The organism is Mesorhizobium sp. B2-6-2 (assembly GCF_006440615.1).
Classification (GTDB): domain Bacteria; phylum Pseudomonadota; class Alphaproteobacteria; order Rhizobiales; family Rhizobiaceae; genus Mesorhizobium.
Genome location: NZ_VFUG01000004.1, coordinates 57,672 through 422,595, shown reverse-complemented (window position 1 = coordinate 422,595; position 364,924 = coordinate 57,672). Strand labels below are relative to the sequence as shown.

Genomic DNA, 364,924 nt, shown 5'->3' with positions numbered 1-364,924 from the left:
TCGCCGTCATTGTCGGTCACGATCGCCGTCACCGACACCAGGCCGGCGCCCAGGCTGACGCCCTCGCTGGTGTCGCCCAGCGATGCCGTCGCCTCCTTGACGCCGCGCAGCTCCGTCATCGTCACATGGCCGGACGCGTCGACCGTCAGCGTGAAGACGTTGGTCTGCACTCCGCCGATCATCACATAGCCGTCGACCTCGCCCGAGCCGTTCTGCGCCAGCAGCACCGTCTGGCCGGTCTTGGCGTCGACAAGGTTGGTGGTCGTGTTGCCGATCGTCAGCGAGTAAGCGAGCGAGCCGGACTGTCCGTCGGCGCCGGCGATGACGGCGAAGTTCGCCGAGAAGTCGCCCGTCGCGACGTTGCCGCCGCCGCCGCCGACCGAGCCGATCACCGGAATGAAGCTCTCGTCCACCGACAGCGCCGGTGCCGAGCCGGTCGCGCTGATCGCGGGACCGTCGTCGTGGATGGTGATCTGCGGTCCGAGATCGATCGAGGCCTTGGCGGTGTCGCCGTCATTGTCGGTCACGATCGCCGTCACCGACACCAGGCCGGCGCCCAGGCTGACGCCCTCGCTGGTGTCGCCATTCTCGCCCAAGCCTTCATGTACGGCGCGGAAGTCGCTCAGCGTCACCACGCCGGTGCTGCTGTTGACGGCAAGCGTGAACACAAGGTCGCCGCCGGTGGCCGTGCGGCCTTCGACCACGCCACTGGCGTTCACAGACAGCAGCACATGCTGGCCAGTGGCCGAGTCGATCAGGCCGGAGTCCACGTTGGGTGTGCTGACCGCCAGCGAGTAGGCAACCGTCGCCCCGTCGGCGCCCTGTACCGCGCTGAAGGCGCCGTGGAAGTCGCCCGTCACGACCGTCAGCGCCGCATTCGGCGCCGTGCCGCTCGGCAGGTTGCTCTCGTCGACCGACAGCGTCGGCGCCGAGGCTTGGTTGGCCGTGATCGAGGGGCCGTCGTCATGGAAGGTGGCGCTGCCGCCGATGTCGGCTGAGGCGCTGGCCGTGTGGCCGCCTGGATCCGTTGCCGTCGCCGTCAGCGTCACCAAGCCGCCTGCCAAGGCGATGCCTTCGGAGCCGTCGGTCGGGTTCTCGATTGTATCCTGGTGCACCGCGCGATCCTGCGTCAGTGTCACGTCACCGGTTGAAGTATTCACGCTTAGCGTAAACACCAGGAAGGCCGGATCGCCGCTGTGACCGGCCACATAGCCTGACACCGTGTTGCCGCTCTGGGTTAGCACCACTGCCTCGCCCGTGGCCGAGTCAATCAGGTTCGACGTCTCGCCCTGCGAGTTGACGCTCAGGTCGTAGGTGATCGTGGGCGTGCCGCTGCCCGGCGCCACCGTGAAAATACCGGCAAAGTTCAACGTGTCGGTGGTCGAGCCGGCAGGGCCGGTGCCCGAGCCGTCCGGCAGGAAGCTCTCATCGACGTTCAGCGTCGGCGGAGTCCCTGTCAGCGAGATCGTCGAATCCTTCTCAAGCAATCCCGGGAACAGCTCGCGATGGTCCGGCTGGCCGAACGCCAGGTCGGTCGGCGGCAGCAGCGACGTCAGGCCGAAGCCGTCGCCGATCCCACCTGCGGGATGTTCGAAATTTCCGCCCGCGCTGCCCGGCGAGCCGTTGCCGCCGGCCGAGATTGAGCCGTCGGCGCCGAAGGCGACATCGACATGGCTGGCCTCGAGCGCGGCGATCAGGGCCACGCGCGGCACCTCGACGTCGCCGAGGATGAAGGTCGGCACGTTCAGCGCGGCGTCCTTGATGACGATCTGGGATCCGTCGGGCTGTGTGAGGACGAGATCGTGTCCGTTGACCTTGATGTTGTCGATCGACACGCTGGCCGGGAGCTTCACGACATTGCCGGCCTCGATGTGATATTCATGCGGGGTATTGCCCGCCGCTGCATTTGCCGCCGGTGCGTTCGCGGGGGCTGCAGCCTTGGCGTCGGCCGGCTGGTTGGCGGCCGGCGCATCGGCCGCGCCCTGGGCCGGCGCGCCGCTGCCGACATCGACCGGCACCGGCTCGCTCGCCGCCTGGCCGGCGGTCGCCTGCGCGACCTGCACACCCGTCGAGATATGATTTTCACCAGCGCTGGTGTGCTCGTCCCAGGAATTTGAAACGGCGTCGAATTCGATATTGGTCGTCATAGCTAAAGCCCCTCCGGCATTTCCCGGAAAGAGACATGTCAGGCCCGGGCTTTGCAACAGACGTTCAACCTATTTCATATATTCGAATATGTAGAGAATCGCATTTTTTACACTTGGTAAATCGCGATGATATATCTGGATATGCATGACCTTAACGAGGGTGGGAGTGACCGCGCCGCACGCCTCCCGCCTTGGTAAATGGAAGTATAATTTTGAATAAAATTTGATGCAAAACAGAATAGCGTGATTCGCGGAAACTTACCCACCTTCCTTTCCGATAATTTGAGACAAGATTGGTAGCGTCCACAGTCAAAGGTGGGCGTTATGAAAATACAAAAAGCAGCCCCGACAGGGATCAAGGTTCTCTTGCTGGCGATCGGCCTTGCCGCTCAGGCAGATCCATCGTCGGCAAGCGCGAATTCGGGCGCGGTTCCGGTCCTGCAAGAGGTGCTTGCGCCGGCGAGCCTCGGCGGCGTTTCGCTGGCCCGGCCGCTGCCCTGGCAGCCGGCTTCCGCGTACCGGATCGCGGACGTTTCCGTGGGCTACACGCCGGCAGCGCCCTACGAGGTTGAAGCGCGCTCGAGCGCCAAGGCCGATCCCGGCATCGACCCGATCCAGACCGCCGCGATCATCCCCGGCGTCTTCGGCTCGGTCGCCTTGTCGATGCGCAACTTTCCGGTCGCGGCGCGCTGGGCTCCTGTCTACAGGGCCATCGTCGATTGCACCGCCGGCAGCGTCTGCGACCGCGAGAGCCCGGCTTTCGCCGAGATTGTCAAGATTGCCGGCGACAAGGGCTTTCGCGACAAGCTGTCCTTCGTCAACAGCAGCATCAACCGCCTGATCGCCTATCGCAAGGACAGCGTCGTCTATGGCAAGCTCGACTATTGGGCGAAGCCTTCGGAAATCCTCGAGCATCGCGCCGGCGATTGCGAGGATTTTGCCATATTGAAGATGGCGGCGCTGCTCAGGGCCGGCATCCCGGCGCAGAGCATGTCGCTGGTGGTGCTCCAGGATCGCCGCCGCAAGTTCTTCCATGCCGTCCTGTCGGTGAGCACGGGAAGCGGCGCCTTCATCCTCGACAGCCTCGGCAACGCCGTCCTGCGCGACAGCGATCTGCCCGACTATGTTCCGCTCTATTCCTTCAGCACCGATCGCGCCTGGATCCACGGGTCGAAGTCCGGCGCGCAGGTCGCCGACATCGCCGGCGGCTTCGCCACGGTCGCTCCGGGCGAAGGATCGCCGGAACCATCAGTGGCTTCGAGCCTGAGGCAGTAGTTTCGAGCGGTTCAGCGCCTCGCGGAAAATACACGGTCGCTCTGTTATCTTCGCGCAGCCCGGACAGTTCCGGGAAAATGCGTAGCTCTAGCCGTTGTAGACGAAAGCCATCAGCAGTTCCGGCTCGGTGACGGGCGCGCGCACGGCGCTGAGCTGGCCGCGATAGCGGCGCTCGCCAGCGCCGATGACGAAGCCGCTGGTGACCGGCGTCTCGCCATTGGCGTCGAGCCGGGCGAAGATGTCGGGAACGTTGAGGTCGAGCGCCAGCTTCAGGTCCTGGCGCCCATCCTCCCCGGGCGCGCTCGGCAATTGGCGCCGGACCAGTTGCTGGAACGGCGCGTTGAAGGCCAGGATTTTCTTCGAAGAAGACAGCGCGAAGGCGGGCGAGGGGCAGGCGACCAGGATCGCGTTGATCGTGCGGATCGAAGCGAGCTTGCGCAATTCCATGCTTTCCTCGGCGAGGCCGCGCATGCAGGCGACGCGGATCGCCGAGGTGAGGTTGCCCTGGTCGGGATGGTGTTCGGCGATCTCCTCGACCAGCATGCCGATCGTGCATTTGCGGCTTTCGGCCATCTGTTTCAGCGACACCCAGAAGGCGCGCTCCAGCCGGATGCCGCGACGCACGCCGCCGCGCGCCACGACCCGGAATTCGGGGCCGAAATCCTCGGCCGCAAGCAACGGCAGCAGCCTCTCGCGCGAGGTGTCCGGATGGATGGCGCTATCGCTCACTCATTGCCTCCTGACGCGCCTTGTTGATGGGCTTCAAAAGATAGTTGAGGATCGTCTTGCGTCCGGTCTTGATGTCGACCGAGCAGATCATGCCGGGGATGATCGAATAGGTCTTGCCGTTCCTAGTAAGCGTCGATTTGTCGGTGGCGACCCGCACTTGGTAATAGGGCTCGCCCGTCTTCTGGTCGACGAGGCTGTCGGCGGTGATGTTGGAGACCTTGCCCTCGATGCCGCCGAAGATCGAGAAATCATAGGCGGTGACCTTGATCAGCGCTTCCTGGTTCGGCTGGATGAAGGCGACGTCGCGTGGCGAAACTCGGGCCTCGACCAGCAGCGTCTCGGAGGTCGGCACGATGCCGGCCACCACCGCGCCCGGCTGCACGAAGGCGCCGAGCGTGTTGACGTCGAGCGTGTTGACGATGCCGTCGACCGGCGAGCGGATGTCGGTGCGCGCCACCTTGTCGGTGGCGCCGCGGATGGTTTCGTCGACCACGGACAGATCGGCGAGCGCCTGCGTCAGGTCGCTCAATGCCTCCTGCTGCAATTGCAGGCCCAATTCGTTCACCTGAAGCTGCGCCTCGGTGATTGCCCCCTGGCCCTTCTTGATGGTCTCGCCGGCAAGGGTCAGCTGTCCGCGAAGGTCGGTCTGTTCGCGCTCGACACGGATCTGTTCGGTTCTGGCCATCAGGCCCTTCTTGACCATGGGTTCGACCAGCGCCGCTTCCTGGTCGGTCACGGCCAGGCTCTTGGACAGGCGGTCGGCGTTGGCGGTGGCCTCATCGAGTTCCTTCTCGCGCTGGTCGAGGCGCGATTTGAGAACCGACAGCTTGACCTCGAAATTGTCGCGGCGCGCCACAAGCAGCTTCTGCTCGTTGTCGCAGATCTCCGGCGCGACCTTCTGGATTTCCGCCGGGCAGGGAAACGACCCTTCGACACTGCCGCTCTGCTCGAACTGCAGCCTGGCGATGCGCGCCTGCAGCGCTCGCGCCTTGGCCTTCTCTTCGCCAAGGCTCGACGTATTGCCTGAATTGTCGAGGCGGATGATGAGGTCGTTCTTCTTGACCGTCTGGCCGATCTGGACGGCGATCTCCTGCACGACGCCCGGTTCGCTGGCCTGGATGATCTGCGTCTTCGAAGCGGGTATCACCTTGCCGTCGCCGCGCGCGATCTCGTCGACCTCGGCGAACGACGCCCAGGCCGTGAAGCACACGAACAGCGCCCCGACGATGTAGACGGACGCCGAGGCGAAAAATGGTGGCCGGTCTTCCCTTGCTAGCATGTCCATACGTTCCGGTCAGGCATTTGCCTTCTGCAGCGCCTGAATGACTTGTTCCTTCGGCCCGTCGGCGACGACGCGGCCCTGGTCGATGACGATGAGGCGGTCGGCAAGCTCCAGCATGCTGTAGCGATGGGTCGACACGATCAGCGTCGTGCTGCGGTCGAACGCCACCTTGAGCTGCTTGATCAACTGCCGCTCGGAAGCGAGATCCATCGAACCCGACGGCTCGTCCAGGAAGACGATCTTCGGTTTGGTCAAAAGCAGCCGCGCGATCGCCACGGCCTGCCTTTGCCCGCCCGAGAGATTGGTGCCGCGCTCGCCGACATTCATGTCGTAGCCGCGCGGATGCCGCGAGACGAAGTCGTCGACGCCGGCGGCCTTCGCCGCATCGATGATCTCCTCGTCCGTCGCTCCCGGCGCCGCCATCAGGAGGTTCTCCTTGATGGTTCCCGAAAACAGGTCCCCGGCCTGCGCGACGATGCCGACCGCGGCGCGGACCTCCGAGGGGTGGTATTGGCGGATGTCGATGCCGTCGAGCAGCAGCTCCCCCGACGTCGGCAGGAACAGCCGGCCGATCAGCCGTCCCATCGTGGTCTTGCCCGAGCCGATGCGGCCAATGATGCCGACCCGCTCGCCGGGCTTGACCGCGATGTTGAGCCCGCTCAGAACCTCGTTTTCCGTGCCCGGATAGGCGAAGCCGACATTCCTGAAGACCAGAGCGCCGCTGCGTATCGGCCGGTTGACGAAGCCGACCGTGTCGGGGCGGTCCTCCGGTTGCGACATGATCGTGTTGATGATCTTGAGCGACAGCATCGCCTGCCGGAACCGGGCAAGCGTGATGGCGATCTGGCCGAGCGGCGCCACGGCGCGGCCGGCGAGCATCACGGTGCCGATGATGGCGCCGGTCGACACCTGGCCTTCCGAGAACGCATAGGCGCCGGCCACCACCAGGGCGACCGTCACGAATTGCTGGATGGCGCCGGTGATGTTGCCCGCCGCCGCCGAGAGCTCCTTGATCTTTTCCGACGTGTTGGCCGCGTTCTTCGAGTGCTCGCCCCATTTGCGCAGCAGGTAGGCCTCGGCGCGCAGCGACTTGATCGTTTCCAGCGTCGAGATGGATTCCACCAGCAGGGCCTGGCGTTGCGACGCCTCGTTCATCGAGGCCGCGACCCGCTTGCCGATCCGCCGCTGGGTGATCAGCCCGACAATGACGGAGATGACGAAAGCCAGCGCCGGTATCACCACCAGCCAGCCGCCGATGGCGTAGATCACCGCCAGGAAGACGAAGACGAAGATCGTGTCGATGAAGACGCTGATGGTGTTGGAGGTGAAGAACTCGCGCACGAACTCGTATTGCGTGACGCGGTTTGCATATTCGCCCGTCGACCCGGGCCGCGCCGAAAGCGAGGAATTCAGCACTTTCTCGAACAGCAGGTAGGAAATTCGCAGGTCCGCCTTGCGACCGGCATAGTCGATCAGCGATGCCCTGGCCGTCTTCAGCAGCAGGTCGAACAGGATCGCCGCGCCGATGCCGAGCGCCAGCACCCACAGGGTCGAGATTGCCTTGTTGGGCAGGATGCGGTCGTAGACGTTCATGGTGAAGATCGGCGAGGCGATCGCCAGCAGGTTGATGAACATCGCCGACAGCACCACTTTCGAATAGGTGCGCCAGAACGCCCCCATTGTGCCGGTCAGCCAGTGGCGCCTTTCGATCCGCGCGGCGGTGCCGACCGTCATCTCCTCGGCCTGGTTGGCATAGGTGATCGAGAAGGACGTGCCGCCGCTGATATAGCTTTCGGCGAGTTCGGACCTGTCGATCGTGGTGCGGCCGTTTTCCTGCGGCGCCGTCAGATATTGCCCGCCCTCGATTTCCGCCAGGAGGGCGATCGGCAATTGGCTGACGCGAAAGACGATGGCCGGAAGATCGAAGCGGCCGCGCAGGAAATCGCGATGGCTGAAATTCTGCACCTCCAAGCCGATGCGCTCGGCCAGATGGCGGATCTCGTCCGGCTCGATGCGCGTCTCCGAAATCGGCACGCCGGCGAACAGCACCGTTTCGGCGCTCGGCCTGCCGAGATAGGCCGCCACAGCGCAGAAGCAGGCTTTGAAAGCCTCCTTGGGCGATAGGATATTAGGTTGCTGGTTCACGATCCGCCCCGAAGGACCGAAGATCGACGCTACATCGGCTACTTTTTCCTGACCGGCGCGAGGATGTCGAACGGCAGATCGTTCTTCTGCTCCGACGGCGTCCGCGCATAGGTCTCGGTATCGGCCGTAGCCGGCACACCGAATTCCTCACGGGCGTAGGCCGCGGCCTGCTTGGCCGGTTGGATGTTGAGCGTCTTCAGCAATTCCCCGGTTGCGGCCAGCAGCCGGTATTCCGCGAACAGCGATGCGTAGGACGACGTGTCGGCCAGCGTCGCGGTGTTGAAGCGCGTGTTCTGGGCATCGAGCACATCGAGCAGCGAGCGCTGCCCGACCTTGAACTGCTCGCGATAGGAAGCGACCAGCTTTTCATTGGTGGCTGCCTGCTGCCGCAGCGTCTTTGCCAGCTCCGCCTGGCGGAAGCGGCGGTCCCACGAGGTCCGGACGGCTTCCTCGATCTCGCGCAGCACCTGGTGCAGCGCAAGGCGCTGCTCGCTGGTGCGGCGAATCTGTTCCTGTTCGTTGGCCTTGTCGATGCCGCCGCGATAGAGGTTCCAGCGCAGCACCACCCGGGCCTGCAGATCGCTTGCGTCGCCATTGTCGCCGTCGATGTCATACCCGCCCCGGGCAACGCCCTCGGCGGTGATCGTCGGGCCATATTTCGCCCGCGCCGCGTCGACCAGCGAAGCGGCGGCGTCGATGTCGCTGTTGGCCATATGGACGCGCGGGTTGTTCTGCCTGGCGAGCCCGATCGCATCGTCCAGCGACCGCGGCAGGGCGGCTGCGACATCGGCCGGCCGCGACGCGTTGGTCAGCGGCTTGCCGACATTCTTGAAGAAGCGGATCTTGGCCGCCTCGAGTTCTTCGGTCGCTTCCTGCATCCGCGCCTTGGCGGCATAAAGGCGTTCCTCGGCCTGCTGCCGGTCGGCATCGTTGAGCGCGCCGCCCGCGATGCCTTGCCTGATATCGCTGAGGATGGACTGATGGAAGCCGAGGTTCTTCTTGGCTTCGACCACGATCGAAGCCTGCAACATGTATTCCAGATAGTCCTGGACGACTGCAAGTCCGATGAACTCGGAGCGTTCCAGAACTCTGAAGGAAGCCCCATCGACCCGCGAGGCCTGGCGGTTCAGTTCCGCGCGCCTTGCGCCGCTGTCATAAAGCGTCTGCGAGACGGTGAGGTCGGCCTCGTTCGGATAGAGAGCTTTGTGATCCTCGTCGAGCGCGCGCCGCGTGTCGTTGTCGAGGCGGCGAACGCCGGTCGATGCTTCCAGGTCGACGCTGGGAAGGTAAAGGCCTTTGGCCTGTCGCAGCTCGAATTCGATCGCTTCGCGGTTTTCGATCGCCTGTCCAATCTCCGGATTGGACTCCACGGCGACGGCGACAGCTTCTTTGAGCGTGAGTGCGCCGGCACTACCACAAGCCAACATCGACACCGTGACAGCAAGCGCAACGCGCCAGCCGACGGTAATTTTACCCGTCCTGGTCATTTCTACCCCGTGACTATCCCCGCGCCATTATTTTTTTATTGGCGCTTATTTGCCCAAGCCTGCCACCGGACCTTTCAGCCAGTATCTATCAAATTTTTCGGGGCCGTGAGCATATAATGGATTAGACACCCGCTAAAATTGCGATTTCCGGCATTAGGGTTAAAGCCTGTAGCAAAAATGGCACAGAAACGGGGCGCGCTCGTCGGGACTCTCCCAGTTCAAAGCGCGCTGCGATGGTTATGGTCTGAAAGAAACGGCGAATCGTACGGCGCCCGTGCACAAGCTCCTGCGAAATCTGCTGCGGCCTTGCAAAGCATGCGCAAGAAAACGCCATTTCAGCCTGGTTTGATTGGCAAACGCGGATCGTTCCCTGTATTGCCGGCCGGAGCAAAAAGCCGTGGATTTTGTTGCATGATCAATATCGCCCTGACCGGGCTTGCCCGCGATCTTGCCCGACGCGCCGCCGAGGGCAGGCCGGTCCGCATCGGCGTCATCGGCTCCGGCGAGATGGGGACCGATCTGGTGACGCAGGGCATGCTGATGCCTGGTATTTCGATCGCGGCCATCTCAACGCGCCGCCCGCACACTGCCCATGAGGCGATCCGCATCGCCTATGGCGACGAGGCGATGGCCGCCGAGGCCGAGACCGGCTCCGGGGTCACCCGGGCGATCGAGAGCGGCAGGATCGCCATCACCTCGAACGAGGTGCTGGTCACCAATCCGCTGATCGACGTCGTCATCGACGCTACCGGAAAACCTGGCGTCGCCGCCGATTTCGACCTGATGGCGATGGAGCACGGCAAGCATCTGGTGATGATGAATGTCGAGGCCGACGTGACCATCGGCTGCTACCTGAAACAGCAGGCAGACCGGCTGGGTGTCGTCTATTCGGTCGGCGCGGGCGACGAGCCGTCAAGCTGCATGGAACTGATCGAATTCGCCTCGGCGCTTGGGCTAGGCGTCGTCGCGGCCGGCAAGGGCAAGAACAATCCGCTCAACCACGACGCGGTTCCCGACGACTACCGGGAAGAGGCGGCGCGCCGCAACATGAACCCGCGCATGCTGGTCGAGTTCGTCGACGGCTCGAAGACCATGGTCGAGATGTGCGCCATTGCCAACGCCACCGGCTTGGTTCCGGATGTTCCAGGCATGCACGGCCCCAGGGCCGATCGCGATCAGCTGGCCAAGGTGCTGATCCCGAAAGAGCATGGCGGCCTCCTGTCGAGAAAAGGCGTCGTCGACTACACGATCGGCAAGGGCGTGGCGCCCGGCGTCTTCGTCATCGTCGAGGCGATGCATCCGCGCGTCGTCGAACGCATGGACGATCTCCATGTCGGCCAAGGCCCTTATTACGGCCTGTTCCGGCCCTATCACCTGACTTCGCTGGAGGTGCCGCTCACCGCCGCCCGTATCATGCTCTACGGCAAGCCCGACATGGTGCCTCTGTCGAGGCCGGTGGCGGAAGTCTGCGCGGTCGCCAAGCGCGACCTTGCCGCCGGGGAGATCCTGGATGCGATCGGCGAGACTTGTTACCGCTCCTGGACCATGACCGTCGGCGATGCCCGCGCCGTCCGCGCCGTGCCGGTCGGCTTGCTTGAAGGCGGCAAGGTGCTGAAGCCGGTGAAGAAGGGCGCGTTGTTGACTGATGACAATGCCGTGCCGGACCGGACGACGAGACTTTACGCCCTGCGCCGGCTGCAGGATGATATGCTCTACGGAGCCAAGATCGGTTCGCCAGCCCTGTTGGGCTGAGCCGCTCCTATTTGCGCAGCTCCGCCTGGCGGCCGGGTAGCAAGAATGCGGCTGCTGGCATTGTCATGACAGTCGCGCTATATTGTCATGACGGATTGGAGGCAGCGATGAATCTTCAGATCAGGGATCCGCGGGCAAGAGAACTCGCCCGCCAGCTTGCCGAAAAACGAAACGTTTCGATGACCGAGGCGGTAATCGAGGCGCTCGAATCTGAACTGCAGCGGCACCGCAAACAGGCGCCGTTGGCCGAACGGCTTGCCACCATCTCCCGAAATTTCAAATCCAAGGCCGGCGGAGGCGGAAAGACGTTGAGCAAGGATGAGGTCGATGAGATGTGGGGACATTCCTGAATGTTCATCGATACCTCGGTCGTCGTCGCCATCCTGGCGGGCGAGGAGGACGCAGCCGAATGGAGCGGCCGGATAGAGTTGGCGTCCCGGCGCATAACATCTCCGCTGGTCATACTCGAAGCAGCGATGCGGCTTTCATCGATGCTCGCCGTCCAGCCGGTTGTTGCCGAAGCGGCGATAGAAGCATTTCTGCAGGAGGCTGAGGTGGAAGTCGTGCCGATCGAAAGTAGCGATGCAAAGCTCGCGATCCAGGCTTTTTCCGACTATGGCAAGGGTCGCGGCCATCCGGCCCAGCTCAACCTCGCCGACTGCCTGTCGTATGCCTCGGCAAAAAGTCGAGGCATGCCTTTGCTCTATAAGGGCAACGATTTTTCCCACACCGACCTTGCGTGATGCGGATGGTCGTTATTTCCCCAGCTCTATCGACCTCAGCCGCGCTGCTTCCACGGCTTCGGTGACGAGCTTCGTCAGGCGGTCGCCGCCCATCAGCACGGCAAGCGCCGCGGCGGTGGTGCCGTTAGGGCTGGTCACCTGCTGGCGCAGCACGCCCGGCTCGTCTTCGCTTTCGGCGGCGAGCGAGGCGGCGCCGAAGACTGTCTGCATGGCAAGCAGCTTGGCGGTTTCGGCGGGAAGGCCGGCCTTCTCGGCCGCGACCGTCAGCGCCTCGATGAAGTGGAAGATATAGGCCGGGCCGGAGCCGGAGACGGCCGTCACGGCGTCCATGAGCCCCTCGTCGTCGATCGTCGTCACGACGCCGCTCGCCGAAAGCAGCTCAAGGACGAAGCGGCGGACGTCGTCGGAGACCAGCGGGTTGGAGAACACTACCATCATGCCCTTGCCGATCGCCGCCGGCGTGTTCGGCATGCAGCGGATGACCGGCGCGAGCTCGCCCAGGATTTCCTCGAAAGTGGCGACCGGCGTGCCGGCGGCGATGGAGAGAAAGCTGGTCCTGCCGTCGCCGAAACGCTTGTACTGCGCCGTCACCTCGCGGATCATCTGCGGCTTTACCGCAATGACGACGAGATCGGGCACGGCATCGGCCGGAATGCCGGCGGCGTCGGCGGCGGCACGGCAGCCCAGATGTTCGGCGCGCTGGCGCAGTTCGGCATTGGGCTCGACCACGAACACCGCCGCCGGCTCGAGCTTGGCGGATTTCAACCAGCCCGAGAGCATGGCGTAACCCATATTGCCGCAACCGGCGAGAACCAGCCTGATCGTCATGAAAGCCTCCGAGAAAAGAAGGCTTCCTTAGACAATTGCGGAGCGCTGGAAAAGTCCAGTGGCGGAAGATCGACAGTCCAGGATCAGCGGGAGAGGCGAACCGGGATCGGCCGCAGCGAGACTTGTCTCAAGCCGAGCACGCCGAGCACGAAGAACAGCCAGACCGGATCGCCGCGGTGGAAGAAGAAGCTCTCCAGGAAACCGTTCAGCGCCGTGAACAGCACCACCATCATGAAGAAATCGCCGAGGAAGATGTTTTCCTTGCGCGCCGGGATGCGCATATAGTCGCGCAAAGGGGCGATCAGGAAGGTGTAGACGGCGACGCAGAGCGCCGGGATGCCCATCAGCACGGCGATGTCGAGATAGCCGTCGTGACCGTGAACGATGGTGCGGATATCCCAGGGCCGGTCGAAGGGCTGGTCCTGGTTGAGCAGCAGTGGCGTCCCCCAGAAGCTTTCATAGCCGTAGCCGGTCCAGGGCTTCTTCGCCAGCATCTCGCCGGCGAACTCCCACAGCGTCGTGCGTCCGGTATAGGTGAGATCGGGGAAATAGATTGCCGCCAGATGCTTCACCGGCGCGATGAAGACGATGCCGAGCGTGCCGACGGCGGTCGCGATGATGGCCAGCGCAAACAGGATCGGCGTGCCGAGCCGCATGCCGATGAGACTGGGCAGCACGACGATCATGATCGAGAACGGGACCAGCCCGGCGGTCGTCTTGGAGCCGGTGTGCAGCATGAAGATCATCGCCGCGCAGAAGATGCCGGCGCCCCACCAGCGCTGGCCGCGCCGGAACAGGTAGAGCCCGGCGAAGCTGAAACAGGCCATCACCGGCCCGGCGATGTTCTTGTGCGTGAAGACGCCGCGCCACAGACCGGCATGCTCCGGCTCCTGCGAGTCGGCGGTGTGCAGCGCTTCATGCGGGAAGACGATCAGGCCGATATAGGAAAGGCCGATCACCACGACGGCAGTGAAGATGACCATCCTGGCGAAGGAATCGGCGTAGCGCGGCAGCACCAGGATCGTCGCCATTGTGATGATGCCGATCATGGTGAAGGAGGCGGCGCGCATCGCCGCGGGCGGATCGGTGGCGAGCACCACCGACAGGAAGAAGAAGCCCAGCATCAGCGCCCAGGAAGGGCTGACCAGCGAGCGCACCACGCGCGGGTCGGCGAAGGCAAGCAGCGAGAAGATGGAGACCACACCGAGCGAGCCGAAGCCGAGCTGGTTGACGATGTCGCCGCCGTCGCCGGTCAGTTCCGCGCCCGCCGGCTGGAACGGCCGGAACGAGACGATAATGACGGTGAACAGGAGCGCGGCGATAGCCGTCGCCACACCTTCCCTGGTGAAGGCGGCGCCGAGCGGCGCGCGCTCAATTCTTCTCAGGCTGCCGGTACTGCTCATTGGCATATCCGAATTCGGCGAGCACCCGGCCGAGCGCGACATAGACCGGATAGAGGCTCGTCGTCAGCGAGCCGGTGCGCGCCAGCCGGACGGCGCCGCGCAGCGGAGAGGCGGCGAGCAGCGCCAGGCTCTTCAGGAAAACCTTGAGGCCGGCAAGCGGCGTGCCGGCGCGCTTCTTCTTTTCGACCAGCGTCGAGATCACGCCGTTGCGCAGGCTGCGGGCGCGGATCCAGTCGGCCTCGACGCGCCGGGCAGGGACAGTTTCGTTGACTTTTGCTTCGGCGCACCAGCCGAGAACGAAGCCTTTCTGCGCGGACCGGCTGAGAAAGTCGGAATCGCCGCCGCCCATGAAATTGAACCTGAGGTCGAGAAAGGGCGGTCCCATGGCCTTAAGCACGTTGCGACCGAGCAGCAGGTTGCCGGACGAATAGAGCGCCGGCACGCGGCCCGTCTCTCGATAGGGCGGCGCGAACACCGGGTGCTCGGCCCATCTGGCATGCGAGGCATCGGCAAAGATGGGTACCTGCGGGCCGCCGACAACGTCGGCTTCAAGTGTCTCCGCGGCGCCGCACATGCGCTCCAGCCAGTCTGGCTCGGCGATCTCGTCGTCATCGATGACCAGCAGGTGGCGAAAATTGGGAAACTGCAGGATCGCCGTCTGCCAGCCGGCATTGTAGGCGCTGCAATTGCCGCGCTCATGCGCGACGATCACCATGCCTGGCATCTCGCCGCTTTCGAACAGCGGCAGCACCGCGCTTGCGCCCTCGCGCGCATCGGCCTCGTTTTCCATGACGATGACGGCAAAGCGCCTGCCGGTCCGCTGCGCCTTGAGCGAAGCCAGCGTTTCCAGCACCTGCTTCGGCCGCTTGAAGGTCGGCAGCGTCACGACCGCCTCGACGGTCTCGGCGGCAAGCCCCGGCGACCGCCCCGCGATCGATACAGAAGCGTCGGACGGCAAAGGGATCATCCGTTTCCAGCAGCGAGGGTTTGAGCCCTCGATAGCATCGCGGTGATAACGTTTCGTTAATCACCTTCTCGCCCGGCCGTCGGAAAAGCCGGGTCTTTGGCCTTTGACAGTGCCATTTAATCAACGCTTCACCGCGTTTTGCTACCGGCTGCAGCCAAGGATAGGTGAGATGCATCTGCTGTTCGCCACATCGATCGTGCCTGATGGCGCTCTCGCCTCGGGCTATGAGATTGCCAACACCGCGATCATCGACGCGTTGCGGCGCGCCGGCGTGCGCGTGACGGTGATCGGCTTCATCTGGCCGGGCAAGGCCCCGTCCGATCCGCAAAACACCATCGTGCTCGACGCCGTCGAGGTGCGCACCGAAAGCGCGTCGCCGCTGCAAAAGCTTGCCTGGCTGGGCAAGGCGGTTCTCTCCGGCCTTACCTTTTCCTCCGTCAAGCTGCGTGTCGTTGCCGATGCGCAAGTCCGCGACGTCATCGAACACGCCGGTCCCTTCGACGGCTATGTCCTGAACTCGGTGCAGTTCGCCGGCGCCTTTGAGAAGGTTCTCGCCGACCGTCCATTCATCTTCGTCGCGCACAATGTCGAGCACCGCTCGGCCGAGGAAAATGCCGCGGCGGCAACCAGCGCGCTCCAGCGCTGGATGTTCCGTCGCGAGGCCAGGCTCCTCGAGGTCGTGGAAAAGCGGCTCTGCGGCGCTGCGCGCTTTGTCTTCACGCTGGCCGAGGAAGACCGCGCGGCACTTGGCGTCGCCTCCGACCGGCGCTCCGCGGTGCTGCCGCTGGTAACCCGTGCGCAGGCGCCGACAAGCAGGGCGAAGCGGCATATCGATTGCGACGCCGCGCTGATCGGCACCTGGACCTGGCAGCCGAACCGCATCGGCCTCGACTGGTTCCTGACGAAGGTCGTGCCGCATCTGAAGCCGGATTTCCGCATCAGGATTGCGGGCAATGTGCCTTCCGGCATCAGCTCGCCGCATCCCGGCGTTTCCTTCGTCGGCAGGGTTCCGGATGTGCAGGCCTTCGTGCGCGGGGCCGCCGTCATTCCCTTGATCAGCACCGCCGGCAGCGGCGTGCAACTGAAGACCATCGAGACCTTCGAGCTTGGCCTGCCGTCCGTCGCCACCAGTCGCTCGCTGCGCGGCATCGGCTATCGTCCCGACAATTGCGTGGTGACCGACGATCCGATTGCTTTCGCGACAGCGCTGCAGGCGGCCGCGGCCAATGTCCGCGACGTCGATGGCAGCGCCTTTCATCGCCGCCAGCTCAAGGCGCTCGACGTCGCGATCGGCCTTGGCCTGGAGAAGCTCGGCGCCGTCAGGCAGGAGGCGGCCGCATGAACATGCACACCGCGCGCACCGCTTTCGGCTTCGATACGCTCAAGACCATTTTGGGTATTCCGGTGCTTGCCATACGCTGGGACGAGGCCATCGCCTTGCTCACCAGGCTGATCGACGAACGTCGCTTCACCAAGGTGAGCTTCCTCAATGCCCACAATGCCAATCTTGCCTGCACCGATCCGGTCTTTGCCGAGGCGCTGGAAAACTTCCTCATCCTGCCCGACGGCGTCGGCGTCGACATGGCGGCAACGCTGCTTTACGGCGCGCCTTTCCCCAGCAATCTCAACGGCACCGATTTCATTCCGGCCTTCCTGCAGGCCTCGTCGCGCCCGCTGACTGTGGCGCTGCTCGGCACGACGCGCGCCAATGCCGAAGCCGCGTCCGCCAAGCTTTCGATGCTCGCCATGCAGCACCAATTCGTTGTCATCCATGACGGTTTCTTCTCGGCTGCCGAGGAGCCGGCGATCCTCGAGCGCATCGCCAGGCTGCGGCCGGATGTGCTGCTCGTCGCCATGGGTGTGCCGCGCCAGGAATTGTGGATCGAGCGCCACATCGACAGCCGCCATTGCACGCTGCCGTTCGCCGTTGGCGCGTTGCTCGATTTCATGAGCGGTTCGGTGCCGCGCGCGCCGCTATGGCTGCGCCGGTTGCGGCTCGAATGGCTGTTCCGCCTGTGGATCGAACCCGGTCGCCTGTGGCGCCGCTATGTTGTCGGCAATCCGCTCTTCCTGTGGCGCGTCGTCAAGCAGAAGCTGTCGCGCGGGCCGCTGTCGCTGGAGGCGAGCCGGTGAACAGCCGCTTCGTGCCGGACGCCTCCACTGCGGTCGAAGCGCTGCCGCGCATGCCTCTAGCTGCGATCGTCACCGCAAGCTACGCCCCCGATTTCGAGCGCTGCCGGTTGTTATGCGAAACTATCGACCGCCACGTCACCGGCATGGCGCATCATTACATCCTCACTGAGCATCGCGACGTCGCGCTGTTTCGCCAGCTGGAAGGCAGCCGCCGCAGCGTTGTCGACGAGCGGGATCTGTTGCCGCGCTGGCTGCGCGTCTTTGACGATCCGCTGAGCGGCTTTCGCCGCCGCGTCTGGCTGAGCCTGAAAACGCAGCCACTGCGCGGCTGGCATGTGCAGCAGCTGCGCCGTATCGCGATTGCCGGGCAGGCAAAGGAAGACGTGCTCGTCTTCTGCGATTCCGACGTCGCCTTCCTGAAGCCGTTCGACAGCGGCGCCTTCTGGCGCGACGGCAAGGTGCGGCTGTTCCGGCGCGACGGCGTGCTGGCGAGCGATGGACATGACGAGCATCGCATCTGGTCGCGCAATGCCGGCGCCGCGCTCGGCATCGATCCCGCCCATCGATCGAACCATGACTACATCTCGACGCTGATCGCCTGGCGCCGCGAGACGGTCAACGCGATGTGCGAGCGCATCGAGAAGGTGCATGGCCGCGACTGGGTCGGCGTCGTCGGCTCGGCGCGCCGGTTTTCCGAATGCATGATCTATGGCCGCTATGTCGACGACGTGCTTCAAGGCGCAGGCCATTTCCACGGCTCGCAGGAGTTCTGCCGCGTCCACTGGAACGGCGAGCCGCTCTCGGATGGCGAGTTCCGCCGCTTCGTCGACACCATGGCGCCGGAACAGGTGGCGATCGGTATGCAGTCCTTCATCGGCACCGATATCGGCCGCATCCGCCGCCTGATCGGGGTTGAATAGTTCTGACAGATCCGAAACGTTGGGAACTAGCAGAGACGATCCTCTCGTCGTCATTCCAGGGCGGAGCAAGGGAGCGAAGCGACGCGCGCAGACCCTGGAATCCATGCCGTTACTTCGAAGCGACACAACGATGTAGAATTCTGCTCCGATGCACTCCACGGCCAAGGTCACGGAAAGGATTCCAGAGTCTCCGCGACGGAGCTTCGCTCCTGCTCCGCCCTGGAATGACGACTCCGAAGGCTTCGCCCCGACCCCAAACGATGGTCTGCCCGGTTAAACGAACCGCCGACCTTGGCTGCCAGCAGGTACGCTAGATCGCCTTGGCCGGCCGCCGCATGGCCGAATAGGTCAGCAGCATCGAGGCGAGATAAAGCAGCAGGAAGACGATGTTGAGCGACAGGACCAGATTGGCCGTGTCGGGGATGGTGGTCAGCACATAAGTGAGCAGAACCGCCTTCAAGCCGGCGAGCAGACCGAGATTGATTGCCCGCACCGCCGTCTGGCCGCGCGCAAAGAGAAGCTCAGCCTGATATTCGACGAGATTGCGCAGGCCGGGCACGCAGACCGCCAGCGCCACCAGCGGCGCTGCCTCGGCGACATTCCTGCCGAGCGCGTTTGGGAAGAAGTGCAGCACGATGCCGAGCGACACGAGCGCGAGCGTCGAGACCAGGAACACGCCGCCTTCGATGCCGCTCTTGACCGCCGGCCGCGACAGCAGCTCCGGCGCCCGCATCATGCGCTGCACCAGCATCATCGAGAAGGTGCGGATCGGGATTGCGGTGAGATCGACCAGCCGCATGATGATGGCGTAGATGCCGGCCAGATGCGGTCCGCCGATCGACAGCACCAGGAGCTTGTCGAACTCCATCTGCAGATAGAACAGCACTTCGGATCCGGCGACATAGATGGAATCGGCGAGCCGCCTGAAATAAAGCTCGGCGCGCAGCCGCAGCCGCTGGCGCGGATAGAAGAAGACGAAGGCGACGATGAGCGAGGCGGCATTGGCGCCGATATAAAACAGCGACCAGACGCCGATGCTGTGCTGCGCGCCAAGCATGAACAGGATCGCGCCGACTGCCCTGAGCGCCGTCGCCAGGATGGCGAGCACGGCCGCCCGCCCGAACTTGCCGAGTCCGTTGTTGACGATCAGCGCCACTTCGACCGGCCGCCACAGAAGCGCTTCGGCGAAGACGACAGCGGCGAAGGCGGGCAACGGCACGGTATCGGCGAAGAAGATCAGATAGACGCCGTAGGACGCAGCGGCGAGGAACGGCAGCGACAAGACGCTGAGAAGCAGGAAACCGGCGGTGAATGTGCCGATCAGGTTGGGGCGGATGGTGGCGGTGCGGTATAGCGCCGAAATGAAGCCGAAGGCCAGGATGCGCGACAGCATGATGCCGGCGGCCGAGGCGGTCGCAAACATGCCGAACTCGGCGATCGAAAGCGTATTGGCCAAAGCGATGAAATAGGCGAGCGAAAACACCAGCCGGCCGCCGGCGCCGCTGATCGCCGAGACATAATCGAATACCAGTTTCCGGCGGGTGGCCACGAAGTGGCCGATCCGCGCGAAGCTCCGCCCTTGCGGCATGTCGCTGGCCTGGGTCATTCCGGGGCGATAGATAGGCTGCAAAAGTTTAACGCGGCGTTCTGGCAGCCGTCCCGGCGGCCTGAAATGCGGTGAACAAGGGCGAAAACTGTGCCCACCGAGGCGCAAAATTAACCGTTTGTTTCCTATGCCTGTTTAGCGTGGCTTAACGATTGGCCGATCCGCGCGCCCAAGCCGCCAGAGAGCAAGTTCCAGGACAATGGTCGACAGGGATAACCGTGATGACTGGAGGCGCGAGCGTTCTCTGCTGGCGCTCGGCCAAGCCATGCGTGGCGACGACAAGACGGTTTCGATCGGCGACAGGGCCAATTCCTCCTGGCGCGAGCACGCCGCCGCGCGCCATCGCGCCGCGCGTTCCGAGCGCGAAGAAAAGCTGGACCCGGGCCCTGGCGAAACCGGCGGATTTGACCACGATCAGGCGGAACCGGTCGAAACCGGGAACGATTGGGCGGGAAGAAACCATGCCGCGTCGCTCGGGCAGGGCTACGGGGGCACTGCGGAAGGCCGCCAGCCTCAGGCCGCTCCCGAACCTCGCCATGCAGGCCGACCACCCGCCGGCGGCGGTTCCGAGGAGTGGAAACCGCTGATCGACCCGATGCAGGTCGTTCACGGCATCGCTCGCTCCAAAGCGCTGATCCTGTCCACCACCATTCTGGGCGCCGCGCTTGGCATAGCCCTCGCGCTATCGACGCCGAAGAAATACGAAGCTACGACCGAGCTAACTATCGAGCCGGGCGACCTGAAACTTGCCGACCGCGATCTCACCCAATCGGTGGGTGAGCCCGACGCAGCATTGGCCGTTGTCGAAACCCGCATCAAGATGGTCACATCAGGCAAGGTTCTTGACGAGGTCGTCAAGGAACTCAACCTTGTCAACGACCCGGAGTTCAACGGTCAGGCGTCTGGTGGCCTCGGCGTCACGTCGTTCCTGCGCTCGATGATTTCGCGAGATGACCAGCCGGCCGGCAGCGACGAGATTCGCCGCCAGGCGCTGGCCCTCCGCAATCTGGCCGACAGCCTGTCGGTCGAGCGCACCGGCAAGACTTTTGTCATCTCCATCAGCGCCACCACGGATAATGGCGAGAAATCGGCAGAGATAGCTAACACGACGAGAGACGTCTTCCAGCGGGAGATCGGCAACTACCAGTCAGAAATGGCCGGACGTGCGACGACCGCGCTGACGTCGAAGCTCGATGAGCTGCGCAAGGGCGTCGAGACGGCCGAACGCAACGTTGAGGATTTCAGGGCGACGCACGACCTTGTCGACGCGCAGGGCCACCTGATCAGCGATGATCAGATGTTGAAGCTCAACGAGCAGCTTTCCGTCGCCCGCGCCCGCACGCTCGAGCTGAACGCCCGCGCCGCCTCGGCACGCTCGCTGAACGTCAACTCGGTCCTCAGCGGCACGTTGCCGGAAGAGATCAACTCCAACATGATGAGCGAGCTGCGCTCGCAATATGCGGCGCTGAAGCAGGAAGCCGACCGCGCCGCGATCAAGTTCGGGCCGCGTCATCCTGAGCTGCAGGCGCTAAACGCCCAGCTTGCCGGCGCGCGCGAACGCATCACCGCCGAACTGCAGCGCATCGCGTCCTCGCTGCAGGTCGACCTGAAGCGCTCCGTTCAGCTCGAGCAGGACTTGTCCTCGCGCCTGGCCCAGGCCAAGGTGCAGAGTGGCGATGTGAACAACAATCTTGTTTCGCTGCGCGAGCTGGAACGCGAAGCCGCCGCCAAGCGCTCGGTCTATGAGCAGTATTTGCTGCGCGCTAAGGAAACCGGCGAGCAAAAGAACGTCAATTCGGCCAACATCAACGTGCTTTCGCCGGCTCAACCGCCGCTGGAGGCCAAGGGGCCGTCGCGTGTCGTGATGGCTTTGGCGGGGTTGTTCGCCGGCCTGTTTGCCGGCATCGGCCTCGGCGCACTGCGCGGCATCCTTGCCAGCCTGCGCGAGACGGCCAATGCACGCTCGCGTCGCGCGACTGAAGACCGTCCTTCTGTGCTTGAGAGCAATTCCAATCGGGCCGCCCCACCGACGCCGCCACCACTCGCCACGCCGCCGGCCTCGCCTGTCGCTCCGCCGCCACCTCCGGCTTTCACACCAGCACCGGCTCCGCCTTTCACGCCGCCTCCGGCTTCATCCTTCACGCGGTCGCCGGCAGCGTCATTCACACCGTCGCCTGCTTCGCCGCCGGTTCCACCACCTGTGCAGGCGGCTGCACCGGCTCCGGTCCAATCCGTCACGCCGCCGCCGGAACCGGCCAACGATGCCGGCCGTCCCGGGCTTTTCGGCTTGCTTGCCTCGGCCGTTCGCTATTTCGTGCGGCGCGAGCCGGCTGAAACGGTCGATATGGACTCTGTCCCGCCTGAAAGCGCCTGGCGGACGCCCACCCTGGAAGAACGCTATCCCCGGGCTCAACCAGCGGCGCGGGAGAATTTCCGGCCGCCATACGAGCAGGGCTATTCCTATTCGTACCGGCCGGACCACGGCCGGACCGATCCCTACGACGATCATTATTCGGCATCGGCGGCATCCTATCATCCGCGGTCGCCGGCCGCCGGCGAGGCCGACCAGGCCCCCGCCGACCAGCCCTCCGCCGGCCAGCAAGCCGAGATCGACGAGATCCGCGCCAGCCTGCGCGAATTCCGCGAGGCAGTGCGCGAGCTGACCGAAAGCCGCACGCGCCGCCGCTATTTCTAAACTATCCGTATTTCTGGACGGCTCGCGGTTCGATAAAAGCGGCCGGTTTCGGGTTTACGGCATCCGACGACGCTTTGACGGGATTGCCTTGTCGAATTTTCGTGAAAATGCCGCGCTGCATTCCGGCCGCAAGCGTCTCGCTTTGGCGGATCGACAATGCCGATCGAGGGAATGGGGCCGTGCATCGATGCGGCCTCGAAGCGAAGCTGAGGGTTAGTGATGGCCGAAGTGATTGATGGAAAGCGTGTCGCCGAGGACGTTGTTTCGAAGGTCAAGGCTCTGACCGCGGAACTGTCGGCCAAAGGAGCCACCAAGCCCGGCCTTGCGGTGGTGATCGTCGGTGAAGACCCGGCAAGCCAGGTCTATGTCGCCTCGAAATCGCGCACCGCCAAGGAATGCGGCTTCCATTCGCTCCAGCATACGCTGCCGGCCGACACCAGCGAGGAACAATTGCTGAAGATCATCGGCGACCTCAACGCCGATAAGTCTATCCACGGTATCCTCGTGCAACTGCCGCTCCCCGGCCATATCGACGCCGGCAAGGTGATCCAGACGATCGCGCCGGAAAAGGATGTCGACGGCTTCCACTTCATCAATGTCGGCAGGCTCGGCACCGGCGAGCTCGACACGGCCTTCGTGCCCTGCACGCCGGCGGGCTCCATGCTGTTGATCGAGCGGGTGCGCGGCAAGGACCTTTCCGGCCTCAACGCCGTCGTCGTCGGCCGCTCCAACATCGTCGGCAAGCCGATGGCCAACCTGCTGCTTGCCGCCAACTGCACGGTCACGATTGCCCACAGCCGCACCAGGGACCTGCCGGCGCTTGCCCGCACTGCCGATATCCTGGTCGCCGCGGTCGGCCGTCCGGAGATGGTCAAGGGCGATTGGGTCAAGCCCGGCGCGACCGTCATCGACGTCGGCATCAACCGCACCCCCGCGCCTGAAAAGGGCGAAGGCAAGAGCCGCCTGGTCGGCGACGTCGCCTATGCCGAAGCGGCCAAGCTCGCGGGCGCCATCACGCCGGTGCCGGGCGGCGTCGGGCCGATGACCATTGCCATGCTGATGGCGAACACTGTAGCTTCCGCCTACCTCGCGGCCGGGTTGAAGCGGCCGTCCTTCTGATTGAGAAAGCCTCGGCATTGCCGAACCTGACCGCTCCCCAGCATTTTGCAGCCAAGTGGAACCACTTGGCGCCGCACAAATGCGGCTGAAATAAAGGGACAGAGCGGGATGCCCCACTCGAACCAGTCGCATCCCGTTCTCGAGCGGCCGATCACGAGCGATCCCGTTCAGGGTGGCCGCCAGTTCGGCTTCCTCTTAGTCGACAAATTCTCGATGTTCTCGCTGGCGGCCGCCATCGACTGCTTCCGCTCGGCGAACCGACTGCTCGGCCGCGATTTCTATGGCTGGACGACGATCTCGGCCGACGGCGACGCGGTCATGGCCTCGAACGGCCTGCCGTTGAAGATCGACTATTCGGTCGCCGACATGCCGCCGGTCGACATCCTGTTCGTCTCGGTCGGCCTCTCCATCGAATTTCCCGGCAAGAGCAAGGTGCTGGCGGCGCTGCGCAGCTGGGGCCGGCGCGGCAATGCGCTCGGCGCGTTGTCGGTCGGCTCCTATCTTTTGGCGGAAGCCGGGCAGCTCGACGGCTATCGCTGCACCATCCATTGGGAGAACCGCGCCGGCTTCATGGAGCGTTTCCCCGACATCAACTGCACCGGCAATGTCTTCGAGATCGACCGCAAGCGCTACACCTGCGCTGGCGGCACCACCTCGATCGACCTGATGCTGGAGATCGTGCGCGGTGATTTCGGCTCCAACCTCGCCAACGGCGTCGCCAACCAGTTCCAGCACGAGCGCATCCGCTCGGCCGGCGACCGCCAGCGCGTCGGACCGGAACGCGATCTCACCGGCAAGTCCGAAAAGCTGAGGCGCATCGTCGAGTTGATGGCCGATCATCTCGACGAACCGCTGTCGGCGGTGCAGCTCGCCAAGTCGGCGGGGCTGTCGGTGCGCCAGGTCGAGCGCCTGTTCCTGCGCCATTTGAGCGTCACCCCCGGCCGCTACTATATGCGGCTGCGGCTCGAACGTGCGCGCGAATTGCTGCGCCAGACCAACATGCCGATCCTCGACGTGGCGATCGCCACCGGCTTCACCTCGCACTCCTATTTCGCGCAGAGCTACCGGCTGCAGTTCGGCCGTCCGCCATCGGAAGAGCGGCGCACCACTTATTGAGTGACTCGCCGGCCTTCGGACTTGTCTCCGAATGCCGCCTCAAATAGCTTTCGCAACGCGGACGAGGGTTGCTCTCAGGAGATTTCCATGGCGGGACTGATACGGAGCGTCGCTGCGGCGCTCCTGCTTTTGTCGATGACCAGTTTCGGCTTTGCCGCCAACAAGGTCATCATCATCCTCGATGCATCAGGCTCGATGTGGGCCCAGATCGACGGCAAGCCGAAGCTGCAGATCGCGCGTGAATCGCTGCGCACGGTGCTTCAGTCGGTTCCCGCCGACAACGAGATCGGCTTCATGGCCTATGGCCATCGCACCAAAGGTAGTTGCGACGACATCGAGCTGATCGTGCCGCCGCAGGCCGGTTCGGCCAGCGCCATCTCGTCAGCAGCCGACAGCATGAAATTCCTCGGCAAGACGCCGCTCACGGCCGCCGTCAAGCAGGCGGCGGAAGCGCTCAAATACACCGAGGACAAGGCCACCGTCGTCCTCATCACCGACGGGCTCGAGACCTGCGGCGGCGATCCTTGCGCGCTCGGCAAGGAGCTGAAGCAAAGCGGCGTCGACTTCACCGCCGATGTCGTCGGTTTCGGCCTGACCGCCGACGAAGGCAAGCAGATCGCCTGCCTCGCCGAAAACACCGGCGGCAAATACATCCAGGCCTCCGACGAGAAGGCGCTGCAGGAAGCCCTGGTCGAGACCGTCGCGGCTCCGACTCCGGCGCCGGCGCCCGAACCCGCGCCGGCTCCCGCGCCCGAATCGGCCAAGCCGGAGTTCAATTTCATGCCGAACGTGGTCATGGCCGAGGGCGGCGATCCGATTACCGACGGCAATGCCTGGGAGATCTATAAGGCGAAGTCCGACGGCACGCGCGGCGACCAAGTCATGACCGAATATGGCGTGCTCAAGACCAATCTCGAGCCGGGCGACTACATCGTCGTCGGCCGCGACGACGAGGCAAGGAGCGAGCAGAAGATCAAGATAGAGGCCGGCAAGACCTACAGCCCGCTGTTCACGCTGAACGCCGGCACGTTGGTCATCCATCCGCATGCTAGCCAGGGCTCGGAGATCAGCGGCGAAGCGCGTGTCGACTTCGCCTATCCTGGCGGCAGCACCACGCACTATGGCGACACCAAGGCGACCGTCCCCGCCGGCGAGCAGAAGGTGACGGTGCAGATCGGCGCCGGCACTGCGACGGAGACGGTCCAGCTTACCGCCGGGCAGACCGTCGAGAAGGACATCGTCGTCGGCGTCGGTCATGCCATGCTCAACGCCTACTACACCGCCGGCGGCGACAAGGCCGACAATTCCGGCATCGGCTTCGAGGTCGTCAAGGCGAAGAAGAAGATCGACGGCTCGCGTGAAAGCGTGGAGCATTCCTACGGACCTGACAGCAAGTTCTGGCTGCCGCCGGACGACTATGTCGTGCTCACGACGCTCGATCTCGCCGTCGTCGAGCAGCCCTTCAGCATCAAGGCCGGCGACAATCAGGACATCGAGGTCGCGCTCGATGCCGGCGTGCTGGCGATGTCGGCACCCGGCGCCTATTCGATCGAGGTGCTCTCGTCGAAGAAGGACATCGAAGGCAAACGCAAGTCGCTGGGCCTGACCTACGGTGATAGCTGGCAACAGGCGATCCCCGCCGGCGACTATGTGGTCGTGCGCCACATGTCCGCTGAAGGCCAGGAGAAGGAAATGCCGGTGACGATCAAGGCGGGTGAGCGCACCGAGATCATTGTGCAGTAGTGACCGCAACAGGATCCGACATTCCAGTCCCTATTGCGTGAGCATTCCGCGAATATTGCTGTCGCGGAATGCCGCTTGGCTGTGCCGGTCAGGCAGCGTCTGAGACTCGCACTTCGACGTGAAGCCCTGCCGCGACTGCCATATTGACGAGGGTGTCGAGGGCGAACAAGTTGATCTTCCCGCGCAGGAGATCGGACACGCGCGGTTGGGTTACGCCAAGCCGGCGCGCGGCTTCGGCCTGCGTCCAGCCCTTTGCTCGAATATGCCGCTCCAGCGCCATCATGAGCGTGGAGCGGAGCTTCATGTTCTCTGCTTCGGCGGGAGTGTCTTCGATGGCATCCCACACACTTGCAAAAGTTTCGTTGCTCATTGGCCTAACTCCTTGATGAGATCGCCGTAGCGCTTCGCGGCCAAATCCAAATCTGTTTTGCTGGTCTTCTGCGTCTTCTTCTGGAAGCAATGCAGTACGTAGATCGCGTCGGCAAATTTGGCGGTATAGATGACGCGAAACGCGCCGGTCTCATCCCTAATTCTGATTTCCAACACGCCCTTGCCGACCGTTGTCATAGGCTTCCAGTCGGTCGGAAGTTGCTCGTTCTGCACCTTGTCGAGCTGGTAGCCCGCTTCACGCCGCGCCGAGTCTGGAAAGGCGCGCAGATCGCTGAGGGCGCTGCCCTGGAATTTAAGCATCTTCACGCCGGCAACTATACAGAATTTTGTATAGTCAGCGCAAGTTGCGTTTCACACGGACCGAGATTAGACGTTTCCGAACGCCGCCGCGCCATGATCGGCCCGCCCGACCAACTGCCGGAAGCCCGCGAACAGCTCACGACCGAAGCCGAACTCGTTGCCGATGAGATCGGCCTCGGCCGTGCGGCGCAGCGCGAATTCCGTCCCCGGCACCAGCACTTCCAGCGTGCCGGCATCGGCGTCTAGCCGAATGATGTCGCCGTCATGGATCCTCGCGATCGGTCCGTCCTCGACCGCTTCCGGCGTCACATGGATCGCTGCCGGCACCTTGCCGGAGGCGCCCGACATGCGCCCGTCTGTCACCAGCGCGACGCGCTGGCCGCGGTCCTGCAGGATGCCGAGCACGGTGGTCAGCTTGTGCAGTTCCGGCATGCCGTTGGCCTTCGGCCCCTGGAACCGGATGACGGCGATGAAATCGCCGGTAAGCTGGCCGGCCTTGAAGGCGTCGTTCAGGCCCTGCTGGCTGTCGAACACCTTGGCCGGCGCCTCGATGACGCGCCTTTCGGGCTTGACCGCAGAGGTCTTGATCACGGCGTGACCGAGATTGCCGCCAAGCACCTTCAGGCCGCCGGTCGGCTGGAACGCTTTCTTGACCGGCGCCAGCACCTTCTCGTCGCCGCTGTTGAGCGGCGCCGCTTCGCGCACGACGCTGCCATCGTCGCCAAGCCTCGCCTCGACGGCGTAGGGCCGCAGGCCTTCGCCCCACACCGTCTGTACGTCCTCGTGCAACAGGCCTTCGTCGAGCAGCTCGCGGATCAGGAAGCCGAGCCCACCTGCCGCATGGAAATGGTTCACGTCGGCAAGCCCGTTCGGGTAGACGCGCGCCAGCAGCGGCACGGCCTCCGACAGATCGGAAATGTCCTGCCAGGTCAGCGCGATGCCGGCGGCGGCGGCCATCGCGATCAGATGGATCGTGTGGTTTGTCGAGCCGCCGGTGGCATGCAGGCCGACCACGCCGTTGACGACCGAGCGCTCGTCGATCATGCGCCCGACCGGCGTATAGGCGTTGCCGAGCGCGGTGATCGCCAGCGCCCGCTTCGCCGCTTCCCTGGTCAGCGCGTCGCGCAGCGGCGTGCCCGGATTGACGAAGGAGGCACCGGGCGTGTGCAGGCCCATTATCTCCATCAGCATCTGGTTCGAATTGGCGGTGCCGTAGAAGGTGCAGGTGCCCGGCCCGTGATAGGATTTGGACTCAGCTTCGAGCAGTTCGGCGCGGCCGACCTTGCCTTCGGCATAGAGCTGGCGGATCTTGGCTTTCTCGTCATTCGCGAGACCGGTCGTCATCGGCCCTGCCGGAATGAAGACGGCCGGCAGATGCCCGAAGGTAAGCGCCGCGATCACCAGCCCGGGCACGATCTTGTCGCAGACGCCGAGGAAGACGGCCGCGTCGAACATGTTGTGCGACAGGCCGATCGCCGCCGCCATGGCGATCACGTCGCGTGAGAACAGCGACAGCTCCATGCCGGGCTGGCCTTGGGTGACGCCGTCGCACATCGCCGGCACGCCGCCGGCAACCTGGGCGATGCCGCCTGCCTCGCGCGCGGCTTCCTTGATCAGCGCCGGGAACGTCTCGAAGGGCTGATGTGCCGAAAGCATGTCATTGTAGGAGGTGATGATGCCGAGGTTCGGCACGCGGTCGCCCGCGAGCGCGATCTTTTCGGACGGGCTGCACACGGCAAAGCCGTGGGCGAGATTGCCGCAGCCCAGCACCGCGCGGTTGGCGGTGCGGCTGGAAGCCTCCGTGATACGGCCGAGATAGGCTTCGCGGCCGGCTTTCGAACGCTGGCGGATGCGTTCCGTGATGGTTTCGATGTCGCGTCTGGCTGTCATGGTCCGTCCTTTCCGAGCTCGGCAGCGTCCTCCCTCTGCCACCGGGCTGTCCTCATCTGAAATCAGGGCGCCCAGAACACCTCTACCGGTCTTGGCGCCGCCTCGATCACTCTGCGGATCGGCTTCTTCGCGCCAGGACCCATCGCGCCGTTGAACGCGGCGCGCTTGTCCTCGCCTTCGATATGGAGCGCAACGAAGCCGGCGGCGACGATACGCGCCATCGACAGCGTGAGCCGCGGCTCGCCGCCGCTTGCCGCATGCACCGGCAGAACGATCCGCCGCGAGGCCGGGTCGAGCAATTCCTCGAGATTGCCGGCATCCGGGAAGAACGACGCCGTATGGCCGTCGCCGCCCATGCCGAGGACCACCACGTCCAGCGGCCAAGGCAGCGCCCGCAGCGCTTCACTGTCCATCGCCGCTGCATCCTCGATGCTCGCCGCCTCGTGGTAGAGCGGCACGAAGCGCGCCGCGGCGGCCTTGCTCTGGAGCAGGTTCGCCGCCACCAGCCCGGCATTCGAACGCGGTGAGGAGGGCGGCACGAAGCGCTCGTCGACCAGCGTCACGGTGACCTTGTCCCAGGCGATCGGCGTGGCCGACAGCACCGCGAACAGCTTTGCCGGCGTGGTGCCGCCGGACACCGCGAGCAGCGCCGTGCCGCGTCCCGCGATGGCGCTGTCCAGCCGGTCGGCAATTTGTCCGGCCAGCGCCGTCGCCAGGTCCTGGCGGTCGGCAAAGCCGTTCCAGCCGTAGCGGGCTTCGTTCAATTGCTCTCGTGCCATGTCCGTCCGTCACGTTCGATGAGCGCGATCGAGGCCGATGGCCCCCAGGTTCCGGCGGTATAGCCCTGAGCTTCCTGCCGGGCGCTTTCCCAGGCGTTCTGGATCGGGTCGATCCATTTCCATGCCGCCTCGACCTCGTCGCGGCGCATGAACAGCGTCTGGTTGCCGCGCACCACATCCATGATCAGCCGCTCATAAGCATCCGGCGCACGGCCTTGGAAGGACTGCGCGAAGCTCATGTCGAGCGAGATCTGCCGCAGCCGCATGCCGCCCGGCCCCGGATCCTTGATCATAATGAACTGCTTGACGCCTTCGTCGGGCTGTAGCCGGATCACCAGCTGATTGGCGAAGATCGGCCCGGCACCTTCATCGAAGATCGAGAAGGGGATTGGCTTGAACTCGATGACGATCTCGGAAACCCGGCTCGCCAGTCTTTTGCCGGTTCTGAGATAGAACGGAACGCCGGCCCAGCGCCAGTTGCCGATCTCGGCCCTTATGGCGACGAAGGTCTCGGTGGCGCTGTCCTTGCCGAGCTCCTCGACATAGCCCTTGACCGGCCCGCCGGCCGAGGCGCCGGCGCGATACTGGCCGCGCACGGTGTGCTTCGGCGCCTCGTTGCCGTTGATGCGCTTCAGTGCCCTCAGCACCTTCAGTTTCTCGTCGCGCACCGCGTCGGCGTCCATCGAGGACGGCGTTTCCATGGCCACCAGGCAGAGCAGCTGCAGGATGTGGTTCTGCACCATGTCGCGCAACGCGCCTGCCTTGTCGTAGTAGGTGACGCGATCCTCGAGACCAACGGTCTCGGCGACCGTGATCTGAACATGGTCGATCTGGGCGGAGTTCCACAACGGCTCGTAGAGCGCATTGGCAAAGCGCAGCGCCATCAAGTTCTGCACCGTTTCCTTGCCGAGATAGTGGTCGATGCGGAAGATCTGGCTTTCGTGGAAATCGTCACCGACAGCATCATTGAGCGCCCGCGCCGAGGTGAGGTCGCGGCCGATCGGCTTCTCCAGCACGATGCGCGAGTTCGGCGTGATCAGCTTGTGCTCTTTGAGCTGGTGCGAAATGTCGCCGAACAGCGCCGGCGCCACCGCAAGGTAGAAGGCGCGGATGCGGTCGCTCTCGCCGATCGCCTTCTTCAATTTATCGAAGCCGGCGCCAGTCGTTGCGTCCGCCGACACGTAGGAGAGCCTTGCCAGGAATATCTCCAACTCCTTTGGATCGATATCGGCAGGCTTCACATGATCTGATATCGCCTTCTTGGCGAAGGCCTGGAATTCGGCATCGGTCATTTTGGCGCGCGAGGTGCCGATGATGCGCGTCGGCTCGGAGAACTGGTGGCCGCACTGGCGATAGTAGAGCGACGGCAGGAGCTTGCGTTCCGACAGGTCGCCGGTGCCGCCGAAGATGATGAAGTCGAATGGGTCGACAGGGATGATCTGGCTGGTCATGGTCAGTCCGATTTGATGCCGGGCGCCGGCAGCGTGGTTGGTATATTCTAATCGATTTAAATTTTCCAGTGCCATGGTGTCACATGCGAGGACCAATGGCTTGCACTTGCATCGGTCCACATGTTTCCCGACACTCACGCCGCCGGCAGGCCTGTCGGGCAAGCCATGGCTTCCGGAAGCGTTCGCGGCTGCAGCATAGAACGCGAATGTGACGAAAGCTAAGGGAGATGTAGCCTGGCGCGCGACGGGCCGGGCGGCAGATGGAAAACGTCAAGCTGCGGAATCCAAAGAGCGGGAAAACCATGCGTCTGGAAAACAAAGTCGCCGTCATCACCGGCGCCGCGTCGGGCTTCGGCGAAGGCATGGCCAAGCGCTTTGCCGAAGAGGGCGCGCGCGTGGTCGTCGCCGACCTCAACGCCAGGGGCGCCGAGCGGGTGGCCGAGGAGATCGGCGAGAGCGCCATCTGGACCCAGACCGACGTTTCCCTGCGCTCCGAATTCGACGAGATGATCTATGCCGCCAAGAGCGCCTTCGGTCGCATCGACATCATGGTCAACAATGCGGGCTTCACCCATCGCAACGGCGATATGCTCGGCGTCGATGAGGAAACCTTCGACCTGATAACCGCCGTCAACATGAAGGCGATCTACCACGCGGCGCTTGCCGTCGTGCCGATCATGGACCGCCAGGGCGGCGGCGTCATCCTGACCACGGCCTCGACGGCCGGGCTTCGGCCCAGGCCGGGCCTGACCTGGTACAACGCCTCCAAGGGCTGGGCGATCACCGCCACCAAGTCAATGGCCGTCGAGCTGGCGCCGAAGAACATCCGCGTCAACTGCCTCTGCCCGGTCGCCGGCGAGACCGGCATGCTGGAGAAGTTCATGGGCGCCGACACGCCTGAGATCCGCGAAAGATTCCGCGCCTCGATACCGCTCGGACGGCTCTCGACACCGCTCGACATCGCCAACGCAGCGCTGTGGCTCGCCTCGGATGAAGCCGTCTTCATCACCGGCGTGGCGCTGGAGGTCGACGGCGGCCGGTGCATCTGAGCCGATCCAGGAAACACATCGCGGTTTCCGCTCCTGGTTGCGGTGAACGAATGGATTGGCACCGGCCGAGCTGCAGTTTGACTTGATGGTCCGCCGAAGGGATAACGGATCGGGGTAGGGGGAAACTGGCGGGTGGTTAAGGTCAGGCTGCGCGAAATTGGCAACGACCTCGGCTGGCGATTGCGTCGCTATCGGGCAGAGCGTGCGCGTGCGCGAAGCAAGGCGACCTTCATCGGCATAACCGGCAGCTCCGGCAAATCGACGGCAACGAGCTTGCTTGGTCATATCCTGGCCGGTCACGGCACGGTCTATACCCAAGTTCTAGCCAATACGCTCAAGGCACTTGTCCGCACGCTCTACAAGCGGATGAAACGTGCGGGCAAGGTCGACTATGTCGTCTTCGAAGCCGGCGCGTTTGAGCCCGGCTCAATCCGGTCGATGGCGGCGATGCTGAAGCCGGATGTAGCGGTCGTAACGATGGTCAGGCTGGAGCACGTCACTCAATTCCGGACCCTGGATGCTGTCGCCCAGGAAAAGAGAGCGCTGGTTGAGGCGTTGTCGCCGGGCGGACTCGCGATCTTGAACGCCGACGACCCGCATGTGCTTGATATGGCTTCGGGCGCAAGGTGCCGCGTGGCGACTTTCGGTCAGTCGGAGGCCGCGGACTATCGTGTGACAGACGTCCATGCCGCCTATCCGGACCTGCTCAGATTTTCACTTCGCTGGCACGGCGGCGACATAGACATGCAGACACGATTTCCTGGCGAGCACTTCTGGCTGCCGGCGGCCGCCGCCGTCGTCACGGCGTTGGAACTTGGTGTCCCGCCGGAAAAGATCGCCGCAAGGACAGCATCCTTCGAACCCCTGGCCAACCGCTGCACGGTGCTGGTGACCGATCGGGGTCCACAGTTCATAGTCGATGCCGCCAAAGCGCCCTGGCATTCGCTGAACATTGCGTTCGAGATGATGGCCAAAGCCAAGGCCGTTCGCAAACGGATCGTCGTTGGACAGATTTCCGACTACACCGGTTCGTCGAGAAAGTATGGCGCTGCTTACGGTATCGCGCGCGGCGTCGCCGACGAGGTCATCTATACCGGCGACAATGCCCACCGCTCACGCGCCAGCCAGGCGGATCGGGACAGTGGCCGTTTCATCGAGCTTCGCACCCCGAAGGAAGTCTCCGATCACATCAAGCAGACAGCTGTCCCCGGAGAACTGATCCTGCTGAAGAGCTCCGGCAATCTTCATCTGGAGAGGGTCGCGCTTGCCTGGACGCACGATGTCAGATGCTGGATACCAGCGTGCGGCAAGAAGGAAGGGTGTTCCACTTGCGGCCTCTACGAAGTGCCGTTCGAGGAACACAAGTCCTTCCTGGCAAATCGCCGGCTTGAACGCAGAAGACGCCGTTTCGGATGGCTGCTTGGCCTCACGCGCCGGTCTTGACGTAGCTTTTGTAGACCCAGCCGTGCTTGCCGTTATAGACGATCTCGCACCATTTCTTACAATTCATCACCTGCACCGATGCCTTGGCCGGCACCGTGGCGATTGCGGATGCGCCCTTCTTCGGACCCGAGCGCATGGTCACGGCCCTCAAAACGCGCCCGTTTGCGGCCGCGCTGGCTTTTTGAGGTTTCGGCTCAGGCTGCGCCGCGCCATCCGTCGCTGCCGGCTGCGTATCTGGAACCTGCGGCTTGGCTTCGGGAATGGCGGCGGTTTGGGCGCCGTCCATCGTGTCGCCCGGCTTCTTCGCTGCCGCTGCTGTCTCGCTGGCGGTACCGGCGACCTGCGACAGCGCGTTCGCGGCGTCGTTCTCGGCATCGGCCTCGGCAAAGGCGGTATCGGTCGATTGCGCGGGGGCCGCGCCGGCGGCCTGCTTGGATGGAGCTGGCTGGTTCTCGGCCGGGGCAGGTGGCGACTTGGCGTCGGAAGCCGTCCAGCGGGGGTTGTTTGATGCCAGGGCCGGAATGTTGGCTTCGCGGGCCGCCGTCGTGGGCGTTACTGCATCCCCCTTGCGCGCGGCCTGCGGCGCCGTCACCACGGTGACCGCCGCTGCCGCCGGAGCGACTTTCGTGGTCTTCACCGGAATCGCCGGAACGGTCTGCTCGGCACTCGCCGCGGCCACTTGCCGGTCGCTGCCCGGAAAGCATAGCCATAGCGCCACCGCGGCCACGCCGATCAGCGCGGCGGTGCCGACCGCTGCAATGACCAGATGCGCGTTCGACTGTACCTTCTGCCAGAAGGATGGCCGTACATTATAGCCGAACTGCATTGTAAAGCGCTGCCGTTCCGGCGCGCCGAAACTGAAGGGCTCGTTCACTCAAACCACCTCCAACAAGCGGGCCGACGTTCTTTCGATCATTGCCGTAAGGATCGGCTTCGATCAGCATCGGTCCCTAAATCACTGCGGACAAAGCCCGCGAAATCCCCGGATTTTCGCCCATGATGGCATCTTTCACCGCTGATTATGGCATGAGTGAGCCAATTTGCGAAATTGCGCGCGCTCGTTAACGCTTCCACAACCTGCCGCGTGGAGGCCGCCAGTGCCGAATCGGTGGCTTCGGCCGGGCGGCCGCTTCAAATCCTGTCGCGCAGCGCGAACCAGTTCAGCGCCAGGAACAAGAGCGGCGCGCGCAAACGCCGGCCGCCTGGGAAGGCGGGGATTTTCAGATCCTCGATCAGTTTCAAGCGGTCGCGATTGCCGGCAACGGTCTCGGCATAGAGCTTGCCGAAGAAGTTCGACAGCATGACGCCGTGGCCGGAATAACCGCCAATCGAAATCACCTTCGGCATCACTTCGCGTACGAACGGCTTTCGCGGCATCGTGATACCGACATAGCCGCCCCAGCCATGCGTGATCTCGACATCCTTAAGGTCGGGGTAGAGTTCGGCGATCTGCCTTCGGATGTGAATATGGATGTCCTTCGGATCGTTGACGGCATAGATCTCGCGGCCGCCGAACAACAGCCGGCCGTCCTTCGACTTGCGGAAATAGCGCACCACGAAGCGAGAATCGTCGACCGACTCGCCGCCCGGCAGCACCTTGGAAGTGGCGCCGAGCGGCACGGTCGCGCCGATGAAGGAGCCGATCGGCATGATGTGCGCCGCGCTCACCGGCTCCAGGTTGCCGCCATAGGCATTGACCCCGACCAGGCATTTGTCGGCTGTGATCGTGCCCCTGGGCGTCGTGACCGTCACCTTGCCGCCATTGGAAACGATGCCGGTGGACGGCGTCTGCTCGAAGAGATGCGCGCCGGCGGCGGCCGCCACTTTCGCCGTGCCGATCACCAGTTTCAGCGGGTGGATGTGGCCCGTGCCGGTGTCGCGCGTGCCGCCGAAATAGCGTGTCGAGCCCAGCCTTTCCGCAGTTTCCGCCGCGTCCATGAAGCTTATATGCGGGTAGCCGAAGCGGCTTGCCATGATCTCGGCGTGGCGCCTGTAGTCGTCGACATAACGCCGCTTGTGCGCCACCGAAAGCTGACCCGGCATATAGTCGATGTCGATTGCGTTGGCGGCGGCGAAGTCCAGCAGATGCGCCTTGGCTTCTTCGGCCAGGTCGAACAGCGCCTTGGCGCGGGAAAGGCCGTATTCGGCTTCCAATTCTTCCGCCCAGGCGCGCTGGCCGGTGCCGAGCTGCCCGCCATTGCGCCCCGACGCGCCGTCGCCGAAGCGATAAGCATCGATCAGCACGACATTTGCTCCGGCCTTGGCAAGATGCGCTGCGGCTGAAAGACCAGTGAAGCCGCCGCCGACGATGACGACGTCGCAAATACGGTCGCCGTCGAGAGCCGGATATTCAGGTCGGGATCCGACCGTGTCCTCATACCAGGAACGGCCGGGGGAGATGGGGGATTGGTAGGACATGGAAACGCCAGTGAATGGTGAATAGTGAATGGCTTTGCGAACCCCGCGCTGGCCGCGCTCACCCATCCAAGATGAAACTACTCACCATTCACTATTCACCATTCACGCGACGAAGTCGCCATTCACACATTCAGCAACAAATACTCCCGCTCCCACGGGCTGATCACTTCCATGAAGGTCTCGAATTCGGCCCGCTTGATTGCCGCGTATGTGGCGGCGAAGGATTTGCCGAGGAGCGCGCAGAGCTCCTTGTCGGCTTCGAACAGGTCGACCGCTTCCAGCAAGCTGCGAGGCAGATCGATCTCATCAGCGTTGGCCGTGGTCAGCACCGGCGGCTCAGCTTTGACCTTCGCGGTCATGCCGATCAGCCCGCAGGCAAGTGACGCCGCCAGCGCCAGATAGGGGTTGGCGTCCGAGGATGGAATACGGTTTTCGACGCGTCGCGCAGCCGGGTCCGAGCGCGGCACGCGGAAGGCGGTCGTGCGGTTGTCATAGCCCCATTTGTTGTTGACCGGAGCCGAGGCCTGTTGCGTCAGCCGGCGGTAGGAATTGACGTAGGGCGCAAACATCACCAGCGCGTTCGGCACATGCTTCTGCATGCCGCCAATGAAGTGGAAGAAGGCATCGGTCTCGGAGCCGTCCTCGGCCGAGAAGATGTTTTTGCCGGTCTTCTTGTCGACCACCGACTGGTGGATGTGCATGGCCGAGCCCGGCTGGCCCTGGATCGGCTTGGCCATGAAGGTGGCGTAGATCTCATGCTTCAGCGCCGCCTCGCGAATGGTGCGCTTGAACATGAAGACCTGGTCGGCCAGCTCGATCGGGTTGCCGTGTCGCAAATTGATCTCGAGCTGGCCGGCGCCTTCCTCATGGATCAGCGTGTCGATCTCCAGGCCCTGCCGTTCCGAGAAATGGTAGATGTCGTCGATCAGTTCGTCGAACTCGTTGACGCCGGCGATCGAATAGCCGGCGCCGCCGCCGATCGGCCGGCCCGAGCGCCCGACCGGCGGTGTCAGCGGATAGTCGGGATCCGGGTTCTTGCGCACCAGATAGAATTCGATCTCGGGCGCCACCACCGGCTTCAGGCCGCGCTCGTCGTAGGCGGCAAGCACGCGCTTCAGCACGTTGCGCGGCGTGAACTCGACCGAGCGGCCGTCCTGGTGGACGAGGTCGCAAATCACTGCTGCCGTCGGATCTTCTTCCCAGGGCACCGCCGTCAGCGTTGAAAGATCGGGCAAAAGCTTCAGGTCGCCATCGTCCTCGGGATAATGGAAGCCGTTGCCGTCCTCGGGATAGCCGCCCGAGATCGTCGTCATGAACACGGCCGAAGGCAGCGCCAACGAGGTGTTGGAGGTGAATTTCTTCGACGGCATCATCTTGCCGCGGGCGACGCCAGCCTGGTCGGGCGTGATGCACTCGATGTCCTCGATGCCGCGCCATTCGAGCCAGGCGCTGGCTTCCTTCCAGTTCTTCACGCCGCGTTCGTTTTTCAGGAATGCAGGCGTGCGAGCGCGTCCCCCCCGGCTTGACGGACGGACTTCCTTTTTTTCAGGCGGCATCATTCACCAGATTGTGTTGCGGATTTCGAACTATAGCCGGGCGCAACGGGGAAAGGGAAGGGGAGGTGCCGGGCGCACGCCCGTCTTCAGGCTGGCGGCAGGCCATAACAACGGCTAAACCGGCCGTTCATGAAGAACGGTGCCGCATATGCCCGCCTCTCATCTGACGACGATAGGTTTCGATGCCGACGACACGCTGTGGCAGAACGAGCAGTTCTTCCGCATGACCGAACAGCGCTTCATCGCCATGCTTGCCGAGCACGGCGACGCAAGCCGGATTTCCGCGAACCTGCTTGAAGCCGCAAAGCGCAATCTCGGCGTCTATGGCTTCGGCATAAAGAGCTTCATGCTGTCGATGATCGAGACGGCGATCGAGGTTACCGAAGGCCGCGTTGCTGCCTCGACGATCGCGGAAATCCTGGCTGCCGGCCGCGACATGCTCAGCCACCCGATCGAGACGCTGCCGCATGCGCGTGAGACCGTCGAGAAGCTGGCAGGCAGCTATCGCCTGGTGCTGATCACCAAGGGTGACCTCATGGATCAGGAGCGCAAGCTGGCGCAATCGGGACTGGGCGAGCTTTTCGACGCCGTCGAGATCGTCAGCGACAAGAGCGCCGCCACCTATGCCCGCATCTTCAGCCGCCATGGCGACGGACCGCAACGGAGCATGATGGTCGGCAACTCGTTGAAGTCGGATGTCATCCCGGCCATCGACGCCGGCGGCTGGGGCATCTATGTCCCGCACGATTTGACCTGGGCGGCCGAGCATGCCGAAGCGCCGGTCGCGGCGCCGCGTTTCCGGCAGATCGCCGACCTGAGCGAATTGCCCGCGCTGATCGAAAGCATAGCCGCGACGGGCTGACGAAGCGCTGGGGGGTGCACCAGGGCAGTTCAGCGTCGATAGAAACGCTGGCCCGCTCTAACATGTTGTTTTACGCAATTGCGGGCGGACGGCCGCTGCGCACCTTTTTCTGGAATCCTCAGCCGCGCCCGACCAGGCGATCGACCACCGGTTGCAGCCGCTCGGGCGTGATCGGCTTGGCAACCACCGCATCGACCACGCTTGACAGGCCGAGGCTTTCCGGCGTGCCATTCTTGGTTGAAAGCAGGATCACCGCGGGCAGCGGCTTGCCGGAGGCGCGCCGCAGCGCGTCGATGGCCGATATCAGCCGATCGCAATCCATGTTGTCCGGTCCGCCGTCCAAAATGACGGCGCCGGGCAGTTGGCCGGTCAGTGTCTTCTCGGCGATCTCGGGTGGCTCCGAGATCGGCTTCAGTCCCGATTTCTCGACGATTTTCGACACCACAACCCGGTTGATCGACGATTTTCCGACGACGAGCACCTTTGAAAAATCAGCCGTGATCGCGCCGGTCCGGTCTGCCGGTTTCGAATGTTTTTTGGGGTGGTCGGCTGGGTCGGCGGGACACATCGGCGGGAAGGCACTCTGGTTCAATGCAGGGTTGAAACCTGAGGCACAATTGAGTGAGATCACAGCCGCTGTCAAGCTGAAACGATCGACGTCGAAAATATAGCAAGAAATTCTGGAATTCAGCGCAAGTCGTACCTCTCGGCGACGAAGGCAAATCGAAAAAATGCGATAGTCTTCCGAGCGTATAGCGCGCGGGAGACTATCGCCGAGACTGTTGACGTTACGTCAAGTGTGACTCTGCTGGGTAACGATCACCGGGATCAAAAGGTCTCCCCAGTTGCCGTCGCCGCCATGGTGCCTGGCCGAACGCACCAGCTCCACCGATACGCCGGCCTCGACTGCCTTCATGACCGATTGGTTGAGCCTGTGCAGATCGTTGGCGAGCATGCGGATCGTTGCCTGCTGGTCGACGCTCATCGCGCTCGATTGCTCTTCTGCCCTCTCCTTGACGCGGCTTATCGATGCCATTGGTCTTCTCCTCCGTGTAAATGCCCTGCGGGCGTTGCCTCTGGTTGTTATCCGTTACTCGGCCGCCGGCCTGAATTGGGCGTGCTCGGTCGATTCATGCATGGCGGTGGTCGAAGACTGGCCGCCGCTGATCGCCATCGACACGGCGTCAAAATAGCCGGTGCCGACCTCTCGCTGGTGCTTGGTCGCGGTGTAGCCGCGGGCCTCGGCCGCGAACTCGGCCTCCTGCAGTTCCGAATAGGCGGCCATCTGACGGTCCTTGTAGCCGCGCGCCAGCTCGAACATGCCGAAGTTCAACTGGTGGAAGCCGGCGAGCGTGATGAACTGGAACTTGTAGCCCATCGCGCCGAGCTCCTTCTGGAACTTCGCGATCGTCGCGTCGTCGAGGTTCTTCTTCCAGTTGAAGGACGGCGAGCAATTGTAGGCGAGCAGCTTGCCCGGATGGTGCCTGCGCACGCCCTCGGCGAATTTCCTGGCCTGCGCCAGATCCGGCTTCGAGGTCTCGCACCAGATCAGGTCGGCATGCGGCGCATAGGCCACGGCGCGCGCGATGCAAGGCTCGATGCCGTTCCTGACATTGTAGAAGCCCTCGACCGTGCGACCGGCGTCGTAGTCGACGAACGGCCTGTCGCGCTCGTCGATATCGGAGGTCAAAAGCTTCGCCGCCTCTGCGTCGGTGCGCGCCACGACCAGCGTCGGCGTGCCCATCACGTCGGCTGCAAGGCGCGCCGCGTTGAGGTTGCGGATATGCGCCGCGGTCGGGATCAGAACCTTGCCGCCGAGATGGCCGCACTTCTTTTCCGACGCCAACTGGTCCTCATAGTGGACGCCCGCGGCGCCGGCCTCGATGAAGGCCTTCATGATCTCGAAGGCGTTGAGCGGGCCGCCGAAGCCGGCTTCCGCGTCGGCCACGATCGGCGCGAACCAGGTCTCGACCGACAGCCCGTTGCCTTCGGATGTCTCGATCTGGTCGGCGCGCTGCAAGGTGCGATTGATGCGCTTGACCAGTTCCGGCGCCGCATTGGCCGGGTAAAGCGACTGGTCTGGATACATCGCCGAGGCGGTGTTGGCATCGGCCGCCACCTGCCAGCCCGAGAGATAGATCGCCTTCAGCCCGGCCCGAACCTGCTGCATGGCCTGGTTGCCCGACATCGCGCCCAGCGCATTGACGAAATCCTCCTCGTGGATGAGCTTCCACAACCGGTTCGCACCCATCTCGGCCAGCGTCTGGCGAATCTGCACGGAGCCGCGCAACCGCTTCACATCCTCCGGCGAGTAGGGGCGCTCGATGCCGTCGAAACGGCCTTCCGGCGCGGAGGGGACGAGGTTGTAAAAATCGGTCATTGGTCACTCCGGATCATTTGGGAACTGCGTCAGCGCTGCATCGCAAAGGCATGTTCTGCGACGTCTTGCGTATGACATCGTTTACATTGCAGCGCGAAAGGCACCTAGAAAAACCGCAAGATATCTCAGAAAATAAAGGAAAAGCTGTGTTGCCATTGACAAGTCAGCTCTGTAAATTTGTCACGATTGTAAAAGCGGCGAACGAGCGCCGGGCTTGATAAGCATGTAAATTCTTGTCAAGGATGGCAGGGATGGCCGACCAGAAGATCTTCGCCGGGCCGCGGCTGCGCCGGCTGCGCAACGCCAGGAGCCTGACCCAGACGGCGATGGCCGAGGCGCTGGGCATCTCGCCATCCTATCTCAACCTGATCGAGCGCAATCAGCGACCGCTGACGGTGCAGCTCATCCTCAAGCTTGCCTCCGTCTACAAGGTCGATCCGCATGAATTGCAGGGCGAGACAAAAGGCTCGATCGCGGCCTTGCGAGAGGCCTTCAGCGATCCGCTTCTTGCCGGCGAACTGCCCGGCGATCAGGAACTGATCGACCTCGCCGAAACAGCGCCGAACGCTTCGGCGGCGATGGTGAAACTCTTTCGCGCCTATCGCGAGCAGGCGGAGCGCCTGTCCGACCTCAACCAGCTTCTGGCGAAGGAGGGCAGGGCAACCGCACTGTCCGGCGCCCGCCTGCCTTCCGACGAAGTCCATGACGTATTTGAGCGCCGGCCGAACCACTTTGCTTCGCTGGAAGAGGAGGCGGAGGCTTTCACATCGGTGCTCGACCCTGGTGACGATCTGTTCGGCGCGCTCAAAGCCTGGCTGAGGCGCGAGCACGGCATCGTCGTCAAGGTGCTACCGGTCGCCACCATGCCCAACTGGCGCCGCCGCTACGACCGCCATTCGCAGCGTCTCTTCCTGTCCGAGCGGCTGTCGCCTTTCGACCAATTGCGCGAAGTCGCGATGGAGGCGAGCCTCATACGCATGTCGGTAGCCGTCGCGGCTGAGATCCAGGCGCTGAAGCTCGGTACCGACGAGGCCCGCCGGCTCGCTCGCTTCGAGCTCGGCCGCTATGCCGCGCATGCGCTGATGATGCCCTATCAGGCTTTCCATGCCGCCGCCGTTCGCGGTCGTTACGACATCGACGTCCTGCGTTCTCGCTTCGGCGTCTCTTTCGAGCAGGCGGCCAATCGACTGACCATGCTGCAGCGGCCGGGCGCGGCGGGCGTGCCGTTCTTCATGCTGGAAGTCGACAATGCCGGCAACCGCTTCCGCAAGGCGGGCAGCCAGGGCTATCCGCAGAGCCGCTTCGGCGGCGGCTGCCCCAAGCTTCCCGTCCATGCGGCGTTCTCGCAGCCCGGCCAGATCCTCGTCGAAGCGGTCGAGATGCCGGACGGCGCCGAATTCCTCTGCATTGCCCGCACGCTGGAAGGTCCGCAGGGCGCCTTCTCCGAACGGCCGCGCCGCACCGCGCTCCTGCTAGGCTGCGATATCGGCTTTCGCGACGATATCGTCTATGGCGCGGCGCTGCCGGCCGCAGCCGCCGACAAGCCCGGGCAAGGCTTCGGCACGCCGGTAGGCCCTGCCTGCAGGCTTTGCGAGCGCGTCGGCTGCCTGGCGCGCGCCGAGCCGCCGGTGACGCGCCCGCTCGGCCTCGACGAGATGGTGACGGGCCTCAGCGCCTTCGATTTTCAAGGATGACGCCGGCGGATGTGTCCCAAGCCTCGCCGGGTGCTGGATCACGCCGGGCCGGCGTCTTTGCGCTACGCGATTGAGGCATAATTCTTTCTGAGGCACAGTTCTGTCGTCTAAGACACAAGTCTTGTTGTCCTTGCTGCATCGAACGCAACCCGCTGACAGTCATGTCCATGACCGATACCGCCTCGCCCCGCGCCGCCCCGTCCTCCACTGCCTTGCCGGCCGTCTCGCCTCGCGAGGAGCGGATCGGCATGCTCCTGGTCTTCCTTTCGGCGCTTATGTGGAGCTTCGGTGGCGCCATCGCCCGTTTCATCCATGTCGGCGACAGCTGGACCGTGGTGTTTTGGCGTTCGCTGTGGGCCGTGGCCTTTCTGATCGCCTTCATGCTGTGGCGCGACGGCTGGCGCGGCACCCTGAAGCTCTTTCGGCACATGGGACCGCCAGGGCTTGGCGTCGCCTTCTGCTTCGCCACCGCCTCGACCAGCTTCGTGGTGGCGCTTGCCTACACCACGGTCGCCAACATCCTCCTGATGCAGGCCGGCGTGCCGCTGCTTGCGGCGCTCCTTGCCTGGCTGCTGTTTCGCGAAAGGGTCGCCCCGGCCACCTGGATCGCGATCGCCGCCGTCATCGCCGGCGTCGCCATCATGGTTTCCGAATCCCTGGGCGGCGCCGTCTCGCCGATCGGCGACGGCCTGGCGCTGCTGATCGCTGTGATGTTTTCGCTCGCGACCGTGATCACCCGGCGCTTTGCCCATGTGCGCATGGTGCCGGCCACCTGTCTCGGCGCGCTGCTTGCCGGTGCGTTCGCCGCTTCCCAGGCCTCGACATTCGCGGTGTCGGGGCGCGACATGGGCTTCCTCTTCGCCTTCGGCGTCATCAACCTCGGCGTCGGCCTCGCCTTTTTCGCCATGGGCGCGCGGCTGGTGCCGGCGGCGATCGCGGCGCTGCTCGGCACCTTCGAGCCGATCCTTGGGCCGATCTGGGTCTGGCTTGTCCATTCCGAAGTGCCGTCGGTGCGCACCATCATCGGCGGCGCGGTCGTCGTCACGGCACTGCTCGTCCATATCGGTCTGGAGTTCAAGCGACAGGCGCGGCCTGCACGTCCCGGCGTAACCGGCCTGCCGTCGCCCAATTGACGTTAATGCATGTCGCCCAAAAGTGCGCAGCGGTTTTGGAAGAACGACATGCATCAAAACAAAGACTTAAAGCGCTTCGCCTGAATCCCTTTCAGCGTGACGCGCTTTAGGCAGCCTCCCCCATTGACAACCCAGTTGTCGGGCGGGCAGGCTGCGATCACGGCAACAACAATACAGGCGTATCTTGCCAAGTGACTCCGCCGGCCTGCTCGGGACCGGACTGCATCGTCATAGCTCAGCTTACGCCACGGTGAATGCCGTTGACGCCGCCCGGGTGCCTCGCCTGGGTGGGTGGAACGCCTCGAACCTCAATGCCTTGATCGACCCTAGCGTGGGCAGTTCACGCTTGTCGCTCTCCGGAAAGCTCAATAGTCTGAAACGAACGCCGCGCCGCCATATCGCGACGAGCCGGCGAGGGAACACTCACCGAAGGAGAACACCATGATCCGCAAAGCGCTTTGGCTTTCGGCGACGTCGGCATTTCTGACGCTTTTCACAATAAGCGGCCATGCCGAAGACCGCGTCGTCAACGTCTACAATTGGTCGGACTATATCGACAGCTCGATCATCGACGATTTCACTAAGAAGACCGGCATCAAGGTCGTCTACGACACCTTCGATTCCAACGAGATACTGGAGACGAAACTGCTTGCCGGCGGCAGCGGTTATGACGTCGTCGTACCGAGCGCCAATTTCCTGGCGCGCCAGATCCAGGCGGGCGTGTTCCAGAAGCTCGACAAGTCGAAGCTGCCCAACATCTCCAACATGTGGGACGTCATCTCCGAGCGCACCGCCAAATACGATCCGGGCAACGAATATTCGGTCAACTATATGTGGGGCACGGTCGGCCTCGGCTATAACGTCAAGAAGGTTGAGGCGGCGCTCGGCACCGACAAGATCGACAGCTGGGACGTGTTCTTCAATCCGGACAAGCTGGCCAAGCTGAAGGATTGCGGCGTCTACGTGCTGGACTCTCCCGCCGACATCATTCCGGCGGCGCTGAAATATCTCGGGCTCGACCCCAACAGCACCTCGCCCGATGATATTTCCAAGGCCGAGGAAGCGTTGCTGAAGGTCCGGCCCTATATCCGCAAGTTCCATTCGTCCGAATACATCAACGCTTTGGCCAACGGCGACATTTGCCTGGCGATCGGCTGGTCGGGCGACGTCTTCCAGGCGCGCAACCGCGCCGAGGAAGCCAAGCAGGGCGTCGAGATCGGCTATTCGGTGCCGAAGGAAGGCGCCCAGATGTGGTTCGACCAGATGGCGATCCCCGCGGATGCGCCGCATGTCGCCGAAGCGCTCGAGTTCATCAACTATATGATGACGCCCGAAGTCATCGCCAAATCGTCGAACTACGTGCTCTATGCCAACGGCAACAAGGCTTCGCAGCAATTCATCGACAAGGCGATCCTGGAAGATCCTGCGGTCTATCCGGACGAAGAGACGACGAAGAAGCTGTACACGGTTGCGCCATACGATCCCAAGACACAGCGCGTCATCACGCGCACCTGGACCAAGATCGTCACCGGCCAATAAGCATTGAGAAGCGACCCCGGCAGCCAGCTGCCGGGGTCGCTTTGTTTTGGGGAATTTTAAGAAAGTAACGGAGTGGGGACCATGAAATCGCTTGGCAGCATCCGCAGGGATTTCTCGCCTTGGAACGACCCGAACGCCAAGCCGTATATCCAGTTCGACAAGGTGACCAAGAAGTTCGGCGACTTCACCGCCGTCAACAACCTGTCGCTGACCATCTTCGAGCGCGAATTCTTCGCCCTGCTCGGCGCTTCGGGCTGCGGCAAGTCGACCCTGCTCAGGATGCTCGCCGGCTTCGAGGAGCCGTCGGCGGGCCGCATCTTCCTCGACGGACAGGATTTGCGCGGCATCCCGCCCTACAAGCGGCCGGTCAACATGATGTTCCAGTCCTACGCGCTGTTCCCGCATATGACGGTGGAAAAAAACATCGCCTTCGGCCTCAAGCAGGAAGGCATGCCTGGACCCGACGTCGAAAAGCGCGTGACCGAGATGCTGAAGCTCGTCAAGCTCGAGCAGTTCGCCAAGCGCAAGCCGCACCAGCTCTCGGGCGGCCAGCGCCAGCGCGTGGCGCTTGCCCGCTCGGTCGCCAAGCGCCCGAAGGTTCTGCTCCTCGACGAGCCGCTCGGCGCTTTGGACAAGAAGCTGCGCGAGGAAACGCAGTTCGAGCTGATGGACCTGCAGCAGGAGCTCGGCCTCACCTTCGTCGTCGTCACCCACGACCAAGAGGAGGCCATGACCATGGCCGACCGCATCGCCATCATGGACAAGGGCGAGGTGATGCAGGTCGCGACGCCTGCCGAGATCTACGAGGCGCCGGCCTCGCGCTTCGTTGCGCATTTCGTGGGCAATGTGAACATGTTCGAAGGCAAGGTTGCCGAACATACGACAAGCACCACGCGCATCACCGGCGCGACAGGAGCGCAGATCGTCGTCGACAACGGCAGCAACGCCGCTGCCGGCTCCGACATCGTCTTCGCGATCCGGCCGGAGAAAATCAAGGTCTCCTCGAAAAAGCCGGCCGATGCCGTCAACGCGCTCGAAGGCGAGGTCTACGACGTCGCCTATCTCGGCGACATGACCGTCTATCATATCAAGCTTGACGACGGTCAGATGGTGCGGGCAAGCGCGTTGAACGCCTCGCGCATAACCGAGGATCCGCTCACCTGGAACGATCGCGCCTGGGTCTCCTTCCGGCCCGATGCCGGCGTCGTGTTGACCAGGTAGGAGGCTGAGATGACGGATATCGCAGCGACCGCCGCCCAATCGACCGACACCGCAACGCTGCCGGCGAGGCTGGCAACAGGCCTCGTCAACCGCCTCGTCATCATCGTCCCTTATCTCTGGCTGCTGTTCTTCTTCCTTGTTCCCTTCATCATCGTGTTCAAGATTTCGCTGTCGCAAACGGCGATCTCGATGCCTCCCTATACGCCGGTGCTCGGCTTCAAGGACGGCGTTTCGGGATTTTTCGCCGGCGTCCGCGACCTCAACTTCGATAACTATACCTGGCTCACCCAGGACGCGCTCTATTTCAACGCCTATGTGACGAGCCTGGTCATCGCGGGAATCTCGACGATACTCACCCTGATCGTCGGCTATCCGATCGCCTATGGCATGGCGCGGGCGCCGGCCACGATCCGCCCGACCTTGCTGATGCTGGTGATCCTGCCCTTCTGGACCTCGTTCCTGATCCGCGTCTATGCCTGGATCGGCATCCTGAAACCCGAGGGCCTGCTCAATCAGGTTCTGCTCGCCACCGGCCTGATCAGCCAGCGGCTGGTGATCCTCAACACCTACACCGCTATCTTCATCGGCATCGTCTATTCCTACCTGCCCTTCATGGTGCTGCCGCTCTATTCCTCGCTGGAGAAGATGGACTATTCGCTGATCGAGGCCGCGCAGGACCTCGGCTGTCCGCCGACCGGCGCCTTCTGGAAGATTACCTACCCGCTGTCGCTGCCAGGCGTTGTCGCCGGCTGCCTGCTGGTGTTCATCCCGGCCGTCGGCGAGTTCGTCATCCCCGACCTTCTCGGCGGCTCGCAGACGCTGATGATCGGCAAGACGCTCTGGAACGAGTTCTTCTCCAACCGCGACTGGCCGGTCTCGTCGGCGGTGGCCGTCATCCTGCTCCTGGTGCTGACCATCCCGATCATGTTCTTCCAGCAGGCTCAGGCCAAGGCACAGGAGCAGGGCAGATGAACTCGACCTGGAGCCGCTTCAACATCACCTCGATCGTGCTGGGCTTTGCCTTCCTCTATTTGCCGATCGTGCTTCTGATCGTCTTTTCCTTCAACGAATCCAAGCTCGTCACCGTCTGGGGCGGCTTTTCGACCAAATGGTACGTATCGCTGTTCCACAATCAGGGTCTGATGGACGCCACCTGGGTGACGGCGCGCGTCGGCGTCATCTCCGCGACCGTCGCCACCGTGCTCGGCACGCTCGCCGCCATCACGCTGACGCGCTACACGCGCTTCAAGGGACGTGTGCTCTTCTCGGGCATGGTCTTCGCGCCGCTGGTCATGCCGGAAGTCATAACGGGCCTCTCGCTGCTCTTGCTCTTCGTCGCCGTCGGGCTCGACCGCGGTTTCGTCACGGTGACGCTCGCCCACATCACCTTCACCATGTGCTTCGTCGCCGTCGTTGTGCAGTCGCGGCTGGTCACGTTCGACCGTTCGCTGGAGGAGGCGGCGATGGATCTCGGCGCGCCTCCGGTGAAGACCTTCTTCCAGATCACCTTGCCGGTCATCCTGCCGGCGATCATCTCCGGCTGGATGCTGGCGTTCACGCTCTCGCTGGACGATCTGGTCATCGCGAGCTTCACCTCGGGTCCCGGCGCCACCACGCTGCCGATGAAGATCTACAGCCAGGTGCGCCTCGGCGTGACGCCCGAAATCAACGCCGCCTGCACCATCCTGATCGCGGTGGTGGCGGTCGGCGTCATCATCGCCTCGATCGCCAACAAGCGGCGCGAGATCCAGCGCCAGCTCGACGAACGGGCCGCGCAGCGCGGTTGAGCGTGACCAGAAGCGGGGACGCTTTGCGTCCCTCGCATTTACTGGCCTGAAACGCCGGGAGCGATCGGCGATATGAACGGCGCGCTCCAGTTGCCGCCGACGAAGAACAGCGGCTGGCTCGGCGGCGCGGGAGCCGGACTGGCGGCCTGACTGTTGGCCTGCTGCGGCTGCTGCGCCGGCTGTCCGTTGGGCACCACGCCGCCCGAGAGCGCCAGCCCGCGTCCGACATAGGAGGCGATGCCGGACAGCCAGATCTTGTATTTCTGACCATTGATCTCGGCCTTGTCCAGGCGCGCCACGCCCTTCGAAATGCTTGCCTTGATCTCGGCGCCATCGATCGGCAGCGATCCATTGGCGACGTCGTCGAGCGCGAAGAAGCCGCCCTGCTGGTTGCGCTTGAGGAAGGCCGGCAGGTCGAGCCCGTTGATAGTGCCCGGACCCAACGTCGCCGAGAACGATCCGTCGGCATTCTCGAAGATGGAATTCCAGGCCTTGCCCGGTCCCTTGAGGATGACCGATACGGTCCCGGTGCTGGCCGGCACCAGCCGCGTCATTCCCGCCGCCGTGGCAAAGGCGCCCGTATCTACGTCCGATGCCAGGAGCCGCATCTCGACCTGCGTGCCTTCCGGCTTGCGGTCGAAGCGCAGGCTGCTCTGGATGTTGCCGTTGAAGGCCGACGCGTCGGATATGTCGAAGACGGCAAGACCGTTCTTGACCTGCGCGGTCGCCGCGACGTCGGCGAGCTGGACCGGCCCCGCCATGGCATGCGCCGCCGACAGCCTGAGGTCGAGATTGATGCGGTCGGCGAAACTGGTGTCGACATCGCCGGGGCCGGCCTCGCCGGTCGGCGCGACAGGCGTGAAAGCCGACAGGAAAGATCTGAGATCCAGCGTGTCGAAGGCGAGCGTGCCGGCAATCACCGGGTTCCCCTCGGCGACGGAGAAATCCAGCGCGCCCATGCCCGGGTTGTTGTTGAGCGTGACCGTGGTGTTCTCGAATTTCGCGCGCCCTGCCGAGGCGTTCACCTTGCTGGCGATCGAGACCGCGCCGATCGCAGCACCCGGCGCGATCCCTGCCTGCGACCACTCCAGCACGCGCCGCAGCGACGGCGCGGCAAACTTCGCCTGGCCGTCCAGATAGGCGTTGTCCGACATCGAGGCCGTGCCGTCGAAGGAGAATGTCGCGGGAGCCGCCTTGAAGGAAAAGGTGACGGGTGCCGCCCCTCCTCCAAACAGCACCAGCGGTTTCGCCGAGGAGAAATCGAGCTGCATGCTTTCGCCGCGCCAGATTCCGCTCGCGGTCAGCGACGCCTCGCTGTTCATCGCTTCCCAGTTCACCTGGCCGCTCAGGCTGCTCAGGATTTCGATGTCCTTGCCGTCAACCGAAGTCACCACGCGTCCATCGCGGAATTCGACGGTGCCGAACGGATCGGACGGCAATTTGCCGAGATCCGGCTTCTGCGGGTTGGCGGCGACCACGCCGCGCGCGGTGTCGATCGAGCGCGTGATGCGCCCGCCGGTCGGAAGCGGCGGCAGATAGAAACCGCTGGCGGTGCGTTGCACCCTGATCGTCGGGCGCACCAGCCTGGCGGTCGAGAAAGCGACGTTGCCCTGCAAAGCCGCCATGGCGGAGAGATCGACTTCCACGCGATCGGCCTCGACCACCGGCGGCGCTTCGGTCTCGGTCCATTGCGACAGCGTCACGTCGCTGAGGATGGCCCGGAATTTCGGCCACACCTCGATGCGCGGCGAGCCGTCGATCGTGACTCTGAAGCCGCTCCAGGCACTCAATTCCCAAGCGATACGGTCGCGCACGATGCGGGTCGAGGCAATCAGCGGCAGCGCCGCGACCGCGAGCGCGATGACGAGCACGGCAACGCCGATCGCCCACACCCCGCGCCGGATCAGAGATGATCGCATTTCGCCCCGTATGCTTTCGTTGCCGACAAAACCGCCCGACGGGTGTAACCGAGCGCCGACGCTTTTCAAGTCTTTATGGCCTTGCGATGGCATTTGCACAGCGGCCGCCATGGGTCGTCCGAACAAAATCTTGCTCTGCTGCGCCGCAATATGCATAAGCGGTCTGCACGATCCCGATCCGCAATCGCACGCCGTTTCTGGGACGATGGCATATGCGACGTTGGGCTTAACTGGCTCGAACGCGACGCTTTGGGAGGAGCGATCATGGCCGCCGACACACCTTTGTGGACCCCGACGCAGGAGCGGATCGACGCAGCGCCGATGACCGCGTTCATGAAGGCCGCGGAGGCAAAGGCCGCGCGTTCTTTCTCCGGCTATGCCGAACTGCATCGCTGGTCGATCGACAACCGCGAAGCCTTCTGGGACCTGGTCTGGGATTTCTGCGCGCTTGTCGGCGACAAGGGCGAGCGGCGCCTCGTCGACGGCGAGCGGATGCCCGGCGCAGCTTTCTTTCCCGACGCCAGGCTCAATTTCGCCGAGAACCTTTTGCAGAAAACCGGCGCCGGCGAGGCGATCGTCTTTCGCGGCGAGGACAAGGTCGAGCGGCGGCTCTCCTGGAACGAGCTCCACGCGCTGACCTCGCGCCTGCAGCAGCTCTTCCTGTCGCTCGGCGTCAACGCCGGCGACCGCATCGCCGCCATGATGCCGAATATGCCCGAAACCGTCGCCGCGATGCTGGCGGCAAGCTCGATCGGCGCGGTCTGGTCGTCATGCTCTCCCGATTTCGGCGAGCAGGGCGTGCTCGACCGCTTCGGCCAGATCGAGCCGGTCGTCTTCATCGCGCCGGACGGCTATTGGTACAACGGCAAGGCGATCGAGGTGGCCGACAAGATCCGCGCTGTCGCGGACAAGCTGGCAAGCCTGAGCAAGGTGCTGATCGTCGACTATCTCGGCACCTCGAGCGACGTTGCCGCCACCATCGGCAAGGCAGCCGCGCTCGAAGACGCGCTCTCGCCCTTTGCCGCAAAGCCCGTGAGCTTCGAGCGGCTGCCCTTCGCGCATCCGCTCTACATCCTTTTTTCCTCGGGCACGACCGGCATTCCGAAATGCATCGTGCATTCGGCCGGCGGCACGCTGATCCAGCACGTCAAGGAACACCGGCTGCATGCCGGCCTGCTCGACGGCGATCGCCTGTTCTATTTCACCACCTGCGGCTGGATGATGTGGAACTGGCTGGTCTCGGGCCTCGCCTCCGGCGCGACGCTGCTGCTCTATGACGGCTCGCCTTTCTACCCCGACGGCAACGCGCTGTTCGATTTCGCCGATGCCGAGAAGATGACCTATTTCGGCACCTCGGCCAAGTTCATCGATTCGGTTCGCAAGGCCGGCCTGAAGCCGATCGCGAGCCACGATCTGTCGAGCGTGCGCACCATCTCCTCCACCGGCTCGCCGCTGTCGCCGGAGGATTTCCGCTTCGTCTATGATGGCATCAAGAAGGACGTGCACCTGGCGTCGATCTCGGGCGGCACCGACATCGTCTCCTGCTTCGTGCTCGGCGTGCCGGCCGAGCCGGTCTGGACCGGCGAGATCCAGGGCCCTGGCCTTGGCCTGGCGGTCGACGTCTGGGACGACGACGGCAAGCCTGTCAGGCAGGAGAAGGGCGAGCTTGTCTGCACCAAGGCCTTCCCGTCGATGCCGATCGGCTTCTGGAACGACCCCGAAGGCAAGAAATATCACGCCGCCTATTTCGAGCGCTTCGACAATGTCTGGTGCCATGGCGACTTCGCCGAATGGACGGAACATGGCGGCATGATCATCCACGGCCGCTCCGATGCCACGCTCAATCCGGGCGGCGTGCGGATCGGCACGGCCGAGATCTACAATCAGGTCGAGCAGATGCCGGAAATCCTCGAGGCGCTCTGCATCGGCCAGGATTTCGACAATGATGTCCGTGTCGTGCTGTTCGTGCGGCTCGCCGCCGGCGTTACCCTGGATGAGGATCTGGAAAAGCGCATTCGCGCCAGGATCCGCACCGGCGCCAGCCCACGCCACGTGCCGGCCAGGATCGTCGCCGTCGCCGACATCCCGCGCACCAAGTCCGGCAAGATCACCGAGCTCGCCGTGCGCGACGTGGTCCACGGCCGTGCCGTGAAGAACAAGGAAGCGCTCGCCAATCCCGAGGCGCTGGAGCTGTTCCGCGACCTGCCGCAGCTGGCAAGCTGACCGATGTGGTTAACGAAATCTGTCCGGCGAATTTACCTAGATTTCACGGGTGGTACACATTCGTAAATTTTTTCGCGGCCCGGTAAGGACTTGTTAAGAGACGACGCTGATAGTCGCGTGTAACTTGAGGGAGAAATCCCGTTCCTCGTCCCCTGAGGTTCAGCTCAAGCCCCCGTTGTGACAGCATCCCATTTCTCAAGGCGTCCTCTTGGACGCCTTTTTCTTTGCCGTCGCAGTCCCATGCAAAATTATTCGGCGAGCACGCGCGTCGAGGGGAAGCCGACCTCGACCAGGGTTCCTTCACCGGGCGTCGAGGTGATGGCGAAACGGGCGCGGTTCGCCTCCACCATGGCCTTGGTGAGGGGCAGGCCGAGGCCAGTGCCGTCGCCGCGTCCGCGCTTCAGCGCATTGATCTGCTTGAACGGTTTCAACGCCTGCTCGATCTCGGCCTGGGTCATGCCGATGCCGGTGTCGCGTACGCGCATGACGACATCGCCCGAGGCCTCGTAGGCGGTCGAGACGATCACCTGGCCGCCGGCCTGGGTGTAGCGAATGGCGTTGGACAGGATGTTGAGGGCGATCTGACGCACGCTTCTCAGATCCGCCACAACTTCCGGCAGCCGCGAGGCGAAGCTGGAGCGGATGATGACCCGTTCGCGATTGGCCTGCGGCTGCATCATCGCCACCGTCTCGGCCAGCGTGTCGTTGAGCGACACCGCCTCGTAATCCATCTCCTGCTGGCCGGCCTCGATCTTGGAGATGTCGAGCAGGTCGTTGACGAGGTCGAGCACATGGTTGCCCGAGCGGTTGATGTCGCGCAGGTAGTCGCGATAGCGGTCGTTGGTGATCGGACCGAATTTCTCGTCTACCATCAGCTCGGAAAAGCCGATGATGGCATTGAGCGGCGTGCGGATCTCGTGGCTGATGCGGGCCAGGAAATCGGTCTTCTGCGAGGAGGCGCGCTCGGCTACTGCGCGTGCCTGCGTCAGGTCTTCCTCGGCCCGCTTCCATTGCGTGATGTCGCGCACGACGGCGCAGAAGCCGCTGTCGTTGGGCAGCCTGCCGATGGTCATGAACAGCGGGATGAAACGCCCCTGCGCCTCGCGGCCGATGACCTCGCGGCCGTCATTTAGCACGCTCGCGACACCCGGCTCCGAAAGCCCGGCCAGATAGTCGCGCGCCGCGCGCTGGCTTTCTATGGCAAACAGCGAGGCAAAGGGCTTGCCCGCGACCTCGTCGCTGTCGAAACCGAACAGCGCTTCGGCCGGCCGGCTGATCGAGCGGATGTTGCCGTCACGGCCGATCAGCACGACGCCGTCGGTGGCGGTATCGATGATGGTGCGCATCTCCGCAATGCGCGATTTCAGTTCCGGCACGTCCGGCTGCAGTGCCGGTTCGTCATTCGCGGCGGTGAAATGCGCCGCATCGTCCTCGCCGGAGCGCCGCACCACCAGCATCAGCGCCTTGCCGCCGCGCCACGGCACCGAGCGCAGCAGCGCGTCGATCGGGAATTCCAGGCCCTGGCGGGTCTTGAGCTTCAGCGAGTGGTCGCTTTCGTCCGTAGCGGCGTCCTCGGCATAAGGGTCGGCGAAGAGCGCACCCAGGCCGCCTGCATCCGCGAGGTCGTCCAGCGCATCATAGCCGGTGAGTTCGAGGAAGGCGTCATTGGCATAATGCAGCATGTCGCCCGAATGGATGAGCAGCGGCACAGGCAGCCTGGCCAGGATGGACGTGTCGGGGGCCTTGGCTTCCTCTCCGGTCGACAACGCGGACGGCACAAAACCCGACGGTTTGAGCGGAGGCACGTCGAGGCGCAGCCGCGACGGCGCTGCCGCTTCTTCCGCCTGTTCTTCCCTGGTCTTGGCGATATCCGCGTCGGAGCTTGCCCAATCCTCATTGTCCTGCGCATCGCGGAAATCGTCGGCGGTCATGCTGTCGTCGTCGGCCGTCGCCTCGGAGGCGGGCTGGCCGGTAGCGACCGGCTGCGCGGCAGGCTGTTCGACGGACCGCTGCGGCTCCACGGAAGCAGGTTCGGCAGCCTCCCGGGCGCTCTCCGCTTGCTCGCTCTGGGAAACCGGCGCGACGCCGGCGTCTTCCGTGGGTTTCTCGCCATCGGCAAAGTTGAGCAGCGAACCGGAAACGGCCGAGCTCTCGGCCTGGCCGGCGTCGTCTACCTCGGCGGCGCCATCGATGCCGTCGAGCCGCGCCAGGTCTTCCTGGTCTTCCGCCTCGGTCTCCGCTTCCGCGGCCTTCGCGTCGTCGGCTTCCGAGGGCGTGGACAAGCTCGTGCCCTGGGCGGAACCGTCGTGCTCCGCCGCGTCGGGTGGAAGCGGCTGGCTTGCGTCGGCCCTTGTTTCGCTGGCCGCTTCCTTCACCGTTGCCGCGTCCTCGCTGGCAACAGCGGCATCGGGCTGCTTGTCGGCTTCGGGGGCGCGTTCCTCGGCAGGGGCGGAACTGTCCTTGCGCAGCCGCTCGCCGATCTCGCGGAAGGCGCTGCGCTCGAGGATCGACAGCCCCTTCTGATTTGCCGGCGTGTCGCTTCCCGGTTGCTTGTCGTTGGCCGGCTGGCGATGCTCGGCCAGCCTTATCACCTTGTCGGCAAAGCGCCGCTCCGGCTTCGGCACGATGGTCAATGCCGGCACTTCGCCCCGGAAGGGGTCTTCGGGCTTTGGCTTCTCCGGCGGCGCATGCTCTGCCGGCTGCTCGCCCGACGCGTCGGCTCCGCCGGAAGTGGCCTCAGCGGGGGCGGCGTTCGGCACCAGAGCCATGCCAAGCGCTTCCGGATCGACCACGGCATCGGCGCTGCGCGCGACGCCAAAGCCGCGAAAACCCTCGAAGGCGCGGCTGCGGCCATAGACGGGCAGGGCTGCCAGATCGACGGGGATCTTCAGACCCGTTCCGGCCACCGGCCACAGCACCGAGCGGCCGGACCAGGTATCGCGCCGGTCGAGCAGGCCGGCGATCTCGCCCGAGGCGTCGAGGCCGAAAGTGGCGGCGACATCCTTGAAGCGGCGGCCGATCACATCGGCGGCAGGCTGGCCGACGATGTCGGCGAATTCGGGCGACAGCGCGCTGAACCGACCTTCGGCGTCGGTGCGCCAGACGAAGCGCAATGGGGGCGCCGACCGGTCGATGTCGCGCGGCGGGCCCGGCTGGGCTGATTTTTCGCGTGCAGCGGCTTCGCCAGCATCTTGGCCTTCGGCTGCGGCGGCACCTTCCGGCTCGTCCTTCGCCGGCGCTGCCGGTTGAGCATGCCCGGCGCTATCGTCGCCGGCATTGAAATACCAATGGTCGTGCTGGCCGGCGCCGGCGGTGTGGGCCTGATGGTCGGTCCGGGTAGACCGCTGGCCGGCCAAGGTCCGGCTCTCCGCGTCGGGCCGTGCGTCGCCGTCGGGGGCCTCTGGCGCCGGCTCGTCCTCTTTGCCAGCCGCCACGGTAGGCACTGGATTGTCCTGGACAGGCTGAGACCCGGGCTCGATTGCAGCACTTTCACCTTGGGGCGGAACGCTAACCGCCTCTGGCGCCGCAATTCCCTGATCGCCGGTCCGATCGCCTTGGTCGGCGGCCGGCCGATCGTCCTGGCCGCTATCGGAGTCGTCGAGCTGCGCCTCGTCGATCACCACCAGCAGATGGCGCGTATCGGTGAGCCGCGCAAAACCGGCCGGGTAGGCGGTATCGGTGCCCGGCACGAGGCGTTTGACGATGCGGTCGCCGCTGCTTGCCACATCCGCAACCAGGGCAGCCAACGTCCGCGGCTCGATGCCGAGCGCCGCAAAGCCGTCCGAGGCTGCCTCGACCTCGCCTTGCGCGTCGACAAAGGCAATGAAATGTCCGGCCTCGGTAAAGCCGCCGATGGCGCGGCTAGCGATCTCGCCGGCGCTGCGCGAAGTGGTCTGCGCCGCCGGCACAGCCAGCATGATTGCCGCCTCGCCGTCCGGCATCGTCACTGCGCTGGCCAGAAAGCCGACGGCGCGGCTCACCATGCCGGTGGCCAGCCTCACCGTGACGGCGCGGTCGCTGCCGATGTCGGGAAAACCGCTGGTCGCCATGATCTGCCGGCGGGCGATCAGCGGCAGCCGCGCCGAGGCGCCGATGATCGCCTCGATATCCGGATAGCCGAAGGCCGACGCCCCCGGACCGTTCGCCCAGATCACCTGTTCGAGGTCGACCGACAGAATGGCCAAAGCATCGCCCGCGGCAAAGCGCTGGCGCACCGCGTCGAGCACGGCAACGTCGAGGAAGGAGTAGTTTTCAGGCGGCATGCGCTGGCCAACCCTCCGAAGCGGGCATTTTTCAGTTAACGCTTTGTTAATAAAAGCCCGCGGCCCGGAGGTCCACAAGCCTAAGCTTGCATCGGTCGAAATCTCTGGGCTCTTGGTTAACGGCTCTCGTGGCTGACGCAGGGGAAAGATTTTTATGGTGCGGTGCAGCAAAGATATTGCAACGCACAAAAAGATCCTTTATATTGCCATCATACATGAACGAGACGGCTTTCTGTCAAAGCCGCTGCCCCGAAAGGTTGGAAAATGTCCAAGACCACTGCCAAGCCCTCCGAGACCATCGAAAACGTCGAATTCCCGAGCTTTGATGCTTCTCAGGCCACCGACCAGATCCGCGCCTTCGCCGAGAAGGGCGTCGAGCAGTCGAAGGAAGCCTATGCCAAGCTGAAGACCGGCGCCGAGGAGACCCAGAAGGTTCTTGAGTCGACCTACGAGACCGCCAAGACCGTTTCCAGCGACGTTTCGCTGAAGGCCATCGCCGCGCTGCGCGCCAATGCCGAGGCCAGCTTCTCGCACCTCGAAGCCCTGGTCGGCGCCAAGACCCTTTCGGAAGTGGTCGAGCTGCAGACCTCCTTCCTGCGCAAGCGTGTCGAAATGGCCGTCGAGCAGGCCAAGGAGTTCCAGACCGTTGCCACCAAGGCGGTCGAGGACGTCTCCAAGCCGGTCAAGAGCGCCTTCGAGAAGGCGATGAAGGACGTCAAGGCCGCCTGATTTCAGCGCACAACCCTGCGATGCATCAAAACGTCGCATTTCGTCAGACAAATAGTCGTGCGATAGGTTGAGCAACCAGATACCCGGAAATGGAACCTCCTCCCTCCGTTTCCGGGGTGACCAGCCAGCACCTCCTCCCGCTGGCTCGTAACAGGAAAAGGCCGGCACCTCCTCCCGCCGGCCTTTTCTTTTGCCTTGACGACAGGCGGATGAGGAAACCAATCGTTTACCTTATCAAGGCCCTTGAATTAGAATCCGATAGCCCGTATTTGACGCATCGCCGAACGACAGAGCGGATCACGGAGAATGAAGCTTTCACCTCGATCCAGCTCAGGCAGGCAGGCCGTTGTAGCTCAGCTGGTTAGAGCGCCGGATTGTGGATCCGGAGGTCGCTGGTTCGATCCCAGCCAACGGTACCATCACTCTCGATGATCTGAACGTGCACCTTGAACCCTTCCATTCCTTCGGCTCCGCGGATCATGGGCAAGATCTCTTGTCCTTTGGGCGGGATGTCTTATCCCACGGACAAGGTGTCTTGCCGGTCGAGGCCGACTCGGGTCGAATGGGGCATGCATCCTTTGCAGGGGTGCGGACGTTCATGGCTACCAACCGGCTTTGCCGCTAGGGAAAAAGCAGTATGAGTGAACATGCGATCGAGTTCTTGCGCGGATGGATTGGCGAGAAAGTCCAATGCCAGGATTTGCCGATCAAGATCGACAAGCAGGCCGAGACCCTCGCCAGGGAGTGCTGCGCCAAGGCGGCCGAGGCAGGCATTCTGCTCGAGGACATTCAGGAAGAGGTCGGCGACATCCAGGAGCTGATCGCCTCGCGCCTCGAGGAAGCCGCCGAAGAGGGCACCAGCGAAGTCAAGCCGGACAACTCGGAATAAAGACCCGCCTGCCACAGGCCGGCAGCGCCGTTTCTCAGCCGAATTTTTCTTTCAGCCATTCCTTCGGCAGCTCCGGCACGAAATTGCCGTCGCGCCCCGTCATATCCGCATTGGCGACCAATGCGTTGAGGATCGCTTCCTCCACGCCTTGCACGACCGCGTCGAAGAACGGGTCGACGTCGACGTCCGGAATGAATTCCGCGCGGGCGATGCGGCCTGAAAGCGCCAGCGCGGCCTCGGCATTGGCGGTAGAGAAGGCGAGAAAAATGTCGCCAGAACTGTGATAGCCATATCCGCCGGTCATGGCGATGCCGAGCGGCACGCGCCGGGCGAGCCGCTTCATCTGATGCGGCAGGAACGGCGCATCGGTGGCGACGACGGCGATGATCGAGCCCTTTTCGGCGCGGGGCGCGCCCTCGCGGATGGCCGGCTGGGCCAATTCTGGGCCGACACGCCGGCCGCGAATGGTGAAATTGTGCCTCTTGCCGAAATTCGCCTGCACGAACACGCCGAGAATGTAGCGCCTGTCCTGCCATGCGACGACGCGCGAGGCGGTGCCGGATCCGGCCTTGAAGCCGAAGGTGATCATGCCGGTTCCGCCGCCGACGCTGCCTTCCTCGATGGCCCCATTGCTGGCGCTGTCGAGTGCCGCGACCACATGGTCGACGCTCACATGATGGCCGTTGATATCGTTGAGGAAGCCGTCATAGGTCTCGGCCGCCACCGGCAGGCCCCAGCCGCTGTCGAGCGCGGCCGGCAAGACGCGATGCATCCAGCGCAAGGTGGCATCGCGGGTCACGCCGCAGGAATGCGTGTTGGTGATGGTGACCGGGAAATTGAAGGCGCCGGTTTCCTCGATGATATGCGTTCCAGTCAGCTCGCCATTACCGTTCTGGCTGAACACGCCGGCGAATACCGGCGTCGCGAGTTCCTGAGCCGGCCTGGGCAGGATCGCGGTCACGCCGGTGCGCACCGGACCGTTGCCGACCTGCAGCGGGCCGTCGCCTGAAATCAGCGTCGTGTAGCCCACCGACACGCCCGGCACGTCGGTGATGGCGTTGAAACGGCCGGGCATGCCGTCGAGCGCGATTCCGAAGGCGCGCAGGCGCGGCTTGCCCGATGGCGTGCGAAGATGCGGGTCGTGGTCGCCCATGGAAACCTCAGAACAACGAACCCTGACTGCCCGGCTCCTTGGCCTTGGCGGGCGACTTCGCGGCCAGCTTCGGCCGCGCGCCGCCGGAGGTTGCGATGGCGTCGGCATTGCCGTCGGCGAATTCGAGCTGCAGCGCCGCGCCCGGCGCCAGCTCCGCGACCCGCTTGATGACGGCGCCTTCGGCGTCCTTGACCAGCGCGAAGCCACGCGCCAGCACGGCTTTGTGCGACAATGTCGAAAGCAGCCGGTCCGCCTGGGTAAGAGCCGCGCGCAGCCGGTCGAGGCGCCGCGCCGTCGCCTGATCCTGCCTGCGCGACAGCGCGGCCAGCGTGTCGGCCTGTTGCTTCTGGCGCCGCACGATCGGCGCCGGCGACAGCCTTGCCGCCGTGCGTTTGAAGCGCGCGCGCCTTTCGCGCACGATGGCGAAGAACGCGGCTCGCGCCCGGGCAATATCGCGACCGGTCAGCGTGCGCGCTTCATTGAGGCGCCGCGACAGGGTTGCCGGCGTCAGCCTTTGCCGCTCTAGCGTCGCCCGCTTGCGCTCGATATTCACCGTCAGCCCGCGGCCGAGGCGGCTGGTCGCATCGTCGAAACGGCGGCGCGGCAGCGCCAGCAGCTGGTCGGGCGAGGGGAGCGCGCGCGCCGCGGCGCGCACCGCCTGGCGCTTGCGTTCCAGATGCCGCGAGGCGCAGGCGTTGAGGCGCGCGCCAAGGCTGGCCAAGGTTGCCTCCAGGTCCGCCCTGACCGGCACGGCGATCTCGGCCGCGCCCGTCGGTGTCGGCGCGCGCATGTCGGCAACAAAGTCGATCAGAGTCGTATCGGTCTCGTGCCCGACGGCCGAGATCACCGGGATGGCGGACGCCGCAACGGCCCGCGCCAGCCCTTCGTCGTTGAAACCCCAGAGGTCCTCGAGGCTGCCGCCGCCGCGTGCCACGATCAGAACGTCGGGCCGGCGGATGGGTCCGTCCCACGTCAGCGCATTGAAGCCGTTCACGGCCGCGGTCACCTCCCTGGCCGTCGTGTCGCCCTGGACCCTCACCGGCCACACCAGCACATGGAGCGGAAACCGGTCCTTGATGCGGTGGATGATGTCGCGGATCACCGAGCCGGTCGGCGAGGTGACGACGCCGATGACTTTGGGCATGAAAGGCAGCCGCCGCTTGCGGCCGGCATCGAAGAGGCCTTCGGCCTGCAGCCGGCGCTTACGCTCTTCGAGCAGCGCCATCAGCGCGCCGGCGCCCGCCGGCTCCAGATTGTCGATGACGATCTGGTAGTTGGATTTGCCGGGGTAGGTGGTCAGCTTGCCACTGGCGATCACCTCCATGCCTTCCTCGGGGCGGAACTTCAGCCGCGCCATGGTGGTTTTCCAGACCACCGCATCAATCCGCGCGCGGTCGTCCTTCAACGCGAAGTACGCGTGGCCGGACGAATGCGGGCCGCGATAGCCGGAAATCTCGCCACGCACCCGCACATTGCCGAAGGCGTCCTCGACAGTGCGCTTCAGCGCGCCGGAAATCTCGCTCACCGTATATTCGGTGGCGTTGCTGCGTGATTCGGTTGCTGTTTCACTCATTGCGCGATTGGGGAACGCTTATCGGCCCGCGTCAAGCGCGGAGAAACCGCGCTAATATTATAACGCGATCTTAAGCCCGATTTGCTTTGACAGGCCCGAAGAGCTGGCCGGGGACCTGATGAGCGTACGCCAAAACAGCAGCCCGTTGACCCGTCAGGTCACGCTGACCGTGCTGACGCTCGCCACTTTCGCTTTAGCCATCGTCGTGGGCTTCGGCTTCTACGCAGCCAGCCAGGCCGATGATGCCTCGCTCGTACGACAAAAGATGTTCATCGCCGATGGTTTGAAGGACCAGATTGCGTCTGTTCAGCGGGAGCAGGAAAGCGTTTCGGTCTGGGATGACGCGATCATCAATGTGAGGGCAGGCAACCAGACCTGGATCGAAGAGAATCTCAGTGTCTGGATGTTCACCTACTACGGTCACAACCGGGTCTATATTCTCGACGCCGCCAATCATGCGATCCACGCCATGCGCGAGGGCAAGGTGGTCGACGCTTCCGCCTATGGCGAGGACCAGCCCGCGCTTCTTCCGATCATCGAAAAACTGCGTCGCATGCTGGCCGAGCCGCCGCAGACCGATGCGTACGGCCAGCCTGCGAAGATGGTGGCCGAGGATCTGGTGTCGCTCGATGGCACGCCGGCGATCGTCAGCGTCGCGCCGCTGGTGCCGAGCTCGGACAGGATCACTCAGGCGCGCGGCACCGAGTGCCTGCATATATCGGTCGAATTCATCAATGACGCGGTGATCGGCAAGATCGCCGGAAAGTACCTGCTCGATGGCGCGCGGCTGGTGCCTTTGTCACAGCCGGCTGGCCCAGCCGCCATGCCGCTGGTCGATTCGCGCGGCGTCATTCTCGGCTATATCGGCTGGGACCAGCTGCGGCCCGGCCTTGCCTTGGTGCGCGAGATCGCTCCTGCCTTGGCGATCGCGCTGCTGTTGGCGGGCGGCGTGCTGCTATTCCTGTTGCGCAGGTTGCGTCGGGCCTCGGCCGCGCTGCAGACCAGCCAGGACCAGGCGCAGTATCTCGCCTTCCACGACACGCTCACCGGCCTCCCCAATCGGGCGCTGTTCGAGGACCGCTTGCGGCGCATGCTGCTGTTCGCCAGCAGGGACAAGACGCGCATCGCGCTGCTTTACCTCGACCTCGACCGCTTCAAGCATATCAACGACACGCTCGGCCATCCGGCTGGTGACGAGCTCGTGCGCCAGACCGCGGCGCGGCTCAAGCATACGATCCGCGAAGTCGATACCGTCGCGCGGCTCGGCGGTGACGAATTCGCCGTCATCCTGCTTGACGTTCCCGACGTCGGAAGTGCCGAGGACATCGCCGAAAGGCTGCTCTTGAGGCTGCGTGAGCCGTTCCGGCTGATCGACGACCAGGTCTTCGTCAGCGCGAGCGTCGGCATCGCGCTGTCGTCTGGATCGGATATCGACGCGGACGATCTGTTGCGCAAGGCCGACATCGCGCTTTACGAGGCCAAGAAGAACGGTCGTGACCGCTACGAGTTGTTTGCCGGCGACATGGACGATCTCTTGTTGCGCAAGCGCAAGGTCGAGTCCGAACTCCGCAAGGCGCTGGAAGGCGAAGGTGGCATCAAGCTCGCCTATCAGCCGGTTTTCGCGGCCGACGGCCGCGGAATACTGGGTGCCGAAGCGCTGATCCGCTGGGGTCATGAAGTGCATGGCGCTTTGCCGGCAGCGCAATTCATCGCCATCGCCGAAGAGCGCGGCCTCATCGGCGATCTGGGCAAATGGGCGCTGGGCGAAGCCTGCCGCTTTGCCGCCGGGACCGAATTGCCCTGGATCGCGGTCAACATCTCCCCGATGCAGCTGCGTGACGTCGGCTTTGCCGGACAGGTCGCCGACATCCTGAGCGAAACCGGGCTCGATCCCTGTCGCCTGCAGCTTGAGACCACCGAAAGCGTGCTGCTCGAGCACAATGATACGATCGGCACGGTGATTGCCGCGCTGCGCCAATCCGGCATCTGCATCGTGCTCGACGATTTCGGCACCGGCTATTCCTCGCTGAGCTATCTGCGCCGCCAGGCGATCGACAAGTTGAAGATCGACCGCTCTTTCGTGCATCTGCTCGACGAGGACGAAAGCGCGCGCGCCATCGTCAAGACGCTGATCGAACTGGCGCAGGCGCTCAAGGTCGAGGTGACCGCGGAAGGCGTCGAGACCGATGCACAAAAGGCCTTGCTGGTCGGCATGGGCTGCCGCCAGTTGCAGGGCTATCTGCTGTCGCCGCCGCTGGAGCCCGGCCAATTGCTTGCGCTGCCGGGTGTTTCACCTGCCAACCGGGAACGTTCCGCCGCTCGCGCCTGACTCTACCAGCCAGGCATGATCTGGTTCGCCTTGACCCGCTTCATCTTGGCGAAGGCAAGCGCGGCGAAGTCGAAGCTTCCCGCCTCCTCGCTGAGCGGCACGGAAATGTTGTCGAGGCTTTCGGCAATGTGACGGGCCAAAGCGTCGACGATCTCCGGCTGCGAGGTCTGGCCGCGCATGATGCCGATGCGGCAGTCCGGCAACGGGCCGAAGCCGTCGGCCTCGCCGAGCACGCGCATGCCTGGCCGCAGCGCGCATTCCGGCAGCACCGAGACCGCCAGGCCGGAAAGCACGGCAGCGGTGATCACGGTGGCCGAGAAGCTTGAGAACAGCACGCGGTACTCGCGGTTCTGCCGGTCGAGCACGTCGACCGCCGCGCGCCGCCAGATGCAGTTCGGCCGGCCGAACGCCATCGGCAGGGTTTCCTGTTCATGCGTGGCATGGTTGGCGGACGTCACCCATAGCAGCGGCTCGCGCCGCACCACTTCCGACTGGCCGCGCGTGTCGTTATGCGTCACCAGCGCAAGGTCGAGATTGCCGCGCTTGATGTGCTCGACCAGCCCCGGCGTCGGCTCGCATACGACCGTCAGCTCGACGCGCGGATTGGAGCGCGAGAAACGCGCCATAATCTCGGGCAGGAAGCGATCGGCATAGTCGTCCGGCGTGCCGATACGGATCGTGCCTTCGAGCCGCTGGTCGTCGAAGGCGGCCAAAGTCTCGCGGTTGAGATGGATCAGCCGCCTCGCGTAGGCAAGCAGCCTTTCGCCCTCCTCGGTCAGCTTGTTGGTGCGGCCGTCCTTTTCGAACAGCGGCTTGCCGATCCGCTCCTCCAGCCGCCGCATCTGCATCGACACTGCCGACTGTGTCCGGTGCACCTCCTCGGCCGCGCGGGTGAAGCTGCCAGTGTCGGCGATCGAGATGAAGGTTTGCAACTGATCGAGGTCGAGCGGCGCTTTCATCGGTCAAACCCATCATTGATGTTGATGCTACAGATTAAAAACATTCGTTGGATTAATCAATCTCGCGATGGCAAATTGGCATCGTTCACATGAAAGCAGTGCAAGTCGCCCAGAAGTGGTTCCCGGTTCTGGGACGACGATATGCATCACGTCAATGAATGGAAACTGGAGCGGCGCTTCTCCCAAGGCGCCGCTTGCCTGGTTTCGTCCGCTCGACTCCTGAAGGAGAGACTGACATGACCACGATTGAACTCGCTTCCGAGACCCCGCGCATCACCACGCGTCCGGCCGTTGCGACGCGCGTGCTCAATGCTCTCGCCAACGCCTATGTCGCCTGGAAAAACCGCCGCGCCTTCTATCGCCTGGGCGACATGTCGGACAACGAGCTTGCCGATATCGGCCTGACCCGCGCCGACCTCCATGTCGCCGTCGCCGTGCCCTTCGGCCGCGATCCGACGGTGAAGCTGCGCGCCATCGCCAGCGAGCGCGCCGACACGATCGAGGATTTCGCTCGTCAGGTGGCCTGAACGGCCGCATTGCCTGGATTTCCGGTCGCGTTGAACCTTTTCACGGCCAAGCGCGACCAAGTTTCATGCAGGCTCCCACACTCCCTGCCGGTTCCCCGCCGGCCAGCCTGCACATTGCCCGGTTCCTCCTCCAGGACCGGGCATTTTTTTAAGGTGTACCGACCTTCAGGTGAGGCCGGCCTGCAAACGGCGGCTTCCTGCGCTTCCGGTGCTCACGTACTTAAGTACGCTCCGCTCCGGTTCTCGGAAACCACCGTTTTCGGCTCGGCCTGACCTGAATCTCGGCACACCTTCGGGCGTTTGCTACCTACCGCCGGTCCATGTCGCGCTTGAACTGGTCGAAGATCGTCCCGACGTTCTTCTCATATTCGTCGCGCTGCTGGGCACCGGTCTCGAACATCTTGCCGAAGATATCGTCGAACGGGTTTCGCGGCCGGCCGCTCGGATTGTTTTGCGGCTGTTGCGGCGCGCTTGGCTGCGGTTGGCGCTGCTGCGGCTGCGGCGCCGGTTGTTCCCCGGGCATGCCGAAACTGCCGCCGCCCTGGCGCAGCATCTCCTCGAAGATCTTGCCGAGCGGGTTATCGCCATAGGGACTTTGCGTCTGCTGCGGCTGCGGCTGCTGCGTCGTGCCGCCGCCGAACATATCCTGCAGCACCTTGCCGAGCGGGTTTTCGCCGTACGGACTGGGCGCCTGCTGGGGCTGGTTTTGCGGCTGCTGCGCGCCGCCGCCGAACATGTCCTGCAGCACCTTGCCGAGCGGGTTCTCGCCATAGGGCGCCGGCTGCGGCGCCTGGCGTGTCTGCGGCGCCGGCGCGAGGCCGCCCTGGCGCATCATCTGCTCGATGATCTCGCCGAGCGGATTGCCGCTGCCGCCGAAGCCGGCGGCCTGCATCTGCCCCCCACTCAATTGATTGTTGGTCTGCTTGAACAGCCCGCCCATCATCATCGAGGCCATGGCCGGCAGCATCTGTTGCAGCACCTGCTGGCTCAATCCCGTCGCCTGCGCGGCTTGGGCTGCCACGGCGCGCGACAAATCCTTCGAGCCGAACAGATGGCCGAGAATGCCATTGCCCTCATCGATGCCTTGCGGCGAAAAGGCCCTCGTGGCGTCCTCGAAATACTTGGCGTGCTGGCCACTCGCCATCGCCGTCATGAACGCGCCCATCCCGTAAGGATCGGCGGTGTTGCGCTGCAGCCCTTGCGAGAATGCCGGCAGCAGCGCCTGCACCGCGGCCTGCGTCTGCTGCATCGAAAGCCCATATTGCTGTGCCAGCGCCTGCATGCCGGCGCCGTTCTGGGCCTGGGCGAAAATGTCGAACAGGGAAGGCATTTGGGTTCTCCTCCGAGAATATCCTCATCGGAGAGCCTAGTTCGTTTCCATCACCGATTGAAGCGGCTTTTGCTGCCCAACCGCTCGGCGCATGCCGGACGGTTAATACGCATATTCCATGAACACCGGCTCGATCGAGCCGCCCCAACGCGTGTGGTAGGCCGACAGCATTTCCTCGGCGCTGGTGGTGCCGCGCGCGACCACTTCGTCGAGCGTGTTGAGGAACGACGTCTCGTCATAGCCGTCGCGGTTCTTCTTGGCCCGGTTCTTCAGGCCCGTGCGCGAAATGGCGAGCACGTCGCGGGCGACATCGCGCAAGGTAGCGTTGCGGAACGGCGCCGCGATGCCAAGCTCCGGCACGGCGTTGCGCATCGCCAGCGCTTCCTCGTAGGTCCAGCTCGAAGTCAGCGCTTCGGCGGCGTCGAGCGCCTGCTCGTCGTAAAGCAGCCCGACCCAGAAGGCGGGCAGGGCGCAGATGCGCCGCCACGGCCCGCCGTCGGCGCCGCGCATTTCGAGGAAACGCTTCAGGCGCACGTCCGGGAACAGGGTCGAGAGATGATTTGCCCAGTCGCCCATCGTCGGCAGGCCGTCAGGGAGTTCATTGCGGGCGGCGCCCGCCATGAACTGTCGGAACGTATAGCGCGTCATGTCGTGATAGTGGCCGTCGCGGATGACGAAATACATCGGCACGTCGAGCGCCCATTCGACATAGTCGGCAAAGCCGAAATCGGGCGAGAAGCAAAATTCGAGCATGCCGGAGCGCTGGTTGTCGGTGTCGCGCCAGATGTCGCCGCGCCAGCTCTGCAGCCCGTTCGGCCGGCTCTCGGTGAAGGGCGAGTTGGCGAACAGCGCCGTCGACAGCGGCTGCAGCTTCAGCGACACCTGCATCTTGCGGCGCATGTCGGCTTCGCTCTCGAAGTCGAGATTCACCTGGATCGTGCAGGTGCGGTACATCATGTCGAGGCCCTTGGTGCCGACCTTCGGCATGTAGCGCGTCATGATCTCGTAGCGCGACTTCGGCATTTTCGGCGTGTCGGCCAGCGACCATTTCGGGCTGCCGCCGAGGCCGAGGAAGCGGATGCCGAGCGGCTCGGCGATCTCGCGCACCTGCGCCAGATGCGCGTTGCCCTCGCGACAGGTCTGGTGGATCGATTCCAGCGGCGCGCCGGAAAGCTCGAACTGACCGCCGGGCTCCAGCGAGATCGCGCCCTGGCCGGTCGGCTCGACCAGGCCGATGATACGGCCGGCATCCATGATCGGATCCCAGCCGAGTTTTTCCCGCATTCCCTCGAGGATGGCGCGGATGCCGCGCTCGCCGCCATAGGGCACCGGCGCGTTGCCGTCGACATAGAAGGGGAATTTCTCATGCTCGGTGCCGATGCGCCATTTGTCGCGCGGCTTGTTGCCGTCGGCCAGATAGCCGACAAGTTCGTCGACGCCTTCGATGAGCTGGGTATCGGTCGTGTCGCGCGCCATTAGAAAGCCCTCCGCAGCCATCAGCTGGCCGCCGGGCGCTAGATGGACGAAATGTCAGTAGCCGATCAAGCGAAAAATCCTGAGCCACGGCTCAACTGGATTTGATCTGCATGGCTCGCCTTTCCTTTCCCCTCGGGGACATTCCGAACCCCCTCGCGCAAAACGCGCAAAACTGTTCGCGATGTCCTCGCACACCTGTTCGCGATATCCCTGTTCCAAACAAAGGGAGAAGGCAAGGTCCTACCAATCGCCGATCGTCGCCTGGATCACCGCCAATGCCGCCACCGCCGCGGTGTCGGCGCGCAGGATGCGCGGCCCGAGCGGGATGGCGGTGACGAATGACAAGGCCCTCAGCATCTTGCGCTCGTCCTCGGAAAATCCGCCTTCCGGGCCGACCAGAAGCGCAAGTTTCTTCTCGTTTACCGCTTGCAAGGCCGGCAGCGGATTGTTGGTCGAGGCATCCTCGTCGCAGAAGATCAGCCGCCGCTCCTTGTCCCAGTTGGCGAGCAGCCGTTCCAGCTTCTCCGCCTCGCGCAACTCAGGCACTGCCAGGATGCCGCATTGCTCGGCCGCCTCGACGACATTGGCGCGCAGCCGTTCGATGCCGGGCTTCGCCACTTGCGTGTGCTGGGTGATGACAGGCTGCAGTATGCCGGCACCCATCTCGACCGCTTTCTGCACAAGGTAATCGAGCCGGCCCTGCTTCAGCGGCGCGAAGCAATAGACGAGGTCCGGCAGCGGCGGCTGCGGCCGCTGCAGGTCCAGCACCTTCAGCCGGACCGCCTTCTTGGACTTCGCGGCGACCGACGCCGACCATTCGCCGTCGCGGCCGTTGAAAAGCAGCACCTCGGCGCCTTCGCCGAGCCGCAGCACATGGGCGAGATAATGGCTCTGCTGCTGTCCGGCGTCGAATTCGAGGCCGGGTCCGAGATCGTCCGGCACGAACAGCCGCTGCATTTTGTAGTTGGCGCGCATGGCCCAAGCAGGTTCCGCAAAAGTATCTCGCGGTTTTGCGATCAGAACCTGCGAAAAACAAGGGAATCTAAGCAGATATTCGTGGGACATCCCACGAATATCTGCTTAGGAACGAGCGAGGCCGGCTGCGGCATCAAATGTCGGCGGTCGGATGCCAGACAGGCGCAAAGCCTTGTCGCAATACCGCAATGGTGGTCGCCGGCGTCAGCAGGCGCAGCGACTCGCCGGTGAGGCGATCGAAGGCGATGGGACCCGAATAGCCCGCGAACGACCATTTGCGCGCCTTGCCGCCGCGCAGCGCATAGGCAGCGTCGCCCTGCGCTACCACCGTTCCATCCGGCAAGCCTCCGAGCTCCGGCACGGTCACGAGAGGCGGCCGTCCGCCGGAAGCCAGCCGCTCCTTGTGCAGCCGTTTGTCGACCATCGGCGCGCGCGGTTCTTCAATCCCGAACGCCTTGCCGAAACGGCTGACGAAGTCGGTCGCCCGTTCACGCCGGCAGAAGAAACAGGGCCGATGGCCGGCGGCCAGCGCCGTCACCTCATCTAGGAAGAACAATTCGGTCCAACCTGCCCTTCCTCCTGGCCTGTTGCGGCCCATCGGCTCGCGCCGCACATTGCCGAATTCGCAGACGCAGATGATCCAGGCCGGCAAGGCCCAGCGCCTCCTCAGCAGCGTTTTCGTCTCGGGGTCATGGATGATGCCGCGATTGCCGGTGAACAGGCCGCGTTCCGGCACGGCATGGATGGCGCCGAAAGGGTCGACCCGGTTCTGCAGTGGCATAGCTTTCTCTCCGGCACGCATCTTGGCTGAAACACGGGCCGCATGATATCGCTCGCCCCAGCGTTTTCATGTCAGCAGGTTTTCGATGCGGGTTTTGGTCGTCCAGAATTTCGACAATGAGGGCCTTGGCCAGATCGGCGCTGCCCTTGTGGAAGCCGGCGCCGATATCGACCTGCGCAAGCCTTATCACGGCGAAACCTTGCCCCGGGACAGCACCGAGCACGATGCCATCGTGGTGCTTGGGGGCGCCCAGAACGCGCTCGACGATGAGATCTGCCCCTACTTCCCCGCATTGCTCGACCTGACCCGCGATTTCGCCGACAAGGACCGTTCGGTTCTCGGCATCTGTCTAGGCAGTCAGCTTCTGGCGCGGGCTTTCGGCGGCACCAACCAGATCGGCGGCGCCACCGAGTTCGGCTGGCATAAGATGTCGCTGACGCCGGCCGCCAAATCGGATCCGGTCCTGGCGGCGCTGCCCGAGAAATTCCCGATCTTCGAATGGCATGACGATACGTTCGGCCTGCCGGAAAACGCCGTGCGGCTGGCCGGCAGCGCGGTCGCCGAAAACCAGGCCTTCCGCCTCGGCCGCGCCGTCTATGGCTTCCAGTTCCACTTCGAGGCGGATACGCCGATGGTGCGCGACTGGAGCACCTCTTTCGCCGCTATGATCGCCGAGCGCCATCCCGACTGGAACGATCGTCTCGACGACGAACTGGCCCGCAATGGCGCCGATGCCGATACGGCCGGGCTGGCGATAGCCCGCGCCTGGGTGGCGACGATCTGAACATCCAACCCTGATCGGGCGAAGCGTGGCATAATTGGCACGCGTGCGGGCTTCCGCCTGGGGACAACATTCTTCTTCCTTGGTTTGTGTCCGGCCGCTCTTCTAAGAGGGCGCGCTTTGTATCGTCGATGCAACCGCCATGAACCTTTTGTGTGATCCAGCCGACACACCGGCGAAACAGAATCTGCTTAGAAGCGCGAAATCGTCGAAACATTGAGACGCATTTTATCGTTTCAACGCATTGGTAACCGCCTCGTGCCCAGATGCAGAAAGCTTAACCAGAGATGACGTCCGTGAAAGCAGCTCTCCTGTCTTTTGTCATGCTGTCTGCCATCGTGCTCTGCGGCCTGGGCATTTATGCCGCCGACGCAGCGACCAACCACCGCGCCGTCGATGGCTATGGCGTCACCGCCTCGCTGAACTAGGCCCAATCAAAATCGCAAGCAGGCCTGCGCCGGGATCGCGCCTAAAACGCTTTCCCCTGCATGGCGAGAATGCGTTTGTCGCCGCCATTGACGGCCAGCGCGCTTAGCGTTCCGGATTTCCAGGCGAGCGTGTCGACATTGACGCGGTTGGCCTTCACCTCGGCTTCCGGCACGGGCGTGTGCCCGTGCACGATCACCTTGGAAAAAAGCCCTGGATGATCATGGAAGGCGTCGCGGATCCAGATCAGGTCCTGCTGGTTCTGACGGTCGAGCGGCACACCCGGTCTTATCCCGGCATGGCAGAAGAAGAAGTCGCCGAAGGTCGCCGAAAACGTCAGCGATCGCAGGAAATCGACATGGCTGCGCGGCACCGCTTTCACCAGGGCCGTATGTCCCCGGGCGATCGCTTGCGCCGTGCCGTACCAGTGGCCGTCGCGAAGAAGATCGACGCCATAGGACTGCGCCGTCTGCACGCCGCCGTAATTCATGAACAAGCCGTCCGGCTCTGCCTCGGCTAGGAATTCGAGCATGCCGATGTCGTGGTTGCCGGCGAGCATGATGTTGCGCGGATCGCGCTTGCGCGTCTCGATCAGAAAATCGATGACGCTTCTGGAATCCGGTCCGCGGTCGACATAGTCGCCGAGATGGATGATGCGCCAGTCCGACCCGGGCGCATATTCCAGTTCGCTCTCGATGTGGCGATGCATGGCGGCGAGCAGGTCGTGGCGTCCGTGCACGTCGCCGATCGCATAGAGACGCATGCCGTCCGGACCGCGCGCGTCGAGATAATGGATGCCGGTCTCAGTCAAGGCGTACGTCTTTCCCGTGTGGTTCACCACGGGAAACTAGGGCGGATCGGTGAATAAGGCTTAGCGCCGCAACTGCTCCTTGCCCATGTCGGTTACCAAACGCTTACCGCACAGCGCCAGCGTGATGTCCATTTCCTTGCGGATGATTTCGAGCGCCTTGGTGACGCCGTCCTTGCCCATCGCACCGAGGCCGTAAAGGAAGGGTCGGCCGATATAGGTGCCCTTGGCGCCGAGGCAGAGCGCCTTGAGCACGTCCTGGCCGGAGCGGATGCCGCCATCCATATGGACTTCGATCCTGTCGCCGACCGCATCGGCGATTTCTTCCAGCACCGAGATCGAGGACGGCGCGCCGTCGAGCTGCCGCCCGCCGTGATTGGAGACGACGATCGCATCGGCGCCGGTCTCAGCCGCCATCAGCGCGTCCTCCTTGTCGAGGATGCCTTTCAGGATGAGCTTGCCGCCCCAACGCTCCTTGATCCAGGCGACATCCTTCCACGACAGATGCGGATCGAACTGCTCGTTCGTCCAGGACGACAGCGAAGAGACGTCGCCGACGCCCTTGGCGTGGCCGACGATGTTGCGGAAGGTGCGGCGCTTGGTACCGGCGATTCCAAGGCACCAGCGCGGCTTGAGGGCCAAGTCGATGATGTTGGCGAGCGTCATCTTGGGTGGCGCCGACAGACCGTTGCGCACATCCTTGTGGCGCTGACCCAGGACCTGCAGGTCGAGCGTCAGCACCAGCGCCGAGCATTTCGCCGCCTTGGCCCTGTCGATCAGATTGAGCACGAAGTCCTTGTCGCGCAGCACATAGAGCTGGAACCAGAACGGCTTTTTGGTCACCGAGGCGACGTCTTCGATCGAGCAGATGCTCATGGTGGACAGCGTGAACGGCACGCCGAACGCTTCCGCCGCCTGCGCCGCCAGCATCTCGCCGTCGGCATGCTGCATGCCGGTAAGCCCGGTCGGCGCGAGCGCCACCGGCATCGCCACCTTTTCGCCGACCATGGTCGATTCCAGCGAGCGATTGCTCATGTCGACCAGCACGCGCTGGCGGAACTTTATCTTGCCGAAATCCTCTTCGTTGGCCCGGTAGGTGCTCTCCGTCCAGGCGCCGGAATCGGCATAGTCGAAGAACATCTTCGGCACCTTGCGGCGTGCCAGGTCCTTGAGATCGGCGATGGTGAGGATTTCGCTCATGGTTGTCCCCGCTGCTTAGGAGCGTCTTCGTGTGGGTTCGATATCGCCGGTATCCGAGCGCTGTCTGAGGCGCAGCCTGGACACGCGCTGCCAGTCGCCGCTGCGTTCGGCTTCAGCCATCGAGCGCTCGACATAGGTGATGTGGTCCATCGCCGCCTTGCGCGCCGCGATTGGGTCTGCCGCCTTGATCGCCGCGTGGATCGCCCTGTGCTGCTCGAGCAGCGCCTCGCGCGCGCCGGGCACGCCGAACACCAGGAGCCTGTTCTGGAAGACGCCCTCCGACAGCAGCCGGTAGCAGGAACGCAGCGTGTGCAAAAGGATGATGTTGTGCGCGCATTCGCACACTGCATGATGGAACTCGACGTCGATTTCCGCCTCGTCGTCGAAATCGCCGGTCCGGTGCGCTTCGTCCATGCGCGCCATGATGCGGTCGAGCAGGGCGAGATCCTCCGGCGTGGCGCGCCGCGCCGCGTATTCGGCCGCGACAGCCTCGATCTCGCGCCGGTATTCCAGATAATCGGTCACCGCCTTGCGGTGCGTGGAGATGAGATCGGTCACCGGCTTGGTGAAAAGCTGGCCGATGACGTCGGCGACATGCGTGCCGCCGCCGGCCTTGGTCGTCAGCAGCCCGCGGCTTTCCAGCGCCTTCAGCGCGTCGCGCAGGATCGGCCGCGACACGTCGAACTGGCGCGCCAGCTCGCGCTCGCCGGGCAACCGGTCGCCGGTGCGCAGCACGCCTTCGAGGATCAGGCTCTCGATCTGCTGCACCACCTCGTCGGCGGTGCGCGAATGCTCGATCCTGGAGAAGATGTCGCTCAACGGAAGGGTGCCTGGGAAACGGTACGGATATGGCGCAGATTAAAGCCTCTGTCGCCAACTGGTCAAATTATTTATCCAATTCGCCCAGCCCGTCGCATTGCCGGCCGCGTACCGCCGGGCCTGGATGCGGATATTTGCTGTTTACGCGTCCCGCCGATTGCCGCAAGACGGCAGGGTTCGCACGAAGGTCGAAACCAGGGGGACCAACCGTGTCCGACGAGATGTCCAGTCTCGAATTCCAGCCGCGCGCCCAAGGCAGCGTGATGGGCTTTCCGGCGCATGAGGGACGGCCCGGCGCGCTGGGCGAGGTCCATGCCCGCCCGCATCCGCTGATCGAGAAGCCGCGCGTGCTCGTCCAGCTTTCCTTCATGACCGAGGGCGGCACCGCGGTCGATCACGCCGTGCTGTCGGAACTGTCGCGGCGGCTGGGCATCGCCGCGCCCGAGCGCAATGCCCGCCACCATGCGATGAAATGGGGCAAGGGCACGCTGCGCTGGGAGCGCCATACGGAATTCTCGACCTATCTCTGGGAAGGGCCGCTGGCCGAGAACGGCCGGGGGCAGGAGGATTCGCCCTTCGGCAATGGCTTCTCGCCACCCGGCACCGTGATTTCCGGCATCCGCCTGGAAATCCGCAAATGGACGCAGGCGAGCGAAAGGCTGATCGCCGGCTTCGACCCGACCAGCCTGTGCTATTCGCTGGTCGAGCGGGGCGCTGCCGCCATCATCACCGATTTCCGCCAGGATGGCGACGGCCTGACCCGCATGCTGGTGCTCGATCGCGGCCTGACGCCGGCCAGCACCGGCGCCCTGTCGCAGCGGCTGATCGACATCGAGACCTATCGGACGTTGGCCATGCTTGGCCTGCCGATGGCATTGACGCTGTCAGGCCGCGCCCGTCGCATCGAGGACCGCCTGGCGCAGACCACGCTGGAAATGAAGGCGGTCGAGACCCGCGACAGCCAGACCTTGCTCGCCGACCTCACCGAACTCGCCGCCGAGCTCGAGGCCGACGCCGCGTCCAGCCTCTATCGCTTCGGCGCCAGCCGCGCCTATGACGGCATCGTCACCGCGAGGCTGGAAGCGCTGGATGAGGAGCCGGTGCAAGGCTATGACACCTGGGCGGGCTTCCTGCTGCGGCGCATGGCGCCTGCCATGCGCACCTGCCGCTCGGTCGAGGAGCGCCAGGCCAACCTGTCGCGAAAACTCACCCGCGCCACGACGCTGCTGCGCACCTGGGTCGATGTCGATGTGGAGAAGCAGAACCGTGACCTGCTGGCCTCGATGAACAACCGCGCCCGGCTGCAACTACGCCTGCAGCAGACCGTCGAAGGCCTGTCGGTCGCCGCCGTGTCCTATTATGTCGTCGGCCTCATCGGCTATGTCGCCAAGGGCGCCTCGGTCTTCGGTCACGCTTTCGCGCCCGAAGTGGTCACCGCGGCCTCCGTGCCGGTCGCCATCCTGCTCGTCTGGTGGGGCGTGCGCCGGGTGCGGAAGATGCATTCCGAGCCGGCAAAGCATCCGGGCGAGTAGCGGACAACCATCTTCATGCGCGGGTCTGTCCGCAGCGGCAGATTGCCGCTGCGGAAGCTTGGCGTTACGCTTGCCGCCGCGTGTGACCAAAGCAGCATTTGCAACAAAAACGTCAGGCTGGTAAAAGATTTTGACCAGTCAAAAGCGGATGAGGCTGCCCGATGTCCGGCCTAGCCATGCCCAAGCCAGATGCCGGCACGATGCGCCGGCGCGCCGAGATCGTCGCCGACATGCGCATCATCGTGCCGGGCGAGGGCGTCGTCGACGCGGCCAATGAAATGCGCGCTTTCGAAAGCGACGGCCTGACCGCCTACCGGCAGCTGCCGCTGGTCGTGGTGCTGCCGCAAACGGTGGCGCAGGTCTCGCGCGTCCTGAAATACTGCAACGAGCGCAACATCCGCGTCGTGCCGCGCGGCTCCGGCACCTCGCTGTCCGGCGGCGCGCTGCCGCTCGAGGATGCGGTGCTGCTGGTGATGAGCCGCTTCAACCGCATTCTTCAAATCGACTATCCCAATCGCGTCGTCGTCGCCCAACCGGGCGTCACCAATCTCGGCATTACCACCGCCGTCGAGCAGGAGGGCTTTTACTATGCCCCCGATCCATCCTCCCAGATCGCCTGCTCGATCGGCGGCAATGTCGCGGAAAATTCCGGCGGCGTGCACTGCCTGAAATACGGGCTCACCGCCAACAATGTGCTGGGTATCGAGATGGTGCTGATGAACGGCGAGGTGGTGCGCCTCGGCGGCAGCCATCTCGATCAGGAAGGCTACGATCTGCTCGGCGTCATGACCGGTTCCGAGGGCCTGCTCGGCGTCGTCACCGAGGTCACCGTGCGCATATTGAAGAAGCCGGAGACGGCGCGCGCTCTCTTGATCGGCTTTCCGACCAGCGAACAGGGCGGCCAATGCGTCGCCGACATCATCGGAGCCGGCATCATCCCCGGCGGCATGGAGATGATGGATCGCCCGGCGATCCACGCGGCCGAGGATTTCGTCCATGCCGGCTATCCGCTCGACGTCGAGGCGCTGTTGATCGTCGAGCTCGACGGACCAAGCGTCGAGGTCGACCATCTGATCGGCCTCGTCGAGGCCATCGCCCATCGCAACGGCTCGACCACCTGCCGCATCTCGCAATCGGAGCAGGAGCGGCTGAGCTTGTGGGCCGGCCGCAAGGCGGCCTTCCCGGCGGTCGGCCGCATCTCGCCTGACTATTACTGCATGGACGGCACCATCCCGCGCAAGGAACTGCCGCGCGTGCTTGCCGGCATGCGCGATCTTTCGCAGAAATATGGGTTGGGCGTCGCCAATGTCTTCCACGCCGGAGACGGCAATCTGCACCCGCTGATCCTCTACGACGCCAACGTGCCGGGCGAGCTGGACAAGGCCGAGAGCTTCGGCGCCGACATTTTGCGGCTTTGCGTCCAGGTCGGCGGCGTCCTGACCGGCGAGCATGGGGTGGGCGTCGAGAAGCGCGACCTGATGCCGGAAATGTTCAACCAGATCGACCTCGACCAGCAGATGCGAGTGAAATGCGCCTTCGACCCCAACCACCTGCTCAACCCCGGCAAGGTGTTTCCACAGCTGCGCCGCTGTGCGGAGCTGGGAAGGATGCACGTGCATCGAGGGCAGGTGGCGTTTCCGGATATTCCGAGGTTTTGATGGGGGCAAATTTCGCATGACGGCGTTCCTTCGCCCCCCTCTCTGTCCTGCCGGACATCTCCCCCTCAAGGGGGGAGATCAGCTGTCATCGCGGCCTTCGCCAACCTTCGACGTCGCAAGTGAGGCGCGGCCGCAGAAGCTGCCAATCTCCCCCCTAGAGGGGGAGATGTCCGGCAGGACAGAGAGGGGGGCGAAGGAACTCGACATATCCCCGTTTAGGATGGCTTTGTAGCCATGACCAGCTTCGCCCCCTGCACTGCCGCCGAGGTCCTCTCTACCGTCCAGTGGGCGGCAGCGGAAGGCACGCCGCTCGAAATCCTCGGCCATGGCTCGAAGCGCGGCATCGGCCGCCCATTGCAGACCGAACACACGCTCGACCTCTCGCGCCTCACCGGCGTAACCCTCTACGAACCGGCCGAGCTCGTGCTCTCGGCCCGCGCCGGCACGCCACTCGCCGAGATCGAAAAATTGCTTGCCGAAAACGGCCAGCAATTCGCCTTCGAGCCGATGGACTACGGCCCTCTGCTCGGTAATGAACCGGGCAAGGGAACGATCGGCGGCGTGCTGGCTTCGAACCTGTCCGGCCCACGCCGCCTCAAGGCAGGTGCGGCGCGCGACCACATCCTTGGCGTCGCCGCCGTCTCCGGACGCGGCGAAGCCTTCAAGTCCGGCGGTCGCGTGGTCAAGAACGTCACCGGCTACGACCTCTCCAAGCTGATGGCCAACAGCTGGGGCACGCTCGCCGTGTTGACCGACGTCACCTTCAAGGTCCTGCCTGCCGCGGAAACGGAAGTCACCTTGGCCATACGCGGCCTGCTCGACGATGCCGCCGTAGCCGCCATGGCGCTGGCGCTTGGCTCCAGCGCCGAAGTGTCGAGCGCGGCGCATCTGCCGGAACGGGTCGCCGCGAAGGTCGCCGGCGGCAAGCATGGCAGCGATGCTGCCACGCTGTTGCGGGTCGAGGGATTTGGCCCGTCGGTCGTCTATCGCATCGAGGCGCTAAAGCGGCTGCTCGGCAAGGCCGGCCCGCTCGAGGAGATCGCCGGCGAGGCTTCCAAAACCATCTGGCTCGACATTCGCGATTGTCGGCCTTTCGCCGATGGCGGCGCGCGGCCGGTTTGGCGCGTCTCGATGGCGCCGTCCGAGGCGCATCACATGGTGATGGCGCTGCGCATGCAGGCTGCGGTCGATGCCTTCTACGACTGGCAGGGCGGCCTGGTGTGGCTGTCGATGCGCGAGGACGACCCGGAGGCCGATCTATTGCGCGGACTGATCCGCAAATATGGCGGCGGTGCGACGCTGGTGCGCGCATCCGCACCGCACCGCGCGGCGCTGCCGGTGTTCGAGCCGCAGCCGCCGCATCTTGCGGCGTTATCGGCGCGGCTCAAGGCCGAGTTCGATCCCAAGCAGATTCTCAACCCCGGCCGCATGGCTAAAGCAATTCCAGGAAAAGTGTGAAACGGTTTTCCGTCCGGAATTGCGTCTAAACAGAGCAAACGCAATGCAGACCAATTTCTCCGCCGCGCAGCTTGCCGACCCGCATGTCGCGGAATCGGAAAAGATCCTGCGCAAATGCGTGCATTGCGGCTTCTGCACCGCCACCTGCCCGACCTATGTGACGCTGGGCAACGAGCTCGATTCGCCGCGCGGCCGCATCTACCTCATCAAGGACATGCTGGAGAACGGCCGGCCGGCGGACAAGGAGATCGTCACCCATATCGACCGCTGCCTGTCCTGCCTCGCCTGCATGACGACCTGCCCGTCAGGCGTGAACTACATGCATCTGGTCGATCACGCCCGCGCCCATATCCAGCAGACCTACAAGCGTCCGCTGCTTGACCGGATGACGCGCGCCATGCTGGCCTTCGTGTTGCCTTATCCGAACCGCTTCCGCGCCGCGCTGAAGCTTGCCGGCCTCGGCCGGCCGTTCCTCGGCCTGTTCGAGAAATTGCCGGCGCTGAAGCCGGTCGCGGCCATGCTGAGGCTCGCGCCCGCGTCGATCCCCCCGGCATCGCCTATGGCTTCGCCCGGCACGCATGCCGGGAAAGGCGCGAGGCGTGGCCGCGTCGCCATCCTCACCGGCTGCGCACAGTCCGTGCTCGATCCGGCGATCAATGATACGACCATCTCCCTGCTGACTAGGCTTGGCGTCGAGGTGGTGGTGCCGCAAGGCGAGGGCTGCTGCGGGGCGCTCGTCCATCATATGGGCCGCGAGGGTCAGGCCCTTGCCTCGGCCAGGCAGAATGTCGACGCCTGGACGCGCGCCATCGAGCAGGGCGGGCTCGATGCCATCATCGTCACCGCCTCGGGCTGCGGCACCACGATCAAAGACTATGGTTTCATGCTGCGCCTCGATCCCGCCTATGCCGAAAAGGCGGCGCGCGTCTCGGCTCTGGCCAAGGACGTCACGGAATACCTCGCCGCTCTCGATTTGCCCGAGCCGGTGCGCAAGCCGGGCACGGTCGTCGCGTATCACTCCGCCTGCTCGATGCAGCATGGCCAGAAGATCACGCGCCAGCCGAAGGAGCTTCTGGCCAAGGCGGGCTTCGTCGTGCGCGAGCCGCGCGAAGGTCATCTGTGCTGCGGCTCCGCCGGCACCTACAACATCCTGCAGCCCGAGATTTCGGTTAGATTGCGCGACCGCAAGGTGAAAAACATCGAGGCGACGGGCGCTTCAGTCGTCGCCACCGGCAACATCGGCTGCATCACGCAGATCGCGTCCGCGGCGAAGCTGCCGGTGGTGCATACGATCAAGCTGCTCGACTGGGCCTATGGCGGCCCGAAGCCTGAGGGAGTGCTTGCGGCCGCAGAGTGATCCTCGTCGCCGGCGCCCTCATTCGGCCGCTTCGCGGCCACCTTCTCCCCGGTGAGGAGAAGAAGTTGGAGCCGCCGCTGACAGTCTCCTCTCCCCTTGGGGAGAGGTCGGCCGAGCGAAGCGGAGGCTGGGTGAGGGGGCGTGTCGGCCTATTCCGCCGCGAGCTGATCCGGCACGCCGTAGGTCGCGCGGTAGAGCGCGCGCTGGCGGTTGAGCGCCACCATGGTGTTGCGCAACAGGATCGCGACCGTGAGCGGGCCGACGCCGCCCGGCACCGGCGTGATCCAGGACGCCACTTCCTTGACGCTGTCGGTATCGACGTCGCCGACGATGCGGGTTTCGCCGTCGGGCCCGATCTCGGAATTGATGCCGATGTCGATGACGGCGGCTCCCGGCTTCACCATGTCGGCCTTGATCAGCCTGGGCTTGCCGACCGCGACGAACAGCGCATCGGCGCGCCGCGCATGGGCGGCCAGCGAGCGCGTCATGTGATGGCACACCGTTACCGTCGCGCCCTCGCTCATCAAAAGGAAGGCGATCGGCTTGCCGACGATCTCCGAATGGCCGACGACGACCACTTCGAGCCCCTTGAGCTCGAGGCCGGTCTCCTTCAGCAGTTCGACCGAGGCCGCCGCCGTGCAGGGCGCCAGGTCGAGCTGGTTATAGACGATGTTGCCGATCGAGGCCGGGTGCATGCCTTCGACGTCCTTCAGCGGATGCACCGCCGCCTGCAGCGTCTTGATCGGGATATGCGCCGGCACCGGCCGCTGGATGATGATGCCGGTGACGCGCGGGTCGGCATTGAGGCCGTGGATCGCGGCTTCCAGTTCGCCGGCGGTGATGTCGGCGGAAAAGCGCCGCTCCTCGAAGGAGATGCCGGCAAGGGCTGCCTTGGCGCGCTGGTTGCGCACATAGACATCGACCGCTGCGGTATCGCCCACGGTGATCGAGACAAGCTTCGGCGGAAAACCTTCGGCCGTGGCGATCGCAGCGTCGTCGCGCACCGAAGCGATGATGCGCTGGGCGACTGGGCCGCCTTTCAGGTAGCGGCTGTCGTCGGTCCGGGTCATGGCTGGCACCTCTGCCTTCTGGAGCAATTCCGAGGACAAGCGCAACAGCGGCTTTCTGTCTGGAATTGCGCAACAATTGAGATTTTGTGCACTGCAATAGCAGAGGAGCGCCGCGAAATCAGCCCCGAAAGCGAAACCGCCTGCTTTGCGGGCAACTTGCGGCGTCATGCATCAAAAAAACAAAAAACGAAAAAGGCAGCGCGGTTTCCCTGCGCTGCCTTTTCGCGACTGGCCGTATCCCCACACGGCCCGTCCCCCGTAAACCCTTCACCGGTTAAAGCACATCCCACAGGATAGCACTATGACTTGGCTGCAACAGCATCAGACAAAAAGTGCTGCGCCGTCTAACTGGCTGATTCGCTATGACTATATCACCTCGACCGTGGTTCCGACATTCACGCGCTCGTAGAGGTCGACGACATCTTCGTTGCGCATGCGGATGCAGCCGGAAGACACTGCGCCGCCGATCGTCCAGGGCTGGTTGGTGCCGTGGATGCGGTATTCGGTGGTGCCGAGATAGAGCGCGCGCGCGCCGAGCGGGTTCTCGATGCCGCCGGCAAGATAGGTCGGCAGGTAACGGCCCTTGGCCGCCTCGCGCTTGATCATCTCCGCCGGCGGGCGCCATTCCGGCCAGACCTTCTTGTCGGTGATCTTGTGGGTGCCCGACCATTCGAAGCCGGGCTTGCCGGTGCCGACGCCGTAGCGCCGCGCCTTGCCGTTCTTTTCGACCAGGAAGAGGAAGTTCTGGTGCGTATCGATGACGATGGTGCCCGGCTTCGCAGGGCCGTCATAGGCGACTTCCTGCGGCAGGTAGACCGGATTGATCTGCGGCCGCATCACCATGCGCTTGGCCGGCTGCTGCACGGCCGCCGTGCGCTGCTGGTCGGGCTGCGCCTGGAAGAGGCGCCTCAGCGGCGGCTGCGCTGCCTGCCGCGTCGGGCGCACGATGCCCGGCGCTTGGCCGAGCTGCAGCACCCAGGGCGCCGAAAGGTCGGGGCTCACCATCACCGGCGGCCGGTCGGCATAGCGGTCATTGGCAAGGGAAGTCGTGGCGCCGGCGGCAAGAACCGCTGCGGCACCTAGCAGGGAACAAAACGCTGTCTTCATGGGAACGCACCTTGATCGAACTCATCCGGGGCGGCGAGCGCGCCCTCGGTTTCGCGATCCTTGGCGTGGAGCGGCAAGCAAAACATGAATCGGAATGCGTAAAATGCCGCTTTGTCAGTAAACCTTTTGGTGTGGTTACCGGCCGGTTCAGGAATCTGGTAAAGCCACGGTAAAAGCGGCGCTGAAGCGCATTAACAAATGGATCTGCTGACGATGGCGACTGGAAATGCCGGCATTCTCGATGGCCCCGACGGCAGGGCGCGCTGCTTCTGGCACGGCAATCTGCCGGACTATCTTCATTACCATGACCATGAATGGGGCCGGCCGGTAACGGACGATCGCCGGCTGTTCGAGAAGATCTGCCTCGAGGGCTTCCAATCGGGCTTGTCGTGGCTGACCATCCTGCGCAAGCGCGAGAATTTCCGCGGGGCCTTCGCCGGTTTCGACTTCGACAAGGTGGCGGCGTTCACCGACGCTGATGTCGAGCGCCTGCTCGGCAATGCCGGCATCATCCGCCATCGCGGCAAGATCGTTTCGACCATCAACAACGCCAAACGCGCCCGCGAGATGGTGGACGAGTTCGGCTCGCTGGCCGCCTGGTTCTGGAAGTTCGAGCCGGGTCCGGGCGAGCGGCCAGAAATCGTCGACCTGGCGCATCTGCGCGCCAACCCGACGACGGCGGTGTCGGTCAGGATATCCAAGGAATTGAAGAAGCGCGGCTGGAGCTTTGTCGGCCCGACCACGGTCTACGCCTTCATGCAGGCGATGGGCCTGGTCAACGACCATCTCGAAGGCTGCTACTGCCGGGCAGAGGTGGAGAAAGAGCGTAAGAAGCTGAAGCGGCCGAAGTAGAGCACTCTTTCCCTTCTCCCCTTGTGGGAGAAGGTGGCCGCGAAGCGGCCGGATGAGGGGTGTTCCAGCTTGACACCGCCGGAGGAGACGGCAAGATTGCCAGCGTCTCACTTCGCTGGAGCACCCCTCATCCGTCTCGGCGCTAACGCGCCGATCCACCACCCGGCCCTTCGCAGGCTCAGGGCGTTCGAAGCTCGAAAAGCCAAGCAATTGGCTTTTCGTCCGCTGACGCGGACCACTTCTCACCCCACAGGGGGAGAAGGAGAAGAGGCTACTTCTCGAACCGGCCCTTATGGCCGCTGCCGTTGATGTCCCAGACCAGGCTGGAGCCGGACACCGTCAGCACCAGTCCGCTGAAGCCGCTGTCGTCGGGCGTGTGATGCGTGGAGGCGGAGCTGCGGCCTGCCGGGATGACCTCGACAGTCGAGCCCTTCCGCACCCAGCAGCCCTTGCCGTACTGGTCGTTGGCGCCGTAGGCGAGCGCGAATTCGAAGCTGCCGTCTTTCTTCAAAAGCAGCTCTGAACCGACTTCCATGACGCCGTTCAGGTAATAATGGCCGGCAAGACGGGCATCGCCCGGCTGGCAGGCATTGGCCGCGACGGGCGTGCCAAGGACAAGCGCGCCGGCAAGCGCGCACGCAAATCGCAAGTACATGATGATCCCCCCGATCGTTGAGTGAAAAGTCAGACGCTGCCGGCGCCGGCCAGGAACAGCCCGGCAATGATTGCCGCCACCGCTGCGAAGGCCGGGTAGATCACCAGCAGCCCGGTCACCAGCGCGTCGCGAACGGTCGGCTTGCGCGCCTCGGCCGCGATCTCGAACGGCCCGGCCGGCTGCTGAGCCGGCTTGGGGGCGAAGTTGCCGGCAGGCCGCAGCCTGGCCGATGTGCCGCTCTCGATAATCTCGTTAGCCGTCGTCATGGCCCCGAACCCCTTGTTTCTGCGTGCCTTATGGTCGCCGATTGTGTCGGCAGCATGCCGCGCCGAGGGCGGAATTGTTTCGTTTTTCGCGTGGTTTGTTTCAGTTTTTCCTTCTCCCCTTGTGGGAGAAGGTGGCCGCGAAGCGGCCGGATGAGCGGTGTTCCAGGGAAAGCCACCGTCTCACTCCGCTGGAACACCCCATCCGTCTCCGCGCTATCGCGCCGATCCGCCTTCTCCCGCTCGGGGAAGGAGAGGCGCTAACCCTTGCCGCTCCAAGCGGCATCGTTTAGGAAACGCGCGCCCATTGACCAGAAAGACCGATCCCATGGCCGACAAATCGGAAAAGACGAAAGCGCGGCTGCCGCGCGGGTTTGCCGACCGCAGCGCCGGGGACATCCGCGCCGTCGAGAAGATGATGGCGACCATCCGCTCGGTCTATGAGCTCTACGGTTTCGAGCCGGCTGACCAGCCGATGATCGAATACACCGATGCTTTGGGAAAATTCCTGCCCGACCAGGACCGGCCGAATGAAGGCGTGTTCTCCTTCCAGGATGACGACGACCAGTGGCTGTCGCTGCGCTACGACCTGACCGCGCCGACGGCCCGTTTCGTCGCCGAGAATTACGACAGGCTGCCGAAACCCTATCGCAGCTACCGCTCCGGCTGGGTGTTCCGCAACGAGAAGCCCGGCCCCGGCCGCTTCCGCCAGTTCATGCAGTTCGACGCTGACACGATCGGCACGCCGGGTGTCGCCGCCGACGCCGAGATGGCGATGATGATGGCTGATGTGATGGAAGCGCTCGGCATCAAGCGCGGCGACTACATTATCCGGGTCAACAACCGCAAAGTGCTAGATGGGGTGCTGGAGGCGATCGGGCTTGGCGGCGAGGGAAATGCCGGCCGCCGGCTGACGGTGCTGCGGGCGATCGACAAGCTCGACAAAGTTGGCGCCGACGGCGTGCGCTATCTTCTAGGCAAGGGGCGTCTGGACGAGAGCGGCGATTTCACCAAGGGCGCAGGCCTAGATGAGGCTGAGGGCAATCTGGTCCTTGCCATTGTGCATGCAACGGTCGCAGTCGAAGGAAAGGCCGGAGATGGCGAAGCGCACGGAGAGGGGGCTGCTTTCACGCCGGACCCTCGGTTTCCCTTCAATCAGCTGTTTAGCCGCACGGGCAACATCGCCTTTGCCGAAGGCATAGCAGAGTTAGCTCAGATCAAACGGCTCGTGCTTGCTGCCGGCTATGGTCCCGAGCGCATCCGCATCGACCCCTCCGTTGTGCGCGGGCTCGAATACTACACCGGCCCGGTCTTCGAGGCCGAGCTGCTGGCCGAGATCCCAAACGAGGACGGCCAGATCGTGCGCTTCGGCTCGGTCGGCGGCGGCGGGCGCTATGACGGGCTGGTCTCGCGTTTCCGCGGCGAGCCGGTGCCGGCGACCGGATTCTCCATCGGCGTCTCGCGGCTGATGACGGCGCTCAAGAACCTCGGCAAGCTCGACATCTCCGATGTCGTCGCGCCGGTCGTGGTGCTGGTCATGGACAAGGATACGGAAAGCCTCGGCCGCTATCAGAAGATGGTCGCCGAGCTGCGCGCCGCCGGCATCCGCTCCGAAATGTATCTCGGCGGCGCCGGCATGAAGGCGCAGCTGAAATACGCCGATCGCCGCGGCAGCCCAGTCGCCATCATCCAGGGCGGCGACGAGCGCGCCAAAGGCGAGGTGCAGATCAAGGACCTGATCGAAGGCGCGCGCCTGTCGGCCGAGATCGCCGACAATGCCGAATGGCGCGCGGCACGGCCGGCGCAGGTGACCGTGGCGGAGAGCGAGCTGGTTGCCGAGGTGAAGAAGATTCTCGCGGCGCAGGCGGAGGAGCGCGCACGTGGAAGGTAGAGGTCGCGTTCCTTCGCGCCCCCCTCTGTCCTGCCGGACATCTCCCCCACAAGGGGGGAGATTGGCAGCTCGGGCGCCGCGCTTCTTCCTGCAACGTTCAAAATTGGCGAAAGCCGGCGCGGCATCTGATCTCCCCCCTTGTGGGGGAGATGTCCGGCAGGACAGAGGGGGGCGCCGTAGAGCGTCGACCTTAGGTCGTAGGCCCCCTGATTTGGGATCAGGGGGTCGCGGAATGGAGTGGGCAACTTGACCACCCGTCCCGCCATCGCCGCCGACATCGTCGAACTTTTCGCCACCCGCGACACCTACGCCGTGGAAGTCGCCGTGCTGCAGCCTGCCGACCCGTTCCTCGACATGGCCGGCGAGGATCTGCGCCGGCGCATCTTCCTCACCGAGAGCGAGACCGGCAAGACGCTGTGCCTGCGGCCCGAATTCACCATTCCGGTCTGCCTCGACCACATCGCCAGCCAGGCCGGCACGCCGCGCCGCTATTCCTATCTGGGCGAGGTGTTCCGCCAGCGCCGCGACGGCGGCAACGAGTTTTTCCAGGCCGGCATCGAGGATCTCGGCGACCGCGACACCGCCGCCGCCGATGCCCGTTCGCTGGCCGACGCGCATGCGCTGCTGTCGCTGGTGCTGCCCGGCCGGAAGCTCGCCATCACGCTTGGCGACCAGACCCTGTTCGAGGCGGTGCTGGCGGCGCTCGGCCTGCCGCGCGGTTGGCGCATGCGCCTTGCACGCGCCTTCGGCTCGGCGCCGATGCTGGAGGCCGCCCTTGCCGATCTCGCCAACCCGCCGCGCAACAGCCAGCTCTCCGGTCCGGTCGCGCTGCTGGTGCTCGACGGCGATGCGGAAGGCCTTGCCGCGCACATTGCCGACGGCATGGAGGAAGCCGGGCTGTCGGCTTCCGGCGGCCGCGCCCCGGCCGACATTGCGCGCCGGCTGATCGAGAAAGCGCAGCTGCGCAGCGTACGGCTGTCCGACGAGGCGTTTTCGGCGTTGAAAGGGTTTCTCGAGATCGACGTCGCGCTCAGCGACGCGACCGCGGCGCTGGAAAAATTCGCCGCCGATGCCGGCCTGTCGCTGGGACCAGCGCTGGAGAACTTCGCCGCCCGCGCCAAGGCGATCGAGGCGCATGGGCTGTCGGCGGCGCAAATCCGCTATGACGCCGCGTTCGGCCGCCCGCTCGACTACTACACCGGCCTCGTCTTCGAGATCGCGGCGGCGGATGGCGATCGCCCGCTGGTCGGCGGCGGCCGCTACGATCGGCTGCTGACGCTGCTGGGAGCAAAAAAGCCAATCCCCGGCGTCGGCTTCTCGGTCTGGCTCGACCGCATCGAAGCCTTGCGCGAGAACGCCAAATGATCACGCTGGCGATCCCCTCGAAAGGCCGTCTCAAGGAGCAGTCGCTCGAAGTGCTGGCCAAGGCCGGCCTGGCCGTCACTCTGCCTGAGGACGACCGTAAATACCGCGCCCGCGTCGACGGTCTCGACAATGTCGAGGTGGCTTTTCTGTCCGCATCCGAGATCGCCGGCGAGATCGGCCAGGGCGCGGTCGATCTCGGCATCACCGGCGAGGACCTTTTGCGCGAGAACCTCGCCGACTGGGAAGCGCGCGCCGAGATCGTCGCCCGCCTCGGCTTCGGCCATGCCGATGTCGTGGTCGCGGTGCCCGACATCTGGCTGGACGTCGACAGCATGGCCGATCTCGACGATGTTGCCGCCGATTTCCGCCAGCGCCATGGCCGGCGCTTGCGCATCGCCACCAAATACTGGCGGCTGACGCAGCAGTTCTTTTCGCTCAAGCACGGCATCCAGGTCTATCGCATCGTCGAAAGCCTCGGCGCCACCGAAGGCGCGCCGGCCGCCGGGCTGGCAGATGTCATCGTCGACATCACCACCACCGGCTCGACGCTGCGCGCCAACCACCTCAAGGTGCTGGGCGACGGTACGATCCTGAAGTCGCAGGCCTGTCTGGTCGCTTCGAAGAAGCAGCGCGATGCGGTCGACAAAGCGATCTTGCGCGACATCGCCGCGAAGATGTCAGCAATAGCGGGATAGCGTCGGCGCTGCCCCTCATCCGGCCGCTTCGCGGCCACCTTCTCCCCGCCGGGAAGAAGAGATTGGCGCCGACGCCGACAATCTCCTCTCCCCGCCGGGGAGAGGTCAGCCGAGCGAAGCGGAAGCTGGGGCAGTACCTTCGGCGGGTTTCCTCTGCCCCGACAGGCTGATAGGCTGGCCAATCCGGGAGGAGACGGCGATGGCGATCAAACTCGACGAGCTCATGAACGCCACCAATCTGCGCAAGACGCGCAACAGCTTCGTTGCTCCGGTTGGCGGCAAGGCGCATGTGTCGGGCGACCGGTCGGTGCCGCTGCTCGACAAGACCATTCCGGAATTGTTTTCCGATACGGTGAGCAGATACGCCACGCTCGACGCCGCCGTCTTCGTCGGCCAGGACAAGCGTTTCACCTGGAGCGAACTGTCGGACGCGGTCGACGCCTTGGCCGCCGGTTTCCTGGCGCTTGGCCTCGAAAAAGGCGACCGCGTCGGCATCTGGTCGCCGAACCGATGGGAATGGCTGGTGACGCAGTTCGCCACCGCGCGCATCGGCCTGATCCTGGTCAACATCAACCCGGCCTACCGGCTGACCGAGCTCGAATACGCATTGAACAAAGTCAGCTGCAAGGCATTGGTCACCGCCGCGCAGTTCAAGACCTCCGACTATCTCGGCATGATCGAGACATTGGCGCCGGAGATCGCCAAGGCGGAGCCCGGCAAGCTCAAGGCCAAGAAACTGCCGGCGCTGGAAACAGTCATCCGGATGGGCGACGACAACTCGCCCGGCATGTTCAATTTCGGCGACGTGCTCGCGATGGCCGGTCGCGACGAGCATGACAGCCTCGACCGCATCTCCGAAGGGCTGAAGCCCGGCGAGGCCATCAACATCCAGTTCACCTCAGGCACGACCGGCGCGCCGAAAGGCGCGACGCTGACGCATTCCAACATCGTCAACAACGGCAATTTCGTCACCTCGGCCATAAAACTCACCACCGAAGACCGGCTCTGTATTCCGGTGCCGCTCTATCACTGCTTCGGCATGTCGATGGGCACGATGGGCTGCGTGTCGAAAGGCGCGACAATGGTCTTCCCGGGCGAAGGCTTCGATGCCGGCTCGACGCTGAAAGCGGTGGCGCAGGAGCGCTGCACCGGTCTCTATGGCGTGCCGACCATGTTCGTCGCCATGCTCGACCATGCGGATTTTTCGAGCTTCGATCTCTCCAGCCCACGCACCGGCATCATGGCCGGCTCGCCATGCCCGATCGAAGTGATGAAGAAGGTGGTGTCGCTGATGCACATGAGCCAGGTTACCATCGCCTATGGCATGACGGAGACCAGTCCCGTCTCCTTCCAGAGCAGCGTCGACGATCCGCTGGAAAAGCGCGTCTCAACCGTCGGCCGCATCCACCCGCATGTCGAGGTCAAGGCGATCGACGCCGACGGCGGCACCGTCGCGGTCGGCGAGCCGGGCGAGCTCTGCACGCGTGGCTATTCTGTGATGAAGGGCTATTGGGACGACGCCGAAAAGACCCGCGAGGCGATCGACGTCGACGGCTGGATGCATACCGGCGACCTCGCCACGATCGATGCCGAGGGCTACTGCAACATCGTTGGCCGGGTGAAGGACATGGTCATCCGCGGCGGCGAGAACGTCTATCCGCGCGAGGTCGAGGAATTCCTCTATCGCCATCCCAAGGTCAAGGAAGTGCAGGTCTTCGGCATCCCGGACGACAAATATGGCGAGGAGCTCTGCGCCTGGATCGTGCTGAAGCCCGGCCAGATCGCCACCGCCGAGGAGATCAAGGCCTTCTGCGCCGGCCAGATCGCGCATTACAAGGTGCCGCGCTACATCCGCTTCCGCGCGGAGCTGCCGATGACGGTGACCGGCAAGCCGCAGAAGTTCCTGATGCGCGAGGCGATGGTGGAGGAGCTCGGGCTGGTGGCGCAGAAGACGGCGTGAAACGGCATTTATGGACAACGAGTTTCCAAATTTCGCGGCGCTGAGAGCCGCCAAAATTGAAAACGTGGATTATCGGATCGTCGTCCGGCGCGGCGCGCGAACCGGAAGTGCCATCGTCATGGCCCCGCATGGCGGCAAGATCGAGCCCCGCACCTCCCTGATTGCCGAGACGATAGCAGGGGGCGATCTCGATATGTATTGCTTTGAAGGGCTCATGCCCGAAAGCAACCGGGAGCTGCACATAACGTCCAGGAACTTTGATGAGGAGTCCGCGCTCGAACTGTTGCGGACGAAGTCTACCGTCGTCGCCGTCCACGGCCGTCAGGATCGCGACGATCCCTCGACAGTCTACCTGGGCGGCAAGGACGCCGGTCTGGTTTCAGAGATAGCCGGGCGTCTGCAGGAGGCCGGCTTCCAAACAAAAAGAGACAACCATCCCTTTCCCGGTATCCAGGATTCCAACATCGTCAACCGCGGGCTGATGGGGAAGGGAGCGCAGCTGGAAGTGCCCTTCTCGCTGCGCCGCCGACTGGGAACCGAGCCGGAGCTTCTGGAAAAATTCTGCACGGCGGTTCGCAACGCCATCGAGACATTCGACGCCATAAACGGCGCCCGGTCTCCAATCATGTTTTGAATGCTGCGAGGATGCCCGTGACAGGTGCTCCCCACGCGCTTTTCCGCTAAGTTCGTGTAAACGCCTGGCGTTCGGGGGCTTCGATGACTGGTTACGCGCGATCGATGACGTCCTACGCGATGCCGTTGGCCGCGCTGGCGATGGCTGTCGCGGTCAGGGCCAGCGGCCTTTCGGTCGACGAAGGGTCGCTGAATACCAGGATCCTCGTCGGAGCGCTGTCGAGCGCCATCATGTTCACCACCATTTTCGTCGTGCTCGACCACGCCGAGGCAGTCGCCTTGCGCGTCGGCGAGCCCTATGGAACTTTGGTGCTGACTTTTGCGGTGACAGCAATTGAAGTGTCGATCATCGTCTCCATGATGCTGCATGGAGAAAACAACCCGACGCTGGCGCGCGAGTCCGTTTTCTCGACGGTGATGATCACTTCCACCGGCGTCGTCGGCATCTGTCTCACGCTTGGCGGCTGGCGCTATCGCAAGCAGGCGATCCTCCGGCAAGGCACCAGCGCATACCTGTCGGTTCTGATCGCGTTGACCGTGATGACGCTTATTCTTCCGACCTACACCCAAACCACGGATCCCGGCACGTTTTCGGCGGCTCAGCTTGGTTTTGTCAGCGTCCTTTCGGTGCTGCTCTATGCGAGCTTCGTGTTCGCCCAGACCGTCCGGCACCGGGAGGACTTCGTCCAGGGACAGGTGCACGACGCACCGACGCGAACTGCCCCCCACGGAAGCATCTCCGTCAGCGCGCTCCTGCTGCTGAGCGGGCTCATCGGCATCGTCCTGCTCGCCGAGCAGGTCGCCGCGAGCGTGGAGGATGCGCTCGCCGCCTATAAGGTGACCCGGGCCGACAGCATCGTAGGGGCAATGATCGCGGCACTGGTTTTGATGCCGGAGGCCATCTCGGCGATCCGCGCCTCCTTCAGAAATGAGCTGCAGCGCAGCCTGAACGTCGCGATGGGCTCGGCCTGCGCCACGATCGGTTTGACGATACCGGCGGTCGCGGCGGCCAGCCTGCTGACGGGCAGGGGCCTGACCTTGGGGCTCCCGGCGTCCGATGCCGTGCTTCTGGTGCTGGCGCTTTTCATATGCAGCGTCAGCTTCAGCACCGAAAGAACGACGTTCCTGACCGGCATGGTGCACGTCGTGGTGTTTTTCACCTATGTGTTCCTGATCTTTGTGCCGTGAAGTGCCGGTCGGCGGGCGCAGGGATGGAGATGCGTCGAAGCGCGCTTCACACCCCCAGCACCGCACGGTCCAGCCCGCGTATGATGCGCGCCAGCTCCACGCATTCGTCCTGGCGCACCTTGTTCTTCCGCCAGGCCATGCAGATCATGCGCTGCGGCATCGGCTCCTGGAACGGCACGATCCTCAGATCCGGCATGACGCCGGCAGCACTTGCCGCCATTTCCGGCACCAGCGTGACGCCCAGCCCATGCGCCACCATCTGCAGCAGCGTCGTCAGGCTGGTCGCGCCGTAGCTTGCCATCGCCACCGGCCGCACATTGCCGCAGACGGCCAGCGCCTGCTCGCGCAGGCAGTGGCCTTCCTCCAGAAGCATCAGCCGCTCCAGCGCCGGGCTTTCGGGCGGCACCGGCGGCGAGGCGAAGGCCGGATCGCCGGCGGGTACGGCGAGGAAGAAGCGGTCGGGGAAAAGCCCTTCGGTGACGATCGCCGGCTGATCGAGCGGCAAGGCCGCGATGAAGGCGTCCAGCCGGCCGGTGGCCGCGTCCTCGACCAGCGACGCGGTCACCGCCTCGCGCAGTTCGAGCTGCAGGGCAGGATAGTGCTTTTTCAGCTCCGGGAGCACATGCGGCAGGAGATAGGGCGCGACCGTCGGGATGATGCCCAGCCGGAAGCGTCCTTCCATGGCCGGGCGGCCGCGCCGGGCAGTCGTCTCGACGTCACGTATGTCGGCCAGAATGCGCTCGATACGCGGCTGCAGGGCAAGCGCCTCGTCGGTCATGCGCACCGTCTTGCCGCCGCGCTCGAACAACAGGCAGTTCAGTCGCTCTTCCATCTCGGCGATCTGCGCGGAAAGGGCCGGCTGGCTGACGCCGGCAAGTTTCGCGGCGCGGCCGAAATGCAGCGTCTGCGCCAGCGCGTCGAAATAATGCATTTGCCGGACGGTGAGGCCAATCATAAGAAAATCCTATCAAACGAAACAGGAAAGGCAATTTGTCTTTATCGGCAGGCCGGCCTAGTCTGGAATCATTCCAGGTTGGCGCGGCCAGTGGCTGCCCCCGAAAATTTCGGGAAAAATCAACCTCGGCACAATTCAACCACGGCAAAACCTCGGCAGAATCGGGAGACTAAGATGGACGCGAAAACCGACGACAACAGCGCTGGCAAATGCCCGGTGGCACATGGATCCGCACGGACCAACCGCGACTGGTGGCCGAACCAGCTCGACCTTGCCGTTCTCCACCAGCAGTCGAACCTCTCGGACCCGATGGACGAAGATTTCGACTACGCCAAGGAGTTCGCGAGCCTCGACCTCGATGCGGTGATCGCAGACCTGCACAAGGTCATGACGGATTCGCAGGACTGGTGGCCGGCCGACTTCGGCCATTACGGGCCGCTCTTCATCCGTATGGCCTGGCACAGCGCCGGCACCTATCGCATCGGCGACGGCCGCGGCGGCGCCGGCGCCGGTCAGCAGCGTTTCGCGCCGCTGAACAGCTGGCCGGACAACGCCAATCTCGACAAGGCGCGCCGGCTGCTGTGGCCGGTCAAGCAGAAATACGGCCGCAAGATTTCCTGGGCCGACCTTCTGATCCTCACCGGCAACGTCGCGCTGGAATCGATGGGCTTCAAGACCTTCGGCTTCGCCGGCGGCCGCGCCGATGTGTGGGAGCCGGAGCAGGACGTGGACTGGGGCTCCGAAACCAAGTGGCTTGGCGACGAGCGCTATTCAGGCGACCGTGAGCTTCGCGGCCATCTCGGCGCCGTGCAGATGGGCCTCATCTACGTCAACCCGGAAGGCCCGAACGGCAAGCCGGATCCGGTCGCGGCCGCGCGCGACATCCGCGAGACCTTCGGCCGCATGGCGATGAACGACGAGGAAACGGTGGCGCTGATCGCCGGCGGCCACAGCTTCGGCAAGACGCATGGCGCCGGCGACGCCTCGCTGGTGGGCGCCGAGCCGGAAGGCGCCGGCATCGAGGCGCAAGGCCTCGGCTGGTCGAGCAAATACGCCTCCGGCATTGCCGGCGATGCCATCACCTCGGGCCTCGAGGTCACCTGGACGACGACGCCGACCAAATGGAGCAACAATTTCTTCGACAATCTCTTCAACTATGAATGGGAGTTGACGAAGAGCCCGGCCGGCGCCCATCAGTGGACTCCGAAAGGTGGCGCCGGCGCCGGCACTGTTCCGGACGCGCACAACGCTTCGAAGCGCCACGCGCCGGCCATGCTCACCACCGACCTCGCGCTGCGTTTCGACCCGGCCTATGAGAAGATCTCGCGCCGCTTCCACCAGCATCCGGACCAGTTTGCCGACGCCTTCGCCCGCGCCTGGTTCAAGCTCACCCACCGCGACATGGGCCCGGTGGTGCGCTATCTCGGCCCGCTCGTGCCGAAGGAAGAGCTGATCTGGCAAGATCCGATCCCGGCCATCGACCACGAGCTGGTGAGCGAGGCCGACATCGCTGCGCTCAAGGCCAAGATCCTGGCGTCCGGCCTGTCGGTGTCCGAGCTGGTCTCGACCGCCTGGGCTTCGGCCTCGACCTTCCGCGGCTCTGACAAGCGCGGTGGCGCCAATGGCGGCCGCATCCGTCTGGCGCCGCAGAAGGACTGGGAGGTCAACGAGCCGGCCCAGCTCGCCAAGGTGCTGGCCAAGTTGGAAGCCATCCAGAAGGAATTCAACACAGACCAGACCGGCGGCAAGAAGATCTCGCTCGCCGACCTCATCGTGCTAGGCGGCGTCGCCGCGGTCGAGAAGGCGGCGAAGGACGGCGGCACCGAGGTGAAAGTACCCTTCACGCCGGGCCGCATGGACGCTTCGCAGGAGCAGACGGACGTCGCTTCCTTCGCCGCGCTGGAGCCGAAGGTAGACGGCTTCCGCAACTATGCCCGCAGCAGGTTGCCGATGTCGGTCGAAGCGATGCTGGTCGACCGCGCCCAGTTGCTGACGCTGACCGCGCCGGAAATGACGGTGCTGGTCGGTGGCCTGCGCGTGCTCGGCGCCAATACCGGCGGTTCCAAGCATGGCGTCTTCACCGACAGGCCTGGCCAGCTCACCAACGACTTCTTCGTCAACCTGCTCTCGATGGCCACCGTCTGGGATCCGGCGGCCGGCTCCGAGCCCGGTTCGGACGAGGTCTACGAAGCGCGCGACCGCAAGACTAAGGAGGTGAAGTGGACCGGCACCCGCGCCGACCTGATCTTCGGCTCGCACGCGCAGCTGCGCGCGCTCTCCGAAGTCTACGCCTCGGCCGACGCCAAGGCCAAGTTCGTCAAGGATTTCGTCAAGGCATGGACGAAGGTGATGAACGCCGACCGTTTCGAAATCGCGAGATAAGGTCGTACCTCCCAAGCAAAAAAGGCGCGGGTCATGCCCGCGCCTTTTACTTTTATCGAACCGCGGTCAGTCTTTTTCGAAAACGCCGGCCTTGGCGACGACGCCGGCGATCGCGCCGCCGATCAGCGGCGCGACGATGAACAGCCAGAGCTGGCCGAGCGCAGCAGCCCCCGAAAACAGCGCCGGGCCGATCGAACGGGCCGGATTGACCGAGGTGCCGGTCACCGGGATCATGGCGAAGTGGATGCCCGCCAGCGTCAGGCCGATGACCAGGCCGGCAAAGGAGGTGGTGTGCTTGGCGTTGGTGACGCCGAGGATCACCGTGACGAAGGTGAAGGTGCCGATCAGCTCCCACAGGAAGGCCGAGCTCATGCCCCATTTCGTTTCGTCCCAGCCATTGGCGCCGAAGCCGCCGGTGTGGCCGCCGGCCTGGCCGGAAACGATGATCCACAGCGCCAGCGAGGCGATAATGGCGCCAATGATCTGCGCGATCCAGTAGGGGGCGACGTCCTTGGCCGGCATCCGCCCCGCCAGGAACACGCCGAGCGTCACCGCCGGATTGAGATGCGCGCCCGAGATCGGGCCGATCGCATAGGCCGCGGCGATCAGGCCGATGCCGAACGCCAGGCCGATGCCTTCCTGTCCGAGCGGCAGCGCGCCGCCGAAGCCGCCCGTAACCACGGAGGCGGTGCCGATGAACACCAACAAAAACGTGCCGAGAACTTCTGCCAGATAAGTCTTCATTGCCCTCTCCTCATAGGACCCGCCAAACCGCATTTCCCGCGTCGCGAATCACCGCCGGAAGAGTATTCCTGCGGACAACACTTGCAAAGCCGGGAGGTTAAGCCGGTGGGCTTTCTTGCAGCCGTCAATCAAAACATTAGAAGTCTTTCATATTCTGATCGATTGTTCTTGTCCCCCGGCCGCACTGCTCAACATGGAAAAACCGTGCGGCCAAACCGCCGGTCTTGAAACGCCATTTCATCGGCAAGCCGAACGGAACTGTTTCAATCCTGGCCGGAAAGGCTTTATGAGCGGGCTGGAACCGAATTGTAACAGCTACGGAAAACAGGATGCGACTGGGCGGAAGGCTGGCGGCGGCCATAGAGGTTCTTGAAGACATCGGCCGGCGCCACCGGCCGGTGGCCGACGCGCTGCGCGACTGGGGCCTGTCGCATCGCTTCGCCGGCGGCGGCGACCGCGCGGCGATCGGCAACATCGTTTATGATGCGCTGCGCCGCAGACGCTCAGCCGGTTGGCTGTTCGGCGAGGACACGCCGCGCGCCATCGGCTTCGGCGCGCTTCTGTTGGAATGGGGCCAGACGGCGCAGTCGCTCAACGACGCGCTCGACGGCGACAAATTCGCGCCGCCGCTGCTCAGCGCGTCCGAATTGAAAGCGGCTGCCGAGCGCAGGCTTGGCGAGGCCCCCGATGCTGTCCGAGCCGATGTCCCGGACTGGTGCGCGCCGCTGCTCGAGCAAGCCTATGGCGACGCCTGGGTCAAGGAAGGCGCCGCCCTGGCGCAGCGCCCGCCGCTGGATCTCAGGGTCAACACGCTCCAGGCCGATCGCGTCAAGGTGCTGGCCGAGCTCCAGGGCACGGGTGCCGCGCCTACGGCAATCGCGCCGCATGGCATCCGCATCCCGCCGATCGACGGCGACGGCAGGCATCCGAACGTGCAGGCCGAGCCTGCCTTCCAGAAAGGCTGGTTCGAAGTGCAGGACGAGGGCTCGCAGCTTGCCGCCGCGCTTGCCGGTGCCGCGCCCGGCATGCAGGTGCTCGACTATTGCGCCGGCGCCGGCGGCAAGACGCTGGCGCTATCGGCCGAGATGGACAATCGCGGCCAACTCTTCGCCCATGACGCGGAGAAGGTCCGGCTGGCGCCGATCTTCGAGCGCATCCGCCGCTCGCACAACCGCAACGTCCAGGTCGTCAGCAAGCCCGCGGAGCTTGCGCCGCTCGCCAACCATATGGACATCGTGCTGATCGACGCGCCCTGCACCGGCAGCGGCACCTGGCGGCGCCGGCCCGACGCCAAATGGCGATTGACGGAAAGGCAGCTCGATGCCCGCAAGGCAGAGCAGCAGGCGATCCTCGACACCGCGCAAGCCTTCGTCAAGCCGGGCGGCCTGCTGGTCTACATCACCTGTTCGGTGTTCGACGCCGAGAACGGCGAGCAGGTCGCCGCGTTCCGCGCGCGCCATGGAGGCTTCGCGCCGGTCGATCACCGCCAGCTGTGGGACAGCCGCTTCCCGGGCCATGAAGAGGCCGCGCGTATTGCCGATGCCGGCGGTATCTCGCTGTCGCCGGCGCTCAGCGGCACGGACGGGTTCTATCTCCACGCTTTGCGCAGGACTGCCTCTTGAAGACAGCCGGCTTTTGCTGCGCTGCAGCATAAAAGATTGCCTGTCTTGCCTGGCTCTGCAATAAACTTCGCCAGCAATGTGAGGCAAAAGCGCCATGGCGGCAGCCAAGATCGTACCCGCTCCGGATTTCGAGGAACGCGTCAGGGCGTCCTTTGCCCGCCAGGAGGCGATGGCGACGATCGGCGCCGAGCTGACGCTGGTGACGCCCGGCATCATCGAGATCGAGATGCCGTATTCCGCCTCGCTGACCCAGCAGCACGGGTTCCTGCATGCCGGCGTCATCTCCACCGCGTTGGACTCCGCCTGCGGTTACGCGGCCTTTTCGCTGATGCCGGAGAATTCCGGCGTGCTGACCATCGAGTTCAAGGTGAACCTGCTCGCGCCGGGCAGGGGCGAGCGGTTCCTGTTCCGCGGCTCCGTGACCAAACCCGGCCGCACCATCATCGTCGCCGACGGCCAGGCCTACGCCTTCGCCGCCGACGGCGAGGCCAAGCTGATCGCCACCATGACCGGCACGATGATGACGGTGGTCGGCCGCGACGGGATAGAGGGGTGAGGAGCGGTCCGCGCAGCGGACGAAAAGCCCCCATTGGCTTTTCGAGCGACGAACGCCAGGAGCCATAGCGAAGGGCCGGCAGGCGGCGAGGGCACATTGTCGCTTTCTTGTCGTCGTAGCAAATAGGGATAAAGCTTCATGACTGTCGAAGTGTCACGCCTGTCGCAAAAATCCGTTCTCTTCATCATGGCGGTCGAGGCCGAATACGGCCCGCATCTGAAAAACCTGTTCACGCCGCTGATGACCGGGGTCGGCCCGGTCGAGGCCGGGGTCAGGCTGGGCGCCGAGCTCGCGGCGTTGAAGGCTGAAGGCGCGCTTCCGGACCTGGTCGTCTCGCTGGGCTCGGCCGGCAGCCGCAGGCTGGAACAGACCGAGATCTACCAGGCCGTGTCGGTGAGCTATCGCGACATGGATGCTTCGCCGCTCGGCTTCGAGAAGGGCGCGACGCCTTTCCTCGAACTGCCGGTGTCGGTGCCGCTGCCCTTCGTCATTCCAGGCATCAAGACCGCCACGCTCTCGACCGGCGGCGCGATCGTCTCCGGCGTTGCCTATGACGCCATCGATGCCGACATGGTCGACATGGAGACCTTTGCCTGCCTGCGTGCCTGCCAGCTGTTCGGTTTGCCGCTGATTGGGCTCCGCGGCATTTCGGACGGCGCGGCCGATCTCAGGCACGTCAACGACTGGACGGAATATCTGCACGTCATCGACGAGAAGCTCGCCGCGGCCGTCGCCTTGCTGGAACAGGCGATCGGCGGCGGCCTGCTTGATGGCTGACTGCCGATTGGATCAGGCAGCAAGGCGTTGCGGATCACCGAAATCGATGCGTGAAATGCGTCCACGAGGGGCGCCTGTCGCATCGATATAGTCGATTGCCCCCGGTGTATGATCGAGTTTCCACGCGCCGGCGGGGCCGTTTTTCCATTCGACCTTGTAGCCGTCGTCAAGCAGCGTCCAGGTCCCGTGAAAGCGCGTGCCATCCGGCAGGAGCATGTGCGCCCGATCGTTGGTTTCATAGTGGATGAAGGCGTTCTTGCCGCTCATGTCGATGACATGCGTGGTTCCGACCATGATAATGGCCAGCGCGTCCCTGTTCAGTATCGTCATTGTTCCTGTCCGCGGGTTTGCGTTTCTCGAATGGCCTCGACGCCAAGAATATCGTCAAGTATCTTGACCATATGGAGTTCGAATTAAATGGTCAAGGAGCTTGACGAAAAAACCGACGGGCTGCCCGATCACGTCGGTTGGCGGCTGTGGCAGGCGAGCCGTGCCTGGCAGGCGGAATTTGCCGCTGCCATGCGGGCCGCTGGCCACGCCTGGTTCAGCGAAGCGCGCGCCGGGCTGCTTGGACACATTCCGCGCAACGGCACGCGCCAGTCGGCATTGATCGAGCGCGCGGCGACCTCCAAGCAAGCGGTTCAGCAATTGCTCGACGGGCTGGAGGCGGAAGGCGTGCTGGAGCGATTGCCCGATCCACGGGACGGGCGCGGCAAGCTCGTGCGCTATACGCGCAAAGGCCTGGATGCCTTGCGCGACGGCGATCGCATCAAGCTTCAGATCGAACGCGGCTATATCGATCGCATCGGCGAGCAGCGGTTCGCGGCGCTGATGGACGCCTTGCGCTCACTTGACGCCGGGCAGGGCGATGCATCGGGAGAAGCACCAGCATCGAAGTGAACGGCGCGACCGCGCGCAACCCATTGCGCCGACTCGTTTCTTTCTCTAAAGGCTCGCCATGACGACGACAGCCAATCATCCCGACACCGTTCTGATTGTCGATTTCGGCAGCCAGTTCACGCAGCTCATCGCCCGCCGCATCCGCGAGGCCGGCGTCTTTTCCGAGATCGTGCCGTTCCAATCGGCCGAAGCGGCCTTCAAGCGCATCAAGCCGAAAGCGGTGATCCTGTCGGGCGGCCCGGCCTCCACCACTGATATCGGCAGCCCGCGCGCGCCGCAGGTCGTCTTCGACGCCGGCGTGCCGGTGCTCGGCATCTGCTACGGCCAGATGGCGCTCTGCGTGCAGATGGGCGGCGTCGCCGAAAGCTCCAATCATCGCGAGTTCGGCCGCGCCTTCGTCGAGATCGAGAAGGAGAGCCCGCTGTTCGAAGGCCTGTGGGCGCCCGGCCAGCGCCACCAGGTGTGGATGAGCCATGGCGACCGCGTCATCGAACTGCCGCCGGGCTTCAAAGTGCTCGGCAAGTCGGAAAGCTCGCCCTTCGCCATTTTCGGCGATATCGAGCGCAAGATGTACGGCATCATGTTCCACCCGGAAGTGGTGCACACGCCGGATGGCGCCAGGCTGCTCAGGAACTTCGTCCACAACATCGCCGGCATCGAAGGCGACTGGACGATGCGCGCCTATCGCGAGCACGCTGTGGAATTGATCCGCAAGCAGGTCGGCAAGGACAAGGTCATCTGCGCGCTCTCGGGCGGCGTCGACTCCTCGGTCGCCGCACTTTTGATCCACGAGGCGGTCGGCGACCAGCTGACCTGCATCCTCGTCGACCACGGGCTGATGCGCAAGGACGAGGCCAAGGGCGTGGTGGAGATGTTCCGCCAGCACTACAACCTGCCGCTGATCCTGGTCGACGCCTCCGACCGCTTCATCTCGGCGCTGGAAGGCGAGGCCGATCCTGAAAAGAAGCGCAAGACCATCGGCCGGCTGTTCATCGAGGTGTTCGAGGAAGAGGCGAAGAAGCTCGGCGGCGCCGATTTCCTGGCCCAGGGCACGCTTTATCCCGACGTCATCGAAAGCGTCTCCTTCTCCGGCGGCCCGTCGGTGACGATCAAGTCGCACCACAATGTCGGCGGCCTGCCCGAGCGCATGAACATGAAGCTGGTCGAGCCGCTGCGCGAACTGTTCAAGGACGAGGTGAGGGCGCTCGGCAAGGAGCTCGGCCTGCCCGAAAGCTTCATCGGCCGACATCCTTTCCCCGGCCCCGGCCTTGCCATCCGTTGCCCGGGCGGCATCACGCGCGAAAAACTGGAGATCCTGCGCGAGGCCGACGCCATCTATCTCGACGAGATCCGCAAAGCCGGCCTCTACGACGCCATCTGGCAGGCCTTCGCCGTGCTGCTGCCGGTGCAGACGGTGGGCGTGATGGGCGACGGCCGGACCTATGAATTCGTCTGCGCGCTGCGCGCCGTGACCTCCGTCGACGGCATGACGGCCGATTTCTACCACTACGACATGAACTTCCTCGCCGCCGCTGCCACCCGCATCATCAACGAGGTCAAGGGCATCAACCGAGTGGTGTATGACGTAACGTCGAAACCGCCCGGGACAATTGAGTGGGAATAAAGGTCGGTCGTTCGCCAGCATTCGGCGACTATCGAAGAAACTTCATTAAACCTCTGAATCTTATCTTCTTTTCTCTCTAGGTCTATCGCTGACTATCGCCCCTAAGCGGAATCATTTGACGGTATATCTGACGGCATTCCTTTTCGCGTCATCTTCGCTGCAGACTGATGCCGTCAGTGCGCCGGACTCAAGCATGTTGGCATCTTTCGAGGTAAGGCATTGAATCCAATGGGCTCTCGCAGAGCCTTGACGGTAAAACGAATGACGGTAAAATTAGGCGTTTCACAATCCTAGATGCGCCCGTCCGTCTCCTCCTATGCTCACAGATATCGCACTTAAGAAGCTGAAACCAAAAGATAAAATATACAAAGTCACTGATCGTGACGGTATGTACGCGACCGTGGCTCCCACAGGGCAGATATCATTCCGATACGACTACCGAGTAAATGGTCGGCGAGAGACAGTGACGCTTGGCCGCTATGGGGAGGGAGGCATCTCGCTTGCAGAGGCGCGTGACCGCTGTCTTGCCGCACGAAAAATGGTTGCAGCCGGAAAATCGCCAGCCCAGGAAAAGCAGCGTGACAAGCGGCGCCTGTCTGGGACGGCCACGTTCGGCGATGCTGGCAGAAGATGGTTTAAAGAGGCGAAGATGGCGGACAGCACGCGCTCGATGCGCAAAGCCGTCTTTGATCGCGACATCTTGCCGATTTGGGACAAAAGGGTCCTCGCAGAAATAACATCGGACGATTTGCGGGCGCTGTGCGCAAAGGTGAGGGACCGTGGCGCACCGGCAACGGCCATTCATGTCCGGGATATCGTTAAGCAGGTCTATGGTTATGCCATTCTGCACGGCGAGAAGATCGCCAATCCGGCGGACGAGGTAGGGCCAGCTTCCATAGCCACCTTCGAGGCGAAAGACCGGGCGTTGTCACCCGCAGAAATTCGACTCATGCTGAAAGAGTTGGAAAATGTGCCGACGTTGTCGACCATTCGGCTGGGCGTAAAGCTGATCCTGCTCACGATGGTTCGGAAAAGTGAGCTTCTGGACGCGACGTGGGATGAGGTTGACTTCGAGAACGCGCTATGGAGCATTCCCAAAGAGCGAATGAAACGGAAGAAGCCACATAACGTCTACCTGTCCCGCCAATCCCTCGACATCATGATTGCGCTTAAGACTTGCGCCGCGAACTCTCGATACGTGCTTCCATCTCGCTACGACGCCGACGAACCCATGTCGCGCGCGACCTTCAATCGGATTACGATGGCGATTGTGGAACGCGCAAAACAACAAAATCTGCCGCTAGCTCCCTTTACCGTGCACGATCTACGGCGGACCGGGTCCACGCTCCTAAACGAGATCGGATTCAATCGCGATTGGATCGAAAAATGCCTTGCCCACGAAGACAGTCGCTCCTCCCGGGGCGTCTATAACAAGGCTGAATACGAACCGCAGCGGCGCCACATGCTGCAGGAATGGGCCGACATGATTGAAGCGTGGGCGGCTGGCAATAAACACGCACCCACACTGCAGCCGATTTCCGGGGCAGCCGTCATCCTCGATCCGATTTGACGGGCCTTCTCTTCCGTGACCGCACGTCTGGTCCTGGGGCCAGTTCGATTGAACCGGCAGAGGACGCGTTCCGCCGTTCCTGAATCCAGGCTTCGACTTCTCCCAGGTCCCAAACGACGCAGCGGGGGGTCAGATTGAACCGTCGTGGGAACTCGCCTCGTTGTTCCATTTCATAAATGGTCGTGTCCGATAGCGGGACGATTTCTCGCAACTGTGATCGGCGAACAGTTCGCACGACCTGTCGCGCCGCAATGTGAGGTAGAACCGGAAGGGAGCGATCCGCTGGCGCGGCCTCTATGCCTTGGCAGCTTTCGTGTTGAGTTTGCTTCTCCCGTTTGACCATTTGCATACCAAGGGCTCCTTCGGGCCAATGATCGCGCATCTGCTTCAATCTGAGTATAGCTCTCAACTACGATCGCATCGTCTCGTTTGACCAACCGGCGAGCTTTGCGATGGTCGAAAAGCCTAGGTCTTGCTCAGGAGCACACCCACTTCGCGAGCCTCAATGACAGTTTATTACGCGCCGATCCGCAAGAATGAACGGCGGCAATGGGGTACCTCCCTACGGCCTGCTGGTAGTTGTCGTCACCGGGCAGCGTCCCGATCGCACGGAAGGGCGCGGGCAAAGACCAGCACCACGGAGGCAGTATTCCTGATGGGGATACTGCAACACCTTTAGATTCCGGTTACCCGTTTTTACCCAGTTCGCCTGGTGCATTCAGAGCGAGGTATTTGGAAATCGCTTATGGTGGCTTTGGGCGAACTCGGGATGGAGGAGTGGACCCAGAAATTGGCAAAATGCCCCAGGGAGGATTACATGGGTCGCTCATTCGCCGTACTCTTTACAGGTGCCCGTCGCTACGCAAACAGCTTGCTTTTGACTTCAGCGTTTTTTGCCGTCTCGGCATCGCTCTCCAATTCGGCCGCTGCCGAAACCATGAACTGGCGCCAATTCGAAGGGACCAGCATAACTTGGGCCTACGACATCCACCCGTATGCCGATGCTCTGGCCGCGCAACTTCCCGAGTTTGAGAAGCTGACCGGCATCAAGGTCACGCCGGAACTGTACCCGGACGACTCCTACTGGAGCAAGATGACGATCCAACTGACGACGAAGTCGCCAGCATGGGATGTGTTCGGCACTGGCATTCAGCCCGCGTGGGACCTCGCTCCGAGTGGCGCTCTGGAGCCGCTGGACAAATACCTCGGCGATCCGAAGCTTACCGATGCTGGATATGACTTCAACGACTTCTTCCCGAGCCTACGCTCGGCGCTTACCTGGAAGCTGGAAGATGGCCAAGTCGCAACGGGGGATGGTGGCCAAATCTGGGCAATCCCGCACGCATTTGAGAACATCCAGCTGTTCTACCGCAAGGATATCTTGGACAAATACAACATCGCGGTTCCGACGACTCCGCCGGAAATGGCAAACGCGTGCGAAGAACTCAAAGCCGCCGATCCTTCCATCACGCCGTTGGGCGTCCGAGGCGTGCGTTTCTGGAGCAGTATCCACACCGCCGCAGTCTCGATCGCCCGCTCTTACGGTGTCCACGATTTCGTCGTCAAGGACGGCAAGCTCGACACGGGACTGGATTCGCCGGAATCGATCGCGTTCCACAAGGATTACGTGGACATGATCAAAAAGTGCGCGGCTCCTTCCTTCGCCAATGATAACTGGTACCAGGTCGTGGACGGCATCTCGTCTGGCCGCACCGCGATGGCGATCGACTCAAACATGTTCGGCTTCTGGAACGATGTTGCGGGAAAGCCGGCATCCGGCAAGATCGCCTTCGCTCCGCCGCTTCGCGCACCGAACGCCACGAGCTTCGATTCCAACATCTGGATCTGGGCTCTCGCCATGAACGCGGCTTCCGAAAAGAAGGGCGCGGCCTGGCTGTTCATGCAGTGGGCCACCTCCAAGCAGGTGGCCCTCAAGGGTGCCGTTGCCGGCCAGCTCGTCAATCCGCCGCGCACGTCGACCTGGCAGGACGAGACCTGGACTAAGTACGCTTCGCAGCCCGAGTTCAACAATTTCGTTGACAGCTTCAAAAAGACACAGGACCACGCCGCGCTGGCTTTCACACCGCGTGTCGGCTTCGGCGAAGCTATGAACGCATGGGCTGTGGCGATGCAGAAGATGGTAAACGGCGATGACGTCGAGACAACGTTGAGGGCGCTTGCCGAAGAAATCCGCGCTGGTCTCTGATCAAAAGGAACAGGGCAGTATTATTGCACTGCCCTGTTCCCGCCAACGACGGAGACCACGCCGTGTCATCCCAAGCACTTAAACCCATCGTGCCGGTGGCAGCCGAAGGACCTGGCGCGTGCGCTTCGTCCGGTTCGGATTCGCTGGAGGGGCGTTCCATCGACTGGTTCAGCCTTGCAATCATTCTTCCTGCCGTCCTTATCCTGTTCGGCTTCCTTCTTCTGTTCTTCTATGGTGTCTACCAATCTCTGACTGACCTTCGCCTGGGCAGGCCGATCGCTAAGTTCGTCGGCTTCGCCAACTTTATAGCGCTCGGCAGGACGGCTGATTTCTGGAACAGTGTTCGCGTCACCGTAACTTACGCGCTCTCGTCGGTCGTGATGGAGGCTCTGCTGGGCCTAGCAGTCGCGAAACTGTTCGCCTCCGGCGTGTTCATGGCCAGGGCTTTGCGTCCGGTCATCCTACTTCCCCTCGTCCTTCCACCCATGAGTGTCGCGTTGATGTGGACGACGATGATGAACCCGCAGAGCGGCATCATGAACTATCTTTTGTCCCTGATCGGGCTGGCGCCTTTCGCCTGGATTTCGGATACCAGGACCGCACTGCTTTCGGTGATAATGATTGATGTCTGGACCTACACCCCATTCTTCGCGCTCATCATCTTCGCAGGGCTCCAGGGCATCACGGACGATATTCGCGAGGCCGCCCGCATCAACGGCGGGAAGGCATGGGCCACATTTGTCAACATCGAGCTGCCGCTGGTCGCGCCCCACATCCTGATCGCCGCGATCTTTCGGCTTATCGAGTCCCTGAACCAGTTTGACATCATCTTCGGAACCACGCAGGGCGGTCCGGGAAACTCGACCTCGGCGCTTTCCGTGCAAGCCTACATCACGGCTTTTCAGAACCTTACATTCGGCCGCGGCGCGGCCTTGATGGTCGTCAACTGGCTCATCGTGTTGATCGGCGCGTTCTTTACCGTGAAACTCTGGCGGGCGGTTCGCCGCCGCGTGCAATAGGAGCCAGACCCATGGATTTCACGCGCTCCCTCACGACCAGGATCGTGCTCAACGCAATGGTTCTGATCTGCGTCGCCGTGCTCGCATTTCCGCTCGTGTGGATCGTCATGATGGCGTTGAAGCAGCAGAGCGACGTCATGGCCTGGCCTCCGAGCTTCGTCTTCACTCCCACAATGGACAATTTCCGCGTCCTGTTCGATGCGGCCCAGGCGGGCGCCACGAGCTATGGAACCATCAAGGTCGACTTCCTCAAACCCGTGATAAACAGCGTCGTCATCGCCCTCGGCGCAGTTGTGGTTTCGCTGATCGCGGGAGTCCCTGCCGGCTATGTATTGGCCAGACGCGACATCCCCTACAAGGAAGACATCGCGTTCTTCATCCTTGGGTTTCGCTTCGCTCCCGTTCTCTTGGTGGTGATCCCGCTCTTTAGCTTGTTTCAGTCCCTGGGCCTTTATGACACCTATATAGGCATGATCTGGGTCTACCAGGTCGTGACGCTGCCGATGATCGTCTGGCTGACACGATCCTATGTCGAGGACATCCCGAAAGACATCGAGGAGGCTGCGGCAATCGACGGCGCGAAACCGTTTCGTGTCGTCCTGCACATAGTCCTTCCGTTGCTGAAGCCCGGCCTCATCGGCGCGTCCCTGCTGGTATTCCTCCTTGCCTGGCACAACTTCGCGCTCGGACTGATGCTGAGTTCAACCAAGGCGCCTGTCACCGTCGCGCTGCTGAAACTCCTCAATCCCGGTATCCAATTCTATCCCGTCATGGCCGCCGGGCTGGTCGTTACCATGATCGTGCCGGTTATCCTGATCGTCATAGGACAGCGCCATCTTGAGCGCGGGCTGACCTTCGGAGCTGTTAAATGAACCCTTGCCCCCTGATCTTCTTTGGCACCACGAATCTCGACTTGTGCTTCAATGTGGAACGGCTACCCACGATAGGTGAAAGCTTGATCGGCTCTCTTGTCCGTCACCCCGGAGGCAAGGGTGCCAATCAAGCCGTGGCCGCGGCGAAGCTTGGCATGCGGCCAAAGTTCTTCACGCGCCTCGGCGATGATGAGGCGGGAGACGTCTTAATGCGCGCCCTGTCAGACGCCGGGGTCCTGACCGAGGCGGTCCAGATCGCGTCGGGCGAGGCCTCGGGGTCAGCGCTCGTCATGGTGGCAGACGACGGTAGCAACATGATCATCATCGATCCTGGCGCAAACGCGAATGTCACCGCGGCCGTGATCGACGAAGTCGCGCATCACATAGAGCCCAGGTCCATCGTGGTCGCCGAAATGGGCCTCCCCGTGAATGCGCTGGAGCGGCTTTTCGCGCTGAAGCCCAGGCTCGGCTTTCGCCTTATCTTCAATCCGGCCCCCGTGCGCACCGGGCTCTCTCGCAAGGCCTGGTCCCAGGTCGATTTCGTCACCCCCAACGAGTCAGAGACCTTCGAACTCACAGGAGTGGAAGTCGTCGATCCACAGAGCGCAGCCCGAGCTGCGACGATTCTACTCGAACTGGGGGCCAGGGCAGCCCTCATTACCCTGGGAGAGCGCGGGGCGTTCTATTCGAACGGCGAGGAAAGCTTTCTCCTTCCTTCGTTCCCTGTGGTCGTGGTGGATGCCACGGCGGCAGGCGATGCTTTCAACGGAGGGTTCGCGGCAGCGCTCGCCAGGAATGTGCCTGTCCGCGAAGCGGTCCGCCAGGCCATGGCCGTTGCGGCGCTCTGCGTCACGAGAAGGGGCGCACAGCCGTCAATGCCCACCGCCGCAGCTGTCGACGAGTTCCTGAACCACAGAACATTACTGGAGATACGATGACATCACCAATTTTCACGATGTCCGGCAAGACGGTTCTCGTCACCGGCGCGGGCGGCGGTATCGGTGCCGCCATCGTCAACGCCTTTCTGGCGAGCGGTGCCAATGTCGTGGCGACCGATGCGAGCAGTGAGGCGCTCACCCGGACCTACGGCATGGTTGAAGCCAACGGCCAACCGCTCACGCTCGCCATGGACGTGACGAGCGAACAGGACATCGTCCGCGTCCTCGACATCGTCGCCGAGCGCTTCGGACGACTGGATGTTCTCGTCAACAACGCCGGGATCAAATCGGCGGAGTCGCTTCTTTGCGGCGACAAGGCCAAGATCGACCGCACGATGCTGATTAATTCTGACGCGGTGCTCCTCTGCTCCAAGTCGGTCGTGCAACGATTTCTTCGTGACGGCGGCGGACGCATCGTCAACATCGGATCATCCCTGTCGTCGCAGGGCGCCGTATTCAACTATCAGGCAGGCGGAGCCGACTACTGTTTCTCCAAGGCCGTAGTCCACGATCTCACAAAACTTCTCGCCTATGAATGCGCACCCATGGGCGTCAACGTGAATGCCGTCGCGCCGGGCATAATTGATACGCCCATGCATGGCCGCCCAAAGGAGGAGACCGAAGCAAGGCATGCGGGTCGCATCCCGCTGGGACGGGTCGGATCGCCGGAAGACGTCGCCGGACTGGCGGTGTTCCTGGCGAGCCCCGCGGCCGCCTACATTACCGGTCAGATCGTTCATGTAAACGGCGGGATGTTGATGAATGGCTGATATGGTTTCAACGCTTGCGTGGCCGCGCATAACGGGGATCGTCTCCGACCTCGACGGCGTCGTCTATCGTGGCAAGAATGCGATCGAAGATGCTGTCGAGGCATTCAAGGCCTGGCAGGCCGAGCGGATCCCATTCTGCTTCGTCACCAACAACTCGACCCACACGGCCGGCGACGTCGTCTCGAAGCTGCGCGGCTTTGGCCTGGAGGCGGGGGAGGAGAACGTCGTCACATCCGCAGTCACCGCCGCGAAGATGATCCGGCAAACCTATCCCGCGGGGACGCGGACCTATGTCATCGGAGCGCCTTCGCTGAAGAAGGCCATCACCGATGCGGAGCTCGAGATCACCGACAAGCAACCGTGCGTCGTGGTCATGGGGCTCGACCGGGAAATCACGTACGAGAAGCTCACGATCGCAGTCGACGCGATCCTCAAAGGCGCGGTGCTGATTGGAACCAATCCGGACCTCCTGCTGCCCACCCAGACCGGTTTCGAGCCCGGGGCAGGTGCCTGTCTGACCGCAGTCTCGGCTGCCGCACGTGTGAAGCCCATCATCGTGGGAAAGCCGGAAGTGCACATGATCGAAGCTGCACTATCGCAGCTCGGCACAGATCGAGCCTCGACGCTGATGATCGGCGACCAGATACCAACCGACATACAGGCCGGGAAACGCGCCGGGCTATGCTCAGTCCTGGTGACCACGGGCGTTCCGCCGATCGACGATCCGTCGCTGCTGGCGCCGGATTTTACCGTATCGAGCCTGAAACAAATATTTTTGAAGCGCTGATGCGCGCCGGCACCTTGGGAGGAAATCATGGCTGAGGTTCGCCTCGAAGGGATCAGGAAGGCCTATGGCAACCTTGAGATCCTGCGCGATATCGACCTCGACATTCGGCATGGCGAGTTCGTGGTTTTTGTGGGTCCCTCCGGATCCGGCAAGTCGACATTGCTGCGCATGATCGGCGGACTGGAGAAGATCACCGGTGGAACGCTCAGGATCGACGACAAGGTGGTAAACAAGATTGATGCCGCGGACCGCAATCTAGGCATGGTCTTCCAGTCCTATGCGCTCTACCCGCATCTGTCCGTCCGCAACAATCTCGCGTTCCCGCTTAAGATGGCAAAGATGAAGAAGGACGAGATCGCCGACCGCGTCCAAGCCGCCGCCGCACTGCTCCAGATCGAGCACCTTCTCGACCGAAAACCAAGGCAGCTGTCCGGCGGACAACGTCAGCGCGTGGCGATCGGAAGGGCAATCGTCCGAGAGCCCAAGGTGTTCCTGTTCGACGAGCCGCTATCCAATCTGGATACCGAGCTGCGTGTCCAGATGCGAGTGCAGATAGCCAAGCTTCATAAGCAGCTGGGCAACACCATGATTTATGTGACGCATGATCAGGTCGAGGCGATGACCATGGCCGACAAGATCGTGATCCTAAAGGACGGGCGCATAGAACAGGTCGGGTCGCCGCACGATCTCTACCATCGGCCCGCCTCAAAGTTCGTGGCGGGTTTCATAGGGTCGCCAAGAATGAACTTTCTGCCCTGCAAGGAGAAAGGCTCCGACCAGGCAAGGACCGAGATTACCTTGAGCGATAAGATGTCCCGTTGGCTGCCGATACAGACGACATCGTCGAAAGGCGGCCGCGCGCTGACACTCGGCATCCGCCCCGACGATTTCGTGGCGCCAACCGGCATGCCGGGCGAGCTCGTCATCGAGATCGACGTCGACTTCGTTGAACATCTGGGAAGTGCGACATATCTCTATGGGACCGCTCTCGGCGACCATGTCGTCGCCCGATCGCCCAACCACCACTTTCCCGCCGGCAACGCCGGGCGGGTATCGCTCGCCGTCTCCGCTGCCGACTGTCACCTCTTCGACCCCGAAGGGAAGGCACTGACGAGGCTGGAGGCGCCCGGGAGCTGGAATTGAACATTGGATCCGCAAACGTGCTAGGATCGCGGCATTCCAATGGGAAAGCCTGAGATAACGGACTTCAAGCAAATCCTCGGCAACTCGCGTTCATTTATCCTGGGAGCCGCGATCGGCTCCGGCATGACAGCGCGGGCCGCCGAGCGCGCGGGGGCGGACTTCGTGCTAGCGCTCAACGCCGGCCGGTTCCGTGCGATGGGGGGGTCGTCTCCGGCGTCGATCTTTCCCATCCGCAACAGCAACGAATTCGTTGCCGGTTTCGCCCGCTCCGAAATCCTCAGGAGCACAAAACTCCCGGTGTTCTTCGGCGCCTGTACGTTCGACCCTCGGCTCGACCTCGATCGCTTCCTCGACAACATCACCCGATGGGGGTTTGCAGGGATCACGAATTTTCCGTCCGTGATCCATGTGGACGAGGCGCGCAGGTCGATTCTCGAGGGCTGCGGCCTCGGATATGCGCGCGAGGTCGAACTACTCATCAACGCCGCGGCGCGGGGGCTGATGACGATCGCCTACACCCGCACGCAGGCTGAGGCCCGCCGAATGGTCGAAGCGGGCGTGGGCGCGATCTGCATGAATTTTAATCTCAACCCTGCTGAAACTGCCGTGTCGTCGTCGTCCATCGGCCTGGCGGAACTCGCCGCCCGAACGGGAGACATCGCCCGGGCGGCTCACGGTATCAACAGGAATGTCGTCTGTCTGCTCGGAGGCGGCCCGATCACGAAGCCCCAGGAGTTGATGGACGTCTGCCGCGAGACAGGAACGCAGGGGTTCATAGGCGGTTCTTCCCTCGACCGGGTGCCGCTCGAAATGTCGGTGCTGGAGATGACCTCGGGGTTCAAGACCATCAACGTTCTGCGGGAAAAGGTCGATCTTATGGAGCGGCAGCTCCAGCTGAACGGCTACCGCCATGGCGTGATCGCGCAATCGGCGTTGATGAATCAGGCGCTTGACGCGGCAAAGCGTCTTTCGACGGGCACGAACCCGGTTCTGATCGTCGGCGAACCGGGCACGGGGAAGCGTCGCGTCGCGTCCCTGGTGCATGCCTTCGGCGCGAGAAAGCACCGCAAGCCGGTTACCTTCCCCTGCCGCAAGGCGCCCGGCAACCAGAACGAGATGGCGCTCTTCGGCATGGAAGCGGAAAAGGACGCACGGCGCCGGCTGTCGCTGCTGGAGATGTCAACGGAGACCTCCCTGGTCATTCTTCACCTCAACACACTTTCTGAAGACGGCCAGGAGCAGCTTGCCGATTATCTGGAGCGCGGCACCTTCAGCGCCGTAAACGGCGCGGTTGCGACGCGATCGGAAGCAAAGATCATCGCCACCTGCACCGTGCCGGCCGGAGCAAGCCTGGAAGCGCTGCCCCTATCGCCACGATTGAGAAGCGTCTTCGCCGGACTGGAAATTATCCTTCCTCCCATGCGGGACCGTCTGGAAGACCTTCCTGCGCTCATCCATCATTTCACAGTGGAGACCAAGGGCGATGCGGATGCAAAGGCGCTGACGATCGAAAACTCCGCCTTTTTGGCGCTGGCCAGCCATGCCTGGCCAGGCAATGTCAGGGAGCTTCGCCATGTCGTCGAACAGCTGGCCACCTTGCCCTCGAACACGTCGATCACGGCGGAACGGGTCCTTCCGGTCCTTGGAGCCAAACCGGCAACCAAAGCGACCACTACCCTTTCGGAGAGAGAATGGATCATCGACGCCTTGCGCCGGAACAAGCTTCACCGCGGCAAAGCTGCCGCCGCGCTCGGCATTACCCGCAAAACCTTATACAACAAGATCAAGAAGCACCGCATCCTAGAATGACGTCTCAGCCTTGGCGAGCGAGGGCGCCGGCAGCGACCAAACAGGCAGTTCACTACCCGTTTCGCCCAGACGCACAAGCGACGTGATCGGCGCTATCGGACAGGAAAGGGCCGTCGCCGGTAGATAGAGCATGGCTTCCGGCTGTTTCTCGAACAGGTTCCCTGCCGCGGCTGCGTCTCGATTAGTCGATGTCAGAGCTAAGCCCAAGCCATTCTCCGCGAACCATCTCATGCGCTCCAGCTCAATTGAATTCAGATGGTCTTCGGCCCCCGCCTCCGAGCTGGTTTGTATGAGAGAGGCTGGCGGAAGGTTCACCACGCCGCAGAAACCTTTCTCCGTCAGAGCATCCGCGACGTCCTCCCAAAGCGCGAACGGGTCGATCATCAAGATCGCTGCGTAGCAACGAGCGCCTGCAACGGGCTCGATCTCGTTGAGGCCGCGCAGCAACTCGCCATTCCAGTCGCAAACGGGAAGCGTCGCGATTACAAGGGGAAACCCAGCGGGCAAGGCGCGAAGGCTCGGCGCAAACACGTAGGCGTCATCGGCGCTCGGGGCATCGGTCCAGATCGGTCGGTCTACGATTACCCACCTACCCATATTTACCCATCTCTCCTTCGGCAGCCGATTATCCAGCCTGCCCGAAGCGTTTACTAGTCCTGGGCAACAAAGCAAGAGCGGTGCCTTGGAGGGCGAAGACATGGGAGCTCAAGGTTCGACGTCCCCTCCATCCCCTGCAGGAAGGTACGGAACATCGTGATCGCAGAGACAACCGTTGATAACTCCGTGGCCATTGTCGCGACGATGGACACGAAGCAAGTCGAGGCTTCGTTCGTGGCCGACATCGTCAGGGGCGCGGGACGCAGCGTCTTATTCGTCGATGTGGGCACCTCAAAGGACGGAAGGTTCCGGTCCAATGATCCGGCGGTTCTGCTTGCGGGAATCGCGCGCGAGGCCCGCAAGTCGGTGAACGGACTTTTCGAGACCGGCAAGGTCTCCGCCGTGATTGGCATCGGCGGCGGCAAGGGGAGCGGCGTGTTCGGCGAAGTCGTCGCCGACCTGCCATACGGTTTTCCCAAGCTGCTAGTCTCCAGCGCACGCCCGGCCCTGCTTGCCGAACTGGCCGGGAAGCTGGATGTCCTGCTCTATCCCACGCTGGTCGATCTCTTCGGCGTGAACGGGTTCACTTCGCGGGTGCTTGAAAACGCGGCGCGGGCAATCGCCGCCATGCATTACCTTCCCAAAGCGAAATCACGGCGAAAGATCGTAGCCATCACGTCGTTTGGCGTGACGACCCCCGCGGCCAATGCATGCGTCCGGCTTCTTGGGGACAAGAAGATGGAGGCGATCGTTTTTCCGGCGAATGGCGCTGGCGGTCGAAAGATGGAATCGCTGGTCGACGCGGGTGAATTCGATGCCGTAATAGATCTCACCACGACCGAGCTGGCCGACGAGCTCCTGGGCGGCACCGCCAGCGCCGGACCGGATCGGCTGACTGCAGCCGGGCGGTGCGGGATTCCGCAATTGATCGCTCCCGGCGCCGTGGACATGGTAAACTTCGGTGTCCTCTCCTCGGTGCCGCCCGAGTTCGCCGAGCGCAGGCTGTACGCGCACACACCGTATACGACCCTGCTGCGCACGACGCCTGAAGAGACGAACGCGATCGGACGTCTTACGGCGCAAAAGCTGTCGGCGTCGAGAGGACCCGCGCAAGTCCTGTGGCCCTCGAAAGGTGTATCGGATTACGACCGCGAAGGCGGGCCGTTTCACGACCCCGAGGCGAACCGCGCATGGCTCTCAGGCCTGCGCGCCGCGCTTCCCGGGAACATCCCCGTCCGGGAACTCAATTGCCACATCAACGATCCCGAATTCGCAAGTGCCGCGGTCGAATGGGTACTTGACCACATTGATACGGAGACCGCCGATGAGAATGTTTGACCGCAACGAAATCCTGGCCCGGATCGCCGAGCAGTCCGTAAAAGGCGCCGCGATCCTGGCTGCCGGTAGCAGCTGCGGCCTTGTCGCCAAATGTGCCGCGCTTGGCGGTGCGGACATGCTTGTCGTCTACAGCACGGGCCTCTCGCGGCTCATGGGCCTGCCGACCAGCCGGATTGGGGATTCGAACGCGCGGACCATAGAAATGGCCGACGAGATCCGCAATGTCATCTCCGACGTTCCGGTGATTGGTGGCGTTGAAGCGTGGGACCCGGTCCGGCTCGATCTCGACAGGCTTCTCGACAAGTTTTGGGCCGCTGGCTACTCCGGCGTGATCAACTACCCGACGATTTCGACGATGGGCGACAAGTGGCGCGACCGCCGTGGCCGCGTAGGCCTTGGCTTCGCGCGCGAAGTCGAGATGATCGCCACGGCGCGGAAGAAGGACATTTTCTCAATGGCCTATGTCGCCTCAGCGAACGACGCGGCGGACATGGCCAAAGCAGGCGCGGACTGCATCGTTCCTCATGTCGGCGCCACACGTGGCGGACTGGTCGGCCATGACGAGGGTCAGGCGATCGGCGAGGCGATCGAACGGATTAACCGGATCAACAACGCGGCGCGCACTGTCCGCGGCGACGTCATCCTTCTTGCCCATGGCGGCGCGATAGCCGAACCGCAGGACACCGAAGAAGTCTACAGGTCCACCGATTGCATCGGCTTTGTCGGCGCGTCCTCGATCGAGCGCATTCCGATCGAGCGGGCCGTGAAATCGGCTGCCGAAGCCTTCAAGGCCGTCCCCCTGAACCGCAAGAAACCCTAAGCACGACTGCCGAGGAATCCATGGCCGACACTGTAACCCCACTCGTGACCAAGCAGGAGGACCCCACACACTGGGACGCGGCCTACGACATGGTCGCGATTGGAAGCGGCGCGGCGGGCTTGTCTGCGGCCCTTTATGCTTCCCAGTCGGGACTAAGTGTGCTGGTGACCGAAAAATCCCCAAAGCTGGGCGGCACGACCGCCCTGTCGAACGGAATGATATGGGTACCCTGCTCGCCGCAGGCCTTAGCTGCGAAGGTCGAAGACAGCATCGACAATGCTCGCACGTATCTGAAGGGAGAACTCGGGAATTACTACCGGAAGGAGTTCGTCGAAGCCTATCTGGCGGATGGACCCGAGGCACTCATCGAGATCCAGAAGCACTCCGAGGTCAGGTTCACGCTCGCCGCGGCTCCCGATTACCACTCAAGCCGGCCCGGCGGGATGAACTCAGGCCGCGCGTTGAGCCCCGCTCCGTACGATGGCCGCCTGCTGGACAAGGACTTCGATCTGGTTGGCGATCCCATTCGCGTGGTTCTCGGAGGCATGATGATCTCTTCCGGCGAGGTTGGAAGATTCCTCAATCCCTTCAAGTCGGGGGATTCCACGAAGCATGTCCTGAGGCGCCTGGGGCGCTACATCGGCGACCGGATGCGCTACAGGCGCGGCACCGAGTTCAGCGGCGGAAACGCATTGATTGCGAGGTTCATCAAGAGCCTGAGACAGCTGCAGGTGGATATCTGGACCAGCGCGCCAGCCACCGGACTGATCATAGATCAGGGCAAGGTGGTTGGGGCGGTCATACGCAAGGACGGCAGGGACATGCGCGTGCGGGCAACTCACGGCGTTGTGCTCGCAACCGGGGGGTTCCCCCATGATGCCGGACTTCGCAGTGCTCTCAGCGGCGATCACCAGCATGACCAAAGCCTGGCCCATGCGGACGCCACGGGCGACGGCATCAAGATTGGACTGCAAGCGGGCGGCAAGATCGACAACGAGGTCGCGAGTGCCGGCTTCTGGACACCCGTGTCGCTGCTGCGCGAGAAAGGCGGGCGAATGCAGACGGTTCCTTACGGCTGGCTGGACCGCGGCCGCCCTGGCGTGATCGCCGTCGGCCCGGACGCGCGGCGTTTCGTCAACGAGTCGAACCCGTATCACGACATCTGCATGGCGATGTTCGAGAACGGCTACCCGAAGGATAAGCACTTCTACTTCATCTGCGATCATGAATTTCTCAAAAAGCGCGGAATGGGCCAAGTTCTTCCGTGGCCGTGGACCCTCAGCACGAAATCCTATGAGCGTGCCGGGTACATCCAGGTGGCGGATACCCTCGCGGCGCTGGCCGTGAAGATCGGCCTCGATCCCAAGGCGCTCGCACAGACGATTCAGGAGCATAACGAGCATGCCCGAACGGGTGTCGACCCGTATTTCCAGCGAGGTGAATCCGCGTTCAACCAAACGCTCGGTGATCCTTCCGTTGGCAAGCCGAATTCAAACCTCGGTCAAATCAAGACCCGTCCTTTTGTTGCCTTGCGGATCGTTCCAGCCACCTTGGGGACGGCTACCGGTCTTGCGACAGACACCTATAGCCGGGTGCTCGACCAGTGGGGAAAGCCGATCGATGGGTTATACGCCTGCGGCAATGACGCGACTTCAGTCATGCGAGGGGTCTATCCCGGCGCGGGCATCACAATCGGCCCTGGGATTGTGTTCGCATTCCGCGCGATCAAGTTCATCCGCGACAGCGCATTGCGCGGGCTTTGATATGCAGTTCGGTACCAGGACGTAAAAGACTGGGTCATACCAGTTCCCCATGTCTCCTGCGCCGACCAGGCCGATCTTTTGTCCTGTGTCGTACGCGTTGCGGGTGATGCCGGATCTCCGGTCAGGTCTATTGCATAACTCATTTACGCATTCCGAAAGAAGCCGTACTTTCTCAGAATGGGCAGCAGCTTGTGATGGTCATCGATGATGTAGTCTGGCTGCGCCGCCTGCAAACGTGATTCGGAAACAAATCCGCCTGTAATAGATATGCTGATCAGCCCGAGGTTACGTGCAATATCAGTTTCGATCGGCATGTCGCCAATGATGAAGGTCGACTCGGCACTCAGATTGTTCGTTTGCATGTACACGCCAAGCCGGTCGCCCTTACTCATAGATTTATATTGAGTGGCGCGGCTTTCAAATGCCAGAACCTCGGTAACACAATCGTCGATTCGGAGCCTTCGCAGTTGGGTACGAAGGGGCTCGACTATATGGTTGCTGAGAATGATGGTTGAGACAGCTTGTTGACGCGCCGTTTCCAAAATGAGGCGCGCGCCTTCGCGTAGATCGGCTTTGCTCGCCAGCGGTTCGTACATGTCGTGAAAAAAAGCGCTGTCATCGTTTTCCACTTCTGCGACCTCGCGCTCCGACATTCCAAGATTGCGGTAAAGGATAGAAAGTGGAACCTCGCACTGTTCCCGAAGAGTATGCATATCGATGGCAGCGCGACCGAAGCGGCTCAGAATAGCGTTGGTTGTTTGTAGAAATGCCTCGGCATCGTCAAGCAGGGTCCCGTTCCAATCGAATACAAGAGTAGGTTTCATTATGTGACCTCAGGCAGGCATAGTCAGGTTAAGGCGAGATTGATAGTCGATCTATTCAAATTCTTATTCGCGCGTTTTTCTCCTTCTGGAGTTGGCATGTCGAACGTAAACGGAGATAGATCAATCCCATCGGACCCTCCAGGCAGCAACGATATCAGAGCCTTAAAGGGCAGAAAGGTGATGGACGCAGCGTTGATTGATAGGGCTATTTTGCTTTCGATCATCCTGAGGATTTGCGGTTCGGTTTTATGAAAGCTAAGGCTTTCTTTCCGCTTTTTGGATGGCAGTGTTTTCCATACCTTCCAGAACGCCAGCTCGTCGATCGTCTCGATGCCCATGCCGTAGTAATTCGGTGCGACGATAGGCGGCGAACCGATCGCCCAATGCACAGCCTTCGCTCCGGCAGCATGGAGCATTGCTGTTACAGCCCGGCTTGTATCCCCCCGAATTAGTGCTTCGTCCACCATCATGACAACTCTGCCCCTAACATCGCTCTCTGCATTGACACAGTATTTCTGCGCGATAAGCGAGTTGCGAGTGCCAACGATACCTATAAGCGTCCGCTGCTGAAGTTGTGTTGCGATTACTTCACGTCGCTGGACGAAAGCGCCGTGTTTCTCGGCCAGAGACGCGAACAAGCCGTCGGCGTACGGGCCCCCGGTATGCGGCATGGAGGAAACGACAATAGGGGCAGAGCCCATCTGTGCCGCCACTTTCGGCGAAATAGTTCCACCGAGACTCGCGCCTATATTGTGCCGCGTGGCCAGGTGAGATTGACCTCGTATGGACGTTTCGAGATTTCCGATGTAAAGCGTTTCGTAGACGCAAAGCTTAGGGCTGTATCGGGTATGGCCAACGAAGCTGTCAATGCATTCTCCTGTTTTTCCATCCAAATACTTGATGTGGCCTGGCGAAACTTCCTCCGTGGTGCCTTGTAATCCGGCAAAAGCTGAATTTTCAGAAGCAAAAAGTATATCACCATCTTCCGTTTGCATAAATTCCAGCGGACGTAAACCGCTACTATTGCGGAAAGCGATCAGATTTCCTTCGCCATCTAATACAAGTGCACTCACGGCTCCATCAATCCGATCATCGATATCACGAAAGACATTTTCGTAGTTGACCGGGAGAGCATGCTGCCAAAAAGCTCTTTGGCAAATGTGCTCAATAAGCTTGAGCAGAAGCTCTGCATCCGTTTGGCCGTCGAAGCTATGCCCTCGCGCGTGCAATTCTTTCCGAAGTTCATTAGCGTTGACTAAAGCCCCATTCAACGAAAGGGCCAAATGGCGGCAGCCTGCTTTATGGTTATCAACAGGCTGGGCGACGTTGCCATCGTTTTCCAGGGAAGATGGACTTCGAATATGTGCAATCGCTACATGAGGCCTGAAATTCGCGTCCTGCCCATCGCAATCGATGGTTACCAATTCGCGTGGTGGCCGACACGACCTTATATGTCGAATTCCTTTTGCGTGCATGAACGCTGCAAGACCGAACCCAGCTTGTCCACGATTGTCAAGCTTCGGAACCATGTGCTTGAGCCGATTATAAACCGTCTGCTGTGAATGACTTGAAGGCAACACAAATGCGCCCGCAATACCGGACATCCGACTTTTCCTTCAATGCGGCTCAGCGCGAGCTCGTGGTTTGTTTCCACTTACGCAAGGCTCGTGCCAAGGTCTTGAAGGCACGCCTGACGATGCGCCACATCGTCTACGCGCCCGACGATCGGGATGTCGTCAAGCGGCCCTGATCCGGATGGTGGGACTTGCGATTCGCTGTCCTCGTCAGACGCCAGCTTAGGACTTGTCGCAGAATCGGTGGGTTTGCGGCATTAACACCGCGATTGTCGGCCACATGCGCCATCGGTCGCTTCAGGCGTGTGGTCGGAGAAATGCTGCTGGATTGCGGGATCGCGGTTTCTTATGGGACCATCCGCCGTGGCGTTCAAAAGTGTCCGGTTGAAGACGTTCATGTCTGAAGGCCGACAACAAAGCGGATGCACTCGGTTAGCTTGAATTCTTCGCAGGCAGCATGGGCGACGACAGCAATGATTACGGGGAGCGAGGGCGGTGGACCGAGGCGTGCCGGCGCGAAGAGGCAATCCGCGAATTCCTGGAGCGGTATCTACAAAGTTTGGGCGGTCAGGAACTGGACCTCAGCCCGGTCACCGCAAGCGCGGTCGACGCCAGGGACATCGCGCCCTCGACAAAGATCGAGAAGCCCTCGTGCGTCGAACGATGGAAGGCTTTTATCTCAAGCCGACACCCCCCCTTTCGCGCAGTTGGTTCGCCAAGTCCAAATCGCTTGCGCAAGCGGCCGGCCTTGCTCCACCAAACTGGCTCTCCATCAAATCCCGGGTTGAAGATGTCGATCTACGGGTGAGGGGTGTAAGCGCGAGAGCGAGGTCATCAAAGCTACAACCACGCCAGGTGCCCTTTCGGTGCCGCGGCGGCTTGAACTTGTGCAACCGATCATAGTTGACGTATTCGTTGTCGACGAAGAAACGCGTCTACCGCTCGGACGGCCTTGGCCTTGGCTGAAATTGGCGTTGGACATCTCTTCTCGCATGGTGACGGGCCTCTATCTAACCATGGAGGCGCCATCGCGAGTTTCGATAAGCCCATGCATACTGCACTCCGTGTTCGACAAGACCCCATGGTTCCAGGAGAGGGGTAGGCACTGCAGCTCTTCTGCGAGCGATTCTCCAGAAGAGCTGCTTTCACGCCTAATGTGCTGATTCTGAAGCATGGCTCTGAAACTTTCGCAAACTTAGTTGGAACGGACCAAATGGCGTCACGGGAGCATACGGAACGATATGGGAAGCTTTCCGTTTCTGGCCCACGAAAAACTCAATACAATCAACGATCTTAAGACGCCCTCCGGGCCCACCATTATCGTTATTTATCAATGCCTTATAGGGTGGTTCGCCACGAGGTTCGCCACGAGGTTCGCCAAGCATCGGCTTGCGCGTCACGAGACGCACGACTCGGTCCATTCCCTGGACCGCCAGGCGAACCTGCGATGCCTCGCGCGAATAGAGCTCCGCATGATCGATGTCGTCGTGCCCTAGTACGTCCATGAGCTGTCTGGTTGAGGCCTCGGCCTCCGCCAAATAAACACCGAGCGACTTCCTCAGACCATGTAGGGTCAGACCTTTTGGAAGACCGGCGAGCTTGCACCAATGCGCCATCATCCCAGTCAGTGACTTGGCGGAGAAGGGCTCACCATAACCGTTGACCAAAACGGTCTCGCCGCGCCTGTCGGCCGCATCCAGGATTTCAGACAGCATCGGTGTGATCGGCACGAAAAGCCGCTTACCGCCAGTGCGTCCCTTGTTCTTGGCCTGAACGATATCAAACCCGTCGAAGTGACGCTCGATGCCATCGATGAAGACACGACGGGTGACCCTCTGGTCCCAGCGCAGGCCAGCGACGTCGCCGCGGCGGTTGCCGAGCCAGAGCGCCAAACCATAGCAAGTGCGTGCCGCGGTGCCGAGCTGCCAACGGTTTTCGAATTGCGCCATGGCTTCGCGCGACCATGCTTTCCAGCCGGCATAAGCAGGCCGCCACTCGACCGCCGCGGTGGGGTCGATTTCGATCCAGTCTTGCCGCAGCGCGACATAGACCAACTTGCGTATGCCCACCAACAGGTGCTTGGCCTTGTGAGGTGTGGCAATGAAGCGGCCAAGAAGCTCTTCGACATGGATACGTCTCAGGTTCTTAACCGCTACGTCGCGCCAGGTGAGCGGATGATCTGCGACCACCCGCAGTTCCAGAAATTCTTCGATCAGCCGCGTGTTCTTGCGCTTGCTGGCTTCGTCCAGCGCCAGCCACTTGACTGAGATCTTCAACCGTTGAAAGGCCGCTCCAAATGTACCGGGCAGGGCGGCTCCAGGCATACGGACGACGGGCGCCTTGGGGACTTTCCGGCCCTCGACCGCTGCTTGGTAGGCGTCCTTGAATCCTGGCTGATTAGGAGCGGGTAGACTAACCACGCGCTCTTTCGTTCGATAGCGCCAGCGAAGTTTTCCATGGCGATCGGTGTAGGAAGAGAGGCCGGGATATTTGTCGGTCATAGCGGAATGAATCTATTCCCTGCGATGATTCCCTTGCAACAGGAAGTCGACGATATTCTCTTCATCGTCTCCAGGTAGTTCGGCAAACGCTGCTTCGACTTTAAGGCGATCCCAAATCACACGACCGTCAACTTTCTTCGGCTTCGGCATGCGGCGGTCAGCAACCATCTGGTCGAATTTGGTTATGCCCACGCCAACATATCGGGCGGCTTCTTCGCGTGAGAGGCCGCGAGGAGGATAGGAGAGGGTGTCGCTTTTCATGATTTTGCCGCCGGCATGTGCGCCCTGGTGCACAGACTTCCGTTCACGATCAGGGTTTAGACTGTATAGATCTCCGCCGGAAGGGCTCCGATCGAGTCCTGCGGTGAATTGCGGTCACGGCGTATAAATAGGATAATTGTGTGAGTTTCAGGGGTTCGAGTCGGGAGAGCGCTACATCGCAAGACCCACTATCGAAGAAGCCCTCTTTTGCTATCGACGACGCGTGGCATAAGGGCCACGTGTAACCCCGATTAAGCCGCCATTAACACAGCGTCTCGCATGCCACGCCGTCGCCATCACGATCCAGCTTCCCACCCCACGAACAGTTCTGCAGATACCATTGGGCCTCGTCGCACGAGCTGATCTGCTTACACGTTCGCCGCGGCTCACACGAATAGCCGCTCTGCGCCGCGAGCTTGCGGCTGACAATACCAAGCGGCTGTTTCGCCGGCGCCGCGGCGTCGGCGTGCGACGCGCGCCAGTCCCAAGGGGCTTCGAATTTCCCGACCCATAAACCGAACTTCGCCACCTCTGCCTTAGCCTGTTGCGGCGCGTAGGCGCTATGGCTGTAGCGCGGCCAATCGAGCGCCTGGCCATGCTCGACCATCCATGCCGCCACGCTGGCGCGGTCGGCGCGCCTGCAGTCACCCACGAAGCGGTGATAGCGATCCCACTCCACGAACGTGCACCGGACGGGCCTCGATGCCGCCAGGAAGCTATCCAGCGCGTCGGCCGACCGCCGGCCGCAGGGATATTCGAAGCCCTTGGCGTCTTCGCAGTATTGGCGACTCTCCGGCGCGTCGATGCCGTTGAAGCGGATCCGCTGCTCATGAATTTCTATCGTGTCGCCGTCGATGACCGATGCAATGCCGGTGATCGGCGCCGGCCTCGGTCCGACCAAGTTCGGCAGGTTGATTTCGGGCGCATCGCCCCGATGCTGCATGGCGAACTGAGCAATCAAAGCTGCGAACACGGCGACCGTGACGAAGACGAGCCGCTTTGGCACGCTGGCTAATAGGGTTGCGCGACGGCGCCTGGCGCCAATGCGCTTCCGCCAATGGTCAGACCGATTGTCGTGACGTGATCTATCCAAGCCCTTTCCCCCGCAGGGGAGAATGCCCTCAAATGTCGCGGAGGTCCAGCGGTAGACGGGACTGGCCATTCACTCGACATTTGATGAAACATTTAGGGGCCCTTCCGGATTTGGTTGAAGGAGGATTGTCACATGAGAGAACATGTCGAAGGCCGTGCCTATGGCCGAATTGACGACAAACAGCTCGTCATTCTGCTGAAAGAGAAAACAGGAATCTCAGACGCTCAGGCTAGAAGGCTGATAAAGGCAGTTGGCCGCGACCGCCCCGCGCTTTTGCGAGAAGCCCGAATTGTCAGAGCGCAGCATTCACGCGTCTAGCTGAAGCGGCTTATGCCCGGCTGCTCATGGCAGATGACTTGCCGCAAATCGCGCCAGTGGACCGCCTGGCCGCATATAGGGCATGGGTGAAAATGATCGGCTTCGTTCTTTGGCTGGCTGCCATGCCGCTTGCCGACAATGGGCGGCCCAAGGTCTGACAGTTTCGTCATGCCCGAAAACATTCACTTTAACTAAAATGTTCCCGAACTAAATTAGCCATGCCGCCTTGAATCGCGGTTGTTGGGGTTCCGTGCGTGCGTTTGATGTTCGTTCCACCTCTGATGCCGACGCTGGTCGACAAGCCGCCCGAGGGCGATGACTGGACTCATGAGTTCAAGTTTGACGGCTACCGATCGCAGATTGTCATCGACGATGGCGACGTGCGGATATTCACCCGTCGCGGTTTCGACTGGACAGCCAAATATCACGACCTGGTGGAGACGGCCAAAGGGCTCGACGTCCAAAGCGCGATCATCGATGGCGAATCGTCTTGAACGAAGCCGGCATCTCAGACTTCGGCGAGTTGCGCAAGGCGATCACCCGGCGCCAGCACGACCTCTATTCCGTGGCCTTCGATCTGCTGCACCTCAACGGCCATGACTTGCGAGACATGCCTCTAGATGACCGTCGCGAGGTGCTGCAGGCGAAATCCATGCTGGCCAGCGGATCCAGTTCAGTGAAGCGCTGCCAGGCACCGGATCGGCCATCTTCCATCTTGTCGATCAGGCAGGGCTTGAAGGGGTCGTCTCGAAGCGAAACGACAGCAAGTACCACTCTGGACCATCCACCAACTGGCTCAAGGCCAAGTGCTACACGATCGATGAATACGACCTGCTTGGCGTCGAACGCGAGCCGGGCAAGCCAGCCTTCGCTCTGATGGCAGAGCGGGGCACAGGGCGCTATGTAGGTTCGGCCTTTATCAACGCCGGCAGGGAGGTCCGGGAACGGCTCTGGCAATGCGTCCAAGAACGTCCAGGGGCACCGCCGAAGGGCATGAAGCGGCCGGCGACGCAAGGGTCAAACCGGGCCTAGTCGGCCGTGTGAGGCATCTGCGTGGCGAGGATGATCTCCGCCATGCTTCGCTGCAGGATTTTCGAGAGGAAGGGACCTATTAAGCGGCCCGACAGCCCGTCGTTGGGGTGACAATGAGGAGGCTGCCGGGCCTAACCGGCCAGGGGTGCCGGCTGATTCGAAGCGTAATATTAGCAGGCGCGCACAAAAACCCTTGGACTGCCGTTCTCCCCCGTTTAGCCAAAGGCCTGTCGATCAAAATCTGTTTCATTTCGAAACGCAGGCCCTGGCATCCGACTTGCACCGAACCCACTGCCGGTTAATCGCGGTCCTGGTCGCATGCTCTGATCGGGTGAGGCTCGCCGGGCTTGAGGTTGTTGGGGGCTTCGCCCGGCGGGTTTCTTTTTCTCCATTCTACTGCAGCTGGTCAAATCCGGCGCCGGCGCTCGCTAGTCGATCGCGCCTATGTAGATCGGAACTGCCATTTCCATCAAAGTTGCCTGCCGGCCCGGATCATCGCCCGAGCAATGGAAAGCTCTACCTCGACCTTGGCGTTTTCCTTCTGGGTCATATTGTCGGCCGCAATCAGCCGACGCAGCGAGCGTAGGACTTCGCCGCGCGCCCATCCCTGCTTCAAGCATGTCCACCATGCCTGAAAGCCGGGCTCCATTGCTTCCTGGCAGTCGACCTCTCGGTCGGGGTAGTCGCCTTCGCGCCTCGGTCCGCTGATCATCCGTTGCCGTCCACCGTTCTTTCTTCGTCCAACTGTCGCGGCACCGGCAGATAGGCGTTCGCGACGAGCCATTCGCCGACGATCGTTTCCACCAGATCCGGCTTGGCAGTGCCCATCTCGGCCGCCAGGCTGGTCAGCGCGTCATCGGTGCGGGGATCAAGGCTGACCCCACCGGCGTTTCTGATCAGCAGCGCGGCCCGCCGCAACAGCACCTGCAGGTCTGCCCGAGAAGCGTCCGCAATGTGGTCGGCGGTGCTTTCCAGTTCATGCACGAATTGATGTCGGGACATCGGTCATGCTCCTACTGCCCATCGGCCATCTCGTCGGTCGCAACATTGGCCAGCAGAGCGACCCTTTCGTCATAGAATTCGTTCTTGCCGTCCTCCGCTTGAATGATGGCGCGCAGACGCGCCAGCGCGGTGACACGATCGACAAGCTGCGTTTCGGGGTCGTGCAGCAGTTGCAAACCGCGAACTTCACTCCGCTTCTCGTCCGACCAGCCCTCACAGCATGCCTTGATCGCGGCATTGCTGGCCGCCCACCAAACATCAGCGGCAGCATACTCGTCTTCCGAGGGTTCTTGGTCTGGCGGAAAGCCCATGTCGTCCCAGCCTTCGACCGCGAATGAACCTTCAGCCGCTTTCTCCGCGGTCAAGCCAGATTGCTTGATCACGGCCCGAGCTGCGGCGAGACCGCGCTGTTTTTCTTCAGGGGTGGCTCCCCTGGCGTCCATCATAATCTCCATGAGCGGCCTCCTGCGGCTGTCAGGACATCAGTGAACAAAAAGAGAACGCTGGAGTCAAGAGCCTCTTGACCGAGTAGGATTAAGTTCCTCATTTCACCGTATGCCGGAGCAACCCGAGAAGTGGCCGAGAGGCGCCCGCTGGACGTTGACGCATGCTCACGACGCCGGGCAGGTGGCCGGCATCCGCTGCGGCAAATGCAACATCACTCGCTACTATAAGCCGCTCGAGTTACGGGAGGTCATCGGCAACGTCACGATCGATGAGGTGAGGGACAAGGCGCGCTGCCAGAAGTGCGGCAGCCGTGAGTGGATGAGCGCCCAGCTATTCTACGCGACCGGCGAGCAAGCGCACACGATCCGGTTCCGGCGCTTGGTGCAGATCCGATGGGAGAAGCGGGTGATCTGGCGGGATGAGTAGACCACGGCAGACAACGGTACCTAAACCCTTTGTCCCCAGGTTCGCGCAAAGGCGATCAACGTCAGGCCTGTCGTTGCAAGAAAACAAACCAGTATCCAGCTGAACAACTGCGAGAGCATCCCTGGCGCAAAGACGGCGCCGAAGGCAAAGGATTAAAGTCCGGGTAGTCGTAAGTGATCCATTGAAGAAAGGCGGCGGCTACGAAAAGGCCGCCCACTATGTGAAACAGCGCACGGCCGAGTGTCCTCACTTTGCGGCCCGCTTTGCCGCCGCTCTCCTCACCGGCTTCGCTCCGGGCTTCCGACCAAGCCCGCTGGACTTCGCCAACTCTGACCGCTGTGCCGCATAGTTCGGTGCCACCATCGGATAGTCGCGCGCCAAGCCCCATTTGGCCCGGTACTCGTCGGGCGTTAGACCATAATGCACGCCGAGATGGCGCTTCAGCGATTTGAACTTCTTCCCGTCCTCGAGACAGACAATGTAGTCGGGAAACACCGATCGCTTGGGATTGACCGCGGGCGACAGGGACGGCGTCTCGGGCTCTGCCGCCTTGCCGATTTTCGAGAGCGACGAATTCACGCTTTGGATCAGACCGGGGAGCGAGGCAGGCGGCACAGCGTTGTGTCCGACATAGGCAGATACAATGTCTGCGGTAAGCGCCATCAACTGGCCTCGGCTGTTCTCACTCTCGTCGGGCATGCAAAAAGCTCCAATTCGCGTATAGCTGCATCTCTCTTAGCCGGTTTTGCCAAAAGGTCTACGATTCCGTCACGCGGTCATTTACTCGCGATGAGCCAGATGGGCTGGCTAGTCGGTGGCTCGAGCTTCAGCCAATGTGGCCAGTCGCTTTTGCACCGTCGGCGTGGAGCGATGGATGGTCGTTACAGTGCGGACCGTGGAAAGGTCCGACTCATCCAGGGGCGCATAGCCAAGCTCGCCTAAGGCCGCTTTGCGCCTGATGTCGGCCGCTGAAGGCAATCTTGCCACCCGCTGAAAGCAGACATGTAGTCTGCATCGGGAGTCTAGCTTGTTCCCCTCAGGCCAAGCCTCGCAGGTACTGTCAATCGGGGATCTGGCATGTAACATTGCTTGCTAATATACGATGGGTTGAGGGAAGCGTTCCGCTCGAACTTGGCGGAATGTCCCTTTTGGGAGAAGCCGACATGCAGGGCTCAGTCGAAAACGACCTTTCCAGCCGCCTTGAATCCGCAAACCGGCGTATTGCAGAGCTGGAAAAGGCCGAGGCAGCTGCGGCAATCGAATTTGACCGTCTTTCCGCCGAAAACAAGCGATTGATTCAATTCACCGAGGAACGCACCAAGGAACTGGCCATCCTCAACAGCGTCGGCGAAGCGACTGCCAAGACGCTGAATGTCGAAACAGTGACCCGTATCGTTGGCGACAAGGTTCGCGAGATGTTCGGCGCGGATTTGACGGAAATCCTGCTGCACGACGAAACGTCCAATTTGATCAACGTCTCCTATGCATTCGACGGCAATTACCAGTACCCTGAACCTTTTGCGATGGGCGAAGGACTTACCTCGAGAGTTATGTTGTCGGGTAAGCCACTGTTCCTGGGAACTTTCGAGGATGCAATCGAGTTGGGCGCCCTGATGCCCAAGGAAGAGGACAAGACTGAAACCTATCTCGGTGTGCCTATTATTGCCGGGAATAGGACGCTGGGTGTGGTTAGCGTGCAGAGCTACAGAAAAAACGCCTTCAACGAAGATCATGTTCGCCTGCTCCAAGGGCTCTCGGCCAGCATGGGCGTTGCCATCGCCAACGCCTACCTCTTCGACGAGACGCAGCGGCTCCTGAAAGTGGCGCAAGACCGGGCCAAGGAATTGGCCATTCTCAACGGCGTTGGCGAAGCGATGACGAAGTCACTGAACGTCGACACGATTATTCGGCTGGTTGGCGATAAGGTCAGGGAGGCCTTCGGCACCGAGGTCAGTGAGATTCTGCTGCACGACAGTCAATCCGGTGTAGTTCGAGTTCCTTACGCTTACTATAGAGGTCACAAAACCATCGAGCCGTTCCCGATGGGGTTAGGGCTTACGTCGGAAATTATCTCCACGGGGAAGCCGCTGGTTTTCAGCACCATGGAGGAAGGAAAAACGCGCGGTGCCTATTTTCCAGACGAAGATGACAGGACCTCATCATACATTGGCGTGCCGATCAATTCGGGCGAGAGAACGCTCGGAGTGGTTAGTGTTCAAAGCTACGAAAAGAATGCCTTCGATGAGAATCACGTACGATTGTTGCAGACGATAGCTTCCAATATGGGTGTCGCGATTGCCAACGCCCGCTTCTTCGATGAGACCCAGAGGCTTCTAAAGGAAACGGAGCACCGAGCTGCTGAACTGGGTGCGATCAGCAAGGTCAGTCAAGCACTCATCGGCGAAGCCGAACTTGGCAACACAATCCAGCTGATCGGCGATCAGATGCAGGAGATTTTCAGCGCCGATATAGTCTACGTCGCTCTGCTCGATCCGGACACAAAGCTGATCCATTTTCCTTATCAGTTCGGCGAAGCCTTCACCACACTCAAGCTCGGCGAGGGCCTTACAAGCAAGATCCTGGAAACCGGCGAGCCGTTGCTCATCAACCAGGATGTCGCGGAACGCGGCGCGGAAATCGGAGCAACTCCGGTTGGCAAGGATGCACTTTCGTATCTTGGTGTTCCGATCAAGACCGCTCAGGGCAATGTCGGAGTGATCAGTGTGCAGAGTACGACACGAGAGGGTATGTTCAACGAAAATTCGCTGCGGCTGCTTTCGACCATCGCCGCCAATGCGGGTGCGGCGCTTCACAACGCACAACTGTTCACCGAGCTCAAGGAGCTTTCGCCGGCGTTGACAGAGGCAAAGGAGGCGGCGGAGGCTGCCAACGAAGCCAAGAGCACGTTCCTTGCTACCATGAGCCATGAAATCCGCACGCCGATGAACGGCGTTATCGGCATGGCCAACCTGATGCTGGCTACCAAACTTGACGATGAGCAGCGGGAAATCGGCGAGACGATAAACAACAGCGCGGAAGCGCTGCTGACCATCATCAACGACATACTCGATTTTTCCAAGGTCGAGGCGGGCAAGCTTGATCTCGATCCCCGGCAGTTCGAATTGCGCGAGTGCCTCGAAAGCGCGATCGATTTGATTGCGCCAAGGACAGCAGAGAAGGGATTGGACCTCGGCTATGTCGTTGAGCCCGGCACGCCGGAAAGTATTGTCGCCGACAATAACCGTCTAAGGCAGGTTCTGATCAACCTGCTCAACAATGCCGTCAAATTCACCGAGCGGGGAGAGGTCGTGCTTTCCGTGATGGAGGTGCCGTCCGGAGCCGCGGGCACCAGTCCGCAGGTCGAGGGCGAGCGCAAAACGTGTACGCTCCAGTTCGCGGTGCGCGATACCGGTATCGGCATAGCCAAGGACCGGATGGATCGCCTGTTCAAATCATTCAGCCAGGTCGATGCTTCCACGACGAGACGCTATGGCGGAACCGGGCTCGGTCTGGCGATCAGCAGGCGTCTGGTGGAATTGATGGGCGGTGAGATTTGGGTGGAGAGCGCCGAAGGAAAAGGCACGACATTCTTTTTCACCATCCGCGCTCCGGTTGCCTCGAGCCAAAGAGCGACACAACTGCTGCCGACGAAGGATGAACTGGCTGGCAAGCGGCTGCTGATCGTCGACGATAACGCAACAAATCGGCGCATCATATCCTTGCAGGCACAGGCCTGGGATATGGCTGCATCAGCAATCGAACATCCCGCCGACGCGCTTCGACGGCTTGCGGGAGGTGAAGTTTTCGATGTCATCGTTCTCGACATGAACATGCCCGGCATGGATGGGATCGAACTGGCCAGGCAAATACGCGCGCTCGAAGGCAACGGCAGCGTTCCGTTGTTGCTGCTCAGTTCAATGGTGCCCATACCGGAAGACAAGAAAAAAGAGATGGAAAGTATCAAGTTTGCGGCCATGCTTTCCAAGCCAATCAAGCCATCACCGTTGCTCAATGCATTGCTGTCGATCTTTGCCGGAACTCCGATACGCTCCATCCGATCCGATCAGCTGAAGGCGCCGGCACTCGACAGTACGATGGCGGAGAAATTTCCGCTTCGCATCCTCCTGGTCGACGACAATGCCACCAACCGGAAACTTGGCTCCAAGGTGCTCGAGCGCCTGGGGTACAAGCCGCAACTGGCGGTCGACGGGCAGTCGGCAGTCGCTGCATATACCCAGGGCAGCCATGGCGTTATCCTGATGGATATCGAAATGCCTGACATGGACGGTCTCGAAGCGACAAGATTGATCCGCGCGTCCAGCAGCCAACATGCGCGTCAGCCGTTCATCATCGCCCTGACCGCCAACGCAATGGCCGGTGATCGCGAGAGATATCTGGATGCAGGGATGGATGATTACCTCAGTAAGCCGCTGCGCGTGGAAGACCTCATCGCCTCGCTGAACAAGGCGGTGCTGGCTGGCGGGCAGAGACTTGCCGGTGCAGGGAGAGATTTCCAGGAGCCCAGCGTGCCAAGGCTCTGAAATGCAAAGGTCGGATCTTGGCGCAATCGCCACCAGCCGTTGCAGCATTGAACGAAAAATGATGCGCTATCGCTAATTTAGCGCGCCCGCGATAGTCTACCTTTTCAGCGCGAGGGAACGCTGACGAATTCAAGCAGGGCGGTCGATTTCGATCGTACATCGCCAGCGCCGATAGAAATTCGCGGTCGAAATCGAGGGACATCGTGGCGATCGATATAGGGGCACTTGATAAACTGCGCGAGCTTATCGGTGGCGAAGAAGCCGACCTTGTAGAGCTCGTGGAGTCTTTCCTCGAGGAGGGCGCATCCATCATGCAAGACATGCGGTCGGGTCCGGCTTCCGACCTGACCGCCATCCGGCGGGCTGCCCACTCCCTGAAATCCAACGCGCGGGACATGGGTGCGGCCGAACTCAGCCAAATCTGCGCCCGGGTCGAGGCGCGATGCGCAAGTGGCGGGCCGACGGATTTGGCGGAAATCGACAATGCACAGCGCGCGTTCGACGCCGCCGTGACGGAGCTTCGAATGATCTTAAATTTGGGAGAATAATTTGAGCAACCCTGGCAGGATTCTCATCGTTGACGACTCCCGGACCATAAGGATCAAGCTCAAGAAATCGGTCGAGGCTCTCGGCCACCAAGCCGCGGCGGTAGACAGCGGCCGGGCGGCGCTCGAACTGCTCGCCACCGAAAATTTCGATCTCATCCTTCTCGACATCATCATGCCGGTAATGGACGGCTTCGAGGTACTGAAGAATCTTAAGGTATCGTCCAGAACGCGGGATGTTCCGGTTATTGTGATTTCCGCGCTCGACGATGAGATGAGCAGCGTCGTCAAGGCGATCGAATTGGGGGCCGAGGATTTCCTGCCCAAGGACTTCGAACTCGCACTTCTCAAGGCACGGGTTTCCACCTGCATCGAGAAGAAGAGGCTGCGCGACATCGAGAAAGAATATCTGCGGCAGGTGACAAAGCTGACGAAGGCGGCCGCGACCTTGGAAAGCGGGAGGTTCAATCCTTCAAAGCTCGGCATCCGCGATGTGGCAGGCCGCCCGGATGGTCTGGGCAAGCTCGCTACGGTTTTCGCCACAATGGCCCAGCAGGTCTATGATCGCGAGCGCAAAATGCGGCAGAATATCCGCACATTCCGTGGCGCACTGCTGCTGCTGGCTTGCGGAGGATTATGGGGCCTTGTCGTGCCACTATCGAAGATGGCTTCACTCGTTGAAGCTCATCCGATCGGACTGGCGCTCCTTATTGACGTGATTGGGGCTGTGTTCTGCATCGGGATAAGCATGAAGCGGCAGACAATGCCCCGCTTTGCTGATCTTACGCGCTCGGATTGGAAGTTCATTCTCATCCTTGCATTCATCAGCTCGGTGATCAATCAGGTGCTGGTCTATTGGCTGGCAAGCAAGCTTCCCGCCTTCATCGTCTCTATTGTCATCGTCCTCGAGGGATTCGCCGTATTCCTGTTCGCTTCCTTGATGCGGACGGAGGCGCCCAATCTGAGGCGGTTTTTGGGACTTGGACTGGGTCTCGCCGGTATCTTCATCATACTTCTCTATGGAGAGCCGGCGGAAATGGCGACCAGTTGGTTGTGGCTTGCCATTGCACTCGTCATCCCGATCACTTACGCGACCGAGGATATTTACCTCTCGGAGTACAAGCCTGCTGCCATCGATAGCGTCGCTCTGTTCGGCATCACCCTTGTTGCTTCGGTTTTGATGCTGATGCCGCTGGCAGCTTTCTATCGGGATTTCATCCCTTTTGATCTACTGACCGGACGGCTTGGCATGATCGTCGTTCTAATGGCCGTTGCCGGCAATTTGGCGATGCTGCTTTTCATCGCGCTGATCTCCAGCACAGGCGCTGTTTTTGCAAGCCAGAACGCCTACGCAGTCACCGCAGCCGGCATAGGCTGGAGCATGCTTTTGCTGGGTGAGGCGATACCGGCGCTCACCTGGGTCTCTCTGGCGCTCATCGTCGTTGGTCTCCTGATGGTCGAGCCCAAGCAGGAGGCTGAAGAAGAACCGCCCCTATTTGACGACACATCGGAGGAGTTCGTCCCGCAGTTGCTGTCGTCGCCCACGGAATGAAAGATCCGGTCAACGATCTACCCGCGGGACAGTTCACGTCGAAGAAATGCCTGAAGGTCTGGTTTTGACTATCACCGCTGAAAAGCTGCCCGTCGGCTTCCGGCCCCAAAGCGGTCAGCAGGCGGTTCTACAATTCGCCATCGACTGGGGTTCTTGGAAGCTTTTCGAACTTTCAGGGTCGCGCCTCAGCCCGACTTGAGGGTGCTTTTGGACAAAGCAGGACACTAGCTTCGCTTTTTGGACGGTTTACCAGGCACCGGCTAAGCGCAAGAGAACTCACCCCGACCAGCTTGATCTTTTTGCATAGGCGGCAAGCCGACGGCCAAGGTGATCAGCGCGATTCCTGGCATCGCCAAGCGCATGTGGCGCGAGCGCCATATGCAGCAGCCGAACAATCCGCCGCCACATTCTGCCGATGCGGAGGCGCGCATGACGCCAACCTACCGCGCCCCTGCCGCATGGATCAATCAGGCCCTTGGCTGCCTGTCAGAGGCGAGCGGATGCCCGACGTGCGCTTCCTCGCCGAACACCAAGCCGATCATGACGGACGCCGGCCGGCGACCTTGTGGCAAGCGTACTCGAGCGCGAATGGTGGCGGCGCTGGCCGGAAGGGCGCGACGAGGCGAAATGCTCGAAGCCATGAGGGGCACATAACAGCCCGGTTCGCTTCACATGCCCAATGTCTGGCCCGCGTCAAGGTGAAGGAACGCCGCCGACGAATTGCTGCGAATGGCGTCTTCGAATGCCTCTGTCGCGTTGCCGTGCGTGACGTCGACCAGAAGCGCGGCCGCCTTCTCGACCTCATCGGCAGCGCGTTCAATACGGTCAAGACGCTTCGCCAGACGATCGTGCAGCATTTCCAGCCGCGCTGCCCGGTGCAGATCGGAGCGCTCTTCGCGGTGGTCGAAATCGAGGGGAGCGAACATCATCGTCGTCATGGTATCGGCTCCTCAATGGGCGGTCGGCGGCGTTATCTTCAGCCGCCGCCGCTTGGCTGCCTTCGCTCTCGCTTGGCCGGCTCGGATCCGGCAGCACAGTGCAAGGCTGACCGCGAGGCCGTGCTTTTCGTCGAGCATAGCCGTGGCCTGCTTCAGGGTGCGCTCGGCTCGCTGCGCGCGTTGCCTTGCGACCGCCATTTCGAGAACGACAAGTTCAAGCATCCTCCCGTTTCCTTGCGGGCTGAGGTCCCTTCGCGGAATCAACAAGCGAGCCCGGCATTTGTTCCTGTGGCAGCCAGGTCGCGCGTCGAGCCCCTCGATCGCCTCGCTCATCCTCACCGCGCTGGCGCTTGCGACCGTCCTGGCCGCCGGCGGCGCCGCTACCGGTGCTGATTGGGCCAACGCCTATCTGATGCCGGCACGATTGATTATATCCTCCGCGACTCCGGCGGCACCATCTACAAGCAACGGACGCATCCGGTTCGAGGGGACCGCCAAGGAAGAAACCACCGTCGTCAGGATTGGCGGCGCCAGCGACGGCGCGACGACTTTTTCATGGAAGATCGATACCACTGCGAACGCCGCCCGACACTTCCCGTTCGAAAGCGAGAAGATCGCGATCTGGAGCGATACCACCGGATCAAGTGTGACGGCGACCGTTGAGGGTATCGCTGCCTCTCTGCCGAACAATGACGAGATTTGGATCGAGGTCGAATATCCGGGCTCGGTATCATCGCCGAAAAGCTCCTTCGTCAGAACATGTCCGGCCGATACGCTGGCCGCTGCCGCAGCGGTCTCGACAAGCACCTTGACCTGGGGCGCTCGACATCGGCGTTTAAGCTGGCCGCCACCTTCACGCCTCAGCAGAAGGGCTGGATCTTCGTTCGGATGTGCGCGGCTAAGGCGTCGGCAACGTTCTACATCGATCCGAAGATCACGCTGACCTGAAGGCCTAGTTCATCGCTACAGGATATCGCGATTGAGGGTGATGGCAGGCAGGCTCCACCCGCCGTGGACGATCGCGAAGCCAGGCCGGTAGCGAGCCTCGTGCATTGCGGTCTCCAATGCATTATCATTCGACCCGATGGGGATACTTCAACCGCGGCCAAAGCCTAAGAAAGCTTACCCGAACAGCGACCGGTTCGGCGAAGACGGCCGGCGCATCTACAGCGCATATAATGGCGCAAAAGTAGCCCGGCCTCATCGTCAGATATTCTCCAAGCGTTTGCGCCTCGTCGCTCTCATGCTCGTCTTTGCGATCGGCGCCGTGCTTGTGTTCGTCATGAGCCAATTGCCCCACTAAGTCGGCTTGTCGACGAGCGGCGCCTTTCGCTTCGGCGGCACGTAAGCGGTCACCAGTCTGACAGCATCGATATCGACGGTCACCGGAACGCCGAGATTGACCGTCACCTTGCCCTCGTTGACGCGGGTGACATCGCCTATCAGCTCGATCGGCTGGCCGTGCTTCACCTTCGATATCCGGTCTACGATGGAATGCGGCTGGCTATAGGACGGGATCGAGACGCTCACCCGATCTTCTGTCACCCGCCTGCGCACGGTCGCGGTGATGGCGACTTCATCGCCGATGTTGATGCTGCCTTTAGCCATGGGAACGACTCTGGGGCGGCTTACCGCTTAGTCAAGCTTATTCTAATGTTCCAAATTGTTGGGAACAGTGACGGCGGTGACACGTTGGAAATGCGAGCAGTATTCTCCTTCAGGGATGCAGCCGCCTCAGGAACAAAGCCCGTCGCTTTACGCTATTAGCCGCGACGGGCTTTTCTTTTCCGGCAACGAACACATGCTAAAGCGCGTCAACGCAAACCAGAGTAACCCCCGCCCCTGACAGGACGGGCTTCCTTATGATCCACCCCAAATCAGCGGATGAACTCTTGTCCCTCAAACGGATAATGAACCTTGTACGGGGCCTTGCTAAAATCGCCCCCATGCCTCGCTTCTTCTTCGACCTATGTCATGGCGGTGATGTCTACCACGATGCCCGTGGAGGCACCTTCAAAGGCTTTGCGCAAGCCAAGGCAACGGCACTCGACCTCCTACGAAGGTTCCCGGCCGGTGATCGCGATCTAACCTGCACGATCCGCGACACGTTCGGGCGCTCGGTTGCAAACGTTAGCATCAAATCGGAGATTTCGGGCCGGGAAGCATTCGGACCTCAGTCCTCATTGCAGGACGACGCGCTATCGAAGGCCTTGCCATTCCTCGCTGGCGGCTGAAACGATCCCTTGGCGGCTAACCCCGATAGCCCGCTGCTGGTGTGCCCCCACACCAGCAGCGGGCTAAAGGTAGCCGACGCCTTCTCATTGGGAGAATTGCCCGAAAGCGGGCGCCGGCCTGGCGGTCCTGGGGGTCCGCCGCATATGCAAAGTAGCTAAAGCATCTGCGATCGACATGGTGTGATCGCGGAAGCTTGGGAAGGTTGACGGCGGCGGCTTCAATAAGTGATGATTAATATACGGTAAATGGTCGATCCTTCAGGGGTGTAGCCAATTGCTGGAGCCCGCTGTTGGACCCCCCGGCAGCGGGCTTTGCATTTTAGAGGCTGTTAATACGTGCGCCGTAGCCAGCCTCAAGGCTGGCCATTCTCACAACAGCCCGTCGCCTAGCGCGAACCGCGGCCGAGGGAGAATGATCTTTGCTCCGGCCTCTTGCCAACGATGATCTCCGAACGCCATATCTCACTCGGATGGGGCGACCTCGTTGGAGATCGCCGTGGGCAAAGAATACCGCTTCGTTGAAGATACGCTGGGCAAGAAAGTGAAGGCCGGCACAGGCCTGTCGGTGAGCTGCCTAACGTGCAAACGCGTGGCCGCGCTCGACATAGCCGAGATGGTGAAGCGGCTCGGGCCGGATCATTCCGCCATGCATTGGGGTCTGATCAAGATCGTCTACTGCCACGAATGCCGTGCCGCCGGCCGCGACGACCGAAATCTGCAGTTCACGAATCATGCGATGACTCCGGAGATGCGTAAGGGCTGGACGCCTTGCCCATAAGCTGGCGGGCATAATTGCAGGCCCTCATTAGGAACGCTTCGTGGAACAAACGGACCATCAATGCTCTCCCTCGTCGGCTAGGTATTCCCTCACATTTCCGAAGTCGCGGTACATCCCGCCGTCGGGATGCTTTTTCTCGTGCCACGAGATCGACCAATAACCAGTGTCTTCAAGATCTTCCATAGCGCGGATCCGATCGGCATCGGCCGGAAATTGCTGCTTGAGGAGTGAGTTGACTGCGTCCACCCCGCCCAGACGATAGGCTTCCAGGCAAATGTCGTGAAACATTGTCTATCCCCCGAAAAGACTCGCATGAGCAGAATTGCGCAACTGGAGGCTGCAACGCAAACGGGCTCTCTCGTCGGCACCTATCGCCTGCCCAACGAATGGCAATACGCGCGCCTTGGCCGTCTGCGGGGCGAGAAACGGCATGCCGCGGTGCTGGCCTTGGGCTGCGGGATCACCGTCCGCCAGTTCGCCAAGCTGCCCCTGGACAGGCAGCAGGCGGTTCGCAGGCAGGCGGCATAGGCCGCAACCTTTGGCCTGAGAGCTTTTCCTAATTCTCCGCGTGGCTGAAGACGACAGCGCCGTTGTCCTTGCGAACTTCGACCGACACTACTCCATCGTCACCCTTTCGAGTCGGGAACATGGTGATTGCGTGATCCTTCGCCATTTTCTCAGCGTCAAAGGTCACCTTGTCGATAATGCCCCGTACTCCATACCAGATGACAGTGTAGGCCATTTGTTGCTCCCACGCTTTACGCAAGCATAGCACCAGCGTCCCGTGGGACCTACATCGGGCCACAGCGAGGCGCCAAGACGCGATCGGCGCTTCGGCGGTGCCAAGAGAGCGGCGACGAGGAATGCGCGCTGATGGCTGGTAGAAGGGCGGCCCGGCAGCCAACGTATCTTCGGGGGAGTGGTAAGCCGCCGGGCCTAGGGGACACCTAGGACGGGGAGCACCCGTCCCAGAAGCTCCAGCATGATCCCGACGGCGGCGGGCGGGAAGAATAAGAAAGCAGCCGGCCGAACTTTCAACGGTCGCCTTTATGACGAGATGCCCGTTCCATCGACGCCTTGAGAATGTGATTCCCGATCTTGGTTGCCAGCCCAATAGCCTTCGGCTCGGGGTTCGATATGGCCAGAAACAAAGAGAACATTGGGGCGCCCCGGTCGTTGCGGAAGGCAAGACTTTCGGGAAGAGGTCCGCCAGTCGCTTCCCGACAAACTGTTCTATGGCCGCGACGTCGGCGCTTCGTTGGTGAATCTCGTCGACCTGTCCTAATAAGTCGGTCCGTTGCTCGCGACTATACCAAGCCTTTTCCCATTCGTCCGTCCCGAGCATCCGAGTGAGGGGTCAAATCGGATGAGGGCCGAATCGTCTACCCGGCCGACTCGACCCTCATAGCCCCTAGCACTGTTCCAAGGAGTCCCAGGCCAGCAAGCTGGCGGTGAGGATATGAACTCCGTCGCTAGGGCGTCAGCAGAGCGGCCTAGCCGACCAATAAAAGTGTCCCATCATGGAACGAATTCACGGCTTGGTGATTTAGTCGATGCAGTCGATCCGCCGAGGTGTAGCTGCTCTCTCCGTCGCGGGAAGCCCGTCGCCTACCCTCATTAGCTGCGATGGGCTTTTCTTTGGGTAGGCTGAGAATTCAGTGCCTGCGGGCCAGCGTCTGTTCCTCTTCCTGCTGATCCAGCGCCCCTAGCAATTCAGTGAAGGACTTCGGCAGCGTCAGTTCAACGCCCAAGTCCAGCTGCTTGCGCAACCTCCGACGGAAACCTTCTGAAGTGGCCAGCTGCCGAAAGATTTGGGGAGATTCGTTGAGCGTAGACATTGAGCAGTGGCATCCCTTGGGGGCCGGCCCTCAAGGGCGGAACTCACCCGGGAGCGAATCGTTCCCCGATCGAATTGCCCTGCTATCAATCGAGCAGCATGCCTTCCTTGCGTGCCGCCGTCTCGAATGCGGCGCGCACATCATCCGGGGTCAGATCGCCAGCTAGTGCGGCGAGGCAAGCCTGCACCGCCTTATTCCAGTGGCGGCCACGCTCGGGCCACTCAAGCAGGTTCTCGGCGGCTGCCTGGACGTTGTTGACCTCATAGCGGACGCCCGTTTGGCGGGTCTTCACCGAGACCGGCGGCGAGAACCATAGCGTGCCATGCGTGCGCATCTATTCCTGCATGTCGAAGGCGACGAACCGGCCAAGCAATATCGCCTCGTACATGATGCATTCGGTGAGTTGGCAATCGGTCTCGGTGAGATTGGGACCCTGTTCGCGGACGGCAGCGATGGCTTCTTTGATCGAAACCGTTTCGCCAAACGGCGCGTTTAGGAGCGCTGCATGGACAAGCTTTTTAGCGGTGCTCGCCCGACCATGGTCGGCTTGAACGTCCACCAGCCCAACTCCACCCTGCAAACCCGAGTGCCTACCGTTGCGGCAAGACCCCCGGGAAAGCAATGAAAATCTGCGTGGAAAGAAAGAGGGCCGAATCGTCTACCCCGACGACCCGACCCTCACAGCCCGCAGCACCGTCGAGGGGGGTCTCCCAGTGCTGTCGAACTGGGGGTGACGATAGCGGCATTGATGGGAAACACAAGAATAGGGCCAGCCACCAGCATGAGCGACTGACCCTAATTTGCTCGCAGGCTAACCCCAGGGTACCGGGGTTAGGGGGACATGGGCCGGGCACCTGCGAACTGCCGTGGACCGTAGCACATTAGCAGGTGCTTGAATAATCAACGTTTTGGAGAACGGAGCGTGATCGTCTGGAAGTTGGCGGCTGGCTGCGGCGTTGTGATTGCCCGCTGGGACCTCGCGGGCGAGATAGCCGTTGGCCGGATGATAGAACCGTTTCTGTGGTTCCTTTATTGGCTCGGGTGCTTTGACCAACCCGAACAGCTCGTCCATTTTATCGGCCACGCTCTGTGCGGCAACGCGGATATCGTCGTCGTCTGGAATGATATAGCCAATCGTAACGTCGCCCTTGCGGCTGTGGTCCATCAGGCACTTGAGATCAGAGAAGTTTACCCCTGCTTTGGCACAAGCCGTGGCGCATCGGGCACCCAACCGTCCGTTCAAGGATAGCCAAGTCATCAACATTGAGGGAGGCATTCGCGGCGACGGGCGTCCGGCGGGATAGGCAGCCGATCATGTTGCTGGCCTTTTCCGCGAACCAGCAGTTCTCCGGCGCGCCAGTCGATATCGTCGAGTAGGATCGCCATGACCTCGAGCGCGCGCAAGCCAAGGCGGGCCATCAGCAGCATGGCGTAGTCGCGTGCACCGCGCCGCGAATTGGCGCGGACCGAGGCCACGACTGCCTCCACCTCGTCAGGCAACAGATGACGAGGAAGTCTTGCGCCCCAGGGTTTAATGCACCCGAGGGACGCAAAGCGACAGGTGCGTAGTCGTAAGGCCCTGAGCGAACAGATATTGAAAGAAGCTGCGCAAATGCGTGGCTGGTGTCTTGTCGCGGAACGGTCGCTTGCGCGTCAGAAGGTGCTCCATGAATGCCACGACATCTCGCGCGGCCAGAGCGGGCAGATCGAGCATATGGTCGCCGAAGCGATGATCGAGAAAGCATCCGCGAACCGGAGCACGTGATAGACCGTGCGCGGGCTGAGGCCGCGCTGTCGCAGAAGGTAGGTTTCGAAGTTGCTCGGCAGCTCAGCGCGCTCTGCCTGCGCAGGTGTCAGCGGCGGTCGTGTCGCCACTCCTATTTCAATCAGATGCGCGACGAACAGCCTGGCAAGATTGGTCACCTTGATCCGGCTCTTCGGCGTGGGCGGCAATCGGCGTCCCAACTCGACAGCAAGGTCCGGCGTCAAAGCCGACGGCGCAATGCCCTCGGCCTCGAGAAAGCGGGCGAAGCGACGAAGCAGGTAGCGATAATTCGTAAGGGTGTCAGGTTTGTAGTTCCTGGAAGAAAGACTTTCCTCGAACGACGTGAAGTAGGGATCGAGGCAGGTAGTCTGGTTTGATATATCCGTCTCTTGTGCTCCATGTTGTTGGAGCGACAATCTTCACCTGTTTTCCAGTCTAGCGGCAGTTTTCGACCCTAGCACAGACGTTCGCCATCGAGCTCCAATACCCCGATAGCAGTCATTCGACGCGATGACGGAAAGCGCTACGTCTGCGACGCCATGTTTGCCATTGTTGCATAGCCTACTGCGCGCGGGGCGCTCGCGCACCCTATCTGTCATTCTGATTATCGTCCTATGAACCGGCGTTTGGCATCTTCCGTTGCCGGCATGAAGAGCGATACCGCACTTCCTTCCGGGTCGCGGAACTGGAATGTCTTGTTGCCCCAAGGCATGGTCTTGAGTTCATGCACAAGGGGAACGCTATCCTTGAGGCGCGCGTATTCGGCATCAACGTCATCGACCTGAAACTCGAGAAAAACAGTGCGGTTATCTCCTGGCTGGGCGCTGTTTTCCTGCCAGAGCGATACAGTCTCCACCGAGCCGATCGCAAGGACTGCGCCAGGGGTGACGAGTTCGGCAAAGACCGGCGCCAGCCAGTTTGCCGTGACCCCGGTGACCATTTCGTAGAAGGCGACCATCTGTTTGATGTCGCCGGCGATGATGCGAGCGGATGCGAATTTCATGAAAACCTCCTGCGATGGCGACGCCTTTGCCGCATCTTCACAGGCTTGTCTCACATCGCTGTTGCCAGCATTATGGCAGCAGGAGTCAGCATATGCGCAGAGCCGACCGTCTTTTTCAGCTCATCCAGATCCTGCGGCGCAGCAGCCGGCCGGTGACGGCCGCTGCTATCTCGCAGGAACTGGAGGTTTCGAAGCGCACGGTCTACCGCGACATCGCCGACCTCATGGGCCAGCGGGTGACCGATTACCGGTGAGGCCGGCTTCGGCTATATTCTCCATCCTGGGTTCGACATGCCGCCCCTCATGTTCACGCCAGACGAGATTGAAGCCATCGTTCTGGGCGCCAAATGGGTTTCCTCTCATTCGGATGCGCTCATCGCCACTGCTGCTAGCGACGTCGTCAGCAAAATCGCTGCCGTCGTTCCCGATGCACTGCGGCCGTTCATCGCCGAACCAAGCATGACCATACGGCCGGTGCAATCGCCGCCGAACGAGACCATCAATATTGCGCCTATCCGCCAGGCAATTCGCGACGGACGAAAGCTGCGTCTTCGCTATCGCTCGAAAGCCGATGAGACGACAACGCGCACTGTGTGGCCGGTCATTCTCGGTTATTCCGAGACCAGCCGACTGCTGGTGGCCTGGTGTGAACTGCGGCAGGACTTTCGGCACTTCCGCACCGATCGCATTGTGGCGGTGGAGGTTTCAGAAGAGGCCATTTCCCTACGCGATGGTGAGTTGCGTCGGCGCTGGCAGACATTGCGAGAGAAACAACTTCCTGTCCGCTAACACGTTTGGTGATAGTCCTAGTCCGCTTCCTAGGTCGCTTGCCTGTAACCAGACCTTCGCAAAACATCCATACTCGCCCCCCTCGAACCGCTCTGATTATGCCGAACTGTCGCATCGCTGAACGCTAGCTCAACAGTGGCCAAAATCAGGCATGCAGCATAATCCGAGTTACGGCATAATGCCCCTTATGCCGATATCGGCATAATGGCCATGGACGAAACATCCCAAGCGCCTTGACCGGGAGTTAGGCCGCAAGCGCTTTGGCGATGAGGGCCCTGGAAGAGCTGGTGGCGGAACTTGGCGCGGCCTTTCTGTGCGCCGATCTCCAGCTTACCCCCAAGACGCGCGATGATCATGCAGCTTATGTCGCAAGCTGGCTGCAGGTCTTGAAGGACGACACGCGGGCGATATTCACCGCTGCATCACATGCCGGGCGCGCGGTGGCGTTTCTGCATGCACAGGCGAAGGCCAAGGGCTTGGCTGCGTAATGCTCTGGTCTGCCGGGCAACGGCGCGACGGGGTCTGCTCAATCCGGCCGCGCTGCGCTGCCCTGGACCGGGTGGGCGCCCTGCCAAGGTGGGTTATCAGTTGTTTCAGTGATCTCCGAAGTTTGTTACTCGACGGCCTGAGACCTGGAACAGGTAGCTTTCGCAAGGCTCCGCCGACCTCAGCTCTTCCACCAAGGGGCGCAGCAACAAGTGCAGGTCTTGCTTTCCTTCAGTCCGGTTCGAGATATTTGACATCGAGGCCGCGGCGTAGCGCAAGCGCCGCTAAGTTCGCTGATCCTTTCCCCCTTCATGCCTTTCCGCATTGAACGCCTGCTTCCCCTTCGCAACCCAGAGGTCGCGCGCGTGCTCGCCTTCATGGCTCTGCAGCTTGGTGGCGATCCACAGTAGCGCGCCGTAGATCACGGCGCGATCGTCATTCGTTAGTTCGACGATGCCTGCCTTGACGACGAGACCGCCGAGTTCGATCAGATGTTGGGTGCGCTTGCGGCGCTCGACCTGCCAGGTGCGCATGTCATGCCGAGCCCGTGCCGCCCGCCGGCGATTGCGGGCTGCCTTGGTGCCCTGGAGCGCTGCGCCGGTTGCTTCCAGATGCCGGAGCAGTTCGCCGGGACCGGCTCTCGAAAAACTTCACCCCACGCTCGGCCCATGCCTCACGCTTTGCAGTCTCTTTCGTTTCGGCGATTGCGACCAGCGCCCCGGCCAGTTCGTCGGTGCTGAGTTGATCGGCGCCGGTGGCGATCACCAGTTCGCCAAGTTGCTGCACCTTGCGCGTTTTGAGCTCTCGCGCTTTGTCTTCCAGCGCCTTCAGTTCCGCGTCGAACTCCCGTGGTTTGCGCATGTGCTGTCTCCGTTGATTGTCGATGTGGCGATGATAGGCGAGCGTCCGCCGGAAGGCTTCAGGGTTGCCGAGACAGCCCGGGACGGGCTGGTCCATCCCGAGATTTTTTCGAGGGAGGGCGCGCTTATACGTCGTTCCGACGTGCGCTTTGCCGTGCAAATGATCTGGTCGCGATGGCGATCTATCATCTTCACGTCAAGGTCATTGGCCGCAAGGCCGGGAGCAGTGCCGTAGCGTCGGCGGCCTACCGCTCTGCCTCGCGGCTGCGTGACGAGCGCATTGATCGAAACCACGACTTCTCGGCCAAGCGCGGCGTTGTCCATTCCGAGGTTCTGCTGCCGGAGAATGCGCCGGTAGCCTGGAGCGACCGCGAACGGCTGTGGAACGATGTCGAAGCCTTTGAGGTCCGCAAGGATGCCCAGCTTGCCCGGGAGGTGGAGTTTGCCCTTCCACGCGAACTGAGCCAGGCACAAGGCATCGAACTGGCCCGCGACTTCGTGCAGGCCGAGTTTGTCAGTCGGGGCATGGTCGTCGATCTCAATGTGCATTGGGACAGGGCGGAGGATGGCAGTCCCAAGCCGCATGCCCATGTCATGCTCACCATGCGGTCCGTGGACGCGAACGGCTTTGGCGCGAAGGTCCGAGACTGGAACCAGACCGAGCTTGTCGAGCGCTGGCGCGAGCGCTGGGCCGAGCTTGCCAATGAGCGCCTGGCCGAACTCGACATCGACGCCCGCATCGATCATCGCAGTCTGGAAGCGCAGGGCATTGCTCTGGAGCCGCAAACCCAGATTGGTGCACCGGCTCAACGCATCGAGGGCAACGGCCTTGATGCTGCCGGCATTGAAGCAGATCGCGCCGAACTGCACCGCGAGATCGCGCGCAACAATGGCGCGCGCATCATAGCCGACCCATCCGTGGCGCTGGACGCCATCACCCATCAGCAATCGACCTTCACCCGAAAGGACATTGCCAAGTTCTCGCATCGCCACAGCGATGGAATGGAGCAGTTCAACGCGGTCGTGGCGGCCATTAGCAATGCGCCCGATCTGGTCGAGCTCGGCAAGGATGGACGCGGCGAAGACCGCTTCACCACGCGGCAAATGATCCATAGCGAACAGCGCCTTCATCGCGCGGCAGAACGCATGGCTGGGCAGAGACAGCATGCGGTGAGTGACCGGGATCGTGCGACGGCGTTGGCGGATGCCAAGCATCGTGGCCTTGTTCTCTCTGACGAGCAGACCGATGCACTGGATCACATCACGAATGTCCGCGGTCTTGGTATCGTTGTTGGTTTTGCCGGCACCGGCAAGAGCGCGATGCTGGGCGTGGCGCGTGAGGCTTGGGCAGGAGCAGGCTACGAGGTTAGAGGCGCGGCACTCTCCGGAATTGCGGCCGAGAATCTCGAAAGCGGATCAGGCATCTCGTCTCGCACCATCGCCAGCTTGGAACATAGCTGGGAACAGGGGCGCGATCTGCTCACCGCGCGTGATGTCCTGGTGATTGACGAAGCCGGCATGGTCGGCACGCGCCAATTGGAGCGCGTGCTCTCCCACGCCGCGGAAGCCGGTGCAAAGGTCGTGTTGGTGGGCGATCCACAGCAGTTGCAGGCGATCGAGGCGGGTGCTGCGTTCCGTTCGATTCACGAACGCCATGGCGGCGTCGAAATCGGCCAAGTGCGCCGGCAGCGCGACGACTGGCAGCGCGACGCCACGCGCGATCTTGCAACCGGCAGGATCTGGGCTGCGATCAGCGCTTATGACGAACAAGGCATGGTGCACAAGGCTGCGTCGCGCGATGAGGCGCGCAGCGATCTTGTCGAGCGCTGGGACCGCGACAGACAGGCAGAGCCAGATGCGAGCCGGATCATTCTCACCCACACAAACGACGAGGTGCGCGCGCTTAACAAGGCAGCGCGCGAGCGCATGCGCCGTGCTGGCGAACTCGGCGACGATGTTCAGCTGGATGTGGAACGCGGTGCAAGGAATTTTGCAAGCGGCGACCGCGTCATGTTCCTGCGCAACGAGCGCGGACTCGGCGTCAAGAACGGCACGCTCGGTGTGATTGAAGAGGTCAGCACACAGAACATGGCCGTGCGCACCGATGGCGGCAGGTCCGTGCGCTTTGACCTGAAAGACTATACTCACATCGACCACGGTTATGCCGCGACCATTCATAAAGCCCAGGGAATGACCGTCGACCGCACGCATGTGCTGGCGACGCCAGGTATGGATGCGCATGGCGGCTATGTCGCCCTGTCGCGGCATCGCGACGGGATGGACATGCACTACGGCAGCGACGACTTCGCCACCCGCGAGCGGCTTGTCCGTACGCTGTCACGCAACCGCGCCAACGACATGGCGTCGGATTACGACCAGGTCGACCCGGCGCAGACCTATGCCGAACGGCGTGGGATCAGCTTCCGACAGCGTGTGGTCGAGATCGTGCGCCGCATCGTTCCTGAGAAGCTTCGCGACAGGATCGGCGGGCTGCTCGACGGGTTGCGCTCGCCCGTAGACGCCGAGTCTAGCCAAGACCGTGGGCGCAGCCCGGAAAGAGGAGACGATGGAAAGCGAAACGGCGATGCCGGCGCCGCGCCCGGAAGAGAAGCTTCCTCGAGGGGCATGCAGCGCGAAACGAATGCGCCGATGGACCCGGAAGCGACGTTGCGTAGCGCCCGCACGAAGGCGCTTGTGCGCCACGCGCGCGCACTCGACGCTGTTACCGTCGGCGGCCATGCGGACGAGCAGGGGACTCCCGAGCAGATACGCGAATTGAGAGATGCGCGCATCGCTTTCGAGAAGGTTCGACCGCATGGCTGGCGCGATGCCGAAGCGGCTTACGTCAAGAATCCCGAGCTGGTTCGTGAAACGGCGGCCGGCCGGGTCAACCGCATTGTCCTTGCTCTCCAACTCGAAACGGAAATCCGCACCGGACTAGACAACGATCCGAGCCGCCGCGCAGATCGTTTCGTGGAGCGTTGGCAAAAGCTGGATCGCACGAGCCGGGGCCAATTCCAGGCAGGCGACATGTCGGGCTACAAGTCAACGCGCACGGCAATGTCCGACATGGCCAAAAGCCTCGAACGCGATCCGCAACTGGAATCCCTGCTCGCCAATCATAAGAAGGCGCTCGGCATTCAGGTTGAATCCGGCCGGCGCCTGGGTGTGGAACTGATGTTCAACCACGGCATCAGCATGGGACGGGGCATCGGGCTGTGACACCTGGCCAATCCGCCGCCGTTTATACGCCATCCACGGACGAGACGACGAACCTTGTTGCGTTCCCTCGCTAGCCGTCCTGTCTGGTTCCAGCAGATGCCACCAAGGAGCAGGCAAGCTATGCCCGAGCCAGATCGTATTGTACGTCTCAGAACCGTCCTTGCCCGAACCGGCCTGTCCCGCTCGACCATCTATCGCAAGATCGCCGAAGGCACGTTCCCCCCTCAGATCAAGATAAGCATCAACGGGGCGGGCTGGCGGGAATCCGATGTCAATCGATGGATCGCCGATCCTGTTGCATGGCGAAAAGAGCGTCAGTTCTGATTGCGAGACAGACGAACGCCAGGGCCGCCGCCATTCTCTGGAATGAATTCAATGCCGGCGCTTTCGAACGTGCTTCGTATCAGATCCACAGTCGATTGCTTCAACGCCTCGCCTCTTTCGAAGCGAACAATCGTCTGGGTTGATACTCTGGCTTCTTTTGAGAGGTCTAAAACACCCCATCCTAATGCAGCTCGAGCCATGCGGCACTGCACCCGATTCATAAAATCACCATTTTATGGTGATTTTGGTTGCTTAGATAATGCACTGTGTGTAGTCTCGGTTTCACTTGGCGGCCGGATGGGTGATGCAACACCAATCCGGCCTGGCCACGCCAAAGCTGTTGAGGAGCTCGGATCATGGCTGATTCCGACAATAGCACGTCTTTGCCTTCCGTCACGCACGGGCGAGGGCAACGGCAGACCGCAGGCGTGTCTGGAAGTTTCGACGATGAAGCCGCGATTCTGCTGCTACGAGGCTGGTTGCGGGCACAGCACGTTTCGCACGTGCTTTGCCGACGTCAGCAGCGCCTAGAGAGGCGCGTTCTCGACGCCTCAGACCACGAAGCGATAGATGAGAAGGTCGGCTATTCGATCGCTTGCCAAGCGGAAGTCGAGGCCACGACTGCAGCCTTGAAGCTCCAGGACAAGCTACCTCAGATACGGGCGCGGTCGCTTCTTGGCATCGTCGCCAAGCTCGAAATCATTGTTGGCGCGGATCGCGACATTGACGATCCGACAGACTTCCCCTGGCCGCATATCGCGTCTGTCCTTAATGACTTGAAGGAAATCGCCGGCAGCCTGCCGCTTGAACGGCCTGAGCGAACCCTCGTCCAAGCGGACTGTAGGCTTTATCAGGAGATAGCGACGAATCTGGTCGGCCTGGAAAAGCGGACCTCTACTCTGCGCTTGGGGGATGCGGCTGTCGTTGACATCAGCTCAGGATAGAAATGCTTCTATCCACCGTGCTAGCCGCGCTTTTCGTCATGACACGTTTGAGCCAGAGTAGCGGATCAGGCCGAAGTATGTCCCAATAGCACGCTTTCCTATCCATTTCTGCGAGCGCCCATTGCGACGAATTCCCTCGTCTCGCGCATGAGCACATCTTGCGAGACATGGAGGAGCCACGTTTTCTTGGCATACTTGATGGCCGGCAGCCATCCTGCCGACTGCTGCTATCGTTCGGGTATCATGCCCCCCACTATTTTTGCCCCGTTGCAAGCTGTTCCTGCAATGGTGGTGAAGTCCGGCAAGCGGGTCTTGCGTGAGGCACCCCATCGGGCGATTCTGCGCCTTGCAGGCGCTCTCGCTCGCCAAGCGGCCCGCGAAGACCATGCGCGTGAACAGGCCGAGAAAATTCCCCATGAATCGGACCGCGATCTACGCACGCTTCTCAACCGACCTCCAGAATGAGCGATCGATCGACGATCAACTCGCTTGTGCCAAACATATGCAGACCGTGAGAAAGTTGTCGCGACCTTCGGTGACCGAGCCCGCTCCGTCGGCTCCGTCCTGGGCCGTGACGACTTACTTCAGCTCATGGATAAGGCGCGTGAGCACGACACCGGCGTACCGGAGCCGAGATTCGGAGCGTGACGGTTCTCAATCGGGTCCGCTGTGGATTGAGTGGCCACGAGAAGATGTGGTACCTTTGAGACAAACGCAAGGGTACCATGACTTGTCCAATGGCATAACGATCGATCGCCCAAGGTCGCTGGTTGCGACTGTTGTTGAGCGCCTGCGACAAGCAATCATCGATGCAGAACTTGCGCTTGGCAGCGAGTTGTCCGAAGCGGGCCTCGCCTCGATGCTCGGCGTCAGCCGGACGCCGATCCGAGAGGCGCTGACGATCCTGCAACAGCAGGGAATGGTCAACATCATTCCGCAGCGGGGTACTTACGTCTTCTTTCCCACCGAACAGGACATCATCGACCTGTGCGAGTACCGGATCGTGTTGGAAAGCCGTGCCATATCCTTTGCTATGGCGAGACATCGTGACGAAACCACAATGCAGCTCGAACGCGCGCTTGACATGATGGACAGGGCGCGGGCGGATGGCGATCCTGTCGCATATTCACGGGCCGATACCGTGTTTCACGAAGCGTTCATCCGCAACTGCCGCAACCGTTACCTTCAGGAAGGCTTCGAGCAGGTTGCCGGCCAGATCGCGACGCTGAGAACGCACCTTTCGGTGCCGATCGCGGGCGCGCAGGATCGCTCCTATGTCCACCACAGGGAGATCGTGGAGGCGTTCAAGAATGGCGATATCCTGGCGATCGATGCTGTGCTGACGGATCACATCCTGTCGACGCGTAAGTCCTACATTGAGGCAATGCAGGAAGGGCTGATAAAGCCGCCGGCCGCAGCCGTCCGCGTTCCTGCCGGTCTCGGCCGCTTCAGCAGTTAGCGCGTCCCGGGTAATAAATAGAAGGCATCTCGGGTTCATTCTCAAGCGCTGAAATGGACGTTGGCGCCGTTCGACTTGAGTGGCCAGGGCTCTAGAATGTCTTGGCACCTGTGACCGGCAGTCTCACCCCGTAGAGGGATGTCGTTCCGCAAATGTACAGGTAATTCCGCTTCGGACCCCCGAAACAAACATTGGCTACGACTTCCGGCACTTTGATTTTACCGACCGGTGTATAACAATGGACACTGTCTCCTGCGCTCGTCCATATGCGACCATCGGTATCGAGCCTCAGCCCATCGAAAAATCCGCTTGTGGCTTCGGCGAATACGCCGCCGTCAATGAGTTTCTCATCTAGGACCGCGAATTTGCGAATATGGCGCGGTCCATCCTTGCGATGTGAGGCGCCGGTATCGACAATATAGAGGGTCTTTTCGTCTGGGGAGAATGCTATTCCATTGGGCTGGACGAAATCGTCCGCCACGACGCTCAGGCTGCCCGTCTCAGGATCGAGGCGATAGACGAAGTTGCCGGCCTGTTCGCTTTCTCCTTTGTTGCCCTCATAGTCGGAATCGATCCCGTAGGTCGGGTCGGTGAACCACAGGCTCCCGTCGGACCTCTCGACGCATCGTTGGGACTGTTCAGCCGCTTGCCTTCGAAGCGATCGGCGAGAGTGATGACCGTGCCGTCGACCTCGGTGCGGGAGACCCGCCGCCCGCCATGCTCACATGTGACCAGACGCCCAGCCCGGTCGACCGTATTGCCATTGGAATGACCAGAAGGGTGTCGAAACACCGAGACCTGGCCGTTGCATTCGTCATAACGGAGCATGCGATCGTTCGGGATGTCAGACCAGACCAAGTAGCGGCCAGCCGGAAAATAGGCCGGGCCCTCCGCCCATCGGCAGTCGCTGAACAGCATATCGAGCCTGGCCGTTCCGATGAACAGCCGGGCGAAGCGGGGATCTAGAATTTCAAAGACAGTCTCGCGATCCATCGAGTGCGCTCCTGCATTGAATAAGAGATGCCGCATTAACCGCCCTCTTGTCAACTCAACTGACATACTGTACCTCAGATACGGCGCCGGCTGCCCTGGCGAGGCGGCGATGCAGACCCGGGTGAATCGTTCAATCTCTTTTTTTGGGAGGAATTTATGAACCATCTCACAGCGCTGCTTTCCGCAGCGGTGCTTTCCTCATGCTTGGTCGGTCCGGCGCTTGCCGATACGTCCGGCAAGAAGATCGCGCTTTCCAATGGTTACGCCGGCAATTCCTGGCGTCAGAGCATGCTCGAAAGCTGGAAGAAGATCGGCGACAAGGCCGTTGCCGACAAGGTCATCGGCGCCGCCGACGCCTTCACAACGGCCGCCAAGGAAGCGCCGCAGCAGGCAGCACAGATTCAGAACCTGATCTTGCAGGGCTACGACGCCATCGTGCTGAACGCCCTGTCGCCAGACGCTCTCAACGGCTCCGTCAAGCAGGCTTGCGATGCCGGCATCATCGTCGTCGCCTTCGACGGGCTCGTGACCGAGCCATGTGCCTACAAGGTGACCGTCGACCTCGCCGAGACCTACGGCGCCGAGCAGGTCCGGCAGATGGCCAAGCGCCTGCCGAATGGCGGGAACATTCTCTACATCCGCGGTGTGGCGGGAACCAGCATCGACGACGACATCACCAAGGGCGTGCTGCGCGAGATCGAAAAGCACCCCAACCTCAAGATCGTCAGCACCGTTCACGGCGACTGGGATCAGACGACCGCCCAGAAGGCTGTAACCGGCGTATTGCCTTCCCTGCCTGACATCGCCGGCATCATCGACCAGGGTGGCGACGGCTACGGCACGGCCGAGGCGTTCCGTTCGGCCGGCCGGCCGCTTCCCATAATTATGCTCGGCAATCGCAAGGACGAACTGGTCTGGTGGAAGGAGCAGATCAAGACCAACGGCAACTACGATACATGGTCGGCTTCGGAGGCTCCGGGCATGGCGACATTCGCCTTCTGGGTGGCTCAACAGGTCCTCGACGGCAAGGACGTTCCCAAGGAAGTGCCGATGGACATCCTGTTCGTCGACAAGTCGTCCCTGGATGCCCAGATCGCCGCGACGCCGGACGGCGGTGTCGCCAATGTCGAATATTCGCAGGATGACGTGGTCAAGGCTATCGCCGCGGCCAAGAAATAGACTTCAGGAGCCGTAGGGATGACCGCCGGGAAAACCTCGATCGTCGCTTTTTCGGCGGTCGCCAAAGCCTATGGCAACGTCAAGGCGCTCAACGGCGTCGACTTCGTTGTCGACGCTGGCGAGTGCGTCGGTTTGGTCGGCCACAATGGCGCCGGCAAGTCCACTTTGGTGAACGCAATTGCCGGCACGATAGGGACGGACGCAGGCCGTCGAACCATCGCCGGCCAGGATTTAACCGAACATTCCGTTGTGCTCGCCCACAAACTTGGCGTGCGCTGTGTCTTCCAGGAACTGTCTCTTTGTCCCAATCTAACGGTCGCGGAAAACGCGCGCATAAGCCATCCTTCGCTGACCGGCTGGGGATCGCTGCGTCGCGCCGACGCGCTGATTGTCGCCAAGCTCGACGATATTTTCCCCGGACATGGTATCCGGGGCGACCAGATCGTTGGCGATCTCTCCATCGGCCGGCGGCAGATGGTGGAAGTCGCCCGCGTGTTTACGCAAAGCGTCGACCCTATCAGGCTGGTTATCCTCGACGAGCCGACTTCGTCGCTCGACAGCCATGCTTCCGCGCAGCTTCTCGCCTATGTCCGCCGCGCGGTGGCGACCGGGGTCAGCTGCATCTTCATCTCGCACCTTCTCAACGAGGTCCTGGCTTCGACAGACCGCATCGTTGTGATGCGCGACGGCAAGGTTGCCGTCACCGGGGCGACGATCGATTTCGATCGCGAGAAACTCGTCGCGGCAATGGTCGGCATCGTCAGCGCCCGCCAGAATTCAGTGGCGAAGCAGCGGCGGGGCGATGCTCCGCTGCGTGTCGCCGTTCACAAGAAGCATGGTGCCGCCGGCAACGATCTCGACGCCAAGGCGGGTGAGATCATCGGTCTCTCCGGTCTGGCAGCGCACGGACAAAGCAATCTGTTGGTTCGGATATTCCAAGCGGCGAGCCGGCGCGATCGGGGGGTGGACGTCACGGCCACCGTGGCGGTGGTCGCAGGCGACCGGCAGACGGACGGCGTGTTTCCGTTATGGTCCGTGCTCGAGAACATCGCTGTTCGTTCGCTGTCGGCGCTGAGTTCCTACGCGCTGATCTCCCAGGAGAAGCAGCGGGCGATGGGTGAGACCTGGCGGCAGCGCCTCGGCATACGCACGCCCGACCTCGGCAATTCGATCCTGTCCCTATCAGGCGGCAACCAGCAGAAGGCGCTTTTTGCGCGCGCACTCGCGTCGGATGCCCAGATCATCCTGATGGACGACCCGATGCGAGGTGTCGACATCGCGACCAAGCTCGAAGTCTATGCCCTGATCCAGGAGGAAGCCGCAAAGGGCCGGACGTTCATCTGGTACACGACCGAGTTCGAGGAACTTGAGAACTGCGATCGTGTCTATGTGCTGCGCAACGGCAAGATCGTAGCCGCGCTCGACCACGATGAGGTCAATGAGCAGAATGTAATCCGGTCCTCATTCGGAGAGGCCGCATGAGCTCTACCGCCTCGGCTCGCCCAGTCAATCGAACCAGCCCGGCCCGGTGGTTCGACCTGTCCCCGACGCTGCTACGCACGGCCTTGCCGTTCGTGTCGCTGGCGCTGATGCTAGCCGCCATCGGTTGGCTCAATCCGCGCGCCATCAGCTACATGGGGTTCAACCTCATGCTCAGCCTGGCGATCCCGGTCGCGCTGGCGACGATCGCGCAAATGTTCGTCATCACGGTCAACGAACTGGATCTCTCGGCGGGCTTCTTCATTTCGTTCATCGCATCGGTTTCGGTCACGATGCTGCACGACACGCCGCTTCTCGGTATCGCCGTCATCGCTGGAGCCGTCTTTGTCTACGCGGCGATCGGCGCGCTGATCCATCTGCGCAACCTGCCATCCATCGTCGTCACGCTCGGCATGGCCTTCGTCTGGCAGGGGCTGGCCCTGATGGTCCTTCCGCAGCCTGGCGGCAAGGCGCCAGCCTGGCTGCAATCATTTATGGCGGTTCATGTGCCCTTTGTTCCGTTTCCCATTGTCGCGGCCGCCGCCATTGCTCTGGTGGTCCACCTTGCGTTGATGAAAACGAGTTACGGCGCCGTCCTGCGCGGCATTGGCGGCAACCAGGCGGCCGTGGCCCGGGCCGGCTGGTCGATCCTGCATGCCAAAGTGCTCGCCTTCACGCTTGCCGGCGTGTTCGGGGTGCTGTCGGCGCTGACCCTGGTAGGCCTTTCGACCGCCGGCGACGCGAACATCGGCGCCGGCTATACGCTGCTCGCCATCGCCGGCGTCATCCTGGGCGGCGGCGAGTTTATGGGCGGGCGCGTGTCCGCCATGGGCGCGGTGGCCGGCGCGCTGACGCTGACGCTGGCGTCCGCGTCGCTCCTGTCCTTCATGCACATTCCGACCGACTGGCAGACCGGCGCCAATGGCGTGATTCTTATCGTCGTGCTGGCTCTGCGCGCCATGATCGAGAGGCGCCCCAAATGAACGCGCTCCGAATGAACGCATTCGTCAGGACGCTGCCGGCTAGGCCGTGGATATGGTCCTTCATCGGTGCCGCAATCGTCTTCCTCGCATCGCTCCTCATTACCGGGGGCGCGGGCGCGGGCGGCATCGTCGTGGCGGCCCTTTCGCTGGCGTCCTTCGCGGTGGTGGTCGGCATGGGGCAGATGTTTGTCATGTCGCTCGGCCCCGGCAATGTCGATCTGTCGCTGCCGGCCAACATCGGCCTTGCCAGCGCCATCGCCATGAAGGTGATGAACGGGTCGGACAGCATGATCGCGGCCGGCATCGTTGCGGCGTTGGCCAGCGGCATGCTGATTGGCCTGATAAACTACGGGCTGATCCGCACGCTGCGCATTCCACCAATCATCGCCACCCTGTCGACGAGCTTCATCGTCCAATCGATAGACATCAGCTATGGCCGCGGCCTTCAGGTAAAGCCGCCGCCCGGATTTGCCGGCTTCACCGATCTTCGTTTGCTTGGCCTGCCGGTGTTCGTACTGGTCATCATTGTCGCTTCGATCATAGCGGCGATTGTGCTTGGGAGGACCATCTTCGGACGCTCGGTCCTGGCGATCGGTCAAAATATGCGTGCCGCGTGGCTCGCCGGCATCAAGGTCCAGCGCATCCGCGCCGTCACCTACGTGCTGTGCAGCGCGCTCGGCGGCCTGAGCGGCGCTCTGCTGGCGGCCTATTTTCGCGGATCTTCCACGGATATCGGCAACGAGTATCTACTCATGTCGATCGCCGTCGTCGTCATCGGCGGCACCTCGGTCGCCGGCGGGCGCGCCAACTTGCCAGGCCTGTGGGGCGCAGCTCTGTTCCTCGTGCTGCTCCAGGTCATGCTCAATACGTTCGGCGCCGATGCCAGCGTCCGCCTGGTCACCACGGGTTTCGTCATTATCGCCGTCATTACGGCAGCGGGCGGCCGGGTGGCCGAACGCTGAGCCAAAAAGGAAATACCGTGTTCAAGCCAAACGAATTGAAGAGGCGTCTCGCCGCCGGGGAACAATTGCTCGGGGCCTGGATTGCCACCGGCAGCGCCACCGTAGTCGAGATCATGGGCAATGCCGGTTTCGACTTTCTGCTTATCGACCTCGAACATGGCCAGGGCGAGCTCAACGACTTGGTTCATATGCTGCGCGCCGCCGAAAACACCGGCACACGCTGTATCGTTCGGGTGCCGTGGAACGATCCGGTGACGCTCAAGCGAGTGCTCGACGCCGGCGTCGACAGCGTCATGGTTCCAATGGTCGAGACCGAGGCCGAGGCCGCTGCGGCGGTGCGCGCCTGCCATTATCCGCCGCATGGTTCGCGTGGCTATGCGGCGCCGCTGGTGCGGGCTTCGAACTATGGCCTGGTGAAGGACTACATCCATATCGCCAACGAGAATCTTCTCTTGATTGTGCAGATCGAGAGCGCGTCGGCCGCCGCAAAGGCCGGAGAAATTGCCGTCGTCGAGGGCATCGACATGGTCTTTGTCGGCGTCAACGATCTTGCCGGATCGATTGGAAGACTGGAGCAACTCGATCAACGGGACGTACGTGATCTGGTCGCCCAGGCCGAAAGCCAGGTTCGCGCATCGAACCGTTGGCTGGGCACCGTTCCGAGCGCCGGCGCAACTTGGGATGAACTGCTTGCTGCCGGCTACAATCTTTTGCCCATCACCAGCGACGTGACCCTGCTGCGCGACGCTGCCGCCGATCTCGTGCGCGTGCAACGCGGCAAGCGTACCGGCGATCTGTCCGAGCCCGCGAGATCTAAGGCCCAGAGCGGATATTAGACACAATGGACCGTGCAACGCGAGAAGCCTTTCTTCATGCGCTCAAGGACACGCTCGGCTCGGGTGCATTGATCGGCGAGGACGTCCCGACCCGCAACGAGCAAGACTGGAGCGCGCTTTCCGTGCGGCCGCTTGCCGTGATCCGTCCAACGACGCCCGAAGCCGTGGCGACCGCCATGCGACTGTGTCATGCGCATCGCGTGGCAGTGGTGCCTCAAGGTGGACTGACGGGTCTGGCCGGCGGTGCCAGGCCGATCGAGGGGGCCGTCGTTATCTCGCTGGAGCGGTTCACGGGTATCGAAGAGATCGATCGCAACTCCTCGACGATCACCGTTCGGGCCGGAACACCGCTGGAAGTCGTGCAGCAAGCGGCGGATGATGCCGGTTTTTTCTTCGCGCTGGACCTTGGGTCGCGCGGGTCCTGCACGATCGGCGGCAATCTCGGGACAAATGCCGGAGGCAACCGGGTTCTGCGTTATGGCATGATGCGTGAATTGGTCCTTGGCATTGAAGTGGTGTTGCCAGATGGGACGCTTGTCAGCAGCCTCAACAAAATGCTCAAGAACAATGCCGGCTACGACCTGAAACAGCTTTTTATCGGCAGCGAGGGCACGCTCGGCATAATCACCCGTGTCGTGTTGCGCCTGCACCCGAAACCCAAAAGCATCATGGCCGCGATGGTAGCTTTGGACAGCTACGAGCATGTTCTCAGTCTGCTGGCCAGTGTCAGGGGTAATCTCGGCCCGCTGCTTTCGGCATTCGAAGTCATGTGGAAAGACTATTGGGACGTCGCAACCGGACGAGTACCGGGCGTGCGTAATCCGGTGCCAGGCAATCATCGATTCACCGTTCTTTTGGAGGCGCAGGGCAACGATGCCGAGAATGATCCTGCCCGCTTTCAGGAAGCGCTCGAAGGAACGATTGAGGCTGGCATGGTCACCGACGCCGCAATCGCCAGCTCGCTTTCGGACGTGAAGGACTTCTGGCAAACGCGTGATGCCGCCGGGGAATTCAAAAAGGTGCTGGGGCCTCATCTCTCCTTCGATATCGGCCTGCCGGTCGCGACAATGGATCACTTTGCCATCGAATGCCGCGCGGCCCTGCTTGGTGATGTCGATGGCTGCCGATCATACTACTATGGGCACATAGCCGACGGAAACATGCACATCATCGCAAATGTCCCGGCTCTGGCCCAACAGCCGGCCGACCAGATCAACGAAGTGATCTACAATCTCGTCAAGAAACATGGCGGAACGATTTCCGCCGAGCATGGCATAGGGCTGACCAAGAAAGCCCACCTAGCGCTAACCCGCAGCGCCGAAGAGATAGCGGTAATGCGCTTGATAAAACGCGCTCTAGATCCCGCCGGCGTGCTCAATCCGGGCAAGGTTTTCGACATGGGGTAAACCCTTATCCGCCCCGCGCCAGTTGCCGGGTCGGGCACAAGGTGCTCCGTTGACCCACGTCGCAAAATCTTGAGTCTTGTTCTGCGACGGCGTTCGATCCGATCTCGTCGCAAGATCTATCAAATGCCATTGCGTCGGCGTATGCACTGCGCACGCCGCCCCGCGATTGAATTTGTGGGAATGGTGGTACTCTCCAATACCACTCTGCAGGGATGGCTACCACTTACGAGGCTTACAGGCAGAGTTTGAAGGCTCACTATCAATCTCAACCTGGTTGGCTGTACAAGCCATTCTGGGCGACGCGGCAGTCGGATGCCACCCGGGACGAGCTGGCAAACGCTGATGTTGCGCGATGGCGGCGCCGCTCGGTTTGACCGAGACTGGCGCCGCTGCTGCCGCGCCAGCTCATGAATGTCTGAAGGTCTGAATCTTGAGCTTCAGTAGGGCGAATCGGGAAAATAGAACTCTTCCGCATTGTCCTTGGTGATCAAGGGGCTGTCCAGGATGTAGCGCCCGCGAATCGGTGCCTGCGTCGCGGCGCGCATGGTGGTCAGCTCGATCGCCGGAATGATCAGGGTTGGCGGATAGAAGATGTCGGCGTCGACGGCGCCGCCGCCGTCCTTGACCATCTTGACGACTTTGTTCATGCCGGAGCCGCCCAGAACCACGATCGGTTTCGGCCTATTGGCCTGCTTGATTGCCTCCATGGCGCCGAGCGCGGCATCGTCGTCGCCCGCCCACACGCCGTCGATGGCATCGAATTTCTGCAGGAAGTCCTGCATCACCTCGAAGCCCTTGTCCGGGTTCCAGTTGGCGAACTGCATGTCGAGGATCTGAACCTTCGAGCCCTCCAGTTCTTTTTTGAAGGCATCGATGCGGACATTGTCGATGGTGGTCGGAATGCCGCGCATGACCACGATCTTGGCGCCGTCTGGAAACTTCTTTTTGAAATACTGCCCCGCGATCACGCCGTATTGCGGGTTGTTGCCGCCGACATAGAGATCCTCGATACCTTCTTCCGCTAAGCCGCGATCGACGGTCGTTATGAAGACGCCTTGCGCCTTGGCCTGCTTCACCGGTTCGGTTAGGGGCTCGGATTCAAATGGCAAGATCACCAGCGCGTCGATGCCGCGCGCAACGAGATCCTCGACGTCGTTGACCTGCTTGGAAGCGTCGTTGGCTGCAGCGACCACGAACTCGATGTCCGGGAAGGCCTTCTTCATCTGCTCGACGGTACGCTTGGTCTGGAAGTTGAGACCGCCGGTCCAGCCATGGGTTGCCGCCGGAATGGAAATGCCAATCGTTCTTCCACCCGCCGCCAAAGATATTTTCGGCATGCCTACGGCGCCGAGCGCGATCGCGATCGCTCCGCCCTTCAGGAATGTTCTCTTCTCCACGGTGTTCTCCTCTCTAGGATGGCGGGTCAGACCTCCCGGCGACCCTTCTGCAGATAAACGGCGATGATGATGATGATCCCCTGGAACGCACCGTTGAGATATGGACTGGCGAGCGCCGTGAGGTTCAGGATGTTGTCGATCAGGCCGAGGATCAGGACCCCGACGATCGACCCCCAAATGCGCCCGAAGCCGCCTTTGAGCGCGGTCCCGCCGATGATCACGGCGGCAATGGCTTCAAGCTCCCACAGGAGACCGGTTGATGGCGTCGCGGCGCCGAGCCGCGGAACGTAGATCATCGTGGCCAGGGCCACGCAGACCCCTTGGAATACGTAAGTCAGGATTCGGACGCGGTGGACCCGGATGGCCGAGTATCTGGCGACTTCCGGATTTGAACCGATGGCGGTGACGTGGCGGCCAATTCGGGCGCGGCGCAGGACCAATTCCGCCCCCACCGCTAGGAAAATCATGGCGATCAACGGGTAGCTGACGCCGGCGACAGAGCCATAGTAGAGCGGTCGCGCGACCCCCTTGAGGCTGCTTGAAAGCGAGATCGAGCCGCCGTCCGAAAGCCAGGTGATGACGGAGCGGAAGATGCCCATCGTGCCCAAGGTGACGATGAAGGCGTCGATGCCGCCCTTGACGACGAGGATGCCGTTAAGCGTGCCCGCAACCACGCCCAACGCCAATGCCAGGACTATGCCGATCAACACGACCAGCCAGCTATCCCCAAGCGACGAGCCTGCCGCGTTCATGCCCATGATGACCAGGCCGGCGATCAGCGCCGACATCGATCCGACGGAAAGGTCGAGGCCACCAGCGGTGATGACGTAGGTGGCGCCGATGGCGATGATGCCGACGATTGCCGAGCGAGTCAGCAGATTGGATAGATTGCCGGCCGACAGGAAACTGTCGCTCAGCAAGCTGCCGATGGAGATCAGCGCCAATAAGGCCAGGATAGGTCCGAGCGCGCTGAGTCGCTTGGTGGCGCCCAACCACGGACGATGTGGCATGTCGGCAGCGGCGGCGTTCATTATGCGGCCTCCTTGGTCAGACCCATGGCGAGGCGAACGATGGTGCTCTCGTTGATATCATTGCCGGTCAATTCGCCGGCGACACTGCCTTTGCGCATCACCAGCACACGATGTGCCAGGCCGATGACTTCCTGCATCTCGGAAGAGATCACCACGCAAGCGGCGCCTTGTGCGGCTAGCCCGGCGATGACCCGGTAAATCTGCTGCTTGGAGCCTATGTCGACGCCGCGCGTGGGTTCGTCAAAGATGGCCACGTCCGGCCGGCTCGCGAGGGTCTTGGCGATAAGGACCTTCTGCTGGTTGCCGCCGCTGAGCGAGCGCGCGATTGCATCGGGGGCGCTCCTCCGGATGTCGAACTCGCGAACGGCCTGGTCCAGTCGTCCGCGTTCTTCCGCTCTGTTGATCCAGGCCCGGCCTCTCAGCGCCCCGACAGTGAGGGAAACGTTCTCATCGAGGCCGGCATCCAGCAGAAGCCCCTTACCCTTGCGATCTTCGGTCAGGTAGGCCAAGCCAGCGGCCCAAGCCTCGCGCGCGGTGGGGAGGCGTCCGCTCGCGGCATTGGCAAGGGTGAAGTTCCGGCATTGCGCAGGTCTCAGGCCGGCTAGCGCTTCGAACGCTTCGGTCCGGCCGGAGCCGACCAGCCCGGCAATTCCGAGGATTTCCCCGCGGCGCAGTCGGAAGCTAACGCCGCTGACATGAGGCGGGCTGTGCAGATCCTCGACGCTGAGCACGACGTCGCCGGCGGGCATCGCACTCTTGGCCGGGTAGAGCTGGCTGAGCTCGCGGCCGACCATCAGCGTCGCCATCTCGTCTTCGGTCAGATCCGACGCCGGTCCGACGTGCCGGATGCGCCCATCCCTCAGAACCGCGACTCTGGAGGCGATCGCCTTCACCTCGTCGAGACGGTGAGACGTGAAGATGACGGAACCTCCCTCCGACACGAACTGCCGCATGCGTCGGAACAGGGCTTCCACCTCACGCGCGCCTAGCACGGCGGTCGGTTCATCCATGAGCAGAAGTTTCGGGTTCCTCGCGAATGCCTTTGCCACTTCCACCATCTGCCACTCGGTGTTGGGCAGGCTGGAAAGCTTGGCGCAGGGATCGGCAGACGAGCCTAACGCATCCAGAAGCAGGCGGGACTCTCTGCGTATCTTCGGATAGTCGACGAGAAGGTGGCGACGCGGCTCGCGACCGATGAAAATATTCTCGCCGACGGTCAGGTCCGGCGCGAGGCAGAATTCCTGGTGGATAAGGACGATCCCAGCATCTTCGGCCTCTTGAACGGTCGCGGGCAGGGGATGTTCGTCGATCAAGGCGGTGCCTGCGGTTGGCGGCACATAGCCGCCAACGATGCGCATCAAAGTCGATTTCCCGGCGCCATTCTCGCCCACGAGGGCAAGAATTTCTCCACGATCGACGGACAGGGTGAGATCCTCGAGAACGGGATTCAGCCCATACGTCTTCGCGACGTCGCGCAACTCGACAAACGCCGACATGAGATTGACCTTCGGATTGCGATGAAGTCAGACGCCTACGCGCTGCTTCGTGCGAGCTTGAGCCTGTTCCGCATGCGCTTCCCGCACCTGCGGCCTGGTGCTTACCTCGGGCACACCCACATCCCACCAGGCATCGCCGGGCGTCCAGGTGAAACCATCGGATACTAGCGTGATGACCGTTGTCCGATCCGTTCCCAAGGCCCAATCGACGGCCTGAGCGAGGTCCGCGAGGCTGTCGACCCGTCTGGTCAGCGCGCCCATAGATTCGGCGTGCTTCACAAAATCGACGCTGAACGGCTCCTTCACGCGGCAGTCCTTGATCAGGTTGTTGAAGGAGGCAGCGCCCTTTGCATTCTGCAGGCGATTGATCACCGCATATCCACCGTTGTCACAGACGATGACGATCATCTTGTGGCCGGACAGGACGGTCGAATAGATGTCCGAGTTCATCATCATGTAGGTGCCATCGCCGACCATCACGATCGGCGTTCTCGTCGGGTCGGCCATGGCGGCTCCCCAGCCGGCGGCGATCTCGTAACCCATGCATGAGAAGCCGAATTCACAGTCGAACGTATTAGGCGCCTTGACGCGCCAGTTCTTCATGACCTCGCCCGGCAGGCCGCCCGCGGCCGTGATGACCAGGTCTCGCTCGCCAGCGCGTGCATTCACAATGCCGATGACTTGGGCGTAGCTGGGAACGGGCTGATTGGTCGGCTTCTGGTATCCGTCCAGCGCTTTGTTCCACTTGGCGAATTCGACACTGCCTTTCTCGGTCCATTCCTTTGGCGCCTGCCACTCCTCCAGCGCCGCTCCCAACTCGTTGAGCGAGGCCAAGGCATCGCCAACCACCGCCAGGGCTCGATGTTTGGTGGCGTCCCATCGGGCTGCATTGATGGATATGAACTTGGCGTCTTGCGCGAAAGCGCTCCAGGAGCCGGTGGTGAAGTCCATTAGGCGCGTACCCACGGCGACGATCACGTCTGCCGAGGCGGCCAGTGCGTTGGCCGAGGTTGAGCCGACGATGCCGATCGGCCCGACATAAGCAGGATGATTATGGCTGACGGTGCTTTTGCCGGCGATCGTCTCACACAAGGGAATGCCGTGGACGAGGGCAAGATCGGCCAATACCTGCTCAGCGCCTGAGTAGCGGGTGCCGCCACCGGAAATGATCAGCGGGCGCTTTGCTGCTTTCAACAGCTTCACTGCTTCTGCCAGCCGGTCGGCGTCGGGTCGCGGGCGAGGAATCGCATGCACGGTTTCGGCGAAGAATTCTTCCGGATAATCCCAGGCCATCTCCTGCACATCCTGCGGCAGTGCGATGAACGCCGGACCGCAATCGGCCGGATCCAGCATGGTGGCGACCGCCTGGGGCAGCGAAGAGATTATGCCTTCGGGATGGACAATGCGGTCCCAATAGCGAGTCACGGCCTTGAAGGCGTCGTTGACATTGATGGTCGGATTGCCGAAGTGTTCGACCTGCTGCATGACTGGATCGGGGCGGCGATTGATGAAAGTATCGCCGGAGAGCAGCAGCACCGGCAGTCGGTTGGAATGGGCCACACCGGCGGCGGTGACCATGTTCAGGGCGCCCGGGCCGATCGAGGTCGCGGCCACCATGATCTGGCGGCGGCGTTTGGCTTTGGCGAAGCCGATTGCCGCGAGGGCCATCGACTGCTCGTTCTGTCCGCGCCATGTGGGCAACCGATCCTGGACCGCTTCCAGCGCTTCCGATAGACAGGTCACATTGCCGTGTCCGAAGATGGCGAAGACGCCCGGAAAGAGCGGAACTCGCTTCCCGTCGACGATCGTGAACTGATTGCAAAGATAGCGGACCAGGGCTTGCGCCATGGTCAGACGGACCACTGACATTTGACTCCTCCGGGCATCGCGGCAACTCATGCCGAATGACGAATTTCAATTCGTATTGCAGAATTTACTTCTTTGCAAGTGTCATTGCAGAAGAAGCGGCGCAAACTCGGTCCGTCGGTTTCCGAGGTGGAATTCTCCGCTGGCAAACCAAGCGCAAACAAGCCATCATGCAACGAAAATTGCAAGGATGTCGACCGTGGAAGAGAAAGTCAAAGCCCCAAAGGACTACGAGGAACTCATCCGCGTGATCCATGATCGGTATGAGCAAATGAGCAAATCATACCAGAAGATAGCCTTGTATCTCACGCAGAACCCGAATGATGTCGCGGTGCGATCCGTGAACGCGATCGCGGAAAGCAGTGGCGTTCATGCATCGAGCTTCGTGCGGTTTGGCCAGGCACTGGGGTATGAGGGGTTCAAGGATCTTCAAACCCTTTTTCAGAAGCGATTGTCCACCGCGGCGCCCGGCTTTGAAGCGCGCGTGAAGGCGCTGGAGACGGAACTTGGGGCGCGAACCGACCGCAGCGAGTTCGGTCTCATGCGCGATCTGGTCGTTCGTGACATCGCCTCGCTGCAGGAGATGCTCACGGCCATCCCGCCGGAAGATTTGGCCGAAGCCGTCAACTTGCTGGAGAAAGCCGACGTCATCTATCTGATCGGGCAATTGCGCTCGGCGCCAGTGGTCGAACTCCTGCGGTACATACTGACGATGCTGGGCAAGCGATGCACATTGCTGGACCCTGGCGGCGGGCTCGCCACGCATATGGCTCGCGTGATCCGCCCACAGGATGTGCTTTTCGCGGTATCGTTCCGCTTCTATGCAAACGAGGTCGTGAATGTCGTGGAAGAGGTTGCCAGCAGGGGCGTCCCCATCGTGGCGATTTCGGACAGCACCTTGTCGCCGCTGGCGAAGAGCGCACGCGTGCTTTTTGCGGTGCCCGAGCACGAATACACTTTCTCAAGATCGCTTGCGGCCCCGATGTGCCTTGCGCAGGCGCTAACCGTAGCGCTGGCAGCGCGCTTGCAGAACAACGGAATTGACCCGCGCATCCCGATAGTGACGGGGCAATAGCGCTCCGACTTCGCAGGTTGGCTTCCAGTTGTCGTTCTTCCTCTCCACTGTGGCGGGGATACAGGCGACGGCGGCGTGATTTGACCCGGTCAGGCAGACCTGCGGTTTGCATTCGCAATGAATTATGCAATTCGGGACTGTTCATTAAAAAATTGAAGGCGAATTGACTCATCGACAGTTGCAGAATATCGATGCTCTGCAATTATCGTTGCGGATCGATTTGGGAAAGCCGCTGCTTCAGTGCGGGGCAATCCCTTTCATTTGCCATTCCAACGTCGGAATGGGCGCGTCAGGAACCGGAACGAGAGGCGGAGAGATTCCCCGGGCAAACCGGGGATTCCGGTTCAAATGGGTGCAGCCGGACACCAAGTGGAGGAGAATAAAATGAAGAAACTGCTTTTGGGCGTCGCGCTTTCGGCGCTGATGTGCTCATCCGCCTTCGCCGCCAAGATCGGCGTTTCGATGGCCAAGTTCGACGACAACTTCCTGACCGTGCTGCGCAACGGCATGATCGCCCAGGCCAAGGGCATGAGCGGTGTCGAATTGCAGGTCGAGGATGCGCAGAACGACGTGGCCAAGCAGCTCGACCAGATCAAGAACTTCGCCGCCTCGGGCGTCGACGCCATCATCGTCAATCCGGTCGACACCTCGGCCACCCAGGCAATGTCGGACGCGGCCGCCGCGGCCAAGATCCCGCTGGTCTATGTCAACCGCCAGCCGGTCAATGTCGACCAGTTGCCGGACAACCAGGCTTTCGTCGCGTCGAACGAGGCAGAATCCGGCACGCTCGAGACCAAGGAAGCCTGCCGCCTGTTCAAGGAAGCCGGCAAGAAGGAAGCCAATGTCTATGTGATCATGGGCGAGCTCTCGAACCAGGCCGCGGTGCAGCGCACCAAGGACATCGAGGAAGTCATTGCCACGCCGGACTGCAACTTCATCAAGATCATCGACAAGCAGACCTCGAACTGGCAGCGCGACGAAGCGCAGAACCTGATGACCAACTGGCTGTCGTCGGGCAAGCCGTTCGATGGCGTCATCGCCAACAACGATGAAAGCGCCATCGGCGCCATCCAGGCGATGAAGGCCGCCAATATCGACATGAAGTCGGTGGTCGTCGGCGGCGTCGACGCCACGCAGGACGCGTTGGCCGCGATGCAGGCGGGCGATCTCGACGTGACGGTCTTCCAGGACGCTGCCGGCCAGGGCGCCGGCGCGCTCGACGCGGCGCTGAAGCTCGCCAAGGGCGAAAAGGTGGAACACAAGGTCTATATCCCGTTCCAGCTCGTGACGCCGGCGAACATCGACAAGTTCTTGAAGAAGAACTGAGGCGCCTCGATACGGGGCGGCGCGTCCAATCGGAACGAACGCGCCGCTCCGCCTTTCCTCCCGTCCGCGCGGGAGGCCGGACAAGTGCGCCCCGACGGAGGAAAAAGACGTGTCACAGACATCGCATGGCATTGGCGGGCTGAGCTACGACGCCAAGAAGCGTCCATGGCCGGCCGAGTTCAACGTGTTCCTAGCGCTGGTCATCCTCGTCGTCGCCTTCGAGCTGATCGGCCGCGTCTTTCTCGGCGACAGCTTCCTGTTCAACACGCGCGAGAACGTGTCGGGCCTCTTCAACGAGCAGCGCCTGCAGATCATCATCCTGCAGGTCTCGATCGTCGGCATCATCGCCATCGGCGTCACCCAGGTCATCATCTGCGGCGGCATTGACCTGTCCTCGGGCTCGATCGTCGGCGCCACCGCCATGATCGCCATGAGCTTCGCGCAGGTTGCGACCGTCAACGGCAATCCCAATCCCAAGGCGATGTTCATCGACTATGGCTGGACCGACCTGCCGGTCATCGTGCCGGTGCTGGTCGCGATCGGCTGCGGCCTGATCGCGGGCCTGATCAACGGCCTGTTGATCGCCTATACCCGCATTCCGGCGTTCATCGCCACGCTCGGCATGATGGTCACCGCCCGCGGCATCGCCAAATGGTGGTCGAAGGGCCAGCCGATCTCGTTCCCGACCGACAGCTTCGCGGCCATCGGCAAGGGCCTGATGCCTGTCGTCATCTTCATCTCGCTGGCGCTCCTGTTCCAGCTTATCCTGAGCTATACGAAATACGGCAAGCATTGCTACGCCATCGGCTCCAACGAGGATGCCGCGCGCATGTCGGGCATCAAGATCGCCAACCACAAGGTGCTGGTCTACGCCATCGCCGGCATCCTCGCCTCGCTTGCCGCCGTGGTGCTCTGCTCCAAGAACCTCACCGCCCAGGCCGGCATGGGCGTCATGTACGAGCTCGACGCCATCGCCATGGCGGTCATCGGCGGCGTTTCGCTGTCGGGCGGCCGCGGCTCCATCATCGGCACCGTCATCGGCTCGCTGATCTTCGGCGTCATCATTTCCGGCTTCACCTTCCTGCGCCTCGACGCCTACTATCAGGAGATGGTCAAGGGCGTGATCATCGTTGGCGCGGTCGTTCTCGATCAATGGCGCCAGCGCCGCCGCGCGATAGGAGCTTGACCATGTCCGACATCGTTCTGAAGACCGAAAACCTGACCAAGCACTATGGCGGCGTGCACGCGTTGCAGGAGGCGAATTTCGAGCTGCGCAAGGGCGAGCATGTCGCCATCATGGGCGACAACGGCGCCGGCAAATCAACCTTCGTGCGCCAGATCACCGGCGTCGAGCAGCGCACCGACGGCAAGATCTGGTTCGACGGCAAGGAAGTGAACTTCGCCGGCCCGATCGAGGCGCGCGAGGCGGGCATCGAGACCGTGTTCCAGAACCTTGCGCTGGCCGACGATCTCGACGTGCCGTCGAACCTGTTCCTCGGCCGCGAGAAGGTGCTCTTCAACCTCGGGCCGTTCTCGATCCTCGACCGCAAGGCGATGCGCAAGGCGACCGAGGCGGCGCTGATCCGCACGGCGGTGAAGATCCCCAACCTCTCCAGCACCATCCGCCATATGTCCGGCGGCCAGCGCCAGTGCGTCGCGATTGCCAGGACCGCGACCTTCGCCTCCAAGCTGATCATCATGGACGAGCCGACGGCGGCGCTTGGCGTGCAGGAAACCGCGCAGGTCGAAAACATCATCCGTACGCTGAAGGAAAACGGCGAGCCACTGATCCTAGTCAGCCACAACATGCGCCAGGTGTTCGATCTGGTCGACCGCATCGTCGTCTTCCGCCGCGGCAAGATCGTCGCCAATCTGCGCAAGCAGGACACCGACGGCAACGACATCGTCGCCTACATCACCGGCGCCAAGACCGGCCAGGCGGAACTGCAGGCCGCGTGAGGATGGAAAGACGTCTATCACTAGTGGATAAAGTCAGACGCTTGATACCCTGCTAAATGCCTGCTTTCGACCCGTTACCGGGCGTTCGCCAGCCGGCCTTAAATGAGACGCAACCAGCGCGAAGCGGACGTTGAAGAGAGCGAGGGAAAGTTGCTGTCCAACCCGAGATTCGATCCCTTCATCAGTCTTCGGCTCGGCGTGATAAGAATGCGTTCAGCCGCCCCAGCATCAGTTCCGGAGCTTCAAGCTGAGGCAGATGGCCGACGCCCGGCAGTGTTTCGAACGATGCCTGCGGGATCAGCGCATGAAGCGCTTTGCCTCGCTCCAGCGGAATCCATGGATCGTCCTCGCCCCAGATGATCTCTACCCGACAGCGAATATCCCCGAACATTGGTTCGACTTCTGCGGTGTACTTTTCGTCGGCTTGCGCAAATTGCCGATAGAAGCTTTGTCGCCCGTCTTCGCAAAGCCACGGCTCGACAAGCTTTTCGAAGTCCCTGGAAGTGATCTTGTTCACCATCGCGCCCTTGATGTAGGCCTCCACGACCGCTCTGTGGATATGCGGAGGTAGGCCCAGAAAGGCATCCACGTGGCGACCGAGGTGATCAAAGAACTCCGACCCCCAGGGGCGCATCGCGACGACATTCATCAGGACATATCGATCGAATTCACAGCCATGCAGCAAATGTGCCCGCAGCGTCGTCGCCCCACCCATGTCATGCGCAACGACTATTGGTCGCACGAGCCCCCAATGAGAAAGCATCTCGGCGAAGATGTTTCCCTGCACATCGAGCGACGTGCGCTGCTCCGCGTTTTTGTCGGATCGGCCGTATCCAGGCATGTCGTACCAGTGAACACGATACCGGCTTGCAAGGTCCGGAATAATCCGGTGCCATGAAAACGAAGACCACGGCCAGCCGTGGGCCAGCACGAGTGCAGGACCGCTACCAAGTCGACCCGTTGCGACTGTGCCCGCAGATGTTTGCACGTTCTCATCGAGTTTCCACGACATCCAATATTCTTCCCTGGATTTTCCGGACAGCAAGGTCCTTACGAACTGGTGCCAACCTTATAGTTGGAGACCGCTGGCCTCAAATCTCGATGCTGCCCGCTCCAAAGCGGATCAGACACTTGGCTACCGAAACGACCCCTTCATGGCGCTCCTTGCTCGTTCTGATCGGTGGGGCGGACGGCAGAAAACCACCCTTAGGAGACCTAACGGGTGGGTACCAAGCGTCTGAATTTATCCGCTGGGTCGACCGTAATGGAAATCACAAGGTCCAGATATTCTCGGGTGTGAATATATCGAATGGGAGAACTTTGGTCTGGTTGCCGGCCCGCGGGCCCCCCGTGCTGCTTGGATCATGCAAGCTTCCTCGGCAAGACGGTCTAGGGAGATTGCCATTGTCAAACGGCCATCCACAAGGCCAACTCGGGTAACGTCCATAAATTCGCAGCCACCTGTTCCGCCGCGACTAGGTAATGCCGCAAGAACCCGGTTATGCCTCTCCCGGTGACGTACAACCGGTCATCTTGCCTTTTTGATCCACGCCGGTCTCGCGCGGGATGGTCTCGGCCATCGCCCGGCCCTTTGGCTTGTTTCGTGCCAGCGTGATGAGGTCCCTGCCGTTGGCATCGGCCAGACGGGGTGAGATGGCGGCGCCCAGACCTGGGGGTAGAACCGGTAACACCACAAATCTTTCCGTCCATCCTGTTTGTGGGTCAGCCCTCGACGGTATAACCCGCCAATGCCATGACGCGCAGGAGCTCACGATGGCCGATCTTGGCCATTTCCAGCGGCGGGTTCTTGATCGGGTCCTGCTCCGCCTCGACTACGAACCAGCCTTCATAGCCGTGGGCGGCAAGCCGCTTGACGATGGTCTCGAAGTCGAGCGAACCATCGCCGGGCACAGTGAAGGCGCCTTTGACCACCGCGTCGAGGAAGCTTTCGCGGGAGCGATCCAACCCGTCGATGACGGGCTGGCGCACATCCTTGGTATGAACGTGGCTGATGCGGCGGTGATGATTATCAATGACGCGCAGCACGTCGCCGCCGGCAAAGGCCATGTGGCCGGCATCGTAGAGGAGGGGTAGCGCCTCACCAGAGTGCTTCATCAACAGGTCCACGTCCTGCTCGGATTCGATCGGTGCGGCCATGTGGTGATGGTAGGCGATCGGCATGCCCTGGTCAGCGCACCATTCGGCGAAAGCGGTCATCTTCCGGCCGTATGCCTTGATCTCCCCTTCGCTCAGGCGACGACGGGTGATGAGCGGCGCCGAACGGTCGCCCTGGATCGTGCCCGCGGTCTCGCCATAGACGATGCAGGGTGCGCCCACGGCTTTGAACAGCGTCATCTGTTCGGCAATGCGGTCCTTCTCGCGGGCGATATCGCCATCGAGCAGCAGGCCCGAGAACCAGCCGCCGCAGACCTTCATGCCATAGGTGTCGAGGATCGGTCCGAGAATGCCGGCATCCATCGGGAAGCGGCGTCCGGTTTCCATGCCGGAAAAGCCAGCCTCCCGCGCTTCTGCGAGGCATCCCTCGAGCGAAATGTCGCCACTCAGTTCGGCAAGATCGTCGTTCCACCACGCGATCGGTGCGATGCCAAGCCTGGCTTTCATGATCTGATTTCTCCTTCCATCCACGACCCAAAACGGCTGCGTCGGGATCTACTATGAAATGTCTATTGACAAATCAATAGATGCTGCAATGATTATTGCAATACGGTTTTAGGGAGGACTGCGCCAACTCGCGCAGGGCACGCGATCCACCGGCCACGCCCAGGATTAGCGCCGCCGGAGGCTGCTCCGAAGGGAGTGAAACGCTCATCCCGCAATGCCGGAATCTTGTGATCGCCCCGCTGTCTGCGTGGCGTGTCTCGTGCTGTTTTCAGGATGCTCAGATGTATGGCGATTACGGACTTTTCATCGACGGAGCCTGGCATTCAACGGGCGGAGGAGGCTTCACGCCAGTATTCAGTCCGGTCACCGAAAGGGCGCTCGGCGAGGTAGCTTGCGCGAATGGGGAGGACACTCGCGACGCACTCGAAAGTGCCCAACGGGGGTTTCGTTCATGGAAAGCCAAATCCGCCTTCGAGCGGGCTGATGCCCTGCATCGGATTGCCGACGAAATGCTGCGCCGCAAGGATGAAGGGGCGCGGATGATCTCGAGCGAGACCGGCAAGCCGCTGGCCCAGTCGGAGCGGGAATGGGCTCTCTCGGTCGATCAATTCCGCTGGCATGCCGAGGAGGCGCGTCGCATCTACGGGCGTGTCATCGAGAGCCGTGTGCCGGGCGGACGTTTCGAGGTCCTGCATGAGCCTCTCGGCGTCGCCGCGGCCTTCACGGCCTGGAATTTCCCCGCAGCGTTGGTGGCCCGCAAGGTCGCGCCGGCGCTGGCCGCCGGCTGCTCGATCGTGGTGCGTCCTTCGAGCCAGACCCCGGGCACGGCCATGGTCATCGTCGACTGCATGCGAGCGGGCAACCTGCCTGCGGGCGCAGTCAGCCTGCTGGTCGGCCCCACGGAAGCCACCTACACGCCGATCATGGCGTCGAAAGTAGTCCGGAAAGTATCCCTGACCGGCTCAACGCGGGTCGGTCAGCAGATGATCCGGGATGCCGCCGATACGGTCAAGAAGGTCTCGATGGAACTGGGTGGGAACGCGCCGCTGATCGTCTTTGACGATGCCGATCTCGAGACCGCGCTCGGTGTGGCGGTGCCGACCAAATATGCCAATGCCGGCCAGGTCTGCGTCACGCCCGACCGCTTCTTCATCCATGAAAGCCTGCATGACAAATTCGTCGAGGGCTTCGTCTCCCGTGCCAAGTCGCTGAAGCTCGGCGATGGTCTCGACCCCTCGGTGCAGATGGGACCGCTGATCAACGGCAAGCGGCTCTCCGACATCGAGGCCGTGGTCGCGGAGGCTGAACGGCAAGGGGCCACGATCGCCGCTGGCGGCCGCCGTGCGGCGGCCTTCAATGCCGGGCATTTCTTCGAGCCCACGGTGCTGACCAACGTCAGCGACGACATGGCGGTCTTCGCCGAGGAAAATTTCGGGCCGGTGGCGGCGATCACCTCGTTCTCCAGCGACGACGAGGCGCTGCAACGCGCCAACACCTCCGACATGGGGCTTTCGGCCTACGCGTTCACACAAAGCCCGAAGCGCGCACGTCGGGCGGTTGCCGAGCTGAAGGCTGGAATGGTCGGCATCAATAGCTTCGCGCTTGCAGCCTCGGAGGCGCCCTTCGGCGGCACCAATTTTTCGGGCATGGGCAGGGAAGGGGGCATCGAGTCGATCAAGGACTACCTCGACACCAAGCTTGCCCAGGTCGTTTTCTAAAGGCTGCGCCATGATCCCCAATACCCTCAAGAGGCTCTGGGCCGATGGCCGTCCGACCATCAATGGTTGGCTCTCCATAGGCAACTCGTTCACCGCCGAGATCATGGCCGCACAAGGCTATGACAGCATCGGCATCGACCTACAGCACGGTGCGCTCGACTACAACGCCATGCTGCCCATGCTGCAGGTCATGCGCGCCTCGGGCGTAACCCCGCTGGTGCGCGTCCCCTGGCTCGAGCCGGGCATCATCATGAAGGCGCTGGACGCCGGCGCCTACGGGATCATCTGCCCGATGATCAACACCGCGGAGGAAGCCGCACGATTTGTCTCCTGTGTGCGCTATCCGCCCGCGGGTCAGCGCTCCTTCGGGCCAACCCGCGCCAATTTCGCGGTCGGCGCCAACTATGCGGCGGAAGCCAATGGCGAAATCCTCGCCTTCGCGATGGTTGAGACTGCCGACGCGATGGCTAATCTCGATGCGATCGCGGCCACGCCAGGGCTCGACGGCATCTATGTCGGGCCGGCCGATCTGACATTTAGCCTGCACGGCGGTCGCCTGCCTCCGGCCTTCGATCGCGAAGAGCCGGAAATGATCGAGGCGCTGCAAACGATTGTAAAGGCCTGCCGCAGCCACGGCATTCGTGCCGCGCTGCATTGCGGCACGCCGGAATATGCCGGGCGCGCTGTGGCATGGGGCTTCGACATGACCACCGTCTCCAACGACGTGCGCCTGCTCGCCGGCGCGGCCGACGCCGCCGTGAAGCGGTTCCGGGCGCAGACGGCCGGAGCGCCCGCCAAGGGCGCCGACGCCAAGGGAGGCTATTGATGCCGCACGTCCTTGTCGCCGGCAAACTGCATCCGAGCGGCATCGCCTTGCTCGATCGGGCTCCAGGAGTAACCTACGACTATGTCGAGGAGGTTTCCGAGCCAAGCTATTCCTCACTCGTCGGCAAGGCCGATGGTTTGGTCATTCGCACCCAACCGCTATCCGCTCCGACCGTCGACAAGGCACGCAACCTCCGTATCGTCTCGCGGCATGGCGTCGGCTACGACTCCGTCGACCTGCCGGCGCTCAACAAGCGCGGTATCGCGCTGGCCGTCGTCGGCGATGTCAACTCGGTCTCCGTGGCCGAGCACGCCATGATGCTGCTGCTGGCCGCCGGCAAGCGCACCCTGCGCGCCGATCGCGCCGTTCGCGAAAAAGGCTGGAACTGGCGCAACAAGCTCGAGGCGTCGGAACTAGCGGGCAAGCGGCTGCTCATCCTGGGCTACGGCCGGATCGGTCGGCATCTAGCCCGTATGGCCGCCGGCTTTTCCATGGAGGTCGAAGCCTACGATCCGTTTCTCGAGAAAATTGGCTGGCCGGATGGCCAGGTGAGGCCGGCCCGCGACCTCGATGCTGCACTGGGCCGTGCCGACGCAATTTCTGTGCACGCGCCCAAGGGCGAGATGCCGTTGATCGGTGCCCGTGAATTCGGGCTCATCAAGCGCGGCGCCGTCCTGATCAACACCGCCCGTGGCGGCGTGGTCGACGAGCCTGCTCTGATTGAGGCGCTGCGAACCGGCACGGTTGCGGCCGCGGGCCTCGATGTTTTCGACCAGGAGCCGCCAACGTCGGACAACCCGCTGCTGGCCATGGATCAGGTCATCCTCACGCCGCACATCGCCGGTCTTACAGCTGAATGCGGGGAACGCATGGCGGTGTCGTCGGTCAGGAACGTCCTCGATTTCTTCGAAGGCAAGATCGACCCTGCGCTCGTCGTCAATGGACCCGAAATCAATGGGAAATGAGAAACCCAAGCTGCGGGTCGGGCTGATCGGGACCGGCTTCATGGGCAAGACCCATTCGTTTGGGTTCGCCGCAGCGGAACGTGTTTTCGATCTGCCATTCGAGCTCGAGCTTCATACCCTCGCCGACCGTACCGAAGAACTTGCCGGCGCGGCTGCGCGCACGCTCGGCTTCAAAAACGCCACCGGCGATTGGCGCCGACTTGTCGGCGATCCGGATATCGATCTCGTCGACATCACCGCGCCAAACGCGTTCCACCACGAGATGGCGCTGGCCGCTATTGCCGCCGGCAAGCATGTCTATTGCGAGAAGCCGCTTGCGCCGCGCGCTGCAGAGGCCGCCGACATGGCAAACGCTGCCGTGTCTGCCGGCGTAAGCACGCAGGTCGGGTTCAACTATCTGTGCAATCCCATGATGGCGCTGGCCCGTGAGCTCATCGCGTCCGGCGAGCTTGGCGAAATCCGCAGCTATCGCGGGATTCACGCCGAAGACTACATGGGTGATGCGGAAGGTCCGTTCACCTTCCGCCTCGACCCGGTAGGTGGCGGTGCGCTGGCCGATCTCGGCAGTCATGCCTTGGCGACCGCCGAGTTCCTCCTCGGCCCGATCGAGCGCGTTCTTGGTGACGAGGTCACCGTCATCAACAGTCGTCCCGACGACAAGGGCGGCCGTACCACCGTGGAGGTCGATGACATCGGCCGGGCTTTTTTACGTTTCGCCAGCGGCGCCACCGGCAGCATCGAGGCGAGTTGGGTGGCGACCGGCCGCAAGATGCAGCACGATTTCGAGATTTACGGCTCAAAAGGGGCGCTGACCTTCAGCCAGGAGCGCTTCAACGAACTGCAATTCTACACCACTGCGGAAGCCGGTCGTGTTCGCGGCTTCCGTCGCATTGAAGCCGGGCCCGATCATCCGCCGTATGGGTTGTTTTGCGTGGCCCCCGGTCATCAGCTTGGTTTCAACGATCTCAAGGCCATCGAGATCGCGCGATTTCTCGAAGCCATCGCGGGGCTCCGTCCCGAGCCATTCAGCTTCCGCTCGGGACAGCGCATCCAGCAACTGGTGGAAGGGATCCATACCTCGGCAACTGAGGGCCGCTGGGTCAGCACAGCTTGATGGCGACCTCGATGCAGCACTCCGGGGCGGTGGCTAAACCACCTTCGCTCGGCCGCGCTTGCCGTGTTTGGTAGGCAATGAATTCTGGGCTGTGGACGGAATGCTGGCAGGTCAAGCGGGTCGCGGCCCGTTCCCATGCCGGCCTGCCTGTAGCCTCGAAAAAGAAGGCGACGAGCGCGCGGCCATCAGCAGCATGTTCGATAAAACTTCGAAAGGAGAGACCATGCCCTTGCTCAATATTCATGTAGTCAAAGGCAGGAGCGAAGATCAAACAGCCACGCTGTTGCAGGCGATACATGACTCAATGGTCGAAGCTTTTGAGGTACCTGTGCGGGACCGTTATCAGATTCTGCACGAGCACGAGCCATCGCATTTGCTCATGGAGGATACCGATCTTGGCTTTGAGCGAACAGATAGCCGGGTCCTGATCCATGTGACGACTCGGCCAAGAAGTCAGCAAATGAAGGAGCGGTTTTACGCGTCGCTTCTCGAAAATCTTGGACAACGCTGCGGCGTTGCACCTGTGGACCTCATGGTCTCTTGTGTTGAGAATCGCGATGATGGTTGGAGTTTCGGATTCGGGCGCGCCCAATTCCTAACCGGGGACTTATAGGGCGCGCCGAACTTGGCCGCCGACAGATCACCTCATCCGAGCAACAGCCTAGGCCATAGTTAATGATCTCGTGCGCTTTCGCAAGGAATGTTGCGTAATCGCAAAGTTCCAGTATTGTCGTCACCGAAAAGGATCGACCATGCTGCTTTCGCGATCAAAGCCTCAATCTGCCAGCGAGCTGATGACCATTTTGAATTCGGCTCAGGACAATATGGGCAAGGGCGGGCGGCGCGTTGCGAATTTTTTCATCGCGAATCTTGGGGAAACTGCCCTTCTATCAAGTTCCGAAGTCGCAACTCGCTGCGGGGTGAACGCATCCAGCGTGGTGCGTTTTGTCCAAACCTTGGGTTTTTCGGGCTACCGCGAATTTCAATCGGTTCTGCAACAACATTTGTCCAAGTCGATGGTGGAAGCCAGGCATTCAGGTGCCGGCGGGATTTCGTTGCCCGAGATTTCAAAGCCGCTGCGTCTTTACCTTCTCGTCGATTCCGGACGATCGTTCAACGAGGCCGCGGAAGCCGCCGCGAAGAACTTCAGCGCGCAAAACCCGTCGATCGAAATTGAAACAGAGTCCCATGTCTCATACGCTGTCGAACCCGAGGACTTCGCGCGCCGGATTACGAGCGCCGCCGAAAGGTCCGATGGGATTATCCTGGTCGCCAGAGAGCATCCGGCGATCAACGATGCAGTAAGAGCGGCTACGGGACATGGCCTCCCGGTGATCTCCTTGACTACCGATCTTCCCTTGTCGGGAAGGTCAGCTTACGTCGGTTCGGACCAATATGTCTCGGGAGCTACGGCAGCCTGGCTTTGTGGGCGAATGCTTCCGCACGGGACAGTCGGGAAAGTCCTGTTTGTCTGCAGTGTGCCATTTCGCTGCCAGCAAGACCGCGAGCAGGGGTTCAGGCATGTCCTGCGATCCGAATTCTCCACCCTAGCCATTGATGAAAGGGTGAGCTCCAACGAGAGCATTGAGGTCATCTATGAGGCTGTCCGGCGATACATAGCAAAGAGCGGGCCTCCGGCGGCTATCTACAATGTTTCAGGCGCCAACCTGGGAGTTGGGCGCGCGCTTGAAGCTGAAGGTCTTACTCATTCGACCGTGTTTATCGGCCATGAGTTGAACACGAACTCGCGGTCGTTGCTCGAGCGGGGCATCATGGACGTGACGATCGGTCATGACTTCGACCGTGAAGTCGCGCTGTCCGTCGAGTGCATAAGGATGGCGCTGCAGGGGGTTCAGCCTGTCAATCGCATAACCCAAAGCCAGGTCTTCACCCGTTTCAATTGCGCTATCTTCTGATTGGCTGAACCATTCTGCGTTAGGGGATCAATTGGCAACTGAAACGGTTCTGCGCTTCAGTCGCCGTCGGCCCTCTAGATCGTCAGCTTCGAGACGGGGGTCGGAGGTGCGAAGGGGTAGGCACCCCAGACTGACTGGTCGAAATTGATTACAGAGCCAGTCATCATCCCGGCATCTTCCGAAGCCAAAAATGTGACCGCCTTGGCCACTTCCGCGGGAGCCAGGAGTCGCTCAAAAGGTTGTTCGGCCGCAGCCTTTTGGAGCCAGTTCGCGTCCGCGCCATGATACTCGCGCTGGATGCGGTCCTCGCCGTCGGAAGCCATCCAGCCGATATTCAGCTGATTGATCCGGATCTTGTTCCGCATCGTTGCAAACGCCGTATTGCGGGTAAGTGTGGCAAGAGCACCCTTGGAGGCGCAGTAGGACGCGATAAACGGCTGCCCGGCGAGCGCCGAGGTAGAGCCAATGTTGACGATCGCTCCTTCGATATTGTCTCGGACCATCCGCCGAATTGCCTCCTGCATCAAGAAGAAGGGAGCGCGCGTATTGATCGCGAACATCCGGTCGAAAAGCTCTTCGCTCGTGTTGAGGATGTCGCCCCGGTCCGTAAGGCCGGCGGCATTGACCAGGACATCGACGCGCCCAAAGGCCGTATCTGCGGCCTCAATCACCGTCCTGCAATCGGCCACGTTCGCCAAATCGGCCTGAACAAAGCGAACGACGCAGCCCGTTTTAGCTTCGATCGCTGCAGCGACGGCGCCGCCCTTATCGGCGTTGCGCCCGCAGGTGACAATTCCGGCCGCGCCCGCATCTGCGAAATGCATGGCGATCGCAGCACCCAATCCCTGCGTGCCGCCGGTCACAACCGCGAATTTCCCATCGACTCTGTTCATTCTTCAACGCTCCTCAGATATGCAATGAAATTTGCAGAAAAAATCATCGCGTAATTTGTATTGACATCCATGCGAAAATGCAAGATATTTTGCAGATGCACGCAAAGAATGGTGCTCGGCTCGCACGGCAGGCCGCAGGGAGGAAATCGATGTTGCGTATTGCCGTGCTCGGCTGTGGCCGAATTGGTCAAATGCATGCTGCCAATGTCGCGCGGCATCCCCGATCCAAGTTGGCGGCGGTATTTGATGTCAATTCAGAGGCGGCCGAAAAGGTAGCGGCGGCTCAAGGCGTTAAGGCCGCGGCCAGCGCAGAGGAGATTTTCGCGTCCGACACGGTGGACGCCGTTCTGATCGCCACCGCAACGCCCACCCATGCCGACTACATAGAAATGGCAGTCGCTGCGGGCAAAGCGGTTCTGTGCGAGAAGCCGATCGACCTTAGCCTCGCCCGCGTCGAGGCGTGCGCCGCCAATATCGGCGAAACCAAAATCCCGATCCAGCTGGGATTCAATCGTCGTTACGATCCCGGGCACAGTGCCGCGCGAACGGCGATGCTGGCTGGCGATATCGGCGAACTGCACCAGGTCATTATCACGTCCCGCGATCCCGCGTTGCCGCCGAGAGCCTATCTGGAGGCTGCGGGTGGGCTATTCCGCGATATGACGATCCATGACTTCGACTTGGCTCGCTTCATGCTCGGCGAAGAGCCGACCGAGGTCTTTGCGCTTGCCAATGCGCTCATCGATCCAGCTCTCGGGAAGGAACTCGACGAAGTCGACAGTGCGATGTTCATCCTGAGGACCGCGTCGGGCAAGCAATGTCACATCAACAATTCGCGCACCGCAGTCTACGGCTACGATCAGCGCGTTGAGCTGATTGGGAGCGCGGGCATGCTTCTTTCCGACAACCGCAAACCTCACGAATTGCGCCGCTTTAGCAGCACGGCCGCCGAGGCAAGCCAGCCGTACCAGTTCTTCTTTCTCGAGCGCTACCAGGAAGCCTTCATGGCGGAGATCGATGGGTTCGTGGACTGCGTGGAGAAGGGCGCCGTTCCGCTGGCTAGTTTCGAAGATGGACGCCGTGCGCTCATCCTGGCGGAAGCGGCTTACAAATCCATGAAAGAGCAACGTTTGGTGCGTGTCTCCGAAGTGGCTGCATAGAGCCTTCGGCGGCGGATCCGCAGGAGGATGAAAGATCCGCGCAGTGGGAGGAGTGGCGTTTGGTGAAGTATGGGCTCGCACGGATCGCCGTGTGGGGAAATGGCCGAGACCGACCCGCAATGGCGCCGGGCACCTTGGCTGTGCCTTCCTTGCGATCATGGTCGAACAAGAACCGCGACAGCGTGCCCTCACTCCCGACTTCTCCAGCAGGGCTCTTTCAGTGCGGCCAGGCAAGCACTGCAATTCTATTTGCGGGTGACGACATCGCGAACGGTGTCTCGTCGCAAGGTCGAACCTTTCTGTGGTGAGCACAGAAGGACTAAGCGGCGTCAAGCCGGGCTAACGGGCGGTCGGACCGCGCAACAAAAGGAGGAATCAATGAAATTTCCAACTCTCCCCATTTCTCGCCGCAGAGCCGCCGGTACGGTGGCTTTCGGCGCGCTGTTCCTGGCAATAACCGCTGGGACGGCGCTTGCAGAATACAAGGCCGCGGACGTGAGGATCGGTTTTACCCCGAAGTTTCTTAAGGATGATTTCCAGACCCTGATGCTGGATCTCTCGAAGAAGGCCTTCGATGCAAAGGGTTTCACCCTGGTCGGTGCTCCTGATCCCAATGGCGATATCGCGGCCGAAGTCGATGCGCTCCAGAACCTGATTGCCAACGGCGCCAACGTCCTGGTCTTCGCTCCCATCGACGCCGCGGGAATCGTTCCCGCCGTCAAGAAGGCGAATGACGCCAACGTCCTCGTCTTCTCGATCGATGATGCGCCCGCGGGCGGCAAAGTGACGGCGACGGTGCGCGCGGACAATGTCGACGCCGGCGTTCAAGGCGCCAAGGAGATGGTCAAGCGCCTGCAGGCCAAGCCATGCTGGACCGACAACAGCTGTATCGTGCTCGAGCTGCAGGGCGCCCTGACCACGCCCAACGGCCGCGATCGCTCCGATGGTTTTTCCAAAACGTTGCACGAGCTCGCGCCCAAGGTGAATCTGATACAGCGCCCGACTGAATGGACTGCCGACATGGCCGCCGATGCTGCGCAGAACGTCCTCACCCAGAATCCTTCGCTGAGCGGCATCTTCATGGCGTCCGAACTCATGGCATCGGCCGTCAACGCCCAGCTCACCAACGGCGGCAAGGGCGCTCCGGTGGGTGATCCGAACTCGGTGATCCGCATCGCAATCGATGGAACGCCTCAAGGGCTGCAGCTTATCCGCAGCAAGGCCCTCGACGCGACGGTGTCGCAGCCCCTGAGCGCCTATGCGACCAAGACGGCCGACCTGATCGAACTCGTCTCCAAGGGTGGCAAGATCGAGATCGGGCCACGTGACGACGGCCAGGTTATCGATACACCTGTTGGACCGCAGTACCAGCTCAAGGCGACGCTGGTGACAACCGACAATGTGGATTCACCTGATCTGTGGGCGAACAAGGTCGGCAAATAAGTTCGGGAGGAACCAGCCGTGGAGCCGAAGATCATGGACAACGCGCGACCCATCGTCGAGATGCGTGACATCGCCAAGACCTTTGGCTCGACCCGGGCTCTTCGCGGCGTGAATTTCACCGTCATGCGCGGTGAGGTTCACGCCCTGTTGGGCCGCAACGGCGCGGGAAAGAGCACGCTTGTTTCCACCTTGAGCGGATACGTTTCGGCAGATACCGGATCAATCAGAATTGGAGAGGTCGAGGTAGAAGCGGTCGGCCAAAACTACGCGCCGAGCATTCGCAAGCTGATTGCCCATGTTCAACAAACACCTCAGCTGTTCAACCTGCTGACGGTGGCGGAGAACCTTTTTGTGGAAAACCCTCTCGTCCGCAGAGGTTTCGGCGTGGTGAGCCACAAGCTGATGTTGGAGCGCGCAGCTGGCCTGCTGGATGAATGGAATATGGACATCCAACCCCGCTCGCTTGCAGGGGAGCTGGGCGCCGGGACGAGACAGCTGCTCGAGATCATGAAAGCCCTCAGTCGGGGCGTGCCTGTCATGATCCTGGACGAGCCAACTGCCGCCTTGAGCAATGCGGAAAAACGTATTCTGTTCGAGCATGTGAGGGCGCTCAAAGCCAAGGGTGTCTCGTTCGTTTATATCTCGCACCACCTGGACGAGGTTTTCGAGATTGCCGATACAGTCACGATCCTGAGGGACGGGAAGGTCGTGAAGGAACGCGAGCCCGTGGAGCGTCTGGACGTAGAGACCATCGCCGACCTTATGATGGGCGAAAAGACAGTCCGAAGCACGCGCCAGGATTTCATGGCGGATGAAGCTCCTATTCTGCTCCAGGCCAGGGGAATTCGCCTCGACCGCTTTTCGGAAAAGGATATCGACTTCGAGGTAAGAGCGGGCGAGATCGTAGCCCTGGCAGGCCCGGTGGGTGGCGGGAAGGAAGCGCTCGCAATGGTCCTTGCTGGCCAGCAAAGGCCTGAAGACGGCGAGGTGATCAGCCCGCGTGGAAAACTACCGACTATCGGCCTGGTTCCCACCGACAGGCATGCCAGCGGCTATGTCGGCATTCTGGGTGTTCGCGAGAATGTAGCGATCGGCGGCCTTGACGTCTTGTCCGGCAAACTGGGTTTTATCAGCAAAGGCAAGGAAGCTAGGCATGTCGGGCGCCTTGCCCAACAGACGAACGTAATCGCTTCGTCTCTGGAGCAAGCGGTGAGCCAGCTCAGCGGCGGCAATCAGCAGAAGGTCGTTTTCGCGCGCGCGCTTTGTCGAGCTCCCGAGGTCATCGTCGCTCTCAGTCCAACCCGCGGCGTTGATGTGGGAGCCAAGGAGCAGCTCTATTCGCTGCTGCGGGATCTTGCCAGCAAGGGGTTGGGCGTCGTGGTCGTCTCGGACGAGGAAGACGAAATTGATCAGCTGGCCAACCGGGTCGTTATCGTGTTCGAGGGGCACGTCGTTGATGAACTGGTGGGTGAATACACAATCAAAGACCTAATCCTGCGGATGGAGGGCGTCGTATGAGCACCGATGTCGTGAGCAAATCAACGCTGAAGAAGGAACATTCCGGGCAGTCACGGCTATCCGCCTTCGGAAGCGCCTTTGTGGCCGGCGGATATACAATGTACCCGGTCCTTCTCATACTGGTGATCGTGGGTGCCGTCGTTGCTCCGCGGTTCGCCACGGCGGCCAATCTGCTGAATATCCTCGACCAGGTAAGCGTTCTGGGCCTGACGACGATCGGACTGACTTTCGTCGTCCTGATAGGTCGACTGGATCTCTCGCTCGAGGGCATTGTCGGCTTCGCTCCGATGTTTGCAGCCGTCACCCTGGTGCCTGTGGCGGCTGGTGGGCTCGGGTTGGAGCTGCCGAGCTGGGCTGGCCTATTCGTTGCGCTGGGCACTGCGGGGCTGATCGGCTTTTTCAATGGTTTCATGGTCGTCAGGGTGGGTCTCAACCCGTTCATCTCAACGCTCGGACTGCTTGTGCTGCTTCGCGGCGGAGTGCTGATCATCTCTAACGGGCGTTCGATCTACTCTCCCGGCAAGGCGCTGACCTATCTCGGTTCCGCAAATTGGTTCGGTATTCCCGTGTCGGTGATCGTGTTCATTGTGGTCGCGGCTGTGGTCGGCCTTGTCTTCCACCACCACCGCTACGGCCGCGCCTTGTATGCGATCGGCGGCAATGAAGACGCCGCGAGGGCTGCCGGCATTAACGTGGACCGGGTCATTTGGTCGGCGTTTGTCTTCGCGGCCCTCTTGGCGGGCCTTGCAGGTGTTCTGATGACGGGGCGCCTTGATTCGACGGTGACAACCCAAGGGCAGGGGATCATTTTCTCCGCTTTCGCAGCTGCGGTGATAGGGGGCGTAAGTCTTGGGGGCGGCCGAGGGACGATCGTCGGGGTCGTTAGCGGTGTGCTCTTGATCGGCGTCATCAACAACCTGCTCACGTTGGCGCAGGTTCCGTCCTTTTACGTGCAGGCATCGACCGGTGCCGTCATCATCGTGGCAGCGGTGCTGACGACGATCGCGAGCCGACGCTCGAGCGGCGTGCGAACCCGAACCTGAGATATTGTGCCGGCAGGGACCAAGGTTCTTCTGCCGGCATCACTGCCAGGCTCGAATGGAGGGTGGTGCGTGCACGGGTTCAACGCAGTGGACACTCAACGGTCGTAGTCCGCTCTTGTTGCTAGCGCTAGCGTGGAGTTGGCGGTGAAACGGCGTCCAATCGGACAGACTGGATTGGAAGTTACCGAGATCTGTTTCGGAACAGCTCCCCTCGGCGGGATGCCGGACACGTATGGCTATAGCGTCGACGAAGCCACCGCGCTTGCGACCATCCGAGCGATTTTCGACGGCTCGGTCAACTTCATGGATACTTCCCGCAATTACGGCTTTGGCCGCAGCGAGGAGCGGATTGGCAGAGTGATCAGAGAGCGCGGAGGTCTGCCTCCGGGATTTGTGCTTTCGACGAAATTAGACCGGGATATGAGTACAGGCCGCTTCGACGCCGGTCGCGCCAGACAGTCGCTTGAGGAGAGCCTTCTGGCGCTCGGTCTCGACAGCGTTCACATACTGCACCTTCACGACCCTGAACATTCCGCCGATCTCGACGAGATCACGCGGCCAGGCGGTGCGCTCGATGAATTGTTTCGGATAAAAGAGGAAGGGCTAGCGACCGCCGTGGGTCTGGCAATGGGCCGTCTCGATATCATGCTGCCGATGGTCAGAGACTGGCCCTTTGATGTCCTACTCAATCACAATCGCTTCACACTTTTGAACAGGTCGGCAAGTGACCTCTTTGACCTAGCCAACGAAAGGGGGATAGCTGTGCTCAATGCGGCTCCCTATGCTGGCGGAGTTCTGGCAAAGGGCAGTTCGCGGGTGTCTCGGATAACCTATCAGGAGATTGATGAAACAAAGCTCGCACGTGTGCGCCAGATCGAGGGGCTGTGCAGAAAGCATTCCCTGGCCCCTGGCGCGGCAGCGCTGCAGTTCTCACTAAATGACCCGCGGATAACCTCGACCGTTGTAGGTGTTTCAAAACCCGAAAGGATCGCCCAGACGCTTGATTGGGCCGCGGCGGCCATTCCTGAACATGCTTGGGAGGATCTTGGGAAGATTGGGTATTCGGTGGATGATCCCGAGGCCCGGCGGCACTACAAACCGGGATAGCGAGGCGCAAGCACAATCTGCAGCGATGCATTCGCAGCTTCGCCAGCAATGTCGTGGACGCACTCAAAAATCTGCTCGACGCTCGAGGGTGGCGCTGACGGTCGTGGAATGTGGCTTGCCGCCGGGCGGGCAAAGAATTCGCATTCGAGCGCGCCGCTGCGCTTCAGCTATCGCCTACGAAAGGACCCGTCGCTAGAACGAAGCTGCCCGGATGATTTCGACCGAAACAGCAAGCCCCTTGCCCAGTCGGAGCGCGAAGGGGTTATCCGATCTCGCTGGTGTTCACGACGCGGCGCTCTGCGATCGAATTCATCGCCGCTCGGCAAGGACGAGTGCCAGGCGTTCCCACGCAGTCTGCGATGTGAACCGGGCCGCGGCGGACGATGTGACCAAGACTTTGCGCGTACCGCGAGCGTCGTACGAGGTGGGCATTCGCCACATGCATGCGCCCTATGCGTCCGCAGCCAAGCACGCCGATCCTGAGCATGATGGATCTCAAGTCTGAAACAGAAATTGCGTAATCCATGGCGCAAAGCACCTTGAACTAATTCGTTCGCCCGTCTCAAACGTCTGAGGCGGGCGGTGGGCGGCGCCCGCCTCGTCGGCCGCGGGGAGGGCTCGCCGCCGGTACCGTGCCTGACGTCGGCGCCACGAGGCCGGCGGCGACGCATAAGCGTCGACTGTCCGCACCGTTCTCGCCCATCAGGGCCACCACTTCGCCCGCCTCCGCCGCGAGGTCGATGTCCTTAAGAATAAAACGCCCGCAAAAGACTAGCAGTCTTTTGGAAGGGGAGGAGGGCGATTGTCAGCAATGCATTCCAAACCGCCCTGATGAATTGCGTCCGGACAAGACGGGTTTCTGCGCTCTGGTGCCGCGACCAACGACATGGTTCCTCCTCGGGAATTTCTGCAATAATCATTGCATAGATATTGATTTGTCAATAGTCATTTCGTACGCTTGGTTCAAAGCATCCTGGGAGGATCACATGACAGGCATGGCCCGGCTGACTGTGGCAGGCGCTCGTGCGCTATCCAATCAGTTCACCTTTGGATGGCGAAAAGGCGCCCTTCTTTCCGGGGTGTTCGTCAGCTTCGAGGCTATCGTGAAACGCCGGGCTGGAACCAGGTATGAGGGCTGGTTCGCCCGGAAACCGAACAGGAGCCGGCCCTCGGCTCCGCCGCTCGAAATCACGAAGGTCGGACATAACGAATTACTGCGCGTGATGGCTGCGGCAGGCTGCCAGTAGAGGTCTGAAGCGTGAACAGCACTTGACGGAAGGTCTGAGCCAAAGATGCCCCGCGTCTGTGTTTTACGCGATCGCTCAACCTCATGCCGCAGTGAAAAGTGATCCATCGATTCCGGACATAAGACATGAAGGAGGAAACCATTGGATCCTATCGAGGCAAAGCCGCTTCCGCTTCTGGAGGCCAAGAACATCGTAAAGTATTTCGGCGCGATCACAGCGCTGGGTGGCGTGAATTTCCACGTCGATGCCGGTGAGGTCCTGGGTGTCGTCGGCGACAACGGAGCCGGCAAGTCCACGCTCATGAAAATCCTTTCCGGCCTCTACACGCCGAGCGAGGGCGAACTCGTATTCCAGGGGAGGCCGGTGCATTTCTCCAGCCCGAAGGAGGCTCGGCTTCTTGGTATCGAGATGGTCTACCAGGACTTTGCACTCGCCGGAAACATGCCGATCTACGAGAATATCTATCTGGGTCGCGAACCGGGCCGAAAGTTCGGACCTTTGCGCATCGTCGACCATGAGAGATCCCGCGCCATGGCGCGGGAGCATCTCGACAGGCTCAAGATCAGCGTCAAGTCCATCGACCAGCAGACGGAAAATCTCAGCGGCGGGCAGCGTCAGGCCGTGGCGATCGCTCGGGCGACCGCCTTCGACGCCAAGCTCGTCATCATGGACGAGCCCACGGCCGCGCTCGCCATCAAGGAGGTCGGCAAGGTTCTGGACCTCATCCGCTCGCTAAAGGAGCACGGCGTTGCAGTGATCGTTATCTCGCATCGTATGGACGACATCTTCTATTGCTGCGACCGGGTGATGGCACTCTTCCAGGGCACAAACTTCGCCGACGCCAAGCTCGCCGACACGAACCGCAACGAGGTGATCGGCTGGATCATGGGCACAAAGAACCACACTGAGGGACTCGCTCATGACCGCGTCCACTAGCACGCTGTACCACCCGAAGATCGCCCATTTCATGGAGACTTACGGCATCGTGTTGATCGTGCTGGTCATGATGGCCATTCTCGCCGTCATCAAGCCGAATGTCTTCCTCTCGGCGGAGAACCTGACCAACATCCTCAAGCAGAACGCTTCGCTGGCGCTTCTGGCGCTCGGGATGCTGGTCGTCATCGTCACAGGCGGTATCGACCTGTCGGTTGGTTCGACCATGGCGCTCGCCATGGTTTGTATCGCTATGGCCAGCAGAGTCGGCGTTCCGTGGCCAATCTGCCTCATCGGACCGGTCGTGGGCCTTGCCGTGGGCTGGGCCAACGGCATTGGGCTGACCTGGCTCAAGCTGCCTCATCCCTTCATTATGACGCTGGGCACGCTCAACATCGGCCGCGGCCTTACCTATCTTCTGACCGGCGGCGCCCCCGTTTCGGGACTTCAGCCGGAACTACGCTACCTGGGCGTCTCATATTGGGGACTTGGCATCTTCAATCCGCCGGCCGGTCTGCCCGTCAGCCTCGTCGTTGTCGCCATCAGTGCGGTTCTGCTGTGGCTTTTCCTTAATCGGACCTCGACCGGCCGTCATATCTACGCCATCGGCGGGAACCCCCACGCGGCGCGCGTGTCCGGCGTCAATGTCGATCGGGTGCTGACCGCCGTTTACATGATCTGCGGTTTCTTCGCCGGTCTTGCCGGGTTGCTCCTCGTCGGCCGCACCGGCAGCGGCTTTCCGAACGCCGGCATCGGCATCGAACTCGACGCGATCGCCGCCGTCATCATCGGCGGCGCCTCCTTTTTCGGCGGGCGCGGCACAGTGCTCGGCGTTCTTGCGGGCGTCCTCATCATGGGGCTGCTGCGCAACGGCCTCAACATCAACAATGTCAGCGCCTTCTGGCAAATGATCCTCATTGGCTTCGTCATCATCATCGCCGTCTACATCGATGTTGTGCGGAGAAAGGCGGCCATCCGAACCTGACGGTTCGCGATTCCGGTGACGGTCGTCTCCACGTCCCCGGTGAATATTCGAGCGAGACCTACAAAAAACCCGGGAGGTTATCCATGCGAAAAATATTGCTTGCAGGCATTGCTTTGGGCGCGATGATCGCGTCGGCATACGCTGATACTTATGTCGTCAGCATGAAAGGACCGGCGGCCGGCAATCCATACTGGGCCGCCTTCGAGGAAGGCGCGAAAGCCAAGGGCAAAGAACTTGGGGTCGACGTCCAGGTCGTCTCGCCGCCCAGTGAAACCGACGTACAGGCCCAGATCAGCCAGATCGAGGATTTGATCGCGCAGAAGGTTGCCGGGATAGCGCTGGCGCCCACCGATCCGGCGGCTCTGGCTCCGGTGGTCGATGAAGCCAAGACCGCCGGCATCAATGTGGTCTTCGTGGACGGCGCCGGCACCAACAAGATTCCCTTCATCGGCACCGACAATCTGGCAGGCGGGAAGCTCGGCGGCGAGTTCATGTGCAAGAAACTGCCTGCCGGCTCCGAGGTCGCCATTCTTCAGGGCGTGATGAGCACGACGAACGGCGCTGACCGCTACAATGGCGCCAAGGCGGCGCTCGAAGGCTGCGGCATGAAGGTGGTGGCGGCACAGCCCGCCGACTGGGACCGGGCCAAAGGACAGTCGATTACGGAAACGATCCTGGCCGGCAATCCCAACATAAAAGGCATCTTCGGCTCCAATGACAACATGGCGCTTGGCGCTGTCGAGGCCCTCAAAGCTGCGTCCAAGTTGAAGGACGTCATGGTGGTCGGGTACGACGCCAATCCGGATGCTGCGAACTCGATCCTGGCGGGAGAGCTGACGGCGTCGGTGGCGCAGGCGCCAAAGAAGATGGCGGCGCTCGGCATCCAGGCGCTAGTCGACCTCAAGGCCGGCAAGCAGGTCCCCATGGTGACTGATCCGGGCACGGTTCTGGTCACCAAGGAGAACGCCGAACAGTACAAGTGAAACACGGCGGCGGCTCTTGTGCCGTCAAGAGCCGCCATTGTTCGTCCGGACGACCGTTGGAGCATACGCGATGACCGAAAATCCACGAGACACTGGTTTCCCTCTGCCATCGCGCATGCTTCGCCTGGGTTTCGTAGGCGGCGGCCAAGGCGCGTTCATCGGCGAGGTTCACGCCAATGGCGCGCTGCTTTCAAAGCGCTGGCAGATCGTAGCTGGCGCCTTGTCCTCCAATCCCTTGCGCGCCAAAGATTCCGGTCGCAAATGGATGCTTGCCGAAGACCGCATCTACACGGATTTCCGGGAAATGGCAGCACGCGAGGCCGGCCGTTCGGACGGGATCGATGCCGTTGTGATAACGACTCCTAACCATCTTCATCATCCGGTGGCGGCGGGCTTTATGGATGCGGGCATCGATGTGATTTCCGATAAACCGCTGACGACCACGCTTGCCGATGCACGCGATCTTGTGCGGCGGCAGCGGGATACCGGTCTGGTTTTCGGCGTGACCTATGCCTACGCCTCGCATGTCATGGTGCGCCAGGCGCGTGAAATGATCCGCGCCGGCATGCTGGGCGAGATACGCCAGGTCCATGTCGAGTATTTCCAGGAATGGGCGCTCAACCTAACCGACGAAGATGGTACCCCTCCGTGGCGGCTCGATCCAGCCAAGGTTGGTAATGCATTCACCGTCGGTGACATCGGCACTCATGCGGCCCACCTGGCTTCTTTTGCGACGGGCAGGGACATCGAGCTGGTCAGGGCGCTCTTCCACGTTGCAGGCAAGCCGAAAGCGCTTGAGGACACGGCCTTCATGCACTTGCGTTTCGAGGGCGGTGTGCCGGGCACCTTGATGGTGTCGCAGGCAGCGGCGGGGACTCAATGCGGGCTCCGATTGCGTGTCTTTGGTACATTGGCTGGACTGGAATGGAACCAGGAGAACCCGGAATTTCTGTCATTCACGCCGCAGGATTCGCCGATGCAGATCATAGGCCGTGGCTACGGCGCCGGCATGTTGCCCGCCGCGGTACGGTTCGTACGCATGCCGCGCGGTCATCCGGAGGCTCTCACCGACGCTTGGGCGAACCTCTACACCGAACTGGCCGTCGCCGTTGATGCGCGACGCACCGGCAGGACTGTGCCGGAGGGACTGCTTGCCTATCCCACTGTCGTCGACGGCGCCAAGGGCGTTAAGTTCGTGGAGGCGGCGGTACGGTCCAATGCGACCGGCGATTGGGTGGACTGCGGGCTGTGACAGTCATGCCGGAAGGACCTCTCATCCTCATCGCCGATCCCGAACCCCGCACGCTCGCAATGATCTTCGAGCCGGAGGCCATGGCGCGATTGAAGCAGTTGGGCACTGTGCGCGTGCACGCTGACGGCCAGCACCTTTCCAACCAGGAACTCGATGCCGCTTTGGCCCGGGCTGCGATCGTCATCGGTCAGATCGACCTACCTGCCGAGCGTCTTGCCGGTATGGGCAAGTTGAAGGCGATCTTCAACGTCGAAGGCAATTTTCTGCCCAACATAGACTATGGGTGGTGTTTCCAGCACGGCATCCACGTTCTCAACACGAGCCCGGTCTACGCCACCTCCGTCGCCGAGACGGCGCTCGGCATGGCGCTCGATCTCTGTCGGGAGATTACCTCGACTCACGAGGCGTTCCGCTCCAAGTCGGAGAAGTGGGGCCTTGAGAGTAATGGGGGCAGCTTCCTGTTGACCGGGACAAAAGTGGGTATCGTCGGGTTGGGTGACCTTGGAAGCGCGCTACGCAGGATGCTGATGCCCTTTCGTTGCGAGGTTCGCGTATTCGATCCATGGCTGTCGGAGCGGCGCGTGCGTGAACAAGATTGCATTCCGTCCGATCTGGATGACGTGTTCCGTCTGTCGCGCGTCGTGTTTCTATTCGCCAGTTCGACCAGCGAAAACCAAGGTTCTATCGGCAAACGCGAATTGGATTTGATGCAACGCGGGTCAGTGCTGCTGGTCATGAGCCGTGCTGGCATCATCGACTTCGAATCTCTCGAAGCATCTGTCCGGAGCGGCCATGTGCGTGCTGGCATAGATGTCTTTCCGGTTGAGCCGTTGTCTCGGGATTCCGCACTCCGGCATCTCGAGGGAGTCATCCTCTCCAGTCATCGGAGCGGCGGCATGCCAGAGAGCTTCTTGGAAATCGGTCGGCTCGTCGTGGCCGACAGCGAACTTATCCTGCGTGGACTACCCCCGCAGGCATGCAAACGGGCCGAACGCGAGACTGTCGCCCGCATGCGCAGCCGACCGGTGTCAAAATCCTAGGCGCGCAGAGCTTGAGATCAAGACGCTTGGACAACTTGGGATGAACCGAGGCACTAGGATCATCATCCGAGCGTTTCCTTGGCCCACGATCATGGACTCCTTCGAAAAGCAGGTTACCATGGCTCCTAGCGGCTATCTCCGCGGCTTATCAGTGAACTTAAGGTCACATAGCGGCAAACCCGTTTTCTCGACTCGAGCGCTGATAAGTTCCGAATCTTCGTCCTGATATTCGTCAATCTTCAGCCAATGAAAACTCGTTGGCGATGGTGACGTGGTGGTGAATGCGACCCTCGAAGTACCTGGACAACACTGCCTCTGTCGCGGCACGCGATTCAGCGCGTACGGGGCTGGCCAAAGCCGCATCGACGGCCGCCATATCTGGGTAGTTGATCGCCAGGATCATCGGAAATTCAGGCGCACCATCGTCGCGTTTTTCCGCGAAGCTGACTCGAACGTCGAGCGCGCCCGGGAAGGCCTTCCACTTCGGCAGAACCGTCTCAATCACGTCCTTGCGGAACGCTTCGATCCGACCTTCCTTCACTTTGCCTTCAAACAACGCATAGCGTGTGATCATCTGCTCGGTTCCTCATCCTTGCGTTGGAAAAATTCCATCAGTGCGGCCTGGTCCTCGCCGCCCAGCCCTGCGGCCGTCAATAGCCGGTGCACCTCGGCGCAGACCGCCGTCAGCGGCATTGCGGTGTGCGTGCGCCGCGCCAGGTCCTGGGCGGCGTTGAGGTCCTTCACCATGTTGTCGATGCGGCCGGTTCGCCGGTAGTCGCGAGTGGCGAAGCGCGGCAGGTATTCCTGCAGGATGGCGCTGTCGGCGCGGCCGCCTTTCAGCGCCTGCGGGATCTTGAGCGCGTCGACGCCGGCGTCGAGCGCCAGCTTGGTCGCTTCGGCGACGGCCATGAAGTTCAGCGCGCATAGCACCTGGTTGATCAGCTTGGTCGTCTGGCCGGCCCCGGCCGGGCCCATATGCGTGTAGTTGGTGGCGACGTGGCGCAGCACCTTGTGGGCGTCGGCCACATCCTCGGCTTCGCCGCCGGCCATAAGCGTCAATTCTCCAGTCAGCGCCTTGGGCGCGCCGCCGGACAGCGGACTGTCGACCCAGCGCAAACCCTTCTCGCTGGCGTCGGCGGCGAGTTGGCGCGTCGCGTCGGGGTCGATGGACGACATGTCGATGATCAGCGTGCCGGGCTTCGCCCCAGCCGCCACGCCGGCATCGCCGAACACGGCGCGGCGCACGATCGCCGCCGAATTGAGGCTGAGGATCACGTAGTCGGACGCGCCGGCGGCCTCGGCCGCGCTCGCCATGGCGGTCGCGCCCCTGGCGACCAGCGCCTCCACCTTGGCCTTGTCGAGATCGAACACGGCGAGGCGATTGCCGGTGGCAAGCAGGCGCTCGCCGATCGCCCCGCCCATGGCGCCGGCGCCAATCAATGATACTTTGTGGTTCATGACGATAGCTCCCCGAATTTCGTTGTTATATCCGCGACAATCTCATCGAGCGGCGCGTCGATTGCCACCGCCATCGCATTCTCATCCTTGCCCGGAACTTCCAGTGTCGCGAACTGACTGTCGAGAAGGCTGGTAGGCATGAAGTGGCCGGTGCGCTCATGCATGCGCTTCGAGATCAGCTCGCGCGAGCCGTCGAGATGGATGAACAGCACCGGCGCACCCGCCTGCTCGGTGATGAAATCGCGATAGGCGCGCTTCAGCGCCGAGCAGCCGACGATCACCGGCGCGGGCGCTAGCCGCAGCATTTCGCCGACCTTGGCCAGCCACGGCCACCGATCGGCATCTTCCAGCGCAATGCCGGCGCTCATCTTGGCGATGTTGACCTCAGGGTGCAGCTTGTCGCCGTCTATGAATGTCGCCGCGATCGCGCGGGCGAGCGCCTCGCCGATCGTCGTCTTGCCCGAACCGGTAACGCCCATGACCACCATGCGCGGCGGCCCGTCAGATCGAAGCTGTGATGCCGCCATCGACATAGAGAATGTGTCCGTTGACAAAGGATGACGCGTCGGCGGCCAAGAAGACGCAGGCGCCGACCAGTTCCTCGACCTTGCCCCAGCGGCCGGCCGGCGTGCGCTTTTCGAGCCAGTCGCTAAAGGCCGGGTCGGCGACGAGTGCCGCGTTGAGCGGCGTGTCGAAATAGCCCGGCGCGATCGCATTGCATTGCAAGCCATGTTTTGCCCAGTCGGTCGCCATGCCCTTGGTCAGGTTGCCGACCGCGCCCTTGGTCGCCGTGTAGGGCGCTATGCCCGGCCGGGCGAGTGCCGTCTGCACGCTGGCGATGTTGATGATCTTGCCACGGCCGCGCTTGATCATGTGCCGGGCCACCGCCTGGCCGACATGGAAGACGCTGGCGACATTGGTCTGCAACAGGCGTTCGAACGCCTCGGCGGGAAAATCCTCGAGCGGCGTGCGAAACTGCATGCCGGCATTGTTGACGAGGATGTCGATTGGCGTGCCGGCAAGCTCGAAAGCGTCGACGGCGGCCCGGACCTTGTCATGGTCGGTCGCGTCGAAGGCAAGCGTCGCCGCGCCCGGAAGCTGACTGGCAACGGCCGTGAGCTTTGCCTCATCGCGGCCATTGAGGACCACCTTGGCGCCGGCTTCGGCCAAGCCTTTGGCCAAGGCAAGTCCGATGCCCTGCGAGGAGCCGGTTACGAGCGCGGTGCGCCCGCTGAGATCGAATAGATTGGACGACATTTTCCCGATTGCCTCTTGTGGCTGCGCGCCTTATGTTATCGATAACATAATCTGTCAAGTCAAGTGGAGCGAATACCGATGCAGCGGCCTCACATCCTTCAGGTTGGACCCTATCCCGCGTGGGACGAGGAGCCGCTCAACGAAGCCTTCACGGTGCACCGCTATTTCGCCGCCGAAGACAAGACGGCGTTCCTCGCCGAGATCGGACCGCAGGTGCGCGGCATCGCCACACGCGGCGAGCTCGGCGCGAACCGCGCCATGATCGAGGCCTGCCCTTCGCTCGAGGTGGTGTCGGTCTATGGCGTCGGTTTTGACGCAGTCGATCTCGCGGCATGCCGGGAGCGCGGCGTGCGCGTCACCAACACACCGGACGTCCTGACCAACGACGTCGCCGATCTCGGCGTCGCCATGATGCTGTGCCTGTCGCGCGGCATGATCGGCGCCGAGCGCTGGGTACGCGACGGCAGCTGGGTGGCCAAAGGGCTTTATCCGCTCAAGCGGCGTGTCTGGGGCCGTCGGGCCGGCGTGCTCGGCCTCGGCCGCATCGGCTATGAGGTGGCCAAGCGTCTCGCCGGCTTCGGCATGGACATCGCCTACAGCGACGTCGCGCCGAAGGATTTCGCACCGGACTGGGAATTCATCGGCGATCCCGTCGCGCTGGCCGGACGTTGCGACTTCCTGTTTGTCACGCTCGCCGCATCCGCCGCGACGCACCATATCGTCAACAGGAAGGTGATCACGGCCCTCGGCGAAGAGGGCATGCTGATCAACATTTCGCGCGCGTCCAACATCGACGAGGATGCGCTGCTCGAAGCGCTCGAGAACAAGGTGCTCGGCTCGGCCGCGCTCGATGTCTTCGAGGGCGAGCCGAAGCTCAATCCGCGATTTCTCGCGCTCGATAACGTGCTGCTGCAGCCGCATCATGCGTCGGGGACCGTCGAAACCCGCAAGGCCATGGGCAAGCTGGTGCGCGATAATCTTACCGCCCATTTCGCCGGCCAGCCGCTTCTTACGCCGGTGCTCTAAGAGGTCAGCCATGAAATCCATCGTCATCCATGCCGCCAGAGACCTGCGCATCGAGGATCGTCCGGCTGAGGAGCCGGGCCAGGGTCAGGTGCTCGTGCGTCTCGCCGCCGGCGGGATCTGTGGCAGCGACCTGCACTACTATAATCACGGCGGCTTCGGAACGGTGCGCCTGAAGGAGCCGATGATCCTCGGCCATGAAGTGTCCGGCGTCGTCGAGAAGCTTGGCTCCGGCGTCAGTGGGCTGGAGCGCGGGCAACTGGTCGCGGTGTCGCCGTCGCGGCCCTGCTACGGCTGCCGCTATTGCCGCGAAGGAATGCACAATCAGTGCCTCAACATGCGCTTTTACGGCAGCGCTATGCCGTTTCCGCATATCCAGGGTGCGTTCCGCGAAATGCTGGTGGCGGATGCGCTGCAATGCGCGCCGGCCGACGGGCTGACGGCCGGGGAGGCGGCGATGGCCGAACCGCTGGCGGTCTGCCTCCACGCCACGCGGCGCGCCGGCGAGATGCTGGGCAAACGCGTGCTGGTCACCGGCTGCGGACCGATTGGCCTCTTGTCGATCCTCAGCGCGCGGCGGGCGGGCGCTGCCGAGATCGTCGCGGTGGACATCACCGATTTCACGCTGACGATGGCGCTGCGCGCCGGCGCCGACAAGACGATCAACACCGGCACCGATCCGGAAGGGCTTACGCCCTATCTCGCCGACAAGGGGACGTTCCACATCCTCTATGAATGCTCGGGCGCGGCGGCGGCGCTGGCGCAAGGCATCGCGGCGCTGCGCCCGCGCGGCACGATCGTGCAGCTCGGCCTCGGCGGCGCCGAGATGGCGCTGCCGATGTCGGCTGTCACCACCAAGGAACTGTCGATCAACGGCTCGTTCCGCTTTCACCCGGAATTCGCCGTCGGGGTCGAGCTGATGCGCAAGAGGCTGGTCGACGTGAAGCCGTTGATCACTCATACGGTGGCGCTCGGCGAGGCGCTTTCCGGCTTCGAGCTCGCCAATGACCGCAGCCGGGCAATGAAGGTCCAGATCGCTTTCGGGTGAGCGTTGGAGTGCGTTGCATTCCGCAGTGATATCGATAACGTACGGCCATGCAGCCTTCGCCCAAACGCCCGACCATGGCCGATGTCGCGCATCGCGCCAACGTCTCGACGATGACCGTCTCGCGCGCATTCAAGCGCGATACCTCGGTCAGCGCGGACACGCGCGACCGCATCCTCAAGGCCGCTGAAGAGCTCGGCTATGTCTTCGACAGCATCGCCGCCAATCTGTCCTCGCGCCGCTCCGGATTCGTGGCCGCGACAATCCCCTCGATCAACAACGCCAATTTCGCCGATACCGTGCGCGGCATGACCGAAGGCCTGCGCGACAGCGGGCTGGAGATACTGCTCGGCTTCACCGACTACAATGTCGAGGAAGAGGAGCGCCTCGTGGGGCAATTGCTGCAGCGGCGGCCGGAAGCGATCATCGTCACCGGCGGCCGGCACACGCCGCGCTGCCGCAAGATGCTCGCCAACGCTGGCGTGCCGGTGGTGGAGACCTGGGATCTGCCCAGCGAGCCGATCGGCCATGTCGTCGGCTTCTCCAACGCCGATGCCGGGCGGCTGATGGTCGAGCATTTCGTCGGACGCGGCTACTCGCGGCTCGGCTTCATCGGCGGCGACACCTCGCGCGATACACGCGGCCTCGACCGCCGGCGCGGTTTCATCGCCGCGCTGCAGGATCGCGGCCTCGACGCCTCCCGCGTTATCGCCTCGGGCGTGCCGCCGATCTCGATGCGCGAGGGCGCCGCCGCCATGGTCGAGATGATCTCGCGCTGGCCGGACACCCAGGCGGTGATGTGCGTGTCGGACCTGTCCGCTTTCGGCGCGCTGATGGAATGTGTGCGGCGCGGCATCCGCGTGCCCGAGGATGTGGCGATTGCCGGCTTCGGCGCCTATGACCTCGCCGAGCAGTCGGTGCCGCCGATTACCACGATCGATGTCGGCGCGCATGAGATCGGCATCCGTGTCGCCGAGCTGGTGCTCGACCTGCTCAATGGCCGGCGCGCGGCCGAAGAAAGGATCGTTGTCGGCATGACGCCGACGGTGATCGTGCGGCAAACCGCCTGAAAAAGGGATGCGAACGGCCGACGAGATGATCGCCGGCCGCTGTTCTGCTGCTTGTCCGGAGTTCGGTCTAACCTATTTGCCCCAGATCTTCTTGTATTCGTCCCGGTAGCCATTGCCCGGGTCGAAGCGGTTGTCGGGGCCGCCGTCAAACTCGACATTATCCGACGTCACCACATGTAGCGGCGAGATGTAGCCCGACCATTTCTCGCCGGCCATGGCGCGGTTGAGCTCGTCGACGAGCTGCCAGCCCTGCAGGTTGAGCGGCTCGGCCACCGTCACTTTCTGGAACTGGCTGGAGCGGATGCGCTGGTAGGCCGATTCCGAGCCGTCGCCCGCCGCCACGTTGATCGGCGCGTCGGTGCCCGACTTGCCGGCGGCCGCTAGCGACGGGCCCATGAAGTCGAAATAGAGGTCGTTGATGGCCAGCGAATGGGTCCAGGCGTCGCCGTATTTCTGCAGCAGCGAGGTGGTGAGCTGCGGCATGCGTTGCGAGGTCTCGGCGATCGGCGTGTCGACATATTCGAGCACCTTGCCGCCGAGATCCTCGATCTCCTTCTTCATCCGGTCCGCCTTGGCGATGGCGATCTGGTAGGTGGAATCTGTGAAGATGATGACGCCGGGCTTGCCCTTGGCGTCGACGAAGGCCCAGTCGGCAGCCGCCTTCGAAACCTCCATCGGATCGGTCGAGACGTTGGCGATGATGCCGAGGTCGTCGATCGGGCCGACTGTCGGTGCCGCATGCCACGCGGCCATTGGGATCTTCGCCGCCTTGGCCTGCTCCATTGCCGGCTTCTGCTCGACGGCGTCGAAGCCGTTGATGATGATGCCGTCGGGATTGAGCGCCAGCGCTTGGCCGAAGGCCGCCGTGCGGCCGCCGATCGAGCCGGCGCCGTCAAGTGTCTTGACCGTCCAGCCAAGCGCCGCCGCGGCTTCCTCGACACCCTTGGTCACGCCGAGGATGCCGCCGTTCTTCATGTCGGCGCCGAGAACGACGATGGTCTTGCCGGCTGTGCCCTTCGGTCCGGTCGTCGGTCCGTCCCACTTCTCGACCTTGCTGGCGTATTTGTCGACGACGGCCTTGGCGTCGGCCATCGGGTCGGCCAGGGCGGTCGAGGCGATACTGAGCGCCAGGCAGGCGACGCCGAGCTGAAGGACTGTTCTGCGATGCATGTTTCTTCTCCCATTAAGCATTGTCGGTTTTCTTTGTTGGTTGGTGGGCGGGTGATTGGCCGGTGGATGGCGGCGGCACGACAGCGCCGCGGCGGCGCTGCGCGTAGCCGGCGATGCCGATCGCCACGAGCAAGGTGACGCCGTTGAAGAACGGCTCGACCCAGAACGAGCCACCGAACTGCTGGATGCCGGAAATGCCGACGGCGAGGATGACGACGCCGACGATCGTGCCCCAGACATTGACGCGGCCGGGCTTGATGGTGGTCGATCCGAGGAAGGCGCCGACCAGCGCCGGCAACAGATATTCGAGACCGACGCTGGCCTGGCCGATCCTGAGCTTCGAGGCGAGCAGCACGCCGCCAAGCGCGGTGAGCGCGCCGGAGGCGACGAAGGCGCCCATGACGAATTTCTGCACCGGAATGCCGTTGAGCGCCGCCGCCTTCGGGTTGGCGCCGATGGCGTAAAGGTAACGGCCGATCGGAAGGTATTCGAGCACCAGCCACATCACGAGCGCCAGGACGACCACGTAGTAGCCGGTGATCGGCAGGCCGAACAGCATAGTGCCGTTGAGGGAGAGGAAGCCGCCGGGAAGCATGCCGACGACCTGGCGGCCGCCCGTGTACCACATGGCTAAAGCATAGAGCACGGTGCCGGTGCCGAGCGTGGCGATGAAGGAATCGATACGCGCCACTTCGACCAGCAATCCGTTGATGAAGCCGGTGACGACGCCGAGCAGGATAACGATCAGCACCGCAATGGGCCACGGGACGCCGAAGGCGGTCTGCAGGCTGATGGCCAAGACATGCCACAGCACGATGCCGTAACCAACCGTCAGGTCGATGCGGCCAGCTGCCATGGGGATCATCGCGGCCAGCGACAATATCGCGATTATTGCCTTGTCGGAGACGATCGAGCGCAGATTGAGCAGCGTCGGGAACGTCCGCGGCAGAAGCAGCGAGAAGAGCAGGATCAGGAGCAGCGTCAGGATCGGCAGGCCATAGACCGGCAGGTAGCGTGCCGCCTTCTGGCCGGAGCTCAGGCCGGAAAGTTCCGAGCGGGTCGGCTCCAGCGCCGTCGATTTGATCGAGTTCATGGCTTCTCCTCAGGCGGCTTCGGACACGGAGGCGGCTCGGATCAGCGCCGCCGTCGTCAGGGCATCGCCGGCAAGCTCGCGCACGATGCGGTTATGCGAGAAGACGAGGGCGCGGTGGCAGATATGGGCGACCTCCTCGAAATCGGTGGAGACGACGATGACCGCCAGCCCGGCCTCCACGGCCGCGGCGATCAGCCGGTAGATCTCCGCCTTGGCGCCGACATCGACGCCGGCGGTCGGATCCTCGGCGATCAAGAGCTTGCGGCCTGACGCCAGCCAGCGGCCGACGACGACCTTCTGCTGGTTGCCGCCGGAGAGCGCCTCGATCGGCAGATGCGGATCGTTGGGCTTCAAGCCCAGCCGCGTGCCGAGCTCGCGCGTCAGTTCGCTCTCCCGTGCCGGCTTCATGAAGGAGAACAGCCCGCGGCCGACGGCAGACGGGTTGAGATACATGTTCTCGCGCACGGAAAGCGACAAGGCGACCGATTCCTCGGTACGGTCGCGCGCTATCAGCCCGACGCCGGCAGCAAGCGCGGTTCCGACCGCGGAGAGATCGAGGCGCTTGCCGTCGAGCGAGACCAGGCCATCGAAACGCTCGGCGCCGAACAGCGCGCGGCCGACGGCTTCCTGTCCAGCGCCGCGCAGGCCGACCAATCCCAGCAGCTCGCCGGACCGCGCATCGAAGCTCACCGGGCCGACGCTGCCGCAGGTGAGGTTCTCCACCTTGAGCCGCTCCGGTCCGTCCTGCCATCGCGACTTGGCGAACATCTGATGCGCCGGACGGCCGACGATGAGGTCGACCAGTTCCTGTGGCGTGGTCTCGGCGACCGGCTTGACCGCCACCATGCGGCCATCGCGCATGACGGCGACCCGGTCGGCGATGCGGAACACCTCGTCCAGCCGGTGCGAGACATAGATCATGCCGACGCCGCGCTCGCGCAGCGGCCGCAGCGCCTCGAAAAGGCGCTCGACCTCGTCCGCCGGCAGGCTCGCGGTCGGCTCGTCGAGCACCAGCACGTCAGCTTCGGTTGCCAAAGCGCGGGCAATGGCCACCAGCGACTTTTCCGTGCGGGAGAGGTCCTGCACGCGCGTCGCCGGATCGAAGGCGCAGCCGACAAGCGCCAGCGCGCGCTCTGCCCGGCGCTCGGTGTCGCGCCAGTCGATCAGGCCGGAGCGGCGCGAAAATCCCTGCGCCATGCCGACATTCTCGGCCACCGTCATCCATTCGATGAGGCCGAGATCCTGATGGATGAAGGCGACCTTCTGCGGCTGGTTGGGGCGGGGCGGGCGGTGGTGATAGTCCTCGCCGCGAAACAGGATCGTGCCCTGATCGCGCCTGTGAATGCCAGCGAGCGTCTTGATCAGCGTCGACTTGCCGGCGCCGTTCTCGCCGAGCAGCGCGACAATCTCGCCCTCGTGGATGTCGAGCGAGACCGACTTCAGCGCAAAGGTGCCGCCGAAGCGCTTGGAGATGTCGATGAATTCGATGAGCTTGGGCCGCATCTATGGCCCTCCCAAGCCAAACGAACGGACTGAATTGCCAACGATGTTATCGCTAACATTTTTGCAGGTCAAGTCTTGAAAATGGCTCACCGCGAAGGCTATCGATGGTCCGAATTCGTGGGAGGATGACGCATGTTCGGAGATATCGAAGGCGCCGGTTTCGAGGTCCTCGACGAGCGCTTCGAAAGCTGTTTCGTCGGCCATGTCGCGGTCGAGCGGCTGTGGACGGGCGGACGCTGGCTGGAGGGGCCGGCGTGGTTCGCTGCCGGCCGCTACCTCGTCTTCTCGGATATCCCGAACGACCGGATCATGCGCTACGACGACACCAACGGCGTGGTCTCGGTCTTTCGCTCACCGTCCAACAACGCCAATGGCAACACCGTCGACACCGAGGGGCGGCTGGTCACCTGCGAGCACCGGGCGCGGCGCGTCACGCGCACCGAGCACAACGGATCGATCGCGGTCATCGCCGACCGGTTCGAGGACAAGCGGCTCAACTCGCCGAACGACGTGGTGGTGCGCTCGGACGGCACTGTGTGGTTTTCCGATCCGCCCTACGGCATCGCGACTGACTATGAGGGTGACCGCGCCCAGCAGGAGATCGAGGGCTGCCACGTCTATAGCGCCGACCCCGACACAGGCGAGGTGGCGCGCGTCGTCTCGACCATGGCGAAGCCCAACGGCCTCGCCTTCTCCCCGGATGAGAGCATCCTTTATGTCGGCGATACCGGTGTGACGCACCAGAAGGGTGGGCCGCGGCACATCCGCAAGTTCGCTATCGAGGGCGCGGTGCTCAAGGATCTCGGCGTTTTGGCAACTTGCTCGGCCGGCCTGTTCGACGGGTTCCGCGTGGACACAGCCGGCCGCATCTGGGCGGGCGCCGGTGACGGCGTCCACTGCTTCGATCCCGACGGCACGCTGATCGGCAAGATCCGCATTCCGGAGACGGTGGCGAACCTCACCTTCGGCGGCGCCAAGCGCAACCGTCTGTTCATCACGGCGCGGCAGTCGCTCTACGCGGTGTTTGTCGTGGCGAATGCGGCGGCGCAGGGGTAACCGGCAGAGCTTTAACTGACATAGCGAAATCCTCCGGCGACGACTGTCGATGTTGAGTTGTGGCCCGTCAATGAGCGCGACGCGACCCACTTCGCTTGGCGCCACCACGCCGCCGCGAACTCGTGTTGCTGCGCACTCCACTCAGGAAAGTCTTCGTCCCAATAGCGCTGCGGCGACCGTACACACTGCCGGTCAGGTTGCGCACGTGCTCTATCTAATGACGAAAGAGGCGGACAAATCCTGCTGCACTTTGTAAGACGTCGATCGGTTCCACTCATCCTGCCAAGGGTCGATCAAGTTCAAGGAGCCCGACGCTCCTTCCTTCGGACTCGGACTATTTTTATGGAACCGCGCGTCACCGTCCTGTTTCCTTGATCCCTTGCCTTCTCTTACAATCCCTTCCGGACACAGAGGAGTTCCGCCATGAGCGAAGACGCCTTCAACATGTCGATCCGCAAGTTCCTGAAGGAAGTCGGCGTCACCTCCCAGCGCAAGATCGAGGAGACGGTGCGCGACGGGCAAATCGGCGGCAAGAAGAAGTTGAAGGTGCGCATGACGCTGACTGCAGAAGGCACCGGCCTCAGCCACGTGGTGGACGGCGAGATCGAACTTCCATAAGGCCGAGCGAAGCGACCTAACGCAACCTCCGACGCCGCCGGAACCCGCCAGTCGGCAAACGGCCCCAGGGTGCCATTCCGCTGTGCGTCTCATGTACGCCGTAAGGATCAGGATCGCGTAGGCTGGCTCTGCCGCTGGACCGGCAGGACAAGACCCGCATGCCATTGACGCCAGGACAGTGGCTGGTTCACTTTCGGCCGCACGGTTGGCTGACGCAAATGGCAGCCTGACCAAGGCGGACGTCAGCAATGGGCGGATACTGAAAGTCTGCGACCGTCGGCTACTCCGGCATCGCGAACTCACTGGCGAGATCGACAGCGCGGCCCTCGCAGGCTGATCGCTGGGCGGCGAGGCCCATGACGACGGCCCACCAGCCGTCTTGCAAGGTCACCTCAACATTGCCTTGCCCTCGCACTGCGGCGACAAAGCGAACGTGCTCGAAATACGTCGAGCCATTGTGATCGCCTGCCTCGAGCAACCGGGCATCGACCGGAATCTCCAGCAGGCGCGGCCCAGACGGATTGCGCGGACTGACGATCAGCTCCGGCACGGGCGCGACGCCCAGATGCCGCGGCCAGAAGCGACTCGGTCCGGGAACCCGGCATTCGATCTTGCCGCTGCCGCCGATCGCACAGATTTCCTCCTGATAGCGACTGCCCTCGGCAAACATGCACAACTCCAGCATGGCGCGCGCACCGCTCGCGAAATCGACCAGCACATAGCCATGGTCGAAAATATCCGGCGTCTCGTCGCCATAACATTCGTCAAGATGGTTTATGGCCTGTCCCGCGCTCGCCATCACGCGGACAGGATCGGATCTGAGGATCAGCCGCATCAGGTCGAAGAAGTGGCAGCACTTTTCCACGAAAGTGCCGCCGGTATTGCGGTTGAAACGGTTCCAGTCGCCGACCTTGGCCAGGAAGGGAAAACGGTGCTCGCGAATGGTCAGCATGCGAATGCCGCCGGTGACGCCGCCGGCCTGTTCGACGAAAGCGGCGACAGGCGGCATGTAGCGGTATTCCATCGCCACCCACACCAGCGGAAGCCTTGCCTTCAGCGCCGCGATGCGCGTCTCGTCGTCGGCGGCGGTGAAAAGCGGTTTTTCCACCAGGACCGGCAGCGGCCGCTGCACGGCGATCTCCTCCAACTGGCTGAGGTGGCGATGGTTGGGGCTGGCGATCAGAACGCAGTCGACCCCTTCCGTGGCCAACAATTCGGCGATGGACACCGCCGGTCGTGCATCCGGCGCCAGGCCCAATGACGCTGCCATCATGCCAGGGTCGGGCTCGAAGATGGCGGCCACATGCGCGTCAGGCAACAGCGCGATGTTGCGGATGTGCTCCTGGCCCATCATGCCGCAGCCGACAATGCCGTAGCCGATCGATGATTTGGTCACTCGGCGCCTTCCTTCCAGCTCTTATTTGAAACGAGTCACGTAACGCGCCGCCTCCGGATCGAACCAACTGCGGGAGTATTCCACACTGTCTCCGTCCCCGGCCCAGGCAATGCGTTCGATGAACCCCACGACCTCGCCCGGCCGAGGTCTGAAATCGGCCGGGGTCCAGTCCGGGGCGGGCGCGACGCCGACACGATCCTCGGCGCGAACGATCGAAAAGCCGAGGGCCAGCCGGTAGTGGAGATAGAGCGATTCCGACAGGTCATCGCGCTCGAGCCGCTCGGCTCGGCTGGCATCGAGCCAGATCTCCTCGGCCGCTGCCGGTTCGCCGTCGAGCCGACGCAGCCGACGGATGCGGTAGGCATCAAGGGCGCTGCCGAACTCCGGCAGATCGGACGGCTTGGGTAGCCGTTCGACCGACAGCACCTCGGCGGTCGGGAGTCCGCCGCCGTCGATGCGCTCCAGCCGAAAGAGCGCGTAGACCCCGAGCAGGTCGCCGCGCGCCCGCACATAGTTGCCCGATCCCTGGATGCGGTCGAGCAGGCCGTTTTCAGTGAGGTCGGCCAGCGCGCGCCTCAGCGTACCGACGGCAATCCCGAGGCTCGCGGCCATCTCGCGTTCCGGCGGAAGCCGCGCCCCGTCGCCCAGCCGTCCGGCAGCGATTTCGCGGATCAGCATCTCACTGACTTGCAAATGCACGGGTAGAGGACCGCGCATCTGGCTGGATCGGTGGCCGCGCTCGGCCCTCGTTAGCTGCATGTCTGCCTTTTCCCGCTGCCCCAGAAATTGATACAGTATTGATCTACATCAAATCGGATGCTACGCAAGCCCCATTCGTCGCCAACGCAACGAGCTCTTGAAGGACGGGCAATGACTGTCGTCCCCATTACCTCGCCGGATCTGGATGCGGTTGAGGTCGCCTGGTTCGCCGCGCTCTGTTCGGACGACTATCGCTATCTCGGCGTGCCCGACGGCGCACTGCGCTCGAACTGGGCGCACTGCTCCGAGATCGTGAGGACCTCCGAGGAGCTCGGCTTCCGCAACATCCTATGTCCGTCGTCCTATCAGGTCGGGCAGGACACGTTGAGCTTCGCCGCCGGCTGCGCGCCGATCACCTCGAGGATCAATCTGCTCGCGGCCGTGCGTTGCGGCGAGATGCAGCCGATCATGCTTGCACGCACCATCGCGACGCTGGACCATATGCTTGAAGGCCGGCTGACCGTGAACATCATCTCGTCGGACTTTCCTGGCGAGACGGCCGACAGCGCCTACCGCTACCAGCGCTCGCGCGAGGTGGTGCAAATCCTGCGCCAGGCCTGGACCCAAGATACGATCGATTTCGAGGGCGAGGTCTATCGTTTCAAAGGCGTCCCGACGGCGCCGGCAAAGCCCTACCAGCAGAATGGAGGGCCGCTGCTCTATTTCGGCGGCTATTCGCCCGATGCGCTCGATCTTTGCGCCGAACAGTGCGACGTCTACCTGATGTGGCCGGAGACGAAGGAGGAACTCGCCGGCCGCATGAAATCGGTGCACGCGCGGGCCGCGCGTCATGGGCGCACCCTCGACTACGGATTGCGTGTCCACATGATCGTGCGCGACACCGAGGCCGAAGCGAAGGAGTATGCCCGCGAGCTGGTTTCCAAGCTGGATGACGAGCAGGGCAGGGCAATCCGCGAACGGGCGCTCGATGCCCGATCGCTTGGCGTGTCGCACCAGGCCAAGGCCCGCGAAATCGCCGATGCGGAAGGCTATGTCGAGCCGCATCTATGGACAGGCGTAGGGCGGGCGCGCTCGGGCTGCGGCGCGGCGCTGGTGGGCTCAGCCGATCAGGTGCTGTCGGAGATCGAGGCGTATATGAAGATGGGCATCCGAGCCTTCATCTTCTCCGGCTATCCGCATCTCGACGAAGCGCGGCATTTCGGCACCAAGGTGCTTCCTCAGCTCAAGACGTGCTCGTTGCCGCATGCCTACGGGCGTGTGCCGGACCGGGTTCCGGCAACACCATTGGGAAGAGGGGAGCGCCACTGATGGAGCATTTCGTGTGCGACCCGCGTCTGTTGCGCAATGCATTCGGGCGCTTCGCCACCGGTGTTACGGTCGTCACCACCGGCACCGCCGACGGCCCGGTTGCCATCACCGCCAACAGCTTCTCGTCCGTCTCGCTCGATCCGCCGTTGGTGCTCTGGTCGATCGGCCGCCAATCGCGCCGGTTCGACGCCTTCGCCAATGCGGCGCATTACGCCATTCACGTGCTGGCGGACGATCAGATCGAGCTTTGCTGGCGCTTTTCGAAATCAGGGACCGATTTTGCCGGTCTCGAGCTGACCTGGAACGGGCACGGCGTGCCGCTGCTGCCGCGGGCGCTGGCGCGGTTCGAATGCAGCGTCGCCGACCGCTTCCCGGCGGGCGACCATATGATCCTGCTTGGGCGCGTTCTTGAACTGGAGACGCAGGAAGGTCTGCCACTGCTCTTTGCTGGCGGCAAGTCCCGACCTCAAGGCGAGGGATGATGACGCCCGGCGCCGTCCAGTGCTGGTGCGGTCGACTGGCGCAACACCAGGTGGCAGGCGAGCTCGACGCGGCGCGGCGGCAGCGCCGAGTGGGCCATGTCGTCGAGCAACAGGCTGAGCGCTGCCGAGCCAATCTCGCGCATGGGAATATGCATCGCCGTCAACGGCGGGTTGCAGAAGGCTGCCTGCGGCAGGTCGTCCATGCCGACGACCGAGACATCGGCCGGCACCGAATATCCGGCCTCCTGGATGCCGGCGATGGCACCGAAGGCCAGGCTGTCGCCCGCCGTCAGCACTGCCGTGAAATCGAGGCCGCGATCCGCGATGCGGTCGGTGACGGCCTTGCTTGCAAGCTCCGGAAGCCAGTCCTCAACCTCGACTACCAGGTCGTCGAAGCCGGTGATGCCGCCCACCGTCAGCGCGTCGCGCCAGCCCTCATAACGGCGCTCGATCGTGCGCCGACCGCGCCGCATCAGGAACAGGATGCGGCGGTGGCCAAGACCGATGAGGTGTCGCCCAGCGAGCATGGCGGCGGAGCGGTTGCAGGGCGTCACGCTCGAATGGCGCATCGAGGGATCGTCGCCGTTGACGAGCACGATCGGCTTGGAAAAGCCGGCCGTCAGCGTCAGCACGTCAGCATCGTCCAGCGTCAGGAAGAGACAGCCGGCGACGCTGTCATCGTGTTCGGATTCGCGCAGGAGGGCGATTTCGTCCTCGGGCGTCGCGACCGGCCGGGTCACCAGCTCGACGCCCAGCAGCCGGGCGCGTTCGTTGAGCCCGTCGAGGACGTGATAGGTGAACTGGCTGCGGGCGCTGTCGACCATCGCCACGCTGCTTGCAGCCAGGATGACCTTGCGGCCGGCAACCGAGGCCGGGATGGCGTAGTTCATCGACTTCGCCGTCTCGATGATCGTGGCGCGAAGCTCATCCTTGACGCCGCCGACGCCGCTCAGCGCGCGGGAGGCGGTGCTCACGGAAACGCCGCACCGCGCCGCGATCTCTTCCAGTCGAACACGGCGGCTGGGGCGGCCGCGCTTGCCCTGGATCGTCATAGGTTCCCGCGCCTCTGGCAAAATCGTCCAAAAATTCTGCAAAAAAATTTCATGTTGCGCAAGAAAAATCCCTGTGGAACAGTTCGCGTGAGGCTGGAGAAACGGGAGGAGTGATGCCGCTTTCGGCCGAACGCCTGAATTCCGCGCTTGCGAGCCTCGTGGCCGGCATGACCGGCTTGCGCCATGACGGGCGGTTCGATGAGCCCAACCTCGACGGGACGCCGGGCGACTATGTCAGCTTCGACAGCTGGGAATGGCCGCAAGGCGTCGGGCTCTACGGGCTAGTCCGGCTGTGGGCGCAGACCGGCGACGAGCGGCTGCTGCAAACGATCGAGGCCTGGTACGACCGGCGCATCGCGGCCGGGCTGCCTGCGATGAACGTCAATACCACCGCGCCTCTGTTGGCGTTGAGCGAGCTTTGGCGCCGCCGGCGCCAGCCGCGCTTCGAGTCGGTCTTGCGCGACTGGGCCGAGCAGGTGGTCACCGCCATGCCGCGGGCCCCCGAAGGCGGCTTCCAGCACAATGTTTCGGACAGGGTCAACGACGACGAATTGTGGGACGACACGCTGTTCATGGTGGCGCTGTTTCTCGCGTCCTACGGCCAGGCCGCCGGCCAGCGTCGCTTCGTCGAGGAGGCGGAACGGCAGTTTCTCGTCCACGCCCGCTATCTAGCCGATCCGGCGTCGGGGCTGTGGTTCCACGGCTGGACGTTCGAAGGCCGGCACAATTTCGCCCGCGCGCTTTGGGGTAGGGGCAATGCCTGGATCACGGTGGGCATCCTCGACCTAGTGGAGTTCGCCGAGATATCGCCTCCGGTGCGGGCCTACCTGCTCGGCGTGCTGGAGACGCAGATAGAAGCCCTGCTCAAGCTGCAGGCCGGGTCGGGCGCTTGGCATACCTTGCTCGACGATCCGAGCTCCTATGAGGAAATCTCTGCCACGGCCGGCTTCGGCTACGGACTGATGAAGGCTGCGCGGCTTGGAATCGGGCCTGCGGCGTGTCGTGCGGCGGGCCTGCGCGCCCTGGACGCGGTGGTGGCCAACATCGATGACAAAGGTGTGGTTGCGAACGTGTCCTACGGCACGCGCATGGGTCACGATCTGCAATTCTACCGCGATATTCCGATCCACCCGACGGGCTACGGGCAGGCGCTGGCCATCCTGTGCCTGACGGAAGGCTCACGACATCTGAAGTCGAAGATCGAGGCGGCATGATGCGCACGCTCTACGGCGCATCGCCGGCGGACATCGCCGGCATGGATACGGAGCGGCTGAGAGCCGAATTCCTGGTCGACGACCTGTTCCGGTCGGGCGCGATTGAATTCGTTTACACCCATGTCGACCGCATGCTCGTCGGCGGCGCCGTTCCGTTGGGCGAGCCGCTGATGTTCGGCAACGGAGCCGATGTCGGCACAGAACTCTTCTTCACGGCGCGTGAGATGGGTATCGCCAACCTGGGCGGCGGTGGCACAGTCGCTGTAGATGGCACGCGCTTTACCCTGGCCAACCGCGACATCCTCTATATCGGACGTGGCGCGCGCGAGGTGACGCTGGCGAGCGACGATCCGGAGAGGCCGGCGCGCTTCTACATGAACTCGGTGCCGGCCGGCGCCGACATTCCCCATCGCCTCATCTCCAGGAGTGAAGCCAAGCCGCTGGTGCTGGGCGAGGAGGCGCGCGCCAACAAGCGCACGCTGCGCATGTACATCCACCCCGAAGTGGCCCCGTCATGCCTTCTACTGATGGGCATCACCGACCTCGCGCCGGGCAGCGTGTGGAACACCATACCGCCGCATCTGCATGAGCGGCGCATGGAGGCGTATTGCTATTTCGACCTCGCCGCTTCGGACCGGGTCGTCCATCTGATGGGCCGACCCGACAGTACCCGCCATCTGATGGTCGCCGACGGCAACGTTGTCCTGTCGCCGGCCTGGTCGATCCATATGGGCGCGGGCACCGGTCCCTACGCCTTTGTCTGGGGCATGACAGGGGAGAACCAGGCCTACACCGATGTCGACCCGGTTGCCGTGAAGGATTTGCGATGAGCGTGGCCGCGCAAAGCGCTCAGACCGATTTCACGCTGCGCCGGCCGCTCATGGCCGGGCGGCCGATCGCCTATTGGCGGCTCGGTCCCGTCGTCGAGCAGCGCTACGACGTGGCCGATCAGCCCATGAAGGGCGAGATGGATCCCTTCTTCTTCCTGACCAAGCACAAGAATTTCATTCCGCATGAATATCCGTGCCGCACGCAATTCGCAGCGGAACGTCGCGGCAAGCGGCCTCTGGTCAGCTCCGAATTCAGCGCCGGGCGCATCTGGCTGCCCTTCGCCTCGCCGCGTATCGACCTGTCGGGTTTCTGGTTCCGGCCCACCGTCCTCGGGACCTGGGCTGAGACGACGATCGAGGCCGCCTCGCCCGGCGAGGCACGGTTCAGGCTGCGCACATGCGGCGGCGCCATAGTCTTCGCCAATGGCGCGGAAGCCGGATGGATGGCGCCCTATGGCCGCAATCTGGAAAGCGCCGAGGACTTCAAGGTCGCGCTGAAGGCCGGCCGCAACGAAATCCGGATATGGTTCGACGATCTCGCCGAGCGCGACGCCCGCTACTATTTCCAACTCGACTACCTGTCAGGCCCAACAGCTGCGATCGCGTTGCCGATCGAGGTCGAGGGTGCGGTTGCGGATGCGATGGAGGCGGCGCTCGACGACATGCGTTTCGAGCGTGCCGCTTATGACCGCGGCGAGGTGGCGTTGGTCACCGGCGTGGCGTTGCCGCGCGACGCAGCGGTCGCGGTCGAGATCGAGGGCGATTTCATGTCGATCGAAGCGCCGGTGCGCTTTGCCTTCGATCTGCCCGCCAGCCAGAAGCGCCTGCCAATCGCCGATACCGAGCAACTGCCGGCCGACTTTCGTCATTTTAAGGTGACGCTGGCGATCGGAGGCCATGCCGTATCGCGCGTCTTCGGCGTGGAGATCTGCCACGCGCGCCGCCAGGGCGCCGCGCCGGAAACGCTTGCCGCGCGCATCGACGAGGCGCTTAGTGAAGTCGCCGATCATGCCGAGGCCGATACGGTGCGCGCGCTGGCACGGCTGGCGATCGGGCAGGCGGGCGCCGAGACGGACGCCATGGTCTCCGGGGCTCTGCCTGCGATCGAGGATTGTCACGATTGCGCCGATTTCATCCTGGTGCCGCTGCTGTGGTGCCGCAAGGCCTATGGCGATCGGCTGGAAGCAGATCTGCGCGCGCGTGTCGACAAGGCCATCCTCGGCTACCGCTATTGGATGGACGAGCCCGGCAATGACGTGCAGTGGTATTTCTCCGAGAACCACGCGCTGCTCTTTCATACCGCCGCCTACATTGCCGGCGGGCTTCTGCCGGAAGCATGCTTCGAGCGGTCGGGCCGCCTTGGCCGCGAGCAGTCGGCCGTGGGTGCCGCGCGGGTACGGGCCTGGCTCGATCATTTCGAGGCATGGGAAATGGCCGAGTTCAATTCGGCGCCCTACTTTCCGATCGACCTCAAGGGTCTGTGCGCGCTCTACGCACTGGCTCCCGACAAGGACATCGCCGAACGTGCCGGCAACGCGGTGATACGCCTGCTGGAGATCGTCGCCCGCTCGGCCCATCGCGGCATTCTCACCGGCGCGCAAGGCCGCTCCTATGAGCACACGCTACGCGCCGCGCGCTCCCTGGAACTGTCGGGCATCTGCCGCATGGTCTGGGGCAAGGGCAACTACGGCATGCGCTTCCACGCGTTGCCGCAACTGGCGCTTTGCCTGCGCGACCACGGCATGAGCGTTCCAGCCGAGCTGGCGGCGATCGCCTCTGTCACCGACGATACGGCCTGGGAATGGACGTTCGCGCAGGGGCAGGACCGCTTCGCGCGGCTCTATCACCACAAGACGCGTGACCATGCGATGGGCAGCGCGGCCGGCTATCGCTGGAACCAGTGGGGCTATCAGGAGACCGCCGTTCACGCCCGGCTGGGGAAGAATCCGGATGCTCAGATCTGGATCAACCACCCGGGCGAAGTCCTGCAGTCGGGATATGGCAGGCCGTCCTATTGGGGCGGCTCTGGCACCTTGCCGCGGGTTCATCAGTACCGCGATCTCGCTGTCGTCAGCTTTGCCTGTTCGGACGAACAGCCGGACTTCACGCATGCCTGGTTTCCGACAAGTGCCTTCGATGCCGTGCGCGTGGATGGCCACCTGGCGTTCGCGCAATCGGGCGATGCTTTCGCCATGCTGAAAACGGACGTGCCGCTCTTGCAGGTCAAGGCCGGTCCGACGGCCGGCAACGAGTTGCGGGCGGCTGGGCGCAGGGCGACATGGATCGTTCGCCTCGGCGACCGGACCAGCGATCTGCAAACGCTCGATGCCTGGGCGGCCGCCTTCGCGGACCTGTCGGTGCGGTCGGGCTCCGACGGCGAACTGATCGTCGAAGACCCGGATTACGGCACCGTGCGTTTCCTCGCCGACGCGAGGGTCGTGGCCGAGGGGCGGATGCTCGATCCGGCCGACTGGACGGTGCGCGGCGAGGCGACGCGCATGAAACGCAGACAATAGGGAGGAATCGGCCGCGGCCCTCAAGAGGAGAGGGCGAGGCGGCTTGAAAGGTCGGGGCGCCGCCCCGGACAAAGGAGGAGACGAAGCATGACCAAGACCCGCACTTGGCTGGCCGCGATATCGGTCAGCCTGCTCGCATCAACCAGCGCGTTTGCCGGCGACGTGCGCATCATGTGGTACTCGGACGGTGTCGAAGGCGATGTCATCCAGGATCTTCTGAACCGCTTCATGAAGCACAACCCGGACATCCACGTCACGCTTGACAACGTTGCCTACAAGGTGATCCAGGAGCAACTGCCCATCCAGCTCGAAGCCGGTCAGGGACCGGATATCGCACGCGTCACCAACATCAAGGAACTCGCGCAGCACTGGCTCGACCTGCGGCCGCTGCTGGCCGATCCGAAATACTGGGACGACAATTTCGGCGATACGCTCGACTGGATGCGCCCCGACGGCTCCAAGGCCATCACGGGTTTCATGACCCAGCTTACGCTTACCGGCGGCTTCGCCAACAAGACGCTGTTCGAACAGGCCGGCGTGGCAATGCCCGGCGACAAGGCGACTTGGGACGACTGGGTCAACGCCGCGGCGCAAGTGGCGAAGAGCCAGCAGCTTCCAGCTGCTATCGCGATCGACCGCTCTGGCCACCGCATTTCTGGCGCCAATATCTCCTACGGCGCAAACTATATCGGACCCGATGGCACGCCGGCGAAAGTGGACGACGGCACCAAGGCATTCGTCGGCAAGCTCGTCGACTGGACCGCCAAGGGCCTCATGCTGAAGGACACCTGGGTCTCGGCGGCCGGCTCGACCTATCGCGCGGCCGCCGACGATTTCGTCAATGCCCAGATCCCATTCTACTATTCGGGAAGCTGGCAGGTCGCCAATTTGTCAACCAAGATCGGCGACAGCTTCGACTGGGTGGCGACCGGCTCACCTTGCGGCACCGCCGGCTGCTCGGGCGTGAAAGGCGGCGCGGCGCTGGTCGCCATCAAATACACGAAGAACCCCAAGGACGTCGCCAAGGTCATGGACTATCTGGCCCGCGAAGACGTCGTGAAAGAATTCAGCGAGCGCACGCTGTTCCTGCCGGCGCACAAGGGCGTTATCGAGAAAGGCGGACTGAAATGGGTTTCGACCGACAAGAATGTCGGTCCGGCGCTCGACAAATTCGTCAAGGCGGCCAGTGAGACGCTGCCGGCGGCCGACGCGCTGCCGCCGTGGAAGTGGGCCAATGCCTATTATGCGGCGTTGGTAACCCGTGTCAGCCAGGTGATGGCCGGCGAGCTCACGCTCGACGAGGCCTGGGCCAAGATCGACCAGGACATCGCCGACAAGGTCGCAGAGGCCAAGTGACCGCCGCCGCGATGCTCAAGGCATGGACCGGCGCCGCTCTCGCTGCGCCGGTCGCCTGGCTTGCATCGGTCGTCAACGTGCCGCTCAAGTCCTGGCAGCGGGCGACGGGTACCGGCGGCATGGCCGCCTTCTTCCTTGCCCCGAACATGGCGATCTTCGGCATCTTCGTGCTGGTGCCGCTGGTTATCAACTTCTTCTATTCGGCCACCTCTGGAACGGCCTATTTCCTGCAGGACCGCACCTATGTCGGGCTGGAGCAATATCAGCGCCTGCTCGACTGCGGCAGTTATCTGGACCCCGCCACCTGCCGTGAGGACCTTTTCTGGAAGGCCGTGCACAATACGGGCCTATTCGTCGTCGTGCAGGTGGCGCTGATGACGATCGTGTCGATCGCAACCGCGCTGATCCTCAACCGCGAGATCGTGGGCCGTAGTTTCTGGCGCGCGGTGTTCTTCTTTCCGGTGCTGCTGTCGCCCGTCGTCACCGGCCTGATCTGGCGCTGGATCCTGCAACGCCAGGGGCTGCTGAACCTGATCGTCCACGACATGGGCGGCGAGCCGTACAACTGGCTGACGGATCGTTTTTGGGCCTTCGCCGCCGCCGTCAGCGTTTCGGTCTGGGCCCATATGGGCTTCTACACGCTCATCCTGCTTGCCGGCCTGCAGGCGATCCCGCGCGATCTTTACGAGGCTGCCGAGATGGACGGCACGAAGCCGGCGCGAATATTCTGGCGCATCACGCTGCCGCTCCTGATGCCGAACCTGCTTGTCGTCATCGTGCTGGCACTGATCCGCGCCGTGCAGATATTCGACGAGGTCTATGTGCTGACGGGAGGAGGGCCGGGGACCTCCACCCTCTATCTCACGCAATACATCTATGAGATCGGCTTCGCCTCCCTGCTGCGCAATCCGGGGCTGGCTTCGGCGGCTTCCATCCTGATGGGGCTGGTGCTGGTCGTGCTCACACTACTTCAGCTGCAGGTCGGACGGCGGGGCGAACGGAAGGGTGCGCGCGAATGAGCGGCGTCGCGACATTCCTGACCCGCCGGCGCGGCGGTCGGGGCTGGCATTGGACGGACGTCGTCAGCTGGCTGTGGCTCGCCGGCGGGCTGGTGATCATGTTCGGCCCGGCCGTCTGGCTGTTGGGCTCGTCCTTCAAGACGCCGGCGCAGCTTGCTGAATTTCCGCCGACCATCCTGCCCTATGTCAGCCAGCAGGCAACGGTAGAAGGTCACGACAAGCCGCTCACTCTCTACAGGGTGAAGCTGCCGGATGGTTCAACCAAGGTGCTGGCCGAGGTGCGCCGCATCGGCATCGTGGCGCAGATGGTGGACCCGAAGGCGCCGAACGAGATCGTGAAGGTCAACATCGCCAACCGTGAACCGGTGCGCGAAATCGGCCTTGCGACGGAGAACTACACCGAGCCCTTCGTCCATTTCGACTTCCTGCGTTATCTGCGCAATTCGGTTTTCGTGACGGCCATGGCGACGCTGATCACCCTGCTCACCAATTCGATGGCCGCTTTCGCCCTGTCGAAATACAGGTTTCGCGGCCGCGATCTCACCATGCTGTTGATCGTCGGCACGCTGATGGTGCCGCTATCGGTCATCCTGGTGCCGCTCTATTCGGTGGTGAGTGCTGTCGGCCTGCTCGATTCACTGTGGGGCGTGATCCTGCCGACAGTGGCGACGCCGACAGGCGTGTTCCTGTTGCGTCAATATATGCTGACCATCCCGGACGAGCTGCTGGATGCGGCGCGCATGGACAACGCGTCCGAATGGCAGATCTACTGGCGAATCGTATTGCCTCTTGCCGCACCGGCGCTCGCCGTGCTCGCGATCTTTTCGGTCGTCTGGCGCTGGAACGACTTCCTTTGGCCGCTGGTGGTTCTGTCGCGCAAGGAACTCTACACGCTCCAGGTCGGGCTCAACACCTATGCCGGCCAGCTCAATGTGCAGTGGCATTACATCCTGGCCATGACCGTGGTGACGATGATCCCCGTCGTCCTCGTCTTCGTCTTCCTGCAGCGCTACATCACATCCGGCATTGCCGGTACCGGGCTGAAGTGAGGGTGTGATGGGACGGATAACGCTGACCGACATCGATCGCGCCTACGGAAAGATAAAGATCCTGCACAACATCAATCTCGACGTCGGCGACGGCGAGATGCTGGTGCTTGTCGGTCCGTCTGGTTGCGGCAAGTCCACGCTGCTGCGTCTGATCGCCGGGCTCGACCGGCCGACCGGCGGCAAGATCGAGATCGACGGCGCCGACGTCACCGAGGTTTCGGCCGCGCGGCGCGGGCTGGCGATGGTGTTCCAGTCATATGCGCTCTACCCGCACATGAGCGTGCGACAGAACCTTGCCTTCGGGCTCGAGAACATCCGCATGCCGAAGGCCGAGATCGATGCGCGCATCACGGAAGCGGCGCGCATGCTGGACATTGCGCCCTATCTCGATCGCCGGCCCGGTCAACTGTCGGGCGGGCAGAAGCAGCGTGTAGCGATCGGCCGTGCGGTGGTGCGCAATCCGACCGCTTTTCTTCTGGATGAACCGCTGTCCAACCTCGACGCCGAACTCCGCATCAGCACGCGCGCCGAATTGGCCGCGCTGCACAAGCGACTGGCAACCACGATGATCTACGTGACCCACGACCAGGTCGAGGCAATGACGCTGGCGGACCGCATCGTGGTGATGCGGTCCGGGCGGATCGAGCAGGTCGGCCGGCCGCTGGACCTCTACAACGCACCGGCAAACCTGTTCGTTGCGGGCTTTATCGGCGCGCCGCGCATGAATCTTTTACCGGCCAAGGTGCGTTCCGCCAGCGGCACGCAAGTGCACGTCGAAGGTCCGGGCGGGCTTTCGGCAGCGATTGCGGCCGACGGAACCGCACTGAAGCCCGGCGACGAGGCGACGCTTGGCATACGGCCGCATGACATCGAACTTTCGGACGGCAGCAAGGGATCGGTCGAAGCGCGGGTGACGCTGGCCGAAGCGCTGGGACCGGAAACCGTCGTTCACGCCACCATCGCCGGCGACAACAGACTGGTCGCGGTGCTCAAGCGCCAGGACGTCCAGACGCAAGGCCAGCCGATCAACCTCACCCTGCCGCCGGAGCGGATGCATCTCTTCGATTCCACCGGGCTGCGGATCGCTTCGCGCTGAGCGGCTCCCGCTAGCGTTGGCTAAGAGCGGCCGCCTCCCGCAGCGAGGCGGCCGGCTGGATTCGCCGTCCAAAGCCCCGGAGCAGCTGCGCCACAGTGTCGACCAGCGACGCATTCGTGGGTGCCGTTGAACCGTCCGGCAGTAGAAGATTGTTCTCGAAGCCGACGCGGACATCTCCACCAAGCAGCGCTCCCGCATGCTGCAACCGGTTGACCAGGCGCTCGCCATGAAGTTCAGCTGTTTATCGCCTCGCGGCCCGTAACTTCCGCGATGAAGATTCTAAAGAACACGTGGGGAAGGCGTCCCATGTTCGAGGACGTGCCTGGCTTGAGTGCGCCTGGCTCCCACCAGTCGGCGTGCTTGCTCAAGACGGACCATGCATGATCGATCTCGATCTTGTGCCCGATCCGGTCAGGGAGTTCCTCATAGCGGCCGCTGACAACCACACTTTTCCAGCCACGGCCCATATTGCGTTCATCGATCTGCACTGAGACGAGCGGATTGGCGCGCATCCACTCGATCTTCTTGCCCAGCATGGAGAAGGCATAAAGGTGATTGTCCGCGTGGGCGTAATAGAAAGGCACGACGTAAGGTTGCCCGTCTTGGGCGCAGGCTAGGCGGCCGATGCGATTGGCTGTGAGTAGCTTTGTGCATTCCAAAGCGGAAAGTGTGCGGATCTGCATGGTAAGCTCCTAAAATGCGGGCTTCGTGCCGCGATTTCCCCGGAACGCGTGCAGCGGCGACCTGGTAGAGAGCGCCCACCTTTTCGCCCTGGGCATATATCTCGGCGCCTGCCGGGAAGAAGCTGACCGGCTGTACTATCGTTCCTTCGACGACGGGCGAGGGATCCTGCTGTGGCAGATAAGACAGGAGTTCGATCTTGGCGGAAGCTTGAGCGTACATGGCTGTGTCCCGGTGAATTCGTGACAACAGCAATCGCGCAAATCCCGACGCGCCGAAATTCGGTTATGTCCCTACGGGAAATTGCGTAGAGCGGAACCCGAAATCATCCGATCGACCCAGATCTCACTGAGCAACCACTTGGTCCGATGTCTTGGGGCCAATGATTAATCTTCTTTTGTGTCGTTTGGTTCGCCAGACCATACGAGACGATACGAAGGATATGGGTTGGCTAACCATCCACTAAACCATTGATTTCCCTCGGGAGTCACACACCCTCCGGGCCCACCATTCAGTCCGCCAGTTTTGGCGCGCTTTCGACCATTAAAGGGGCCGGTGCCAGGCCCCCTTGGTACGAGAGGCTGTGGGCGGTTCGGAGGCTGCAGAGTCGACGGCTTTCTCGGCAGCCGAACCAAACTCACCGTCAGACTGCAGCGCTGTGCGAGCAATCTTCCAGGCGGATTCGACATGCCTACGCGCGGCCGCTTCGGCCTCGTCCGGATTGCGCGCCCTTATCGCATCCATGATCTCGTTCATTTCGGCGATCGCCGGCTCGCGCCGGTTCGCCGAGGCGATTGTCATCGATCGCAGCTGATTGATGCGTATGTTGAGCCCGCTCACGATCTCCCACGCGACGCGCTTGTCGGCCGCCTCGAACAGCGCCTCATAGAATTTCGTCGTCGCGCGCATTACGGCCGGTGGCTTGCCCGCGGCCCAGGCTTCGAGGAGTTCGTCCAGCGCATGCTCCAGTGCTGCCAGTTGCATATCGGTTGCCGATAGCGCGCAGGCCCGTGCCGCTATCCCTTCCAGAAGCGCCCTGAGCTCATAGATCTCGTCGGTTTTGCCGAGATCGGGCTTGGCGACCGCCGGCCCGTGTCCCGGGATCATCTGGACGAGACCCTCAGTCTCGAGTTGCCTCAGAACCTCACGTACCACCGAGCGGCTGACACCAAGCTGGTCGCAAAGGGGCCGCTCGACCAGCCTTTCGCCGGGCTGGAAATGAAAATCCATGATCGCCTCGCGCATGCGCTCCAGCGCCAGCGTCCTCAACGTCTTGGCGGAGCGGTCGATGCGAAGCGTGTCAGCCATTTTTCCTGAATCCCTAGCCTGATCACAAAAACAGATTCCATGACCGATTGACAAGGCGCATGGCACTCCATAGCATGGTATACCATAAGACTGTACAGAAATTGGTGCTGCCGCGAGGTGCTCCATCCCGAGGAATTTCATGAAGCCGGCCATCCGCAAGATCGTCACCTATACCGAGAACACCCTGATCGAGGGCGGCAAGACGGCCCCGCGGCCGCTGCGCCTGATCGGCGTCGCCGCGGTGCTCACCAACCCGTGGGCAGGCCGCGGTTTCACCGAGGATCTCTCGCCCGAGATCCGCGTTTTCGCGCCGGTGCTCGGCGAAACGCTGACCAATGAGATCATCGGCGTAGCGGGTTCGGGCGAGGCCATCGAAGGCTACGGCAAGGCCGCCATTTGCGGCACGTCGGGTGAGGTCGAGCATGCGTCGGCGCTCATCCACACGCTGCATTTCGGCAATCATTATCGCCGCGCCGTCGGCGCCAAGACCTATCTCGCCTTCACCAATCTGCGTGGCGGTCCGAACATGCCGATCATGATCCCGCTGATGGATAAGAACGACGAAGGCCGCCGCTCGCATTACCTGACGGTGCATTTCCAGATCGGCGACGCGCCGGCTCCCGACGAACTGGTCGTGGCGCTCGGCGCATCGATCGGCGGCCGCCCGCATCACCGCATCGGCGATCGCTACCAGGATCTGAAGGAGCTCGGAGATCTGCATGGCTGACGCCGCGACGATCAGCAGCAAGGCACCCAACGGCACCGGCTTCATCCGTGCCGGTTCAGGCAGACCGGTTCTGCTGATCCACGGCGTCGGCATGAATGCCGAGATCTGGCAGCCGCAGATCGCTGCAATGCAGGACCGCTTCGACGTGATCGCCATCGACATGCTCGGCCATGGTTCTTCGCCCCTCCCGCCGGCGAATGCCCAGCTGTCGGATTTCGCCGATCAGGCGATCCGCCTGCTTGATCATCTTGGCCTGAGCCACGTGGCAGTTGTCGGCCACTCGATGGGCGCGCTGGTGGCACTGGAACTTGCGCTCCGCGCGCCCGCTCGCATCAGCGCCATCGTCTGTCTCAACGCCGTCTTCCGTCGCCCGCCCGAGCTCGCGCAGGCGGTGCGCGAACGGGCGGCCGCACTTGGCCGGCCCGGCGATCCGTCGGCCATCGCCGCCACGATCGCCCGCTGGTTCGGCAATCCGATGCCGCCGGCTCTTTCAGACGCGGCCGCGACGGCTCGTTCAGCACTCGAAAGCGTCGACGCCGAAGGCTATGCCCGCACCTACCGCCTGTTTGCCAGCGCCGACACCGCGCACGCCAATCGTCTGCCCGACCTTGGCGCACCCGCGCTGTTCATGACCGGCTCGGAGGATCGCAATTCGACACCCGCCATGTCGGCGGCGATGGCGCGGCTCGCGCCGGCGGGGCGGTGCTTGGTGCTGAATGGCGAAAAGCACATGATGACAATCGCTTCGCCGCAAAAAGTGACTCAACGGATAATGAACTTTCTCGACGAGGCGTCGAGTGCTTCCGCAGGCGCGGAGGCCGGTCAGGCATTCGATGCCATGGAGTTCCGGCGCGCGCTCGGCTCCTTCCTGACCGGCGTCACCATCGTCACCACGATCGACGAGGCTGGCGATGCGCGCGGCTTCACCGCCAACTCCTTCACGTCCGTCTCGCTCGACCCGCCGCTGGTGCTGGTCTGCGTTGCCAAGCAAGCGCTGGGACATCAGGCATTCTCGACTTCGAAAGGCTTTGCCATCAACGTCCTGTCGGAAGCCCAGAAATCCGCGTCCGGCATCTTCGCCTCGAAGGCCGCGGACAAGTTCGCCTCGGTGGCTTGGCAACCCGGACAGACCGGCAATCCGCTGATCGAGGGATCAGTCGCGGTGTTCGATTGCGGCATGGAGCAATTGGTCGACGCCGGAGACCATTCAATCCTCATCGGCCGCGTCCATGACTTCAGCCACAATGGCGCACAGCCTCTCGGCTACTGCCGGGGCGCCTATGTCACGCCGGGCCTGAGCCAGGAGGCGTTGGCGGCCGCCGCTCCGCCCGGAACCGAGGTCGGCGCCATCCTTGAGAATGAAGGTCGCGTCCTCTTTTTCGAGACCGCCGAGGGATTCTACCAATTGCCGGCCGGTCGCGGCCTCGGTGCCGCGAACGATGCCCGCAGCCTCAGGGGAAAACTTGCCGCCAAGGCGATCGATGCCGAGCTCGGCTTCCTCTACGCAGTGTGGGATGACGCGACGGACGCCGCACGCACGCACGTCTATTATCGCGGGACTGTGGACGCCCCCGTCTCCGGCGACGGCCAGATCCGCTTTATCGAGATCGAGCGGATCGCGGAAGTGAAGATCGCCGACCCGGCAGTGCGTTCGATGCTCGCCCGCTACGCACGCGAGCGCGCCGAGGACATGTTCGGCGTCTATGTCGGCAACGAGGTCGAAGGCGAGGTCCGGCCGCTCGCAAGGCCGGCGCCGCCGACGCCAAGCCATTCCGGCCCAATCCATTCCGGCCAGCGGTGAGATCGATGAAGTTTTCGCTTTTCGTCCATATGGAGCGCTCGGATCTCGCCAAGTCGCATTCCGAATTGCTGGCTGAACTGGAAGAACTGGTTCTGCTGGCGGAGCAGGCCGGCTTCGAGACGGCCTGGATCGGCGAGCATCACGGGATGGAATTCACCATCTCTCCGAACCCGTTCATCAACATCGCCTATCTCGCTGCCAAGACGAAAACCATCCGACTCGGCACTGGCACGATCATCGCCCCCTTCTGGCACCCGATCAAACTCGCCGGCGAAGCGGCGATGGCCGACGTCATCACCGGCGGCAGGCTGGACCTCGGCATCGCCCGCGGCGCCTACAGCTATGAGTATCAGCGCGTCTTCCCCGGGCTGGATGCCTGGGGCGCCGGCCAGCGCATGCGCGAGATCATACCGGCGATCCGCGGCCTCTGGGACGGCGATTACGAGCATTCCGGCGAGTTCTGGCAGTTCCCGCCGACGACCTCCTCGCCCAAGCCCTTGCAAAAACCCTACCCGCCGATCTGGGTGGCCGCGCGCGATCCGAACTCGCACGACTTCGCGGTGGCCAACCAATGCCAGGTCCAGGTGACGCCGCTGGCCTCCGGCGACGGCGAGGTCGCAAGCCTGATGGAACGCTTCAATGCCGCCTGCCAGGCGCATCCGGACATAGCGCGGCCACAGATCATGCTCCTGATGCACACTTTTGTCGCCGAGGACGCCGCGGACGCCGACCGGCTGACCAAGGACTTGTCGCGATTCTACTGCGAGTTCGGCGCCTGGTTCCAGAACAAGAAACCCGTTCGTCAGGGCGTCCTGGAGCCGCTGACCGAGGAAGAGATCGCGGCCATGCCGCAATACGCGCCCGACAAGATCCGGCAGAACCTCGTTATCGGCGAGGCCGACGAGGTGATCGCGAGGCTGAAGAGCTACGAGGCGCAAGGCTATGACCAGTACTCGATCTGGATCGACAGCGGCCTCTCGCATGAGCGCAAGAAGAAGTCGCTGCGGCTGTTCATCGACAAGGTGATGCCGGCCTTCCAGGAGATGGGGTCGCGATGAGCAGCACCGCCTTCAGGAATTACATAGACGGCCAGTTCGCCGAGGCGTCCTCCACTTTCGACAGCATCGATCCGTCGACCGGCCTGCCCTGGGCGACGATGCCCGCCGCTTCCGTTGCCGATGTCGACCGCGCCGTGGAGGCCGCGCACCGGGCGTTGCGCTCCGGCCCATGGTCGACGCTGACCGCAACGGCGCGCGGCAAACTGCTGGTCGGGCTTGGCGATCTTGTCGCCGCCAACGCCGGCCGCCTGGCCGAGTTGGAAACGCGCGACACCGGCAAGATCATCCGCGAGACGCGTGCCCAGATCGCCTATGTCGGCGACTACTACCGCTATTATGGCGGGCTGGCCGACAAGCATGAAGGCGCCTTCATCCCGATCGACAAGGCCGACATGGAAGTGACGGTTCGGCCCGAGCCGATCGGCGTCGTCGCGGCCGTCGTGCCCTGGAACTCGCAGCTCTTCCTGTCGGCGGTCAAGCTCGGCCCGGCGCTGGCCGCCGGCTGCACCGTCGTTCTCAAGGCCTCGGAGGACGGGCCGGCGCCGCTGCTGGCTTTCGCCGAGTTGGTTAGCGAAGCCGGCTTTCCAGCCGGCGCTGTCAACATTCTCACCGGCTTCGGCCATGATTGCGGGCACCGCCTGACCAGCCATCCGCTCGTCGCGCGCGTCGCCTTCACCGGCGGCCCTTCGACCGCCCGGCGGATCGTCGCCAACACAGCCGAGAACCTCGCTTACACCACGCTCGAGCTTGGTGGCAAAAGCCCGGTCGTCGTTTTCGCCGACGCCGACCTCGACAGCGCCGCCAATGCGGTTGTCGCCGGCATCTTCGCGGCCACCGGCCAGAGCTGCGTTGCCGGCTCGCGGCTGCTGGTCGAGCGCTCGGTCAAGGACGATTTCCTTTGCCGGCTGAAGCGCAAGGCGGAAGCCATCGTCATCGGCGACCCGCACGATCCCGCAACCGAGATGGGTCCGCTGGCGACCGCGCGCCAGCGCGAAAGGATCGAGGCGATCGTCGCGCAAAGCCTGGCGGCGGGCGGCCGCCTGGTCAGCGGCGGCGCGCGGCCAATGGACAAGGCCGACGGATACTACTACGCGCCGACGATCATCGAGGCGCAGGACCAGGACCTTGCCTGCGTGCGCGAGGAGCTGTTCGGTCCGGTGCTGAGCGTGCTTGCCTTCGACAGCGAGGCTGAAGCGCTGGCTTTGGCCAACGACACGCAATTCGGGCTCGCCGCTGGCGTCTTCACCTCAAATCTCGCCAAAGCGCATCGCATGGCGCGCGGCATCCGTGTCGGCGTCGTCTGGGTCAACACCTATCGCGCCGTCTCGCCGCTGGTCCCTTTCGGCGGCTACGGCCTCTCGGGTCTCGGTCGAGAAGGCGGCCGCGACGCCATCCGCGATTACACGCGCTCGAAATCGGTGTGGATCCGCACTTCGGACGACCCGATTCCCGATCCCTTCGTCATGCGCTGAGAAGGCATGGCGAGGGTGCAGACAAGAACAAGAAACGGAACAACCAATCAGAGGAGAACGACATGAAACTGATTTTCGCCGGCGTCCTTGCCGGGTTGATGGCGACCACGGCCGCAAAGGCCGGTGAAATGGTGTTTACCAGCTGGGGCGGGACGACGCAGGAAGCCCAGACCAAATCCTGGGCCGAGCCTTTTACCGCCTCTTCGGGCATCAAGGTGCTGCAGGACGGACCGACCGACTACGGCAAGCTGAAGGCGATGGTCGACGCCAAGAACGTCACCTGGGACGTCGTCGACGTCGAGATGGATTTCGCCATCAAGGCGGCCAAGGACGGCCTGCTCGAGCCGATCGATTTCGCCGTCGTGCCGAAGGCCGATCTCGATCCCCGCTTCAGCAATGAGAACGCCGTCGGCAGCTTCTACTATTCCTTCGTGCTCGCCTGGAACAAGGGCGCCGTCTCCGGTGAGCCGGCAAGCTGGGCGGACATGTTCGACACCAAGAAATTTCCGGGAAAGCGCACCTTCTACAAATGGTCGGCGCCGGGCGTGATCGAGATCGCGCTGCTCGCCGACGGCGTGCCGGCCGACAAGCTCTATCCGCTCGACCTCGACCGCGCTTTCAAGAAGCTCGACACCATCAAGTCGGACATCGTCTGGTGGGGCGGCGGCGCCGAATCGCAGCAGCTGATCGCCTCCGGCGAGGCCGCCTTCGGCCAGCTCTGGAACGGCCGCGTCTTTGCGCTCGAGAAGGACGGCGCCGATGTCGGCGTATCCTGGAACCAGAATCTCACCGCCGCCGACGTCCTGGTGGTGCCGAAGGGTGCCAAGAACAAGGACGGCGCCATGAAGTTCCTCGCCGCCGCGACCAGCCCGACCGGCCAGGCGAAATTCGCCGAGGCGAGCGGCTACGCGCCGATCAACACCAAGGCCAAGGCGGAAATGCCCGCCGACGTGGTCAAGGGCTTGCCCGACGCCCATGTCGACGGCCAGATCAACCTCGACATGAACTACTGGGCCGAGCATCGCGACGAGATCGCCACGCGCTGGTACGCCTGGCAGGCGAAGTGACGCTGTCCTTTCGTGACAAGGATCGGGACGGCGCTGGCCGTCCCGATCCGCAATCCGGGATTACCGCCATGTCGGTGGAAGCACAGAAAGGGGTCGCAAGCCTTCGAATACCGGCAGGCCTTGGCAGCCTGCTTCCGGCGTTGATCCTGATCGGGTTGTTTTTCGTCGTTCCGGTGCTGGCGCTGTTGCTGCGCAGCGTCACCGACCCCGCTCCGGGCCTTCAGAACTATGCGGCGCTGCTGGGCGACGGCACCTATGCGCGGGTGTTCTTCAACACTTTCCTGGTTGCCTTCGTCGTCACCATCGTCACGATGGTCGTTGCCTTCCCGGTCGCCTGGATGCTGGCGATCATGCCGCCGGCGCTCGCCTCGATCCTGTTCGGCATCATCATCCTTTCCATGTGGACGAACCTTTTGACCCGCACCTATGCCTGGATGGTGCTGTTGCAGCGCACAGGCGTCATCAACCGGGCGCTGATGGGGGCGGGCATCATCGACCAGCCGCTGCCGCTCATCAACAATCTCACCGGCGTCACCATCGGCATGGTCTACATCATGCTGCCCTTCATGATCCTGCCGCTGGTCGGCACCTTGCGCGCCATAGATCCGATGACTTTGCGCGCCGCCGCCCTTTGCGGTGCCAGCCCGCTCGCCGCCTTCCGCCGCATCCTGCTGCCGCTCTCGCTGCCCGGCATCGCCGCCGGCGGCCTGATGGTCTTCGTCATGTCGCTCGGCTATTTCGTCACGCCAGCGCTGCTCGGCGGCACGTCGAACATGATGCTCGCCGAAATGATCGCGCAGATGATCCAGTCATTGCTCAATTGGGGCCTGGGGAGTGCTGCCGCCTTCATCCTGCTCGCTGTCACCATGGCGCTGTATTCGCTGCAGCTGCGCCTGGTCGGCGCAAGACGCACGACGGGAGGCGCCTGAGATGCTGCTCGACTATGACCGCCTCGGCTGGCTGAAGGTCGCGCTGCTTGGCTTCACCGCCCTGGTAGCCGCTTTCCTGTTGCTGCCCGTGGTCTTCATCGTGCTGCTTTCCTTCGGTTCGTCGCGCTGGCTGGCCTTCCCGCCACCCGGCTGGACGCTGAAATGGTATCAGGAACTATTTTCCGATCCGTCCTGGATCAAGGCCGCGCTGACAAGCGCCCGAATCGCCACCATGACGGCAATCCTTGCCGTCGCCATCGGCCTGCTTGCCTCCTTCGCGCTGGTTCGCGGTCAGTTTCGCGGCCGCGAGATCCTGCGCGGATTGCTCTTGACGCCGATGGTCCTGCCGGTCGTCGTTTTCGCCATTGCCATCTATGCCTTCTTCCTGAGGCTTGGCCTCGGCGGCACCACGATCGGCTTCGTCGTCGCCCACACCGTGCTTGCGTTGCCCTTCGCCATCATTCCGATCGCCACCGCGCTCGAAGGTTTCGACAAGTCGATCGAGGATGCCGCCATCGTCTGCGGCGCCAGCCCGCTTCAGGCCAAGCTTCGCATCACCTTGCCGTCGATCCGCATCGGCATCTTCTCCGCCGCGATCTTTTCCTTCCTCGCGTCCTGGGACGAGGTGGTGGTCGCGATCTTCATGGCGAGCCCAACTTTGCAGACCTTGCCGGTCAAGATCTGGGGCAGCCTCCGGTCGGACCTCACGCCTGTGATCGCCGCCGCCTCCAGCCTACTGGTCGCGCTCACGCTGGCCCTGATGATCGTGACGGCACTCTTGCGCCGAAAGTTGCAGACATGACCCAACCCTTTCTCTCGATCCGCAAATTGCGCAAGGCATTCGGGGCCTTCACGGCCGTGCACGATGTGACGCTGGACATTCCGAAGGGCCAGTTCCTGACGTTCCTCGGACCGTCGGGCTCGGGCAAGTCGACCACGCTCTACGCCATCGCCGGCTTCCAGGACCCGACCGCCGGCGACGTTCTGCTGCAAGGCAAGTCGTTGCTTTCGGTGCCTTCGCACAAGCGCAACATCGGCATGGTCTTTCAGCGCTACACGCTGTTTCCGCATCTGAGCGTCGCCGAAAACGTCGCCTTCCCGCTCCGCGTCCGCCGCCGGCCCGAGGGCGAGGTCAAGCGCAAGGTCGCCGACATGCTTTCGCTGGTGCGGCTGGAAAACTTCGCCGAGCGTCTGCCCGCCGCGCTCTCGGGCGGTCAGCAGCAGCGCGTCGCGCTCGCCCGCGCGCTGGCCTACGATCCGCCGATCCTGCTGATGGACGAGCCGCTCTCGGCGCTGGACAAGAAGCTGCGCGAGGAGATCCAGGCCGAGATCCGCCGCATCCACCGCGAGACCGGCGTCACCATCCTTTACGTCACCCACGATCAGGAAGAGGCGCTGCATCTGTCGGACTGCATCGCCCTCTTCAGGGACGGCCGCATCGAACAGATTGGCACCGGCGAGGACCTCTACCTTAGGCCCGCAACCGATTTTGTTGCCGGCTTCATCGGCAACTCGAATTTCCTCGCAGCCGAGCATCTCGAAAGCGAGAATGGCACGGCCAGCGTGCGGCTGGCCGACGGCTCGATCGTCAAGGGCGTGAAGGCGACGCACAAGCTCGAGCGCGGCCAGAAGGTCCGACTGATGGTTCGGCCGGAAGCATTCCGCCTGAGGCCTGTCGAGGGGAACGCGTCACTCGCCGTCGAGATCGTCGATACAGCCTTTTTCGGTGAGCGGCGGCGCGTCGTGGCCCGCACCGGGTCGGGCGACGAGATCGATGCCAGGCCGACTTCGGATTCGATCGAACCGAGCAGCGTCGATCCCGTTTCGGGTCGGCAAATCTTCTTCGATCCCGCCGCGGCATTTCTGTTTCCGGCCTAAAGAAGGACCATGACCCGGCGAAGCTGGAACCGTCCTGCTAAAAGGGCTCCATTGTGTGACCAGCGAGAATGACCACGATAGGTCAGATTGGGTCGAGGTCCGCGGGAAGGTCGCTTAGGGAAGTCGCTGCCTCAAAGCCAATAGACCGCCATTGGCCCCCAATGACGTCGATGATCGATAGTCCCAGAGAAATCGCCTTAGATGTTCTCGGGGGTGACAATTTCAAATGGTATGGATCGCTGAATGGTGGCCAGCTGCGCCTGTGGCCCAGTGACATCAATCATCGTCTGCACAAGAAGGGAAGACGTGGCTTCGAGAGGATGGCAGAGAGCAGCGGTTATCAGCCCTTCGGACAGCCCTTTCCGAGTTTCTGGGCCAATGTCGCGGCACACCACTTTGATACCTGATCGCCGCTCAGGAGAGACTTCCCTTAAAGCTCGAAGCACGCCCGTAATACCGCCGCCCACGATCAGGATTCCTGCAAGATCGTCGGTCGTCTTCAGCAACTCCGCCACCATGCGGTAAGCTTCAATTGGTTCCTCGTGCGTGGGGCGGCTTTCCTCAACCGTTAGCCGAGGCGCGTGCTCGCGCAGATAGGAGCGGAAGCTGGCGTCCGAGACATCCTGGCACTGATACCGGTGATTGCCGATGAAAACCGCGATGCGGCCTGGGCCTTGCGTCGTTTGCGTGATCAGGAAGGCCGCGGTCCGCCCCAGCTTCCAATTGTCGGTGCCCACATAAGCCGCCCTTTCCGGGGCGGATTGATCCGTGATGTAGGAGACGACCGGTTTCCCCATCTCCTTCAGTGAACGGATGGCCTGGCCAACGATCGGGTGATCCGCCGCGACCACCGCGACCGCGTCGCATTCCTCGCCGAGCGCGATAAGTCGGCCCGATATGGTCTCCGGCGTCAGAATATCGACGAAGTCGACGACAGGTTCAATGACCTCGTCCCGACGCTCGCGACAGGCGGCAATAATCTTCTTCCCGAACAGCTGGTAGAGGTCGCGGGTCGACTGCTGGAGCAGGAAACCCAACCGGTAGTGTGGCGATATTTTTCGGGCCCGATCGTCAATCGCCCCGAGGCCGTAAAACCCGATTTCCTCCGCGGCGCTCTGCACGCGTTGGACTGTCTTGGGCCGCACGGAAACGGTGCCGCCCAATATTCTGTTCACAGTCGCCACCGATACGCCTGCCGCCGTGGCGAGATCATGGATTGTCGGCCGCTTCATTGAACGCCCATCCCTTTGCAGTATCATCATGATTGAAACTAAATGATACAAATGCAATTTTGATACTATTTCTGCCTTCTCCAAATATCAACCCTCCGATATGAATTGCGCCGAGTTAGGGCTCGGCCGGCTGAGGCCAGGGCGGGGCCTGATCCCTGCAGATTCCAGACCGATCCGGGTGAGGAGGCGCTGTTACGATGGATGACCTTCAGTATGGAACACGCGACAAACGCGGCAATTGGGCGCCGCACCGCCGCGCCGAGCCGGCGCCGATCTGGCACCGTCCGTTCAATACGAAAAAAGTGGTGGCCTGGATTCCGGAGTTCTTCTGGCCGTGGAACACGTTCCATCTCGCCACAGCACTCATTTGGGTCAATCTGCTCATCCCGAGCTGGCAAAGCCTCGCGAGCTTTTCGCTGCTCAACTACCTTTGGCTGTATGGCCTCAACGCCGCCGGGATTTTTCTTTTCTACGGCTTCTTCGAGTTGCGTTATTACATCCAGCGCAAGCAGCAGAACCGTTTCAAATACAATCCGAAATTTCCGTCCGAGGTGCCCTCCGACGTGTTCTGGTTTCAAAGCCAGAACATCGACAATTTTGCCCGCTCTTTTTTCGTCACGATACCGCTGTGGACGGTGGTCGAGATCGTGATGCTGTGGGTCTATGCCAACAGCTGGGCGGTCTGGCTGCCGTGGACGACGAACTGGCTATACCTGTCGTTCCTGGTGCTTGTCGCGCCGGCCGTGCATGAGGTCTATTTCTTCTTCCTGCACAGGGCGATCCATTGGCCGCCGCTCTACAAATGGGTGCATTCGGTCCATCACAATTCGATCAACCCGAGCCCGTGGTCGTCGCTGTCGATGCATCCGGTCGAAGGCTTCCTTTATCACGCCGAGGCCTGGCTGCACCTGCTGATCCCGTCCAACCCGGTCTGCGCCTACTTCACGCTGCACGGCGCGGGTTTCGGCGCGGTGAACGGTCACCTCGGTTTCGAGATCTTCGAAATCACCGACAAGGTCAATCTCGATAGCCATTCCTACGTACACTACCTGCATCACAAGTATTTCGAGGTGAATTACGGCGGCGACGGGCTGGTACCCCTCGATAAGCTGTTTGGCACCTGGCACGACGGCAGCAAGGAAGCCGACGAGGCCATGAAGGCACGCTTCCGCAAGAAGAAGGAAAAGATGCGGAGCCGCCAGGAAGGCCGCGGTGATCCGGCGCCTGGAATGCCGGCGGAATAACCGACCAACGCTGTTTCGGCTGAGCCGTGAGGAGCGGGCCCGGAACAGGAAGACTTTTGTTGAAACCCCACGGGGTAATCTGGGAGGAATACCATGAAGCTTTTCAAGACACTGGTGTCGACAGCGGTGCTGATCGGGTTCAGCACCGGCGCGACGCTCGCCGCCAATATCTTCGTGGTCGGCGGCAAGCCCGACGATCCGTTCTGGTCGATTGTCAAGCGCGGCGCTGAAGACGCCGGCAAGGTGGTCGAGGCTCAGGGCGGCAAGGTTACCTGGCTCGGGCCGCAGAACTACGACAATCTCGGTGTAGACGCCGCCGAACTGATCCGCCAGGCGATCGACCAGAAGGCCGACGCCATTGTCGGCCCGGACTGGGTGCCGGAAGCCATGGACCCTGCGTTCAAGGCGGTAAAGGACGCGGGCATTCCGCTGCTTATCTACAATGCCGGCGGGTTGAAAGCGGCCGATCGCCTTGGCGCCATGAACTATGTCGGCTCGGACGATTACAAGGGTGGCGTCGCGGCCGGCGAGTACCTCACCAAGGCTGGCAACAAGAAAGGCGTCTGCATCAACACGCTGCCCGGCGCCGCCAACATCGAGGCGTTTTGCGGTGGCTTCAAGGAGGGGATGAAGAACGGTGGCGGCGAAGCCGACGTGCTGCCGTTGCCGGCCACCTCCTTCGGCTCGGCCACGGCCGTCGCGCAGGCGGTGAAGGCCTATCTGCTACAGCATCAGGACGTGAACGCCGTCTTCACCATCGGCAACGTCGATGCGAACTCGGCCATGAACGGCATTACCCAGGCCGGCAAGATCGGAAAAGTCCATCTTTGCGGCATGAATTTCGACGAGACCATCCTGAACAACATCAAGGGCGGCCAGCAGGACTGCGCGATCGACCAGCAGGGCTATCTGCAAGGCTATCTCGCCGTTGCGATCCTGAACGGCCATGTCAACTATGGTTTGTCGGTGCGTACCCGTGAGATCCTGACGGGACCAGGCATCATCGACAAGGCAAATGTCGACGCCACCATCGCCGGCGTGAAAGCAGGGACGCGATAATCCTCCCGCCTGGGCCGCCCTCGCTTTTGCTGCGGGCGGCCCCTTTCCTTCTCGGCGTCGGCCGCATCGTGGCAGGTCGGCATGTTCGCGGATTACCCCAATGGCACATCCCGTGACGTCCACATCAATTCCGGCGCCGGACCGAACGCAATCCGGACTGGCCCTCGGCCGGCTGGCGCGTCGGCCGGAGTCGGGCTCGTTTCTCGGCATGGTCGCAGTTCTGCTGTTCTTCGGGCTGTTCGGCGGTAGTGGCTTTTTGTCGGCCGCCGGCACGGCCAGCTGGCTGAACATCGCTTCCGAGATCGGGATAATCGCCCTGCCGATTGGACTGCTGATGATCGCCGGGGAACTGGACATCTCGGTCGGTGCGGTGATCCCTGCTGCATCGCTCACGGCGGCCATCGTCTCCGGCCATTATGGCCTGCCCGATTGGCTCGGCATAGCGGCGGCGCTTGGCCTTGGCCTCGCGGTCGGCTTCATCAACGGCCTGTTCGTGACGAGGACAACCATCCCGTCGCTCATCATTACCATCGGCACCATGTTCGGCACGATGGGGCTGACGCTGGGGCTTACCGTCAAGATCGCCGGCAGCACCGGCGTCTCGCTTGTGCCTGACCCGCTCACCAAGCTAATCCTCGGTGATTATCTCGGCGGCATGTTCCAGGTCACGATCCTGTGGTGGGTGGTGTTCGTCGTCGGTCTGTTCTGGCTGCTGCACGTCTCACCGATCGGCAATTGGATCTATGCGCTGGGCGGCGACAAGGAGAGCGCGCGCAACGTCGGTATCCCGACCAAGCGGCTCACCATCGGCCTGTTCATGCTGTCCGGCTTCAGCGCCGCTTTCGTCGGGGTCAGCGAGGTGATGGTCTATCAGAGCGCGCAGGTTCTGGCGGGCCAGTCCTTCATTTTCAATTCCATCATGTGCGTCGTCATCGGCGGCGTTTTGCTCACGGGCGGTTTCGGCTCGATCGTCGGCATCCTGTTCGGCACGCTTACTTTCTCGATCGTGAACCAGGGCATCTACTTCACCAGCCTGGATCCCAATGTCGGCAGCGTCATCATCGGCGCGCTTCTGCTGATTGCGGTGTTGACCAACGACACGTTCCGGCAATTGGCGCTCAGCTATTCGTCGAAGAAGGCAGGGCAGTCATGATGGACGTGGTCAAGTCCTTGCTGCGCCGTCCCGACGCCGGTTCCATCCTCAGTCTCGTCGGCGTGGTGCTGTTCTTCGTTCTGTTCGGCGGCGCCAATCTGGTCACGCTGGTTGGCGCGGCGAGCTGGGTCAACTTCGCGGCCAATCTCGGCATCGTCGCCATCCCCGTCGGCCTGCTGATGATCGCTGGCGAGCTCGATATTTCCATCGGCGCGTTGATCCCGGCGGGTTCGATGACCACTGCGATCCTGACCGGTTACTACGGATTCCCCATAACGGTGGGCATTGCCGGCGCGCTGGCGGTCGGCATCGCGGTCGGCCTGGTCAACGGCCTGCTGACCATTCGGACGTCGGTGCCGTCGCTGATCATCACCCTGGCCACGCTCGTCGCCATGCAGGGCGTGGTGCTCAGTGCTTCGGTGCTCCTCACCGGCAATGCCAGCGTGGCGCTCACCGCGCCGGACTGGGCAAAATTCCTGTTCGGACAGCTGGTCGGCGGCAGTCACCAGATCATCATCGTCTGGTGGCTCGCGTTCGCCGCCATCATCGGTTTCGTGCTGCACAAGACGCGTTATGGCAATTGGCTCTTTGCAATGGGCGGCGACAAGGTCAGCGCCCGCAACGCCGGCATTCCGACGGACCGCATGACCATTGCCCTGTTCGTGCTGTCCGCGGTCAGCGCCACATTCGTCGGCATCTGCCAAGCGATCCTGTTCAACTCCGCCCAGGTCTCCGGCGGCATGAACTTCATCTTCAATGCCATTGTGTCCGTCGTCGTGGGCGGCGTGCTGCTGACCGGCGGATTCGGCTCGGTCCTGGGCATCTTCGTCGGCACCATCACCTTCGCCATCGTCAGCCAGGGCATCTACTTCACCCAGATCGACCGGAACTGGTCGAACCTGATCATCGGCGTGATGCTCCTGCTGGCGGTGCTGATGAACCAGTCGTTCCGCGACCTGGCGCTGTACTTCCGGCCGCGGCACAAACAAGGCCCGCCGCGAGAGCCGGCAAACCCATGAGAAACGAGTTTCAGATCAGCCCCCGCTTCGCCGAGCACCTTGGCGCAGCCGGATGCAGATGAAGAGATGACGCCATGAACGACAAACCTGCCATTCTCGAACTGAGGAACGTCAACAAATCCTTCGGGCCGATCGACGTCCTGCACGATATTTCGCTGAGGGTGCGCGCCGGCGAAGTGCTCTGCCTGCTCGGCGACAACGGCGCCGGCAAGTCGACGCTCATCAAGACGCTGGCCGGGGTCCACAAGCCCACAAGCGGTCAGATCGTGATGGATGGTGAGCCGGTGACCTTCACCGGACCGAGCGACGCGCAGGGACGCGGAATCGCCACGGTGCACCAATTCGGCGGCACGTTTCCGCTGATGAGCATCGGGCGGTCCTTCTTCGTCGGCGTCGAGCCGACCAAGGGTTGGGGGCCGTTCAAGATCTACGACCGCAAGCGCGCCAATGAGATCGCGGTGAAAGCGGTCCGGGATTTCGGCATCACCCGTATCGATGACGGCGACCGCCTGGTCGGCGGGTTATCGGGTGGCGAGCGCCAGTCGCTCGCTATTGCCCGCGCCGTCTATTTTGGAGCGCGCGTGCTGATCCTGGACGAACCGACCGCGGCGCTCGGCGTCAAGCAGGCCTCGCATGTGCTGCGCATCGTCAACGAGGCCAAGCGGCGTGGCCTGGCGGTGGTCTTCATCACCCACCAGGTCATGCACGCCATGGCCGTCGGCGACCATTTCGCGGTGCTGATCCGCGGCGCCATCGCCGCCGATTTCCGTAAAGGCGAGAAGTCCCGCGAGGAGATCACGGACCTGATGGCGGGCGGCGAGACCATGTCCGATCTGGAGGCCCAGGTCGAGGGTTACATGGAAACCCATGAGGGGCATCCGCCGTCGCTCCAGGTGCTGAAGGGCCCAACCGCGCACTAGGCGTCACGAGGTATTCCCAGGCCGGCGCTGTTCGACGCCGCCGCTGCCCATAATTCGAAGAAGCAAAGCAGGACAGAAATGACAATTCGCATTGCAGTGATCGGCGCCGGCTTGATGGGTGCCGACCATGCCAGGATAGTCGCCGAGGAGCTACCAGGCGCCACCTTGCAATTGGTCTGCGACATGGACGAGCAGCGCGCCCGTAGCGTTGCCGACGCGTGCGGCGCCTTCGACATTGCCACGGACCCCAAGGGCAGCATCGCGCGGCAAGACGTCGACGCCGTGATCATCGCCAGCCCCGATTTCACGCATGCGCCGCTTTCGATGGCCTGCATTGCCGCCGGCAAGCGGGTCCTGTGCGAAAAACCGCTTTCGCAAGCATCGGCCGAGTGCGTCGCGGTGATGGAAGCCGAACAGAAGGCGGGCGCGAAATTCGTTCAGCTCGGCTTCATGCGGCGTTACGACCGTTCCTATCAGGAGATGAAGCGGGCGCTGGAGGAAGGCGGTCTCGGCCGGGCGCTGATGATGCACAATTTCCACCGCAATGTCGAAACGCCGGCTGCCGATTTCACCGGCGCGATGGCCATCACCAATTCCGCGCCACACGAATTCGACGTCGTGCGTTACGTGCTCGGGACGGAATATGCCGCCATTTCCGCCTTCCAGCCGAGCCGCTCCGACGCGCGCGTCGCCCCCGTTGTCATGGTGCTGGAAACGGTGGATGGCCAACTCGTCAATATCGAGGTCAACAACAACGCCGCCTACGGCTATGACGTCCGTGCCGAACTGGTCGGCGAGCTCGGCACCGTTGCGACCAATAATGTCGCATACACCCGTACGGAGTTCGCGCTTACCCAAAGCACCAACTACGACGCCGACTGGCGGACCCGCTACTACGATGCCTATCGCCGCCAGAACCGCGACTTCCTGCGCTTCGTCATAACCGGTGAGTTTCCGGTGACCGCCTCGGATTGCTGGGACGGCTATTGCGCGGCCGTCGTCGCCGAGGCCGGCGTTAAGGCGCTGAAGGAAGCCCGCCGCACACCTGTCCAGATGATTGCAAAGCCGGAGTTCTACGCGTGAAGCTAGGTTTCGTTTCAGACAGTCTCGGCGGTCTGCCGCTCGAGGCGGTGCTCGATCACGCCCAGCGCATGGGCGTATCCGGCATCGAGGTGAACACCTGCGGGTGGTCGACCGCGCCGCATTTCCGGCTGTCGTCGATGCTGGGCAACAGGGAGGCCCAGAAGCGGTTCGCTGGAGCCTTCAAGGAACGCGGGTTGGAGATCATCAGCCTGAACGCCAACGGCAATCCGTTGCATCCGACCGATCATTCCCAAGGCGAAGGATTGAGGGATACCATCCGCGTCGCCGGTGAGATGGGCATCCGCACCGTCTGCACCATGAGCGGCCTGCCGGCCGGCAGCGCCGGAGACAGCATGCCGAACTGGGTCGTGTCCTCCTGGCCGCCGGAAACACAGACCATCCTCAAATATCAATGGGAAGAAAAGCTGATCCCGTTCTGGACCGAAATCGCTGCCCTTGCGGAAGCAAACGGCGTCGAGCGCATCGCGCTCGAGCTGCACGGCAATCAGTGTGTCTATAACGTGCCCTCGCTCCTGAAACTTCGAGCAGCGGTCGGACCTGTCATTGGCGCCAATCTGGACCCTTCGCATCTGTTCTGGATGGGCGCTGATCCGCTTGCTGCCGCCGAAGCGCTGGGCGCGGCCATTTATCATGTCCATGCCAAGGACACGCTGCTCAACCGACCCGTTCAGGCCACGACCTCGCTGCTTGAGAATGGCAGCCTGATGGACATCCCGGCTCGCTCCTGGAGCTACATCACGCTCGGCTTCGGCCATGGCGAGGAGTGGTGGCGGCAGTTCTGCTATCGGCTCAAGATGGCCGGCTATGATGGCTGGCTTTCCATCGAGCACGAGGACGTGCTTCTGAATTCGGTGGAGGGGCTGGACAAGTCCGTCGCGCTGCTCCAGGGCGTGATGCCGTCGGCCCCCGCGGACTTCAAGCCACAAGATATCTGAGGAGATGCTCAATGCCCTGGGTCGACGCATGCGCCGCCGATGACATCGAAGCCGAGGAAGCCAAACGCTTCGACAATGGCGGCCGAACCTTCGCGATCTTCCGCAACGACGCCGATGAATATTACTGCACGGACGGGCTGTGCACGCACGAGAGGATCCACTTGGCCGACGGCCTGGTCATGGGGAATACGGTGGAATGTCCGAAGCACGCATCGATCTTCAACTTCACGACTGGCGAGGTGGAGACGCCGCCGGCTTGCGAGAACCTCAGGACGTATAAGACGAAGGTCGAGAACGGCCGCGTCATGGTCGAGGTTGAGCCATCATGAGCCAGCCCTTCCAACTGGCCGCTTGCGCCGAGATGCTTTGGCGCGATCGCCCGATGGCTTGGCGCGTCGCGCGGCTGCATGAAATGGGTTTCGGCGTCGGATTGTGGAATTGGCCGGACCACGACCTCGCGGCGCTCGAGAAGACCGGCGCGAGCTTCACGATCATGAACGGCTATCTCGAAGGGCGGCTTGCCGATGATGAGGGCGCCGACATGCTCTTGAAGTCAGCTTCCGAGATCGCGAAGATCGGAAAACGCCTCGGCGTTGCCCGGTTGAACCTGCACGGCACCGGGCTTGGAGAGGGCGGTATTCCCATCGTAAAGGCCGAGGTCGAGACCGGCCCCATGTGGCTGAAGGCGCGCGACACGTTGAACCGCATCTGCGACATGGCCGAAGCAGAAGATGTCGTCTTCACACTCGAAAACCTGAACCTGCTGGATCACCCAGGCTGCCCCTTCGGCTCCACGGCGGCGGTGCTGGCTTTGGTGTCGTCGATCGACAGGCCGCAATTGCGGATCAACCTCGACCTCTATCACACCCAAATCGGCGAGGGCGACATCGTGCGCTGGTGTCAGAAGTGCCTGCCCTTCATCGGTGAGGTGCAGGTCGCCGACAATCCGGGTCGCTGCGAGCCAGGAACGGGCGAGATGAACTGGCCCTACATCGCGAGGGCCCTGTTCGACATGGGATATCGCGGGGCAGTGGGGCTGGAAGCTTTTGCGCAAAATGATCCGGAAGCAGCGCTGGACGCTTTCCGGCGGGCTTTCACGATCTGAGAAACGAACTGCGGCGGAGGCTGACCATGGGCATGTATCACAACCGTCCTCATGTCGAGGACATCCGAAAGATGAAGCGGAATGGACAGAAGATATCCATGCTCTTCGTCAGCACGCCCGACGAGGCCGCCGCCGCAGCGGCGGCGGGCATTCACATGCTGTCGATCGAAGGCCGGTATTTCGACCAGGAAATGCGGGATGCGGCCGGCAATTGTTTCGTGCAGGTCGGTCTGCCTTATGGCGGCTGGGGCAGTTTTGCCGGCCGGCCTCTTGCCACGGCGGAAGATTATCTGCGGGCGGCCTTCCATTTCGCCGGCATAGGCGGCGACGCCTTCTACTGCGCAGCCTCCTATGACATCCAGAAGGCGCTCTGCGACAATCACCTCCCTGTCATCGGCCATATCGGCCTGATCCCTTCCTACATCACCTGGACGGGGTGGCGAGCGGTCGGCAAGACGGCGGGCGAAGCGCTCCGCCTCTGGCGACATACGAAGAGGCTCGAGGAGATCGGCGTCTTCGGGGCGGAATTGGAAGTCGTGCCTGACCGGGTGGCGAAATTCCTGACCGAGAACTCGTCATTGGTGATGCTAGGCATGGGCGCCGGCAAACATGCGGATGCGCAATATCTCTTCACCGAAGATGTCTGCGGCTACGGCAAGAACCACAAGCCACGACATGGAAAGGTCTACCGAAATCTTGGTCCTGAGTTGCAGAAGATTCAGGACGAGCGCATCGCGGCGTTCAGAGAATACAGGGCCGATGTCGAGTCTGGCCGATACCCCGGTTATGAGCACACCGTTCCGATCGGAGATGCCGAGTTCGACAGCTTCATGCAAGCGGCCAAACGGTGAAACGATGCCTCCGGAGCTACCCGCGTCATCACCAGCAGGCGCCAAGCAGCCGGTAGTGCGAAGCACCAAAGCGCCGACTCTCGCTGAGCTCAAAATACTGATTGCAAAGAAGGAAATGATACTTCCGGCGAAACTGGAGACAGCGGCTCGACTGATGTTCTCGAACCCGGACTACGTCGCCTTCGAGAATTCGGTCTCGATCGCACGCCGGTGCAACGTATCAACGACCACCTTATCTCGCCTCGCTCCGCGCCTCGGCTTCAGCTCCTTCAAAGAAATGCAGAACTGCTTTCGCAAGGATATTCTTGATCGCAAGGGCAGCGGAAACCGAGCTAACAAAGCAACTGCATCGATCGCCAGAGCCTAAAGCTGCGTTTTACTAGCCGGCGACGTCAGGTGCGCTTTCTAACCTGGCTTCCTAGAAGCCGACGGTCCGCTTCCGGCCTAAGCAATGATACGGCTTTGGTTCCCAAGTCGCGACCATCAGCAAGTGTCGGTATTGGTGATTGCGTGCCCCGGCAAGCAACGCAGTACTTTCGCGCGAAAATTGGTGGTTGGTTAGGCGAAGAAGACACTCACCCTGCCGTAGGAGCCAAAATCGGAAACGATCCGGTCGCCATGCCGGCATTCGACCGGCCGGATGAAGGAACCCGACAGCACGACCTGTCCGGCCTCGATCTGCATGCCGTATTGATGCAGCCGGTTGGCGAGCCAGACGATGCCTTTGGCGGGATGATCGAGCACGCCGGCGCCGAGCCCCGTCTCCTCGACCTCGCCGTTGCGCGACACGATGGCGCCGATCCAGCGCAAGTCCGCCTCGTGCGGGCCGGCCTTACGGCCGCCGACGACGATGCCCGCATTGGCGGCATTGTCGGAGATCGTGTCGACGAAGGTGCGAATCTTGCCGGTCTTTTTGTTCATCCGCTCGATGCGGGTGTCGAGGATTTCCAGGGCCGGGGTGATGTGATCGGTGGCGTCGAGCACGTCGTCGAGCGAGATGTCCGGGCCGGCCAAAGGCGCCTTCATGACGAAAGCGATCTCGGCCTCGATGCGCGGCTGGATGAAGCGATCGGCCGGCACCGTGCCGCCGTCATCGAAGAACATGTCGTCGAACAGGATGCCTGAATCGGGAATGTCGATGCTGAGCGCCGACTGCATCGCCTTCGAGGTCAGGCCGATTTTCCAGCCTTTGATCGCCAGTCCGGACGCTTCCTTCCGCTTCACCAGCGCGGCCTGGACGCGGTAGGCGTCGTCCATCGTGGCTTGCGGAAAATCGAGGCTGAGCAGCCTGATCTGGCGGCGATCGCGCTCGGCTTCGAACAGCCTCTGCGCAGCTTCCTCGACTTGCGCTTCCGTCATCATCGGCCGGCCCTTTCGTCGACGACGCCGTTGGTAAGCCGCCCGATGCCTTCGGCCTCGACCTCGATTACATCGCCCGGCTTTAGCCAGATCGGCGGGTCGAAGCGGGCACCCGCGCCGGTCGGTGTTCCGGTCACGATGACATCGCCCGGCACCAGCGTGGTGAAGGTCGAGATGTAGTTGATGATCTTACGGAACGAAAAGATCATGCGGCCGGTGCGGTCCTGCTGACGCAGCTCGCCATTGACGCGCGTCGTCAGCGCGATGTCGGCGATCTGCGCCTCGTCGGTGAACGGCACCAGCCACGGCCCGATCGAGCCGGTGCGATCGAAATTCTTGCCTTGGGTGACGTTGAACTTGGCATGGCGCACCCAGTCGCGGATGGTGCCTTCGTTGCACAGCGAAAGCGCCGCGATATGGTCGAGCGCGTCGGATTCCGGGATCCGGCGGCCGCCCTTGCCGATGACGATGACGATCTCGCCCTCATAGTCGAGCTGCGGCGATTCCGGCGGCCGCACCAGCGGCGCGCCATGGCCGACGAAGGAGCGTGGAAAGCGGATGAACAGCGACGGGTTGGAGGGTGCTGCCTGCCCGTCCTTGTACTCCTCGTTGCGATCCGGATAGTTGACGCCGACGCAGATGATCTTTTCGGGCGCAGGCACGGGAATCGCGTAGGTGATCTCGCCCAGGCTGAGATCGGCCGGCAGCGCGGCCGCTTCGTCGACGAGGCGCGGCAGGGCGCCCGCCGCCACGACCTCGCGCAAGGTCGGCCATGTGTTGCCGTGACGCCGGGAAAGATCGACGATGCCGCCGCCCTTCACGAAACCAAAGCCCGATCTCCCCTGATGGGAAAAGCTGGCGAAACGCGGCTGTTCGGTCATGTCGTCTCCATCTGCTCCGCATCCGAGCCTAAGTCGTCTGGCGCGCGATCTCCGTGATCACCGCGAATGCGGTTTCGGCATCCTCGCGCGTCATCTCGAACTGGCCGGCCTGGAAGCGGATCGCGATCGCCCCGTCGACGCGGGTCTGGGTAAGATAGATACGGCCGTCGTCGTTGATGGCATTGACCAGCGCGATGTTGTGCCGGTCGGGATCGCCTGGCGCCTTGTGCCGGAAGGAAAACAGCGACAGCACCGGCGCGCTGACGATCTCGAAGTCCGGCTCGGCGGCCAATTTTTCCGCCAGTTCCACCGACCATGCCACATGGTTCCGGATCATTGTCCGCAGCCCTTCGAGGCCGTGGTATCGCAGCAAGAACCAGAGCTTCAGCGCCCGGAAGCGGCGGCCGAGCGGCACTGTCCATTCGGAGAAATTGATGACGCCGTCATGACCATGCGTCTTCAGATATTCCGGCTGGATCGCGAGCGTGCGCGCCTGCTCCCCGGGATTGCGCATGAACTGCACGGAGCAGTCGAACTGCGCGCCCAGCCATTTGTGCGGATTGAAGACGATCGAGTCCGCCGCCTCCACGCCATCCCAAAGCGTTCGAAATTCCGGACAAATCATCGCCGAACCCGCCCATGCCGCGTCGACATGCAGATAGAGGCCATGCCTTTTCACGACCTCGGCCACCGCCGCGATCGGATCGCAGGCGCCGATGGATGTGCCGCCGGTGCAGGCGATCACGCCGGCGGGCGTCAGCCCCGCGGTGATGTCGGCGCGGATGGCGACGTCTAGCGCCTCGGGGTCCATGCCGTGCAGGTCGCCCTTGGTCGGGATGCGCACTAGATTGGCCTCGCCGATGCCGGCCACCCAGATTGCCCGGTCGATGGAGGTGTGCGCTTGGGCCGACGCGTAGACGCGCACGGCCGTGTGCGCCGCCAGCCCCTCTTTGTTGCCCATCCAGCCAAGTGCCCGTTCGCGCATGACCAGCACTGCAGCGAGCGTCGCCGTCGAGGCCGAATCCTGGATCACGCCTGAAACGCCGGCGGGCAGGCCCAGCGCCTGGCGCAGCCAGTCCACGACCTTCATCTCGAGTTCGGTCGCGGCCGGCGACGTCTGCCAGAGCATGCATTGCGCGGCGATGGATGTGACGAGATAGTCGGCGACCACCGACACCGGCGCGGCGTTCGCCGGGAAATAGGCGAAGAAGCGCGGATGCTGCCAGTGCGTCATGCCATCCGGAATAATCCGCTCGAAGTCGGCGAAGATCGCCTCCATCGGCTCACCCCGTTCAGGCGCGGCGTCGTCGATCTGGCGGGCGATGTCGCCGGGCGTCGTCTGCGCTCGCACCGGCCGGTGCCGCAAGGTCGTGCGGTAGTTGGCCCCCCAGTCGGCGGCCTTATGCGACCAGTGTCTGAATTCGTCGCTATCCATTGCCGGCGAGACCTTTCCGTTTCATACCATGAGGATGACGTTATCCGCCGGTCTCAACCTATTCGGAGATCGCTGGCTGGGCCGTGCGACGTGCTGGATGTAGGTTGGAGCATACTGCATGGCCGCGTCGGCATTGCGCTTGACGAAAACGTCGATGCAAAAGCCACGCGTCAGCGCGACACAGGCCGGGCCGTCGGCAGCCTGGGCAGTTGAAGCCGAGGCCACCAGCGTCGAGACGATTATTCCCAGCAGACGAGATGATCTCACGGGCATTCGATGCTTTCCTTCGCGGCTCGCCGATTATGGCGCCACAATCGGCGAGGCCGAGAGATCAGATTGATGCGGCTTCACGCCGGCAAAGACGCTGCCTTCCTCGAACCAGCTCTTCGGGGCCGGTGCGCCCCATAACGTCTGGCGCTGCGGGTCCTTCAGGTCCCATTTGATCGGCTCCAGATCGGGATCGACCGTCTGGTAGTCCGAGCAATAGATCTCGATGCGATGGTTATCCGGATCGCGGATGTAGAGGAAGAAGGCGTTGGAGATGCCGTGCCGTCCGGGGCCGCGCTCTATATTCGGCAGCCAACCGGTGGTCGCCATCAGGTCGAGCAGGTCGATGATGTTGAGCGGCGTCGGCACCCAGAAGGCGACATGGTGCAAACGCGGGCCGAGGCCATTGGTGAAAGCGATGTCGTGCACGCCGCCCTTGCGGTGCGTCCAGGCCGCCCACAGCTTCCCGGTCTCGGCGTCCTCAGTGTACTCGGTCACGCGGAAGCCGAGTTCGTTGTAGAAGGCCACCGATTCATCGACGTTTGGCGAGAAGCAGTTGAAGTGGTCGATGCGCAGCGGTTTCACACCGTGATAGAGCGCGTATTTCTGGTGGATCGGCGGCAGCCGTTCCATCCTCGAATAGAATTCGAGCGGAATGCCGTGCGGGTCGCGGGTGCGGAAGGTGCGTGACTGGTAGGGCCGCTCCACCCATTCCACCGGCAAGCCTTTGCCCTTGAAGAAGTGCTCGGCCTTGTCGAGATCCTCGTCGGAAAACACCTTGAAGCCGAGGTCGCGGGCTTCCGCGGTGGCGCCTTTGCGCAGCACGATGCAATGGTGGCCGCGCTCCTCCAGTGCGCGCAGATAGATGGCGTCGGATGTCTCGTCGGTCACCTGCAGGCCGAGTGTGTCGACATAGAAGGCGCGTGATTTCGCCAGGTCGGTGACGGCGAGCTCGACATGGCTGAGTCGCACGATGTTGAAGGCAGGGTAGAGGTTGGGTTGGGGCAGGGCCATAGGTGTCTCCCGTCAGCCGCCGAGCTTCTGGATCGAATGCTGCGTCGTGGCGAACGCGATGTTCTTGGTTTCCATGTAGAAGTCGAAAGACCAGTCGCCGCCGTCGCGGCCGATGCCCGAGTTCTTGACGCCGCCGAACGGCGTCGGCAGATGCCGCACATTTTCCGAGTTGACCCAGATCATGCCGGCGTCCAGCGCATCGGTGAAGCGGAAGGCGCGGGTGACGTCCGAGGTCCAGAGATAGCCGGTCAGGCCGTATTGCGTGTCGTTGGCGAGCGCCAGTGCATCGGCCTCGTCCTTGAACGATATGGCGGTAAGCACTGGCCCGAAGATCTCTTCCTGGGCAATGCGCATCTTGTTGGTCGCGCCAATGAACAGCGTCGGGCTGACATAGCAGCCGCCGCCCGGGCCGGTGAATTTGCCGCCGCCGGCGGCAACGACCGCCCCTTCCGATTTGCCGATCTCAATGTAGGAAAGGACCTTTTCCTCATGCACCGGATGGATCAGCGGGCCGACCACGGTTTCCGGGTCGAGCGGATGGCCGACCTTGATGCGCTTTGCTTTCTCCGCCACCAGTGCGGTGAACTTGTCATAGACGCTTTCCTCGACCAGCAGCCGCGACGACGAGGTGCAGCGCTCGCCGTTCAGCGAATAGATCATGAAGACCGCGGCGTCCGCGGCCCGCTCTAAATCGGCGTCGGCAAAGACGATGACTGGGTTCTTGCCGCCGAGCTCGAAATGCACCCGCTTCAGCGTCTCGGCGCCTTGCTTCATGATCATCGAGCCGGTGCGGCTTTCGCCGACGAAGCCGATCGCCTTGATGTCGGGATGTTCGGTCAGCGCCCTGCCGGCATCCTCGCCGAAGCCGTTGACGAGGTTCCAGACGCCCTTGGGCAGGCCGGCTTCCTCGGCGATCTCGACCAGAAGCCTGGCCGTCAGCGGCGAGAACTCGGCCGGCTTATGGACGATGGTGCAGCCGGCGGCGAGCGCCGGCGCGATCTTCCAGGTCGACAGCATGAAGGGCGTGTTCCACGGCGTGATCACGCCGACAGGGCCGATCGGCACGCGCGTCGTCATGTTGACCTGGTTCGGCGCACGGACCGTCTGGCCGTCGCGGGCTTCAGGCGCGCGGTCGGCATAGAAGCGGAAATTCTCGGCGCCACGCAACGCGGCCTTAGCCATGAACTTCAGCGACTGGCCGGTATCCATGCATTCGACGAAGGCGATCTCCTCGGCGCGCGCGACAATGCCGTCGGCGATTTTGTGGAGCAGCTTCTTGCGCGCGTCGCCGGAGATCGCCGCCCATTCCTTGAAAGCGGCCTTCGCCGCCCTGGCGGCGCGGTCGATGTCGGCGGTCTTCCCGCGCGCCACCCGGGCGATTGGCTTGAGGTCGATCGGCGAGATCGTCTCGTATGTCGAGCCGTCGGCGGCCGGCACGACCTCGCCGCCGATCTGGTTGAGCACGCCGTCCTTCCTGAAGCGCTCGAGATAGGCTTCGGCCTTCCTCAGATTGTCGTCCAATGCCGCCATTGCGTCTTTCCTGTTCTCTGCCGCCCGTTCACTTGCCGCGCAGGCGCGGGTGGATGGAGTTCTTCTTCCAGCTGAGCTCTGCGTCGATCTCGCGGATCTCCAGCGACAGCGCGAAATGCGGCGCCGCAAACAGCGGTGAAAGATGATCGGTGACGGCCGCGAAGATCGCCTCGCCGGCGCTTTTCTTTTCTTCTGCCGTGCGGCCCTTGCCGATGCGGAAATTCATGTCAATGAAACCGTTCTCAGGCAGCCGGTCGGCAATCGCATAGGCCTCGGCGCGGAAGGCCCGCACGCGCACCGCGCCCGGCTCGAACAGGCCAGTCCCGAGGATGGTGCGCGAGACCAGCGCGCAAAGCTCGGCCACGTCGACCTTCTGGTCGAGATTCGCCGAATATTCGATCGCCATATGAGGCAAGGGTTTCGTCCGCCGACGGTGTTTGTAATTAACATGTGAATTACATCTTGACGATCGAATGTCAAGCGTCGTTCTGTATCTGGATGGGCTTCCCGGCGCCGGGATTGCCGCTCCCGGTAAAATCGCGGATATAGCTGCGATCCGTGCCTCGTTTCGCGTCGCGAGTCGCGCTGGAATTAAAATTTTTGGAGATCTGACCTTGCTACCGCCTAACACACGCCGCTCCTTGCCGATGGCGCTTCTGCGTGCTCGCGAAGTGATCATGGCGCATTTCAGGCCGATGCTCGCCCGCCACGACATCACCGAGCAGCAATGGCGTGTGCTGAGGGTCCTTGCCGAGGCCGGGCCGCTGGAAGCGACCGAATTGGCCAACCGCGCCTCGATCTTGCCGCCGAGCCTCACCCGCATCATCAAGGCGATGGAGGAACGGCAATTCATCTCCCGTGACAAGGTCAAGAACGATGGCCGCAGGGCGCTGCTCGCCATCAGCCCGGCCGGGCTGGCGCTGATCGAGGAGCTGTCGCCCGAGCGCATCGCCATCTACGATGCGATCGAGCGGCGATACGGCGCCGAGCAGCATGAGCACCTGCTCGACCTTCTGGAAAGCCTGATCCAGTCGGAATCGTCTGAAAACCAGACCTGATAAAATCTACCCACCGAAGCTGCCGAGTGCGCTCGGCTGCATGTAGTTGCGGCCGACATAAAGCAGGGCGGCCTCGCCGCTGCCGTGGCGGATGTCGATCACCCGGCCGAACATCACATTGTGCGTGCCGACCTTGTTCACCGCGCCGATCTCGCAGTCGAAGCTGACGATTGCGTCGAGCAGCGCCGGCATGCCGGACGGCATGGTCTGCCAGCGTGCGGCTTGATAGCGCTCGGCCATGTCGCGGATCGCGCCGGCGAACTTCGCCGCCAGGTGCATATGGGACTGGGTCAGCACGTTGACGCAGAAGCGCTCGTTGGCAAGGAACATGCCCGTCTGCGCCGAGCGCTCGTTCATGCACACAAGCAGCGTCGGCGGGTCATCGGAAACGCTGCACATGGCGGTCGCGGTGAAGCCGCCGCGCCCTGCCGGTCCGTCGGTGGTGACGATGTTGACCGGTGCGCAGACCCGCGCCATGGCGTCACGGAATTCCAGTTTGGCGACCTGCGCCTCCATGGCCGGGCTCCTCAGCTTGCACCGGCAGGCAACGGCGGCAGCCAGGTCTCGCCGGTCCAGCCCTTCTCGTCATAGTCGGCCATGCAGGTATCGACCAGTTCCTCCATCGCTTTCAAGCGGCCGCCGCGCTCGGCGCCCTTCAGCACCTGCAGCCGCACCTCTTCCGGCGCGCCGGCATAATTGAGCTCGTAAAGCGCGTGGCGGCCGCCGAACTCGGTGCCGGTGGCGTCCCACAGCAATTTCATGATCTTGATGCGCTCGACATGGCCCATGTCGTTGGAGCCGCGCACATACTGTGCGAGGTAGCGGTCGATCTCCGGATTGTCGAAATCGCGCGCCGAGGAGGGGAGATAGATCAGCCCCGATGCGATCACCCGGCGCACCGTGTCGATGACGCGCGGATAGGCTTCCGACATGAAGGTGCGGTAGGCGAGCGCCGCTTCCAGATTGGGCAGCACCGCGCCATTCGCCCACGGGATCGGGTTGTGCGCCATGGCGTTGGAAAAGCTCCAGAACATATGGCGCAGCGCGATCACCTCGCCCAGCGCAGCCTGGTTGCCGCGGAAGGCGTCGCCGCCGGTCGCCCGCAGCGCCTTGGCGAGCAGGCCGGCAAGGAAGTCGAGCTTGACAGCAAAGCGCGTGCAGCCCTGAAAGCAGTAGCCATGCATGAAGCCCGACGCCGGGTGGAAGGACAGGATCTTCTGCGCGTCGCGCAGCACCAACACGTCCTCCCAGGGGACGAAGACATTGTCGAGCACCAGGATCGCGTCATTCTCGTCGAAGCGCGACGACAGCGGATAGTCGAAGGGATGGCCGACGGTGTTCGCCGTCTGCTCGTAGGAGACGCGGCAGAACATCTTTATGCCGGGCGCGTTCATCGGCACGATGAACATCACCGACAGCGACGGATCCTCCGTCACCGTCGCCGAGCTCTGCGCCAGGAAATTGTAGTGGGTTAGCGCCGACGACGTCGCCACCACCTTGGCGCCGGACACCCAGATGCCGGCGTCGTTCTCTTTAGTGATATGCACGAACACATCCTTCACCTGCTCGGCCGGCTTGTGGCGGTCGATCGGCGGGTTGACGATGGCATGGTTCATGAACAGCACCGCTTCCTGCGCCCGTTTGTGCCAGGCAAACGCATTGTCCTTGAACGGGCCGTACCATTCGGCATTGGCGCCCAGCGTGTTCATCAGCGCCGCCTTGTAGTCGGGCGTGCGTCCCATCCAGCCATAGGACATGCGCGACCAGTCGGCGATCGCGGTCTGTTGCTGGGCAAGCTCGGCGGCGGAATGGGCGACACGGAAATATCTGTGCGTGTATCCGCCCGAGCCGGTGTCGGTGGGAGAGGTCAGCACGGCCTGCCGGTTGGGATCATGCAGGGCATCGTAGAGGCGGGCCAGCGAGCGCGCCGAATTGCGCATCGCCGGATGGCTGGTCACGTCGGCTACGCGCTGGCCATTGATATAGACCTCGCGTCCGTCGCGCAGACTGTCGAGATATTCGGCGCCGGTGAACGGCCGCTTCGTGTCGGCCCGGAAATCTTCTGATCGCATCATCATCTTCCCTTAACACGTTAACGATAGCGCTGGTCGTGCCAAAGGTTTATGGACGAAAGCATAAAACCATTTGGACTTTTTCGCCGTCATGGGCCAGACCGCCATTCCCGAGTTCTTCGTCTACGGTGAGCCGGCGCGACTGCTCGACGTCGGCTTCCTGCATGTCGAGACTGTGCAGGCTCGCGCTTCGGTGCATCGAGGGCACGTTCTGGCGCACAAACATCCGCAAATGGCGCAGATCACCTTCTGGACTAGCGGGCAGGGCGTCTACCGGATCGAGGACAAGACCCGGAGTTTTTCGGCACCCACCGTGAGCTTCATGCCGAGCGGCGTGGTGCATGGCTTCAGCATCGAACCTGGTACCGATGCCATCGTCGTGTCGGTCGCCGATGAAGCACTTGTGGCCATCGCCGAGCATTCCTTGCTGCCGCTCGACCAACCGGTCTTCGTCACCGGACGCGGCGAGACGGCCCTGTGGGAGAGGTTGGGCGATATGGTCAGAATGATCCAGGCGGAATATGCCGACAGGCTGCCCGGTATGGAGAAAATCCTGCTACCGCTCATCGCTGTGGCGTTGTCGGGCATCGCCCGCCTGGATGCGGTATCGCATGCCGTCACCCTGCCAGCCGCTGTGGCGCTGGGCGGCCGCCTCCGGCGGCTGATCGACCGGCATTTTCGCGACGACTGGCCGGTCGAGCGCTACGTTGAGAGCCTCAGCACCACGCGCCATCTGCTCGATAAGGCGGCGCGCCAGGTGCTGGGATCGGGCGTGCGGCAAGCCGTGGGCGAGCGCCGGCTGGTCGAGGCCAAGCGCCTGCTGCTGTTCACGGTGCGCTCGGTCGAGGACATCGCTTATGAGACCGGATTCAATGACCCGGCCTATTTCTCGCGCTTCTTCCGGCAGGCGGTTGGAATGGCGCCTGCGGCGTGGCGGAAGGAAAGGGTGAATGGTGAATGGTGAATAGAAGAGACTAGTGGAGCTTGACCGGCAGCACTTGAAGGAATTTCCCACCATTCACCATTCACCATTCACCGCGCAGCAGCGGCCAACCCCGCATCTAGCGCCTCCGCAATCTTCGCCACATCGGCCGCCGAGATGACCAGCGGCGGTGACAGGATGATGGCGTTGCCGGAGACGCGCAGCATGACGCCTGCCTTGTAGGCGACGTCAGCCACCGCTGCCATCGTCTTCTTGTCGGCCGGCTTCTTGGCAGCGCGGTCCGAGACCAGCTCGAGCGCCGCCATCAGCCCCTGGTAACGGACGTCGCCGACCAGCGTGTGTTTGATCTTCAGCGCTTCGAGTGCCTTGCCGAGCTCGGTTCCGCGTGCCGCGGCATTTTCGTTGACGGCGAGCCGCCTGGTCTCGGCCAGCGCCGCCAGACCCGCTGCGCAGCCGACGGGATGGCCGGAATAGGTGTAGCCGTGGCCAATCGCGCCGAAGCTGGTCTTGTCGGCCTCGAACACCTCGGCGACCTTGGCGCCGATCAATGTCGCGCCCAGCGGGAAATAACCCGACGTGATCGCCTTGGCGATGGTCATGAAATCGGGTTTCACGCCGGACAGGCGCGAACCTGACCAGGCGCCGGTGCGGCCAAAGCCCGTCACCACCTCGTCTGCGATGAGCAGGATGTCGTGGCGGTCGCAGATCGCGCGTACCATCGGCATGAAGCTCTCATGCGGAACGATGACGCCGCCGGCGCCGAGCACCGGCTCCATGATGAAGGCAGCGATGGTGTCGGCACCCTGGAAGGCGATCTCGTCTTCGATCGCCCGGGCGCAGAGTTTAGCCAGCTTCGCCGGGTCGGTCTCGTCGAACGGGTTGCGGTAGGTCCACGGCGCGGGCGTGTGGAACACGCCCGGCAGCAGCGGCTCGTAGTTGCGGCGGAAATTGGCATTGCCGTTGACCGAGGCGCCGCCGAAATGCGTGCCGTGGTAGCCCTTCTTCAGCGCCAGGAATTTCGTCCGGTCGCCTTGGCCGCGGATCTTCCAGTACTGCCGCGAGAGCCGCAGCGCCGTCTCCACCGAGTCCGACCCGCCGGAGGTGAAGAACGCCCGCACCATCCCCTCCGGCGCGAACCAGTCGCAGAGCTCGTAGGCGAGTTCGATCGACGGCCCGGTAGAGGTGCCGCGAAAGCCGGAATAATAGGGCAGGGCGTCGAGCTGTGCCGAGATCGCCTTCTTGATCGGGTCGCAGCTATAGCCGAGGTTGACGTTCCACAGCCCGCCGACGGCGTCGAGCACGGTCCGGCCGTCGATATCGGTCACCGACACGCCGTCGCCCTTCATGATGATCCTCGGCGGCGTCGCGCGCATCTCGGCCGGATGCGCCATCGGATGCCAGATCGGCTTGGCGTTGTTTTCGGTGAGAAAATTGATGTCACGCATCGGGAGGGACTCCGGGTTTTTCCAATCAGGGAAGCGCCAGGCCGAAATGGCCGAGCGCCTCGGCATAGCTTCGCGCCGGCTCTGCGACGTCGAAATGAACGGCAAGCATTCCGGCGGCAACCGCGCCGTCGACATTGCGCTTCTGGTCGTCGACGAAGACGCAGGTGGCCAGGGACAGCTGCAATGCCTCGCCGACCATCGCGTAGGCGCGAAGATCGGGCTTGAGGGTGTGGGTATAGGTTGCGTCGACGATCGTCTCGAACAGCGACAGGAGCGGCAGGCGCTCGCGGAACCCACTGCCATAGAACAGATCGAGCTCATTGGAGAGTATGGCGAGCCTGATGCCTGCCGAATGGGCGATCCGGATCGCTCGCTCGGCTTCGGGCCGCACCACGGCTTGCGGGTCGGCGCCGCGCGCCCGCTGCACGAAGGTCGACATGTCCTTCCAGTCCTCGCCGACCAGCTGGCCGACTTCGCGTGTGCGTGTCTTCCAGTATTCGCGCTCGCTGATCTCGTCGGCTTGCATCGAGCGCCAAAGCGGGTCGGATGCCGGGTCGAACGGGCCGCGCCATGCTAGCGTGCCAGGCGCCAGCCCCAGTGCCCGCTCGGTCAGCGCATGCGTCTCGAACAGCGTGCGGGTGACGACGCCGCCGAAATCGAGCACCAGCGCCTGTGGCTTCGCGCCGCTCATGCCGCGCACCTACCGGGCGGGATGATGCCCTCGGCGACCCAACGGTCGAAGACCTCCAGCGCCTTGGCGCTGAAGGCGGCATCGTTGATGTGTCCGGTAATCTCGTGCAGCTCGGCATTCTTTGGCACGCTTAGGCGCATCTCCTCGACGAAGGCCGACAGCGCTTCCGGCTCGTAGAGCGGCTCGCCTTGCTGGTCCCATTGCTGGATGCCGCCGGCGGGCAGGATGAAGGCGGTCGGACCGGTCGCCGCCGCGAGCTTCTCGCCGATCGCCCGCGCGATTTCCTTGCGTGTCGCGCCATCTGAGGTCACCGAGGCGAGCAGGCGGTTATGTGCATGGTAGGGCCGTTCGGTGAAGCGGGACGGCACGGCCTGCCAGGTCGGGAAATCGACCATGTCGATGGCGCCCGGCGCGACGATCTGCGGGATGCCTTGCCGGCCGGCATTCTCCAGTCTGTCGGCGCCCGAACTTACGACCGAGCCGGTGAGTTGGTTGGCCAGTTCTTGCAGGCTGAAATCGAGCACCGCGACGAACCCCTTCTGCGCGGCGATCGCCTCCAGCGCCCGTCCGCCCATGCCGGTGGTGTGAAAGACGATGACCTCGTAGCCCCGTTTTTCTAGCTCCGGCTTCAGCGTCACCATATATTGCAGGCAACTCTTGCCGAGCGAGCTCATGCCGATCCTCGGTCTTGCCGCATCCGGCTTGATGACGGCGCGCGCGGCGCCCACCACCGCGCCGCTGGCCTGCGACAGCACCGCCCTGCAGGCGCTGTTGAGCCCATAGAGACCGCCGGCCCACAGGATCATCATCAGGTCGGTGGCGATGCGCTCCGGCGGCAACAGATGTGAATAGGCAATCGTCGAGACGACGAACTTCGGCGCGCCAAGCGGCAGAGCCAGCGCCACGTCGAGCGCAAGGTCGGTGCCCATAGAGCCGCCAAGCGCAATGAAGCCGTCGATCTCCCCCTTGTCATGAAGCGAGCGGGCGAGCCGCGAGGCGCCGAGCGCCATCAGCGTCATCGCCGTGTTCTCGTCACCGCTGGCGATGATCGCCTCGATCGTCGTATCGGCCGCCCGCGCCACGGCATGCCGGTCATGCTCCGGCTTGTAAGGCGGATCGCCGAGCACGCTGACGTCCATCATCACGGCGACGCCGCCGACAGCCTCGATGCGCTCGCGCATGAACAGAAGCTCGTCGGCCTTGGTGTCGCCGGTGCCGATAACCAGGATTCGGCGTGTCTCCTCCACAGTCAGTTCTCCTTGCAGTGTGTATCTTATTATGCCCGTTACGCCCGTTCGCGGCCCGGCAGGCCGCCGAAAAGCCGCTCGCTGATGCCGTGCGCCGCCGCCGCGACCCTGGTGCCGTAGCGCTCGATGTCGCCCTTTTGTGCCCGCACCCCGGGCGCGGCGACAGCGATGGTGCCGATGGCAAAACCATCGGCGCCGAGGATGGGTGCTGCGACGCTGAGCACGCCTTCCTCATACCCTTGCGAACCGGTCGAATGGCCGCGCGCACGGGCAGCGGCGATATGCTCGGCGAGCGTTTCGGCATCGCCGATTGTGTAAGGCGTGAAAGCGGCCATAGGTCCGGCGAGAACGGCTTCGCGGATACGGTCCTCGGCAAACGCCAGGAAGGCAATGCCGGAGGCCGTCGCATGCATCGGCAACACTTCGCCGGGCTGCACGCTGACCCGGTTGGCCTTTGTCGATTCGACGACGTGGACCGAGATCAGCCCGCGTTTTGAGTATTCGGAAAGATGCACCGTCTCTTCGGTTTCGGCGGCCAGGAGGTTCACCATCGGCACGGCAACGCGCAGGAACGGAAACTGCGCCTCGCGCATCAAGGCCAACCTCGTCAGGCCGGCGCCAAGCCGGTAGCGGCGGGTCGCCTCGTCCTGCTCGACCAGCCCTTGCGCGATGAGGGAGACCAGTAGCCGGCGCGTCGTCGCCTTATCGAAGCCGGCACCCTTGGCCAGATCGGCGAGTGCCGTTTCGGGCGTGCCGCGTCCAAGCATTTCCAGCAGCGAAATGGCTTTGGCCACCGTGCTCATCGCGGGTCAGATCCTCCTCAGATACTTAACGTGCGAATTAACTTGACAGCAAGTCGATTCCTTTGCAAGTCTAATATCGAAATGCCGTTGCAAATAATGAAATGCACGCACGGCCCGCCAGAAGGCTCCGGCATCTCAGGGACACTCGGTTTCCGCACAGCGGAGTTGGAGGGAAAGATGACTGCAATTGAAGCCGGTGAAGTGAACCGGCTGAGGAAGAATAGCCTTGGCGTTGGCGCCATCACCTTCATGGTGATCTCGGCAGCGGCGCCGCTCACGGCCGTCGCCGGCGGCACGCCGCTCGGCATGCTGATGGGTAACGGCGCCGGCTTTGCCGGCACCTATCTCATCGTGACGCTTTTGCTGCTGCTGTTCGCGGTAGGTTACGTCGCCATGTCGCGCCATGTCGGCAATGCGGGCGCCTTTTATGCCTATGCCGCGCGCGGACTTGGCGGCCTGGCCGGCGGCGCCACGGCACTGATTGCCATCCTGTCCTACAATGCCATGCAGATCGGCGTCATGGGCCTTCTCGGTGCCGCCACCGCCGGCCTGTTCGCCGGCTGGGGCATCGCCTTGCCCTGGTGGGTCTGGAGCTTCATCGCCATCGCCATTGTCGCCGTGCTCGGCTACCGGCAGGTCGACCTGTCGGCCAAGATTCTCACCGTGCTGGTGCTTGCCGAATATGTCGTCGTGCTGGTCCTCGACCTCACCATCCTCAAGACCGGCGGCGACAGCGGCCTGTCGGCCGCACCCTTCAGCTGGAGCCAGATCACCAGCGGCGCGCCGGCCATCGCCATCCTGTTCTGCTTCGCCGCCTTCATCGGCTTCGAGGCGACGACGATCTACGCCGAGGAGGCGCGCGACCCGAAGGTGACCATTCCGCGCGCGACCTATTTCTCGGTCATCCTGATCGGTCTGTTCTACATGGTCACCGCCTGGCTGATGGCCGTCGGTGCCGGTGTCGACAAGCTGTTGCCGGCGCTGCAGGGCCTGCAGGATCCGACCACCTTCCTGTTCGGCCTGTCCGACCGCTATGCCGGAACGCTGCTCACGCACGCCATGAGCATCCTGTTCGTGTCGAGCCTGTTCGCCGGCGTGCTGGCGTTCCACAACGCGGTCGCCCGCTACATGTATGTCGCCGGACGAGAGAAGCTCCTGCCGCTGTCGATCGGCGTGACGCATACGTCGCACCAGAGCCCGCATGTCGCTTCGGTGATCCAGACCGTGCTCGCGGCCGTCGTCGTCGGGCTGTTCGCCGTGCTCGGCCTCGATCCGGTGCTGGCGCTGTTTTCGTGGCTGACCAATGTCGCCACGCTTGGCGTCATCGTGATGATGGCGGTGGCCTCGCTCGCCGTCGTGATGTATTTCCGCGCCAATCCGTCGAGCCAGGAAAACGCGCTGAAGACCACTATCCTGCCGGCGCTGACCTTCGTCGCCTTCGCCATCATCATCTACCTGATCGTCATCAACTTCGGCAGCTTGTCGGGCGCGGGAGGCTTCCTCGGCGTGTTCCTGCCGGCGCTGGTGCTGATCGCCGCCGTCGTCGGCCTGCTTCTGGCGGGTTCGTTGAAGGGTCGCGATCCGGTTGCTTTCGCAAACCTCGGCAAGCCACCGCAGGATTAAAGCAGACAAGAGGGGCGGCGCATTGGCGCCGCCTCTTCCATCGCAAAGGGAGTGACGGCATTGACCTTTGCCGAGACCATCACCGTCGAAGCACTGGAACGCGATCCCTATCCGATCTATGCGGAACTGAGGCACAGAGCGCCGGTGGCTTTCGTGCCGGCGGTCAACCTGTGGTTCGTCACCCGCTGGAAGGATGTCGAGACAGTCGCCAAGTCGCCCGACATCTTCTCGGCGGTTGTCGGCACTTCCCCGGTTGAGCGCTCCTTCGGCAAGCCGACGATCCTCACCACGGACGGCGAGACGCACAAACAATTGCGCCAGGGCGTCGACCCAAAATACCGGCCACGAACTGTCGCTTCTTACGCCGGCGACCTCGTGCGCTCCATCGCAGGACCCTATCTCGACGAAATCGCCGAACGGGGCTCAGCCGAGCTGATGGCCGACTATTTCGAGCCGGTGTCGACGCTCAGCCTGGCGCGCTCGCTCGGCCTAGCCAACATCGACATGCCGACCTTGCGGCGCTGGTTCTATGGCCTCACCCAGGGTGCCATCAATTTCGAGAACGACCCGAAGCGGCAGGAGATCGCCGACGCGGTCAGCGCCGAGGTCGGCACCGCCGTCCAGCCGACGCTGGAGCGGCTGGCCCGCGAACCCGACGAATCGGCGCTCTCGCATATGCTGCATGACGGCATGCCCGCGGGCTCGACCCGTCCGATCGACTTCCTGATGCCAAGCATCAAGGTGATCCTGCTTGGCGGCATGCAGGAGCCAGGCCATGGCGCCGGCTCGATCCTTGCCGGCCTGCTCACCCATCCCGAACAACTGCGGCAGGTGCTCGACGATCCCGAGACTTTCGTGCCGAGGGCCGTCGACGAGGGCCTGCGCTGGGTGGCGCCGATCGGTACCCAGACGCGCCAGACGACACGTGCGGTGGAAATCGGCGGGGTCACGATCCCCGCCGGCGCGCCGGTCGCGGCACTCGTCTCCTCGGCCAGCCGCGACGAAAGCCGTTTTTCCGATCCGGACCGCTTCGACATCAATCGAGACGAGGGCAACCACGCCGCCTTCGGCTTCGGCCATCATTTCTGTTCGGGCCGCTTTTTCGCGCGCGAGCAGATGTGCCTGGCGGTCCGATTGCTGCTCGAACGCTTTCCCGGCCTGAAACTGGTGCTGGGCAAGGAACCGGTCTTCCGCGGCTGGGAGTTCCGCGCGCCGGCGACACTTCATGTAGCTTTTGGAGTCGATTGACGATGATCAACCAGGACACCATCGACACGCTGCGCAAGGTGGAGGTCGGCGCGCGGCGTCTGTTCATCGATGGCGTCCACGCGGATGCGCAGAGCGGCACCAGCCTGCCGGTGATCTCGCCGATCGACGGCCGCTCCTTCGCCACCATCGCTGACGGCGGGGCCGCCGATGTCGACCGCGCCGTGGCCTCGGCGCGCAAGATATTCGAAAGAGGTTCGTGGTCGCGCTCAGCACCTGCCTTCCGCAAGACGGTGCTGACGAAGTTCGCCGAACTGGTGGAGAAGCATGCCGACGAACTCACCGTGCTCGGCGTGCGCGACAACGGCACCGAGATCGCCCTGGCCTACAAGGCCGAGCCGCTGTCGGCTGCGGGCACAATCCGCTACTACGCCGAAGCGATCGACAAGGTCTATGGCGAGATCGCGCCGACGGCTGACAACGTGCTCGGCCTGATCCACAGGGAGCCGCTCGGCGTCGTCGGCGTCATCGTGCCGTGGAACTTCCCGCTGATGATCGGCGCCTGGAAGATCGCGCCGGCGCTCGCCGCCGGCAACGTCATCGTCGTCAAGCCGCCGGAGATCGCCTCGCTCACTTTGCTGCGGCTGGCCGAGCTGGGAGCCGAAGCCGGACTGCCCGACGGCGTCTTCAACGTCGTCACCGGTCGCGGTTCGGTGGCCGGCGAGGCGCTCGGCCTGCATATGGACGTCGATGCCATCGCCTTCACCGGCTCCGGGCCGGTCGGCCGCCTGCTGCTTGAATATTCCGCGCGCTCCAACCTGAAGCGCGTCTTCCTCGAGCTCGGCGGCAAGTCGCCCAACATCGTCTTCGCCGACGCGGTGGACCTGAAGCAGGCAGCCGTCGTGTCGGCCAACGGCATCTTCCGCAATTCCGGCCAGGTGTGCGTCGCCGGCTCGCGCCTGCTCGTCCAGGCCTCGATCTACGATCGCTTCATGGACGAGCTTGTCAAGGCAACCACGAAACTCAAGGTCGGCGATCCGCTTGATCTCGCAAGCGATATCGGCGCGGTGTCGAGCGCCGAGCAGCTCGACAAGAATCTCGGCTTCGTCACCAGGGCCGCAGAGGAGGGCGCCCGCCTCGTCACCGGCGGCGAGCGTATCCTCATCGAGACCGGCGGCAGCTACATGGCGCCGGCGATCTTCGAGAACGTGACTGGAGAGATGCAGCTTGCCCGCGAGGAGGTGTTCGGGCCCGTGCTTGGCGTCATGCGCTTCGAAACCGAGGAGGAAGCGGTGCGCCTTGCCAATTCGACCGTCTACGGCCTGGCCTCGGCGGTGTGGACCGCGAACCTTTCGACTGCTCACCGGATGGTGCGCGCCATCAATGCCGGCGTCGTCCACGTCAACACCTATGGCGGCGCTGACATCACCGTGCCGCTCGGCGGCGTCAAGCAGTCCGGCTTCGGCCGCGACAAGTCGCTGCACGCCATCGACAAATACACCGACCTGAAGACCGCCTGGATCGCGCTTGGGTGATCGTTTGAGCGCGTTTCTGGGCAATCCGATGGTCACCACAGCCGCGCTGCCGCTGTTGCTCGGCCTCATGCTTGCACTGCTGGCGAGATTTGCCTTTCCGGCACCATCACGCATCCTGTCTCTGCTTTGGGCGGCATTGCTGCTGTTTTTCTATCTCGATATGCTCGGCGCGCCGGTCGTGCCGCCTATCGCCGCCAGCCAGAAGCTGATCTATCTCGCCTTTGCCGGCATCGTGTTAGGCCTCTTGCCCGAGCGCGTCCTGACCGGTCGAACAGCCAGCGTCCTTGCCGCTGCCGCCATCGCCGCGGCCATCCTGTGGCTCGGCTGGCGCCGCATCGCCTCCGGCTCGCTTGACCTACAGATGGTCGCCGCCGCCATCGCCGGCTTGCTGATGATCGCCGGCGCCGCGATGCTGGTTCACATGCGGGCCGGGTCGTCGCTGTCGACTGAGCAATCATTCCTTGCGCCGGCGGCGGTGCTGGCCGTGTTCGTGGCCGGCGCCATCATCTCGGTGCTCGGCGCGGCGATCGTCACCGGCCAATTGCTCGGCTCGCTCGCCGCGCTGACAGGCGGCTGGTGCCTCGTGCAGTATGTCGCGTCGCTGCGCGGCGGCATCGCCGCCGGTTGGAGCAAAGGCGTCGAATTTCCGCTGCTCTACGCCGCCGCGACAATCCTCTTCCAGGTTGCGCTGCTCGCCCCGAAGGCGAACCCAGTGGCGCTGATGCTTTCCCCCTTGCCGCTGATCGTGGCCGCGCTTGTGCCCGGCCCGCTGCAAGGCCTGCTTCCCGGCGCCGGGCCATTGCGGCCGCTGGTCGCCGGCCTCCTGATCGCCATACCGGCGATGTTGGCTGTGCTCACGGCGATCGTTTGGGCGCCGCATGGGGCAGCCCTCGGCTTTTCCTGAGCCACAACGATAACCCAACTGGGAGAGAGACGTGACGACAAGAAACCTGATCGCCGCCCTTGCCTTCGCCGGCGCCTCCGCGCTGACATCGGCCGCCAATGCCGACAATTACGAGATCGACGGCCAGCACGCCTGGATTACATTCACCATCAAGCACGGCATTTACGGCATCGCCCACGGCCAGTTCGACGCCGTGAAAGGCGCGATCGTCATGGACAAGGCCGATCCGACGAAGAGCAGCGTCAAGGCTGAAATCGATGTCGGCTCGGTCCATACCGCCTTCGATCAGCGCGACAGCGACCTCAAGGGACCCGACTTCTTCAACGCCGCGGAATTCCCGACGATCGGCTTCGAGAGCACTAAGATCGAGAAGCTCGACGACAAGACCGGCAAGGTGACCGGCACCCTCACCATCAGCGGCGTTGCCAAGGAGATCACCCTCGATGTCAAGCTGCTCAACGAAGCGCCGGCGCCGTGGGATGCGACGCTGACCAAGGCGGCGTTCAGCGCCACCGGCAAGATCAGCACCGCCGACTTCCCGATGGCAAAGGCTGCCGACGGCTTCGGCCTCGGCCCGGACGTCGACATCCATATCGATCTTGAGGCGATCAAGAAATAGGCCGTCCGGGGCAGGGTGCGGCTGCGCGACCGAACAGGGCCGCGCGGCAGGCTGGCACGCTGCTGTCCGTCCAGAATGAAGTTGGCACAACGGTCACCGATCATGATCGCCGGTCGCAGCAGCGTTGCCGCTGGTCGGGCGCGGCATGATCAAGGCGTCGCGGATGCGCAGGCGCGGCACGCGGCAACGCCAGAGATGACCGGTTACGCCTCGCCGGTCAGCCGCACTGAGATCAGCCGCGCCGCCTTGATCGCCGCTTCGCCCTGGCTTGCCGCGACCGCATCGTCGACGCGTGAGACGGGTGAAGCCACCGCCAGCGTGCCGATCGGGTTGCCGTCCGAGCCGAGGATCGCCGCACCAATGCTGTGCACGCCTTCCTCATAGCCCTGGGCGCTGCGCGAATAGCCGCGCGAGGCGGCGAGGCGCACTGCCTCCATCAGCTTGTCCGGCTGTGTCATGGTGTGCTGACTGAATGGCTGCAACGGCCCATCGAGATATGCGCTGACAACTTCCGGCCGCGAAGCCGCGAGGAAGGCGATGCCGGATGCTGTGCCATGCAGCGGCAGCACTTGGCCGACATCGACATTGACGCGGTTCGCCTTGGCCGACAGTTCGACATGCACGGTGAGCAGCGCCCCGGCGCTGAATTCCGACAAATGCACGGTCTCGCCGGTCTCGATCGACAGGTCGCGCACCACCGGCGCCGCCAGGCGCACGAAAGGGAAATGCGCATCGCGAATGCGCGCCAACCGCGACAGGCCGGCGCCCAGCCGGTAACGGCGGCTTTGCGACTCCTGCTCGATCAACCGGCGTTCGGCAAGCGCCATCAGCAGGCGCCTGGCAGTGGCCTTGTCGAGGCCGGCCTTGCGGGCGAGGTCGGATAGGCCGATCTCCGGTTCCGCTAGCGTAAACAGCTCCAGCAGCGAAACCGCCTTGCCGACCGTGTTCATTTTTCGATTCTCCGAGATACTTCGCATGTGAATTAACTTGACAGCGGCCGAAACGCCTTGCAGTCTCCCTGTAACATGCAAAACGACGGTTCACATAATGAACCGCATTTAAGACCGGTTGGCGCCCTGAGGCAACGGCGCACAAGGAGACTTGCGCCGAGATGGCTGATGCCAAAAAAGATCCGCATTCCGCAATCGTCGGCGACCTGCTCGACCGCGAGCAGCAGCGCTTCCGCGACACGCATCCGCGCTCGGCAGCGGCGTGGGAAGAGGGCAAGCAGCATTTCCTCTATGGTGGCCCGTCGCACTGGATGCGCCGCTGGGCCGGCGGCTTTCCGGTCTATGTGGCTTCGGCGCGCGGAGCGCATATCAGCGACATCGACGGTCACGACTATGTCGACTTCGCGCTTGGCGACACCGGCGGCATGTGCGGCCATGCGCCGGAAGCGGTGACGCGCGCCGCGCTTCGTCAGTTGCAGAACGGCACCACCATGATGCTGCCGACCGAGGACAGCCTGTGGGTCGGCGCAGAACTAACGCGCCGCTTCGGTCTGCCTTACTGGACGCTGACGACTTCGGCTACCGACGCCAATCGCGGCGCCATCCGCATTGCCCGCATGATCACCGGCCGCGACAAGGTGCTGGTGTTTTCCGGCTGCTATCACGGCGGTGTCGAGGAGGCGCATGTCGAAATCCGCGACGGCAGGATCGGCATGCGCAACATGATCCATCCCAACGGCGTCGACCATTCCGCCGTCTCCAGGGTGGTCGAGTTCAACGACATCGCGGCGCTCGAGGAAGCGCTGTCGCATGGCGATGTCGCCTGCGTGCTGACCGAGCCGCTGATGACCAATTTCGGTATGATCCTAGTCGCCGACGGTTTTCACGCTGCGTTGCGCGACATCACCCGCCGCACCGGCACGGTTTTGATTATCGACGAGACGCATACCATCTCCAGCGGGCCAGGCGGCTATACCGCGCCGCATGGGCTGGAGCCGGACATGCTGGTCGCCGGCAAGGCGATTGCCGGCGGCATTCCGGCCGGCATCTTCGGCGTCTCGCAAGAGATCGCCGACCGGCTGTGGAAGCTTGTGCCGATGGTCAATCCGCGTGTGCGCCAGTCGGCGCATCTCGGCATCGGCGGCACCTTGGCCGGCAATGCGCTGACCGTCGCCACCATGCGCGCGGTGCTGGAAGAGGTGCTGACGCCGGCGAATTTCGAACTCATGATCGCCAACACCACGCGCCTTGCCGAATCCGCCTGGGGCATTATCCGCGCCAACAAATTGCCCTGGCATGTGACGCAGGTCGGCGCCCGCGCCGAGATCATGTTCATGCCCAAGCCGCCGCGCAACGGTGCCGAGGTCATTGCCGGCCGGCGCGGCGATCTCGAAACCTTGCTGCACGCCTTCTACATGAACGAAGGCATCCTGGTGACGCCCTTCCACACCATGTTCCTGATGTGCCCGGCGACCTCGCCGGCCGATGTCTACCGTCATACGGACGTCTTCGGCCGCTTCGTCGATCTCGTGCGCAGCGCTGGCGTCGTCTGAGCGATGGCGAACCCGTTCGACCTCACGGGCAGGGTGACGCTGGTGACCGGCGGCGGGCGCGGCCTCGGCGCCGCCATCGTCACGTGCTTCGCCGAGGCCGGCGCCTCGGTCTTTATCGCCAACCGCACATTGAATGTAGCGGAGGCGCTGGCGGCCGACCTCTCGACGCGCGGTCTTTCCGTTCGCACGGTCCCGCTTGCTGGACTCGACCGCGCTGCACTCCATCGGCTTGTCGGCGAAATCGTGCGCGAGGCCGGCCGTCTCGACATCGTCGTCCACAACGCCGGCGGCTGCCCCTGGGCCTCGGTCGAGGAGCTTGATGAGGACAAGCTCGAAGAGGCGCTGGCGGTCAACCTGAAGTCCTGCTTCTGGCTGGCGCAGGCGGCGTCTCCGGCGATGCGCGCCAATGGCTTCGGCCGCATCCTCGTCACCTCGTCGGTGTCGGCGCGCGTCGCCATGGCGGGCGGCGTGCACTATTCGGCGGCCAAGGCCGGCGTCAACGCTTTCATCCGGGGTGCGGCCTTCGAATTCGCGCGCGACGGCATCACCGTCAACGGCGTCGAACCTGGCTTCATCGCCAAGCCCGGCCGCGGCACGATGAGCAAGCCCGAGGTGGCGGCTCGGCTCGGCCGGTTCATCCCCATGGGCCAACTCGGCGAGGCCGACGACATTGCCTACGCCATGCTCTACCTCGCGTCCGAGCAGGCGAAATATACCACAGGCCAGACCATCGTCGTCGACGGCGGCTCGACCTTGCCCGAGACCGGCTATGCAGTCGAGCGGCACTGGGGGCTCGCATAAGCCGCCGCCTCGAAGGCCGTAACGCACTGGTCACCGGTGCGGCCACCGGCATGGGCCGCGCCACAGCCGAGCTGTTCGGCCGCCACGGCGCGAAGGTCGTCGCCTTCGGCCATGGCGGGGACGTGCTGGAGGAAGCGGCGAAGGCCAGCGGCGGCATCGCCGTGCACGGAGACATCACGCAGGTGGGTGATATTGCCCGCGCCATCGATGCCTGCAGCGACCGCCTCGACATAGTCGTCAACGCCGTCGGCTTGATGATCCTCGACGAGCCAGAGACACTGAGCGACGAAACCTGGGCGAAGAGCTTTGCCGTCAACGTCACTGGTTCGATGATGGTCTGCCGCGCCGCCCTGCCGCTGCTCAAGGAACGCGGCGGCGCGATCGTCAACATCGCCTCCGTCGGCGCCTTCAACGCCAGCGGCCAGAACGCCGCCTATTCGGCAAGCAAGGCCGCTCTCGTTTCTTATACCCGCTCGCTGGCCTACGCGCACGGGCCCGACGGGATTCGCGCAAATGCGGTGGCGCCGGGCTGGGTGCGCACGCCGATGAGCGTCTACGAAATGGAAGTCGCGGCCGCCGCCCACGGCACGACGCCCGACGAGGAGTTCGCCGCGCTAACCGGCCGCATTGCGCTGCGGCGCGTGGCCGAGCCGGCCGAGATCGCCAATTGCTGCCTGTTCCTGGCCTCCGACGACGCGTCCTTCGTCACCGGAGCAGTGCTCGTCGCTGACGGCGGCGGTCGCGCGCCGACGCAGAACAGGGCCGTCTGATGCGAGCGGAACCATAGATATTGGCCAGTCCGCCGCGGGCCTGGCTGATGGCTCTGGGGGAACGAATGACCGACTGAAGTATCGACCCGGCTCCTTTCGCGACCGATGGTGCGACCTGAGCTCAGATGTCGGGTTATTGCGTGCCGCGGGGCGGCGAGCGACACTATTGTTCGAAAGGCTCTCCCAGCGAAGCCACGCCGTTGAGCTTGAGCAGACGCCGGTTCGAAGAAATGATGCCCAGCACGACGATTGTCACGAGATAAGGTAGGCTCGACAGAAGTTGCGAGGAAACGTCGAGCCCAGTTGCCTGGGCTGCTAGGCTTGCGAGGGACACGGCGCCGAAGAGGCAAGCACCAAGGAAGATACGGCTGGTAAGCCAAGTGCCGAAGACGACGAGCGCGATCGCTATCCAGCCGCGCCCGGCGATCATGCCATCGGCCCAGAGCGGAGTGTAGACCACGGCCGCGTAGGCACCGGCGAAACCCGCCAACGCGCCGCCGAAAGCGACCGCGGCGAAGCGCACGGCGATTACCGGATAGCCGAGCGCACGGGCCGCCTTGGGATTCTCGCCGACGGCGCGGATGACGAGGCCGGTCTTTGTGTAGGCGAACACCGCCCAAATGGCGACGGTCGCAGCAAGCGAAAGCCACACGACAATGTCTTGGCTGAACAAGCCGCCGATGACCGGGATATCTGAAAGCCAGGGCAATGAGAGCTTCGGAAGCCCTTTGACCGTGAGGCTCTCAAAGCTCTTGCCGAACAGCGCCGACAGGCCCTGGCCGAGGATGCCGATGGCGAGGCCCGTCGCAACCTGGTTCGCCCGGAATCCCAGCGCCACGACGGCAAAGACAAGGGAAAGAGCGGCGCTGGCGAGACCAGCGGCGAGGAAACCAAGGAGATGCCCGCCGCCTTGATAGACGATGATGAAGGCGATGACTGCGCCGAGGGCCATCAGGCCCTCCACACCGAGATTGAGGACCCCGGCGCGCTCGGCCACCAGTTCGCCGAGCGCCGCCAGAAGGAACGGCGTAGCCGCCGCCAACATCCCGGCGAGGATGAACTCCAAGGCGTTCATGGCGTGCTTGCGTGGGCGGCATGGCGCCATTCGAGCCGATAGCGGACGAAGGCGACGGCGACAAGATAGGCAAGCAGCAGGCTGCCCTGGAAGACCCTGACCGCAGCGACCGGCAGATTTGCAGAGACCATGGCGTTATCGCCACCGATATAGAGGGCCGCCATGAGCAACGCGGAAAAGACGATGCCGACCGGGTGAAGGCCTCCGAGATAGGCGACGATGATGGCGGCATAGCCGTAGCCGGTCGAGATGGAGCGCTGCAACTGTCCGAGCGGCCCGGCCACCTCGGCAGCTCCGGCGAGGCCTGCCGCGAAGCCACCGACGAGGAGCGAAAGCCAGATCGCGCGTCCTTCGTTGAAGCCGGCGTATCCGGCGGCGCGCGGCGCGAGGCCGCCGACCTGCAGCTTGTAACCCGCGAAACTCCTCTGCATGAACACCCAGGCGCCGAGGGAGAAGGCGCAGGCGACAAGCAGCGAGACGTTGACGCGGGTGCCGGGGATCAGGATCGGCACCATCGCGTCGAACTGGAACATCACCGATTGCGGGAAGTTGAAGCCATTCGGATCCTTCCAGGGGCCGAGAAGCAGGTAGTTGAGCAATTGCGCGGCGACGAGCGCCAGCATGAGCGACACGAGAATCTCGTTTGCGTTGAGCTTCACGCGCCAGAAGGCCGTTAGCGACGCCCACAGCGCGCCGCCCAGCGCGCCGATGACGAGCATGGATGGCCAGATCCACTGGCCCGTTGCCTGCGGGAACCAGACGGGAATGGCGGATGCGAAGATCGCGCCGAGGATGAACTGACCCTCGGCGCCGATGTTGAAGACCTTTGCGCGAAAGCCGATCGCAAGCCCCTGCGCGATCAGCAGGAGCGGCCCCGTCTTCAGCAGGACTTCCGAGAACGAGGCCCAGGACAGGAAAGGCTCCAGAAGCATCGCGTGGAAAACGGCTACCGGATCGCGGCCCATCAGGATGTAGAGGCCGAGATTAAGCAGCGTCGCCAGGCCGAGCGCGACGGGCGGGGCGATCAGCTTCACGGGAAGCGAGGCATGCTCCCGGCGAACCAGAAGGGGAAGGAACGGAGCGGAGAGAGCGCTCATGTCGGGACCTTCGTGGCCATTGATTGCGCGCCGATCATGTAGCTGCCGATCTCCTCGGGTCTAGTGTCGCGCGTCACCAGCGGCGGGCTCAGCCAGCCCTGATGGATCACCTGGATCGAATCGCAGAGCTCGAACAGTTCCTCCAGCTCCTCCGAGATGACGAGGATGCCCATGCCTTCGTTGCGCAGGGCGACAAGGCGCCGGCGGATGGCGGAGGCCGCGCCGATGTCCACGCCCCAGGTGGGTTGCGCCACGAACAGCAATTTCGGGGACAGCATGATCTCGCGGCCGACGATGAACTTTTGCAGATTGCCCCCTGAAAGCGTGCTGGCCTCCGCTTCGGAACCGGGCGTGCGCACGTCATATTGCCGGATGCAGTTCTCGGTGAAAGCCTTCGCGCGGGTTGTGTCGACAAGGCCGCGTTTCAGCAGGCCGAACGGATGGGCGGTCAGAAGGCTGTTGAGGACGAGCGACATTTCCGGCACCGCGCCGCGGCCGAGCCGTTCCTCCGGAACGAAAGCGAAGCCCAGCCGGCGGCGGGCGGCCGTATCGAGCGCGCCGACATCCTTTCCCATCATGTAGATGCAATCGGACTTTTGGCGCGGCAGCACCGTTTCGCCCGAGATCAGCGCCGCGAGCTCGCTCTGCCCGTTGCCCGATATGCCCGCTATGCCGAGGATCTCACCGGCACGCACCGTCAGGTTGACGTCGCAAAGCGGCACGGCGAAGGGATCGTCAGGCTGATGGTCCAGGCCCACGATTTCGAGCCGCTTTTCGCCGCCGGAATGCGCCAACGCCGGCATGGGCTGCGGCATGTCGCGGCCGATCATCATGCGGGCGAGGTCGTGCGCGTCATGATCGCGCGGGTCCACGTGGCCGGTGACGCGCCCGCCGCGCAGAATAGTCGCTCGGTCGCAGACCGCCCGGATCTCCTCCAGCTTGTGCGAGATGAACAGGATCGAAACGCCGCCGTCGCGCAGCCGCCGCAAAGTCTCGAACAGCTTGTCCACCGATTGCGGCGGCAGGACGGAGGTCGGTTCGTCGAGGATCAGCAGCTGGGGTTCGGTCATCAGGCAGCGAATGATCTCCACCCGCTGCCGTTCTCCCACCGACAGCGCATGCACATGGGCAAGCGGATCAACCTCGAGTCCGAAGTCGCGGCCGAGCGCACGGATGTATTCCGCGAGATCCGCTTTGCCCTTGGGCACGACCAGGCGGATGTTCTCCACCACCGTCAGTGTTTCGAACAAGGAGAAATGCTGGAAGACCATGCCGATCCCCTTGCGCCTCGCATCCGCGGGGGAAGCGAGGGCCAGGGGGTCTCCTTTCCAGGTCGCCGTTCCGGCGTCCGGCTGCTCGACGCCGTAGATCAGCTTCATCAGCGTCGACTTGCCCGCTCCGTTTTCCCCGAGGATCGCATGGATCGAGCGTGGAGCCACATCCAGATCGATGTCTCGATTGGCATGGATCTGGCCGTAGCTCTTGGAAATGCCGCGCAGCGACAGCAGCGGGACGGTCACGGTCACTTGGGCAGCGGCGTGGTGACACCCTTGACGTGCCAGTCCATGGCAACGATTTCGGCCCCGGTCATCGTCTTGCCGGCGGGCACGCCTTCGCTGCCGTCGGCCTTGACGATCGGGCCGGTAAAGGGCGAGAAGCTGCCGTCGGCGATCTTGGCTTCAACGTCCTTGATCCTGGCCATTATGTCGGCCGGGATTCCGGGGTTCCAGTCAACGACCTCGACCACCTTGTCGCCGACACCCAGGAAAGCGTTTGCGCCCTTGAAGGTGCCGGCGATGTGGGCGTCGACCGAGGCCTTGAAGAAGGGCGACCAGTCGGTCGCCACGCAGCCGAGATAGTTTTTGGTCGCGTATTTCTTCATCGACGAGTTGAGGTTGAAGGCGGGGACGCCGGCCTCTTCGCAGGCCGAGACGACGGAGGGTGTGTCCTGCGCGTTGGAGAAGATCACGTCGCATTTCTGCGCTAGCAGCGCCTTGGCGGCCTCCTGCTCCTTGGCCGGATCGAACCAGGAGTTCACCCATACGACCGAAACCTCGACATCGGGCTTTACCGCCTGCGCTCCCAGCGTGAAAGCGTTTATGGAGGTGATCAGCTCGGGAATGGCGAAGGCAGAGACCGAGCCGAGCTTGCCGGTCTTCGAAAGCGCGGCTGCCGCCATGCCCATAAGGTAGGTACCTTGGGAATATTGGGCCGCGAAGGGCGAGAAGTTCGGCGCCACCTGGAAACCGGAAGCGTGCAGCACGGTTACGTCGGGATTGCGGCGCGCGATCTGCAGGGCGCCGTTCTGATAGCCGAAGGAGCCGGCGACCAGGAACTTGTTCCCGTCGGCGACCGCCTTGTTCATGATCCGGTCGGCATCGGGTCCTTCCTGTATGTTCTCGATGATGGTCACCTTCACCTTGTCGCCGTAGGCTGCCTTCACAGGCTCAAGCCCGTCGGCGAGCGCACGGCCCCAGCCGACATCGCCGACCGGCGACGGGACCACGAGCACGATGCCCAGAGGTTCGTCGGCGGCAAGCGCGCGGCCGCCCACCGCCACGACGAGCCCAGAGGCGGCCGCGCCTTTCATCAATGTTCTGCGGGTAAGATTTGTCAGCATGTCGGTTCCCCTTGTTTTGGTTTCTAAAATTCCACCGTCGCAAGCGCCGCCTCGGCTTGCGCGAACAGCCTGGCCTCGTCGAGCCCCGGGAATTCGCCTTTGGCCCAGACGATGCGGCCGTTGATCATGGTCATGTCGGTCGGCGCGCCGATGCCCACCTTGGCCAGCAGGCTCAGCGGATCGTGGCGCGTGCCGACATAGTCCATGCGCCGCGTGTCGATGGCGAAAAGGTCGGCGGCCATGCGGGGCGCCAGCCTGCCGATGTCGCCGCGCCCGAGCAATGCCGCGCCTCCGGTCGTCGCATAGCCGAGAAAAGCGGCCGGCGGCGGCACCGGATGGTCGCGCGTCGACGCCGACAGGCACTGCAGCATGTAGGCGGAATGGATGCAGTGCATCAGGTTGGAATTGTCGTTTGAGGCGGCGCCGTCGCAGCCCAGACCCACACTGAGTCCGAAGGCCGACATCGCCGGAATGTCGGTGATTTCGGCGCCGACGAGATAGACCGGTTCCGGGCAGTGGGCGACGCCGGTGCCGCTCGCGGCCATCTTGCGCAGCTCGTCGTGGGTCAGTTCCCAGCAATGGGCATAGAAGGTATCCGGCCCGCAGAAGCCGATGTCCGCGCAATAGTCCACCGTGCGCATGCCGTGACGGGCCTCGATTACCGGGCTCTCGCCCTCGCCGACATGGGTATGCATGCGCACCCCGCGGTCGCGCGCCAGCGCCACCGATTCCACGAAGGTGTCGCGATAGCAGTTGACTGGCTGGCAAGGCGCGACGACGATCTGCCGCATGCTGAAGGGACCGGCATCATGGTAGGCGTCGATCAGCCGGGCACAGTCGGCGATGAATTCGTCGGTCGTTTCCAGCATGGCGTCGGGGATGGTCGAGCCTTCCGATTTGGGCAGCGTGTTGCCGCCACGTCCGGCATGGAAGCGCATGCCGAGCAGTTCGGCTGCTTGGAACTGCCGGTCGACCAGCCGCTTGCCCGCCTGCCGCGGAAAGCAATACTGATGGTCGAATGCCGTCGTGCAGCCATGCTTTATCAGCTCGGCCATCGCCGTGACCGATGCGTGGTAGAAGCATTCCTCAGTCAGCCGCGAGAAAATGGGATAGATGCGGTCGAGCCATTCGATGACCGACAGCTTCGTCCAGTCCAGATCGGCGCGGTTGCGCACGAAGCATTGAAAGAAGTGGTGATGGGTGTTGACGAGGCCGGGATAGACGAACCAGCCAGCGGCGTCCTGCGTGATTGTTCCAACGGGCAGCTCTGCCGTGTCGAGGCCCGCGCCGATGGCCCGTATTGCCGGGCCGTCGGTCAAGACATCGACATTGCGTCGGATATCGGGACCATTGCCCTCGTCCACGATGACCGCAGCGCAGCCCTTCAGCAAATAGCCCGCCACGTCAGGCCTCGCCGACTTCGAGGACGGGCGCGGGTGTCAATTCGTGCAGCCGGTGGATGCCCGGCATCTCGATGAAACCCTCGAGACTGCGGACCGCCCGTGACCAGAGCCGGATCGCGGGATAGGGGTCGAGCGAAACGCCGCCGTCCGGCGCCAGCGCAACATAGGGGAAGCAGGCAATGTCGGCGATCGTCGGTCGATCCGACGCGAGGAAGCGGTGGCCGCGGATATGCTGTTCGACGAGACCGGCTTCCAGCTCCCGCAGGGCCGCTATTCCCTGCTCCCGAAGGGCGGCGATATTGCCCGGCCGCAGCAGCATCTCGTGCAAGCGCGCCGCCCCAAGGCTCGCGGTCAGCCGGTGCGAGAAAGACAGCCATTGCTGGACGCGCGCCGCCCGCCCGGCCGTATCGTTGCCCAGCCATTGGGGTGCCGCCTTCGCGGCGAGATAGACCAGCATGGCCGAGGATTCGGTCAGCACGAGGTCGCCATCCTCCAGGATCGGGATCGAACCCGCCGGATTGAGCGCCATGAGCTCAGGACCGCGATGCTCGCGACCGGGATGGAAGTCGACGGGACGGATGTCGAGCGTCACCCCGATCAGCGCAGCCATGAGGCGCACCTTGTAGCAGCTCGGCGACAGCGTGTAGTCGTAGAGCTTCATTGCGCCACCAGTTGCGCGCCGTAGGTGTAGCCGTGGCGTTTCAGCCAGCGCCGGTAGGCAACCGAGGTAAGGTCGGCGCGCGTGGGAATCTCCATGCCGGGATCGAGCGGGAGCAGCGTCGGAATCTGGTTTTCGAGGATCGACCGGTCCTGAACGAAGATCGTCTGCTGGAAATGGATCAGGTCGGTCATCGGTGTTTCGTCATCGAACAGCGCCATCCATGGCCAGACGTCGCACAGGTCTTCGGCAAGTGGCTGCACGAAAAGTGTGATGACGTCCCATTCCGCCGGGCGAGGCGGGCAGGTCTTGTAGAGCACCGAGCAGGTCGGCGCGGGCACGCGGTACATGTATTCCGTGGTGATGCCACCTTCCGCCGACTTGGCGGCCTGCGGCTGGTAGAACTTCACCTGAGTGGCCCAAACCTCGTCTTCGTCCTCTCGGATCTCGACCTTGTAGTTCTGCACCTCCGTATGCGGCTCGGCTCCCAGTATGTCGGTGTGCACGAAAGGAAAATGCGCGATGTCCAGGAAGTTCTCCACCGCACGCAATGGCGAACAGCGCACGCGCACCACCCCGACATCGACGAGCCGGCGGCCCGGCTGATCGGCCTCGGGGATCGCAAACAGCGGCTTTTGTGGATCACCGAGCGATGACCAGACATGGCCATAGCGGATGCAGGCCGGCAGGTCACGTCCGTTGCCGTCCGTGACCTTCGCGTTTCCATCTTCGCCGCGCCTCACCGCGATCGGCTCGCCCATCAGGGCCGTCCTGCGCCCATGCGCATCGAGCTGGCTAGCAAGGCCGACAGGGTACCATCCGTCGAGCATCGTGTTGCGGGTCATCGGGCGGTCCCGGCGCGTGCAATATCCTCGGCCGCCCGCCGCAGCGCCTCGGCGGCCCTCGACGCGGCGATACGCTCGTCCGGATTGCTGTCCTCGTCCACCAAAACATGCATCAGCGTGCGCGCCTGCCCATCGGGAGCAAGCAGCAGCCAGACGGTCCGGTCATCATAGGTGTAGTCGAGCAGGCCTCCAGCGGCTTTCGTGCCCGCGGCCGCCTCCAGCGCCACGATGCCGGCTTCCACCACCATGGAGCGGAGCGGCGCAAGGCCCTCGAACCGCGGCGGCCCGGCGGCGGGTTCGCCAACCGAAATCCAGATGATGCCGCCGCCATCCTCGACGTGCTGTGTCGCGACACGAATCGTGTCCGGCGGCGTCAATGCCGGTTGGGCCGGAATGCGCTGGCAGTTTCCCGCCTTGGCGTAGCTCCAGCCGTGATAGATGCAGGCCAGGGTCTCACCGCGTACGAAGCCGTGGGAAAGGCGCATGCCGCGATGGGGGCATCTGTCGGCGAAGGCCGCCGCACGGCCGGAGCGGGTTCGCCAAAGGGCAACCGGTCCGGCCGGGGATTGCGCCGGCATAACGGTTCCCGCCGGCAAGTCCGCGGAGAGGGCAACAGGCATCCATGAGCCGGTGGGATAGGACGGCATGCATCAACTTTCAAAACGGCACCAGCATCTTCCCAATCGAAGCTTCGCGGTCAAGGATATGCTAATACGCCGGGTTACGTTTGCACAACATTTCCTCACTGGCAATAATGCCTAAAAAAGGTGCATGACACTTCGGCAGCCAGAGGGCCGCAGGCCCAGAAACCTAGCCCGATTCGCACTCGATCGGCGCCCGGCGGATGGTCTCGACCCAGACATCGATTGGTCCAAGAGAGCACCCCATCTCCATCATGTCGATGAGTTCGGCCGGACCGGCAATGTCGAGTTCAATGCGGTCGGGACCGGCAACGCATATCGCATGCGCGAGCCCGAGCTTGGCGGCATGACGCTCGATCCACGGAAGAAAGGATGCCACCTCGATATCGCCGAGGATCGTCATGCGCTCCCGCCAGGAACATCGATTTTGCTCGCTCATAGAAAACCTCGGCAAGGAAGCTGGTAATCTATCTATCTACATCGTGCTCAATCGCTGAAGCATCTGCTTTTGAGAGCGTCGTCACGCCGGATCTGAAGTCGAAGACTGCTATATGCGAGTTGATCCCCAAGATATCGATCCAATCGTCTTTACGCAAAATTCTCCCCTTTGTCGCTTCGGTGAAGCATCATCCGCCGAAAGCTCATCGAGATATGCGCCCGCCTGATGTGTCCGATCGAAGCCCAGTCGCCGATTTCGGCCGCCGCGAGCACCTCCGCGATTTCCCGGCGGAACGCGGCGAACTCCTCGGCCAGGCCAAGCCGCGGCATCATTTTCAAGACGACCCGTGCGACCTGGAAATAGAGCCGCTCGCTGATGTCGCGCAGCGGCTGGTTTCCGGTCATCGCGCTCAGCTCATAGAAGAAATCCATGTTGAGCCGCAGGAAGGCGCGCTGGTCCGGATGAAGGATGTGGGCGTCGCAGCGCTCCATCAGCGCGCGTATGCGGTCGAGATCGGCACCGGTCCGCGGAATTGGCGACAATTTGCCGATCAATTCCGCCAGCTCCATGCGCAAATGGTAGACCTGTTCCAATTCCTCGATGTCGACGTCGGTGACGATCGTGCCGACACCATGGACCGACTGGACCAGGCCTTCCGATTCCAGACGCGCAAGGACCCGCCGGACCGGAGTCCGGCTGACTTCGAACTCCTGAGCGAGCTCTTCTTCCGAAAGGTGGTTCCCAGGGGGATAGTCGAGCAGGCAGATACGGTCGCGCAGAATCCTGTAGATGCGTTCCGATCTCTCCCGCGCCGAAGGCGGTCGCGTTGGACCGATCGTGGCCTGCTCTATCGCCGCATCGTCGTTGCGGGTCATCCCGCCTCCAGCACCGCGCGCAGGAATTGCCGCGTCCGTTCGTTCTTCGGCGCGCCGAACAGCTCGCTTGGAGGTCCCTGCTCGCAGATCTTGCCCTGGTAGAAGAAGCAGACCCGGTCGGAGAATTCCTTCGCGAAACCCATCTGATGGGTGACCATCAGCATTGTGAGGTCATGCTCCCGCCCGATCTGCCTTATCACCTGCAGCACTTCGCCGACAAGCTCGGGGTCGAGCGCCGATGTCACCTCGTCGAACAGCATGATCTTTGGCCGCATGGCGAGCGCCCGCGCGATCGCGACGCGCTGCTGCTGTCCGCCGGAGAGCTGCGAGGGATAGTGGGCCTTCTTCTGCGACAGGCCGACCATGTCGAGCAACTCGGCCGCCCGCGCCTCGGCGTCGGCGCGCTTCATGCCGAGCACGGTCATCGGCGCCTCGATGCAATTGGCCATGGCGCTCATATGCGGGAACAGGTTGAACGATTGGAACACCATGCCGATCTTGGCCCGTACCCGCCTGATATGGGCGAGATTGGCGGGAACCAGCTTGCCGCCCTTGTCCATATGCGTGAGCGGCTCGCCTTCGACCCAGATGACGCCATCATTGATCGTCTCCAGCGTCATCAGCATGCGCAGTACCGTCGTCTTGCCGGAGCCGGAAGGTCCGATGATCGACACCTTTTCGCCGCGCGCAATGTCGAGGCTGAGCCCGTCGAGAACCGTCAGCGCGCCATAACGTTTCGACACATTGTCGAAGCGCACCATGGGCTGGTCCGTCATCGTGGAGTCCTCCGGTTGAGCAGGCGTTCCAGAATACGGATGAGCGCGGCCGAGACTAGGCTCATCACCAGGAAGAACAGGCCGACGAGCGTCATCGGCTCAGTGTAGCGGAAGGTGTCGGAGCCGATGATCTTGGCCGTCTGCATCAGTTCGAGAACGGCAATGGCCGACAGCAGCGGCGTCTCCTTGAACAGCGCGACCAGGTAGTTGCCGAGCGCCGGAACGATCGGCGGAATGACCTGCGGGATGATGATATCGCGAAAGGTCGCCCATTGCGGCAGGTTGAGCGCGATCGACGCCTCCCATTGGCCGCGCGGGATGTTGTCGAACCCGGCGCGGTACACTTCGGAGCAGTAGGCCGCATAATGAAGTCCGATCGCGATCACGCCGGCGGTGAAGGCGTCCAGCACCACGCCGAATTTGGGAAACACGAAATAGAGGAAGAAGATCTGGATAAGCAGCGGCGTCGAGCGGATCAGCTCGACCAGCACCGAGATCGGCCAGGCCGTCCACGGTATGGCGATGCGCACCAGGGCGAGCGCCAGACCGAGCAGGGCCGCGATGACGAAGCCGATCAGCGTCGCCTCGATGGTGATGATCGCGGCACTTGCCAGCGTCGGCAGGATTTCGAGCGCGAAGGACCAATCCCACATCAGGCGGCCCTCCCTCGCGAGAGCCCGGCGGACGCCCGCTGCTCGAGAAACCGCATGCCGATCGTGATCGCGAGCGACATGACGAGATAGATCAGAAGCACCAGCGTGAAGATCGGGACGGTTTTCAGCGTGCTCTGGTTCATCTGCTGCGCCTTGAAGGCGAGGTCCGTCAGCGTGATGAGCGACACCAGCGCCGTCGACTTCAGGAGCTCGATGAACAGGTTGCCCCAGGGCGGGATCATGGCGACGAAAGCCTGCGGCAGGATGATCCTGCGCAGCATCTGGGCGCGGCTCATGTTGAGGGCGATCGAGGCTTCCCACTGGCCGGGCGCTACCGCCAGGATCGCTCCGCGCACCACTTCCGATCCGTAGGCGCCGACATTGAGGCCCAGCGCCAGCACGGCCACCGTAAAGGCATCCATCAGCAAGCCGAATTGCGGCAACACGAAAAACAGCCAGAAGAGTTGCACCAGCGCGGAGGTGCCGCGAAAGATCTCGACATAGACCGTCGCCAGCCAGCGCAGCGGTGCCGCCCCGTAGAGGCGGGCAAGCGCCGCCAAGACGCCCATCACCACGGCCAGCACGCTCCCCAGCACGGCGATTTCAATGGTCAGCAGCGCTCCCTGCAGCAGTCCCGGCAGGAACAGGCTGTAGGAGGTCTGCGTGGCGAGCAGGCCGATCACCGCCAATGCGGCAACCAGCATGCCAACAAGCGTCCGGATGCCCATCTGCCTCTCCGAAGAAAAAAGGCGGCGCCGAAGCGCCGCCCGGAGTTGGGACTTTTACTTGCCGGCGCAGAGCTCGGCGGTGGTCTTGTTCGGCAGATAGTCCTTGCCGAAGCCGAACGGCTCGACCAGGGCGACGTGTTCGGGCGAGCCGATGAATTTCTTCAGCTCGGCGTTGAAGGCCTTCTGCAGGTCGGTATCTTCCTTCCTGAATCCGAAACCGCCATGACCTTTCACCGACTTTCCGTTCACCTCACCGAAGGGCTTGGTGGACTCGACACCGTCGGCCTTCTTGGCCATCTCGGCGATCGACAGCGCCGTCAGCGCCGCGGCGTCGGCGCGGCCCGACTGAACCGCGGCAACCAGGCTTGACTGGTCCGGCAAGACCACGAGCTGGCCTTGAGAGACGCCAGCATCCTTGGCTTCCGCCCCTTCGACGGCTCCGGCCATGACCGCGAGCTTGAGGTTGGAATTGTCCTTGAAGGTCGAAAAGTCCTTAACCTGCTTCGGATTGCCCTTCTGCACGAGCATCGCCGCGCCGATGCCGTAGGACGGCTCGGAGAAGTTGATCTCGGCGCAACGCTTGGGATTGATGAACATGCCGGCGGCGATGATATCGAAGCGCCCGGCTTTGAGACCCGGGATGAGCGAGCCGAACTCGGTCAGCACGCCGTCGACCTGCTTGATGCCCATCTTGGCCAGTACCGCCTTGGCGACTTCCGGCGCCTCGCCGGTCAGCTTGCCGTCGGGCGTGGCGTATCCGAACGGCGCCTCGTTGGCGAAGCCGACCCGGATATAGCCGTCCTTCTTGGCGCGCTCCAGCGTCGTGTCGGCCAGCGCTGCTGCGGTGCTGGACAACATGACAAGCCCCGCGCCGAGTCCAAGCGCGGTGCGGCGCGAAATTCTGATCGTCATCATCTTGCTCCCATTTTTGCGAAACCGCCGCCTAACCCGACCCCTTTTTTCGGCATTGAGCAGCTTGAACGTATGGTTGCAGGTTTTTCGCTGCGTTTCAATAGATGTGCACATCCATGGCCTTCGAAAAATGAAAAATCCTTGACATCATCGAAAACTGAGGCCGATATTGGCGGAAGTTGTACACAACATGGCTCAACCGAAGGCGAGCAAAAATGAAGCTGCGGAGCAACGGCTCCGGAGGGGGAGTTATGCTGGACAAAAGCAACGGCGAAGCGGTCGCGCCCTATTTCGAGAGCGAGGAATTCGACCGGCGCCGCGACGCCGTCCGGCATGCCATGGCCGGGCGGGGCATCGACACGCTTCTCGTCTCCGCGCCGGAGAACATCTTCTATCTGACGGGCCTCGATCACTGGGGCTATTTCGCGCCGCATATCCTGGTCGTTCCGGCCGACGGCCAGATGATCCTGCTGACGCGCGCCATGGAAAAGGTCACCATTGCCAATCAGGTCAGGAACGCGCGCTTCGAGGGGCACCATGACGGCGAGACGGTCGCCGACCTTTTGGGTCGGGTGCTCTCTGGCAGGCTCGGCGCCGTCGGTATCGAGTCCTGGTCGTCCGGCCTGCCGCACGGGCTTGCCGAGGCGCTGAAGGAACGCCTGAGCGCCGCGCGCTGGGTCGACACATCCGGCATCATCGACGACATCCGCATGGTCAAGAGCCCGGCAGAGCAGGCCTTGATGCGCGCGACCGCCAAGGTATCCGACGCCGGCGCGCAGGCTGCGATCGAAGCGATCGGGGAGGGGGCGAGCGAGCGCCATGTCGCGGCGGAAGCCGAGCGCGCGATGATCGAGGCCGGCGGCACTTTTCCCGGCTTCGGTCCGTTCATCCGTTCCACCCGGCGGCTCGGCGAGGAGCATACGACCTGGACGAGCGACCGGTTCGGTGCCGGCGATGCGGTCTTCCTCGAACTGACCGGCTGCGTCGCCCGCTACCACGCGCCTCTCGGTCGCCTCATCCATCTCGGCCACGCCTCGAAGGAGACCTACGAGATGGCAGCGCTCACGGCCGACGCCTTTGCGGCGGTCGTCGGCGCGATGCGCGAGGGCGTCCTGTTCCGCGACGTCTATGCGGCCTGGCAGGGCGTGGTCGACCGCGCCGGCTTCTCGCACTACCGCCGCCATCATTGCGGCTATGTGGTCGGCATCGGCCTGCCGCCGAGCTGGACCGGCGGCAACAAGGTGACGGGGCTGCGCCGCGACAGCGACATCGTGCTCAAGACCGGCATGAGCTTCCATGTGCTCTCCTGGCTGATGGGCACCGGCCGCGGCGATTTCTTCATGTCCAACGCGGTGCTTCTGGGTCCCTCGGGCGCCGAGGTACTGACCAGGACGCCCTCGGGCGTGACCGTGCGCTGAGGACATCGGCGATGCAGTTCGGCAAGAACAACACACCGTTCGACAAGGAGGAATTCGCCGCCAGGCTGGCGAAGACCAAGGCGCGCATGGCTGAAGCCGGGCTCGACGCGCTCTATGTCTCGGAGCCCGCCAACCTCAACTATCTCACCGGCTATGACGGCTGGTCCTTCTATGTCCATCAGGGCGTGCTCGTCGCGCAGGACGCAGCGCATCCGGTGTGGATCGGACGCGGCCAGGACGTCAACGGCGCGCGGCTGACGACGATCCTGCCGGAAGAGAACATCGTCGGCTATTCCGACGATCATGTGCAGTCCGAGGCGAAGCATCCGCTGCAGGCTGTGGCGCGCGTGATCAGCGAGCGCGGCCTCGACCGCGCCAGGATCGGCGTCGAGGCGGACTCCTTCTACTTCACCGCGAAGTCGCTCGACATTTTGAAGGCGGAACTGCCCAACGCTCGCTTCGTCGACGCCGGCGCGCTGGTCAACTGGGTCCGCGCGGTGAAATCGGGCGCCGAGATCGACCTGATGCAGCAGGCCGCCCGCATCGCCGAAAAGACGATGGCGCGGGCGATCGAGGTGATCGGCCCCGGTGTCCGCCAGTGTGATGCCGCCGCCGAAATTCTTGCCACAGCCACGCATGGCACCGAGGCCTTTGGCGGCGATTACGCCGCGATAGCGCCGCTGATGCCGACCGGCGTCGGCACCTCCTGTCCGCATCTGACCTGGCGCGACGACCTGTTCGCTTCGCCGGCCGGCACGACGGTCGAGATCGCCGGAGTCAGGCACCACTATCATGTGCCGCTGACGCGCACGGTCTATCTCGGCCAGCCGCCGGAAAATATGCGCAAGGCCGCGGACGTGGTCGTCGAGGGGCTGGAAGCGGCGCTCGGCGTGGCGAAGCCCGGCGCCGGTGCGCGCGACGTGCACGCCGCATGGACCAAGGCCATCGAGCGGCATGGCTTCTTCAAGGATTCGCGCTGCGGCTACTCCATCGGCCTGGGCTACCCGCCGGACTGGGGCGAGCGGACCATCTCGCTGCGCTCGATCGACCAGACTGTGCTGGAGCCGAACATGACGATCCATTTCATGCCGGGCCTGTGGCTGGACGACTGGGGCATCGCAATTTCGGAATCGATCCGCATCACCGAGATCGGCGTCGAAGCCTTCTGCGATTTCCCGCGCCGCCTCTTCGCCAAATAGAACCCAAGAAGCCTCCGATGCGCCGCTATTCGGCCCTCTCCATCCTCGCCAACGGGCTTGCCGGGCACAGGCACTGGCAGCGCGCTTGGCGCGCGCCGGAACCGAAACGCTCCTATGACGTCGTCATCGTCGGCGGCGGCGGGCACGGACTGGCGACGGCGTTCTATCTTGCCGAGAACCACGGCATCCGCAACGTCGCGGTGATCGAGAAAGGCTATGTCGGCGGCGGCAATGTCGGCCGCAACACCACCGTCATCCGCTCGAACTACCTGCTTGACGGAAACACCCAGTTCTACGAATTCTCGATGAAGCTGTGGGAGAGCCTGACGCATGCGCTGAACTTCAACGTCATGTTCTCGCAGCGGGGGCAGATCGTCACCGCTCATTCGGCCGACCAGCTCGACTTTTTCAGCTACCGCGCCAACGTCATGCAGCTGAACGGCATCGATGCCGAGATCCTGAGCCGCGACGACGTCCGGCGCCTGGTGCCCTATCTGGACTATTCCGACACGGCTCGCTTCCCAATCCACGGCGCGATCATGCAGGGCCGCGCCGGCACGGCCCGGCACGATGCCGTCGCCTGGGGCTACGCCCGCGCCGCCGACGGGCACGGCGTCGACATCATCCAGAATTGCGAGGTGACGGGCTTTCTGCGCGACGGCGACAGGATCGTCGGCGTCGAGACGGCCAAGGGCCCGATCGCCGCCGGCAAGGTCGGCTTGGCCGTGGCGGGGCATAGCTCGGTTCTCGGCCAGAAGGCAGGTCTCGAGCTGCCGATCGAAAGCCACGTGCTGCAGGCCTTCGTGACGGAGCCGCTGAAGCCGATGGTCGACCACGTCGTCGCCTACGGCGCCGACCATTTCTACGTCAGCCAGTCCGACAAGGGCGGACTGGTCTTTGGCGGCAATCTCGACGGCTACAATTCCTACGCCCAGCGCGGCAATCTCGGCGTCGTGCGCGAGGTCGCGGAAGCGGCGATTGCGCTGATGCCCTGCATCTCGCGGGTCAGGCTGCTGCGCCACTGGGGCGGCGTGATGGACATGACGCCCGACGCCAGCCCGATCATCTGCCCGACCCCGATCGACGGGCTCTACCTCAATGGCGGCTGGTGCTACGGCGGCTTCAAGGCGACGCCGGCGTCCGGCTGGTGCTTTGCGCACACGATCGCGACTGGCAAGCCGCATCCGCTGAATGCCGCATACAGCCTCGAGCGCTTCCGCACGGGGCGCACGCTCGACGAGGCCGGCGTCGGTCCGTTCGCCTGGCTGCAATAGGGAGGCCGAGATATGCTGCGTATCGACTGTCCCTGCTGCGGCCCTCGCGACCATGACGAGTTCCGTTATGGCGGCGATGCCTCGGTCATGCGCCCCGCGCATGACGATGCGGATTTCGAGGCCTGGTACCGCTATGTCTTCGTCCGCAAGAACCCGGCCGGAGCACACCGGGAACACTGGCAGCACGTCCTCGGCTGCCGGCAGTGGCTGATCGTGGAGCGCGATACTCGCAACCATTCGATCGCTTCGGTCGCTCTCGCCCGGAACCCGTCTGCGAAGAAGCCACCTGCCAGGAAACCATCGCAATGAATTCCAACTCCAACCGGCTGGCCGAGGGCGGCCGCATCGATCGCGGCCGGCCGCTCGAATTCAGCTTCGACGGAAGCAGCCTCACCGGTTTCCAGGGCGATACGCTCGCCTCGGCGCTGCTCGCCAACGGCGTGTCGCTCGTCGGCCGCAGCTTCAAATACCACCGCCCGCGCGGCATCTTCTCGGCCGGAGCCGAGGAGCCGAACGCGCTGGTGACGGTTGGCACCGGCGGACGGCGCGAGCCGAACCTGCCCGCGACAATGCTGGAGCTCGCCGAGGGCATGGTCGTCGAGAGCCAGAACCGCTGGCCTTCGCTCGCCTTCGACGTGCAGAGCCTCAACAGCCTGTTCGCGCCGTTCCTGTCCGCGGGCTTCTACTACAAGACCTTCATGGGTCCGACCCGTCGTGCCTGGATGTTCTACGAGCATTTCATCCGCAAGGCGGCGGGGCTCGGCAAGGCCGGGCTGCAGCCGGATCCCGACCGCTACGAGGTTCGCCACGCCTTTGCCGATGTCGCCATCGTCGGCGGCGGGCCGGCGGGCCTATCCGCCGCGCGCGCCGCGGCGAACGCCGGGGCGAGGGTGGCGCTGATCGAGCAGGATTTTCGGCTTGGCGGGCAGCTTCTCTCCGAGCGTCGCGGTTCGGAGGCCGCCGCTTGGCTCCAGGCTATGGAAGCCGAGCTCAAGGGCTTCCGGAACGTCAGCCTCATGGCGCGAACGACCGCCGTCGGCCTTTACGACGGCAAGGTGCTTGGCCTTGTCGAGCGGCGCGACGATCCGCAGGCCGCCGGCCAGGCCCGCCAGGCGTTCACGATCCTGCGCGCCGGCGCGATCATCTTTGCCACGGGCGCCATCGAGCGGCCGCTGGTGTTCTCCAACAACGACCGTCCGGGCGTGATGCTTGCCTCGGCGGCCAGGACCTATGTCAACCGCTTCGCTGTCCTGCCCGGAAGGAAGGCGGTGGTCGCCACGACGAATGACGGCGCCTGGCGCACGGCCTTCGATCTCGCTGCTGCGGGAGCGCAGGTCACGGTTGCGGATCTGCGGACTACGCTTGCGCCCGCCCTGCAGGCAGAGGCTTCGCGCCTCGGCATCGTCGTTCGTGCCGGCACGCACATTGCCGACCTGCGCGGCGGCCGCGCGGTCAAGTCGGCCAGGCTGGCCGGAATGGGGGCCGAGATCGACTGCGACCTGGTCTGCGTTTCCGGCGGCTGGTCGCCGACGGTGCATCTCATCTCGCAGCTTGGCGCCAAGCCGGTCTATCGCGAGGATATCGACGGCTTTGCCCCCGGCCCCTTCGCGGCCGGCCAGTTCGGCGCCGGTTCCGTGGCTGGCGGTTACACCACGGCGGAAGCGATCGAGACCGGCCATCGCGCCGGCATCGAGGCGGCCGTTTCTTGCGGCAAGACGAAGCCCGTGCCGGCCGCTCTCGAGCTTCAATCCGCGGAGCTATCCGCGGCCGCGTTCCGCAATGTTCCGGCGGTGCGCGGCAAGGCCTTCGTCGACATCCAGATGGATGTCACCATCGGCGATATCGCGCTCGCGCACCGCGAGGGCTATGAATCGGTCGAGCATCTGAAGCGCTACACCACGCTCGGCATGGGGACGGACCAGGGCAAGACCAGTAATTTCCCGGCGCTCTCTGCGATGGCAGCCTTGCGCGGCACAACCATCCCCGAGACCGGCACGACCACCTTCAGGCCACCCTATACGCCGGTGGCAATCGGCGCGCTGGCCGGACGCGCCGTCGGCCATCACTTCAAGCCGACCCGCCGCACGCCAATGCATGAATGGCACGTCGCCAACGGCGCCGACATGCTGGAGGTCGGCCTATGGATGCGGCCCTATTTCTACCGCGGCGCCGGCCGCGACGTGAACGAGGCCTATGTCGCGGAAATGCACTTGGTGCGCGAAGCCGCCGGACTGATGGATATCTCGACACTCGGCAAGATCGACATTCAGGGTCCCGATGCCGCGACGCTGCTCGATCGGGTCTACGCAAACGGCTTCGCCAAGCTGCCGGTCGGCCGCGCCCGCTACGGCGTCATGCTGCGCGACGACGGCATTGTCTTCGACGATGGCACCACGACGAGGCTTGGCGAGCACCGCTTCTTCATGACCACATCGACCGCCAAGGCGGCCGAGGTGATGTCGTGGCTGGAGTTCCTGCTCGACACGGCCTGGCCGGACCTGCGCGTCGCCGTCGCCTCCGTGACCGACGAATGGGCGGCGATGTCGGTCGCCGGACCGAGGAGCAGGCAAGTTCTCGCCGCCGCCTTTCCTGCGCTCGACCTCTCCAACGAGGCCCTGCCGCATATGGGCTTCGTTGAAGGGGAATTCGAAGGCCGGGCGCTGCGGATCATTCGGCTGAGCTATTCCGGCGAGCGGGCCTACGAGGTCTATGTCGGCGCGAGCGCCGGCGAAGCCGCCTGGCGCCGGCTAATCGAGATCGGCGAGCCGTTCGGGCTGAGGCCCTACGGGGTCGAGGCGCTGGGCGCGCTGCGCGTCGAGAAGGGTCATGTCGCCGGCCCCGAGATCGACGGCCGCACGACGCTCGACGATCTCGGTCTTGGCCGCATGGTCGGAAAGCGCGCCGGTTTCGTCGGCGACGTGCTTCGCCGCCGTCCTGCTCTTGGCGAGCCGAACCGGCAGCGTCTGGTCGGGCTGAAATGCCTGGAGGCAGGAACGCGCCTGAGCGGCGGCGCCATTCTCTTCAAGCAGGGCGAAGCCCGGCAGGGGCATGGCCGCGGTCGCATCACCTCGGTGACGTATAGCCCGACGCTCGAAGGCTATGTCGGTCTTGCGCTGCTCGCTGGCGATGTCGCCGTGGGAGACGAGGTGGTGGCCGTTCACACCATGAAAAACGAGACCGTCCGCGCGAGCGTGGTCTCGCCAGTATTCTTGGACCCGGAGGGGGAGCGACTTCATGGTTGAAACCGGCTCCGCCATATCCGTCGCGGCCTGCACGATAATCCAGGTCGAGAGCTGGCCTGAAACGCAAGCGGCATGCGAAGCCGACCTGTCACGCCAGCTGGGCGCCGCGCTGCCGGCCGTTGCCGGCGAGACAGTCGCCGTCGCGGGGTGGCTCGCCGTTCGTATTGCGCCACGACGGTTTTGGCTGATCGCGGATGGAGGACCGCAGGTTGACTGGAACATCGACCCCACTCTTGGATGCTCGCTGTCGCTCAGCGAAGGAAGAATGCGGCTCAAGCTGAGCGGGCCGCAGACTTTCAACGCTCTGAAAGGATCCGTGGCGATCGACTGGGACTCACCGTGCGCAAGTCCGAGGAGGGCGCTGCAGACTGGTTTACATCATGTACCGGTTCTGCTGTTGCGAAACGGACCTGACGCTTGTGACATCTTGGTCCCGCGCAGCTTTGTGCGAAGCGTGATCGAATGGCTGGCAGACATAGCCGCGGTGTTCGATATTCAGAATGAAATTGTCAGACACCGCGCCTGAACGCTGCAACGCGGCTCGCAGATTCAAGCGCGTCGGCGGTCTCAGATGTGGAAGCTGGAGGACAACCCGGCTGCCGACGGTGGGAAGATCACGATGTGTCGACTTCCGCTGAACTGAAAGTTGTTGCCACACCCGTTAGCTCCCCAGAGCGATGCCGTCTTTCCTTGGTTCCGACGCGCCGGTCAGCGTGCCGTTCTCCCAGTCGATGCGGATCGCTTGAGCGCCGCCGATCGGATCTTCCGCTTGAGTAAAGGTGAAACCTCGGCGTTCGAGCTCGGCTTTTGTTGAGCCGTCCAACGTATGCTCTGCCTCCACTCTGGTTCCGTTGGATGTCGGCATCAAGCGCGGCAGATCGATCGCCTCCTGGAGGTCCATTCCGTAATCGAGGACCTTGGAGATCAGATGGGCATGGCCGAGCGCCTGATAGTAGCCGCCCATCACACCGAACGACATTTCCACCCTGCCGTGGCGGGTCGCCATGCCTGGGATGATCGTGTGAAGCGGCCGTTTCGACGGGCCGATTCGATTGGGATGGCCGGGCTTGAGCGAGAAACTCTGACCCCGATTGTGCAGGATAACGCCCGAGCCAGGAGAGACGAGGCCGCTGCCGAAACTGTCAAAGATGGAGTTGATGAAGCTTACGGCATTCCGATTTCGGTCGACCACCGAGATATAGACCGTGTCGCGATGAAGAGGCGTTTCGAAAGGCGGCAGATCTGTTAGCGCCCTTGTGAGGTCGATCATTCCCGCAAGTCTGTCAGCCAGTTCGTCGGACAGCAGGTGGCCGACTGGGACATCAGCCTTTTCGGGATCGGCGATCCAGGCGTCGCGGGCAGCGTAGGCAAGGCGCGTCGCCTCGATCTCGACATGCAGCCGGTCGGGCGACTGCGGGTCCCCTTTGGCGTCGAAGCGGCTCAGGATGTTGAGGATCAGGAGAGCGATGATGCCCTGGCCGTTCGGGGGACATTCATGGACCGTGTAGCCGCGAAAATCGGTGGTCACCGGGCTCACATACTCGCCGCGCGCATTCGCGAAGTCCTCCAGCGTCTGGAGCCCGCCCAGCGAATTTAAATAGGACACCATGTCCTCGGCGACCGGCCCGCCATAGAACGCGTCGCGTCCCCCTGCAGCAATGCCTTTCAGCGTATGTGCCAGCTCCGGCTGGCGGTGAACCTCCCCGATTCTTGGCGCCCTTCCGCCGGGAAGGAAGATTCGCGCAGCCGTAACGTCGGCTGCGAGAAGTTTTTGTTCAAGAAACCAATCGCGGTGAACGCGCGGAGTGATGGCATAACCCTCCTCGGCAAACCGTATGGCGGGCGCAAGCACGTCGGCAAAGGGGAGACCGCCGTAATCGGCGTGCAGGCGTGTCCATGCGTCGATGGCCCCTGGGATCGTCACCGATGCGGGCGACTGACGTGGCACCTCTGTCAGTCCCCGCTCGTCGAACCAGTCGGCCGTGAGGGCCGCCGGCGTGCGCCCGGATCCGTTATAGGCGACGACCTTGTCGGAGCCGTTGGGCGCGTAGAGCGCGAAACAGTCGCCGCCGATGCCGGTCGAGCCCGGCTCCACAATGCATTGGACCGCGCAGGCTGCAATGGCGGCATCCATCGCGTTGCCACCCGCTTCAATGACCTGCAGCGCCGTGAGCGTGGCGGATGGATGCGAGGTCGCCGCCATCGCATGTCGCGACACGGCAACGGATCGCGTCGGCTTCTCGAAATTGCGCATTTCGTTAATTCTCTTCGTCATTGCCGAGTGGCACGTCTCAGGCCCGCGCCCGGTAGGGTGTGAGCCAGGTTTCCAGTGCGTTCAGTGCCGAGATGAGCGTGAAATTAATGGTGAGATAGATCGCGCCGGCGGCCACGAAGACCTCGACCGCGCGATAGGTTTGCGAAATAAGCCCCTGCGCGATGCCTGTGACCTCCATCAGCGTGATGATCGATGCAAGCGACGTGCCTTTGATCATGAGGATGATCTCGTTGCTGTAGCTCGGGATGGCTTGGCGGAGCGCCAAGGGCAGAATGACGAGACGCAATGTCAGCAGTCGTGACATGCCGAACGCGGAGGCTGCCTCGGCGAGGCCGCGCGGCACGCCCTGTATCGCTCCGCGCAGGATCTCACTGCCATAGGCCGCGGTATTGAGGCTGAGCGCGATGACGGCGCACCAGTAGGGCTCGCGGAACACCCACCAGAGTCCGGCCGCCTGGAGAGACGGACGAAACTGGCCCAGTCCGTAATAGATGAGGAAGATCTGCACGAGCAGCGGTGTGCCGCGAAAGATCGCCACGAAGGAGCGTATGGGCCAGATCAGTATCCGGTTGGTTCCCTGTTGGGCCAGTGCGAGCAACAGAGCCAAGACGAAGCCGATGCTGATCGACCAGCCCGCAAGCTGCAACGTCAGTGGCAAGCCGGAGAGTAGGGTAGGAATGATCTCGACAAAGAACGCGAAGTCGATCATGCGCGGGCCATGCCTCGCCAGGCCCGGGCCTCACTGTAGCGGAAGACCGAAGCGGTCGCGGCAGCGATGAGGAAGTAGAGCGTGGCGGCCGCCACGTAGAAGACGAAAGGCTCTCGCATCGAGCCGGCACCGATCTGGGCTTGCCGCATCAATTCAACCAGGCCGATCACGGAGATCAAAGCTGAATCCTTGAGCACCAGCTGCCAGACATTGCCGAGCCCCGGCAGGGCATGGCGCATCAGTTGCGGGCCGATGACGAGACGCAGGGATTGAAGGCGGGACAGGCCGAGCGCCTTGCACGCGTCAAACTGGCCGTGATCGACGGCCAGGTATGCGCCGCGATAGATCTCGGCCTGATAGGCGCCCGAAATGATGCCGATCGCCAGAACGCCCGTCGCAAATGCCGGCAGTCCGATGAAGCCGGCGGCGCCGAAGAATTTGCCGATCTGCGTCAGGGCAATGCTGCCGCCGTAGTACAGCAGGTAGATCGTCAGCAGATCGGGCACGCCCCGAAACACCGTCCCATATCCTTTCGCGAGCCAGCACGAGAGACGTTTGGAGGAGAGCCGGCCTCCTGCTGCCACTGCGCCGAAGACAGCGCCGAGAAGAAAGCCGAGGACGGACAGCGAGAGCGTCACGCCCGACGCCACCAGCAGGGCGGCGCCCCAGCCGCCCTTGCCAAAGGAAAGAATATGCAATGCATCCATCATGTGAACCGAGGCTTTCAGCGCGCTGCCCGGCGGAGTCGATCGATGCCGCTCCGCCGGACGGGTCAGCCAGCGCCTACTTGACCGGCGTCACATCCGTCTTCACCCATTTTTCCGAGATACGTTTGATGGTGCCGTCAGCGATCGCGGCGCTGATCGCGGCGTTCATCATCTCCTTGAGCTTGGTATCTTCCTTACGCAATCCCGCACCGGTTCCGGCGCCGAACAGGCCGCCGACGAAGCCCGGACCTGCAAGCGTGAAGCCGGAGAATTCAGGTTTTGCGAGCGTCGCGGCAAGCGCTGTCTTCTGAGCGAATATCGCATCGATGCGTCCCGCCGCCAAATCGAGATCGTGCTGCTCGGTGGTCTTGTATTCACGGATTTCCACCGTGTCGCCGAAGTATTTCTTCAGGAATTCGAGCATGGCCGTCGCCGCCTGGACGCCGACCACCTTGCCTTTCAGCAGCGGCTTCAACTTGTCGACGGCGGCCTTGGACGCGGCTTCGTCATCCAGCTTGAATTTTTCAGCCGAAGCACCGAGCTTGCCGAGCTCACTATCCTTGGCGACTGCAAACCCGCCCGGATCGATCGCGTAAGGCTGCGTGAAGTCGATGGTCTCGAGGCGTTTCGGCGTGATGAACATGCTGGCCATGATCACATCGAACTTGCCGACCTTCAATGATGGTATAAGGCCGTCCCAGTCCTGGGCAATGATGGTGCACTTGATTTTCATCCGTGCGCAAAGATCGTTGGCAAGCTCGATCTCCAGACCGTCGAGCTTGCCGTCTGCGTTGGTGAAATTCCAGGGGGCGTAGGCACCCTCGGTCGCGATTGTTATAGCCTTTGGCGCGTCCTGCGCGAATGCGGTCTGGACAAAGCCGAGCATGCCGAATACGGCCGCGACGGCGGCCAGTCGATGAATTTTCATATATGTTCCCCTTTCTTAGGCTGATCTAGCTGTTCCGCTGGCCAGTTCCGGTCTTTTGCCGGTTTGAGGCCATTTCTCCTGCCGGCGTTGATCACCGGCTCGCAGACACGAATTCGGCCAACATCGGCGCTGTGCCGAGAATATGATCCCGCATGACCTCTTCCGCATGACGAGCGTCGCCCGATCGCAAGGCTGCGATCACCGCAGCATGCTCCTCGCGTGCGGAGAGCGGCTTGTCGGCGTCATCGAACCAGATGCGCATGTAAGGCTCTATCACGACATGCAGTGCCGAAACCTGGTGGATGAGCTTGGGCCTCCGGCTGAGCGCACAGATGCGGCCATGGAATTCCTGATGGCGGATCACCCAGTCGCTGCTGCCGCTCTGGCCCGCGCGTTCCATGCGGTCGAGCAGGTTCTCGAACTCCTCGAGCGCCTCCTCATCGATCCGTGGCATTGCCAGCCTGACAGCCAGTCCTTCGAGAACCGAACGTATCTCGAAGATCTCGTAAAGCTCATCAACCGTGAGGCCGGCGACGACACATCCCCGATTGGGACGCAGAACCACCAGCCCGTCGGAAGCCAGGCGCCGAAAGGCTTCGCGCACCGGCATGCGGCTCATGCCGATCTCGGCCGCGATCTCTTCGGGAATTAGCCGGTCACCCGGTTTGTAGCGGCCGAGGCGAAGCGCCCGTTGAAGATGCCTGTACGCCTCCTCCTCTGCAGTGGCGGACAGGCGTGGCTCTACGGAGAAAGATGCTGGCACTTGGCACCAAAAAGTATTTTTGTATCCACGTATCATAAAATCCGCATTTGGCTGCGGCGTCAATACCCCGCAAAGATCGTTGCGAGCTGTTCGGTGTCAGCTAACGTCAGCGCGCCCAGCGCTGGGCGTTGGCCGACTGACTTATGATGGGCAATCTCGTCCCTCGCTCCGTCCGAGCGGCGTGAGGGTCATGCCGAGCTACGCGGCTGTTGATGGCATTCGCGAATTCGCGAGAGGCCATGGATATTCACTTACCGAGGTCTGACCGCGTTGGCTGCGTGCTTGTTGCCGCCGCCCATTTCTAAGCCCGCTTGCGAAGCGACGCCTGGTAGACCAGCGACGACCAGCTGTTGGACGAGGCGAGGTGGCAGTAGATCAGCGCGAGCGCGCCGGATCTGCGAAGGTCGAGGAAGGCTTCGTCGCCGAGCTTGTTGAGCGCCTGCTCGTCGATCACCTGGAAATCGGTGAGGTTCAGCACCTCGCCGCCTTCCAGCGTCACCTTGCTCTGGCGCGGCGCGAACAGCCCATGGGCGTCGATTTTCTCGACCATGGCGCGGGTGGCGTTGAAGTCGTTCTGGAACTGGCTGCAGAAGGCGAGCGCCTGCTTGGTCGCTTCGGCGGGTTCGGCGCCGTTGAAGAACAAAGCGAGCTTGCCGCCGTCGTCGCGGAATGGCGCCGCCAGCTGATCGACGACGCGATCGCTGGCGCGGTCGACGCAAAGCGTCAGCCGGCCGGAGGTGGCGGACTCGTCCGCCAGGATGAAGGGATAGCGGCGCACATAGGCTGGAATGTAATGGGGTTCGGTCCAGCGGCCGTCGGCGTCGACGAACAGGTTCTCGTTCTGGCGCAGTCCGGTGATGACTACCGGCGCCTTAGTAGGGCCGATGAAGACGATCGGATAGGAGCGCATGGCGCCGGGCATTTCCGACGCCACGACCGGAATGGCATGCGCCGTGCGGGCGAAGCCGAAATCGGCGCGGGCGGTCAGCCCGAGCGAGCCGTGGCGGATCGGGTTGAGCGCCTCGGGCTTGCCGTAGAACAATGGCAGCGCATTGCTGGGGGCACCTGCGGCCGGCGCTTTGTCGGTCGTTGCTTCAGCCATGTTGTCGCATTCTCCCCGGAAACTTCGAAAGCTATGAAATAGCGCGGCCATAACGGGTTTAGGCCAGCACAAGGGCTGGCGCAACGGCCGTAGCAACTCCCGTGCCGGATAGAATCCGCCGAACCGCTCCTGCTCCTTTCCAACGCAATTCCGGACGGAAGGCTACGGCGAAGTCGCGGAACCCAACCGGCGCGCGGTTTTCCTGGAATTGCTTCGGTCGGCAGGCTATGGACAACATGGTGCCGGCCGATGACATCGGCGGGCCAGGCAAGCGATCGAGGGCGGACGAGTATGGTTTCGGCGACGGATTTCGACCAGGCTGTCGGACAGACCTTCATCGTCGAGACGAGCGGAAAGATGGTCGCGCTTGAGTTGAACGCGGTGAAGCGGATCGGCCACAGCCCGCGCGACGGCGGCGGCTTCTCGCTGCTGTTCAAGGGGCCGCGCGAAATGCTTTTGCCGCAGGCGACCTACCGCTTCGTCGGAAGCGAGCATGCGCATGACATCTTCATCGTGCCGGTATCCCAGGATGCGACGGGCTATACTTACGAGGCCGTCTTCAACTGACCGCCATCGCCGCCCTTGCCTGACAACGCAGCCGGCCGCGCCATCAGGTCGTAAACGCCCTTGTCTTCGCTCACAGCGAAGCCCAGCCGCAGATAGAGGCGGCGCGCCGGATTGTTCTTCTCGACATGGATCGACACCGCCTTGCCGACGGCGGCAGCCTCGTCGATCAGGGCGTTGAGCAGCGCCGTGCCGAAGCCCTTGCCGCAATGCTGCGGCAGGAAAGCAATGTCGATGATGCGGTGTTGGCTCGGCCAGCGCTCGAGGTAGAGGCGGCCGACCCGCTCGCCGCCGTGCTCGATCACAAACCAATCGGCGTCGGGATAATGGCGCCGGTAATGCGCGCGCTGCGCCTGGAATTGCATGTCGAGGAATGCATGCTTCTGCGGCTCACTCCAGGAGGTCACCGCCAGTTCTTCCATTCGCGTCGAGCCATAGAGCGCGCCGAGGAACGGGACGTCCGCGTCCGTCTCCGGCCGCGTCGTCAGCCCGAGCGCGCGCCCGTAATTCTTGCCGGCTATCATTCTTCGACCGGCTGCCTCAGACCGGCGGTGTCAGGTCGCGCACCACGGCGATCTGCTTGAGGTTGCCGGTGGCAAGCGCCGTCCAGTCCCACTCCCATTCGGAGCTGTCCATGGCCATCTGGTTGAGGGTCCACAGACCATTCGAGCCGTCGCCGGTGGTCATCAACGAGAACAAGGCGAGGCGGCCGTCGGCATTGTAGTCGAGCGACAGGCGCGTGTTGGCGTTGGACAGGCTGAAATCACGCCATCCCGACCAATTCTGGGTGGCGGCGTCATACTGGGCGTTGAAGGAATGGACATGCTGCTGGTCGGACGCGGCCAGCATGATGTCGCCGTCGCCCTGGATGCCGGCGCATAGCGTGGATTTGGGAACCCTGCTGTAGCCGGGGGACGCCCAAACCGTCCAGGTGTCGGAGCCCGCCGGCTGTTGCTTGGTATGCAGAACCTGGCCTGGCTGCGTCATGGCAAAGAGATTGGTTGCGCCAAGCGGACCGACGATCGGCGCCATTTCCGTGAACCTGTATCCGTTGTCGATCTCCACCCATTGCGTCCAGTCGGCCGGCGTCAACGCCTGGGCCTTGGCTTGCTGGCGCACCACGCCCAGCCCTTGGGCGCGAAATTGAACGGAAAGATGCGAATTTCGGCGACGAACGGATCGGCCATGACGGTCCTCTCAGGTCTGCGACGGGAAGATGCCGAACAGCGAGATGATGAAGTTGACGCACAGATAGGGCTGGAAGTTGCTGTGCGGCTGACTGCCGCCTACAGTGCTCACACTTTGTGGAGACAACGTCACAAAAGGTGCGTCCGAGCCGTAGGGCGTTATCGTTGATGCCTGCGTAATTGCCAGAACTTGGCCGGTGGGGCTGATACCTGAGGCCGGGTTGGCGGACGCCACTGCCGGATGGGAATGGCCCGGTATCTGCGATACCGTCAGTGTAACCTCCTCCACCCCGCCAGTCTCGGCCAGGATTGAGCCGTTGCCCTGGTGCAATGGCACCCGCCCCCGCAGGTCAGGCAGCGCGAAGGTACTCTCGCCGTCGCCGCCATAGGTGGTGCCGATGAGCTGGAACAGGATCTCGTTCTCCGAAATCGGCAAAAGCTGGCCTTCGCAGAACATCCAACCTGCCGGCGCGAAATTGCCGGCAAACATGCGGACTTCGCCAATATAGGGTTGTGCCATGGTCGCGTTTCCTCAAGTCTGCGACGGGAAAATGCCCTGCAAAGCAATGCAGAAGCTCAAGGTTAGAAAGGGTTGCATGTTCAGGTGCGGCTGACTTCCGCCGACGGCGCTTATGGTGCCAGCAGCCATGGCCTGAAGGTTTGACGCGGCAGCAAACAGGTTGGCGCCCTGCGCCTGAGAGAGCATGCGAGAGCTGTTGGGCGCCCCGCTCGTCGGTGTCGTGTTGACGGCGCTGACCACATGCGTGTGTTGTGGTAGTTCGCTTATCGTAAGTATATGGGCCTGCTCGCCGCCGCGTTCGCCGAGCGCGTGGCTACCGCCCAAATGTATCGGCATGCGCCCGCGATAGTCGGGCAGAGCGAAGTTCACACGACCGTCGCCGCCGAAGGTCGTGCCCAGCAGAGAGAACAGCGCCTGATTCTGATTGATCGGCAAGAGTTGCCCGTTGCAAAGCGCCCACCCTTTTGGCGCAAACTCGAAAGACATGATGCGAATTTCAGACAGAAATGGTTCCGACATCAGTCCCTCCCCGGCAAAATCGATCAGCTTACTAGCTCGGCAGCATAATCTACACTTGCGTCACGTCAACATTAATTCACCGAATGATTTACAAGTTTCAAATTTATTTTGTACAATACTTTACGATATACAAAAAAATCAAAGCTCATGATCCGCCTCGATTGTCCGCCCTAGATATCGATCATCACGGCGGCGCTTTCGTCGTGTCGGATACAAAGCCGGAACCACTGATGATGTCGGTTCCGTTACCAGATGGGTTCAGTGCATTGATGAAGTCTTGAACATTGGTGTTCGTAGGCGGATCCTGCAACGCCGGTCCTCCAACCGCGTCGTAGAGGCCGAAGACGTTGACCGCAGGATTCGTCCCCTGCTTCCTCAAGCCAATACCGGCTGCACCATTGCTTCCCGCGCTAGTATTACCGAAGATGTTCAGAAAGACTTGGTCGTTCACGCTGGTAGCGTTACCCGCATCGACGCGGATGCCCTCGCGTGCCGTGCCGCCCACATTTACCGGCGCGCCAACATTGTTGTTGGCAATCTTGAGATCCAGGATGCCCGTGGAGCCACGGCTGACCATCAGAATGCCGTTGCCATCGGTGCCGCTGATCGTGTTGTTGGTGACGCTGAGATTCAGTTTGGGCGTCGCTGCGGTGCCGGCGCCTCCGGCGCCGTTGCCGCCACCGATACCGTTGCCGCCGCCGCCGTTGGGCGTATGTGTTGCGACGATGACGTTGTTGTCGACGACTCCCGCCATATCGGAGAAGCCGTTGTTGCCGATGAGAATGACGGTCCCAATGCTGCTGCTGCCAAGCGGCGTTCCGACCGTGCCGTTGTTCCTGATCTCGAAATTCGTCTGGGTGCGGGAGCCGGAATTGCCGCCGGAATTGGCGACCGCAATGGCCTGAGTGCCCGTTGCATCTAATGTGATGGCATTGCCGGTGATGGAAATGATGTGGCTCGGATCGCTGATTGGGCGGCCTAGCCCGTCAAACGTGACAAAGCCGGCATGCGCACCAGGCCCACTCGCGTTGGCGTTGCCGACAGAAACCTGAATGCCGTTGCCGCCGCTGCCGCTTATATTGTTGTTGGCGATTGTCGCATTGTTTAGATTGAAGACCGTCGACGCATTGCCTGTACCAACGAGATTAACGCCGCTGAAGCCGGGATTGGTGATCGTGTTGTTCGAGATGTTGGCGTTGGTCACTGTCCCGTTGTCGGATTGGACATCAAGCCCGCTATAGAATGCATTGGTGAAGGTATTGCCTGTTACCGTGAGCGTGCCGGCAATGTTGTTGCCAAGGCCGCTGCCGGAGCCATTGAAAGCAATCGCGGATTCGAAACCGGCATTGCCGGCATTAGCGATCGTGCCGTTGGTAAAGCTGAAATTGACAACCTGCGTGCCGTTGATGCCGCTGCCGCCGGTCGACTGAAGGTTCATCCGGTCGAACGAGACGTTGCTGGTATTGGTCAACGAAATGGCATCACCGGTCGTATTCTGGATCGTGCCGCCCGATCCGGCCGAGCCGGTGCCGGTCACGTGCAGGCCGCCGCTGGAGCCGGTCGTGTCGAGAATGATGCCGTTGGCCGAGCCGCCATTCGAGCTGATGCTCTGGAAGATCAGATTGCCGGATCCGATCGTGGTATTGGCAACGTTGAGCGCCGTTGCCTGGCCCGAATTGATCGTGCTGCCCAAGCCGGTCGCGCTGATCGTGCCGCCACCCGTCGCGGTGAAGCCGGTGGCGTTGCTGCTCGAGGTGTTGATGGTCAGCGTGTTGGTGAAATTGATGGTTGCGCCGGTGTTGCTGCTGAGCGCTATGCCGCCGCTCGAAACTGTCGCCGAAATGGTTCCGCCGAAGGTCGCTGTGCCACCGGTGTGAGACGATACGCTGACGACGTTGCCGGCGCTCGTCTTGGCTATGGTGCCGCTGTAGCTGATGGTGTTCGAGCCGCCCGAGACCAGGAACGCCGTGCCCGAGGCGCCGCTCAGCGTGCCCGCGCCAAGATTGACCGCGCCGGCGCCGGTGACGTTGGTGAGCGAAACATTGTTGGAGCCGCCGGTCGATGTCGTCGAGGTGAAGTTGATGCCCGTCGTGGTGGCGACGCCATTGAGGTTGATTGCCTGCGCGCCGGTGGAGCTGACCGTGCCGGTGGCGACATTGACTGTGCCGCCATTGGCGACGCTGAAGCCGGTCGTGCCGCTGCTGGCGATGTCGATGTTGGCGAAATTGATCGTCGAGGACTGGCCGTTGTTGTTGATCGACACCGCGGTGCCGGTCATCGGCGTGCCGGTGCCGAGATCGACCGTGCCGTTGAAGCTGACATTGCTTGCTGCCGTCGCGCCGGAGATGACGATGCCGCTCGCCCCTCCGTTTGCCGTGACCGCGCCCGCAAAGGTGAAGCTGCCGCCGGCACGGTTGGTGATGCTTGCCGCTGTGCCCGAGCCCCCGGCAGCAATGGAGCTGGCGTTGTCGAAGACGATCGCGGCGTTGCCGCCCGTGACCGTGATCCCACTGCCGCCAGATATGTCGACGTTGGTGCCGTTGATCGTGCCACCGGGACCGGAGGCGCCGCCGAAGACTATGCCGGTGCCGGTCGCTGCCGTGGTGATGTTGAGGTTGGTCAGCGTCGTCGTGCCGGTGGTGTTGCGCAGGTCGATGGCAATGCCGGTAGCGCCGGTGCTGGTGACGTTGGTGATGGTGGAGTTCAGCGCGTTGAGGACGACGTCCGTCGCATTGCCCGAGAACGCCACATTGTCGATCGTGGTGCTGGTGGACGGCGTGATCTCAATGCCGGCTATGGTGAAGTTTCGGATCGTCATATGGCTGATCGTGGTGCCGGAGGCGCCCGCGCCATTGTCCTTGATGCCGCGTCCGCCGCCATCGAGGATGAAGCCGTCGATGATGTTGCCGCTGGCCCCAAGCGTGATCGTATTGTTGCCGGCGCTGGTGGTCAGCGTCGCTGCGCCATTGGGCGTCTGGTCGATGATCGAGATGTTGTTGCTGGCGAGCTGAATGGTCGACGGCACCGTCAGCGCCAGGTTGATGTTGCCGTTGGCGAAGCCGCGCAGTTGTTCGCCCGCGGCAAGGTTCAGCGTGTTGTCGGCATTGGTGCTGGCGGCGGTGATGGTGCCGCCGTCGTTGACAAGGACGATGACGTCATTGGCAACCGCCGCCGCCTCGGCTGTCGAAAGCGTCGCCAGATTGCTCTGGTCCTTGCCGCTGCCGTCGCCGGTGGCGCTGGCGCCGACAAAGTAGATCCTGCCGATGCCGAAGCCGAGGCCGGGGCTGGCCTGGAAGTTCACGTCCTGGAAATTGTAATTGCCGGCAACCGGCGCGCTGGACGAGTCGATGCCGACATTGGCGCTGATGGTAGACGACTGGTCGGTCGCCGACTCGCCGTCGCCATAGGTGAAGTTGAGGTTGGTCGTCGAGTTGAGGAAGACGCCGGTGTTGACGCCGGTAATGCTGGAGCTGTTTCCGGCCGCATTGGCGTCGCCGAGACGCACCGTCTGGCCGCCGGTGGCGCCACGCAGATCGATGCCGATGGAAGTGCCGGCGCCAGTGGCGTTGGTGACGTCGAAATCGTTGGCCGTGATGGCGGCATTGATCGTCGCGCCGTTGAGGCTGAAGCCAACGGCGTTGTTGTTGCTCAGGCTGATGTCGAGATCGTTGAAGGAAAGCGCCGCGCCGAGCGTGCCGGTGACATCGACGCCGCGCGTGGTGACGTTCTGCAAATTGGCCGTGCCGATGGCAATGGCACCGCCGCCGGACGAGCCGACGCTAGCCAGGGAGATGCCGGCCACGGGCCCATTCGCCGACACGGTCGAGAAATTCAAGCCGAGACTGCCGACGGTGACGTTGCTGAGATCGATGCCTCTGCCGGCCGACGTCGTCGTGATGGTATTGCCGCTTCCGGCCACATTGACCGTTCCGCCCGTGAAGGCCCTGAAGCCGCTACCGGAGGTCGTCGTGATGGCCAGGCCGCCATTGGTGAAATTGACGGTGCCGTTGCTAAGGCCGGCCAGGGAGACAGCTGTGTTGGTGCCGGACCTGATCTGCTTGCTGGCGCCGGAGAAGGTGACGGTCGCCGCGGTGCCGTTGTTGATGCCGAAAACGGCAATATGACCGCCGCCCGCGGCGAAACCATCGGTCAGATTGCCCGAAAGCGTCACCGAACCGCCGGTCAGCTCCTGGATCGAGACCGCCGCGCCGCTGCCGTTGCTGGCGATGGCGCCGGCATAGGAGACCGTGGCGTTGCCGCCGCTCTGGTCGGTGACCGAGCCGATGTTGAAGGCAGCGCCCGAGCCGGTGTTGGTCAGCGTGCCCGTGCCCAAGTCGAGCGAGCCGGCCACCTGCTGCAGGTTGATGCCGTTGGCCGTACCCGAGAAGCTGGCGCTGACCGAGGTGAAGCCGCCATTGAGGGTGGCCGAAGCGATGTCGACGGCGGTTCCGTTCGAGGTGCTGACGCTGCGCGTGCCGGCGCCTGTCACGTTGACAATGGTGGCGGCTGGCGCAGCGCTGCTGGAGACGCGCAGGCCAGTGCCCGTGGACGTGGTGATGCCCAGCGTGCCGTCGAAGGAGACGGTGGTGGTGCTGGCGGCGTTCTCGACGTTCACGCCGCGGCCGGCCGAGGCCGAATTGTCGATCGTGGTGTTGCCGAAGGTGTACGCGCCGCTCGAATTGAGAACCTCGATGCCGGCACCGCCGGACGCGGTGACGTTGACCGCGTCGAGATCGACATTGCCGCCGCTGGCGCCGCTGATCAACACGCCCTGGCCGGCCGCGTTGGTGGAGGTGACATTGTCGAAATGGACGCCGCCGGCGCCGATTGCGCCCTGCAGCGATAGCGCCGTCTGGCCCGTCGCGTTGATCGTGGTCGAGCCGGCAGCGGCAACCGTGAGCACGTTCAGGCCAGAGAAATCGAGACCGGTATCGGCCGAGGTGGCGATGTCGAGGCCGCCGTTGAAATTGACCGCGCCGCCGGCGGTGCCGCCCGAGATCGACACGCCATTGCCGCCGGCGATCGTCACCTGGTCGGTGAAGGTCACCGCCCCGCCGGTGCGGTTGGCGATGTTGATGCCGCCACCGATCAGCGTGCCGGACGTCGCGCTGTTCGGCAGGATGCCGCGCGAAACCTGGATGGCGCCGGAGCCGCCGTTCACGTCGAGCAGCGTGCCGGCAACGCCGATGTCGTTGTTGATGACCGAGAGATTTCCGGTCAATCCCGCGACCTTGATGGCGGTCTGGCCGGCCGCCACATTGCTGATCGTGACGCCTTCGATGGTGATGCCGCTGGCGTTGCTGAAGCCCGACGCGCTCTGGTCGATGAGGAAAGCTGAGCCGCTGGCGCCGCTGAAATCGAAGGTCGTGTGGCGGACCGCGTTGTCGCCAAGCAAATGCATGAAGTCGCCGGTGCCGGTGACCACGGTCTCGTCGCCGGTGATGTTGCCGCCGGTGGCGCCGAGGCTGCCATGGACGTTCACCGGCTGGATGGTGCCGATCGAGACGACGTTGCCATTGCCGAAGCCGGTGATCGTCTGGCCCGAATCGAGCGTGAAGGCGCTGGCGCCGAGATCGATCGGACCGACGAAGGCGAAGTTCTGGGTGCCGGTCAGCGCATCGGCGGCGGCAAGCGAAATGGTGCTGACGCCCATGCTGAGGTTGCCGGTCGTGCCGGCGTTGATAAAGCCGCCTGACTGCGAAACCAGCGTGACCGCGCCTGCCGCCGACCCGAGGTTGGCGTTGCCGGTGAAGAACACGTCGTCGAAATCATAGTCGCCGAGCGTCGGATCGAGGCCGACCGTGTTGACGGTGTAGCCGTTGGTGGCCACGGAGATCGAGGATTCCAGCCCGTCGGTCGAGTCGCCGTCACCGAAGGTGAAGGTGGCGTCGGCCGAGGTCGCCGTGGTCTGGCCGGACGACAGATCGACGCCGATGCCGACGTCGGCGATCGAGGATCCTTGCAAGAAGGTGATGACCTTGTTGCCGGTCGTCGAGGACAGATCGATGCCGCGCGAGGTGAGGTCGCCGGTGCCCGTGATGGAGGTAACGCCGAAACCGGCGGCAGTGGACGAGCCGCTGAGGTCGATGCCGGTCTGGTTGGCGCCGACATTGCTGATGGTCGTGGTGCCGAGCAGGACGTTGGCATTGGTGCCGCTGAAATCGATGCCGGCCGTGTTGGCGGCCGAGCCCATCGCCACCGTGGTGGTGCCGGAGAACGTCACCAGGCCGGCATTTGAGCCGATCTCGATGCCGTTGCCGCCGGGACCCGAGACCGTGACATTGCCGAAGCCTGCAATGGCGCCGCTTGCGACGTTCGAGACCGAAAGACCGTTACCGGTCGCGTTGGTGATCGACAACGCCGTCATGGCGTGGAACGTCGCGGTTCCGCCAAGACCGCCGATCACCGCTCCGCCGCCGCCCGTCGCGCTCAGCGTCGAACCGCTGAAGCTGATCGCGCCGCCGGTTGGCGCCGTCGTCGAGCCGACGTCGAAGAGATTGCCGGTTCCGGTCGAGGTGACGCTGCCCGTGAACGCGACCGAGCCGCCGGTGGTGCCGTCGATCTTGACCGCCGTGCCCGGCGCGCCTGCCGAGCTGGAGACGTTGGCCGAAACGGTGATCGCCGCGCTGCCGCCGGACACCACGACACCGTTGCCGGTGCCGGAATTGGTGATGGTGCCGCCGATCGAGATGGTGCCGGCGTTGCCAGTCAGGTTGACGTCGTCGCCGTTGACGCCGGTCGTGACCAGGTTGTCGACGCTGACGGTGGCGCCGCTGTTCTGCACCGCGAATCCGGGGACCGTGCCGCCGGCGGTCGCCACCGTCGTCGTGCCGTTGAAGGTGTAGGTGCCGCTGGCGACATTGGTGAGGCGGATGGCATCGGTGCTGGCGCGGCTGATATCGACGGCGCCGAAGGTGACATTGCCGCCGCTGGTGTTCGAAATGACGATGCCGCTGACATCGGTAGCCCCTGAGCCGTCCACCTTGACGCTGTCGAAGGTGACGCCGCTGCTGCCGATGACGAGTCCGCTCGCGCCGCCGAGCTGGATGCCCTTCTCGGTCACGCCGCCGCCCGTCGCGATTGTGTTGGTGCCGGTGACGTTGAGCGTGCCGCCGTTGACGGCGCTGAAGGCAAAGCTGCCATCGGTGGTGAGGTCGAGACCGCCAGTAAAGTTGATCGTGCCGCCGGCATTGCCGCCCAGATCGATGGCATTGCCCGAACCAGTGACGTTGGCGGTGATCTTGCCGGCGAAAGTGACCGAGCCGCTTGTCAAGCCGCTGATCGTGACGGCCCTTCCGGAGCCTGTCTTGTTGATGGTGCCGTTGTAGGTGACGTTCGGCGTCGACGCGGAGACGACGAAGGCGTCGCCCGCCGTGCCGGCGATTGAGCTCAGATTGTCGAAGGTCAGCGTGCCGGCGGTGCCGCCGCCGATGTTGATGCCGGTGGCCGCCCCGGTGATGTCGAAATTGTTGAAGGTGGCGGTGCCACTGTAGGCGCTGATCGCGAGCGCCGTGCCGGCAACGCCGCCGATCGTGGTGTTGGTGAAGGAGGTCGTGGCGCCTGAGCTGTTCAGCTTGATGCCGGTCTGCGCGGACTGGACGATCAGATTGGTGACGCCGATGGCGCCCGAGGCGCCGGTCAGGTCGAAAGCGGTGACGGCGCTGGTGACGGTGACGCCGTTGACCGTCAGGCCGCTGATGCCCGCGCCGTCGATCGCCGAGCCGGAGCCGGCGTTGCTGACGCTGAGGTTCTGGACGAGGTTGCCGTTGGCAAGGTCGATGGCGCTGCCGCCCGAATTGATGAGCGTGGCGCCGCCATTGCCGAACGGATCGGCCTGTGTTGCACCGCTGACGACATTGGTGCCGGTGACGTTGGCCGGGGGCGCGCCGAGATCCACCGTCGCGCCATTGGCGAAGGAGACGAGCGACTGGCCGGCGGCGAGCGTGAAGCCGTCGGCATCGGTGTTGATCGCGGAGCCGTTGTTGACCAGGACGAAGATGGTGTTGGACGGCGCCCCGAGATCGTCCGCCGCGGCGGCGCTGACCAGGTCGTTGACGCTCGAACCGTTGCCGGCGCCGGTGTTGCTGTCGCCGACGAAGACGATGTTGGCGGTGTCGAACAGCTGCGGCCCGATAAGCGCCGTATCGTTGAAGGCGTAGCTGCCGCTGCCTGCCATCAGGCCGCGCATGTCGAGCGAGGCGACCGTGCCGGTGATCGAGGCGCCACCAGCGGTGCCGAAGGAGAAGGCGGTGTTGGCGGAGACGCCGGCCGCGCCATTCGTGCCCATCTGCACGCCGGTGCCGACCGAGATGACGCCGCTGCCGATGGTGACAGAGCCGCCGGTGGTGCCGGAGAGGTCGATGCCCGTCGAGGTACCGCCACCGGAAATGGCGAGCGTCGCAGCGGTGAAGGTGGATGTGCCGGACATGCTGAGGCCGGTCTTGCCGGTCTGCAGGTTGGTGATGTCGATATTGCCGAAGGCGATGGTGCCGTTCGCGCCGATGACGTTGATGCCGTTTTGGCTTGGATTGTCTATCGCGACATCGCCGAAGGTGACGGCGCCCGAGTTGCCAATGAGCCCGATCGCCTGGGTTGTCGCATTGTTGACGGTGACCTTGCCGCCGAAGCCGACCGCGGCAGAGCTGCCGCCCACCACAATGCCGCTCGCAACATTGGAGATGGTCGTCGTGCCGGTGACGTTGAAGCTGCCTGTCACCGCCCCAAGGCTGAGACCGGTCGAGCCCGGGTCGGTGCCGGTGTGGCTGAGGCTGGACAGCGTGACATCGAGCCCGATATTGGCCGCCCGCAGGCCGTTGATCGTGTTGCCGGACACCGTCCCGTCGGCGATGGAAAGCGTGCTCGTTCCAGGGCTCGAGACAACATCGACCCCGATGCGATTGTTCTGCGCATTGACCGTATCGAACGCGTAGGCGCCGGTGCCGACAATTGACAGGCCGGTGCCGCCATTGTTCGCAACCGTTGTCGTGCCGGTGAAGGTGAAATTGCCATTGGCCAGCGCCAGGCCGGCGCCGGTGTTGCCTGTCGAGCCGATATTGGAGGCGCTGATGCCGCTCGTGCCGTCAAATCGCACGCCTGCCAAACTAGCGCCGCTGACCGACATGCCCGCCAGCGTGACGCCGGTGACATTGGTGCCGTGGATGCCGTTGCCATTGGCGACGCCGGCGATGTTGAAATCGAGCAGCGAAGTGTTGCTGGCGACCGTAACGGCATCGCCGGCGCCCGTATTGGTCAGCGTCGCCGCGCCGTTCGCGTCAGAGACGACCTGGTCGTGCTGGACACTGTCGCCGGTGACGTTGACCGGGACGCCGCCGAGCGAGAAGGTGCGGCCGTTGCCGAAGGAGGCCATCGTCTGGCCGGCATCGAGCGTGAAGCCGCCAGCGGCGTTGATCGGCGTGTTGGCGGCGTCATTGACCAGCACGAAGATGGCCTGGCCGTCATGGTTGTTGTCGGCATCGGTGATGGATGCCAGGTTCGAAATCGAAGAGCCGTCGCCGGAGCCGTTCGCGCCTACGAAGAACAGATGCTGCTGGTCGAAGAGCTGATCGCCGCTGAAGGTGGTCGAGCCGAAGGCATAGGTGCCGAGCGTCTGGTTCAGGCCGCGCGCGTCGAGCGAGGCGGTTTGTCCCGCGATCGAGCCGCCGCCAAATATGAAGTTGGCGTTGGCCGAATTGGCCAGTGAGCCGGAAATGCCCAGTCGCACGCCGGTGTCGACGCCCGAGATGCTGCCGCCATTGGTGAAGGTGATCGTTCCACCGGTCGTGCCGGCGAGGTCGATCCCGATGGTGTTGGCGGCGCCGGTGCCGGTGAGGTTGAGCGACCGCGCGGTGAAATTGGTCTGGCTGTAGGAGAAGTCGATACCGGTGCCGATGCCGAGTCCGGAGATGACGATGTTGCCGGCGACCACGGCGGCATTGACACCATTGAACCTTATGGCGTCGTCGTTGACGTTGGTGATGTCGATGTCGCCGAAGCGGATCGTCGCCGGCGAATCGGCGATCACGATGCCCGCCGAGGCCGTGTTCGAGATGGTCGTGGCGCCATTGACCGTGAAGCTGCCCGACAGGTTGTAGAGCACGACGCCCGACGTGCCGCCGTCCTGGGTGATCGAATCCAGCACGACATGGGCAGTGATCGGATCGATGAAGACGGCGGTGCCGCCATTGCCCGAAATGGTGCCGCCGGTGGTGGTGAAGCTGCCGCCGCTCGACGTGCCTTGCACGGTTATGCCGCGATCGGTGTTGTCCAACGCATTGACGGTGGCGAAGGTGTAGGTGCCATGCCCCGTGATATCGAGGCCGTCGTCGCCATTGTTCTGAAGCAGCGTCGTGCCGGTGAAATTATAGGTGCCGTCGCCTTCGATATGCAGGCCGTCGAGGCCGTTGTTCCGCGACGTGAAGTTCGAGGCATTGACGCCGGTCGACGTGCCGGTGAACTCGGCACCGTTGCCGCCGGCGCCGTCGACCGTGACGTCAGTCAGTTTCGTGCCGGTGACGTTGTTGCCGAAGATGCCGTCGCCGCCGCCGGTGATGGTGATGCCGCTCAGCGTGTTGTTATTGGCAAGCGAGATGACCGGGTTGGCGGCGTTGGTGCCCTGGATCGTGCCGTTGCCGCCGCCGAAATTGTAAGTGCCGATGCTGCCGTTGGCGAGCTTGGCCTGGACGCTGCCGCCACCGCCGATGACGGTCTGGCCATCGGCAAGCGTTACGCCGGCGGTGGTGATGTTGCCTTTGCCGCCTAGGGCTACGACGATGCCATTCGCCCCGGCGCCCGCAACCGCGTTGTCGAGCGTCGTCGGATCGCCGATCGTGCCAAGGCCGAGGGAATCGTTATCGCCGTCGGCGAAGAAGAATTTGCCGAAGGCGGCGTTGGTGGCCGCATTGATCGCCACGCGCGTCGTCGTGCCGGCGACCTTGTCCTGGTTCTCCAGCCTGACGCCGATGTCGCCGCGCACGCGCTCGTTGAGCCGCTTGCGCAGGCCCGGGCTGACCGTGGAGACGAGGTCCGCCGCATCGTCGGCGGAAGCGCTCTTGCCGGGCACGTTGAAAGGCACCGTCAACCGGATGCTGCCGGCGAACTGGGTATTGTCGCGATTGTCGTTGCGCACCTCACCGGCGAAGGTCAACGACGTGCCGGCGCCGATGATGTCGCCGATCGTGTATTCGATGCCCGCCTTGGCGCCGGTGATCGAGTGATCATCGCCGTCCGGATCGGCGAAATGATAGGCGCCGATATCGAAGCGCAGCGACTGGTTTTCCGGCAGGTCGATCGGCGCCTGGACGCCGACCTCGCCCTCGATGCCCCAGGCGGCATAGGTGCGGCGGTCTATGGCCGAGATTTCTTCCAGCAACTGGTTACCGACCAGCGACAGCGTCGAATCGATGCCGTTCGAGCCGCGGTCCTTGCTGATCGGCAGATAGACATTGACATGCGCGTCGTATTTCGAGGTGATCGCCTCGAGCCCGAGCGTGGTGGCGACGAACTGGTGGCTGTTGTCGTTCTGGATGTTGAGATAGGCGTAGCCGCCGATCATCAGATCGGGATTGACGATGCGGCGAATGCCAAGGCCTACGTCCTGGCCGAAACCATCGTCGAAATCATATTTCGAGCGTACATCCAGGAACAGGACGGATTCGAGGTTCTGCTTGACCGGAAGGAAGCCTTCGAGCGCGGAGTAGCCGCTGTTGCTGTCGGCGCCGATGATGGCGCGGATCTGCGGTTGCCACAGGCCGGCATCCTGGGCATGCGCGGCAAGGCCCGACAGGGCGAGGGCGACGGTCGTCAGCGAGGAGCTGCGCAGCAAAATACCCGACCGACGGGATGCAGCCAACGCTCCGCCGTGCTGCTTGTGGCGCCCTGCAGTCTCCCCCCGACGTTCAGTCAGCCCTTTGCGCGAACGCATATGCCCGTCCCGGCCGCCGCCATGCTCTTCCGCTGGAATACCAGATACTATTGTATTGCATGGTATTGCACCGCAATTAACGGTTGAGGTACCGTATTAACATAGAATTTGGAGTCCTGTGGTAGTAGAGCAACACCGATTTTTTCTCCGACGACTCGGACTCACTAAGCCGGCTACAGGCGCCGAAGTTGTAATGCGAGAATTGGAGCTATATTAGTGAATTTTAATGTACAGAGGCGATCAGGATATTTGGCCGCCGGCCTCAGCGCGGTTTTGTTGCTGACAGGTCCTGCCATGGCTGAAGATGCCAAGCCCGCCGAGACGAAGCCGGCCGACGCCAATCCCTGGGTGGTCAACTGCTCCTCAGGGTCGACCGGAACGGAGCTGCAATGCCAGGTCTCGCAGAATCTTACCGAAGCCAAGACCGGCCAGCGGGTGCTGACCGTGACCGTGCGCGGTCAGCAGAACGCCGCCGGGTTTGCCATGCTGCTTGCCCTGCCGCACGGGCTGTTCCTGCCTTCGGGCGCCTCGTACCAGATCGACAGCGGCAAGAAGGCAACCGTGGCCATCCAGACCAGTGACCAGAACGGCGCCTATGCCGCGGTGCCGCTGGCGCCCGAGCTGGTCAAGGCGATGCGTTCCGGGACGACCCTGAACATCGGCATGGAATCGGTGACGCGCAAACCGGTGACCATTCCGGTTTCGCTGAAAGGCTTCGGCGCAGCGATCGACAAGCTCGAAGCGACCAAATAGCGCACTGTAAATTGCTCAGTCGCAAGATCGAACCCGGCTGGAAGCTATACGAAAACAGCCCCGCACCTCGCTGTCATCAATATGCTGGCAGATAGCTTTGCGAACAGGCCAGCAGCTTAGTCGGTCCAGACACCAAATCGCGGTCGCAGAGCCGAATTCGACCGGCAGATCGTCAGGGCCGGATGCAAAGCCGGCTCCTCATCACGCCGCCTGACTGTGAAGTTCCGCTTCATAGCCCATTGACGTTATCGCCAATAGTCGATCGCGGGCAGCGGCCTTAGATCTGGCGGGCAAGTCTGGACGCACGCCGCAATTCGGCAGTGCGGCGCCATCGAGGCCCAGATACGCGATGTTCAGGAGAGCGACACCATGCGAGATGCGACATTTTCCCGACGCGACGTCCTTTGGACCGGTGCGCTCACCATCGGGGCCGCTTTCGCCGGGCCCCTTGGGCTCGCCGCCGCGGAACGCGGCCGAGGCCCGGAGCCGGCGTCCTGGGTGGATTCGGCGACACCCGAGGTGACGCATCGCATGATCGAGACGAACGGCATCCGCTTGCATGTAGCAGAACAGGGTGAAGGTCCGCTCGTCATCCTCTGTCATGGCTTTCCCGAATGCTGGTATTCCTGGCGCCATCAGCTTGGCGCGCTGGCGAAGGCCGGGTTTCGCGCCGTGGCGCCCGACTTGCGCGGCTATGGGCGGAGCGATCGTCCGGAGGAACTCGAGAAATATACGATCCTCCATGACATCGGCGACATGGTGGGCCTCGTCGACGCTCTGGATGCCAGACAAGCGGTGATCGCCGGCCACGACATCGGCGCCGCGATCGCCTGGCAAACGGCGCTTCTACGCCCCGACCGCTTCCGCGCCGTGATCGCGTTCAGTCCGCCGTACCGCTCGCGCGGATTCGGCGACGCCGGGCCGCCGACGACGCTGATGCCGCGAACCCAGGACGCCTTGTTTTACCAGCTCTACTTCCAGAGCCCGGAGGCCGAGGCGGCGCTCGGTCGCGATCTTCGTCGCACCTTCCGCTCCATGTTCTACTCGCTTTCGGGCGACAGCCCGCCATCGGCCAACGCCGGCGGATTCGCCGCGGGGATGGTTCCCCGGAACGGGGATTTCCTCACAAATCCGGCGTCCCTGCCTTCCTGGATCAGCGAGTCCGACATCGACGTTTATGTCGAGACGTTCGGGCGGAGCGGATTCCGCGGCGCCCTGAACTGGTGGCGCAACATCGACCGCAGCTGGGAACTCATGGCCGCCTTCGGCAAGGCCGAGGTCGCCGTTCCAGCGCTCTACATCGCGGGCGACCGCGATATCATCCTTGACGTGTTTCGACCAATCATCGCCAAGCAATCGGCGCTGGTTCCCAAGATACGGCCGGCGATCATCCTGCCGGGTTGCGGCCATTGGACCCAGCAGGAACGTGCACCGGAGGTGAACTCGGCGATGATCGACTTTCTTCGCAGCCTATAGCCGAGGAAAGGTCGGCTCGGCATGCCGCGGTGTTCGGGCCGCGGTCTCGTGAACGAAACCCAACGAGGGAGCTCGCATGTCACCGCAAATCGTGTTCCTGACCCATCTCATCTTGGGTTATATCCCGTGGCTGCTTTGCTTCGGCGCATATATATGGCCGAGGCTCAGGGCGATGGATCATTTCGATGCGCAACGGGCCATCGCGGCCCTGCACAGCTTGCGCCTCTTCGGGCTCGCCTTCCTCCTTCCTGGCGTGGTTGGCCCCAATCTGCCTGACGGCTTCGCCACCTTCGCAGCCTATGGCAACTTCGCAACCGGGGCGCTGGCCTTGCTGGCGCTGCTCACGATCAGGGTGCGACCGTTGTTTTGGCTGCTTGTCATCGCCTTCAATCTCGTCGGGGTGGCGGACATCGCCGTCGATTTTTATGACGCGGTCCGGGTCGATCTTCCTGCAGTCGCTGGCGAACTCGGCGCCATGTACGCATTCCCGGTCATCTACATGCCGTTGCAGATGATCACGCACTTGGCCGCTTTCTACCTGCTTGTGCGTTCTCGGTCGAACGCCGTTTCCTCTTTCGTCGGCGATGCGCCCGCATCACCGGCCCGGAGGAACTAAAAGGCCATGGCGTCACGACGGAGGGCGATCGCTCGGCGTCGGAGTTGGCCTCCTGCTTTGCAATGCCGAGAGACGGTTAAGCAGGTTCAGGGTGATCCTCCCCACGTCGTTCATTGCTTTGCCGGCAGGCAGCGCGCCGCACCAGGCGACCGAACTCGCTGAAAAGATCAGGCCACCCGCAGCAAGATTTCGTAAGGTCATTTCGGCGCAGCGACGCCCGGCGCGCTCTTCATCCCCGCCCGCGTACCAGCGCGAGGGATCCTGGAAGAAGCCAGCCGGAAAGTCCGTCGCGCGGGCGATCACGATAGTGTCGGCCGACGTGCCCAGGGCCGGGTTCGTCGCATCCACCTCGTAACCCGCGGCGGCACCCAATACGATGCCTTCCGAACCGAAGGTTTCATCCTCGATGCCTTCAAACAGCCATGCGCATTCCGGCGCGTGGCTTTCGGGCGTTCGCGTGAACGGGCGCGCGCCGTCGAAACCCATCAGCGAAATCGCGCCGCCGACCAGTGAAAACTCGCCGCGGCCGCGAGAGCGAAGGTGGCCGCCAGGCTCGTTGGTTATCGACAGATATTGTTCGCTGACGGGGCCGTCCCATGTGCGGCCGGGTTCCAGGGGCGAGCGGCGCAGTTCCATCAGATCGTCCTTGAAGGCAACCGTTCCGGCAAAGCCGTTTCCGCCGAGATAGGCGATGCTACCGCCCTCGGCCGCAAATTGCCGCAGCGCCCCTTCCATGTCGGTCGACATGTATTCCGGATGGCTTCCGGTCACGACGGCCCGATGCCCGCGGAGAGCCTCGATCCCCCGCCGATGCAGATCGTGATCGGTGACGATATCGAGCGCTATGCCGTTCTCGTCGCAGAATCTGAGGAAATGCAGATCGACCGGCAAGTTGTGAGGACAGCCGCATAGCGGGTAGTTGTAGTCGTCCCGCAATGTCACCTTGGGTTTGCGATAGGAGCAGATCGACACACCGCTGAGATCGGAGTGATAGTCGTAGAGCGACTTGAGGCTGTTTGCGATGGCAAAGCGGTGTCCGCGGTCGTCGCACTTCCATTCATAGAGATGGTCGGGGAGATACTCGTCCGCGTAAGCGAGATAGGTCGCGGTCGGCAGCAGATAAAGCAGCGGTGAGGAGGCACGCGCGGTGGTGACGAAGAACACGATGCGCTCGTAGCCGCCGTCCCATTCCACCTGGAAAGCGTATACGCCCGGCTTCGCATTCTCGGGCACCGCGGCACGGTGGGAAGCGGGCCAATCGAGCGGTCCCATGTCATCGTCATGGCAATGGACGGCATCGTAGTGCGAAGGCACGAGCCGGGGGTCGAAGCTCGATCCGTCCCAGCGCGCCGATGTCACGCAGAATGTAGGTTGATTGATCGCATCGAGCGCCAGCGGAACCGGTCCGCCTGACGACGGGATCGGTCCCGTCGGCAGCAGGGTCGGGAAATCCCAGGCGATTGGCCCTTGGGAAGTCTCCAGCCGAATAGCTGCAAATCTCGCATTGAGGGTCAGCTCGCTTCGAGAGCCGCTCGCGCCGAAGAGGATGTCGCGCCCTTGTGGATGCCATTCGGCGTCGCGCAGGCGCCGCTTGAATTCGTAAGGGGCGAGGAGGTCGTGAGATTTCAGCGTGAAGAACGGCTCCTCCTCATGCATGCCGAGCTCGACTGTCAGCCAAACCCCTTGCGGAACCGGCGCAGACAACAGACGATCGTTCCGCGTTTCCAAGGCGATCGCCCCATCGCGAAGGCCCAGCAGAAAGGAGCCCGCTTCCAGGATCGTGCGCGGCCCCGTATTGCGGGTGAGAAACAGCTCAAAGCGGATGCCCTTGACAGCAGGCGCCTTTGCAAGCTCCTCGGCGCGCAGGCGAAGGTACGATCCATGATCGAAGCTGCGATGGGCGTCCGGCTCGGATGTCGCCTCGACTGGCCAATCCTCAAAGTCCGCGGCTTGCGTGTCCAGCCGGCATATCCGCACGCTCTCCACCGGCCGGTTGCAGGAGAGGGCAAGTTCCACCCGCTGGCCGGGCCCTACGCTCCAGGGCATGGCATAACCGGCAGCGCTCATCGCTCCATGGTCAACCAAGCGGCGCATCGATCGTGCCTCTCAAATCCATGAAAGACGGAGCGACTTCGCGGTCTCGGTTCCAGATCGACCGGTTGTCGCGCATGCCCTCAACCACTACCGCAACCCAGTTGATTTGTATATGCTTGTATAGGTAAGTTCGATCCACTAGACTCAAGGCGAGATCGCTACGCCGGCCGTGCCAAGGAGGATCGCATGCGCAACGCTCCGCTCTTCGACCTGTCGGGCCGGAAAGCGCTTGTCACCGGCGCAAGCCGCGGCATCGGGCGTTCCATTGCCGAGGCGCTGAGCGCGGCCGGCGCCGATGTCGCCGTCACGGCACGCAGCCTTGCCTCGCTTGCGGAGACGACGGCAGCCATCCGCGCCGCCGGCGGGGTGGCGCATGCCATCGCCCTGGACGTCACCGATGTCGGCCGCTGCAGGGCGGCGACGGCCGAGGCCGCCGGCCTGCTCGGCGGTCTCGATATTCTCGTCAACAATGCCGGGATGGAGGAAGTCCGCCCCTCGCTCGATGTCGACGAGGCACTTTGGGACCGGATCGTCGACACGAATCTCAAAGGCGCATTCTTCTGCGCCCAGGCCGCCGCGCAGCACATGAAGGACGCCGGCTGGCCGGGCGTCATCATCAATCTTTGCTCGCTCACCTCCGAAGTCGGGATTCCGACGGCTGTGCCCTATGGCTCGTCGAAGTCGGGCCTGCTCGGCATGACGCGCGCGCTGGCGGCCGAGTGGGCGGATCTGGGGATCAGGGTCAACGCCATCGCCCCCGGCTATTTCAGGACGGCAATGACGGAAGTGTTCTACGGCAATGAGGCATGGCGGCAATCAATGCTCGCCAAGATCCCGCAACACCGTTTCGGCGACTTGTCGGACCTGCACGGAATTGCGGTATTCCTCGCCTCCGATGCTTCGGCCTACATCACCGGTCAGTCCATCCCCGTCGATGGCGGCTTTCTCGCGTCGATCTGAGTGGCCTTCGATCAGCTATGCTCGAGTTGGCAGGATCCAGAAAATGCTGGCAGCCGTTATACGTACATGTATATACTTTTACAGGCTGGCATTACCTGCGGTCCTTGCCCGTGTTGCCGGTCTCACGGTCTTCCAGGCGTGTGACTGGCCATCGCCAACCGCCACTGCGTTCCAGGAGAAGGAGCAGCCATGTCCGATATCAGCTTCCACGACCTGTCGACCCTCGATGCCGACCGGCGGGCCAGCCTTTTGAGGCGCGCCGAAGCCGATCTTTCGGTTTTCGTCGAAAAAGCCCGTCCGATCATCGAGGCGGTCAGGACCGAAGGTGACGCCGCCCTGCTTCGGTTCGCGCGCGAGTTCGACAAGGCCGATGTGGCCGATGGCGGGCTCAAAGTCTCGGAAGCGGAGTTCGACGCGGCATTCGACAAGGTCGAGAAGGATGTCGTGGAGAGCATCCGGTTCGGTATCGAGAACATCAGGCATTTCCACGAGGAGCAGCGTCCGGAAACGATGTGGCTGAAGGAAATCCGGCCGGGCGCCTATGCGGGCGACAGATACACCCCGATCGCCTCCGTGGCGCTTTACGTTCCGCGCGGCAAGGGTGCGTTCCCGTCGGTGACGATGATGACCTCGGTTCCGGCTGTGATTGCCGGCGTGCCCCAGATCGCGATCGTGACGCCGCCGACTTCCGATGGGTCCGTCGATGCCGCGACCCTGGTCGCCGCACGCCTCGCCGGCGTCGAGACTGTATACAAATGCGGTGGCGCCCAGGCGGTCGCCGCCGTCGCCTACGGCACCGAGACGGTGAAGCCCGCCGTCAAGATCGTCGGGCCGGGCAGTCCCTGGGTGGTGGCGGCAAAGAGCCTTCTGTCCTCGGTCATCAACACCGGCCTTCCGGCCGGCCCTTCCGAAGCCATCATCTTTGCCGATGACAGCGTCGATGGCGGCCTTGCCGCGCTGGACCTTTTGATCGAAGCCGAGCACGGGCCGGATTCCTCGGCCTATCTGGTGACGCACAGCCGCAAGGTCGCCGAGGCCGCGCTTGCCGCGCTGCCGCAGCATTGGTCCCGCATGACCGAACAGCGCGTCGAATTCTCGCGCGCGGTGCTGACCGGAAAGCGCGGCGGCATCGTGCTGACCGCGTCCCTTGAAGACAGCTACCGCTTCATCAACGACTATGCCCCGGAGCATCTCGAGATCCTGTCGAAGGAACCGTTCGCGCATCTCGGGTACATCACCGAAGCGGCCGAGATCCTCATGGGTCCGCATACGCCGGTGACGCTCGCCAACTTTGTCCTCGGGCCCAATGCCGTGTTGCCGACCAGCCGGTGGGCGCGAACGTATGGGCCGCTGGCGGTCACGGATTTCGTCAAGCGCTCGGCAGTCGGTTATGTGACGTCGGCGGCCTATCCGGAACTCGCCCGGCATGCGCGCACGCTCGCCCGCTACGAAGGCTTCAGCTCGCATGAAAATGCGGTGTCGGAAATCCGTAGCCGCTATCTCTCGGTCTGAGGGAAGCGATGACGATGAAGGCCGCGCGACTTTACGGACCCGGCGACTTGCGCGTTGAGGATATCGCCGCCCCGGGCGTCCCCGACGCGGGCTGGGTGAAGCTCAAGGTGGACGCCGCGGGCATCTGCGGTTCCGACCTGCACAATTTCCGCACGGGCCAATGGATAAGCCGCTCGCCTTCGACGGCCGGCCATGAATTGACGGGCACGGTGATCGCCGTCGGAGAGGGCGTCGACACCATCGCCATTGGCGACCGGGTGGTCGCCGATTCCCGCTTCTGGTGTGGAGAGTGCACACAATGCCGTGCCGGCAGCCGCCATCTCTGCACGTCGCTCGGCTTCGTCGGCGAAATATGCGACGGCGGATTTGCCGAACAGGTGGTCCTTCCCGCGCGCCTGTTGCATAGCGTCGATGCCGCGCTTGATGCACGGGTAGCGGCGATGGCCGAGCCGCTCGCCGTTGCGCTGCATGCGGTGCGACGCCTGCCGAAAGCGGAGGCCTCGGTGCTTGTCCTCGGCTGCGGGACCATCGGCGGCCTTGCCGCGTTGCTGCTCTCGCGGGCGTTCGCGGGCACCGTGCTGATCGTCGACCATAACCAAGGCCGCTGCGCTCGCGTTGCGCGCGTGACCGGCGCCACGATCGTCGACCTGGACGCGGACGCCATTGCTTCAGCGACCGCGAATGCCCCCTTGCTTGCGGCCGTCGAGGCGACAGGCAGCATCGCCGCGCTCAGTCGGTTACTGGGTGTTCTCGGCCCGGGCGGCACCATTGCGATGGTCGGCATCTTCCACGGCCGGCTCGACATCGACCCCAACCTGCTGGTCGAGCGGGAGATCGCGTTGCTGGGCTGCCACGCCTTCGCCGACGAGCTTCCCGATGCCATCCGGATGCTGGGTGAGCTGAGCGAGCGGCTGATCGGCCTGATTGACCGCGAGATCGGCCTGGATGAGGTCCCCGCGGCCTATCGGCGGCTGCTGGAAGGCCAGGGCGACGGCTTGAAAACAATCATCCGGATGCGGCAACCGCTCGAGCATTCCTGATTTCCGATGCTTGCCGGAAAGGACATCTGAAATGAACACTTTGCCCGATACGGCCAGCCCTCTCTACGAGAAGGTCAAGGACTACATCCTGACGAACATCGGAACCGGCCGGTGGAGCAAGGACCGCAAGCTGCCGTCCGAAAATGAATTCGTGGCAGCGCTTGGCGTCTCCAGGATGACGATCCACCGTGCCTTGCGGGAACTGACCTCGGCGGGATTTCTGATCCGGCTGCAGGGCGTGGGAACATTCATCGCGCCGCCGCGGCCGCAATCGGCCCTGATCGAGATCAACAATATCGCGGCCGAGATCCTGGCACGCGGCAACAAGCATCGTTCCGAGGTTCTCGTCCTCGAAAAAATCATGCCGGCAAAGGAGCTTGCGCTGTCCTTCGAATTCGCCAGGCGTTCGTCGGTCTACCATTCCGTCGTCGTCAATTTCGAGAACGATCTGCCCGTGCAGTTGGAAGAGCGCTTCGTCAATCCAAGCCTGATACCCGACTACGACAAGCAGGATTTTTCCAAGACCGCGACCTACGACTATCTGATGCAGAAGACACCGGTGACCGAGGTCGAGCATATCATCTCGGCAATCCCGGCCGATGCCGAGACGGCGCGGCATCTGGGCATCGATGCCGGCAGCTGCTGCCTGCTTCTGCACCGCCGGACGTGGACGGGAGCGATCGTCGCCACCATCAGCAAGCTGACCTATGTCGGCAGCCGCTATTCGCTCGGCAGCCGGTACTCTCCTTCCAAAAGCGGCTGATCGCGGCAAGGCGAGCCCTGTTCCGGCGCAAATCGCGTGACGGACTTCCTGGAGGCGATCGATCGAACGCCTTGTGGCGAACGGATGCGGCCCGATACCCCGGAAGCCGCGGATTCAGCTGCTCCAGCTTGTATATGCATGTATGTATTTTCGCCTTGACATTCACCGCCGCTGACGTTGAGTATCCTTGCGCTTCCGTCGAAGCGGCAGGTGACACGCCGAGCCACAGTGCCGCAAGAGCATAAGCCCGCATTCTCATCCAGGCCGGATATGCAGTTCAAAGAGCGGCGCGATCATAAAGGGGAACAGAGATGATGCGTAACCTAGCAGGACAATTTCGTGCACTCGCCGTGGCCGCCGCCATCGTGTTCGCCCCGGCGGCCTATGCCGCCGACACGGCCATTCCCGCGACGCCTGAAGCGGGAACCTTCAAGATCGGCATCGAGCCATGGCTCGGCTATGGCCAATGGCACGTCGCCGAGGCCAAGGGCTTGTTCAAGGCAAGCGGGTTGTCGGACGTCCAAATCGTCAACTTCGCGGAAGACAAGGACATCAACGCCGCGCTCGCGAGCGGCCAGCTCGATGCCGCCAACATCGCGACCCATACCGCGATGGGTATGGTTGCGGCGGGCCTGCCGGTGAAAATCGTGCTGCTGCTCGATGTCAGCATGACGGCCGACGCCATGATCGCCGGCAAGGATATTTCCTCCGTCGCCGATCTCAAGGGCAAGCAGGTCGCCTTCGAGGAGGGCACGACCAGCGATATCCTGCTCAAATACGCCCTTGCCAAGAACGGCCTGTCCATCGCCGATGTGCAGCCGGTGCCGATGCCGGCGGCCGACGCCGGCAGCGCGCTGATTGCCGGACAGGTCCCGGTCGCGGTCACCTACGAACCTTATCTCACCGCGGCCAGGGCGCAGAACAAGGACGTCAAGCTGCTCTTCACCGCCGGCGAGGATCCCGGGTTGATCAGCGACGTGCTTGTGGTGCGCGACGAGGTGATCAAGTCGCGACCCGGCCAGGTGCTTGCCATGATCAAGACCTGGGATGCGGCCCTGGAGGACTATAACGGCGATACCGCTGGCGGCCGCGCCATCATTTCCAAGGCGGTCGGTTCCAGTGTCGAGGACCTCAACACCGCCTTCGACGGCGTGCGCTATTATTCTCTCGCCGAGAACAAGAGCGCTCTGACCGGCGAGTTCTCCACCAAAACGTTCGCCGACGTCGAAGCCGCCGCCAAGAATGCCGGGCTGCTCCAGGCCGACGTGACGCCGGAGCAGATGATCGACCCGTCATTCGTCAAGGCCGCGGAATGATGAAGGCTGCGTCGCGGTGGTAGCGCGGATGTCCGAGCAGCGTGCCGCCAAAACGAGCCAGTCCGGCGCCGCGCAAGGACCGGCTGCGCGACCGGTGCCGCGCCGCCGATCCTCCGGAATCGGCGCGCCCATCACACGGTCGCGCTTCCTGATGATCGCCGTGGTCGTTTTTGCCGGCCTCGGCCTCGCTTGGTGGGCGGCAACGGGGTTGGAGCTGGTGAAGCCCATCTTCCTGCCCTCGCCGGAAAGCGTGGCGGGGCAGCTCGGCAAGCTCTGGAGCGACGGCACGCTGTGGCTGGACCTCAAGGCCTCGATATACCGCATCTCCATCGGCTTCCTGATCGCCTCGGCGCTGGCGATACCGATCGGCGTGCTGATCGGCAGCTTCAGGGTCTGGGAAGCTGCTGTCGAGCCGCTGGTGGATTTCATCCGCTATATGCCGGTGGTCGCCTTCGTGCCGCTTTCCATCCTCTGGTCGGGCACCGGCGACGCCCAGAAGTTCCTGATCATCTTCATCGGCACCTTCTTCCAGCAGGTCCTGATGATCATGGACAATGTGAAGCGGGTTCCGACGGATTTCGTCGGCCTCGGCAGGACGCTCGGCCTGCCGGACCGCAAGATCCTGACGCGCATCGTGGTGCCCAGCGCGCTGCCAGGCATCTGGGATACGCTGCGCATCAGCCTGGGCTGGGCGTGGACCTGGCTCGTGCTGGCTGAGCTCGTCGCGGCGACGTCCGGCCTCGGCTACCGCATCACCGTGTCGCAGCGTTATTTCCAGACGAACACCATCATCGGCTACATCCTGCTCTTGGGCGTGCTCGGTCTCATCACCGACCAGGTGATGAAGGCGCTGGGAAAGGTGCTGTTCCGGCAGGAAGGCCATGCGCAATGAGGTTCGGCCGATGAGCTTGCCCAAACTTCGCATCGAAGGCCTGCACAAGAGCTTTGGCACCGGGGAGCGGCGCACGCAGGTGCTGCGCGACATCAATCTCGATCTTGCCGACAACGAGTTCGTCTCGCTGGTGGGCACGTCGGGTTGCGGCAAGAGCACGCTGCTGTCGATCGTGGCCGGGCTGCAGGATTTCGACGCGGGCGAGCTCGACATCGACGGCTCGCCGATCCTCAAGCCCGGCCTCGACCGCGGCGTCGTCTTCCAGTCCTACACGCTGCTGCCTTGGCTGACGGCGCAGCAGAACATAGAATTTGCCCTCAAGGCCGCCGGCCATGATCGCTCGACCTGCCGCAGGATCGCGCGCGAGCATCTCGACCTCGTCAAGCTTCCGCACTGCGCCGATCTCTATCCGTCGGAACTGTCGGGCGGCATGAAACAGCGCGTCGCCATCGCGCGGGCGCTGTCCTACCGGCCCAAGATGCTGCTCATGGATGAGCCCTTCGGCGCGCTCGACGCCTTGACCAGGCACCAGATGCAGGAGCTGCTGACGCAGATCTGGGAAGAGCACCGGCTGACCGTGCTCTTCGTCACCCACGACGTGGAGGAGGCCGTCTACCTGTCCGACCGCATCGTCGTCATGGGGATCGGCCCGGGACGCATCATGCGAACCTTCAACGTCGACATAGAGCGCCCGCGCCGGGAAGAGATCATGGAGAGCGCGGAGTTCATGGATCTGCAGCGCAATGTCCACAAGGCGATCCGCGAAGCTTCAAGACGTCCAGAGATGGCATGAGGCGAGCCAGCCTTGCCGGACGTCTGCTGAATCGCCCCTCTGCGACTAACATAATCCTCATCCGTCAATAGCTTACGAAGCGGTTCGCCAAAGTTGACAAGAGCCCGCGGGCGGCGGTGTCGCAGCTTCCGATTGGGCGGAATACGCCAAGCAATTCCAAGGGCGAGGCATGTCAAATAAAGGGCGAGCCTTTGCGCGTTCTTAAGCGCTCGCCGGCGTGCGGATAAGATTCGATCTGCGCGTCGGAACAAATTTGCCCCTACCACGTTTTGGAGCTTGCGGTGAATTGTGTACCTCGCCGCGAGGGCGGGACTTCATCTGATCATCAGTTTCTTCACAAACAGGTGGACTGGGGAGTGGCACTGTGAGCGTGCAGGCATCAAGGGCGCAATTAGATCGTCGTCAGATTCTCAATTCCTTAAAGGCCTTCAGGCGAGGCGACTTTTCCATCCGGATCGACAACATCTATGAGGGAATCGATTCCGATATTGCCGATGCCTTCAACCAGATCGTCGAACTCAACGATCAGGTGACGAAGGAGTTCGAGCGGCTGAGCAGGGTCGTCGGCAAGGACGGCAGGATTGGCGAGCGGGGTCATGTCCGCAATGCTACCGGCAGCTGGGAATCAAGCGTCAGGTCGGTCAACGACCTGATCGAAGACATGGTTCAACCGACCGCCGAAGTGGCCCGCGTCATCGGGGCAGTGGCCAAAGGCGACCTATCCCAGACAATGATGGTCGAAATCGACGGCCGCCCGCTGCGCGGGGAGTTCCTGCGCATAGGCAAGATCGTCAACACGATGGTGGGGCAACTGGCTTCCTTTGCCTCCGAAGTGACACGTGTCGCGCGTGAGGTTGGAACGGAGGGCAAGCTTGGCGGACAGGCCCGCGTGAAGGGCGTGGCCGGCACGTGGAAGGACCTGACCGACAACGTCAACGCCATGGCCACCAACCTTACCGGCCAGGTGCGCAACATCGCCGAGGTGACCACTGCGGTGGCGTCAGGCGATTTGTCAAAGAAGATCACCGTCGACGTGAAGGGCGAGATCCTCGAGCTCAAGAACACCATCAACACGATGGTCGATCAGTTGAACTCGTTCGCATCGGAAGTGACGCGCGTCGCGCGCGAGGTCGGCACGGAAGGCAAGCTCGGGGGCCAGGCGCGGGTCGAAGGCGTTGGCGGCACGTGGAAGGACCTCACTGACAATGTGAACTCCATGGCCGAGAATTTGACCGGCCAGGTTCGCAACATCGCCGAGGTGACGACGGCGGTGGCGCTGGGGGATCTATCGAAGAAGATCACCGTCGACGTGAAGGGCGAGATCCTCGAGCTCAAGAACACCATCAACACGATGGTCGATCAGCTGAACTCCTTCGCATCCGAGGTCACGCGCGTCGCGCGCGAGGTCGGCACCGAGGGCAAGCTCGGCGGCCAGGCCCAGGTTCGCGGCGTCGCCGGCACATGGAAAGACCTGACCGACAACGTCAATTCCATGGCCGAGAACCTCACCGGCCAAGTGCGCAACATTGCCGAGGTCACGACGGCGGTTGCATCGGGCGACCTGTCGAAAAAGATCACGGTGGCAGTGCAAGGGGAGATACTCGAGCTCAAGGACACCATCAACACGATGGTCGATCAGCTGAACTCCTTCGCTTCCGAAGTCACGCGCGTTGCGCGCGAAGTGGGCACGGAAGGCAAGCTCGGAGGGCAGGCCGAGGTGAGGGGCGTCGGGGGAACCTGGAAGGACCTGACTGACAACGTCAACCTGATGGCGGCCAACCTGACCGGCCAGGTTCGAAACATCGCCGAGGTGACGACAGCCGTCGCCCGGGGCGACCTTTCCAAGAAGATCACCGTGGACGTCAAAGGCGAGATCCTCGAGCTCAAGGATACCGTCAATACGATGGTCGACCAGCTGAACTCCTTCGCCTCCGAAGTCACGCGCGTGGCGCGCGAGGTCGGTTCGGAAGGCAAGCTCGGCGGCCAAGCCCATGTGGAAGGCGTCGGCGGCACGTGGAAAGACCTGACCGACAATGTCAACGCCATGGCCGGCAACCTGACCGTGCAGTTGCGCGACGTGTCCAAGGTCGCAACCGCGATCGCGACCGGCGATCTGACGCAGAAGATCACCGTCGATGCCTTGGGCGAGATCCTGCAGATCAAGGACGTGATCAACACGATGGTTGATCAGCTGAATTCCTTTGCCTCGGAGGTGACGCGCGTGGCGCGCGAGGTCGGCTCGGACGGCAAGCTCGGCGGCCAGGCGCAGGTCAGAGGCGTGGGCGGCACCTGGAAGGACCTGACCGACAATGTGAATGCGATGGCGGCCAACCTGACGGGCCAGGTGCGCAACATCGCGGAAGTGACCACGGCCGTGGCGCTCGGCGACCTTTCCAAGAAGATCACCGTGGACGTCAAGGGCGAGATACTTGAGCTCAAGTCGACCATCAACACCATGGTCGATCAGCTGAACTCCTTCGCCGGCGAGGTGACACGCGTGGCGCGCGAAGTCGGCACCGAAGGAAAGCTCGGCGGCCAAGCCCAGGTGCGAGGCGTCGCCGGCACATGGAAGGATTTGACCGACAACGTGAACTCCATGGCCGAGAATCTGACCGGCCAGGTTCGCAACATCGCCGAAGTGACGACCGCGGTCGCGCGAGGCGATCTCTCGAAGAAGATCACCGTCGACGTCAAGGGCGAAATCCTCGAGCTCAAGTCGACCATCAACACCATGGTCGACCAGCTGAACTCCTTCGCCGGCGAGGTGACACGCGTCGCACGTGAAGTCGGCACGGAAGGAAAGCTTGGCGGTCAGGCCGAAGTGCGTGGCGTGGCCGGCACCTGGAAGGATCTGACCGACAACGTCAACCTGATGGCCACCAATCTGACCAACCAGGTGCGCGGCATCGCCGACGTCGTGACTGCGGTTGCACAAGGCAATCTCAAACGCAAGCTGACTGTGGACGCGAAGGGCGAAATCGCCTCCCTCGCGGACACCATCAACGGGATGATCGAAACGCTGGCCACCTTTGCCGACCAGGTGACCAATGTCGCGCGCGAAGTCGGCATCGAAGGTAAGCTTGGAGGCCAGGCACGCGTGCCTGGCGCCGCCGGTTTGTGGCGCGATCTTACGGACAACGTCAATCAGTTGGCGGCCAATCTGACCACCCAGGTCCGCGCAATCGCCGAGGTCTCGACGGCGGTGACGAAGGGCGATCTGACGCGCTCGATCAGCGTCGAGGCTTCCGGTGAGGTCGCCGCGCTCAAGGACAACATCAACGAGATGATCCGCAATCTCAAGGATCAGACGTTGAAAAACGCCGAGCAAGATTGGCTGAAGACAAATCTCGCGCGTTTCTCCCGCATGCTGCAGGGAGAGCGCGATCTGGCCACCGTGTCGCGTCTCATCATGTCCGAGCTCGCTCCGCTCGTGAACGCGCAATACGGCGTCTTCTACGTGACCAATCGGGACGAGGAGGAGTCCTATCTGGAACTGGCGGCGTCCTATGGTGCCGAGAGCAAGGCGGCAATCAAGCAACGCCTCGACCTGCGTGAGGGTCTCGTCGGACAAAGCGCTGCCGACAAGCGAGCCATTATGCTCGACAATGTTCCGCCGGACTTCTTGCGCGTCACATCGGGGCTTGGCAGCGCCTCGCCGGCGAATGTCATCATCCTGCCTGCCCTGTTCGAGGATGAGGTCAAGGCCGTCATTGAGCTCGCGTCTTTCGGCGAGTTCCGCGACACGCACCAATCGTTTCTCAATCAGCTGATGGAATCGGTCGGCATCGTCCTCAACACGATCGCCGCGACGATGCGCACCGAGGGCCTTCTCAAGCAATCGCAACTGCTGACGTCCGAGCTGCAGGCGCGTCAGACAGAACTGACGAAAAAGCAGGAAGAACTGCACGCCACGAACGAGGAACTCCAGGAGAAGGCTCAACTTCTGGAGAATGAGAAGAAGCAGGTCGAAAACAAAAATCTCGAAATCGAGATGGCGCGCCGGGCGCTCGAGGAGAAAGCCGAGCAGCTGGCGCTTACCTCCAAGTACAAATCCGAGTTCCTCGCCAACATGAGCCATGAGCTTAGAACTCCGCTCAATTCGCTTCTCATTCTTTCAAATCTGCTTGCTACGAACCAGCAGGGCAACCTCAACGAAAAGCAGGTCGAGTTTGCTCGCACCATCAATTCGGCCGGTACCGACCTTCTCAGCCTGATCAACGACATCCTCGATTTGTCGAAGATCGAGTCCGGCACGGTCTCGATCGACATCAACGATATGCCGGTCGCCCATTTGCGCCAGCATATGGAGCGCACGTTCCGCCAGCTTGCAGCCGACAAGGGTCTGGGCTTTACCATCAATGTCGATCCCGCTCTTCCGGAAACCGTGCGTACGGACGAGAAGCGGTTGCAGCAGATCGTGCTCAACCTGCTGTCGAACGCCTTCAAGTTCACCTCCGAAGGCAAGGTCAGCCTGAATTTCAAAATGGAAAAAGCGGGACGCCGCAACGGCGCCAAGCTGCCCAGGAAAGCGCTTGCGATAGCGGTGACCGACACCGGTATCGGCATCCCGGAAGACAAACAGAAACTGATTTTCGAGGCGTTCCAGCAGGCCGACGGCACGACCAGCCGCAAATATGGAGGGACCGGTCTTGGGCTCTCGATCAGCCGTGAGATCGCCCGTTTGCTCGGCGGTGAGCTAAGAGTTGAAAGCATTCCCGGCAAAGGATCGACGTTTACGCTCGTCATTCCGATCGATGGTCCCAGGGTTGCCGCCGCCAGCCAGCCGGAACTGCTTCCGGCCACCGAGGCAATCGCGACGACAGCGGCGCCCAGCGGTTTGCCGTCGGCGGAATTGATGGACGATCGCGACGCCATATCGGCGCAAGACAGGGTCGTTTTGATCGTCGAGGACGACCCAACGTTTGGCGGTCTGCTGCTGGGCCTGGCACGGTCTGCCGGGTTGAAAGGCGTCCTTTCGACCGCAGGCTCCGGAACCTTGGCGCTGGCGCGCAAGCTGGTGCCGGACGCGATCACGCTGGACCTCGGCCTGGCGGACATCGATGGATGGGTGCTCTTCGACCTGCTGCGCCATGATCCGAAGACCGCCGGCATTCCCATTCATGTGATTTCCGGAGCGGAAGACATCGATAGCCTCGCTCGCAAAGGGGCATCGAGCATCTCGACCAAACCGGTGTCATCCGAGGAGCTGGTGAAGGTGTTCCAGGAAATTCATTCGAGGAACCTGCGCGTCCAGCGCCGGGTGCTCGTGGCTGACTCCGATCCCGAGCGCCGCCTTTCCCTGGTCGAGACGATCCGGGACGGCGTCACCTCGGTCACCGCAATCAGTCGCGCGGCAACCGCGGAGGACATCGACCTCGCCTCATTCGATGCGGTTGTCCTTGGGCTTGGAAAGTCTGCCAGGGATAATGCGCGGGCACTCGACGAGCTCACCAACCAGTTTTCAGACGGCCTTCCGCCGCTGCTGTTCTTTGCCCCTCATTCGGAGGCAGTTGAACAGGTGCTAGCCTTGAATCCCGCTTTGTCCTCAGTCCCACGAGCTGAGAATTTTGCTCAATTGGCTCTCCATGTATCCGCGACGCTTCCGGGAGGACTGCGCGAGGAAAGCGGGGCAGGTGTCGAACGAGCTGACAACAGGTCGAATCTTGCGGGCGCGAAAGTCCTGATCGTCGATGACGATATTCGAAACATCTATTCGCTGACGAGCGTCCTTGAGACCTACGATATCGAAGTGCTTCACGCTGAGCGCGGTCGCGATGGGATAGCGTTGCTGGAGGAGAATGCCGACGTCGACGCAGCCTTGATCGATATCATGATGCCGGAGATGGACGGCTACGAGACGATGAGGAGTATCCGCAACACACCCTCCATCGCGCATATTCCATTGATATCGGTGACAGCAAAGGCGATGAAGGGCGACCGGCAGAAATGCCTGGAAGCCGGGGCTTCCGACTATATTGCCAAGCCTGTCGATCTCGACCTGCTGTTGGCACTGCTGCGGGTCTGGATCGGTCGCTCTCGGGATCGGGTCGAGACATCCCAAAATCTGCTTAGGTCAGTCAACTGACGGGATGCCCGATGCAAAGGCTGTCGCGGATCCGTTCGAAGAAACTGGAGATTGTGCAGTTGGCGGACAATCAGTCAAAGGCACGCATCCTGGCAGTCGATGATGACGAACGAAACCTGTTGGCGATCGAAGAAGTTCTCACTCCACTCGCGGAAGTCGTCGCTGTGCAATCCGGCGAGGAGGCGCTGCGCTGCCTCCTAAAGGAGGACTTCGCCGTTATCTTGCTGGATGTTTTGATGCCGGGCCTCGACGGCTACGAAACAGCCTCGTTGATCCGCCAGCGCGAACAGTCCAGACGAACCCCTCTCATCTTCCTCACGGCCATCAACAAGGAAGATGCGCATATGCTGCGCGGCTACGACGCCGGCGCAGTGGACTATATGTTCAAGCCCTTCGACCCCGCCATGCTGCGATCCAAAGTGGCTGTATTCGTCGAGCTTCACGAAAAGACGCTCGAGATCCAGCGCAATGCGGTCGCAGAACAGGCACTGCTGGCGAAAGCCTTGCAGGCCGAAAAACAAAAACTTGAGGCCGAACGATCGCTGCGCGGCGCCGAAGAACGGCAGGAGGCCATTCTTGGATCCTTGCCCGTCTGTTTTCACGCCAGAGTCGCCGAGCCGCCCTTTGCAGCCCGTTTTGTTTCAAAAGGTGTCGAACGTCTGACGGGATTCCCACCTGAGCGACTGACGTCCGAGCCGCGGTTTGGGCTGAGCCGGGTGCATCCGGAAGATCTATCCAGGGTGCGGGAAGCATTGCTGGCGGCAAAGGTGACAGGCTCCTACACATGCGAGTTCCGCTGGCAGTGCGCCGATGGCAAATATCGTATCTTTCTCGACCAAGGGATCCTGTCGAAAGGTGTCGACGGACGCCGACCTGAAATCCTCGGCACCTTGCTTGACGTGACCGAGCGGCGTGAACTCGAAAATCAACTTCTTCAGTCACAGCGCCTCGAAGCGGTCGGGAAACTCACCGGAGGGCTGGCACACGATTTCAACAATCTGCTTGCCGCGGTTCTGAGCGGACTGGGATTGCTCGAGAGGCAGCTTACGCTTGACGAGCAAGCAAAGAAGATCGTTGAACTCACTCGCCGCTCCGCGAAGCAAGGCGCCGAACTTGTCAACCGCATGCTTGTCTTTTCGCGGCGTCAGAATCTGAAGCCGACGGCAGTGCGGCTGGCTGCGCTGGAAGATACGATGAACGGCTTGGTGGCTCCCGTGCTCGGCGGCCTGATCCGCTTTGAGTGGGAGGTCGACGACTCCGTTTGGCCCGCGCATGTCGACGTCGTTCAATTGGAGTTGGCGTTGATGAATCTGGTGTTCAACGCGCGTGACGCGATGCCCTCCGGCGGGACAATTGCCGTGCAGGCGCAAAATCGGGTCGTCAAAATACCTTCCGAAGACCTGGCGGCCGGAGAGTATGCAGTCCTCACCGTCAAGGATACCGGTGCCGGCATCCCGAAGGAGATTCTGACCAAGGTCGTCGAACCGTTTTTCACGACGAAGCCCGTCGGGAAAGGCACCGGGCTGGGTCTCAGCACGGTATACGGTTTCATGAAGCAATCGGGCGGCGCGCTTCGCATAGACAGCCTCGTCGGGCGCGGAACATCCATGGAGCTGTGGCTGCCGCGTTCAGCGGAGCAGCCATCCGATAATGTGGCAGATCCGGATGGAGAGAGAGTCCTGGTCGAGGCTGCAGGGAAGGCTTTCCCTTCGCTTCTGTTGATTGACGACAGCAGCGGATTGCGGCAGCTAACGGCGGAATCGCTTCGGCAACACGGGTTTACAGTGACATGCGCAGCAGGTGGTGCCGAGGCGCTGGCAATTATTGAACGGACACCGCATGAGTTCGACGTCATTGTCACCGATTTCGCAATGCCGCTGGTGTCCGGAGTCGAGGTAATCCGCTTCGCGCGCAACCTGCGCTCCGACTGGCCAGCGGTTATGATAACCGGCTATGCCGACGCTGAGGCAATTTCAAACCGCCCATCGGACGTGCCATTGGTCAACAAGCCGTTCCGGGAAAAAGATCTCATCGAGAGCATCTTGCGGGTCAGCGCCTTGAAGCCAGGCGGCCGGCCGACAGCCGGCTCCGGTTAGATCAAGACTTGGCAGTGGCCAACCGGTCTTTCGCGCCAGATGACCGCGCCCGCTGATACGGCCGAGCATTCGAGGGACGGCTGCTCATCCGTTGCCGGCGGCACCTTGGTCGGCATGTGCCGGGCGAGATGAGCGATGCGTCAGCGCCAGAAATCCAGAACCTCCTCCGCAGCGGCGACTTCGACATGATGCGAATATCGCGTCGTGAACAGCTTGAGTATATTTTCATAGGCTTCGTCCGATGTGCTGCAGATCGCATCCTCGACCAGGATCGTTCTGTAACCGAAGTCGATCGCTCCGAGCAGCGTCGCCAAGACGCACATGTCGGCCTCGCCTCCGCTGACGATGAGCTCGGTCACACCTTCCGCCTGAAGGCTCCGGTGGAGCTCGCCCGTCAGCCAGGGTGAGTAGACGGGCTTATCGAAAACGCGAGCCGGCGGCACGAAATCACGCAGTTCGGGCAGCAGTTCGAGGCTGCCCGGGCCGGCACATTCGATGGTCATCTGCGACCAGCGCTCATAGTATTGACGCCAATGGCCCTGGCCTTCGCCAGGTCTTCCCGCCGTTATGAACCTGGTGAAAATCGTTCGCTCCGGCCTGCCATCGACAAGCGAAAGCACCTTCGGCAAGATGGCGGGCAGCCACTCAACCGCCCATGGCCCAGGCGGCAAGAACATCATCTGCATGTCGACGCAAATGTGGACGGCTCGTGTTGAGATTGGCGTCATCGCGATCACAACTTCCCTGCCGTGAAAGCTAAACCTTTGTGTCACCCAATGCTTGCGCTGTCGGAGCGGTGTCGACGCCGGTTTCGCGGCCGGCCTCGGCGAGGAGCGTATCGGCGAGGTACTCTTTCAAATCGCCGACCTCATCGCTGATTTCTTCCGCGAGGATGCCTTCCCGCTCCGCGTCCGCGATGCAAGCTCTCGCCAGTCTTTCTGCCGCGGCTTCCGGGGATGCTGCGGCGGCCGGTCTAACCGCATGCCCCTCGATCCACTCCTCGACGAAGTGTCCTGGTTTGTTGACGAGGATATCGACCTGGGCTGGATTGCCTGTAGGCGCAGGGAGAGTGTCGACCTTCATGACTTGAACTCCGGATTTGTGAATCACAAACGCGGACGCTTAAGCAAGGATGCATAGTCTCTGCCCCTTCCGACGGGCTGTGATCGTAATGTGAAGGAGAGCTGATGGCGCGTTCGTCTGAACGGCAAGAGCGTGGTCCGCGCCTTTGTTGGATTGAGCCTAAGCGTAGCGCGGTTGGTTTCACTTACGCTTGCGGTCGAGACGCTTGAGCGATTCGCGCAGTTTGTCAGGAAGCCAGCGGTTTACATGAAACAAAGGCAAGCTGCGTAGATATCGGCGCATGGTTTCATTCGAGAATTGCCGCCTAAGAAGAGCGGCTGTGGATTTGTTGTCGCGTTTCTCGGCCATGGTTGCAGGTCAAACATAAGGCAGCTTGCTTAGGCTGTGTCGATATTCAGGTGATGCCGGCCTGCGAACGATGGTTTCCTGCGCTTCCGGTGCTCACGTACTTCAGGTACGCTCCGCTCCGGTTCTCGTAAACCACCGTTCTCGGCTCGGCCTGACCTGAATCTCAACACACCCCAATCAAAACCTGTCTCACGATCAGTTGTTCCCCCAATCACAAACAGTGAAGGGTCCACTGCCGATTTGCGCCCCCCGATTTTTGGTGGCCCACGGGTAATGATCCCAGTAACCTTGATCAGTGGCCGGTCTTCCGATGTGGCGCCGCGACGGCACGCTAGCTTTCGCTATGCTTCGTCAAAACGACTGCCTTCCTTAGAAGGATCCCGCGACAGCACACGTTCTTCCTCATCGTCGGGCAAGGCTTCGTCGCTCTCCTGATAGGGGTTGTCGTCATCCTCTTCGGGGAGAACGCCTTGGGCTTCGGCATCATCCTCCGGATCGCCGTTTATGGCGACGCTGCCAGGCGGCACCCGACCATTATCAAGAGCGTCCCAGTCCTGTTGTTCGATGCCGGGAGCTTCGGTTTCATCCCGCCTTGCGGCTCGCTGCTTGTCGCGCGGATCCATTTTCCTGTCTCCAAGATAGGTGCGTTCGTGACGCGGGGCTGTTCTAAAGACAAACCGTTTGAGGGGGTCGGTTGTTCCGGATGGGCGCTGCTACGAGATCTGCTCGAACGTGCATTGTCGCGGCGCTTTTTCGGGCCGCCAGCGAATGAATCGAGTGCCATGCCGGAAACGCTCGCCGGTGACGTGGTCGAAGCGGACTTCCACGACCAGTTCCGGCCGCAACGGCTCCCATTCGCCGCTGCGCTCCGTGCTCCAGCGGCTCGGCCCACCCGGCGCCTTGCCGGTGAAGCCGGGCCCGCCACGCAGCGCCTCCAACTTCTTCGTGAGCGTAGCTCGTTCCTCGTTGGCGATTGTCGAGGTGAAGCCGACATGGTCAAGCAAGCCCCGCTCATTGTAGAGGCCGAGCAATAGCGATCCGACCTGCGACTTGCCGTTCAGATAACGGAAGCCGCCGACCACGCAGTCGGCAGTGCGCAGCCGCTTGACCTTGATCATCGCGCGCTCGCCCGGGTGATAAGGATCGTTCAGCCGTTTGGCGACGACGCCGTCGGTAGACCCGTGCCCGGCGTCCTCCAGCCATCGCCTGGCGGTCGCGAAACTCGTGGTGCAGGGCGAGAGCTGAAGAGCGTCGGTGTTTGCTTGCGCGACGAAGTCTTCAATTGCCTTGCGCCTTTGCGTCAATGCGGCTTCGAGCAGCGATTTGCCGCCCGGCGCGACCAGTATATCGAACAGGATCAGTCGCGCCGGCGTTTCCGCGCTCAGCTTGCGGATGCGGCTCTCGGCCGGATGAAGCCGCATCTGCAGGGCGTCGAAGGACGCGGCACCGCCGATCTCGATGACGATTTCGCCGTCGACCACGAAATCCTTGGCTTCGAGGTTTTGCATTATTGCTGTGAGTTCGGGAAAGTAACGCCCAAGCGGCTTGCCCGACTTCGCCCTGAGATCGACCGTTTTGCGATTCTTGAAAGCGAGGCAGCGAAACCCATCCCATTTCGGTTCGAACTGCCAAATGCCTTTGTCCTGCGGCAGTGCTTCGTCGATCCGAGCCTCCATTGGGGATGTATCGAGGGGGAGGGGAAACGCGTCGGTCGCGGCCGCTGCCATCGTCCGCCCTCAGGCGTCGAGATCAATCAAGGCGATGCCAAGGCCGGGGCGTTTGGTGCGCCGCAGGTGAACGGGCGATTCCGTCACCGTGACTTCGAGCGTAGGCTTGACGATGCCTTCAACAAGGTGGCCGCCGCGCGTCGATCCGTCGCTTAGACCCAGGACGGCATGGATATGCAGGCTCGGTCTGCCGCTGTCGTCGACCGCGATGTCGCCAATGGCGCTCAGAACCTCGCATTGTTGGCCGACCGGGATCTTGCGGTAAGATTTCGAGCCGAAGTCGAACCAGCCGACGGTTGCCTTCTCGAATGCGCCGATCGCGGTCAGCGAGGCGCCGGCAATTTCCTGCTCGCCGGCGAAGTCGGACAGGGCAGCAAATGCTTCCTCGCCTGGATCCAGCACGACCACGAATGTCCTTTGTCCAGAAGTCTGTGCGACCAGTTTCGATTTCATATCGGCCTGCCATCAGCGTTGGTATTGGCCGTAACTCAGAGCCGGCATGCATGTTCCCGCATCATGAGCATCTTCGAAGGATCACACTTCTGTGAGGCCTAGGATCCCGCGCGGGCCAGGTCGGAACAATGGCCTGCATGAGTGGTTAGGCCCCGATGAGCAGCCAGCCAGGAGCGAGCCATGTCCCAGCCTTCCGTCCCATCCACGCTTGGCCTCAGCCGGCGAAACTTCATGACAGGCACGGTCTCGGCCGCCGCGGCACCATTGCTCGTTTCATCGGCCAAAGCCGAAGCGCCTGCCGCCGCTGGGGCGGAACTTCGCGAGCCAGTGGTGACGTCGATGCGGATCAACAAGCAGGCTTATGAGCTGTCGCTCGACACTAGAACCAGCCTGCTTGACGCGTTGCGAGATCATGTCGGGTTAACCGGCACCAAGAAGGGTTGCGACCATGGACAGTGCGGGGCGTGCACGGTTCTCGTCGACGGCAAACGTGTGCTTTCCTGTCTCAGTTTCGCGGTGATGAATGCCGGCAAGGATGTGACGACCGTTGAGGGGCTGGCATCCAGCGACGGTAAGCTGCATCCGATGCAGCAGGCCTTCATCGACCACGATGCGTTCCAGTGCGGCTACTGCACGCCGGGCCAAATCCTGTCGGCCATTGGTTGCATCAATGAAGGGCACGCAAAATCCGAAGACGACATCCGCGACTATATGAGCGGCAATATCTGCCGTTGCGCCGCCTATCCAAACATTGTCGCTGCCGTCCTGCAGGCACGCGATCAGATGAAGGGAGCCTGATATGCGCCCCTTCGTCTACGAACAGCCGACCGACATTTCCGCGGCCGTCGCGATCGCATCCCGCTTCACGACCGAGGACGACCAGCCGACGCGAGCGAATGCGCAGTTCATCGCCGGGGGCACCAACCTTGCCGATTATATGAAGCTCGGCGTTGCCGAGCCGAACCGGCTGGTCGACCTCAACCGGCTCAAGGATCCAGGCCTTAGGCAAATCCGCGTGACCGACGAGGGCATCCGCTTCGGCGCCCTGGTGCGTATGGGCGAGGCAGCAGATCACGCTGAGCTCAAGCATGGCTATCCCGTTATTGCCGACAGCTTGCGGCTGGCCGCAAGCGGCCAGATCCGCAACATGGCGAGTCTCGCCGGCAATGTCCTGCAGCGCACGCGCTGCGAATATTTTCGCGAGACATCCTGGCACTGCAACAAGCGCGTGCCAGGGTCGGGCTGCGCTGCGATGGAGGGTTTCAACCGGCAGCATGCGGTGCTGGGCGGCAGCGATGCCTGCATCGCGACCTATCACGGCGATTTTGCCCAGGCGCTGATCGCGCTCGACGCCGTCGTGCGTGCCGAGGGCTCGCGTGGGGCGCGAAAGATACCGCTCGCCAAGCTGCATCGCCAGCCGCGCGATACGCCTGAGATCGAGACCGATCTCGCTGCTGACGAGATCATCACCGCCATAGAAGTGCCGGCTGTGCCATGGGCCCGGCGCTCGCTTTATCTGAAGATCCGAGACCGCGAATCCTACGCGTTCGCGCTGGCTTCGGCGGCCGTTGCGCTCGACCTGGACGGCGACAACGTTCGCGAGGCGCGCATTGCCTTGGGCGGTGTGGCGACCGTGCCGTGGCGCGCCAAAGCGGCGGAGGAAGCCCTGCAAGGAAAGGCGCTCGACGAGACTTCGGCGGGAGCGGCGGCGGATGCCGCCTTCGCCGGGGCCGAGCCGCGCCAGCACAACGCATTCAAGATCGAGCTCGGCAAGCGAACGCTGGTGCGCGCGCTGCTCGAAACCCGCGACATGAAGGTGTGACCATGGACACTGCCGCTCCGAGACCGAAAGAGAACCAGGGCCAACCGCTGCCGCGCGTCGATGCACGGCTTAAGGTCACCGGGCAGGCGCACTACCCCGCCGACCTGCCGACCGCCAACATCGCCTATGGCGCGTTGGCCACCAGCAGTATTGCCAAGGGCAAGGTGGCCAAGCTTCATCTCGACGACGCCCGTGCCGTGCCCGGGTTGCTCGACATCGTCACGTATGGCGACATGGACAAGGTCGAGAAGCCGAAATTCGGCAATTCCGGCGCCACCTCGATCGGGCCGCTGCATGACCGGACGATCTTTCATGACGGCCAGATCATCGCGCTCGCGGTTGCCGAGACATTCGAGGCGGCCGAAGAGGCGGCGCAGTTGATCCGCGCCGAGTATGATGCGGAGACGCCCACGGCGAGCTTCGACAGTCCCGGCACGGCGACCATTCCCGCTGCCGGCAAGAGTCCTCTATTCAAGGAAGACGTGAAGGCCGGCGACTTCGATACCGCCTATAGAGAGGCCGCGGTGAAGATCGACGCGCGCTATTCGACGCCCACGCAGCACCACAATCCGATCGAGCTGTTCTCGACCACCGCCTTCTGGCAGGGCGACCAACTGATCGTCCACGAGCCCTCGCAAAACGTGACCGGCTGGAAGGTCGAGCTTGCCAGGCAGTTGAAGATCGATCCCGCAAAGGTGCGCATCGTCAGCCCCTTCATCGGCGGCGCCTTCGGTTCCAAGGGACCGATGACGCCGCGCACCGCCATCGTCGCGGTTGCCGCCAGGCGGCTCGGCCGACCGGTGCGTTGCGTGACCAGCCGGATGCAGGCCTTCGGCACTCAGACCTACAGGGCGGAGACAAGGCAGCGCATCCGGATCGGCGCCGGCAAGGACGGTCGCATCACTGCTTTCGCGCATGAGGGCTGGGAGGTCACTTCGCGGCCGGACTCCTATGTCGTAGGCGGCACGTCGGCAACCGGCCGCATGTATGGCTATGGCTCGGTGCTGACACATGTCTCGCTGGTGCAGGCGGACCGCAATACTCCCGGCTACATGCGCTCGCCGCCCGAGACCCCTTATGTCTATGCGCTGGAAAACGCCATGGACGAAATGGCAGTGGCGCTCGGCATGGACCCGGTGGAATTCCGCCGGATCAATGAACCGAAGACAGAGCCGATCGGCAAGAAGCCGTTCTCCAGCCGCTCGCTGATCCAGTGCTATGACCAGGCGGCCGACGCTTTTGGCTGGGCGAAGCGGGACCCGAAAGTGGGAGCGATGCGCGACGGCGACTGGCTGGTCGGCATGGGCTGCGCGACGGCGATTTATCCAACCGCGGTCGCGCCATGCGCGGCGCGGGTGCGCCTGACCGTCGATGGCGATGTGCGGCTGCAATGCGGTTCGCACGAGATCGGAACCGGCGTGCGCACCGTAGCCGGTCAGATGGCGTCGGAACGTCTCGGCGTCAGCATCGATCGGATTAGCGTCGAGATGGGCGACAGCAGCCTGCCTCCCGCTCCTGTCTCGGGGGGCTCGATCTCCACCGCGAGCGTCTGCTCGGCAGTGCTGAAGGCCTGCGATGCCATCCGCGCCAAGCTCTATGCCGGCGCGACCGCCGAGGGCGGTCCGCTGGCGGGCTCTCACAACGAGGAACTCGACCTCACCGACGGAAAGATCGTGGCCAAGGGCGGCGCTTCGGCAAAGGTCGAAGATGTCCTGAAGACCATGCAGGTTGGGGCAATCGAGGAATATGCCGAGTTCGCGCCCAAGGGTGCGACGCCCGAAGCGCTGAAGAAGCTTTATGCCGGCATGCCGGAATTCCACGGTGGCGAGCAGGATGAGGATTCGGTGAAATACGCCTTCGGCGCCGAGTTCGTCGAAGTCCGCATCAACCGCTACACGAGGGAGATCCGCGTGCCGCGCATCGTCGGCGCGTTCGCGGCCGGCCGCATCATGAACACGCGCACCGCGCGCAGCCAGCTGATGGGCGGCATGATCTGGGGCATTGGCCAGGCGCTGCATGAAGCGACGGAAGTCGACAGCCGCTACGCCCGGTACGTCAACCGCGACCTGCAGGACTATCTCGTGCCCGTGAATGCCGACATCAAGGACTTGCAGGTGATCCTGGTTCCGGAAGTCGACCACGCGGTCAACCCGGCCGGCGTGAAGGGCTTGGGCGAACTGGGCAATGTCGGCACGGCCGCGGCTGTTGCCAGCGCAGTCTACCATGCCACCGGCAAACGCATCCGCGATTTGCCGATCAGGATCGAGCAACTTCTCGTTTGAGATCTATTCCTTCAATCCGGCCACGCGCTCGAGCAAAGGCCTTTGTAGGAAGGGAACGGCTCCAATCGTCAACATGACGAGGTTCCTGAATGTCTGGACGACGCTGTTGGTCGACTGCGCCGTGGACAAAATACGTTCGCTCAATTCGATCCAGCGACGCCCTACCGGTCGACGCTCATCCGTGTAGCCGGCAAGCGTGCCGTCGTCGAAACGCCGGGCGAAGCAAGCCGCGTCCTCGATACCGAGATTCATGCCGCGCGCGCCAAGCGGCGAATGGACATGCGCGGCATCGCCGCCGAGGAAGACGCGGGCGGCCTGATAGCGGACCACCTGCTTTGCCGGAATGTGGAAATGGTCGGTCCGCAGCACCTTCGCTACGCGATAGTCGCCAGGCACACGCGCCAACGCATCAGGCGTGTTGGATACCGAGCGAAAGCGATTGTCGCCGACCGGTATGATGAAGCCGACGTCGCCGTCACGATGCAGGAATGCCTGCGCGGCGCCCGGCTCATAAGGCCAGGATGCTATCTCGGCGTCGGTGATGCTCCATTGCCGCCTGTGCGTATAGCCTTCGAATGCGATGCCCGACAATTTGCGGACCGAGCTGTCGGCGCCGTCGGCCCCAAAGACGATGTCGAAGCTTTGCCTTTCCTCCTCTTCACCGTTTCGCCTGGTCCGAACCTCCATTTTGTCGGCCTGCTGGGTGAGGCCGACCAGCTCAGTGCGCCATTCCACGTCAAGGCCGAATGCCGCGACTGTCTCTGCCATGATCCTTTCGGTATCGCGCTGCGGCAACGACAGCAGGAAATTATAGCGGTGCGGCAGCAGCGAGAAGTCGATTGTGAGGAGTTCACGGGCTTCCGCATGGAAATGCGCATGGCGGACCTTGAGTCCCTCGGCGAGCAGCTTGCTGCTCACCCCCGACGCTTCGAGGACATCGAGGCTGTGCGAGCTGATGCCCACGGCTTTGCTAAGCGGCGTAGGCCCATCCTTCTTGTCTATGACGCGGGGACGGGCGCCTCGTCGTGCAAGCTCCAGCGCAGCGGTCAGCCCCGTCGGGCCGGCGCCGACGATGAGGATGGAAGCTTCTTCTCGGGGCACGACCGTGACTTTCCCAAATTGTCTACACGGGTGCGGCACTTGTCGACGATATGATCAGGACGGAACGCTTTGCGCGATGAGAGGTTGCGCGCCGATCAGGCTCTGCGACCATCTGCCTTTAGTGAAAGAACGCTTTTCGCCCGGTCGTGCCTGGAACTGTTTCTTCCCACTCCGGTTTGAGTGTGGGCCGACCTGACTGCAACAGTGCAGAGTGACGTTCATGTTTCACCTTGGCGTGTGGATGCTGCCCATGGCGGGCATCCCACTGATTCTCATTCTGATCTGGATGTATTTCCTCGCCCGGCGCCGAAGCCGGCGGCCCGCGGAGCGGAAGGATGATCCGTCAGAGCCGACGGGGCGGCGTCGCGACGACCTGGAGCGCTGAAATCTTTGGCCCAGCTGACCGATCTCCGTCACCCGGCCGGCAACGCGTAGGCGATGACTTCGTCGCCGACCTTGGTTTCCATGAAGTGGTGGCCGCCCGGCGCGATGACGAGATACTGCCTACCGTCGACCTCATAGGTCATCGGCGTCGTCTGGCCGCCGGCAGGAAGATCGGCCTGCCACACCTCCTTGCCGGTCTTGATGTCGATGGCGCGCAGCTTGTTGTCGGTGGTCGCGGCGATGAAGATCAGGCCGCCGGCAGTGACCAGCGGACCGCCATTGTTCGGCGTCCCGATGGTGAGCGGCAGCATCGAGGGAATGCCGAACGGGCCGTTGTTGTTGGCGCCGCCGAGCGGCTCGTCCCATAGGGTCCGGCCCGTCTTGAGATCGATGGCGCGGATGTGGCCATAGGGCGGCTTCGAGCAGAGAAGGCCCGTGGACAGGCGCCAGCCCGCATTGACCGCGATCGCGTAAGGCGATCCGGCCTGCGGGTCGCCGATATCCTTCACCTTTTTCGGACTGCCGCCCTTGTCGATCGGCTTGAAGCCCATCTCGTCCGCCTTCTTGCGCGGAATGAGCTGGTCGTAGTTCGGCATGTCGTTGTAGTTGGCGATCAGCACGCCGCTGTCGGTGTCGACGGCGATGCTGCCCCAGTCCGAGCCGCCATTGTAACCGGGATATTGGATGAACGGCCGGTCGACCGTCGGCGGCGTGTACTCGCCCTGATAGGAGGCGCGATGGAACTGGATGCGGCAATAGAGCTGATCCAGCGGGCTCATACCCCACATGTCCTTTTCGGTGAGCACGGGCTGGTCGAGATGCGCGTAGCCGGAATAGGGCTGCGTCTTGGAAAGCCTGTCCGGCTCGACCCCGCCTGAGGGCACCTTGCGCTCCTCGACAGGGAAGAGCGGCTTGCCCGTCTTGCGGTCGAGCACGTAGATCTGGCCTTGCTTGCTGGGCACGATGATGGCCGGGACCTTGCCGGTGACGGTCGGGAAATCGACCAGCGTCGGCTGCGAGCCTAGGTCGTAGTCCCAAAGATCGTGATGCACCGTCTGGAAATGCCACACCGGCTTGCCCGTGGTCACATCGACGGCGACGATCGAGGAGTTGTATTGGTTTTCGAAATCCTTGCGGTCGACGCCGTAATAGTCGACTGCGGCATTGCCGAGCGGCAGGTAGACATAGCCGAGCTGCGGATCGGCGGCGGCGACGGTCCACATGTTCGGCGTGCCGCGGAAGTAGGTGTCTCCGGCGGGCGGCGCGCCGGTGCGATCGGGATGGCCCATATCCCAGGCCCAGGCCAGCTTGCCGGTGACGGCGTCATAGCCGCGAACGACACCCGAGGGCGCATTCTCGGCCTGACCGTCCTTGACCTGCGCGCCCACCACGGCGATGCCGCGCACGATCGTCGGCGGCGCGGTGATGGAGTACCAGCCGGGCACCGTTTCGCCGATGCCCTGGTTGAGATCGACGCTGCCTTGCTGGCCGAAATCCTGGCAGGGTTTGCCCGTCCTGGCATCGATGGCGATCAGCCGGGCGTCCAGCGTTCCGAAGATGATCCTTGTGTCGCAGGCCCGGTCGGCATTCGCACCCGGAACCGAGAAATAAGCGACGCCTCGGCAACTCGCGCCGTAGGGTATGGCGTTATCGGGCACTTTTGGGTCGTAGCGCCATTCTTCCTTGCCGTTGCGTGCATCGGCGGAGATGACGATGTCCTTGGCCGAGCAGGCATAGAGATGGCCGCCAACTTCCAACGGCGTGTTCTCGGGCGAATAGAGATCCTTGGTTGCGCCATTCGGCATGTCGCCGGTGTGGAACGACCAGGCGCGGGTGAGCTTGGAGACATTCGCCGCCGTTATCTGGTTCAGCGGCGAATAGCGTGTCCCCAGTTCCGAGCCGCCATAGACGGGCCAGTCATCGCCGGCCTGATGGATCGCTGTGTCTTGCGAGGCGGGCGCGCTGGCCGTTGCAGGTGGCGCTGGGGCCGCCGGTGCGGCCGGCTGTGACTGAGCCGCGGCATTGAAGTGGGAAAAGCTGAAGGCGCCAAGGGCAATGAGCGGCAGGAGCAAGCTTGTCGCATAGGCGGCATTCCGGCTGCCTCGGCTGCCCATATCGCGGAACGCCGGAAGGGCAAGCAGGACGAAGACGAGGATGACAGTCGGGGCGAGCACACGCGGCATCAGGGCCCAGCCGTCGAAACCCACCTCCCAATAGGCCCAGGCGAGCGTGGCGAGCCAGGTCAGCACGTATAGCCAGACGCCGGCCATGTTTCCCGCCAACAGCAGGATGCCCGCGAGCAGCAACGCGATGCCGGCCGGCAGATAATACCACGAGCCCCCAAGCGCGACCAACCATGCGCCGCCGCCGCCGATTAGCAGGCCGAGGATGACCAACAGGATGCCGACCAGCGCTCTCCACCAGAAAGCGACACCGCGACGGCGCACAGGGCGATGAGAGTTGTTTGCAGCGGTGTTGGTCATGGCATTTTCCAGCGTGAAACAGATCGTGATATCTGGCGAACGCATGGGAGCGGCCGTGGTTGCGGATTAAATTCGCGACCCGTTTCCGGTTGCAGTCACCATTCTGTGATTCCGCCACGGGTTCGGAACCTTGGCGGCGAAAGCACCGTTAGGTGTCGTCAACTCTGGGTGCCTTCAGCAGAATCGGCGAGGGGATGCCGCAAATCTTCTCGAAACACGCCAATGGCGTTGCGCGCTTTGTCATCTGGGGAAGTTTTGCCGTTCTGCTGATCGCCGCCGCGATCGGGACAATCCTTCCCCGTTCGGACCTGGTTACGGGAGTAGGTGAGCCATTGGCGCAGCCGGTGCCGTTCAGTCACAAGCACCATGTCGGCCAGCTCGGCATCGACTGCCGCTATTGCCACAATGGCGTCGAGACCTCGTCTTCGGCGGGTTTGCCGGCGACCGAAGTTTGCATGACCTGCCATTCGCAGCTTTTCACCAATGCCGACATGCTGGCACCGGTCCGCGCAAGCCTGGCTGGCGGCAAGCCGATCGAATGGCAGCGCGTCAACAGCGTGCCCGATTTCGTCTTCTTCAATCATGCGATCCACATCAACAAAGGTGTCGCCTGCGAGACCTGTCATGGCGAGGTCGACGAGATGCCGCTGACGATGCGGGCGCGCACACTGAGCATGGAGTGGTGCCTCGGCTGCCATCGCAATCCGGAGCCGAATTTACGTCCCCCGCAGGACGTGTTCCTGATGCACTGGCAGCCGCCTGCCGACATCGATGAGATCAGGCGGCAGCTGATCAGCATGCTCGACATCCATCCCGAGACGATGACGGATTGCTATGTCTGCCATCGCTGACAGGCCTGGTTCCGCCATCGACATCGAGGCTCTGCGCAAGCGGCTGGCGCATGGTGGCGAAATATGGCGCAGCCTCGACGAGATCGCCGGCACCGCCGAATTCCGCCGCTTCGTCGAGGCCGAGTTCCCGGCGATCGCGGAACGCCTGCCGGCAAAGCCGAACCGGCGCACGCTGCTGAAGCTGATGGGGGCCTCGCTGTCGCTTGCCGGGCTGGCCGCCTGCAGCAGGGCGGAAAACATCGTGCCCTATGTGCGCCAGCCGGAAATCCTGGTCCCGGGCAAGCCTGTCTACTATGCGACGACGCTGTCGAGCGACGGCTTCGGTATCGGCGCCATCGTCGAAAGCCATGAAGGGCGGCCGACCAAGATCGAAGGCAACCTGGATCATCCGGCCTCGCGCGGCGCCACCGACGCGGTGATGCAGGCAGCGGTGCTGACGCTGTTCGACCCCGACCGTTCACGCACGCCGCTCAAGGATGGCCAGCCGGCATCGTATGGTGATTTCCTGAAGGCAATGGCGGGGCTCGTTTCGCGATGGACGGCATCGCAAGGGCAGGGCGGGGCCTTGCTGGTTGAAGCGACCACCTCGCCGACGCTCGCGGCGCAGCTGGATGCGCTGCGGACACGCTATCCGAGGCTGAAACTCTATCGCCATGATCCGTTGGCGATGCCGGCCGCGACGGAGGCGTCGCGTGCCCTGTTCGGGTCGGCGCTGACGCCGGTCTATCGCTTTGATCGTGCCGAAACGATCGTCAGCCTCGACGCCGATTTCCTCGGCGAAGGACCGGGACGGCTCGCCTATGCGCGCGACTTTGCTGCGCGGCGACGTGTACGCGATCCGTCCGACCGGATGAGCCGGCTTTATGCGGTGGAGTCGACGCCGACAATCACTGGAGCCGCCGCCGATCACCGGCTTGCGATCAAGCCAAGCTACGTCGAAGTCGTGGCTGCCGGATTGAACGCGGCGTCGACCGGCCAAACCGGAGCTTCCGGCTCGCCGGTCGACCCGGCGTGGATGGCCGCGCTGGTCGACGACCTGGAAGCGGCCGGCCGCAACGGCCTCGTCATCGCAGGGGCGCAGCAGAGCGCCTTCATTCAAGCGGTCGCACTTGCCGCCAATGCGAAGCTTGGCGCGCTTGGCAACACGGTCGAGCTGATCGAGCCGCCGGATGCGCTGCAGGTCGATGGCGACCTGGAGGCGATGTGCCAAGCGATTGGCCGCGAGACGATCGACACGGTCGTCGCGCTGGGCGCAAACCCGCTGCACACCGCGCCGGCAGGTCTAGATGTGCGCAAGGCGTTCTCCAGCTTGAAGCTGCTGGTCCATCACGGCCTTTATCGCGACGAGACGGCGTTCCTGGCGCATTGGCATTTACCGGCTGCGCACGAGCTCGAGAGCTGGAGCGACATCCGCGCCTATGACGGCACTGCCTCGCTGGTGCAGCCGCTGATCAAGCCGCTCTATGACGGCAAGACCGTACACGAGCTTCTTGCCGCGCTTGGCGGCGAGTTCGAGGCCGATCCGCTTTTGCTTATCCGGCAGCACTGGACGCAGCTCGATGATGATGCCTGGAGAAAGGCCCTGCGCGACGGCGTCGTGGCGAACAGTGGTGTCGAGCCGGTATCCGTCACAGTGCCGCCGGACCTGGCAGGACTGAAGCCGGCAGCAGAGGCAGGCAACGGCATCGATATCCGCTTCGTTGCGGATCCCTGGTTGCGCGACGGCCGTTTCGCCAACGCCTCATGGCTGCAGGAACTGCCGCGACCCTTGACGAAGATTGTGTGGGGCAACGCCGCGCTCGTCTCGCCCGCCACCGCCGAGCAGCTGAAGGTCGGAAATGGCGAGGTCGTCAATGTCGCTTCCAATGGGGCGGATGTCGATGCACCTGCCTGGATCGTGCCCGGTCACCCGGACGAGACGATAACGCTATCCTTCGGTTTCGGGCGAAAGCTAGGTTCCGTTGCTGCGCTATCGCAAGGCTACGACGCCTTCCACTTACGCCGTGGTTCGGAATGGTTTGCCACCGGCGCGGCTATCGCGCCCCGCAAGAACAGCGTGCGCGTCATCACCACGCAGCATCACCAGGCGATGGAAGGCCGCGCCATCGTGCGCCACGCGTCTCTCGATGCATTCCGACAGAACCCGGATTTCGTGCGCATGAATGCGCCGCCGGCGCCAACGGAATCGCTCTATCCCGACTGGCCTTACAATCAGGAGGCCTGGGCGATGGCGATCGACCTCTCGGCCTGCATCGGCTGCATGGCCTGCGTCTCGGCCTGCCAGGCGGAGAACAACATCGCGCCGGTCGGGCCGGAGGAATGTGAGCGCGGCCACGAGATGCATTGGCTGCGGGTCGACCGCTATTATGCCGGGCCGGTCGATGCGCCCGACACTTTCTTCCAGCCGGTGCCCTGCATGCATTGCGAGAAGGCGCCCTGCGAGGTCGTCTGCCCGGTCAACGCCACCGTGCACACGCATGATGGACTGAATGCGCAGGTCTATAACCGCTGCATCGGCACGCGCTACTGCTCGCAGAATTGCCCCTACAAGGTGCGGCGCTTCAACTTCCTCGATCATCAATCCTTCGACAAGGACGAGGCAGGTCCGGAGCAGGGCGTGCACAATCCGAATGTCAGCGTGCGCTCGCGCGGGGTGATGGAGAAATGCACCTATTGCGTCCAGCGCATCAGCGCCAAGCGCATCCAGGCGCAGATCGAGAACCGCGACATCGCCGATGGCGAAGTGGTCACCGCCTGTCAGCAGGCCTGCCCGACCCACGCCATCACCTTCGGCGACCGCAACAAGAAAGATGCAAAGGTCGTTCGCGAGAAAAGCGCGCCGCAGAATTACGCGCTGCTGGAGGAACTGAACACACGGCCGCGCACCACCTATCTCGGCAAGATTTCCAATCCGAACGGCAAGCTTGCCAAGCCGGGCGAGGCGACCGATGGCTGAAGCGAGCGCGAACAGCCCGGCTGTCCTGCGCGGCCGTCACGATTTTCCCGAGATCAGCGGGCGCATCGGCTCGATTGTGCTCAGCGGCCGCCTGCCGCGCCATTTCTGGACTGCGTTCTTGCTCTGCTTCCTGCTGGTTTTGCTGCTGCTCTATTCGATCACTTATCTCATCGCGGTCGGCGTCGGCGGCCTCGGCATCAACATGCCGGTGGTCTGGGGCACGATGATCTCCAATTTCGTCTGGTGGATCGGCATCGGTCATGCCGGCACGCTGATCTCGGCGGTGCTGTTGCTGCTGCGCCAACCCTGGCGCGCCTCGATCAACCGCTTCGCCGAGGCCATGACGCTGTTTGCCGTCGCCATGGCCGGCCTGTTTCCCATCCTGCATCTTGGGCGACCATGGTTCTTCTACTGGCTGGTGCCGCTGCCCAATGTGCATATGCACTGGCCGCAATGGCGCAGCCCGCTGGTCTGGGACTTCGCGGCGATCGCCACCTACGCGACCGTCTCGCTGCTGTTCTGGTACATGGGGCTGCTGCCCGACCTGGCGGTGCTGCGCGACCGCGCCAGGTCGAGACCGGCGCAGCTCTTCTACGGCATATTGGCGCTCGGCTGGCGCGGCTCGGCCTATCATTGGGCGCGCTACCAGGTCGTCTATTTCCTGCTCGCGGCTTTGGCCACGCCGCTGGTCGTCTCGGTGCATTCGATCGTCTCGCTCGATTTCACCTTCGCGATCACGCCCGGCTATCACTCGACGATCTTCCCGCCCTATTTCGTCGCCGGCGCGCTGCTCTCCGGCTTCGCCATGGTGCTCACCATCGCCATCCCATTGCGGTGGGCCTTCTCGGTCAAGGACCTGATCACGCTCCGGCACATGGACAATGCCGCCAAGCTGATGATCGCCGCCGGCATGGTCGTCGCCTATGGCTATGTCTCGGAAGCATTCTTCGCCTGGTATTCGGGCGAGCCTTACGAACGCACCATGATGGCGCAGCGCGCGCTGGGTCCCTATGCGCCGCTGTTCTGGATAATGCTGAGCCTGAACTGCGGCGTGCTGCAATTGCTGTGGTTCAGACGCATCCGCCGCAACATGCCGCTGCTGTTCGCGATCGCCGTCGCCATCAATGTCGGCATGTGGATCGAACGCTACATCATCGTCGTGACGGGGCCGAGCCGCGACTACCTGCCGTCTGCCTGGGGCGAGCAGTCGCTGGCCTGGCTCGATTTCGGCATCCTGTTCGGCTCGATCGGCACCTTCTTCGCGCTCGTCTTCCTGTTCATCCGCATCCTGCCGGCGATCACCATCTTCGAGGTCGAGGAACTGGCCGAAGAGGAGGGCAAGATCCGATGAGCCTCTACGGCCTCATGGCGGTGTTTGCCGGTCCCGAAGCGCTCATCGCGGCGGCGCGCGGCATGCGCGAGCGCGGCTATCGGCGCATGGATGCGTTCTCGCCGTTTCCGATGAAGGAACTGGAACGGATATTGGAGATCCCGAAGACGCGCCTGCCCTGGGCCGTGCTCGCCGGCGGCATTGCCGGCGCCGTTCTCGTCTATGCGCTGATCTGGTACTCTGTCGAAATCGATTATCCCATCAATGTCGGTGGCCGGCCGCTGCATTCCTGGCCGCCTTTCGTCATCATCGCCTTCGAGGCCGGCATTCTCGGCGCCGCCTTCGCGGGCTTCCTGGGCGTGCTCGCGGCCAATGGGCTGCCCCGCTATCACCATCCGGTCTTCAACGCCGGGAGCTTCAGCTACGCGCGCGGCGGCAAGTTCTATCTGCTGATCGAAGCGGCCGATCCCAAATACCGCAAGGGCGTGACCAGGGGCCAGCTGACGCGGCTCGGCGCCGAGATGGTCGAGGAGGTCGAGGCGTGAGCCGCCTCGGCCTCACGCTCATGCTCGGTGCGCTGGCCGTCGCCGGCTGCCGGCAGGATATGGAGGACCAGCCGCGCTATGATCCGCTGGAGGCCAGCAACCAGTTCGCCGACGGCATGTCGGCGCGGACCCCTGTTATAGGAACGGTGGCGCGCGACGCCGATCTGACGCCGGTCCCGGACAAAATCCCTTATCCGATCACGATCGAGCTGCTGCAGCGCGGGCAGCAGCGTTTCGACATCTTCTGCTCGCCCTGTCACGGCCGCACTGGCGATGGTCACGGCATGATCGTCCAGCGCGGCTTTCCGGCGCCGCCGAGCTACCACCAGGAAGCGCTGCGCAAGGCCTCGGACCGTCACTTCTACGACGTCGTCACCAACGGCTACGGCGCCATGTATTCTTATGCGGCCAGGGTGCCGCCGCAGGACCGCTGGGCGATCGTCGCCTATATCCGCGCTCTGCAATATTCGCGCGACGCTCCAGTCGCCGAGCTTCCGCAAAGCATGCGCGCGCGGCTCGAAGCGGAGGTCTCGCCATGAGCCGCCTCGAGCAGGGTTTTGCGGTCGTCGGCGTCGGGGGATTTGTCTTCTGCGCTTTGGGCGCATCGCTCGATGCCAAAGCGATGCTGGGCGCCTGGCTCGCGGCAGCTATCTTCGCGCTCAGCCTGCCGCTCGGCGCGCTGACCATATTGATGGTGCACGGATTGACGGGTGGGCGCTGGGGAGAAGCGGTCCGCCAGCCGCTCCGCACCATGACGGCCCTGCTGCCGCTGGCGTTGGTGTCCCTCGTGCCTGTCCTGATAAGGCTCGACCTCGTCTTTCCGTGGGCCGGCGCCGACACAGCGAACCTGCCGGAGACCGTCCGTGAAAAGCTTGCCTATCTCAACCTGCCGTTCTTCCTGCTGCGCTTTGCGGTTTGCGCAGCGATCTGGCTGGTCCTTATCTGGACAGTGCTCGGCACAACCGAGGTCCCGGCCAATTCGAATGAACACAACGGCAGGAAATTCGCCCTTGGCCTCGTTCTCCACGCGCTTGCCGTCAGCGTCTTTGCCATCGACTGGATGCTTTCGATCGAGCCGGAATTCACCTCGACCATCTACGCGCTTTGTGAAGCCGCCGCCGAGGTTGTCGGAGCTTTCGCCCTGGCGATCCTGGTGCTGGCGGCAAGGCGGGCGGTGGAGGTCATGCCCGGAGGCGAGGAAGATGTCGCGCTCAGCGAGGATCTTGCCAACATGCTGCTCGGCTTCGTACTGGCCTGGATCTACCTCATGTTCATGCAGTGGGTCGTCGTCTGGGGCGGCGACTTGCCCGACGAGATCCGCTGGTATGGCGTGCGCTCAACGAGCGGCTGGCTATATCTTCTTTGGCTGCTGATTGCCTTGCACGTCGCGGCTTTCGCAGGCCTGCTCAGCCGCAGGCTGAAGCGCAGCCATCGCGGCCTTGTCGGGCTCGCCGCTGTCGCTCTGGCCGGCCATTTCATCGACGTGTTCTGGCGAATCCGGCCACCGCTCTTTGCCGGCGGCCCGCTGGCGTTGTGGCATGATGCGGCCGCTTGGATGGGATTGGGCGGGCTGTGGCTCGCGCTGTTCCTTTTCCTGCTCCGCCGGCCGGACAGGATCGTCTGGTGGAAACGGGAGGTCGCCCATGGCTAAGGCGCACCGTCATCCCGAGACGCGCGATGTTCAGCCGCGGGTGCTGCTTGCCTTCGGCGGCGGGCTGTTGCTGTTCACTGCTTTAGCCGCGATCGGCGTGAAGCTCATCTTCAACACAGCGCCGACCTGGTTGCCGCCGCCAGCCAATGTCAGTCCCGAAAGCCCTGATCTGCAGACCGCGCCAAGGCAGGATCTGACCGCGTTCCGCGCCGAAGAGGATCGCCAGCTCAAGACGCTTGGCTGGGTCGATCGCAACGCCGGCATCGCCCGCATTCCGATCGATGACGCCATGTGGGCGGTGGTCAGCCACGGCCTGCCGGATTGGTTTCAGGCGGAGGGCGCAGCCGCGCGACCTGGCGATTGCGCCCTGCTCACGGCGGTTCCCCGTGCGCCGCAGGCCCAGAATTGCCAACAGCAGCGCGGGGCAGGGCGATGAGAAGCTTGTTGGCCGCGCTTTGTCTGTTCGTTGCCGGCACGGCCTTTGCCGCCGAACGACCGAGCTTCGATCCGAAGCTCGGCGCGCAGCTCAGCCTTGAGCGAGAATTGGTCGATACAAGCGGCCGGAAGCTGACGCTTGGCGAGACGCTCGGCGGGCGCCCGGCGCTTGTCATCTTCGGCTACGATAAATGCCCGAACCTTTGCGGCGTCACCCAGCAGGCCGTCGCGTCCGACCTGAAGAAGACATCCCTTCGCCCTGCAGATTATCGCGCGTTGTTCATCTCTATCGACCCCGATGAGACCTCCGCCGACGCCGCAGCGGCGCGGGATGACATCGCTTCCGCCGCAGGCCCGGCGGGATTGTCCGCCTGGCGTTTTCTGACCAGCAGCGAGAGCGCCGGCGCGGCGCTCGCCAACGAGGCCGGGATCACTTTCGACCGGCGCAAAGACATCGATCAGTTCGTTCATCCGATCGCGGTTATCGCGCTCACACCGTCGGGCCGAATTTCACAGGTATTGCCGGCGCTGACCTTTACGCCGCGCGATCTTCAGCTTGCACTGGTCGAGGCGTCGGCCAACAAACTTGGCTCCATCGCGGATCACATCTTCCTGCTCTGCGCAGGATTCGACAGTTCGAAGGGCCAGTACACCCCAGCGATCTGGGCGGCGCTGAAAGTGGCCGGCCTGGCAACGGTGTTCGGCCTGGGAGCGACGGTGCTCTGGCAAACGCGCGGGAGGGCAAGGTGAGCTTCGGCGTTCCCTTCTTCCCACAGGAAGCCTCGTCGGAAGCCGGCTATGTCGATGCGCTGTTTTACACGCTGCTCGTTTTCTCCGCCGTTCTCGGACTGACACTTACCGGGCTCGTCGTCGGCTACGCCGTGAAATACCGCGTCGGGTCGAAGGCGGATCGCACGGGACAGCGTTCCCGCACCATGTGGCTGGAGATGAGCTGGACCGTCGCCAGCCTGATCATTGCCTTCATCTTCTTCGGCTGGGGCGCGACGCTTTTCGTTCGCCGCGATCATCCGCCGGCGGACGCGCTCGAGATCACGGGGCTGGGCAAACAATGGATGTGGGAGTTCAGGCAACCCGGCGGCCAGCGCGAGATCAACGAGTTGCACGTTCCGGTCGGCAAACCGGTTGTCGTGTCGCTCGCCTCGCAGGACGTCATCCACTCCTTTTACGTGCCGGCCTTCCGCATCAAGCAGGACGCGGTGCCTGGACGCACGACCCATATCTGGTTCATTGCCACCGAGCCCGGCCGCTACCATTTGTTCTGCGCCCAATATTGCGGCACTCAGCATTCCGAAATGGGCGGCTGGGTGACCGTGATGGCGCCCGAGCAATATGCCGCGTGGCTGAACAGCCAGGGCGAAGGCGAGACGCTTGCCGCAAGCGGCGAGAAACTGTTTCGCGCGCTGGGCTGCTCCGGCTGCCATGGCGCGAGCAGCAAGGTGAGGGCGCCGTCGCTCGACGGCATCTTCGGCCGGCCGGTGGCGCTCGACAATCAGCAGACGGTGATCGCCGACGAGCGCTATTTGCGCGACTCCATTCTCAACCCGAAGAAGGAAATCGCGGCGGGCTACGAGCCGGTCATGCCGAGCTTCGATGGCCTGATCGACGAAGGCGAGCTGCAGATGCTGCTCGCCTATCTGAAATCGCTTTCGCCACAACCTACGGCTGGAGCCAAGCCATGACCAACGCGGCGATGCAGGGTACATATCTCGGCGAAGGCAGCGGCCTGCGGGCATGGCTTCTCACCACCGACCATAAGCGCGTTGCGTGGCTCTATTTCATCTCGCTGACGGGCTTCTTCTTTCTCGGCGGCGCGATGGCGGTGCTGATGCGGATTGAACTGGCGACGCCGGCAGGCGACCTCGTCTCCGACGATGTCTACAACCGGCTGTTCTCGCTGCACGGCATCATCATGGTCTGGTTCTTCCTGGTGCCGTCGATCCCGGCGACCATGGGCAATTTCCTTTTGCCGCTGATGATCGGCGCGCGCGATCTGGCTTTCCCGCGGCTCAATCTCGCCAGCTGGTACGTCTTCATCTTCGGCAGCCTGTTCGCGCTGTTTGCAGTGGTGGCCGGCGGCGTCGATACCGGCTGGACCTTCTACACGCCGCTGTCGACGCTCTATGCCAACGGCTTCGTCTCGACCGCGGCCTTCGGCGTCTTCATCGTCGGCTTCTCGACGATCATGACCGGCATCAATTTCATCGTCACCGTGCACACGCTGCGCGCGCCGGGGCTCACCTGGTTCCGCCTGCCGATTTTCGTCTGGACGCTCTACGCCACCAGCCTGGTGATGGTGCTGGCAACCCCGGTGCTCGCCGCATCGCTGATCCTGATCGTGCTGGAGCGCGTGTTCGGCATCGGCATCTTCAATCCCGATCTCGGCGGCGATCCGCTGCTCTTCCAGCATCTCTTCTGGTTCTACTCGCACCCTGCGGTCTACATCATGATCCTGCCCGGCATGGGTGTGGTGTCGGAGGTGCTGCCCTGCTTCAGCCGCCGGCCGCTGTTCGGCTACAAGGCGGTGGCGATGTCGTCGATGGCGATCGCCGTCTTCGGCTTCCTGGTCTGGGGCCACCACATGTTCGTCAGCGGACAGTCGGCCTATGCCGGCGTGGTGTTCTCGTTCCTGTCCTTCTGCGTCGCGATCCCGTCGGCGATCAAGGTCTTCAACTGGAGCCTGACGCTGCGCAAGGGCGAGATCAGCTTCGAGACACCGATGCTTTACGCGCTGTTCTTCCTGGCGCTGTTCACCTTCGGCGGGCTGGCGGGGCTGTTCCTTGCGGCGTTGGCGGTCGACGTGCATGTCCACGACACCTACTTCGTCATCGCGCATTTCCACTACATCATGGTCGGCGGCATGGTGACGGCGTACATGGCGGGCCTGCATTTCTGGTGGCCGAAATTGACCGGCCGCATGTATTCGGAAATCGCAGGGCGTATAGCGGCGACCGTCACTTTCGTCGGCTTCAACCTGACCTTCTTCCCGCAATATGTGCTGGGTTTCGACGGCATGCCCCGGCGCTATCATACCTATCCGCCTGAGTTCCAGTTCTGGAACGTATTGTCCTCCGGCGGCGCGGTGGTGCTGGCGATCGGCTATTTGATGCCCTTGTTCTACCTCGGCTGGTCGCTGTTTCGCGGCGCTCGCGCGCCCGACAATCCGTGGAACGCCACCGGGCTCGAATGGCAGACGAGCTCGCCGCCACCGCCGCATAATTTCGAGACCATGCCGATCGTGACGCGACCGGCCTATGCCTACGACATGAAGGGGCTCGAGCACGAGCGCTTCAGCCCGCACCGGGAGGAAGCGGCGCGATGAGCGGAAGCATCGCATTCGACACGCCCCAGCGCGAACGGCGCGCCGACAATTTTGCGATGTGGGTGTTCATCGGATCCGAGGCGATGCTGTTCGGCGCGATTTTCCTGGTCTTCCTCGTCGCGCATATCGATTTCGGACCCGCTTTCGCGGCGGCTTCCAAGCATCTTTCGCTGCCGCTCGGCACCTTCAACACGGCCGTGCTGATCACCAGCAGCTTCACCATGGCATTGGCGCATATGCTTGCGCTTCATAGACGTTGGTGCCCGACAAATTGGGCGCTGGTCGCGACTGCAGCGCTGGGCGTGTGCTTCCTGATCGTGAAGGGGATCGAATACGGCAAGGAGATCAGCGAAGGACTGGCCCCGCTTCTCGGCCTGCCGTTCCGCTATGCAGGACCGGATCCCGTGCACGCCGAATTCTTCTTCGGCCTCTATTTCGCGATGACCTCGCTGCATGCGCTGCACCTGATCGGCGGCATCGTCGTCATCGCCGGCATGGTCGCGTTCTGGCGGCCCTCCAGCCCTGCCAACCGGTTGCGCCGGGTGGTGGCCGTCGGCCTCTACTGGCATTTCGTCGACATCATCTGGGTGTTCATGTTCCCCGTCCTTTACCTGATCAACCGATGAGCGAACTGCGCAAACTTACCTTCGGCTATCTCGGGCTGCTGGCGCTGCTGGCGCTGACGGTGGCTTCCTCTTTCCTCGATCTCGGCGGCTTCAATGTCGCCCTCAACCTGGCGATCGCGGCCGCCAAGGCGGTCCTGATCGCCCTGCTGTTCATGCATCTGACAGGCACGTTGCCGCGGCTCGCCGTCGCGGCAGCCGGGCTTTGGCTCGTCATCCTTTTCGGGCTGACGCTGATCGGGCGATAGGAAAGCGGCATCAATCGCCAGCGGGCACGTCGATTGGGACTGAAGTCCTGTCATCAAGGCGCAACAGGCCCAGCATTAACATGTGATCTTGCTCATAGTCTTCGGGCAGCATGATTGCGAATGAGGGACACGTCATTGGAGGTGAGCGATGCCCCTGTCCGCGGCGCTGAATGATGCCGACTTGGAATTCAAGTGCTTGGAATGTGACCATGCCTTCAAAAGGAAAGGGTCGTGGTTCAAGGTGATCTCGACCTTCAAATGTGAGGGCTGCGGAGCTGCGAACCGCATCGGGTATGCCGACAAATTGGCGTTGTTCGAAAAGCACTCAGCACCGTTTGGCTGATCGCAAGCCTGACCGCGAAAGGCGGCCCGACAACTCGCCTGCAGGAGTGGCGTTGGTTGAACCGCCGCGCCTCGTCAACCTCCGGAGAAATCGGCCCGGTATTTCGTATTCGCTGTTCAATAAGCGAGCGGCCCGGCACGAGAACGGGGGAGCCCACGGGCCGAGCCTGACCGGCGGGGGCACGGACTAGATACAGGGCACCGGCTGATGCTGTTGTAACAAATCTCAATGGAGCCTCCGCCGTGCGAACGAAGGACCACTCATACGGATTGTCGCGAACTTCCGTAGAGCGGCCCGGCCGCGCTGAGCATCACCCCTGACACAGTTATTGCAAATTGCATCGCGACGGCATCTGTGCGAAAAATTGCAACTTATCCCTCGCTTGAATGAAACATTTGTCGCCGATACCCCGTATGCAAAGGAAGCAGGGGGTAAAATATGCTGCACGAAGCCAACGGAGACTGCGCGCTAAATCTGAGCGAAGACGAAGCGCGCCTTGCTGAACGCTACCGCTTTCTTTGCGGCCAGCACGATGGGCTTTCCAGATGCGGCATAGCAGCCTGGGTCGGCGCGCTCGCAGGCGGTGTGTTTATCGTCTCGGCGATATTCTTTGGTGGCGGAGAACAGGGCGATCCTCTCTTCATATTCGGCATTGGCGTATGTTGTCTTCTTGCTGGCGGTGTCCTTTGGTTCCATGGGCGCCAAGCTGAGAAGCGTCGCTGGCAAGAGAAGAGATCAATCGTCCATAAGTTTCGCAGCCGAGGACTCGGCATACAGCTGAACGGCCAAGTTCATCGTCTGTTCGGCTAGGCGTTGAATGGCTTATGCGCAGCAATGAGGATCTGCGTTCTGCACAGCTGGGCTACCTTCGGTAAAATGATCGCGGCGGTTGCTACTGCGCCGTGTTGTGCGCTTTGAACGCCAAGCGAAGTTCGAGCGCCTCAGGGCTGGCGCTGCCTAGCTTGGTATCTCCGTTCTGCGAACCCCAGGCATAGGCAAAGTCGAATACAGGAGCCGGAGAGTAGGTGGCCCAGCGCGCGAATATCTGCTTCGCCTGGTCCGGTGTCGGCAGTACATAGACGTCCGCAGCCGCTCCGGTACGGGTCTTCCAATTGCCGCCGCCGAAGGCCTGGTATACAGGCACAATCCTGTCGAGAGGGATGCCAGCGGCAACGGCTGCCTCGACCGTTCGATCGATGAAGTCCAAATCGAAAGCTTTGCCGCGGACCGGATATGGGTCCAGGCCGAAAAGATCAATCCCCGTGTTGGCGGGATTAAAGGTATTCATGAAGGCGGGGGCTTCGAAAGACCCCATGTCCATCAAAGTAACAAATGTAACTGCCCCGGGGACATTGGCTCTGATCCACTCGGCCTCCGCCTTCAGGGCCGCCGGACTAACTGCTGGAGAATGGTATTTGCCGGTGATGTCCGGCTCATCGCAGAGGCGAAAACCGAACAGCCGCGGATTGCCGATAAATGGCTTCACCTTGGCAATGAAACGCGGCGTCACGCCGCTGGATTCATTCAGCCATATCAGCCCCTTCATCCTTGGCGGCAAGGCATTGAGTTGCTCTACGGATTGTACATCGGCGAGGTCGAAGCCCGCGCTCGCGATAGCAATGCCCGAGCCGCCGGAGGTGTAGTGAAGCGTCTTGCCGCTTCCACCCGCAGACAGCACCAATTGGCTGCAGATCAGCATCATGAGCAACGCCGATATGCGCAGATTGCCGATGCGTATGAACTTTGGCGACCAAGCTGGCGGCGCGATGGGTTCCGATTTGATGGGTTGCGCGGCTCGAACCGCTGCGCCATACCCGCACGCTGAACTCGTTGGCATGCTCCAACTATCCACCAAATCGCCCCGCATCGTTCTCCTTTTAGGACGTACGGAAAAATTCGGCTTCATCTGTTCGATCGATGGACCAGCTTCGAGGCGGAGGTGGTGCCAAGCCAGTCATCTATGCGTGCCGATCCAGATGCTGGCTATTTTCACCGCCGCCTTCAGGGGCGGCGACGTCGACCGGTCGCGCAATCTGACGAAGTCGGTGACGGTGAAGTAGGCATTACCGGCGAACATTGTCGCCGGTAATGCCCTGCTTTGCGGAGCTTGGAGGCTCCTATCGACGGCAATCTTATGGCGGGTACGAGCCTGCGCTAGACCGCCATGAAGAGTATGCCCGCCTTAGACCACGGCGAACGAACTCGCCGTAACCGCAAGATGCGGGGAAAGGGCGGCGAATTGAATCTGAGCTGCGCCGCCTGCGCCGTCACTGTCAAAGTAGAGCGCTCCGGTCGTGCTGTTGTAGACGATATGATCGGTGCTGTCGTGAGCGGCGGTACCGGTATGGAAAGCACTGCTTGCGAGCGCCCCAACGCTGAGCCCTTTGAAGATAGCGTCATCCAGTTGGATCTTGTCCACAGACGGGCTGAAGTCGGTAACCGTGGCAACATTGCTCTTGCCGAGGGCGGTATTGAAAACAAAGGTATCGTGGCCGCCATTGCCGGTCAGCCAATCGCCGCCGCCACCGCTCTTTATGACATTGTCGCCGGCATTCCCGATGATGTGCTGACGCAATTCGTTGCCGGTCAAGTTGATTGCCGTTGTGCCGGCGTCCTTCTGGGTGCCGAGGACTTCAATCGACTGGCCGGCAGCAAGCGCATAACTCACCGACGTCCACACCCTGTCCTGGCCCTGGCCAGCGACCTCGACCACCTTGCTGGCGGCATTGTTGACATAGTAGTCGTCATTGCCCCCATAGCCCGCCATCGTGTGTGCGGCGTTGTCGGCCGGGCGTAAAACGTCATTGCCGCTGGTGCCTTTTATGTCGGCGATCGGGGCCGTGACGGGAGGTGGCGTTGTCGTGCCGGTACTGGTGCCAGTGCTACTACCAGTACTGGTGCCAGTGTTGGTGCTGGTGCTGGTGCTGGTGTGGGTGTTGTGATCCAGGAAAAACGCCTGCATTGACGATGTGTTGCCAAGCGAGGTCTCGCCATTCTGCGAGGACCACTTATAGGCCATGTCAAAGGCTGGCGACGGAACGAGCTTTGCCCAATGGTCCATGATGGTCTGTTCCTGGGCGGTGGTAGGCATCACATAAGACCCGCCCGTATTGGTCGACCACCCGCCGCCGCCAAACGTCTGGAACACAGGAATGATCGCACTCTGCGGAATGCCCGCCTTCTCCGCCGCAGCGACGGCTCTGTCGATGTAGTTGAAGTCGACCGCGGTCGAGCGCACGGGGTAGGGATCGAGCCCGTAATAGTCTATTCCCGTGTTGGCGGGATTGTACGTGTTGGTGTAATCGGAGGCCGTGAACGACCCCATGTCCATCAGCGTAATGAAGGTTTTCGCACCCGGGAAATGGGAGTGAATCCAGTCGGATTCGGCCTTCAGATTCGCAGCGCTGACCTGTGTATGATATTTGCCCGTGGGGTCGGGCTCGTCCGTGAGATAAAAGCCAAAAACCTTGGAATTGCCGAGGAGGGGCGTCACCTTGTCTATGAAAGACTGGGTCACCCCGCTGCTTTCGTTGAGATATATCAAAGCCTTGGTGCCGTTAGGCAGCGCGTTGACCGACGACGCGTACTGAAGGTCGATCAAGTTGAAGCCATCAGCTATGGCGCCGGAGGCGGGGGCGCCATAGGCGTAATGCATGGTAGCCATGCGAACATCCTTCTTCTGATTGATAAGCGCCCCACTCCCTGCCTAACCGAGAGGGTACATTAGCGCCAAATCAAATACGGAAATACGTTGATAGAATGATTGATCGACGAGTTTAGCAGCACCAAAAACGCCTAATCTTACAGTGATTTGCATCGAATTTCGGTGTTTGATGATGCATCAAATTAGCCGGGGATATCACGATTCCGTTGTTCAACCTTCAGGCCACAAAGACCGACGATGCGGTGATCGAAACGCTGCTGGAACCAAAACAACCCGATACCGATAGAATCATTGATGCTGGGCACAGAACACAGCAATAAGGAAACGGTTGTCAGGATCAATTCCCGGATTTTTGGGAAAACTTGAAATTTTCTCGGGTATGACCAGTGCGAGGCACTCCCTTTTTCTAAGCGAAGGAAACTTCGCTTGAGTGCTCTCTTCCTGTAGGCATTTTGCTGGGAATGTATCTTCGTCGATAGCTCGTCAGGTCCAGGGTTTCTACGATCAGCCGCGTTCGCCGAACTTGGACTTGAGGAACGGTTGAACCGACGCAACTCAAGCTGAGATCTTGTCACCGGCTCAGAGGCAGCCGAGCCTCGAATCCCCTCGCCGAAATGGACATTCAATTCGCGCTCCGACGCAGCCGCGCGCACCCTGAGATCGGTCCGCTCATTCAAACGGACGAGGACATTGGGCAAGCCTGCCCGTACCGTGAACCTTGGCGCAAAACATGTATCTGAGTAGCGAACCAGGATCATGGAAGCACGAAGAAATGCTGACCAGTGCACGCGACCCCAGTCGGACGGGCGGTCGGGGGAGACAGCATGAATCCGCATCTTGTGTGTGTTGGAGGCGAGGACCACGCCTTCAGGATTCCGTTTCTGCTGTCGCTGCGTCAGAAGGGCTTCCAAGTCACTGCGGTGTCGAGCGGTCCGGACACAGCATTCTCGCAGCACGACATTCCGCATCGACGTTACGGCTTCGACCGATTTTCCAGCGGGAGTGGAGGCGCCGTAAGGACGATCAGAAGACTGATCTCGGACCTGCACCCGGACATTGTACAGAGCTTTGATACCAAGCCTAATCTCTTGACGCCGTTGGCGATAAGGGGGGCCGTTCCGGTCATCCGAACCATCAATGGTCTTGGCTGGACGTTTTCTTCTCGTGAGCCGAGGGCTATGGCGCTGCGCCCGATCTTCTCGGGACTGCAGTGGCTTTCGTCGCGCTGGACGGCTGCCACGGTTTTCCAAAATCGTGATGACAAGGCGTTCTTCGAGCGCTACCGGCTCATCGGGCGCGGGACTGGTCACCTGATCTGCAGTTCCGGCATCGACATCGACGGCTTTATCAGGGCCAGACAGAGCGCTCCGCCATCGCAGGCGATGCGCGAGCAGCTTGGGCTGTCATCGGCTGAAGTGATAATTTTCGTCGGCCGGCTGACGCGCGAGAAGGGCATCCCAACGCTGCTTAAGGCAGTACCCCGCGTTCTTGAGAAAAGGCCGAATGCGCGTTTCGTGCTTGTCGGTCCATGGGAATCCGAGGGGCCGTTCGCCGTCGACAAATCGCAAATCGAACGCCATTCCCCTCATGTCATTGCCCTGGGTTCACGGCGCGATGTTCCTGCCCTTCTTGGCATGGCGGATTTGTTTGCCTTTCCGACACAATATCGGGAAGGAGTGCCACGCGTCCTGCTCGAGGCGGGATTGGCTGGGCTGCCTATCGTGGCGTCAGATATGCCGGGCTGCAACGAAGTGGTCCAGCCCGGCTGGAACGGATACCTGGTTCCGCCTGGCGATGCCGAGGCATTTGCTTCCAGGATAAATCAAGTCTTGGCCGACCGCCCCGCCGGGGCGGCCATGGGCGCTCGTTCCATCGAATTCGTCAAGCAGCATTTCGCGCTGCCGCTGGTGGTCGCCCAGTATTGCGATCTTTACCGGCATATTCTTGATGCCAAAGCCCTTGGCGCCTCAGTTCAGGCCCCGCAGACCGAAAAGAATGCCGCATTTGGTCCGTTGGGCGAGGTGCGCCAATGATCCGAGACGTCCTGTTGGCCGGCGGCGTTGCAATGGCTTATGCATCGCAACTCGAAATTCCAGGGGCGCCGTTCGGAATCAGCGAATTGTTGCTGGCGGTTTGGATACTGATTTCGATTGGCCGCGTACTTGCCGGTGGTCGACTTGAAGCCACGCCGGCCCTTTCGATTTTTGCCGCCTTCTGGGGGATCATGGCATTCGCTCTCGGGCTAGGCCTGATTGTCGGCATGCTTACGAGCGTTCAGTACATGGACGCGCCGGTTCACGACATGATTGCCTATCTATTGCTGGCATTCGTTACATGTCTGCTTGCGGCTGATCCTCAGGCGGATCGTCATCTGCGTCGCACCGCGTGGTGGGTGATCGTCATTGCGAACGCGTGTTTTGTTTTCCAATTGGCGCTTGGCTTCGGCTTGCTCCATCAGTCCGGAGTGAACCCTTGGTTTTGGGACAGGTTCACAGGATGGTCGGACAACCCAAACCAACTGGCTCTTTATTGCGCGCTGTTCGGTCCTCTTGCGCTGTACCTTTCAATGACAACAAGTAATATGATAGCCAGGACGTTTGGCATTGTAAGTATTGTTCTCATAATATACGTCGGAAGATTGACTAAAAGCGATACTTATCTATTGACAATAGTGATAACCGGTCTGGTTTTCCTGATGTTGCGCGTCCGGAGATGGGTCGCGGTTGGCGGAAGGGTCACTCTTGGTCGTCAAATCAGCCTTTTGCTGTTGCTTGCTTTGTTCCCCCTTGCAATCTCCGCAACACCCTATGTGCTTGCGGAAACGAGCACTGTTGAAAACTTCGCCAAGAGCCTGACCAAAGGCGAGGGTGGTGAGGCGACGGCCGAGACAGCCAGTCTGCGCATCAATATCTGGACCAATGCTCTGGGCAAGGGGTTGGGGTCTGCTTCGCTGGGCCTCGGCCCAGGACCACATGTCGACAGATCTGTCGTGACCAAGGAGTTTATCGACCTGCCTTTCGAGGCTCACAGCACATTACTGGATTTGTATACTCAAGGAGGCATTCTAGCGGTTCTCGCCCTGTTGTGGATCCTTGGCATCGCGGCCATCTCTGCCTGGCGTGCAAGGCTCGACGCTCTGGTGGCACTCGCGTTGTCGATCGGCATCTTCGGCTTCCCGCATTTGGTCATTCGCCACCCGATCGTTTGGTTCTCGATCACACTTTGCCTCGTAGCCGGGCAGCGCAAGCCTATCGGGGCAACTGCAGGAGCGAGGAGCCGTTGATATGTGCGGAATCGCCGGGATCCTTCTTGCGCCAGACTCGCCCAGCACAAGGCCGCTCGCAGCTATAGCGCAGATGACAACAGCCCTCTGTCACAGAGGGCCCGACGGCGAAAGCTTCTGGAAAGATGTGGAGGCTGGTGTCGCTTTCGGCCACAGCCGCCTGGCAGTCGTGGATTTGTCGGAAACCGGCGCCCAGCCCATGCGCTCGGACAGCGGCCGGTACATAATCACCTTCAATGGGGAGATATATAATTTTCGGGACTTGCGCCGAGAGCTTGAGAACGCCGGCCACACCTTTCGCGGGACATGCGATACGGAAGTTGTGCTTGGGGCCGTGGAGCAGTGGGGGCTCGAAGCTGCGCTTACGCGATTTGTCGGCATGTTCGCGTTCGGATTGTGGGACGCAAAAACGAGAACTCTTCATCTGGCCCGCGACCGGATGGGAGAAAAGCCGATCTACGTCGCCCCGACCCGCCATGCCCTGGTTTTTGGCTCCGAACTCAAGGCCATTCGGTGTTTCCCGGGTTTCCGTCCGGAACTCAATCCCAGCGCCGTAAGGGCTATGCTGTCGCAGGGTTGGGTGCCGGACGACAGTTGTATCTGGCGTGGCGTTTTCAAATTGCCGCCGGGATCGGCCCTGTCCTTAACTGCAGCGGATTTCGCAAAAGCGCGCCGTACGGGAACCGTTCGAAACAAAGTTCGATTCTGGTGGTCGTTGGCAGACGTCGCCGCGACAGGCCGGCAAGACCCGATCGTCGGCAGCGACGAAGATTTGACGAATGAACTCGATCGGCTGCTTCGGCTTTCTGTTCGAGAGCGCATGTGCGCGGATGTGCCGCTCGGCGCCTTCCTGTCGGGCGGCGTAGATAGCTCGACCGTAGCCGCGCTAATGCAGGTCCAATCCCGAAAATCTATTCGCACTTTCACGATCGCCTTCGGGGAGCATGGATTCGATGAAGCTCCTCATGCTGCAGCGGTCGCCCAGTACATAGGCAGCGATCATACAGAGCTGCACCTTTCCCCCGCTTCCGCACGCGATGTCATTCCGGAATTGCCCAGTGCCTGGGACGAGCCGTTCGCCGACGAATCGCAAATCCCCACCCTGCTGGTGGCGCGACTTGCTCGCCAGCACGTCACTGTGGCGCTGACGGGCGACGGAGGCGATGAATGTTTCGCCGGTTACGCTCGCCATCTGATGGCGGCGCGAGCAAATCGGCGTCGTCGTTTGCCTTCTTCGCTGCGTGGTTCAGTTGCCGCAAGCATTGGGCTTGTGGCGCGCGCCACCCGTTACGATTTTTTTGGCAGGCTGCCACTTTCAGCGCTCTTCGGCCATGCGTTGCGCGGTGATCGGCTGGAGCGATTGGCTCAATTGCTCGCCGCTTCGGACCAGGAAGAACTGTACCAGCGCCTGGCAGGGTCATCGACGACAAGCCTGACCCGATTTGGCCACCGGGCGTCAACTCGCCGAACACCGCGACTCGACGATTTGCTGTCCCGGCTCCTCTACAACGATATGGCAGGATATTTGCCGGGCGACATCCTGGTGAAGCTGGACCGAGCCAGCATGGCGAACGGGCTGGAAGGCCGCTGCCCGCTGCTCGACCATCGCGTCGTTGAATTCGCCTGGCGGCTGCCATCGGATGCAATGGTTCGCCATGGACGAGGCAAGTGGCTGCTTCGACAGTTGTTGCACCGCTACGTTCCCCGGCGGCTGATAGATAGGCCTAAGCAGGGCTTCGATGTTCCGATTGCGGTCTGGTTGACAGGACCGTTGCGCGCATGGGCGAGTGACCTGTTTGCCGACATGCGCCAGTCAAGAGATGGGCTTCTGGACATCGATAGGGTCCAGACGTGCTGGCGCGATCATGTCAACGGAAAGCGGGATCATTCCCGGGATCTTTGGGCAACATTGATGTTCCTGGCATGGCGCGCCGACGCCAACCGGCTTCCAGTGCCCGCGAAACAGTCGCGCATGCTTGAGATGACGGGAGTTTAAAATGGAAGGTTCGATAGCTAGGCGAACGAAGCTACCGCGCAACACAGAGATGCGCGTCGAAGTGCGAGAGCCCAATCCGCGCATGCGGCGTCCGCTACGTGACCCTCGAGAAGACCTGACCCCTTTCGGCCAATTGTTGGTTACCTTGGCGGCGCGCAAATGGTTTTTGGTCGCAATGGCTGTTTTGGGCGGTGCGGTTGCGGGTCTAGCCGGCTTCGCCAAGCCGGCGTTGTATGAGGCCACCACGCAAATCATCGTCGACGGTCCGACCAGAAGCGCTCCTCAGCCGACGGGCGGGCAGGATATGCTCGATACCAGCATTGACAACCATCTGACGATGCTGGCCTCACAATCTCATCTGCGTCGGGTAATTGACGCAATTTATAAGGCAACGCCCGATCGGCAGGCCAACCTCAATGGCGCCGCGGCGCAAAACGCTGCTTCCCCCGCCAAATCGCAATCGTTTGCAGGTGCATTCTTGGCCGGGATTTGGCCGGATCACGCCGACATGACCCCAGAGGGCAGGGAGGCCGCGAGGCTGAAGGCGTTGAGGCGCTACGTCAGGGTCGGGCAGGAACTGCGATCGCGAGTCATTACCATCGGCTTTACCGATCCGGATCCCGTCCGGGCGGCATTCGTGGCCAATACATTCGCGCAAGTGTATGTCCAGGATCTCGCACGGACTGCTCAGGCCGCTGATAGGTTGGAGCTCGCATCCGTCGTCGCTGCGCTGCCTGGCGTGCAGTCCGATCTCGCGCAAGCGACCGACCGCCTTGAAAAATACCGGCTAAGTCACGGGACTGTCGACCAGGGTGCCGTTGACAATGCTGTCCGCGACACGGCCGAGCTTAATCAGCAACTGTCATTGTCTCGCGCAAACCTGTCCACAGCCGAGGCCCGTGTTCAGCATATTCAAGAATTGCAACGGTCCGGCGCCACGAACGCCACGCTTGCGAGCGCAATCGGATCGCCGACGCTGAGCGATCTAATAGCCCGGCAGAGCGGCGCCGCGGCCAATGCGGATCTGAATGTTGCCGTCAAGCGCGAAATCGAACAGAGCATCGAACGCATCAAGTCGGAAGCCGACATCTATCGCGCGCAGGTTTCCGCTCTGGAGGCGCGCGAAAATGTGCTTGACGCGGTCGTAGCCGACACAGCAGGCAGGCTTTCCGGGCTTCACGCATTGGAGCCGGCAGTCACCATATTGACGCAGCGGTACAATGATCTTCTGAACAGGCAACAGGATTTGAGGAACCGCATCGCGGTTCCGTCTGCGGGAGTTTCGATAATTTCGGCGGCATGGCCACCGAGTAACCCGAAGAGCCTTTCACCGATCTTCCTTATCCCGCCGGGTATGGTCGTATTCGGCCTCATCGGGGGCGTCTTGGTTCTCTTGAAAAGTCGCATGAGCCGCACAATGCGCGGTGAGGCTGAGACAGAAGCAGCGCTCGGCTTCCCTGCCGTTGGGCTATTGCCCAGGACATCAAGAGCGAGTGCCAAGCGCTTGCAGACCCTCACTCTAGGCCAGAAAAATTCCGCCTATGGCCGCGCTGCATTGTCCCTATTGATCAATGTGGCCCCCGAACCGGCCCCGGGACGATCGTCGCAGATGATGCTCGTCACTTCCAGCGATAAGGGTGATGGGAAAACAGAGCTGGCATGGAGCCTGGCGCTCTCGGCCACACGCCTGGGCAGCAATGTCCTGTTCATCGACCTTGACCCGCAGGATAAGCAACTGACCAACGACTTTGTGCGCGAATTCAGCATTTCCAAGCCGCATAAGTCGTTTGCGGATTATGTGAAGGGCCGCTGCGAGTTAGACGAGGCTGTTGTGAGCATGCCCGGTATCGGCATCGATTTCATGGCCGCACCCATAGTTTCGGACGATCTTTTGAAGCTGTTGGTTGACGTCGATGTGCCGCGACACTTCGCGGACAAGCTGGGCGCCGTGTACAATCTTGTCATTCTCAACGGGCCGCCAGGGTTGCACGGTCCGGAATCCCGACTGCTCAGCAGTTGGGCAGATGCCGTTATCTTTGCTGTCCGGTGGGCCAAGACACCGCGCAGTGTCGCACGCGGCATTCTGGAATCGCTGCAGCCTAATGGTTCGAGATCCGCTCCGGTAGGGATTGCTCTCACTGGAGTAAATCTCAAGCAGCACGCCAAATATCATTTTGGGGACAGTGGCGATCTTCTGCTGTTCGGAAAACGATAAGGCACTCAAGCCCCTGGGTCGCAAGAAATGATTATCGAACTCTTTGGACCGCCTGGAGCTGGCAAAGCAGTCTTTGCCCATGCGCTTGCCAAATCGCTGCGCGAGCAGGGCTACGCTACGAAAGTGGTCTTCAGTCACAAAGCAAGTAGAAGGTCAAGAAGTGTAGATCTTGGGATATTTACGTTTATTTATAGAGTATTTTTTGCAATATTCTCAACTGCAAAACTGTTTATATACACGTCGGACTTGATAAAATATCTGTCGATCTCGTCGTCGATGCTAAAGGCGATTGAGCCAAGGAAATTTATTTGGCGAGCTCGGGTCTGGCAAAAAATCATAAACCTTTCCAGTCGTTGGGATCAAGCGCGACAGTGCAGAGAGATTACAATATTCGACCAAGGGTACGTGCAAGCTGTTGCGTCACTGTCGATTTTTCACGGGTGCGTCGACAACGTTGCGATTGCAAGAGCGCTAAAGGTCACTCCTACCGCGGATTTTACCTTGCGAGTGGTATTGCCTCGTGCAGCAGCCGAGGCGCGGTTGCGGGAGCGGATGATGCAGGCGGCTCCGGCCGAACGCATTCTCGATGCGGATTTCGAAGCGAGCATGCGAGCTTTCGGAGTGTTTCAAAATATCAATGACATCCTTGTGGCAACCGACAGGAAAACAATTTCCGTCGAAACTCTCGACGACCGATCGTTGTCGAAAAGCGTTGAACTCGTCAGCCGCAAGATCGCCTTCAAGATGGCCCGCGATCAGGTCACTCCCATGTACCGACATCAAGTTGTCCGCTCATCGCAACCGCTGACGGTAGACAATGCCTACCTTGATGACGGCGTGGATACCATCACAATACAGAACCCCCTAAATTCCGCAGCTGGAAACGACGCGGTAACGCTCGGGAAGGAAGAAATAAACCGTAGCCTGGGCTATGCCACTGTTTTTGCACTCATGATCTATGTGGCTGGGGCAGGTCTAACCAGCCTGGCGCAATTGCTGATTGCTCGTATCGTAGGCTCTACCAGCTATGGTATCTACTCCTACGTCCTTTCAACCACATCGGTGCTCGCATATCTCGCAACCCTTGGCTTCAACGTATCGTTGTTGCGCTTTGTATCCGCCTACAGGGCCCAGGGGCGCCTGGATCTGGCCCACGGCATAATCAGATTTGCCTTTCAACGCTCGTTGGCAGTGGCGTCTCTATTCGGCTTGGCAGGGGCGACCTACATCTTTCTGTCTTCGTCCTCACACAACAGGGAACTTGAGATCAGCCAGCTCTTGGGTATGGCCGCCGTTCCGCTGGTCACGACTTCAGCCTTGGGCGCGGCTCTCATCCGTGCCTTCGGCGGCGGCGTTTCTGCCCTTCTGCCAGAACGCATTGTGCGTGATGGACTGCTGCTCACATTGCTAAGTGCCGCCGCCTTGTCCGGTTCGTGGACTCTGAATGCACCGTTGGTCATGCAAGCGGTGCTGACGAGTTCGGCCGTAACAGTCGCATTCGTCTTTGTCCTGTTAGCAAGATTTCAGCCGCCGGGTTTGCGACATGCCGAACCTGCCGATGCGTCCAAGGATTGGTGGTCGGCGGTCCCCCCCATCATGCTGATGGCGGGTCTCGACGTCTTCATCAACAGAGCGGGTGTAATGGTGCTCGGCTGGACCGGCCACATACGCGACGCAGGCATTTTCGCCCTGGGGCTCAATGTCGCATTGCTTGTCGGTCTCTCGTTGGTGGCCGTCTCTACAATGTTTTCGCCGACGGCAGCTACGCTTTACGCAAAAAATGACCGAAGAGGTTTGCAAGAGCTGTTTTCACGAGCTGCCCTGCTTTCTTCCGGTGCCGCAATAGCAATGGCAATCCCGTTGCTCTTGATCGTTCGGCCGCTTTTAAGCTGGTTCGGTGAAGATTTCGGAACTGGAGCACCGATCGCGCGGGTGCTGATGCTCGGCTACGTATTCGTGGCCCTGTGCGGACCGCAGCTTAATCTCTTGACCATGACCGGAAACGAATGGGCGGCCGCTGTGACGATGATCCTCGGGGCAGCTTTCGGTGTCGTCGGCTGTGCCATCGGAGTAGAGATCTACGGTCCGCTGGGCGCAGCAATAGGGCTGGCGCTTGCCCTGGTCGTATGGAACGTCGCCATGGCGATTTATATTCGCAGGCGACTTAAGATCACGCCCGGACTGATCTACGCGATTACGTCCTTTAACAGCCGCACGGTCGAAAGCACCCAGCGGACTTGGTTCTTGCGCTGACTTGATGCTCTGGGATTGGTGACCGGGATACCCGTCAAACCTTTTGTTGAACCCCACCAGCCATCGGTCGAGGCGTGACACACCCCGGCTGGCGCGATGTGATCCATTCTAATGCAGGCATCAAGGTGCGTGCGGACGGGCGGCTTGCGTGCCGGCGTCTCGCTGAGGCGCCAAACGAGAAAGACGCAGAGAATGCCTCGTTCTTGCCGATCAGCGAGGCGAGCGCGTTGAGAGAGATCGCCGACAGAGCCGCACCTTCAGGCGACGCCAGTGAGCTGACCGCGCGGGTCTGAGTGAGCAGCGCGAACTGCCGGCAATCTACGCTGACACGAGCGTTTGTTGCTCCGTCTCGGAGGCCGTCGCGCTTCCATGAAAGTGTCGATACCATTCGACGAAACGGGCAACGCCATCCTGGAGCGTGGTCGCCGGCGCGAAGTCTACGGCCCGGCGAAGATCGCCTACATCGGCGCGTGTCTCGAGAACATCACCTGGAGGCAAAGGCACATCCCTCCTGAGAGCTCTGCGACCTACGGCTGTCTCTATAATCGCGATCAGCCTATTGATCTCTTCTGGCTGGTCATTGCCAATGTTGTACAGGCGATAGGGGGCTGAGCTGGTAGCTGGATCAGCTGCGCGACCGTCCCAATTCTGGTCGGCACGCGGTGGCGTTGCGAGTATTCGAACCACCCCTTCGACGATATCGTCGATGTAGGTAAAATCTCGCCAGACACGGCCGGCATTGGACACCTCGATCACGCGTCCTTCGGCGATGGCGTGGGTAAACGCGTAGACAGCCATGTCGGGCCTGCCCCATGGACCGTAGACGGTGAAGAACCGCAATCCTGTCACCGGCAAGCCAAATAGATGACTGTACGAATGCGCCATGGCTTCATTCGAGCGCTTGGTGGCGGCATAGAAGCTTATTGGATGGTTAGCGCCGCCATGTTCGGAAAAAGGTACGGTTTGGTTGGAGCCGTAAACCGAACTAGATGAAGCGTAGACCAGATGCTTGATGTCGAAGTGCCGGCAACCCTCTAGAACATTGAGAAACGCCACGATGTTGGAATGAACATAGGCATGCGGGTCGACAAGGGAGTAACGCACGCCCGCCTGGGCAGCCAGGTGGACGACATACGATGGTTGAAAGTCGGAGAACAAAGCTTGCACCAACAATCGATCCGCCAGATCCATACGCATCGGAGTGAAACCTGGCTCGGCGCAGAGGTGCGCAAAACGCGCTTCCTTGAGCTTTAGATCGTAGTAGGGCGTGAAATTATCCACGCCTATGATCCGCGCACCGTGACGCAAAAGCCGCGACGCCACATGAAACCCGATAAAGCCTGCGGCGCCGGTGACTACAATAGGACCTTTTCGTGCCAGCTGCATAACCGCCATGTCCGGACTGGATCGACCGGATTTCGTCCCTGTTGAACGGGATTTGTCAGGTTGTGCGTCAAGCACGCCCGTGGTCTTGGAATTATGTCCGGCCATGACGAATTGCCCCGCTTCGAAATTTTTGCATCGAGATCGTCGGCTATATCTGGATCAGGCAGGAATGCGCTCGCACAGACGCAATGCCAAACCAACATACCGGACATGCGCCGCCTCGCGGTCGAGGCGGCACTATCACGGCAATACGGAAATTCGTCCGAGCAGAGCTACCAGTTCACCCTGGCGCTTAGTTTCAGTTTTGGCAAACAGCGAGGCAAGCTGGGATCGGATCGTGGTGCGGCTCAGATGCCAGCTGCGGGCGATTTCCAATGGTGCGTCCCCTTGAGCTAACCTCATGGCAAGCTGAGTTTCAGCGCTCGTGAGGCCGAACATCTTTTGCAATGTCTGAGGATTAGCCGAGGACCGGGTCTCCCGGTCCAACAATGCTACGATACTTGTTCCGTCGGGCGCAATCACTCCGCCCTCATTGAGTATCACCGGCCGATCGTCAGTGGTGCGGATCACCACCCACGACAACGAACCTGGCAGGAAGTTGGTTGGAACGTTCGCGACCAGCCGCCTCAGCGCAGCCGTAAGCTCCGGAGCCGTGCCGGCCGTCTCACCCTGTCGTTCAAAGGTGCTTTGAGCGGCAGTGTTCCACTCCACCACCTTTTTCTCGCGATTGAGGACCAGGAAGCCACAGCCAATGCGGTCCAGCATGCCGGTGACGGATTCCAGGCTCCGGCGCTTTGACGCGCATGCTGTACCCTGCCTGTCCGACGTGTAGCGTGCCAGGCGAGCAACACTGCCGTAAGCAGTGCTCAATTCAATATGACGCTTATTCGCAACGGTGTCGTTGTGCCTATCGATGAAAGACATTGCCTTCCCACCCCTGTTGGCCGAAAACCGCTAAGATCTCCAATCGTTACGCTTGACTCTCAAAACAGATGCCTCTGCCAAAAACCTTTGATCCCAGAGGTTTGCAGCGGCTTCTTCATGCACTCTTACAATGAGTCCAGCGAACCGGACGCTCTTCGTAAATGATAGTAAGCTTGGATTTGAGGGCCGCAATCCGGCTGTGGTATTAGATCAGGCGGCGGAGTTCTAGGCTCGACGGACTAATCCGAAAGTTGTAGTCTGCGGGATATGGGGCTGCATCTGCGTAGATTGGTTTCGGCCTTGAAGGGCATCTCGCTAGCTCACATGGCTTCCATGTTGGTGCTAGTTGTCACACTAATATTCGTAATAACAAACTTAATTCATACGGAAACTGAAGCAACCTTCATATCATCTATTCCAGCTATAATTGTCGCTGCATATCTTGTTGGGCGTTGCGGAGCAATCATTGCGACCGTCGTGACAGTCGCCGCCAGCCTCGGGGCCGAACGACTTCTGCGCGGTTCAATTCCCGCAGAGGACTGGCCGCGAGCAATCTTTCTCCTGGTTTCCGGCTTTATGATCGCCTTCATGTTCCACCGCTTGCGGCAGGACCTTAGCGAGGCCCTGGAGGTCGCCGAAATTCGATTGGCCGCCGTCGAGGCAACCGAAAGCCGCTTCCGTTCGGTGTTCGAGCGTGCGGCCCTGGGCTTTGCGAACACGAATGAAAGAGGCGAGCTTCTGCAATCCAACAAACGTCTTAGTGAACTGACGGGATATACCGAAGCCGACCTTGCTCAATTTCCGCTTGCGCAACTTGTTCATCCCGATGATCGCGACAGCGTTGTTGAAGCGCTTGCCGATCAAGGCAAGTCCGCGATGCCATTCGATATGGAAGTCCGATTGAAGAAGAAGGACGGTTCCACATTCTGGGCTCGCCTGAACCTATCGTCGTACCGTTCCGACGGCCTCCTTTCAGAGAGCGCGATCATCGTTGTCGATGACATCTCGGAACGACGGACGGCGCGCGAAGCGATCCGGGTTCAGAAGGAGCGGCTTGATCTGGCGCTTTCGGCGGGGCGGTTGGGAACCTGGCAAGTCGACCTCAAAAGCGGCGTTGTCACGGGTTCCGACAAATTTTGGGAAATCTTAGGTCTGCCGCGCGCCACCAGTCGGCCGATAGACGAGCTAGCTGCCGTCGTCTATTCCGCGGACTGGCCAAAGCTTGCACTTCCCAAAGAATCCGGCGCGACCACGAATTACGACGTCGAGATTAGGGTGCGACGATCGGATGGACTTATTCGTTGGGTCGCTCTGCGCGGACGGGAGGAGCGGTATCACGATCAGCAGCTGCTGATCGGGATAGCAGCTGACCTGACTGAACGTCGGCAGACCACGCTTTTGCGCGCCACGGTCAGGAGACGGGACCGTATTTTGATCGAACAGCGCCATCGATTCAGCAATCTTTTCGCGGTCGTGATAGCGCTGGTCAAAATGGTTAGTGCTCCGGAAAACAATGTCATGAAGTTCAAGGAGGACCTAATCGATCGGATACGAGCGCTTGAAGTCACGCATATGATGATCTCCGGCCGCACCGCCAGTTCGGTATTGCTCCGGGACCTCGTGGTCCAGGAACTGTTGCCCTACATGGAAACGCGAAAGATAAAGACCCATGGCCCTGACGTCATGATGTCAAGCGGCGCTGCCGAAACCTTCGCAATGGTTGTTCACGAGCTTACGACGAACTCCGTCAAACACGGCGCGCTTGGCGGTTCCCGAGGGCGCCTTGAGGTTAGATGGGCTGATAGTGGAGAAAGCGATGACGTCGTCTTCGATTGGATAGAATCGGGAAGACGCAGGAAAGCCAAGAACATCGGCCATGGGATTGGTTCGATGATATTGGGCGTCAATACCGCGCCGCTTATCGGCCATGCCTCGAAGCTGGAAATATTTGAAGGCGGTCTACGATATTCGCTGCGGTTGTCTCGACGTGAAATCGCGCCCTAGTCAGTATATTTCGAACGCCAGTTTTGTAGCGCGACGGCTGCCTCGGTGCGGTTGCGTACTCCCAGCTCACGCATTACCGCAGCGGCGTGGATTTTTGTCGTTGCTTCGGAAATGTCCAAATCGCGAGCTATCTCCTTGTTTGAGAAGCCTTCCGCCATCAGCTTGAGCACGTCACGTTGCCTTGAAGTCAACTTGCTAAGGCTGGCCGCTCCCATCCGCCGTTGGGTCCATGCCCTTGCCGATTGGGGTGCGTGTGACCCGGGACCCCCGGAAGGCCGGGACAACAGCGCCGGAACATAGATGCGGCCTGCCAGAATCTCGCGCACTGCCGACACCACTTCCTGGTCCGTCTGAGATTTCACGATATAGCCGTGCAGTCCGATCGATAGGGCTTTCAATATTTCCGCTCGTGAATCATTCCCGGAAACGATTGCAAAACGGGTGTCCGGATACGCTGACAAAAAGTCGCCGAGCACTTGCTGGTTGAACAGTCCCGGCATGTTCAGATCCAGAATGGCAAGATGGATGTCCCGCTCAGCCAGGACACTGGCAGCGGCATCAAAACATCCAGCTTCGAATATCTCCAGTTCCGGGAGCTCGGCCTTGAGCGCCAAACTTAGCCCACGACGATACAAACCGTGAT

At 62.6% G+C, this 364,924-nt stretch carries 319 protein-coding genes, 1 tRNA gene and 6 pseudogenes (1 of these 326 running past the window's edge); 186 read left to right on the top strand and 140 right to left on the bottom strand.

All coding sequences use genetic code 11. The features are described 5' to 3' along the window. Positions 1-2,147 (bottom strand): DUF5801 repeats-in-toxin domain-containing protein (locus tag FJ419_RS12475; RefSeq protein ID WP_246679189.1); only part of this gene is annotated, 2,147 nt, incomplete at its 3' end. A 324-nt stretch (positions 2,148-2,471) separates the two neighbouring features. On the opposite strand from FJ419_RS12475, the gene FJ419_RS12470 reads away from it, so the two are divergent. Continuing rightward, a complete protein-coding gene (locus FJ419_RS12470) occupies positions 2,472-3,422 on the top strand; it encodes a transglutaminase-like cysteine peptidase (protein ID WP_140692386.1) in 951 nt (316 codons plus the stop codon). Positions 3,423-3,509: 87 nt separating this feature from the next. On the opposite strand, the gene FJ419_RS12465 is transcribed toward FJ419_RS12470, so the two are convergent. From FJ419_RS12465 to FJ419_RS12450, 4 genes are read right to left on the bottom strand one after another with little or no spacing between them, the layout of a single operon-like run. Next, a complete protein-coding gene (locus FJ419_RS12465; RefSeq protein ID WP_140544368.1) occupies positions 3,510-4,151 on the bottom strand; it encodes a ribbon-helix-helix domain-containing protein in 642 nt (213 codons plus the stop codon). Then, complete coding sequence (locus tag FJ419_RS12460) at positions 4,141-5,430, bottom strand: HlyD family type I secretion periplasmic adaptor subunit (protein ID WP_140544366.1); 1,290 nt, start codon at positions 5,428-5,430, stop codon at positions 4,141-4,143. Before FJ419_RS12460 ends, FJ419_RS12465 begins: the two co-directional genes overlap by 11 nt. Before the next feature lie 15 nt (positions 5,431-5,445). Continuing rightward, the gene (locus tag FJ419_RS12455) at positions 5,446-7,578 is read right to left on the bottom strand and encodes a type I secretion system permease/ATPase (protein ID WP_140637059.1); all 2,133 of its coding nucleotides are present in this window, start codon (positions 7,576-7,578) and stop codon (positions 5,446-5,448) included. A gap of 38 nt (positions 7,579-7,616) precedes the next feature. Then, positions 7,617-9,065 carry a TolC family protein gene (locus tag FJ419_RS12450; protein ID WP_140692383.1) on the bottom strand — a complete coding sequence of 483 codons (1,449 nt, stop codon included), beginning with the start codon at positions 9,063-9,065 and terminating at the stop codon, positions 7,617-7,619. A gap of 411 nt (positions 9,066-9,476) precedes the next feature. Between FJ419_RS12450 and FJ419_RS12445 the strand changes: the two genes are divergently transcribed. The 3 genes from FJ419_RS12445 to FJ419_RS12435 all read left to right on the top strand — a co-directional run bounded on the left by FJ419_RS12445 (position 9,477) and on the right by FJ419_RS12435 (position 11,560). Continuing rightward, the gene (locus FJ419_RS12445; RefSeq protein WP_140692380.1) at positions 9,477-10,817 is read left to right on the top strand and encodes an NAD(P)H-dependent oxidoreductase; all 1,341 of its coding nucleotides are present in this window, start codon (positions 9,477-9,479) and stop codon (positions 10,815-10,817) included. A gap of 107 nt (positions 10,818-10,924) precedes the next feature. Then, the gene (locus FJ419_RS12440) at positions 10,925-11,167 is read left to right on the top strand and encodes a type II toxin-antitoxin system VapB family antitoxin (RefSeq protein ID WP_140544358.1); all 243 of its coding nucleotides are present in this window, start codon (positions 10,925-10,927) and stop codon (positions 11,165-11,167) included. Next, a complete protein-coding gene (locus FJ419_RS12435; RefSeq protein WP_140692377.1) occupies positions 11,168-11,560 on the top strand; it encodes a type II toxin-antitoxin system VapC family toxin in 393 nt (130 codons plus the stop codon). A gap of 12 nt (positions 11,561-11,572) precedes the next feature. Here FJ419_RS12435 and proC read toward each other — a convergent pair whose 3' ends face one another. The 3 genes from proC to FJ419_RS12420 all read right to left on the bottom strand — a co-directional run bounded on the left by proC (position 11,573) and on the right by FJ419_RS12420 (position 14,758). Next, positions 11,573-12,388: a pyrroline-5-carboxylate reductase gene (proC, locus tag FJ419_RS12430; RefSeq protein ID WP_140692373.1), complete on the bottom strand. Its 816-nt coding sequence runs from the start codon at positions 12,386-12,388 to the stop codon at positions 11,573-11,575. A gap of 83 nt (positions 12,389-12,471) precedes the next feature. Continuing rightward, entirely contained in the window at positions 12,472-13,791 is a 1,320-nt protein-coding gene (locus tag FJ419_RS12425) for an O-antigen ligase (protein WP_140692370.1), read from the bottom strand. Beyond that, the gene (locus tag FJ419_RS12420) at positions 13,760-14,758 is read right to left on the bottom strand and encodes a glycosyltransferase (protein WP_140692367.1); all 999 of its coding nucleotides are present in this window, start codon (positions 14,756-14,758) and stop codon (positions 13,760-13,762) included. Before FJ419_RS12420 ends, FJ419_RS12425 begins: the two co-directional genes overlap by 32 nt. A gap of 169 nt (positions 14,759-14,927) precedes the next feature. Between FJ419_RS12420 and FJ419_RS12415 the strand changes: the two genes are divergently transcribed. From FJ419_RS12415 to FJ419_RS12405, 3 genes are read left to right on the top strand one after another with little or no spacing between them, the layout of a single operon-like run. Beyond that, complete coding sequence (locus tag FJ419_RS12415) at positions 14,928-16,100, top strand: glycosyltransferase family 4 protein (RefSeq protein ID WP_140692364.1); 1,173 nt, start codon at positions 14,928-14,930, stop codon at positions 16,098-16,100. Next, the gene (locus tag FJ419_RS12410; RefSeq protein ID WP_140692359.1) at positions 16,097-16,891 is read left to right on the top strand and encodes a WecB/TagA/CpsF family glycosyltransferase; all 795 of its coding nucleotides are present in this window, start codon (positions 16,097-16,099) and stop codon (positions 16,889-16,891) included. The genes FJ419_RS12415 and FJ419_RS12410 overlap by 4 nt, the downstream gene beginning before the upstream one ends. Continuing rightward, the gene (locus tag FJ419_RS12405; RefSeq protein WP_140692355.1) at positions 16,888-17,811 is read left to right on the top strand and encodes a DUF6492 family protein; all 924 of its coding nucleotides are present in this window, start codon (positions 16,888-16,890) and stop codon (positions 17,809-17,811) included. The genes FJ419_RS12410 and FJ419_RS12405 overlap by 4 nt, the downstream gene beginning before the upstream one ends. A gap of 310 nt (positions 17,812-18,121) precedes the next feature. On the opposite strand, the gene FJ419_RS12400 is transcribed toward FJ419_RS12405, so the two are convergent. Then, a complete protein-coding gene (locus FJ419_RS12400; protein WP_140692352.1) occupies positions 18,122-19,417 on the bottom strand; it encodes a lipopolysaccharide biosynthesis protein in 1,296 nt (431 codons plus the stop codon). A gap of 199 nt (positions 19,418-19,616) precedes the next feature. Here FJ419_RS12400 and FJ419_RS12395 point away from each other — a divergent pair, with 199 nt between their 5' ends. The 4 genes from FJ419_RS12395 to FJ419_RS12380 all read left to right on the top strand — a co-directional run bounded on the left by FJ419_RS12395 (position 19,617) and on the right by FJ419_RS12380 (position 26,090). Continuing rightward, complete coding sequence (locus FJ419_RS12395) at positions 19,617-22,112, top strand: GumC family protein (protein WP_140692349.1); 2,496 nt, start codon at positions 19,617-19,619, stop codon at positions 22,110-22,112. 219 nt (positions 22,113-22,331) lie between these two features. Beyond that, positions 22,332-23,231, top strand: a complete 900-nt coding sequence (folD, locus tag FJ419_RS12390) for a bifunctional methylenetetrahydrofolate dehydrogenase/methenyltetrahydrofolate cyclohydrolase FolD (RefSeq protein ID WP_140692345.1) — start codon at positions 22,332-22,334, stop codon at positions 23,229-23,231. 108 nt (positions 23,232-23,339) lie between these two features. Beyond that, positions 23,340-24,347, top strand: coding sequence for a GlxA family transcriptional regulator (locus FJ419_RS12385; RefSeq protein WP_095765643.1), 1,008 nt, complete (start codon positions 23,340-23,342; stop codon positions 24,345-24,347). An 87-nt stretch (positions 24,348-24,434) separates the two neighbouring features. Then, the gene (locus FJ419_RS12380; protein ID WP_140692342.1) at positions 24,435-26,090 is read left to right on the top strand and encodes a VWA domain-containing protein; all 1,656 of its coding nucleotides are present in this window, start codon (positions 24,435-24,437) and stop codon (positions 26,088-26,090) included. A gap of 88 nt (positions 26,091-26,178) precedes the next feature. Here FJ419_RS12380 and FJ419_RS12375 read toward each other — a convergent pair whose 3' ends face one another. From FJ419_RS12375 to zwf, 5 genes are all read right to left on the bottom strand, one after another. After that, on the bottom strand, positions 26,179-26,460 hold the full coding sequence (locus FJ419_RS12375; RefSeq protein ID WP_140544336.1) for an XRE family transcriptional regulator: 282 nt from the start codon (positions 26,458-26,460) through the stop codon (positions 26,179-26,181). Continuing rightward, the gene (locus tag FJ419_RS12370; RefSeq protein ID WP_210241659.1) at positions 26,457-26,786 is read right to left on the bottom strand and encodes a type II toxin-antitoxin system RelE/ParE family toxin; all 330 of its coding nucleotides are present in this window, start codon (positions 26,784-26,786) and stop codon (positions 26,457-26,459) included. Before FJ419_RS12370 ends, FJ419_RS12375 begins: the two co-directional genes overlap by 4 nt. 60 nt (positions 26,787-26,846) lie before the next feature. Next, complete coding sequence (gene edd / locus FJ419_RS12365) at positions 26,847-28,670, bottom strand: phosphogluconate dehydratase (protein ID WP_140692334.1); 1,824 nt, start codon at positions 28,668-28,670, stop codon at positions 26,847-26,849. A gap of 62 nt (positions 28,671-28,732) precedes the next feature. Then, positions 28,733-29,449 carry a 6-phosphogluconolactonase gene (gene pgl / locus FJ419_RS12360; protein ID WP_140692331.1) on the bottom strand — a complete coding sequence of 239 codons (717 nt, stop codon included), beginning with the start codon at positions 29,447-29,449 and terminating at the stop codon, positions 28,733-28,735. Next, positions 29,431-30,900: a glucose-6-phosphate dehydrogenase gene (gene zwf / locus FJ419_RS12355; RefSeq protein ID WP_140692326.1), complete on the bottom strand. Its 1,470-nt coding sequence runs from the start codon at positions 30,898-30,900 to the stop codon at positions 29,431-29,433. Before zwf ends, pgl begins: the two co-directional genes overlap by 19 nt. Before the next feature lie 302 nt (positions 30,901-31,202). On the opposite strand from zwf, the gene FJ419_RS12350 reads away from it, so the two are divergent. Both FJ419_RS12350 and FJ419_RS12345 read left to right on the top strand, forming a co-directional pair. After that, positions 31,203-31,949: an SDR family oxidoreductase gene (locus FJ419_RS12350; RefSeq protein WP_140692320.1), complete on the top strand. Its 747-nt coding sequence runs from the start codon at positions 31,203-31,205 to the stop codon at positions 31,947-31,949. Positions 31,950-32,081: 132 nt separating this feature from the next. Continuing rightward, positions 32,082-33,392, top strand: coding sequence for a Mur ligase family protein (locus tag FJ419_RS12345; RefSeq protein WP_140692316.1), 1,311 nt, complete (start codon positions 32,082-32,084; stop codon positions 33,390-33,392). Here the strand turns inward: FJ419_RS12345 and FJ419_RS12340 are convergent. The 3 genes from FJ419_RS12340 to FJ419_RS12330 all read right to left on the bottom strand — a co-directional run bounded on the left by FJ419_RS12340 (position 33,376) and on the right by FJ419_RS12330 (position 37,366). Beyond that, positions 33,376-34,266: an SH3 domain-containing protein gene (locus FJ419_RS12340; RefSeq protein WP_140692313.1), complete on the bottom strand. Its 891-nt coding sequence runs from the start codon at positions 34,264-34,266 to the stop codon at positions 33,376-33,378. The two genes, FJ419_RS12345 and FJ419_RS12340, sit on opposite strands and share 17 nt — an antisense overlap. A gap of 257 nt (positions 34,267-34,523) precedes the next feature. Beyond that, the gene (locus FJ419_RS12335; protein WP_140692310.1) at positions 34,524-35,810 is read right to left on the bottom strand and encodes an FAD-binding oxidoreductase; all 1,287 of its coding nucleotides are present in this window, start codon (positions 35,808-35,810) and stop codon (positions 34,524-34,526) included. A gap of 122 nt (positions 35,811-35,932) precedes the next feature. Next, positions 35,933-37,366 (bottom strand): glutamine synthetase family protein, encoded by a 1,434-nt coding sequence (locus tag FJ419_RS12330; RefSeq protein ID WP_140692307.1) that lies wholly within the window; start codon positions 37,364-37,366, stop codon positions 35,933-35,935. Between the two features lie 148 nt (positions 37,367-37,514). Here FJ419_RS12330 and FJ419_RS12325 point away from each other — a divergent pair, with 148 nt between their 5' ends. Then, positions 37,515-38,228 carry an HAD family hydrolase gene (locus FJ419_RS12325; protein WP_140692300.1) on the top strand — a complete coding sequence of 238 codons (714 nt, stop codon included), beginning with the start codon at positions 37,515-37,517 and terminating at the stop codon, positions 38,226-38,228. Positions 38,229-38,346: 118 nt separating this feature from the next. Here FJ419_RS12325 and FJ419_RS12320 read toward each other — a convergent pair whose 3' ends face one another. The 3 genes from FJ419_RS12320 to aceA form a co-directional block, all read right to left on the bottom strand. Beyond that, positions 38,347-38,730, bottom strand: a complete 384-nt coding sequence (locus FJ419_RS12320; protein ID WP_140543484.1) for a response regulator — start codon at positions 38,728-38,730, stop codon at positions 38,347-38,349. 291 nt (positions 38,731-39,021) lie between these two features. After that, entirely contained in the window at positions 39,022-39,264 is a 243-nt protein-coding gene (locus FJ419_RS12315; RefSeq protein ID WP_027168360.1) for a hypothetical protein, read from the bottom strand. Between the two features lie 54 nt (positions 39,265-39,318). Then, positions 39,319-40,608: an isocitrate lyase gene (aceA, locus tag FJ419_RS12310; RefSeq protein WP_140692295.1), complete on the bottom strand. Its 1,290-nt coding sequence runs from the start codon at positions 40,606-40,608 to the stop codon at positions 39,319-39,321. Positions 40,609-40,859: 251 nt separating this feature from the next. Between aceA and FJ419_RS12305 the strand changes: the two genes are divergently transcribed. The 6 genes from FJ419_RS12305 to FJ419_RS12280 all read left to right on the top strand — a co-directional run bounded on the left by FJ419_RS12305 (position 40,860) and on the right by FJ419_RS12280 (position 47,982). Then, positions 40,860-42,302 carry an XRE family transcriptional regulator gene (locus tag FJ419_RS12305; RefSeq protein WP_140692292.1) on the top strand — a complete coding sequence of 481 codons (1,443 nt, stop codon included), beginning with the start codon at positions 40,860-40,862 and terminating at the stop codon, positions 42,300-42,302. Between the two features lie 167 nt (positions 42,303-42,469). After that, a complete protein-coding gene (locus FJ419_RS12300; RefSeq protein WP_140692483.1) occupies positions 42,470-43,435 on the top strand; it encodes a DMT family transporter in 966 nt (321 codons plus the stop codon). A 441-nt stretch (positions 43,436-43,876) separates the two neighbouring features. After that, the gene (locus FJ419_RS12295) at positions 43,877-44,974 is read left to right on the top strand and encodes a polyamine ABC transporter substrate-binding protein (RefSeq protein WP_140692288.1); all 1,098 of its coding nucleotides are present in this window, start codon (positions 43,877-43,879) and stop codon (positions 44,972-44,974) included. Positions 44,975-45,055: 81 nt separating this feature from the next. Then, positions 45,056-46,195 (top strand): ABC transporter ATP-binding protein, encoded by a 1,140-nt coding sequence (locus tag FJ419_RS12290; protein WP_140692285.1) that lies wholly within the window; start codon positions 45,056-45,058, stop codon positions 46,193-46,195. Between the two features lie 9 nt (positions 46,196-46,204). Then, entirely contained in the window at positions 46,205-47,167 is a 963-nt protein-coding gene (locus FJ419_RS12285; protein ID WP_140692282.1) for an ABC transporter permease subunit, read from the top strand. Then, positions 47,164-47,982: an ABC transporter permease subunit gene (locus FJ419_RS12280; protein ID WP_140634982.1), complete on the top strand. Its 819-nt coding sequence runs from the start codon at positions 47,164-47,166 to the stop codon at positions 47,980-47,982. The genes FJ419_RS12285 and FJ419_RS12280 overlap by 4 nt, the downstream gene beginning before the upstream one ends. 38 nt (positions 47,983-48,020) lie before the next feature. Here FJ419_RS12280 and FJ419_RS12275 read toward each other — a convergent pair whose 3' ends face one another. Beyond that, entirely contained in the window at positions 48,021-49,901 is a 1,881-nt protein-coding gene (locus FJ419_RS12275) for an AsmA family protein (protein ID WP_140692278.1), read from the bottom strand. Positions 49,902-50,165: 264 nt separating this feature from the next. Here FJ419_RS12275 and FJ419_RS12270 point away from each other — a divergent pair, with 264 nt between their 5' ends. Then, positions 50,166-52,124 carry an acetoacetate--CoA ligase gene (locus FJ419_RS12270; protein WP_140692275.1) on the top strand — a complete coding sequence of 653 codons (1,959 nt, stop codon included), beginning with the start codon at positions 50,166-50,168 and terminating at the stop codon, positions 52,122-52,124. 248 nt (positions 52,125-52,372) lie between these two features. Here the strand turns inward: FJ419_RS12270 and FJ419_RS12265 are convergent, their stop codons facing one another. Beyond that, complete coding sequence (locus FJ419_RS12265; RefSeq protein ID WP_140692269.1) at positions 52,373-56,386, bottom strand: PAS domain S-box protein; 4,014 nt, start codon at positions 56,384-56,386, stop codon at positions 52,373-52,375. 264 nt (positions 56,387-56,650) lie between these two features. On the opposite strand from FJ419_RS12265, the gene FJ419_RS12260 reads away from it, so the two are divergent. The 3 genes from FJ419_RS12260 (at position 56,651) to FJ419_RS12250 (ending at position 58,004) form a co-directional block, all read left to right on the top strand. After that, on the top strand, positions 56,651-57,115 hold the full coding sequence (locus FJ419_RS12260) for a phasin (protein ID WP_140692266.1): 465 nt from the start codon (positions 56,651-56,653) through the stop codon (positions 57,113-57,115). Between the two features lie 342 nt (positions 57,116-57,457). Next, positions 57,458-57,534: transfer RNA gene (locus FJ419_RS12255), tRNA-His, on the top strand. A gap of 218 nt (positions 57,535-57,752) precedes the next feature. Next, on the top strand, positions 57,753-58,004 hold the full coding sequence (locus FJ419_RS12250) for a DUF768 domain-containing protein (RefSeq protein WP_140692263.1): 252 nt from the start codon (positions 57,753-57,755) through the stop codon (positions 58,002-58,004). Between the two features lie 34 nt (positions 58,005-58,038). Here the strand turns inward: FJ419_RS12250 and FJ419_RS12245 are convergent, their stop codons facing one another. Together FJ419_RS12245 and xseA are read right to left on the bottom strand one after the other, a co-directional pair. Then, positions 58,039-59,157, bottom strand: coding sequence for a P1 family peptidase (locus FJ419_RS12245; protein ID WP_140692260.1), 1,119 nt, complete (start codon positions 59,155-59,157; stop codon positions 58,039-58,041). Positions 59,158-59,164: 7 nt separating this feature from the next. Further along, positions 59,165-60,730 (bottom strand): exodeoxyribonuclease VII large subunit, encoded by a 1,566-nt coding sequence (gene xseA, locus FJ419_RS12240; protein WP_140692254.1) that lies wholly within the window; start codon positions 60,728-60,730, stop codon positions 59,165-59,167. A 118-nt stretch (positions 60,731-60,848) separates the two neighbouring features. On the opposite strand from xseA, the gene FJ419_RS12235 reads away from it, so the two are divergent. After that, the gene (locus FJ419_RS12235; RefSeq protein ID WP_140692250.1) at positions 60,849-63,059 is read left to right on the top strand and encodes an EAL domain-containing protein; all 2,211 of its coding nucleotides are present in this window, start codon (positions 60,849-60,851) and stop codon (positions 63,057-63,059) included. Between the two features lie 2 nt (positions 63,060-63,061). On the opposite strand, the gene FJ419_RS12230 is transcribed toward FJ419_RS12235, so the two are convergent. Continuing rightward, the gene (locus tag FJ419_RS12230) at positions 63,062-64,018 is read right to left on the bottom strand and encodes a LysR substrate-binding domain-containing protein (protein ID WP_140692246.1); all 957 of its coding nucleotides are present in this window, start codon (positions 64,016-64,018) and stop codon (positions 63,062-63,064) included. Between the two features lie 236 nt (positions 64,019-64,254). On the opposite strand from FJ419_RS12230, the gene FJ419_RS12225 reads away from it, so the two are divergent. Next, positions 64,255-64,545: a DUF1127 domain-containing protein gene (locus tag FJ419_RS12225; RefSeq protein WP_140692243.1), complete on the top strand. Its 291-nt coding sequence runs from the start codon at positions 64,255-64,257 to the stop codon at positions 64,543-64,545. A 307-nt stretch (positions 64,546-64,852) separates the two neighbouring features. On the opposite strand, the gene FJ419_RS12220 is transcribed toward FJ419_RS12225, so the two are convergent. The 4 genes from FJ419_RS12220 to FJ419_RS12205 all read right to left on the bottom strand — a co-directional run bounded on the left by FJ419_RS12220 (position 64,853) and on the right by FJ419_RS12205 (position 69,107). Next, on the bottom strand, positions 64,853-65,875 hold the full coding sequence (locus tag FJ419_RS12220) for a DUF937 domain-containing protein (protein ID WP_140692239.1): 1,023 nt from the start codon (positions 65,873-65,875) through the stop codon (positions 64,853-64,855). Positions 65,876-65,977: 102 nt separating this feature from the next. Next, on the bottom strand, positions 65,978-67,351 hold the full coding sequence (locus FJ419_RS12215) for a glutamate--cysteine ligase (RefSeq protein ID WP_140692236.1): 1,374 nt from the start codon (positions 67,349-67,351) through the stop codon (positions 65,978-65,980). Between the two features lie 240 nt (positions 67,352-67,591). After that, positions 67,592-68,326 (bottom strand): 16S rRNA (uracil(1498)-N(3))-methyltransferase, encoded by a 735-nt coding sequence (locus FJ419_RS12210; protein WP_140692230.1) that lies wholly within the window; start codon positions 68,324-68,326, stop codon positions 67,592-67,594. 133 nt (positions 68,327-68,459) lie between these two features. Continuing rightward, complete coding sequence (locus FJ419_RS12205; protein WP_140692226.1) at positions 68,460-69,107, bottom strand: hypothetical protein; 648 nt, start codon at positions 69,105-69,107, stop codon at positions 68,460-68,462. Between the two features lie 85 nt (positions 69,108-69,192). On the opposite strand from FJ419_RS12205, the gene FJ419_RS12200 reads away from it, so the two are divergent. Together FJ419_RS12200 and FJ419_RS31440 are read left to right on the top strand one after the other, a co-directional pair. Continuing rightward, complete coding sequence (locus FJ419_RS12200; RefSeq protein WP_140692223.1) at positions 69,193-69,891, top strand: type 1 glutamine amidotransferase; 699 nt, start codon at positions 69,193-69,195, stop codon at positions 69,889-69,891. A gap of 293 nt (positions 69,892-70,184) precedes the next feature. Further along, positions 70,185-70,316, top strand: a complete 132-nt coding sequence (locus tag FJ419_RS31440; protein ID WP_263481599.1) for a hypothetical protein — start codon at positions 70,185-70,187, stop codon at positions 70,314-70,316. 41 nt (positions 70,317-70,357) lie between these two features. On the opposite strand, the gene FJ419_RS12190 is transcribed toward FJ419_RS31440, so the two are convergent. Genes FJ419_RS12190 through FJ419_RS12180 form a run of 3 tightly spaced genes read right to left on the bottom strand, consistent with a single transcriptional unit; the run spans position 70,358 to position 73,141 of the window. Then, positions 70,358-71,125 (bottom strand): metallophosphoesterase, encoded by a 768-nt coding sequence (locus tag FJ419_RS12190; RefSeq protein ID WP_140692220.1) that lies wholly within the window; start codon positions 71,123-71,125, stop codon positions 70,358-70,360. A gap of 60 nt (positions 71,126-71,185) precedes the next feature. Next, a complete protein-coding gene (locus FJ419_RS12185) occupies positions 71,186-72,322 on the bottom strand; it encodes an alpha-hydroxy acid oxidase (RefSeq protein WP_140692217.1) in 1,137 nt (378 codons plus the stop codon). A gap of 15 nt (positions 72,323-72,337) precedes the next feature. After that, positions 72,338-73,141 carry an FCD domain-containing protein gene (locus tag FJ419_RS12180; RefSeq protein WP_140692214.1) on the bottom strand — a complete coding sequence of 268 codons (804 nt, stop codon included), beginning with the start codon at positions 73,139-73,141 and terminating at the stop codon, positions 72,338-72,340. Positions 73,142-73,350: 209 nt separating this feature from the next. On the opposite strand from FJ419_RS12180, the gene FJ419_RS12175 reads away from it, so the two are divergent. The 4 genes from FJ419_RS12175 (at position 73,351) to glcF (ending at position 79,146) form a co-directional block, all read left to right on the top strand. Then, positions 73,351-74,673: a DUF3422 family protein gene (locus FJ419_RS12175; RefSeq protein WP_140692211.1), complete on the top strand. Its 1,323-nt coding sequence runs from the start codon at positions 73,351-73,353 to the stop codon at positions 74,671-74,673. 161 nt (positions 74,674-74,834) lie between these two features. Further along, positions 74,835-76,331, top strand: coding sequence for an FAD-linked oxidase C-terminal domain-containing protein (locus FJ419_RS12170; protein ID WP_140692208.1), 1,497 nt, complete (start codon positions 74,835-74,837; stop codon positions 76,329-76,331). Between the two features lie 234 nt (positions 76,332-76,565). Further along, a complete protein-coding gene (glcE, locus tag FJ419_RS12160) occupies positions 76,566-77,789 on the top strand; it encodes a glycolate oxidase subunit GlcE (RefSeq protein ID WP_140692199.1) in 1,224 nt (407 codons plus the stop codon). A 43-nt stretch (positions 77,790-77,832) separates the two neighbouring features. Then, positions 77,833-79,146, top strand: coding sequence for a glycolate oxidase subunit GlcF (gene glcF, locus FJ419_RS12155; protein ID WP_140692195.1), 1,314 nt, complete (start codon positions 77,833-77,835; stop codon positions 79,144-79,146). A 149-nt stretch (positions 79,147-79,295) separates the two neighbouring features. Here the strand turns inward: glcF and FJ419_RS12150 are convergent, their stop codons facing one another. Both FJ419_RS12150 and FJ419_RS12145 read right to left on the bottom strand, forming a co-directional pair. Continuing rightward, on the bottom strand, positions 79,296-80,216 hold the full coding sequence (locus tag FJ419_RS12150; protein WP_140692191.1) for a bifunctional 5,10-methylenetetrahydrofolate dehydrogenase/5,10-methenyltetrahydrofolate cyclohydrolase: 921 nt from the start codon (positions 80,214-80,216) through the stop codon (positions 79,296-79,298). Positions 80,217-80,582: 366 nt separating this feature from the next. After that, positions 80,583-81,323 carry a L,D-transpeptidase gene (locus FJ419_RS12145; RefSeq protein ID WP_140692187.1) on the bottom strand — a complete coding sequence of 247 codons (741 nt, stop codon included), beginning with the start codon at positions 81,321-81,323 and terminating at the stop codon, positions 80,583-80,585. Positions 81,324-81,334: 11 nt separating this feature from the next. Between FJ419_RS12145 and FJ419_RS30755 the strand changes: the two genes are divergently transcribed. Both FJ419_RS30755 and FJ419_RS12140 read left to right on the top strand, forming a co-directional pair. Continuing rightward, entirely contained in the window at positions 81,335-81,496 is a 162-nt protein-coding gene (locus FJ419_RS30755; protein ID WP_181170679.1) for a hypothetical protein, read from the top strand. A gap of 40 nt (positions 81,497-81,536) precedes the next feature. Continuing rightward, entirely contained in the window at positions 81,537-82,175 is a 639-nt protein-coding gene (locus tag FJ419_RS12140) for a DNA-3-methyladenine glycosylase I (protein ID WP_140692182.1), read from the top strand. 271 nt (positions 82,176-82,446) lie between these two features. Here FJ419_RS12140 and FJ419_RS12135 read toward each other — a convergent pair whose 3' ends face one another. Beyond that, positions 82,447-82,830, bottom strand: coding sequence for a hypothetical protein (locus FJ419_RS12135; protein ID WP_140692177.1), 384 nt, complete (start codon positions 82,828-82,830; stop codon positions 82,447-82,449). 29 nt (positions 82,831-82,859) lie between these two features. After that, a complete protein-coding gene (locus tag FJ419_RS12130; protein ID WP_140692172.1) occupies positions 82,860-83,096 on the bottom strand; it encodes a hypothetical protein in 237 nt (78 codons plus the stop codon). A 325-nt stretch (positions 83,097-83,421) separates the two neighbouring features. Here FJ419_RS12130 and hisS point away from each other — a divergent pair, with 325 nt between their 5' ends. The 6 genes from hisS (at position 83,422) to FJ419_RS12095 (ending at position 90,825) form a co-directional block, all read left to right on the top strand. After that, positions 83,422-84,984, top strand: coding sequence for a histidine--tRNA ligase (gene hisS / locus FJ419_RS12125; protein WP_140692478.1), 1,563 nt, complete (start codon positions 83,422-83,424; stop codon positions 84,982-84,984). 246 nt (positions 84,985-85,230) lie between these two features. Continuing rightward, positions 85,231-86,349 (top strand): ATP phosphoribosyltransferase regulatory subunit, encoded by a 1,119-nt coding sequence (locus tag FJ419_RS12115; RefSeq protein WP_140692166.1) that lies wholly within the window; start codon positions 85,231-85,233, stop codon positions 86,347-86,349. Continuing rightward, positions 86,346-87,044 carry an ATP phosphoribosyltransferase gene (hisG, locus tag FJ419_RS12110; protein WP_140692163.1) on the top strand — a complete coding sequence of 233 codons (699 nt, stop codon included), beginning with the start codon at positions 86,346-86,348 and terminating at the stop codon, positions 87,042-87,044. The genes FJ419_RS12115 and hisG overlap by 4 nt, the downstream gene beginning before the upstream one ends. 199 nt (positions 87,045-87,243) lie before the next feature. Next, positions 87,244-89,004, top strand: coding sequence for an AMP-binding protein (locus FJ419_RS12105; protein ID WP_140692160.1), 1,761 nt, complete (start codon positions 87,244-87,246; stop codon positions 89,002-89,004). Positions 89,005-89,014: 10 nt separating this feature from the next. After that, positions 89,015-89,638 carry a poly-gamma-glutamate hydrolase family protein gene (locus FJ419_RS12100; RefSeq protein WP_140692157.1) on the top strand — a complete coding sequence of 208 codons (624 nt, stop codon included), beginning with the start codon at positions 89,015-89,017 and terminating at the stop codon, positions 89,636-89,638. A gap of 104 nt (positions 89,639-89,742) precedes the next feature. Continuing rightward, complete coding sequence (locus tag FJ419_RS12095) at positions 89,743-90,825, top strand: calcium:proton antiporter (RefSeq protein ID WP_246679188.1); 1,083 nt, start codon at positions 89,743-89,745, stop codon at positions 90,823-90,825. Positions 90,826-90,871: 46 nt separating this feature from the next. On the opposite strand, the gene FJ419_RS12090 is transcribed toward FJ419_RS12095, so the two are convergent. Beyond that, entirely contained in the window at positions 90,872-91,780 is a 909-nt protein-coding gene (locus tag FJ419_RS12090; RefSeq protein WP_140692149.1) for a hydrogen peroxide-inducible genes activator, read from the bottom strand. Positions 91,781-91,954: 174 nt separating this feature from the next. On the opposite strand from FJ419_RS12090, the gene katG reads away from it, so the two are divergent. After that, positions 91,955-94,162: a catalase/peroxidase HPI gene (gene katG / locus FJ419_RS12085; RefSeq protein ID WP_140692147.1), complete on the top strand. Its 2,208-nt coding sequence runs from the start codon at positions 91,955-91,957 to the stop codon at positions 94,160-94,162. Between the two features lie 66 nt (positions 94,163-94,228). Here the strand turns inward: katG and FJ419_RS12080 are convergent, their stop codons facing one another. Then, complete coding sequence (locus tag FJ419_RS12080; RefSeq protein WP_140692144.1) at positions 94,229-94,906, bottom strand: MIP family channel protein; 678 nt, start codon at positions 94,904-94,906, stop codon at positions 94,229-94,231. A gap of 329 nt (positions 94,907-95,235) precedes the next feature. On the opposite strand from FJ419_RS12080, the gene FJ419_RS12075 reads away from it, so the two are divergent. The 3 genes from FJ419_RS12075 to FJ419_RS12065 all read left to right on the top strand — a co-directional run bounded on the left by FJ419_RS12075 (position 95,236) and on the right by FJ419_RS12065 (position 97,861). Next, positions 95,236-96,528 carry an RsmB/NOP family class I SAM-dependent RNA methyltransferase gene (locus tag FJ419_RS12075; protein ID WP_140692141.1) on the top strand — a complete coding sequence of 431 codons (1,293 nt, stop codon included), beginning with the start codon at positions 95,236-95,238 and terminating at the stop codon, positions 96,526-96,528. Between the two features lie 94 nt (positions 96,529-96,622). Then, on the top strand, positions 96,623-97,084 hold the full coding sequence (locus FJ419_RS12070; protein WP_140635058.1) for a PaaI family thioesterase: 462 nt from the start codon (positions 96,623-96,625) through the stop codon (positions 97,082-97,084). A gap of 138 nt (positions 97,085-97,222) precedes the next feature. Next, complete coding sequence (locus FJ419_RS12065) at positions 97,223-97,861, top strand: 5'-methylthioadenosine/S-adenosylhomocysteine nucleosidase (RefSeq protein WP_140692138.1); 639 nt, start codon at positions 97,223-97,225, stop codon at positions 97,859-97,861. A 12-nt stretch (positions 97,862-97,873) separates the two neighbouring features. Here the strand turns inward: FJ419_RS12065 and FJ419_RS12060 are convergent, their stop codons facing one another. Continuing rightward, entirely contained in the window at positions 97,874-98,191 is a 318-nt protein-coding gene (locus tag FJ419_RS12060; protein ID WP_140692135.1) for a hypothetical protein, read from the bottom strand. An 87-nt stretch (positions 98,192-98,278) separates the two neighbouring features. On the opposite strand from FJ419_RS12060, the gene FJ419_RS12055 reads away from it, so the two are divergent. The 3 genes from FJ419_RS12055 to FJ419_RS12045 all read left to right on the top strand — a co-directional run bounded on the left by FJ419_RS12055 (position 98,279) and on the right by FJ419_RS12045 (position 101,955). Continuing rightward, entirely contained in the window at positions 98,279-98,761 is a 483-nt protein-coding gene (locus FJ419_RS12055; protein ID WP_140692131.1) for a MarR family winged helix-turn-helix transcriptional regulator, read from the top strand. 58 nt (positions 98,762-98,819) lie between these two features. Continuing rightward, the gene (guaA, locus tag FJ419_RS12050) at positions 98,820-100,385 is read left to right on the top strand and encodes a glutamine-hydrolyzing GMP synthase (protein WP_140692123.1); all 1,566 of its coding nucleotides are present in this window, start codon (positions 98,820-98,822) and stop codon (positions 100,383-100,385) included. Positions 100,386-100,701: 316 nt separating this feature from the next. Further along, the gene (locus tag FJ419_RS12045; RefSeq protein ID WP_064994668.1) at positions 100,702-101,955 is read left to right on the top strand and encodes a tyrosine-type recombinase/integrase; all 1,254 of its coding nucleotides are present in this window, start codon (positions 100,702-100,704) and stop codon (positions 101,953-101,955) included. On the opposite strand, the gene FJ419_RS12040 is transcribed toward FJ419_RS12045, so the two are convergent. After that, positions 101,936-102,190 (bottom strand): AlpA family phage regulatory protein, encoded by a 255-nt coding sequence (locus tag FJ419_RS12040; protein ID WP_084016063.1) that lies wholly within the window; start codon positions 102,188-102,190, stop codon positions 101,936-101,938. The genes FJ419_RS12045 and FJ419_RS12040 overlap by 20 nt on opposite strands. Positions 102,191-102,772: 582 nt before the next feature. Between FJ419_RS12040 and FJ419_RS12035 the strand changes: the two genes are divergently transcribed. From FJ419_RS12035 to FJ419_RS12000, 8 genes are all read left to right on the top strand, one after another. After that, entirely contained in the window at positions 102,773-104,161 is a 1,389-nt protein-coding gene (locus FJ419_RS12035) for a sugar ABC transporter substrate-binding protein (protein ID WP_084016022.1), read from the top strand. A gap of 62 nt (positions 104,162-104,223) precedes the next feature. Continuing rightward, the gene (locus tag FJ419_RS12030; RefSeq protein WP_084016024.1) at positions 104,224-105,180 is read left to right on the top strand and encodes a sugar ABC transporter permease; all 957 of its coding nucleotides are present in this window, start codon (positions 104,224-104,226) and stop codon (positions 105,178-105,180) included. 11 nt (positions 105,181-105,191) lie between these two features. After that, complete coding sequence (locus FJ419_RS12025) at positions 105,192-106,052, top strand: carbohydrate ABC transporter permease (RefSeq protein WP_064994671.1); 861 nt, start codon at positions 105,192-105,194, stop codon at positions 106,050-106,052. Beyond that, on the top strand, positions 106,049-106,990 hold the full coding sequence (locus FJ419_RS12020) for a ribokinase (RefSeq protein ID WP_064994672.1): 942 nt from the start codon (positions 106,049-106,051) through the stop codon (positions 106,988-106,990). The genes FJ419_RS12025 and FJ419_RS12020 overlap by 4 nt, the downstream gene beginning before the upstream one ends. Beyond that, a complete protein-coding gene (locus FJ419_RS12015; RefSeq protein WP_064994673.1) occupies positions 106,987-107,760 on the top strand; it encodes a glucose 1-dehydrogenase in 774 nt (257 codons plus the stop codon). Before FJ419_RS12020 ends, FJ419_RS12015 begins: the two co-directional genes overlap by 4 nt. Next, positions 107,753-108,547 carry an HAD-IIA family hydrolase gene (locus FJ419_RS12010; RefSeq protein ID WP_064994674.1) on the top strand — a complete coding sequence of 265 codons (795 nt, stop codon included), beginning with the start codon at positions 107,753-107,755 and terminating at the stop codon, positions 108,545-108,547. Before FJ419_RS12015 ends, FJ419_RS12010 begins: the two co-directional genes overlap by 8 nt. 27 nt (positions 108,548-108,574) lie before the next feature. Then, positions 108,575-109,690: a sn-glycerol-3-phosphate ABC transporter ATP-binding protein UgpC gene (gene ugpC / locus FJ419_RS12005; protein ID WP_064994675.1), complete on the top strand. Its 1,116-nt coding sequence runs from the start codon at positions 108,575-108,577 to the stop codon at positions 109,688-109,690. A 39-nt stretch (positions 109,691-109,729) separates the two neighbouring features. Continuing rightward, on the top strand, positions 109,730-111,499 hold the full coding sequence (locus FJ419_RS12000) for a phosphoenolpyruvate hydrolase family protein (RefSeq protein ID WP_064994676.1): 1,770 nt from the start codon (positions 109,730-109,732) through the stop codon (positions 111,497-111,499). On the opposite strand, the gene FJ419_RS11995 is transcribed toward FJ419_RS12000, so the two are convergent. Beyond that, complete coding sequence (locus FJ419_RS11995; protein WP_140692109.1) at positions 111,491-111,946, bottom strand: hypothetical protein; 456 nt, start codon at positions 111,944-111,946, stop codon at positions 111,491-111,493. The genes FJ419_RS12000 and FJ419_RS11995 overlap by 9 nt on opposite strands. A 336-nt stretch (positions 111,947-112,282) precedes the next feature. Between FJ419_RS11995 and FJ419_RS11990 the strand changes: the two genes are divergently transcribed. Genes FJ419_RS11990 through FJ419_RS11980 form a run of 3 tightly spaced genes read left to right on the top strand, consistent with a single transcriptional unit; the run spans position 112,283 to position 116,017 of the window. Continuing rightward, on the top strand, positions 112,283-113,434 hold the full coding sequence (locus FJ419_RS11990) for a Tm-1-like ATP-binding domain-containing protein (RefSeq protein WP_245322047.1): 1,152 nt from the start codon (positions 112,283-112,285) through the stop codon (positions 113,432-113,434). Further along, the gene (locus tag FJ419_RS11985) at positions 113,421-114,254 is read left to right on the top strand and encodes a phosphoenolpyruvate hydrolase family protein (RefSeq protein WP_064994677.1); all 834 of its coding nucleotides are present in this window, start codon (positions 113,421-113,423) and stop codon (positions 114,252-114,254) included. Before FJ419_RS11990 ends, FJ419_RS11985 begins: the two co-directional genes overlap by 14 nt. Before the next feature lie 20 nt (positions 114,255-114,274). Further along, positions 114,275-116,017 carry an FAD-dependent oxidoreductase gene (locus FJ419_RS11980; RefSeq protein WP_064994678.1) on the top strand — a complete coding sequence of 581 codons (1,743 nt, stop codon included), beginning with the start codon at positions 114,275-114,277 and terminating at the stop codon, positions 116,015-116,017. Between the two features lie 143 nt (positions 116,018-116,160). Here FJ419_RS11980 and FJ419_RS11975 read toward each other — a convergent pair whose 3' ends face one another. The 5 genes from FJ419_RS11975 to FJ419_RS11955 all read right to left on the bottom strand — a co-directional run bounded on the left by FJ419_RS11975 (position 116,161) and on the right by FJ419_RS11955 (position 122,270). Further along, positions 116,161-116,841 (bottom strand): HAD hydrolase-like protein, encoded by a 681-nt coding sequence (locus FJ419_RS11975; RefSeq protein ID WP_064994679.1) that lies wholly within the window; start codon positions 116,839-116,841, stop codon positions 116,161-116,163. 23 nt (positions 116,842-116,864) lie between these two features. Continuing rightward, positions 116,865-118,445: a hypothetical protein gene (locus FJ419_RS11970; protein ID WP_224655860.1), complete on the bottom strand. Its 1,581-nt coding sequence runs from the start codon at positions 118,443-118,445 to the stop codon at positions 116,865-116,867. Positions 118,446-119,566: 1,121 nt separating this feature from the next. Further along, positions 119,567-120,916, bottom strand: a complete 1,350-nt coding sequence (locus tag FJ419_RS11965) for a tyrosine-type recombinase/integrase (protein ID WP_246677873.1) — start codon at positions 120,914-120,916, stop codon at positions 119,567-119,569. Between the two features lie 12 nt (positions 120,917-120,928). After that, the gene (locus tag FJ419_RS11960) at positions 120,929-121,177 is read right to left on the bottom strand and encodes a hypothetical protein (protein ID WP_140692095.1); all 249 of its coding nucleotides are present in this window, start codon (positions 121,175-121,177) and stop codon (positions 120,929-120,931) included. Positions 121,178-121,439: 262 nt separating this feature from the next. After that, positions 121,440-122,270: an excalibur calcium-binding domain-containing protein gene (locus FJ419_RS11955; RefSeq protein WP_246679187.1), complete on the bottom strand. Its 831-nt coding sequence runs from the start codon at positions 122,268-122,270 to the stop codon at positions 121,440-121,442. 572 nt (positions 122,271-122,842) lie between these two features. Between FJ419_RS11955 and FJ419_RS11950 the strand changes: the two are divergent. Continuing rightward, positions 122,843-123,703 (top strand): annotated as a pseudogene (locus tag FJ419_RS11950) (ATP-dependent DNA ligase). A 386-nt stretch (positions 123,704-124,089) separates the two neighbouring features. Here the strand turns inward: FJ419_RS11950 and FJ419_RS11945 are convergent. Genes FJ419_RS11945 through FJ419_RS11935 form a run of 3 tightly spaced genes read right to left on the bottom strand, consistent with a single transcriptional unit; the run spans position 124,090 to position 125,077 of the window. Continuing rightward, complete coding sequence (locus tag FJ419_RS11945) at positions 124,090-124,332, bottom strand: hypothetical protein (RefSeq protein ID WP_140692067.1); 243 nt, start codon at positions 124,330-124,332, stop codon at positions 124,090-124,092. Then, positions 124,329-124,622 (bottom strand): hypothetical protein, encoded by a 294-nt coding sequence (locus FJ419_RS11940; RefSeq protein WP_140692052.1) that lies wholly within the window; start codon positions 124,620-124,622, stop codon positions 124,329-124,331. The genes FJ419_RS11945 and FJ419_RS11940 overlap by 4 nt, the downstream gene beginning before the upstream one ends. 11 nt (positions 124,623-124,633) lie before the next feature. After that, a complete protein-coding gene (locus FJ419_RS11935; protein ID WP_140692034.1) occupies positions 124,634-125,077 on the bottom strand; it encodes a hypothetical protein in 444 nt (147 codons plus the stop codon). Positions 125,078-125,249: 172 nt separating this feature from the next. On the opposite strand from FJ419_RS11935, the gene FJ419_RS30750 reads away from it, so the two are divergent. Beyond that, the gene (locus tag FJ419_RS30750) at positions 125,250-125,495 is read left to right on the top strand and encodes a hypothetical protein (RefSeq protein ID WP_181170678.1); all 246 of its coding nucleotides are present in this window, start codon (positions 125,250-125,252) and stop codon (positions 125,493-125,495) included. Positions 125,496-125,741: 246 nt separating this feature from the next. Here the strand turns inward: FJ419_RS30750 and FJ419_RS11925 are convergent, their stop codons facing one another. Beyond that, positions 125,742-126,194: a MucR family transcriptional regulator gene (locus FJ419_RS11925; RefSeq protein WP_140692004.1), complete on the bottom strand. Its 453-nt coding sequence runs from the start codon at positions 126,192-126,194 to the stop codon at positions 125,742-125,744. A 464-nt stretch (positions 126,195-126,658) separates the two neighbouring features. Here FJ419_RS11925 and FJ419_RS11920 point away from each other — a divergent pair, with 464 nt between their 5' ends. From FJ419_RS11920 to FJ419_RS11910, 3 genes are all read left to right on the top strand, one after another. Next, on the top strand, positions 126,659-130,036 hold the full coding sequence (locus FJ419_RS11920; protein WP_181170677.1) for a GAF domain-containing protein: 3,378 nt from the start codon (positions 126,659-126,661) through the stop codon (positions 130,034-130,036). A gap of 203 nt (positions 130,037-130,239) precedes the next feature. Further along, the gene (locus tag FJ419_RS11915) at positions 130,240-130,584 is read left to right on the top strand and encodes an Hpt domain-containing protein (protein ID WP_140691973.1); all 345 of its coding nucleotides are present in this window, start codon (positions 130,240-130,242) and stop codon (positions 130,582-130,584) included. Between the two features lies 1 nt (position 130,585). Further along, the gene (locus tag FJ419_RS11910) at positions 130,586-132,133 is read left to right on the top strand and encodes a response regulator (RefSeq protein ID WP_140691958.1); all 1,548 of its coding nucleotides are present in this window, start codon (positions 130,586-130,588) and stop codon (positions 132,131-132,133) included. A gap of 668 nt (positions 132,134-132,801) precedes the next feature. On the opposite strand, the gene FJ419_RS11905 is transcribed toward FJ419_RS11910, so the two are convergent. Further along, a complete protein-coding gene (locus FJ419_RS11905; protein WP_246677875.1) occupies positions 132,802-133,071 on the bottom strand; it encodes a hypothetical protein in 270 nt (89 codons plus the stop codon). 12 nt (positions 133,072-133,083) lie between these two features. Beyond that, positions 133,084-133,293: a hypothetical protein gene (locus tag FJ419_RS11900; RefSeq protein WP_140691955.1), complete on the bottom strand. Its 210-nt coding sequence runs from the start codon at positions 133,291-133,293 to the stop codon at positions 133,084-133,086. Between the two features lie 58 nt (positions 133,294-133,351). Here FJ419_RS11900 and FJ419_RS11895 point away from each other — a divergent pair, with 58 nt between their 5' ends. Continuing rightward, positions 133,352-134,014: a hypothetical protein gene (locus tag FJ419_RS11895; protein WP_140691952.1), complete on the top strand. Its 663-nt coding sequence runs from the start codon at positions 133,352-133,354 to the stop codon at positions 134,012-134,014. 356 nt (positions 134,015-134,370) lie between these two features. Here the strand turns inward: FJ419_RS11895 and FJ419_RS11890 are convergent, their stop codons facing one another. Beyond that, positions 134,371-134,679, bottom strand: a complete 309-nt coding sequence (locus FJ419_RS11890) for a hypothetical protein (RefSeq protein ID WP_140691947.1) — start codon at positions 134,677-134,679, stop codon at positions 134,371-134,373. A gap of 254 nt (positions 134,680-134,933) precedes the next feature. On the opposite strand from FJ419_RS11890, the gene FJ419_RS11885 reads away from it, so the two are divergent. Further along, positions 134,934-135,305, top strand: a complete 372-nt coding sequence (locus FJ419_RS11885; protein WP_140691944.1) for a hypothetical protein — start codon at positions 134,934-134,936, stop codon at positions 135,303-135,305. Between the two features lie 484 nt (positions 135,306-135,789). Then, positions 135,790-136,083, top strand: a complete 294-nt coding sequence (locus tag FJ419_RS11880) for a hypothetical protein (RefSeq protein WP_140691941.1) — start codon at positions 135,790-135,792, stop codon at positions 136,081-136,083. Between the two features lie 57 nt (positions 136,084-136,140). Here FJ419_RS11880 and FJ419_RS11875 read toward each other — a convergent pair whose 3' ends face one another. After that, a complete protein-coding gene (locus tag FJ419_RS11875; RefSeq protein ID WP_140691936.1) occupies positions 136,141-136,371 on the bottom strand; it encodes a hypothetical protein in 231 nt (76 codons plus the stop codon). Positions 136,372-136,395: 24 nt separating this feature from the next. On the opposite strand from FJ419_RS11875, the gene FJ419_RS11870 reads away from it, so the two are divergent. After that, the gene (locus tag FJ419_RS11870; protein ID WP_140691931.1) at positions 136,396-136,611 is read left to right on the top strand and encodes a hypothetical protein; all 216 of its coding nucleotides are present in this window, start codon (positions 136,396-136,398) and stop codon (positions 136,609-136,611) included. Between the two features lie 28 nt (positions 136,612-136,639). Here FJ419_RS11870 and FJ419_RS11865 read toward each other — a convergent pair whose 3' ends face one another. The 4 genes from FJ419_RS11865 to FJ419_RS11845 form a co-directional block, all read right to left on the bottom strand. Beyond that, a complete protein-coding gene (locus tag FJ419_RS11865; RefSeq protein ID WP_140691926.1) occupies positions 136,640-136,825 on the bottom strand; it encodes a hypothetical protein in 186 nt (61 codons plus the stop codon). Positions 136,826-137,738: 913 nt separating this feature from the next. Further along, positions 137,739-137,921 carry a hypothetical protein gene (locus FJ419_RS11855; protein WP_140691922.1) on the bottom strand — a complete coding sequence of 61 codons (183 nt, stop codon included), beginning with the start codon at positions 137,919-137,921 and terminating at the stop codon, positions 137,739-137,741. Between the two features lie 85 nt (positions 137,922-138,006). Continuing rightward, positions 138,007-138,255, bottom strand: a complete 249-nt coding sequence (locus FJ419_RS11850; protein ID WP_140691918.1) for a DUF982 domain-containing protein — start codon at positions 138,253-138,255, stop codon at positions 138,007-138,009. Continuing rightward, entirely contained in the window at positions 138,256-138,480 is a 225-nt protein-coding gene (locus FJ419_RS11845) for a hypothetical protein (RefSeq protein ID WP_246679186.1), read from the bottom strand. It lies immediately after the preceding gene. Between the two features lie 363 nt (positions 138,481-138,843). On the opposite strand from FJ419_RS11845, the gene FJ419_RS11840 reads away from it, so the two are divergent. Then, entirely contained in the window at positions 138,844-139,170 is a 327-nt protein-coding gene (locus FJ419_RS11840; RefSeq protein ID WP_140691915.1) for a hypothetical protein, read from the top strand. Positions 139,171-139,178: 8 nt separating this feature from the next. Here FJ419_RS11840 and FJ419_RS31160 read toward each other — a convergent pair whose 3' ends face one another. The 3 genes from FJ419_RS31160 to FJ419_RS11830 form a co-directional block, all read right to left on the bottom strand. Further along, positions 139,179-139,397, bottom strand: coding sequence for a hypothetical protein (locus FJ419_RS31160; protein ID WP_246677877.1), 219 nt, complete (start codon positions 139,395-139,397; stop codon positions 139,179-139,181). Positions 139,398-139,574: 177 nt separating this feature from the next. Beyond that, positions 139,575-140,102 (bottom strand): hypothetical protein, encoded by a 528-nt coding sequence (locus tag FJ419_RS31155; protein ID WP_246677878.1) that lies wholly within the window; start codon positions 140,100-140,102, stop codon positions 139,575-139,577. A 188-nt stretch (positions 140,103-140,290) separates the two neighbouring features. After that, positions 140,291-140,689, bottom strand: coding sequence for a VOC family protein (locus FJ419_RS11830; protein ID WP_140691910.1), 399 nt, complete (start codon positions 140,687-140,689; stop codon positions 140,291-140,293). A gap of 92 nt (positions 140,690-140,781) precedes the next feature. Between FJ419_RS11830 and FJ419_RS11825 the strand changes: the two are divergent. Next, a pseudogene (locus FJ419_RS11825) lies at positions 140,782-141,478 on the top strand (YafY family protein). A gap of 211 nt (positions 141,479-141,689) precedes the next feature. Next, a pseudogene (locus FJ419_RS11820) lies at positions 141,690-141,966 on the top strand (zincin-like metallopeptidase domain-containing protein); the annotation flags it as partial. A gap of 282 nt (positions 141,967-142,248) precedes the next feature. Here the strand turns inward: FJ419_RS11820 and FJ419_RS11815 are convergent. Further along, the gene (locus FJ419_RS11815) at positions 142,249-142,497 is read right to left on the bottom strand and encodes a conjugal transfer protein TraD (RefSeq protein ID WP_140691906.1); all 249 of its coding nucleotides are present in this window, start codon (positions 142,495-142,497) and stop codon (positions 142,249-142,251) included. Position 142,498: 1 nt separating this feature from the next. Then, a complete protein-coding gene (locus FJ419_RS11810; RefSeq protein ID WP_140692467.1) occupies positions 142,499-142,825 on the bottom strand; it encodes a conjugal transfer protein TraD in 327 nt (108 codons plus the stop codon). Between the two features lie 173 nt (positions 142,826-142,998). Between FJ419_RS11810 and traA the strand changes: the two genes are divergently transcribed. Together traA and FJ419_RS11800 are read left to right on the top strand one after the other, a co-directional pair. Further along, positions 142,999-146,046 carry a Ti-type conjugative transfer relaxase TraA gene (gene traA / locus FJ419_RS11805; RefSeq protein ID WP_140691903.1) on the top strand — a complete coding sequence of 1,016 codons (3,048 nt, stop codon included), beginning with the start codon at positions 142,999-143,001 and terminating at the stop codon, positions 146,044-146,046. A 120-nt stretch (positions 146,047-146,166) separates the two neighbouring features. Next, complete coding sequence (locus tag FJ419_RS11800; RefSeq protein ID WP_140691900.1) at positions 146,167-146,370, top strand: AlpA family phage regulatory protein; 204 nt, start codon at positions 146,167-146,169, stop codon at positions 146,368-146,370. Here the strand turns inward: FJ419_RS11800 and FJ419_RS31150 are convergent. Continuing rightward, on the bottom strand, positions 146,361-146,591 hold the full coding sequence (locus tag FJ419_RS31150) for a transcriptional regulator (protein ID WP_246677879.1): 231 nt from the start codon (positions 146,589-146,591) through the stop codon (positions 146,361-146,363). The genes FJ419_RS11800 and FJ419_RS31150 overlap by 10 nt on opposite strands. A 135-nt stretch (positions 146,592-146,726) precedes the next feature. Here FJ419_RS31150 and FJ419_RS11790 point away from each other — a divergent pair, with 135 nt between their 5' ends. The 3 genes from FJ419_RS11790 (at position 146,727) to FJ419_RS11780 (ending at position 148,773) form a co-directional block, all read left to right on the top strand. After that, positions 146,727-147,314, top strand: a complete 588-nt coding sequence (locus tag FJ419_RS11790) for a hypothetical protein (protein WP_140691894.1) — start codon at positions 146,727-146,729, stop codon at positions 147,312-147,314. Positions 147,315-147,500: 186 nt separating this feature from the next. After that, positions 147,501-147,779, top strand: coding sequence for a hypothetical protein (locus tag FJ419_RS30745; RefSeq protein WP_181170676.1), 279 nt, complete (start codon positions 147,501-147,503; stop codon positions 147,777-147,779). Positions 147,780-148,044: 265 nt separating this feature from the next. Beyond that, the gene (locus FJ419_RS11780) at positions 148,045-148,773 is read left to right on the top strand and encodes a GntR family transcriptional regulator (protein ID WP_181170675.1); all 729 of its coding nucleotides are present in this window, start codon (positions 148,045-148,047) and stop codon (positions 148,771-148,773) included. A gap of 91 nt (positions 148,774-148,864) precedes the next feature. Here FJ419_RS11780 and FJ419_RS11775 read toward each other — a convergent pair. Beyond that, positions 148,865-149,766, bottom strand: a pseudogene (locus FJ419_RS11775) (SMP-30/gluconolactonase/LRE family protein). Between the two features lie 156 nt (positions 149,767-149,922). Between FJ419_RS11775 and FJ419_RS11770 the strand changes: the two are divergent. The 6 genes from FJ419_RS11770 to FJ419_RS11745 are packed head-to-tail and all read left to right on the top strand — an operon-like array spanning position 149,923 to position 156,611. Then, on the top strand, positions 149,923-150,945 hold the full coding sequence (locus FJ419_RS11770; RefSeq protein ID WP_140691878.1) for an ABC transporter substrate-binding protein: 1,023 nt from the start codon (positions 149,923-149,925) through the stop codon (positions 150,943-150,945). 18 nt (positions 150,946-150,963) lie between these two features. After that, positions 150,964-152,427 (top strand): sugar ABC transporter ATP-binding protein, encoded by a 1,464-nt coding sequence (locus FJ419_RS11765; RefSeq protein ID WP_140691862.1) that lies wholly within the window; start codon positions 150,964-150,966, stop codon positions 152,425-152,427. Then, entirely contained in the window at positions 152,424-153,407 is a 984-nt protein-coding gene (locus FJ419_RS11760) for an ABC transporter permease (RefSeq protein WP_140691846.1), read from the top strand. The genes FJ419_RS11765 and FJ419_RS11760 overlap by 4 nt, the downstream gene beginning before the upstream one ends. Further along, positions 153,404-154,369, top strand: a complete 966-nt coding sequence (locus FJ419_RS11755) for an ABC transporter permease (protein ID WP_246677880.1) — start codon at positions 153,404-153,406, stop codon at positions 154,367-154,369. Before FJ419_RS11760 ends, FJ419_RS11755 begins: the two co-directional genes overlap by 4 nt. A 17-nt stretch (positions 154,370-154,386) precedes the next feature. Further along, positions 154,387-155,205, top strand: coding sequence for an aldolase/citrate lyase family protein (locus FJ419_RS11750; RefSeq protein ID WP_140691828.1), 819 nt, complete (start codon positions 154,387-154,389; stop codon positions 155,203-155,205). A gap of 5 nt (positions 155,206-155,210) precedes the next feature. Continuing rightward, a complete protein-coding gene (locus FJ419_RS11745) occupies positions 155,211-156,611 on the top strand; it encodes an FAD-binding oxidoreductase (RefSeq protein ID WP_140691825.1) in 1,401 nt (466 codons plus the stop codon). Positions 156,612-157,048: 437 nt separating this feature from the next. On the opposite strand, the gene FJ419_RS11740 is transcribed toward FJ419_RS11745, so the two are convergent. Genes FJ419_RS11740 through iolD form a run of 4 tightly spaced genes read right to left on the bottom strand, consistent with a single transcriptional unit; the run spans position 157,049 to position 162,404 of the window. Next, entirely contained in the window at positions 157,049-158,008 is a 960-nt protein-coding gene (locus tag FJ419_RS11740; protein ID WP_181170674.1) for a substrate-binding domain-containing protein, read from the bottom strand. Positions 158,009-158,034: 26 nt separating this feature from the next. Then, positions 158,035-159,039: an ABC transporter permease gene (locus FJ419_RS11735; RefSeq protein WP_246677881.1), complete on the bottom strand. Its 1,005-nt coding sequence runs from the start codon at positions 159,037-159,039 to the stop codon at positions 158,035-158,037. Next, on the bottom strand, positions 159,039-160,535 hold the full coding sequence (locus FJ419_RS11730) for a sugar ABC transporter ATP-binding protein (protein ID WP_140691820.1): 1,497 nt from the start codon (positions 160,533-160,535) through the stop codon (positions 159,039-159,041). The genes FJ419_RS11735 and FJ419_RS11730 overlap by 1 nt, the downstream gene beginning before the upstream one ends. 27 nt (positions 160,536-160,562) lie before the next feature. Continuing rightward, positions 160,563-162,404: a 3D-(3,5/4)-trihydroxycyclohexane-1,2-dione acylhydrolase (decyclizing) gene (gene iolD, locus FJ419_RS11725; protein WP_140691808.1), complete on the bottom strand. Its 1,842-nt coding sequence runs from the start codon at positions 162,402-162,404 to the stop codon at positions 160,563-160,565. 196 nt (positions 162,405-162,600) lie between these two features. Here iolD and FJ419_RS11720 point away from each other — a divergent pair, with 196 nt between their 5' ends. The 4 genes from FJ419_RS11720 (at position 162,601) to FJ419_RS11705 (ending at position 166,761) form a co-directional block, all read left to right on the top strand. Then, a complete protein-coding gene (locus FJ419_RS11720) occupies positions 162,601-163,476 on the top strand; it encodes a MurR/RpiR family transcriptional regulator (RefSeq protein ID WP_246677882.1) in 876 nt (291 codons plus the stop codon). Positions 163,477-163,860: 384 nt separating this feature from the next. Then, a complete protein-coding gene (locus FJ419_RS11715) occupies positions 163,861-164,802 on the top strand; it encodes a sugar ABC transporter substrate-binding protein (RefSeq protein ID WP_140691793.1) in 942 nt (313 codons plus the stop codon). Between the two features lie 109 nt (positions 164,803-164,911). After that, positions 164,912-165,988 (top strand): ABC transporter permease, encoded by a 1,077-nt coding sequence (locus FJ419_RS11710; protein ID WP_140691777.1) that lies wholly within the window; start codon positions 164,912-164,914, stop codon positions 165,986-165,988. 2 nt (positions 165,989-165,990) lie between these two features. Beyond that, positions 165,991-166,761, top strand: coding sequence for an ATP-binding cassette domain-containing protein (locus FJ419_RS11705; RefSeq protein ID WP_140543283.1), 771 nt, complete (start codon positions 165,991-165,993; stop codon positions 166,759-166,761). A 181-nt stretch (positions 166,762-166,942) separates the two neighbouring features. On the opposite strand, the gene FJ419_RS11700 is transcribed toward FJ419_RS11705, so the two are convergent. Beyond that, positions 166,943-167,773, bottom strand: a complete 831-nt coding sequence (locus FJ419_RS11700; protein ID WP_140691762.1) for an alpha/beta hydrolase — start codon at positions 167,771-167,773, stop codon at positions 166,943-166,945. A gap of 710 nt (positions 167,774-168,483) precedes the next feature. Further along, a complete protein-coding gene (gene iolE / locus FJ419_RS11695) occupies positions 168,484-169,383 on the bottom strand; it encodes a myo-inosose-2 dehydratase (RefSeq protein WP_140691759.1) in 900 nt (299 codons plus the stop codon). A 281-nt stretch (positions 169,384-169,664) separates the two neighbouring features. Here iolE and FJ419_RS11690 point away from each other — a divergent pair, with 281 nt between their 5' ends. From FJ419_RS11690 to FJ419_RS11665, 6 genes are all read left to right on the top strand, one after another. Further along, a complete protein-coding gene (locus FJ419_RS11690; protein ID WP_140691752.1) occupies positions 169,665-171,101 on the top strand; it encodes an NAD-dependent succinate-semialdehyde dehydrogenase in 1,437 nt (478 codons plus the stop codon). Positions 171,102-171,111: 10 nt separating this feature from the next. After that, complete coding sequence (locus FJ419_RS11685) at positions 171,112-171,927, top strand: aldolase/citrate lyase family protein (protein ID WP_140691737.1); 816 nt, start codon at positions 171,112-171,114, stop codon at positions 171,925-171,927. Beyond that, complete coding sequence (locus tag FJ419_RS11680) at positions 171,927-172,892, top strand: hydroxyacid dehydrogenase (RefSeq protein WP_140691728.1); 966 nt, start codon at positions 171,927-171,929, stop codon at positions 172,890-172,892. Before FJ419_RS11685 ends, FJ419_RS11680 begins: the two co-directional genes overlap by 1 nt. Further along, a complete protein-coding gene (locus FJ419_RS11675; RefSeq protein ID WP_140691724.1) occupies positions 172,882-174,006 on the top strand; it encodes a Gfo/Idh/MocA family oxidoreductase in 1,125 nt (374 codons plus the stop codon). Before FJ419_RS11680 ends, FJ419_RS11675 begins: the two co-directional genes overlap by 11 nt. A gap of 223 nt (positions 174,007-174,229) precedes the next feature. After that, positions 174,230-174,619, top strand: a complete 390-nt coding sequence (locus FJ419_RS11670; RefSeq protein WP_140658997.1) for a tautomerase family protein — start codon at positions 174,230-174,232, stop codon at positions 174,617-174,619. Between the two features lie 139 nt (positions 174,620-174,758). Next, positions 174,759-175,922 carry a substrate-binding domain-containing protein gene (locus FJ419_RS11665; RefSeq protein ID WP_140691718.1) on the top strand — a complete coding sequence of 388 codons (1,164 nt, stop codon included), beginning with the start codon at positions 174,759-174,761 and terminating at the stop codon, positions 175,920-175,922. A 74-nt stretch (positions 175,923-175,996) separates the two neighbouring features. Here FJ419_RS11665 and FJ419_RS11660 read toward each other — a convergent pair whose 3' ends face one another. Beyond that, positions 175,997-176,815 (bottom strand): SDR family oxidoreductase, encoded by an 819-nt coding sequence (locus FJ419_RS11660; RefSeq protein WP_140691715.1) that lies wholly within the window; start codon positions 176,813-176,815, stop codon positions 175,997-175,999. Positions 176,816-176,964: 149 nt separating this feature from the next. Here FJ419_RS11660 and iolG point away from each other — a divergent pair, with 149 nt between their 5' ends. The 10 genes from iolG (at position 176,965) to FJ419_RS11605 (ending at position 189,526) form a co-directional block, all read left to right on the top strand. Then, positions 176,965-177,975, top strand: coding sequence for an inositol 2-dehydrogenase (iolG, locus tag FJ419_RS11655; protein ID WP_140691712.1), 1,011 nt, complete (start codon positions 176,965-176,967; stop codon positions 177,973-177,975). 378 nt (positions 177,976-178,353) lie between these two features. Then, a complete protein-coding gene (locus FJ419_RS11650) occupies positions 178,354-179,418 on the top strand; it encodes a sugar ABC transporter substrate-binding protein (protein ID WP_181170673.1) in 1,065 nt (354 codons plus the stop codon). 18 nt (positions 179,419-179,436) lie between these two features. After that, positions 179,437-180,936: a sugar ABC transporter ATP-binding protein gene (locus tag FJ419_RS11645; RefSeq protein WP_140691699.1), complete on the top strand. Its 1,500-nt coding sequence runs from the start codon at positions 179,437-179,439 to the stop codon at positions 180,934-180,936. After that, positions 180,933-181,979, top strand: coding sequence for an ABC transporter permease (locus FJ419_RS11640; protein ID WP_140691685.1), 1,047 nt, complete (start codon positions 180,933-180,935; stop codon positions 181,977-181,979). Before FJ419_RS11645 ends, FJ419_RS11640 begins: the two co-directional genes overlap by 4 nt. A 174-nt stretch (positions 181,980-182,153) precedes the next feature. Then, positions 182,154-183,086, top strand: a complete 933-nt coding sequence (locus tag FJ419_RS11635) for an aldo/keto reductase (RefSeq protein ID WP_246677884.1) — start codon at positions 182,154-182,156, stop codon at positions 183,084-183,086. Between the two features lie 1,388 nt (positions 183,087-184,474). Further along, entirely contained in the window at positions 184,475-185,269 is a 795-nt protein-coding gene (locus FJ419_RS11625; RefSeq protein WP_246677885.1) for an ATP-binding cassette domain-containing protein, read from the top strand. Beyond that, on the top strand, positions 185,253-186,251 hold the full coding sequence (locus tag FJ419_RS11620; RefSeq protein WP_140691661.1) for an ABC transporter permease: 999 nt from the start codon (positions 185,253-185,255) through the stop codon (positions 186,249-186,251). Before FJ419_RS11625 ends, FJ419_RS11620 begins: the two co-directional genes overlap by 17 nt. Positions 186,252-186,334: 83 nt before the next feature. Further along, positions 186,335-187,234 (top strand): sugar ABC transporter substrate-binding protein, encoded by a 900-nt coding sequence (locus tag FJ419_RS11615; protein WP_140691658.1) that lies wholly within the window; start codon positions 186,335-186,337, stop codon positions 187,232-187,234. A gap of 70 nt (positions 187,235-187,304) precedes the next feature. Then, a complete protein-coding gene (locus tag FJ419_RS11610; protein ID WP_140691655.1) occupies positions 187,305-188,486 on the top strand; it encodes a Gfo/Idh/MocA family oxidoreductase in 1,182 nt (393 codons plus the stop codon). Positions 188,487-188,491: 5 nt separating this feature from the next. Further along, positions 188,492-189,526 carry a hydroxyacid dehydrogenase gene (locus FJ419_RS11605; RefSeq protein WP_140691652.1) on the top strand — a complete coding sequence of 345 codons (1,035 nt, stop codon included), beginning with the start codon at positions 188,492-188,494 and terminating at the stop codon, positions 189,524-189,526. A gap of 232 nt (positions 189,527-189,758) precedes the next feature. Here the strand turns inward: FJ419_RS11605 and FJ419_RS11600 are convergent, their stop codons facing one another. Genes FJ419_RS11600 through FJ419_RS11585 form a run of 4 tightly spaced genes read right to left on the bottom strand, consistent with a single transcriptional unit; the run spans position 189,759 to position 192,241 of the window. Next, positions 189,759-190,100, bottom strand: coding sequence for a hypothetical protein (locus FJ419_RS11600; protein ID WP_140691649.1), 342 nt, complete (start codon positions 190,098-190,100; stop codon positions 189,759-189,761). Then, positions 190,097-190,984, bottom strand: coding sequence for an NAD(P)-dependent oxidoreductase (locus FJ419_RS11595; RefSeq protein WP_140659013.1), 888 nt, complete (start codon positions 190,982-190,984; stop codon positions 190,097-190,099). The genes FJ419_RS11600 and FJ419_RS11595 overlap by 4 nt, the downstream gene beginning before the upstream one ends. Next, positions 190,981-191,517 (bottom strand): gluconokinase, encoded by a 537-nt coding sequence (locus FJ419_RS11590; RefSeq protein WP_140691646.1) that lies wholly within the window; start codon positions 191,515-191,517, stop codon positions 190,981-190,983. Before FJ419_RS11590 ends, FJ419_RS11595 begins: the two co-directional genes overlap by 4 nt. Further along, positions 191,486-192,241: an SDR family oxidoreductase gene (locus FJ419_RS11585; protein WP_140691643.1), complete on the bottom strand. Its 756-nt coding sequence runs from the start codon at positions 192,239-192,241 to the stop codon at positions 191,486-191,488. Before FJ419_RS11585 ends, FJ419_RS11590 begins: the two co-directional genes overlap by 32 nt. Positions 192,242-192,319: 78 nt before the next feature. Here FJ419_RS11585 and FJ419_RS11580 point away from each other — a divergent pair, with 78 nt between their 5' ends. From FJ419_RS11580 to FJ419_RS11570, 3 genes are read left to right on the top strand one after another with little or no spacing between them, the layout of a single operon-like run. Beyond that, complete coding sequence (locus tag FJ419_RS11580) at positions 192,320-193,267, top strand: 2-hydroxyacid dehydrogenase (protein WP_140691640.1); 948 nt, start codon at positions 192,320-192,322, stop codon at positions 193,265-193,267. A gap of 10 nt (positions 193,268-193,277) precedes the next feature. Further along, entirely contained in the window at positions 193,278-194,312 is a 1,035-nt protein-coding gene (locus FJ419_RS11575) for an L-idonate 5-dehydrogenase (protein WP_140691637.1), read from the top strand. A 47-nt stretch (positions 194,313-194,359) separates the two neighbouring features. Continuing rightward, positions 194,360-195,379: a LacI family DNA-binding transcriptional regulator gene (locus tag FJ419_RS11570; RefSeq protein WP_181170672.1), complete on the top strand. Its 1,020-nt coding sequence runs from the start codon at positions 194,360-194,362 to the stop codon at positions 195,377-195,379. Positions 195,380-195,451: 72 nt separating this feature from the next. On the opposite strand, the gene FJ419_RS11565 is transcribed toward FJ419_RS11570, so the two are convergent. Genes FJ419_RS11565 through FJ419_RS11555 form a run of 3 tightly spaced genes read right to left on the bottom strand, consistent with a single transcriptional unit; the run spans position 195,452 to position 199,145 of the window. After that, positions 195,452-196,549: a substrate-binding domain-containing protein gene (locus tag FJ419_RS11565; RefSeq protein ID WP_140691634.1), complete on the bottom strand. Its 1,098-nt coding sequence runs from the start codon at positions 196,547-196,549 to the stop codon at positions 195,452-195,454. 13 nt (positions 196,550-196,562) lie between these two features. Further along, complete coding sequence (locus FJ419_RS11560; RefSeq protein WP_140691630.1) at positions 196,563-197,642, bottom strand: ABC transporter permease; 1,080 nt, start codon at positions 197,640-197,642, stop codon at positions 196,563-196,565. Between the two features lie 9 nt (positions 197,643-197,651). Next, entirely contained in the window at positions 197,652-199,145 is a 1,494-nt protein-coding gene (locus tag FJ419_RS11555) for a sugar ABC transporter ATP-binding protein (RefSeq protein ID WP_140691627.1), read from the bottom strand. Between the two features lie 132 nt (positions 199,146-199,277). Here FJ419_RS11555 and FJ419_RS11550 point away from each other — a divergent pair, with 132 nt between their 5' ends. Beyond that, on the top strand, positions 199,278-200,201 hold the full coding sequence (locus tag FJ419_RS11550) for an SMP-30/gluconolactonase/LRE family protein (protein WP_140691624.1): 924 nt from the start codon (positions 199,278-199,280) through the stop codon (positions 200,199-200,201). 65 nt (positions 200,202-200,266) lie between these two features. Here the strand turns inward: FJ419_RS11550 and FJ419_RS31145 are convergent. Next, positions 200,267-200,475: pseudogene (locus FJ419_RS31145) on the bottom strand (dihydrofolate reductase); the annotation flags it as partial. A 149-nt stretch (positions 200,476-200,624) separates the two neighbouring features. Between FJ419_RS31145 and FJ419_RS11540 the strand changes: the two are divergent. Further along, positions 200,625-200,819, top strand: a complete 195-nt coding sequence (locus FJ419_RS11540; RefSeq protein WP_140691621.1) for a DUF6494 family protein — start codon at positions 200,625-200,627, stop codon at positions 200,817-200,819. Positions 200,820-201,099: 280 nt separating this feature from the next. Here FJ419_RS11540 and FJ419_RS11535 read toward each other — a convergent pair whose 3' ends face one another. Both FJ419_RS11535 and FJ419_RS11530 read right to left on the bottom strand, forming a co-directional pair. Then, positions 201,100-202,215 (bottom strand): Gfo/Idh/MocA family oxidoreductase, encoded by a 1,116-nt coding sequence (locus FJ419_RS11535; protein ID WP_140691618.1) that lies wholly within the window; start codon positions 202,213-202,215, stop codon positions 201,100-201,102. Between the two features lie 21 nt (positions 202,216-202,236). Then, entirely contained in the window at positions 202,237-202,893 is a 657-nt protein-coding gene (locus tag FJ419_RS11530; protein WP_246679185.1) for a GntR family transcriptional regulator, read from the bottom strand. 192 nt (positions 202,894-203,085) lie between these two features. Between FJ419_RS11530 and FJ419_RS11525 the strand changes: the two genes are divergently transcribed. Together FJ419_RS11525 and FJ419_RS11520 are read left to right on the top strand one after the other, a co-directional pair. After that, positions 203,086-204,243 carry an LLM class flavin-dependent oxidoreductase gene (locus FJ419_RS11525; RefSeq protein WP_140691615.1) on the top strand — a complete coding sequence of 386 codons (1,158 nt, stop codon included), beginning with the start codon at positions 203,086-203,088 and terminating at the stop codon, positions 204,241-204,243. Then, positions 204,243-204,725, top strand: coding sequence for a flavin reductase family protein (locus FJ419_RS11520; RefSeq protein ID WP_140691612.1), 483 nt, complete (start codon positions 204,243-204,245; stop codon positions 204,723-204,725). The genes FJ419_RS11525 and FJ419_RS11520 overlap by 1 nt, the downstream gene beginning before the upstream one ends. Here FJ419_RS11520 and FJ419_RS11515 read toward each other — a convergent pair. Further along, on the bottom strand, positions 204,710-205,777 hold the full coding sequence (locus FJ419_RS11515; protein ID WP_140691610.1) for a LacI family DNA-binding transcriptional regulator: 1,068 nt from the start codon (positions 205,775-205,777) through the stop codon (positions 204,710-204,712). The genes FJ419_RS11520 and FJ419_RS11515 overlap by 16 nt on opposite strands. A 113-nt stretch (positions 205,778-205,890) precedes the next feature. On the opposite strand from FJ419_RS11515, the gene FJ419_RS11510 reads away from it, so the two are divergent. The 7 genes from FJ419_RS11510 to ugpC (FJ419_RS11480) all read left to right on the top strand — a co-directional run bounded on the left by FJ419_RS11510 (position 205,891) and on the right by ugpC (FJ419_RS11480) (position 214,857). Next, complete coding sequence (locus FJ419_RS11510) at positions 205,891-206,991, top strand: glycoside hydrolase family 88 protein (RefSeq protein ID WP_140691607.1); 1,101 nt, start codon at positions 205,891-205,893, stop codon at positions 206,989-206,991. After that, positions 206,988-207,821: a 5-dehydro-4-deoxy-D-glucuronate isomerase gene (gene kduI / locus FJ419_RS11505; protein WP_140691604.1), complete on the top strand. Its 834-nt coding sequence runs from the start codon at positions 206,988-206,990 to the stop codon at positions 207,819-207,821. Before FJ419_RS11510 ends, kduI begins: the two co-directional genes overlap by 4 nt. A gap of 50 nt (positions 207,822-207,871) precedes the next feature. Next, positions 207,872-210,337 carry a hypothetical protein gene (locus tag FJ419_RS11500; protein WP_140692448.1) on the top strand — a complete coding sequence of 822 codons (2,466 nt, stop codon included), beginning with the start codon at positions 207,872-207,874 and terminating at the stop codon, positions 210,335-210,337. Positions 210,338-210,424: 87 nt separating this feature from the next. Continuing rightward, positions 210,425-211,693 carry an ABC transporter substrate-binding protein gene (locus FJ419_RS11495; RefSeq protein WP_140691600.1) on the top strand — a complete coding sequence of 423 codons (1,269 nt, stop codon included), beginning with the start codon at positions 210,425-210,427 and terminating at the stop codon, positions 211,691-211,693. An 11-nt stretch (positions 211,694-211,704) separates the two neighbouring features. Then, positions 211,705-212,712 (top strand): sugar ABC transporter permease, encoded by a 1,008-nt coding sequence (locus tag FJ419_RS11490; protein ID WP_140692444.1) that lies wholly within the window; start codon positions 211,705-211,707, stop codon positions 212,710-212,712. Then, positions 212,709-213,761: a carbohydrate ABC transporter permease gene (locus tag FJ419_RS11485; protein WP_140691597.1), complete on the top strand. Its 1,053-nt coding sequence runs from the start codon at positions 212,709-212,711 to the stop codon at positions 213,759-213,761. Before FJ419_RS11490 ends, FJ419_RS11485 begins: the two co-directional genes overlap by 4 nt. 7 nt (positions 213,762-213,768) lie before the next feature. After that, the gene (ugpC, locus tag FJ419_RS11480) at positions 213,769-214,857 is read left to right on the top strand and encodes a sn-glycerol-3-phosphate ABC transporter ATP-binding protein UgpC (RefSeq protein WP_140691594.1); all 1,089 of its coding nucleotides are present in this window, start codon (positions 213,769-213,771) and stop codon (positions 214,855-214,857) included. Positions 214,858-214,867: 10 nt separating this feature from the next. Here ugpC (FJ419_RS11480) and FJ419_RS11475 read toward each other — a convergent pair. The 3 genes and pseudogenes from FJ419_RS11475 to FJ419_RS11460 form a co-directional block, all read right to left on the bottom strand. Next, a pseudogene (locus tag FJ419_RS11475) lies at positions 214,868-215,053 on the bottom strand (3-keto-5-aminohexanoate cleavage protein); the annotation flags it as partial. 37 nt (positions 215,054-215,090) lie between these two features. Beyond that, positions 215,091-215,540, bottom strand: coding sequence for a pyridoxamine 5'-phosphate oxidase family protein (locus FJ419_RS11470; RefSeq protein ID WP_140691591.1), 450 nt, complete (start codon positions 215,538-215,540; stop codon positions 215,091-215,093). A 541-nt stretch (positions 215,541-216,081) separates the two neighbouring features. Next, positions 216,082-216,846, bottom strand: a complete 765-nt coding sequence (locus tag FJ419_RS11460; RefSeq protein ID WP_246679184.1) for a GntR family transcriptional regulator — start codon at positions 216,844-216,846, stop codon at positions 216,082-216,084. A gap of 139 nt (positions 216,847-216,985) precedes the next feature. Between FJ419_RS11460 and FJ419_RS11455 the strand changes: the two genes are divergently transcribed. The 8 genes from FJ419_RS11455 (at position 216,986) to FJ419_RS11420 (ending at position 225,778) form a co-directional block, all read left to right on the top strand. Continuing rightward, positions 216,986-217,573: an amino acid synthesis family protein gene (locus tag FJ419_RS11455; protein WP_140691588.1), complete on the top strand. Its 588-nt coding sequence runs from the start codon at positions 216,986-216,988 to the stop codon at positions 217,571-217,573. Next, positions 217,566-219,374, top strand: a complete 1,809-nt coding sequence (locus FJ419_RS11450; protein WP_140691584.1) for an alpha/beta fold hydrolase — start codon at positions 217,566-217,568, stop codon at positions 219,372-219,374. Before FJ419_RS11455 ends, FJ419_RS11450 begins: the two co-directional genes overlap by 8 nt. 5 nt (positions 219,375-219,379) lie before the next feature. Continuing rightward, positions 219,380-220,432, top strand: coding sequence for an LLM class flavin-dependent oxidoreductase (locus FJ419_RS11445; protein WP_140691580.1), 1,053 nt, complete (start codon positions 219,380-219,382; stop codon positions 220,430-220,432). Continuing rightward, positions 220,429-221,904 (top strand): aldehyde dehydrogenase, encoded by a 1,476-nt coding sequence (locus FJ419_RS11440; RefSeq protein ID WP_140691576.1) that lies wholly within the window; start codon positions 220,429-220,431, stop codon positions 221,902-221,904. The genes FJ419_RS11445 and FJ419_RS11440 overlap by 4 nt, the downstream gene beginning before the upstream one ends. A 62-nt stretch (positions 221,905-221,966) precedes the next feature. After that, positions 221,967-222,971 carry an ABC transporter substrate-binding protein gene (locus FJ419_RS11435; protein ID WP_140691573.1) on the top strand — a complete coding sequence of 335 codons (1,005 nt, stop codon included), beginning with the start codon at positions 221,967-221,969 and terminating at the stop codon, positions 222,969-222,971. Between the two features lie 68 nt (positions 222,972-223,039). Next, positions 223,040-223,900: an ABC transporter permease gene (locus tag FJ419_RS11430; RefSeq protein WP_140691570.1), complete on the top strand. Its 861-nt coding sequence runs from the start codon at positions 223,040-223,042 to the stop codon at positions 223,898-223,900. A gap of 1 nt (position 223,901) precedes the next feature. Next, the gene (locus FJ419_RS11425) at positions 223,902-224,702 is read left to right on the top strand and encodes an ABC transporter permease (protein WP_140691566.1); all 801 of its coding nucleotides are present in this window, start codon (positions 223,902-223,904) and stop codon (positions 224,700-224,702) included. Next, positions 224,699-225,778: an ABC transporter ATP-binding protein gene (locus tag FJ419_RS11420; protein ID WP_140691562.1), complete on the top strand. Its 1,080-nt coding sequence runs from the start codon at positions 224,699-224,701 to the stop codon at positions 225,776-225,778. The genes FJ419_RS11425 and FJ419_RS11420 overlap by 4 nt, the downstream gene beginning before the upstream one ends. 197 nt (positions 225,779-225,975) lie before the next feature. Here FJ419_RS11420 and FJ419_RS11415 read toward each other — a convergent pair whose 3' ends face one another. Beyond that, entirely contained in the window at positions 225,976-227,010 is a 1,035-nt protein-coding gene (locus FJ419_RS11415; protein ID WP_140691559.1) for a LacI family DNA-binding transcriptional regulator, read from the bottom strand. Between the two features lie 197 nt (positions 227,011-227,207). On the opposite strand from FJ419_RS11415, the gene FJ419_RS11410 reads away from it, so the two are divergent. From FJ419_RS11410 to FJ419_RS11360, 11 genes are all read left to right on the top strand, one after another. Next, positions 227,208-228,254 (top strand): sterol desaturase family protein, encoded by a 1,047-nt coding sequence (locus tag FJ419_RS11410; RefSeq protein WP_140691556.1) that lies wholly within the window; start codon positions 227,208-227,210, stop codon positions 228,252-228,254. Positions 228,255-228,347: 93 nt separating this feature from the next. Next, positions 228,348-229,313, top strand: a complete 966-nt coding sequence (locus FJ419_RS11405; protein WP_140691553.1) for a sugar ABC transporter substrate-binding protein — start codon at positions 228,348-228,350, stop codon at positions 229,311-229,313. 208 nt (positions 229,314-229,521) lie between these two features. After that, entirely contained in the window at positions 229,522-230,466 is a 945-nt protein-coding gene (locus tag FJ419_RS11400) for an ABC transporter permease (RefSeq protein WP_224606939.1), read from the top strand. Beyond that, on the top strand, positions 230,466-231,485 hold the full coding sequence (locus FJ419_RS11395) for an ABC transporter permease (RefSeq protein ID WP_140692437.1): 1,020 nt from the start codon (positions 230,466-230,468) through the stop codon (positions 231,483-231,485). The genes FJ419_RS11400 and FJ419_RS11395 overlap by 1 nt, the downstream gene beginning before the upstream one ends. A gap of 74 nt (positions 231,486-231,559) precedes the next feature. Continuing rightward, complete coding sequence (locus FJ419_RS11390) at positions 231,560-232,405, top strand: ATP-binding cassette domain-containing protein (protein ID WP_140691548.1); 846 nt, start codon at positions 231,560-231,562, stop codon at positions 232,403-232,405. A gap of 78 nt (positions 232,406-232,483) precedes the next feature. Continuing rightward, positions 232,484-233,488, top strand: coding sequence for a Gfo/Idh/MocA family oxidoreductase (locus FJ419_RS11385; protein WP_140691545.1), 1,005 nt, complete (start codon positions 232,484-232,486; stop codon positions 233,486-233,488). Continuing rightward, positions 233,485-234,444 (top strand): sugar phosphate isomerase/epimerase, encoded by a 960-nt coding sequence (locus tag FJ419_RS11380; RefSeq protein WP_140691542.1) that lies wholly within the window; start codon positions 233,485-233,487, stop codon positions 234,442-234,444. Before FJ419_RS11385 ends, FJ419_RS11380 begins: the two co-directional genes overlap by 4 nt. Positions 234,445-234,455: 11 nt before the next feature. Beyond that, positions 234,456-234,773: a MocE family 2Fe-2S type ferredoxin gene (locus FJ419_RS11375; protein ID WP_140691538.1), complete on the top strand. Its 318-nt coding sequence runs from the start codon at positions 234,456-234,458 to the stop codon at positions 234,771-234,773. Then, entirely contained in the window at positions 234,770-235,549 is a 780-nt protein-coding gene (locus tag FJ419_RS11370; RefSeq protein ID WP_140691535.1) for a TIM barrel protein, read from the top strand. The genes FJ419_RS11375 and FJ419_RS11370 overlap by 4 nt, the downstream gene beginning before the upstream one ends. 26 nt (positions 235,550-235,575) lie before the next feature. Then, a complete protein-coding gene (locus tag FJ419_RS11365) occupies positions 235,576-236,400 on the top strand; it encodes a 3-methyl-2-oxobutanoate hydroxymethyltransferase (RefSeq protein ID WP_140691532.1) in 825 nt (274 codons plus the stop codon). Positions 236,401-236,455: 55 nt separating this feature from the next. Next, positions 236,456-236,767: a MurR/RpiR family transcriptional regulator gene (locus tag FJ419_RS11360; RefSeq protein ID WP_140691529.1), complete on the top strand. Its 312-nt coding sequence runs from the start codon at positions 236,456-236,458 to the stop codon at positions 236,765-236,767. Positions 236,768-236,958: 191 nt separating this feature from the next. On the opposite strand, the gene hpaH is transcribed toward FJ419_RS11360, so the two are convergent. From hpaH to FJ419_RS11325, 6 genes are all read right to left on the bottom strand, one after another. Further along, complete coding sequence (gene hpaH / locus FJ419_RS11355) at positions 236,959-237,762, bottom strand: 2-oxo-hept-4-ene-1,7-dioate hydratase (protein ID WP_181170671.1); 804 nt, start codon at positions 237,760-237,762, stop codon at positions 236,959-236,961. Further along, a complete protein-coding gene (locus FJ419_RS11350) occupies positions 237,759-238,640 on the bottom strand; it encodes a fumarylacetoacetate hydrolase family protein (protein WP_140691523.1) in 882 nt (293 codons plus the stop codon). Before FJ419_RS11350 ends, hpaH begins: the two co-directional genes overlap by 4 nt. A gap of 28 nt (positions 238,641-238,668) precedes the next feature. Beyond that, positions 238,669-240,075, bottom strand: coding sequence for a pyridoxal-dependent decarboxylase (locus FJ419_RS11345; protein ID WP_140691520.1), 1,407 nt, complete (start codon positions 240,073-240,075; stop codon positions 238,669-238,671). Positions 240,076-240,375: 300 nt separating this feature from the next. Beyond that, positions 240,376-241,356, bottom strand: coding sequence for a 3,4-dihydroxyphenylacetate 2,3-dioxygenase (gene hpaD, locus FJ419_RS11335; RefSeq protein WP_140630188.1), 981 nt, complete (start codon positions 241,354-241,356; stop codon positions 240,376-240,378). 12 nt (positions 241,357-241,368) lie between these two features. Next, the gene (gene hpaE, locus FJ419_RS11330) at positions 241,369-242,886 is read right to left on the bottom strand and encodes a 5-carboxymethyl-2-hydroxymuconate semialdehyde dehydrogenase (RefSeq protein ID WP_140691514.1); all 1,518 of its coding nucleotides are present in this window, start codon (positions 242,884-242,886) and stop codon (positions 241,369-241,371) included. Between the two features lie 28 nt (positions 242,887-242,914). After that, positions 242,915-243,301, bottom strand: coding sequence for a 5-carboxymethyl-2-hydroxymuconate Delta-isomerase (locus FJ419_RS11325; RefSeq protein WP_140691511.1), 387 nt, complete (start codon positions 243,299-243,301; stop codon positions 242,915-242,917). Between the two features lie 232 nt (positions 243,302-243,533). On the opposite strand from FJ419_RS11325, the gene hpaR reads away from it, so the two are divergent. Beyond that, positions 243,534-243,944: a homoprotocatechuate degradation operon regulator HpaR gene (gene hpaR / locus FJ419_RS11320; protein ID WP_246679193.1), complete on the top strand. Its 411-nt coding sequence runs from the start codon at positions 243,534-243,536 to the stop codon at positions 243,942-243,944. A 6-nt stretch (positions 243,945-243,950) separates the two neighbouring features. Here hpaR and FJ419_RS11315 read toward each other — a convergent pair whose 3' ends face one another. Together FJ419_RS11315 and FJ419_RS11310 are read right to left on the bottom strand one after the other, a co-directional pair. Continuing rightward, the gene (locus FJ419_RS11315) at positions 243,951-244,460 is read right to left on the bottom strand and encodes a flavin reductase (protein ID WP_140544004.1); all 510 of its coding nucleotides are present in this window, start codon (positions 244,458-244,460) and stop codon (positions 243,951-243,953) included. 11 nt (positions 244,461-244,471) lie between these two features. Continuing rightward, entirely contained in the window at positions 244,472-246,016 is a 1,545-nt protein-coding gene (locus FJ419_RS11310; protein WP_140691505.1) for a 4-hydroxyphenylacetate 3-hydroxylase N-terminal domain-containing protein, read from the bottom strand. Between the two features lie 91 nt (positions 246,017-246,107). Between FJ419_RS11310 and FJ419_RS11305 the strand changes: the two genes are divergently transcribed. Continuing rightward, on the top strand, positions 246,108-246,980 hold the full coding sequence (locus FJ419_RS11305) for a helix-turn-helix domain-containing protein (RefSeq protein WP_140692434.1): 873 nt from the start codon (positions 246,108-246,110) through the stop codon (positions 246,978-246,980). Positions 246,981-247,048: 68 nt separating this feature from the next. Here FJ419_RS11305 and FJ419_RS11300 read toward each other — a convergent pair whose 3' ends face one another. Genes FJ419_RS11300 through FJ419_RS11285 form a run of 4 tightly spaced genes read right to left on the bottom strand, consistent with a single transcriptional unit; the run spans position 247,049 to position 251,145 of the window. Further along, positions 247,049-248,404: an aminotransferase class III-fold pyridoxal phosphate-dependent enzyme gene (locus FJ419_RS11300; protein ID WP_140691501.1), complete on the bottom strand. Its 1,356-nt coding sequence runs from the start codon at positions 248,402-248,404 to the stop codon at positions 247,049-247,051. A gap of 25 nt (positions 248,405-248,429) precedes the next feature. Continuing rightward, positions 248,430-249,095: an HAD-IA family hydrolase gene (locus tag FJ419_RS11295; protein ID WP_140691498.1), complete on the bottom strand. Its 666-nt coding sequence runs from the start codon at positions 249,093-249,095 to the stop codon at positions 248,430-248,432. Next, positions 249,092-250,342 (bottom strand): Tm-1-like ATP-binding domain-containing protein, encoded by a 1,251-nt coding sequence (locus FJ419_RS11290; protein WP_140691495.1) that lies wholly within the window; start codon positions 250,340-250,342, stop codon positions 249,092-249,094. Before FJ419_RS11290 ends, FJ419_RS11295 begins: the two co-directional genes overlap by 4 nt. A 38-nt stretch (positions 250,343-250,380) precedes the next feature. Then, positions 250,381-251,145 carry an IclR family transcriptional regulator gene (locus tag FJ419_RS11285; protein ID WP_140691492.1) on the bottom strand — a complete coding sequence of 255 codons (765 nt, stop codon included), beginning with the start codon at positions 251,143-251,145 and terminating at the stop codon, positions 250,381-250,383. A gap of 177 nt (positions 251,146-251,322) precedes the next feature. Between FJ419_RS11285 and FJ419_RS11280 the strand changes: the two genes are divergently transcribed. From FJ419_RS11280 to FJ419_RS11260, 5 genes are read left to right on the top strand one after another with little or no spacing between them, the layout of a single operon-like run. Continuing rightward, entirely contained in the window at positions 251,323-252,768 is a 1,446-nt protein-coding gene (locus FJ419_RS11280) for an APC family permease (RefSeq protein ID WP_140691489.1), read from the top strand. Between the two features lie 60 nt (positions 252,769-252,828). Continuing rightward, entirely contained in the window at positions 252,829-254,016 is a 1,188-nt protein-coding gene (locus FJ419_RS11275; protein ID WP_140691484.1) for a cytochrome P450, read from the top strand. 2 nt (positions 254,017-254,018) lie between these two features. Next, positions 254,019-255,509: an aldehyde dehydrogenase gene (locus FJ419_RS11270; RefSeq protein ID WP_140691481.1), complete on the top strand. Its 1,491-nt coding sequence runs from the start codon at positions 254,019-254,021 to the stop codon at positions 255,507-255,509. 28 nt (positions 255,510-255,537) lie between these two features. Next, positions 255,538-256,413 (top strand): hypothetical protein, encoded by an 876-nt coding sequence (locus FJ419_RS11265; RefSeq protein ID WP_140691478.1) that lies wholly within the window; start codon positions 255,538-255,540, stop codon positions 256,411-256,413. 31 nt (positions 256,414-256,444) lie between these two features. Beyond that, positions 256,445-257,032 (top strand): YceI family protein, encoded by a 588-nt coding sequence (locus tag FJ419_RS11260; protein WP_246679183.1) that lies wholly within the window; start codon positions 256,445-256,447, stop codon positions 257,030-257,032. A 203-nt stretch (positions 257,033-257,235) separates the two neighbouring features. Here the strand turns inward: FJ419_RS11260 and FJ419_RS11255 are convergent, their stop codons facing one another. Beyond that, on the bottom strand, positions 257,236-257,982 hold the full coding sequence (locus tag FJ419_RS11255; RefSeq protein WP_140691475.1) for an IclR family transcriptional regulator: 747 nt from the start codon (positions 257,980-257,982) through the stop codon (positions 257,236-257,238). Positions 257,983-258,143: 161 nt separating this feature from the next. Here FJ419_RS11255 and FJ419_RS11250 point away from each other — a divergent pair, with 161 nt between their 5' ends. Genes FJ419_RS11250 through FJ419_RS11240 form a run of 3 tightly spaced genes read left to right on the top strand, consistent with a single transcriptional unit; the run spans position 258,144 to position 261,106 of the window. After that, the gene (locus FJ419_RS11250; protein WP_140691472.1) at positions 258,144-259,535 is read left to right on the top strand and encodes a transaminase; all 1,392 of its coding nucleotides are present in this window, start codon (positions 258,144-258,146) and stop codon (positions 259,533-259,535) included. Positions 259,536-259,538: 3 nt separating this feature from the next. Then, entirely contained in the window at positions 259,539-260,336 is a 798-nt protein-coding gene (locus FJ419_RS11245; RefSeq protein WP_140691469.1) for an SDR family oxidoreductase, read from the top strand. After that, on the top strand, positions 260,246-261,106 hold the full coding sequence (locus FJ419_RS11240; RefSeq protein ID WP_348642814.1) for an SDR family oxidoreductase: 861 nt from the start codon (positions 260,246-260,248) through the stop codon (positions 261,104-261,106). Before FJ419_RS11245 ends, FJ419_RS11240 begins: the two co-directional genes overlap by 91 nt. Before the next feature lie 163 nt (positions 261,107-261,269). Here the strand turns inward: FJ419_RS11240 and FJ419_RS11235 are convergent, their stop codons facing one another. From FJ419_RS11235 to ehuB, 14 genes are all read right to left on the bottom strand, one after another. Further along, positions 261,270-262,181: an ABC transporter permease gene (locus tag FJ419_RS11235; RefSeq protein WP_140691463.1), complete on the bottom strand. Its 912-nt coding sequence runs from the start codon at positions 262,179-262,181 to the stop codon at positions 261,270-261,272. After that, positions 262,178-263,278 (bottom strand): ABC transporter permease, encoded by a 1,101-nt coding sequence (locus FJ419_RS11230; protein ID WP_140691460.1) that lies wholly within the window; start codon positions 263,276-263,278, stop codon positions 262,178-262,180. Before FJ419_RS11230 ends, FJ419_RS11235 begins: the two co-directional genes overlap by 4 nt. Beyond that, the gene (locus FJ419_RS11225) at positions 263,275-264,798 is read right to left on the bottom strand and encodes an ABC transporter ATP-binding protein (protein WP_140692426.1); all 1,524 of its coding nucleotides are present in this window, start codon (positions 264,796-264,798) and stop codon (positions 263,275-263,277) included. The genes FJ419_RS11230 and FJ419_RS11225 overlap by 4 nt, the downstream gene beginning before the upstream one ends. A 2-nt stretch (positions 264,799-264,800) precedes the next feature. Then, positions 264,801-265,895: a BMP family ABC transporter substrate-binding protein gene (locus FJ419_RS11220; RefSeq protein ID WP_181170682.1), complete on the bottom strand. Its 1,095-nt coding sequence runs from the start codon at positions 265,893-265,895 to the stop codon at positions 264,801-264,803. Between the two features lie 26 nt (positions 265,896-265,921). Continuing rightward, entirely contained in the window at positions 265,922-267,301 is a 1,380-nt protein-coding gene (locus tag FJ419_RS11215) for an amidohydrolase (protein ID WP_140691452.1), read from the bottom strand. A gap of 1 nt (position 267,302) precedes the next feature. Continuing rightward, a complete protein-coding gene (locus FJ419_RS11210) occupies positions 267,303-267,962 on the bottom strand; it encodes a glutathione S-transferase family protein (RefSeq protein ID WP_140691449.1) in 660 nt (219 codons plus the stop codon). Further along, entirely contained in the window at positions 267,959-268,804 is an 846-nt protein-coding gene (locus FJ419_RS11205) for an aromatic ring-hydroxylating dioxygenase subunit alpha (RefSeq protein ID WP_140691446.1), read from the bottom strand. Before FJ419_RS11205 ends, FJ419_RS11210 begins: the two co-directional genes overlap by 4 nt. Further along, positions 268,801-269,451, bottom strand: a complete 651-nt coding sequence (locus FJ419_RS11200; RefSeq protein WP_140691443.1) for a Rieske 2Fe-2S domain-containing protein — start codon at positions 269,449-269,451, stop codon at positions 268,801-268,803. Before FJ419_RS11200 ends, FJ419_RS11205 begins: the two co-directional genes overlap by 4 nt. Positions 269,452-269,614: 163 nt before the next feature. Further along, positions 269,615-269,848: an acylphosphatase gene (locus FJ419_RS11195; RefSeq protein WP_246679182.1), complete on the bottom strand. Its 234-nt coding sequence runs from the start codon at positions 269,846-269,848 to the stop codon at positions 269,615-269,617. A 185-nt stretch (positions 269,849-270,033) separates the two neighbouring features. Further along, positions 270,034-270,759, bottom strand: a complete 726-nt coding sequence (locus tag FJ419_RS11190) for a GntR family transcriptional regulator (RefSeq protein ID WP_140691436.1) — start codon at positions 270,757-270,759, stop codon at positions 270,034-270,036. After that, positions 270,756-271,535: an ectoine/hydroxyectoine ABC transporter ATP-binding protein EhuA gene (gene ehuA / locus FJ419_RS11185; protein ID WP_140542681.1), complete on the bottom strand. Its 780-nt coding sequence runs from the start codon at positions 271,533-271,535 to the stop codon at positions 270,756-270,758. Before ehuA ends, FJ419_RS11190 begins: the two co-directional genes overlap by 4 nt. Beyond that, complete coding sequence (gene ehuD, locus FJ419_RS11180) at positions 271,532-272,191, bottom strand: ectoine/hydroxyectoine ABC transporter permease subunit EhuD (protein ID WP_140542713.1); 660 nt, start codon at positions 272,189-272,191, stop codon at positions 271,532-271,534. The genes ehuA and ehuD overlap by 4 nt, the downstream gene beginning before the upstream one ends. After that, positions 272,188-272,916 (bottom strand): ectoine/hydroxyectoine ABC transporter permease subunit EhuC, encoded by a 729-nt coding sequence (gene ehuC, locus FJ419_RS11175; RefSeq protein ID WP_140542682.1) that lies wholly within the window; start codon positions 272,914-272,916, stop codon positions 272,188-272,190. Before ehuC ends, ehuD begins: the two co-directional genes overlap by 4 nt. 54 nt (positions 272,917-272,970) lie before the next feature. Then, positions 272,971-273,828 carry an ectoine/hydroxyectoine ABC transporter substrate-binding protein EhuB gene (gene ehuB / locus FJ419_RS11170; RefSeq protein WP_246679181.1) on the bottom strand — a complete coding sequence of 286 codons (858 nt, stop codon included), beginning with the start codon at positions 273,826-273,828 and terminating at the stop codon, positions 272,971-272,973. A 251-nt stretch (positions 273,829-274,079) separates the two neighbouring features. Between ehuB and FJ419_RS11165 the strand changes: the two genes are divergently transcribed. Genes FJ419_RS11165 through FJ419_RS11140 form a run of 6 tightly spaced genes read left to right on the top strand, consistent with a single transcriptional unit; the run spans position 274,080 to position 281,487 of the window. Continuing rightward, the gene (locus FJ419_RS11165; RefSeq protein WP_140691430.1) at positions 274,080-275,246 is read left to right on the top strand and encodes a Xaa-Pro peptidase family protein; all 1,167 of its coding nucleotides are present in this window, start codon (positions 274,080-274,082) and stop codon (positions 275,244-275,246) included. Positions 275,247-275,257: 11 nt separating this feature from the next. Then, positions 275,258-276,445, top strand: coding sequence for a M24 family metallopeptidase (locus FJ419_RS11160; RefSeq protein ID WP_140691426.1), 1,188 nt, complete (start codon positions 275,258-275,260; stop codon positions 276,443-276,445). A gap of 17 nt (positions 276,446-276,462) precedes the next feature. Then, a complete protein-coding gene (locus FJ419_RS11155) occupies positions 276,463-277,719 on the top strand; it encodes a sarcosine oxidase subunit beta family protein (RefSeq protein WP_140542686.1) in 1,257 nt (418 codons plus the stop codon). A gap of 12 nt (positions 277,720-277,731) precedes the next feature. Beyond that, positions 277,732-278,028 (top strand): sarcosine oxidase subunit delta, encoded by a 297-nt coding sequence (locus tag FJ419_RS11150; protein ID WP_140542687.1) that lies wholly within the window; start codon positions 277,732-277,734, stop codon positions 278,026-278,028. After that, complete coding sequence (locus tag FJ419_RS11145; RefSeq protein ID WP_140691423.1) at positions 278,025-280,961, top strand: sarcosine oxidase subunit alpha family protein; 2,937 nt, start codon at positions 278,025-278,027, stop codon at positions 280,959-280,961. Before FJ419_RS11150 ends, FJ419_RS11145 begins: the two co-directional genes overlap by 4 nt. After that, entirely contained in the window at positions 280,954-281,487 is a 534-nt protein-coding gene (locus FJ419_RS11140) for a sarcosine oxidase subunit gamma (protein WP_140691420.1), read from the top strand. Before FJ419_RS11145 ends, FJ419_RS11140 begins: the two co-directional genes overlap by 8 nt. Before the next feature lie 135 nt (positions 281,488-281,622). Here FJ419_RS11140 and ggt read toward each other — a convergent pair whose 3' ends face one another. From ggt to FJ419_RS11110, 6 genes are all read right to left on the bottom strand, one after another. Next, positions 281,623-283,215 carry a gamma-glutamyltransferase gene (gene ggt / locus FJ419_RS11135; RefSeq protein ID WP_140691417.1) on the bottom strand — a complete coding sequence of 531 codons (1,593 nt, stop codon included), beginning with the start codon at positions 283,213-283,215 and terminating at the stop codon, positions 281,623-281,625. Positions 283,216-283,252: 37 nt separating this feature from the next. Continuing rightward, complete coding sequence (locus FJ419_RS11130) at positions 283,253-283,945, bottom strand: ABC transporter permease (RefSeq protein WP_140691414.1); 693 nt, start codon at positions 283,943-283,945, stop codon at positions 283,253-283,255. Continuing rightward, a complete protein-coding gene (locus FJ419_RS11125; RefSeq protein WP_140691410.1) occupies positions 283,942-284,655 on the bottom strand; it encodes an ABC transporter permease in 714 nt (237 codons plus the stop codon). Before FJ419_RS11125 ends, FJ419_RS11130 begins: the two co-directional genes overlap by 4 nt. A gap of 73 nt (positions 284,656-284,728) precedes the next feature. Beyond that, entirely contained in the window at positions 284,729-285,580 is an 852-nt protein-coding gene (locus FJ419_RS11120; protein WP_140630399.1) for a transporter substrate-binding domain-containing protein, read from the bottom strand. 91 nt (positions 285,581-285,671) lie between these two features. Further along, complete coding sequence (locus FJ419_RS11115) at positions 285,672-286,406, bottom strand: GntR family transcriptional regulator (RefSeq protein ID WP_246679180.1); 735 nt, start codon at positions 286,404-286,406, stop codon at positions 285,672-285,674. A 238-nt stretch (positions 286,407-286,644) separates the two neighbouring features. Continuing rightward, a complete protein-coding gene (locus FJ419_RS11110) occupies positions 286,645-287,445 on the bottom strand; it encodes a SapC family protein (RefSeq protein ID WP_140691407.1) in 801 nt (266 codons plus the stop codon). Positions 287,446-287,736: 291 nt separating this feature from the next. On the opposite strand from FJ419_RS11110, the gene FJ419_RS11105 reads away from it, so the two are divergent. After that, a complete protein-coding gene (locus FJ419_RS11105) occupies positions 287,737-288,012 on the top strand; it encodes a hypothetical protein (protein ID WP_140691403.1) in 276 nt (91 codons plus the stop codon). Here FJ419_RS11105 and FJ419_RS11100 read toward each other — a convergent pair. The 5 genes from FJ419_RS11100 to FJ419_RS11075 form a co-directional block, all read right to left on the bottom strand. Then, complete coding sequence (locus FJ419_RS11100) at positions 287,991-288,533, bottom strand: GNAT family N-acetyltransferase (protein WP_140691400.1); 543 nt, start codon at positions 288,531-288,533, stop codon at positions 287,991-287,993. The genes FJ419_RS11105 and FJ419_RS11100 overlap by 22 nt on opposite strands. A 16-nt stretch (positions 288,534-288,549) precedes the next feature. Next, complete coding sequence (locus tag FJ419_RS11095; protein WP_181170670.1) at positions 288,550-289,131, bottom strand: hypothetical protein; 582 nt, start codon at positions 289,129-289,131, stop codon at positions 288,550-288,552. A gap of 75 nt (positions 289,132-289,206) precedes the next feature. Continuing rightward, positions 289,207-289,716, bottom strand: coding sequence for a phage tail protein (locus FJ419_RS11085; RefSeq protein WP_140691397.1), 510 nt, complete (start codon positions 289,714-289,716; stop codon positions 289,207-289,209). Positions 289,717-289,728: 12 nt separating this feature from the next. Then, positions 289,729-290,235, bottom strand: coding sequence for a tail fiber protein (locus FJ419_RS11080; protein ID WP_140691392.1), 507 nt, complete (start codon positions 290,233-290,235; stop codon positions 289,729-289,731). A gap of 184 nt (positions 290,236-290,419) precedes the next feature. Beyond that, complete coding sequence (locus FJ419_RS11075; protein ID WP_140691388.1) at positions 290,420-302,083, bottom strand: right-handed parallel beta-helix repeat-containing protein; 11,664 nt, start codon at positions 302,081-302,083, stop codon at positions 290,420-290,422. A 366-nt stretch (positions 302,084-302,449) separates the two neighbouring features. Between FJ419_RS11075 and FJ419_RS11070 the strand changes: the two genes are divergently transcribed. The 3 genes from FJ419_RS11070 to FJ419_RS11060 all read left to right on the top strand — a co-directional run bounded on the left by FJ419_RS11070 (position 302,450) and on the right by FJ419_RS11060 (position 305,000). Then, positions 302,450-302,908 (top strand): invasion associated locus B family protein, encoded by a 459-nt coding sequence (locus FJ419_RS11070; protein ID WP_140542703.1) that lies wholly within the window; start codon positions 302,450-302,452, stop codon positions 302,906-302,908. A gap of 531 nt (positions 302,909-303,439) precedes the next feature. Next, the gene (locus tag FJ419_RS11065; protein ID WP_140691384.1) at positions 303,440-304,384 is read left to right on the top strand and encodes an alpha/beta hydrolase; all 945 of its coding nucleotides are present in this window, start codon (positions 303,440-303,442) and stop codon (positions 304,382-304,384) included. Positions 304,385-304,460: 76 nt separating this feature from the next. Beyond that, entirely contained in the window at positions 304,461-305,000 is a 540-nt protein-coding gene (locus tag FJ419_RS11060; protein WP_140630438.1) for a hypothetical protein, read from the top strand. A gap of 12 nt (positions 305,001-305,012) precedes the next feature. On the opposite strand, the gene FJ419_RS11055 is transcribed toward FJ419_RS11060, so the two are convergent. Beyond that, entirely contained in the window at positions 305,013-307,067 is a 2,055-nt protein-coding gene (locus FJ419_RS11055) for a N,N-dimethylformamidase beta subunit family domain-containing protein (protein ID WP_246679179.1), read from the bottom strand. 213 nt (positions 307,068-307,280) lie between these two features. Between FJ419_RS11055 and FJ419_RS11050 the strand changes: the two genes are divergently transcribed. The 9 genes from FJ419_RS11050 (at position 307,281) to FJ419_RS11010 (ending at position 322,551) form a co-directional block, all read left to right on the top strand. Beyond that, a complete protein-coding gene (locus FJ419_RS11050; protein ID WP_140691378.1) occupies positions 307,281-308,054 on the top strand; it encodes a glucose 1-dehydrogenase in 774 nt (257 codons plus the stop codon). A 189-nt stretch (positions 308,055-308,243) separates the two neighbouring features. Then, positions 308,244-309,566, top strand: a complete 1,323-nt coding sequence (hisD, locus tag FJ419_RS11045) for a histidinol dehydrogenase (RefSeq protein WP_140691375.1) — start codon at positions 308,244-308,246, stop codon at positions 309,564-309,566. A 14-nt stretch (positions 309,567-309,580) separates the two neighbouring features. After that, complete coding sequence (locus FJ419_RS11040; protein ID WP_140692418.1) at positions 309,581-310,606, top strand: alcohol dehydrogenase catalytic domain-containing protein; 1,026 nt, start codon at positions 309,581-309,583, stop codon at positions 310,604-310,606. Positions 310,607-310,637: 31 nt separating this feature from the next. Continuing rightward, entirely contained in the window at positions 310,638-311,369 is a 732-nt protein-coding gene (gene hutC / locus FJ419_RS11035; protein WP_140691372.1) for a histidine utilization repressor, read from the top strand. 314 nt (positions 311,370-311,683) lie between these two features. Beyond that, positions 311,684-312,685, top strand: coding sequence for an ABC transporter substrate-binding protein (locus FJ419_RS11030; RefSeq protein ID WP_140691369.1), 1,002 nt, complete (start codon positions 311,684-311,686; stop codon positions 312,683-312,685). 151 nt (positions 312,686-312,836) lie between these two features. Next, complete coding sequence (locus tag FJ419_RS11025; RefSeq protein ID WP_181170680.1) at positions 312,837-313,577, top strand: ABC transporter permease; 741 nt, start codon at positions 312,837-312,839, stop codon at positions 313,575-313,577. A gap of 10 nt (positions 313,578-313,587) precedes the next feature. Next, a complete protein-coding gene (locus tag FJ419_RS11020) occupies positions 313,588-314,370 on the top strand; it encodes an ABC transporter ATP-binding protein (protein ID WP_140691366.1) in 783 nt (260 codons plus the stop codon). Between the two features lie 370 nt (positions 314,371-314,740). Next, entirely contained in the window at positions 314,741-320,455 is a 5,715-nt protein-coding gene (locus FJ419_RS11015; protein ID WP_140692416.1) for a HAMP domain-containing protein, read from the top strand. 11 nt (positions 320,456-320,466) lie between these two features. Further along, on the top strand, positions 320,467-322,551 hold the full coding sequence (locus FJ419_RS11010) for a response regulator (RefSeq protein ID WP_140691363.1): 2,085 nt from the start codon (positions 320,467-320,469) through the stop codon (positions 322,549-322,551). 140 nt (positions 322,552-322,691) lie between these two features. Here FJ419_RS11010 and FJ419_RS11005 read toward each other — a convergent pair whose 3' ends face one another. The 6 genes from FJ419_RS11005 to FJ419_RS10985 form a co-directional block, all read right to left on the bottom strand. Beyond that, positions 322,692-323,228, bottom strand: a complete 537-nt coding sequence (locus FJ419_RS11005; RefSeq protein WP_246679191.1) for an isochorismatase family cysteine hydrolase — start codon at positions 323,226-323,228, stop codon at positions 322,692-322,694. Between the two features lie 79 nt (positions 323,229-323,307). Then, on the bottom strand, positions 323,308-323,634 hold the full coding sequence (locus tag FJ419_RS11000) for a DUF768 domain-containing protein (protein WP_140691355.1): 327 nt from the start codon (positions 323,632-323,634) through the stop codon (positions 323,308-323,310). A 180-nt stretch (positions 323,635-323,814) separates the two neighbouring features. Next, positions 323,815-323,982, bottom strand: coding sequence for a hypothetical protein (locus FJ419_RS30740; protein WP_181170669.1), 168 nt, complete (start codon positions 323,980-323,982; stop codon positions 323,815-323,817). A 341-nt stretch (positions 323,983-324,323) separates the two neighbouring features. Continuing rightward, positions 324,324-324,605 carry a hypothetical protein gene (locus FJ419_RS10995; protein WP_140542987.1) on the bottom strand — a complete coding sequence of 94 codons (282 nt, stop codon included), beginning with the start codon at positions 324,603-324,605 and terminating at the stop codon, positions 324,324-324,326. Positions 324,606-324,695: 90 nt separating this feature from the next. Continuing rightward, positions 324,696-325,709 carry an ATP-dependent DNA ligase gene (locus FJ419_RS10990; protein ID WP_140691352.1) on the bottom strand — a complete coding sequence of 338 codons (1,014 nt, stop codon included), beginning with the start codon at positions 325,707-325,709 and terminating at the stop codon, positions 324,696-324,698. Positions 325,710-325,718: 9 nt separating this feature from the next. Continuing rightward, entirely contained in the window at positions 325,719-326,162 is a 444-nt protein-coding gene (locus FJ419_RS10985) for a PPC domain-containing DNA-binding protein (protein ID WP_140691349.1), read from the bottom strand. Positions 326,163-326,342: 180 nt separating this feature from the next. On the opposite strand from FJ419_RS10985, the gene FJ419_RS10980 reads away from it, so the two are divergent. The 3 genes from FJ419_RS10980 to FJ419_RS10970 are packed head-to-tail and all read left to right on the top strand — an operon-like array spanning position 326,343 to position 330,266. Beyond that, a complete protein-coding gene (locus FJ419_RS10980; protein WP_140542990.1) occupies positions 326,343-326,960 on the top strand; it encodes a (2Fe-2S)-binding protein in 618 nt (205 codons plus the stop codon). Position 326,961: 1 nt separating this feature from the next. Then, entirely contained in the window at positions 326,962-327,984 is a 1,023-nt protein-coding gene (locus FJ419_RS10975) for a xanthine dehydrogenase family protein subunit M (RefSeq protein ID WP_140691345.1), read from the top strand. 2 nt (positions 327,985-327,986) lie between these two features. After that, positions 327,987-330,266 carry a xanthine dehydrogenase family protein molybdopterin-binding subunit gene (locus tag FJ419_RS10970; protein WP_140691341.1) on the top strand — a complete coding sequence of 760 codons (2,280 nt, stop codon included), beginning with the start codon at positions 327,987-327,989 and terminating at the stop codon, positions 330,264-330,266. A 3-nt stretch (positions 330,267-330,269) separates the two neighbouring features. Here the strand turns inward: FJ419_RS10970 and FJ419_RS10965 are convergent, their stop codons facing one another. Together FJ419_RS10965 and FJ419_RS10960 are read right to left on the bottom strand one after the other, a co-directional pair. Further along, positions 330,270-331,367, bottom strand: coding sequence for an FAD-dependent oxidoreductase (locus FJ419_RS10965; protein WP_140691337.1), 1,098 nt, complete (start codon positions 331,365-331,367; stop codon positions 330,270-330,272). A 413-nt stretch (positions 331,368-331,780) separates the two neighbouring features. Then, positions 331,781-334,234, bottom strand: a complete 2,454-nt coding sequence (locus FJ419_RS10960) for a membrane-bound PQQ-dependent dehydrogenase, glucose/quinate/shikimate family (RefSeq protein ID WP_140691333.1) — start codon at positions 334,232-334,234, stop codon at positions 331,781-331,783. Between the two features lie 194 nt (positions 334,235-334,428). Here FJ419_RS10960 and FJ419_RS10955 point away from each other — a divergent pair, with 194 nt between their 5' ends. The 13 genes from FJ419_RS10955 to FJ419_RS10890 all read left to right on the top strand — a co-directional run bounded on the left by FJ419_RS10955 (position 334,429) and on the right by FJ419_RS10890 (position 347,366). Then, a complete protein-coding gene (locus tag FJ419_RS10955) occupies positions 334,429-335,085 on the top strand; it encodes a cytochrome c3 family protein (RefSeq protein WP_140691330.1) in 657 nt (218 codons plus the stop codon). Next, on the top strand, positions 335,069-338,041 hold the full coding sequence (locus tag FJ419_RS10950) for a TAT-variant-translocated molybdopterin oxidoreductase (protein ID WP_140691327.1): 2,973 nt from the start codon (positions 335,069-335,071) through the stop codon (positions 338,039-338,041). Before FJ419_RS10955 ends, FJ419_RS10950 begins: the two co-directional genes overlap by 17 nt. Then, positions 338,034-339,392: an NrfD/PsrC family molybdoenzyme membrane anchor subunit gene (gene nrfD / locus FJ419_RS10945; protein ID WP_140691324.1), complete on the top strand. Its 1,359-nt coding sequence runs from the start codon at positions 338,034-338,036 to the stop codon at positions 339,390-339,392. The genes FJ419_RS10950 and nrfD overlap by 8 nt, the downstream gene beginning before the upstream one ends. Next, a complete protein-coding gene (locus FJ419_RS10940; RefSeq protein ID WP_140691321.1) occupies positions 339,389-339,916 on the top strand; it encodes a DUF3341 domain-containing protein in 528 nt (175 codons plus the stop codon). Before nrfD ends, FJ419_RS10940 begins: the two co-directional genes overlap by 4 nt. Next, the gene (locus FJ419_RS10935) at positions 339,913-340,455 is read left to right on the top strand and encodes a cytochrome c (RefSeq protein ID WP_140691318.1); all 543 of its coding nucleotides are present in this window, start codon (positions 339,913-339,915) and stop codon (positions 340,453-340,455) included. Before FJ419_RS10940 ends, FJ419_RS10935 begins: the two co-directional genes overlap by 4 nt. Then, the gene (locus FJ419_RS10930; protein WP_140691315.1) at positions 340,452-341,567 is read left to right on the top strand and encodes a hypothetical protein; all 1,116 of its coding nucleotides are present in this window, start codon (positions 340,452-340,454) and stop codon (positions 341,565-341,567) included. Before FJ419_RS10935 ends, FJ419_RS10930 begins: the two co-directional genes overlap by 4 nt. Beyond that, complete coding sequence (locus FJ419_RS10925; protein WP_140691312.1) at positions 341,560-342,003, top strand: hypothetical protein; 444 nt, start codon at positions 341,560-341,562, stop codon at positions 342,001-342,003. The genes FJ419_RS10930 and FJ419_RS10925 overlap by 8 nt, the downstream gene beginning before the upstream one ends. An 8-nt stretch (positions 342,004-342,011) precedes the next feature. Beyond that, the gene (locus FJ419_RS10920) at positions 342,012-342,752 is read left to right on the top strand and encodes an SCO family protein (RefSeq protein ID WP_181170668.1); all 741 of its coding nucleotides are present in this window, start codon (positions 342,012-342,014) and stop codon (positions 342,750-342,752) included. Beyond that, a complete protein-coding gene (coxB, locus tag FJ419_RS10915) occupies positions 342,749-343,702 on the top strand; it encodes a cytochrome c oxidase subunit II (protein ID WP_140691306.1) in 954 nt (317 codons plus the stop codon). The genes FJ419_RS10920 and coxB overlap by 4 nt, the downstream gene beginning before the upstream one ends. Continuing rightward, positions 343,699-345,342, top strand: a complete 1,644-nt coding sequence (gene ctaD, locus FJ419_RS10910) for a cytochrome c oxidase subunit I (protein ID WP_140691303.1) — start codon at positions 343,699-343,701, stop codon at positions 345,340-345,342. Before coxB ends, ctaD begins: the two co-directional genes overlap by 4 nt. After that, a complete protein-coding gene (locus FJ419_RS10905) occupies positions 345,339-345,968 on the top strand; it encodes a cytochrome c oxidase subunit 3 (RefSeq protein ID WP_140691300.1) in 630 nt (209 codons plus the stop codon). The genes ctaD and FJ419_RS10905 overlap by 4 nt, the downstream gene beginning before the upstream one ends. Continuing rightward, positions 345,965-346,213, top strand: a complete 249-nt coding sequence (locus FJ419_RS10900) for a cytochrome C oxidase subunit IV family protein (protein ID WP_140691297.1) — start codon at positions 345,965-345,967, stop codon at positions 346,211-346,213. The genes FJ419_RS10905 and FJ419_RS10900 overlap by 4 nt, the downstream gene beginning before the upstream one ends. A 781-nt stretch (positions 346,214-346,994) precedes the next feature. Next, entirely contained in the window at positions 346,995-347,366 is a 372-nt protein-coding gene (locus FJ419_RS10890; protein ID WP_140691294.1) for a hypothetical protein, read from the top strand. Between the two features lie 82 nt (positions 347,367-347,448). Here the strand turns inward: FJ419_RS10890 and FJ419_RS10885 are convergent, their stop codons facing one another. Beyond that, positions 347,449-348,258, bottom strand: a complete 810-nt coding sequence (locus FJ419_RS10885) for a hypothetical protein (protein ID WP_246679178.1) — start codon at positions 348,256-348,258, stop codon at positions 347,449-347,451. On the opposite strand from FJ419_RS10885, the gene FJ419_RS10880 reads away from it, so the two are divergent. Beyond that, on the top strand, positions 348,257-348,616 hold the full coding sequence (locus FJ419_RS10880; protein WP_140691290.1) for a hypothetical protein: 360 nt from the start codon (positions 348,257-348,259) through the stop codon (positions 348,614-348,616). The genes FJ419_RS10885 and FJ419_RS10880 overlap by 2 nt on opposite strands. Before the next feature lie 122 nt (positions 348,617-348,738). On the opposite strand, the gene FJ419_RS10875 is transcribed toward FJ419_RS10880, so the two are convergent. Both FJ419_RS10875 and FJ419_RS10870 read right to left on the bottom strand, forming a co-directional pair. After that, positions 348,739-350,220 (bottom strand): calcium-binding protein, encoded by a 1,482-nt coding sequence (locus tag FJ419_RS10875; RefSeq protein WP_140691277.1) that lies wholly within the window; start codon positions 350,218-350,220, stop codon positions 348,739-348,741. Between the two features lie 182 nt (positions 350,221-350,402). After that, positions 350,403-350,846 carry a hypothetical protein gene (locus tag FJ419_RS10870; protein WP_140691263.1) on the bottom strand — a complete coding sequence of 148 codons (444 nt, stop codon included), beginning with the start codon at positions 350,844-350,846 and terminating at the stop codon, positions 350,403-350,405. A 198-nt stretch (positions 350,847-351,044) separates the two neighbouring features. Here FJ419_RS10870 and FJ419_RS10865 point away from each other — a divergent pair, with 198 nt between their 5' ends. From FJ419_RS10865 to FJ419_RS10845, 5 genes are read left to right on the top strand one after another with little or no spacing between them, the layout of a single operon-like run. Further along, complete coding sequence (locus FJ419_RS10865; protein ID WP_140691252.1) at positions 351,045-352,253, top strand: glycosyltransferase; 1,209 nt, start codon at positions 351,045-351,047, stop codon at positions 352,251-352,253. Beyond that, positions 352,250-353,503: a polymerase gene (locus tag FJ419_RS10860; RefSeq protein WP_140691247.1), complete on the top strand. Its 1,254-nt coding sequence runs from the start codon at positions 352,250-352,252 to the stop codon at positions 353,501-353,503. Before FJ419_RS10865 ends, FJ419_RS10860 begins: the two co-directional genes overlap by 4 nt. Position 353,504: 1 nt before the next feature. Continuing rightward, positions 353,505-355,499 carry an asparagine synthase (glutamine-hydrolyzing) gene (asnB, locus tag FJ419_RS10855; protein ID WP_140691244.1) on the top strand — a complete coding sequence of 665 codons (1,995 nt, stop codon included), beginning with the start codon at positions 353,505-353,507 and terminating at the stop codon, positions 355,497-355,499. Between the two features lies 1 nt (position 355,500). Beyond that, entirely contained in the window at positions 355,501-357,714 is a 2,214-nt protein-coding gene (locus FJ419_RS10850) for an exopolysaccharide transport family protein (RefSeq protein ID WP_140691239.1), read from the top strand. Positions 357,715-357,741: 27 nt separating this feature from the next. Further along, complete coding sequence (locus FJ419_RS10845; RefSeq protein WP_140691235.1) at positions 357,742-359,967, top strand: lipopolysaccharide biosynthesis protein; 2,226 nt, start codon at positions 357,742-357,744, stop codon at positions 359,965-359,967. A gap of 318 nt (positions 359,968-360,285) precedes the next feature. On the opposite strand, the gene FJ419_RS10840 is transcribed toward FJ419_RS10845, so the two are convergent. Next, positions 360,286-361,353 carry an NAD-dependent epimerase/dehydratase family protein gene (locus FJ419_RS10840; protein WP_140692411.1) on the bottom strand — a complete coding sequence of 356 codons (1,068 nt, stop codon included), beginning with the start codon at positions 361,351-361,353 and terminating at the stop codon, positions 360,286-360,288. Positions 361,354-361,593: 240 nt separating this feature from the next. Next, positions 361,594-362,277: a helix-turn-helix transcriptional regulator gene (locus FJ419_RS10835; RefSeq protein WP_140545355.1), complete on the bottom strand. Its 684-nt coding sequence runs from the start codon at positions 362,275-362,277 to the stop codon at positions 361,594-361,596. Between the two features lie 477 nt (positions 362,278-362,754). Here FJ419_RS10835 and FJ419_RS10830 point away from each other — a divergent pair, with 477 nt between their 5' ends. Then, a complete protein-coding gene (locus tag FJ419_RS10830) occupies positions 362,755-364,281 on the top strand; it encodes a sensor histidine kinase (RefSeq protein WP_246679177.1) in 1,527 nt (508 codons plus the stop codon). On the opposite strand, the gene FJ419_RS10825 is transcribed toward FJ419_RS10830, so the two are convergent. Next, positions 364,278-364,924, bottom strand: the 3' portion of a protein-coding gene (locus tag FJ419_RS10825; protein ID WP_140630533.1) for a response regulator transcription factor. 25 nt of this gene lie beyond the right edge of the window; the window shows 647 of its 672 coding nt (coding positions 26-672); the start codon falls outside the window, past its right edge — the gene reads right to left on this strand; it ends in the stop codon at positions 364,278-364,280. The two genes, FJ419_RS10830 and FJ419_RS10825, sit on opposite strands and share 4 nt — an antisense overlap.

What these genes read in the sequence shown, in the direction of transcription:
- FJ419_RS12470 (WP_140692386.1), top strand. Translation starts at nt 2,472, where the DNA reads ATGAAAATACAAAAAGCAGCCCCGACAGGGATCAAGGTTCTCTTGCTG.
- FJ419_RS12460 (WP_140544366.1), bottom strand. Translation starts at nt 5,430, where the DNA reads ATGCTAGCAAGGGAAGACCGGCCACCATTTTTCGCCTCGGCGTCCGTC.
- FJ419_RS12450 (WP_140692383.1), bottom strand. Translation starts at nt 9,065, where the DNA reads ATGACCAGGACGGGTAAAATTACCGTCGGCTGGCGCGTTGCGCTTGCT.
- FJ419_RS12445 (WP_140692380.1), top strand. Translation starts at nt 9,477, where the DNA reads ATGATCAATATCGCCCTGACCGGGCTTGCCCGCGATCTTGCCCGACGC.
- FJ419_RS12440 (WP_140544358.1), top strand. Translation starts at nt 10,925, where the DNA reads ATGAATCTTCAGATCAGGGATCCGCGGGCAAGAGAACTCGCCCGCCAG.
- FJ419_RS12435 (WP_140692377.1), top strand. Translation starts at nt 11,168, where the DNA reads ATGTTCATCGATACCTCGGTCGTCGTCGCCATCCTGGCGGGCGAGGAG.
- proC (WP_140692373.1), bottom strand. Translation starts at nt 12,388, where the DNA reads ATGACGATCAGGCTGGTTCTCGCCGGTTGCGGCAATATGGGTTACGCC.
- FJ419_RS12425 (WP_140692370.1), bottom strand. Translation starts at nt 13,791, where the DNA reads ATGAGCAGTACCGGCAGCCTGAGAAGAATTGAGCGCGCGCCGCTCGGC.
- FJ419_RS12420 (WP_140692367.1), bottom strand. Translation starts at nt 14,758, where the DNA reads ATGATCCCTTTGCCGTCCGACGCTTCTGTATCGATCGCGGGGCGGTCG.
- FJ419_RS12415 (WP_140692364.1), top strand. Translation starts at nt 14,928, where the DNA reads ATGCATCTGCTGTTCGCCACATCGATCGTGCCTGATGGCGCTCTCGCC.
- FJ419_RS12410 (WP_140692359.1), top strand. Translation starts at nt 16,097, where the DNA reads ATGAACATGCACACCGCGCGCACCGCTTTCGGCTTCGATACGCTCAAG.
- FJ419_RS12400 (WP_140692352.1), bottom strand. Translation starts at nt 19,417, where the DNA reads ATGACCCAGGCCAGCGACATGCCGCAAGGGCGGAGCTTCGCGCGGATC.
- FJ419_RS12395 (WP_140692349.1), top strand. Translation starts at nt 19,617, where the DNA reads ATGGTCGACAGGGATAACCGTGATGACTGGAGGCGCGAGCGTTCTCTG.
- folD (WP_140692345.1), top strand. Translation starts at nt 22,332, where the DNA reads ATGGCCGAAGTGATTGATGGAAAGCGTGTCGCCGAGGACGTTGTTTCG.
- FJ419_RS12385 (WP_095765643.1), top strand. Translation starts at nt 23,340, where the DNA reads ATGCCCCACTCGAACCAGTCGCATCCCGTTCTCGAGCGGCCGATCACG.
- FJ419_RS12380 (WP_140692342.1), top strand. Translation starts at nt 24,435, where the DNA reads ATGGCGGGACTGATACGGAGCGTCGCTGCGGCGCTCCTGCTTTTGTCG.
- FJ419_RS12375 (WP_140544336.1), bottom strand. Translation starts at nt 26,460, where the DNA reads ATGAGCAACGAAACTTTTGCAAGTGTGTGGGATGCCATCGAAGACACT.
- edd (WP_140692334.1), bottom strand. Translation starts at nt 28,670, where the DNA reads ATGACAGCCAGACGCGACATCGAAACCATCACGGAACGCATCCGCCAG.
- pgl (WP_140692331.1), bottom strand. Translation starts at nt 29,449, where the DNA reads ATGGCACGAGAGCAATTGAACGAAGCCCGCTACGGCTGGAACGGCTTT.
- zwf (WP_140692326.1), bottom strand. Translation starts at nt 30,900, where the DNA reads ATGACCAGCCAGATCATCCCTGTCGACCCATTCGACTTCATCATCTTC.
- FJ419_RS12350 (WP_140692320.1), top strand. Translation starts at nt 31,203, where the DNA reads ATGCGTCTGGAAAACAAAGTCGCCGTCATCACCGGCGCCGCGTCGGGC.
- FJ419_RS12335 (WP_140692310.1), bottom strand. Translation starts at nt 35,810, where the DNA reads ATGTCCTACCAATCCCCCATCTCCCCCGGCCGTTCCTGGTATGAGGAC.
- FJ419_RS12330 (WP_140692307.1), bottom strand. Translation starts at nt 37,366, where the DNA reads ATGCCGCCTGAAAAAAAGGAAGTCCGTCCGTCAAGCCGGGGGGGACGC.
- FJ419_RS12325 (WP_140692300.1), top strand. Translation starts at nt 37,515, where the DNA reads ATGCCCGCCTCTCATCTGACGACGATAGGTTTCGATGCCGACGACACG.
- FJ419_RS12315 (WP_027168360.1), bottom strand. Translation starts at nt 39,264, where the DNA reads ATGGCATCGATAAGCCGCGTCAAGGAGAGGGCAGAAGAGCAATCGAGC.
- aceA (WP_140692295.1), bottom strand. Translation starts at nt 40,608, where the DNA reads ATGACCGATTTTTACAACCTCGTCCCCTCCGCGCCGGAAGGCCGTTTC.
- FJ419_RS12305 (WP_140692292.1), top strand. Translation starts at nt 40,860, where the DNA reads ATGGCCGACCAGAAGATCTTCGCCGGGCCGCGGCTGCGCCGGCTGCGC.
- FJ419_RS12300 (WP_140692483.1), top strand. Translation starts at nt 42,470, where the DNA reads ATGACCGATACCGCCTCGCCCCGCGCCGCCCCGTCCTCCACTGCCTTG.
- FJ419_RS12295 (WP_140692288.1), top strand. Translation starts at nt 43,877, where the DNA reads ATGATCCGCAAAGCGCTTTGGCTTTCGGCGACGTCGGCATTTCTGACG.
- FJ419_RS12290 (WP_140692285.1), top strand. Translation starts at nt 45,056, where the DNA reads ATGAAATCGCTTGGCAGCATCCGCAGGGATTTCTCGCCTTGGAACGAC.
- FJ419_RS12285 (WP_140692282.1), top strand. Translation starts at nt 46,205, where the DNA reads ATGACGGATATCGCAGCGACCGCCGCCCAATCGACCGACACCGCAACG.
- FJ419_RS12280 (WP_140634982.1), top strand. Translation starts at nt 47,164, where the DNA reads ATGAACTCGACCTGGAGCCGCTTCAACATCACCTCGATCGTGCTGGGC.
- FJ419_RS12275 (WP_140692278.1), bottom strand. Translation starts at nt 49,901, where the DNA reads ATGCGATCATCTCTGATCCGGCGCGGGGTGTGGGCGATCGGCGTTGCC.
- FJ419_RS12270 (WP_140692275.1), top strand. Translation starts at nt 50,166, where the DNA reads ATGGCCGCCGACACACCTTTGTGGACCCCGACGCAGGAGCGGATCGAC.
- FJ419_RS12265 (WP_140692269.1), bottom strand. Translation starts at nt 56,386, where the DNA reads ATGCCGCCTGAAAACTACTCCTTCCTCGACGTTGCCGTGCTCGACGCG.
- FJ419_RS12260 (WP_140692266.1), top strand. Translation starts at nt 56,651, where the DNA reads ATGTCCAAGACCACTGCCAAGCCCTCCGAGACCATCGAAAACGTCGAA.
- FJ419_RS12250 (WP_140692263.1), top strand. Translation starts at nt 57,753, where the DNA reads ATGAGTGAACATGCGATCGAGTTCTTGCGCGGATGGATTGGCGAGAAA.
- FJ419_RS12245 (WP_140692260.1), bottom strand. Translation starts at nt 59,157, where the DNA reads ATGGGCGACCACGACCCGCATCTTCGCACGCCATCGGGCAAGCCGCGC.
- xseA (WP_140692254.1), bottom strand. Translation starts at nt 60,730, where the DNA reads ATGAGTGAAACAGCAACCGAATCACGCAGCAACGCCACCGAATATACG.
- FJ419_RS12235 (WP_140692250.1), top strand. Translation starts at nt 60,849, where the DNA reads ATGAGCGTACGCCAAAACAGCAGCCCGTTGACCCGTCAGGTCACGCTG.
- FJ419_RS12230 (WP_140692246.1), bottom strand. Translation starts at nt 64,018, where the DNA reads ATGAAAGCGCCGCTCGACCTCGATCAGTTGCAAACCTTCATCTCGATC.
- FJ419_RS12225 (WP_140692243.1), top strand. Translation starts at nt 64,255, where the DNA reads ATGACCACGATTGAACTCGCTTCCGAGACCCCGCGCATCACCACGCGT.
- FJ419_RS12220 (WP_140692239.1), bottom strand. Translation starts at nt 65,875, where the DNA reads ATGCCTTCCCTGTTCGACATTTTCGCCCAGGCCCAGAACGGCGCCGGC.
- FJ419_RS12215 (WP_140692236.1), bottom strand. Translation starts at nt 67,351, where the DNA reads ATGGCGCGCGACACGACCGATACCCAGCTCATCGAAGGCGTCGACGAA.
- FJ419_RS12210 (WP_140692230.1), bottom strand. Translation starts at nt 68,326, where the DNA reads ATGCGCGCCAACTACAAAATGCAGCGGCTGTTCGTGCCGGACGATCTC.
- FJ419_RS12205 (WP_140692226.1), bottom strand. Translation starts at nt 69,107, where the DNA reads ATGCCACTGCAGAACCGGGTCGACCCTTTCGGCGCCATCCATGCCGTG.
- FJ419_RS12200 (WP_140692223.1), top strand. Translation starts at nt 69,193, where the DNA reads ATGCGGGTTTTGGTCGTCCAGAATTTCGACAATGAGGGCCTTGGCCAG.
- FJ419_RS12185 (WP_140692217.1), bottom strand. Translation starts at nt 72,322, where the DNA reads ATGAGCGAAATCCTCACCATCGCCGATCTCAAGGACCTGGCACGCCGC.
- FJ419_RS12170 (WP_140692208.1), top strand. Translation starts at nt 74,835, where the DNA reads ATGTCCGGCCTAGCCATGCCCAAGCCAGATGCCGGCACGATGCGCCGG.
- glcE (WP_140692199.1), top strand. Translation starts at nt 76,566, where the DNA reads ATGACCAGCTTCGCCCCCTGCACTGCCGCCGAGGTCCTCTCTACCGTC.
- glcF (WP_140692195.1), top strand. Translation starts at nt 77,833, where the DNA reads ATGCAGACCAATTTCTCCGCCGCGCAGCTTGCCGACCCGCATGTCGCG.
- FJ419_RS12150 (WP_140692191.1), bottom strand. Translation starts at nt 80,216, where the DNA reads ATGACCCGGACCGACGACAGCCGCTACCTGAAAGGCGGCCCAGTCGCC.
- FJ419_RS12145 (WP_140692187.1), bottom strand. Translation starts at nt 81,323, where the DNA reads ATGAAGACAGCGTTTTGTTCCCTGCTAGGTGCCGCAGCGGTTCTTGCC.
- FJ419_RS12140 (WP_140692182.1), top strand. Translation starts at nt 81,537, where the DNA reads ATGGCGACTGGAAATGCCGGCATTCTCGATGGCCCCGACGGCAGGGCG.
- FJ419_RS12135 (WP_140692177.1), bottom strand. Translation starts at nt 82,830, where the DNA reads ATGTACTTGCGATTTGCGTGCGCGCTTGCCGGCGCGCTTGTCCTTGGC.
- FJ419_RS12130 (WP_140692172.1), bottom strand. Translation starts at nt 83,096, where the DNA reads ATGACGACGGCTAACGAGATTATCGAGAGCGGCACATCGGCCAGGCTG.
- hisS (WP_140692478.1), top strand. Translation starts at nt 83,422, where the DNA reads ATGGCCGACAAATCGGAAAAGACGAAAGCGCGGCTGCCGCGCGGGTTT.
- hisG (WP_140692163.1), top strand. Translation starts at nt 86,346, where the DNA reads ATGATCACGCTGGCGATCCCCTCGAAAGGCCGTCTCAAGGAGCAGTCG.
- FJ419_RS12105 (WP_140692160.1), top strand. Translation starts at nt 87,244, where the DNA reads ATGGCGATCAAACTCGACGAGCTCATGAACGCCACCAATCTGCGCAAG.
- FJ419_RS12100 (WP_140692157.1), top strand. Translation starts at nt 89,015, where the DNA reads ATGGACAACGAGTTTCCAAATTTCGCGGCGCTGAGAGCCGCCAAAATT.
- FJ419_RS12095 (WP_246679188.1), top strand. Translation starts at nt 89,743, where the DNA reads ATGACGTCCTACGCGATGCCGTTGGCCGCGCTGGCGATGGCTGTCGCG.
- FJ419_RS12090 (WP_140692149.1), bottom strand. Translation starts at nt 91,780, where the DNA reads ATGATTGGCCTCACCGTCCGGCAAATGCATTATTTCGACGCGCTGGCG.
- katG (WP_140692147.1), top strand. Translation starts at nt 91,955, where the DNA reads ATGGACGCGAAAACCGACGACAACAGCGCTGGCAAATGCCCGGTGGCA.
- FJ419_RS12080 (WP_140692144.1), bottom strand. Translation starts at nt 94,906, where the DNA reads ATGAAGACTTATCTGGCAGAAGTTCTCGGCACGTTTTTGTTGGTGTTC.
- FJ419_RS12075 (WP_140692141.1), top strand. Translation starts at nt 95,236, where the DNA reads ATGCGACTGGGCGGAAGGCTGGCGGCGGCCATAGAGGTTCTTGAAGAC.
- FJ419_RS12070 (WP_140635058.1), top strand. Translation starts at nt 96,623, where the DNA reads ATGGCGGCAGCCAAGATCGTACCCGCTCCGGATTTCGAGGAACGCGTC.
- FJ419_RS12065 (WP_140692138.1), top strand. Translation starts at nt 97,223, where the DNA reads ATGACTGTCGAAGTGTCACGCCTGTCGCAAAAATCCGTTCTCTTCATC.
- FJ419_RS12060 (WP_140692135.1), bottom strand. Translation starts at nt 98,191, where the DNA reads ATGACGATACTGAACAGGGACGCGCTGGCCATTATCATGGTCGGAACC.
- FJ419_RS12055 (WP_140692131.1), top strand. Translation starts at nt 98,279, where the DNA reads ATGGTCAAGGAGCTTGACGAAAAAACCGACGGGCTGCCCGATCACGTC.
- guaA (WP_140692123.1), top strand. Translation starts at nt 98,820, where the DNA reads ATGACGACGACAGCCAATCATCCCGACACCGTTCTGATTGTCGATTTC.
- FJ419_RS12045 (WP_064994668.1), top strand. Translation starts at nt 100,702, where the DNA reads ATGCTCACAGATATCGCACTTAAGAAGCTGAAACCAAAAGATAAAATA.
- FJ419_RS12035 (WP_084016022.1), top strand. Translation starts at nt 102,773, where the DNA reads ATGGGTCGCTCATTCGCCGTACTCTTTACAGGTGCCCGTCGCTACGCA.
- FJ419_RS12025 (WP_064994671.1), top strand. Translation starts at nt 105,192, where the DNA reads ATGGATTTCACGCGCTCCCTCACGACCAGGATCGTGCTCAACGCAATG.
- FJ419_RS12020 (WP_064994672.1), top strand. Translation starts at nt 106,049, where the DNA reads ATGAACCCTTGCCCCCTGATCTTCTTTGGCACCACGAATCTCGACTTG.
- FJ419_RS12015 (WP_064994673.1), top strand. Translation starts at nt 106,987, where the DNA reads ATGACATCACCAATTTTCACGATGTCCGGCAAGACGGTTCTCGTCACC.
- FJ419_RS12010 (WP_064994674.1), top strand. Translation starts at nt 107,753, where the DNA reads ATGGCTGATATGGTTTCAACGCTTGCGTGGCCGCGCATAACGGGGATC.
- ugpC (WP_064994675.1), top strand. Translation starts at nt 108,575, where the DNA reads ATGGCTGAGGTTCGCCTCGAAGGGATCAGGAAGGCCTATGGCAACCTT.
- FJ419_RS12000 (WP_064994676.1), top strand. Translation starts at nt 109,730, where the DNA reads ATGGGAAAGCCTGAGATAACGGACTTCAAGCAAATCCTCGGCAACTCG.
- FJ419_RS11985 (WP_064994677.1), top strand. Translation starts at nt 113,421, where the DNA reads ATGAGAATGTTTGACCGCAACGAAATCCTGGCCCGGATCGCCGAGCAG.
- FJ419_RS11980 (WP_064994678.1), top strand. Translation starts at nt 114,275, where the DNA reads ATGGCCGACACTGTAACCCCACTCGTGACCAAGCAGGAGGACCCCACA.
- FJ419_RS11975 (WP_064994679.1), bottom strand. Translation starts at nt 116,841, where the DNA reads ATGAAACCTACTCTTGTATTCGATTGGAACGGGACCCTGCTTGACGAT.
- FJ419_RS11970 (WP_224655860.1), bottom strand. Translation starts at nt 118,445, where the DNA reads ATGTCCGGTATTGCGGGCGCATTTGTGTTGCCTTCAAGTCATTCACAG.
- FJ419_RS11965 (WP_246677873.1), bottom strand. Translation starts at nt 120,916, where the DNA reads ATGACCGACAAATATCCCGGCCTCTCTTCCTACACCGATCGCCATGGA.
- FJ419_RS11960 (WP_140692095.1), bottom strand. Translation starts at nt 121,177, where the DNA reads ATGAAAAGCGACACCCTCTCCTATCCTCCTCGCGGCCTCTCACGCGAA.
- FJ419_RS11945 (WP_140692067.1), bottom strand. Translation starts at nt 124,332, where the DNA reads ATGATCAGCGGACCGAGGCGCGAAGGCGACTACCCCGACCGAGAGGTC.
- FJ419_RS11940 (WP_140692052.1), bottom strand. Translation starts at nt 124,622, where the DNA reads ATGTCCCGACATCAATTCGTGCATGAACTGGAAAGCACCGCCGACCAC.
- FJ419_RS11935 (WP_140692034.1), bottom strand. Translation starts at nt 125,077, where the DNA reads ATGGAGATTATGATGGACGCCAGGGGAGCCACCCCTGAAGAAAAACAG.
- FJ419_RS11925 (WP_140692004.1), bottom strand. Translation starts at nt 126,194, where the DNA reads ATGCCCGACGAGAGTGAGAACAGCCGAGGCCAGTTGATGGCGCTTACC.
- FJ419_RS11920 (WP_181170677.1), top strand. Translation starts at nt 126,659, where the DNA reads ATGCAGGGCTCAGTCGAAAACGACCTTTCCAGCCGCCTTGAATCCGCA.
- FJ419_RS11905 (WP_246677875.1), bottom strand. Translation starts at nt 133,071, where the DNA reads ATGACGACGATGATGTTCGCTCCCCTCGATTTCGACCACCGCGAAGAG.
- FJ419_RS11900 (WP_140691955.1), bottom strand. Translation starts at nt 133,293, where the DNA reads ATGCTTGAACTTGTCGTTCTCGAAATGGCGGTCGCAAGGCAACGCGCG.
- FJ419_RS11890 (WP_140691947.1), bottom strand. Translation starts at nt 134,679, where the DNA reads ATGGCTAAAGGCAGCATCAACATCGGCGATGAAGTCGCCATCACCGCG.
- FJ419_RS11885 (WP_140691944.1), top strand. Translation starts at nt 134,934, where the DNA reads ATGATCCACCCCAAATCAGCGGATGAACTCTTGTCCCTCAAACGGATA.
- FJ419_RS11875 (WP_140691936.1), bottom strand. Translation starts at nt 136,371, where the DNA reads ATGTTTCACGACATTTGCCTGGAAGCCTATCGTCTGGGCGGGGTGGAC.
- FJ419_RS11870 (WP_140691931.1), top strand. Translation starts at nt 136,396, where the DNA reads ATGAGCAGAATTGCGCAACTGGAGGCTGCAACGCAAACGGGCTCTCTC.
- FJ419_RS11865 (WP_140691926.1), bottom strand. Translation starts at nt 136,825, where the DNA reads ATGGCCTACACTGTCATCTGGTATGGAGTACGGGGCATTATCGACAAG.
- FJ419_RS11855 (WP_140691922.1), bottom strand. Translation starts at nt 137,921, where the DNA reads ATGTCTACGCTCAACGAATCTCCCCAAATCTTTCGGCAGCTGGCCACT.
- FJ419_RS11850 (WP_140691918.1), bottom strand. Translation starts at nt 138,255, where the DNA reads ATGCGCACGCATGGCACGCTATGGTTCTCGCCGCCGGTCTCGGTGAAG.
- FJ419_RS11830 (WP_140691910.1), bottom strand. Translation starts at nt 140,689, where the DNA reads ATGAAATTCGCATCCGCTCGCATCATCGCCGGCGACATCAAACAGATG.
- FJ419_RS11815 (WP_140691906.1), bottom strand. Translation starts at nt 142,497, where the DNA reads ATGCGCACCTGGCAGGTCGAGCGCCGCAAGCGCACCCAACATCTGATC.
- FJ419_RS11810 (WP_140692467.1), bottom strand. Translation starts at nt 142,825, where the DNA reads ATGCGCAAACCACGGGAGTTCGACGCGGAACTGAAGGCGCTGGAAGAC.
- traA (WP_140691903.1), top strand. Translation starts at nt 142,999, where the DNA reads ATGGCGATCTATCATCTTCACGTCAAGGTCATTGGCCGCAAGGCCGGG.
- FJ419_RS11800 (WP_140691900.1), top strand. Translation starts at nt 146,167, where the DNA reads ATGCCCGAGCCAGATCGTATTGTACGTCTCAGAACCGTCCTTGCCCGA.
- FJ419_RS31150 (WP_246677879.1), bottom strand. Translation starts at nt 146,591, where the DNA reads ATGAATCGGGTGCAGTGCCGCATGGCTCGAGCTGCATTAGGATGGGGT.
- FJ419_RS11790 (WP_140691894.1), top strand. Translation starts at nt 146,727, where the DNA reads ATGGCTGATTCCGACAATAGCACGTCTTTGCCTTCCGTCACGCACGGG.
- FJ419_RS11770 (WP_140691878.1), top strand. Translation starts at nt 149,923, where the DNA reads ATGAACCATCTCACAGCGCTGCTTTCCGCAGCGGTGCTTTCCTCATGC.
- FJ419_RS11765 (WP_140691862.1), top strand. Translation starts at nt 150,964, where the DNA reads ATGACCGCCGGGAAAACCTCGATCGTCGCTTTTTCGGCGGTCGCCAAA.
- FJ419_RS11760 (WP_140691846.1), top strand. Translation starts at nt 152,424, where the DNA reads ATGAGCTCTACCGCCTCGGCTCGCCCAGTCAATCGAACCAGCCCGGCC.
- FJ419_RS11755 (WP_246677880.1), top strand. Translation starts at nt 153,404, where the DNA reads ATGAACGCGCTCCGAATGAACGCATTCGTCAGGACGCTGCCGGCTAGG.
- FJ419_RS11745 (WP_140691825.1), top strand. Translation starts at nt 155,211, where the DNA reads ATGGACCGTGCAACGCGAGAAGCCTTTCTTCATGCGCTCAAGGACACG.
- FJ419_RS11735 (WP_246677881.1), bottom strand. Translation starts at nt 159,039, where the DNA reads ATGAACGCCGCCGCTGCCGACATGCCACATCGTCCGTGGTTGGGCGCC.
- FJ419_RS11730 (WP_140691820.1), bottom strand. Translation starts at nt 160,535, where the DNA reads ATGTCGGCGTTTGTCGAGTTGCGCGACGTCGCGAAGACGTATGGGCTG.
- iolD (WP_140691808.1), bottom strand. Translation starts at nt 162,404, where the DNA reads ATGTCAGTGGTCCGTCTGACCATGGCGCAAGCCCTGGTCCGCTATCTT.
- FJ419_RS11715 (WP_140691793.1), top strand. Translation starts at nt 163,861, where the DNA reads ATGAAGAAACTGCTTTTGGGCGTCGCGCTTTCGGCGCTGATGTGCTCA.
- FJ419_RS11705 (WP_140543283.1), top strand. Translation starts at nt 165,991, where the DNA reads ATGTCCGACATCGTTCTGAAGACCGAAAACCTGACCAAGCACTATGGC.
- FJ419_RS11700 (WP_140691762.1), bottom strand. Translation starts at nt 167,773, where the DNA reads ATGTCGTGGAAACTCGATGAGAACGTGCAAACATCTGCGGGCACAGTC.
- iolE (WP_140691759.1), bottom strand. Translation starts at nt 169,383, where the DNA reads ATGAAAGCCAGGCTTGGCATCGCACCGATCGCGTGGTGGAACGACGAT.
- FJ419_RS11690 (WP_140691752.1), top strand. Translation starts at nt 169,665, where the DNA reads ATGTATGGCGATTACGGACTTTTCATCGACGGAGCCTGGCATTCAACG.
- FJ419_RS11685 (WP_140691737.1), top strand. Translation starts at nt 171,112, where the DNA reads ATGATCCCCAATACCCTCAAGAGGCTCTGGGCCGATGGCCGTCCGACC.
- FJ419_RS11680 (WP_140691728.1), top strand. Translation starts at nt 171,927, where the DNA reads ATGCCGCACGTCCTTGTCGCCGGCAAACTGCATCCGAGCGGCATCGCC.
- FJ419_RS11675 (WP_140691724.1), top strand. Translation starts at nt 172,882, where the DNA reads ATGGGAAATGAGAAACCCAAGCTGCGGGTCGGGCTGATCGGGACCGGC.
- FJ419_RS11670 (WP_140658997.1), top strand. Translation starts at nt 174,230, where the DNA reads ATGCCCTTGCTCAATATTCATGTAGTCAAAGGCAGGAGCGAAGATCAA.
- FJ419_RS11665 (WP_140691718.1), top strand. Translation starts at nt 174,759, where the DNA reads ATGCTGCTTTCGCGATCAAAGCCTCAATCTGCCAGCGAGCTGATGACC.
- FJ419_RS11660 (WP_140691715.1), bottom strand. Translation starts at nt 176,815, where the DNA reads ATGAACAGAGTCGATGGGAAATTCGCGGTTGTGACCGGCGGCACGCAG.
- iolG (WP_140691712.1), top strand. Translation starts at nt 176,965, where the DNA reads ATGTTGCGTATTGCCGTGCTCGGCTGTGGCCGAATTGGTCAAATGCAT.
- FJ419_RS11650 (WP_181170673.1), top strand. Translation starts at nt 178,354, where the DNA reads ATGAAATTTCCAACTCTCCCCATTTCTCGCCGCAGAGCCGCCGGTACG.
- FJ419_RS11640 (WP_140691685.1), top strand. Translation starts at nt 180,933, where the DNA reads ATGAGCACCGATGTCGTGAGCAAATCAACGCTGAAGAAGGAACATTCC.
- FJ419_RS11620 (WP_140691661.1), top strand. Translation starts at nt 185,253, where the DNA reads ATGACCGCGTCCACTAGCACGCTGTACCACCCGAAGATCGCCCATTTC.
- FJ419_RS11615 (WP_140691658.1), top strand. Translation starts at nt 186,335, where the DNA reads ATGCGAAAAATATTGCTTGCAGGCATTGCTTTGGGCGCGATGATCGCG.
- FJ419_RS11610 (WP_140691655.1), top strand. Translation starts at nt 187,305, where the DNA reads ATGACCGAAAATCCACGAGACACTGGTTTCCCTCTGCCATCGCGCATG.
- FJ419_RS11605 (WP_140691652.1), top strand. Translation starts at nt 188,492, where the DNA reads ATGCCGGAAGGACCTCTCATCCTCATCGCCGATCCCGAACCCCGCACG.
- FJ419_RS11600 (WP_140691649.1), bottom strand. Translation starts at nt 190,100, where the DNA reads ATGATCACACGCTATGCGTTGTTTGAAGGCAAAGTGAAGGAAGGTCGG.
- FJ419_RS11595 (WP_140659013.1), bottom strand. Translation starts at nt 190,984, where the DNA reads ATGAACCACAAAGTATCATTGATTGGCGCCGGCGCCATGGGCGGGGCG.
- FJ419_RS11590 (WP_140691646.1), bottom strand. Translation starts at nt 191,517, where the DNA reads ATGTCGATGGCGGCATCACAGCTTCGATCTGACGGGCCGCCGCGCATG.
- FJ419_RS11585 (WP_140691643.1), bottom strand. Translation starts at nt 192,241, where the DNA reads ATGTCGTCCAATCTATTCGATCTCAGCGGGCGCACCGCGCTCGTAACC.
- FJ419_RS11580 (WP_140691640.1), top strand. Translation starts at nt 192,320, where the DNA reads ATGCAGCGGCCTCACATCCTTCAGGTTGGACCCTATCCCGCGTGGGAC.
- FJ419_RS11575 (WP_140691637.1), top strand. Translation starts at nt 193,278, where the DNA reads ATGAAATCCATCGTCATCCATGCCGCCAGAGACCTGCGCATCGAGGAT.
- FJ419_RS11570 (WP_181170672.1), top strand. Translation starts at nt 194,360, where the DNA reads ATGCAGCCTTCGCCCAAACGCCCGACCATGGCCGATGTCGCGCATCGC.
- FJ419_RS11565 (WP_140691634.1), bottom strand. Translation starts at nt 196,549, where the DNA reads ATGCATCGCAGAACAGTCCTTCAGCTCGGCGTCGCCTGCCTGGCGCTC.
- FJ419_RS11560 (WP_140691630.1), bottom strand. Translation starts at nt 197,642, where the DNA reads ATGAACTCGATCAAATCGACGGCGCTGGAGCCGACCCGCTCGGAACTT.
- FJ419_RS11555 (WP_140691627.1), bottom strand. Translation starts at nt 199,145, where the DNA reads ATGCGGCCCAAGCTCATCGAATTCATCGACATCTCCAAGCGCTTCGGC.
- FJ419_RS11550 (WP_140691624.1), top strand. Translation starts at nt 199,278, where the DNA reads ATGTTCGGAGATATCGAAGGCGCCGGTTTCGAGGTCCTCGACGAGCGC.
- FJ419_RS11540 (WP_140691621.1), top strand. Translation starts at nt 200,625, where the DNA reads ATGAGCGAAGACGCCTTCAACATGTCGATCCGCAAGTTCCTGAAGGAA.
- FJ419_RS11530 (WP_246679185.1), bottom strand. Translation starts at nt 202,893, where the DNA reads ATGCTGATCCGCGAAATCGCTGCCGGACGGCTGGGCGACGGGGCGCGG.
- FJ419_RS11525 (WP_140691615.1), top strand. Translation starts at nt 203,086, where the DNA reads ATGACTGTCGTCCCCATTACCTCGCCGGATCTGGATGCGGTTGAGGTC.
- FJ419_RS11520 (WP_140691612.1), top strand. Translation starts at nt 204,243, where the DNA reads ATGGAGCATTTCGTGTGCGACCCGCGTCTGTTGCGCAATGCATTCGGG.
- FJ419_RS11515 (WP_140691610.1), bottom strand. Translation starts at nt 205,777, where the DNA reads ATGACGATCCAGGGCAAGCGCGGCCGCCCCAGCCGCCGTGTTCGACTG.
- FJ419_RS11510 (WP_140691607.1), top strand. Translation starts at nt 205,891, where the DNA reads ATGCCGCTTTCGGCCGAACGCCTGAATTCCGCGCTTGCGAGCCTCGTG.
- kduI (WP_140691604.1), top strand. Translation starts at nt 206,988, where the DNA reads ATGATGCGCACGCTCTACGGCGCATCGCCGGCGGACATCGCCGGCATG.
- FJ419_RS11500 (WP_140692448.1), top strand. Translation starts at nt 207,872, where the DNA reads ATGGCCGGGCGGCCGATCGCCTATTGGCGGCTCGGTCCCGTCGTCGAG.
- FJ419_RS11495 (WP_140691600.1), top strand. Translation starts at nt 210,425, where the DNA reads ATGACCAAGACCCGCACTTGGCTGGCCGCGATATCGGTCAGCCTGCTC.
- FJ419_RS11490 (WP_140692444.1), top strand. Translation starts at nt 211,705, where the DNA reads ATGCTCAAGGCATGGACCGGCGCCGCTCTCGCTGCGCCGGTCGCCTGG.
- FJ419_RS11485 (WP_140691597.1), top strand. Translation starts at nt 212,709, where the DNA reads ATGAGCGGCGTCGCGACATTCCTGACCCGCCGGCGCGGCGGTCGGGGC.
- ugpC (WP_140691594.1), top strand. Translation starts at nt 213,769, where the DNA reads ATGGGACGGATAACGCTGACCGACATCGATCGCGCCTACGGAAAGATA.
- FJ419_RS11470 (WP_140691591.1), bottom strand. Translation starts at nt 215,540, where the DNA reads ATGCAGATCCGCACACTTTCCGCTTTGGAATGCACAAAGCTACTCACA.
- FJ419_RS11460 (WP_246679184.1), bottom strand. Translation starts at nt 216,846, where the DNA reads ATGGCTGACACGCTTCGCATCGACCGCTCCGCCAAGACGTTGAGGACG.
- FJ419_RS11455 (WP_140691588.1), top strand. Translation starts at nt 216,986, where the DNA reads ATGAAGCCGGCCATCCGCAAGATCGTCACCTATACCGAGAACACCCTG.
- FJ419_RS11450 (WP_140691584.1), top strand. Translation starts at nt 217,566, where the DNA reads ATGGCTGACGCCGCGACGATCAGCAGCAAGGCACCCAACGGCACCGGC.
- FJ419_RS11445 (WP_140691580.1), top strand. Translation starts at nt 219,380, where the DNA reads ATGAAGTTTTCGCTTTTCGTCCATATGGAGCGCTCGGATCTCGCCAAG.
- FJ419_RS11440 (WP_140691576.1), top strand. Translation starts at nt 220,429, where the DNA reads ATGAGCAGCACCGCCTTCAGGAATTACATAGACGGCCAGTTCGCCGAG.
- FJ419_RS11435 (WP_140691573.1), top strand. Translation starts at nt 221,967, where the DNA reads ATGAAACTGATTTTCGCCGGCGTCCTTGCCGGGTTGATGGCGACCACG.
- FJ419_RS11430 (WP_140691570.1), top strand. Translation starts at nt 223,040, where the DNA reads ATGTCGGTGGAAGCACAGAAAGGGGTCGCAAGCCTTCGAATACCGGCA.
- FJ419_RS11425 (WP_140691566.1), top strand. Translation starts at nt 223,902, where the DNA reads ATGCTGCTCGACTATGACCGCCTCGGCTGGCTGAAGGTCGCGCTGCTT.
- FJ419_RS11420 (WP_140691562.1), top strand. Translation starts at nt 224,699, where the DNA reads ATGACCCAACCCTTTCTCTCGATCCGCAAATTGCGCAAGGCATTCGGG.
- FJ419_RS11415 (WP_140691559.1), bottom strand. Translation starts at nt 227,010, where the DNA reads ATGAAGCGGCCGACAATCCATGATCTCGCCACGGCGGCAGGCGTATCG.
- FJ419_RS11410 (WP_140691556.1), top strand. Translation starts at nt 227,208, where the DNA reads ATGGATGACCTTCAGTATGGAACACGCGACAAACGCGGCAATTGGGCG.
- FJ419_RS11405 (WP_140691553.1), top strand. Translation starts at nt 228,348, where the DNA reads ATGAAGCTTTTCAAGACACTGGTGTCGACAGCGGTGCTGATCGGGTTC.
- FJ419_RS11400 (WP_224606939.1), top strand. Translation starts at nt 229,522, where the DNA reads ATGGTCGCAGTTCTGCTGTTCTTCGGGCTGTTCGGCGGTAGTGGCTTT.
- FJ419_RS11395 (WP_140692437.1), top strand. Translation starts at nt 230,466, where the DNA reads ATGGACGTGGTCAAGTCCTTGCTGCGCCGTCCCGACGCCGGTTCCATC.
- FJ419_RS11390 (WP_140691548.1), top strand. Translation starts at nt 231,560, where the DNA reads ATGAACGACAAACCTGCCATTCTCGAACTGAGGAACGTCAACAAATCC.
- FJ419_RS11385 (WP_140691545.1), top strand. Translation starts at nt 232,484, where the DNA reads ATGACAATTCGCATTGCAGTGATCGGCGCCGGCTTGATGGGTGCCGAC.
- FJ419_RS11375 (WP_140691538.1), top strand. Translation starts at nt 234,456, where the DNA reads ATGCCCTGGGTCGACGCATGCGCCGCCGATGACATCGAAGCCGAGGAA.
- FJ419_RS11370 (WP_140691535.1), top strand. Translation starts at nt 234,770, where the DNA reads ATGAGCCAGCCCTTCCAACTGGCCGCTTGCGCCGAGATGCTTTGGCGC.
- FJ419_RS11365 (WP_140691532.1), top strand. Translation starts at nt 235,576, where the DNA reads ATGGGCATGTATCACAACCGTCCTCATGTCGAGGACATCCGAAAGATG.
- hpaH (WP_181170671.1), bottom strand. Translation starts at nt 237,762, where the DNA reads ATGATGACGGAAGCGCAAGTCGAGGAAGCTGCGCAGAGGCTGTTCGAA.
- FJ419_RS11350 (WP_140691523.1), bottom strand. Translation starts at nt 238,640, where the DNA reads ATGACCGAACAGCCGCGTTTCGCCAGCTTTTCCCATCAGGGGAGATCG.
- FJ419_RS11345 (WP_140691520.1), bottom strand. Translation starts at nt 240,075, where the DNA reads ATGGATAGCGACGAATTCAGACACTGGTCGCATAAGGCCGCCGACTGG.
- hpaD (WP_140630188.1), bottom strand. Translation starts at nt 241,356, where the DNA reads ATGGCCCTGCCCCAACCCAACCTCTACCCTGCCTTCAACATCGTGCGA.
- hpaE (WP_140691514.1), bottom strand. Translation starts at nt 242,886, where the DNA reads ATGGCGGCATTGGACGACAATCTGAGGAAGGCCGAAGCCTATCTCGAG.
- hpaR (WP_246679193.1), top strand. Translation starts at nt 243,534, where the DNA reads ATGGCGCTTCTGCGTGCTCGCGAAGTGATCATGGCGCATTTCAGGCCG.
- FJ419_RS11315 (WP_140544004.1), bottom strand. Translation starts at nt 244,460, where the DNA reads ATGGAGGCGCAGGTCGCCAAACTGGAATTCCGTGACGCCATGGCGCGG.
- FJ419_RS11310 (WP_140691505.1), bottom strand. Translation starts at nt 246,016, where the DNA reads ATGCGATCAGAAGATTTCCGGGCCGACACGAAGCGGCCGTTCACCGGC.
- FJ419_RS11305 (WP_140692434.1), top strand. Translation starts at nt 246,108, where the DNA reads ATGGGCCAGACCGCCATTCCCGAGTTCTTCGTCTACGGTGAGCCGGCG.
- FJ419_RS11300 (WP_140691501.1), bottom strand. Translation starts at nt 248,404, where the DNA reads ATGCGTGACATCAATTTTCTCACCGAAAACAACGCCAAGCCGATCTGG.
- FJ419_RS11295 (WP_140691498.1), bottom strand. Translation starts at nt 249,095, where the DNA reads ATGAGCGGCGCGAAGCCACAGGCGCTGGTGCTCGATTTCGGCGGCGTC.
- FJ419_RS11285 (WP_140691492.1), bottom strand. Translation starts at nt 251,145, where the DNA reads ATGAGCACGGTGGCCAAAGCCATTTCGCTGCTGGAAATGCTTGGACGC.
- FJ419_RS11280 (WP_140691489.1), top strand. Translation starts at nt 251,323, where the DNA reads ATGACTGCAATTGAAGCCGGTGAAGTGAACCGGCTGAGGAAGAATAGC.
- FJ419_RS11270 (WP_140691481.1), top strand. Translation starts at nt 254,019, where the DNA reads ATGATCAACCAGGACACCATCGACACGCTGCGCAAGGTGGAGGTCGGC.
- FJ419_RS11265 (WP_140691478.1), top strand. Translation starts at nt 255,538, where the DNA reads ATGGTCACCACAGCCGCGCTGCCGCTGTTGCTCGGCCTCATGCTTGCA.
- FJ419_RS11255 (WP_140691475.1), bottom strand. Translation starts at nt 257,982, where the DNA reads ATGAACACGGTCGGCAAGGCGGTTTCGCTGCTGGAGCTGTTTACGCTA.
- FJ419_RS11250 (WP_140691472.1), top strand. Translation starts at nt 258,144, where the DNA reads ATGGCTGATGCCAAAAAAGATCCGCATTCCGCAATCGTCGGCGACCTG.
- FJ419_RS11245 (WP_140691469.1), top strand. Translation starts at nt 259,539, where the DNA reads ATGGCGAACCCGTTCGACCTCACGGGCAGGGTGACGCTGGTGACCGGC.
- FJ419_RS11235 (WP_140691463.1), bottom strand. Translation starts at nt 262,181, where the DNA reads ATGAACGCCTTGGAGTTCATCCTCGCCGGGATGTTGGCGGCGGCTACG.
- FJ419_RS11230 (WP_140691460.1), bottom strand. Translation starts at nt 263,278, where the DNA reads ATGAGCGCTCTCTCCGCTCCGTTCCTTCCCCTTCTGGTTCGCCGGGAG.
- FJ419_RS11210 (WP_140691449.1), bottom strand. Translation starts at nt 267,962, where the DNA reads ATGAAGCTCTACGACTACACGCTGTCGCCGAGCTGCTACAAGGTGCGC.
- FJ419_RS11205 (WP_140691446.1), bottom strand. Translation starts at nt 268,804, where the DNA reads ATGACCCGCAACACGATGCTCGACGGATGGTACCCTGTCGGCCTTGCT.
- FJ419_RS11200 (WP_140691443.1), bottom strand. Translation starts at nt 269,451, where the DNA reads ATGCCGTCCTATCCCACCGGCTCATGGATGCCTGTTGCCCTCTCCGCG.
- FJ419_RS11195 (WP_246679182.1), bottom strand. Translation starts at nt 269,848, where the DNA reads ATGACGATCCTCGGCGATATCGAGGTGGCATCCTTTCTTCCGTGGATC.
- FJ419_RS11190 (WP_140691436.1), bottom strand. Translation starts at nt 270,759, where the DNA reads ATGACCCGCAACGACGATGCGGCGATAGAGCAGGCCACGATCGGTCCA.
- ehuA (WP_140542681.1), bottom strand. Translation starts at nt 271,535, where the DNA reads ATGACGGACCAGCCCATGGTGCGCTTCGACAATGTGTCGAAACGTTAT.
- ehuC (WP_140542682.1), bottom strand. Translation starts at nt 272,916, where the DNA reads ATGGGCATCCGGACGCTTGTTGGCATGCTGGTTGCCGCATTGGCGGTG.
- ehuB (WP_246679181.1), bottom strand. Translation starts at nt 273,828, where the DNA reads ATGACGATCAGAATTTCGCGCCGCACCGCGCTTGGACTCGGCGCGGGG.
- FJ419_RS11165 (WP_140691430.1), top strand. Translation starts at nt 274,080, where the DNA reads ATGCTGGACAAAAGCAACGGCGAAGCGGTCGCGCCCTATTTCGAGAGC.
- FJ419_RS11160 (WP_140691426.1), top strand. Translation starts at nt 275,258, where the DNA reads ATGCAGTTCGGCAAGAACAACACACCGTTCGACAAGGAGGAATTCGCC.
- FJ419_RS11155 (WP_140542686.1), top strand. Translation starts at nt 276,463, where the DNA reads ATGCGCCGCTATTCGGCCCTCTCCATCCTCGCCAACGGGCTTGCCGGG.
- FJ419_RS11150 (WP_140542687.1), top strand. Translation starts at nt 277,732, where the DNA reads ATGCTGCGTATCGACTGTCCCTGCTGCGGCCCTCGCGACCATGACGAG.
- FJ419_RS11145 (WP_140691423.1), top strand. Translation starts at nt 278,025, where the DNA reads ATGAATTCCAACTCCAACCGGCTGGCCGAGGGCGGCCGCATCGATCGC.
- FJ419_RS11140 (WP_140691420.1), top strand. Translation starts at nt 280,954, where the DNA reads ATGGTTGAAACCGGCTCCGCCATATCCGTCGCGGCCTGCACGATAATC.
- ggt (WP_140691417.1), bottom strand. Translation starts at nt 283,215, where the DNA reads ATGCGCAATTTCGAGAAGCCGACGCGATCCGTTGCCGTGTCGCGACAT.
- FJ419_RS11130 (WP_140691414.1), bottom strand. Translation starts at nt 283,945, where the DNA reads ATGATCGACTTCGCGTTCTTTGTCGAGATCATTCCTACCCTACTCTCC.
- FJ419_RS11125 (WP_140691410.1), bottom strand. Translation starts at nt 284,655, where the DNA reads ATGATGGATGCATTGCATATTCTTTCCTTTGGCAAGGGCGGCTGGGGC.
- FJ419_RS11120 (WP_140630399.1), bottom strand. Translation starts at nt 285,580, where the DNA reads ATGAAAATTCATCGACTGGCCGCCGTCGCGGCCGTATTCGGCATGCTC.
- FJ419_RS11110 (WP_140691407.1), bottom strand. Translation starts at nt 287,445, where the DNA reads ATGGCTGAAGCAACGACCGACAAAGCGCCGGCCGCAGGTGCCCCCAGC.
- FJ419_RS11105 (WP_140691403.1), top strand. Translation starts at nt 287,737, where the DNA reads ATGGTTTCGGCGACGGATTTCGACCAGGCTGTCGGACAGACCTTCATC.
- FJ419_RS11100 (WP_140691400.1), bottom strand. Translation starts at nt 288,533, where the DNA reads ATGATAGCCGGCAAGAATTACGGGCGCGCGCTCGGGCTGACGACGCGG.
- FJ419_RS11085 (WP_140691397.1), bottom strand. Translation starts at nt 289,716, where the DNA reads ATGGCACAACCCTATATTGGCGAAGTCCGCATGTTTGCCGGCAATTTC.
- FJ419_RS11080 (WP_140691392.1), bottom strand. Translation starts at nt 290,235, where the DNA reads ATGTCGGAACCATTTCTGTCTGAAATTCGCATCATGTCTTTCGAGTTT.
- FJ419_RS11070 (WP_140542703.1), top strand. Translation starts at nt 302,450, where the DNA reads ATGGCTGAAGATGCCAAGCCCGCCGAGACGAAGCCGGCCGACGCCAAT.
- FJ419_RS11065 (WP_140691384.1), top strand. Translation starts at nt 303,440, where the DNA reads ATGATCGAGACGAACGGCATCCGCTTGCATGTAGCAGAACAGGGTGAA.
- FJ419_RS11060 (WP_140630438.1), top strand. Translation starts at nt 304,461, where the DNA reads ATGTCACCGCAAATCGTGTTCCTGACCCATCTCATCTTGGGTTATATC.
- FJ419_RS11055 (WP_246679179.1), bottom strand. Translation starts at nt 307,067, where the DNA reads ATGAGCGCTGCCGGTTATGCCATGCCCTGGAGCGTAGGGCCCGGCCAG.
- FJ419_RS11050 (WP_140691378.1), top strand. Translation starts at nt 307,281, where the DNA reads ATGCGCAACGCTCCGCTCTTCGACCTGTCGGGCCGGAAAGCGCTTGTC.
- hisD (WP_140691375.1), top strand. Translation starts at nt 308,244, where the DNA reads ATGTCCGATATCAGCTTCCACGACCTGTCGACCCTCGATGCCGACCGG.
- FJ419_RS11040 (WP_140692418.1), top strand. Translation starts at nt 309,581, where the DNA reads ATGAAGGCCGCGCGACTTTACGGACCCGGCGACTTGCGCGTTGAGGAT.
- hutC (WP_140691372.1), top strand. Translation starts at nt 310,638, where the DNA reads ATGAACACTTTGCCCGATACGGCCAGCCCTCTCTACGAGAAGGTCAAG.
- FJ419_RS11030 (WP_140691369.1), top strand. Translation starts at nt 311,684, where the DNA reads ATGCGTAACCTAGCAGGACAATTTCGTGCACTCGCCGTGGCCGCCGCC.
- FJ419_RS11025 (WP_181170680.1), top strand. Translation starts at nt 312,837, where the DNA reads ATGATCGCCGTGGTCGTTTTTGCCGGCCTCGGCCTCGCTTGGTGGGCG.
- FJ419_RS11020 (WP_140691366.1), top strand. Translation starts at nt 313,588, where the DNA reads ATGAGCTTGCCCAAACTTCGCATCGAAGGCCTGCACAAGAGCTTTGGC.
- FJ419_RS11010 (WP_140691363.1), top strand. Translation starts at nt 320,467, where the DNA reads ATGCAAAGGCTGTCGCGGATCCGTTCGAAGAAACTGGAGATTGTGCAG.
- FJ419_RS11005 (WP_246679191.1), bottom strand. Translation starts at nt 323,228, where the DNA reads ATGTTCTTGCCGCCTGGGCCATGGGCGGTTGAGTGGCTGCCCGCCATC.
- FJ419_RS11000 (WP_140691355.1), bottom strand. Translation starts at nt 323,634, where the DNA reads ATGAAGGTCGACACTCTCCCTGCGCCTACAGGCAATCCAGCCCAGGTC.
- FJ419_RS30740 (WP_181170669.1), bottom strand. Translation starts at nt 323,982, where the DNA reads ATGGCCGAGAAACGCGACAACAAATCCACAGCCGCTCTTCTTAGGCGG.
- FJ419_RS10995 (WP_140542987.1), bottom strand. Translation starts at nt 324,605, where the DNA reads ATGGATCCGCGCGACAAGCAGCGAGCCGCAAGGCGGGATGAAACCGAA.
- FJ419_RS10990 (WP_140691352.1), bottom strand. Translation starts at nt 325,709, where the DNA reads ATGGCAGCGGCCGCGACCGACGCGTTTCCCCTCCCCCTCGATACATCC.
- FJ419_RS10985 (WP_140691349.1), bottom strand. Translation starts at nt 326,162, where the DNA reads ATGAAATCGAAACTGGTCGCACAGACTTCTGGACAAAGGACATTCGTG.
- FJ419_RS10980 (WP_140542990.1), top strand. Translation starts at nt 326,343, where the DNA reads ATGTCCCAGCCTTCCGTCCCATCCACGCTTGGCCTCAGCCGGCGAAAC.
- FJ419_RS10975 (WP_140691345.1), top strand. Translation starts at nt 326,962, where the DNA reads ATGCGCCCCTTCGTCTACGAACAGCCGACCGACATTTCCGCGGCCGTC.
- FJ419_RS10970 (WP_140691341.1), top strand. Translation starts at nt 327,987, where the DNA reads ATGGACACTGCCGCTCCGAGACCGAAAGAGAACCAGGGCCAACCGCTG.
- FJ419_RS10960 (WP_140691333.1), bottom strand. Translation starts at nt 334,234, where the DNA reads ATGACCAACACCGCTGCAAACAACTCTCATCGCCCTGTGCGCCGTCGC.
- FJ419_RS10955 (WP_140691330.1), top strand. Translation starts at nt 334,429, where the DNA reads ATGCCGCAAATCTTCTCGAAACACGCCAATGGCGTTGCGCGCTTTGTC.
- FJ419_RS10950 (WP_140691327.1), top strand. Translation starts at nt 335,069, where the DNA reads ATGTCTGCCATCGCTGACAGGCCTGGTTCCGCCATCGACATCGAGGCT.
- nrfD (WP_140691324.1), top strand. Translation starts at nt 338,034, where the DNA reads ATGGCTGAAGCGAGCGCGAACAGCCCGGCTGTCCTGCGCGGCCGTCAC.
- FJ419_RS10940 (WP_140691321.1), top strand. Translation starts at nt 339,389, where the DNA reads ATGAGCCTCTACGGCCTCATGGCGGTGTTTGCCGGTCCCGAAGCGCTC.
- FJ419_RS10930 (WP_140691315.1), top strand. Translation starts at nt 340,452, where the DNA reads ATGAGCCGCCTCGAGCAGGGTTTTGCGGTCGTCGGCGTCGGGGGATTT.
- FJ419_RS10925 (WP_140691312.1), top strand. Translation starts at nt 341,560, where the DNA reads ATGGCTAAGGCGCACCGTCATCCCGAGACGCGCGATGTTCAGCCGCGG.
- ctaD (WP_140691303.1), top strand. Translation starts at nt 343,699, where the DNA reads ATGACCAACGCGGCGATGCAGGGTACATATCTCGGCGAAGGCAGCGGC.
- FJ419_RS10905 (WP_140691300.1), top strand. Translation starts at nt 345,339, where the DNA reads ATGAGCGGAAGCATCGCATTCGACACGCCCCAGCGCGAACGGCGCGCC.
- FJ419_RS10900 (WP_140691297.1), top strand. Translation starts at nt 345,965, where the DNA reads ATGAGCGAACTGCGCAAACTTACCTTCGGCTATCTCGGGCTGCTGGCG.
- FJ419_RS10890 (WP_140691294.1), top strand. Translation starts at nt 346,995, where the DNA reads ATGCTGCACGAAGCCAACGGAGACTGCGCGCTAAATCTGAGCGAAGAC.
- FJ419_RS10880 (WP_140691290.1), top strand. Translation starts at nt 348,257, where the DNA reads ATGAGCAACGCCGATATGCGCAGATTGCCGATGCGTATGAACTTTGGC.
- FJ419_RS10885 (WP_246679178.1), bottom strand. Translation starts at nt 348,258, where the DNA reads ATGATGCTGATCTGCAGCCAATTGGTGCTGTCTGCGGGTGGAAGCGGC.
- FJ419_RS10875 (WP_140691277.1), bottom strand. Translation starts at nt 350,220, where the DNA reads ATGGCTACCATGCATTACGCCTATGGCGCCCCCGCCTCCGGCGCCATA.
- FJ419_RS10865 (WP_140691252.1), top strand. Translation starts at nt 351,045, where the DNA reads ATGAATCCGCATCTTGTGTGTGTTGGAGGCGAGGACCACGCCTTCAGG.
- FJ419_RS10860 (WP_140691247.1), top strand. Translation starts at nt 352,250, where the DNA reads ATGATCCGAGACGTCCTGTTGGCCGGCGGCGTTGCAATGGCTTATGCA.
- asnB (WP_140691244.1), top strand. Translation starts at nt 353,505, where the DNA reads ATGTGCGGAATCGCCGGGATCCTTCTTGCGCCAGACTCGCCCAGCACA.
- FJ419_RS10850 (WP_140691239.1), top strand. Translation starts at nt 355,501, where the DNA reads ATGGAAGGTTCGATAGCTAGGCGAACGAAGCTACCGCGCAACACAGAG.
- FJ419_RS10845 (WP_140691235.1), top strand. Translation starts at nt 357,742, where the DNA reads ATGATTATCGAACTCTTTGGACCGCCTGGAGCTGGCAAAGCAGTCTTT.
- FJ419_RS10840 (WP_140692411.1), bottom strand. Translation starts at nt 361,353, where the DNA reads ATGCAGCTGGCACGAAAAGGTCCTATTGTAGTCACCGGCGCCGCAGGC.
- FJ419_RS10835 (WP_140545355.1), bottom strand. Translation starts at nt 362,277, where the DNA reads ATGTCTTTCATCGATAGGCACAACGACACCGTTGCGAATAAGCGTCAT.